Source organism: Pseudomonas sp. DWRC2-2, assembly GCF_049897885.1.
Taxonomy (GTDB): Bacteria; Pseudomonadota; Gammaproteobacteria; order Pseudomonadales; family Pseudomonadaceae; genus Aquipseudomonas; species Aquipseudomonas azotoformans_A.
On sequence record NZ_JAFCXD010000003.1, the window covers coordinates 282,075 to 735,280 of the forward strand.

422 protein-coding genes, 1 other RNA gene and 5 pseudogenes (2 of these 428 cut by a window edge) are annotated in these 453,206 nt (G+C 60.8%); 200 read left to right on the forward strand and 228 right to left on the reverse strand.

Translation table 11 applies throughout. The features are described 5' to 3' along the window. Nucleotides 1-2,031, reverse strand: partial view of a heavy metal translocating P-type ATPase gene (locus ACP7EW_RS16590; protein ID WP_426218406.1) — the 5' portion only. The gene continues 228 nt to the left of window position 1, outside the view; the window shows 2,031 of its 2,259 coding nt (coding positions 1-2,031); the start codon lies at nt 2,029-2,031; its stop codon lies off the left edge, out of view. Nucleotides 2,032-2,116: 85 nt separating this feature from the next. Here ACP7EW_RS16590 and cadR point away from each other — a divergent pair, with 85 nt between their 5' ends. Next, nucleotides 2,117-2,557 (forward strand): Cd(II)/Pb(II)-responsive transcriptional regulator, encoded by a 441-nt coding sequence (cadR, locus tag ACP7EW_RS16595; RefSeq protein ID WP_016979028.1) that lies wholly within the window; start codon nt 2,117-2,119, stop codon nt 2,555-2,557. On the opposite strand, the gene ACP7EW_RS16600 is transcribed toward cadR, so the two are convergent. The 3 genes from ACP7EW_RS16600 to ACP7EW_RS16610 form a co-directional block, all read right to left on the reverse strand. Then, on the reverse strand, nt 2,558-3,391 hold the full coding sequence (locus tag ACP7EW_RS16600) for a thymidylate synthase (protein ID WP_426218408.1): 834 nt from the start codon (nt 3,389-3,391) through the stop codon (nt 2,558-2,560). Nucleotides 3,392-3,445: 54 nt separating this feature from the next. Beyond that, complete coding sequence (gene lgt / locus ACP7EW_RS16605) at nt 3,446-4,258, reverse strand: prolipoprotein diacylglyceryl transferase (protein ID WP_010207296.1); 813 nt, start codon at nt 4,256-4,258, stop codon at nt 3,446-3,448. Between the two features lie 77 nt (nt 4,259-4,335). After that, on the reverse strand, nt 4,336-5,118 hold the full coding sequence (locus ACP7EW_RS16610; protein ID WP_426218410.1) for a sulfite exporter TauE/SafE family protein: 783 nt from the start codon (nt 5,116-5,118) through the stop codon (nt 4,336-4,338). A gap of 120 nt (nt 5,119-5,238) precedes the next feature. On the opposite strand from ACP7EW_RS16610, the gene ACP7EW_RS16615 reads away from it, so the two are divergent. Then, nucleotides 5,239-5,985, forward strand: coding sequence for an NRDE family protein (locus ACP7EW_RS16615; protein ID WP_426218412.1), 747 nt, complete (start codon nt 5,239-5,241; stop codon nt 5,983-5,985). A gap of 121 nt (nt 5,986-6,106) precedes the next feature. On the opposite strand, the gene ptsP is transcribed toward ACP7EW_RS16615, so the two are convergent. Then, complete coding sequence (gene ptsP / locus ACP7EW_RS16620; protein WP_426218414.1) at nt 6,107-8,386, reverse strand: phosphoenolpyruvate--protein phosphotransferase; 2,280 nt, start codon at nt 8,384-8,386, stop codon at nt 6,107-6,109. Nucleotides 8,387-8,408: 22 nt separating this feature from the next. Further along, nucleotides 8,409-8,888 (reverse strand): RNA pyrophosphohydrolase, encoded by a 480-nt coding sequence (locus ACP7EW_RS16625; RefSeq protein WP_003176750.1) that lies wholly within the window; start codon nt 8,886-8,888, stop codon nt 8,409-8,411. Nucleotides 8,889-9,031: 143 nt separating this feature from the next. Here ACP7EW_RS16625 and ACP7EW_RS16630 point away from each other — a divergent pair, with 143 nt between their 5' ends. After that, on the forward strand, nt 9,032-9,688 hold the full coding sequence (locus ACP7EW_RS16630; RefSeq protein WP_426218416.1) for an HAD family hydrolase: 657 nt from the start codon (nt 9,032-9,034) through the stop codon (nt 9,686-9,688). Between the two features lie 20 nt (nt 9,689-9,708). Here the strand turns inward: ACP7EW_RS16630 and ACP7EW_RS16635 are convergent, their stop codons facing one another. From ACP7EW_RS16635 to ilvA, 3 genes are read right to left on the reverse strand one after another with little or no spacing between them, the layout of a single operon-like run. Next, the gene (locus ACP7EW_RS16635) at nt 9,709-10,176 is read right to left on the reverse strand and encodes a DUF2269 family protein (RefSeq protein WP_426218418.1); all 468 of its coding nucleotides are present in this window, start codon (nt 10,174-10,176) and stop codon (nt 9,709-9,711) included. Further along, nucleotides 10,177-10,590, reverse strand: coding sequence for a DUF2269 family protein (locus tag ACP7EW_RS16640; protein ID WP_016979021.1), 414 nt, complete (start codon nt 10,588-10,590; stop codon nt 10,177-10,179). A 41-nt stretch (nt 10,591-10,631) separates the two neighbouring features. Then, on the reverse strand, nt 10,632-12,146 hold the full coding sequence (gene ilvA, locus ACP7EW_RS16645; protein WP_038850677.1) for a threonine ammonia-lyase, biosynthetic: 1,515 nt from the start codon (nt 12,144-12,146) through the stop codon (nt 10,632-10,634). 138 nt (nt 12,147-12,284) lie between these two features. Here ilvA and rpiA point away from each other — a divergent pair, with 138 nt between their 5' ends. Then, nucleotides 12,285-12,959 (forward strand): ribose-5-phosphate isomerase RpiA, encoded by a 675-nt coding sequence (gene rpiA / locus ACP7EW_RS16650; RefSeq protein WP_033897580.1) that lies wholly within the window; start codon nt 12,285-12,287, stop codon nt 12,957-12,959. On the opposite strand, the gene ACP7EW_RS16655 is transcribed toward rpiA, so the two are convergent. The 4 genes from ACP7EW_RS16655 to ACP7EW_RS16670 form a co-directional block, all read right to left on the reverse strand. Then, the gene (locus ACP7EW_RS16655) at nt 12,946-13,854 is read right to left on the reverse strand and encodes an SdiA-regulated domain-containing protein (RefSeq protein WP_426218421.1); all 909 of its coding nucleotides are present in this window, start codon (nt 13,852-13,854) and stop codon (nt 12,946-12,948) included. The two genes, rpiA and ACP7EW_RS16655, sit on opposite strands and share 14 nt — an antisense overlap. A gap of 120 nt (nt 13,855-13,974) precedes the next feature. Then, nucleotides 13,975-14,901, reverse strand: coding sequence for an SdiA-regulated domain-containing protein (locus tag ACP7EW_RS16660; RefSeq protein ID WP_426218423.1), 927 nt, complete (start codon nt 14,899-14,901; stop codon nt 13,975-13,977). A 138-nt stretch (nt 14,902-15,039) separates the two neighbouring features. Continuing rightward, on the reverse strand, nt 15,040-15,705 hold the full coding sequence (locus ACP7EW_RS16665) for a fumarylacetoacetate hydrolase family protein (protein ID WP_426218425.1): 666 nt from the start codon (nt 15,703-15,705) through the stop codon (nt 15,040-15,042). Between the two features lie 21 nt (nt 15,706-15,726). Further along, nucleotides 15,727-17,121, reverse strand: coding sequence for an FAD-binding oxidoreductase (locus ACP7EW_RS16670; RefSeq protein ID WP_016979015.1), 1,395 nt, complete (start codon nt 17,119-17,121; stop codon nt 15,727-15,729). A gap of 204 nt (nt 17,122-17,325) precedes the next feature. Between ACP7EW_RS16670 and serA the strand changes: the two genes are divergently transcribed. Further along, nucleotides 17,326-18,555, forward strand: coding sequence for a phosphoglycerate dehydrogenase (serA, locus tag ACP7EW_RS16675; protein ID WP_003195214.1), 1,230 nt, complete (start codon nt 17,326-17,328; stop codon nt 18,553-18,555). A 63-nt stretch (nt 18,556-18,618) separates the two neighbouring features. On the opposite strand, the gene ACP7EW_RS16680 is transcribed toward serA, so the two are convergent. Then, nucleotides 18,619-19,059, reverse strand: a complete 441-nt coding sequence (locus ACP7EW_RS16680; RefSeq protein WP_033897576.1) for a DUF4399 domain-containing protein — start codon at nt 19,057-19,059, stop codon at nt 18,619-18,621. A gap of 134 nt (nt 19,060-19,193) precedes the next feature. Here ACP7EW_RS16680 and ACP7EW_RS16685 point away from each other — a divergent pair, with 134 nt between their 5' ends. Continuing rightward, complete coding sequence (locus ACP7EW_RS16685) at nt 19,194-19,685, forward strand: transporter substrate-binding domain-containing protein (RefSeq protein ID WP_426218428.1); 492 nt, start codon at nt 19,194-19,196, stop codon at nt 19,683-19,685. Here ACP7EW_RS16685 and ACP7EW_RS16690 read toward each other — a convergent pair whose 3' ends face one another. After that, complete coding sequence (locus ACP7EW_RS16690) at nt 19,686-20,168, reverse strand: DUF523 domain-containing protein (protein WP_426218430.1); 483 nt, start codon at nt 20,166-20,168, stop codon at nt 19,686-19,688. 2 nt (nt 20,169-20,170) lie between these two features. Further along, on the reverse strand, nt 20,171-20,803 hold the full coding sequence (locus ACP7EW_RS16695; RefSeq protein WP_426218852.1) for a 2OG-Fe(II) oxygenase: 633 nt from the start codon (nt 20,801-20,803) through the stop codon (nt 20,171-20,173). A 131-nt stretch (nt 20,804-20,934) separates the two neighbouring features. Here ACP7EW_RS16695 and ACP7EW_RS16700 point away from each other — a divergent pair, with 131 nt between their 5' ends. Further along, a complete protein-coding gene (locus ACP7EW_RS16700) occupies nt 20,935-21,687 on the forward strand; it encodes a DUF2059 domain-containing protein (RefSeq protein ID WP_177002581.1) in 753 nt (250 codons plus the stop codon). Between the two features lie 6 nt (nt 21,688-21,693). Here ACP7EW_RS16700 and ACP7EW_RS16705 read toward each other — a convergent pair whose 3' ends face one another. Then, a complete protein-coding gene (locus tag ACP7EW_RS16705; RefSeq protein WP_177110208.1) occupies nt 21,694-22,614 on the reverse strand; it encodes an alpha/beta hydrolase in 921 nt (306 codons plus the stop codon). 99 nt (nt 22,615-22,713) lie between these two features. Here ACP7EW_RS16705 and ACP7EW_RS16710 point away from each other — a divergent pair, with 99 nt between their 5' ends. Together ACP7EW_RS16710 and ACP7EW_RS16715 are read left to right on the forward strand one after the other, a co-directional pair. After that, nucleotides 22,714-23,289 carry a DUF6436 domain-containing protein gene (locus ACP7EW_RS16710; RefSeq protein WP_426127216.1) on the forward strand — a complete coding sequence of 192 codons (576 nt, stop codon included), beginning with the start codon at nt 22,714-22,716 and terminating at the stop codon, nt 23,287-23,289. A 31-nt stretch (nt 23,290-23,320) separates the two neighbouring features. Next, on the forward strand, nt 23,321-25,675 hold the full coding sequence (locus tag ACP7EW_RS16715; RefSeq protein ID WP_426218433.1) for a penicillin acylase family protein: 2,355 nt from the start codon (nt 23,321-23,323) through the stop codon (nt 25,673-25,675). Here ACP7EW_RS16715 and ACP7EW_RS16720 read toward each other — a convergent pair. Further along, the gene (locus ACP7EW_RS16720; RefSeq protein ID WP_426218436.1) at nt 25,661-26,569 is read right to left on the reverse strand and encodes an AraC family transcriptional regulator; all 909 of its coding nucleotides are present in this window, start codon (nt 26,567-26,569) and stop codon (nt 25,661-25,663) included. The two genes, ACP7EW_RS16715 and ACP7EW_RS16720, sit on opposite strands and share 15 nt — an antisense overlap. Before the next feature lie 103 nt (nt 26,570-26,672). On the opposite strand from ACP7EW_RS16720, the gene ACP7EW_RS16725 reads away from it, so the two are divergent. Continuing rightward, complete coding sequence (locus ACP7EW_RS16725) at nt 26,673-27,026, forward strand: carboxymuconolactone decarboxylase family protein (protein WP_016973032.1); 354 nt, start codon at nt 26,673-26,675, stop codon at nt 27,024-27,026. On the opposite strand, the gene ACP7EW_RS16730 is transcribed toward ACP7EW_RS16725, so the two are convergent. After that, a complete protein-coding gene (locus ACP7EW_RS16730) occupies nt 27,004-27,969 on the reverse strand; it encodes a GlxA family transcriptional regulator (RefSeq protein ID WP_033897567.1) in 966 nt (321 codons plus the stop codon). The two genes, ACP7EW_RS16725 and ACP7EW_RS16730, sit on opposite strands and share 23 nt — an antisense overlap. Before the next feature lie 197 nt (nt 27,970-28,166). On the opposite strand from ACP7EW_RS16730, the gene ACP7EW_RS16735 reads away from it, so the two are divergent. Then, nucleotides 28,167-28,808: an HD domain-containing protein gene (locus ACP7EW_RS16735; RefSeq protein ID WP_426218438.1), complete on the forward strand. Its 642-nt coding sequence runs from the start codon at nt 28,167-28,169 to the stop codon at nt 28,806-28,808. 141 nt (nt 28,809-28,949) lie between these two features. On the opposite strand, the gene ACP7EW_RS16740 is transcribed toward ACP7EW_RS16735, so the two are convergent. From ACP7EW_RS16740 to ACP7EW_RS16775, 8 genes are all read right to left on the reverse strand, one after another. Next, nucleotides 28,950-29,834: an ABC transporter permease subunit gene (locus tag ACP7EW_RS16740; protein ID WP_033897565.1), complete on the reverse strand. Its 885-nt coding sequence runs from the start codon at nt 29,832-29,834 to the stop codon at nt 28,950-28,952. Further along, nucleotides 29,831-30,751 carry an ABC transporter permease subunit gene (locus ACP7EW_RS16745; RefSeq protein ID WP_016979002.1) on the reverse strand — a complete coding sequence of 307 codons (921 nt, stop codon included), beginning with the start codon at nt 30,749-30,751 and terminating at the stop codon, nt 29,831-29,833. Before ACP7EW_RS16745 ends, ACP7EW_RS16740 begins: the two co-directional genes overlap by 4 nt. Next, nucleotides 30,748-31,890 (reverse strand): ABC transporter ATP-binding protein, encoded by a 1,143-nt coding sequence (locus ACP7EW_RS16750; RefSeq protein ID WP_033897564.1) that lies wholly within the window; start codon nt 31,888-31,890, stop codon nt 30,748-30,750. The genes ACP7EW_RS16745 and ACP7EW_RS16750 overlap by 4 nt, the downstream gene beginning before the upstream one ends. A gap of 71 nt (nt 31,891-31,961) precedes the next feature. After that, nucleotides 31,962-33,056: a polyamine ABC transporter substrate-binding protein gene (locus ACP7EW_RS16755; protein ID WP_010207338.1), complete on the reverse strand. Its 1,095-nt coding sequence runs from the start codon at nt 33,054-33,056 to the stop codon at nt 31,962-31,964. Between the two features lie 153 nt (nt 33,057-33,209). Beyond that, nucleotides 33,210-34,304, reverse strand: a complete 1,095-nt coding sequence (locus ACP7EW_RS16760) for a polyamine ABC transporter substrate-binding protein (RefSeq protein WP_028618369.1) — start codon at nt 34,302-34,304, stop codon at nt 33,210-33,212. Nucleotides 34,305-34,501: 197 nt separating this feature from the next. Beyond that, nucleotides 34,502-35,866 carry an aspartate aminotransferase family protein gene (locus tag ACP7EW_RS16765; RefSeq protein WP_177074324.1) on the reverse strand — a complete coding sequence of 455 codons (1,365 nt, stop codon included), beginning with the start codon at nt 35,864-35,866 and terminating at the stop codon, nt 34,502-34,504. 58 nt (nt 35,867-35,924) lie between these two features. Continuing rightward, on the reverse strand, nt 35,925-37,283 hold the full coding sequence (locus ACP7EW_RS16770) for a glutamine synthetase family protein (protein ID WP_028618371.1): 1,359 nt from the start codon (nt 37,281-37,283) through the stop codon (nt 35,925-35,927). Nucleotides 37,284-37,363: 80 nt separating this feature from the next. Then, entirely contained in the window at nt 37,364-37,603 is a 240-nt protein-coding gene (locus ACP7EW_RS16775) for a hypothetical protein (RefSeq protein WP_426218441.1), read from the reverse strand. A 278-nt stretch (nt 37,604-37,881) separates the two neighbouring features. Between ACP7EW_RS16775 and ACP7EW_RS16780 the strand changes: the two genes are divergently transcribed. After that, nucleotides 37,882-39,258, forward strand: coding sequence for a glutamine synthetase family protein (locus ACP7EW_RS16780; RefSeq protein WP_003213894.1), 1,377 nt, complete (start codon nt 37,882-37,884; stop codon nt 39,256-39,258). A gap of 98 nt (nt 39,259-39,356) precedes the next feature. Continuing rightward, nucleotides 39,357-39,986, forward strand: coding sequence for a TetR/AcrR family transcriptional regulator (locus ACP7EW_RS16785; RefSeq protein ID WP_426218443.1), 630 nt, complete (start codon nt 39,357-39,359; stop codon nt 39,984-39,986). A gap of 145 nt (nt 39,987-40,131) precedes the next feature. Here ACP7EW_RS16785 and ACP7EW_RS16790 read toward each other — a convergent pair whose 3' ends face one another. The 8 genes from ACP7EW_RS16790 to ACP7EW_RS16825 form a co-directional block, all read right to left on the reverse strand. Continuing rightward, nucleotides 40,132-40,347 (reverse strand): TOBE domain-containing protein, encoded by a 216-nt coding sequence (locus ACP7EW_RS16790; RefSeq protein WP_003213899.1) that lies wholly within the window; start codon nt 40,345-40,347, stop codon nt 40,132-40,134. Nucleotides 40,348-40,375: 28 nt separating this feature from the next. Beyond that, a complete protein-coding gene (gene ssuB, locus ACP7EW_RS16795; RefSeq protein ID WP_016978995.1) occupies nt 40,376-41,182 on the reverse strand; it encodes an aliphatic sulfonates ABC transporter ATP-binding protein in 807 nt (268 codons plus the stop codon). After that, nucleotides 41,179-41,967 (reverse strand): aliphatic sulfonate ABC transporter permease SsuC, encoded by a 789-nt coding sequence (ssuC, locus tag ACP7EW_RS16800; protein ID WP_016978992.1) that lies wholly within the window; start codon nt 41,965-41,967, stop codon nt 41,179-41,181. The genes ssuB and ssuC overlap by 4 nt, the downstream gene beginning before the upstream one ends. A gap of 8 nt (nt 41,968-41,975) precedes the next feature. Further along, complete coding sequence (ssuD, locus tag ACP7EW_RS16805; protein WP_033897561.1) at nt 41,976-43,124, reverse strand: FMNH2-dependent alkanesulfonate monooxygenase; 1,149 nt, start codon at nt 43,122-43,124, stop codon at nt 41,976-41,978. A gap of 25 nt (nt 43,125-43,149) precedes the next feature. After that, nucleotides 43,150-44,118, reverse strand: a complete 969-nt coding sequence (locus ACP7EW_RS16810) for a sulfonate ABC transporter substrate-binding protein (RefSeq protein ID WP_016978990.1) — start codon at nt 44,116-44,118, stop codon at nt 43,150-43,152. 94 nt (nt 44,119-44,212) lie between these two features. After that, nucleotides 44,213-44,806: an NADPH-dependent FMN reductase gene (gene ssuE, locus ACP7EW_RS16815; protein WP_015886424.1), complete on the reverse strand. Its 594-nt coding sequence runs from the start codon at nt 44,804-44,806 to the stop codon at nt 44,213-44,215. Between the two features lie 196 nt (nt 44,807-45,002). Beyond that, nucleotides 45,003-45,641 (reverse strand): peroxiredoxin, encoded by a 639-nt coding sequence (locus ACP7EW_RS16820; protein WP_033897560.1) that lies wholly within the window; start codon nt 45,639-45,641, stop codon nt 45,003-45,005. Between the two features lie 289 nt (nt 45,642-45,930). Continuing rightward, nucleotides 45,931-47,298, reverse strand: coding sequence for an OprD family porin (locus ACP7EW_RS16825; RefSeq protein WP_426218447.1), 1,368 nt, complete (start codon nt 47,296-47,298; stop codon nt 45,931-45,933). A 370-nt stretch (nt 47,299-47,668) separates the two neighbouring features. Between ACP7EW_RS16825 and tauA the strand changes: the two genes are divergently transcribed. After that, nucleotides 47,669-48,655, forward strand: a complete 987-nt coding sequence (gene tauA, locus ACP7EW_RS16830; RefSeq protein ID WP_426218449.1) for a taurine ABC transporter substrate-binding protein — start codon at nt 47,669-47,671, stop codon at nt 48,653-48,655. A 39-nt stretch (nt 48,656-48,694) separates the two neighbouring features. On the opposite strand, the gene argA is transcribed toward tauA, so the two are convergent. After that, a complete protein-coding gene (gene argA / locus ACP7EW_RS16835; protein WP_016978985.1) occupies nt 48,695-49,996 on the reverse strand; it encodes an amino-acid N-acetyltransferase in 1,302 nt (433 codons plus the stop codon). A gap of 136 nt (nt 49,997-50,132) precedes the next feature. After that, nucleotides 50,133-51,281: an acetylornithine deacetylase gene (gene argE, locus ACP7EW_RS16840; RefSeq protein ID WP_426218451.1), complete on the reverse strand. Its 1,149-nt coding sequence runs from the start codon at nt 51,279-51,281 to the stop codon at nt 50,133-50,135. Nucleotides 51,282-51,439: 158 nt separating this feature from the next. Here argE and ACP7EW_RS16845 point away from each other — a divergent pair, with 158 nt between their 5' ends. Beyond that, nucleotides 51,440-52,807: an inorganic triphosphatase gene (locus ACP7EW_RS16845; protein WP_426218453.1), complete on the forward strand. Its 1,368-nt coding sequence runs from the start codon at nt 51,440-51,442 to the stop codon at nt 52,805-52,807. Nucleotides 52,808-52,826: 19 nt separating this feature from the next. Here the strand turns inward: ACP7EW_RS16845 and ACP7EW_RS16850 are convergent, their stop codons facing one another. Further along, nucleotides 52,827-53,297: an Lrp/AsnC family transcriptional regulator gene (locus ACP7EW_RS16850; protein ID WP_033897555.1), complete on the reverse strand. Its 471-nt coding sequence runs from the start codon at nt 53,295-53,297 to the stop codon at nt 52,827-52,829. Between the two features lie 127 nt (nt 53,298-53,424). Here ACP7EW_RS16850 and ACP7EW_RS16855 point away from each other — a divergent pair, with 127 nt between their 5' ends. From ACP7EW_RS16855 to ACP7EW_RS16885, 7 genes are all read left to right on the forward strand, one after another. Beyond that, nucleotides 53,425-53,763: a hypothetical protein gene (locus tag ACP7EW_RS16855; protein WP_426218455.1), complete on the forward strand. Its 339-nt coding sequence runs from the start codon at nt 53,425-53,427 to the stop codon at nt 53,761-53,763. Between the two features lie 84 nt (nt 53,764-53,847). Continuing rightward, the gene (locus ACP7EW_RS16860) at nt 53,848-55,527 is read left to right on the forward strand and encodes a GspE/PulE family protein (RefSeq protein WP_426218457.1); all 1,680 of its coding nucleotides are present in this window, start codon (nt 53,848-53,850) and stop codon (nt 55,525-55,527) included. Between the two features lie 77 nt (nt 55,528-55,604). Continuing rightward, nucleotides 55,605-56,525: an SPFH domain-containing protein gene (locus ACP7EW_RS16865; RefSeq protein ID WP_010207363.1), complete on the forward strand. Its 921-nt coding sequence runs from the start codon at nt 55,605-55,607 to the stop codon at nt 56,523-56,525. Nucleotides 56,526-56,535: 10 nt separating this feature from the next. Continuing rightward, complete coding sequence (locus ACP7EW_RS16870) at nt 56,536-56,982, forward strand: NfeD family protein (protein ID WP_426218459.1); 447 nt, start codon at nt 56,536-56,538, stop codon at nt 56,980-56,982. Nucleotides 56,983-57,051: 69 nt separating this feature from the next. Then, nucleotides 57,052-57,366, forward strand: coding sequence for a DUF2388 domain-containing protein (locus tag ACP7EW_RS16875; RefSeq protein ID WP_003176799.1), 315 nt, complete (start codon nt 57,052-57,054; stop codon nt 57,364-57,366). A gap of 188 nt (nt 57,367-57,554) precedes the next feature. Further along, entirely contained in the window at nt 57,555-58,220 is a 666-nt protein-coding gene (locus tag ACP7EW_RS16880) for an outer membrane protein (protein ID WP_426218461.1), read from the forward strand. Nucleotides 58,221-58,373: 153 nt separating this feature from the next. Then, nucleotides 58,374-59,513, forward strand: coding sequence for a DegT/DnrJ/EryC1/StrS family aminotransferase (locus ACP7EW_RS16885; RefSeq protein WP_426218463.1), 1,140 nt, complete (start codon nt 58,374-58,376; stop codon nt 59,511-59,513). A 42-nt stretch (nt 59,514-59,555) separates the two neighbouring features. Here the strand turns inward: ACP7EW_RS16885 and gcvH are convergent, their stop codons facing one another. The 9 genes from gcvH to ACP7EW_RS16930 all read right to left on the reverse strand — a co-directional run bounded on the left by gcvH (nt 59,556) and on the right by ACP7EW_RS16930 (nt 68,899). After that, entirely contained in the window at nt 59,556-59,939 is a 384-nt protein-coding gene (gene gcvH, locus ACP7EW_RS16890; protein WP_033897550.1) for a glycine cleavage system protein GcvH, read from the reverse strand. 53 nt (nt 59,940-59,992) lie between these two features. Further along, nucleotides 59,993-61,075 carry a glycine cleavage system aminomethyltransferase GcvT gene (gene gcvT, locus ACP7EW_RS16895; RefSeq protein WP_426218465.1) on the reverse strand — a complete coding sequence of 361 codons (1,083 nt, stop codon included), beginning with the start codon at nt 61,073-61,075 and terminating at the stop codon, nt 59,993-59,995. A 156-nt stretch (nt 61,076-61,231) separates the two neighbouring features. Then, nucleotides 61,232-62,848 carry an ABC transporter permease gene (locus ACP7EW_RS16900; RefSeq protein ID WP_426218467.1) on the reverse strand — a complete coding sequence of 539 codons (1,617 nt, stop codon included), beginning with the start codon at nt 62,846-62,848 and terminating at the stop codon, nt 61,232-61,234. A gap of 161 nt (nt 62,849-63,009) precedes the next feature. Continuing rightward, complete coding sequence (locus ACP7EW_RS16905; RefSeq protein ID WP_426218469.1) at nt 63,010-64,014, reverse strand: extracellular solute-binding protein; 1,005 nt, start codon at nt 64,012-64,014, stop codon at nt 63,010-63,012. A gap of 95 nt (nt 64,015-64,109) precedes the next feature. Then, complete coding sequence (locus ACP7EW_RS16910) at nt 64,110-65,327, reverse strand: 2-octaprenyl-3-methyl-6-methoxy-1,4-benzoquinol hydroxylase (RefSeq protein WP_426218854.1); 1,218 nt, start codon at nt 65,325-65,327, stop codon at nt 64,110-64,112. A 9-nt stretch (nt 65,328-65,336) separates the two neighbouring features. Next, nucleotides 65,337-65,822: a DUF4442 domain-containing protein gene (locus ACP7EW_RS16915; protein WP_426218471.1), complete on the reverse strand. Its 486-nt coding sequence runs from the start codon at nt 65,820-65,822 to the stop codon at nt 65,337-65,339. Beyond that, nucleotides 65,815-67,002, reverse strand: a complete 1,188-nt coding sequence (ubiH, locus tag ACP7EW_RS16920) for a 2-octaprenyl-6-methoxyphenyl hydroxylase (protein WP_033897545.1) — start codon at nt 67,000-67,002, stop codon at nt 65,815-65,817. The genes ACP7EW_RS16915 and ubiH overlap by 8 nt, the downstream gene beginning before the upstream one ends. Next, nucleotides 66,999-68,321, reverse strand: coding sequence for a Xaa-Pro aminopeptidase (gene pepP / locus ACP7EW_RS16925; RefSeq protein ID WP_426218473.1), 1,323 nt, complete (start codon nt 68,319-68,321; stop codon nt 66,999-67,001). The genes ubiH and pepP overlap by 4 nt, the downstream gene beginning before the upstream one ends. Before the next feature lie 20 nt (nt 68,322-68,341). Then, the gene (locus tag ACP7EW_RS16930; RefSeq protein WP_021492630.1) at nt 68,342-68,899 is read right to left on the reverse strand and encodes a YecA family protein; all 558 of its coding nucleotides are present in this window, start codon (nt 68,897-68,899) and stop codon (nt 68,342-68,344) included. A 138-nt stretch (nt 68,900-69,037) separates the two neighbouring features. On the opposite strand from ACP7EW_RS16930, the gene ACP7EW_RS16935 reads away from it, so the two are divergent. The 4 genes from ACP7EW_RS16935 (at nt 69,038) to ACP7EW_RS16950 (ending at nt 70,457) form a co-directional block, all read left to right on the forward strand. After that, a complete protein-coding gene (locus ACP7EW_RS16935; protein ID WP_007982902.1) occupies nt 69,038-69,247 on the forward strand; it encodes a TIGR02449 family protein in 210 nt (69 codons plus the stop codon). Then, the gene (locus ACP7EW_RS16940) at nt 69,244-69,561 is read left to right on the forward strand and encodes a cell division protein ZapA (RefSeq protein WP_003176812.1); all 318 of its coding nucleotides are present in this window, start codon (nt 69,244-69,246) and stop codon (nt 69,559-69,561) included. Before ACP7EW_RS16935 ends, ACP7EW_RS16940 begins: the two co-directional genes overlap by 4 nt. Before the next feature lie 30 nt (nt 69,562-69,591). After that, a non-coding RNA gene (gene ssrS / locus ACP7EW_RS16945) (6S RNA) lies at nt 69,592-69,770 on the forward strand. A 57-nt stretch (nt 69,771-69,827) separates the two neighbouring features. Then, complete coding sequence (locus tag ACP7EW_RS16950) at nt 69,828-70,457, forward strand: 5-formyltetrahydrofolate cyclo-ligase (RefSeq protein ID WP_033897543.1); 630 nt, start codon at nt 69,828-69,830, stop codon at nt 70,455-70,457. Between the two features lie 7 nt (nt 70,458-70,464). Here the strand turns inward: ACP7EW_RS16950 and ACP7EW_RS16955 are convergent, their stop codons facing one another. Then, entirely contained in the window at nt 70,465-70,614 is a 150-nt protein-coding gene (locus ACP7EW_RS16955; RefSeq protein ID WP_010207387.1) for a hypothetical protein, read from the reverse strand. 195 nt (nt 70,615-70,809) lie between these two features. Here ACP7EW_RS16955 and ACP7EW_RS16960 point away from each other — a divergent pair, with 195 nt between their 5' ends. From ACP7EW_RS16960 to ACP7EW_RS16975, 4 genes are all read left to right on the forward strand, one after another. Further along, nucleotides 70,810-71,259, forward strand: a complete 450-nt coding sequence (locus ACP7EW_RS16960) for an EVE domain-containing protein (protein ID WP_426127180.1) — start codon at nt 70,810-70,812, stop codon at nt 71,257-71,259. A gap of 69 nt (nt 71,260-71,328) precedes the next feature. Continuing rightward, nucleotides 71,329-72,294, forward strand: a complete 966-nt coding sequence (locus tag ACP7EW_RS16965) for an HlyD family secretion protein (RefSeq protein WP_426218476.1) — start codon at nt 71,329-71,331, stop codon at nt 72,292-72,294. Next, nucleotides 72,291-75,008: a ribosome-associated ATPase/putative transporter RbbA gene (gene rbbA / locus ACP7EW_RS16970; protein ID WP_426218478.1), complete on the forward strand. Its 2,718-nt coding sequence runs from the start codon at nt 72,291-72,293 to the stop codon at nt 75,006-75,008. The genes ACP7EW_RS16965 and rbbA overlap by 4 nt, the downstream gene beginning before the upstream one ends. Further along, on the forward strand, nt 75,008-76,123 hold the full coding sequence (locus tag ACP7EW_RS16975) for an ABC transporter permease (RefSeq protein WP_426218480.1): 1,116 nt from the start codon (nt 75,008-75,010) through the stop codon (nt 76,121-76,123). Before rbbA ends, ACP7EW_RS16975 begins: the two co-directional genes overlap by 1 nt. A 17-nt stretch (nt 76,124-76,140) precedes the next feature. Here ACP7EW_RS16975 and ACP7EW_RS16980 read toward each other — a convergent pair whose 3' ends face one another. Further along, nucleotides 76,141-76,548, reverse strand: coding sequence for a flagellar basal body-associated protein FliL (locus tag ACP7EW_RS16980; RefSeq protein ID WP_016978962.1), 408 nt, complete (start codon nt 76,546-76,548; stop codon nt 76,141-76,143). Between the two features lie 150 nt (nt 76,549-76,698). On the opposite strand from ACP7EW_RS16980, the gene ACP7EW_RS16985 reads away from it, so the two are divergent. Both ACP7EW_RS16985 and glpT read left to right on the forward strand, forming a co-directional pair. Further along, a complete protein-coding gene (locus ACP7EW_RS16985) occupies nt 76,699-77,676 on the forward strand; it encodes an NADPH:quinone oxidoreductase family protein (protein ID WP_068935477.1) in 978 nt (325 codons plus the stop codon). A gap of 191 nt (nt 77,677-77,867) precedes the next feature. Then, nucleotides 77,868-79,205 (forward strand): glycerol-3-phosphate transporter, encoded by a 1,338-nt coding sequence (gene glpT, locus ACP7EW_RS16990; RefSeq protein ID WP_033897536.1) that lies wholly within the window; start codon nt 77,868-77,870, stop codon nt 79,203-79,205. Here the strand turns inward: glpT and ACP7EW_RS16995 are convergent. Continuing rightward, entirely contained in the window at nt 79,202-79,855 is a 654-nt protein-coding gene (locus ACP7EW_RS16995; RefSeq protein WP_426218483.1) for a gamma-glutamylcyclotransferase, read from the reverse strand. The genes glpT and ACP7EW_RS16995 overlap by 4 nt on opposite strands. A gap of 27 nt (nt 79,856-79,882) precedes the next feature. After that, entirely contained in the window at nt 79,883-82,270 is a 2,388-nt protein-coding gene (locus ACP7EW_RS17000; RefSeq protein WP_426218486.1) for a TonB-dependent receptor plug domain-containing protein, read from the reverse strand. 327 nt (nt 82,271-82,597) lie between these two features. On the opposite strand from ACP7EW_RS17000, the gene ACP7EW_RS17005 reads away from it, so the two are divergent. Continuing rightward, nucleotides 82,598-83,080, forward strand: a complete 483-nt coding sequence (locus tag ACP7EW_RS17005; protein ID WP_426218488.1) for a sn-glycerol-3-phosphate transporter — start codon at nt 82,598-82,600, stop codon at nt 83,078-83,080. Here ACP7EW_RS17005 and ACP7EW_RS17010 read toward each other — a convergent pair. The 5 genes from ACP7EW_RS17010 to ACP7EW_RS17030 all read right to left on the reverse strand — a co-directional run bounded on the left by ACP7EW_RS17010 (nt 83,077) and on the right by ACP7EW_RS17030 (nt 88,310). Continuing rightward, entirely contained in the window at nt 83,077-84,045 is a 969-nt protein-coding gene (locus ACP7EW_RS17010; protein ID WP_033897532.1) for a CDP-6-deoxy-delta-3,4-glucoseen reductase, read from the reverse strand. The genes ACP7EW_RS17005 and ACP7EW_RS17010 overlap by 4 nt on opposite strands. Next, nucleotides 84,045-85,511, reverse strand: coding sequence for a 4-hydroxy-3-polyprenylbenzoate decarboxylase (gene ubiD / locus ACP7EW_RS17015; protein WP_003176824.1), 1,467 nt, complete (start codon nt 85,509-85,511; stop codon nt 84,045-84,047). The genes ACP7EW_RS17010 and ubiD overlap by 1 nt, the downstream gene beginning before the upstream one ends. Before the next feature lie 157 nt (nt 85,512-85,668). Further along, complete coding sequence (rho, locus tag ACP7EW_RS17020) at nt 85,669-86,928, reverse strand: transcription termination factor Rho (protein WP_016973082.1); 1,260 nt, start codon at nt 86,926-86,928, stop codon at nt 85,669-85,671. A 235-nt stretch (nt 86,929-87,163) separates the two neighbouring features. Beyond that, nucleotides 87,164-87,493 carry a thioredoxin TrxA gene (gene trxA / locus ACP7EW_RS17025; protein ID WP_015886460.1) on the reverse strand — a complete coding sequence of 110 codons (330 nt, stop codon included), beginning with the start codon at nt 87,491-87,493 and terminating at the stop codon, nt 87,164-87,166. 121 nt (nt 87,494-87,614) lie between these two features. Further along, complete coding sequence (locus ACP7EW_RS17030; protein WP_426127165.1) at nt 87,615-88,310, reverse strand: FadR/GntR family transcriptional regulator; 696 nt, start codon at nt 88,308-88,310, stop codon at nt 87,615-87,617. Between the two features lie 255 nt (nt 88,311-88,565). On the opposite strand from ACP7EW_RS17030, the gene ACP7EW_RS17035 reads away from it, so the two are divergent. The 4 genes from ACP7EW_RS17035 to ACP7EW_RS17050 are packed head-to-tail and all read left to right on the forward strand — an operon-like array spanning nt 88,566 to nt 91,408. Next, the gene (locus ACP7EW_RS17035; RefSeq protein ID WP_038843210.1) at nt 88,566-89,351 is read left to right on the forward strand and encodes a transporter substrate-binding domain-containing protein; all 786 of its coding nucleotides are present in this window, start codon (nt 88,566-88,568) and stop codon (nt 89,349-89,351) included. Nucleotides 89,352-89,368: 17 nt separating this feature from the next. Beyond that, the gene (locus ACP7EW_RS17040; RefSeq protein ID WP_005792409.1) at nt 89,369-90,037 is read left to right on the forward strand and encodes an amino acid ABC transporter permease; all 669 of its coding nucleotides are present in this window, start codon (nt 89,369-89,371) and stop codon (nt 90,035-90,037) included. Next, nucleotides 90,034-90,684: an amino acid ABC transporter permease gene (locus ACP7EW_RS17045; RefSeq protein WP_033897527.1), complete on the forward strand. Its 651-nt coding sequence runs from the start codon at nt 90,034-90,036 to the stop codon at nt 90,682-90,684. The genes ACP7EW_RS17040 and ACP7EW_RS17045 overlap by 4 nt, the downstream gene beginning before the upstream one ends. Next, the gene (locus tag ACP7EW_RS17050) at nt 90,671-91,408 is read left to right on the forward strand and encodes an amino acid ABC transporter ATP-binding protein (RefSeq protein ID WP_033897526.1); all 738 of its coding nucleotides are present in this window, start codon (nt 90,671-90,673) and stop codon (nt 91,406-91,408) included. The genes ACP7EW_RS17045 and ACP7EW_RS17050 overlap by 14 nt, the downstream gene beginning before the upstream one ends. Here ACP7EW_RS17050 and ACP7EW_RS17055 read toward each other — a convergent pair. From ACP7EW_RS17055 to ACP7EW_RS17070, 4 genes are all read right to left on the reverse strand, one after another. Beyond that, complete coding sequence (locus tag ACP7EW_RS17055) at nt 91,389-91,937, reverse strand: hypothetical protein (RefSeq protein WP_426218492.1); 549 nt, start codon at nt 91,935-91,937, stop codon at nt 91,389-91,391. The two genes, ACP7EW_RS17050 and ACP7EW_RS17055, sit on opposite strands and share 20 nt — an antisense overlap. Next, nucleotides 91,927-94,443, reverse strand: coding sequence for a fimbria/pilus outer membrane usher protein (locus ACP7EW_RS17060; RefSeq protein WP_426218494.1), 2,517 nt, complete (start codon nt 94,441-94,443; stop codon nt 91,927-91,929). The genes ACP7EW_RS17055 and ACP7EW_RS17060 overlap by 11 nt, the downstream gene beginning before the upstream one ends. A 7-nt stretch (nt 94,444-94,450) precedes the next feature. Then, the gene (locus ACP7EW_RS17065) at nt 94,451-95,143 is read right to left on the reverse strand and encodes a fimbria/pilus chaperone family protein (RefSeq protein ID WP_426218856.1); all 693 of its coding nucleotides are present in this window, start codon (nt 95,141-95,143) and stop codon (nt 94,451-94,453) included. Between the two features lie 138 nt (nt 95,144-95,281). Further along, nucleotides 95,282-95,932, reverse strand: coding sequence for a DUF1120 domain-containing protein (locus tag ACP7EW_RS17070; protein ID WP_177074883.1), 651 nt, complete (start codon nt 95,930-95,932; stop codon nt 95,282-95,284). Nucleotides 95,933-96,376: 444 nt separating this feature from the next. Here ACP7EW_RS17070 and ppx point away from each other — a divergent pair, with 444 nt between their 5' ends. Next, nucleotides 96,377-97,879 carry an exopolyphosphatase gene (ppx, locus tag ACP7EW_RS17075; protein ID WP_033897523.1) on the forward strand — a complete coding sequence of 501 codons (1,503 nt, stop codon included), beginning with the start codon at nt 96,377-96,379 and terminating at the stop codon, nt 97,877-97,879. Nucleotides 97,880-98,088: 209 nt separating this feature from the next. On the opposite strand, the gene ppk1 is transcribed toward ppx, so the two are convergent. Both ppk1 and hemB read right to left on the reverse strand, forming a co-directional pair. Beyond that, nucleotides 98,089-100,311, reverse strand: coding sequence for a polyphosphate kinase 1 (gene ppk1, locus ACP7EW_RS17080; protein ID WP_028618415.1), 2,223 nt, complete (start codon nt 100,309-100,311; stop codon nt 98,089-98,091). An 18-nt stretch (nt 100,312-100,329) separates the two neighbouring features. Continuing rightward, nucleotides 100,330-101,343 (reverse strand): porphobilinogen synthase, encoded by a 1,014-nt coding sequence (hemB, locus tag ACP7EW_RS17085; RefSeq protein WP_061434559.1) that lies wholly within the window; start codon nt 101,341-101,343, stop codon nt 100,330-100,332. Nucleotides 101,344-101,551: 208 nt separating this feature from the next. Here hemB and ACP7EW_RS17090 point away from each other — a divergent pair, with 208 nt between their 5' ends. Beyond that, on the forward strand, nt 101,552-102,187 hold the full coding sequence (locus ACP7EW_RS17090; RefSeq protein WP_033897595.1) for a DedA family protein: 636 nt from the start codon (nt 101,552-101,554) through the stop codon (nt 102,185-102,187). Here ACP7EW_RS17090 and ACP7EW_RS17095 read toward each other — a convergent pair. After that, nucleotides 102,168-103,403 carry a sterol desaturase family protein gene (locus tag ACP7EW_RS17095; protein ID WP_426218497.1) on the reverse strand — a complete coding sequence of 412 codons (1,236 nt, stop codon included), beginning with the start codon at nt 103,401-103,403 and terminating at the stop codon, nt 102,168-102,170. The genes ACP7EW_RS17090 and ACP7EW_RS17095 overlap by 20 nt on opposite strands. A 116-nt stretch (nt 103,404-103,519) precedes the next feature. Here ACP7EW_RS17095 and elbB point away from each other — a divergent pair, with 116 nt between their 5' ends. Beyond that, entirely contained in the window at nt 103,520-104,185 is a 666-nt protein-coding gene (elbB, locus tag ACP7EW_RS17100) for an isoprenoid biosynthesis glyoxalase ElbB (protein ID WP_426218499.1), read from the forward strand. A gap of 87 nt (nt 104,186-104,272) precedes the next feature. Here elbB and ACP7EW_RS17105 read toward each other — a convergent pair whose 3' ends face one another. Together ACP7EW_RS17105 and ACP7EW_RS17110 are read right to left on the reverse strand one after the other, a co-directional pair. Continuing rightward, nucleotides 104,273-104,728, reverse strand: coding sequence for a YaiI/YqxD family protein (locus ACP7EW_RS17105; RefSeq protein ID WP_426218501.1), 456 nt, complete (start codon nt 104,726-104,728; stop codon nt 104,273-104,275). 1 nt (nt 104,729) lies between these two features. Next, a complete protein-coding gene (locus tag ACP7EW_RS17110; RefSeq protein WP_426218503.1) occupies nt 104,730-106,625 on the reverse strand; it encodes an FTR1 family protein in 1,896 nt (631 codons plus the stop codon). Nucleotides 106,626-106,892: 267 nt separating this feature from the next. On the opposite strand from ACP7EW_RS17110, the gene ACP7EW_RS17115 reads away from it, so the two are divergent. The 4 genes from ACP7EW_RS17115 to ACP7EW_RS17130 are packed head-to-tail and all read left to right on the forward strand — an operon-like array spanning nt 106,893 to nt 110,036. Further along, complete coding sequence (locus tag ACP7EW_RS17115) at nt 106,893-108,287, forward strand: COG3014 family protein (RefSeq protein ID WP_426218505.1); 1,395 nt, start codon at nt 106,893-106,895, stop codon at nt 108,285-108,287. 10 nt (nt 108,288-108,297) lie between these two features. After that, nucleotides 108,298-108,669: a YcfL family protein gene (locus ACP7EW_RS17120; RefSeq protein ID WP_038844227.1), complete on the forward strand. Its 372-nt coding sequence runs from the start codon at nt 108,298-108,300 to the stop codon at nt 108,667-108,669. A 35-nt stretch (nt 108,670-108,704) separates the two neighbouring features. Continuing rightward, nucleotides 108,705-109,292, forward strand: coding sequence for a penicillin-binding protein activator LpoB (lpoB, locus tag ACP7EW_RS17125; RefSeq protein WP_033897516.1), 588 nt, complete (start codon nt 108,705-108,707; stop codon nt 109,290-109,292). A 3-nt stretch (nt 109,293-109,295) separates the two neighbouring features. Continuing rightward, nucleotides 109,296-110,036: a penicillin-binding protein activator LpoB gene (locus tag ACP7EW_RS17130; RefSeq protein WP_426218509.1), complete on the forward strand. Its 741-nt coding sequence runs from the start codon at nt 109,296-109,298 to the stop codon at nt 110,034-110,036. A 139-nt stretch (nt 110,037-110,175) separates the two neighbouring features. Here ACP7EW_RS17130 and ACP7EW_RS17135 read toward each other — a convergent pair whose 3' ends face one another. The 3 genes from ACP7EW_RS17135 to ACP7EW_RS17145 all read right to left on the reverse strand — a co-directional run bounded on the left by ACP7EW_RS17135 (nt 110,176) and on the right by ACP7EW_RS17145 (nt 113,379). Next, nucleotides 110,176-110,808, reverse strand: coding sequence for a LysE family transporter (locus tag ACP7EW_RS17135; protein ID WP_028618426.1), 633 nt, complete (start codon nt 110,806-110,808; stop codon nt 110,176-110,178). 88 nt (nt 110,809-110,896) lie between these two features. Then, nucleotides 110,897-111,469: a mechanosensitive ion channel family protein gene (locus ACP7EW_RS17140; RefSeq protein ID WP_010207425.1), complete on the reverse strand. Its 573-nt coding sequence runs from the start codon at nt 111,467-111,469 to the stop codon at nt 110,897-110,899. Beyond that, entirely contained in the window at nt 111,469-113,379 is a 1,911-nt protein-coding gene (locus ACP7EW_RS17145) for an ATP-binding cassette domain-containing protein (RefSeq protein WP_426218512.1), read from the reverse strand. The genes ACP7EW_RS17140 and ACP7EW_RS17145 overlap by 1 nt, the downstream gene beginning before the upstream one ends. Nucleotides 113,380-113,429: 50 nt before the next feature. On the opposite strand from ACP7EW_RS17145, the gene ACP7EW_RS17150 reads away from it, so the two are divergent. After that, the gene (locus ACP7EW_RS17150) at nt 113,430-113,897 is read left to right on the forward strand and encodes a TIGR02444 family protein (RefSeq protein WP_133075536.1); all 468 of its coding nucleotides are present in this window, start codon (nt 113,430-113,432) and stop codon (nt 113,895-113,897) included. On the opposite strand, the gene ACP7EW_RS17155 is transcribed toward ACP7EW_RS17150, so the two are convergent. Continuing rightward, a complete protein-coding gene (locus ACP7EW_RS17155) occupies nt 113,894-115,132 on the reverse strand; it encodes an AlgP family protein (protein WP_426218514.1) in 1,239 nt (412 codons plus the stop codon). The two genes, ACP7EW_RS17150 and ACP7EW_RS17155, sit on opposite strands and share 4 nt — an antisense overlap. A 192-nt stretch (nt 115,133-115,324) precedes the next feature. Here ACP7EW_RS17155 and ACP7EW_RS17160 point away from each other — a divergent pair, with 192 nt between their 5' ends. After that, nucleotides 115,325-116,002 (forward strand): FKBP-type peptidyl-prolyl cis-trans isomerase, encoded by a 678-nt coding sequence (locus tag ACP7EW_RS17160; RefSeq protein ID WP_426218516.1) that lies wholly within the window; start codon nt 115,325-115,327, stop codon nt 116,000-116,002. 55 nt (nt 116,003-116,057) lie between these two features. Here the strand turns inward: ACP7EW_RS17160 and ACP7EW_RS17165 are convergent, their stop codons facing one another. The 7 genes from ACP7EW_RS17165 to ACP7EW_RS17195 all read right to left on the reverse strand — a co-directional run bounded on the left by ACP7EW_RS17165 (nt 116,058) and on the right by ACP7EW_RS17195 (nt 122,443). Further along, nucleotides 116,058-116,516 carry an Rsd/AlgQ family anti-sigma factor gene (locus tag ACP7EW_RS17165; RefSeq protein WP_016975860.1) on the reverse strand — a complete coding sequence of 153 codons (459 nt, stop codon included), beginning with the start codon at nt 116,514-116,516 and terminating at the stop codon, nt 116,058-116,060. 209 nt (nt 116,517-116,725) lie between these two features. After that, the gene (locus ACP7EW_RS17170; protein ID WP_061434569.1) at nt 116,726-117,247 is read right to left on the reverse strand and encodes a disulfide bond formation protein B; all 522 of its coding nucleotides are present in this window, start codon (nt 117,245-117,247) and stop codon (nt 116,726-116,728) included. A 236-nt stretch (nt 117,248-117,483) separates the two neighbouring features. Beyond that, complete coding sequence (locus ACP7EW_RS17175) at nt 117,484-118,725, reverse strand: heme biosynthesis protein HemY (protein ID WP_426218518.1); 1,242 nt, start codon at nt 118,723-118,725, stop codon at nt 117,484-117,486. Between the two features lie 5 nt (nt 118,726-118,730). Further along, nucleotides 118,731-119,843 (reverse strand): uroporphyrinogen-III C-methyltransferase, encoded by a 1,113-nt coding sequence (locus ACP7EW_RS17180; RefSeq protein ID WP_426218520.1) that lies wholly within the window; start codon nt 119,841-119,843, stop codon nt 118,731-118,733. An 18-nt stretch (nt 119,844-119,861) separates the two neighbouring features. Beyond that, nucleotides 119,862-120,620: a uroporphyrinogen-III synthase gene (locus ACP7EW_RS17185; protein WP_426218522.1), complete on the reverse strand. Its 759-nt coding sequence runs from the start codon at nt 120,618-120,620 to the stop codon at nt 119,862-119,864. Further along, on the reverse strand, nt 120,617-121,558 hold the full coding sequence (gene hemC, locus ACP7EW_RS17190; protein WP_033897507.1) for a hydroxymethylbilane synthase: 942 nt from the start codon (nt 121,556-121,558) through the stop codon (nt 120,617-120,619). Before hemC ends, ACP7EW_RS17185 begins: the two co-directional genes overlap by 4 nt. A gap of 138 nt (nt 121,559-121,696) precedes the next feature. Then, nucleotides 121,697-122,443: a LytR/AlgR family response regulator transcription factor gene (locus tag ACP7EW_RS17195; protein WP_426218524.1), complete on the reverse strand. Its 747-nt coding sequence runs from the start codon at nt 122,441-122,443 to the stop codon at nt 121,697-121,699. Between the two features lie 505 nt (nt 122,444-122,948). On the opposite strand from ACP7EW_RS17195, the gene argH reads away from it, so the two are divergent. Beyond that, entirely contained in the window at nt 122,949-124,343 is a 1,395-nt protein-coding gene (gene argH / locus ACP7EW_RS17200; protein ID WP_071488042.1) for an argininosuccinate lyase, read from the forward strand. A gap of 143 nt (nt 124,344-124,486) precedes the next feature. Here argH and ACP7EW_RS17205 read toward each other — a convergent pair whose 3' ends face one another. Further along, nucleotides 124,487-125,146, reverse strand: a complete 660-nt coding sequence (locus ACP7EW_RS17205; RefSeq protein ID WP_426218527.1) for a glutathione S-transferase family protein — start codon at nt 125,144-125,146, stop codon at nt 124,487-124,489. Between the two features lie 124 nt (nt 125,147-125,270). Here ACP7EW_RS17205 and ACP7EW_RS17210 point away from each other — a divergent pair, with 124 nt between their 5' ends. The 3 genes from ACP7EW_RS17210 (at nt 125,271) to ACP7EW_RS17220 (ending at nt 128,915) form a co-directional block, all read left to right on the forward strand. Next, nucleotides 125,271-125,555 carry a hypothetical protein gene (locus tag ACP7EW_RS17210; protein ID WP_010207441.1) on the forward strand — a complete coding sequence of 95 codons (285 nt, stop codon included), beginning with the start codon at nt 125,271-125,273 and terminating at the stop codon, nt 125,553-125,555. Nucleotides 125,556-125,651: 96 nt separating this feature from the next. Continuing rightward, a complete protein-coding gene (locus ACP7EW_RS17215) occupies nt 125,652-125,906 on the forward strand; it encodes a TIGR02647 family protein (protein ID WP_426218529.1) in 255 nt (84 codons plus the stop codon). 168 nt (nt 125,907-126,074) lie between these two features. Next, on the forward strand, nt 126,075-128,915 hold the full coding sequence (locus tag ACP7EW_RS17220; protein WP_426218531.1) for a class I adenylate cyclase: 2,841 nt from the start codon (nt 126,075-126,077) through the stop codon (nt 128,913-128,915). On the opposite strand, the gene rnk is transcribed toward ACP7EW_RS17220, so the two are convergent. From rnk to cyaY, 3 genes are all read right to left on the reverse strand, one after another. Next, nucleotides 128,912-129,325: a nucleoside diphosphate kinase regulator gene (gene rnk / locus ACP7EW_RS17225; RefSeq protein WP_033897502.1), complete on the reverse strand. Its 414-nt coding sequence runs from the start codon at nt 129,323-129,325 to the stop codon at nt 128,912-128,914. The two genes, ACP7EW_RS17220 and rnk, sit on opposite strands and share 4 nt — an antisense overlap. 131 nt (nt 129,326-129,456) lie before the next feature. Continuing rightward, complete coding sequence (locus tag ACP7EW_RS17230) at nt 129,457-129,675, reverse strand: DUF1289 domain-containing protein (RefSeq protein WP_016975872.1); 219 nt, start codon at nt 129,673-129,675, stop codon at nt 129,457-129,459. A gap of 2 nt (nt 129,676-129,677) precedes the next feature. Then, nucleotides 129,678-130,010, reverse strand: a complete 333-nt coding sequence (gene cyaY / locus ACP7EW_RS17235; RefSeq protein ID WP_033897501.1) for an iron donor protein CyaY — start codon at nt 130,008-130,010, stop codon at nt 129,678-129,680. Nucleotides 130,011-130,248: 238 nt separating this feature from the next. On the opposite strand from cyaY, the gene lptM reads away from it, so the two are divergent. Genes lptM through ACP7EW_RS17265 form a run of 6 tightly spaced genes read left to right on the forward strand, consistent with a single transcriptional unit; the run spans nt 130,249 to nt 134,834 of the window. Next, a complete protein-coding gene (gene lptM / locus ACP7EW_RS17240) occupies nt 130,249-130,419 on the forward strand; it encodes an LPS translocon maturation chaperone LptM (protein ID WP_010207449.1) in 171 nt (56 codons plus the stop codon). A 9-nt stretch (nt 130,420-130,428) separates the two neighbouring features. Next, complete coding sequence (gene lysA, locus ACP7EW_RS17245; protein WP_038843552.1) at nt 130,429-131,676, forward strand: diaminopimelate decarboxylase; 1,248 nt, start codon at nt 130,429-130,431, stop codon at nt 131,674-131,676. A 3-nt stretch (nt 131,677-131,679) separates the two neighbouring features. Then, nucleotides 131,680-132,510 carry a diaminopimelate epimerase gene (dapF, locus tag ACP7EW_RS17250; RefSeq protein ID WP_033897499.1) on the forward strand — a complete coding sequence of 277 codons (831 nt, stop codon included), beginning with the start codon at nt 131,680-131,682 and terminating at the stop codon, nt 132,508-132,510. 13 nt (nt 132,511-132,523) lie between these two features. Next, complete coding sequence (locus tag ACP7EW_RS17255; protein ID WP_033897498.1) at nt 132,524-133,240, forward strand: DUF484 family protein; 717 nt, start codon at nt 132,524-132,526, stop codon at nt 133,238-133,240. A gap of 2 nt (nt 133,241-133,242) precedes the next feature. Beyond that, a complete protein-coding gene (xerC, locus tag ACP7EW_RS17260; protein WP_426218537.1) occupies nt 133,243-134,142 on the forward strand; it encodes a tyrosine recombinase XerC in 900 nt (299 codons plus the stop codon). Continuing rightward, nucleotides 134,139-134,834 (forward strand): HAD family hydrolase, encoded by a 696-nt coding sequence (locus ACP7EW_RS17265; protein ID WP_426218539.1) that lies wholly within the window; start codon nt 134,139-134,141, stop codon nt 134,832-134,834. The genes xerC and ACP7EW_RS17265 overlap by 4 nt, the downstream gene beginning before the upstream one ends. Before the next feature lie 57 nt (nt 134,835-134,891). On the opposite strand, the gene sutA is transcribed toward ACP7EW_RS17265, so the two are convergent. The 4 genes and pseudogenes from sutA to glnK form a co-directional block, all read right to left on the reverse strand. After that, nucleotides 134,892-135,218: a transcriptional regulator SutA gene (gene sutA / locus ACP7EW_RS17270; RefSeq protein WP_016975879.1), complete on the reverse strand. Its 327-nt coding sequence runs from the start codon at nt 135,216-135,218 to the stop codon at nt 134,892-134,894. Between the two features lie 103 nt (nt 135,219-135,321). Then, nucleotides 135,322-135,396: pseudogene (locus ACP7EW_RS17275) on the reverse strand (secondary thiamine-phosphate synthase enzyme YjbQ); the annotation flags it as partial. Nucleotides 135,397-135,607: 211 nt separating this feature from the next. Beyond that, entirely contained in the window at nt 135,608-136,945 is a 1,338-nt protein-coding gene (locus tag ACP7EW_RS17280; RefSeq protein WP_016975881.1) for an ammonium transporter, read from the reverse strand. Between the two features lie 34 nt (nt 136,946-136,979). Continuing rightward, entirely contained in the window at nt 136,980-137,318 is a 339-nt protein-coding gene (glnK, locus tag ACP7EW_RS17285) for a P-II family nitrogen regulator (protein WP_002555808.1), read from the reverse strand. A gap of 421 nt (nt 137,319-137,739) precedes the next feature. Between glnK and ACP7EW_RS17290 the strand changes: the two genes are divergently transcribed. Further along, nucleotides 137,740-138,000, forward strand: a complete 261-nt coding sequence (locus ACP7EW_RS17290) for an accessory factor UbiK family protein (RefSeq protein WP_038843546.1) — start codon at nt 137,740-137,742, stop codon at nt 137,998-138,000. A 116-nt stretch (nt 138,001-138,116) separates the two neighbouring features. Next, nucleotides 138,117-139,613, forward strand: a complete 1,497-nt coding sequence (locus ACP7EW_RS17295) for a YifB family Mg chelatase-like AAA ATPase (protein WP_426218541.1) — start codon at nt 138,117-138,119, stop codon at nt 139,611-139,613. A 3-nt stretch (nt 139,614-139,616) separates the two neighbouring features. Here the strand turns inward: ACP7EW_RS17295 and ACP7EW_RS17300 are convergent, their stop codons facing one another. From ACP7EW_RS17300 to ACP7EW_RS17310, 3 genes and pseudogenes are all read right to left on the reverse strand, one after another. Next, a complete protein-coding gene (locus tag ACP7EW_RS17300) occupies nt 139,617-140,477 on the reverse strand; it encodes a methyl-accepting chemotaxis protein (protein WP_426218859.1) in 861 nt (286 codons plus the stop codon). Between the two features lie 42 nt (nt 140,478-140,519). Then, nucleotides 140,520-141,593, reverse strand: a pseudogene (locus tag ACP7EW_RS17305) (Cache 3/Cache 2 fusion domain-containing protein); the annotation flags it as partial. A 177-nt stretch (nt 141,594-141,770) separates the two neighbouring features. Beyond that, a complete protein-coding gene (locus tag ACP7EW_RS17310) occupies nt 141,771-142,691 on the reverse strand; it encodes a LysR substrate-binding domain-containing protein (RefSeq protein WP_033901962.1) in 921 nt (306 codons plus the stop codon). 148 nt (nt 142,692-142,839) lie between these two features. Between ACP7EW_RS17310 and ACP7EW_RS17315 the strand changes: the two genes are divergently transcribed. Then, nucleotides 142,840-144,252: a NorM family multidrug efflux MATE transporter gene (locus ACP7EW_RS17315; protein ID WP_133075550.1), complete on the forward strand. Its 1,413-nt coding sequence runs from the start codon at nt 142,840-142,842 to the stop codon at nt 144,250-144,252. Here ACP7EW_RS17315 and ACP7EW_RS17320 read toward each other — a convergent pair. Next, a complete protein-coding gene (locus ACP7EW_RS17320; protein ID WP_033901960.1) occupies nt 144,249-145,922 on the reverse strand; it encodes a putative bifunctional diguanylate cyclase/phosphodiesterase in 1,674 nt (557 codons plus the stop codon). The genes ACP7EW_RS17315 and ACP7EW_RS17320 overlap by 4 nt on opposite strands. A gap of 255 nt (nt 145,923-146,177) precedes the next feature. Here ACP7EW_RS17320 and rep point away from each other — a divergent pair, with 255 nt between their 5' ends. After that, a complete protein-coding gene (gene rep, locus ACP7EW_RS17325) occupies nt 146,178-148,187 on the forward strand; it encodes a DNA helicase Rep (protein WP_016975907.1) in 2,010 nt (669 codons plus the stop codon). A gap of 58 nt (nt 148,188-148,245) precedes the next feature. Next, entirely contained in the window at nt 148,246-148,818 is a 573-nt protein-coding gene (locus ACP7EW_RS17330) for a xanthine phosphoribosyltransferase (protein WP_025856334.1), read from the forward strand. 83 nt (nt 148,819-148,901) lie between these two features. Here ACP7EW_RS17330 and ACP7EW_RS17335 read toward each other — a convergent pair whose 3' ends face one another. From ACP7EW_RS17335 to dadA, 6 genes are all read right to left on the reverse strand, one after another. After that, nucleotides 148,902-150,824, reverse strand: coding sequence for an acetyl-CoA hydrolase/transferase C-terminal domain-containing protein (locus ACP7EW_RS17335; RefSeq protein WP_426218545.1), 1,923 nt, complete (start codon nt 150,822-150,824; stop codon nt 148,902-148,904). 133 nt (nt 150,825-150,957) lie between these two features. Further along, on the reverse strand, nt 150,958-151,371 hold the full coding sequence (locus tag ACP7EW_RS17340; RefSeq protein WP_016975909.1) for a c-type cytochrome: 414 nt from the start codon (nt 151,369-151,371) through the stop codon (nt 150,958-150,960). A 181-nt stretch (nt 151,372-151,552) separates the two neighbouring features. Further along, nucleotides 151,553-152,101, reverse strand: coding sequence for a cupin domain-containing protein (locus tag ACP7EW_RS17345; protein WP_003176893.1), 549 nt, complete (start codon nt 152,099-152,101; stop codon nt 151,553-151,555). A 116-nt stretch (nt 152,102-152,217) separates the two neighbouring features. Then, a complete protein-coding gene (gene alr / locus ACP7EW_RS17350) occupies nt 152,218-153,291 on the reverse strand; it encodes an alanine racemase (RefSeq protein WP_426218547.1) in 1,074 nt (357 codons plus the stop codon). Nucleotides 153,292-153,369: 78 nt separating this feature from the next. Next, complete coding sequence (locus ACP7EW_RS17355) at nt 153,370-153,723, reverse strand: RidA family protein (protein WP_426218548.1); 354 nt, start codon at nt 153,721-153,723, stop codon at nt 153,370-153,372. After that, on the reverse strand, nt 153,695-154,996 hold the full coding sequence (gene dadA / locus ACP7EW_RS17360) for a D-amino acid dehydrogenase (protein ID WP_016975912.1): 1,302 nt from the start codon (nt 154,994-154,996) through the stop codon (nt 153,695-153,697). Before dadA ends, ACP7EW_RS17355 begins: the two co-directional genes overlap by 29 nt. A gap of 156 nt (nt 154,997-155,152) precedes the next feature. Here dadA and ACP7EW_RS17365 point away from each other — a divergent pair, with 156 nt between their 5' ends. Continuing rightward, a complete protein-coding gene (locus tag ACP7EW_RS17365; RefSeq protein ID WP_003176896.1) occupies nt 155,153-155,641 on the forward strand; it encodes an Lrp/AsnC ligand binding domain-containing protein in 489 nt (162 codons plus the stop codon). A gap of 8 nt (nt 155,642-155,649) precedes the next feature. Here the strand turns inward: ACP7EW_RS17365 and ACP7EW_RS17370 are convergent, their stop codons facing one another. Then, nucleotides 155,650-156,003, reverse strand: coding sequence for a YkgJ family cysteine cluster protein (locus ACP7EW_RS17370; protein WP_016975913.1), 354 nt, complete (start codon nt 156,001-156,003; stop codon nt 155,650-155,652). Nucleotides 156,004-156,118: 115 nt separating this feature from the next. On the opposite strand from ACP7EW_RS17370, the gene ACP7EW_RS17375 reads away from it, so the two are divergent. Further along, nucleotides 156,119-157,411 carry an NAD(P)/FAD-dependent oxidoreductase gene (locus tag ACP7EW_RS17375; RefSeq protein ID WP_426218552.1) on the forward strand — a complete coding sequence of 431 codons (1,293 nt, stop codon included), beginning with the start codon at nt 156,119-156,121 and terminating at the stop codon, nt 157,409-157,411. Nucleotide 157,412: 1 nt separating this feature from the next. Here ACP7EW_RS17375 and ACP7EW_RS17380 read toward each other — a convergent pair whose 3' ends face one another. Then, nucleotides 157,413-157,637 (reverse strand): DUF1127 domain-containing protein, encoded by a 225-nt coding sequence (locus ACP7EW_RS17380; protein WP_426218861.1) that lies wholly within the window; start codon nt 157,635-157,637, stop codon nt 157,413-157,415. A 167-nt stretch (nt 157,638-157,804) separates the two neighbouring features. Here ACP7EW_RS17380 and ACP7EW_RS17385 point away from each other — a divergent pair, with 167 nt between their 5' ends. Further along, nucleotides 157,805-159,229: a PLP-dependent aminotransferase family protein gene (locus tag ACP7EW_RS17385; protein WP_426218554.1), complete on the forward strand. Its 1,425-nt coding sequence runs from the start codon at nt 157,805-157,807 to the stop codon at nt 159,227-159,229. Nucleotides 159,230-159,291: 62 nt separating this feature from the next. After that, a complete protein-coding gene (locus ACP7EW_RS17390) occupies nt 159,292-160,860 on the forward strand; it encodes a phospholipase D family protein (protein ID WP_426218556.1) in 1,569 nt (522 codons plus the stop codon). Here the strand turns inward: ACP7EW_RS17390 and ACP7EW_RS17395 are convergent. Next, a complete protein-coding gene (locus tag ACP7EW_RS17395; RefSeq protein WP_426218558.1) occupies nt 160,857-161,999 on the reverse strand; it encodes an MFS transporter in 1,143 nt (380 codons plus the stop codon). The genes ACP7EW_RS17390 and ACP7EW_RS17395 overlap by 4 nt on opposite strands. Nucleotides 162,000-162,148: 149 nt before the next feature. Beyond that, nucleotides 162,149-163,642, reverse strand: coding sequence for an aldehyde dehydrogenase (locus ACP7EW_RS17400; protein ID WP_010207491.1), 1,494 nt, complete (start codon nt 163,640-163,642; stop codon nt 162,149-162,151). A 229-nt stretch (nt 163,643-163,871) separates the two neighbouring features. Between ACP7EW_RS17400 and ACP7EW_RS17405 the strand changes: the two genes are divergently transcribed. After that, complete coding sequence (locus ACP7EW_RS17405; RefSeq protein WP_016975921.1) at nt 163,872-164,234, forward strand: cupin domain-containing protein; 363 nt, start codon at nt 163,872-163,874, stop codon at nt 164,232-164,234. A 71-nt stretch (nt 164,235-164,305) separates the two neighbouring features. Here the strand turns inward: ACP7EW_RS17405 and rpmG are convergent, their stop codons facing one another. Beyond that, nucleotides 164,306-164,461 (reverse strand): 50S ribosomal protein L33, encoded by a 156-nt coding sequence (gene rpmG, locus ACP7EW_RS17410; RefSeq protein ID WP_003176906.1) that lies wholly within the window; start codon nt 164,459-164,461, stop codon nt 164,306-164,308. Between the two features lie 11 nt (nt 164,462-164,472). Next, nucleotides 164,473-164,706 carry a 50S ribosomal protein L28 gene (gene rpmB / locus ACP7EW_RS17415; RefSeq protein ID WP_010207494.1) on the reverse strand — a complete coding sequence of 78 codons (234 nt, stop codon included), beginning with the start codon at nt 164,704-164,706 and terminating at the stop codon, nt 164,473-164,475. A gap of 458 nt (nt 164,707-165,164) precedes the next feature. Here rpmB and ACP7EW_RS17420 point away from each other — a divergent pair, with 458 nt between their 5' ends. Beyond that, nucleotides 165,165-166,757 carry an ABC transporter substrate-binding protein gene (locus ACP7EW_RS17420; protein ID WP_269132313.1) on the forward strand — a complete coding sequence of 531 codons (1,593 nt, stop codon included), beginning with the start codon at nt 165,165-165,167 and terminating at the stop codon, nt 166,755-166,757. Between the two features lie 28 nt (nt 166,758-166,785). On the opposite strand, the gene radC is transcribed toward ACP7EW_RS17420, so the two are convergent. Further along, nucleotides 166,786-167,460: a RadC family protein gene (gene radC, locus ACP7EW_RS17425; protein ID WP_033901951.1), complete on the reverse strand. Its 675-nt coding sequence runs from the start codon at nt 167,458-167,460 to the stop codon at nt 166,786-166,788. Nucleotides 167,461-167,617: 157 nt separating this feature from the next. On the opposite strand from radC, the gene coaBC reads away from it, so the two are divergent. The 4 genes and pseudogenes from coaBC (at nt 167,618) to argB (ending at nt 171,874) form a co-directional block, all read left to right on the forward strand. Next, nucleotides 167,618-168,826 carry a bifunctional phosphopantothenoylcysteine decarboxylase/phosphopantothenate--cysteine ligase CoaBC gene (gene coaBC / locus ACP7EW_RS17430; RefSeq protein ID WP_061434599.1) on the forward strand — a complete coding sequence of 403 codons (1,209 nt, stop codon included), beginning with the start codon at nt 167,618-167,620 and terminating at the stop codon, nt 168,824-168,826. Nucleotides 168,827-168,831: 5 nt separating this feature from the next. Beyond that, complete coding sequence (gene dut, locus ACP7EW_RS17435; protein ID WP_010207501.1) at nt 168,832-169,287, forward strand: dUTP diphosphatase; 456 nt, start codon at nt 168,832-168,834, stop codon at nt 169,285-169,287. Nucleotides 169,288-169,533: 246 nt separating this feature from the next. Next, a pseudogene (locus ACP7EW_RS17440) lies at nt 169,534-170,949 on the forward strand (phosphomannomutase/phosphoglucomutase); the annotation flags it as partial. A gap of 19 nt (nt 170,950-170,968) precedes the next feature. Next, nucleotides 170,969-171,874 (forward strand): acetylglutamate kinase, encoded by a 906-nt coding sequence (gene argB, locus ACP7EW_RS17445; RefSeq protein WP_016975925.1) that lies wholly within the window; start codon nt 170,969-170,971, stop codon nt 171,872-171,874. 100 nt (nt 171,875-171,974) lie between these two features. Here the strand turns inward: argB and pyrE are convergent, their stop codons facing one another. Next, nucleotides 171,975-172,619 (reverse strand): orotate phosphoribosyltransferase, encoded by a 645-nt coding sequence (pyrE, locus tag ACP7EW_RS17450; RefSeq protein WP_010168197.1) that lies wholly within the window; start codon nt 172,617-172,619, stop codon nt 171,975-171,977. Nucleotides 172,620-172,701: 82 nt separating this feature from the next. On the opposite strand from pyrE, the gene ACP7EW_RS17455 reads away from it, so the two are divergent. Then, nucleotides 172,702-173,481, forward strand: coding sequence for an exodeoxyribonuclease III (locus ACP7EW_RS17455; protein ID WP_003195493.1), 780 nt, complete (start codon nt 172,702-172,704; stop codon nt 173,479-173,481). A gap of 58 nt (nt 173,482-173,539) precedes the next feature. On the opposite strand, the gene ACP7EW_RS17460 is transcribed toward ACP7EW_RS17455, so the two are convergent. Together ACP7EW_RS17460 and rph are read right to left on the reverse strand one after the other, a co-directional pair. Further along, complete coding sequence (locus ACP7EW_RS17460) at nt 173,540-173,908, reverse strand: DUF4870 domain-containing protein (protein ID WP_033901131.1); 369 nt, start codon at nt 173,906-173,908, stop codon at nt 173,540-173,542. 22 nt (nt 173,909-173,930) lie between these two features. Beyond that, nucleotides 173,931-174,653, reverse strand: a complete 723-nt coding sequence (gene rph / locus ACP7EW_RS17465; protein ID WP_003213280.1) for a ribonuclease PH — start codon at nt 174,651-174,653, stop codon at nt 173,931-173,933. 185 nt (nt 174,654-174,838) lie between these two features. Here rph and ACP7EW_RS17470 point away from each other — a divergent pair, with 185 nt between their 5' ends. The 6 genes from ACP7EW_RS17470 to ACP7EW_RS17495 all read left to right on the forward strand — a co-directional run bounded on the left by ACP7EW_RS17470 (nt 174,839) and on the right by ACP7EW_RS17495 (nt 180,133). Then, nucleotides 174,839-175,702, forward strand: coding sequence for a YicC/YloC family endoribonuclease (locus ACP7EW_RS17470; RefSeq protein WP_426218564.1), 864 nt, complete (start codon nt 174,839-174,841; stop codon nt 175,700-175,702). Between the two features lie 10 nt (nt 175,703-175,712). After that, complete coding sequence (gene gmk / locus ACP7EW_RS17475) at nt 175,713-176,333, forward strand: guanylate kinase (protein ID WP_033901130.1); 621 nt, start codon at nt 175,713-175,715, stop codon at nt 176,331-176,333. A 167-nt stretch (nt 176,334-176,500) separates the two neighbouring features. After that, nucleotides 176,501-176,764 (forward strand): DNA-directed RNA polymerase subunit omega, encoded by a 264-nt coding sequence (rpoZ, locus tag ACP7EW_RS17480; RefSeq protein ID WP_003176920.1) that lies wholly within the window; start codon nt 176,501-176,503, stop codon nt 176,762-176,764. 60 nt (nt 176,765-176,824) lie between these two features. Further along, entirely contained in the window at nt 176,825-178,930 is a 2,106-nt protein-coding gene (spoT, locus tag ACP7EW_RS17485; protein ID WP_016975931.1) for a bifunctional GTP diphosphokinase/guanosine-3',5'-bis pyrophosphate 3'-pyrophosphohydrolase, read from the forward strand. 22 nt (nt 178,931-178,952) lie between these two features. Further along, entirely contained in the window at nt 178,953-179,333 is a 381-nt protein-coding gene (locus ACP7EW_RS17490) for a RidA family protein (RefSeq protein ID WP_003176922.1), read from the forward strand. Between the two features lie 56 nt (nt 179,334-179,389). After that, nucleotides 179,390-180,133, forward strand: a complete 744-nt coding sequence (locus tag ACP7EW_RS17495) for a hypothetical protein (protein ID WP_016975932.1) — start codon at nt 179,390-179,392, stop codon at nt 180,131-180,133. A gap of 31 nt (nt 180,134-180,164) precedes the next feature. Here ACP7EW_RS17495 and ACP7EW_RS17500 read toward each other — a convergent pair whose 3' ends face one another. Continuing rightward, complete coding sequence (locus ACP7EW_RS17500) at nt 180,165-181,022, reverse strand: SDR family oxidoreductase (RefSeq protein WP_426218566.1); 858 nt, start codon at nt 181,020-181,022, stop codon at nt 180,165-180,167. 188 nt (nt 181,023-181,210) lie between these two features. Here ACP7EW_RS17500 and exbB point away from each other — a divergent pair, with 188 nt between their 5' ends. The 6 genes from exbB (at nt 181,211) to ACP7EW_RS17530 (ending at nt 187,982) form a co-directional block, all read left to right on the forward strand. Further along, complete coding sequence (gene exbB / locus ACP7EW_RS17505; RefSeq protein WP_033901123.1) at nt 181,211-182,179, forward strand: tonB-system energizer ExbB; 969 nt, start codon at nt 181,211-181,213, stop codon at nt 182,177-182,179. A 6-nt stretch (nt 182,180-182,185) separates the two neighbouring features. Then, the gene (gene exbD / locus ACP7EW_RS17510) at nt 182,186-182,611 is read left to right on the forward strand and encodes a TonB system transport protein ExbD (protein ID WP_003195519.1); all 426 of its coding nucleotides are present in this window, start codon (nt 182,186-182,188) and stop codon (nt 182,609-182,611) included. Continuing rightward, entirely contained in the window at nt 182,608-183,357 is a 750-nt protein-coding gene (locus ACP7EW_RS17515; RefSeq protein WP_016975935.1) for a TonB family protein, read from the forward strand. The genes exbD and ACP7EW_RS17515 overlap by 4 nt, the downstream gene beginning before the upstream one ends. 142 nt (nt 183,358-183,499) lie before the next feature. Next, nucleotides 183,500-184,420: a hydrogen peroxide-inducible genes activator gene (locus ACP7EW_RS17520; RefSeq protein ID WP_016975936.1), complete on the forward strand. Its 921-nt coding sequence runs from the start codon at nt 183,500-183,502 to the stop codon at nt 184,418-184,420. 8 nt (nt 184,421-184,428) lie between these two features. Next, on the forward strand, nt 184,429-186,504 hold the full coding sequence (gene recG, locus ACP7EW_RS17525; RefSeq protein ID WP_426218569.1) for an ATP-dependent DNA helicase RecG: 2,076 nt from the start codon (nt 184,429-184,431) through the stop codon (nt 186,502-186,504). A gap of 77 nt (nt 186,505-186,581) precedes the next feature. Next, the gene (locus ACP7EW_RS17530; RefSeq protein ID WP_426127086.1) at nt 186,582-187,982 is read left to right on the forward strand and encodes an aminoacyl-tRNA deacylase and HDOD domain-containing protein; all 1,401 of its coding nucleotides are present in this window, start codon (nt 186,582-186,584) and stop codon (nt 187,980-187,982) included. A 49-nt stretch (nt 187,983-188,031) separates the two neighbouring features. Here ACP7EW_RS17530 and ACP7EW_RS17535 read toward each other — a convergent pair whose 3' ends face one another. The 13 genes from ACP7EW_RS17535 to tagH all read right to left on the reverse strand — a co-directional run bounded on the left by ACP7EW_RS17535 (nt 188,032) and on the right by tagH (nt 205,470). Continuing rightward, on the reverse strand, nt 188,032-188,412 hold the full coding sequence (locus ACP7EW_RS17535) for a helicase (RefSeq protein ID WP_426218571.1): 381 nt from the start codon (nt 188,410-188,412) through the stop codon (nt 188,032-188,034). 124 nt (nt 188,413-188,536) lie between these two features. Next, complete coding sequence (gene tagQ / locus ACP7EW_RS17540) at nt 188,537-189,460, reverse strand: type VI secretion system-associated lipoprotein TagQ (RefSeq protein ID WP_038843504.1); 924 nt, start codon at nt 189,458-189,460, stop codon at nt 188,537-188,539. 84 nt (nt 189,461-189,544) lie between these two features. After that, nucleotides 189,545-191,254, reverse strand: coding sequence for a formylglycine-generating enzyme family protein (locus ACP7EW_RS17545; RefSeq protein WP_426218573.1), 1,710 nt, complete (start codon nt 191,252-191,254; stop codon nt 189,545-189,547). Continuing rightward, on the reverse strand, nt 191,247-192,431 hold the full coding sequence (locus tag ACP7EW_RS17550) for an ABC transporter permease (protein WP_426218575.1): 1,185 nt from the start codon (nt 192,429-192,431) through the stop codon (nt 191,247-191,249). Before ACP7EW_RS17550 ends, ACP7EW_RS17545 begins: the two co-directional genes overlap by 8 nt. Further along, nucleotides 192,431-193,135 (reverse strand): ABC transporter ATP-binding protein, encoded by a 705-nt coding sequence (locus ACP7EW_RS17555; protein WP_426218577.1) that lies wholly within the window; start codon nt 193,133-193,135, stop codon nt 192,431-192,433. The genes ACP7EW_RS17550 and ACP7EW_RS17555 overlap by 1 nt, the downstream gene beginning before the upstream one ends. Further along, the gene (locus tag ACP7EW_RS17560) at nt 193,135-196,095 is read right to left on the reverse strand and encodes a serine/threonine-protein kinase (RefSeq protein WP_426218579.1); all 2,961 of its coding nucleotides are present in this window, start codon (nt 196,093-196,095) and stop codon (nt 193,135-193,137) included. Before ACP7EW_RS17560 ends, ACP7EW_RS17555 begins: the two co-directional genes overlap by 1 nt. Continuing rightward, nucleotides 196,092-196,811: a PP2C family protein-serine/threonine phosphatase gene (locus tag ACP7EW_RS17565; RefSeq protein ID WP_028618488.1), complete on the reverse strand. Its 720-nt coding sequence runs from the start codon at nt 196,809-196,811 to the stop codon at nt 196,092-196,094. Before ACP7EW_RS17565 ends, ACP7EW_RS17560 begins: the two co-directional genes overlap by 4 nt. Beyond that, nucleotides 196,812-197,465 carry a type VI secretion system-associated protein TagF gene (gene tagF, locus ACP7EW_RS17570; protein ID WP_133075575.1) on the reverse strand — a complete coding sequence of 218 codons (654 nt, stop codon included), beginning with the start codon at nt 197,463-197,465 and terminating at the stop codon, nt 196,812-196,814. Continuing rightward, the gene (tssM, locus tag ACP7EW_RS17575) at nt 197,462-200,962 is read right to left on the reverse strand and encodes a type VI secretion system membrane subunit TssM (protein WP_426218581.1); all 3,501 of its coding nucleotides are present in this window, start codon (nt 200,960-200,962) and stop codon (nt 197,462-197,464) included. Before tssM ends, tagF begins: the two co-directional genes overlap by 4 nt. Further along, nucleotides 200,959-202,248, reverse strand: a complete 1,290-nt coding sequence (locus ACP7EW_RS17580) for a DotU family type VI secretion system protein (RefSeq protein WP_426218583.1) — start codon at nt 202,246-202,248, stop codon at nt 200,959-200,961. Before ACP7EW_RS17580 ends, tssM begins: the two co-directional genes overlap by 4 nt. Nucleotides 202,249-202,254: 6 nt before the next feature. Beyond that, the gene (gene tssK / locus ACP7EW_RS17585) at nt 202,255-203,589 is read right to left on the reverse strand and encodes a type VI secretion system baseplate subunit TssK (RefSeq protein ID WP_426218586.1); all 1,335 of its coding nucleotides are present in this window, start codon (nt 203,587-203,589) and stop codon (nt 202,255-202,257) included. 18 nt (nt 203,590-203,607) lie between these two features. After that, nucleotides 203,608-204,117: a type VI secretion system lipoprotein TssJ gene (gene tssJ / locus ACP7EW_RS17590; RefSeq protein WP_426218588.1), complete on the reverse strand. Its 510-nt coding sequence runs from the start codon at nt 204,115-204,117 to the stop codon at nt 203,608-203,610. 57 nt (nt 204,118-204,174) lie between these two features. Next, nucleotides 204,175-205,470, reverse strand: a complete 1,296-nt coding sequence (gene tagH / locus ACP7EW_RS17595; RefSeq protein WP_426218590.1) for a type VI secretion system-associated FHA domain protein TagH — start codon at nt 205,468-205,470, stop codon at nt 204,175-204,177. A gap of 394 nt (nt 205,471-205,864) precedes the next feature. Between tagH and tssA the strand changes: the two genes are divergently transcribed. From tssA to ACP7EW_RS17665, 14 genes and pseudogenes are all read left to right on the forward strand, one after another. Continuing rightward, entirely contained in the window at nt 205,865-206,884 is a 1,020-nt protein-coding gene (gene tssA / locus ACP7EW_RS17600; protein ID WP_178951073.1) for a type VI secretion system protein TssA, read from the forward strand. A 54-nt stretch (nt 206,885-206,938) separates the two neighbouring features. Next, complete coding sequence (gene tssB, locus ACP7EW_RS17605; protein ID WP_010207547.1) at nt 206,939-207,445, forward strand: type VI secretion system contractile sheath small subunit; 507 nt, start codon at nt 206,939-206,941, stop codon at nt 207,443-207,445. A gap of 2 nt (nt 207,446-207,447) precedes the next feature. Beyond that, complete coding sequence (gene tssC, locus ACP7EW_RS17610; protein ID WP_010207548.1) at nt 207,448-208,944, forward strand: type VI secretion system contractile sheath large subunit; 1,497 nt, start codon at nt 207,448-207,450, stop codon at nt 208,942-208,944. Between the two features lie 77 nt (nt 208,945-209,021). Continuing rightward, complete coding sequence (locus ACP7EW_RS17615) at nt 209,022-209,510, forward strand: Hcp family type VI secretion system effector (RefSeq protein WP_005792512.1); 489 nt, start codon at nt 209,022-209,024, stop codon at nt 209,508-209,510. A 78-nt stretch (nt 209,511-209,588) separates the two neighbouring features. Beyond that, entirely contained in the window at nt 209,589-210,104 is a 516-nt protein-coding gene (gene tssE, locus ACP7EW_RS17620; protein ID WP_005792513.1) for a type VI secretion system baseplate subunit TssE, read from the forward strand. Further along, nucleotides 210,101-211,960, forward strand: a complete 1,860-nt coding sequence (gene tssF / locus ACP7EW_RS17625; protein WP_177005025.1) for a type VI secretion system baseplate subunit TssF — start codon at nt 210,101-210,103, stop codon at nt 211,958-211,960. Before tssE ends, tssF begins: the two co-directional genes overlap by 4 nt. Continuing rightward, the gene (gene tssG, locus ACP7EW_RS17630; RefSeq protein ID WP_426218593.1) at nt 211,924-212,967 is read left to right on the forward strand and encodes a type VI secretion system baseplate subunit TssG; all 1,044 of its coding nucleotides are present in this window, start codon (nt 211,924-211,926) and stop codon (nt 212,965-212,967) included. The genes tssF and tssG overlap by 37 nt, the downstream gene beginning before the upstream one ends. Further along, nucleotides 212,960-215,623 carry a type VI secretion system ATPase TssH gene (gene tssH / locus ACP7EW_RS17635; RefSeq protein WP_426218596.1) on the forward strand — a complete coding sequence of 888 codons (2,664 nt, stop codon included), beginning with the start codon at nt 212,960-212,962 and terminating at the stop codon, nt 215,621-215,623. Before tssG ends, tssH begins: the two co-directional genes overlap by 8 nt. A 3-nt stretch (nt 215,624-215,626) precedes the next feature. Continuing rightward, nucleotides 215,627-217,567: a type VI secretion system Vgr family protein gene (locus ACP7EW_RS17640; RefSeq protein ID WP_133075585.1), complete on the forward strand. Its 1,941-nt coding sequence runs from the start codon at nt 215,627-215,629 to the stop codon at nt 217,565-217,567. A 15-nt stretch (nt 217,568-217,582) separates the two neighbouring features. Next, nucleotides 217,583-218,017, forward strand: a complete 435-nt coding sequence (locus ACP7EW_RS17645; protein WP_010207557.1) for a DcrB-related protein — start codon at nt 217,583-217,585, stop codon at nt 218,015-218,017. Between the two features lie 12 nt (nt 218,018-218,029). Then, on the forward strand, nt 218,030-222,397 hold the full coding sequence (locus tag ACP7EW_RS17650) for an RHS repeat-associated core domain-containing protein (protein ID WP_426218599.1): 4,368 nt from the start codon (nt 218,030-218,032) through the stop codon (nt 222,395-222,397). 8 nt (nt 222,398-222,405) lie between these two features. After that, the gene (locus ACP7EW_RS17655; protein ID WP_426218601.1) at nt 222,406-223,275 is read left to right on the forward strand and encodes a tetratricopeptide repeat protein; all 870 of its coding nucleotides are present in this window, start codon (nt 222,406-222,408) and stop codon (nt 223,273-223,275) included. A gap of 98 nt (nt 223,276-223,373) precedes the next feature. Further along, a pseudogene (locus tag ACP7EW_RS17660) lies at nt 223,374-224,934 on the forward strand (RHS repeat domain-containing protein); the annotation flags it as partial. 13 nt (nt 224,935-224,947) lie between these two features. Continuing rightward, nucleotides 224,948-225,517: a hypothetical protein gene (locus tag ACP7EW_RS17665; protein ID WP_426218603.1), complete on the forward strand. Its 570-nt coding sequence runs from the start codon at nt 224,948-224,950 to the stop codon at nt 225,515-225,517. Nucleotides 225,518-225,686: 169 nt separating this feature from the next. Here the strand turns inward: ACP7EW_RS17665 and ACP7EW_RS17670 are convergent, their stop codons facing one another. From ACP7EW_RS17670 to ACP7EW_RS17680, 3 genes are all read right to left on the reverse strand, one after another. Next, a complete protein-coding gene (locus ACP7EW_RS17670; RefSeq protein ID WP_003176958.1) occupies nt 225,687-225,962 on the reverse strand; it encodes an HU family DNA-binding protein in 276 nt (91 codons plus the stop codon). 191 nt (nt 225,963-226,153) lie between these two features. Beyond that, a complete protein-coding gene (locus ACP7EW_RS17675; RefSeq protein WP_426218605.1) occupies nt 226,154-227,302 on the reverse strand; it encodes an NAD(P)/FAD-dependent oxidoreductase in 1,149 nt (382 codons plus the stop codon). 37 nt (nt 227,303-227,339) lie between these two features. Beyond that, a complete protein-coding gene (locus ACP7EW_RS17680; RefSeq protein ID WP_015886569.1) occupies nt 227,340-227,507 on the reverse strand; it encodes a rubredoxin in 168 nt (55 codons plus the stop codon). 194 nt (nt 227,508-227,701) lie between these two features. Here ACP7EW_RS17680 and ACP7EW_RS17685 point away from each other — a divergent pair, with 194 nt between their 5' ends. Beyond that, entirely contained in the window at nt 227,702-228,265 is a 564-nt protein-coding gene (locus ACP7EW_RS17685) for a chorismate--pyruvate lyase family protein (protein ID WP_426218607.1), read from the forward strand. After that, nucleotides 228,265-229,155 (forward strand): 4-hydroxybenzoate octaprenyltransferase, encoded by an 891-nt coding sequence (ubiA, locus tag ACP7EW_RS17690; protein WP_016978626.1) that lies wholly within the window; start codon nt 228,265-228,267, stop codon nt 229,153-229,155. The genes ACP7EW_RS17685 and ubiA overlap by 1 nt, the downstream gene beginning before the upstream one ends. A gap of 32 nt (nt 229,156-229,187) precedes the next feature. On the opposite strand, the gene ACP7EW_RS17695 is transcribed toward ubiA, so the two are convergent. Continuing rightward, the gene (locus ACP7EW_RS17695) at nt 229,188-229,568 is read right to left on the reverse strand and encodes a COG4315 family predicted lipoprotein (RefSeq protein WP_038845531.1); all 381 of its coding nucleotides are present in this window, start codon (nt 229,566-229,568) and stop codon (nt 229,188-229,190) included. Between the two features lie 155 nt (nt 229,569-229,723). Here ACP7EW_RS17695 and phoB point away from each other — a divergent pair, with 155 nt between their 5' ends. The 3 genes from phoB to ACP7EW_RS17710 all read left to right on the forward strand — a co-directional run bounded on the left by phoB (nt 229,724) and on the right by ACP7EW_RS17710 (nt 233,236). Continuing rightward, nucleotides 229,724-230,413 (forward strand): phosphate regulon transcriptional regulator PhoB, encoded by a 690-nt coding sequence (gene phoB / locus ACP7EW_RS17700; RefSeq protein WP_003176964.1) that lies wholly within the window; start codon nt 229,724-229,726, stop codon nt 230,411-230,413. Nucleotides 230,414-230,448: 35 nt separating this feature from the next. Continuing rightward, nucleotides 230,449-231,771 carry a phosphate regulon sensor histidine kinase PhoR gene (gene phoR / locus ACP7EW_RS17705; RefSeq protein ID WP_028618507.1) on the forward strand — a complete coding sequence of 441 codons (1,323 nt, stop codon included), beginning with the start codon at nt 230,449-230,451 and terminating at the stop codon, nt 231,769-231,771. 124 nt (nt 231,772-231,895) lie between these two features. Continuing rightward, the gene (locus ACP7EW_RS17710; RefSeq protein WP_010207573.1) at nt 231,896-233,236 is read left to right on the forward strand and encodes a hemolysin family protein; all 1,341 of its coding nucleotides are present in this window, start codon (nt 231,896-231,898) and stop codon (nt 233,234-233,236) included. 3 nt (nt 233,237-233,239) lie between these two features. Here the strand turns inward: ACP7EW_RS17710 and ACP7EW_RS17715 are convergent, their stop codons facing one another. From ACP7EW_RS17715 to ACP7EW_RS17760, 10 genes are all read right to left on the reverse strand, one after another. After that, nucleotides 233,240-233,911 (reverse strand): peptidoglycan DD-metalloendopeptidase family protein, encoded by a 672-nt coding sequence (locus tag ACP7EW_RS17715; protein WP_133075591.1) that lies wholly within the window; start codon nt 233,909-233,911, stop codon nt 233,240-233,242. A 55-nt stretch (nt 233,912-233,966) separates the two neighbouring features. Further along, nucleotides 233,967-234,266 carry a helix-turn-helix domain-containing protein gene (locus ACP7EW_RS17720; protein WP_426218611.1) on the reverse strand — a complete coding sequence of 100 codons (300 nt, stop codon included), beginning with the start codon at nt 234,264-234,266 and terminating at the stop codon, nt 233,967-233,969. A gap of 3 nt (nt 234,267-234,269) precedes the next feature. After that, nucleotides 234,270-234,593 carry a type II toxin-antitoxin system RelE/ParE family toxin gene (locus tag ACP7EW_RS17725; protein ID WP_426218613.1) on the reverse strand — a complete coding sequence of 108 codons (324 nt, stop codon included), beginning with the start codon at nt 234,591-234,593 and terminating at the stop codon, nt 234,270-234,272. A gap of 187 nt (nt 234,594-234,780) precedes the next feature. Further along, complete coding sequence (locus ACP7EW_RS17730) at nt 234,781-235,689, reverse strand: response regulator (protein ID WP_426218615.1); 909 nt, start codon at nt 235,687-235,689, stop codon at nt 234,781-234,783. Nucleotides 235,690-235,858: 169 nt separating this feature from the next. Continuing rightward, nucleotides 235,859-236,620, reverse strand: coding sequence for a phosphate signaling complex protein PhoU (phoU, locus tag ACP7EW_RS17735; RefSeq protein WP_016978634.1), 762 nt, complete (start codon nt 236,618-236,620; stop codon nt 235,859-235,861). A 70-nt stretch (nt 236,621-236,690) separates the two neighbouring features. Then, nucleotides 236,691-237,524: a phosphate ABC transporter ATP-binding protein PstB gene (pstB, locus tag ACP7EW_RS17740; protein ID WP_025856391.1), complete on the reverse strand. Its 834-nt coding sequence runs from the start codon at nt 237,522-237,524 to the stop codon at nt 236,691-236,693. A gap of 72 nt (nt 237,525-237,596) precedes the next feature. Next, nucleotides 237,597-239,267, reverse strand: coding sequence for a phosphate ABC transporter permease PstA (pstA, locus tag ACP7EW_RS17745; RefSeq protein ID WP_033897271.1), 1,671 nt, complete (start codon nt 239,265-239,267; stop codon nt 237,597-237,599). 15 nt (nt 239,268-239,282) lie between these two features. After that, the gene (locus ACP7EW_RS17750) at nt 239,283-241,316 is read right to left on the reverse strand and encodes an ABC transporter permease subunit (protein ID WP_426218863.1); all 2,034 of its coding nucleotides are present in this window, start codon (nt 241,314-241,316) and stop codon (nt 239,283-239,285) included. Nucleotides 241,317-241,700: 384 nt separating this feature from the next. Further along, a complete protein-coding gene (locus tag ACP7EW_RS17755; protein ID WP_016978637.1) occupies nt 241,701-242,687 on the reverse strand; it encodes a phosphate ABC transporter substrate-binding protein PstS in 987 nt (328 codons plus the stop codon). A 178-nt stretch (nt 242,688-242,865) separates the two neighbouring features. Next, the gene (locus ACP7EW_RS17760) at nt 242,866-244,155 is read right to left on the reverse strand and encodes an MFS transporter (protein WP_133075594.1); all 1,290 of its coding nucleotides are present in this window, start codon (nt 244,153-244,155) and stop codon (nt 242,866-242,868) included. A 433-nt stretch (nt 244,156-244,588) separates the two neighbouring features. On the opposite strand from ACP7EW_RS17760, the gene ACP7EW_RS17765 reads away from it, so the two are divergent. From ACP7EW_RS17765 to ACP7EW_RS17775, 3 genes are all read left to right on the forward strand, one after another. Continuing rightward, nucleotides 244,589-244,993 (forward strand): acyl-CoA thioesterase, encoded by a 405-nt coding sequence (locus tag ACP7EW_RS17765; RefSeq protein WP_003176975.1) that lies wholly within the window; start codon nt 244,589-244,591, stop codon nt 244,991-244,993. 58 nt (nt 244,994-245,051) lie between these two features. Beyond that, nucleotides 245,052-245,951 carry a D-hexose-6-phosphate mutarotase gene (locus ACP7EW_RS17770; RefSeq protein WP_426218618.1) on the forward strand — a complete coding sequence of 300 codons (900 nt, stop codon included), beginning with the start codon at nt 245,052-245,054 and terminating at the stop codon, nt 245,949-245,951. Nucleotides 245,952-246,152: 201 nt separating this feature from the next. After that, the gene (locus ACP7EW_RS17775) at nt 246,153-251,696 is read left to right on the forward strand and encodes a hypothetical protein (protein WP_426218620.1); all 5,544 of its coding nucleotides are present in this window, start codon (nt 246,153-246,155) and stop codon (nt 251,694-251,696) included. On the opposite strand, the gene ACP7EW_RS17780 is transcribed toward ACP7EW_RS17775, so the two are convergent. From ACP7EW_RS17780 to ACP7EW_RS17800, 5 genes are all read right to left on the reverse strand, one after another. After that, entirely contained in the window at nt 251,693-252,229 is a 537-nt protein-coding gene (locus tag ACP7EW_RS17780) for a DUF3299 domain-containing protein (protein ID WP_269132336.1), read from the reverse strand. The genes ACP7EW_RS17775 and ACP7EW_RS17780 overlap by 4 nt on opposite strands. Before the next feature lie 77 nt (nt 252,230-252,306). Then, the gene (locus ACP7EW_RS17785; protein ID WP_016978642.1) at nt 252,307-252,552 is read right to left on the reverse strand and encodes a GlsB/YeaQ/YmgE family stress response membrane protein; all 246 of its coding nucleotides are present in this window, start codon (nt 252,550-252,552) and stop codon (nt 252,307-252,309) included. Nucleotides 252,553-252,657: 105 nt separating this feature from the next. Next, nucleotides 252,658-253,743 (reverse strand): 5-(carboxyamino)imidazole ribonucleotide synthase, encoded by a 1,086-nt coding sequence (locus ACP7EW_RS17790; RefSeq protein WP_028618517.1) that lies wholly within the window; start codon nt 253,741-253,743, stop codon nt 252,658-252,660. An 11-nt stretch (nt 253,744-253,754) separates the two neighbouring features. Further along, nucleotides 253,755-254,246 (reverse strand): 5-(carboxyamino)imidazole ribonucleotide mutase, encoded by a 492-nt coding sequence (gene purE, locus ACP7EW_RS17795; protein ID WP_003176980.1) that lies wholly within the window; start codon nt 254,244-254,246, stop codon nt 253,755-253,757. Between the two features lie 203 nt (nt 254,247-254,449). Then, entirely contained in the window at nt 254,450-255,370 is a 921-nt protein-coding gene (locus tag ACP7EW_RS17800) for a LysR substrate-binding domain-containing protein (RefSeq protein WP_038845510.1), read from the reverse strand. Between the two features lie 182 nt (nt 255,371-255,552). Here ACP7EW_RS17800 and aspA point away from each other — a divergent pair, with 182 nt between their 5' ends. The 7 genes from aspA (at nt 255,553) to ACP7EW_RS17835 (ending at nt 267,890) form a co-directional block, all read left to right on the forward strand. Next, on the forward strand, nt 255,553-256,977 hold the full coding sequence (gene aspA, locus ACP7EW_RS17805; RefSeq protein ID WP_028618519.1) for an aspartate ammonia-lyase: 1,425 nt from the start codon (nt 255,553-255,555) through the stop codon (nt 256,975-256,977). A 379-nt stretch (nt 256,978-257,356) separates the two neighbouring features. After that, nucleotides 257,357-258,802: an alanine/glycine:cation symporter family protein gene (locus tag ACP7EW_RS17810; protein ID WP_426218624.1), complete on the forward strand. Its 1,446-nt coding sequence runs from the start codon at nt 257,357-257,359 to the stop codon at nt 258,800-258,802. Nucleotides 258,803-258,877: 75 nt separating this feature from the next. Further along, nucleotides 258,878-259,855, forward strand: a complete 978-nt coding sequence (locus ACP7EW_RS17815) for an asparaginase (RefSeq protein WP_426218626.1) — start codon at nt 258,878-258,880, stop codon at nt 259,853-259,855. A 110-nt stretch (nt 259,856-259,965) separates the two neighbouring features. Continuing rightward, nucleotides 259,966-264,585: a hypothetical protein gene (locus ACP7EW_RS17820; RefSeq protein WP_426218628.1), complete on the forward strand. Its 4,620-nt coding sequence runs from the start codon at nt 259,966-259,968 to the stop codon at nt 264,583-264,585. Nucleotides 264,586-264,647: 62 nt separating this feature from the next. Next, complete coding sequence (locus ACP7EW_RS17825; RefSeq protein ID WP_426218630.1) at nt 264,648-265,640, forward strand: AraC family transcriptional regulator; 993 nt, start codon at nt 264,648-264,650, stop codon at nt 265,638-265,640. A 121-nt stretch (nt 265,641-265,761) separates the two neighbouring features. Then, entirely contained in the window at nt 265,762-266,802 is a 1,041-nt protein-coding gene (locus ACP7EW_RS17830; protein ID WP_426218632.1) for a histone deacetylase family protein, read from the forward strand. Further along, a complete protein-coding gene (locus ACP7EW_RS17835; protein WP_426218634.1) occupies nt 266,799-267,890 on the forward strand; it encodes a polyamine ABC transporter substrate-binding protein in 1,092 nt (363 codons plus the stop codon). The genes ACP7EW_RS17830 and ACP7EW_RS17835 overlap by 4 nt, the downstream gene beginning before the upstream one ends. Here ACP7EW_RS17835 and ACP7EW_RS17840 read toward each other — a convergent pair whose 3' ends face one another. Further along, nucleotides 267,891-269,429: a PLP-dependent aminotransferase family protein gene (locus ACP7EW_RS17840; RefSeq protein WP_426218636.1), complete on the reverse strand. Its 1,539-nt coding sequence runs from the start codon at nt 269,427-269,429 to the stop codon at nt 267,891-267,893. 87 nt (nt 269,430-269,516) lie between these two features. Here ACP7EW_RS17840 and ACP7EW_RS17845 point away from each other — a divergent pair, with 87 nt between their 5' ends. From ACP7EW_RS17845 to ACP7EW_RS17855, 3 genes are read left to right on the forward strand one after another with little or no spacing between them, the layout of a single operon-like run. Continuing rightward, the gene (locus tag ACP7EW_RS17845; RefSeq protein WP_426218638.1) at nt 269,517-270,155 is read left to right on the forward strand and encodes an FMN-binding negative transcriptional regulator; all 639 of its coding nucleotides are present in this window, start codon (nt 269,517-269,519) and stop codon (nt 270,153-270,155) included. Next, the gene (locus tag ACP7EW_RS17850; protein WP_426218640.1) at nt 270,152-270,598 is read left to right on the forward strand and encodes a GNAT family N-acetyltransferase; all 447 of its coding nucleotides are present in this window, start codon (nt 270,152-270,154) and stop codon (nt 270,596-270,598) included. Before ACP7EW_RS17845 ends, ACP7EW_RS17850 begins: the two co-directional genes overlap by 4 nt. Before the next feature lie 10 nt (nt 270,599-270,608). Further along, nucleotides 270,609-271,280 carry a GNAT family N-acetyltransferase gene (locus ACP7EW_RS17855; RefSeq protein ID WP_426218642.1) on the forward strand — a complete coding sequence of 224 codons (672 nt, stop codon included), beginning with the start codon at nt 270,609-270,611 and terminating at the stop codon, nt 271,278-271,280. Nucleotides 271,281-271,319: 39 nt separating this feature from the next. On the opposite strand, the gene ACP7EW_RS17860 is transcribed toward ACP7EW_RS17855, so the two are convergent. Together ACP7EW_RS17860 and ACP7EW_RS17865 are read right to left on the reverse strand one after the other, a co-directional pair. After that, entirely contained in the window at nt 271,320-271,595 is a 276-nt protein-coding gene (locus ACP7EW_RS17860; protein WP_177110939.1) for a helix-turn-helix domain-containing protein, read from the reverse strand. Continuing rightward, the gene (locus ACP7EW_RS17865; protein WP_426218645.1) at nt 271,592-272,926 is read right to left on the reverse strand and encodes a type II toxin-antitoxin system HipA family toxin; all 1,335 of its coding nucleotides are present in this window, start codon (nt 272,924-272,926) and stop codon (nt 271,592-271,594) included. The genes ACP7EW_RS17860 and ACP7EW_RS17865 overlap by 4 nt, the downstream gene beginning before the upstream one ends. A gap of 234 nt (nt 272,927-273,160) precedes the next feature. Between ACP7EW_RS17865 and ACP7EW_RS17870 the strand changes: the two genes are divergently transcribed. Further along, complete coding sequence (locus ACP7EW_RS17870) at nt 273,161-274,444, forward strand: autotransporter outer membrane beta-barrel domain-containing protein (protein WP_426218647.1); 1,284 nt, start codon at nt 273,161-273,163, stop codon at nt 274,442-274,444. Between the two features lie 72 nt (nt 274,445-274,516). Here ACP7EW_RS17870 and oadA read toward each other — a convergent pair whose 3' ends face one another. After that, a complete protein-coding gene (gene oadA / locus ACP7EW_RS17875; RefSeq protein ID WP_269132345.1) occupies nt 274,517-276,325 on the reverse strand; it encodes a sodium-extruding oxaloacetate decarboxylase subunit alpha in 1,809 nt (602 codons plus the stop codon). A gap of 11 nt (nt 276,326-276,336) precedes the next feature. After that, the gene (locus tag ACP7EW_RS17880; RefSeq protein ID WP_016978663.1) at nt 276,337-277,752 is read right to left on the reverse strand and encodes an acetyl-CoA carboxylase biotin carboxylase subunit; all 1,416 of its coding nucleotides are present in this window, start codon (nt 277,750-277,752) and stop codon (nt 276,337-276,339) included. 196 nt (nt 277,753-277,948) lie between these two features. Here ACP7EW_RS17880 and ACP7EW_RS17885 point away from each other — a divergent pair, with 196 nt between their 5' ends. Beyond that, a complete protein-coding gene (locus ACP7EW_RS17885) occupies nt 277,949-278,923 on the forward strand; it encodes a LysR family transcriptional regulator (RefSeq protein ID WP_033897252.1) in 975 nt (324 codons plus the stop codon). Here the strand turns inward: ACP7EW_RS17885 and ACP7EW_RS17890 are convergent. The 3 genes from ACP7EW_RS17890 to ACP7EW_RS17900 form a co-directional block, all read right to left on the reverse strand. Further along, nucleotides 278,853-279,050, reverse strand: coding sequence for a PA3496 family putative envelope integrity protein (locus ACP7EW_RS17890; RefSeq protein WP_073860054.1), 198 nt, complete (start codon nt 279,048-279,050; stop codon nt 278,853-278,855). The two genes, ACP7EW_RS17885 and ACP7EW_RS17890, sit on opposite strands and share 71 nt — an antisense overlap. Before the next feature lie 93 nt (nt 279,051-279,143). Then, complete coding sequence (hexR, locus tag ACP7EW_RS17895) at nt 279,144-280,010, reverse strand: transcriptional regulator HexR (protein WP_003177007.1); 867 nt, start codon at nt 280,008-280,010, stop codon at nt 279,144-279,146. Between the two features lie 161 nt (nt 280,011-280,171). Beyond that, a complete protein-coding gene (locus ACP7EW_RS17900) occupies nt 280,172-283,045 on the reverse strand; it encodes an EAL domain-containing protein (RefSeq protein ID WP_061434670.1) in 2,874 nt (957 codons plus the stop codon). Nucleotides 283,046-283,292: 247 nt separating this feature from the next. Here ACP7EW_RS17900 and uvrD point away from each other — a divergent pair, with 247 nt between their 5' ends. From uvrD to ACP7EW_RS17915, 3 genes are all read left to right on the forward strand, one after another. Beyond that, on the forward strand, nt 283,293-285,476 hold the full coding sequence (uvrD, locus tag ACP7EW_RS17905; RefSeq protein ID WP_426218650.1) for a DNA helicase II: 2,184 nt from the start codon (nt 283,293-283,295) through the stop codon (nt 285,474-285,476). 189 nt (nt 285,477-285,665) lie between these two features. Further along, nucleotides 285,666-286,535 (forward strand): Tim44 domain-containing protein, encoded by an 870-nt coding sequence (locus tag ACP7EW_RS17910; protein WP_426218652.1) that lies wholly within the window; start codon nt 285,666-285,668, stop codon nt 286,533-286,535. A 135-nt stretch (nt 286,536-286,670) separates the two neighbouring features. Beyond that, nucleotides 286,671-287,078 (forward strand): SMI1/KNR4 family protein, encoded by a 408-nt coding sequence (locus ACP7EW_RS17915; protein WP_017739032.1) that lies wholly within the window; start codon nt 286,671-286,673, stop codon nt 287,076-287,078. A 16-nt stretch (nt 287,079-287,094) separates the two neighbouring features. On the opposite strand, the gene ACP7EW_RS17920 is transcribed toward ACP7EW_RS17915, so the two are convergent. Then, nucleotides 287,095-288,858 (reverse strand): cation:proton antiporter, encoded by a 1,764-nt coding sequence (locus ACP7EW_RS17920; RefSeq protein ID WP_033897248.1) that lies wholly within the window; start codon nt 288,856-288,858, stop codon nt 287,095-287,097. 291 nt (nt 288,859-289,149) lie between these two features. Between ACP7EW_RS17920 and ACP7EW_RS17925 the strand changes: the two genes are divergently transcribed. Beyond that, nucleotides 289,150-289,635 carry an acyl-CoA thioesterase gene (locus ACP7EW_RS17925; RefSeq protein WP_003177014.1) on the forward strand — a complete coding sequence of 162 codons (486 nt, stop codon included), beginning with the start codon at nt 289,150-289,152 and terminating at the stop codon, nt 289,633-289,635. Between the two features lie 3 nt (nt 289,636-289,638). On the opposite strand, the gene ACP7EW_RS17930 is transcribed toward ACP7EW_RS17925, so the two are convergent. Continuing rightward, the gene (locus ACP7EW_RS17930; RefSeq protein WP_426218655.1) at nt 289,639-290,670 is read right to left on the reverse strand and encodes a hypothetical protein; all 1,032 of its coding nucleotides are present in this window, start codon (nt 290,668-290,670) and stop codon (nt 289,639-289,641) included. A gap of 81 nt (nt 290,671-290,751) precedes the next feature. After that, nucleotides 290,752-291,624 carry a pyridoxal kinase PdxY gene (pdxY, locus tag ACP7EW_RS17935; protein ID WP_033897245.1) on the reverse strand — a complete coding sequence of 291 codons (873 nt, stop codon included), beginning with the start codon at nt 291,622-291,624 and terminating at the stop codon, nt 290,752-290,754. Between the two features lie 117 nt (nt 291,625-291,741). Here pdxY and ACP7EW_RS17940 point away from each other — a divergent pair, with 117 nt between their 5' ends. After that, a complete protein-coding gene (locus tag ACP7EW_RS17940) occupies nt 291,742-292,134 on the forward strand; it encodes a DUF3301 domain-containing protein (RefSeq protein ID WP_016978674.1) in 393 nt (130 codons plus the stop codon). Here ACP7EW_RS17940 and ACP7EW_RS17945 read toward each other — a convergent pair. From ACP7EW_RS17945 to dksA, 4 genes are read right to left on the reverse strand one after another with little or no spacing between them, the layout of a single operon-like run. Next, nucleotides 292,128-293,090, reverse strand: a complete 963-nt coding sequence (locus ACP7EW_RS17945; RefSeq protein ID WP_426218657.1) for a CobW family GTP-binding protein — start codon at nt 293,088-293,090, stop codon at nt 292,128-292,130. The genes ACP7EW_RS17940 and ACP7EW_RS17945 overlap by 7 nt on opposite strands. Before the next feature lie 44 nt (nt 293,091-293,134). Next, nucleotides 293,135-293,779 carry a DUF1826 domain-containing protein gene (locus tag ACP7EW_RS17950; RefSeq protein ID WP_426218659.1) on the reverse strand — a complete coding sequence of 215 codons (645 nt, stop codon included), beginning with the start codon at nt 293,777-293,779 and terminating at the stop codon, nt 293,135-293,137. Further along, the gene (zigA, locus tag ACP7EW_RS17955; RefSeq protein WP_426218661.1) at nt 293,779-294,987 is read right to left on the reverse strand and encodes a zinc metallochaperone GTPase ZigA; all 1,209 of its coding nucleotides are present in this window, start codon (nt 294,985-294,987) and stop codon (nt 293,779-293,781) included. The genes ACP7EW_RS17950 and zigA overlap by 1 nt, the downstream gene beginning before the upstream one ends. 27 nt (nt 294,988-295,014) lie before the next feature. Continuing rightward, a complete protein-coding gene (gene dksA, locus ACP7EW_RS17960; RefSeq protein ID WP_426218663.1) occupies nt 295,015-295,419 on the reverse strand; it encodes an RNA polymerase-binding protein DksA in 405 nt (134 codons plus the stop codon). Nucleotides 295,420-295,546: 127 nt separating this feature from the next. Here dksA and ACP7EW_RS17965 point away from each other — a divergent pair, with 127 nt between their 5' ends. After that, the gene (locus ACP7EW_RS17965) at nt 295,547-295,915 is read left to right on the forward strand and encodes a glutamine synthetase (RefSeq protein WP_426218665.1); all 369 of its coding nucleotides are present in this window, start codon (nt 295,547-295,549) and stop codon (nt 295,913-295,915) included. Here the strand turns inward: ACP7EW_RS17965 and ACP7EW_RS17970 are convergent. Beyond that, nucleotides 295,912-297,114, reverse strand: coding sequence for an N-acetylmuramoyl-L-alanine amidase (locus ACP7EW_RS17970; RefSeq protein ID WP_426218667.1), 1,203 nt, complete (start codon nt 297,112-297,114; stop codon nt 295,912-295,914). The genes ACP7EW_RS17965 and ACP7EW_RS17970 overlap by 4 nt on opposite strands. Before the next feature lie 128 nt (nt 297,115-297,242). Here ACP7EW_RS17970 and folE2 point away from each other — a divergent pair, with 128 nt between their 5' ends. From folE2 to ACP7EW_RS18005, 7 genes are read left to right on the forward strand one after another with little or no spacing between them, the layout of a single operon-like run. Continuing rightward, nucleotides 297,243-298,133, forward strand: a complete 891-nt coding sequence (folE2, locus tag ACP7EW_RS17975) for a GTP cyclohydrolase FolE2 (protein ID WP_426218669.1) — start codon at nt 297,243-297,245, stop codon at nt 298,131-298,133. Next, the gene (locus ACP7EW_RS17980) at nt 298,130-298,798 is read left to right on the forward strand and encodes a metal ABC transporter ATP-binding protein (RefSeq protein ID WP_426218671.1); all 669 of its coding nucleotides are present in this window, start codon (nt 298,130-298,132) and stop codon (nt 298,796-298,798) included. The genes folE2 and ACP7EW_RS17980 overlap by 4 nt, the downstream gene beginning before the upstream one ends. Beyond that, complete coding sequence (locus ACP7EW_RS17985; RefSeq protein WP_016978683.1) at nt 298,798-299,664, forward strand: metal ABC transporter permease; 867 nt, start codon at nt 298,798-298,800, stop codon at nt 299,662-299,664. Before ACP7EW_RS17980 ends, ACP7EW_RS17985 begins: the two co-directional genes overlap by 1 nt. An 11-nt stretch (nt 299,665-299,675) precedes the next feature. Then, nucleotides 299,676-300,554 carry a metal ABC transporter substrate-binding protein gene (locus tag ACP7EW_RS17990; RefSeq protein ID WP_426218673.1) on the forward strand — a complete coding sequence of 293 codons (879 nt, stop codon included), beginning with the start codon at nt 299,676-299,678 and terminating at the stop codon, nt 300,552-300,554. Further along, nucleotides 300,551-300,964, forward strand: coding sequence for a phosphoribosyl-AMP cyclohydrolase (gene hisI, locus ACP7EW_RS17995; RefSeq protein ID WP_314527082.1), 414 nt, complete (start codon nt 300,551-300,553; stop codon nt 300,962-300,964). The genes ACP7EW_RS17990 and hisI overlap by 4 nt, the downstream gene beginning before the upstream one ends. Then, entirely contained in the window at nt 300,961-301,521 is a 561-nt protein-coding gene (locus ACP7EW_RS18000) for a DapH/DapD/GlmU-related protein (protein WP_028618554.1), read from the forward strand. Before hisI ends, ACP7EW_RS18000 begins: the two co-directional genes overlap by 4 nt. A 3-nt stretch (nt 301,522-301,524) precedes the next feature. Further along, nucleotides 301,525-302,862 (forward strand): dihydroorotase, encoded by a 1,338-nt coding sequence (locus tag ACP7EW_RS18005; protein WP_426218676.1) that lies wholly within the window; start codon nt 301,525-301,527, stop codon nt 302,860-302,862. Here ACP7EW_RS18005 and ACP7EW_RS18010 read toward each other — a convergent pair. Further along, complete coding sequence (locus tag ACP7EW_RS18010) at nt 302,859-303,380, reverse strand: DUF3617 domain-containing protein (RefSeq protein ID WP_016978689.1); 522 nt, start codon at nt 303,378-303,380, stop codon at nt 302,859-302,861. The two genes, ACP7EW_RS18005 and ACP7EW_RS18010, sit on opposite strands and share 4 nt — an antisense overlap. Nucleotides 303,381-303,511: 131 nt before the next feature. On the opposite strand from ACP7EW_RS18010, the gene cls reads away from it, so the two are divergent. Then, nucleotides 303,512-304,951 carry a cardiolipin synthase gene (gene cls / locus ACP7EW_RS18015; protein ID WP_426218678.1) on the forward strand — a complete coding sequence of 480 codons (1,440 nt, stop codon included), beginning with the start codon at nt 303,512-303,514 and terminating at the stop codon, nt 304,949-304,951. 5 nt (nt 304,952-304,956) lie between these two features. On the opposite strand, the gene cfaB is transcribed toward cls, so the two are convergent. The 8 genes from cfaB to hflK (ACP7EW_RS18055) form a co-directional block, all read right to left on the reverse strand. Beyond that, nucleotides 304,957-306,141 (reverse strand): C17 cyclopropane fatty acid synthase CfaB, encoded by a 1,185-nt coding sequence (cfaB, locus tag ACP7EW_RS18020; protein WP_033897232.1) that lies wholly within the window; start codon nt 306,139-306,141, stop codon nt 304,957-304,959. Nucleotides 306,142-306,228: 87 nt separating this feature from the next. Next, a complete protein-coding gene (locus tag ACP7EW_RS18025) occupies nt 306,229-307,017 on the reverse strand; it encodes a DNA-binding domain-containing protein (protein ID WP_269132355.1) in 789 nt (262 codons plus the stop codon). After that, the gene (locus tag ACP7EW_RS18030) at nt 307,008-307,853 is read right to left on the reverse strand and encodes a DUF692 domain-containing protein (protein WP_426218681.1); all 846 of its coding nucleotides are present in this window, start codon (nt 307,851-307,853) and stop codon (nt 307,008-307,010) included. The genes ACP7EW_RS18025 and ACP7EW_RS18030 overlap by 10 nt, the downstream gene beginning before the upstream one ends. A 65-nt stretch (nt 307,854-307,918) precedes the next feature. Continuing rightward, nucleotides 307,919-308,173: a hypothetical protein gene (locus tag ACP7EW_RS18035; protein WP_426218683.1), complete on the reverse strand. Its 255-nt coding sequence runs from the start codon at nt 308,171-308,173 to the stop codon at nt 307,919-307,921. Nucleotides 308,174-308,289: 116 nt separating this feature from the next. Beyond that, the gene (locus ACP7EW_RS18040) at nt 308,290-310,176 is read right to left on the reverse strand and encodes a cation-translocating P-type ATPase (RefSeq protein WP_426218685.1); all 1,887 of its coding nucleotides are present in this window, start codon (nt 310,174-310,176) and stop codon (nt 308,290-308,292) included. Beyond that, a complete protein-coding gene (gene hflK, locus ACP7EW_RS18045) occupies nt 310,173-311,207 on the reverse strand; it encodes a protease modulator HflK (RefSeq protein WP_426218687.1) in 1,035 nt (344 codons plus the stop codon). Before hflK (ACP7EW_RS18045) ends, ACP7EW_RS18040 begins: the two co-directional genes overlap by 4 nt. Continuing rightward, entirely contained in the window at nt 311,204-312,193 is a 990-nt protein-coding gene (gene hflC / locus ACP7EW_RS18050) for a protease modulator HflC (RefSeq protein ID WP_426218865.1), read from the reverse strand. Before hflC ends, hflK (ACP7EW_RS18045) begins: the two co-directional genes overlap by 4 nt. A 9-nt stretch (nt 312,194-312,202) precedes the next feature. Then, nucleotides 312,203-314,107 (reverse strand): protease modulator HflK, encoded by a 1,905-nt coding sequence (hflK, locus tag ACP7EW_RS18055; protein WP_426218690.1) that lies wholly within the window; start codon nt 314,105-314,107, stop codon nt 312,203-312,205. Nucleotides 314,108-314,293: 186 nt separating this feature from the next. Between hflK (ACP7EW_RS18055) and ACP7EW_RS18060 the strand changes: the two genes are divergently transcribed. The 8 genes from ACP7EW_RS18060 to ACP7EW_RS18095 all read left to right on the forward strand — a co-directional run bounded on the left by ACP7EW_RS18060 (nt 314,294) and on the right by ACP7EW_RS18095 (nt 321,181). Further along, nucleotides 314,294-314,896: a CDP-alcohol phosphatidyltransferase family protein gene (locus ACP7EW_RS18060; protein ID WP_095014071.1), complete on the forward strand. Its 603-nt coding sequence runs from the start codon at nt 314,294-314,296 to the stop codon at nt 314,894-314,896. Nucleotides 314,897-314,928: 32 nt separating this feature from the next. Then, nucleotides 314,929-316,677: a bifunctional alpha/beta hydrolase/class I SAM-dependent methyltransferase gene (locus ACP7EW_RS18065; protein WP_426218693.1), complete on the forward strand. Its 1,749-nt coding sequence runs from the start codon at nt 314,929-314,931 to the stop codon at nt 316,675-316,677. A gap of 2 nt (nt 316,678-316,679) precedes the next feature. Further along, the gene (locus ACP7EW_RS18070; protein ID WP_426218695.1) at nt 316,680-317,978 is read left to right on the forward strand and encodes a phosphatase PAP2/dual specificity phosphatase family protein; all 1,299 of its coding nucleotides are present in this window, start codon (nt 316,680-316,682) and stop codon (nt 317,976-317,978) included. After that, nucleotides 317,968-318,411: a hypothetical protein gene (locus ACP7EW_RS18075; RefSeq protein WP_033897222.1), complete on the forward strand. Its 444-nt coding sequence runs from the start codon at nt 317,968-317,970 to the stop codon at nt 318,409-318,411. Before ACP7EW_RS18070 ends, ACP7EW_RS18075 begins: the two co-directional genes overlap by 11 nt. A gap of 9 nt (nt 318,412-318,420) precedes the next feature. Next, entirely contained in the window at nt 318,421-319,041 is a 621-nt protein-coding gene (locus ACP7EW_RS18080; RefSeq protein ID WP_426218698.1) for a lysophospholipid acyltransferase family protein, read from the forward strand. A gap of 1 nt (nt 319,042) precedes the next feature. After that, nucleotides 319,043-319,975 (forward strand): phosphatidate cytidylyltransferase, encoded by a 933-nt coding sequence (locus ACP7EW_RS18085; RefSeq protein WP_010207670.1) that lies wholly within the window; start codon nt 319,043-319,045, stop codon nt 319,973-319,975. A 163-nt stretch (nt 319,976-320,138) separates the two neighbouring features. Next, complete coding sequence (locus tag ACP7EW_RS18090) at nt 320,139-320,603, forward strand: helix-turn-helix domain-containing protein (protein WP_033897219.1); 465 nt, start codon at nt 320,139-320,141, stop codon at nt 320,601-320,603. Next, complete coding sequence (locus ACP7EW_RS18095; RefSeq protein WP_426218700.1) at nt 320,594-321,181, forward strand: mobile mystery protein B; 588 nt, start codon at nt 320,594-320,596, stop codon at nt 321,179-321,181. The genes ACP7EW_RS18090 and ACP7EW_RS18095 overlap by 10 nt, the downstream gene beginning before the upstream one ends. 84 nt (nt 321,182-321,265) lie before the next feature. Here ACP7EW_RS18095 and ACP7EW_RS18100 read toward each other — a convergent pair whose 3' ends face one another. After that, entirely contained in the window at nt 321,266-321,739 is a 474-nt protein-coding gene (locus ACP7EW_RS18100; protein WP_025854407.1) for an Lrp/AsnC family transcriptional regulator, read from the reverse strand. Between the two features lie 135 nt (nt 321,740-321,874). Here ACP7EW_RS18100 and ACP7EW_RS18105 point away from each other — a divergent pair, with 135 nt between their 5' ends. The 3 genes from ACP7EW_RS18105 (at nt 321,875) to pbpC (ending at nt 330,661) form a co-directional block, all read left to right on the forward strand. Continuing rightward, nucleotides 321,875-322,504 (forward strand): LysE family translocator, encoded by a 630-nt coding sequence (locus ACP7EW_RS18105; RefSeq protein WP_426218702.1) that lies wholly within the window; start codon nt 321,875-321,877, stop codon nt 322,502-322,504. A gap of 77 nt (nt 322,505-322,581) precedes the next feature. Continuing rightward, the gene (locus ACP7EW_RS18110; RefSeq protein WP_426218705.1) at nt 322,582-328,380 is read left to right on the forward strand and encodes an alpha-2-macroglobulin family protein; all 5,799 of its coding nucleotides are present in this window, start codon (nt 322,582-322,584) and stop codon (nt 328,378-328,380) included. Next, nucleotides 328,361-330,661, forward strand: a complete 2,301-nt coding sequence (gene pbpC / locus ACP7EW_RS18115) for a penicillin-binding protein 1C (RefSeq protein WP_426218707.1) — start codon at nt 328,361-328,363, stop codon at nt 330,659-330,661. The genes ACP7EW_RS18110 and pbpC overlap by 20 nt, the downstream gene beginning before the upstream one ends. Here pbpC and ACP7EW_RS18120 read toward each other — a convergent pair whose 3' ends face one another. From ACP7EW_RS18120 to rpmH, 25 genes are all read right to left on the reverse strand, one after another. Further along, nucleotides 330,662-331,828: a hypothetical protein gene (locus tag ACP7EW_RS18120; protein WP_426218709.1), complete on the reverse strand. Its 1,167-nt coding sequence runs from the start codon at nt 331,826-331,828 to the stop codon at nt 330,662-330,664. Then, a complete protein-coding gene (locus ACP7EW_RS18125; RefSeq protein ID WP_426218711.1) occupies nt 331,825-332,406 on the reverse strand; it encodes a LemA family protein in 582 nt (193 codons plus the stop codon). The genes ACP7EW_RS18120 and ACP7EW_RS18125 overlap by 4 nt, the downstream gene beginning before the upstream one ends. A 117-nt stretch (nt 332,407-332,523) precedes the next feature. Next, nucleotides 332,524-333,726 carry a Fic family protein gene (locus ACP7EW_RS18130; RefSeq protein ID WP_426218713.1) on the reverse strand — a complete coding sequence of 401 codons (1,203 nt, stop codon included), beginning with the start codon at nt 333,724-333,726 and terminating at the stop codon, nt 332,524-332,526. A gap of 77 nt (nt 333,727-333,803) precedes the next feature. After that, nucleotides 333,804-334,217 (reverse strand): hypothetical protein, encoded by a 414-nt coding sequence (locus ACP7EW_RS18135; protein ID WP_426218715.1) that lies wholly within the window; start codon nt 334,215-334,217, stop codon nt 333,804-333,806. A 60-nt stretch (nt 334,218-334,277) separates the two neighbouring features. Next, nucleotides 334,278-336,110 (reverse strand): glutamine--fructose-6-phosphate transaminase (isomerizing), encoded by a 1,833-nt coding sequence (gene glmS, locus ACP7EW_RS18140; protein ID WP_426218717.1) that lies wholly within the window; start codon nt 336,108-336,110, stop codon nt 334,278-334,280. Nucleotides 336,111-336,120: 10 nt separating this feature from the next. Further along, nucleotides 336,121-336,888 carry a DeoR/GlpR family DNA-binding transcription regulator gene (locus ACP7EW_RS18145; RefSeq protein ID WP_061434700.1) on the reverse strand — a complete coding sequence of 256 codons (768 nt, stop codon included), beginning with the start codon at nt 336,886-336,888 and terminating at the stop codon, nt 336,121-336,123. A gap of 128 nt (nt 336,889-337,016) precedes the next feature. Further along, nucleotides 337,017-338,384, reverse strand: coding sequence for a bifunctional UDP-N-acetylglucosamine diphosphorylase/glucosamine-1-phosphate N-acetyltransferase GlmU (glmU, locus tag ACP7EW_RS18150; RefSeq protein WP_426218719.1), 1,368 nt, complete (start codon nt 338,382-338,384; stop codon nt 337,017-337,019). A 123-nt stretch (nt 338,385-338,507) separates the two neighbouring features. Beyond that, complete coding sequence (locus ACP7EW_RS18155; RefSeq protein ID WP_003177061.1) at nt 338,508-338,924, reverse strand: F0F1 ATP synthase subunit epsilon; 417 nt, start codon at nt 338,922-338,924, stop codon at nt 338,508-338,510. 44 nt (nt 338,925-338,968) lie between these two features. Then, entirely contained in the window at nt 338,969-340,345 is a 1,377-nt protein-coding gene (gene atpD / locus ACP7EW_RS18160; RefSeq protein ID WP_010207684.1) for a F0F1 ATP synthase subunit beta, read from the reverse strand. A 27-nt stretch (nt 340,346-340,372) separates the two neighbouring features. After that, nucleotides 340,373-341,233 carry a F0F1 ATP synthase subunit gamma gene (atpG, locus tag ACP7EW_RS18165; protein ID WP_010207685.1) on the reverse strand — a complete coding sequence of 287 codons (861 nt, stop codon included), beginning with the start codon at nt 341,231-341,233 and terminating at the stop codon, nt 340,373-340,375. 50 nt (nt 341,234-341,283) lie between these two features. Beyond that, nucleotides 341,284-342,828: a F0F1 ATP synthase subunit alpha gene (gene atpA / locus ACP7EW_RS18170; protein ID WP_010207686.1), complete on the reverse strand. Its 1,545-nt coding sequence runs from the start codon at nt 342,826-342,828 to the stop codon at nt 341,284-341,286. Nucleotides 342,829-342,849: 21 nt separating this feature from the next. Next, the gene (locus tag ACP7EW_RS18175; protein WP_010207689.1) at nt 342,850-343,386 is read right to left on the reverse strand and encodes a F0F1 ATP synthase subunit delta; all 537 of its coding nucleotides are present in this window, start codon (nt 343,384-343,386) and stop codon (nt 342,850-342,852) included. 12 nt (nt 343,387-343,398) lie between these two features. Beyond that, nucleotides 343,399-343,869: a F0F1 ATP synthase subunit B gene (locus tag ACP7EW_RS18180; RefSeq protein WP_008439543.1), complete on the reverse strand. Its 471-nt coding sequence runs from the start codon at nt 343,867-343,869 to the stop codon at nt 343,399-343,401. A gap of 56 nt (nt 343,870-343,925) precedes the next feature. Beyond that, nucleotides 343,926-344,183, reverse strand: coding sequence for a F0F1 ATP synthase subunit C (atpE, locus tag ACP7EW_RS18185; protein ID WP_002555987.1), 258 nt, complete (start codon nt 344,181-344,183; stop codon nt 343,926-343,928). A 134-nt stretch (nt 344,184-344,317) separates the two neighbouring features. Beyond that, nucleotides 344,318-345,187: a F0F1 ATP synthase subunit A gene (gene atpB / locus ACP7EW_RS18190; protein WP_016978714.1), complete on the reverse strand. Its 870-nt coding sequence runs from the start codon at nt 345,185-345,187 to the stop codon at nt 344,318-344,320. A 16-nt stretch (nt 345,188-345,203) separates the two neighbouring features. Next, nucleotides 345,204-345,611: a F0F1 ATP synthase subunit I gene (locus ACP7EW_RS18195; RefSeq protein WP_010565865.1), complete on the reverse strand. Its 408-nt coding sequence runs from the start codon at nt 345,609-345,611 to the stop codon at nt 345,204-345,206. A 148-nt stretch (nt 345,612-345,759) separates the two neighbouring features. Further along, nucleotides 345,760-346,632, reverse strand: coding sequence for a ParB/RepB/Spo0J family partition protein (locus ACP7EW_RS18200; RefSeq protein WP_426218721.1), 873 nt, complete (start codon nt 346,630-346,632; stop codon nt 345,760-345,762). A gap of 9 nt (nt 346,633-346,641) precedes the next feature. Then, nucleotides 346,642-347,439 carry a ParA family protein gene (locus ACP7EW_RS18205; RefSeq protein ID WP_016978715.1) on the reverse strand — a complete coding sequence of 266 codons (798 nt, stop codon included), beginning with the start codon at nt 347,437-347,439 and terminating at the stop codon, nt 346,642-346,644. 18 nt (nt 347,440-347,457) lie between these two features. Beyond that, the gene (gene rsmG, locus ACP7EW_RS18210; protein WP_033900490.1) at nt 347,458-348,102 is read right to left on the reverse strand and encodes a 16S rRNA (guanine(527)-N(7))-methyltransferase RsmG; all 645 of its coding nucleotides are present in this window, start codon (nt 348,100-348,102) and stop codon (nt 347,458-347,460) included. After that, the gene (gene mnmG, locus ACP7EW_RS18215) at nt 348,099-349,991 is read right to left on the reverse strand and encodes a tRNA uridine-5-carboxymethylaminomethyl(34) synthesis enzyme MnmG (protein WP_426218724.1); all 1,893 of its coding nucleotides are present in this window, start codon (nt 349,989-349,991) and stop codon (nt 348,099-348,101) included. The genes rsmG and mnmG overlap by 4 nt, the downstream gene beginning before the upstream one ends. Nucleotides 349,992-350,542: 551 nt before the next feature. Then, entirely contained in the window at nt 350,543-351,913 is a 1,371-nt protein-coding gene (gene mnmE, locus ACP7EW_RS18220) for a tRNA uridine-5-carboxymethylaminomethyl(34) synthesis GTPase MnmE (protein ID WP_426218726.1), read from the reverse strand. Nucleotides 351,914-351,992: 79 nt separating this feature from the next. After that, complete coding sequence (gene yidC / locus ACP7EW_RS18225) at nt 351,993-353,675, reverse strand: membrane protein insertase YidC (protein WP_426218728.1); 1,683 nt, start codon at nt 353,673-353,675, stop codon at nt 351,993-351,995. 2 nt (nt 353,676-353,677) lie between these two features. Then, nucleotides 353,678-353,923, reverse strand: a complete 246-nt coding sequence (yidD, locus tag ACP7EW_RS18230) for a membrane protein insertion efficiency factor YidD (RefSeq protein WP_010207715.1) — start codon at nt 353,921-353,923, stop codon at nt 353,678-353,680. Then, nucleotides 353,916-354,320, reverse strand: coding sequence for a ribonuclease P protein component (rnpA, locus tag ACP7EW_RS18235; RefSeq protein ID WP_016978720.1), 405 nt, complete (start codon nt 354,318-354,320; stop codon nt 353,916-353,918). The genes yidD and rnpA overlap by 8 nt, the downstream gene beginning before the upstream one ends. Before the next feature lie 16 nt (nt 354,321-354,336). Beyond that, nucleotides 354,337-354,471 (reverse strand): 50S ribosomal protein L34, encoded by a 135-nt coding sequence (gene rpmH, locus ACP7EW_RS18240; protein WP_003213577.1) that lies wholly within the window; start codon nt 354,469-354,471, stop codon nt 354,337-354,339. A 585-nt stretch (nt 354,472-355,056) separates the two neighbouring features. Between rpmH and dnaA the strand changes: the two genes are divergently transcribed. Genes dnaA through gyrB form a run of 4 tightly spaced genes read left to right on the forward strand, consistent with a single transcriptional unit; the run spans nt 355,057 to nt 361,262 of the window. Continuing rightward, nucleotides 355,057-356,574 (forward strand): chromosomal replication initiator protein DnaA, encoded by a 1,518-nt coding sequence (gene dnaA, locus ACP7EW_RS18245; protein WP_061434704.1) that lies wholly within the window; start codon nt 355,057-355,059, stop codon nt 356,572-356,574. Between the two features lie 38 nt (nt 356,575-356,612). Then, nucleotides 356,613-357,716: a DNA polymerase III subunit beta gene (gene dnaN, locus ACP7EW_RS18250; RefSeq protein ID WP_016970682.1), complete on the forward strand. Its 1,104-nt coding sequence runs from the start codon at nt 356,613-356,615 to the stop codon at nt 357,714-357,716. A 20-nt stretch (nt 357,717-357,736) separates the two neighbouring features. Next, the gene (gene recF / locus ACP7EW_RS18255; RefSeq protein WP_012721452.1) at nt 357,737-358,840 is read left to right on the forward strand and encodes a DNA replication/repair protein RecF; all 1,104 of its coding nucleotides are present in this window, start codon (nt 357,737-357,739) and stop codon (nt 358,838-358,840) included. A 4-nt stretch (nt 358,841-358,844) separates the two neighbouring features. Further along, the gene (gene gyrB, locus ACP7EW_RS18260; RefSeq protein ID WP_016978723.1) at nt 358,845-361,262 is read left to right on the forward strand and encodes a DNA topoisomerase (ATP-hydrolyzing) subunit B; all 2,418 of its coding nucleotides are present in this window, start codon (nt 358,845-358,847) and stop codon (nt 361,260-361,262) included. A gap of 106 nt (nt 361,263-361,368) precedes the next feature. Here gyrB and ACP7EW_RS18265 read toward each other — a convergent pair whose 3' ends face one another. Beyond that, entirely contained in the window at nt 361,369-362,091 is a 723-nt protein-coding gene (locus tag ACP7EW_RS18265; RefSeq protein WP_038847382.1) for a response regulator transcription factor, read from the reverse strand. Nucleotides 362,092-362,345: 254 nt separating this feature from the next. Between ACP7EW_RS18265 and ACP7EW_RS18270 the strand changes: the two genes are divergently transcribed. Then, nucleotides 362,346-363,263 carry a FecR family protein gene (locus ACP7EW_RS18270; RefSeq protein WP_426218732.1) on the forward strand — a complete coding sequence of 306 codons (918 nt, stop codon included), beginning with the start codon at nt 362,346-362,348 and terminating at the stop codon, nt 363,261-363,263. 3 nt (nt 363,264-363,266) lie between these two features. Beyond that, nucleotides 363,267-365,244 (forward strand): annotated as a pseudogene (locus ACP7EW_RS18275) (CHASE2 domain-containing protein). 181 nt (nt 365,245-365,425) lie between these two features. Here the strand turns inward: ACP7EW_RS18275 and ACP7EW_RS18280 are convergent. The 4 genes from ACP7EW_RS18280 to glyQ all read right to left on the reverse strand — a co-directional run bounded on the left by ACP7EW_RS18280 (nt 365,426) and on the right by glyQ (nt 369,822). Beyond that, a complete protein-coding gene (locus ACP7EW_RS18280) occupies nt 365,426-366,196 on the reverse strand; it encodes a lysophospholipid acyltransferase family protein (RefSeq protein ID WP_426218734.1) in 771 nt (256 codons plus the stop codon). An 82-nt stretch (nt 366,197-366,278) separates the two neighbouring features. Continuing rightward, entirely contained in the window at nt 366,279-366,815 is a 537-nt protein-coding gene (gmhB, locus tag ACP7EW_RS18285; RefSeq protein ID WP_161630242.1) for a D-glycero-beta-D-manno-heptose 1,7-bisphosphate 7-phosphatase, read from the reverse strand. 2 nt (nt 366,816-366,817) lie between these two features. Next, nucleotides 366,818-368,872: a glycine--tRNA ligase subunit beta gene (gene glyS / locus ACP7EW_RS18290; RefSeq protein WP_038847378.1), complete on the reverse strand. Its 2,055-nt coding sequence runs from the start codon at nt 368,870-368,872 to the stop codon at nt 366,818-366,820. Beyond that, nucleotides 368,869-369,822, reverse strand: coding sequence for a glycine--tRNA ligase subunit alpha (glyQ, locus tag ACP7EW_RS18295; RefSeq protein WP_003187265.1), 954 nt, complete (start codon nt 369,820-369,822; stop codon nt 368,869-368,871). Before glyQ ends, glyS begins: the two co-directional genes overlap by 4 nt. Before the next feature lie 81 nt (nt 369,823-369,903). On the opposite strand from glyQ, the gene ACP7EW_RS18300 reads away from it, so the two are divergent. Both ACP7EW_RS18300 and ACP7EW_RS18305 read left to right on the forward strand, forming a co-directional pair. Next, nucleotides 369,904-370,461, forward strand: a complete 558-nt coding sequence (locus ACP7EW_RS18300) for a DNA-3-methyladenine glycosylase I (protein WP_426218737.1) — start codon at nt 369,904-369,906, stop codon at nt 370,459-370,461. Between the two features lie 40 nt (nt 370,462-370,501). After that, nucleotides 370,502-371,389 carry a lysophospholipid acyltransferase gene (locus ACP7EW_RS18305; protein WP_033900470.1) on the forward strand — a complete coding sequence of 296 codons (888 nt, stop codon included), beginning with the start codon at nt 370,502-370,504 and terminating at the stop codon, nt 371,387-371,389. 72 nt (nt 371,390-371,461) lie between these two features. Here the strand turns inward: ACP7EW_RS18305 and ACP7EW_RS18310 are convergent, their stop codons facing one another. The 5 genes from ACP7EW_RS18310 to def all read right to left on the reverse strand — a co-directional run bounded on the left by ACP7EW_RS18310 (nt 371,462) and on the right by def (nt 376,018). After that, complete coding sequence (locus tag ACP7EW_RS18310; protein ID WP_426218739.1) at nt 371,462-371,770, reverse strand: tetratricopeptide repeat protein; 309 nt, start codon at nt 371,768-371,770, stop codon at nt 371,462-371,464. 19 nt (nt 371,771-371,789) lie between these two features. Further along, nucleotides 371,790-373,163, reverse strand: a complete 1,374-nt coding sequence (gene trkA, locus ACP7EW_RS18315; RefSeq protein WP_010207735.1) for a Trk system potassium transporter TrkA — start codon at nt 373,161-373,163, stop codon at nt 371,790-371,792. A 22-nt stretch (nt 373,164-373,185) separates the two neighbouring features. After that, complete coding sequence (gene rsmB, locus ACP7EW_RS18320; protein ID WP_426218741.1) at nt 373,186-374,496, reverse strand: 16S rRNA (cytosine(967)-C(5))-methyltransferase RsmB; 1,311 nt, start codon at nt 374,494-374,496, stop codon at nt 373,186-373,188. Continuing rightward, nucleotides 374,493-375,443 (reverse strand): methionyl-tRNA formyltransferase, encoded by a 951-nt coding sequence (fmt, locus tag ACP7EW_RS18325; RefSeq protein ID WP_426218743.1) that lies wholly within the window; start codon nt 375,441-375,443, stop codon nt 374,493-374,495. Before fmt ends, rsmB begins: the two co-directional genes overlap by 4 nt. Before the next feature lie 68 nt (nt 375,444-375,511). Beyond that, nucleotides 375,512-376,018 (reverse strand): peptide deformylase, encoded by a 507-nt coding sequence (def, locus tag ACP7EW_RS18330; protein WP_016978734.1) that lies wholly within the window; start codon nt 376,016-376,018, stop codon nt 375,512-375,514. A 135-nt stretch (nt 376,019-376,153) separates the two neighbouring features. Here def and ACP7EW_RS18335 point away from each other — a divergent pair, with 135 nt between their 5' ends. The 3 genes from ACP7EW_RS18335 (at nt 376,154) to ACP7EW_RS18345 (ending at nt 378,700) form a co-directional block, all read left to right on the forward strand. After that, entirely contained in the window at nt 376,154-376,930 is a 777-nt protein-coding gene (locus ACP7EW_RS18335; protein WP_426218745.1) for a peptidoglycan-binding protein, read from the forward strand. 63 nt (nt 376,931-376,993) lie between these two features. Next, nucleotides 376,994-378,088, forward strand: a complete 1,095-nt coding sequence (dprA, locus tag ACP7EW_RS18340; RefSeq protein ID WP_426218747.1) for a DNA-processing protein DprA — start codon at nt 376,994-376,996, stop codon at nt 378,086-378,088. A 54-nt stretch (nt 378,089-378,142) separates the two neighbouring features. Beyond that, on the forward strand, nt 378,143-378,700 hold the full coding sequence (locus ACP7EW_RS18345) for an L-threonylcarbamoyladenylate synthase (RefSeq protein ID WP_003170728.1): 558 nt from the start codon (nt 378,143-378,145) through the stop codon (nt 378,698-378,700). A 132-nt stretch (nt 378,701-378,832) separates the two neighbouring features. On the opposite strand, the gene ACP7EW_RS18350 is transcribed toward ACP7EW_RS18345, so the two are convergent. Next, entirely contained in the window at nt 378,833-379,810 is a 978-nt protein-coding gene (locus ACP7EW_RS18350; RefSeq protein ID WP_426218749.1) for a quinone oxidoreductase family protein, read from the reverse strand. Between the two features lie 159 nt (nt 379,811-379,969). On the opposite strand from ACP7EW_RS18350, the gene hemF reads away from it, so the two are divergent. Then, nucleotides 379,970-380,902, forward strand: a complete 933-nt coding sequence (gene hemF, locus ACP7EW_RS18355; protein WP_426218751.1) for an oxygen-dependent coproporphyrinogen oxidase — start codon at nt 379,970-379,972, stop codon at nt 380,900-380,902. Beyond that, a complete protein-coding gene (gene aroE / locus ACP7EW_RS18360; RefSeq protein ID WP_038847809.1) occupies nt 380,902-381,723 on the forward strand; it encodes a shikimate dehydrogenase in 822 nt (273 codons plus the stop codon). Before hemF ends, aroE begins: the two co-directional genes overlap by 1 nt. Here the strand turns inward: aroE and ACP7EW_RS18365 are convergent, their stop codons facing one another. From ACP7EW_RS18365 to betC, 3 genes are all read right to left on the reverse strand, one after another. Further along, nucleotides 381,724-383,292 carry a SulP family inorganic anion transporter gene (locus ACP7EW_RS18365; protein WP_426218754.1) on the reverse strand — a complete coding sequence of 523 codons (1,569 nt, stop codon included), beginning with the start codon at nt 383,290-383,292 and terminating at the stop codon, nt 381,724-381,726. A 160-nt stretch (nt 383,293-383,452) separates the two neighbouring features. Further along, entirely contained in the window at nt 383,453-384,367 is a 915-nt protein-coding gene (gene choX / locus ACP7EW_RS18370) for a choline ABC transporter substrate-binding protein (protein ID WP_038851068.1), read from the reverse strand. 15 nt (nt 384,368-384,382) lie between these two features. After that, nucleotides 384,383-385,897, reverse strand: coding sequence for a choline-sulfatase (gene betC, locus ACP7EW_RS18375; protein ID WP_033900445.1), 1,515 nt, complete (start codon nt 385,895-385,897; stop codon nt 384,383-384,385). A 103-nt stretch (nt 385,898-386,000) separates the two neighbouring features. On the opposite strand from betC, the gene ACP7EW_RS18380 reads away from it, so the two are divergent. From ACP7EW_RS18380 to ACP7EW_RS18405, 6 genes are all read left to right on the forward strand, one after another. Continuing rightward, entirely contained in the window at nt 386,001-386,951 is a 951-nt protein-coding gene (locus ACP7EW_RS18380) for a choline sulfate utilization transcriptional regulator (protein ID WP_038851072.1), read from the forward strand. 31 nt (nt 386,952-386,982) lie between these two features. Beyond that, nucleotides 386,983-387,312: a DOPA 4,5-dioxygenase family protein gene (locus ACP7EW_RS18385; RefSeq protein WP_426218757.1), complete on the forward strand. Its 330-nt coding sequence runs from the start codon at nt 386,983-386,985 to the stop codon at nt 387,310-387,312. Between the two features lie 96 nt (nt 387,313-387,408). After that, nucleotides 387,409-388,368 carry a 2-dehydro-3-deoxygalactonokinase gene (locus ACP7EW_RS18390; RefSeq protein WP_426218759.1) on the forward strand — a complete coding sequence of 320 codons (960 nt, stop codon included), beginning with the start codon at nt 387,409-387,411 and terminating at the stop codon, nt 388,366-388,368. Nucleotide 388,369: 1 nt separating this feature from the next. Then, nucleotides 388,370-388,990: a 2-dehydro-3-deoxy-6-phosphogalactonate aldolase gene (locus ACP7EW_RS18395; RefSeq protein WP_061434730.1), complete on the forward strand. Its 621-nt coding sequence runs from the start codon at nt 388,370-388,372 to the stop codon at nt 388,988-388,990. A gap of 47 nt (nt 388,991-389,037) precedes the next feature. Next, on the forward strand, nt 389,038-390,186 hold the full coding sequence (dgoD, locus tag ACP7EW_RS18400) for a galactonate dehydratase (protein WP_003170741.1): 1,149 nt from the start codon (nt 389,038-389,040) through the stop codon (nt 390,184-390,186). Between the two features lie 68 nt (nt 390,187-390,254). Further along, the gene (locus tag ACP7EW_RS18405; RefSeq protein ID WP_426218761.1) at nt 390,255-391,574 is read left to right on the forward strand and encodes an MFS transporter; all 1,320 of its coding nucleotides are present in this window, start codon (nt 390,255-390,257) and stop codon (nt 391,572-391,574) included. On the opposite strand, the gene ACP7EW_RS18410 is transcribed toward ACP7EW_RS18405, so the two are convergent. From ACP7EW_RS18410 to trpB, 3 genes are all read right to left on the reverse strand, one after another. Then, complete coding sequence (locus tag ACP7EW_RS18410) at nt 391,567-392,007, reverse strand: anti-virulence regulator CigR family protein (protein ID WP_426218764.1); 441 nt, start codon at nt 392,005-392,007, stop codon at nt 391,567-391,569. The genes ACP7EW_RS18405 and ACP7EW_RS18410 overlap by 8 nt on opposite strands. A gap of 136 nt (nt 392,008-392,143) precedes the next feature. After that, nucleotides 392,144-392,953 carry a tryptophan synthase subunit alpha gene (gene trpA, locus ACP7EW_RS18415; RefSeq protein WP_016978750.1) on the reverse strand — a complete coding sequence of 270 codons (810 nt, stop codon included), beginning with the start codon at nt 392,951-392,953 and terminating at the stop codon, nt 392,144-392,146. After that, on the reverse strand, nt 392,953-394,179 hold the full coding sequence (gene trpB, locus ACP7EW_RS18420) for a tryptophan synthase subunit beta (protein WP_016978751.1): 1,227 nt from the start codon (nt 394,177-394,179) through the stop codon (nt 392,953-392,955). Before trpB ends, trpA begins: the two co-directional genes overlap by 1 nt. 109 nt (nt 394,180-394,288) lie before the next feature. On the opposite strand from trpB, the gene ACP7EW_RS18425 reads away from it, so the two are divergent. Further along, entirely contained in the window at nt 394,289-395,185 is an 897-nt protein-coding gene (locus ACP7EW_RS18425; RefSeq protein ID WP_033900427.1) for a LysR family transcriptional regulator, read from the forward strand. On the opposite strand, the gene ACP7EW_RS18430 is transcribed toward ACP7EW_RS18425, so the two are convergent. Then, entirely contained in the window at nt 395,182-395,508 is a 327-nt protein-coding gene (locus ACP7EW_RS18430) for a DUF883 family protein (RefSeq protein ID WP_003170746.1), read from the reverse strand. The genes ACP7EW_RS18425 and ACP7EW_RS18430 overlap by 4 nt on opposite strands. A 156-nt stretch (nt 395,509-395,664) precedes the next feature. Here ACP7EW_RS18430 and ACP7EW_RS18435 point away from each other — a divergent pair, with 156 nt between their 5' ends. Beyond that, nucleotides 395,665-395,880 carry a dodecin gene (locus ACP7EW_RS18435; RefSeq protein WP_007953919.1) on the forward strand — a complete coding sequence of 72 codons (216 nt, stop codon included), beginning with the start codon at nt 395,665-395,667 and terminating at the stop codon, nt 395,878-395,880. A 115-nt stretch (nt 395,881-395,995) separates the two neighbouring features. Next, nucleotides 395,996-396,223 carry a DUF1161 domain-containing protein gene (locus ACP7EW_RS18440; RefSeq protein WP_028618619.1) on the forward strand — a complete coding sequence of 76 codons (228 nt, stop codon included), beginning with the start codon at nt 395,996-395,998 and terminating at the stop codon, nt 396,221-396,223. A gap of 59 nt (nt 396,224-396,282) precedes the next feature. Here the strand turns inward: ACP7EW_RS18440 and ACP7EW_RS18445 are convergent, their stop codons facing one another. Continuing rightward, a complete protein-coding gene (locus ACP7EW_RS18445; RefSeq protein ID WP_033900424.1) occupies nt 396,283-397,284 on the reverse strand; it encodes an LLM class flavin-dependent oxidoreductase in 1,002 nt (333 codons plus the stop codon). A 217-nt stretch (nt 397,285-397,501) separates the two neighbouring features. On the opposite strand from ACP7EW_RS18445, the gene ACP7EW_RS18450 reads away from it, so the two are divergent. Both ACP7EW_RS18450 and ACP7EW_RS18455 read left to right on the forward strand, forming a co-directional pair. Next, a complete protein-coding gene (locus ACP7EW_RS18450; protein WP_038851085.1) occupies nt 397,502-397,933 on the forward strand; it encodes an OsmC family protein in 432 nt (143 codons plus the stop codon). A 109-nt stretch (nt 397,934-398,042) separates the two neighbouring features. Then, a complete protein-coding gene (locus tag ACP7EW_RS18455; protein ID WP_016969660.1) occupies nt 398,043-398,282 on the forward strand; it encodes a DUF1161 domain-containing protein in 240 nt (79 codons plus the stop codon). Here the strand turns inward: ACP7EW_RS18455 and ACP7EW_RS18460 are convergent, their stop codons facing one another. Beyond that, a complete protein-coding gene (locus ACP7EW_RS18460) occupies nt 398,283-398,705 on the reverse strand; it encodes a hypothetical protein (protein WP_038851088.1) in 423 nt (140 codons plus the stop codon). A gap of 142 nt (nt 398,706-398,847) precedes the next feature. Here ACP7EW_RS18460 and ACP7EW_RS18465 point away from each other — a divergent pair, with 142 nt between their 5' ends. Next, a complete protein-coding gene (locus ACP7EW_RS18465) occupies nt 398,848-399,891 on the forward strand; it encodes an aminopeptidase (protein WP_426218767.1) in 1,044 nt (347 codons plus the stop codon). A 74-nt stretch (nt 399,892-399,965) separates the two neighbouring features. Here ACP7EW_RS18465 and ACP7EW_RS18470 read toward each other — a convergent pair whose 3' ends face one another. Then, on the reverse strand, nt 399,966-400,625 hold the full coding sequence (locus tag ACP7EW_RS18470; protein ID WP_426218769.1) for an HAD family hydrolase: 660 nt from the start codon (nt 400,623-400,625) through the stop codon (nt 399,966-399,968). Further along, on the reverse strand, nt 400,622-401,164 hold the full coding sequence (locus ACP7EW_RS18475) for a gamma carbonic anhydrase family protein (protein ID WP_033900414.1): 543 nt from the start codon (nt 401,162-401,164) through the stop codon (nt 400,622-400,624). Before ACP7EW_RS18475 ends, ACP7EW_RS18470 begins: the two co-directional genes overlap by 4 nt. Nucleotides 401,165-401,218: 54 nt before the next feature. Between ACP7EW_RS18475 and prlC the strand changes: the two genes are divergently transcribed. The 3 genes from prlC to ACP7EW_RS18490 all read left to right on the forward strand — a co-directional run bounded on the left by prlC (nt 401,219) and on the right by ACP7EW_RS18490 (nt 405,718). Further along, nucleotides 401,219-403,318 (forward strand): oligopeptidase A, encoded by a 2,100-nt coding sequence (gene prlC, locus ACP7EW_RS18480; RefSeq protein ID WP_426218772.1) that lies wholly within the window; start codon nt 401,219-401,221, stop codon nt 403,316-403,318. Then, nucleotides 403,315-403,590: a YheV family putative zinc ribbon protein gene (locus ACP7EW_RS18485; protein WP_010207776.1), complete on the forward strand. Its 276-nt coding sequence runs from the start codon at nt 403,315-403,317 to the stop codon at nt 403,588-403,590. The genes prlC and ACP7EW_RS18485 overlap by 4 nt, the downstream gene beginning before the upstream one ends. A gap of 124 nt (nt 403,591-403,714) precedes the next feature. Continuing rightward, nucleotides 403,715-405,718, forward strand: coding sequence for a M3 family metallopeptidase (locus ACP7EW_RS18490; protein ID WP_426218774.1), 2,004 nt, complete (start codon nt 403,715-403,717; stop codon nt 405,716-405,718). Nucleotides 405,719-405,720: 2 nt separating this feature from the next. On the opposite strand, the gene ACP7EW_RS18495 is transcribed toward ACP7EW_RS18490, so the two are convergent. Beyond that, on the reverse strand, nt 405,721-406,368 hold the full coding sequence (locus ACP7EW_RS18495; RefSeq protein ID WP_426218776.1) for a tyrosine-protein phosphatase: 648 nt from the start codon (nt 406,366-406,368) through the stop codon (nt 405,721-405,723). A gap of 231 nt (nt 406,369-406,599) precedes the next feature. Here ACP7EW_RS18495 and ACP7EW_RS18500 point away from each other — a divergent pair, with 231 nt between their 5' ends. The 6 genes from ACP7EW_RS18500 (at nt 406,600) to ACP7EW_RS18525 (ending at nt 414,176) form a co-directional block, all read left to right on the forward strand. Beyond that, nucleotides 406,600-407,352, forward strand: coding sequence for a gluconate 2-dehydrogenase subunit 3 family protein (locus tag ACP7EW_RS18500; protein ID WP_033900409.1), 753 nt, complete (start codon nt 406,600-406,602; stop codon nt 407,350-407,352). Between the two features lie 2 nt (nt 407,353-407,354). Next, nucleotides 407,355-409,139, forward strand: coding sequence for a GMC family oxidoreductase (locus tag ACP7EW_RS18505; protein WP_028618627.1), 1,785 nt, complete (start codon nt 407,355-407,357; stop codon nt 409,137-409,139). Between the two features lie 12 nt (nt 409,140-409,151). Further along, a complete protein-coding gene (locus ACP7EW_RS18510; protein ID WP_426218778.1) occupies nt 409,152-410,450 on the forward strand; it encodes a c-type cytochrome in 1,299 nt (432 codons plus the stop codon). A gap of 81 nt (nt 410,451-410,531) precedes the next feature. Beyond that, nucleotides 410,532-411,590 carry a PA0069 family radical SAM protein gene (locus tag ACP7EW_RS18515; protein WP_426218780.1) on the forward strand — a complete coding sequence of 353 codons (1,059 nt, stop codon included), beginning with the start codon at nt 410,532-410,534 and terminating at the stop codon, nt 411,588-411,590. Between the two features lie 227 nt (nt 411,591-411,817). Then, on the forward strand, nt 411,818-412,549 hold the full coding sequence (locus ACP7EW_RS18520) for a carbonic anhydrase (RefSeq protein ID WP_033899200.1): 732 nt from the start codon (nt 411,818-411,820) through the stop codon (nt 412,547-412,549). A gap of 85 nt (nt 412,550-412,634) precedes the next feature. Beyond that, the gene (locus tag ACP7EW_RS18525; protein ID WP_426218782.1) at nt 412,635-414,176 is read left to right on the forward strand and encodes a SulP family inorganic anion transporter; all 1,542 of its coding nucleotides are present in this window, start codon (nt 412,635-412,637) and stop codon (nt 414,174-414,176) included. 127 nt (nt 414,177-414,303) lie between these two features. Here ACP7EW_RS18525 and ACP7EW_RS18530 read toward each other — a convergent pair whose 3' ends face one another. Continuing rightward, nucleotides 414,304-414,951, reverse strand: a complete 648-nt coding sequence (locus tag ACP7EW_RS18530) for a hypothetical protein (RefSeq protein WP_269132404.1) — start codon at nt 414,949-414,951, stop codon at nt 414,304-414,306. 367 nt (nt 414,952-415,318) lie between these two features. Here ACP7EW_RS18530 and coxB point away from each other — a divergent pair, with 367 nt between their 5' ends. From coxB to ACP7EW_RS18550, 4 genes are read left to right on the forward strand one after another with little or no spacing between them, the layout of a single operon-like run. Further along, nucleotides 415,319-416,446 carry a cytochrome c oxidase subunit II gene (gene coxB, locus ACP7EW_RS18535; RefSeq protein WP_033899206.1) on the forward strand — a complete coding sequence of 376 codons (1,128 nt, stop codon included), beginning with the start codon at nt 415,319-415,321 and terminating at the stop codon, nt 416,444-416,446. A gap of 58 nt (nt 416,447-416,504) precedes the next feature. Then, the gene (gene ctaD / locus ACP7EW_RS18540; RefSeq protein ID WP_426218784.1) at nt 416,505-418,091 is read left to right on the forward strand and encodes a cytochrome c oxidase subunit I; all 1,587 of its coding nucleotides are present in this window, start codon (nt 416,505-416,507) and stop codon (nt 418,089-418,091) included. 21 nt (nt 418,092-418,112) lie between these two features. Further along, a complete protein-coding gene (locus ACP7EW_RS18545; protein ID WP_038851106.1) occupies nt 418,113-418,664 on the forward strand; it encodes a cytochrome c oxidase assembly protein in 552 nt (183 codons plus the stop codon). A 35-nt stretch (nt 418,665-418,699) separates the two neighbouring features. Continuing rightward, complete coding sequence (locus tag ACP7EW_RS18550; protein ID WP_426218786.1) at nt 418,700-419,587, forward strand: cytochrome c oxidase subunit 3; 888 nt, start codon at nt 418,700-418,702, stop codon at nt 419,585-419,587. A gap of 6 nt (nt 419,588-419,593) precedes the next feature. On the opposite strand, the gene ACP7EW_RS18555 is transcribed toward ACP7EW_RS18550, so the two are convergent. Further along, entirely contained in the window at nt 419,594-419,797 is a 204-nt protein-coding gene (locus ACP7EW_RS18555) for a twin transmembrane helix small protein (RefSeq protein WP_016978774.1), read from the reverse strand. A gap of 28 nt (nt 419,798-419,825) precedes the next feature. Here ACP7EW_RS18555 and ACP7EW_RS18560 point away from each other — a divergent pair, with 28 nt between their 5' ends. From ACP7EW_RS18560 to ACP7EW_RS18580, 5 genes are read left to right on the forward strand one after another with little or no spacing between them, the layout of a single operon-like run. Then, entirely contained in the window at nt 419,826-420,590 is a 765-nt protein-coding gene (locus ACP7EW_RS18560) for an SURF1 family protein (RefSeq protein ID WP_426218788.1), read from the forward strand. Beyond that, nucleotides 420,556-421,140, forward strand: coding sequence for a hypothetical protein (locus tag ACP7EW_RS18565; RefSeq protein WP_426218790.1), 585 nt, complete (start codon nt 420,556-420,558; stop codon nt 421,138-421,140). The genes ACP7EW_RS18560 and ACP7EW_RS18565 overlap by 35 nt, the downstream gene beginning before the upstream one ends. Nucleotides 421,141-421,150: 10 nt before the next feature. Further along, a complete protein-coding gene (locus ACP7EW_RS18570) occupies nt 421,151-422,230 on the forward strand; it encodes a COX15/CtaA family protein (RefSeq protein ID WP_426218792.1) in 1,080 nt (359 codons plus the stop codon). Then, entirely contained in the window at nt 422,218-423,117 is a 900-nt protein-coding gene (gene cyoE, locus ACP7EW_RS18575; protein WP_426218794.1) for a heme o synthase, read from the forward strand. The genes ACP7EW_RS18570 and cyoE overlap by 13 nt, the downstream gene beginning before the upstream one ends. Further along, nucleotides 423,114-423,749 (forward strand): SCO family protein, encoded by a 636-nt coding sequence (locus tag ACP7EW_RS18580; RefSeq protein ID WP_033899222.1) that lies wholly within the window; start codon nt 423,114-423,116, stop codon nt 423,747-423,749. Before cyoE ends, ACP7EW_RS18580 begins: the two co-directional genes overlap by 4 nt. A gap of 54 nt (nt 423,750-423,803) precedes the next feature. On the opposite strand, the gene ACP7EW_RS18585 is transcribed toward ACP7EW_RS18580, so the two are convergent. Genes ACP7EW_RS18585 through ACP7EW_RS18595 form a run of 3 tightly spaced genes read right to left on the reverse strand, consistent with a single transcriptional unit; the run spans nt 423,804 to nt 426,307 of the window. Next, nucleotides 423,804-424,574 (reverse strand): MetQ/NlpA family ABC transporter substrate-binding protein, encoded by a 771-nt coding sequence (locus tag ACP7EW_RS18585; RefSeq protein ID WP_269132412.1) that lies wholly within the window; start codon nt 424,572-424,574, stop codon nt 423,804-423,806. A gap of 51 nt (nt 424,575-424,625) precedes the next feature. Next, nucleotides 424,626-425,300, reverse strand: coding sequence for a methionine ABC transporter permease (locus ACP7EW_RS18590; protein WP_010207814.1), 675 nt, complete (start codon nt 425,298-425,300; stop codon nt 424,626-424,628). Next, the gene (locus ACP7EW_RS18595) at nt 425,300-426,307 is read right to left on the reverse strand and encodes a methionine ABC transporter ATP-binding protein (RefSeq protein WP_016978781.1); all 1,008 of its coding nucleotides are present in this window, start codon (nt 426,305-426,307) and stop codon (nt 425,300-425,302) included. The genes ACP7EW_RS18590 and ACP7EW_RS18595 overlap by 1 nt, the downstream gene beginning before the upstream one ends. A 265-nt stretch (nt 426,308-426,572) precedes the next feature. On the opposite strand from ACP7EW_RS18595, the gene katE reads away from it, so the two are divergent. After that, complete coding sequence (gene katE, locus ACP7EW_RS18600) at nt 426,573-428,714, forward strand: catalase HPII (RefSeq protein ID WP_426218797.1); 2,142 nt, start codon at nt 426,573-426,575, stop codon at nt 428,712-428,714. 126 nt (nt 428,715-428,840) lie between these two features. On the opposite strand, the gene ACP7EW_RS18605 is transcribed toward katE, so the two are convergent. From ACP7EW_RS18605 to ACP7EW_RS18620, 4 genes are read right to left on the reverse strand one after another with little or no spacing between them, the layout of a single operon-like run. Next, on the reverse strand, nt 428,841-429,560 hold the full coding sequence (locus ACP7EW_RS18605; protein ID WP_016978783.1) for a PA5502 family lipoprotein: 720 nt from the start codon (nt 429,558-429,560) through the stop codon (nt 428,841-428,843). 37 nt (nt 429,561-429,597) lie between these two features. Continuing rightward, entirely contained in the window at nt 429,598-430,386 is a 789-nt protein-coding gene (gene znuB, locus ACP7EW_RS18610) for a zinc ABC transporter permease subunit ZnuB (protein WP_010207821.1), read from the reverse strand. Continuing rightward, the gene (gene znuC / locus ACP7EW_RS18615) at nt 430,379-431,164 is read right to left on the reverse strand and encodes a zinc ABC transporter ATP-binding protein ZnuC (protein WP_028618647.1); all 786 of its coding nucleotides are present in this window, start codon (nt 431,162-431,164) and stop codon (nt 430,379-430,381) included. Before znuC ends, znuB begins: the two co-directional genes overlap by 8 nt. Next, nucleotides 431,164-431,646 (reverse strand): Fur family transcriptional regulator, encoded by a 483-nt coding sequence (locus ACP7EW_RS18620; protein ID WP_028618648.1) that lies wholly within the window; start codon nt 431,644-431,646, stop codon nt 431,164-431,166. Before ACP7EW_RS18620 ends, znuC begins: the two co-directional genes overlap by 1 nt. A 58-nt stretch (nt 431,647-431,704) precedes the next feature. Between ACP7EW_RS18620 and znuA the strand changes: the two genes are divergently transcribed. Next, nucleotides 431,705-432,634 (forward strand): zinc ABC transporter substrate-binding protein ZnuA, encoded by a 930-nt coding sequence (znuA, locus tag ACP7EW_RS18625; RefSeq protein WP_177112238.1) that lies wholly within the window; start codon nt 431,705-431,707, stop codon nt 432,632-432,634. A 27-nt stretch (nt 432,635-432,661) separates the two neighbouring features. Here znuA and ACP7EW_RS18630 read toward each other — a convergent pair whose 3' ends face one another. Together ACP7EW_RS18630 and ACP7EW_RS18635 are read right to left on the reverse strand one after the other, a co-directional pair. Beyond that, nucleotides 432,662-433,615 carry a homoserine kinase gene (locus ACP7EW_RS18630; RefSeq protein ID WP_426218802.1) on the reverse strand — a complete coding sequence of 318 codons (954 nt, stop codon included), beginning with the start codon at nt 433,613-433,615 and terminating at the stop codon, nt 432,662-432,664. Nucleotides 433,616-433,671: 56 nt separating this feature from the next. Further along, nucleotides 433,672-433,962 (reverse strand): DUF2782 domain-containing protein, encoded by a 291-nt coding sequence (locus ACP7EW_RS18635; protein WP_038851128.1) that lies wholly within the window; start codon nt 433,960-433,962, stop codon nt 433,672-433,674. Between the two features lie 74 nt (nt 433,963-434,036). On the opposite strand from ACP7EW_RS18635, the gene polA reads away from it, so the two are divergent. Continuing rightward, nucleotides 434,037-436,814: a DNA polymerase I gene (gene polA, locus ACP7EW_RS18640; RefSeq protein ID WP_426218804.1), complete on the forward strand. Its 2,778-nt coding sequence runs from the start codon at nt 434,037-434,039 to the stop codon at nt 436,812-436,814. A 269-nt stretch (nt 436,815-437,083) separates the two neighbouring features. Here polA and yihA read toward each other — a convergent pair whose 3' ends face one another. After that, complete coding sequence (gene yihA / locus ACP7EW_RS18645) at nt 437,084-437,725, reverse strand: ribosome biogenesis GTP-binding protein YihA/YsxC (RefSeq protein WP_010207832.1); 642 nt, start codon at nt 437,723-437,725, stop codon at nt 437,084-437,086. A 192-nt stretch (nt 437,726-437,917) separates the two neighbouring features. Between yihA and ACP7EW_RS18650 the strand changes: the two genes are divergently transcribed. The 6 genes from ACP7EW_RS18650 (at nt 437,918) to ACP7EW_RS18675 (ending at nt 443,469) form a co-directional block, all read left to right on the forward strand. Then, nucleotides 437,918-438,220: a c-type cytochrome gene (locus ACP7EW_RS18650; protein ID WP_033899251.1), complete on the forward strand. Its 303-nt coding sequence runs from the start codon at nt 437,918-437,920 to the stop codon at nt 438,218-438,220. A 34-nt stretch (nt 438,221-438,254) separates the two neighbouring features. Beyond that, entirely contained in the window at nt 438,255-438,866 is a 612-nt protein-coding gene (locus ACP7EW_RS18655) for a c-type cytochrome (protein ID WP_016978792.1), read from the forward strand. Between the two features lie 168 nt (nt 438,867-439,034). Further along, nucleotides 439,035-439,670 (forward strand): thiol:disulfide interchange protein DsbA, encoded by a 636-nt coding sequence (gene dsbA / locus ACP7EW_RS18660; RefSeq protein WP_269132422.1) that lies wholly within the window; start codon nt 439,035-439,037, stop codon nt 439,668-439,670. A 10-nt stretch (nt 439,671-439,680) separates the two neighbouring features. Then, nucleotides 439,681-440,559, forward strand: coding sequence for an endonuclease/exonuclease/phosphatase family protein (locus tag ACP7EW_RS18665; RefSeq protein ID WP_033899255.1), 879 nt, complete (start codon nt 439,681-439,683; stop codon nt 440,557-440,559). Then, nucleotides 440,556-442,604, forward strand: a complete 2,049-nt coding sequence (locus ACP7EW_RS18670) for a diguanylate cyclase (RefSeq protein ID WP_426218808.1) — start codon at nt 440,556-440,558, stop codon at nt 442,602-442,604. Before ACP7EW_RS18665 ends, ACP7EW_RS18670 begins: the two co-directional genes overlap by 4 nt. A gap of 88 nt (nt 442,605-442,692) precedes the next feature. Continuing rightward, complete coding sequence (locus tag ACP7EW_RS18675) at nt 442,693-443,469, forward strand: N-acetylmuramoyl-L-alanine amidase (RefSeq protein ID WP_426218810.1); 777 nt, start codon at nt 442,693-442,695, stop codon at nt 443,467-443,469. On the opposite strand, the gene ACP7EW_RS18680 is transcribed toward ACP7EW_RS18675, so the two are convergent. Then, nucleotides 443,466-445,253 (reverse strand): ATP-binding protein, encoded by a 1,788-nt coding sequence (locus ACP7EW_RS18680; protein WP_426218812.1) that lies wholly within the window; start codon nt 445,251-445,253, stop codon nt 443,466-443,468. The two genes, ACP7EW_RS18675 and ACP7EW_RS18680, sit on opposite strands and share 4 nt — an antisense overlap. A gap of 10 nt (nt 445,254-445,263) precedes the next feature. Further along, the gene (gene algB, locus ACP7EW_RS18685; protein WP_426218814.1) at nt 445,264-446,610 is read right to left on the reverse strand and encodes a sigma-54-dependent response regulator transcription factor AlgB; all 1,347 of its coding nucleotides are present in this window, start codon (nt 446,608-446,610) and stop codon (nt 445,264-445,266) included. A gap of 379 nt (nt 446,611-446,989) precedes the next feature. Between algB and ACP7EW_RS18690 the strand changes: the two genes are divergently transcribed. The 5 genes from ACP7EW_RS18690 to ACP7EW_RS18710 all read left to right on the forward strand — a co-directional run bounded on the left by ACP7EW_RS18690 (nt 446,990) and on the right by ACP7EW_RS18710 (nt 451,366). Beyond that, nucleotides 446,990-447,274 carry a hypothetical protein gene (locus ACP7EW_RS18690; RefSeq protein WP_426218816.1) on the forward strand — a complete coding sequence of 95 codons (285 nt, stop codon included), beginning with the start codon at nt 446,990-446,992 and terminating at the stop codon, nt 447,272-447,274. Nucleotides 447,275-447,350: 76 nt separating this feature from the next. After that, nucleotides 447,351-447,515 (forward strand): DUF1328 domain-containing protein, encoded by a 165-nt coding sequence (locus ACP7EW_RS18695; protein ID WP_003170804.1) that lies wholly within the window; start codon nt 447,351-447,353, stop codon nt 447,513-447,515. A gap of 2 nt (nt 447,516-447,517) precedes the next feature. After that, nucleotides 447,518-447,985 (forward strand): inhibitor of vertebrate lysozyme family protein, encoded by a 468-nt coding sequence (locus tag ACP7EW_RS18700; RefSeq protein WP_016978799.1) that lies wholly within the window; start codon nt 447,518-447,520, stop codon nt 447,983-447,985. 721 nt (nt 447,986-448,706) lie between these two features. Further along, nucleotides 448,707-450,038: a glutamate/aspartate:proton symporter GltP gene (gene gltP, locus ACP7EW_RS18705; RefSeq protein WP_177112229.1), complete on the forward strand. Its 1,332-nt coding sequence runs from the start codon at nt 448,707-448,709 to the stop codon at nt 450,036-450,038. A 98-nt stretch (nt 450,039-450,136) separates the two neighbouring features. Then, nucleotides 450,137-451,366: a nucleoside recognition domain-containing protein gene (locus ACP7EW_RS18710; protein ID WP_426218819.1), complete on the forward strand. Its 1,230-nt coding sequence runs from the start codon at nt 450,137-450,139 to the stop codon at nt 451,364-451,366. Nucleotides 451,367-451,459: 93 nt separating this feature from the next. Here the strand turns inward: ACP7EW_RS18710 and ACP7EW_RS18715 are convergent, their stop codons facing one another. The 3 genes in view from ACP7EW_RS18715 to ACP7EW_RS18725 are tightly spaced (at most 1 nt apart) and all read right to left on the reverse strand, a layout consistent with a single transcriptional unit that may run on beyond the window. Beyond that, on the reverse strand, nt 451,460-452,071 hold the full coding sequence (locus ACP7EW_RS18715; protein ID WP_426218821.1) for an ABC-type transport auxiliary lipoprotein family protein: 612 nt from the start codon (nt 452,069-452,071) through the stop codon (nt 451,460-451,462). Beyond that, the gene (locus ACP7EW_RS18720; RefSeq protein WP_426218823.1) at nt 452,068-453,006 is read right to left on the reverse strand and encodes an MlaD family protein; all 939 of its coding nucleotides are present in this window, start codon (nt 453,004-453,006) and stop codon (nt 452,068-452,070) included. Before ACP7EW_RS18720 ends, ACP7EW_RS18715 begins: the two co-directional genes overlap by 4 nt. Before the next feature lies 1 nt (nt 453,007). Beyond that, nucleotides 453,008-453,206: the 3' portion of an ABC transporter ATP-binding protein gene (locus ACP7EW_RS18725; RefSeq protein ID WP_426218825.1), read on the reverse strand. 605 nt of this gene lie beyond the right edge of the window; the window shows 199 of its 804 coding nt (coding positions 606-804); the start codon falls outside the window, past its right edge — the gene reads right to left on this strand; it ends in the stop codon at nt 453,008-453,010.

A 453,206-nucleotide genomic window follows, 5' to 3' on the forward strand; every position in this document is an offset into this window, starting at 1 on the left:
GGCGGTCTCGATGGCAGTGTCGGTGCCCGCTGCGGCCATGGCAAAACCGATCTCGGCACGAGCCAACGCCGGGGCGTCATTGATGCCGTCACCGACCATACCCACGCGGTGGCCTTGGCCATAGAGGGTTTCGATGGCTTGCAGTTTGTCGGTCGGCAACAGGTCACCCTGAGCCTGGTCGATACCCACCTGGGCGGCAATCGCCTGGGCGGTGTGGGTGTTGTCGCCGGTGAGCATCAGGGTCTTGATGCCCAACGCGTGCAGTTGTTGGATGGCTTCGCGGCTGCTGTCCTTGACCGTGTCGGCCACGGCGAACAGCGCCAGCGGGCCGGACTTGTCGAGCAGCAGCACCACGGACTTGCCCTGCTTTTCCAGGGCGAAGAGTTTTTCTTCAAGCTCCGGCGAGCACAGGCCCAGGTCTTCCACCAGGCGGTGATTGCCCAGGTGGTAGGTTTCGCCGTTGATGTCGCCACGCACGCCCCGACCGGCCAGGGCCTCGAAGTTATCCACAACATGGGTGGGCAGGTTTTTATCCACAGCCGCGTTGGCAATCGCCAGCGACACCGGGTGATCGGAACGCCCAGCCAGACTGGCGGCCAAGGCTGGCGCGCTGTCTGCAACATTGGGGAACAGCGCCAGGTAATCAGTTTGCACCGGCTTGCCGTGAGTGATCGTGCCGGTCTTGTCGAGGGCCAAATAGTCGAGCTTGTAACCACCCTCCAGGTACACGCCGCCCTTGATCAGGATGCCTTTGCGCGCCGCCGCCGCGAGGCCGCTGACGATGGTCACCGGGGTGGAAATCACCAGCGCACACGGGCACGCCACTACCAGCAACACCAGGGCGCGGTAGATCCAGTCAAACCAGGCGCCGGCCATGAACAGCGGCGGAATCAGCGCCACGCCGAGGGCGAACAGGAACACCGCCGGGGTATAGATCTTCGAGAAGTTGTCGACAAAACGCTGGGTCGGCGCGCGGGCGCCTTGGGCCTGTTCCACCGCGTGAATGATGCGCGCCAGGGTGGAGTTGTTGGCCGCGGCGGTGACTTTGTATTCCAGGGAGCCGGCCTGGTTGATGGTGCCGGCGAAGACTTTATCGCCCACAGTCTTTTCAATCGGCAGGCTTTCACCGGTGATCGGCGCCTGGTCAATGGTGGATTGGCCGGCGGTGACTTCACCGTCCAGGCCGATGCGCTCGCCGGGTTTTACCCGCACGATTGCACCCAACTCAATGCTTTTGACTTCCTGTTCAGCCCACGAACCATCGGCCTGCTGTACCGTGGCCTGCTCCGGCGTCATCTGCATCAAGCCGCTGATGGCATTGCGCGCACGGTCCAGGGACTTGGCTTCGATCAACTCGGCCACGGTGAACAGGAACATCACCATGGCGGCTTCCGGCCATTGCCCGATCAGGATCGCCCCGGTGACGGCGATGCTCATCAGGGCATTGATGTTCAGGTTGACGTTTTTCAGGGCTATCCAGCCCTTTTTGTACGTGGTGAGGCCGCCGCTGAGGATTGACACCAGCGCCACCAATGCGATCAACCAGGTGGGCGCGACGCCGCTGAAGTGCAGCACTTCGGCCCCCAACGCGCCCACGCCGGACAACGCCAGCGGCCACCAGTGTTTCTTGGCCGGCGGCTCAGCGGCTGGGGTGCCTTCTTCGATGGGATCCGCCTGCATCCCCAGGGATTTGATGGCGTCGATGATCGGCGCAGTGCTTGGCAAGTCATGGGTGACGCCGAGGATGCGGTTGATCAGGTTGAACTCAAGTTGCTGCACGCCGGCCAGCTTGCCCAGTTTGTTCTGGATCAGCGTCTGCTCGGTGGGGCAGTCCATGGCTTCGATGCGAAAGGTGCTCAACCGCGAACCGGCGGTCGGCGCCTCGCTCAATTGCACCAACGCCGGGGCCGGAGTGCCGGAACAGCAGGAACCGCCGTGGCCGTGGTCATGTACAGGCGTGAGTTTTTTCGGGCCATGATCGTGGTCGTGATCATGCTCGTGTTTATGCGGGGTGTGGATGGAATCGCTCATTCTGTCGCGTCCGTAAAGGTGCCTGTTGCCAAGTAAAGACCCTGTAGCCACTATAGGGTCAAGCACCCATTTGGAGATTGCTGCGATGAAGATCGGCGAACTGGCCAAACTGACCGACTGCCCGGTGGAAACCATCCGTTACTACGAGAAGGAAGGCCTGCTGCCGCCCCCGGCGCGCACCGACGCCAACTACCGCGTGTACACCCAGGCGCACACCGAGCGACTGGTGTTTATCCGTAACTGCCGCAGCCTGGACATGACCCTGGAAGAAATCCGCAGCCTGCTGGGCTTGCGCGACAGCCCCCAGGACCAGTGCGAAAACGTGAATGCGTTGATTGATGAGCATATCCACCATGTGAAAGCGCGGATCGACGGGCTGTTGGCGTTGCAGGAGCAATTGCTGGACCTGCGCCAACGCTGTGGTGGCGGACCGGAGTGTGGGATTTTGCAGCGGCTGGAAGTCAGCGGAAGTGTGGCAGCCAGCGAGGCTGAGCCCTCACATGTAGGGCGCAGCCATGGGCATTGATCAGATCGCCACGTCGGCCTTGATGCTTGGATCGGCGTCGTAACCGACGATTTCGAAGTCTTCAAACTTGTAGTCGTAGATCGATGCCGGTTTGCGCTTGATCACCAGCTCCGGCAGCTTCTTCGGCGTGCGCGCCAGCTGGGTGCGGATCTGTTCCATATGGTTGCTGTAAGCGTGTGTGTCGCCGGTGGTGACGATGATCTCGTGAGGGATCAGGTCGCACTGCTGGGCCAGCATATGGGTGAGCAAAGCCAGCGCGGCGGTGTTGTACGGCAGGCCGAGGAACACGTCGGAGCTGCGGATGTACAACTGCATCGACAGGTGACCGTCGTGCACAAACGCCTGGTACAGCAGGTGGCACGGCGGCAGGGCTTGATTGCCGTTGCGTGCGTTTTCCTGCGGGCTCCGGGTCTCGTCGGGCAGGTACTCGACGTTCCAGCCGTGGAACAGGATGCGCCGGCTGTTGGGGTTGGTCTTCAGCGTGTGGACCATGTAGTCGATCTGGTTGATCGTGCCGCCGTCCTTGGTCGGCCAGGCGGTCCACTGTTCGCCGTACACTGGGCCCAGGTCACCGTCTTCCGTGGCCCATTCGTCCCAGATTTTTACGCCGTTTTCATTCAGCCACTTGATGTTGGTGTTGCCACTCAACATCCAGATCAGCTCGTTGGCGATGCTTTTGAAGTGAAGCTTCTTGGTGGTCAGCAGCGGGAAGCCGTCGGCCAAGTTATGCCGATACTGACGGGCAAACACGGCCTTGGTGCCGGTGCCGGTGCGATCGCCCTTGGTCAATCCATTGGTCACGACGTCGTTCAGTAGCTCGAGATATTGCTTCATTTTTTTACCCGTATCGTTGAAGCCGAGGCTGCGCAACCGCCTCGGCATTCGAATTTAAAGCGCGGTGTTCTTCAAAGGTTGCGGGCGATTGTACGCCCACCACAGCAAGCCCAGGCCACCGAGGATCATCGGCAGGCTGAGGATCTGGCCCATGGTCACCCAACCGAACGCCAGGTAGCCCAGCTGTGCATCCGGCACGCGCACGAACTCGACGATGAAGCGGAAGATCCCGTAGAACAGCGCGAACATGCCGGAAACCGCCATGGTCGGGCGCGGTTTGCGCGAGAAGATGTACAGGATAAGGAACAGCGCCACGCCTTCCAACGCGAACTGATAAAGCTGCGACGGGTGGCGCGGCAGTTGCGCCGGGTCGCTGAACGGCGGGAACACCATGGCCCACGGCACGTCGGTCGGTTTGCCCCACAGCTCGGCGTTGATAAAGTTGCCGATGCGCCCGGCGCCCAGGCCAATGGGCACCATTGGCGCAACGAAGTCCATCAACTGGAAGAACGATTTGCCGTTGCGACGGCCGAACCACCACGCGGCAATCATCACGCCGATAAAGCCGCCGTGAAACGCCATGCCGCCCTTCCACACCTCGAAGATCAGCGTCGGGTTGGCGATGTACGCGGAGAGGTCATAGAACAGCACATACCCCAGGCGTCCGCCGACAATCACCCCCATCGACAGCCAGAAAATCAGGTCGGAGAGCTTCTCCTTGGTCCAGGTCGGGTCGAACCGGTTCAGGCGGCGCGAAGCCAGGAACCAGGCACCGCCGATGCCGATCAGGTACATCAACCCGTACCAGTGGATTTTCAGCGGACCGATGGCCAGGGCCACCGGGTCGATCTGCGGGTAAGGCAGCATTGCGACTCCTCGTTAATCATTCGTTATAGCGCCCGGACCATGCCGGGCCGCGATTAAGCCTGCATTATTCAAATTCTTTAAAGCAAAAAGTTTATGCCGACACAGAACAGCAGTCCGGCGAATAGCCGTTTCAGCAAACGCGGCGACAGCTTGTGCGCCAAGCGTGCGCCGAAGCGGGCAAACACCATGCTGGTCAGGGCAATGCCCAGCAGCGCCGGCAAATACACGAACCCTAGACTATGAGCGGGCAACAGCGGGTCATGCCAGCCCAGAATCATGAAACTTAATGCACTGGCCAGCGCAATCGGCAGGCCGCAGGCCGATGAAGTGGCCACTGCCTGTTGCATCGGCACGCTGCGCCAGGTCAAAAACGGCACGGTCAGCGAGCCGCCGCCAATCCCGAATATCGCCGAGGCCCAGCCGATAAACGTACCGGCGACGGTCAGGCCAACCTTGCCCGGCACCGTTCGGCTGGCCTTGGGCTTGACGTCCAGTGCCAGTTGCACGGCCACCAGCAAGGCGAATACGCCGATGATCTTTTGCAGGTGCGGGCCGGAAATCGCCTCGGCGGTCAGTGCGCCAAAGCCTGCGCCGATCAGGATGCCCACGGTCATCCACACAAAGATCGTCCAACGCACCGCGCCCCGTCGGTGATGCTCACGCACGGCATTCACCGAGGTAAAGATGATGGTCGCAAGCGAAGTGCCCACAGCCAGGTGGGTCAGCACCTGCGGGTCGAAGCCCTGCAAGGTGAAGCTGAACACCAGCACCGGCACGATGATGATCCCGCCGCCCACGCCAAACAGCCCGGCGAGTACACCCGCACAGGCGCCGAGCAGCAAATACAGCAGAAATTCCATGGGAGCCCCCGAACCAAGTCCGGCATGTTAACGGATGGAAGGCATGCGACCCAACTGGATACGATGGAACGCCTCGGCTTGAGTGGGTAGAGTGGCTAAAAACACAAAAGGGATCGCCTGATGTGCCTGATTGTTTTCGCCTGGCGGCCGGGCCACGCCCAGCCGCTGATCGTCGCGGCCAACCGCGATGAGTTCTACGCCCGCCCCAGCCTGCCGCTGGCCCAGTGGCTGGATGCGCCCGAGGTCTACGCCGGCCGCGATCAGGAGGCAGGCGGCACCTGGTTGGGAGTGAATGCCGATGGCCGCTTTGCCGCCCTGACCAATATCCGTGACCCGCATCAACCACCGGCCCGCAAGTCCCGGGGCGAGTTGGTGGCGCGATTTCTCAACGGTTCCCTGCCGATTGACGAGTATTTGGCCGACGTTAACGGCCGTTCGATTGAATATGCCGGGTTTAACCTGCTGGTAGGCACGCGCGATGAGCTGTGGCATTACAACGCCAACCACACTGAGCCGAAGCGATTGGAGGCTGGGGTGTATGGGTTGTCCAACGCCGGGCTGGATACGCCGTGGCCCAAGCTGCTCAAGGCCAAGGCAGCGTTGAGTGCGGTGCTGGATGATCCGCAGCCGGAGGCGTTGCTGGAGATATTGAGCGACCCGCAGACGGCGCCGTTTGCAGACCTACCGGATACCGGCGTGGGGTTGGCGACGGAGAGTTTGTTATCGAGCGTGTTTATTGCCAGTCCAAGTTATGGGACGAGGGCGAGTACCGCATTGATTGTGAATGCCGACGGGACACGGCGAATGGTGGAGCGCAGTTTTGGGCCGCATGGTGGGCGCTTGGGTGAGGTCGAGCTCAATATCTAGTACGCCACAAAACCAATGTGGGAGCGGGCTTGCTCGCGAATGCGGTGTGTCAGGCGCCGGATGTGTGACTGATACATCGCATTCGCGAGCAAGCCCGCTCCCACATTTTGATCTTTGTCGGCTACAAGGTTTTCGCCGACGCCGGGTTGATCATCCGCGTCAGCCCCAGATTCTTCAGCGCCAACTGCAACGAGCTGTGGATAACTTGCGGGTTGTCGATGGTCATCAACTCCGCCAGCAGGTCCTTGGCCATGCTCAACTCAACCTGGCGCAACATCCACTTCACTTTCGGCAAGTTGGTGGCGTTCATCGACAGGCTGTCAAAACCCATCGCCATCAACAGCACTGCCGCCGCCGGGTCGCCGGCCATTTCGCCGCAGATGCTCACCGGCTTGCCTTCGGCATGGGCGTCGCGCACCACGTGTTGCAGGGCTTGCAGCACCGCCGGGTGCAGGTAGTCGTAGAGGTCGGCGACCCGTGGGTTGTTACGGTCCACGGCCAGCAGGTATTGGGTCAGGTCGTTGGAACCCACCGAGAGGAAGTCCACCTGCCGCGCCAGTTCCTTGGCTTGGTACACCGCTGCAGGGATTTCGATCATCACGCCAATCGGCGGCATCGGCACGTCGGCACCTTCGTCGCGCACTTCGCCCCAGGCGCGGTGGATCAAGTGCAGCGCCTCTTCCAGCTCATGGGTGCCGGAAATCATCGGCAGCAGGATGCGCAGGTTGTTCAGGCCTTCGCTGGCCTTGAGCATGGCGCGGGTCTGTACGAGGAAAATTTCAGGGTGGTCGAGGGTGACACGGATACCGCGCCAGCCGAGGAACGGGTTGTCCTCTTTGATCGGGAAATACGACAGTGACTTGTCGCCGCCGATGTCCAGGCTGCGCATGGTCACCGGCAACGGGTGGAAGGCCTGCAGTTGCTCGCGATAAATCGCCAGCTGCTCCTTCTCGCTCGGGAAACGCTGGTTGATCATGAACGGCACTTCGGTGCGGTACAGCCCCACCCCTTCGGCGCCGCGCTGTTGCGCCCGGGCCACGTCGGCCAGCAGGCCGGTATTGACCAGCAACGGCACGCGGTGACCATCGGTGGTCACGCATGGCAACTCACGCAAGGAATCGAGGCCCAGCGCCAGTTGTTTCTCTTCCTCAACCACCTCGGCGTATTGCTTGCGCAGTACTTCGCTGGGGTGGGTGAACACTTCACCGCGATGACCATCGACGATCATGCCGATGCCGTCGACCTTGGCATACGGCAGGTCGACCAGGCCCATCACCGTCGGGATGCCCATGGCACGCGCCAGAATCGCGACGTGGGAGTTACCCGAACCCAGCACCGAGACCAGGCCCACCAACTTGCCCTCTGGCACTTCGCCGAGCATGGTGGCGGTCAGCTCTTCACTGACCAGGATGGTGTTGTCGGGGTAGACCAGGTTGGTGGTGCGGTCTTCCTGCAGCTTGGCCAGCAGGCGGCGACCGAGGTCGCGCACATCCGAGGCCCGCTCACGCAGGTAGTCGTCGTCCATCATTTCAAAACGATTGACGTGATCGGTGACCACCTGGCGCAGCGCACCCTGGGCCCACTGGCCGGTCTTGATCACGGTCTTGACTTCGTTACCCAGGGACGCGTCATCGAGCATCATCTGGTACACGTCGAACAGTGCGCGCTCTTCGGGGCGCAACTGAGTGGCCAGCTTGTTCGACAGGTTGCGCATGTCGGCGCGCACGCCTTCCAGGGCGGTCTTGAACAGTTTGATTTCAGCGTCGATGTCGCTGACGGTCTTGTCCGGCACCACATCCAGGTCTGCCGGCGGCAACATGACCACCGCCGTACCGACAGCCGCGCCCGGCGAACCTGGCACGCCGACGAACTTGGCTTCCTGGATGCCCTTGCCTTCACGCCCCAGGCCGCGAATCGAGCCGGTGGCTTCGGCGTGGGCGATTACGCCTGCGAGTTGCGCGCTCATGGTCACGAGGAAGGCTTCTTCACCTTCGTCGAACTGGCGGCGTTCTTTTTGCTGAATGACCAACACGCCGACGACACGGCGGTGGTGAATGATCGGTGCACCGAGGAACGAGGCGTAACGCTCTTCGCCGGTTTCGGCAAAGTAGCGATAACGCGGGTGATCGGCCGCGTTTTCAAGGTTCAGGGGTTCTTCACGCGTCCCCACCAGGCCCACCAGACCTTCATTGGGCGCCATGCTGACCTTGCCGATCGAGCGCTTGTTCAAGCCCTCGGTGGCCATCAGCACAAAACGGTTGGTCTCGGGGTCCAGCAGGTAAACCGAGCAGACCTGGCTGCCCATGGCTTCCTTGACGCGCAACACAATAATCCCCAACGCCGCCTTGAGATCCTTGGCGGAGTTAACTTCCTGGACGATCTTGCGCAGCGTATTGAGCATGGCTCGGGGTCGAACTCCGTCGTCAGTCGCGCGCTAAAAGGCGCGGGGCAAGCTCTTTGAGAGCGCGACGATAAACCTCGCGCTTGAATGTCACCACCTGGCCCAACGGATACCAATAGCTGACCCAGCGCCAACCATCGAACTCCGGTTTACCGGTCAAATCCATCCGCACCCGCTGCTCGTTGGAGATCAGGCGCAGGAGAAACCATTTCTGCTTCTGGCCGATGCACAGCGGTTGGCTGTGGGTACGCACCAGGCGTTGCGGCAAACGATAGCGCAACCAGCCACGGGTACAGGCCAGAATCTGTACATCTTCGCGCTCAAGGCCGACTTCTTCATTCAACTCACGGTACAAGGCGTCTTCAGGGGTTTCGTCGGGGTTGATTCCGCCTTGAGGAAACTGCCAGGCATCTTGGTTGATTCGGCGAGCCCATAGCACCTGTCCGGCATCATTCGTAAGAATAATCCCGACATTAGGACGGAAACCATCGGGGTCGATCACGGCAACAACCTCGCAAACGCATGTCGCCGCATTGTTCCACAAAGGTTGATGAAGCGGCAACGAGGCTTCTTACCTTATGTGCACTCTTGTGAAAAGACCGTATTCTGGACGCCTTTTTACAGACATTTCAGCGAGTAACTGCAATGCGCCTGGCTTTATTCGACTTGGACAACACCCTCCTCGGCGGTGACAGCGATCACGCCTGGGGCGATTACCTCTGTGAACGTGGGATTCTCGACCCGATCGCCTACAAGGCCCGCAACGACGGGTTCTACCAGGATTACCTGGCCGGCAAGCTCGACAACGCCGCCTACCTGAACTTCAGCCTGGAAATCCTCGGCCGTACCGAGATGGCTCAGTTAGACGAGTGGCACAACGACTTCATGCGCGACTGCATCGAACCGCTGATGCTGCCCCTGGCCGCCGAACTGCTGGCCAAGCACCGTGCCGCCGGTGACAAGCTGGTGATCATCACCGCCACCAACCGTTTCGTCACCGCGCCAATTGCCGCACGCCTGGGCGTGGAAACCTTGATCGCCACCGAGTGCGAGATGGAAAACGGCCGCTACACTGGGCGCAGCACCGATATTCCGTGCTTTCGCGAGGGCAAGGTGACGCGCTTGAGCCGTTGGCTGGAAGAGACCGGGTATAGCCTGGAAGACAGCTACTTCTACAGTGACTCGATGAATGACCTGCCGCTGCTGGAGCAGGTGACTCATCCGGTGGCGGTGGATCCGGATCCGAATCTACGGGCTGAAGCCGAGAAGCGTGGCTGGCCGGTGATCACATTGCGAAGCTGATGATCAGTGGTGGTCAAGCCCTACATCGGCTTGGCCACCATCAGATAAAAAATCACCACAAACACCAAAAACGCCGGCCACCCCAGGCCAAACCACCAGCGCATATAGGTCGCGGCCTTGATCGGCATCGCCGTGCCGTCCCGCAGCGCCTGCTCTGCCATCCTGTGCACACGAATCTGCAGCCATACCACCGGCAACCAGCAGATCCCCGCCAACACATACAAGCCGAACGTCCACTGCAACCAACTCTGCTGCAACGACCACCCTGCCAGGTGCATCAAGCCGATCCCGCTCAACGGCTGGAACACCGCCGTGGTCGCGGTAAACGCCCAGTCGGCGAACACCAGGTGCTTAAAGGTCGCGGCGATCACTTCCACATTGCCCGTGCGCCAGGCGCGCAGCGCATAGTAAGCCGAGCCCGCGCCCAGCCCGAACAAGACGGTCGACGACAGGATATGCAGGGTTTTCAGCAGCAGATAAGCGCTCATCTAGACGGGCTTGGCACCCATCAACCCGGCAATTGCGACGAACCCCACCAGGCTGACCACCGCCAGCACCAGCGTGAAGTTCAGGCTACCGCCCTCGCCCTTGCGCAGCCGATTGAGGCGCGCCACCAGCCAGAACCAGGCCAGCGCCGCCACGGTGTAGAGGAGGCTGGAGCCCAGGATCCAGGTCTGCCCCAGCGGCCAGCCGATCAGGTGCACCAGCCACCAGCCGGTAAACGGCATGCTCACCACACACACGCCCATCAACAACCAGACGAACGCCCAGGGGCGCTGCACGGTCACCGCGGGGCCCGCGCTGCGTTTGCGCCAGGCCAGTATCGCCAGACCCAGGCCGCTAAGCAGCAGCAATACCGTGGCCGCGATGTGGATAACTTTCAGGGTGATCAGGGTTTCCATGTCTCGTCTTCCTTAAAGGCCGCCCCCATCAGCGTAGTCGCTCAACCGAGGAACAGTTTGTAGGCCGGGTTATCGCTTTCATCCCAGTACGGGTAGCCGATGGCTTCCAGGGCTGCCGGTACCAGGTGACGCTCGTCCGCCGGTACTTGCAGGCCAGCGACTACACGGCCATCGGCTGCGCCGTGGTTGCGATAGTGGAACATCGAGATGTTCCAGCGCCCGCCCAATTTGTTAAGAAAGTTGAACAAGGCCCCCGGACGCTCCGGGAATTCGAAGCGAAACACCACTTCATTGCTGACGTGGGCCGCATGGCCACCGACCATATGGCGGATGTGCAGCTTGGCCAGTTCGTTCTCGGTCAGGTCCAGCACCGGGAAACCCTGGCCTGTCAGGCTGGCGATCAGCGCGCTGCGCGGGTCGTTTTCCGGGTGGGTCTGCACGCCGACAAAGATGTGCGCCTCGCTGCCGGAGTGGAAGCGGTAGTTGAATTCGGTGATCTGGCGCTTGCCCACGGCCTCGCAGAACGCCTTGAAGCTGCCAGGTTTCTCGGGGATGGTCACGGCGATGATCGCTTCGCGGCCCTCACCCAACTCGGCGCGCTCGGCCACATGGCGCAGGCGGTCGAAGTTGACGTTGGCGCCAGAGTCGATCGCCACCAGGGTCTGCCCGGTGACGCCACGGGTCTCGACGTACTTCTTGATACCCGCCACACCCAATGCCCCTGCCGGCTCGGTGATGGAACGGGTGTCGTCGTAGATGTCCTTGATCGCCGCACAGATTTCATCGGTGCTCACAGTGATCACTTCGTCGACATAGTCTTTGCAGATATCAAACGTGTGCTGGCCGATCTGCGCCACCGCCACGCCATCGGCAAAGATACCCACAGTCGGCAGCACCACGCGCTCGCCCGCCGCCAGGGCGGCTTGCAGGCAATTGGAGTCGTCCGGCTCGACGCCGATGATCTTGATGTCCGGACGCAGGTACTTCACGTACGCCGCAATCCCGGCAATCAGCCCGCCGCCGCCCACCGGAACGAAAATCGCGTCCAGCGGCCCCGGGTGCTGGCGCAGGATTTCCATCGCCACAGTGCCCTGCCCGGCAATGGTGTGCGGATCATCGTAGGGGTGAATGTAGACGTAGCCTTTTTCGTCGACCAGTTTCAGCGAGTAGGCCAGGGCTTCCGGGAAGGAATCACCATGCAGCACCACTTTGCCGCCACGCGAGCGCACACCTTCGACCTTGATCTCCGGGGTGGTCTTGGGCATCACGATGGTGGCCTTGACCCCCAGCACCTTGGCCGCCAGGGCCAGGCCCTGGGCATGGTTACCCGCCGACGCCGTGACCACGCCGCGTGCGCGCTCCTCAGCCGTCAGTTGGGTCAGCTTGTTGTACGCGCCGCGAATCTTGAACGAGAACACCGGCTGCAAGTCTTCACGCTTGAGCCAGACCTGGTTGCCCAGCCGCTCGGAGAGCTGGCGGGCGGTCTGCAACGGGGTTTCTACGGCAACGTCGTAAACGCGCGAGGTGAGGATCTTTTTGACGTACTGTTCAAGCATCGGCGGGCATCTACTTTCACGGTTTGGCAGGGCCAAGGAGTCTAACCCGGCTTTTGGCCGGGCGACCACACGAATCCAGAGGTTTTGTTGGGTTATACTCGCGCCCCTCGTTAACTCCCCGCCCGTTCCGGAGCCCGCATGACCCAGGATCAGCTCAAACAGGCAGTGGCCCAGGCCGCTGTCGATTTAATCCTTCCTAAACTCGACGACAAGAGCATCGTCGGTGTCGGCACCGGCTCCACTGCCAACTGCTTCATCGACGCACTGGCCCAGCACAAAGGCGCGTTCGACGGCGCCGTGGCCAGCTCCGAAGCCACCGCCGCGCGCCTGAAAGGCCATGGCATCCCGGTGTACGAGCTCAACACCGTGAGCGACCTGGAGTTCTACGTCGACGGCGCCGATGAAAGCGACGAGCACCTGAACCTGATCAAAGGCGGCGGCGCAGCCCTGACCCGCGAGAAGATCGTCGCGGCCGTGGCCAAGACCTTTATCTGCATCGCCGACGCCAGCAAGCTGGTGCCGGTACTCGGCGCGTTCCCGCTGCCGGTGGAAGTGATCCCCATGGCCCGCAGCCACGTGGCCCGCGAGCTGGTGAAACTGGGCGGCGACCCGGTGTACCGCGAAGGTGTGTTGACCGACAACGGCAACATCATCCTCGACGTGTTCAACATGCAGATCACCAACCCGGTGGAGCTGGAAACTCAGATCAACGCGATCGTCGGCGTGGTCACCAACGGCCTGTTCGCCGCGCGCCCAGCGGATGTGCTGCTGCTGGGCACCGCCGAAGGCGTGAAAACCCTCAAGGCTTCTTGAACACGTAAAACAGGTTCGGCTCGCTGGTGAGGTAGAGGTTACCGTCATCGTCCATCGCGATCCCTTCCGCCTGAGGCACCCGCTTTTTCAGGCCATGGCGCCCGTTCAGCAGTGACAGACTGCTCAACGGGCGACCGTCGATATCCAGTTCCAGCACCAGGAATGACTCATCCGACAGCGCCAGCAGATGGCCGCTGCGCTCGTCGTATTGCAGGCTCGACAGGTCACGCACAAACAACCCGGCATCACGCTTGGGGTTGTTGACCACGTGTACCGAGTAGGTTTTTTCCGGTTTGAAGTGGGGAAAGCCATGGATCTCGTAGATCAGCATCGGGTCGCGCTCCTTGGCCACAAACAGGCGCTTGCCCACCGAGTCATAGGCCAGGCCCTCAAAGCCCTTGTTGCCGCCGACATGCAGGCCCAAGGTCATCTGCTCCGCATCGGCGGCGTCGAGGAATTGGGTGTCGTCGTCCACATGCACCTTGATCAAGCGCTGCTGACGCTCATCGCTGATGACGTAGATGTTCTCGCTGATGTACTCCACGGCCTCGGCGTCGCCAAACCCGACCAAAGGAATGCGCCGCAGGATCTTGCCCTCCAGGGACAGCTCGATCAGTTCGGCGTTTTGATTGGTGACGGTAAACAGGCTTTTACGGATGGGGTCGTAGGTGAGGGCCGACACATCGTCATTGAGACCGTCGATCACCCAGGCTTCCACGGCGACCTGATAATCCGCCAGGCCGATGGAGCGTTCGTCCGCCGGCTGGCGCCACACTTGCCAGTTGAACCAGGCGCGCTCGAACAGCCGAAAGTGCTGCGCAACGACCCCGGCGCCGATCAGGACGATCAGCGCAAGCATAAAGAGCATAGGTTTGGGGCGGGCTAGTCGTCGCATCAGGGGGACTCAAATTCAAAAGTGGCGAATGAATATCACGCCTGTCTGAATTTAAACTTAAACGCGCCCCGGTGTCTGGCGAATGCCGCTGATAGAGAAATATCCGACGTAAATTGTCCGCTATTTCTGTTTTTCGAAACGATAGAACAGGTTGGGTTCACTGACGATGTACAGCGTGCCGTTCTCGTCCATGGTCACGCCTTCCGCCCGAGGAATGGTGTGCTTGAGGCCATTGAAACCGCCGAGCAGGGTCATGAAGCTGACTTGCTCGCCCTTCTCGTCCAGCTCTAGCAGCAGGTGGGAGTCGGCCGACAGCACCAGCAAATGCCCGGTACGCGGGTCGACGGCCAGGGCCGAGAGGTTACGCATGTCCAATTCCTTGCTGGCCAGCTTCTGCTTATCACCAGACAGGGTCGGACCGCCGTCGCTTTTCCAGGTGAACAGCGCCGGCGGGCGCTCCTCGCCCAGCACCAGTTGCTGGTTGCGCTTGTCCCAGGTGATGGCTTCAAAGGCTTTGTTCTGGTCCTTGGACGGGCCCAGGTCATAACTCGGGAAATCGGCCTTGTTCAACGCCACGGTGGTGGCATCGACCTTGACGATGGTCAGTGTGTGCTGGCGCTCATCGACCACGGCGATCAGGCCGTTTTCCATCACCGTCACGCCTTCCGGGTTATCCCAACCGTTGAGCGGCATCTTGCGCAGCACGTCGCCTTGCAGGCTCAACTCAGCGAGGAAGGCGTTCTTGCCCATCACGGAAAACAGGGTTTTAGTCTGAGGGTTGTAGGAGACGTCGGACGCTTCGTCCTTCTCCATACCCGGTAAAGGCTTACCGTCGATCACAGCCTGGTAGTCCGGCAGCCAGACGCTTTCCTGGCGTTCGGCCGGTGTTTCAAAGCGCTCCAGCACCCACAGCACACCGCGATCATCCCAGTGCATGGCCCAGGCAACGCCATAGGAGATCACCCCCACCAGCAACAGCCAGGAATACCAGCGTAAGGCAAAGCGAGAACGCGGCTTGGGTGTAGCGGAGGGCAAGGACACGGCCATTGGGCGCTTTTTCCGGAAAGTCAGCGTTAGGTGATAGCACAGGAATGACAGGCCCGCGCGCAAGAGGCTGGGGATTATCCGGATGGCGTGTGAAAAAAATGCAAAAGCCGGGTCACCGGCCTTTGCAGGGGCAGGGCTTTAGCGAACGGTGCTTTCGAAGCGGTTCACACCCGACAGCTCCAACACCAGCTCATCGCCCACATTCAGCGGGCCCACGCCAGCCGGGGTGCCGGTGAGGATCACATCGCCCGCTTGCAGCGAGAAGCAGCCGGCCATGTGCTGGATCATCGGGATGATCGGGTTGAGCATCTGCGCGCTGTTGCCATCCTGGCGCACTTCACCATTAATGCTCAGGCGGATGCCGATGTCGGTCACGTCCGGGAAGGTGCTGCCCACCACGAACGGCGCGATCACCGCCGCACCGTCGAAAGACTTGGCGATTTCCCACGGCAGGCCCTTGGCTTTCAGCTCGGCCTGTTTGTCACGCAGGGTCAGGTCCAGGGCCGGGGCGAAGCCGGAAATGGCGTCGAGCACTTCTTCACGGCTGGGCTTGGTCGACAAGGGTTTGCCGATCAATACCGCGATTTCCGCCTCGTAGTGCACCGAACCGCGCTCCGTCGGGATGCTGAAACCGCCTTCCAGCGGCACTACGCAACTGCCTGGCTTGATGAACAGCAGCGGCTCGGTCGGCACCGGATTGTCCAGTTCCTTGGCGTGTTCGGCGTAGTTACGCCCGATACACACCACTTTACCGACCGGAAAGTGGATGTTGGTGCCGTCGACATACTTGTGCTGGTAGCTCATGGAACGACTCCTTCAGGGCGATTAAACAGCGAAGATCTTGCCAGGGTTCATGATCCCGTTCGGGTCGAACACGGCTTTGACGGCTTTCATGTACTCGATTTCAACCGGCGAACGGCTGTAGGTCAGGTAATCGCGCTTGGTCATGCCCACGCCATGTTCGGCGGAGATCGAACCGTTGTACTTCTCGACGGTTTCAAACACCCACTTGTTCACGGTGGCGCACTTGGCGAAGAACTCGTCCTTGCTCAGGTTTTCCGGCTTGAGGATGTTCAGGTGCAGGTTGCCGTCGCCGATGTGACCGAACCAGACGATTTCGAAGTCGGGGTAGTGTTCGCCGACGATCGCGTCGATTTCCTTCAAGAACGCCGGCACTTTGGAGACAGTCACCGAGATATCGTTTTTGTACGGGGTCCAGTGAGAAATGGTCTCGGAGATGTACTCGCGCAGTTTCCACAGGTTGTGCAGTTGGGTTTCGCTCTGGCTCATCACGCCGTCCAGCACCCAGCCCTGCTCCACGCAATGCTCGAAGGTTTCCAGGGCGTGGTTGGCGACTTCTTCGGTGGTGGCTTCGAATTCCAGCAGCGCGTAGAACGGGCACTCGGTTTCGAACGGCGCCGGCACGTCGCCACGGCCCATGACCTTGGCCAGGGCCTTGTCGGAGAAGAATTCGAAGGCAGTCAGGTCCAGCTTGCTCTGGAACGCGTGCAAGACCGGCATGATCGAATCGAAGTCGGTCGTACCGAGCACCATGGCGGTGAGGTTTTTCGGCGCACGGTCCAGACGCATGGTGGCTTCGACCACAAAGCCGAGGGTGCCTTCAGCGCCGATGAACAGCTGGCGCATGTCGTAGCCGGTGGCGTTCTTGATCAGGTCGCGGTTCAGTTCCAGTACGTCACCCTTGCCGGTGACGACCTTCATGCCCGCCACCCAGTTACGGGTCATGCCGTAGCGAATCACCTTGATCCCGCCGGCATTGGTGCCGATATTGCCGCCAATCTGGCTGGAACCGGACGATGCGAAGTCCACCGGGTAGTACAGGCCTTTTTCTTCAGCGACGTTCTGCAATTGCTTGGTGACCACGCCCGGCTGGCACACGGCGGTGCGGTCGGTGAGGTTCACGTCGAGGATCTGGTTCATATAGTCGAACGACACGACCACTTCGCCATTTGCCGCCACGGCAGCGGCGGACAAGCCGGTACGCCCGCCCGATGGCACCAGCGCCACCTTGTGGGTATTGGCCCAACGCACAATGGCCTGGACCTGCTCAGTGGTCTTGGGGAAGACAATGGCGGTCGGCGCGGGTGCGAAGTGCTTGGTCCAATCCTTGCCGTAAGCCTCCAGGGAGTCTGCATCGGTCAGCACTTTGCCGGGCTCAACCAGGGTCTTTAGCTCATCAATCAGGGCAGGATGGGTCATCGACAGAACTCTCGAACAATTCATGGTCATCCTGAGAACGCTTCACGTCGCAGGAATGAGTGTTTGCGGGGCGCGTATGCTAGCATACCGCCCCCGCAGGACAGAGCCCAAGGGCGTTTCTGCGGTGACGGCTTTCCTGCCGTCCGGGTCAGCTTACGCGATCCGATTCCCTGCCATTTTTCTCCGGGATACAGGTTTACGCAGATGAGCAAGACTTCTCTCGATAAGAGCAAGATCAAGTTCCTTCTTCTGGAAGGCGTCCACCCATCGGCTGTCGACGTTCTGAAAGCCGCCGGGTACACCAGCATTGAGTACATCACCAGTTCTCTGCCGGAAGCCCAACTCAAGGAAAAGATCGCCGACGCGCACTTCATCGGCATTCGCTCCCGCACTCAGCTGACCGAAGAGATCTTCGATCACGCCAAGAAACTCGTGGCGGTCGGCTGTTTCTGCATCGGCACCAACCAGGTCGACCTCAACGCAGCGCGCGAGCGCGGCATCGCGGTGTTCAACGCACCGTACTCCAACACCCGTTCCGTTGCGGAGCTGGTGCTGGCCGAGGCGATCCTGTTGTTGCGCGGCATTCCTGAGAAGAACGCGTCCTGCCACCGTGGCGGCTGGATCAAGAGCGCAGCCAACTCCTTCGAAATCCGCGGCAAGAAGCTGGGTATCGTCGGTTACGGCTCGATCGGTACTCAGTTGTCGGTCCTGGCCGAAGGCCTCGGCATGCAGGTGTTCTTCTACGACACCCTGACCAAGCTGCCATTGGGCAACGCCACGCAAGTGGCCAGCCTGACCGAGCTGTTGGGCATGTCCGACATCGTGACCCTGCACGTCCCGGAAACCGCTGAGACCCAGTGGATGATCGGCGAGAAGGAAATCCGCGCCATCAAGAAAGGCGGCATCCTGATCAACGCTGCCCGCGGCACCGTGGTCGAGCTGGATGCCCTGGCCGACGCGATCAAGGACAAGCACCTGATCGGCGCCGCCATCGACGTGTTCCCGGTGGAGCCGCGCTCCAACGACGACATCTTCGAAAGCCCGCTGCGTGGCCTGGACAACGTGATCCTGACACCGCACATCGGCGGTTCCACCGCTGAAGCCCAAGCCAACATCGGCCTGGAAGTGTCGGAGAAGCTGGTCAAGTACAGCGACAACGGTACGTCGGTGTCGTCGGTGAACTTCCCGGAAGTGGCCCTACCGGCTCACCCTGGCAAGCACCGTCTGCTGCACATCCACCAGAACATCCCTGGCGTGATGATGGAGATCAACAAGGTCTTCGCGGAAAACGGCATCAACATCTCCGGTCAGTTCCTGCAAACCAACGAGAAGGTTGGCTACGTGGTGATCGACGTCGACGCCGAGTACTCGGACCTGGCGCAAGAGAAACTGCAGCACATCAACGGCACGATTCGTAGCCGCGTGTTGTTCTAAGGTTTCGCCGCAGCACGAAAAAGGGAGCCCCTCGGGGCTCCCTTTTTTGCATCTGAACAAATCTTACTTAACGTTAACCGTGATCACTTTCGAGGCTACAGTGGGCTCGAACTGGCGGTGCACATTATCGCCAGCTACCAGCTGCAAGGTGTGCTTGCCAGGTGCGAGGGTCAGCTCGGTCTCGGTTTGCGCCTTGCCGAAGTGAATCGACGTGGCCGTGGCTGGAATGGCTTCGTCGGCCTTGAGCGACGTCACGTCCTGGTCGACCAGCAGGTGATGATGACCGGCGCCCGGTACTTGCTTGTCGATCGGTTCCAGGTCCAGGCCCTTGACGCCGAATTTGACGGTGAAGGTTTTGTCGACGGTTGCGCCGTCTTTGGGCGAGACGATAAACACCTCGGCGCCTTTGGGAGCAGGCGTACGAGGGACATCAGCAGCATTCGCCAACATCGAGGCACCCAGCAACAGGCTGGCAAGGGTTGCACGGGACAAAAGGGCTTTCATTCGCTTCTCCAGTTTTTCTGTGAAATCTGTAGGGTTATGACAACTTCGCGACAAATTGCTGTCCAAGGCACTCAACACCATAGCAAAGCGATGCTGAACGGCGCCTCGCACATTAAAAATCTCTAGGAGTGACCATGCGCTTTTCGCCTGGCCTGTTACTTTTACTGTCCCTTCTGAGCCCTTTGGCTCATGCCGAACTGGTCGATGATGTGTTCGACCGTGGCGAACTGCGCATCGCCCTTGAAGCCAACACCCCACCGTACAACTTCAAGGAAGGCGAAAAACTCACCGGCTTCGAAGTGGAACTGGGCGAGCAACTGGCCAAGGAAATGGACGTGCGCCCCTCGTTCATCACCACCGATGACGCCGACCTGCTCCCGGGCGTGGAAACCGGCAAATACGACGTGGCCATCAACCATATCGCTATGACTGCCGCGCTGCAGGATCGGTTCGATTTCAGTGAGCTTTACAACGAGAAGCCAGCGCTGGCGATTCCCTTTCAGAAGGGCAATCCAGCGTTCAAGGCGAGCCTGGACAAGGCCTTGCAGCGCGTGAAGGCGGATGGCCGGTTGAAGGCGTTGGCGCAGAAATGGTTGGAAACCGAGCCGGTGGCCAAAGCCCAATAATCAGCGGTGCGCCAGGGCGGCGGCGGCTTCGGGCAATTGCAATTCACTGAATACCTGAACGCCATGCTGCCTCAGCAGCGCCGCCGTCACACCTTCGCCACTCACTTTCACACCCGAAAACGTGCCGTCATAGGTGAGCAGGTTGCCGCACGACGGGCTATTGGCCTTGAGCACGGCGATGCGGATGTTGTGGCGCTGCACCAGCGCCAAGGCCTGGCGCGCCCCCTCAAGGAACGCCGCGCTGAAATCTTCGCCCTCGGCGGTAAGTACCTGGGCGCGGCCCTCCCAGACATCCACGCCTTGCCCACCTGGAATTTCGGCAGCGGGTCGTGGCGTCGGCAAACCACCCGACACCTCCGGGCAGATGGCAACCACTCGCCCCTCGGCCAGCCACACCGCCAGTTGGTCAAACGGCCCGCTGGCGCCACCGTCATAGCGCATCTTGTGCCCCAGCAGGCAGCGGCTGATCAGTATTTTTTCCATGCTCAGAACGGCTCGTTGCCCCGCCGACGAAACCAGCCGGTAAGGGACAGGCGTTCGCGCGTGGCGGGCATGACTTCGTGGGGCACTTCGCCCGACAGGAACACCACCAGGCAACCGCCGGTGGGCACCAGATCGTATTCGACGCCGTCCTTGAGGTACATGCGCAATTGGCCGCCATGCTCGGGCAGCCAGGCGTCGTTCAAGTAGATCACCGCCGAGACCATGCGCCGGTCATCGTCGCGAAAACGGTCCAGGTGCTTGAGGTAGAACGCCCCCGGTGGGTACATCGCGAAATGGCTTTCGAAATCTTCCAGGCCGAGGAACAGGCCACGGTTCATCGCCAAACGCAGGCTGTCCATCAGCGCCATGTAGGTGTCGCAGACCGCCGCGTCACCGTCCTCCAGCCACTGGATATGGTCACCGCGAATGCCTTCGCGAATTTCCTGGGCCGGGCCGCGCCCCACCGCCGCCGGGGCCAGTTCACCCTCGGCCGCACGTTTACGGCACTCAGCCGCCAGTTCCAGGGTCAGAGCCTGGGGCAGGAAGCCGTCCTGCCGGGACCAGCCCTTTTCGGCCAGGTCGTCGACAATACGTTGCAGCAAGGGGTGATCGAGGGGTATTTGCATGGCGCGCATAGTATCCATACGCCTGTGAATCCGACAGAGCCGCCGAGCGTCTGACTGCACTTTAGTCAGGTGACTGATAGGACTTCTCGACAAATCCTACGCCCGACACGGACAATAGTGGCCGACTGACAGGAGTCCATATGCGTCGTTTGTTTTTTTCCTTGCTGATGTTCTGCGTTTTGCCCGCCTGGGCAGACGGCCATGACCAGTTGTACAAGGTCGCCGGCTGGGCCGAACAACGTGCGCATTTCAATGATGCCCTCAGTGCCGCCCAGCAGCGTTACCGCAACAGCTTGCCACCGGCGGTGTACCAGGCGCTGGTGGACAACAGCAATAAACGCTTCGCCGCCCAGGCCGTGGACCAGCGTGCCGAAGCGCAATTGCGCAAGAACCTGGCGGATCCCAAACCTGCCCTGGCGTTTTTCCAATCGCCCCTGGGCCGCAAGATTGTCGCCGCCGAGTTGCTCGCCACGCGCCGTGATCAACTGGCGAAAAACGCCCAGGGCCTGCCGAAAATCGAAGCCGACGCGACTCGCAGCCTGATCATCGGCCACCTGGCCCAGGCCCTGCCCGCCCGAGAAGCCGGCGCGGAAGTCAGCCTGGCGATTGCCGGAGTCGCAGCCGATAGCCTGAGCCAGATGATTCCCGGCCTGCTGGGTGGTGGGCAGGCCCAAGGCATGTTGAACGGCCAGCGTGAGCGGTTGATGCAGCAGATCGACAAGGATCTGAACAACACGCTGCTGTACGTCTATCGGGATTTGTCCGACCCGGAGCTGGAAGAATTCGCGACGTTTGCCGAGTCGCCGGAGGGTAAGGCGTATTACCAGGCGGCTCTCGCTGCCATTCGTGCCGGACTGGCAGTCGGCCAGAGCACCTCAAGCCTGACGCCCTGATTGCCATCACACACGGTCGGTGAGGTACTTGAAATACACCTCGCGAATCTCCGGAATCTCATTGGCCAGGTGATGCCTGCCACGCGGCAGCATCAACACCTCGGGCTGGTCGAACTTGCCGCGCAACACCTGCAGGTTGTGCTGCCAGTCGACCGTCATGTCTTCCTCGCCTTGAACGATCACCGGCCGCCGGGTGCTGCGCGGTGCAGCTTCGATGCGTTTGATCCAGCGCGCCAAAGCGCCGACCCAGGCGGTGGGCAGTTGGCGGGGCTGCAGCGGGTCGGCTTCCAGGAACGGCTTGAATGCCGGGTCGTGGGTGTTCTCGCTGAATCGCCGCGCAATGCCTTTGACGAACGGACGCAGCAGGTAATAGCTGACCTGCGACCACCCCCAGGCACGTGGCCGCACCAGCGGTGACAGCAGAAAAGTCTTGCCCTGGGCCGGGCTGTCGGCGCCATGGTTGAGTAGGTGATCCACCACCACCGCGCCGCCGGTGCTTTGCCCGAACAGGTGCCAGGGTTGCGGCAGTTGCAGTGCTTGCGCCTGGGCAAACAGCGCCTTAACCACCTGTTGATACACCGCAAAATCATCGATGCTGGCACGCGCGCCGCTGGACAGGCCATGCCCCGGCAGATCGCAGGCGATCACCACGAAACCCTGCTCCAGCGCCCACTTCACCACATGACGGTACAGCCCCATGTGGTCGTAGAAGCCGTGGAACATGAACATCGTCGCCACCGGCGATTGCGGCCACCACACCTGGGCCACCACCTCAAACCCCTCCACCTCGAAACGCCCCAGGCGACTCGCGGCCTGATCCAGCCCGTAGAAACGCTGGTAGACCCGCGCCTCGGCTGAAAGCGGCTGCGCGTCCACCAGGGGCCGCAAGCTTTCGCGCAGATGATCAGGGTCAAAGGTAACGGGCATAAAGGCTTCCAGACTTGCGGCAAAGATGAATATCGAGCTGCGATATTCATCTGTCAGGACAAGCATGGCAAGCTACGCGACCTTCGAGGATACATCTGAATGCGACAGCCCTACCGCACCGCCTTGTTCGCGAGCCTGATCCTGGTGATCTGCGCTGGCGTGCTGTGGGCGGCGTATGACTGGTTCCAGGGCCGCTACCTGCGCGCCTTCAGCGAGCACACGGCGGTGTTTTCCGGCGACCCGTTGAAGCTGCCTGCCGACCTCGCCGGGCCCGGCCCGATCCGCCTGGTGCATTTCTGGGACCCGGCCTGCCCGTGCAACGTCGGCAACCAGCAGCACCTGGGCGAGCTGATCGAGCAGTACGCGCCCCAAGGCGTCGAGTTCTACGCCCTGCAAAAAACCGGCAGCCACGGCCAACTGCCCGACAACCTGCGCAGCATGAAAACCCTCACCGCCCTGCCCGGCGCCGAGCAGGTGCCGGCCAGCCCGGCCGTGGGTATCTGGGATCGCAGCGGCAAGCTCGCGTACTTCGGACCCTACAGCGAAGGCCTCACGTGCAATTCCAGCAACAGTTTTATTGAGCCGATCTTGAAGGCCCTTGAAACAGGACGCGAGGTAAATGCCACGCACACCCTGGCGGTGGGCTGCTATTGTTCGTGGCCAAAAGGCTCGTAACTCGCCACCCCACTCTTGGTAAGGAATGTTCATGAAGCGCGTCTTGCGGGTTCTCGCGGTTCTTGTCGTACTGGTCGCCCTCGGCGCCGGTTGGTACGTTTACAGCAAGCAGCCCACCCGCCAGGGCACGGTCACACTGGCCAACCTGCAAGGCTCGGTCACCGTGCGTTACGACGATCGTGGCGTGCCACACATCCAAGCCGAGAACGAAACCGACCTGTATCGCGCCCTGGGCTACGTGCACGCCCAGGACCGTCTGTTCCAGATGGAGATCATGCGGCGCCTGGCCCGAGGCGAACTGGCCGAGGTGCTGGGGCCGAAGGTGCTGGAGACCGACAAGCTGTTCCGCAGCCTGCGCATTCGCGACCGTGCGGCCACCTATGTGGCGCAACTCGACCACGAGTCGGCGCACTGGAAGGCGCTGCAAGCCTACCTGGACGGAATCAACCAGTACCAGGACAGCCACGCCAGCCCGATGGAGTTCGACGTGCTGGGCATCCCCAAGCGGCCGTTTACCGCCGAGGACACCATCAGCGTCGCCGGGTACATGGCCTACAGCTTTGCCGCCGCGTTTCGTACCGAGCCTGTGCTGACGTACATCCGCGACCAACTGGGCAGCGACTACCTGAAAGTCTTTGACCTGGACTGGCAACCCAAAGGCGCCCTCAACCTCGCCGCCAGCGATTGGCAGACCCTCGGCGCCCTCGCCTCCCTGAGCGAACAGGCCCTGGCCGACAACGGCCTGCCGCAGTTCGAAGGCAGCAACGCCTGGGCCATCAGCGGCAACCGCACCAAAAGCGGCAAACCGTTACTGGCCGGCGACCCGCACATCCGTTTCTCGGTGCCGTCGGTGTGGTACGAGGCGCAGCTGTCGGCGCCGGGTTTCGAGCTGTATGGCTATCACAATGCACTAGTGCCGGTGGCGTTCCTGGGGCACAACCTGGATTTCGGCTGGAGCCTGACCATGTTCCAGAACGATGACCTCGACCTCATCGCCGAGAAGGTCAACCCGGACAACCCCAACCAGGTCTGGTACCACGACCATTGGGTCGACATGAGCAGCACCGAGCAACAGATCGCAGTGAAGGGCCAGGCGCCGGTGACGGTGAACCTGCGCCAATCGCCCCACGGCCCGATCATCAATGACGTGCTGGGCGAAAACGCCGGCAAGACGCCGATTGCCATGTGGTGGGCCTTCCTCGATACCCAGAACCCGATCCTTGAGGGCTTCTACCAGCTAAACCGCGCCGACACACTGGTGAAGGCCCGTGCGGCGGCGGCCAAGGTGTCGGCGCCGGGGCTGAACATTGTATGGGCGAATGCCAAGGGCGATATCGGCTGGTGGGCGGCAGCGCAGTTGCCGATCCGGCCGGCCGGGGTCAACGCCGGGTTTATCCTTGACGGCAGCACCGCCCAGGCCGACAAGCTGGGCTTTTATCCCTTCAGCGCCAACCCCCAGGAAGAAAACCCGGCGCGCGGCTACGTGGTGTCAGCCAATGCCCAGCCGGTCTCGCCGACCGGCATGGAGATTCCCGGTTACTACAACCTGGCCGATCGCGGCCAACAGTTGAACGCGCAGTTGAGCGACAAAAGCGTGAAGTGGGATGTGAACAACAGCCAGGCCTTGCAGCTCGGCACCAGCACCGCCTTTGGCCCGCGCCTGCTGGCGCCGCTGTTGCCGGTGCTGCGTGAGGTGGTCAAGGACCCGGCGCAGTTGAAACTGGTGGAGCAGCTTGCAAGCTGGAAGGGTGACTATCCGCTGGACTCCACCAGCGCCACGCTGTTCAACCAGTTCCTGTTCAACCTGGCCGACGCCGCCTTCCACCCGAAACTCGGCGACGGCATGTTCAAGACCCTGCTCGGCACCCGCGTGATCGACGCCGCCCTGCCACGCCTGGCCGCCGCGCCGGATTCGCCGTGGTGGGACGGCAAGCGCGCCGACACCGTCAAGCTCGCCTGGGACAACAGCCTCGCGCACCTCAAGGCCACCTTCGGCGATGACCCAAGCCAATGGCAATGGGGCAAGGCCCATACCCTGACCCACGGCCACCCGCTGGGCTCGCAGAAACCCTTGGACCTGATCGTCAATGTCGGCCCGTTCCCGGCGCCGGGTACCCACGAAGTGCCGAACAACCAGTCAGCCAACATCGGCCCGGCACCGTGGCCCGTCACCTATGGGCCTTCGACCCGCCGTCTGATCGATTTCGCCGACGCGGCCCACGCGTTGACCATCAACCCGGTCGGCCAAAGCGGGGTGCCGTTTGACCGGCACTACGGCGACCAGGCGGAAACCTACATCGAAGGCGGCTACGAACAGGCGCACTTCACCGACGAGGAAGTCACCGCCAACACCCGTGGCACCCTCAAGCTGCTACCCGCCCGATGAACGCAGGCGCCCCGGCGCCTCGCCATAGGTTTCCTTGAATTTCTTGCTGAATGCCGCCTGGGACTGGTAACCCACCTGGGCGGCGATATCCAGCAGGCTCAGGTGCGACTGGCGCAACAGGTTGAAGGCCAGCTCCATGCGCAACTGGGTCAGCAGCACCCACGGCGATACGCCCGCAACTTTCACGAACGCACGCATGAAGGTGGCGCGTGACATCGTCGCAGCCGCCGCCAGGCTGTCGATGGTCCACTCATGCCCAGGATCGGCCAGCATCGCCTGCCAGGCCTTGCTCAGGCGCTTATCGGCAAGCAGCGCGAAAGTACCGGCCACGGGCGCCTGGCGCGCCAGCCAGGTGCGCAGGATCAGGGTGAACAGCGCCGACGACAACGCATCGATGAAGGAACGCGCGCCCAGTTGCTGGCTGTCCGCTTCACTGCGCAGCAGAGCAATCAACGCCGCCAGTTGGCCGTCGCCCTGCCACTCGCGGCTGGACACCACCAGGTACTCCGGCAACGCGCCGAGCAGCAACGACTGGCGGTTGTAGTGGAAGCTGCCGCAAAGCATGTCGAGCTCCGGCCGGTCGCCGCCCAGGCGATGCACCGGGAGCAGGCCACCCTCGATCACCGTGGGCTGCATCGGCCGGATGCGCGCGCCCTGGCTGCGTAATAAATGGGTAGCGCCGCCGGGCATCAGCAGAATATCGCCCTCCTCCAGCGTCACTTGCTGCCCGCCTGACAACTCGGCGCGGCAGTTGCCGCTGAGCACAATGTGGTAAGGCGCCACGCCCAGGCTCTCCGGCGCGTGGTCCAGGGCCCAGTCCCCCTGGAATTGACAGCGTAGATCCAGACTGCCGCGCAGGTTGGCCAGCGCGATGAGTGTGTCGATCGAATTCATTTGCGAGCATCGGTCAAAAAGATGAGCGGATTGAACAATAACGCCACCCCCGAACGGAAGAAACTGGCTTCACACCCACCACACCTGTTCAGGAGTTACCGCAATGTTCAATAACTGGTCCGACTTGCTGCCTACCGTGAAGAAAGCCTTTGGCGCGCTGGGCAAGAGCAACCCGAAGATGGTCAAAGCCTACATGGCGCTGGGCGAAGCCGCCGAAGAAAACAACGTGCTCGACGCCAAGACCCGTGAACTGATCTCCATCGCCGTGGCCATCACCACCCGCTGCGATGGCTGCATCGGCGTGCATGCCGACGCGGCGATCAAGGCTGGCGCCACCCGTGAAGAAGTCGCGGCAACCCTGGCCACCGCCATTTCGCTGAATGCGGGCGCGGCGTACATCTACTCGCTGCGCGCCCTGGAAGCCTACGACACCCTCAAACCGGCGCCGCAAAGTTAAGCCGGAACTGTTGTGGCGTCACGCCCAGCCGGCGGTTGAACACACTGCGCATGTGCTGGGCGTCGCGAAAGCCGCATTGATAGGCGACGGTCTTGAGCGGTGCGGGGCTGCTTTCAAGCATGACCCGCGCCGCGTCGACCCGCGCCCGTTCGACAAACTCCGCTGGCGTGATCCGCGCCTCTCGGGCAAACACCCGAGAGAAATTACGCGCGCTCATATTGGCCGCCTTGGCCAGGTCAGCAATGGTCAAATCCCCCGTCAGGTTCGCCAACACGTACAACTGCACCAGCGCCACCGCCGAAGTGGTTTCGGCATGGGGTGTAAGGAACGGGCTGAACTGCGACTGCCCGCCCGAGCGCTGGGTAAACACCACCAGGCGCTTGGCCACACTCAACGCGACTTCCGGGCCGTGATCCTGGGCCAGCAAATACAGCGACAGATCGATGCCTGCCGTGACCCCGGCCGAGGTGTAGAGATTGCCGTCCTGCACATAGAGGCGGTCGGCGTCGACCTGGGCCGTGGGGCACAGGCGCGCCAGGTCCGCTGCGTCATTCCAGTGAGTGGTCACGGTTTTGCCGTCCAACAGCCCCGCGCGCGCCAGCATGAAGGCGCCATTACAGATCGAGCCGAAACGTTGCGCACGGTCAGTGGCGCCGCGCAGCCAGTCGTCGAACTCGACGCCGAAGTCTTCGAAGGGCAACTGCGGGCCGCCGGCGACCAGCAGCAGGTCGTAGGGCTCAAGCGCTTCGCTGTAATGCCGGTGGGCCTGCAACGCGAGGCCGTTGGAGGCGGCCATGCTGCCGTGGCCGAAGCCGATTACTTCCAGCTGGTAATGGTCTTGCGACGGTAGAAAGCGGTTGGCTTCGCAGAACACGTCCATGGGGCCGGTCACGTCCAGTGATTGGACGCCGGGGAAGATCAGGATGGCGACGGTTTTGCCCATGGTCGGAAATAACCTTGTGATGAATCGACGGTAGACGACCGCCTCACCCTAGCGAATCACCCATCAACATGCCACTTGGCACGATGTAGCGGCACATTGGCCGGGATCGCATCCTTGCCGCCATAGCCCCTTCGCGGGCACGCGACCAGACTGGTCTCATCGGCGCCACCCCCGGCGCTTTGTTGAGGAGAACGACCATGAGCACCACCATCGCCGGCATTCAGATCCCGGACAGCGCCCTGGCCAAGGCCACCACCGAATACATCCGCGACGTCGAATCCGACCTGCTCTACCACCACTCCCGCCGGGTCTTCCTGTTCGGCGCCTTGAGCGGCGAACGCAAGCAACTCGCCTACAACCCGGAGCTGCTCTACGTCGGCGCGATGTTCCATGACCTGGGCCTGGTCGACGGCCACCGCAGTGACAACGAGCGCTTCGAAGTCGACGGCGCCAACGCGGCGGCGGCCTTTCTCAAGCCTTACGGGCTGAGCGATGACGATATTGAACAGGTGTGGCTATCCATCGCCCTGCACACCACACCGGGCGTGCCGCAGCATCTGCGTCCGACCGTGGCGCTGGTGACGGCCGGTGTGGAAATGGACGTGCTGGGCATGGACTACGCCGCGTTTTCTACCGTGCAGCGCGAAGCTGTGGTGCATGCGCATCCACGTGGCGAAGGGTTCAAGGAGTGCATCATCTGCGCGTTTGCCGACGGCTTGCGCCATCGTCCGCAGACCACGTTTGGTAACGTGAAGACGGATGTGCTGGTGGATCAGGAGCCGGGGTTCAAGCCGATGAATTTTGTCGAGGTGATTCGCAAGTCGCCTTGGACTGCTTAATCGACCTGAAATGTAATCCAATGTGGGAGCGGGCTTGCTCACGAATGCGGTGGACCAGTCGAGACATCTGGTGACTGACACTCAGCATTCGCGAGCAAGCCCGCTCCCACATTTTGATCCGGTTTGTTCAGATAAACCCAATCAGACCGGTGCAGCCGCCCGGCGCTTGTCCGGCTGTTGCCAGCCATCCGCCGCCGCTTCTTCGATGGCTTGCTGGATTGCCTTCTTGCGCATCTCTTCGGCACGACGGCTGAAGAACCACACCAGGAAGGTCACCAGCGACACAGCCAACAGGATCAGGCTGGCCACGGCGTTGATCTCGGGTTTAACCCCAAGGCGCACTGCCGAGAACACTTCCATCGGCAAGGTGGTGGAACCCGGCCCCGACACGAAGCTGGCCAATACCAGGTCATCCAGCGACAGCGCGAACGACATCATGCCGCCCGCCGCCAACGACGGCGCGATCATCGGGATGGTGATCAGGAAGAACACCTTCCACGGCCGCGCGCCCAAATCCATTGCCGCTTCTTCGATCGACAGGTCCAGCTCACGCAAGCGCGCCGACACCACCACCGCCACATACGCCGCACAGAACGTGGTGTGGGCGATCCAGATGGTGACGATGCCACGCTCCTGGGGCCAGCCGATCATCTGCGCCATGGCCACAAACAGCAGCAAAAGCGACAGACCGGTGATCACTTCCGGCATCACCAACGGCGCAGTCACCAGGCCGCCGAACAGCGTGCGACCCTTGAACTGGCTGATGCGCGTCAGCACGAAGGCCGCGAGCGTACCCAGCGCCACCGCGGCCACCGCCGTGTAGCAGGCGATTTCCAGGGAGCGTGCCACCGAGCCCATCAACTGGGTGTTGTCCAGCAGGCCCACGTACCACTTGATCGACCAACCGCCCCATACCGTCACCAGTTTGGATTCGTTGAACGAGTAGATCACCAGGATCAGCATCGGCAGGTAGATGAACAACAACCCCGCCACCAGCATAAAGCTGGAGAATCTGAAGCGCTTCATATCTTGCCCTCCATCTCTTTGGCTTGGCTGCGGTTGAACAGGATGATCGGCACGATCAGGATCGCCAGCATCACCACCGCCAGGGCAGACGCCACCGGCCAGTCACGGTTGTTGAAGAATTCTTGCCACAATACTTTACCGATCATCAGGGTTTCCGGGCCGCCCAGCAGTTCCGGGATCACGAACTCACCCACCACGGGGATGAACACCAGCATGCAGCCGGCGATGATGCCGTTCTTGGACAGCGGCACGGTGATCTTCCAGAAGCTGTTGAAGGTGCTCGAACCCAGGTCGGAGGCGGCTTCCAGCAGGCTCTGGTCGTGCTTCACCAGGTTGGCGTACAGCGGCAGGATCATGAACGGCAGGTACGAATAGACCACGCCGATATACACCGCAATATTGGTGTTGAGGATCTGCAGCGGTTCGTTGATCAACCCGATGGACATCAGGAAGCCATTGAGCAAACCGTTGTTGCTGAGAATGCCCATCCACGCATACACGCGGATCAGGATCGCGGTCCAGGTCGGCATCATGATCAGCAGCACCAGCACGGTCTGCATCTCTTTGCGCGCACTGGCAATGGCGTAGGCCATCGGATAGCCGATCAGCAGGCACAGCAGCGTGCTGAAGAACGCCATTTTCAGCGAGCCCAGGTACGCGGCGATGTACAACTCGTCGTCGCCGAGCATCGCGTAGTTGCCCAGGTTGAGCACTAACTGCAGTTTCTGCTCAACGAAGGTGTAGATCTCGGTGTACGGCGGGATCGCGACGTCGGCTTCGGCAAAACTGATCTTCAGGACGATGAAGAACGGCAGCATGAAGAACAGGAACAGCCACAGGAAGGGAATGCCAATGACCGCATGACGGCCACTGGGCGTTATTCGTTGCAGGCGGCGCTTGAGCTTCTTCATGTTCATGAGCGAAGTACCACGCCGCTGTCGTCTTCCCACCACACGTAGACCTGGTCACCCCAGGTTGGCCGCTGGCCACGGCGCTCGGCGTTGGCGACGAAGGACTGCACCAGCTTGCCGCTCGGCAGCTCCACGTAGAACACCGAGTGGCCGCCCAGGTAGGCGATGTCGTGCACCTTGCCGCTGGACCAGTTGTGTTCGCAGGTCGGCATTTCGGTGGTGACCAGCAGTTTTTCCGGGCGAATCGCGTAGGTCACCGACTTGTCTTCCACCGACGTGGCGATGCCGTAGCCCACGTAGATGTCGCGGTCGAGGTCAGCGCACTTGAGCACCGCGTGGCCTTCGGCGTCGTCCACCACTTGGGTGTCAAAGATGTTGACGTTGCCGATGAACTCGCACACCAGGCGGCTGGTAGGCGTTTCGTAGATGTCGATAGGGCTGCCGATCTGGGCGATCCAGCCCAGGTGCATGATCGCGATGCGCTCGGCCATGGTCATGGCCTCTTCCTGGTCGTGGGTCACCATCACGCAGGTCACGCCGACGCGCTCGATGATTTCCACCAGTTCCAGCTGCATCTGCGAACGCAGTTTCTTGTCGAGGGCGCCCATGGGCTCATCGAGCAGCAACAGTTTCGGACGCTTGGCCAGGGAACGGGCCAGGGCCACACGCTGACGCTGGCCACCGGACAACTGGTGCGGTTTGCGTTTGGCGTACTGGCTCATCTGCACCAGCTTGAGCATCTCGGCCACGCGGGCGTCGACCTCAGCCTTGGGGATCTTGTCCTGTTGCAGGCCAAAGGCGATGTTCTGCGCCACGGTCATGTGCGGGAACAAGGCGTAGGACTGGAACATCATGTTGATCGGCCGCTCGTAGGGCGGCATGTCGGTGATGTCTTCGCCGTCGAGGTAGATGCGGCCCTCGGTCGGACGCTCGAAACCTGCGAGCATGCGCAGCAAGGTGGACTTGCCCGAACCCGAACCGCCGAGCAGGGCGAAGATCTCGCCTTTCTTGATTTCCAGGGACACATCGTCCACGGCAATCGTCTCGTCGAACTTCTTCGTGACCCGGTCGATTTTGACCAGCACCTTCTTCGGTGTCTGGTCCCCTTCGAGGGCTTTCTTATAGGCGCCGGAGGCAACTGCCATTTACGAAACTCCCAACAAAATTGCTGTTCGCCCGATGCAGGCGAACCCAGGATAGTTTGAGCGTTAAAGCTTTATTTGCCCGTCTTGACCTTGGTCCAGCTACGGGTCATCAAACGTTGCACTTTCGGGGGTAGCTCGAAGTTGACAAAGGTCCTGTCGAGTACCGCCTGCGGTGGGTAAACCGCTTCGTCCGTGCGTATCGATTGCTCCATCAGTTTGTCCGCCCCTGGGTTAGGGTTGGCATAACCGACGTAATCACTGACCTGGGCGATCACCTCAGGTTGCAGCAAATAGTTGATGAAGGCATGGGCCTCTTTGACGTTGGTGGCATCCTTGGGGATGGCCAGCACGTCGAACCACAGGTTGCCGCCTTCTTTGGGGATCGTGTAGGCGATGTTCACGCCTTTACCAGCCTCGGCCGCACGGGCCTTGGCCTGGAACACATCGCCGGAGAAACCCGCCGCCACACAGATGTTGCCGTTGGCCAGGTCCGAGATGTATTTGGAAGAATGGAAGTAGGTCACGTACGGCCGCACTTTCAGCAGCTTCTCTTCGGCCTTCTTGTAGTCATCCGGGTTCGTGCTGTTGGGGTTCAGGCCCATGTAGTTGAGCACCGCCGGCAGCATTTCATCCGCCGAGTCCATGAACGACACGCCGCAGGTCGCCAGCTTCTTCATGTTCTCCGGCTCGAACAGCACCGCCCAGGAATCGATATGGTCGACGCCCAGCACTTCCTTCACCTTATCGACGTTGTAGCCGATGCCATTGGTGCCCCACAGGTACGGCACGGCGTACTGGTTGCCGGGGTCATTCTTTTCCAGGCGCTTGAGCAGCGCCGGGTCGAGGTTGGCGTAATTCGTCAGCAATGACTTGTCGAGCTTCTGGAACGCCCCGGCCTTGATCTGCTTGCCCAGGAAGTGGTTGGACGGCACCACCACATCATAGCCGGTGCGCCCGGCCAGCAGCTTGCCTTCCAGGGTTTCGTTGGAGTCAAACACGTCATACACCGGCTTGATGCCGCTGGCCTTTTCAAAGTTGGCCAGGGTGTCGGTGCCGATGTAATCCGACCAGTTATAAATATGCACCGTCGGTGCGGCCTGCACGCTCAACGTCAGCGTGATACCTGCACCCACCAGCATGGCTTTGCGAAATAAAGAAATTGGCAAGTGGAGGTCCTCTTAAATAGTTGGGCCCAAAGTTGTTGCCCGGCAACAAAACCGGCGCGCAACTTACCCTCGATAAACCGATCCGGCAAAACTTTCTGTCATTTAATTGTTTCGATAACCACCGCGCCAGGCGCGGTGGTTAACAAAGACCGGTTATTTCCCGGACTTGATCTTGGTCCAGCTGCGTGTCATTTCACGCTGGGTGGCAGCCGGCAGGTCAGCAATGGCATAGAGCTTGGCCTGTACGTCCGCTGGCGGGTAGATGCCCGGGTCGCTGGTGATTTCTTTGTCGACCAGTGCGGTGGCCTTCTCGTTACCGTTCGGGAAGTGCACGCTGTTGGTGATTTCAGCCATGACTTCCGGCTTGAGCAGGTAGTTCATGAACTTGTAGGCGGCGTCGACGTTCTCGGCATCTTTAGGGATGGCGACCATGTCGAAGAAGCTGCCAGCGCCTTCTTTCGGAATGTCGTAGGCCACCTTGACCTTGCCACCGGCTTCAGCCGCGCGGGACTTGGCCTGTTCGATGTCACCCGAGTAACCCACGGCCACGCAGATGTTGCCGTTGGCCAGGTCGGAGATGTACTTGGACGAGTGGAAGTAGCCGATCGAAGGACGGATTTTCAGGAACAGGTCTTCAGCCTGCTTCAGGTCGGCCTTCTTCTGGGTGTCGGTCGGCAGGCCCAGGTAATGCAGCGCTACCGGCAGCATTTCGGTTGGCGAATCGAGGAAGCTCACGCCGCAGCTTTTCAGCTTGGCGATGTTCTCTGGCTTGAGCAGCACGTCCCACGAATCGATCTTGTCCACGCCCAGCGCGGCCTTGACCTTCTCCGGGTTGTAACCGATACCGATCGAACCCCACATGTACGGGAAAGCGTGCTTGTTGTCCGGGTCGCTGACCGACACGGCTTTGAGCAGGGATTTGTTCAGGTTGTCGTAGTTGGACAGCTTGGACTTGTCCAGCTCCTGGTAGACACCGGCCTTGATCTGCTTGGCGAGGAAGTTGTTCGACGGTACGACGATGTCGTAACCGGACTTGCCTGCCAGCAACTTGGCTTCCAGGGTTTCGTTGCTGTCAAAAACGTCGTACACCACTTTGATGCCGGACTCTTTTTCAAAGTTGGCGATGGTGTCCGGTGCAATGTAGTCGGACCAGTTGTAGACGTGCAGCACTTTATCGTCAGCCTGGGCCGCGCCCGCCATTGCGCCCATCAGGGACAAGGCGAGGAGGGTCTTGCCAGCGTTCTTCAAACCTAATGCCTTCATTTGGTGATGCTCCAATTTTTTCTTTTTTGGGCCACAAGCTTCATATGTTTCGAGGCCCAGCCAAAGGGCAACAAAACAGGGCGACAGTCTGGCAAGTTCGAGGGCCGGCTTTCAACCAATGCCCCCATTTTTATAACCACTCAGACGCAGCGCCCGAAGCCGCTGCGTTCTGAGCCTAGCACTTAGCCCTGCAATGCCGCCAAAGTCAGGTCCAGGCACTGGCGAGCCTTGGTCACCAGCTCGTCGATTTCTGCCTTGCTGATCACCAGCGGTGGCGAAATGATCATGGTGTCGCCCACGGCGCGCATGATCAGGCCATTTTCGAAGCAGAACGTACGGCAGATCATGCCGACGCCCTTGCCTTCGTAACGCTTGCGGGTGGCTTTGTCCTGCACCAGTTCAATGGCACCGAGCATACCCACGCCACGCACTTCGCCCACCAGCGGATGATCCGCCAATTCCCTCAGACGTTTCTGCAAATACGGTGCCGTTTCGTCGTGGACACGGTTAACGATTTTTTCATCGCGCATGATGCGGATGTTTTCCAGCGCCACTGCCGCCGCCACCGGGTGACCGGAATAGGTGAAACCGTGGTTGAAATCACCGCCTTCATTAAGCACGTCCACCACTTCATCGCGCACGATCAGGCCGCCCATGGGGATGTAGCCCGAGGTCAGGCCCTTGGCGATGGTCATCATGTGTGGCTTGAGGTCGTAGAAGTCGCTACCGAACCACTCACCGGTACGGCCGAAACCGCAGATCACTTCGTCGGCAATGAACAGGATGTCGTACTTGGCGAGGATTTCCTTGATGCGCGGCCAGTAGGTGGCCGGCGGTACGATCACGCCACCGGCGCCCTGGATGGGTTCGGCAATAAAGGCACCGACGTTGTCCACGCCCAGTTCCAGGATCTTTTCTTCCAGCTGGTTGGCGGCCCACACGCCGAATTCTTCGGGGCTCATGTCGCCGCCTTCGCCAAACCAGTAAGGCTGGGCGATGTGGGTGATCCCAGGGATCGGCAAGTCGCCCTGCTCATGCATATAGGTCATGCCGCCCAGGCTGGCGCCGGCCACGGTGGAGCCGTGGTAGCCGTTCTTGCGGCTGATGATGGTTTTCTTGTTCGGCTGGCCCTTGATCGCCCAGTAGTGGCGGACCATGCGCAACATGGTGTCGTTGCCTTCGGAGCCTGAACCGGTGAAGAACACGTGGTTCATGCCGGCGGGTGCGATGTCGGAAATGGCCTTGGCCAATTCCAGCACCGGCGGGTGAGCGGTCTGGAAGAACAGGTTGTAGTACGGCAGTTCTTTCATCTGCTTGGCGGCGGCGTCAGCCAGTTCATCGCGACCGTAACCGATCGCCACGCACCACAGGCCGGCCATGCCGTCGAGGATCTTGTTGCCTTCGCTGTCCCACAGGTAAACGCCGTGGGCTTTGGTGATGATCCGTGGGCCTTTCTCTTTCAATTGCTTGAAATCGCTGAACGGCGCCAGGTGGTGCTCACTGCTCAAGGCTTGCCATTCACGGGTTTGCGGGTTGTTGCTGGACATACCAATCTCCTAGACTTTTCAGTGAAGGGCGCGCCGTTTAAAGGGCGCGCCCGGCGCATCAGACGGCGAAGAGCAGGAATTCCCGCTCCCACGAACTGATCACGCGCTTGAAGTTTTCATGCTCGGCCCGCTTGACCGCGACGTAGCCTGTGATGAATTTTTGACCCAGGTATTTCTCGATGGTCTTGCTGTTTTCCATGCGTTCCAGGGCGTCTTCGATGGTCAACGGCAGGCGCAGGTTGCGTCGCTCGTAACCACGACCCACCACTGGCGCGCTCGGGTTATGGCCTTCGACCATGCCGATGTAGCCGCACAACAAGCTGGCGGCAATCGCCAGGTATGGGTTGGCGTCGGCGCCCGGCAGGCGGTTTTCCACACGGCGGTTCTGCGGGCCGGCATCCGGTACACGCAGGCCCACGGTGCGGTTTTCTTCGCCCCATTCCACGTTCACCGGCGCCGAGGTGTCGGGCAGGAAGCGGCGGAACGAGTTCACGTTGGGGGCAAACAGCGGCAGCAATTCAGGGATGAATTTCTGCAGGCCGCCAATGTGGTTGAGGAACAGCTGGCTCATGGTCCCGTCTTCATTGGAAAAGACGTTCTTGCCGGTGGCGATGTCGATGATGCTCTGGTGCAGGTGCATCGCGCTGCCAGGCTCGCCGGTCATGGGCTTGGCCATGAAGGTGGCGGCCACGTTGTGCTTGAGCGCGGCTTCACGCATGGTGCGCTTGAACACCAGGATCTGGTCGGCCAGGGACAGCGCATCGCCGTGACGGAAGTTGATCTCCATCTGCGCGGTGCCGTCTTCGTGGATCAGGGTGTCGAGGTCCAGCTCCTGCAGTTCGCACCAGTCGTAGACGTCTTCGAACAACGGGTCGAATTCGTTGGCGGCTTCTATAGAGAAGGACTGGCGACCAGTCTCCGGGCGACCGGAACGGCCAATCGGCGGTTGCAGCGGGAAGTCCGGGTCTTCGCAGCGTTTGGTCAGGTAGAACTCCATCTCCGGCGCCACGATGGGCTGCCAGCCGCGGTCGGCATAGAGCTTGAGGACTTTCTTGAGCACGTTGCGCGGCGACAGCTCGATCGGGTTGCCTTGCTTGTCGTAGGTGTCGTGGATCACCTGGGCGGTAGGCTCGATGGCCCAGGGCACCAGGTACACCGCGTTCTGGTCGGGGCGGCAGATCATGTCGATGTCGGCCGGGTCGAGCAATTCGTAGTAGATGTCGTCTTCGACATAGTCGCCGGTCACGGTCTGCAACAGAACGCTCTCGGGCAGGCGCATGCCTTTTTCGGCGATGAACTTGTTGGTCGGCGAGATCTTGCCCCGGGTGATGCCGGTGAGGTCGCCAATCATGCATTCGACTTCTGTGATCTTGTGGTCTTTCAACCAATCGGTGAGCTGGTCGAGGTTGTTACTCATAAATGCCTCTGGGCTGGGTTTCCTGGCGTCCATTAAAGGCCAGGCGTTGGTTGACGCAGCATCCGCGTCGTTTTTTTCATTCAGGGTAGGAGCTTACCTGCCATTTGCTGCAGCGTTGCATTCCTCACGCCAAAGTTGTGCGCAATCTTGAGCAGCATGCGAGGCGCAGGCTGTTCGGTGACAAATGAGGAGGCAAAAAAGAGGTCGGCCCGGGCGTCAAGAATATTGGCCGGTGCGCGGGCATTCACGCGGGAGGAATGGACGGATGACACAGCCTGACTGAAGCAGGCCAAGACGCCGTAGGGCGGCAGGTGAAACATGAAGCACCCCGGTATTATTGCTGTTATGGGTTTGAATCGAGCTTAGCCTTGTTCATTTTTTTACACAACACCCCCGTAAAAAATACAACACGGGCCGCTCAAGCCTGCTAGTCCCAAGTCCCTCAAACCCGAAAAACCGCCCCAAAAAGCCCCAAAAAAGCCATCGCAGCGCTTTTTTAGGGCAAAAAAGGCCTCGCTTGACTTCGGCATGCCGTTCGGGTTGACTGAAACCAGAAAAGATCAATGATTGATATTTTTAACAACAAAGGTGTTGCATCATGTCGGTACCCCCGCGTGCCGTTCAGCTTAACGAAGCGAACGCGTTCCTTAAGGATCATCCTGAGGTTCTGTACGTAGACCTTCTAATTGCGGATATGAATGGTGTGGTGCGCGGCAAGCGCATCGAACGCACCAGCCTCCACAAGGTTTACGAGAAGGGCATTAACCTGCCTGCCTCTTTATTTGCCCTGGATATCAACGGCTCTACGGTGGAAAGCACCGGTCTGGGCCTGGACATCGGTGATGCTGACCGAATCTGTTATCCGATCCCCGACACCCTGTGCAATGAGCCGTGGCAAAAGCGCCCTACCGCGCAACTGCTGATGACCATGCACGAACTTGAAGGTGAACCTTTCTTCGCCGATCCGCGCGAGGTGCTCCGCCAAGTTGTCAGCAAATTTGACGACCTCGGCCTGACCATCTGCGCCGCCTTCGAGCTTGAGTTCTACCTGATCGACCAGGAGAACGTGAACGGCCGCCCACAACCGCCCCGCTCGCCGATCTCCGGCAAACGCCCGCACTCGACACAGGTCTACCTGATCGACGACCTCGACGAATATGTCGACTGCCTCCAGGACATCCTGGAAGGTGCCAAAGAGCAAGGCATCCCGGCCGACGCCATCGTCAAGGAAAGTGCCCCGGCGCAGTTCGAAGTGAACCTGCACCACGTCGCCGACCCGATCAAGGCTTGCGACTACGCGGTACTGCTCAAGCGCCTGATCAAGAACATCGCCTACGACCATGAGATGGACACCACCTTCATGGCCAAGCCTTACCCAGGCCAGGCAGGCAACGGTTTACACGTACACATCTCCATTCTGGACAAGGACGGCAAAAACATCTTTGCCAGCGAGGATCCCGAGCAGAACGCCGCATTGCGTCACGCGATCGGCGGTGTGCTCGAGACCCTGCCCGCCCAAATGGCGTTCCTGTGCCCCAACGTCAACTCCTACCGTCGTTTCGGCGCACAGTTCTACGTGCCGAACTCGCCGTGCTGGGGCCTGGATAACCGCACCGTGGCGATCCGCGTACCGACCGGCTCGTCCGATGCCGTACGTATCGAACACCGCGTGGCCGGCGCCGACGCCAACCCTTACCTGCTGATGGCTTCGGTCCTGGCAGGCGTGCACCACGGCCTGACCAACAAGATCGAGCCTGGCGCACCCGTGGAAGGCAACAGCTACGAGCAGAACGAACAGAGCCTGCCGAACAACCTGCGCGATGCCCTGCGTGAGTTGGATGACAGCGAGGTGATGGCCAAGTACATCGATCCTAAATACATCGATATCTTCGTCGCCTGTAAGGAAAGTGAGCTGGAGGAGTTCGAACACTCCATCTCCGACCTTGAGTACAACTGGTACCTGCATACCGTCTAAACGGCGGCTGCAATAAAAGAATGCCGCAGGCTGAATGGCCTGCGGCATTTTTTATGGTGTTCTCTAATACAATGCCCGCTGCCTTGTAGGAGACTTCCATGACCACCCGCCCCGCCGCCCCTCGCAAACCCCGCGCCCGCAGCCAGGCCCGGATCGACGCGATCCTCGACGCCGCCCGCGCTTTGCTGGCCGCCGAAGGCGTGGCGAGTTTATCGATCTATAGCGTGGCCGAGCGGGCGCAGATCCCGCCGTCGTCGGTGTATCACTTTTTCGCCAGTGTGCCGGCGTTGTTGGAAGCCTTGACCGCTGACGTTCACGGCGCATTTCGGGCCGCTATCCAGGCGCCCATCGACCATGACTCACTCAAGCATTGGCGCGACCTGTCCTGCATCGTCGAGCAGCGCATGCTCACGGTCTACGATCAAGACGCCGCTGCTCGCCAGTTGATCCTGGCCCAGCATGGGCTGACGGAAGTGACCCAGGCGGATCGTCAGCACGATCTGGAATTGGGCGATTTGATGCTCACGGTGTTCAACCGTCACTTTGAAGTGCCGACGCTACCGAATGATGTGGACGTGTTTGCGTTGGCCCTGGAGTTGAGCGACCGCGTGTATGCACGCTCGGTGCATCAGCATGGGTTGATCACGCCGCGTATGGCGGAGGAAGGGATGCGGGTGTTTGATGCGTATGTGGGGCTGTATTTGCCGCCGTACCTGCCCAAACGCTAAGTCTTGTAGTGACTGGGCCGGCCTTTTCGCGAGCAAGCCCGCTCCCACATTCGACCGAGTTCCAACTTTGGAATGCAGGCAAATGTGGGAGCGGCGGTGCGACGATTCGACTTGCTCGCGAAAGCAATCTCAAGAACGCCGCCAATCACAACTTGGCAATCGACACCTCAGTCGATTTCACAAACGCAATCACTTCACTGCCAATCACCAGTTCCAGCTCTTTGACCGAGCGGGTGGTGATCACGGATGTCACGATACCGGACGCAGTCTGCACGTCGATTTCCGACAGCACGTCGCCTTCGACGATTTCCTTGATGGTGCCTTTGAACTGGTTACGCACGTTGATCGCTTTAATAGTCATGTCGTTCTCTCTTCGTAGGACAAGTGAGTTATTGAGCCCAGCGCAATTGCGTAGGCAGCGGTGAAACAGGTTCAGGTTCCGGCGGTGAGCCCGGCAGGGACAACACACGGTTGAGCACTTCAGCTTCCAGTGCGGCCAGGCGATGTGAGCCGCGGGCGCGTGGGCGTGGCAGGTCGACGATCAGGTCCAAACCGATTTCGCCGTCTTCGATCAGGATCACCCGGTCGGCAATCGCCACGGCTTCGCTGACGTCGTGGGTCACCAGCAACACGGTGAAGCCGTGCTTCTGCCAGAGGTTTTCGATCAGTTGCTGCATCTCGATACGGGTCAAGGCATCCAGCGCACCCAACGGCTCATCCAGCAGCAGCAAGCGCGGCTGGTGGATCAGCGCACGGGCCAAGGCCACGCGTTGCTTCTGCCCGCCGGACAGCGCCGCTGGCCATTCATTGGCGCGCTCGGCCAGGCCGACCGCTTCCAGGGCTTCCAACGCTTTGGGGCGCCAGTTGCCTTTAAGGCCCAGGCCGACGTTGTCGATGATCTTTTTCCAGGGCAGCAGGCGCGCCTCCTGGAACATCAACCGCGTGTCTTCAATCGCTTCGCTCAAGGGCGCGGAACCGGCCAGCAGTTCGCCGCCGCTGGCCTTATCCAGGCCGGCCAGCAGGCGCAGCAAAGTACTTTTGCCGCAACCGCTGCGCCCGACCACAGCCACGAACTGACCGGCCGGAATATGCAGGTCGATGTCCTTGAGCACTTCGCGCGCACCAAAGGCCTTGCGCAGCTTGCGTACCGCCAGGGGAATGCCCTTGAGCAGGCGCGGGGGTTGTTGAGCTGTCATGCCGCACCTCCTTTATTTACTTGATACGCCGGATGCCAGCGCAGCCACACACGCTCCAGACCGCGCGCCGCCAGATCGGCCAGCTTGCCGAGGATCGCGTACATGACAATGGCCAGTACCACCACGTCGGTTTGCAGGAATTCGCGGGCGTTCATCGCCAGGTAACCGATACCGGAACTGGCGGAGATGGTTTCCGCCACGATCAGCGTCAGCCACATGAAACCCAGGGCAAAGCGCACGCCCACCAAAATCGATGGCAGCGCGCCCGGCAGGATCACCTGCCGGAACAGGCTGAACCCGGACAAGCCGTAGCTGCGCGACATTTCCACCAGCGCCGGGTCGACGTTGCGGATGCCGTGGTAGGTGTTGAGGTAAATCGGGAACAGCGTGCCGAGGGCGACCAGGAAAATCTTCGCCGTCTCATCAATGCCAAACCACAGGATCACCAGCGGAATCAGCGCCAAATGCGGCACGTTGCGGATCATCTGCACCGAACTGTCCAGCAGGCGTTCGCCCCACTTCGACAGGCCAGTGATAAAGCCCAGGGCCAGGCCGATGCTGCCGCCGATCACGAAACCCAGGCCCGCACGCCAGCCACTGATGGCCAGGTGAGTCCAGATTTCGCCGCTGGCAACCAAGTGGACACCGGCGGCGATCACGGCACTGGGTGCCGGCAGAATGCGGGTCGACAACCAACCCGCCGACACCGACAGCTGCCACACCGCGAGTAACAAAATCGGCAGCACCCAAGGCGCCACGCGATGACTCAATTTTTCATAGTTCATGGGCTGCCTCAGCTCGCCGACGCAGCTTTGGGAAGGATGTCGTTGGCGACCATTTCGCCGAACGGGCTGACGTAACCGGCGCTTTTCGGCAGCTCGGGACGTTCGATATCCAGGTGCGGAAACAGCAGCTCCGCGACGCGATACGACTCTTCCAGGTGTGGATAGCCGGAGAAGATAAACGTGTCGATGCCCAGGGCGGCGTATTCCTTCACGCGTGCCGCCACGGTTGGGCCATCACCCACCAGCGCGGTGCCTGCACCGCCACGCACCAGGCCGACGCCGGCCCACAGGTTGGGGCTGACTTCCAGGTTGTCGCGGCTGCCGCCGTGCAACGCGGCCATGCGTTGCTGGCCTACCGAGTCAAAGCGCGACAACGAGGCCTGGGCGCGGGCGATGGTGTCGTCGTCCACATGGGAGATCAATTTGTCAGCGGCTTTCCACGCCTCTTCGTTGGTTTCACGGACGATCACATGCAAGCGAATGCCGAAGCGCAGGGTACGGCCGAGGTTCTCGGCCTTGGCCCGCACCTGTGCGATCTTTTCCGCAACGGCGGCAGGCGGCTCACCCCAGGTCAGCACCATTTCCACTTGCTCGGCCGCCAGGTCCTGGGCCGCCTCGGAAGAACCACCGAAGTACAGCGGCGGACGCGGTTGCTGGATCGGTGGGTAGAGCAGCTTGGCGCCTTTGACGCTGATGTGTTCGCCGTCGTAATCCACGGTTTCGCCTTCCAGCACACGGCGCCAGATGCGCGTGAATTCCACCGAGGCCTGATAGCGCTCTTCGTGGCTGAGGAACAAGCCGTCGCCGGCCAATTCTTCCGGGTCACCCCCAGTGACCAGATTGAACAGGGCACGCCCGCCGGACAGTCGGTCCAGAGTCGCGGCCTGACGCGCGGCCACCGTCGGGGAAATGATTCCGGGGCGCAGGGCAACCAGGAATTTCAGACGCTGGGTCACCGGGATCAGCGAGGCCGCCACCAACCACGAGTCTTCGCAGGAGCGGCCGGTAGGGATCAGCACCCCGCCGAAACCCAGACGGTCAGCGGCCTGGGCCACTTGCTGCAGGTAACCGTGGTCGACGGCGCGAGCGCCTTCGGCGGTGCCAAGGTAATGGCCGTCGCCGTGGGTAGGCAGGAACCAGAAAATATTGAGGCTCATGGAGTTGTCTCCTGAAGAAGTCGGATTACGGCGCTTTGGCCACGGCGGCGGGTGGTGTCCAGATCACGTCCTTGATGTTCAAGGGCTTGGGGATCAATTTGAGCTGGTAGAAGCTGTCGGCGATTTTCTGCTGGGCGGCCACCACTTCCGGCGTCAGGAACAGCGCGCCGTAGCCTTGGCGTTTCACCGAGGTCAGGGTGATGTCGGCCGGCAGGCCGAGCAGAGGTGCGACTTGTTCAGTCACTTCCTGCGGGTTGGCCTTGGACCATTCGCCCACGGCGCGCACTTCTTCGATCAGCGCCTTGACCACTTCAGGGTGTTTTTCAGCGTAAGGCTTGGTCGCGAGATAAAACTGGTGGTTGTCGGCAATGCCAGTACCGTCACGCAGGGTGCGCGCTTGCAGTTGTTTCTCGGCGGCGGCCTGGTAAGGGTCCCAGATCACCCAGGCGTCCACGCTGCCACGCTCGAAGGCCGCACGCGCATCGGCGGGCGGCAGGAACACGGTCTGCACATCGGTGTATTTCAGGCCGGCGTCTTCCAGGGCACGTACCAGTAGGTAATGCACGTTGGAGCCTTTGTTCAGGACGATTTTCTTGCCCTTGAGTTCGGCCACGGATTTGATCGGCGAGTCTTTCGGCACCAGGATCGCTTCGCTGGTCGGTGCGGGCGGCTCGTAGGCGACGTAGAGCAAGTCGGCACCAGCGGCCTGGGCGAAGACAGGTGGAGTTTCGCCGGTCACGCCAAAGTCGATGGAGCCGACGTTCAGGCCTTCGAGCAATTGCGGGCCGCCAGGGAACTCGGTCCACTGCACGTTCACGCCTTGGGCAGCCAGGCGTTTTTCCAAGGTGCCCTTGGCCTTGAGCAGCACCAGCGTGCCGTACTTCTGATAACCGATCCGCAGGGTCTCGGCGGCTTGAGCTTGAACAATGGCGCCGAAGGACACAGCCGCAGCAAACAGTGCGACCAGACCACGACGCAAGATGACAGTGCGCATGGCGCTCTCTCCAAATAATGCGTTTAGGGGGTTGGCTGCACCTGCTTGGCCGTTGGCGGCTGAGTAAGGTGAGTTTTTTACGTTTCGGTGTGGCTTAAATGCTCCAGCGAGCACTCAACAAACGTTCATTCAACACATGGGGGTCCAGCGGTTTCGGGCGACGGGCCATGGCGCCGTAGAGCGTTTCCAGGGCTTCGTGCAAACGGTGTTCAAGTACCGGCACCAGTTGCGCCTGGGCGCTGCCTTCACCGTAGGCGATCTGGCTGTCTTCGGCAAAGATGCCGTGGAGCAATTCCTGGGCCTTCAGCGCCGACAGCACCGGCTTCAGGGCGTAGTCCACCGCCAGCATGTGGGCGATGCTGCCGCCGGTGGCCATCGGCAACACGATCTTGTGGGCCAGGGCGCGTTCGGGCAGCAGGTCCAGCACGGTTTTCAACGCGCCGGAAAACGAGGCCTTGTACACCGGCGTGGCGATTACCAAGCCATCTGCGTTAGCCACTTGTTGCAACAGATCGATGACCTTGGGGCTGTCGAAGCGCGCATGCAGCAGGTCTTCAGCCGGGAAGTCCCGTATCTGGTAACTCACCACTTCTACGCCTTTGTCTTGCAACCACTGACGGGTTTTATCCAGCAACACCCCGGAGCGGGAACGCTGGCTGGGACTGCCTCCAAGTGTTACGACCAACATGCAGGAATTCCTTGAGCAGGTGTCGGCGGTTCGCTGTGTGGCGATAGCGCCAAGATGGAACAGACCTTATCAGCAGATTCATATATCTTTAAATCTTATTTTTTCATGTGTTTATTCTTTAATTGCATATACGAGATATGAAATCGCAGGCGAAAAAAAAGGCCGTCGAAACGGCCTCAAAACCCCTGCTATGTGATCAGCGATTCGGTTGTGGCGTGAGGCGCAGGTAAGGCTTCACCGCGCGATACCCCTTCGGAAAGCGTTTCTTGATCTCTTCCTCATCCTTGAGCGACGGCACGATCACCACTTCATCACCGTCCTGCCAGTTGGCGGGCGTGGCGACCTTGTGGTTGTCGGTAAGCTGCAACGAGTCGATGACCCGCAGGATTTCGTGGAAGTTGCGCCCGGTGCTGGCCGGGTAGGTGATGGTCAGGCGGATCTTCTTGTTCGGGTCGATCACGAACAAGGAACGCACCGTGAGGGTGTCACTGGCGTTGGGGTGGATCAGGTCGTACAGGTCGGACACTTTACGGTCGGCGTCGGCCAGGATCGGGAAGTTGACGAGGGTGTTCTGGGTTTCGTTGATGTCTTCGATCCACTTGTGGTGCGAATCCACCGGGTCGACCGACAGGGCGATGGCCTTGACGCCGCGTTTGGCGAATTCGTCCTTGAGCTTGGCGGTGAAGCCCAGCTCGGTGGTGCACACCGGGGTGAAATCCGCCGGGTGGGAAAACAGCACACCCCAGCTATCGCCCAGCCATTCGTGGAAACGAATCTTGCCGGCGCTGGAATCCTGTTCGAAGTCGGGGGCGATATCGCCCAGTCTTAGGCTCATGGTGTGGCTCCTGGTGAGTGCTTATGGAGCCCACTGTGCATGGATTGTGAATTATTTAAAAAGAATAAATATCGATTTATCTAGACGATAAAGGAATATTAAAAATCTGTTCATTGGACGTATTCGAAGGCGAGGAGCACCATCGTTTCCAAGGTTCGAGAAGGCCTTGAGACGCTGTACAAAGAGGGGTTCAGGAAGGGCTTGCGGGGGTTTAGCCCGACTTGAAAGTAAAGCACCTTGCCCGGTGTTGCACCGGGCAAGGCATTACACTTACAACAGCTTCACGCTACTAGAACAGTGGCAGCGAGTAGCTGACGATCAGACGGTTTTCGTCCTGGGAACGGGTGTTCGCCAGGTCGGTACGCCACATAGCGTTTTTCCAGGCGAAGCCGAGGTTTTTCAGCGGGCCTTCTGGAATCACGTAGGCAACGGTGATGTCGCGTTCCCACTCGGATTGACCGGTGGTTTCGGCGCGACCAGCGTTGTTGGCGATAGTGTCGATGTCGCTACCTTTGAGGTAAACAACGCCAGCGGTCAGGCCAGGTACACCGACTTTTGCGAAGTCATAGGCGTAGCGAGCTTGCCAGGTACGCTCGCCAGCACGGGCGAACTTCTGGATCTGCATGTCGGTAGTGATGTAAGCCGACGAGCCGTCACCCTGGTTTAACCAAGGGAAGTCGCTGCTGCCATTGCTGACCTGGTAACCACCACCGAAGGTGTGACCGGCAACGGTGTACAGGAACAGGCCGCTGTACAGGTTGTTGTCGACCTTGCCTTTACCGGCGTTGAAGTTGTTGTAGTTACCGCTGGAGTAGTAAGCGGCGGTGTCGCCGTTCTTACCATCGTCCGAGCTGTTGAAATAACGCAGGTCAGACTTCAAAACGCCCGGGCCGATTGCCCAGTTGTGGGTCAGACCCAGGAAGTGCTGCTTGTAGAAGTCTTCCAGGTTGCCGTAGTAGTACTGGGCAGTCAGGTCTTTGGTCAGCTTGTAGTCACCACCGGCGTAGTAGAACTTGTTGCTGAAAGTACCGGTTCTGTAGTTGGAGCTACCGTTTGCACCACCGATCGACAGGTTTTCGTTGTTGCTGGAGTTACGGCCCTTGGCCTTCTCCACCTGACCGGCCACCAAGGTCAAATCCTTGATGTCGTTAGTGGTGATTTGGCCACCTTGGAAGGTTTGCGGCAGCAAACGACCATCGTTGGTCACGATAACTGGCAGCTTAGGCTGCAGGGTGCCCAGCTTCAGTTCGGTTTGGGAGATCTTCACCTTACCGGTCACGCCCAGGCTGGCGTAATCGTTGACGGCTTTGTTGCCATCGCTTGGGAACACGGTACCGCCGGAAGCGGTGCCGGTGTAGTTACCATGTTCTGCATGGCTGGAATCGAGGCGCACGCCGTACAGGCCGATTGCGTCAACACCAAATTGGACGGTGCCTTGGGTGTAACCCGAGATGAAACGCAGGTCGAAGCCCTGGCCCCATTCAGCGTTTTTGCTCGCCGAGTTGGAAGTGCCACGGTGACCGTCACGGTTATCTGTGTTGATGTAGAAGTTACGCAGCCCCAGTGTTGCCTTACTGTCTTCGATGAAACCGGCGGAGTTTGCCTGCTGGGCAACCGCAGCCAAAGCTACGGCCAACGCCAATGTTGACTTCTTCATGTACCGCTCCTCTCATTTCTAATTTTTGTATTTCTTTGGTCTCGGGTCTGACGCCCTCGATCCACAGATGCGCGATTAGCGCCAGATAGTGACTACCAAGTCAATCGTAACCTTGTGTGTCTACTACCTTCGTCTAATCGCAGTTGATTTGGTCCCTGCAGGGTAATGAGTTTTTCATACACCCAAAAAGAATTGTTTCATTCTTTTTCATACGATTTGGGAATAAGTCTTTTGATGATGCGGACCCATCAGGGTAGACGAACCGCTCCATAAGCTAATTCCTAAAGGGTATTTGTTAGCGCTTTTTTAGATCGATTAGTGTGGCCGTACTGTTGCATACGTCACCCACGATCAAAAAGGCGACGCCATCATGGCCAAACGCACATCCTCCCGTCAATTTGTTACAGTTTTTGTGTCACTAATACTTTCTTTTGGTGTCAAAGCCGCCGATTTAACCGTCGGCTATCAAACCGGCATTGACCCCAGCAAAGTCCCACAGGCCGACGGCCTCTATGAGAAGGCCATCGGGGGAAAAATCGCCTGGCGCCGGTTCAACAGTGGGCCGGAGGTCGTCACCGCCATTGCCTCCGGCGATGTACAGATCGGCAACCTCGGTTCCAGCCCCCTTGCGGCGGCGGCTTCACGGAATCTACCCATCGTCGCGTTCATCGTATCGGCCCAGATCAATACTTCTGAAGCTCTGGTGGTGCGTAACGGCAGCCACATTGACGCACCCAAGGATCTGATCGGCAAAACCATCGCCACGCCATTCGTCTCAACCTCTCATTACAGCCTGCTCGGCGCGCTGAAGCACTGGGGACTGGACACCAAGCAGGTCAAGGTGGTGAACCTGCAGCCAGCCGAAATTGCCGCCGCGTGGAAACGCGGCGATATCGACGGTGCCTTCGTGTGGTCGCCGGCTTTGGGCGAAATCCGCAAGACCGGCAAGACGCTGACAGATGCGGCCCAGGTGGGTCAGTGGGGCGCACCAACGTTTGAGGTGTGGGTGGCGCGTAAGGATTTCGCGGAAAAACATCCTGACGTAGTGGCCAAGTTTGCCAAGGTCACCCTGGATTCGTTTGCCGAGTATGCGGCCCATAAAGACGGTTGGACGGTGGATTCCGAGCCGGTGCAGAAAATCGCGAAACTGACAGGCTCGAATGCTGCCGACATTCCGGAGCTGTTGGCCGGCACCACCTTCCCCGATGCCCAGGCACAGCAAACTGATGCGCTGCTCAAAGGCGGTACGGCAAAGGCGATTGGGGAGACGGCGAAGTTCTTGAAGGAACAGGGAAAGGTTGAAGCGGTGTTGCCGGACTATTCGGCCTTTGTGACTGAAAAATTCATCAAGCCCTGACATCTGTAGGCGCCAGGATGGCGCCTACAGAATGGAGTGTTACAGGGCCTTCTCGAAAATCTTCGAATTACGCTGATAGTTATACAGCGAGGCCCGGGCCGACGGCAGGCGATCCACGCTGCTCGGCACAAACCCCCGCTCACGGAACCAGTGGGCGGTACGGGTGGTGAGGACAAACAAGGTCTTCAACCCCTGCGCACGGGCACGGGCCTGGATACGCTCCAGCAACACATCGCCACGCGCGCCATGACGGTATTCCGGGTTCACCGCCAGGCACGCCAGCTCACCGGCGTCCGAATCCGCGATCTGGTACAGCGCCGCACAGGCGATGATCATGCCTTCGCGCTCCACCACGCTGAACTGCTCGATCTCACGCTCGAGCACTTCCCGCGAACGGCGCACCAGGATGCCCTGCTCTTCCAACGGGCTGATCAGGTCGAGCAACCCACCCACGTCTTCAATCGCGGCTTCGCGCACCTGCTCGAATTGTTCCTGGGCTACCAGCGTACCGCCGCCGTCGCGAGTGAACAGTTCGGTGAGCAGGGCACCATCTTCGGCGTAGCTGACAATATGACTGCGCCCTACCCCACCCCGGCACGCTTCGGCGGCCGCATCGAGCAGTTCAGCCTGATAGTTGCTGCTGCCCAGGCGTTGCAAGTGAGCCGGCACTTGTTGTGGGCGCAGCTCACGGACCAAGCGACCGTTTTCATCGATCAGGCCCATGTCTGCGCCAAACAGCAGCAGCTTGTCGGCGCCCAGGTCGATAGCCGCGCGGGTGGCAACGTCTTCGCAGGCCAGGTTGAAGATCTCACCGGTCGGCGAGTAGCCCAACGGCGACAGCAATACGATGGAGCGTTCGTCCAACAGGCGGTTAATGCCCTTGCGATCGACACGGCGCACTTCGCCGGTGTGGTGGTAGTCCACACCGTCCAATACACCAATGGGGCGTGCGGTCACGAAATTACCGCTGGTTACCCGCAGGCGCGAGCCCTGCATCGGCGACGAGGCCATGTCCATCGACAGGCGCGCTTCAATGGCGATGCGCAGGTGGCCGACCGCGTCGATCACACACTCCAGCGTCGCCGCATCGGTGATGCGCATGCCTTCGTGATAAGTCGGGATCAGGCCACGTGCTTCAAGGCGCACTTCGATCTGTGGGCGCGAACCGTGGACCAGCACCAAGCGCACGCCCAGGCTGTGCAGCAGCACCAGGTCGTGGACGATATTGCCGAAGTTGGGATGCTCTACACCGTCGCCAGGCAGCATGACCACAAAGGTGCAGTCGCGATGGGCGTTGATGTAAGGGGACGCGTGACGAAGCCAATTAACGTAGTCGGGCATAAAACCTGGGCCTGTAATAAAAAGCAGCCGAAAAAGGATGAATCGTGAAAGCGCACAGCGGGCTGATGGTTATCGTCGGAACAGGCTTGGCGACACGCTCACTCTCCTTTCTATGTACGAACAGGTTGGGGTTAATTTATGCAGGTTTCAGGCAGTAATGTTCGATCAGTTCCCGCAATAGACGCACTGTAGGCGTCAAGCGTGACATTTCGAGGTACTCGCCCGGTTGGTGGGCGCAGGCGATATCGCCAGGGCCGAGCACCAGGGTTTCACACCCAAGGCGCTGAAGATAAGGCGCTTCGGTGCCGAACGCTACTGCTTCGGCACGATGGCCGGTCAATCGTTCCGCCACCCGCACCAGTTCGGCATCTTCGGGCTGCTCGAAAGGTGGTACCTCGGGGAATAGCGGCGCGTAATCAATCTTGACCTGATGGCGCTCGGCCAAGGGCACGAGCTTCTGCCGGATAGCGTCGCGCAGTACTTGCGGGTCCATGCCCGGCAGCGGCCGCAGGTCGAACTCCAGGGAACACTGGCCGCAGATGCGGTTGGGGTTGTCGCCACCGTGGATGCAGCCAAAATTCAGGGTCGGCTGCGGCACGCTGAACTGCGGGTTGCGGTATTCGCGCTGCCAGGCCAGGCGCAAGCCACGCAGTTCGCCAATGGCGTCGTGCATGGCTTCAAGAGCGCTGTGGCCCAGGCTGGGATCCGACGAATGGCCGCTTTGGCCGAGGATGTCGATGCGCTCCATCATTACGCCTTTGTGCAAGCGGATCGGCTTGAGCCCGGTCGGCTCGCCAATCACCGCTGCGCGGCCCAGCGGGCGCCCTGCTTCGGCCAATGCGCGGGCGCCGGACATGGAGCTTTCTTCATCGCAGGTGGCGAGGATCAACAGCGGCTGCTTGAACGGCTGGTCCAGCAACGGCAGTACAGCTTCGATGGCCAGGGCGAAAAAGCCCTTCATGTCACAGCTGCCCAATCCTACCCAACGACCGTCGACTTCCGTCAGCTTGAGCGGATCGGTCTTCCACAACGCGGCGTCATAGGGAACGGTATCACTATGCCCTGCCAGCACCAGCCCGCCGGGGCCGCTGCCGTAACTGGCCAGAAGGTTGAACTTGCCGGGACTGACGTGTTGGATGTCGATAGCAAAACCCAGGTCGCCCAGCCAACCGGCGAGCAAGTCGATCACCGGGCGGTTGGTCTGGTCGAGAGAGGCCTGGGTGCAACTGACCGACGGCGCGGCAATCAGCGCGGCGAACTGCTCTTTCATGGACGGTAATGGCATGCGCGGCCTCTCGACTTCCCGGATGAGCCCCACTATAGAGCCATCTGCACGACACAATAAACCGTTGCGGCACGTTGCCGGGCTCAGTCCTGTACACTGCACGACCTTGGCAGCCACTCTTTTCCCCGGCTGCGCTCCCGATCCTGGATGTACCGGCCATGCAAAAAGAAACTGAAATCAAGCTTCGCGTCAGCCGCGAGACCCTCGCCGCGCTGCGTGAGCACCCGCTGCTGAAAAAACGCAACAAAAGTGGCTGGGAACGCCGTGAGTTGATGAACCAGTATTTCGACACCCCCGAGCGCGACCTGGCCCAGGCCAAAGTCGCCCTGCGCCTGCGCAAGGACGGTGACGACGTCATCCAGACCCTCAAGACCCGTGGCCAAAGCGTCGCCGGCTTGTCGGAACGCAACGAGTACAATTGGGAATTGCCCAAAGCCAAGCTCGACGTGAAGAAACTCGACGGCGAATGCTGGCCCGAGCAACTGGCCGAGCTGGACAAAAAGACCCTCAAGCCGATCTTCACCACCGACTTCGTGCGTGAACGCGCCGAAATCGCCTGGGGCCGTGGCAAGGCCAAGGTGGTCATCGAGGCCGCCCTGGACCTGGGCCACGTGGTGGTCGGCAAGCAAAAAGAAGAAATCTGCGAGCTGGAACTGGAACTGCGCGAAGGCGAACCAGCTGCACTGCTGGAGTTGGCCGCCGAACTGGCCGCCACCCTGGCCCTGATGCCGTGCGATATCAGCAAGGCCGAGCGCGGCTACCGCCTGTACGACGCCAGCAGCTATTCCCTGAGCCTGCCGGCGCCGCAGATCCACGCTGAAATGCCGCTGGACGACGCCTTCGCCGCCATCATGTGGCACCTGCTGGGCAGCAGCCAGCGCCTGGCTGAGCAATACCGTTTTAATGGCCATTGGCGCCTGCTGCAAGACTGGGTCGACAACCTTGGCGAACTGCGCGCCCTGATCGGCAGCCTCGGCCAAGCCGCGCCACGCCAATCCACCAGCGAACTGCGCAGCGCACTGGATGCCCTGTTGGAAGACTGGCGCCCACTGGTGCAAGCCGGTGACGACGACGAAGACATTCGCAAAGCCGCACCGGAACAATTCGCCGAAGAACTGGAAGACGTGCGCTGGGGCCTGTTCTCACTGAACGCTTCGCGCTGGCTGATGGCCCGTACCTGGACCGCCGACCGCAACGTGCGTGGCAACCGCCAAGGCGCTGCGCAAATCACCAACTGGCTGCCACGCCTGCTGGCCGACGATGCCGTCGCCCTGCAACTGCCGCGTTACCAGCAACAGCCGGAAGACCTGGCCGAGCAGTTGCCGCGCATCGAACGCATCCAAGCCTGGTTGCACCATGCACGTCAGGTGGTCGACATCCCGGAGCTGGACCGTTTGTACGGCGAGCTGAACAAGTTGGCGCAACTGGCCAACCAGCCGATCACCGATGAGTCGCTGGATGCGCGGATGCATCAAGCGATTGCGGTGTATCAGAATCGGGCGTGGAAGACGCTGCTGCGTCTGTAAAACCGCTGTCTCCAGCCTGTCAGCGCAATACTGGCAGGCTGGTGGTGGACTTGATCTCCGACAACGCCACAATCGAATTGACCTCCTGAATCCCCGGCACCATCGACAACTTCTCGAAGAAAAACCGCTCATACGCCTCGATGTCCGAGGTGACGATGCGCAGCAGAAAATCCACCGCCCCCATCAACACATAACACTCCAGCACTTCCGGAAACCCGCGAATCGCGTCGGTGAACTCGGTGAAGTTGGAGCGGCCGTGGGCGTTGAGTTTGACCTCGGCGAAAATCTGCGTGTTGAGGCCGATCTTCTTGCGGTCCAGCAACGTCACCTGACCGCGAATCACCCCCTCCTCCTTGAGACGTTGAATACGCCGCCAGCACGGTGACTGGGATAAACCGACCTGCTCGGCGATCTGCGCACTCGACAGCGAGGCGTCCTCTTGCAGCAGGGCCAGGATACGGCGGTCGTAGACGTCCAACTCGCTGTGCATACAAATTCCTTTAATAACGCTTATTTTGAATTGATCAATTCGATTAAATCCGAAACAGGCTCATTTTAGATAAGAAATCTCTGTTGGCGAATGTAAAAATTCCTTCAGTCGAATCTGGAGCTTTCCCATGCACGCCGTCGAAACCACTCACACTGTTACCCGCGTCGATGCGTGGGCCGTCACCAGCGTTCACTGCCAGGCGCACTACCGGATCGTCGCCGAGGCGGAGCCTGATCTGTTATGCCGGGTCCTCAACTATTTCGCGCTGCAATTCCTCACGCCGCGACAGGTCACGGTGAATCGGGAAGATGACGTGCTGAACATCGACATCGTGATGGATGGTCTGAGCTGGCACCGCGCCCAAGTGATCGGTGAAAAGATTCGAAACCTGATCAGCGTGTGCACGCTGGATATGTGGTCGGCTGACTCCATGGGGCCTCAAGCCGTGGTGGCGGTCGCCCAGTAAAAGCCTGCAATACACGCTGGGAGGCAGATATTCATCGGCTGGCTAGCCTGGGATTTACACCCACTGCCCCCCAGGAAAACCTTCATGCCGGTTGATCAACGATTGGAACTGAATCAGCTGTTGCCGGCTTTGGTCGAAGGGCGGCTGATCACGCCTGAACTCGCCCAACGCTTGTCGGCACTGCCGGCCAGCAACACCCAGCACCCACTGGAGAGCATCGCAGCCCAAGGCCCGTGCCTGGAAACCCTGACCGAATGGCTCGCCCAACAGGCCGGGCAACCTTATCTGCGCATCGATCCGTTGAAGATCGACGTGGCAACGGTGGTGCCGTTGATGTCCCACGCATTCGCCCAGCGTCACGCCATCCTCGCGGTGGCGGTGGATGCGCAAACCGTCACGGTCGCCAGCGCCCAGCCCCATGTCACCAGTTGGGAAGCCGGGCTCTCGCAGGTGCTCAAGCGTTCGATCACGCGCGTGGTCGCCAATCCCCAGGACATTACGCGCTGCATCGGTGAGTTCTACCGGCTGGCGAAGTCCGTCAGCGGCGCCGATCAAAAGGTCGCGGCACCTGGCAATGTCGACCTGCTCAACCTGGGCGCCAGCGACCAGGAGCCGGATGCCAACGACGCGCACATCGTCAATATCGTCGATTGGCTACTGCAATACGCGTTCGCCCAGCGCGCCAGCGATATCCATATCGAGCCCTGCCGTGAGCAGGGGCGTGTGCGGTTTCGCATCGACGGGCTGCTGCACGACGTCTATCAATTTCCACCCCAGGTGACGATGGCGGTGGTCAGCCGCCTGAAAAGCCTGGGTCGCATGAACGTGGCAGAAAAACGCCGGCCCCAGGACGGCCGGGTCAAGACCAAAAGCCCGACGGGCGCGGAAGTTGAACTGCGCCTTTCCACCTTGCCCACGGCGTTTGGCGAGAAGCTGGTGATGCGGATTTTCGACCCGCAGGTGCTGCTCAAGGGCTTTGACCAGTTGGGTTTGTCGGCTGATGACCAGCAACGCTGGCAATCCATGACGCGCCAGACCCACGGCATCATTCTGGTGACCGGCCCGACCGGGTCAGGCAAGACCAGCACGCTCTACACCACGCTTAGGCAACTGGCGACCCGGGAGGTCAACCTGTGCACCGTGGAGGATCCGGTCGAGATGGTCGAACCGGCGTTCAACCAGATGCAGGTGCAGCACAACATCGACCTGACCTTCGCCAGCGGCATCCGCGCCCTGCTGCGCCAGGATCCGGACATCATCATGATTGGCGAGATCCGCGACCAGGAGACCGCCGAGATGGCGATCCAGGCCGCACTGACCGGGCATCTGGTGCTGTCGACCTTACATACCAACGACGCGCCCAGCGCCATCAGCCGCTTGCAGGAACTGGGCATTGCTCACTATTTGATCAAGGCCACATTATTGGGGGTGATGGCACAGCGGTTGGTACGGGTTTTATGTCCTCACTGCAAGCGGACGCTAGCTGGGGTCCACGAGGCGGTCGGATGCGTGGAATGTCGACACAGCGGTTATCGGGGCCGAGCCGGTGTGTACGAAGTCATGGTGCTCAACGAAGCGCTCAAGACGCTGATCACGCCCGGCGCCGATGTACAGGCCTTGCGCCAGGCGGCGATTGCCCAAGGCATGTGCAGCCTGCGCATGGCCGGCCTGCAAAAGGTCGAGGCGGGGCAGACCACGATGGCGGAAGTATTACGAGTAACGCCTGGGGATTCCGTAACAAATCCTTTGTTTGATCAGCAGTGAAACCGTTCTTATCGGTGACAACACCGTTACAATCGGACCAACGTCGTTTCACTGACACATTCAGATAGGGAATCGCTATGCAGATCGGAACCGTACTGCTTCTTTTCGTGGGCTTGGCCATCGCCATCCTGTTCATGGGCTTCAAGGTCGTCCCCCAGGGTTACCAGTGGACAGTCGAGCGTTTCGGCCGCTACACCAACACCCTCAAGCCTGGCCTGAACATCATCATCCCGGTCATGGACCGCATCGGTCGCAAGATCAACGTGATGGAAAGCGTGCTGGATATCCCGCCCCAGGAAGTCATCACCGCCGACAACGCCACCGTGCAGATCGACGCCGTGTGCTTCTTCCAGGTGGTCAATACCGCCCAGGCCGCGTACGAGGTCAACAACCTCGAACACGCCATCCGCAACCTGCTGCAAACCAACATCCGTACCGTGCTCGGTTCCATGGAGCTGGATGCCATGCTCAGCCAGCGTGACGGCATCAACGAGAAACTGCTGAAAACCGTGGACGAAGCCACCGCGCCATGGGGCATCAAGATCACCCGTATCGAGATCAAGGACATCAGCCCACCTGCCGACCTGATGGCCGCTATGTCGGGCCAGATGAAAGCCGAACGGATCAAGCGTGCGCAAATCCTAGAGGCTGAAGGCTTGCGCGCCTCCGCGATCCTGACCGCCGAAGGCAAGAAGCAGGCGCAGATTCTTGAGGCAGAAGGTAGCCGACAGGCTGCATTCCTTGAGTCCGAAGCCCGTGAGCGTCAGGCCGAAGCAGAAGCCCGCGCGACCCAGGTGGTGTCGGAAGCGATTGCGTCGGGCAACGTGCAGGCGGTCAATTACTTCGTCGCGCAGAAATACATCGATGCGCTGGGCAAGCTGGCATCGGCCAACAACAGCAAGGTCATCCTGATGCCGCTGGAAGCCAGCCAGGTGATCGGTGCCGTCGGCGGTATCGGCGAAATCGTCAAGGCAACGTTCGACAACAAGAAAGGCTGAGGCCAGCACCATGTGGGATTTCCTGCAGCATCTGTCGTTTTGGGATTGGCTGGCGCTGGGTACGGTGTTGTTGATCCTTGAGGTATTCGGCGCCGGCGGTTACCTGTTGTGGATGGGCATCGCGGCGGCGGCCGTAGGGGTGATCAAGTTTTTGGTGCCACCCTTGGGGCTCGAGTGGCAACTGCTACTGTTTGCTGTGCTGTCGATCGTCACAGCCGTCTATTGGTGGAAGCGCCAGCGCAGCAGTGCCAAGGTCAGCGACCAGCCGGGGCTGAACGAGCGCGGCTCGGAACTGATCGGCCGCACCTTCATGGTGCATCAAGCGATTGTAGATGGCCGGGGCAAGGTAAAAGTCGGTGACGGCGTGTGGATGGTCACTGGCCCGGACAGCCCCGTAGGCGCTCAAGTCCGGGTAGTTGGCCAGGAAGGTGTGGTGTTAAGGGTTGAAACTGTTTAGTCAGTGATGGAACTCGGTTGGACTAACTACAATCATAAAGTACAGATAACCCACCCGGAGTCACCCATCATGCGTCTTAAATATGCTGTCGCAACCCTTGCTGTGCTTTCTCTCCCTGTCGGTTCAGCCATGGCCGACAGTTTCTGGCGCAACGTCATCTCGTCCGGCGCCACTACCGGCTCGACGTACCTGACGTTCAAGGACCATAAGCTGGTGGTCGCCGCGCAAGACGACGCAGGCAGCTTTGTTGCCAGCGATGGCGGCATCCGTGGCCCGTACCTGGAAGCCGCAATGCAGAAAGTCCGCGCCGATAACCCTGGCCTGCAAGCCACGGATATGGAGCTGGCCAACGCCATCCTCGCGAAAAACGCCGTTACCGAATAACTCGGGCTCGATAAAAAATGCCGCTTTGAACAGCGGCATTTTTTTGTCTTGAGTTCCTACAGCTATCGCCGTTGAGTACTACGCATAGGTTCCTGCTTTCAATGTTGAGTACAGAGAAGTCCTGTCGAGCCTCATCCTGCTGGGCAACAAGCTAAGGGTTCCTTTTTAAATAAAGCGGAGCACTGCCCATGCACAAGATTGCCTACGTACTGTTGCTCTCTGCATTTTCGACCTCCTACTCCCATGCAGAAAGCTGGTACGGATCAGCAAAATTCAACAACGCCCGCCAGAACCTTTCCAGCTCGCTGCTCACCAGCCCTCGTGTGACTGAACGAGTGGACGCCCCAGATAGCACCAAGTCATTCGTAGCCTCTTTCGCCGCAGGTTACGCCTTTGAGAATGGCTGGCGCCTGGAAGGGGAATACACAATGCCGAACAACTCGACATTCAAATCCTACTGGGCCCCCTTCAATGCCAACGTCAACAACATGCAGGTCCAGAGCCAACGCTTGATGCTCAATGGCTATAAAGACATCCCGATCACCCCATGGTTATCGTTCTACGGCATGGCCGGTGTGGGTGTCGCTCGCATTGAAGCCGAAGGCTATCAAACCAACGAGACCCGCCGCTTTGCCAATAATCGCCAACACAACTTTGCCTACAGCGTAGGCATGGGGCTGGAAGCCAAGGTCAGTGAGCAAATCACACTGGGGGCTGGTTATCGATATATCGCCATGGGCGATGTTGAAACCGGCTACAACACCTTCGCAAACCGTGTGAACGCCAGGGATGAACAACTCAAAGGCAAGTTCAAGGAACAAAATGTGTTCTTGGAAGCGCGCTACGCCTTCTAAAGCCCGTAGAGAATGTCGCTGTTGAAGCGGCATTTCTTACTTAAACACTGACGATTCATTCACAGGCGACAGGCTATATTCAGTCACACCGTGCAACCATACCGGTACTGATCGCTTACTCATCGCCAATCTGAAACGGATGCCTTCGTCGTCATGAGCCAACAGCCCTTCCTGCCGTTCTCCAAACCCACCATCGATGAAGCCACCATCTCGGCGGTCGGCGATGTACTGCGCTCGGGCTGGATCACCAGCGGGCCGAAAGTGCAGGCATTCGAGGCTCAGCTGTCGGAATACTTTGGCGGCAGGCCGGTGCGCACCTTCAACTCGGGCACCTGCACCATGGAGATTGCCTTGCGCATTGCCGGCATCGGGCCGGGTGATGAAGTCATCACCACACCGATCTCCTGGGTGGCCACGGCCAACGTGATCCTGGAAGTCGGCGCCACGCCGGTGTTTGCCGATATCGACCCGGTCACCCGCAACATCGACCTGGCTCAGGTGGAAGCCGCGATTACCCCGCGCACCAAGGCGATCATCCCGGTTTACCTGGCCGGTCTGCCCCTGGACATGCCGATGCTGTACGCACTGGCAAACAAGTACAACCTGCGTATCGTCGAGGACGCGGCCCAGGCATTGGGTTCGAGCTGGGATGGCGAGCGCATCGGCGCCACCGGTGATTTCGTGTCGTTCAGTCTCCAGGCCAACAAGAACATCACCTCCTCAGAGGGCGGTTGCCTGGTGTTGAACAATGCCGAAGAAGCGCGTCTGGCCGAGAAGTATCGCCTGCAAGGCGTCACCCGCACCGGCTTCGATGGCTTGGATGTAGATGTGCTGGGCGGCAAGTTCAATATGACCGACATCGCCGCCGCCATTGGCCTGGGGCAGTTTGCCCATATCGAGAAGATCACCGCGCATCGCCAGAACCTGGCGCGGCACTACTTCAAGTGCTTTGGCAGTGATTTTGAAGCGTTGTACGGCGCACAACTGCCACCGGCCGACTTCGAAAACAGCAACTGGCACCTGTTCCAACTGGTGCTACCAGAGCGCCAGGACGGCCTGCCGGCCCGCGCCACCTTCATGGAGCAGATGCAGGCCCACGGCGTCGGCATTGGCTATCACTACCCGCCGATCCACCTGCTGAGTCTTTATCGGGCACAGGGCTTCAAGGAAGGCATGTTCCCGGTGGCAGAAAAGGTCGGTCGTTTGATCGTGTCGTTGCCGATGTTCACGGCGATGACGGAGGCGGATGTGGAGCGGTCGGTAGCGGCAGTGAAGGCGGTTCTACAGCGCTGAAAACACATTGCGGGAGCCGGATAACCGGCTCCCGCAACAGGATCACTCGCCGATGGCGGCTTTGTAGCCAGCAGCATCCAGCAGTTTTTCCAGATCAGCCGGGTTGCTCGGCTTGAGCTTGAAGATCCACGCGCCGTACGGATCGGAGTTCAGCAGCTCAGGGCTACCGCTCAGCTCTTCATTGACGGCAATCACTTCGCCTGCAACCGGAGCGTAGATGTCCGAGGCGGCCTTGACCGACTCAACCACACCCGCTTGGCCGGCAGCGTCAAACTGCGCGCCCACTTCGGCCAGCTCGACAAACACCACATCACCCAACGCTTCCTGAGCATGGTCGGAAATACCGACGGTCACGGTGCCGTCAGCTTCCAGGCGTGCCCATTCGTGGCTTTCGGCAAAACGCAGGTCGGCAGGGATATCGCTCATAATCTGTGTCCTCAAGAAGTAATGTCAGCGGCCATTGGCCCGCCGGAAATAGGTTAGATCAAGGTTTTGCCATGGCGCACGAAGGTCGGTTTGACCACTCGAACCGGGTACCACTTGCCGCGGATTTCCACTTCGGCCCGATCAGCCGTTGCCGTCGGTACGCGCGCCAGGGCAATGGATTTGCTCAGCGTAGGAGAGAAACTACCACTGGTGATCTCCCCTTCGCCAATATTGGCGATACGAACCACCTGGTGAGCACGTAAAACCCCACGTTCTTCCAGTACCAGCCCGACCAGTTTGAACTGCACACCCGTCGCTTTTTCTGCTTCCAGCGCGGCGCGGCCGATGAAATTGCGTTCGGCCGGCTCCCAGGCAATGCTCCAGGCCATGTTCGACGCCAACGGCGAAACGTCCTGATGGATGTCCTGACCGTAGAGGTTCATGCCCGCCTCCAGGCGCAGGGTATCGCGGGCGCCAAGGCCGATGGGGGAAATACCGGCACCTACCAGGTCGTTGAAAAAGCCCGGCGCCTGATCGGCCGGCAGGACAATCTCCAGGCCATCTTCGCCGGTATAACCCGTGCGGGCGATAAACCAATCGCCATCGGCCTGGCCTTCGAAGGGTTTGAGCTGGTGAATCAGCGTGCTGCGCGACTGGGTCACCAGCTCGGCAATCTTCTGCCGGGCGTGGGGGCCTTGGATGGCGAGCATGGCCAGCTCAGGGCGTTCATGCAGCTGCACCTGGTAATTGCCCAGTTGTGCATGCATCCAGGCCATGTCCTGGTCACGGGTGGCGGCATTCACCACCAGCCGATAAGCGGACTCGGTGCGGTAGACGATCATGTCGTCCACCACGCCGCCCTTTTCGTTGAGCATGGCGCTGTACAACGCACGGCCGCAGCCATGCAGGCGTTCGACATCATTGGCCAGCAGGTACTGGAGCCATTCCTTGGCCTGGGGGCCGGTGACATCGATCACGGTCATATGAGATACATCGAACACCCCGCAGTCGCGTCGCACCTGATGGTGTTCTTCAACTTGCGAGCCGTAGTGCAGAGGCATATCCCAACCGCCAAAATCGACCATTTTCGCGCCGAGGGCGAGATGCAGGTCATACAGAGGCGTACGCTGTCCCATGGGTTTCTCCTTCCGGGCGTGGCGAAGGTGCGCGGAGCTACTGTTCGTGCTGAACACCTTGAATTACAAGGCCTGCAGCCACGCCCAGCGACCCGCTCCGAAAGACGAAGCGCACCGAATGCCGCGCATTGTAGCCGCAAGCTGTAGGACTGGCACCTAACCGATTTGTCGGGCGGAGCGTCGAATCAGCCCGATCACCGGTAACAGGCCGACCAGCACCAGTGTCAACGCGGGCAAAGACGCGCGTGCCCATTCGCCCTCACTGGTCATCTCAAAGATCCGCACCGCCAGCGTGTCCCAGCCGAACGGGCGCATCAGCAGGGTCGCGGGCATTTCCTTGAGCATATCGACGAACACCAACAGCGCTGCGCTCAAGGTCCCCGGCAGCAGCAACGGCAGATACACTTTGCAAAACAGTCGTGGGCCGCTGACGCCAAGGCTGCGCGCTGCCTCTGGCAACGAGGGCCGGATGCGCGCCAGGCTGTTTTCCAGCGGCCCGTAGGCCACCGCCAGGAATCGCACCAGATACGCCAGCACCAGCGCCGACAGGCTGCCCAACAGCAATGGCTTGCCCGCGCCGCCGAGCCAGCCGGACAACGGCACCACCAGTTCACGGTCCAGATAGCTGAACGCCAACATGATCGACACCGCCAGCACCGAACCCGGCAAGGCATAACCGACATTGGCCAGGCTGATGCCGGAGCGGATCGCCCGCGTCGGTGCCAGCCGGTTGGCGAAGGCAAGCACCAGCGCCACGCTGACCGTGATCAAGGCGGCAATCCCGCCCAGATAAAGCGTGTGAACTATCAAGCCGGAGTAGCGCTCATCCAGATCGAAGCGACCGCGCTGCCAGAACCAGGCAACCAGTTGCAGCATCGGAATCACAAAGGCACAGGCGAACACCAGCCCACACCAACTACTCGCCGCTGCCGCTTTGAACCCGCGCAGGTGATACAGCGCCTTGCCCCGTGGCCGCTCGTTGCTCGGTCGGCTGGCGCCCCGTGCGCGCCGCTCGCCATACAGCACCAACATCACCACCAACAGCAACAGGCTGGCCAACTGGGCGGCGCTGGACAAGCTGAAAAAGCCGTACCAGGTCTTGTAGATGGCGGTGGTGAAGGTATCGAAGTTGAACACCGAGACCGCACCAAAATCCGCCAGGGTCTCCATCAATGCCAACGCCACCCCGGCCCCAATCGCCGGCCGCGCCATGGGCAGGGCCACATGCCAGAACGCGCGCCACGGCGATTGCCCCAACACCCGCGCCGCTTCCATCAGGCCTTTGCCCTGGGCCAGGAATGCGCTGCGCGCCAGCAGATAAACGTAGGGATAGAACACCAGCACCAGCACGATAATCACACCGCTGGTGGAACGCACCCGAGGCAGCCTCAAGCCACTGCCAAACCATTCGCGCAGCAGGGTTTGCACCGGGCCGGAGAAATCCAGCAAGCCGACAAACACAAAAGCCAGAACGTACGCGGGAATGGCAAACGGCAGCATCAACGCCCAATCGAGCCAGCGCCGGCCGGGGAACTCGCAGAGGCTGGTCAGCCAGGCCAGGCTCACGCCCAGCAGGGTCACGCCGACGCCGACACCCAACACCAGGGTCAGGGTGTTGCCGAGCAGGCGCGGCATCTGGGTTTCCCAGAGGTGGGACCAGATTTGTGCATCGATGCTTTGCCAGGACAGCAACAGCACGCTCAGCGGCAGCAGCACCAGGGCAGCGACGGTGAAGACCGGCAGGTACCAGCGGCGTTGGGCGGGGTGGGCCAATGAGAAACTCTCAGAATAATAAAGATTTTCAAGGCGCCGCTAACCAATGTGGGAGCGGGCTTGCTTGCGAATGCAGTGTATCAGCCACACATGTATCGACTGACACGACGCTTTCGCGAGCAAGCCCGCTCCCACATTTCGATCTGCGGCGTTTTAAAAATTTAGTTCCAGCCAGCGCGATCCATCAACCGGATCGCCTCGGCCTGGCGCTTGCCCGCCACTTCCACCGGCAAGGTGTCCGCCACGAACTTGCCCCAGGTCGCCACTTCTGCCGACGGCGGTACGGTCGGGTTGGCCGGGAATTCCTGGTTCACGTCGGCAAAGATCTTCTGCGCCTCAGGCGTGGTCATCCACTCCACCAGTGCCTTGGCGGCTTCCGGGTGCGGTGCGTGTTGGGTCAGGCCGATGCCCGACAGGTTCACGTGCACGCCACGGTCGCCCTGGTTCGGCCAGAACAGTTTTACCGCCAGGTCCGGCTTCTGTTTGTGCAGGCGGCCATAGTAGTAGGTGTTGACGATGCCCACGTCGCACTGCCCGGCATTGATGGCCTCCAGCACAGCGATGTCATCGGAGAACACGTCGGTGGACAGGTTGTTGACCCAGCCCTTGACGATTTCTTCGGTCTTGGCCGCACCGTGGGTTTCGATCAGGGTGGCGGTCAGCGACTGGTTGTAGACCTTTTTCGCCGTGCGCAGGCACAGGCGGCCTTCCCACTGCTTGTCGGCCAAGGCTTCGTAGGTGGTGAGGTCACCCGGTTTTACCCGGTCAGTGGAATAGGCGATGGTCCGCGCGCGCAGGCTCAGGCCGGTCCAGGTGTGTTTGGACGAGCGGTATTGCAGGGGAATGTTCTTGTCGATCACCTCAGAGGTGAACGGTTGCAGGATGCCCATTTGCTCAGCCTGCCAGAGGTTGCCGGCATCGACGGTGAGCAGCAGGTCGGCGGTGGCGTTTTCGCCCTCGGCCTTGATGCGCTGCATCAGCGGGGCTTCCTTGTCGGTGATGAACTTCACCTGCACGCCGGTTTTCTTGGTGTAGGCGTCGAACACCGGTTTGATCAGTTCGTCGATGCGCGAGGAGTAGACCACCACTTCGTCGGCGGCCTGCACGGTGGTGCTGCCGATCAGGGTGAGTGCCAGGGCAGTCAGGAGGCGCTTGGGTGCCAACATGGGTGCGGTCTCTCATTTGCAAAAAGTGGGCAAATGATAAGGACTCACATTTGGTAGCGCTCGGTGGAGGCGTTACCAGATGTTGCACGACTGTTTCAGGGCTGGGCCAGCTCCGGCAGATCCCCGCTCAGACCCAGCGCCTGGCGCACAAAGACGGCCTTGGCCTCGGGCATCTGGTCGACCATTTTCAAACCGGCGTTGCGCAACCAGCGCAGCGGCAGTTGATCGGCCTGGAACAATCGCTCAAACCCTTCCATTGCCGCCATCAATGCCAGGTTGTGCGGCATGCGTCGACGCTCGTAGCGGCTCAGCACTTTCACATCGGCCAGGCGCTCGCCGCGCTCGGTCGCAGACAACAAGACTTCAGCCAGTGTCGCCGCATCCAGGAAACCCAGGTTCACACCCTGCCCCGCCAAGGGATGGATGACGTGCGCCGCGTCGCCAATCAACGCCAGGCCTTCGGCCACATAGCGCTTGGCGTGACGCTGGCGCAGTGGCACGCAGACGCGCGGGTCGGCGCTCAGCACGGTGCCGAGCCGCCCTTCAAAGGCGCGCTCCAGCTCACGGCAGAAGCTTTCATCATCCAGCGCCATCAAGCGTTCGGACTCAGCCGGCGTGGTCGACCAGACGATCGAACACCAATCTTCCTGCCCGTCCCGTATCAGCGGCAAGAATGCCAGCGGGCCGGTGTCGGTAAAGCGTTGCCACGCCGTACGTTGGTGCGGCTGGCTGCTGCGTACGCTGGTGACGATGGCGTTATGCAGGTAATCCCATTCGCGGGTGGCGGTGCCGGTCAGGCGGCGCACAGCGGAGTTGGCGCCATCGGCAGCCACCACCAGCGGCGCGCGCAGCGTGCGGCCGTCGGCCAGGGTCAGCAGCCAGTCATCGCCGGAACGGCGCATCTGTTCCAGGCGTGCGTTGGCCAGCAAGCCCAGGTCGCAATCGTGCAGACGGTCGAGCAGCGCATCCTGAACCACGCGGTTCTCGACGATATGCCCCAGCACCTCGGCATGCACGCTGGCCGCCGAAAAGTGGATCTGCCCGGTGCCGCTGCCATCCCACACCTGCATATCGCCGTAAGGACTGGCGCGGCGCGAGACGATGCCGTCCCACACGCCCAGGCGCTCGAGGATGCGCTGGCTGGCGGCCGACAAGGCGCTCACGCGAGGTTCGAATGCGGCCTCGCGGTCGAACGGCTTGACGCTCAGCGGGCTGCCGTCGAGCAGCAGCACCTGCAGGCCACTGCCCTGCAACGCCAGCGCCAGGGCGCTTCCGACCATTCCGGCCCCGACAATCAGCACATCTGCGCGCATGTCCATGCTTTAAGCCTGTCTCGCTGGCGGCTTGCGCCGCACGTAAAGGGTTTTGTCGACCCGCGCCACCAGGGTGCCGGAGCCGTCATGAATCTCAACCTTGAGGTGGGGCAGGTACTTCTCGCCCCCGTCGGTCTGCCGGCGGACTTCATCGAGCAAAGCCTCGTCGATGGAAAACTCGGCATACACCGGGCCTTTGCCGGGCGAGATGAAATCGATGCTCGCCGCTTTGTCCCACACGATGTAATCGCGGCCCAGGTTCTCCATCAACAGCAGCATGTAGAACGGGTCGACCATCGAATACAGGCTGCCGCCAAACTGCGTGCCGACGTAATTGCGGTTGTACCAGCCCAGGCCCATGCGCACTTTGACATGCCGGAAGTCCGCGCTCAGTTCTTGCACCCGTACACCCGCGCCGAGGTACGGCGGGTACAGGCTCAGGAACCAGCGCAATAACCGCGCCTTGCCCAGGCGCTCAATCAACCAGTTACGCATCGGGACGGGTACCCAGGCCCATGGCCTGACGGGCGAACCAGCGTTTGGCGGGCGGCAGCAGGTCCAGGCCCAGCAGGCCCATGTTGCGGCCCAGGGCGACCAACGGTTGAGCGCTGCCAAACAGGCGCGTGACCTGGTCGGAGAAGCCCACGGTAAGTTTCTGGTCCAGGCGCTGACGCTCGCGATAACCCTGCAAGGTGGCCAGGTCACCCGGCACTTGCGGTCCCGCCAACAAGGCTTCAGCCAATGCATTTGCATCACGCAGGGACAGGTTGAAGCCCTGCCCCGCAATCGGGTGCAGGCTGTGGGCCGCGTTGCCGAGGATCGCCAGGTGGGAGCGCACTTGCTCCTCGGCTTCAACCAGTGTCAGCGGGTACAGATGACGGGCGCCGACTTGCTTCAGCGTGCCCAGGCGGTAGCCGAACACGCCCTGCAACTCGCTCAAAAAGCTGCGCTCGTCGAGATTGGCCAGGCGTTGCGCGTCCATGCCGATGCGCGTCCACACCAGTGCGCAGCGGTTGTCCGGCAGCGGCAGCAAGGCCATCGGGCCCTCGTCGGTGAAACGCTCGAAGGCTTCACCGTTATGGGATTCGCTGGGGGTGATGTTGGCGATCAGCGCGCTCTGGTTGTACGGGCGGGTTTTCACGCCGATGCCCAATTGCTCGCGCAAACCGGAACGGCCACCGTCAGCCAGCACGGCGAGGTCGCATTCCAGCACGGTTTCATCATTGAGGGTCAGGCGGTAGCCATCGGGCAGCGGTTCCATGCGTGTGACTTCGGCCGGGCAACGCCAGCTGACCACCTCTTTGTCCAGGCCTTGCCACAGGCATTGGCCCAGCCAGGCGTTTTCCACCACATAGCCGAGGGCCGGCACGCCCTCTTCCATGGCGGACAGGCGCGCGGTGGAGAAACGCCCACGGTCAGACACATGAATCTGCTTGATCGGCTCGGCGCGGCGCGAAATCTCTTGCCACAAGCCCAGGCGCTGATAGATCTGCCGCGCACCAAAGGACAACGCAGAAGAGCGAGCATCGTAGCTCGGCTGGTAGCTGTCGCCCGGCGCAAAGGGCTCGATCAGCACGATCTTCCAGCCGCGCGCCTTGGCCCCAGCCTGCAACGCCAGCGCCAGGCTGGCACCGACCAGGCCGCCGCCAATGATTGCCAGGTTGACCCGGCTCATCGGGCAGCCGCCATCAGCGCTTCAATTTCAGCGACGGTCTTGGGCACGCCACCGGTCAGGATTTCACAGCCTTGCTTGGTCACTACCACGTCGTCCTCGATGCGTACGCCAATGCCACGCCATTTCTTTGCCACATTCGGATTGTCCGGCGAAATATAAATGCCCGGCTCTACGGTCAGCGCCATGCCGACTTCCAGCACCCGCCATTCACCGCCCACTTTGTACTCGCCCACATCATGCACATCCATGCCCAACCAGTGGCCAGCGCGGTGCATGTAGAAGGCTTTATAGGCTTCGCTGGCGATCAACTCGTCGACGTCACCCTGCAGCAACCCCAGCTTCACCAAACCGGCAGTAATCACCTTCACGGTGGCCTCATGCGCCTGGTTCCAATGCTTATCCGGGGCGATTTCGGCAAAGGCGGCTTCCTGGGAAGCCAGCACAATTTCGTAGATCGCCTTCTGTTCCGGCGAAAATTTGCCATTGACCGGCCAGGTGCGGGTGATGTCGCTGGCATAGCAGTCGATCTCACAACCGGCGTCGATCAGCACCAGGTCGCCGTCCTTGAGCACCGCGTCATTCTGCTGGTAATGCAGGATGCAGCTGTTGCGCCCGGCGGCGACGATGGAGCCGTAGGCCGGCATTTTCGCGCCGCCTTTGCGGAATTCATAATCCAGCTCGGCTTCCAGGCTGAACTCATGGAGACCGGCACGGCTGGCCTGCATCGCCTTCACGTGGGCGGCGCAGGAGATTCGCGCGGCCTCGCGCATCACCTTCACTTCCGCAGCCGATTTATACAGGCGCATGTCGTGGAGCAGATGATCCAGCGCAACGAATTCGTTCGGTGGCTGGGCGCCCAGGTGGGCCTTGGAGCGGATCACGTTGATCCATTCCATCAGGTGCCGGTCGAACTCGGCATTGCTGCCCATGGCCGAGTACACCCGGTCGCGACCTTCGATGAGGCCGGGCAGGATGTCGTCGATATCGGTGATGGGGAACGCGTCGTCGGCGCCAAAGTCACGGATCGCACCTTCGGTGCCGGCGCGCAGGCCGTCCCACAGTTCGCGTTCGGCGTTGCGCTCGCGACAGAACAGCACGTACTCGCCGTGTTGGCGGCCGGGCATCAGCACGATCACCGCTTCCGGCTCGGGGAAACCGCTCAGGTACTGGAAGTCACTGTCCTGGCGGTACACGTGTTCGACATCGCGATTGCGGATCGCCACGGCGGCAGCCGGCAGGATCGCGATGCTGTTGGGTTCCATCTGCGCCATGAGCGCCTTGCGGCGTCGGGTGTATTCCGCTCGGGGGATATGGATCATGGGCAGATGGGCTTCCTTTCTTAGTGCAGCGACGGCTTGGGTGCAGCGGGTTCAGCGGACTTCTTGGTCTCGGTGAACAGCAGCAGCGGCGCGACGCGCAGGTATTCCATGACTTCCATGTAGTCGCCTTCGCCGTCTTCGGACTCTTCCAGGGCGTCTTGCACCTGGGAGATCGCGGCCAGATCCTGCAACACTTCCTTGGCGTCGGTGCTCAGTTCCAGGCCGCCGGCGTTGACGCCGAAACCGTGGAGGAAGCCTTGGCACCATTGGCCCAGGGCAGCGGCGCGTTCGGCAAGCGGTGCGTCGTCGGTCGGCAGCAGCAGGACCACGGTGACGTCATCACCGGTCAGCTCGCCCTTGACCATCTCTTGCAGGCCGATCAGCGCGTTACGCACGTTGTCGGTCGGCTCGGTCTCAAGCAGCTCGGCCACGTCAGCCAGCCAGTTGTCGGCATCAAAGCCAACGCCGGTGCAGCTACGGCCCAGCAATACGCCGTGCAGTTCAGCAGGCGAGCAAGGGTGGCCGCTGGTGCTCAGCAGTTTGGAAAAAGCGTCGTACGGGGAGTTCTGAATAGGCATGGTGAGCTAGGCGCCAGACGGCGCAATGTCTAGAATGGAGCGCTGTATCCTAGCACCGGCAGACGTACCAAGACTATCAAGGGCGTCAGATCGTTTATCCTGCAGTTGCCATTCATCAGACAAATCCAGTGGAACCCAATGGAAGACACCGACCTGCAAGCGCTGATGGCCAGACTCGAATTGCTAATTACCCGGGTCGAGCAACTAAAGAGCCAAAACGGACTCCTATTAGCTCAGGAAAAGACCTGGCGCGAGGAACGCGCTCACCTCATTGAAAAAAACGAAATCGCCCGGCGTAAGGTCGAATCGATGATTTCGCGCCTGAAGGCCCTGGAGCAAGACTCATGAGTTCAAGCAATAGCGTCACCGTGCAGATCCTGGATAAAGAATATTCGATCATCTGCCCCCAGGAAGAGCGCAACAACCTGGTGAGCGCCGCCCGCTACCTGGATGGCAAGATGCGTGAAATCCGCAGCAGCGGCAAAGTGATTGGCGCCGACCGTATCGCCGTGATGGCCGCGCTGAACATTACCCACGATCTGCTGCATAAGCAGGAACGCCCTGACGTGCAGGCCAGCGGCTCGACACGTGAGCAGGTGCGTGACCTGCTGGAGCGTGTCGATCTGGTGCTTTCCAGCGATTCAGACGCACCCAAGGGCTGATTGCCGCGACGGTTTAAGGTATACTCGCCCCACTCCCTGGCGTGTTTGCCAGTCGGCGATGTCCCTGAGCCGATTCGCACTACCCTGGAAGTTGCACGTTGGGCTGGTGTGCATGTCCGCTAGACGGAAAGCCTTAAAGCCTACTGCATCTTCCACCTTGAACTTTCGGGTTCAAGGGCTAAGTCGACAGCGGCTCTGTCGGGGAGCCTGAATTCCCAAACTCAATGCCAGTCCTCGGACTGGCATTGTTTTATGAGCCGGAAACCATGACCGAACCTGCGCCGCTTTCCCGTCCGCAACTTCGACGCATGTTGCGCAAAGCCCGCCGCGCCCTCACGCCGAGCGAGCAACGCAAGGCCGCCCAGGGCCTGTATCGGCAACTGGCACAGCACCCGCTGTTTCGCCGGGCCAAACATATCTCTTTGTATCTACCGACGGACGGTGAAATCGATCCGCGCCTGCTGCTGCGCGCCGCCCAGCGCCGGGGCAAGGCCACTTACCTGCCGGTGCTCAGCGCCTGGCCACGGACCAAGATGGTGTTCCAGCGCGTCAGGCCCGGGGAAAAGCTGTTGCCCAATCGCTTTCGCATCCTGGAACCCAGGGTGAACATCAGCCGCCAACGCAAAGTCTGGGCACTGGACCTGGTGCTGCTGCCGTTGGTGGGGTTCGATGATGCCGGTGGACGCCTGGGCATGGGCGGCGGGTTCTACGATCGCAGCCTGGCTTACCTGGCGCGCCGCCAAAGCTGGCGCAAGCCGACGCTGTTGGGCCTGGCCCATGAATGTCAAAAGGTCGATCGATTGATACAGGCAAGCTGGGATGTGCCGTTGGCGGGCACCGTCACCGATAAGCATTGGTATAGTGCGAAGACGCCACTGGAATCAGCGGCGCCTTGAAGAAGAGTCAGCGTTTGAACGGTTGCGGCTGCTGCTGAGCCAGTTCAACGGGCGCATCGGTCTTGTTCGACCATAAGCTTTGGGCATACCCGGTGGTCACGACGCCCAGACCAAACAAAATCACCAAAATCCATAGTAAATCCGGTTTACGTTGCATCGATTGCCCCCCTGCAGGCACCTCGTACACGATGACAACAACGTTCCAAAGTAGTCCGTTGCAGCTGCGTCAAGCTTTAAAAGCCGGCATTCTGCGGTAACGTGAACCAACACGCAAACCTTGGCGCCAACCGACTGTCGGTTTGTCATCAAATTGCCTGACAACTTGCCCACTGCTTTTTTCAGGAGCCCAAAAATGGCCTATTGGCTGATGAAATCCGAGCCCGACGAACTCTCTATCAAAGGCCTTGAAAAGCTCGGCGAAGCGCGCTGGGACGGGGTGCGTAACTACCAGGCGCGCAACTTCCTGCGTGCCATGGCAGTGGGTGACCAATTTTTCTTCTACCACTCCAGTTGCCCGGAGCCGGGCATTGCCGGCATCGGCAAAATCGTCGAGGCGGCCTACCCGGACCCCACCGCGCTGGAGCCCGAAAGCCACTACTTCGACGCCAAGGCCACCCCGGAAAAAAATCCGTGGAGCGCGATCAACGTCGCCCACGTCCAGACCTTCCCCAACGTGCTTGGCCTGGGCTACCTCAAACAACAAACCGCCCTTGCCGAACTGCCCCTGGTGCAAAAAGGCAGCCGCCTTTCAGTGATGGCCGTCACGCCCGAGCAATGGGCCGCCGTGATCAATTTGCTTTAACTGACCGGCATCAAAGCCCCACCGGGGCAAACCGATCAAACTAGGACGCTAATGCCGCAGGAAGCAGCCATGTCGACGAACCACCACGCCTCACGCCTTTTCGCCATCGCCCTCATCGCCCTGTTGCTGGGTGCCGGCGGCTTCGGTTACTGGCGCTCCACCCAGGACCGCCTGCCCGAAGGCCTGAGCATGGGCAATGGCCGCCTGGAATCCACCGAAATGCAGATCGCCGCCAAGATCCCCGGCCGCCTGGCCGAAGTACGCGTGGACGAAGGCGACAAGGTCCTCAAAGGCCAACTGCTCGCACGCATGGACACCCGCACGCTGGAAGCCCAGCGCGCCCAGGCCGAAGCCGAAGTGCTGCGCGCCAAGGAAAACTTCGCGGCCGCCGAGGCCAACGTGCAATTGCGCCAGAGCGAGCAACTGCTGGCCAACCAGGAACTCAAGCGCACCCAGGAGCTGTACAAACGCGGCTTCGCCAGCAGCCAGTTGATTGACCAACAACAGGCACGGCAGAACACCGGCAACGCCGCCGTGATTGCCGCGCAAGCCCAAGTCAATTCGGTGAAGGCGGCGATTGGCGCCGCCGAAGCCCAGGTCGCCCAGCTCACCAGTGAGATCGATGACAGCAGCCTGCGCGCGCCCATCGACGGGATTATCCAACTGCGCCTGGCCGAGCCGGGCGAAGTGCTCGGCGCGGGCGGGCGCGTCCTGTTGCTGATCGACCCCAACGATCAATACATGAACCTCTACCTGCCGGCCTCCGTCACCGGCCGCCTGACCGTCGGCAGCGACGCGCGCATTCTGCTCGACGCCCTGCCCGACCAACCGCTGCCGGCGAAGATCAGCTTTGTCGCCGCCAAATCCCAGTTCACCCCCAAGGAAGTGGAAACCCGCGACGAACGCCAGAAACTGGTGTTCCGCGTCAAACTGCGCCTGACTCAACCCAGCGCCGTGCCCCAGGCCAAACCCGGCATGCCCGGCGCCGGCTACGTGCGCACGGCTGATATCGACTGGCCGGCCAACCTGCAATGACCGCCCTGGCGCTGCAAGCCACGGCGATCAACCATCGCTATGGCAAGCAACAGGCCCTGGTCGACATCACGTTCAGCCTGCCAGCCGGTACGCGTTGCGGGTTGATCGGGCCGGATGGTGCGGGCAAGTCGAGCCTGCTGGGCTTGATCGCCGGGGTCAAAAAGCTCCAGGACGGTCAACTGCAAGTGCTGGGCGGTGCGATTGAAGACCGCCGCCACCGCAACAGCCTGTACCCGCGCATCGCCTTTATGCCTCAAGGGCTGGGCGGCAACTTGTATCCTGAGTTGTCCATCAGCGAGAACATCCGTTTCTTTGCCACGTTGTTTGGCCTGTCGAAAGCCGACTGCGACCAGCGCATGCACAACCTGCTGCTGGCCACCGACCTTGCGCGCTTTGCAGAACGCCCGGCCGGCAAGCTCTCCGGCGGGATGAAGCAGAAACTCGGCCTGTGTTGCGCGCTGATCCACGACCCGGACCTGTTGATCCTCGACGAGCCCACCACCGGCGTCGACCCACTGTCACGTCGGCGCTTCTGGGAGCTGGTCGAAAGCGTCCGCCAAGAACGCCCGCAACTGACGCTGCTGGTGGCCACGGCCTACATGGAAGAAGCCGAGCAATTCGAACATTGCCTGATGCTCGATCGCGGCAAGCTGATTGCAGACGGACTAAGCCGTGAATTGGCGGGCGCAACCGCCAGCGGCAAACTGGACGACGCCTTCACCCACTTCCAAGGCGACAGCGCCCACAACAACCAGCCGCTGGTGATTCCGCCCAGGGAAAGCGACAACGCCGATATCGCCATCGAAGCTCACGACCTGACCCTGCGTTTCGGTGATTTCACCGCCGTGAACAAGGTCAGCTTCGCCATTGGCCGCGGCGAGATCTTCGGCTTCCTCGGCTCCAACGGCTGCGGCAAGACCACCACCATGAAGGTGCTCACCGGGCTGATGCCCGCTACCGAAGGCAGCGCGACGCTGCTGGGTAACCCGGTGAACGCCAAGGACCTGGCGACCCGCAAGCGCGTGGGTTTCATGTCACAAAGCTTCTCGCTGTATGGCGAACTCAGCGTGCGCCAGAACCTGGTGCTACATGCACAATTGTTCGACTTGCCCAAGGCCGACAGCGGCCCGCGCATCGATGAGCTGATCCAGCGTTTCGACCTCGGCGACGTGGCCGAACAGCCCTCCGGCGAACTGCCCCTCGGCCTGCGCCAACGTTTGTCATTGGCCGTGGCAGTGCTGCATCGCCCGGAAGTGCTGATCCTCGATGAACCCACGTCGGGCGTCGACCCGGCGGCGCGAGATGATTTCTGGCGATTGCTGATCGAGCTGTCCCGCGAACAAGGTGTGACGATTTTCCTGTCCACGCACTTTATGAACGAGGCCCAGCGCTGCGACCGCATTTCGCTGATGCACGCGGGCAAGGTGCTCGCCTGCGATACGCCGGATGCGTTGCAACGGCAGTTCCAGGGCGACACCTTGGAAGCCGCGTTCGTCACCTGCCTGGAGCAAGCCCAGGGTGAACCGGAGCCCACTGCGCCCGCCGCAACCGTCAGCGAAACCAGCGCGCCGCCGGTGAGCAAACGCGGCTTCAGCCTGGCCCGCCTATTGGCCGTGGCCAGCCGCGAAGGCAAAGAGCTGCTGCGCGACAAGGTGCGCATGGCCTTCGCGTTGCTGGGCGCGATGTTCATGATGGTGATCTTCGGCTACGGCATTTCCCTGGATGTGGAAAAGCTCGCCTTCGCCGTCTACGACCAGGACCAGACACCGCAAAGCCGCGCCTACCTGGAGGCATTTCGCAGTTCACGCTATTTCGCCGAGCAGCCGCCGATTCAGGACTCAACTGAATTGCACCGGCGCCTGCAACGTTCGGAAATCAAACTGGCCCTGGAGATCCCACCCGGCTTTGGCCGCGATCTCTACGCTGGCCGCCAGCCCAGCGTGGCCGCCTGGCTCGATGGCGGCATGCCGTTTCGCGCGGAAACCAGCCGCAACTATGTCGAGGCCGTGCACCAGGAAAACCTGCAGCAACTGGCCGAACTGAGCAGCCTGCCGCGCAACAATCCAGCAGCCGCCAAGCTGGAAACGCGCTTTCGCTATAACCAGGACGTGGTCAGCGTCAACGCCATCGGCCCCGGTGTGATGGCGCTGATCCTGGCGTTTATCCCAGCGATGCTCACCGCCCTCGGCATCGTGCGCGAGAAGGAACTGGGCTCGATCACCAACTTCTACGCCACGCCCCTGACCCGCCTGGAATTCCTGCTCGGCAAACAGGCGCCGTACCTGGCCGTGAGCCTGGTCAACCTGGCGGTATTGGTGGCGATGAACCGCTGGCTGTTCGGCGTGCCGTTCAAGGGCAGCGGCCTGACGCTGGCGTTCGGCGGCCTGCTCTATGTGCTGGCGACCACCAGCATGGGCCTGCTGATTTCGGCGTTCACTCGCACCCAGATCGCGGCGATCCTCGGCACCATGATCATCACCAGCCTGCCGACCATTCAATTCTCCGGACTGATCGTGCCGCGCTCGTCCCTTGAAGGCGCAGCGGCGTTGATGGGCATGCTGTTTCCGGCGGGGCACTTCCTGGATGTCGCCGTGGGCACCTTCACCAAGGCCTTGGGCCTGCGCCAGTTGTGGCCGCAATGCCTGGCGCTGTTCGGGTTCTTTGTCGGGTTTACCGGGCTGAGCCTGGTCATGCTCAAGAAGCAGGAGGCCTGATGCATAAGTTCGCGCATATTCTGCGCCTGGGCATTAAGGAACTGACCAGCCTGCGCCATGACAGCGTGTTGCTGCTGTTTCTGTTCTACGCCTTCACCGTCGCCATCTATATGCCCGCCGCCGGCTCGGTGATTGGCGTGCACAACGCCAGCGTGGCGTTTGTCGATGAAGACCACAGTTCGCTGTCGCGGCAACTGGCCGAAGTGCTGCAGCCGCCCGAGTTTCAAGCGCCTACCCCTCTGGCCTACGACCAGTTGGACAAGGTCATGGACAGCGGCGAATACACCTTCGTGATCAATGTGCCGGCGAACTTCCAGGCTGACCTGCTGGCCGGTCGCCAACCCGGCGTGCAGGTGAACGTGGACGCCACGGCCATGAGCCAGGCGTTCATGGGAGCCGGCTACATTGGGCGGATTTTCCAGCGCGAATTGCTGGCCTACAGCGGGCAAGCCGCCGCCAGCCAGGCGCCCGCCCTGCTCACGACGCGCGCGCTGTTCAACACCAACCTGGAGGGTGGATGGTTTTTGGCGGTGATTCAGATCGTCAACAACATCACCATCCTCGCCATTATCCTGACCGGCACCGCCCTGCTGCGCGAACGCGAACACGGCACCCTCGACCATCTGCTGGTGCTGCCGCTGACGGCGCTGGAGATCATGTTGGCGAAAATCTGGAGCAACATGCTGGTGGTGGTGCTCTGTACCTGGCTGTCGTTGGAAGTAGTGGTCAAAGGGCTCCTCGGCGTGCCGCTGGCCGGGTCATTGAGCTTGTTTCTGTTCGTGACTGCGTTGTACTTGTTTGCCAGTACGGCCTTGGGGATTTTCCTGGCGACGCTCGCGCGATCGACGCCGCAGTTCGGCCTGCTGGCGATTCCGGTGATCATCCCGATGCTGCTGCTCTCCGGCGGCAGTACGCCGTTGGACAGCATGCCCGAGTGGTTGCAGTGGGTGATGCAAGGGTCGCCGTCGACGCATTTTGTGAGTTTGAGTGCGGCGATTCTGTTTCGGGATGCGGGGGTGAGCGTGGTGTGGCCGGATTTGCTGGCGCTGGCGGGGATTGGGTTGGTGTTTTTTGCGGTGGCACTGGCGCGGTTCAGGAAGAGCCTGGCTTCCTGAACCGTACCCTAAAGCGACTACTGGATGATCAGGTTGTTGAACAACAGGTCCTCCACCACCGGCTTGCCGGTCTCGTCATTCATCACTTGCTGGGTTTGCTTCAGGGCCTCCTGACGCAGTTTTTCCTTGCCTTCAACGGTACTCATGGCCTCGTTGGTCTGCTGGGTGAACAACGCCACCAGTTGGTTGCGGATCAGCGCGTCGTTGGCTTTGACGGCAGCAGCCGCTTCGGGGCCGGTCACGCGCAGGGCGATGTCGGCCTTGAACACCTTGAGTTTCGCAGTGCCATCCAGGCCGTAGTTGCCCACGAACGGCGGGCTCAGACTGATATAGCTGACCTTCGGCGCCTCGCCTTCTTTGGCTTCTTCGGCCTGGGCTGCCATGGGCAACGTCAGGGCCAGCATCAACAGGATCCACGCTTTCACAGTTCATTCCTCACATTCGGTTGCCGGGTAGCATAACGCTAGCAAGGCAGAGCACAAGCTTATGGCGGCTTATCAGGCCGGGGCATGCTCGTTGACCCACGGGCGTACCCTCCTACACTTATCGGCCACGACGCCAAAAGGAATAGTCCGATGAAAGCTGTGCTGTGCAAAGCCTTCGGCCCTGCCGAAACCCTGGTGCTGGAAGAGATCGCCAGCCCGGCGATCAAGAAGAACGAAATCCTGCTGGACGTGCATGCCGCCGGGGTCAACTTCCCGGACACGCTGATCATCGAGGGCAAGTACCAGTTCAAGCCACCTTTCCCGTTTTCGCCGGGTGGCGAGGCAGCGGGCGTGGTCAGTGAAGTCGGGGAAAAGGTCAGCCACCTCAAAGTCGGTGACCGGGTGATGGCGCTGACCGGCTGGGGCAGCTTTGCCGAGCAGGTCGCGGTGCCCGGCTACAACGTGCTGCCGATTCCGCCGAGCATGGACTTCAATACCGCCGCCGCCTTCAGCATGACCTACGGCACGTCCATGCACGCGCTGAAACAACGCGCCAACCTGCAACCCGGCGAAACCCTGCTGGTGCTCGGCGCCTCCGGTGGCGTGGGCCTGGCCGCCGTTGAAATCGGCAAGGCCATGGGCGCGCGGGTAATCGCCGCCGCCAGCAGTGCCGACAAACTCGCAGTGGCCAAGGCCGCCGGCGCCGATGAGCTGATCAACTACAGCGAAGCCAGCCTGAAAGACGAGATCAAGCGCCTCACCGACGGCAACGGCGCCGACGTGATCTACGACCCGGTGGGTGGCGACCTGTTTGACCAGGCCATCCGTGCCATTGCCTGGAACGGCCGCCTGCTGGTGGTGGGTTTTGCCAGCGGGCGCATACCGGAGCTGCCGGTGAACCTGGCGTTGCTCAAGGGTGCGGCGGTGGTCGGAGTGTTCTGGGGTTCGTTTGCCCAGCGCCAACCGCAGGACAATGCGGCGAACTTCCAGCAGTTGTTCAGTTGGTATGGTGAAGGCAAGCTCAAGCCGCTGGTGTCGCAGGTGTACCCGCTGGAGCAGGCCGCCCAGGCGATCAATGACCTGGGGCAGCGCCGGGCTGTTGGTAAAGTGGTCGTACAAACCCGCTGAGCCGTCGTTGGGGCTGCTCGCCAGCCCCATACTGATAAAACGACCACCACTTATCTATTCGCGACATGTTCGTAAGAGAACATGCAATTGCTCTCATTTCCTGTGTTTGCAGATAAGAGGCGATGCTATTTTCGGTAACGAAACTGTAACATTCGCATCCGCAGTCAAAACAAGAAATTTGGAGCTCTTGAATGTTTGCTTTCTTTCGTCCTGCCGCCCACCAGGCGCCCCTGCCTGAAGAAAAAATAGACAGTACCTACCGACGCCTGCGCTGGCAGATCTTCGCCGGTATTTTCTTCGGTTACGCCGGTTACTACCTGCTGCGCAAAAACTTCTCCCTGGCCATGCCCTACTTGATCGACGAGGGTTACACCCGTGGCGAACTGGGCCTGGCGATGTCGGCCATCGCGATTGCCTACGGCCTGTCCAAGTTCCTTATGGGCCTGGTGTCCGACCGCTCCAACCCGCGCTACTTCCTGCCCTTCGGCCTGCTGGTTTCGGCCGGGGTGATGTTCATTTTCGGTTTCGCACCTTGGGCGACGTCCAGCGTGACCATGATGTTCATTTTGCTGTTCATCAACGGCTGGGCCCAAGGCATGGGCTGGCCGCCGAGTGGACGCACCATGGTGCACTGGTGGTCGCAGAAAGAACGCGGCGGCGTGGTGTCCGTGTGGAACGTGGCGCATAACGTCGGCGGCGGCCTGATCGGCCCGCTGTTCCTGCTGGGTATGGCCTGGTTCAACGACTGGCACGCGGCGTTCTACGTGCCGGCCACCGTGGCCCTGGCCGTAGCGGCATTTGCCTTCATCACCATGCGCGACACCCCGCAATCGGTCGGCCTGCCGCCAATCGAGAAGTACAAGAACGACTACCCGGAAGGCTACGACGCCAGCCACGAAGACGAATTCAGCGCCAAGGAAATCTTCGTCAAGTACGTGCTGCGCAACAAAATGCTGTGGTACATCGCCTTCGCCAACGTGTTCGTCTACCTGCTGCGCTACGGCGTGCTGGACTGGGCGCCGACCTACTTGAAAGAAGCCAAGCACTTCACCGTGGATAAATCCTCGTGGGCGTACTTCTTCTATGAGTGGGCCGGTATTCCGGGCACGCTGCTGTGCGGCTGGATGTCGGACAAGATCTTCCGTGGCAACCGTGGCCTGACCGGCATCGTGTTCATGGCACTGGTGACCGTGGCGACCCTGGTGTACTGGCTCAACCCGCCGGGCAACCCGATGATCGACATGATCGCGCTGTTCTCCATCGGCTTCCTGATCTACGGCCCGGTGATGCTGATCGGCCTGCAGGCGCTGGAACTGGCACCGAAGAAAGCCGCCGGCACCGCTGCGGGTTTCACCGGTCTGTTCGGTTACCTGGGGGGTTCGGTGGCGGCGAGTGCGGCCATGGGCTACACCGTGGACCATTTCGGTTGGGACGGTGGTTTCGTGCTGCTGATCGGCGCGTGCATTTTGGCCATCGCCTTCCTGATCCCGACGCTGTGGCACACCAACAGCGTGAGTTCGGCGCGTTAACCGCCTGAACAGTCCTTCGCACAACGCTTGAGCCGCGCCTCCAGGTTCTTATCTGGCATGGCGTGGCTACGCAGGGCGTTGACGGTCTGCTCGACATAATCGCGAGTGGTGCCGTAACGCCCGCAAGCGCTCTGCAACACATGGTTCAGCACGATGTCGGGCAAGTTGCCGGCGTAGCTGGGCAAGTGCCGCTCCAAGACAAATCCCAACGCCTGCACCGTGCTGCCATCTTCGAGACGGCAACTGAGCCAATGCGGCCGGTAGGAGGGATAAGGCATTTCGCGCTGCCACAAGGCGTAGAGCGAGGCCTCCAGCTGATCCTCCGGCAAGCGGTAGGCAAACCCGCTGCAGGAACCGCCGCGATCCAGCCCAAAGACCAACCCTGGAATTTCCGGTGTGCCCCGGTGCTCGTGGGACCACAGGTACAGGCCCCGGTGATAACCGTGGACCCGTGCCCGCATGCGCTCGGTGGACGAACACTCAGGGCGCCAGATCAGCGAACCGTACGCAAACAGCCAGACCGGCCCACCCTTATGCCGGGCCATGGTGGCCTGCATCGAGCTCATCAATTGTTCGTGAGTGAGTTGCGGCCCAAGATCGAGCCGCGGAGGGTAAGCCAATTGCAGAAGATCGGTTTCAATGGCGGTCATGGCGAATAGCGGGACGCCTCCTGTGTGTTACCAGTTGTAAGCAACTTTACCGTAATAAAACGCGCCGCTGTAACCGTACGGCGAAAAAGTGCTGTAGGCGAGGTTGCCGCCGCTGCTGGCGAAGGCATTGACTTTTTCCGGGTATTTATCGGTGACGTTGTCGCCGCCGAGGGTGAAGGTCCAGTTCTTCAGCTTGTAGTCCGCCGACAAATCCAGCACCCAAGCCGCCTTGAAGGTCTGGTCGTTGACCTTGTCGGCCTGGTAGCTGGTGAATTCACCATAGCGGACCAGGTTGCTGTGCAGCGCCCAATTGCCGAAGGTGAAGTCGTTACCCAAGCTCAACTTGTGTTCAGGCGTGGTATCGCCCAGCAAACCGCTTTTCTCGCGACGATCCACCCGCACCAGATTGGCACCCAGGCTGTCGAGGATGGCCGGGTTGGGCTTCACATCCGTGACCTTGGTGTGGTTGTAGTTGTAGCCGACGGTGCTGTTCCAGCGGATGCCGTTATCGAACTGGTAGCGGTAGTTGGCAACCAGATCGACGCCGTCGGTGCTGGTGTCGGTGGCATTGGTGAAGTAGCGGGCGGTTGTGTAGTTGATGTTGCCCACGCCATTGGCGCGCAGATAAGCCTGGGTGGCCGGGTCCAGGTTGAGGTTCGACGACAGGCTGATACGGTCACGAATATCGATGCGGTATACGTCCACCGTCACGGTCAGGTCATCGGCGGGCTCCAGTACCAGGCCAAGGCTGTAGTTACGTGACTTCTCGGCCTTCAGGTCCTCCGCGCCCAGCAGGCGTGCGACCTGGCTGGAGGCCGGGAAAGTACCGGCCTCGCGGATGTCGCTGCCGATCAACTGCGATGAGGTGAACGCAAAGTTCTGCTGAGCCAGGGACGGCGCGCGGAAACCGTTGGAAATGCTGCCGCGCAGAGCCACCTGCGGGGTGAAGTCGTAGCGGGCCGACAGCGAGCCGCTGACGTTGGAACCGAAGTCACTGTAATCCTCATGCCGTACGGCCGCCGAGGCGCTGAGTTTTTCGGTGAAGTTGGTTTCCAGGTCCAGGTACTGCGCCCAGTTGTGGCGCGAACTGCTGCCGGCGTCGGCATCACGGAAACCGCCGAGGCCCGAACTGCCGGTCTGGTAGTAGGACGCTGGCTCACCTGCTTCAATCTCATAACCCTGGCGCAGGTATTCGCCACCAAAGGCCACGGAGACCGGATACGGCAGGAAGCCCAGGTCAAATTCACGGGACAGGTCCAGGCTGACTTGCTTCTGGTCGTTGCTCAGGGTGCCGTTGTCGAACTTGCGCGGTGTGGCCAGGCCCAGTGACGTGTTGATGGTTTCGGTGCTCAGTTCGTACTGGTTCTTGCCGTAGTTGGCCGACAGGTCGTAATGCCAGTCATAGGCCAACAGCCCGCGCAGGCCCACCACCAACGACGTGTCTTCCAGGTTGCCCTTGATCAACGGCAGGTAGCCATTGGGATTGAGCGCCGGAATATTGTTGGACGCATTGCTCGCCCGGTAGAACGCCGCCGTCTCGCCGCGCCGCTTGCTGTAGCCGCCGAAGGTGTAGAACTCGGCCGCATCATTGAAGGAATATTCCGAGTTGAACTGGAATTTGCCTTCATTGGTGGCCGGCTCGCCCTGGCGAAACACCTGCTGGCCGTAGGTCGTGGAGCCTACGCTGGCTGAGCGGAAATCCTTGCCGGCGCGGTTGGTGTAATCGTTGTCGGCGCCTTCGGCCGAGAGGTTGATAAAGCCGTTATCACCCAATGCCACGCCGGTGTTGCCACTCAGATTGCGCTGGATGCCGTCGCCCTTCTTGTACTCGCCGAACTTGGAGGAGATCGAGCCGCCATGGTCGGCGTGCTTGAGGATCACGTTGATCACCCCGGCAATCGCGTCCGAGCCGTAGCGCGCGGAGGCGCCGTCGCGCAGCACTTCGATATGGTCGACCGCCGACAGCGGAATCGCATTCAAATCCGCCGGCGCCGAGCCGCGGCCCACCGCCCCACCCAAGTTGACGAAAGCACTGGTGTGGCGGCGCTTGCCATTGACCAGCACCAGCACCTGATCCGGCGACAGCCCGCGCAACTGCGCAGGGCGCACCAGTTCGGCGCCGTCCACCAGGCTTGGGCGCGGGAAGTTGATTGATGGAATCAGCCGCGCCAACACCGCCCCCAGCTCATCGGAACCGGTGCTGCGCAGGGTGTCGCCGGAAATCACATCGATCGGCGACAGCGACGCACTGGCCGTGCGCTCTTGGGCGCGGGTGCCGGTGACGATCACGGTGTCGAGCTTGGGCACATCGGTGGCGGACGTTTCGGCCGCGAAGACTGGATTGAAACCCACGGCGGTCAGCAAATTGGCCGACAAAATCGCCGAGTACAGCGCGTGTTGCTTGTAGCTCCCCATACCGCTCCCCTTGAATCAAAAACCAGAACGTCGTGCTCTGAGTTCATACGATCGATCCGGCTGGCGGGCGGTGGCGGTCAGTTGTTGGTGGTTGTGATTGAGTCGGTAGTCCGTTGCGATATAGCTTAAGGATATTTATGTAACAAATTAAATACCTTTAAAGCATAAGCGAATGCATAAGCAAAATGGCCCACTCGTCAGGATTGCAGGGGCCAATCCCGCTACTTTCAGCCCCGGTTCAGCCTGGAAACGTGGCAAGCCGTCAAAATAGGACACAGATCACGACCCACCTAGCCGCCCATCAAACCGACTACCGAGGTCGCCCCCATGAAAAAATTCCGACTGCCTGGCCTGCTGTTCCTGGCCCAGGCCACCACCGCGTTGGCGGGCGAAGCGCCGGCCATTGAAGACGACAAGGGCTTCTGGTACGCGCAGACCAGCGTCTACACCCGGCACTTCGCGCCCGACCCCGAGCACAATAACAACCAGGACCTGATCGGCCTGGAGCGCAATGAAGCCTCAGGTTTTGTGTATGGCGGGGCGACGTTTCGCAACTCGTTTCGGCAGCGTTCGTACTACGCGTATGCGGGCAAGCGCTACGACATGGCCGACTATCCGGTGTATTTGAAGCTGACAGGCGGGGCGATCCAGGGTTATCGCGGCAAGTACCGCGACAAGATCCCGTTGAACCGTTTCGGCGTGGCGCCGGTGATCATTCCGTCGGTGGGCGCGCATTACGGGCCGGTGGCGGCGGAGGTGGTGTTGCTGGGGTTCAATGCGGCGATGGTCACCACTGGCGTACGCTTTTAGGGGCGTGGCGCGTAGGCAAACACATCGGCACGCATCTGGTGCGCATCCATGCCAGCCTCGACCAGCGCATCCAGCGTGCCGTAGATCATGGCCGGTGAACCGCTGGCGTAGACGTGCACAGCCTTGAGGTCGGTGATGTCTTCGCACACCGCTTCATGCAACAGCCCGCAGCGCCCTTCCCAGCCGCACAGGTCGCTGACGACTTTGTGCAGGAACAGGTTGGGCAGTTGCAGCCACTGGTCCCAATGCTCAATCTCGTAGAAATCTTCCGGACGGCGCACGCCCCAGTACAGGTGCACCGGGTGTTTGAAGCCGGAAGCGCGGCAGTGTTCGATCAGGCTGTGCATCTGCGCCATGCCGGTGCCGGCGGCGATCAGCACCAGCGGCCCATCCGGCAGCTCGGCCAGGTGGGTATCACCAAAAGGCAGCTCGACGCGCGCCATCTGGTTGCGTTGCAGCTGCTCAAGCAAGGTGCGCGCGCTGTCCTCGCGGGCCAGTACATGCAGCTCCAGTTCGCGCCCGGCGTGGGGCGCGGAGGCCAGGGAAAACGCTGACTTCTCGCCGTTCTCACGCTCGATCATCAGGTATTGCCCGGCGTGGTAACGCACCGCCTTGCCGGCCGGCGCACGCAGGCGCACGCGCCACACATCGCCACCCACCTCGACGCATTCACTCAATTGGCACGACAACTTGCGCAACGGCAACTCTCCCGGCGCCAGCACGCCATCCCACAACACAATGCAATCTTCCAGCGGCTCGGCGATACAGGTGTAGAACTCGCCGTGATCACGCACTTCACCGGCCTGCTGAACCCGGCCTTCCACCAACAGCGCGGCGCACACGTGGCACACGCCGTTGCGGCAAGCCTGGGGGCATTCGTAGCCCAGGCGGCGCGCGCCTTCGAGGATTCGCTCGCCGGGGACCAGCTCCAGCACGGCGCCGGAAGGTTGCAGGGTTACACGCATCAATCTATTCCCAATTCTTTCCAGATCGCATCGACACGGGCGGTGACGGCTTCATCCTTGACGATCACCCGGCCCCACTCGCGGGTGGTTTCACCCGGCCACTTGTGAGTGGCGTCCAGGCCCATCTTTGAACCCAGGCCTGAAACCGGCGAGGCGAAGTCGAGGTAGTCGATCGGTGTGTTGTCGATCATCACCGTGTCGCGCTTGGGGTCCATGCGCGTGGTGATGGCCCAGATCACGTCGTTCCAGTCGCGGGCATTGATGTCGTCGTCGGTGACAATAACGAACTTGGTGTACATGAACTGTCGCAAAAACGACCACACACCGAGCATTACCCGCTTGGCATGGCCTGGGTACGACTTCTTCATGGTCACGATGGCCATGCGGTACGAGCAGCCTTCAGGCGGCAGGTAGAAGTCGGTGATCTCCGGGAATTGCTTCTGCAGGATCGGCACAAACACTTCGTTGAGCGCCACGCCAAGAATCGCCGGCTCATCCGGCGGACGGCCGGTGTAGGTACTGTGATAAATCGGCTTGATGCGATGGGTGATGCGCTCGACGGTGAACACCGGGAAGCTATCGACTTCGTTGTAGTAGCCGGTGTGGTCGCCGTACGGGCCTTCATCGGCCATTTCACCCGGATGAATCACGCCTTCGAGGATGATTTCAGCCGTGGCCGGCACTTGCAGGTCGTTGCCACGGCACTTCACCAGTTCGGTGCGATTACCGCGCAACAGGCCGGCGAAGGCGTATTCGGACAGGCTGTCGGGCACCGGGGTCACGGCGCCGAGTATGGTGGCCGGGTCGGCACCCAGGGCCACGGAAACCGGGAACGGCTTGCCGGGGTGTTTTTCGCACCACTCGCGGAAGTCCAACGCGCCGCCACGGTGGCTCAGCCAACGCATGATCACCTTGTTACGGCCGATCACTTGCTGGCGGTAGATACCGAGGTTCTGGCGGTCTTTGTTCGGGCCCTTGGTGACGGTCAGGCCCCAGGTGATCAGCGGACCGACGTCGCCTGGCCAGCAGGTTTGCACCGGCAGCATGGCCAGGTCGACATCGTCGCCTTCGATGACCACTTCCTGGCACACCGCGTCCTTGACCACTTTGGGGGCCATGGCAATGATCTTGCGGAAGATCGGCAGCTTCGACCAGGCATCCTTCAGCCCCTTGGGCGGCTCGGGTTCCTTGAGGAAGGCCAGCAACTTGCCGATCTCGCGCAATTCGCTGACCGACTCGGCGCCCATGCCAAAGGCCACGCGCTCGGGCGTACCGAACAGGTTGCCGAGCACCGGGATATCAAAGCCGGTCGGGTTTTCGAACAGCAGCGCCGGGCCCTTGTTGCGCAGGGTACGGTCGCAAATCTCAGTCATTTCCAGCACCGGGGAAATCGGCATCTGGATACGTTTCAACTCTCCGCGCTGCTCAAGTTGCTGCACGAAATCCCGAAGATCCTTGAATTTCATTAACCATGCCACCCGTAAAATAGGCGTACATCCTACCTGCTATGGCGGCCGCTGGCAGCTTATCGCGGTGCATTTGGGTACAGAGAATGCTTAAAAAACCGGCACAAAAAAAATGGCGCCCCTGAGGGCGCCATTCTTTCGGACCTGAAGCGTCGTATTACTTACGTTTCATCGACAAGAAGAACTCGTCGTTGGTCTTGGTGGTTTTCAGCTTGTCGACCAGGAACTCGATGGCAGCGACTTCGTCCATCGGGTGCAGCAGCTTGCGCAGGATCCACATGCGCTGCAGTTCGTCGTCGGCGGTCAGCAACTCTTCACGGCGGGTGCCGGAACGGTTGATGTTGATCGCCGGGAACACGCGTTTTTCCGCGATGCGACGGTCCAGGGGCAGTTCCATGTTGCCAGTACCCTTGAACTCTTCGTAGATCACTTCGTCCATCTTCGAACCGGTTTCAACCAGTGCGGTGGCGATAATGGTCAGCGAGCCGCCTTCTTCGATGTTCCGCGCAGCACCGAAGAAACGCTTCGGTTTCTCCAGGGCGTGGGCATCGACACCACCGGTCAATACCTTGCCGGAGCTCGGGATCACGGTGTTGTAGGCACGGGCCAGACGGGTGATGGAGTCGAGCAGGATCACCACGTCCTTTTTGTGTTCGACCAGGCGCTTGGCCTTCTCGATCACCATTTCGGCAACCTGCACGTGGCGGGTTGGCGGCTCATCGAACGTGGAGGCAACCACTTCGCCGCGCACGGTGCGCTGCATTTCGGTCACTTCTTCCGGACGCTCATCGATCAACAGCACGATCAGGTGAACTTCAGGATTGTTACGTGCGATGTTCGCTGCAATGTTCTGCAGCATGATGGTCTTACCGGCTTTCGGCGGTGCGACGATCAGGCCACGCTGGCCTTTGCCGATCGGGGCGCACAGGTCGATCACACGACCGGTCAAGTCTTCGGTGGAACCGTTACCGGCTTCCATCTTCATGCGCACGGTCGGGAACAGCGGCGTCAGGTTCTCGAAGAGAATCTTGTTTTTCGCATTCTCGGGACGATCGAAGTTGATCGTGTCGACCTTGAGCAGGGCGAAATAACGCTCGCCTTCCTTCGGAGGACGGATCTTGCCAACGATGGTGTCACCGGTGCGCAAGTTGAAGCGACGGATCTGGCTCGGCGAGACGTAGATATCGTCTGGGCCGGCAAGATAGGAGGCGTCAGCAGAGCGGAGGAAGCCGAAGCCGTCCTGGAGAATCTCCAGCACGCCATCACCGGAGATTTCCTCGCCGCTTTTCGCGTGCTTTTTCAGCAGGGAGAAAATCACGTCCTGCTTGCGCGAACGGGCCATATTTTCTATGCCCATTTCTTCGGCCAGCTGGAGCAGGTCGGTAATCGGCTTTTGCTTGAGTTCAGTCAGATTCATATAGGAATGACGTAATCATTTATGGAGGGGGGAAATTAAGCTTTTGGCTTAATGAGGCCGCGCCGCGGAGAAGGCGACAGGATCGCGTACTAATCGAAAAGGAGTGCGTCGGCGACGGCATGCAGGGGGCAGTGGAGAAACCAGTGCGGGGCCGAATGTACCACCTGAGTTTCGGAGCGTCTAGCCCTGTTTCACGAAAAAGCCCCGCTAATTTGCGGGGCTTTTTTGACGACGCTTAGATGTTCGCGTCGAGGAAAGCTTGCAGCTGAGACTTCGACAGCGCGCCTACTTTGGTCGCTTCGACGTTGCCGTTCTTGAACAGCATCAGGGTCGGGATACCACGCACGCCGTGCTTGGCCGGGGTTTCCTGGTTGTCGTCGATGTTCAGCTTGGCAATGGTCAGCTTGCCTTCGTAGGTGGTCGCAATGTCGTCCAGGACTGGAGCGATCATTTTGCAAGGGCCACACCATTCAGCCCAGTAGTCAACCAGCACCGGGCCAGCAGCCTTGAGTACTTCGGCCTCAAAGGTCGCGTCGGTGACGTGCTTGATAAGATCGTTGCTCATGGATGTCTCCGGATTGTAAGCAAAAAAAACGTGGCCCATCATAGCCGCCCTTCCCCCGTTCAGGAAGCCGCCTCTGATTGAGTCTTGCTATGGTGGTGCATGAGTTTGGGTATAGCCCAACTCACGGCGTGACGGGAGTCACGAAGGCAATGCCTGTGCGCAACGCCGCGTTGCGCACGTGCTCCTGCATGGTTTTCTGCGCCGCTGCACTGGCCCGCCGGGCCAGGGCGCGCAGGATCCGGCGGTGCTCCTGCCAGGTTTCCATCGCCCGCTCCGGCCGGATGAACGGTAGCTTCTGGCTCTCCAGAAACACTTCGGCACTGGCACTCAGGATGCTCACCATCGCCTGATTACCGCTGGCCAGCAGAATGCGCTGGTGGAATTCGAAGTCCAGCCGTGCGGCCGCCTCGAAGTCGCCGGCCTTGAGTACCTTGCGCATGGCCTCGACGTTATCTTCCAGGCTGTCCAGCTCATCGATGGTCAGCGTCACCGCCGCCAACCCCGCCGCAAACCCTTCCAGCGCATAGCGCAACTGGAAGATATCCAGTGGCGTGGCCTGGGCCGCGAAGGGCCAGGCAAACCCCGGCGACTCCTCGGTGGCCTGCACGAACACACCCTTTCCAGGCTGCACACTGACCACACCCAACGCGCTGAGGGACGACAACGCCTCGCGCAACGACGCCCGGCTGACCCCCAACTGCACCGCCAGATCCCGTTGCGACGGCAAGGCATCGCCTGGCCCGAAGCCTTGCTCCTTGATCAGTTTGCGGATGGCCTGCAGGGCCGCTTCCGGTACGGCTTGGGCGATGGAATTCATAGAAAACTCAAGGTTCCAGACAACTGAGCGGCTAGTTGTAAAGCTATTCGCGGCCGGCGGCAAGCCACGCCCCAAAGGGGCTCGCGAGGTTTTGCCGGCGCTCGAAAAGGGTGCGAAAACCGTTGCAACTGTTCAGACCAGTAAGACCACCGCAACTCAACAAATCCCTGGCTTGCAGGCGTTCTTCAGGGTGATGGCATGGGCTGTGCACTGAGCAAATCCAGAAAATTCCTTCGCCCTTCTCGGAGAGTTGCCATGACCAAGCGCTACAGCGCCCTGCTTACTGCCCTGTTTGCCAGCCTGATGCTGGGCCAGGCACCCGCCCAGGCCAACGGTCTGGACGACATCGTCGCCCGTGGCACCCTCAAGGTCGCCGTGCCCCAGGACTTTCCGCCGTTCGGTTCAGTCGGCCCCGACATGAAGCCTCGTGGCCTCGACATCGACACCGCCAAGCTGCTGGCCGACCAGCTCAAGGTCAAGCTGGAACTCACCCCGGTAAACAGCACCAACCGCATTCCCTTTCTTACCACCGGCAAGGTCGACCTGGTGATCTCCAGCCTGGGCAAGAACGCCGAGCGGGAAAAGGTCATCGACTTCTCCAAGGCCTATGCACCGTTCTACCTGGCCGTGTTCGGCCCGCCTGAAGCGGCCATCAGCAGCACCGACGACCTCAAGGGCAAGACCATCAGCGTGACCCGTGGCGCCATTGAAGACATCGAGCTGACCGCCGTGGCGCCCAAGGAAGCCACGATCAAGCGTTTCGAAGACAACAACTCGACCATCGCCGCCTACCTGGCGGGCCAGGTCGACCTGATCGCGAGCGGCAACGTGGTGATGGTGGCGATCAGCGAACGCAACCCCAAACGCGTGCCGGCGCTGAAAGTGAAGCTCAAGGACTCGCCGGTGTACGTGGGCGTGAACAAGAACGAGCCGGCGCTGCTGGAGAAGGTCAACCAGATCCTGGTCGCAGCCAAGGCCGATGGCAGCCTGGAAAAAAACGCACTGCAATGGCTGAAAGAGCCACTGCCCGCCGATCTCTGAAACGACGGAGCTGACTCATGGCGTATCAATTTGACTTCGTGCCGGTGCTGGCCAATACCGACCTGCTGTTGCGCGGCGCGCTGTTCACCCTTGAGCTGACGGCCATCGGCGCCCTCCTCGGCGTGGCCCTGGGCACCGTCGGCGCCGTGGTGCGGGCGTGGAAGATCCAGCCGTTTGCGTGGATCTTCGGTGTGTATGTCGAGTTGATCCGCAACACGCCGTTCCTGGTGCAGCTGTTCTTCATCTTCTTCGGCCTGCCGTCCCTGGGGCTGAAGATCACCGAATGGCAAGCCGCCGTGCTGGCGATGGTGATCAACCTGGGCGCCTACTCCACGGAAATCATCCGCGCCGGCATTCAAGCCATCCCGCGCGGGCAACTTGAAGCCGCCGCCGCGCTGGCGATGACACGCTTCGAAGCCTTCCGCCACGTGGTGCTGCTGCCGGCGCTGGGCAAGGTGTGGCCGGCATTGAGCAGCCAGATCATCATCGTGATGCTCGGTTCAGCGGTGTGTTCGCAGATCGCCACCGAAGAGCTGAGTTTTGCCGCCAACTTTATCCAGTCGCGCAACTTCCGTGCGTTCGAAACCTATGCCCTGACCACGTTGGTGTACTTGTGCATGGCGCTGATGATTCGCCAGTTGCTCAACTGGATCGGCCGCCGCTTCGTGATGAGGAACAGCCGATGAGTGATTTTTCATTCTGGGACATCGTGCGCAACCTGCTCACGGGTCTGCAATGGACGCTGTTGCTGTCGCTGGTGGCGTTCATCGGTGGAGGCGTGATCGGTTTGCTGGTGATGACGATGCGCATCAGCCGCAAGGCCTTCCCGCGCAACCTGGCGCGCACCTATATCGAACTGTTCCAGGGCACGCCGCTGTTAATGCAGCTGTTCCTGGTGTTTTTCGGCATTGCCCTGCTCGGTGTGGATATCTCGCCCTGGCTGGCGGCGGCGATTGCCCTGACCTTGTTCACCAGCGCCTACCTCGCCGAAATCTGGCGCGGCTGTGTCGATTCCATCGCCCACGGCCAATGGGAAGCTTCGGCCAGCCTTGCACTTAACCCGCTTGAGCAACTGCGCTACGTGATCCTACCCCAAGCGCTGCGGATTGCCGTCGCGCCCACCGTGGGGTTTTCGGTGCAGGTGGTCAAAGGCACCGCCGTGACCTCGATCATCGGCTTCACCGAACTGACCAAGACCGGCGGCATGCTCGCCAACGCCACCTTCGAGCCCTTCATGGTCTACGGCTTGGTGGCCCTTGGTTACTTTTTGCTCTGCTACCCCTTGTCCCTCAGTGCGCGCTACCTGGAAAGGAGACTGCATGCCTCTGCTTAGAATTTCCGCCCTGCATAAGTATTACGGCGATCACCATGTACTCAAGGGCATCGACCTGAGCGTTGAAGAAGGCCAGGTGGTGGCGATCATCGGCCGCAGCGGTTCGGGCAAATCCACCTTGCTGCGCACCCTCAATGGCCTGGAGTCGATCAACGACGGCGTGATCGAAGTCGATGGCGAATACCTTGATGCCGCCCGTGCCGACCTGCGCAGCCTGCGGCAGAAAGTCGGCATGGTGTTCCAGCAGTTCAACCTGTTCCCGCACCTGACGGTGGGCGAGAACGTCATGCTTGCGCCGCAGGTTGTGCAAAAAGTGCCGAAGGCCAAGGCGGCTCAATTGGCCAGGCAAATGCTGGAGCGCGTCGGGCTGGGTGAAAAGTTCGATGCCTTCCCCGATCGCCTGTCTGGCGGCCAGCAACAACGCGTGGCGATTGCACGCGCCTTGGCTATGTCGCCCAAGGTGCTGTTGTGCGATGAAATCACCTCGGCCCTCGACCCGGAACTGGTCAATGAAGTGCTCAGCGTGGTGCGCCAACTGGCCAAGGACGGCATGACCCTGATCATGGTGACCCACGAAATGCGCTTCGCCCGTGAAGTCGGCGACAAGCTGGTGTTCATGCACCAGGGCAAGGTGCACGAGGTGGGCGATCCCAAGGTGTTGTTTGCCAACCCGCAGACCGCCGAGCTGGCCAACTTTATCGGCTCTACGGAACAGCCGGGCTGACCAGTTCGAATTGGCCACGCCCCTCCAGCAGCACCTCCCGACGTACCGAGAGGGCATCGGCCGGCAATTGAACCGCTATTTCCACCTGGGCCGTCAGCCGACGGCCCATCACCGGCGCACCGCCTGCGCTCGTCGATAACACACGCCCCGGTAACAGCTGCCCACTGGAGGCTTCATCGGGCTGCCACGATACCGGCCTGCCGTCGACCTGGGCCTGCCTCAGGCTCAAGGTAAAACGCCCCTGCCGCCCGAACTGAAAGCCCTGCGCATCGGCGGCTGCACCGCTGAAGCGCAATGCCATCGCCGAGGGGTTCGTGCAGAGCACACTAAGATGCAGCGTACGTTGCGTATCCAGCGTCACTGTCGCCCTGCCAGAGGATCCTTGTGAAGGACGAATCACCCCGTAGTCAACGCGGGGCTCGCTCAAGCTCATCCGGCAGTTTTCAGCGTGCGCCTGGTTCACCAACAGGGCGAGCAACAACAGGCACAGGCTGCCGTTTCGCCAGCGGCTCATAGGCTTATTGTGCATGGCACACCACCGGTGCGCTGTCGTAGAGTTTGTCATCGTCAGACTCTTGCTCCGGGTTGACTTTCAGCAGGCAGGATTTGGAGTCCGGCAGTGAAACCTTCAGGGTTTGCGGCCCATCGATATTGCTCAGGAAAATCATGCCCTCACCCACTACGCTGGTTACAAAGCTGTTGCCTTCGCCGAACACCGCGGCACCTTGCGGCAGTGGTCGACCCTCTCCGTCCTGGGCTTCAAGCAACAGACGACGGACTTTCACCACATCAAAATTGAGAATATTGACCGACCCTCGACCGGCAGCGAGGACCTTGGTGCCGTTTTTCAAGTCGACGCGCTTGGGCAACGACTGGGTCTGCACCTGCAGATGATTGTTGCCGTAGGCCTGCAGCCCGGGGATCACCGCTTGGCCGCTGAAGTCGGTCCATACCGGCCCTTGGGGCGTCGAGACCTTGGCCGCGCCGATATCACCCACCGAGACGATGCCAAAAGTGTCCTGCACCGCATACGGCGAGAAGGTCACGCCGTGCTCATGGGCCACGATGCCACCTTGCAGTTGCCCGGAATAGTTGGTGTTCGACGGATCACGGTCTATGCCCAGGCTCACGCGGGTATACAGCGGCAAGACGTCCACACGACCGCGCACGCTTTGCTCTCGCTCTTTCACGTCCCGATCAACACCGACTTCGTAATTCACATAGTCGTTGACCCGCTCGCTGAGGGCGGTGCCGGCATCCAGCCGGTCACCCCGACGACTGACGTAAGAACTCACACTCCGATCAGCCCCCAAGGGCACCGTGACCTGCAGTCTGACAGACGTGCCTTCGTCCAGCCGCTCATCGCGGCGGCCGCCTCGAACCGGCTCCAAGCGCCGAGGCTCGGTCGCCCCTACCTGAGCGTCGGCGATCAGTGCGACACCCACGCCGTTGAACGTGTTGTTCCACGAGGCAAAAAGATGATCGCTGGATTGCCCGTCAAATTGCGAGCTACGGGTGAAACCGAGGGAGAAACCGCCCAGGGACGGGGCCGCCCAGTTCAAACCTGCCGTGTACTGGCGCTTGAAACGCGCATCGAGGTTGTACCCCCGCGACGCCTGGCCCGCATCCAGTACCTCCCGGTAGCCGCGGCTCTGTGCCGAGGCACTCAGGTTGATATCCAGGTTGGCAAATAACGGAGTCCCCAAGGACAGCGTGCTACGCGCGCCGGCCACCTCATCTTGAGCATCACGGGACAGGTTATGGCGCACGCCCACGTTCACCTGATGGAAAAACACACTGCTCAGGGAGCCGCCTGCCGACTGGTACTCGTCGGTACTCAGCAAACCGAAACCCAGCGACGAGCGCTGGCCCAGCCCCCACGTGCCGCTGCCCATGGCGACCACCGGGGAATCCTGGTTGTCGATGGCCGTTTCACGCACCTTGCCAAGGGAAAAATAGTACCCCGGCGCCACCGGAACCCCACCACGGAAGGACGCAGCGGGCACCACGAAACTGCGCTTTGCCCCACGCACGTCAATCACGCTCACGTCGAGGTCGCTGGTGCTGTTCAGCAAGGGCAAACCGGTCAATCTGAACGGGCCTTCCGGCACCAGCGTAGAGTGGATCAATGCACCCGACTGACGGACTTCGACGCGTGACTGGCTTTGAGCCAGTCCTTCAACCACGACATTGCTGTCGCCCCCACCGGTGCGCTGCTGGCCATCCGGGAAGAACTGCAAGCCCGTCAGTTGTACACCGCCAAAGATAGGGTTGTTGCTGGAAATCTGCCCCACCTGGAAGGTCGACTGCAACGCCGCGATATCACGCTGGGCATAGGCGTTCACCTGTTCGGTGCGCGACCTGCCATTGTCGGAAACATAAAACTGGCGGCTGCGTACAATCCAATTACCCAGGTTGAATCCTGCCTGGGTATAGGCCGATACGAAGCGACTTGATCCACTGCGCGACTGGGTATCGAAACCCAATATGTCGTAGTTGAAGATGGCCGCCGCGCCACCCTGGGAAAAGTCCCCGGCCTCCCACTCCGGCGCACGCAGAGACTGGGTCGGCACAACCAACGTGACCTCATCGCTGCTGGGGCGCAGCCGCACCATGGTCGCCGGATACTCCCCAACGAAATCATGGCAAGCCTGGTCAGGGGTGATGCCCTCGCGCAACACCCTGGACGGCGTGACCAGACCGGCCTTGTCCAGCAGCGCCGGAGTGAAGCACAACTGGCCCTGGTAATCGAAACGGGCGTCAACCAACCCCAGCGGCGTACCATTGACTCGCAGTCCGACCACATGGACACCTTCGCGAAAGCGCGCTGCGCTGCGAAAGTATTCAGACACCTGCGGATCAATCCCAAGGGAATTCAACGCGACCAGATCAAAACCTTGCCCCAGCCCAACCGCTGCGCTGGTGCCTGGCAGACTCCACAGCGTCGCAAGCCCCAATAGAACTCTGGAGCGAACCAGGGAAATAGTGCTCGGCACGCTATTGGCCGATCGACGGGTATGCCTGATCTTTTTCATAGGCCCGTCAATCCGCATCAACCGTAACGGGCGCGCGGTAACTGTCCACCGTAAACCCGTAGACCGTGGCCGGCTTGATCTCCACGGCCACCACTCCCGCCACCGGGCTTGCCGACGAGAGCGCCAGCACTTCACCCGGCAGGATGTAGGTTCGCGGCAACGTTGCCACGCTGGCCTGTGGGTGCAGCTGTACTTCCATCCCCATGCGCACGACGTAAGCGCTGTTGTTGTGGACCTTCAACTGATCCCCTTCACGCTTCCATGTCAGTAGCTGCCAGGGCGCATCATGTTTGGGCAAGCCTTTGGGGTGCAGGATCAATGGCAGGCTTTGGCGCAGAGTGATACCAATGGTCGCACCGCCGGGTGCACGTGCTTCGGGAATACCTTCAAAGGACACTCGTTTCAGACGCTGGGTCTTGAGCGGTTGCTTTGCGGTACTGATAAAGCGGACAAGTTGGGTGTCGCCCGCTTCGACCCGCGTAATCGGGGGCGTAACGATCAGCAAGGGTTCCGGATCTTCGGGTAGGTTTAATATGACCGAATGAAGCAACGCAGGACCAGGGTCCGTATTTTTGACGTTAAGCGTCGCCTCACCCTCTTCTTCATTCAAAATGACAACGGTTGTCTCGGGCTGCATTCCGTCCGCTACTGCCATACCGCACAAAAAAAGGCACAAGCTTATATAGCGCAGCAACGACATCATGATTATTGATAGAGCATTCACCGATTTTCCCCACAGCCATAAAGTCGAACACCAACAAACGCACACGTTAAAACAGCCGACACTTAACAAAGGCAGGCGAGCACCGTTGCCTCATGTCGGCTATTAATGACGTACTTAGATGTAATCCACTGACAGACTGGTGCGACCATCCAGCGTCACATCACGGGTCAGGTCCAAGTCCTGCGTGCGGTTGATAACGGCTTTTACTTCAAGCGTGCCTGTAAGACTGGTGATGGATGCAGGTACCGCAGTGGTACCGCTACGCCACGAATACTGGACAGGCGATTGGGCGACTACACCGTCACTGTTCTGCCAGGACGCCCCCTGGCTGCTGCGCATGATAGGGCTCAGGGCGCCGCTGGACGATTGCAGGTTTTTGAGGGTAACGGAGTACCCACCGGTACGCCGGCCATTGGCGAGGCCCAGGCCGTAGTTCTGCGCCTCGCTGAACCCGGCACCGAGGATGCCTGTCACCTTGCTGGCGGGTTGCAGGTCGGTCAGTGCCACTCGAAACTGCGCTGGCGCTTGGCCGCAATTGATGTTCAATCCCACCGTTTTCGCTGCAAGTGGAGTGAACTGCGTCGGCGACAAGCTTGCGGCGGGAATTGTCTGGTAATCGACGACGCCGCTGCCGGCGAGGCTGAGGTTGCAAGCCACCGGCTTAATAGTCCCTCGTACAACCAGTTCAGCAACATTCGTTGCATGAGCCCCAATACTTGCGGCCAAGCAAAGAGCACCCATGGTCACACCAAGCATTTTCTTCATATTCAACCTGTCATTTGTAATGAATCGGTGAATTTACGATGATCGAAAGTTTCGACCATAAATAAATAACACCACGGCGAAATTGCCGAATGACAGTCTGTGGCTTTGACACCTCATTAATGAATCAGAGAACACGCCAATAAATGTGGGAGGCGTAAAAATAAAAAGTGGGCCAAACCTAAGTACCGAGTAGGTTTAAACTAAAATCCGATAAGCCAATAACTTCCACCGCGTAGGCAAAGTCGTAAATACTACAACTACAATCAGTCGTTAATAACTCCTACAAAGATAATCTCAACTTCTCTTTAAACTTAGAAAACCGCCCTACAGTTCCCACAAGAATCCCTCACAGACACCCGCAGAAAAATTACCGAAGCCGTACGCGTTGGCACCAAAGGTCGATCGTGGCACGATGGCTGGGTTATCGACCGAGACCCCCTTACCATGCCGCAATCCCAAGCCAAGAATCTGTCCCTGATCGCCGCCATCGACCTGGGCTCCAACAGCTTTCACATGGTCGTGGCCAAGGCCCAGAACGGCGAAATCCGCATCCTTGAGCGGCTCGGCGAGAAAGTGCAACTGGCTGCCGGCATCGACGACGAGCGCCAGCTCAATGAAGAATCCATGCAGCGCGGGCTCGATTGCCTCAAGCGATTTGCCCAGTTGATCAACGGCATGCCCCTGGGCGCCGTGCGAATCGTCGGCACCAACGCGTTGCGCGAAGCGCGCAACCGTGGCGAATTCATCCGCCGCGCCGAGGAGATTCTTGGGCATCCCGTCGAAGTCATCTCCGGTCGTGAAGAGGCCCGTCTTATCTATCTAGGCGTGTCCCACACCCTGGCCGACACCCCCGGCAAACGCCTGGTCGCCGACATCGGCGGCGGCAGTACCGAATTCATCATTGGGCAAAGATTCGAGCCTTTGTTGCGCGAAAGCCTGCAGATGGGCTGCGTCAGCTACACCCAACGCTACTTCAAGGACGGCAAGATCACCCCGGCGCGCTACGCCCAGGCCTATACGGCGGCGCGGCTGGAGATCATGAGCATCGAGCACGCCCTGCACCGCCTGACGTGGGATGAAGCCATCGGCTCGTCCGGCACCATTCGCGCCATCGGTCTGGCCCTGAAAGCCGGCGGCCATGGCACCGGCGAAGTGAATGCCGAAGGCTTGGCGTGGCTCAAGCGCAAGCTGTTCAAGCTGGGGGACGCCGAGAAAATCGACTTCGATGGCATCAAGCCCGATCGTCGCACCATCTTCCCGGCCGGCCTGGCGATTCTCGAGGCGATCTTCGACGCCCTTGAGCTGCAACGCATGGACCACTGTGACGGCGCCCTGCGCGAAGGCGTGCTTTATGACCTGCTGGGTCGCCACCATCACGAAGACGTGCGTGAGCGCACGCTCACCTCGTTGATGGAGCGTTATCACGTCGACCTGGAACAAGCCGCCCGCGTTGAGCGCAAAGCCCTGCACGCCTTCGACCAAGTGGCCGAGGACTGGGACCTGGAAGACGGTGTATGGCGCGAGCTGCTGGGCTGGGCGGCCAAGGTGCATGAAGTGGGCCTGGATATAGCCCACTACCATTACCACAAACACGGCGCCTACCTGATCGAGCACTCGGACCTGGCCGGTTTCTCCCGCGAAGACCAGCAAATGCTCGCCCTGCTGGTGCGTGGCCATCGCCGTAACATCCCCAAGGACAAGTTCGCGGAGTTCGGTGACGAAGGCATCAAGCTGATCCGCCTGTGCGTGCTCCTGCGCTTTGCGATCCTGTTCCACCACATCCGTGGCACCCAGGAAATGCCCCAGGTGACCCTACGCGCCAATGGCGACAGCCTGGATGTGGTGTTCCCGAAGGGCTGGCTGGATGAAAACCAGCTGACTCAGGCGGACTTTGCCCAGGAAGCCGAGTGGTTGACGCGGGTGGGGTTCAGTCTGAACCTGCGCTAATCGCGCAGGCGGCCAGAGACGCTTGTTGTGGCGAGCGGGCTTGTTGTGGTGAGCGGGCTTGCCCCGCGCTGGGTGGCGAAGCCGCCCCAATAAAAACGCCGCATTCTGTCTGGCAGAACGCGGCGTTTGGCTTTAGGGCCGCTTCGCAGCCCAACGCGGGGCAAGCCCGCTCGCCACAAGAGCCCGCCCCCACATTGAGTGAGTGGCTACTAGTTCACCGTCAAAATCGGGCTACCCAGCTTCTCCAACAACGTCGCCTGCGCACTGCGCGGGTTCTGGTTGCCAGTCGGTGTGTTGCGCACGTAGCGGCCGTCCGACTGCAGGCTCCAGCTGTGGGTGTTGTCGGTGAGGTAGCTTTCCAGCTCCTTCTTGACCCGCATGATCAGCTTCTTGCCTTCCACCGGGAAGCACGTCTCGACACGCTTATCGAGGTTGCGCTCCATCCAGTCTGCACTGGAGAGGAACATCTGCTCTTCGCCGCCGTTGAGGAAGTAGAACACCCGCGTGTGTTCCAGGAAGCGACCGATGATCGAGCGCACATGGATATTGTGCGACACCCCAACAATGCCCGGACGCAGGCAGCACATGCCGCGCACCACCAGGTCGATGCGTACGCCTGACTGGCTGGCCTTGTACAGCGCGCGGATGATCTTCGGATCGGTCAGCGAGTTGAACTTGGCAATGATGTGCGCCGGCTTGCCGTCGAGGGCGAACTGGGTCTCGCGGGCAATCATGTCGAGCATGCCCTTCTTGAGGGTGAACGGCGCGTGCAGCAGCTTTTTCATGCGCAAGGTCTTGCCCATGCCGATCAGCTGGCTGAACAACTTGCCGACGTCTTCGCACAGGGCGTCGTCGGAGGTCAGCAGGCTGTAGTCGGTGTAGAGCTTGGCGTTGCCGGCGTGGTAGTTGCCGGTGCCCAAGTGGGCGTAACGCACGATTTCACCGGCTTCACGGCGCAGGATCAGCATCATCTTGGCGTGGGTCTTGAAGCCGACCACACCGTAGATCACCACCGCACCGGCCGCTTGCAGACGGCTGGCCAGTTGCAGGTTGGATTCTTCGTCGAACCGCGCACGCAGCTCGATCACCGCTGTGACTTCCTTGCCGTTACGCGCAGCGTCGACCAAGGCATCGACAATTTCCGAGTTGGCGCCGGAACGGTACAGGGTCTGGCGCACGGCCAGTACATGCGGGTCCTTGGCAGCCTGGCGCAGCAGGTCGACCACCGGGGTGAAGGACTCAAACGGGTGCAGCAGCAGGATGTCCTGCTTGCTCACCACGCTGAAGATGTTCTCGCTGTTTTGCAGCAGTTTAGGGATTTGCGGTGTGAACGGCGTGTATTGCAGCTCCGGATGGCTGTCCAGGCCGGTGATGCTGAACAAGCGCGTCAGGTTGACCGGGCCGTTGACCTGGTACAACTCGGATTCGGCCAGGTTGAACTGCTTGAGCAGGTAGTCCGACAGGTGTTTCGGGCAGGTATCGGCCACTTCCAGGCGCACCGCATCGCCGTAGCGCCGCGAGAACAACTCACCACGCAGGGCACGGGCCAAGTCTTCGACGTCTTCGGAGTCCAGCGCCAGGTCGGCGTTACGGGTCAGGCGGAACTGGTAGCAACCCTTTACCTTCATGCCCTGGAACAGGTCATCGGCGTGGGCGTGGATCATCGACGAAAGGAATACATAGTTATCGCCAGCGCCCCCCACCTCTTCCGGTACCTTGATGATGCGTGGCAACAGGCGCGGGGCCGGGATGATGGCAAGGCCGGAATCGCGACCGAAGGCGTCGATACCTTCCAGCTCGACGATGAAGTTGAGGCTCTTGTTCACCAGCAACGGGAACGGGTGCGTCGGGTCAAGGCCGATCGGGGTGATGATTGGCGAGATCTCGTCACGGAAGTAACGGCGCACCCAGGTCTTGATCTTGGTGGTCCAGTGACGGCGACGGATAAAGCGGACCTGGTGTTTCTCCAGTTCCGGCAACAGGATGTCGTTGAGGATCGCGTATTGGCGGTCTACATGGCCGTGCACCAGCTCGCTGATGCGGGCCAGGGCCTGGTGCGGCTGCAGGCCGTCGGCGCCGGCTTGTTCACGGGCGAAGGTGATTTGTTTCTTGAGGCCGGCGACGCGGATCTCGAAGAACTCGTCCAGGTTGCTGGAGAAGATCAGCAGGAACTTCAGCCGCTCCAGCAGCGGGTAGGACTCATCCAGCGCCTGTTCCAGCACGCGGATGTTGAATTGCAGTTGTGACAGCTCGCGGTGGATGTACAGGCTGCTGTCATCCAGGTTGGTCACCGCCGCCACCGGGGCCGGCACGGGCGGCTCGGCTACCACGGCAGGCGCGGCGGGCTCATGCTCCGGCGGGGTCTCGGTGACTTGTTCAACCACCGGGTGAGCGTCTTTTACGGCAACTTCTGAGAGTCCTTCGGTATTCATTGAACGTTCCTGTGAGGGCTATTGTTGCTCTCTAAGCAATTGGGCGGCGCGGGCGGCGAAGTAGGTCAGAATGCCATCAGCCCCGGCGCGTTTAAAGGCTGTCAGGGATTCTAGGATCACCCCTTCACTCAGCCATCCATTCTGTATTGCAGCCATGTGCATCGCGTACTCGCCGCTGACCTGATAGACAAACGTCGGCACTTTGAATTCTTCTTTGACCCGGTAAAGGATGTCCAGGTACGGCATCCCCGGCTTGACCATCACCATGTCAGCGCCTTCGGCCAGGTCGGCCGCCACTTCGTGCAGGGCTTCATGGCTGTTGGCCGGGTCCATCTGGTACGAAGCCTTGTTGGCCTTGCCCAGGTTCAACGCCGAGCCCACCGCATCGCGGAACGGGCCGTAGTAGGCGCTGGCGTACTTGGCCGAATAGGCCATGATCCGCACATTGACGTGACCGGCCAGCTCCAGGGCTTCGCGAATCGCCTGGATGCGCCCGTCCATCATGTCCGACGGTGCAACCACCTGGGCGCCAGCGGCGGCGTGGGACAAGGCTTGCTTGACCAGTGCATCGACGGTGATGTCGTTTTGAACATAGCCGTCTTCGTCCAGAATGCCATCCTGACCATGGGTGGTGAACGGGTCCAGCGCCACGTCGGTGATCACGCCAAGCTCCGGGAAGCGCTCGCGCAGGGCACGGGTGGCGCGCTGGGCGATCCCATCCGGGTTCCAGGCTTCGGCAGCATCCAGGGACTTGAGTTCAGACGGTGTGACCGGGAACAGTGCCAACGCTGGAATCCCCAGCTCAACCCAACCTGCAGCTTCTTCAAGCAGCAGATCAATGGTCAAACGCTCCACACCGGGCATCGAAGCCACCGCTTCCCGACGATTTTCCCCGTCCAGCACAAACACCGGCAGGATCAGATCGTTGGTCGTCAGTACGTTTTCACGCACCAGGCGGCGAGAAAAATCATCACGGCGATTGCGACGCAGACGGGTAGCAGGGAACAGACGATTGGCAGGGGTAAAGCTCACGACAGACTCCTGAGCCCGGGTTCACGGGCGAGCGTTGCAGTTATAAGCGGCCATTATGACGAAGGTATGACAGTTGTGCTTAAGCATGCGACCTGTAGTCGCATTCGTCATCCACGTAGGAATTGTTCACTTCGTGACACATCTCGATACTTTCATGAATCTTCGTGAAGGCGTAGGCTGCGCGTTCATTTCGCCAGCACCCCAGACCATGCTTCAACAATTTCTGCATGACTTCGGCTACTTTGCGCTCTTCCTGGGCACCTTCTTTGAAGGCGAGACCATCCTGGTCCTCGCAGGCTTCCTGGCGTTCCGTGGCTACATGGATATCAACCTGGTGGTGGTCGTTGCCTTTTTCGGCAGCTACGCCGGCGACCAGCTTTGGTATTACATGGGCCGCAAGCACGGCCGCAAGCTGTTGGCACGCAAGCCGCGTTGGCAATTGATGGGCGACAAGGCCCTGGAGCATATCCGCAAGCACCCGGATATCTGGGTGTTGAGCTTCCGCTTCGTCTACGGCTTGCGCACGGTCATGCCGGTGGCGATCGGCCTGTCCGGCTACCCACCTCTGCGCTACCTGATCCTCAACGGCATTGGTGCGGCGATCTGGGCGTTGGCCCTGGGCGCGGCGGCCTATCACTTCGGCGCGGTGCTGGAAGGTATGCTGGGCAGCATCAAGAAATACGAGCTGTGGGTGTTGGGCGCGTTGCTGCTACTGGGCTTCGGCCTGTGGCTGCGCCGCCGCATCAAGAATGCACGCATCGCCCGCGAGGCCTGCGCCGAGGCCAAGGCCCGGCTCGCCGCCGAGCCGGTCCCGGTCGAAACGCCTAAGACACCAGTCGAGTAAACCGGCTTCTGCAGCAGTAGAGGCCGATCACGCTGAGCAGGCTGTAGCTCAGCAGGCCCAGCCAGCCCAGGTTGCTGGCGGGCCAAAGTCCCACTAACGGCGCCAGCCAAACCAGCGGCACATTCAGCACCAGCCGCGAAAGCTCGGCCTTCAACGCCCACGGGCGATTCTCCAGGGCCACCCCCAAGGTAAACAACCCCAGCGCCATGGCACTCCACCCCAGGATCAGCGCCGCCGTGGGCAAGCCTTCGCCGAAATTCATCAAATAGCTGCCAAAACCCACATACGCCGCAAATTGCAGGGCGATGTAGACCTGCTGGCGAACATCCAGCGGCACTTCAAATTTACGGAAGTGGGTCAGGTCATGCTTGGCCAACGGGTACTTGGCCTTCACGTCCGCCGGGCGCCAGCCAGTGCGCATGAACCAGATGCGCAGCTTGTCCCACCAGCGCTCGGTACGCCGCGCATCACTCCACAACTGCGCATAAAACTGCAGGTTGGCCCACAGCGGATTCCAACTGGCTAAGGGCGTGGTCACGCCGAAAATCACTGGTTCATTGTCATCTTCCTCTTGGAAGGTGCCGAACAGCCGGTCCCAAATAATGAACACCCCGCCGTAGTTGCGATCCATGTAGAGAGCGTTCTGCGCATGGTGAGCCCGATGATTGGACGGCGTGACGAAAAACCATTCATACCAGCCAAGCTTCGGCACATGCCGGGTATGCACCCAGAATTGATAAAGCAGGTTGAGCGACGCCACGCTGATAAACACCACCAATGGCACGCCAAGGACCGCCAGGGGCAGGTAGAAGATCCAGCTCAGCAGGAAGCCGGTGCTGGTCTGGCGCAGGGCGGTGCTGAGGTTGTAGTCCTCGCTCTGGTGATGCACCGAGTGCGCGGCCCACAGGATATTGCGTTCATGGCCCATACGGTGCAGCCAGTAGTAGCAGAAGTCGTAGAACACAAAGGCGAACACCCAGGTCCAGACGCTTTGGGCCGGCAGATCAATCAATGCAAGATGTTTAAGAGCAAAGGCGTAGGTCAACAGCCCAACGCCCTTGGTCAAAAGCCCCGTGGTGGTGGACAACACACCGGTACTGAGGCTGTTGATGGCATCCGCCACCCGATAGTTGCGCTCGCCGCGCCAGCGGTCGGCGAGCAGCTCCACCACGATCAAGGCAATGAAAAACGGTACCGCGTAAGGCACGAAGTCCATGGTCTGGTCCGGTCTATTTTTGTTACATCAAGATTAGGTGCAGCGACGCGAGATCCCATTGGCAACAGATGACAAATTAGTAGACATTTAACGCCAAGACCCCAGGAGAAATGCCCATGAGCAAAAAGATTGCAGTGATCCTTTCCGGCTGCGGCGTGTACGACGGTGCAGAGATCCACGAAAGCGTGATCACCTTGCTGCGCCTGGACCAGCGCGGCGCTCAGGTCCAATGTTTTGCCCCCAACATCGCGCAGTTGCATGTCATCAACCACCTCACCGGCGAAGAAATGCCCGAGTCGCGCAATGTGCTGGTGGAGTCGGCCCGAATTGCCCGCGGTGAGGTCAAAGACATCCGCGAAGCCAATGCCGAAGACTTCGATGCGCTGATCGTGCCCGGCGGGTTTGGCGCGGCGAAGAACCTGTCGAACTTTGCCGTGGAAGGCGCCGGCTGCAGCGTCAACCCACAGGTGCTGGAACTGGCCGAGGCCTTTGCCGAAGCGGGCAAGCCGGTGGGGCTGATCTGCATTTCACCGGCCCTGGCGGCGAAGATCTATGGCCCGGGCGTGACCTGTACCATCGGCAACTGTGCCGACACGGCGGCCGCGCTGGATAAGATGGACGCGACTCACCAGGAATGCGCGGTGGAAGATATCGTCGAGGACAAGGCGCGCAAGTTGGTGAGCACGCCGGCCTATATGCTCGGCAAGAACATCAGCGAGGTCGCGTCAGGGATCAACAAGCTGGTGGACCGGGTGTTGGAACTCACCCACGAAAACGACTGATTTCCCCCAACTGTGGTGAGCGGGCTTGTGTGGGGAGTGGGCTCACCACAACAAGCCCGCCCGCCACAAAAACTCTTCGCCGCAGGGTCAGGGTTGGCGCATCAAGCGAGTGAGAATGCGATCCAGGGCATTCGCAAACGCCTGTTTGTCCTTCTCGCCATGGGGCGGTGGACCACCGCCCATCTGGCCTTGCTCCCGCAGATCCGTGAACAGGTTACGCACCGCCAGGCGTTCGCTCATGTTTGCCGGGCTGAACTCTTTGCCCCGTGGATCGAGGGCGGTGACGCCGTTTTTCACCAGACGATCGGCCAACGGCACATCGCTGCAGATCACCAACTCGCCCGGCACCGCGTGCTCCACCAGGTAGTCATCCGCCGCATCCGGGCCGCTGGGCACCACGATCAGCTTCACACACGCGAAGCTCGGCTTGATCTGGCTCTGCCCGGCCACCAGCACCACCTCGAACTGACGCTTGAGGGCGAATTTCACCACCTGGTCCTTGGCTGCCCGAGGGCAGGCGTCGGCATCGATCCACACGCGCATGTCAGGCCGCCACTCGGCGCTTCTCGGCCAGGCGGCTGCGGCCATACAGCACCACAATCGCCAGAATCGCCACGGCCTGTGCACTCAGTGAGTACGCATCGGCGTGGATGCCCAACCAATCGAAGTCAAAGAACGCCACCGGCCGCGTGCCGAAGATGCCGGCTTCCTGCAACGCCTTCACGCCATGCCCGGCGAACACCACCGACAACGCACACAGCAACGCCGCGTTGATCCCGAAGAACAACGCCAGCGGCAACTTCGCCGAACCGCGCAGGATCACCCACGCCAGGCCCGCCAACAGCACCAGCGCCGTGGCGCCACCCGCCAGCACCGCGTTGTGCCCGGCCGGGCCGGCTTGCAGCCACAGGGTTTCGTAGAACAGGATCACTTCGAACAGCTCGCGGTACACCGAGAAGAAGGCCAGCATCGCAAAGCCGAACCGACCGCCGCCGCCCACCAGGCTGCTCTTGATGTAGTCCTGCCAAGCGGCGGCGTGGCGCCGGTCGTGCATCCACACGCCGAGCCACAGCACCATCACACTGGCGAACAGCGCCGTGCAGCCTTCCAGCAGTTCGCGCTGCGCACCACTTACGTCAATCACATACGCGGCCAACGCCCAGGTCGCCAGACCCGCCAGCAACGCCAGGCCCCAACCCACGTTGACGCTGCGCACTGCCGACTGCTGGCCTGTGTTACGCAGGAACGCGAGGATCGCAGCAAGCACCAAGATGGCTTCCAGGCCTTCACGCAGCAGGATCAGCAAGCCGGAGATGTAACTCAGCGACCAGCTCAGGCCATCACTGCCCAGCAAGCCAGCGGATTCGGTGAGCTTGCCTTTGGCCAGATCCAGGCGTTGCTGCACTTGCTCGACCGGCAAACCGTCCTGCAACGACTGCCGATAGGCCATCAGCGCCTTCTCGGTGTCTTTGCGCACGTTGGCGTCGACGTTATCCAGCGAGCTTTCCACCAGCTCAAAGCCTTCCAGGTACGCGGCTACCGACAGGTCGTAGGCCTGTTCGTGGTCGCCGTTGCGGAACGCGGCCAGGCTCTTGTCCAGGGTGGTGGCGGTGTAGTCGAGCAGCTGCGCCGGGCCACGCTTGACCTGCGGCGGTTGCGCACGCTGGGCGCGGAACGTCGCAGCAGCAGCTTCACCGTTGGCGGCCAGGACTTCGTTCGGCGTTTGGCGTGCCAGGTCGGCGAGGTTGAACGGTTGCTCGCTTTTCGCGGCGGCCGGGTCTGCGGTGAAACCGGCGATATAGGTGGCCAGGTCCCAGCGCTGACGGTCGTCGAGTTGGTCGGCGAAGGACGGCATGTCGGTGCCTTCGACGCCCAGGCCGAGGGTGTTGTAGATCGCATAGAGGCTCAAGCGGTCCAGGCGCACAGGGTCGCGCAGATTGGCCGGTGGCGGCGTCATGCCGACGCTGGCCGGGCCATCACCGGCGCCCGCGGTGCCGTGACACACCGAGCAATGCTGGGCGTAGAGCGGTGCGCCGCGGGTTGGATCAGGGGTGATTGCTGGAGCCTGGCTGACTTCATAGGCCACGGCCAGTTGGGCACCCAATTGCCGGGCTTGCCGAGCAACCGTTGCGCCGTCTTGGTGGGCAGTTACAGCCGCTAACAGTTCATCGACGCCTTTGACCAACGCCGCGCGTTCCGGGCGTTGCGGCAGTTCTGCCACCAGTCCCTGCAACACGCCGAGAAACTCCACCTGTTCGCGGTATTCGGATTCATCGATAACCTTGCCCGCCTCCACCGTCGGTGGGTAGTCAGCGCCAATGTAGTCGAGCAAATGCAGGGCTTGCGGGGCGCCCTCCGCAGTTGCGGCCAACAGGTTGACGCTGCACGACATCAACGCCGGCAACAGTAGCCAGGCGAGAAAACGGAAGGGGGCAGTCATGAACGAATCTCAAATGGAAATACGAAGTAACACATTGTTAAGGCTTAAAGGGTTTGACTCAAGGCGAAAGTGATTTGGTGTTGATGACGGCGAGGCATTTTTAGAAACGGGCTAGTGGCGCTTTGGCCTTTCTGGAGGGCAAATAGCCATTGTTTTGCCAGTAATGGTGCTTATAATGCCGCGCCCTGTTAGTGCGAAAGGGAATTTCTTTCCTTGTTTTTATGAGGAATTACCACAGTGGTTACTACTTTCAGGGAAGAAGGCTGCATGGCATTTCGCGCTTTACCTTTGCTTGCGCTCTCGGCGGTGACGTTGTTGTCGGGCTGTTCGATGTTTCGCAGCTATGACACCGAGTTGCAGGCGACCAATCAGCAGTTGGTCACCGGGAATGTCGACGCGGCGTTGACGCTGCTGGAGAAGAACAACACGGGTGAAGACAAGGACTTGCTCTATTTCTTCGAGAAGGGTGAGTTGCTGCGGGCCAAGGGTGATTTGACGGGGAGCCAGACCGCCTGGCGCAGTGCTGATCTGCAAGTCTACAAGTGGGAAGAGGCGGTCAAGTTCGACAGCGCCAAGTACCTGGCCCAGTTCGGCAGTTTCCTTGCCAACGACAAGGTGCGGCGCTACGAAGGCTATGACTACGAAAAAGTCATGCTGACAACGCAGATGGCGCTGAACCTGCTGGCCTTGAACGACTTCGATGGCGCACGCACCGAGATCAAGAAGACCCACGAACGCGAAGCGGTGATCGCGGACCTGCGGGATAAGGAATACCTCAAGCGCGAGGACGAAGCCGAGCGTGAAGGCGTGACCACCCAGATGAAAGACCTGCGCGGCTACCCGGTGGCAGCCCTCGACGCGCCGGAAGTGGTCGGTCTGAAGAACAGTTACCAGAGTGCGTTCAGCCATTACCTGGCCGGTTTCGTCTACGAAGCCCTGGGCGAGAAGGACCTGGCCGCGCCTGGCTATCGCAAGGCGGCCGAGTTGCGCCCCAATACCCCCTTGCTGGAACAGGCCCTGCTGGATCTGGACAAATCCAAGGTCGGCGTCGATGAAACCGACGTGCTGATCGTGGTGCAAAGCGGTCTGGCGCCGGCCCGCGACTCGATTCGCCTGCCGATTCCGATCCCGATCAACGGTAACCTGGTGATCACCCCGCTGTCGTTCCCGGTGATCAAGGCCGATACGTCCACCGCGACTTTCGCCCAGATCGGCGTCGACGGCCGGCAACAGAACCTCACCGCACTCAACAGCACCACGGCCATGTCCCGCCGCGCCCTGCGCGATGACATGCCAGGGATCATCCTGCGCACCACGGTGCGTGCGGTCACCCGTGGTGTGGCGCAAAACAACCTGAACAAGACCAACCCTATGGCGGGCCTGGTGCTGGGTATCGCCTCGGCAGTCACTGAAGGTGCAGACACCCGCACCTGGCGCACCCTGCCGGACATGACCCAGGTGACGCGCCTGCGCCTCAAGCACGGCGAGCACCAGGTCAGCCTGCCCAACGCTCTGGGCGGCACGCTGGTGACGGTCAAGGCTGACCAGCGTTATCAGGTGATCACCCTGCGCGTGGTGGGCAACCAGGTATTCGCCGGTGGCCTGGCCGCCCATGTGGTGCCGAGCACCGCCACCCAGGCCATCGCCCTCAAACAACCTTAAGGAGCACGCTATGCGTCATTTCATACTCGGCGCCCTGGCGCTGGTCCTGCTGGCCGGCTGCGCCACCCCGCCACCACCGGAGCCTGGCAGCGCCGCCAGCAAAATCGTGGTGATGGGCAAGTTCAAGGGCATCGCCGTCGGTGCCATCCGCGTTGCACGCGAGAACGGCTTCCTGACTGCCAAGGTGCAGTTGAGCAACATCACCAGCAGTAACCAGACGATGTATTACCGCTTCGCCTGGCTGGGAGCCGACGGCTTCCCGGTAGGCGACGAAGAAACCTGGAAAGTGCTGAACCTGTACGCCAACCAGGCGACCTTCCTGCCGGCCATTGCCAACCTGCCCCAGGCGGCGGACTTCCGCCTTGAAGTGAAGACGCCTTGAGCCGTTCCCCTTTTACGTTTCAGAGAGAACTCCCCATGTTTGCACGCTTCTCGATCCTCGCCGTGGTTGCCCTGCTGGCCAGCGGTTGCTCCAACACCTCGCCTGTACTGGGCAGCAAGAACATCAACTACGGCGACACCAAGGCCGTGGAAACGATCACCAACGAGTTCGGCTCCACCGACCTGCAGATGATCGCCGAAAGCATGACCCGCTCCCTCGCCCAGTCCGGCATCCTGCAGGGCCGCCCGGTGGTGCAGGTGTATGACGTGAAGAACAAAACCAGCGAGTACATCGATACCCGCGAGATCACCACGTCGATCAAGACCCAGCTGATGAAGACCGGCACCGCCCGCTTCGCCAGCGACAACACCGACATGCAAAGCCAGGTCGACCAGCTCAAGCTGCAGAATCAGAGCGGCCTGTACAAGAAGTCCACCGTCAGCAAGACCGGCAACATGGTCGCCGCCAAGTACCGCCTGGAAGGCTCCATCAGTTCCATCGTCAAGCGCAGCTCGGACTACAAGGACGTGTTCTACAAATTCAGCCTGCAACTGGTCGACGTCGAGAGCGGCCTGGCCGAATGGATGGACGAAAAAGAAATCCGCAAGACCACGGAGCGCTAAGCAATGCGTGCATGGATCGGCATGATCGGCCTGCTGTGCGCCTTTGGCGCCTCGGCCGCCCCGAAGATCGCAGTGACCGACCTGGCCTACGAGGCGCGGGTCGAGGAATATATCCACCAGGTGTCGGCCAGCAACAACTTCCAGGCAGGCGCCTACCACGCCAGCGGTGCGTCGAACTACAGCGAGTACGAAAGCCGTACCAGCTACATCGAACAGACCGAGCTGCGTAAATTCAGCGGCGACATCAAGGGCGAGATTCTCAAGTCACATCAGTTCCAGCTGGTACAGGGCACGCCCTACACCGCAGATGCCAAGGGTGACGTCTACGACGTGATCAAGCGCATCAAGGCCGGTCACTTCAAGGGCGCCGACTACGTGTTGTTCGGCACCCTGTCGGACATCGACTTCACCCAGGACATCAACGCCCTGGACCACACCAACAGCTACTCGGCTGTGCTGGGCCTGACGTTGGTGGCGGATTTCAGCCTGATCAACACGCGCACCTACGAGATCACCTCGGCGTTCACCGCCATGGGCGAAGGCCAGGACACCAAGCTGGTGAACAGCCGCGATGTACGCGTGAGCCTGAACCGGCCGCGTGTGGTGAAAGACGTGTCGAAAGCACTGGGTGAGGATGTGGCGCGGCAGTTGGCGGAGCAGCTAGGTGGCGGGTATCAAGACCCAGGCCAACCGCCGCTGCGCAACAACCTGCCAAGGGATGAAGCGCCGAAGATTCTGCGCTGAAATTCGGCGGTTCGACTTACACAAATCAAAGTGGGAGCGGGCTTGCTCGCGAATGCGAAGTGTCAGTCAACAGATTCATCGACTGGTCCACCGCATTCGCGAGCAAGCCCGCTCCCACATTTTGATCCGATTGCGTCAGTTACGCTGTCGCACGGTGCAGGCTGGCAAGGAAGCCAGCCGCCCCAACAAACAACCCGGCAAACGTACGGTTCATACGCTTCTGTTGTTTAGGCGTACGCAACAGGCGCAACACCTTCGACGCCAGCCCCGTATACCCCGCCATCACCACCATATCGACGCAGATCATCGTCGCACCCAGGATCAGGTACTGGATCAGCAGCGGCGCCTGCGGGTTCACGAACTGCGGTAGCACCGCCAGCATGAACACCAAGGCCTTGGGGTTGCTGGCATTCACCAGGAAACCACGGAACATCATCGCCATCGGCTTGCCGATCGGGCGCACGGCCGCGTCATCGGTCATGTCCATGGGCAACGCGCGCCATTGCTTGATGGCCAGGTACACCAGGTACGCCACGCCAAACCATTTGATTGCATAGAACGCGGTGGAGGATGTCGCCAGGATGGCACCCAGGCCGCATGCCACGACGGCAATCTGCATCGCCAGGCCCAGTTGCAGGCCAATCGCGTTCCAGTAACCGCGCAGGAAACCATATTGCAGGCCACTGGACATCGAGGCGATGGCGCCAGCGCCAGGGGAAAGGGAGATGATCCAACTGGCCAGGAAAAAGGCCAGCCACGTATCGAGTGCCATTACACACCTCAGGAGGGAGTTTGCTGTTGTGCCTTAAGCTAACTCCGCCGACCAAAGGCTGGCTATAGATTTTTACAAGATGTGAATACTAGCGGTCGCCCGGAAACACATGGGTACCTGGCCAACGCCGCACCGAACGCTGGAAAAACAGGCTGTTGGGCACTTGCACCATCGCGCTGTCAGTCCCCGCCTCTGCCACTTCGATCAACGTGGTGTAGAGCAGATTGATCGCCACGACCCGGCCCTTCACCCCCGGTTTGTCGACGGTATCCACCAGCTCGACGATATCGCCCAGGCGAAACGGCCCGACGGTGAAGATCAGGATGGCGCACAGCAGGTTGGACAACACCGACCACATGGCGAAGAACGCCACGGCTGCGACCGCGACAAACCCGGACAACGCCGTCCACAGCACTGTGGCGGACACACCCAGGCGGCCCAGCACGAAGATCAGCGCACTGCCCATGATCAGCCAGCGCAAGCCACCGCGCAGCGGCATCAGCAGCTGCGGCGGGAATGGGTAGCGCTCACCCAGGCGGGTCAGGCCTTTGGCGACGAAGCGCTGGGCAAGGTAACCCGCCAGCAGGATCAGCAGGATTTGCACGCCAACCCAGACAGGCTCGACCCATTGCGTCGGTATCGGCAGCTGCAACGCTTCCATCAGGACAGCGCCTCCAGCTCCGCTTGCAGGGTTTCGAGCAATTCGAGGGCTTCCATCCAGGTCTCCTCCAATTGCCCTTCACGCACCTTGAGCTTGGCCTGTTCGGCCAGCAGGTCGCGCAACTCATCCTTGCGGGCGGCCTCGTAGACGGCGCTGTCGCCCAGGCTGGCTTCGATCTTGGCCAGGCGCTCATGCACCTTGCCCAACTCGGCTTCCAGCTTATCAGCCTCACGTTTGTGCGGCGCCAGTTGCTGACGCAACGCGGCGGCGGCTTGGCGCTGGGCCTTTTTGTCGGTCTTGTCCGGGTTGACCGGGGTGTTGCTGACCGGCGCGTTGCGCAGGCGGTAGTCCGTCAGCCAGCGCGCGTAGTCGTCCAGGTCGCCGTCGAATTCCTCGACTTTGCCGTCCGCCACCAGCAGGAAGTTATCCGTGGTGCTCTTGAGCAAATGGCGATCGTGAGACACCACCAGTACCGCGCCGCTGAACTCCTGCAGGGCCATGGTCAGCGCCAGGCGCATTTCCAGGTCCAGGTGGTTGGTCGGTTCGTCGAGCAGCAGCAGGTTCGGACGGTCCCAGGCGATCAATGCCAGGGCCAGGCGGGCTTTTTCGCCGCCGGAGAAGTTCAGCACCGGCTCGTCGATGCGCGCACCACGGAAGTCGAAACCACCGAGGAAATCGCGCAGGGTTTGTTCGCGCTCGGTCGGCGCCAGGCGCTGCAGGTGCAGCAACGGGCTGGCCTTGGAATCGAGAGAGTCCAGCTGATGCTGGGCGAAGTAGCCCACCACCGTGTTCTCGCCACGGGTCAGGCGGCCGGCCAATGGCGACAGCTCACCCGACAGGTTCTTGATCAGCGTCGACTTGCCCGCACCGTTAGGGCCGAGTAAACCAATGCGCGCACCCGGCGTGAGTTGCAGCTTCACTTTTTCCAGGATGGTTTTGTCGCTATAACCCAGGCGTGCATCGGAGAGATCCAGCAACGGGCTGGAGATCTTCACCGACTCGCGAAACACGAAGTCGAACGGCGAATCGACGTGGGCCGCCGACAGCTCCTCCATGCGCTCCAGTGCCTTGATCCGGCTTTGGGCCTGGCGGGCCTTGGTGGCCTGGGCCTTGAAGCGGGCAATGTAGCTTTCCATGTGCGCACGTTGCGCCTGTTGCTTCTCGAACGCCTGTTGCTGCTGGGCCAGGCGTTCGGCACGAGCACGTTCGAACGCGGTGTAGCCGCCACGGTACAGCGTGATTTTCTTCTGTTCGACGTGGGCGATGTTGTCGACCACGGCGTCGAGGAAATCCCGGTCGTGGGAAATCAGCAGCAAGGTGCCCTGGTAACTCTTGAGGAAGTCTTCCAGCCACAGGATCGCATCGAGGTCCAAGTGGTTGGTCGGTTCGTCGAGCAGCAACAGGTCCGACGGGCACATCAGGGCCTGGGCCAGGTTCAGGCGCATGCGCCAGCCACCGGAGAAGTCCGCGACCGGACGGTCCATCTGCTCGTTGGTAAAGCCAAGGCCGGCGAGCATCTTGCGGGCGCGGGCATCGGCGGTGTAGCCGTCGGCGCTGTCGAGCTCCGAGTGCAGGCGGGCCTGGGCGGCGCCGTCCTGGGCTTTCTCGGCCTCGGCCAGGTCGTGTTGCACCTGGCGCAGGCGCAGGTCGCCATCGAGCACGTAGTCGATCGCGATGCGGTCCAGGGTGTCGATCTCCTGGCGCATATGGGCGATGCGCCAGTCGGCCGGCAGCAAGCAGTCCCCGGAATCCGGGGTCAGCTCACCCAGCAACAGGGCGAACAACGTGGATTTGCCGGCGCCGTTGGCACCGATCAGGCCGGCTTTGTGACCGGCGTGCAGGGTCAGCTCGGCGTCTTCGAGAAGACGTTGCGGGCCACGCTGTAATGTTAGGCTTTGAAGTCGGATCATAATGGCGGCGGAGTCTACCAGCTTCGTTCGCCGCTGGCTTGGGTGTGAATATGTGCGCTGACCTGTGGAGCTTTGCCCTCTCGACTTACGCCCGCCCGGGCGTGGAGGCCGCTTGCCTGCGTTTGCAGGCACAAGGGGCAGACGTGTGCCTGTTGTTGTGTGGCGCGTGGTTGGAGCAGCGTGCGGTGACAGTGACCGCCGAGCGTATACAGGCGCTGAGACAGGTCGCCAGGCCTTGGCAGACAGGCGTGATCGAACCGTTAAGACACCTACGCACTCAATGGCGCGCCATGGCACAGCAAGATAAGGATTTGGCGGGATTACGCGAACGGGTCAAGGCCCTGGAGCTGGACGCCGAACAGCAGTTGCTGGCACGTCTGGAAGCGTTGGCGCAACTGTGGCAGATGGGTGATGCGATGGGTCAGCAACGATGGCTGGAAGGACTGGCGGCTGAGGATGCCGCCAACCTTGACCACGACGCGCTGCAACAGCTGCGCGTCGTGGCCACCAACACTTAGGAAGCGCTGGTTGGGGTGGTGCTTGGCGCTACCGGGGCAGTCGTGCTGCTGGCCGGTGCAGTTGGAGCGGTGGACGCTACCGGGGCAGCCGGTGTTGCTGGCTTGGCCGGTGCTGGTTTTGCGGCAGCTGGCTTGGCAACGGCGGGCTTCGCTGCGGCTGGTTTGGCAGCTGGTTTTGCAGCAGCAGGTTTTGCAGCTGGTTTGGCAGCTGGTTTTGCAGCAGCAGGTTTTGCAGCTGGCTTGGCAGCTGGTTTTGCAGCAGCAGGTTTTGCAGCTGGCTTGGCGGCCGGTTTCGCAGCAGCAGGTTTTGCAGCTGGCTTGGCGGCCGGTTTCGCAGCAGCAGGTTTAGCAGCTGGCTTGGCGGCTGGTTTTGCAGCAGCGGTTTTAGCAACTGGCTTGGCGGCTGGTTTTGCAGCAGCGGTTTTAGCCGCTGGCTTGGCGGCTGGTTTTGCAGCAGCGGTTTTAGCCACTGGCTTGGCGGCTGGTTTTGCAGCAGCGGTTTTAGCGGCTGGCTTGGCGGCTGGTTTCGCAGCAGCGGTTTTAGCAGCTGGCTTGGCGGCTGGTTTTGCAGCAGCGGTTTTAGCAGCTGGCTTGGCGGCTGGTTTTGCAGCAGCGGTTTTAGCAGCTGGCTTGGCGGCTGGTTTTGCAGCAGCGGTTTTAGCAGCTGGCTTGGCGGCTGGTTTCGCAGCAGCGGTTTTAGCGGCTGGCTTGGCGGCTGGTTTCACAGCAGCAGTTTTGGCAGCAGGTTTTGCCGCAGCTTTAGCAGGTGCCTTTGCAGCAACAGCTTTGCTCGCTGGCTTTTTCGCCGCGCTCGCTGCAACCGCTTTTGCAGGGGTACGAGCACCCAGCACTTTAGCCACAGCTTCTTTCACACGACCAACGCCCTGGGCCAGCTTCAGGCTTTCCTGGGCATCTTTTTTCAGTTGGGAAATATAGGCGCGGGTTTCAGCTTGGCGATCCTTGAGGGCGTCCAGCAGGTCCTCAAGTTCTTTGACAGCGTCTTTGGCTTTGGCTTGTGCCTTGGCCTTGCCGGCAGTGGCGGCATCTTGCAGTTTGGTGCGGGATTTGTGCAGCTTCTCTTGCGCTTTACCGCGTTGTTTTTCCAGCTTGGCGAGCAGTTTTTCTGCATCGGCCAGAGCTTGGGAACAAGCGCTTTCCAGATGTTCGAGCAAGCTGCCCGAAAGTTGTTGGAGTAAATGCAACGGGGTATTAACAGGCTTCTGTTTGGCCGACATGGTTTACCTCCTGGCTGACGTGGGTGCGGCTCATACTAGCCCTCTGCTCTTACCGCCGCTAGGGCATGTTGACAGTATCGTTTGCCTTGCGTTGCACCGTGTGAAAATTCTTATCGATATAACGAAAATACGCGGCACTTTTTACCCTTTCACACTGGCATAATCCGTCGCACTTTCGGCGGGAGAATGCCCATGTCGCGTTACCTTTTTCTTGTGCTGGGCTTGGCAATTTCGGTGGCCAATGCGAGCGATCAATCGTCGGCGAAAACCGTTGACCAGAATCAGCATGACCTCGCCTACAGCCTGGGCGCCAGCCTCGGCGAACGCCTGCGCCAGGAGGTTCCCGACCTGCAAATCCAGGCGCTGATCGATGGTCTCAAGCAGGCCTACCAAGGCAAACCCCTGGCGCTGGATAATGCCCGCATCGAAGCGATCCTTGCCCAACACGAAGCGCAAAACGACGCCGACGCGCAGGCGCCTCAAAGCGAAAAAGCACTCGCGGCCGAACAACAATTCCTGAGCAAAGAAAAAGCAGCAAAAGGCGTACGCGAATTGGCGGATGGGATCCTGCTGACTGAACTCACTCCCGGCACCGGTGAAAAACCCAAAGCCAGCGACCAGGTCCAAGTGAAATACGTGGGGCGGTTACCCGATGGGACGGTGTTCGACCAGAGCACACAAGCACAATGGTTTCGTCTGAACAGTGTGATCAGCGGCTGGAGCAGCGCCTTGCAACAGATGCCGGTGGGAGCAAAATGGCGCCTGGTGATTCCATCGGCCCAAGCCTATGGCGCCGATGGCGCCGGCGAATTGATTGCGCCTTACACGCCACTGGTGTTCGAGATCGAATTGCTCGGCACGCGCCCTTGAGACAATAAAAAACGGTGCGTCATGCGCACCGTTTTTTGTATATCGCTATCTAGGGTCAAGCCTGGGTAGCAGACTCTTCCTTGTGAGCGTTGTGCAGCACTTCGATCAAGCAGTCTTCCAGCTCGAATCGTTCGTGCAGCAACGCGCCCAATTCTTTGAATTTATCTGCCACGCAGTTACCGGCATCACACAGGTCGGTGAACTCAAGCAGCTTTTCGGTAATGACATCGATGCGCGGGTAAAGGGTCTCAGCCAAATCCAGGCCACGCTGATCGTCGAAGGCTTCCGCCTCCTTGGTCAGTTGTTCGTAGACGCCGAAATGACCGGCTGACACGTAGTCCACCAACACACCGCAGAAATCCTGCAACGGTTCGCGGTTCTGCGCCAGCGCCTCGGGCTTGGCGCCGAGCGCATCAAAGGCCCGAACCAGTTCGTGACGTGCCTTCAGCCAGCTGTCGATCAGCTTGTGCACCCCACCCCAGCGTTCCTGAGCATTCTGACAACTTTCCAGCATGATGATCTCTCTTCCCTATAGGGGCGCTGCCGCCTGGTGCCCGCGCAACACTTCAAGGATAAAGCAGCAACCGGACAAGGCCGCATCTGACAAACGGTTTCAATAACACGTGCGGGCCAGATTATGCCCGCATGACTATGGCTTCAAGGTACGCAGGAGAGAAAGTTCATACAAGTGTTTAATCCCGTCCTACAAACTGCGACCGGCATTCAGCGCCTCGCCGGACGCAAACGCTGGCTCAACAACAGCCGTGAAAACTGCATGGCGCCGAGGATCAACATCCCGACGAAGAACAGCAGGCTCCACTCCGGCAGACTCAAGTCGAACAGTGTCCAGTTGATCTCCACACAATCGACAGTGCCTTTGACAGTCAATTGCAGGGCCTGCCAAAACGACAGGTTTTCGATCATGTAGTGCAGGCTTGGCCAGCAGTCAGCCACCTGCTCCGGTGCGGCATTTTGTAGCAATACCTGGCGCGCGGCGGTCATGGCGCCAAGCAACGCGAAGCCCATGCTTGCCAGCCCATACAGACAGCTCACGGAGCGCTTGGGGTTATGGATCGCGGCGACCAGATTGATCAATGTGAATGCAGCCAGGAACCCCCTTTGCACCTGACACAGGAAGCAAGGGCGCAAGGAGACACCGAACTCAAGGTAAAAGGACGCGCCCAATGTCAGCGCACCGGCCAGGAACGCAAGGAAAAACAAGGAGCGTGAAGGGGCCAAAGGCATGCTTTATCCGCATCGCGAAAGATAGGTCGCTACGGTAGAGGAAAGGCCTGACCCCTTTCAATACATGCCAGAGCAGACGATTCCGCGAGAGGGTAAGGACTTCCCGCCAGAAGATGGAAGACGTTGGGCTGTTGAGCGTCAGACATTGCCCACAAACGCTCCACAGCCAGTTTTTCCCATGGAATGAGGGGTTGGCGGCCAGTTATCTCCGGGCCGATCCTCACCCATTTCCTACGTCAAACTCGGACCGGAACAGGCAGCGGTGACGCCAGCAAACGGTTGTCCAGCAACCCAAGGCCCTCTTGGAACAGCTGGTTGCTGCGTTCAGTGTCACCCAGTTGCGCCAACAAACGCGCCAACTCGGCACAGGCCTCGGGATTACGCTGCACCTGCAGGCTGCTTTCCAGATAATCCCGCGCCTTGCCCCACAAGCTGTTCTGCAGGCACAAACGACCCAGCGTCAGCAGAAGGCTGGCATCACCTGGATGATCCTTGAGCCAACCTTCGGCAAACTTCAACTGCTTGGCTGGATCGCTGCCACGCAACAAGCCGTAGAGTCGAATCAGATGGCTGTCGTAACCGCGTTTGATCGCGCCACGCAGCGCTTCCTCGGCCTTGGCATCGGCACCCAACTGGCGCAGTTGCTCGGCATAAGCCAGGACCAGTTGCGGCTCCTGGCGCTGGGCGGAAGTGAGTTGCTGCCAGGCTCGCTCAAGGGACTGCAAGCCGGCCTCGCCCTGCTCTTCACGCTGGGCCGCGAGACTCAGGTTCTCGCCCCAGGCGCGACGCTCAAGCTCGGCCAGTTCACTGGCGGGCAGCACTTTATCCTTGCGCAGTTCCGGCAGCAGGCGGATCACCGACGACCAGTCGCCCCGCTGCTGATGCAGGCGCTGCAATTGACGCAAGACCTGGGCGTTGTGGGGGTGACGTTCGTGCATGGCCTGCAAGGTGGTCAGTGCACCGTCGGTATCGCCACGGTCCAGTTGCAGTTGCGCATGACTCAGGGCGACCGCCAGCTCGGCCTGGGGCTGACGCTCCAGGGCACGCTCCAGCAAACCATCGGACTCTTCGTAACGCCCCTGCTCATTCGCCGCACGGGCTGCGCCGAGGTAATACAGCAGTGGCTGACGCTCGGCTTCGGCGGCACGATGCAGGTGGCGCTCGGCACTGGCCCAGCGGCCCTCGGCGAGGTCCATCTGGCCCTGCTCGATGGCAACCTGCACACGCCGGCTGCGGTTACGCCGCGACCACGGATTGACCACGCCACCAGAGGTGGTGACCAGGCTCAGCAGCACACGGACCAGGTAGATCGCCAGGCCGATGGCAAACACCGCCACCAGAGTCGCCCACAGGCTCGATTCGTAATTCAGTACATGAGGGTAGGTGATCAGCACGTAGCCGGTGTGCTCCGAAATGCCAACACCTACGGCCAGCGCGATCGCAATTGCCAGCATCAGGATTACATAGAATCGCTTCATCGGTTCTACTCCTGCTTCGCCGGCGTCGCAGCCGCCTTGGCTTCGTCAGCAGACAGATGACGGCGCTCAAGATAAGCCTGCACGGCGGCCAGGCTCGCGGCCAGGTCCGGCGTCACCACTGATACCGCTTGGGGTTCAAGCTCAGTGATACGTGCCAGCATCGCCTTGCTCTGCGGGTTGTCCTGGTTGAAATTATCCTGCAGCACACCGCGGGCCTCGCCCAACGAGCGGCTGTAGACTGCCGATTCACCGTTGAGCGCTGCCCATTGCGCCTGCTCCAGCGCCAGGCTCAGGGCCAGGCGCACTTGGTTCAAACCTTGGCCAGCCAGTAACGGACGGATGTTGTCATCCGGGTTAAAGTCGATGCGGAAGTAGCGGGAAATCTGCTCCCACCATTGGCTCCAGCGGCTTTCCGTATCAGTGGTAGGGCGTGACTCGGGAGCAGGTTCGGCCAGTTGATATTCAGGAGCGATCGCTGCCAGTTGCACGACCTGATCACGCAAGGCCGCCAATTGAAGGTACAGCCCGGTGCGGTCCGGTTGCTCGGTACTGCGCAGCGAAACAAGGCTCTTGGCCAATTGCTCGCGGGCAGCATAGGCGCCCGGATCGCTCTGCTCACGAAGAATCTCGTCGGCACCCTGGACCAAAGCCTGGGCACTGTTGATATCTTGCAGGGCAGAAAGGCGCAGGCTTGCCAGGCGAATCAAGTGCTCGGCCTCGGCCAAACGCCAGTCTTGGCGGCTGGCTCCTAGCACGGTTTCCAGGCGCTGGCTCAGGCGCTGCTGATCACCCTGGAGCTGGGCCACCAGACGACGACGCTCCTCCAACTCATCCGCACCCGGCAACTGCGCCAGCCGCGCCGCCAGTTGTTGCTGGCTTTGCTTGAGGGACTGGGATTGATCATCGAGGGTCTGCACCTGGCCCAACTGCTGCTGGCTGCTGGCTTGCAACGCGCGGACCTGCCAGATCCCCCAACCGCCGGCGGCAACACCCGCAGCGCCGAGCAGCAGGGCGACAATTGCCAGGCCATTGCCACGGCGCGGCGCGGTGACCGGTGACTCAACCGGCGCATCAAGTGCGGGTTGGGTTTCATCTTTAGGCAAGGCTGTTTCGCTCACGTATCCGTCCTTTGCGTTTCAGAGAGTGGGAACGGGATAGCTCCGTATCGCCACTAACAAAGCCGCGGCACTCGCACCGCGACAATCCACAACTTTTTCTGCGCCAGCGGCCCGCGCCATCTCCAGGACTCGCGGGCTTGGCACGAACAACGGCAGCTGTGCCACCTGGGGCCAATCGGCTCCGGCGAGGGCTTGCAGGTGTAAAAAACCCTGCCCACTGCTGACCACCAGGCCGTTCAAGCGTTCCAACTGGATGCGTTGCATCAGTGCACCGGCCTCATAGGCCGGCAAGAAACGGCGATACAACTCCAGATAGTCGACACTAGCACCTTGTTCACGCAAACGCTCCGCCAGCAGCTCGCGACCGCCCTCACCGCGCAGGATCAACACCTGTGCATCCGGGCGGGCGATAGCCTCGCGCAACGCGGGCAATTGAAGCAAAGCCTCGCTGTCGTCGCCAGTAGGCGGATACTTAACATTCAGGCCATGTTCGGCCAGTACCTGCGCCGTGGCAGCGCCGACACTGAACCACGTCAGCTGCGGCCATGCGCGACCCAGCTGCGCCACGGCAACGCGTGCCGCAGGCTTGCTGACGACGATCACTGCACAGTAACGCCCCAGGTCATGGAAGACAGCTTGCTGTTCAGGTGTTACCGGGAGCGGCTCAATGTCCAGCAAAGGCAGGCTGCTGCTGAAAATGCCCGCGCCGGACAACGCGGCCGCCAGGGCCATCGACTCCTCGGCAGGCCGCGTCAGCAGCACGCGCCATTCGGTCACTGCGGGCCGGCCTCGCCGTAGACTTTTTGCAGGATGGCACCAGCGCCTTTGTCCAACAGCTCTTCGGCTACCTGGATACCCAGGGCTGTGGCGTCACGCTGCGGGCCACGCACCTCGGCGGTCAGCAGCGTGCCGCCGTCCGGATCACCCACCAGGCCACGCAGCCACAGGTTTTCGCCTTCAAGCACGGCGTAGCAGGCGATCGGCACCTGGCAGCCACCGTTGAGGTGTTTGTTCAGGGCTCGTTCGGCCGTGACACGGACTTCAGTGTCGTGGTGATCAAGAGGCTTGAGCAGGGCGTGGATTTCACTGTCGGCGGTGCGGCACTCAATGCCAACCGCGCCCTGCCCACCGGCTGGCAAGCTGTCCTCGACGCTGATGGCCGAGGTGATGCGGTCTTCGAAGCCCAGGCGAATCAGGCCGGCCGCCGCGAGGATGATCGCGTCATATTCACCGGCATCCAGCTTGGCCAGTCGGGTGTTGACGTTGCCGCGCAGGAAGCGGATCTGCAAGTCCGGGCGACGGGTCAGCAGTTGCGCCTGGCGACGCAGGCTGGACGTGCCGACAATGCTGCCCAAAGGCAATTCGTCCAGGGACGCGTAGGTGTTGGAAACAAAGGCATCACGCGGGTCTTCGCGCTCGCAGATGCAAAACAGGCCCAGGCCTTCGGGGAAGTCCATGGGCACGTCTTTCATCGAATGCACGGCGATGTCGGCTTCGTTTTCCAGCAACGCGGTTTCCAGTTCCTTGACGAACAGTCCCTTGCCGCCGATCTTCGACAGTGGCGAGTCGAGCAGCTTGTCGCCGCGACTGACCATGGGCACCAGGGACACGGTCAGGCCAGGATGGGCCTGTTCCAGGCGTGATTTGACGTATTCGGCCTGCCACAAGGCCAGGGCGCTTTTACGGGTGGCGATGCGGATTTCGCGAGAGGACATGGATCAATCCGTACTGAATAGATACGGCAGATAATAACAGCTCAGGCAAATACGCTTTGATTTGAATCAGCAAGTGCGGGGCCTCCCTGGCCGCGTCGCACCGGGATATGAGTTGCAGGCCTCGCCACAGCCCTCGGGCTAAAGCTGCTGCATCATCTTGCGCACGCCGGCTACATGCCGTCGGCTGACGATCAGTGCGTCGCCATTCAGGCCTTTCAGGAACAGCTGAAAGTGCCCCAGCGGCGTGCGTTGCAGGCGTTCGATGCGCTCGCGGGCCACCAGCGCATTGCGGTGGATACGCACGAAGCGGTCGCCGAACTCATCCTCAAGCGCCTTGAGTGGCTCATCGAGCAACACTTCGCCGCCCTGATGGCGCAGGGTCACGTACTTGTGATCGGCGATAAAATAGACCACCTCGCCCAAGGGGATCAGCTCGATACCTTTGCGGGTGCGGGCGCTGATATGGCTGCGCGGCCCATTACCACTCTGGGCTGCTGGCTGGGTCAAGGCGGCGAGTTGGACGCGGGTTGGGCGCTCGGCCTTTTTCAGGGCCTTGAGCAATGCTTCGCCAGCCACCGGTTTGGTGAGGAAGCTGACTCCACTGGCTTCCAGCGTCTCCGCGGAAAACTCATCGCCTGTTGCGCAAAACACTACGGCAGGTGGCGACTCTCGCTCGCTCAGTCGGGCAGCAACTTGCAGGCCATCAAGGCCCGGCATACGGATATCGAGCAACACCACATCCGGCTTGAGACTGTCGATCAGCGTCAACGCCTCTTCGCCCGTGGTGGCGCTCGGTTCGAGTACTGCGTAACCCTCGAGATCACTGACCAAACGGTTCAGTCGCTCGCGGGCTTGGGGTTCGTCATCAACGATCAGGACATTCATATTGCGCTGGATTCCTGCGTGAGTCTCGCACAAGGATAGCGTAGACAGGTGCGGTGACTTGCGTCACAGCGATCCACGCTAAGACTAGCGCGAGCGGCAAAAAGTGCCCTGAGAGTGGCACCCATATTTACCCGGACCTGTTCAATAGCGCCCAAAACCTGCTGCCTTCGGGCATCGTCGTAGGTTTTGCTGATACACAATCCGAATACCCCCCTTTTTAAATGGATAGTCTGGGCTCTGACCGCATCACCCGACTTTGGTGCATTCACACACTATCAGTCCAACTGTAGACGCTCACTGAGACGACATTGCTCAATCGTCAAATATCGTTTCAATAAACCCCTGTACCCAGTCTCGTCCTGGACGCGTTCGACGGCAAGGCACTTAGCCATCCTTTGCACAAATAAAAATGCCGACGACCCGCAGCACCGCGTCCACGGGCAACCCTGTTATTATCGCCGGCACACTTCCATGCCTCTTTATTAAGCAGATCACGAGCGAATCCATGAGCACCGACAAGACCAACCAGTCCTGGGGCGGCCGCTTCAGTGAACCCGTCGACGCCTTCGTCGCCCGCTTCACCGCCTCCGTCACCTTCGACCAGCGCCTGTACCGCCACGACATCATGGGCTCCATCGCCCACGCGACGATGCTGGCCAAGGTCGGCGTGCTGACCGACGCCGAGCGCGACAGCATCATCGACGGCCTGACCACCATCCGTGGCGAGATCGAAGCCGGCACCTTCGACTGGCGCGTCGATCTGGAAGACGTGCACATGAACATCGAGGCCCGCCTCACCGACCGCATCGGTGTGACCGGCAAGAAGCTGCACACCGGCCGTAGCCGTAACGACCAGGTGGCCACTGATATCCGCCTGTGGCTGCGTGACGAAATCGACCTCATCCTGTCCGAGATCACCCGCCTGCAAAAAGGCCTGCTTGAGCAAGCCGAACGCGAGTCGGACACCATCATGCCGGGCTTCACTCACCTGCAGACCGCACAGCCTGTGACCTTCGGCCACCACCTGCTGGCCTGGTTCGAAATGCTCAGCCGCGACTACGAGCGTCTGGTGGACTGCCGCAAGCGCGCCAACCGCATGCCTCTGGGCAGCGCTGCGCTGGCCGGCACCACCTACCCGATCGATCGCGAATACACCGCGCAATTGCTGGGCTTCGACGCCGTGGGCGGCAACTCCCTGGATGGCGTGTCGGACCGTGACTTCGCCATCGAATTCTGCGCCGCCGCGAGCATCGCGATGATGCACCTGTCGCGCTTCTCCGAGGAGCTGGTGCTGTGGACCAGCGCGCAATTCCAGTTCATCGACCTGCCGGACCGTTTCTGCACCGGCAGCTCGATCATGCCGCAAAAGAAAAACCCCGACGTGCCCGAGTTGGTGCGTGGCAAGAGCGGCCGCGTGTTCGGCGCCTTGATGGGCCTGCTGACCCTGATGAAAGGCCAGCCTCTGGCCTACAACAAGGACAACCAGGAAGACAAAGAGCCGTTGTTCGACGCCGCCGACACCCTGCGCGACTCCTTGCGCGCGTTTGCCGACATGATCCCGGCGATCAAACCCAAGCACGCAATCATGCGTGAAGCGGCGCTGCGTGGGTTCTCTACCGCAACCGACCTGGCGGACTATCTGGTGCGCCGTGGCCTGCCGTTCCGTGACTGCCACGAAATCGTCGGTCACGCGGTTAAGTACGGCGTGGACACCGGCAAGGACCTGGCGGAAATGAGCCTGGAAGAACTGCGTCAGTTCAGCGACCAGATCGAGCAGGACGTGTTTGCCGTGCTGACCCTGGAAGGCTCGGTGAATGCCCGTAACCACGTGGGCGGGACTGCGCCGGCGCAGGTGAAGGCAGCCGTGGTGCGCGGCCAGGCCCTGCTCGCCAGCCGCTAGATCGCGTTTTCTGCTGCAACGCGGTCAACCCTGTGGGAGCGGGCTTGCTCGCGAAAGCGGAGTGTCAGTCACCTAATGTACTGACTGATCCACCGCTTTCGCGAGCAAGCCCGCTCCCACATTTTGAGCTGCGCTCGTCGTGATTATTTTTTTGCTGCAATCATCGCCATAAACGCCGGCATCGCCGCTTCCCTATCCGCTGCCACCTTCTGGGCATTGGGCATGGCATGCAACCTGTCCAGCAACGCCTTGGCCGCCGGCATTTCAGCCAGCATATCCAGCCCAAACAGCTTCTCGCCCACCGCGCAGGCGAGGTTCACGCTGTACATGAAATACAAATCGGCAATCGTGAAGCTCTCCCCCGCCACATACGGCGCGAACTTGCCGTGCCTGCCCAACGAACCAAAACCCAACAGCAACTCGGCCTTGGACTTCTCCTTGATCGCCTCCGGCACCGGCATGCCAAAAAACGCTTCTGCAAAACACGCGCGAGCAGGTAACTCGATGTACAACTCGATTTCCCGGCACAGCGCCAGCACCTGAGCACGCTGGAACGGCTCGGCCGGGAGCAGCGCGGGCCCTTCCTGGGTATGCTCGATGTACTCAAGGATCACGCTGGTTTCGTTGATGAAACCCTGTTTCACGCCCAGCACCGGCACCTTGCCCCGCGGGCTCACGGCCAGGGCTTCAGGGGTTTGGCCGGCGTAAAAAGGCACCTCTTCGAAAGGCAGCCCTTTCTCCAGCAACGCCAGCTTGACCATGTTGTAGTAGTTGCTGACCGAAAATCCGTAAAGCTTGAGCATGTCTGTGCCTCCAGGCCGGGAATGGGGTTGGCTGCACTGTTATAGATCCCGGCGCCCGCCCTGACCAGCAGCATCACCCACCTGAATGGGGGTAGACTGGCGCCCTTTCCTTGAGGAGCCTGCCATGAGCGAGCCGACCGATATCGACAACGACGAAGAAGAATTCGCCGAAACCACGCTGATTGAAGCGATCGAGAACCAGATCGAGAGCGAAAACCCACCGGCCGCCAAGGCCACGTTCAACAAGCTGACCCTGGTGGGCTACGAGCGTGAAGAGATCCTGCAACTGATGGCCCACGTGCTCGCGGTCGAGATCGACGCGCTGCTGGAAGAGGACCGCGCTTTCAATACCGAATGGTATGAAACTGCACTGCGCGCCTTGCCGGAATTGCCGCCTGAAAAGCAATAAATCCAACACGCGGCAACACACTGGACAGTTCGGCAAAGTGCGTTCACCTTATGGCCTGCTAGCCTCTAATAAATTCTTAGAAAGTCTGGAGTCCTTATGTCGTATACCCCTGAGTTGGTTGCCGAACTGGAAATCCTTGTACTCTTCCCTTTGGACAGCACCAAAGAAGGTCTGAAAGTCCACCAGACCGCCGCACCTACTGCCATCGCCGCCGCCAAACGCCTCCACACGAAAGGGCTTATCGACCAGCCGGACGGGGGCTACCTGACCAGCCTTGGCCGGGACGCCGCAGAGCAGGCCCAGACCCTGCTGACTATCTTGACCACTGCCACCACCAAAGAAGCCGCCTGATACCGGATACCGCCCGTGGAGTCCGCCCTTTGCGGATTCCGAGGGCGTTGCTGTGCACGTGCAAAAATTCTGACGTCAAAAACCATTTCCCTCTAAACCTCCTACGCTACTGGCTGTAAACTCCTACACGGCCGCCCACGTCGGGCCCTGCGAGCCACCGAGTTCGACATGACCCGCACCCATGAAATCCGCCCCGACCTGGACGAAGGCATCGACCGCAAGGTGCTGGCCCAGTTGCGCGCGCGGTTCATGGCCCTCAATGAAGGCCGTATGGCCCGTGCCATCGAGGGGCTGACGCCGCGCCAGCAAAGCGTGCTGAACCTGTTGCCGCTGTTTTTTCACGTCAACCATCCGTTGCTGCCGGGCTATGTGTCGGGCAGTACGCCAGCAGGCCTGTCGAATTTCGAACCGGACGCCCAAGCCCTCACCGAAGCCCAGCGCCTGACGCGCTCGTTCTCCTACAAACCGCGTCACGGCAACCCGCCGCGACCAATCCACGGCCTGTTCCTGATGGGCAGCCTGGGCACCCTGGCCCAGGCCGACCAGAGCGATATGGATGTGTGGGTGTGTCACGCCGCCGACCTTAGCGAGACTGAGCTGGCCGAACTGCGCAAGAAATGCCAGTTGCTGGAAGCCTGGGCCCTGACCATGGGCGCCGAGGCGCACTTCTTCCTGATCGAGCCGACACGCTTTGTGCTCGGTGAACGCGACACGCAACTGAGCTCCGACGACTGCGGCACCACCCAGCATTACCTGTTGCTGGATGAGTTCTACCGCACCGCCATCTGGCTGGCCGGACGCACACCGATCTGGTGGCTGGTGCCGGTGTATGAAGAAACCCGTTATGCCGAGTTCACCCACACGCTGATTTCCAAGCGTTTTATCCGCGCCGACGAAACCCTCGACCTGGGTCACTTGGCGCGCATTCCCCCAGGCGAATTCATTGGCGCCGGGCTGTGGCAACTGTTCAAGGGCATCGAGTCGCCCTACAAATCCGTGCTCAAGCTGTTGCTGACCGAGGTCTACGCCAGCGAACACCCGAACGTGCACTGCCTGAGCCTGCGCTTCAAGCGAGCGGTGTTCGCCAACCAGATGAACCTGGATGAGCTGGACCCATACATCGTGGTGTACCGCCGCATCGAGGAATACCTCAAGGCCCGCAACGAGCCCGAGCGCTTGGAACTGGTACGGCGCGCGCTGTACCTGAAGGTCAACCGCAAGCTCAGCGCCGGCCAGCGTACCACCAGCTGGCAGCGCCTGCTGCTGGAGCGCCTGGCCCATGAATGGGGCTGGGACCAGCGCCAATTGGCGTTGCTCGACAGCCGCAGCCAGTGGAAAGTGCGTCAGGTCGCCTCCGAGCGCCGGGCCTTGGTGAGCGAGCTCAACTACAGTTACCGCTTCCTGACCCAATTCGCCCGCACCGAACAGACCGTCAGCCTGATCAACAAACGCGACCTCAATGTGCTGGGTCGGCGCCTATACGCCGCCTTTGAACGCAAGGCCGGCAAGGTCGAGTTCATCAACCCAGGCATTGCCCCGGACCTGGCTGAAGACACCCTGACCCTGGTGCAATCGCCCAACCGCAAGGAGCCGGGCCAGCACCACTGGGGCCTGTATAACGGCAACCTTACAGCGCTGGAATGGGAACACTTCGCGCCGATCAAACGCAGCCGCGACCTGCTGGAGATGCTGACCTGGTGCCATCGCAACGGCGTGATTGATAGCAGCACGCGCCTGGCGCTGCACCCCGGCACCAGCGACATGACCGAATTCGAGCTGTTCAACCTGCTAGGCAGCCTGCAACAAACCATCGCCCTGCCCCTGGCCAGCGTGGATGAAGAGCGCCTGCTGCGCTCGGCCGTGCCGGAAGAAGTGTTGTTGCTGATCAACGTCGGCGTCGACCCGCTCAAGCATCACCGCGACCTGAATATCCTGATGACCACCGAGCGCACCGACTCACTGAGCTATGCCGGTGTGCGCGACAACCTGGTGCTGACCCTGGACCAGGTCACGCTCAATAGCTGGAACGAGGTGATGGTCAGCCGCTACGACAGCCCCCATGCGCTGCTCGACTGCCTGCGCGACTACCTCAACCAGTTGCCGTCGGACCATCTGCCACGCCTGCGGGTGCGCTGTTTCTGTCACAACCGTGCGCAATTCATTGCCCAACGCGTGGAAGGAATCTTCGACACCGCGCAGAACCTGCTGCTCGGCCAGGGCAATCACCGCTATTTGCTCCAGGTGCAGCAGCACTATCACGTCATGGAGTTGATGCCGGGCCAGGCCAACCATGTATCGCTGGCGACCCAGGATGCGCTGATCGCCTACCTCAGCGAAGAATTGGCCAGCTACAGCCCGTTGCACCTGGATGCCATGGCCCTGGAAGACCACGACCTGGCGTTGCTGCTGCCGATGGGCATGGCCGATTGCGTGCAGGTGTTCTACCGGGTCAACGAAGGCTTCGCCGAGCTGTATGTATTGGATGAATTTAACGCGCTCTGGCAGCAGCGCCTGCCGTTTCACGATGAACAGAGTCTGTTGGCGCCGTTGCAGCGTTTCTTGCAGTCGATCATTTATCGCCGGGACGCGCTATCGCCGTTGGACCAACAGGAGCCGCTGGGCGCGGTGCAGGTCTTGTATTACCAGCTATTGCCGTCAGGCAGCGGTCGCGCGCGCGGCATCGAACCTCGACCCGCACCGCTGAACCCGGCGAACAAACCGTTTTACGACGTGCAGGCGATTATCGGCAAGGCCGCACCGGGCCAGGTGGGCATTACCTTGTACTGCAATCAGCGGGAGTTTTCCGAACTGGAGTTTGGCGACCAACTGTTTGCAGTGGTCGCCCAGGAAATCGTCGGGCAACGCCGGGAGACCGAGCGTTACCGCTGCTACATCACCGACCTGGATCTGTCCGGCCTGCTCGGCGATGTGCAAAGCCCGAGCAACCTGTACCTGCGCTACAAGGCCGAGCTGGAGCTGTCACTCAATGTGGCATTGAGCGAAATTTAAAGGGGGAAGGCGCCGCCATCTTTAGGCTGGCCTTCAACACTGAGCAGTTCCAGCTTGAGGGTCTTGCCGCCCGGTGCGGGCCAGTCAATGTGCTGACCAACCTGCAAACCGAGCAAGGCGCTGCCCACGGGCGCCAGGATCGAGATCTTGCCTTCGTCCGCATTGGCGTCTTTCGGGTAGACCAGCGTCAGGTGGTAGTCCTTGCCGCTGCTTTGCTCACGGCAATGCACGCTGGAGTTCATGGTCACGACACCCGCAGGCACTTCATCGTGGCCAACCACGTCTTCGGCGCGGTCGAGTTCGGCTTGCAACGCTTCGACGCCGGGAGATTCGTCGCCCAAGCGGTCGATCAGTTGCTCCAGACGCTGCACGTCAAGACGGGTGAGGATGATGGACGGTGCGGTGGTCATGATTCAGGCAGACTCCTTTTTTCTGCACAAAAAAGCAAAACCCCGCCAGGAAAAGGCGGGGTTCTCACGGGCCTCGATGAGTTGAGGCGTACCCGGACACTACCACAGCGTCACAAATAAACAAGACGACCTCAGGCGCGCGCCCTGCGCTGCTCGGCCTCGGCGCAGATCACGCGGCGCCGCGCATCGTCGGCAGAGCGCCATTCACGGATGTCTTCCACGTGGCGGAAGCAGCCGAGGCAGACTTTTTGCTCGTCCAGGCGACACAAACTGATACAAGGTGACGGCACCGCCGGGCTGACGTTACTGAACAGCGGCTTCGGCGGGCGGACAGGTGCAGGCTGGGTCACCATCAGATCTCGTCGAAATCCAGGTCGGCGCCGGTGTACTCGCTGACTAGGCGCGCGAGCATTTCACTCAGCAGCTCTTCACTCTTGTCGCACTGCCATTTGCCGCTTTCTTCGTCGTAGTCGAAGTGAACGCCGCCGGAACGCGCCGCCAGCCACAGCTGACGCAACGGCTCCTGGCGGCTGAAGATCAGTTGTTGGCCACTGTCGAACTTGACGGTCAGCACGCCGGCCGAGTTTTCCAGGTCCACGTCCAGGCCGCTGTCGTCGAAAATATCTTCCAGCGCCTGCTGGGTCGAATCCACCAGGTCGTGAAAACGGGCTTCGGTCAAACTCATTGTGGCAACCTCAAAAGTGTCTGGTTTTGCTCAAGCGCCGCACGATACGGGCGAGCCTCGCCGATTGCAAAGGATACCGATTTCAACACGATTGACGGTGTGAAAAATCTTCAAGCAGCGTAGTACGCTTCCCGGCTGTGTCGGCAAACCCCCGCCGGACGGGTATTCCAGCGCATAGGCAAGCTGGCGGGTGGTCGGTATACTCGGGCGCAATTAATGCATATTCAAGGATTTCGCCATGAAGCGCCTGATCTCTTCCCTTGCTGCGCTCGTCGCGGTCGCTTGCCTCGTTAGTGCCTGTGGTCAAAAAGGCCCGCTGTACCTGCCCGATGACAGCAAAGACCCGAATGAACAGGCGCAATCGTCGCAAAAGCCTTCCAAAGCGCATAAGCACGACACCTACGAATAAGGGAATCCCATGGACGCTTTTAACTACCGGGACGGCGAGCTGTTCGCGGAAGGCGTGGCGTTGTCCGCGATTGCCCAGCGCTTTGGCACCCCGACCTATGTATATTCCCGTGCGCATATCGAAGCCCAGTACCGCTCGTTCACCGACGCCCTCGAGGGCGTGCCGCACCTGGTGTGCTACGCGGTCAAGGCCAACTCCAACCTCGGCGTACTGAATGTCCTGGCGCGATTGGGCGCTGGTTTTGACATCGTCTCCCGTGGCGAGCTGGAACGTGTACTGGCCGCTGGCGGCAAGGCTGACAAGATCGTGTTCTCCGGCGTCGGCAAGACCCGCGAAGACATGCGTCGCGCCCTGGAAGTTGGCGTGCATTGCTTCAACATCGAATCTACCGACGAGCTGGAGCGCCTGCAGGTCGTGGCCGCCGAAATGGGCGTTCGCGCGCCGATCTCCCTGCGCGTCAACCCCGACGTCGATGCCGGCACCCACCCGTACATTTCCACCGGTCTCAAAGAGAACAAGTTCGGCATCGCCATTGCCGACGCCGAGGACGTGTACATCCGCGCCGCGCAACTGCCGAACCTGGAAGTGCTGGGTGTCGACTGCCATATCGGCTCGCAACTGACCACGCTGCCGCCGTTCCTGGATGCGCTCGACCGCCTGCTGGCGTTGATCGACCGCCTGGGTGAATGCGGCATCTACCTGCACCACATCGACCTCGGTGGTGGGGTGGGCGTGCGTTATCGCGACGAAGAGCCGCCGCTGATCGCCGATTACATCCAGGCGGTGCGCGAGCGCATCGAAGGCCGCGACCTGACGCTGATGTTCGAGCCTGGCCGCTATATCGTCGCCAATGCCGGCGTACTGCTGACCCAGGTCGAGTACCTCAAGCACACCGAGCACAAGGATTTCGCCATCGTCGATGCGGCGATGAACGACCTGATCCGTCCGGCGCTGTACCAGGCCTGGATGAATGTCACCGCCGTGACGCCTCGCGACAGCGAAGCGCGTGCCTATGACATCGTCGGCCCGATCTGCGAGACCGGCGACTTCCTGGCCAAGGATCGTCAGCTGGCCCTGGAAGAAGGCGATCTGCTGGCCGTGCATTCGGCCGGTGCCTACGGGTTTGTCATGAGTTCCAACTACAACACCCGCGGCCGTACCGCCGAGGTGCTGGTGGACGGTGATCAAGCGTTTGAAGTGCGTCGCCGCGAGACGGTAGCCGAGTTGTATGCTGGCGAAAGCCTGCTGCCGGAGTAAGCCATGCTGCTGCGTTTTACCAAGATGCACGGGCTGGGCAATGATTTCATGGTCCTCGACCTGGTCAGCCAGCACGCGCATATCCTGCCCAAGCACGCCAAACAGTGGGGCGACCGTCACACCGGCATTGGTTTCGACCAGTTGCTGATCGTCGAGGCGCCAAGCAACCCGGAGGTGGATTTCCGTTACCGGATCTTCAACTCCGACGGTTCCGAAGTGGAACAGTGCGGCAACGGTGCACGCTGCTTCGCCCGCTTTGTGCTGGACAAGCGCCTGACCGCCAAGCGCCAGATCCGCGTCGAGACCAAGAGCGGCGTGATCGAACTGGATATCCGCAGTGACGGCCAGATCAGCGTCAACATGGGCGCGCCACGCCTGGTGCCGGCGGACATTCCGTTCCAAGCCAGCGAACAGGCCACGAGCTATGCGGTTGACGTCGACGGTAAAGTTGTCGACCTGGCCGCCGTGTCCATGGGCAACCCCCACGCCGTGCTGCGGGTCAACGACATCAACAACGCCCCTGTACATGAACTGGGGCCGAAGATCGAACACCACCCGCGCTTTCCGGCACGGGTCAACGTGGGCTTCCTGCAGGTGATCGACCGTACCCGCGCGCAATTGCGCGTCTGGGAACGCGGCGCCGGCGAAACCCAGGCCTGCGGCACCGGCGCTTGCGCCGCTGCCGTGGCCGCGATCAGCCAGGGGTGGATGGATTCGCCGCTGCTGATCGACCTGCCCGGCGGACGCTTGTCCATCGAGTGGGCAGGCCCTGGCCACCCGGTGATGATGACCGGGCCGGCCTCGCGCGTATACGAAGGACAGGTCCGTCTATGAGTGAGCCAATCCAATGACCGATAAGCCCCAAGTACCCGCACAAGCATCCCCGAGCGAAAGTCTGGAGGCCGCCGCCGTCGCGGCGTACCTTGAGGCTAATCCGGATTTCTTCGTCGAGCACGAAGAACTGCTGCCGGCCCTGCGCATCCCCCATCAACGCGGCGATACCGTGTCGCTGGTGGAGCGGCAGATGAAGATCCTGCGCGAGCGCAATATCGAGATGCGCCATAAGCTCTCGCACCTGATGGACGTCGCCCGCGACAACGACCGCCTGTTCGAGAAGACCCGTCGCCTGATCCTGACCCTGATGGACGCCACCAGCCTGGAAGAAACGGTGATCGCCGTGGAGGACAGCCTGCGCCAGGACTTCCAGGTGCCGTTCGTGAGCCTGATCCTGTTCAGCGACAACCCGATGCCGGTGGGTCGCTGGGTCAGCGGCAGCGACGCACACACCGCCATCGGTGGCCTGTTGTCCGAAGGCAAGACCATCAGCGGCACCTTGCGTGAGCATGAGCTGGACTTCCTGTTTGGTGCCGAACAGCGCAAGCAGATCGGCTCCACGGCAGTGGTCGCGCTCAGCCATCAAGGCTTGCACGGTGTGCTGGCCATCGCCAGCCGCGATCCCCAGCACTACAAGAGTTCCGTGGGCACGCTGTTCCTGACCTACATCGCCGAAGTCCTGGGCCGCGTCCTGCCGCGCTTCACCACCGCCCTGCGCGCGGTGCGCTAGCCATGGAACGGCAACTGGACGCTTACTGCGCTCACCTGCGCAACGAGCGCCAGGTGTCGCCCCATACCCTGGAAGCCTACCGGCGGGACTTGAACAAGGTCCTGGTCTACTGCGAAAAACAACAGATCGGCAGCTGGAAGGCCCTGGATATCCAGAGCCTGCGCAGCCTGATCGCGCGCTTGCACCAGTCGGGCCAATCCTCGCGCAGCCTGTCGCGCCTGCTCTCGGCGGTGCGTGGGCTCTATCACTATTTGAACCGCGAAGGCCTGTGCGACCACGACCCGGCCAACGGCCTGTCGCCGCCCAAGGGCGAACGGCGCCTGCCCAAGACCCTGGACACCGACCGCGCCCTGCAATTGCTGGATGGCGCCGTCGAGGATGACTTCCTGGCCCATCGCGACCAGGCCATTCTTGAGCTGTTCTATTCATCGGGCCTGCGCCTGTCGGAGCTGACCGGCCTGAATCTCGACCAATTGGACCTGGCGGACGGCCTGGTTCAGGTACTCGGTAAAGGCAGTAAGACCCGCGTGTTACCAGTGGGCCGCAAAGCCCGCGAAGCCTTGCAACTGTGGCTACCGCTGCGCCTTTTGACCAACCCGGCGGACGATGCAGTGTTTGTCAGCCAGCAAGGCCGGCGCCTGGGGCCACGGGCGATTCAAGTGCGGGTCAAGGCCGCCGGAGAGCGCGAGCTGGGGCAGAACCTGCACCCACACATGCTGCGACACTCTTTTGCCAGCCACCTGCTGGAATCGTCCCAGGACCTGCGCGCGGTTCAAGAGCTGCTCGGCCACTCCGACATCAAGACCACGCAGATCTACACCCATCTGGATTTCCAACACCTGGCAACGGTGTACGACAGCGCCCATCCACGGGCCAAACGCATCAAGGGCGGCGACTCATGAGTATCAAGCTGATCACCTTCGACCTGGACGACACACTCTGGGACAACATACCCGTCATCATCAGCGCCGAAGCGTCGATGCGCGAATGGCTGGCACTTAACGCCGCCAAAGTCGGCGACTTGCCGCTGGAGCACTTCGCCAGTCTTCGCCAGCAGGTGCTGGAGCGCCATCCGGAGCTGAAACACCGGATCAGCATTTTGCGCCACCGGGTGTTGATGCATGCGTTTGAAGAGGCCGGTTATCCAAAGCCCGAGGCTACGGAAATGGCGGATGTATGCTTCGAAGCGTTCATTCACGCGCGGCACCAACTCACGCCCTTCCCTGAAGCGGAGCCCATGCTTCGGGCGCTGCGCCAGCACTTCCTGCTGGGGGTGATCACCAACGGTAACGCCGACGTGCAGCGCGTGGGCCTGGCGGACTACTTCCACTTTGCCTTGCGCGCAGAAGACATCGGCATCGCCAAGCCGGATGCGCGTTTGTTTCAAGAAGCGTTGCAGCGCGGTGGCGTGGACGCCAGTGCGGCGGTGCACATTGGCGATCATCCGGGGGATGACATTGCCGGAGCACAGCAGGCGGGGCTTCGGGCGGTGTGGTTCAACCCGACGGGTAAAGTGTGGGAGGCCGACAAGCGCCCGGATGCGGAGATTCGCAGCCTGGCCGAATTAGCGCCCTTGCTGGCTGGCTGGAAATAACACCCATGAAAAAGCCCGCAGCGACGGCGGGCTTTTTCTTACAAGCGGGTGCTGACCTCAGATAGGTCGGCTGCCGTACTTGTTATCCGGCTTCTTCGGTGGGTCTGCCACCACGTTGGCCTCGACTTCCTGCACTTTGCCGCCTTTAGCGAGGAACTCTTCCATCGCACGGGCCAGGGCATCGCGCTCTTTATTCTTGGCTTCAACGCTCGGCAATTCATCTACCGACACAGCAGCCTTGGCTTTGCCTTTGGCAGCCGGGGCAGGCGCATCATCGCCACCGTCGTCGTCAGCAACGTCTTCCGCCGCCGCTTCAAGACCTTCTTCGGTGTCGTCTTCGTCACCTACTTCGAGTTCGTCGTTTTCCAGATCATCGTCGCTCATGTTCTACCTCATGACTTGCGAAAAGCAGATTAGTTATAGCCCAGCTTCACCCTCTGTCGACGGCTGCCGGAAAAAAATCAACATCCACTGGATAACCAGTGGCTTATGCCCCATCACCGTGCAAGGTGGCGAGGACTTTACGAGCACCGCCATGATCACGGTGCTCGCCCAGATAAATACAGTTTTGCGCCCATCGGCGCGCATTCTAGCGCGCTCTGGGAAAAAACAAAGTGCCGAATACGCCTACATGCCTGTAAGACATTGGCACGCTGAAAAGTGCCGTGTGCATCCCATCACAAACAAGGCGTAAAAACCGCTACGGCGTATTACGACTGACAAACACCAGACAAAAAAATGCCCGGCAAGCCGGGCATCTTTTTTTCGCGTACTTACAAGTTGTAGCCGCGTTCGTTGTGTTGCGCCAGGTCGAGGCCGACAGCCTCTTCCTCTTCGGTCACCCGCAGGCCCATGACCATGTCCAACACCTTAAGGATGATGTAGGTCACGATCGCCGTGTAGATCACCGTGAAGCCAACGCCTTTGCACTGGATCCAGACTTGCGCAGCGATGTCAGTCACCGTACCGAAGCCACCCAGAGCAGGCGCTGCAAATACACCGGTGAGGATCGCCCCCACGATACCGCCGATACCGTGTACGCCGAAGGCGTCCAGGGAGTCGTCGTAGCCCAGTTTGCGTTTTAGGCTGGTGGCGCAGAAGAAGCAGATCACACCGGCAACCAGGCCGATCACCAGGGCGCCCATCGGGCCCACGGTGCCTGCGGCTGGGGTGATTGCAACCAGGCCGGCGACCACGCCGGAGGCAATGCCCAGTGCGCTTGGCTTACCGTGGGTGATCCACTCGGCGAACATCCAGCCCAGCGCCGCCGCAGCGGTAGCGATCTGTGTAACCAGCATCGCCATGCCGGCGGTGCCGTTGGCCGCAGCAGCGGAGCCGGCGTTGAAGCCGAACCAACCGATCCACAGCATCGCCGCGCCGATCAGGGTGTAACCCAGGTTGTGCGGGGCCATCGGGGTAGTCGGGAAGCCTTTACGCTTGCCGAGCACGATGCACGCCACCAGGCCAGCCACACCGGCGTTGATGTGCACCACGGTGCCGCCGGCGAAGTCCAGCACGCCCCAGTCCCACATCAGGCCACCGTTGCCGCTCCAGACCATGTGCGCGATCGGCGCGTAGACCAGGGTGAACCAGATCGCCATGAAGATCAGCATCGCAGAGAACTTCATACGCTCAGCGAAGGCACCGACGATCAGCGCCGGGGTGATGATGGCGAACGTCATCTGGAAGGTGATGAACACGGCTTCCGGGAACAATGCCGCAGGGCCGGTGATGCTGGCCGGGGTCACGCCCGCCAGGAACGCCTTGCCCATGCCGCCGAAGAAGGAGTTGAAGTTGACCACACCCTGTTCCATACCGGTGGTATCGAACGCGATGCTGTAGCCGTAGACGACCCAGAGGATGCTGATCAGGCCGGTGATCGCGAAGCACTGCATCATCACCGACAGAATATTCTTGGAGCGGACCATGCCGCCGTAGAACAGCGCCAGGCCAGGGATGGTCATGAACAGCACCAAAGCGGTGGCGGTCAGCATCCAGGCGGTGTCGCCGGAATTGAGGACTGGAGCAGCCACTTCGTCTGCCGCCATGGCCAGGCTTGGCATTACGATGGACAACAGGGCTCCGAGCCCTGCGAATTTACGCAGAGTCATATTGTTTTCTCCTGGGGCGTTGGGGTTTGGCGGCTTAGATTGCGTCGGTATCGGTTTCGCCGGTACGGATGCGAATAGCCTGTTCCAGATTGACCACGAAGATCTTGCCGTCACCGATCTTGCCGGTGTTGGCGGCCTTGGTTATCGCCTCGATAACCCGGTCAAGATCCTTGTCGTCAATGGCGACATCAATCTTCACCTTCGGCAGGAAATCGACCACGTATTCCGCGCCGCGATACAGCTCGGTGTGACCCTTCTGCCGACCGAAGCCTTTGACCTCAGTAACGGTAATGCCCTGCACGCCGATCTCGGACAACGACTCGCGTACATCGTCCAACTTGAACGGCTTGATGATGGCAGTGACTAGCTTCATGAAAACTCTCTCCCGAATTGGTGGACTTGCCCCAGGAAAACAAACCCGTCTCAAGTCTAAGCGCAGTGCCTGGCTTTGTAACGCGTCGTCGCCTCGGCATTTGCCTTTGCGACGCCAGCGAACCACTGGTGACGAAACCTGTACCCCTGATCCGTCGGCGCACTGCATTCGTCACAGCGACTGCATCAGTGCATGGGTCATGATCGTCTAAGCAGAAACCTTGCCAGCTCCGTAAAAATCACTGAAATCAGTCCTTTGCCCACTTATGCCCACCTACGGGGCTTTTTGATGGGGGCAATGCGCACAAAAACAGTGCGTCGCCGCCCGACCCTCTGCGCGAAAAGCGTGCGCTTGCCTCCGTGAAAAAGACTATAGACGCTGCGTGATACACTGCCGGCCAACAGTTTCCGGAATATTTCCCATGCTCGCGCCCAAAGACCTCCTCGACGCCCTGAGCGGCCACGCCTCTCGCCTGTTCAGCGGCGACACCCCATTGCCCCGCAATGAAATCGAAAGCCAATTCAAGGCATTGCTGCAAAGCGGTTTCAGCAAGCTCGACCTGGTGAGCCGGGAAGAGTTTGATAGCCAGATGGTGGTGCTGGCCCGCACGCGTGCTCGGCTTGAGAGCCTGGAAGCGAAAGTCGCCGAACTGGAAGCCAAGCTCACGCCGCCTGCTGAATAAACGCGGTCAATGTGGGAGCTGGATACGTTCTGTAAAACCTCCCACCTTCGATAGCGTCACCCCTCGTCTACCCTTGAGAAAACCGCAGGAAGCGGTCCCTTTTTCAAGGAACGAGCATGTCTCTCGCCATCGTCCACAGCCGCGCCCAAATTGGCGTCGAAGCCCCTGCCGTCACCGTCGAAGTGCATATGGCCAATGGTCTGCCGTCCCTGACGCTGGTGGGCTTGCCGGAAACGGCGGTCAAGGAAAGCAAGGACCGGGTGCGCAGCGCCATCCTCAATTCCGCCCTGCAATACCCTGCCCGCCGCATCACCCTGAACCTGGCGCCCGCCGACCTGCCCAAGGACGGCGGGCGTTTTGACCTGGCGATTGCCCTGGGAATCCTGGCGGCCAGCGTGCAGGTGCCGGCGTTGATGCTCGACGACGTGGAATGCCTGGGGGAACTGGCACTGTCCGGCGCAGTGCGCGCAGTGAAAGGCGTGTTGCCAGCAGCATTGGCGGCGCGCAAGGCCGGGCGCACTGTGATAGTGCCACGGGCGAATGCGGAAGAAGCCTGCCTGGCATCGGGATTGAAAGTGATCGCCGTGGACCACCTGCTTCAGGTGGTGGCGCACCTGAACGGGCATCAGCCAATCGAGCCCTACAAGTCCGACGGTTTGCTGTACCTGAACAAGCCTTACCCGGACTTGAGCGAGGTACAGGGCCAGCTCGCCGCCAAGCGCGCATTGCTGATCGCGGCGGCGGGGGCGCATAACCTGCTGTTCAGCGGCCCGCCCGGCACCGGCAAGACGTTGCTCGCCAGCCGCCTGCCGGGGTTGTTGCCACCGTTGAGTGAGCAGGAGGCCTTGGAGGTGGCGGCGATTCAGTCCGTGGTCAGCCTGGCGCCGCTGAGTCATTGGCCGCACCGGCCGTTTCGCCAGCCGCATCATTCGGCATCAGGTCCTGCATTGGTGGGCGGCGGCTCGAAACCACAGCCCGGCGAAATCACCCTCGCCCATCACGGCGTCTTGTTCCTGGATGAATTGCCGGAGTTCGACCGCAAGGTACTGGAGGTGCTGCGCGAACCACTGGAGTCAGGACACATCGTGATTTCCCGCGCCCGTGACCGGGTGAGTTTCCCTGCCCGCTTTCAACTGGTGGCCGCCATGAACCCCTGCCCGTGCGGCTATTTGGGCGAACCCAGCGGGCGCTGTCGCTGTACACCGGAGCAGATCCAGCGCTATCGCAACAAACTCTCCGGACCGTTGATGGACCGGATCGACCTGCACCTGACCGTCGCGCGGGAAACCACGGCATTGAACCCAGCCCAACAGGCTGGCGATAACACCGCGACGGCCTCGGCCGAGGTTGCCGAGGCCCGCGAGCGCCAGTTACGGCGTCAGGGTTGTGCGAATGCCTTTCTGGACCTGCCTGGGCTGCGCAAGCACTGCACGCTGGCGAAGGTCGATGAGGGCTGGCTGGAAACCGCTTGCGAGCGGCTGACCCTGTCCCTGCGCGCCGCCCATCGCCTGCTCAAGGTGGCGCGCACCTTGGCGGACCTGGAACAGGTAAATGACATCACCCGCGAGCATCTGAAGGAGGCCCTGCAATATCGCCCGGCCTCCATTACCTGAGCCTCAGCGGAAGCGATCCACCTCATGCCGCAAGCCCGCCGCCAGCGTCTCCAATTCCTTGGCGGTAATCGCCAGGTTCGACACTACTTCGCGCTGCTCGCTGTTGGCCAGCGCAATACTCTGCAGGTTGCTGCTGAGCAAGGTCGCGGTGCTGCTCTGCTCCTGGGTGGAAGTGGTAATCGCCGCGAACTGCTGGCCGGCAGAACGGCTTTGCTCGTCGATACGCGCCAGGGCCGACGCCACGTCGGCGTTGCGCGACAGGCCTTCCTGCATCAACACGTTGCCGCGCTCCATGGTGCTGATGGCGTTGCCGGTTTCCTGCTGGATGCTTTGGATCATCCCGGAGATTTCGTCAGTAGCCTCTCGGGTACGCGACGCCAGGTTGCGCACCTCATCGGCGACCACGGCAAAGCCACGGCCTTGCTCACCCGCACGCGCAGCTTCGATGGCAGCATTGAGCGCCAGCAGGTTGGTCTGTTCGGCAATCGAGGTGATCACGCCGACGATCCCGCCGATTTCCTGGGAGCGCTGGCCGAGGGTGTTGATCACCGTGGCCGTGCTGTTCAGGGCGGTGGCGATGTGTTCCAGGGACGACGACGCCTCTTGCATCGAGTTACGCCCGATACGGGTTTGCTGGGCGTTTTCCTGGGCCAGGCGTTCGGTGCTGCCCATGTTGTCGGCGATGTTCAGCGAGGTGGCGCTGAACTCTTCAACGGCGCCGGCCATGCTGGTGATCTCGCCGGACTGCTGCTCCATGCCTTCATACGCACCACCGGACAACCCGGACAACGCCTGGGCGCGGCTGTTGACCTCTTCGGCCGCCTTGCGGATATGCGAGACCATGGTCGACAGCGCTTCACCCATCTGGTTGAAGCTGCGCGCCAGTTGGCCGATTTCGTCATGACTGGACACATTCAAGCGTGCGCTCAAGTCCCCCGCGCCCAAGGCCTCGGCCTGGCGCACCAGGTCGCCCAACGGCGCTAATTTGCTACGCAGCAGCCAAACCGTTGCGCCGACCGCCAGCAGCATGGCCAAGACGCTGCCGATTACCAGGCGGATGCCGACGTCCCAGGTCACCGAGCGAATCTCGGCCTTGGGCATGCTCGCAACCACCGCCCACGGCCCGCCCTCGAAGGGCACCGAGACGCTGTAGAAATCTTCGTTCTTGTCCGCCCAGAAGCGGCCCGCACCTGGCGTCTTGGCCAGGTCCAGCATCACTGGGATCGCCTGGTCCAACGCCTGCACGCCAGCCGGCGGCACCAGCCAACGCTTCTGCTCATCGAGCAACGCCAAGGAGCCGGTCTGGCCGATGCGGAAGCGCTTGAGGTTTTCGAACTGGGCGTTCTGGGCGTCGGTGTAGTCGAAACCGATGAACAGCACCGCGATGACCTGGCCGCTGCTGTCACGCACCGGGCTGTACTGGGTCATGTAGGAGCGGTCGAACAACACTGCACGGCCAATGTAGGTCTGGCCGCTGAGCACGCGCTGATAGGCTGGGCCCTGGCGATCCAGCACCGTACCGATGGCACGGTTGCCATCCTGTTTGGTCAACGAGGTGCTGATGCGAATGAAGTCTTCGCCGCTGCGCACAAACACCGTGGCCACGCCGCCGGACATCTGCTTGAACTCATCCACTTCATCGAAGTTGTTGTTCAACAGGTCGCTGCCCAGGTACAGGCTCGGGGTCTGTACACCGGCGACGGCGACGGGCTGGTCGGCGCGCACGCTCAAGCCGGCACTGAAGCGTTTCTCGAACAGCCCCGTCAGGCGCTGGGTGCTTTCGCGCAAGGTGCTATGAAACGTGTTGAGTTGGTCGGCGAGCAGGCGCGCCTCGCTGGCCAAGTGCTCCTCACGGGTAGCGAGGTTGGCAGTATCAAGCGAACGCAAGGCAAAAACAGTGCTGCCGCCAATGGCGACAGCCAGGATCACGGCCAGCGCGATACCTAATTGGGAGGCAATCCGAGCACGAGGTTGAGACATGACAGCTCCTGGCCGAGGCCAGGATCATCCTGATCTCATAGCGCTGCTCGGCAAATTATCTAGTGGGAAGCGTTGGTGCACGATGGTTCCAACACACCTACTTCGGCGGGCCGAGGCAATACTTGAGCGAATCACAGGGGTATCACGCAAACGATTGCACGAACGGTCTGTCGCCGCTCAATCAAGGCGTTCGACCTGGGGCAATTCCATTGCCTTGACCTCTGCCTGCAGAAATTCCGCCAAACGCCGCAACCGTTCGCCACCGGGGCGGGTTTTCGGCCACACCAAATAGTAATTTTCACGACTGGCTACGGCCGTTGGCCAGGGTAGGCTGAGCCGCCCCTGGGCCACGTCTTCGGCCACCATCAGCAAGTCGCCCATGGATACGCCGTAACCTCGCGCGGCGGCGATCATGCCCAGTTCGAGTGTGTCGAACACCTGGCCGCCCTTGAGCGACACCTGGGATGACAAGCCCATGCGCTCCAGCCAATTGCGCCAATCACGACGGTCGGGCGTGGGGTGCAGCAATTCGGCGGTGGCCAGGCGTTCGGCATCCCAAGGTCCGTCCTCCAAAAGGTTCGGCGCGCCGACCGGGATCAACAATTCCGGAAACAGATAACTGGCCTCCCAATCCGCCGGAAAATGCCCGTAGCTCAGCAGCACCGCGCAATCGAACGGCTCCTGGTTGAAGTCCACCTCGTCCACGCTCATCCAGGCGCTGGTCAGTTGCACCTCATTGCCCGGCTGTAATGCGCGGAAGCGGCTGAGTCGCGCCAACAACCAACGCATAGTCAGGGTCGACGGCGCCTTCATGCGCAGGATGTCGTCCTCGGCATTCAAGGTATGGCAGGCCCGCTCCAGCGCGGCGAAACCTTCACGTACGCCGGGCAACAACAGGCGCGCCGCTTCGGTGAGCTGCAAGGTGCGGCCACTGCGCTGGAACAGCCGGCAGGCGAAGTGTTCTTCAAGCGTGCGGATATGTCGGCTCACCGCACTTTGCGTAATCGACAACTCCTCCGCCGCGCGGGTAAAGGAGTTGTGTCGAGAGGCGGCTTCAAATGCTCGCAAGGCATACAGCGGAGGAAGGCGACGAGTCATCAGGAAATTCCTACAGAGCAGTACCGCACCCTACCAGATCGTCTGGCATGAGTTTAAATCATGCACATCATCGCTTTAATCCTTTTGTGTAATGAATGGAGAGCGCCGAGAATCAACCCTTCCCCAACCCTCCGACTATTCGAGTGTGATGATCATGCAGCATCCGGCACGTACCGAACTCTGGGCCATTCTGCGGCTGTCAGGGCCGTTGATTGCCTCACAGTTGGCGCACATGCTGATGGTGCTGACCGACACCCTGATGATGGCGCGCCTGAGCCCTGAAGCCCTGGCTGGTGGCGGCCTGGGCGCGGCGAGCTATTCGTTCGTGTCGATCTTCTGCATCGGCGTGATTGCCGCCGTAGGCACGCTTGTCGCCATCCGTCACGGCGCCGGGGATATCGAAGGCGCCACCCGGTTGACCCAGGCCGGGCTGTGGCTGGCCTGGCTGATGGCCTTGGCGGCCGGCTTGCTGCTGTGGAACCTCAAGCCGCTGTTGCTGATGTTCGGCCAGACTGAAACCAACGTGCAGTCGGCCGGGCAATTCCTGACGATATTGCCGTTCGCCCTGCCCGGCTACTTGAGCTTCATGGCCTTGCGCGGCTTTACCAGCGCCATCGGCAAAGCCACTCCGGTGATGGTCATCAGCGTCGGCGGCACAGTACTGAATTACCTGCTCAACCACGCACTGATCGAAGGCATGTTCGGCCTGCCCAAGCTCGGCCTGATGGGCATCGGCCTGGTCACCGCCATCGTCGCCAACGGCATGGCGCTGACGCTGATGTGGTACATCCGCAGCAACCGCACCTATGCGGCCTACCCGCTGAGCGCCGGCCTGCTGCGCCTGAACACCCAGTACCTGCGCGAGTTGTGGCGCCTGGGCCTGCCGATTGGCGGCACCTACGCGGTGGAGGTCGGGTTGTTTGCCTTTGCCGCGCTGTGCATGGGCACCATGGGCAGCACGCAGTTAGCGGCGCACCAGATCGCGCTGCAGATTGTGTCGGTGGCGTTCATGGTTCCGGCGGGGATGTCCTACGCAGTGACCATGCGCATCGGCCAGCATTACGGCGCCGGGCAGTTGCTGCAGGCACGCCTGGCCGGACGTGTCGGCATAGGATTTGGCGCAGCGGTGATGTTGGGATTTGCCGCCATGCTGTGGCTTTACTCCGACCCATTGATCGGACTGCTCATCGACCACAACGACCCCGCGTTCCACGACGTGATCGTCCTGGCCGTCAGCCTGCTCGCTGTGGCCGCCTGGTTCGAGTTGTTCGACGGCGTGCAAACCATCGCCATGGGCTGCATTCGCGGGCTCAAGGACGCCAAGACCACCTTTCTGATCGGTGCGGGATGCTATTGGTTGATTGGCGCACCATCGGCCTGGCTGATGGCCTTCACCCTGGGCTGGGGACCGACCGGCGTTTGGTGGGGCTTGGCGCTGGGCCTGGCGTGCGCGGCAGTCAGCCTGACCTGGGCGTTTGAAGCGAAGATGAAGCGGATGATCCGTCAGGAGGGCGCCGAGCCCGAAACCCGTAGTGGGTTCCAGGCTGCTCAACCGGATTAAAGCCCTTCGCCCACGCGGGCCTGCTGGCCATTGCCGAAGGTCAGGTACTCCACCAACTCCGGCAACGGCAGCGGCTTGCTGATCAGGTATCCCTGGGCCTGGTCGCAGCCAAACAGCCTCAACAACGCAAGCTGCTCCGGCGTTTCCACGCCCTCAGCGACCACTTCCAGATTGAGGTTGTGCGCCAGGTTGATCATGGCGTGCACCAACTTGCGATTCTCTTCGCGCTCTTCCATGCCGCCGACAAAGCTCTTGTCGATCTTCAACAAGGCAATCGGCAAGCTGTTGAGGTGCACGAACGATGAGAAGCCAGTGCCAAAGTCATCCAGGGAAAACCGCACGCCCAGGCGGCCAAGGGCGTCCATGGTCTGCTTGACCAGGTCGCTGCGGCGCATCACGGCGGTTTCGGTGAGTTCGAACTCCAGCCACTGCGCCTCAACGCCCCGCTCGGCAATCAGCCGACTGAGCGTGGAGAGCAACTGGCTGTCCTGGAACTGACGGAACGACAGGTTGACCGCCATGTGCAGCGGCGGTAGGCCACGTTCGCGCAGGTCCTGCATGTCGCGCAGGGCACGGGAAATCACCCAGTAGCCCAGCGGCACGATCAGGCCGCTTTGCTCGGCCAGGGGCACGAACTCACTGGGCGGCAACAGGCCGCGCTCGCCATGCCGCCAGCGCACCAGGGCTTCAAGGCCGACGATGTGCCCGTCGTCCAGGTCCAGGCGCGGTTGGTAATGCAGCTCCAGTTCGTCACGCCGAAGGGCGCGGCGCAGCTCGCTTTCCAGGTCGGCCAGGCTGCGTGCGTTACGGTTGATGCGTTCGTTGAAAATATGAAAGGTGCAGCCTTGGGTGCTCTTTGCCTGTTGCATGGCGATATGCGCGTGCCACATCAGCGGGTCGGCGCCAGCACGGGCGCGGGCATGGGCCACGCCCAGGCTGCAGCCGATCAGCAGGCTCTCGCCATCCACCCAGTAGGGTTCGGCCATGACTTCGGTGATGCGCTCGGCCATCCACTCGGCACGCTGCGGCGCACGGCGGGTGTCGATCAACAAGGCGAATTCGTCACTGCCCAGGCGCGCCAACTGGTCCCCAACCTCAAGCTGGCTTTTGAGCCGCGAGACCACTTGCAGGATCAACCGGTCGCCGGCCTGGTGGCCGAGGGCGTCGTTGGCGTGGCGAAAATTGTCGAGGTCCAGATGACCGAGGGCCAGGCCACGGCCTTCGTTCTCGGCCAGTCGCGCGGCGAGCAAGGTCTGGAAGCCCTGGCGGTTGGCAATGCCCGTGAGCGGGTCCTGTTCGGCGAGGCGTTGCAGGGTGTTTTCCAGCACACCGCGCTCGCGGACATGGCGCAGGCAGCGGCGCACTGTATCGGCATCCAATACATCACGCACCAGCCAATCGCTGACGCCAAGTGGCGAAACCAGAGGTTCCTGCTCCAACAACAACACGCACGGCAGGCTGCAACGGCCAGGACCGGGTTGCAGGCTGGGCGTGGTCAACAGCACGGCGCTGTGGTCGTCATCGAACAGACGGCTCACGGACTCCCAATTTGGTGCGCTGATCAGCACAGCCCCATCGCCCATCGGCGCCAGGCACTCGCGCAACAACGCTGCCCACGCGGGCTCATCGGCCAGCAGCAGCAAACGCAAGGGTTCGACAGGCGTAGACAAGCTAGCTCCCTAGACTCTGCAAAATTTCGTGGCGGCGGGCATTATGACGTGCGGCCGGATAATCACCAATGATAGGGGTTATCAAACACGCGAACTGTAAACATTAGTCGCAAACAACCCCGACATCCTGCGGCAAAGTATCAAAACCGGCAAATTTAGATCGAGTGGTACGTCACACTGTCGTTCTGACAGAGCAGAATCCTGCGAGCCTGTTAAAATGCCCGCCCTTTTGAACAACGACTCCTGAAATTCCGTATGTCCCGACTCAATCCCCGGCAGCAAGAAGCCGTGAACTACGTCGGCGGCCCTCTATTGGTGCTCGCCGGTGCAGGCTCCGGCAAGACCAGCGTGATCACCCGCAAGATCGCGCACCTGATCCAACAGTGCGGCATCCGCGCCCAGTACATCGTCGCCATGACGTTTACCAACAAGGCGGCGCGGGAAATGAAAGAGCGCGTCGGCACCCTGCTCAAGGGTGGCGAAGGCCGTGGCCTCACCGTGTGTACCTTCCACAACCTGGGCCTGAACATCATCCGCAAGGAGCATGTACGCCTTGGCTATAAGCCCGGCTTCTCGATCTTTGACGAGACCGACGTGAAGTCGCTGATGACCGACATCATGCAAAAGGAATACGCAGGCGACGACGGCGTGGACGAGATCAAGAACATGATCGGCGCCTGGAAAAACGACCTGATCCTGCCCGCCCAGGCCTTGGAAAACGCACGCAACCCCAAGGAACAGACCGCCGCCATCGTCTACACCCACTACCAGCGCACGCTCAAGGCGTTCAACGCGGTGGACTTCGACGACTTGATTCTGCTGCCAGTGAAGCTGTTCGAGGAACACGCCGACATCCTCGAAAAATGGCAGAACAAGGTGCGCTACCTGTTGGTGGACGAATACCAGGACACCAACGCCAGCCAATACCTGCTGGTAAAAATGCTGATCGGCAAGCGCAATCAGTTCACCGTGGTAGGCGACGATGACCAGTCGATCTACGCCTGGCGCGGCGCCCGCCCGGAAAACCTGATGTTGCTCAAGGACGACTACCCGTCCCTGAAAGTGGTGATGCTGGAGCAGAACTACCGCTCCACCAGCCGCATCCTGCGCTGCGCCAACGTGTTGATCTCGAACAACCCCCACGAGTTTGAAAAACAGCTGTGGAGTGAAATGGGCCACGGCGACGAGATCCGCGTGATCCGCTGCCGCAACGAAGACGCCGAAGCCGAGCGCGTGGCGGTGGAAATCCTCAGCCTGCACTTGCGCACCGACCGGCCCTACAGCGATTTCGCGATCCTGTACCGCGGCAACTATCAGGCCAAGCTGATCGAGCTGAAATTGCAGCACCATCAGGTGCCGTATCGCCTGTCGGGTGGCAACAGCTTTTTCGGACGCCAGGAAGTGAAAGACCTGATGGCCTACTTCCGCCTGATCGTGAACCCGGACGACGACAACGCCTTCCTGCGCGTGATCAACGTGCCGCGCCGCGAGATCGGTTCCACCACCCTGGAAAAACTCGGCAACTACGCCACCGAACGCAAGATCTCGATGTATGCCGCCACCGATGAAATCGGCCTGGGCGAACACCTGGACTCGCGCTTCACCGATCGCCTGTCACGCTTCAAGCGTTTCATGGACAAGGTGCGCGAGCAGTGCGCCGGCGAAGACCCGATCAGCGCCCTGCGCAGCATGGTCATGGACATCGACTACGAAAACTGGCTGCGCACCAACAGTTCCAGCGACAAGGCGGCGGATTACCGCATGAGCAACGTCTGGTTCCTGATCGAAGCGCTGAAGAACACCCTGGAAAAAGACGAAGACGGCGAAATGACCGTCGAAGACGCCATCGGCAAGCTGGTACTGCGCGACATGCTCGAGCGCCAGCAGGAAGAGGAAGACGGCGCCGAAGGCGTGCAGATGATGACCTTGCATGCGTCCAAGGGCCTGGAATTCCCCTACGTGTTCATCATGGGCATGGAAGAGGAAATCCTCCCGCACCGCTCCAGCATCGAAGCCGACACCATCGAAGAAGAACGCCGCCTGGCCTACGTGGGCATTACCCGCGCGCGTCAGACACTGGCCTTCACCTTTGCCGCCAAGCGCAAGCAATACGGCGAAATCATCGATTGTGCCCCCAGCCGGTTCCTGGATGAACTGCCGCCGGACGACCTGGCCTGGGAAGGCAATGACGACACCCCGACCGAGGTGAAGGCCGTTCGCGGCAACACCGCCTTGGCGGATATACGCGCGATGTTAAAGCGCTAGAATCGACTACTTTTTAATCTACTTTCGGCGCACACCGCGCCATTAGAGGAAGCTTTCCGTGGAAGCACTGCACAAGAAAATTCGCGAAGAAGGCATCGTGCTTTCCGATCAGGTACTCAAGGTCGACGCCTTTCTGAACCACCAGATCGACCCGGCACTGATGAAACTGATCGGCGACGAATTCGCCGCACTGTTCAAGGATTCGGGCATCACCAAGATCGTCACCATCGAAGCCTCCGGCATCGCCCCGGCGATCATGACCGGCCTGAACCTGGGTGTACCGGTGATCTTCGCACGCAAGCAGCAATCCCTGACCCTCACGGAAAACCTGCTGTCGGCGACGGTGTACTCCTTCACCAAGAAGGTCGAAAGCACCGTGGCGATCTCCCCGCGTCACCTGACCAGCAGCGACCGCGTGCTGGTGATCGATGACTTCCTGGCCAACGGCAAGGCGTCCCAGGCGCTGATCTCGATTATCAAGCAGGCCGGCGCGACCGTTGCCGGTTTGGGGATCGTGATCGAGAAGTCGTTCCAGGGCGGCCGTGCGGAGCTGGATGCGCAGGGTTATCGGGTTGAGTCGCTGGCGCGGGTCAAGTCGTTGGAAGGCGGCGTCGTGACCTTCATCGAATAATCACGCCCGACAGGATTTTTGTAGTGAGCGAGCTTGCCTCGCGCGGGGCAAGCCCGCTCACCACAAAAAACCGGCGCTGCTGGCTAATGTGCAGTCGCCTGCAGGCCCGCCAGCAACAGCCGCTGATACAAATCTTCCTTTAGCCCTTCCGGCTTATCCAACCGCATCCGCTCCAGATGCTTGGGAAATGCCTCCGGCTCCGGCGCATCCAATGCCGCCTTGCCCAGCTCCAGAATTTCCGTCAGCTTGAATTTGCTCTTGAGCCAGTTCAATGCACGCAACAAATCCCGCTCTTCATCTGTAAAGTCGCTGCCCAGCGGGTACTCCGGGAACAGCCGATGATGACGTGCCTGAATACCTTTGAGCCGCTCCGGCGTGTTGTCGGCAAAACGCGGATCCAAGCGGAAATCCTTCGGCAACTTGCCGGCCTTCTGCGCCTGTTCAATCAAATCGTCCTGGAAGCGTGAGTCGGTAACGTTGAGCAACGCCTCGATCACCTTGGCATCCGTCTGACCGCGCAAATCGGCAATTCCATACTCAGTGATGACGATGTCCCGCAGGTGCCGGGGAATCGTGCAGTGGCCGTAATCCCAGACGATATTGGAACTGACCTCCCCTGCCGACTCACGCCAGCTGCGCAAAATCAGGATCGAACGCGCGCCTTCCAGCGCATGCCCTTGGGCAACGAAGTTGTACTGCCCGCCCACGCCGCTGAGCACGCGGCCATCCTCCAACTGATCGGCCACGCCCGCGCCGAGCAACGTCACCATGATCGCGCTATTGATAAACCGCGCATCCAGGCGTTGCAGGCGCTTGAGTTCTTCCTGGCCGTACAGCTCATTGATGTAGCTGATGCGGGTCATGTTGAATTCAAGCCGTTTGGCGTGGGTCATTTCCTGCAGGCGCTGGTAGAAGCTGCGCGGGCCGAGGAAAAAACCGCCGTGGATCGAGATGCCATCCGGCTGTGCGGCGTCATCCAGCAAACCGGCGTTGGCCTGCTCCTGCGTCGTCACGTCTGGGTAGACCTTGCGGCGGATAATCCCTGCGTCCGCCAGCACCAGCAGGCCGTTGACGAACATTTCGCTGCAACCGTAGAGGCCACGGGCGAACGGATCGACGCCGCCTTCATGGTTGATCAACGGCGCCCATTGGTAGACGTCCAGGTCCGTCAGCAACAGCCGGTAGGCCTCGTTATCCGCCTGGCGCGCCAACAACGCGGCGGTCAGCGCATCGCCCATGGAGCCGATGCCGATCTGCAAGGTGCCGCCGTCGCGCACCAAGGTACTGGCATGCAGGCCGATAAAATGATCCTGGAAACCCACCGGCATATTCGGCGTGGAGAACAGCGTGGTGCTGTCTTTTTCATCGATCAGGTAATCGAAGGCGTCCATGCCCAGCTCGGAATCCCCAGGCATATAGGGCAAATCGCTGTGAACCTGACCGACGATCAGCACGGTTTCACCAGCATCACGACGCTTGGCGATCATCGGCAACAGGTCGAGGGTGATATCCGGGTTGCAGCTCAGGCTCAGGCGATCAGGGTGTTCGCTGCTGCTGGCGACCAATTGCGCCACCAGATTCAACCCTGCGGCGTTGATGTCGCGGGCCGCGTGGCTGTAGTTGCTGCTCACGTAGTCCTGCTGCGCCGATTCGCTGTGCAGCAAGCTGCCGGGCTGCATGAAGAACTGCTGCACGTGGATATTTTTCGGAAGGCCGTCTTTGTGCAGGTCGGCCAGGAAATCCAGCTCGGGATAATCGCCAAACACCCGCTCGATAAAGGGTTCCAGAAAGCGCTTTTGCAACCCATCACCGAAGGGCGGTCGCCCCAGGGCCAGCGCGGTGTAGATCGTCAGTGAGCGCTCGGGCAATTTGGCGACACGCCGGTACAGCGCGTTGACGAACAGATTCGGCTTGCCCAGGCCAAGCGGCATGCCCATGTGGATATGCGCTGGCAAGCGCGCCAATACGTCGTCAACTGCTTGCTCGATTGAACACAACTGCACCATCCGACCCTCCTGAACATTCCATGATTAGGGGTTGGACCGAGCTTGCCGGGTCTTTGCTGCAAATAACAGGGCTGAAACACAAATCGCGGGTACAAAAAAGCCGCTCGTAAGCGGCTTTTTGGCGAAGATCGGTTTATTTCAAGCCGGACATCTTCTCGATCGCACCTTTGAGGTCATCATCCGAGCAATCGGAGCAGGTGCCTTTGGGTGGCATGGCATTGATGCCGGTGATCGCCTTGGCCAGGATGCCATCCAGGCCGCCTTGATGATCGGCGCGTTCTTTCCAGGCGGCGGTGTCGCCAATTTTCGGCGCGCCCAACAGGCCGGTGCCGTGGCAAGCGTTGCAGTGCTTGGCGATGATCTCATCCGGCGTCTTCGCAGCGCCGCCGCCTGCGGCCACCGCCACTTCCATCCCCTTGCATTCCTGGCCCTGGACGCACACCTGGCCGACCGGCTCCAGGCGTTTGGCAATGTCATCATTGGTCGCAGCTTGAGCGCTGACAGCCCATAGGGCCAGTACGGTTGCTGGTGCAGCCAGCATTTTCATAATTAGGTTCACGCGTTCACCCTCAATGGTGGCTATTCACGCCTGCGGCCACGGTTTCGCAGGCGGCGAAAGTATAACGGTTAGCCCGCCTGGCCGAAACAACCCTATTAAATAAAGGGAGATTCGGCTTCACGGATACAGCTACGGGAGTCTCTGCAACGCTGGCAGGACGCCTCTTTTCTTAAAAGTTCGCGGGTGTGGCTGCGCTGATTAGTCGCGCCGGCACGTCGAACGGGTTGCGAAAACGATGAGGCTTGGTGCTTTCAAAGTAGTAGCTATCGCCGGCTTCGAGCACAAAAGTTTCAAGACCGACCACCAACTCCAGACGACCTTCCACCAGAATCCCGGTTTCTTCGCCTTCGTGGGTGAGCATTTCTTCGCCCGTGTCGGCACCCGGTGGGTAGATTTCGTTGAGAAATGCAATCGCCCGGCTGGGGTGCGCCCGGCCTACCAGTTTCATGGTGACGGCGCCGTCAGAGATGTCGATCAGCTCATTGGCTTTATAGACGATCTGCGTCGGTATTTCCTGGAGGATCTCCTCGGAAAAGAACTCGACCATGGACATGGGGATGCCGCCCAGCACCTTGCGCAAGGAGCTGATCGAGGGGCTGACGCTGTTTTTTTCGATCATCGAAATGGTGCTGTTGGTGACACCCGCGCGCTTGGCGAGCTCGCGCTGGGAAAGACCCTTCAGTTTACGGATGGATTGCAGTCGTTCGCCGACGTCCAATGCAGGAGCCTCCTAGGATTCAGGCTTTGTTGTAATTGAGCGTTATCATGGCGACAGCGTTCAGTATTTACAACACTTGGGCCTAAATCCCGGGCGGTTGTGTTCGTACCGGGCGATCAAGCGCCGGAATAGAGCCTTGGCACGCGGCGCAGGTTGCAGAACAGTTGGTAGGGAATGGTCTCGGCGGCGACCGCGACATCGCTGGCAAGGATGTTTTTGCCCCACAGCTCCACGGTGGAACCGAGCCCGGCCTGCGGTACGTCCGTCAGGTCGATGCACAGCATGTCCATCGATACACGACCCAGCAATTGGCTGCGCTGCCCCGCCACCCATACCGGCGTACCGGTTGGCGCGTGACGCGGGTAGCCATCGGCATAACCCATGGCGACGACGCCGATGCGCATCGGCTTGGGCGTAATGAACTTGGCGCCGTAGCCCACCGGTTCACCGGCTGGCAGTTCCCTTACACAAATCACCTTGGATTCCAGGGTCATCACCGGTTGCAAACGCGATGCCACCGCCTGGTTTTCGCCAAACGGCGTGGCGCCGTAAAGCATGATGCCGGGGCGCACCCAGTCGCTGGACACATTCGGCCAGCCCATCACCGACGGCGAATTGCGCAGGCTGACTTCAGCCGACAAGCCCTGGCGGGCGGCTTCAAACACCGCCACCTGTTCATCGCTGCGCACACAGTCGAGTTCATCGGCGCGGGCGAAGTGGCTCATCAAAACGATCTTGGCGACTTTGCCACTGGCCAGCAGGCGTTGGTAAGCCTCGTGATAGTCCTTGGGATGCAGGCCAACGCGGTGCATGCCGGAATCCAGCTTGAGCCAGATGGTCAGAGGTTTGCTCAGCTTGGCCTGCTCAATCGCATCCAACTGCCACAGCGAATGCACCACGCACCAGAAGTCATGCTCGATGATCAGCCGCAGCTCGTCGGCCTCAAAAAAACCTTCCAGCAACAGCACCGGCGCACGAATCCCGGCGGCACGCAGCTCCAAGGCTTCCTCGATACACGCCACGGCAAACCCATCGGCGTCGGCTTCCAGCGCCTGGGCCACGCGCACGGCGCCATGCCCGTAGGCATCGGCCTTGATCACGGCAAGGGCCTTGGCCCCCGTGACTTCACGGGCCAATCGGTAGTTGTGGCGCAGGGCTTGGAGATCGATCAGGGCACGGGCAGGACGCATGGCGGCAGGCTTCTAGGCAGCTAAGTGAAGAAAAACCGGCACCGACCGACAACATCGGCACCGGGAGAGGGATCGTTGTTAAGGCAGCGCCGCCACGACGGACAGCTCTACCAGGATTTCCGGTTCGCACAGCTTGGCTTCCACCGTGGCACGGGCGGGCGCGACACCTTTGGGCAGCCACTTATCCCACACTGAATTCATGCTAGCGAAATCCGCGTCGATATCTTTCAGGTAGATCGTCACCGACAGCAGCTTGCTCTTGTCAGTGCCCGCCAGGTCGAGCAAACGCTCGATATTGGCCAGGGTTTCACGGGTCTGCTGTTCAATCCCGGCGTTCATGTCGTCGCCGACTTGCCCGGCCAGATACACGGTACCGCTGTGGACAACGATCTGGCTCATGCGCTCATTGGTGAGCTGGCGCTGGATTGACATGCTGTGCGGACTCCTGGTGGTTGCCATAACGGGAAATATCGAGGCCTTCGGCGCTGATCTGCGGGGTTTTCTTCGCCATCAGGTCGGCCAGCAAACGACCGGAGCCACAAGCCATGGTCCAACCGAGGGTGCCGTGGCCGGTATTCAGGAACAGGTTCTTGAACGGGGTGGCACCGACAATCGGCGTGCCGTCGGGGGTGGTCGGGCGCAGGCCGGTCCAGAAACTGGCTTCGGTCAAATCGCCGCCCTGAGGATAAAGGTCGTTGACGATCATCTCCAGGGTTTCGCGCCGACGCGGGTTAAGCGACAGGTCAAAACCGGCTATTTCAGCCATGCCACCGACGCGGATGCGGTTGTCGAAACGGGTGATCGCGACCTTGTAGGTCTCGTCGAGGATGGTCGAAGTCGGCGCCATCGCCGGGTTGGTGATCGGCACGGTCAGCGAGTAACCCTTGAGCGGGTACACCGGCGCCTTGATCCCCAGCGGCTTGAGCAATTTCGGCGAGTAACTGCCGAGCGCCAGTACGTAGCGGTCGGCGGTTTCCAGCTTGCCGTCGATCCACACGCCGTTGATGCGGTCACCGGCGTAGTCGAGGCGCTGGATGTCTTGTTCGAAGCGGAACTCCACACCGAGTTGCTTGCACATGTCGACCAGGCGGGTGGTGAACATCTGGCAGTCGCCGGTCTGGTCGTTCGGCAGCCGCAAGGCGCCCGCGAGGATATCGGTGACGCTGGCCAGGGCCGGCTCAACGCGGGCAATGCCGGCGCGGTCGAGCACTTCGAACGGCACGCCGGACTCTTTCAACACAGCGATGTCCTTGGCCGCGCCATCCAACTGCGCCTGGGTGCGGAACAGTTGGGTCGTCCCCAGGCTGCGGCCTTCGTAGGCAATGCCGGTTTCTGCGCGCAGTTCGTCGAGGCAGTCGCGGCTGTACTCGGACAGGCGCACCATACGCTCCTTGTTCACCGCATAACGGTTGGCGGTGCAGTTGCGCAGCATCTGCGCCATCCACAGGTATTGGTCGATATCGGCGGTGGCCTTGATGGCCAGTGGCGCGTGGCGTTGGAGCAGCCACTTGATGGCCTTGAGCGGCACGCCCGGCGCGGCCCATGGCGACGCATAACCTGGGGACACCTGGCCGGCGTTGGCGAAACTGGTTTCCATGGCAGCAGCGGGCTGACGGTCGACGACCACCACTTCAAAGCCGGCCCGCGCCAAATAGTAGGCACTGGTCACACCAATGACGCCGCTACCCAAGACCAGAACGCGCATTTTTATATCCTCATCGCGGGCATGGCCGCTGACGTGTGTTATTCGAGCAATGATGAGCGCAGTTTAAAAAACAATTGCCAGTGCATTTCACTATATAACTGCCTATATTTGGCGACAATTCTCGGCAAAAACCCTTTTCACAGAGGCGTATCCCCTATGCGTACCAACACCCAGACCAAGCGGGAGCTGGACAAGATCGACCGCAACATCCTGCGCATCCTGCAAACCGATGGGCGTATTTCGTTCACGGAGCTGGGGGAAAAAGTCGGGCTGTCGACCACGCCCTGTACCGAGCGTGTGCGTCGGCTGGAGCGCGAAGGGATCATCATGGGCTACAACGCGCGGCTCAACCCACAGCATTTGAAAGGCAGTTTGCTGGTATTTGTCGAGATCAGCCTCGATTACAAGTCCGGCGACACCTTTGAGGAGTTTCGCCGCGCCGTGCTGAAACTGCCCCATGTGCTGGAGTGTCATTTGGTCTCAGGCGACTTCGATTACCTGGTAAAGGCACGGATTTCCGAGATGGCGTCGTACCGCAAACTGCTGGGCGATATCCTGCTCAAGTTGCCCCATGTGCGGGAGTCCAAGAGCTATATCGTGATGGAAGAGGTGAAAGAGAGCCTGAACCTACCGATTCCAGACTGAACAGCGGGCTAAACCAAGACCTGCCGGGTGCTCGCCATATACTCATGGATCTGTTTCTCCACCCGCGGATGAATCAGCTCCACCGGGCGTCGCCCATTCGGGCACGGCAGGGTCTTGGTGGTGCCGAACAGCCGGCAGATCAACGGCCGCTCGTCGTACACCGTGCAACCGTTGGGGCCCAGGTGCACACAGTTCAGTTCATCCATGGCCGCATCCTGCTCGGCGGCGGTCTTGCGCGGCAGGCGCGACATTTCCTCGGGCGAGGTGGTCACCGGCCCACAGCAGTCGTGGCAACCGGGGACGCACTCGAACGAAGGAATCTGCCGACGCAGCGCGCTGATTTTCTGACTGTTGCAACTCATCGAAACACATACCGAACGGCGAATAGGCGTGGATTCTGCCGCAAAACGCCCTGCGCAGACAGCGTCATCCGACCGCTGTATCCTGCGTCAAATTTTCCAAACAGGGAGGCTACCCATGACTGCCAGCGCCCGGCACACCACTTCCTATTACGCCGCCAGCAGCGTGCCGCAACCTGATTACCCGGTGCTGACGGGCGAAGTGACGGCCGATGTCTGCGTGGTGGGCGGCGGTTTTTCCGGGCTGAACACGGCGTTGGAGCTGGCGGAACGGGGTTTGCGCGTGGTGTTGCTGGAGGCACGCAAGATCGCCTGGGGCGCCAGCGGACGCAACGGCGGCCAGCTGATCCGTGGCGTCGGCCATGGCCTGGACCAGTTCGCCAACGTGATCGGCACCGATGGCGTGCGCCAGATGAAGCTGATGGGCCTGGAAGCCGTGGAGATCGTGCGTGAGCGCGTCGAACGTTTCCAGATTCCCTGTGACCTGACCTGGGGTTACTGCGACCTCGCCAACAAGCCCCGCGACCTGCAAAGCCTGGCCGAAGACGCCGAAGAACTTCGCGGCCTGGGTTATCGCCACGAAGTGCGCTTGCTGCAGGCCAACGAGATGAGCAGCGTGATCGGTTCGGATCGCTACGTGGGCGGCATGATCGACATGGGCTCCGGCCACCTGCACCCGCTGAACCTGGCCCTCGGCGAAGCCGCCGCCGCGCAGCAGCTGGGCGTGAAGCTGTTCGAGCAGTCTGAAGTCACCCGCATCGACTACGGCCCCGAAGTCAACGTGCGCACCGCCCAGGGCAACGTGCGCGCAAAGACCTTGGTGTTGGCCTGCAATGCCTACCTCAATGGCCTCAATCCACACCTGAGCGGCAAAGTATTGCCCGCCGGCAGCTACATCATCGCCACCGAACCGTTGAGCGAAGCCCAGGCCACCCAACTGCTGCCGCAAAACATGGCGGTGTGCGACCAGCGTGTCACCGTGGATTACTTCCGACTGTCCGCCGACCGTCGCCTGCTGTTCGGCGGGGCCTGTCACTACTCCGGGCGCGATCCGAAGGACATCGGCGCCTACATGCGCCCGAAAATGCTCCAGGTATTCCCGCAATTGGCCGAGGTGAACATCGATTTTCAATGGGGCGGCATGATCGGCATCGGTGCCAATCGCTTGCCGCAGATTGGCCGCCTGGCCGATCAACCCAACGTGTATTACGCCCAGGCCTACGCCGGCCATGGCCTCAACGCCACCCATCTGGCGGGCAAGTTGCTGGCCGAGGCCATCAGTGGCCAGCAACAGGGGCGCTTCGACCTGTTCGCCCAGGTGCCACACATCACCTTCCCCGGCGGCAAGCACTTGCGCTCGCCGCTATTGGCCCTGGGGATGCTCTGGCACCGCCTCAAAGAGCTGGTGTGATTCAGTCGCGCCAGAAGGGTTTCAGACCTTCCTGGCGCGCCTGTTCGGCGGTCAACCCGACATCGCGCAGTTGTTCGCGGGTTAGATGCAGCAACGCCTTGCGCGTGTGACGACGGTGCCAGAACAGTCCCCAGCGGCTGATATCGCGCGGCGCCGTCGCCCGTTCTTGCCCTGCCTGCAGTTCCTGACCTTGTAGCGTCAGCCGCACATCGCTCATGCCGTTCATTTTGCCGCCCCTCATTTGCCTTGTTGCCTTGAGTGACAAGCATGGACGCCGGGCAAAAACCATTACAGATTCAACCTGTTTTTATTAAATCCATACAGATACTGCCTATGGGCGGCTGAATCCTGTATTTTCTGGCTATCTGTAATGGTTTCTCGGGAGCGAATGCCATGACCCTGTACATGAACCTCGCCGAATTACTGGGCACCCGCATCGAACAGGGCTTCTATCGCCCTGGAGACAGGCTGCCTTCTGTACGGGCTTTGAGCGTAGAACACGGGGTCAGCCTGAGCACCGTGCAGCAGGCCTATCGCTTGCTGGAAGACAACGGCCTGGCGACGCCCAAGCCAAAATCCGGCTACTTCGTACCCGTCGGCCGCGATTTGCCGGCCCTGCCCGAAGTCGGGCGTCCGGCGCAACGGCCCGTAGAGATATCCCAGTGGGACCAGGTACTGGAGTTGATTCGCGCAGTACCGCGCAAAGATGTCATACAGATGGGGCGTGGCATGCCGGATGTATTGTCGCCAACCATGAAGCCGCTGTTGCGCAGCCTGGCTCGCGTGAGCCGACGCCAGGATCTGCCGGGGCTGTATTACGACAATATTCTCGGCTGTATGGAATTGCGCGAACAGATCGCACGACTGTCACTGGATTCCGGCTGCCAACTGACGGCCGAGGACATCGTGATCACCACCGGTTGCCATGAGGCGCTGTCCGCGAGCATCCATGCGATCTGCGAGCCTGGCGACATCGTCGCGGTGGACTCGCCGAGCTTCCACGGCGCCATGCAGACCCTCAAGGGGCTGGGCATGAAGGCCCTGGAAATCCCCACCGACCCGATCACCGGCATCAGCCTGGAAGCTCTGGAACTGGCGCTGGAACAGTGGCCGATCAAGGTTATCCAACTGACCCCCAACTGCAACAATCCCCTGGGTTACATCATGCCCGAGGCGCGCAAAAAGGCGCTGCTGACCCTGGCCCAGCGTTTTGACGTGGCGATTATCGAGGACGATGTGTATGGCGAACTGGCTTACAGCTACCCACGCCCGCGCACCATCAAGTCCTTCGATGAGGACGGTCGTGTATTGCTGTGCAGCTCGTTTTCGAAAACCCTGGCGCCGGGTTTGCGCATCGGCTGGGTCGCGCCCGGTCGCTACCTGGAACGGGTGCTGCACATGAAGTACATCAGCACCGGCTGCACCGCGACACAACCACAGATCGCCATTGCCGAATTCCTCAAAGGTGGCCACTTCGAACCGCATTTGCGGCGGATGCGCACTCAATACCAGCGCAATCGCGACTTGATGATCGACTGGGTCAGCCGCTACTTCCCGGCAGGCACTCGCGCCAGCCGCCCTCAAGGCAGCTTCATGCTGTGGGTCGAACTGCCGGAGGGCTTCGATACGCTGAAACTCAACCGAATCCTGATTGAACAAGGCGTACAGGTGGCCGTCGGCAGCATCTTTTCGGCGTCGGGCAAGTATCGGAACTGCCTGCGCATGAACTACGGGGCCAAGCCCACGCCACAGATTGAAGAAGCCGTGCGCAAGGTGGGTGCTGCCGCCATCAAGCTGCTGACCGAGGCCGCCGACTGACCTTTCGCGGGAATTTGCCGTCACATGTCGACAACCGCCCTGATCTGGAAGCAACTCCCTTGATGATTCAACGGCTATTACCGTTTTTCCTGTTGGGAGCCCTGGCATTGGGCGGCTGCGCGACGGTGAGTGCACCGCGCATCCCCAGCGACGCCCTGCCCGCCGCGCAATCGTCGTTCGGCCGCTCGATCCAGGCCCAGGCCGCGCCGTATCAGGGCCGCTCCGGCTTTCGCCTGCTGCCCAACAGCAGCGAGGCGTTCATGGCCCGCGCCGAGCTGATCCGCAACGCCCAGACCAGCCTCGACCTGCAGTACTACATCGTGCACGACGGCATCAGCACGCGCATGCTGGTGGACGAACTGCTCAAGGCCGCCGACCGTGGCGTACGCGTGCGCATCCTGCTGGACGACACCACCAGCGACGGCCTCGACCAGATCATCGCCACCCTCGCCGCCCACCCCAAGATCGAGATCCGCCTGTTCAACCCCTTGCACCTGGGGCGCAGCACGGGGGTTACGCGGGCCATGGGCCGGCTGTTCAACCTGTCGCTGCAACATCGGCGCATGCACAACAAGCTGTGGCTGGCGGACAACAGCGTGGCCATCGTCGGCGGGCGCAACCTGGGGGATGAGTATTTCGACGCCGAGCCTAACCTGAACTTCACTGATATCGACATGCTCAGCGTGGGCCCGGTGGCCGAGCAGCTGGGCCACAGTTTCGACCAGTATTGGAACAGCGCCCTGAGCAAGCCAATTGATGACTTTGTCTCCAATACGCCCTCCAAAGGCGACCTGGCCGCCGCCCGCGTGCGCCTGGAAGCGTCCCTGGCCGAATCACGCCAGCAGAACCACGCGCTGTACAACCGCTTGCGCACCTATCAGACCCAACCGCGCATGGACACCTGGCGTCGCGAGCTGATCTGGGCCTGGAACCAGGCGCTGTGGGACGCGCCGAGCAAGGTGCTGGCCAAGGCCGACCCGGATCCTCGGCTGCTGCTCACCACCCAACTGGCGCCGGAGCTGGAGGGCGTCAATCACGAGTTGATGATGATTTCGGCGTACTTCGTGCCAGGGCAACCGGGGCTGGTGTACTTGACCGGGCGCGCCGATGCAGGTGTGTCGGTGAGCCTGCTGACCAATTCCCTGGAAGCCACCGACGTACCTGCCGTGCACGGCGGTTATGCACCGTATCGCAAGGCCCTGCTGGAGCACGGCGTGAAGCTGTATGAGCTACGCCGCCAACCGGGCGATCCCAGCGGCGGCAGCGGCCCACATTTGTTTCGTCGCGGCACCTTCCGCGGTTCGGATTCGAGCCTGCACAGCAAGGCGATGATCTTTGATCGGGAGAAGTCGTTTATCGGCTCATTCAACTTCGACCCACGCTCGGTGCTATGGAACACCGAAGTCGGGGTGCTGGTCGATAGCCCAGAGCTGGCCGAACATGTGCGCAACCTGGCACTGCAAGGCATGGCGCCGCCCTTGAGCTATGAGGCGAAACTGCAGGATGGCCAAGTGGTGTGGGTGACCGAAGATAACGGCCAACTGCACACCCTGACCCGCGAACCGGGCAGTTGGTGGCGACGCTTCAATGCCTGGTTTGCTACCAGTGTCGGCTTGGAGCGCATGCTCTAGGCCGGCTGCGCCGCTCCAAATGCACCTTGGCGCAGCAACAACACCACCAACCCCAACGCACCCGCCGCCATCAGCAACGGCAATGCATGCCCGCTGATCCACTGACTGCCGGCGCCGGCCACCAGCGGACCGATCAGGCAACCGATCCCCCACAACTGCGCCACGTGGGCATTGGCGCGCACCAGCGCATCATCGCGGTAACGCTCGCCGATCAGGATCAACGACAGGGTGAACAAGCCCCCGGCACTGGCGCCGAACAACACCCAGATCGGCCAGATCAACACCGTGTGCATCAGCGGTGGAATCGCCAGGCTCGACACCAGCAACAACACCGCACAGCTCAGGAACAGCGTGCGTCGCGGCAGGTAGTCGGCCAGCGCGCCGATGGGCAACTGCAGCAGCGCATCGCCGACCACCACCGTGCTGACCATGGCCAGGGCGATCTCGGCGGTAAAGCCTTGTTGCAGGCAATACACCGGCAACAACGTCAGAATCATCGCCTCGAAGGCGGCGAATAAAGCCACCGCCCAGGCAATCGCCGGCAGGCTCAGGCAGAAGCGCCACAGGTCGGCGAAGGTCACGCTGAAGGACTCGGCGGTCGGCGCGCCGGATCGCCCCAGCAACAGGAATGGCGCCACGACTAACAGGCCTACTCCGACCCAGAAACCGTAATCATGGTCGGTGCCGATCAAGCCCAGCAGCAACGGACCTGACAGTTGGCTCAAGGCATAACTGCAGCCATACAGCGCCACCAGCCGGCCGCGCCACTGCTCCACCACCAATTGGTTGATCCAGCTTTCGCCGAGGATAAACACGATGGTCAGGATCACCCCGATCATCAGGCGCAGCACCAGCCAAACCGGGTAACTGGGCAGGATCGCCAGCAAGCCGATGGACACCGCACCCGCCCACAGGCACAGGCGCATGAGGTTGGCGGTGCCTAGCCAAGAGGCCAAGCGGCTGGAGATTTTCGCGCCGAGCAGTACGCCAAAGGCCGGCATCGCCGCCATCACGCCGATGGCGAAACTGCCGTAACCCCAGCTTTCAAGGCGCAGGGACACCAGCGGCATGCTGACGCCCAGCGCCAAACCGACGCTGAGTACCGAGGCCAGGACGGCGAAATAAGTCGCCCAACGCATGTCCACGCTCCTGTGGATAATTTTTAAGATCACACAAAACAGTGTGGGAGCGGGCTTGCTCGCGAAAGCGGCGTATCAGTCAATACATGCGTGACTGTCATACCGCATTCGCGAGCAAGCCCGCTCCCACATTTGGCTTGCGGTGTGGCTTAGAGCTTGATCCAGGTCGCCTTCAGCTCGGTGTACTTGTCGAACGCGTGCAGCGATTTGTCGCGACCGTTGCCCGATTGCTTGAAGCCACCGAACGGCGCGGTCATGTCGCCGCCATCGTACTGGTTGACCCATACGCTACCGGCGCGCAGGGCTTTGGCGGTGAGGTGCGCCTTGGAAATATCGGCTGTCCACACCGCTGCGGCCAGGCCGTAGATGGTGTCATTGGCGATGGCAACCGCTTCTTCGGCGCTGTCGAAGGTGATCACCGACAGGACCGGGCCGAAGATCTCTTCCTTGGCGATCTTCATGGCGTTGGTCACGCCGTCGAAAATCGTCGGCTCCACATAAGTGCCGCCGGTTTCTTCCAGCGTGCGCTTGCCACCGGCGACCAACTTGGCGCCATCGGCATGGCCGGCTTCGATGTAGGACAGCACGGTGTTCATCTGCTGGGTGTCCACCAGTGCGCCAACGTTGGTAGCTGGATCCAGTGGGTTGCCAGGTTTCCAGCCCTTGAGGGCTTCGATCACCAGCGGCAGGAATTTGTCCTTGATGGAACGCTCTACCAGCAGGCGCGAACCGGCGGTGCAGACTTCGCCCTGGTTGAAGGCAATGGCGCCAGCGGCGGATTCGGCAGCAGCTTGCAGGTCGGGCGCATCGGCAAACACGATGTTCGGGCTCTTGCCGCCCGCTTCCAGCCAGACGCGCTTCATGTTCGATTCGCCGGAGCGGATCAACAGCTGCTTGGCGATTTTGGTCGAACCGGTGAACACCAGGGTGTCGACGTCCATATGCAGCGCCAGCGCGTTGCCGACGGTGTGACCGTAGCCGGGCAGCACGTTGAACACGCCTTTTGGAATACCGGCCTCAACGGCCAGGGCCGCGATGCGGATGGCGGTCAGCGGGGATTTTTCGGACGGCTTGAGGATCACCGAGTTACCGGTGGACAGCGCCGGGCCGAGCTTCCAGCAAGCCATCATCAGTGGGAAGTTCCACGGCACGATCGCGCCAACCACACCAACCGGCTCACGGGTCACCAGGCCCAACTGGTCGTGCGGAGTGGCGGCGACTTCGTCGTAGATCTTGTCGATGGCCTCGCCGCTCCAGCTCAGGGCATTGGCTGCGCCGGGTACGTCGATGTTCAGGGAGTCGCTGATCGGCTTGCCCATGTCCAGGGTTTCGAGCAGCGCCAGCTCTTCGGCATTGGCCTTGAGCAAGGCTGCGAAACGCAGCATGGCGGACTTACGCTTGGCGGGTGCCAGGCGCGACCACACACCGGAATTGAAGGTGGCGCGGGCGTTTTCGACGGCGCGCTGGGCGTCGGCGGCGTCACAGCTGGCAACGGTAGCCAGCAGACGGCCGTCGACCGGGCTGATGCATTCGAAGGTGTCACCGGAAACGGCGGCGGTGTATTCGCCATTGATGTAGGCGCGGCCTTCGATCTTCAGATCCTTGGCGCGTTGTTCCCAGTCGGCACGGGTCAGGGTGGTCATGCGAGTGTCCTCCTCTTATTGAATACAAGGGCCAGGGGATGTCCCTCGGCAGCCTTAAAGAATTCTTGCCCGCCAGCCAATGGTTCGGCGCAAGGCAGCTGCCACCCTAAACCAGCGGCCGGGGATGTTTCAATATATTTGACATAACGCCGGTAAACGCCCTTGCGATGTTCAATTTAATAAACATAGACTTTGGGCTCTCCAACCGCAGGCCAGACGGGACACGCACATGAGCATCCAGGACATCGTCGACTTCAGCCAAGCCAAGACCGCCGCCGAGCGCTACCGCCCCGCCGCCGAAAAAATCCTCAAGGGTGATCCCGAGCAGACGATCTACAACCACTACAACAGCCCCTGCGGCCAGATGAGCGCGGGCGTGTGGGAAGGTGAAGTCGGGCAGTGGAAGGTCAACTACACCGAACATGAGTACTGCGAAATTGTGCAGGGTGTTTCAGTACTGCGTGATGCCGATGGCAACGCCAAGACCTTGCGCGCCGGTGACCGTTTCGTGATCCCCGCCGGGTTCAGCGGCACCTGGGAAGTGCTGGAACCCTGCCGCAAGATCTACGTGGTGTTTGAACAGAAAGCCTGACCGGCAAATCGCAGGCAAAAAAAAGCCCGGATCGTGAGATACGGGCTTTTTTTCACAAGGAGGAAAATCAATTACTTGATTTTGCCTTCTTTGTAGATCACGTGCTTGCGAACGCGCGGGTCGAACATTTTCTTTTCGAGCTTGTCCGGGGTAGTACGCTTGTTCTTGTCGGTAGTGTAGAAGTGACCAGTACCGGCGCTAGAGATCATTCGAATCAATTCACGCATGATATAGCTCCTTAGATTGTGCCAGCGCGGCGCAATTCAGCCAGCACGACAGTGATGCCACGCTTGTCGATGATGCGCATGCCTTTAGCAGATACGCGCAGACGGACGAAACGTTTCTCTTCTTCAACCCAGAAGCGGTGATGCTGCAGGTTCGGCAGGAAACGACGACGGGTTTTGTTATTTGCGTGGGAAATGTTATTCCCAGTCACCGGACCCTTACCGGTAACTTGACAGACTCTCGACATGCCTCAGCCCTCTAAAACCACATGCCCAACCCGGCATGGGTTGGCCGCTTAATCTCTCAGTCATTTGGCGCCAGGCGCCGCGTTTCTTTAGGGTCTTACCGGCTACACCTACAAGCGAAGGAACCGGGCCCCTAGAAAAGAGCGCTGCTTTATACCAGAAAGACCCAGGTGCAACAACAGCCCGAGTGTTTTTACTGGCGTAAATCTCGGCGACAGACGCCTGAACCGTTGCCAGGAGGGGCCGCTGTCACAGCCGACCGCTCGTCGCACAGAATGATTTACAGCGCTCGCGCGCAGGATGAAGTGCTCGGCAAAACGCGCTGAGGTGCCATCAAAACAGCATTTGGCGCAAAAGCACAGGCAAAAATGGGCTAGTCATTTATCAATCAGACCACTACGGTAGGACTTTTCCAGACTGCACTCGCAGATGGGCCTTCGATCTGCAAAGGAAACCGAACATGCGTCTCGCTGCCCTACCGCTATTGCTCGCCCCTCTTTTTATCGCGCCGCTGGCCTCTGCCGCCAGCAACCTGAGCGTCTGCACCGAGGCCAGCCCCGAAGGTTTCGATGTGGTGCAATACAACTCGCTGACCACCACCAACGCCTCGGCCGATGTGCTGATGAACCGCCTGGTGGACTACGACGCGGCCAGCGGCAAACTGGTGCCCAGCCTGGCGGACAGCTGGGAAGTCTCGCCGGATGGCCTGACCTATACCTTCAAGCTGCACCCGGACGTGAAATTCCATCGCACCGAATACTTCACCCCCAGCCGTACCCTGACCGCCGAAGACGTGCGCTTCAGCTTCGAGCGCATGCTCGACCCGGCCAACCCCTGGCACAAGATCGCCCAGAGTGGCTTCCCCCACGCGCAATCGCTGCAACTGCCAACGCTGGTCAAGAAAATCGACGCCCTCGACCCGCTGACCGTGCGCTTCACCCTGGACCACGCCGACTCCACCTTCCTCGCGGCCCTGAGCATGGGTTTTGCCTCGATTTACCCGGCGGAATACGCCGACAAACTGCTCAAGGCCGGCACGCCGGAGAAGCTCAACAGCCAGCCGATCGGTACCGGGCCGTTCATCTTCAGTCGTTTCCAGAAAGATGCCGTGGTGCGCTACAAGGCCAACCCGGACTACTTCGCCGGCAAACCGGCTGTGGATAACTTGATCTTCGCCATCACCCCGGACGCCAACGTGCGCCTGCAAAAACTGCATCGCGACGAATGCCAGATCGCCCTATCTCCCAAGCCGCTGGATGTGGGTGAAGCCGAAAAAGACCCAGCTCTCAAGGTGGAGAAAACCGCCGCCTTCATGACCGCCTTCGTGGCCATCAACAGCCAGCACCCGCCTCTGGACAAGCCCGAAGTGCGCCAGGCAATCAACCTGGCGTTCGACAAAGGCAGCTACCTCAAGGCCGTATTTGAAGGCACCGCCGAAGCCGCCAACGGCCCCTACCCGCCTAACACCTGGAGCTACGCCAAGGACCTGCCGGGTTATCCACAGGACCTCGCCAAGGCCAAGGCACTGCTGGACCGCGCCGGGCTCAAGGACGGTTTCAAGACCACTATCTGGACCCGTCCCACCGGCAGCCTGCTGAACCCTAACCCGAACCTTGGCGCACAGCTGTTGCAGGCTGACCTGGCCAAGGTCGGCATCCAGGCCGAGATCCGCGTGATCGAATGGGGCGAGCTGATCCGCCGCGCCAAGGCCGGCGAGCACGACCTGCTGTTCATGGGCTGGGCCGGCGACAACGGCGACCCGGATAACTTCCTGACCCCGCAGTTCTCTTGCGCAGCGGTGAAATCCGGCACCAACTTCGCCCGCTATTGCGACCCGGCGCTGGACAAGCTGATCAGCGCCGGCAAGACCACCAGCGAGCAAGGCGTACGCAGCAAGCTCTACCAGCAGGCCCAGGCGCAGATCCAGCAACAGGCACTGTGGTTGCCGCTCGCGCACCCGACCGCGTTTGCCCTGGCGCGCAAGAATGTCGAGGGCTACCAGGTGAGCCCATTCGGGCGCCAGGATTTCTCAAAGGTCAGCGTCAAGCCCTGACAACCAGGCCCGCTCCCATGGGGCGGGCTTACATCCACCCATACTCCGCCATCGACAGTGGATCGCCATCCCCCACGATGATGTGATCCAACACCCGCACATCCACCACCTCCAAGGCTTTTTGCAGCAGCTTGGTCAATTTTCGATCAGCCGCACTCGGCTCAAGGCTGCCGGAAGGATGGTTGTGACACAGGATCAAAGCCGCTGCGTTGTACGCCAGGGCACGCTTGACCACTTGCCGGGGATAGACCATCGCCGTATCGATGGTGCCCTGGGACAGCGCCTCGAAACCCAGCACCCGGTGTTTTGAATCGAGAAACAGGCAGCCGAAGGTCTCATGCGGCTCATGGCGCAACAGTGCCTTGAGGTAATCCCGCACGGCCACCGGGCTTTCCAGCACCGAATCCTGGCGCAGGCGCTCGGCCATGTGGCGCCGGGCCATTTCCAGCACCGCCTGCAACTGGGCGAACTTTGCCGGCCCCAGCCCCAATTGCTGGCTGAACAGCGCCTGACTGGCCTCCAGCAACGGGCGCAAACCGCCAAATTGCGCCAATAGGTGGCGTGCCAGGTCCACCGCGCTGCGACCGGAAACCCCGGTACGCAGGAAGATCGCCAGCAACTCGGCATCCGACAGACTCGCTGCGCCCCATTCCAAAAGCTTTTCCCGGGGCCGCTCTGCCACCGGCCAATCGCGAATACTCATCCCACCTCCCTCTCCATATGCACCATGGCATGTGCGTCGCTGTTGCCTGACGGACGCTGTGTTATCGTAGGCCCTCTTTTTTGCGTGTGATTTCCCCTGGGGAGGGGGCATCGCAGGCGTCACTGAACTGGCATCACTGAACTGGAAAGGCAAACCAATGCAGCGTCTGTATCGGAAACGCATCGTTCTCGGCGTTGGCGGCGGCATTGCCGCCTACAAGAGCGCAGAACTGGTTCGCAGGCTCCTGGACCAAGGCGCCGAAGTGCGCGTGGTCATGACCCGCGGTGGCAGTGAGTTCATCACCCCGCTGACCATGCAAGCGCTGTCCGGCCACCCGGTTCACCTGGACCTGCTGGACCCGGCAGCCGAAGCCGCCATGGGCCATATCGAGCTGGCCAAATGGGCCGACCTGGTACTGATCGCCCCGGCCACCGCCGACCTGATCGCCCGCCTGGCCCAAGGCATCGCCGATGACCTGCTGACCACCCTGGTACTGGCCACCGACGCCACCGTCGCCATCGCCCCGGCCATGAACCAGGCCATGTGGCGCGACCCGGCCACCCAGGCCAACACCCAGCTCCTGCAAAGCCGTGGCCTCAAGGTGTTCGGCCCGGCGTCCGGCAGCCAAGCCTGCGGTGACGTCGGCATGGGCCGCATGCTTGAAGCCACCGACCTCGCACTCTGTGCGGCGGACTGCTTCCAACACCTGGCCCTGACCGGCAAGCACGTGCTGATCACCGCCGGCCCGACCCAGGAAAATATCGACCCGGTGCGCTACATCACCAACCATAGCTCAGGAAAAATGGGCTTTGCTTTGGCTGAAGCGGCGGTCGAGGCAGGCGCGCGCGTTACCCTGATCACCGGCCCGGTGCATTTGCCGACCCCGGATCGGGTCACGCGAATCGACGTAGTCAGCGCCCGCGACATGCTGGCGGCCTGTGAGGCGGCCATTCCGTGCGACCTGTTCATCGCCTCGGCAGCGGTTGCGGACTACCGCCCGGAAGTGGTCGCCCCGCAAAAGCTTAAGAAGGACCCTACAAGCGGCGACGGCCTGCTCCTGCAAATGGTGCGCAATCCAGACATCCTGGCCACCATTGCCACCCGTGCGGACCGTCCGTTCAGCGTCGGCTTCGCCGCCGAGACCGAGCATTTGCTGGACTACGCCGCACGCAAATTGAAAGACAAAAACCTCGACCTGATCGTTGCCAACGATGTCGCCAACCCGAGCATCGGCTTCAACAGCGAGGAAAACGCCTGCAGCGTGATCGACCGCGACCTGCACGCCACCCTTTTCGCCCAGACCAGCAAGGGCAAGATTGCCCGCCAACTGATCTCTTTTATCGCCCAACGGCTGAACCAGGTTTAATTTCCATGCACGCTTTGCAAGCCAAGATCCTCGACCCACGCATCGGCAACGAATTCCCACTGCCGGCCTACGCCACGCCAGGCTCCGCCGGCCTGGACCTGCGCGCCATGCTCAAGGAAGACACCGTCCTTGAGCCGGGCCAGACCCTCCTGATTCCGACCGGCCTGTCGATCTACGTGGGCGACCCTGGCCTGGCGGCGCTGATCCTGCCGCGCTCCGGGCTGGGCCACAAACACGGCATCGTGCTGGGCAACCTGGTCGGCCTGATCGACTCGGACTATCAGGGCGAACTGATGGTGTCGTGCTGGAACCGTGGCCAGACCGCCTTCAACATCGCCGTCGGCGAGCGTATTGCCCAACTGGTACTGGTGCCAGTGGTGCAGGCGCACTTCGAACTGGTAGAAGAATTCGATGAAACCCAACGCGGCGCAGGCGGTTTTGGGCATTCCGGCAGTCACTGACTAAGCTGAACCTGGCCGGGCGCCGTTGCCCGGCCAGACGCCACCGCTGGGCTTTTCAGGACGAAGAATGCGCGGATTTTATCAGCGAGATTTCTCCATAGAAATCAAGGCATTACGCAGACATCAAGACGGAGCCAGCGCTCCGATGGCATTTTTGCACCACGAACTCTCTGCCGAAAACACCGTCATACCCTTCAGTTTGAGCCTGCCGGTCAGCCACATTAAGGCCAGCCTTGCCCCTTTCAGATGGAGTTTCCCCCCGCGATGAGTACCGCAGCCCGCGTAGCCCCGACATTCCCCGACAGCATCTTTCGCGCCTATGACATCCGTGGCGTGGTGCCCAAGACCCTGACTGCCGAAACTGCCTATTGGATCGGCCGTGCCATCGGCTCACAGAGCCTGGCCCAGGACGAGCCGAACGTTTCGGTCGGCCGTGACGGTCGCCTGTCCGGCCCGGAGTTGGTGGAGCAACTGATCCAGGGCCTGGCCGACAGCGGTTGCCATGTCAGCGATGTGGGCCTGGTGCCGACGCCGGCGCTGTACTACGCCGCCAACGTCCTGGCCGGCAAGTCCGGGGTGATGCTGACCGGCAGCCATAACCCGTCGGACTACAACGGCTTCAAGATCGTCATCGCTGGCGACACCCTGGCCAATGAACAGATCCAGGCCTTGCACGACCGCCTGAAAAACAACGATCTGACCAGCGGCAAGGGCACCATCACCCAAGTCGACATCCTGCAACGCTACTCTGATGAAATCACCCGTGACGTCAAGCTCGCGCGGCGCCTCAAAGTGGTGGTGGATTGCGGCAACGGCGCGGCTGGCGTGATCGCCCCGCAGCTGCTCGAAGCCCTGAACTGTGAAGTGATCCCGTTGTTCTGTGAGGTGGACGGCAACTTCCCCAACCACCACCCAGACCCAGGCAAGCCGGAAAACCTGGTGGACCTGATCGCCAAGGTCAAGGAAACCGGGGCTGACGTCGGCTTGGCCTTTGACGGTGACGGCGACCGCGTCGGCGTGGTGACTGAGACCGGCGAGATCGTGTTCCCTGATCGCCTGCTGATGCTGTTTGCCCGCGATGTGGTGGCGCGCAACGCCAACGCCGAGATCATCTTCGACGTGAAGTGCACCCGCCGCCTCACGCCACTGATCAAGGAATATGGCGGTCGCCCGCTAATGTGGAAGACCGGTCACTCGTTGATCAAAAAGAAAATGAAGGAAACCGGCGCGCTGTTGGCCGGCGAAATGAGCGGCCACGTGTTCTTCAAGGAGCGCTGGTTCGGCTTTGACGACGGTATTTACAGCGCCGCGCGGTTGCTGGAGATCCTCAGCAAGGAAAAATCCACGGCTGAAGAGCTGTTCCAGACCTTCCCGAACGATATTTCTACGCCAGAGATCAATATCCATGTGACCGAGGAGAGCAAATTCAGCATCATTGACGCACTGCACGATGCGCAATGGGGCGAAGGCGCCAACCTGACCACCATTGATGGTGTGCGAGTCGATTACGCCAAAGGCTGGGGCCTGGTTCGCGCGTCCAACACCACACCGGTGCTGGTCCTGCGTTTCGAGGCGGATACCGAGGCTGAGTTGCAGCGCATCAAGGACGTGTTCCACGCCCAGTTGAAACGTGTTGCCCCTGATCTCCAATTACCGTTCTGATTTTTTACCGGAGCCCTGAATGACCCTCGAACGCGAAGCCGCTGCCAACACTGCCAAGGTCCTGTCCGAAGCGTTGCCTTACATCCGACGCTATGTCGGCAAGACGCTGGTGATCAAGTACGGCGGCAATGCCATGGAAAGCGACGAGCTGAAAACCGGCTTTGCCCGCGACATCGTGTTGATGAAAGCCGTGGGGATCAACCCGGTGGTGGTGCACGGCGGCGGCCCGCAAATCGGCGACCTGCTCAAGCGCTTGTCGATCGAGAGTCACTTCATCGATGGGATGCGCGTTACTGACGCGCAGACCATGGACGTGGTGGAGATGGTCCTTGGCGGCCAGGTCAACAAGGACATCGTCAACCTGATCAACCGCCACGGCGGCAGCGCCATCGGCCTGACCGGCAAGGACGCGGAGCTGATCCGCGCGAAAAAACTGACGGTGACCCGTCAGACGCCGGAAATGACCCAACCGGAAATCATCGATATCGGGCAAGTGGGCGAAGTGGTTGGCGTGAACACCGACCTGCTGAACCTGCTGGTCAAAGGCGACTTCATTCCGGTGATCGCGCCGATCGGCGTGGGCGCCAATGGCGAGTCCTACAACATCAACGCCGACCTGGTGGCCGGCAAGGTGGCCGAAGCGCTGAAAGCTGAAAAGCTGATGCTGCTGACCAACATCGCCGGCCTGATGGACAAGGAAGGCAAGGTATTGACCGGCTTGACCACGCAACAAGTGGACGAGTTGATCGCCGACGGCACCATCTACGGCGGCATGTTGCCGAAGATCCGTTGCGCGCTGGAAGCGGTGCAAGGCGGCGTGGGCAGCTCGTTGATCATTGATGGCAGGGTACCGAATGCGGTATTGCTGGAGATCTTCACGGATACCGGCATGGGCACGCTGATCAGTAACCGCAAGCGTCCTTAAGCGTCAAAACACAAAAGGCCCCGCTCAATCTGATTGAGCGGGGCCTTTTTATTTGTGGCGAGGGAGCTTGCTCCCGCTGGGCTGCGCAGCAGCCCTGAAATCAGACGCCGAACTGCTCGCGATACGCCTTCACCGCCGGCAGGTGTTGCTTGAGCTGCGGATCATCTTCCAGGAACTGCAGCACCTGGTTCAGCGACACGATGCTCACCACGGGAATGCCGAAATCGCGCTCCACTTCCTGGATGGCCGACAATTCACCGTTGCCACGTTCCTGGCGGTTCAGCGCAATCAGCACGCCGGCAGCCTTGGCACCGTCCTGGGAGGCGATGATCTGCATCACTTCGCGAATCGCGGTACCAGCGGTGATCACGTCGTCGATGATCAGCACGTCGCCCTTGAGCGGAGCTCCGACCAGGCTGCCGCCTTCGCCGTGGGCCTTGGCTTCTTTGCGGTTGAAGCACCATGGCAGGTCCTGGCCATGATGTTCAGCCAGAGCCACGGCCGTCGCGGCCGCCAGGGGGATACCCTTGTAGGCTGGGCCGAACAGCACGTCGAAGGAAATACCGCTTTCAACGATGGCTGCCGCGTAAAAACGACCCAGTTGGGCCAGGGCCGAACCCGAGTTGAACAAGCCTGCATTGAAGAAGTACGGGCTGGTGCGCCCGGACTTCAAAGTGAACTCACCGAAGCGCAAAACGCCGCGATCGATGGCAAAACGAATGAAATCGCGTTGATACGCCTGCATGAAAAAAGCCTCAGATACCACGGATTTAGCTAATTAGGTAGACGGCGTGTATCATACACGCACGCGATTTTTGGGGCCATTTATGCGGATCATCAGTGTGAACGTTAATGGTATTCAGGCTGCAGTCGAGCGTGGTTTGCTCAGTTGGCTGCAAGCCCAGAATGCCGACGTCATCTGCCTGCAGGATACCCGCGCCTCCGCCTTTGAACTGGACGACCCAGCCTTCCAACTGGATGGCTACTTCCTTTATGCCTGCGATGCCGAAGTGCCCACCCAAGGTGGCGTGGCTTTGTATTCGCGGTTGCAACCCAAGGCGGTCATCAGCGGCCTCGGCTTCGAGACAGCCGACCGCTACGGGCGCTACCTGCAAGCCGATTTCGATAAGGTCAGCATCGCGACCTTGCTGCTTCCTTCGGGGCAGAACGGCGATGAAGACTTGAACCAGAAGTTCAAGCTAATGGACGATTTCGCCCGTTACCTGGATAAACAGCGACGCAAACGTCGCGAGTACATTTATTGTGGCTCGCTGTACGTGGCGCAACAGAAGCTGGATATCAAGAACTGGCGCGACAGCCAGCAATCCCCGGGTTTCCTGGCGCCGGAACGCGCCTGGATGGACGAGATTGTCGGCAATATGGGCTATGTGGATGCCCTGCGCGAAGTCAGCCGCGAAGGCGACCAGTACAGCTGGTGGCCGGACAACGAACAGGCTGAGATGCTCAACCTGGGCTGGCGTTTCGACTACCAGTTGCTGACTCCAGGTCTGCGCCGGTTCGTGCGCAGTGCACGCCTGCCGCGCCAGCCACGCTTCTCGCAGCACGCGCCGCTGATCGTGGACTACGACTGGACACTGACCATCTGAGGTCTTTTTCCAGGCACAAAAAAACCGACATCGCTGTCGGTTTTTTTGTGGGCGCTCATTATTTGATCACACGCCAGGTCAACGGGTAGCGATAGGCGATCCCTTTGTTGGCCTTGATGCTGCCGATGATGGTCAGCACGATCGTGGCGATCGCCAGGGCAAACATCAGGAAAAACCCAACTATCGTGAACGCCAGTACGATGCAGGCTATCCAGGCGATGGCCACGGTGATCTGGAAATTCAAGGCTTCCTTGCCCTGATCATCAATGAACGCGTCCTTTTCTTTCTTCATCTGCCACAGGATCAGCGGCCCCACGACACTGCCGAAAGGGAACACAAACCCGAGAAACGCCGCGAGATGGCACAACATCGCCCCCTGCCGCACTTCATAGGAAGGCATCGGCACAAGTTCTTGGTTGTCATTCATGGCGCTTCTCCTTGAGGCGGGCTCAGTCAGCCAAGGCGGCGTTCTGCAGCTCGAAGATTTCAGTCATGCCTTTCTGGGCCAGGGCCAACATGGCGTTCAGGTCTGCCGGCTGGAATGGCGCGCCTTCGGCGGTGCCCTGTACTTCGATGAAACCACCGGTGCTGGTCATGACCACGTTCAGGTCGGTCTCGGCAGCCGAGTCTTCCAGGTAGTCCAGGTCCAGCACAGGTTCGCCCTGGTACATGCCTACCGATACGGCAGCGATCATTTGCTTGAGCGGGTCACCGCCTTTCAGGCCGCCACGCTTCTTGATCACTTTGAGTGCATCAACCAGGGCCACCATGGCGCCGGTGATGGACGCGGTGCGGGTACCGCCGTCGGCCTGGATCACGTCGCAGTCGACGTACAGGGTCACGTCGCCCAGCTTGGACATGTCCAGTGCTGCACGCAGGGAGCGACCGATCAGGCGCTGGATTTCCAGGGTACGGCCGCCCTGCTTGCCACGGCTGGCTTCACGCTGGTTACGCTCGCCGGTGGCGCGCGGCAGCATGCCGTACTCGGCGGTCAACCAACCCTGGCCCTGGCCTTTGAGGAAACGCGGCACGCCGTTTTCGACGCTGACGGTGCAGATGACCTTGGTATCGCCAAACTCGACCAGTACAGAACCCTCGGCGTGTTTGGTGTAGTTGCGGGTGATGCGGATCGAGCGGAGCTGATCGGCAGCGCGACCACTTGGACGTTTCATAGGGAGACACCTGTACTGAGGACGAAAAACTGCCGAACATTATAGAGCCGCGAGCCGATTCGGGGCACTGCTAAAAAATCCGGTTACGAATGCTCGGGTTTGGGCGTGCCCGCCCCACTGCGCTACAATCCTGCGCCTTCTTAATCATCAGCCCGTGTTTGCGGGCTGCAACGCGAGGTACCTCCATGGTGCACAGCATGACCGCCTTCGCCCGCGTCGAAAAAGCCGGCGCACAAGGCACCCTGAGCTGGGAATTGCGCTCGGTCAACAGCCGCTACCTGGAGCCGCACCTGCGCCTGCCGGAATCGTTTCGCGACCTCGAAGGCGCCGTGCGTGAAGCGCTGCGCCAGGGCATTTCCCGCGGCAAGCTGGAATGCACCCTGCGGTTTACCGAAGAAACCACCGGCGAAGCCTTGCAGATTGACCGCGACCGCGCCGCGCAACTGGTCGCCGCCGCCGAAACCATCGCCGGCCTGATCAAGCAGCCGGCCGCGCTCAACCCGCTGGAAGTGCTGGCCTGGCCCGGCGTGCTGGTGGCCGATGCTACCGACCCGCAAGCCCTCAACACCGAAGCCCTCGCCCTGTTCAACCAGGGCTTGAAGGAGCTTAAAGCCGGCCGTGAGCGCGAGGGCGCCGAGCTGGCGCGCTTGATCAGCGAGCGCCTGACCGCCATCGAAGAAGACGTGGTCACCCTGCGTGAACTGGTGCCGCAGATGCTCGCCACCCAGCGCCAGAAGGTGCTCGACCGTTTCGCCGACATGAAGGCCGACCTCGACCCGACTCGCCTGGAACAGGAAATGGTCCTGCTCGCGCAGAAGAGCGACGTTGCCGAAGAACTCGATCGCCTGAGCACCCACATCCTCGAAGTACGCCGCGTGCTCAAGTCCGGCGGTGCCGCCGGTCGGCGTTTGGACTTCCTGATGCAGGAACTCAACCGCGAAGCCAATACACTCGGCTCCAAGGCGTTCGACCCGCGCAGCACCACGGCTGCGGTCAACCTCAAAGTGTTGATCGAGCAGATGCGCGAACAAGTACAGAATATTGAGTAAGGCAACCTCCATGACCCACAGCACCGGCACCCTGTACATCATTTCCGCCCCTTCGGGCGCGGGCAAAAGCAGCCTGGTCAAGGCCCTGACCGACGCTGACGAGCAGATCCGCATCTCGGTCTCCCACACCACCCGCGCCATGCGTCCGGGTGAGGTGAACGGCGAGCACTATCACTTCGTCGAGCGCACCGAGTTCGTCAAGATGATCGAACACGGCGACTTCCTGGAGCGTGCCGAAGTGTTCGGCAACCTCTACGGCACCTCGCAAAGCCACTTGCAGCAGACCCTGGATGAAGGCCACGACCTGATCCTGGAAATCGACTGGCAGGGCGCCGAGCAAGTCCGCAAGCTGATGCCGCAGGCGCGCTCGATCTTCATCCTGCCGCCTTCGCTGGAAGCTTTGCACCAGCGCCTGACCAACCGTGGCCAGGACAGTGACGAGATCATCGAAGGCCGCATGCGTGAAGCCGTCAGCGAAATGAGCCACTACGTCGACTACGACTACCTGATCATCAACGACGATTTTGCCCACGCACTGGACGATTTGAAGGCGATTTTCCGCACCAATCAGCTCCAGCAAAAGCGCCAGCAACAGCGTTTCGGTAAATTACTGGCCGAACTGCTCGGTTGATTGGCTCTTCCCAAAACCGCTGCAAGGGCTTTACATTGGCACTTGTAGCGGTTTTGCGAGGGCCTGCGAAAAATCAGCGCTTCCCTAAACGCTGGTGATTTTTTAAACTGTTTAGTCCGCTCGCCCAACCGGGCAGCGCGCATCTTGCATTCGCTCCGAGGAATACCATGGCCCGCGTAACCGTTGAAGACTGCCTAGAACACGTGGATAACCGCTTTGAGCTGGTCATGCTCTCTACCAAGCGTGCCCGTCAATTGGCCACTGGCGGCAAAGAGCCCCTGGTCCAGTGGGAAAACGACAAGCCTACCGTTGTAGCCCTGCGTGAAATCGCTGAAGGCCTGATGAGCTACGAGTTCATCGCCAACGCCGAAATCGTTGAAGACGAACCGCTGTTTGCAGCGTTCGAGGACGAGTCCAACGAGGCCGTCTAAGCCTATGCCTGGTCGACGTAGCACGGCGCGGGGTCACAGCCAACGGCAGGAGTTCACACTTTGCCGAGCATAGACGCCCTCGCCGATCGCTTATCGGCCTACCTCGGCCCCGACCAGGTCAACCTGGTCCGCCGAGCGTATTTCTACGCCGAACAAGCCCACGACGGCCAGCGCCGCCGCAGTGGCGAGGCGTATGTCACCCATCCTCTTGCGGTGGCTAATATTCTGGCCGACATGCACATGGACCATCAGAGCCTGATGGCCGCGATGCTGCATGACGTGATCGAAGACACCGGCATCGCCAAGGAAGCGCTCAGCGCGCAATTTGGCGAAACCGTAGCCGAACTGGTCGACGGGGTCAGCAAACTGACCCAGATGAACTTCGAGACCAAGGCCGAAGCCCAGGCGGAAAACTTCCAGAAGATGGCCATGGCCATGGCCCGCGATATCCGCGTGATCCTGGTCAAGCTGGCCGACCGGTTGCACAACATGCGCACGCTGGAAGTGCTGTCCGGTGAAAAGCGCCGGCGCATCGCCAAGGAAACCCTGGAAATCTACGCGCCCATCGCCAACCGGTTGGGCATGCACGCCATTCGTATCGAATTCGAAGACCTCGGCTTCAAGGCCATGCACCCGATGCGTTCGGCGCGCATCTACCAGGCGGTCAAGCGCGCCCGGGGCAACCGCAAGGAAATCGTCAACAAGATCGAAGAGTCGCTGAGTCATTGCCTGGCGATCGACGAGATCGAAGGCGAGGTCAGCGGCCGGCAGAAGCACATCTACGGCATCTATAAAAAGATGCGTGGCAAGCGCCGGGCCTTCAACGAGATCATGGACGTGTATGCGTTCCGGATCATCGTCGACAAGGTGGACACCTGCTACCGCGTGCTGGGCGCTGTACATAATTTGTACAAACCACTACCGGGGCGCTTCAAGGATTACATCGCGATTCCCAAGGCCAACGGCTATCAGTCGTTGCATACCACATTGTTTGGTATGCACGGGGTGCCGATCGAGATCCAGATCCGCACCCGCGAAATGGAAGAGATGGCCAACAACGGCATCGCCGCCCATTGGCTGTACAAATCCAGTGGCGACGAACAGCCAAAAGGCACCCATGCCCGCGCCCGCCAGTGGGTCAAGGGCGTGCTGGAAATGCAGCAACGTGCCGGCAACTCCCTCGAATTCATCGAAAGCGTGAAGATCGACCTGTTCCCGGACGAGGTCTACGTGTTCACGCCCAAAGGCCGAATCATGGAGCTGCCCAAAGGCTCCACGGCGGTCGATTTTGCCTACGCCGTGCACACCGACGTGGGTAACAGCTGCATCGCCTGTCGGATCAATCGCCGTCTCGCACCGCTGTCCGAACCGCTGCAAAGTGGCTCCACGGTCGAGATCGTCAGCGCACCGGGCGCACGCCCGAATCCGGCATGGCTCAACTTTGTGGTCACCGGCAAGGCGCGCACGCACATCCGCCACGCGCTGAAACTGCAACGCCGCTCCGAGTCCATCAGCCTGGGCGAACGCCTGCTGAACAAGGTGCTCAACGGTTTCGACAGCGCCCTGGACAAGATTCCTACAGAGCGCGTGCAAGCGATGCTCCACGAATATCGCCAGGAAACCATCGAAGACCTGCTGGAAGACATCGGCCTGGGCAACCGCATGGCCTACGTGGTCGCCCGCCGCCTGCTCGGCGAAGGCGAACAGCTGCCAAGCCCGGAAGGTCCGCTGGCGATTCGTGGCACCGAGGGCCTGGTGCTCAGCTACGCCAAGTGCTGCACGCCGATCCCGGGCGACCCGATTGTCGGCCACTTGTCGGCAGGCAAAGGCATGGTGGTGCACCTGGACAACTGCCGCAACATCACCGAAATCCGCCACAACCCGGAAAAATGCATCCAGCTCTCGTGGGCCAAGGATGTCACCGGCGAATTCAACGTCGAGCTGCGCGTCGAGCTGGAACACCAGCGCGGCCTGATCGCCCTGCTCGCCAGCAGCGTCAACGCGGCCGACGGCAATATCGAGAAGATCAGCATGGACGAGCGCGATGGTCGCATCAGCGTGGTCCAGCTGGTGGTCAGCGTTCACGACCGCGTGCACCTGGCCCGCGTGATCAAGAAACTGCGTGCCTTGACGGGTGTGATCCGCATCACTCGCATGCGCGCCTAAGCCACATTACAAGGAGTCATTCATGACCAAGACTGTTATCACCAGCGATAAAGCCCCGGCCGCCATCGGCACCTACTCCCAGGCGATCAAGGCAGGCAACACCGTCTACATGTCCGGCCAGATTCCACTGGACCCAAAGACCATGGAACTGGTTGAAGGCTTCGAAGCACAGACCGTGCAGGTCTTCGAAAACCTCAAGTCGGTGGCCGAGGCTGCCGGCGGCTCGTTCAAAGACATCGTCAAGCTGAACATCTTCCTCACCGACCTGAGCCACTTCGCCAAGGTCAACGAGATCATGGGCAAGTACTTCGAACAGCCGTACCCAGCCCGCGCCGCCATCGGCGTTGCGGCCCTGCCAAAGGGTGCGCAGGTTGAGATGGACGCGATTCTGGTCATCGAGTAAAACACCCGGCGCAGCCCCCATAGGCTGCGCCGACTTCGTTTTAAAAGGATTTCATGATGCGCAAAGCGCTTGTAGCCTCATCACTGCTCGCCCTGTTGCTTGGCGGCTGCGCCAGCAACCCTGCCGACCGGGATGTGAGCGGCACCTGGATCAACCAGGTCGCCATCGATGCGGCGGCCAAGGGCGGCCCTTTGCGTGAAGCCTTGCAGAGCTTTGGCCCGAACCTCGAATGGGAGGTCAATACCAAGGCCTCACAGGCACGCTACTACAACGGTTTTGAAGTAGCGGAAGGCAAGTTGCTGGGTGAAAAGTCCGGCGCCTGGAGCGTGGATTTCTACGGCAGCTCCGCCACCGAACTCAAGCGCAAAGGCAAACAACTGCTGCAAGTGGCCAACGACAACGAGCCTGAGCAGCTGTTCGCCCGCCCCAAAGAGCCCGCACCGGAAGGCGCGCCACTGGGCGCAAACTTCGAGCGCGCACTGTACGCCGCTTATATGGGGGGCGACTGGAAGATCCTCGACGGCTTCGGCAGCGGCGCCATCGTGCAATTCCAGGCCAACGGCAAGGTCGCCGGCCTGCCGAATGTCGATCAGTACTCGCTGTGCCTGGCGGGCGATTGCGCGTCCATGAGCGGAGGCTACGACAGCATCTGGCTGCAACTGAACGGCCAAGGCAACCCGTGGATTTTTGTGCGCAAGGGTAAGCAACTGGAGATCTTCCAGGCGATCAATACCGCGCAGGCGGATGAGGTGCCTTCGTTTACGCCAGGGCCTCGCCAGTGGCTGCTGGAAAAACAGTGATAAAAAAGGAGCCCTTGGGCTCCTTTTTCATTTAACGCTGGCCTTCGAGGATCGCCGCATAACCTTCGCGGTAAGTCGGGTATGTCGGCACCCAACCCAACGCTTTGATACGGGCATTGCTGCATTGCTTGCTGCCAGCACGCCGCACACTCGCGTCATCAGCCCACTCAGTCACACCCAGGTACTCACGCAACCAATCCACCACTTCAGCCAGCGGCGCAGGCGCATCGTCGACGCCGATGTAGACCTTGTCCAGCGAACCGCCCTTTTCCACATGCCGCAACAAAAACGCCAGCAAACCCGCTGCGTCTTCCGCGTGAATGCGGTTGCCGTATAAAGGCGGGTCGATTGCCACGCGGTAACCTTGGCGAACCTGGGTCAACAGCCATTCGCGGCCCGGCCCATAGATACCCGTCAGACGCACGATGCTCGCCGGAATACCGCTGTTGAGCGCAACTTGCTCAGCCTCGAGCATGACTTGCCCGGAATATCCCTTCGCCTGCGTCTCCGACGTTTCGTCGACCCACTCGCCATTCTGCTGCCCGTAAACGCTGCTGCTGGACACAAACAGCAGGTGCTTCGGCTCTTGGCCGTAGTCGCCCAGCCACTCCAGCACATGTTTCAGCCCGTCTACATAAGCAGCGCGATAGCCGGCTTCGTCGTGGTCTGTCGCTGCGGCGCAGTACACCAGGTAATCCACCCCGCCGATCGGCCAGGTGTCGGGGCAGTCCTTGTTGAACAGGTCGCCGGCGATGCCGATCACCCCGTCGGGCAGCCGCGAAATATCGCGGCGCAGGCCATGGACCTCCCATTCCGAGGCGAGCAACTGTCTGGCAAGCCGGCTCCCCACATCGCCACATCCGGCAATCACAACAGAAGGCGCAGACATCACAAAACTCCGTACTGAAAGGTCTAGGTTAGCCTTCGCAGATGACAGACGGCCAGAAAAAGCACAAATAAAGTTACTGTATTACTTCTGTTAACAAGAATTACTTGCAATAATAACCGCCCATTTGTCCTCGACCCTCTGGGTCTGGAAGGACGATCACTCATTTTTTTCTCTCAGGTCCGGCCAGCATGACACGTAATACAACCCCCGCTTCGCCAACCAAGCTTCACAGCCCGTCCCGCGCCTGGCGCGCGATTGCTGCGCTGCTGTTCAGCGTACTGCTGGCACCGACCGCCGCATTCGCTGATGCCACCGCACCCGCTACCCCGGCTGCCGCCGAGCAAAACGCCGCGGCACCGGCCGCAGCGCCCGCCGCCGCCGACCCGGCACTGGCAGCTGACCCAGCCGCCGACGACACCGGTGTGGTGCTGGAAGAAGACAACACCCTGGGCATGGCCCATGACCTGTCGCCGTGGGGCATGTACCAGAATGCTGACGTGGTGGTGAAAGCCGTGATGATCGGCCTGGCCATCGCCTCGATCATCACCTGGACCATCTGGATCGCCAAGGGCTTCGAGCTGCTGGGTGCCAAACGTCGTCTGCGCACTGAAATCGTCCACCTGAAAAAGGCCACCACCCTCAAGGAAGCCAGCGAAAGCGCGACCAAGAAGGGCACCCTGGCCAATACCCTGGTGCACGACGCGCTGGAAGAAATGCGCCTGTCCGCCAACACCCGCGAAAAAGAAGGCATCAAGGAACGTGTTGCCTTCCGCCTGGAGCGCCTGGTGGCGGCCTGCGGTCGTAACATGAGCAGCGGCACCGGCGTGCTGGCAACCATCGGTTCCACCGCGCCGTTCGTCGGCCTGTTCGGTACCGTGTGGGGCATCATGAACAGCTTCATCGGCATCGCCAAAACCCAGACCACCAACCTTGCCGTCGTTGCCCCTGGCATCGCCGAAGCCCTGCTGGCGACCGCCCTGGGCCTGGTTGCCGCGATTCCTGCGGTGGTGATCTACAACGTCTTCGCCCGTTCGATTGCCGGCTACAAGGCCCAGGTTTCGGACGCGTCGGCAGAAGTCCTGCTGCTGGTCAGTCGCGACCTCGATCACCTGCCTACCGAGCGCAGCTCGCAACCGCACATGGTGAAAGTGGGGTAATCGGCCATGGGCCTGCATTTGAATCAAGGCGACGACGAACTCGTCGAGAACCACGAAATCAACGTCACGCCGTTTATCGACGTGATGCTGGTGCTGCTGATCATCTTCATGGTGGCGGCACCGTTGGCGACCGTGGACATCAAGGTTGACCTGCCCGCGTCCAGCGCAAAACCTGCGCCACGGCCAGAGAAACCGATCTTCCTCAGCGTCAAGGCGGACCAACGCCTGTTCCTGGGCGAAGAAGAAGTCAAAGCTGAAACCCTGGGGCCGGTGCTCGACGCCAAGACCCAAGGCAAGAAAGACACGACGATCTTCTTCCAGGCTGACAAGGGCGTGGACTACGGCGACCTGATGAGCGTGATGGATGCCCTGCGGGCAGCCGGCTACCTCAAGGTCGGCCTGGTCGGACTTGAGACGGCAGCCAAGAAATGATCACGACGCGCCACAAACTGACGCGTTATGGCACCAGCCTCGCCGTCGTACTGGGCGTGCATGCCGTCGCGATCGCTATCGCGCTACATTGGTCCGCGCCGCGCACGGTGCAGCTGCCACCGGCTGCCATGGTCATCGACCTGGCACCGATGCCAGCCCCGCCGCCGCCAGCGCCGCCCAAGGTGGTAACGCCGCCGCAACCGCCTGCACCGGTGGAAGAGCTGCCCCTGCCGAAACTGGCCGAGGCGCCCAAGCCAACGATCCAGGTGCCCAAGCCGGTCAAGCCCAAGCCTAAACCGCAGCCGCCAAAACCGGTGGAGAAGAAGATCGAGCCGCCCAAGGAGAAACCCTCCGAGGATCCGCCGAGCGACGCTCCGCCGACCCAGGCACCGGCTGAAAAATCGGCCCAGCCTGTTCCAGGCCCGTCTCCGCAGCAGATCGCAGCGAAGGCTTCCTGGGAAGGCACCCTGCTGGCGCACCTGCAGAAGTACAAGAAATACCCGCCAGGCGCCCAGGCCCGTGGCAAGGAAGGTTTGAACCGCCTGAAGTTCGTGGTGGATGCCGAAGGCAACGTGCTGTCCTACGAGTTGGTGGGCCGCTCCGGCAACGCCGACCTGGACCGCGCCACCCTGGACATGATCCGTCGTGCCCAGCCGCTGCCCAAGCCGCCGGCGGACATGCTCAAAGGCGGCAGCATCGAGATCGTTGCACCGTTCGTGTACAACATCGAGAAGCGTCGTCGCTGAAAATGATGGTGGTGAGGGGCAACCCTCACCACCTTCAGCAAAATCTGCAGAACTCCCCGCTCAATCCCCAGCAAAGTTCTGATAACGTGCGTCTATCGATTGCAGCCGGTATGCTTGGCCCGCAACCTCATGGACGCCCGCTATGACTCTTACAGAATTACGCTACATCGTTACCCTCGCCCAAGAGCAGCACTTCGGCCACGCGGCCGAGCGTTGCCATGTCAGCCAGCCGACGCTGTCGGTGGGCGTGAAAAAGCTTGAAGACGAACTCGGTGTGCTGATTTTCGAGCGCAGCAAGAGCGCCGTGCGCCTGACGCCTGTGGGCGAAGGCATTGTGGCCCAGGCCCAGAAGGTGCTGGAGCAAGCGCAGAGCATTCGCGAACTGGCCCAGGCCGGCAAGAACCAGCTGACTGCACCGCTGAAAGTGGGCGCCATCTACACCGTCGGCCCTTACCTGTTCCCGCATCTGATCCCGCAACTGCACCGCGTCGCGCCGCAGATGCCGCTGTATATCGAAGAAAACTTCACCCACGTGCTGCGCGACAAACTGCGCAACGGTGAGCTGGACGCGATCATCATCGCCCTGCCGTTCAACGAGGCGGACGTGCTGACACTGCCGCTGTACGACGAGCCGTTCTACGTGCTGATGCCCGCTTCCCACCCGTGGACGCAAAAAGACACCATCGACGCCGGCCTGCTCAACGACAAGAGCCTGTTGCTGCTCGGCGAAGGCCACTGCTTCCGCGACCAGGTTCTGGAAGCCTGCCCGACCCTGACCAAGGGCAACGACGGCGCCAAGCACACCACCGTGGAATCCAGTTCCTTGGAAACCATTCGCCACATGGTCGCGTCCGGCCTGGGTATTTCGATCCTGCCGCTGTCGGCAGTGGACAGCCATCACTACGCCCCTGGCGTGATCGAAGTGCGCCCACTGACACCGCCAGTACCATTCCGCACCGTGGCGATCGCCTGGCGCGCCAGCTTCCCACGGCCCAAAGCCATTGAGATTCTGGCCGATTCGATCCGCCTGTGCTCGGTGGCCAAGCCGACGGCTGCGAGCTAAGCAACGGTATGACTGAGCTGTCGCAGGTGTCGGTGACGGCACTCAAGGGTGTCGGTGAAGCCATGGCCGAGAAGTTGGCCAAGGTCGGCCTGGAAAACCTCCAGGATGTGTTGTTCCACCTGCCCCTGCGCTATCAGGACCGCACCCGCGTGGTGCCCATCGGCCAGTTGCGCCCTGGGCAAGATGCGGTGGTCGAAGGCACCGTCAGCGGCGCTGATGTGGTGATGGGCAAGCGTCGCAGCCTGGTGGTGCGTCTGCAGGACGGCACCGGTGGCCTGAGCCTGCGCTTCTACCATTTCAGCAACGCGCAGAAAGAAGGGCTCAAGCGCGGCACTCGCGTGCGCTGCTACGGCGAAGCGCGGCCCGGCGCGTCGGGTCTTGAGATTTATCACCCGGAATACCGCGCAATCACCGGCGATGAACCGCCGCCAGTCGACACCACGCTCACACCGATCTACCCGCTCACCGAAGGCCTGACCCAGCAACGCCTGCGCCAGCTGTGCATGCAGACGCTGACGATGCTCGGCCCGAAAAGCCTGCCCGACTGGCTGCCGCTGGAGCTGGCCCGCGACTATCAGCTGGCGTCGCTGGACGACGCGATTCGCTACTTGCATCACCCGCCCGCAGATGCCGATGTCGACGAGCTGGCACTGGGTCATCACTGGGCCCAGCATCGCCTGGCGTTTGAAGAACTGCTGACCCACCAACTGTCCCAGCAACGCCTGCGCGAGAGCATGCGCTCCCTGCGCGCACCGGCCATGCCCAAGGCCACGCGTTTGCCTGCGCAGTACCTGGCCAACCTGGGCTTTACGCCGACCGGTGCCCAGCAACGCGTCGGCAACGAAATCGCCTACGACTTAAGCCAACAGGAACCCATGCTGCGCCTGATCCAAGGCGATGTGGGCGCGGGCAAGACCGTGGTCGCCGCCCTCGCCGCCCTGCAAGCATTGGAAGCCGGTTACCAGGTGGCGTTGATGGCGCCCACCGAGATTCTTGCCGAGCAGCACTTCATCACCTTCAAGCGCTGGCTCGAACCGCTGGGCCTGGAAGTGGCGTGGCTGGCCGGTAAGCTCAAGGGCAAGGTGCGCGCAGCGGCACTCGAACAGATTGCCGGCGGCGCTCCCATGGTAGTGGGCACCCACGCGCTGTTTCAGGATGAAGTGCAATTCAAGAATTTGGCCCTGGTGATCATCGACGAACAGCACCGCTTCGGCGTGCAACAGCGCCTGGCCCTGCGCCAGAAAGGCGTGGGTGGACGCATGAACCCGCACCAGTTGATCATGACCGCCACGCCGATCCCGCGCACCCTGGCGATGAGCGCCTACGCCGACCTCGACACCTCGATCCTCGACGAACTGCCACCCGGCCGGACACCGGTCAACACCGTGCTGGTCACCGACACCCGACGTGTCGAAGTGATCGAGCGCGTACGCGGCGCCTGCGCCGAAGGGCGCCAGGCGTACTGGGTGTGCACGCTGATTGAAGAGTCCGAAGAGCTGACGTGCCAGGCCGCCGAGACTACTTTTGAAGACCTCACCAGTGCTCTGGGCGAGCTTAAGGTCGGACTGATCCATGGCCGCATGAAGCCCGCAGAAAAAGCCGCCGTGATGGCCGAATTCAAAGCCGGCAACCTGCAACTGTTGGTGGCAACCACGGTGATCGAGGTCGGTGTGGACGTACCCAACGCCAGCTTGATGATTATCGAGAACCCCGAGCGCCTGGGCCTGGCGCAACTGCACCAGTTGCGCGGCCGGGTCGGCCGGGGCAGCGCCGCCAGCCATTGTGTGCTGCTCTACCACCCGCCGCTGTCGCAGATCGGCCGCCAACGCCTGGGCATCATGCGCGAAACCAACGACGGGTTTGTCATCGCCGAAAAAGACCTGGAGCTGCGTGGCCCCGGCGAAATGCTCGGTACGCGCCAGACCGGCCTGCTGCAATTCAAGGTCGCCGACCTGATGCGCGACGCTGACCTGCTGCCGGCCGTGCGCGATGCGGCGCAAGCGTTGCTCGAACGTTGGCCGGATCATGTCAGCCCGTTGCTGGATCGCTGGCTACGCCATGGGCAGCAATACGGCCAAGTGTGACGCCTGACTCACTTAGTCGACCAACAGTTGTATCAAGCTGGTTATACTTCGTGGACTGTAAGAAATTGGATCAGGCCATGTCAGAAGTTGCCCTCGCCACAGCCCCACTGACCGCCCCGCCGGTCATTCGGGCTCTGCTCGCAAAACTCGCCATCCCCTACACGGAAGTCACCGACCTACCGGGCCTGAATCCTGCGCGAAAGGTCCAGGCCGTGCTGTTGGAAGACGCGGTGGGCGCACTGATGGTGCTGTTCCCGCAGAACCAGTTGCTCGACCTCAACCGCCTCGCCGAACTTACCGGTCGCCGCCTCACGGCGGTGTCACCGGACCGCGTCGAACGCATGCTGGGCAAGCACGAACTCAGCCTGCTGCCGGGCCTGCCGCCGCTCACCAGTTCCCCATGCCTGTATGAAGGCAGCCTGCTCAACGAGCCGAGCCTGCTGGTGCATTCGGGTGAAGCAGGTCTGTTGCTGGAGATCTCCAGCGACGCCTTCAAGACGATGCTCACCAAGGCCAGCGCCGGCCACTTCGGCGAGCCGTTGAGCAACATCCGCCCCAACCTCGACCGCCCCAATGATGACCGCGAGGAAATCACCCAGGCGATGCAGGCATTCACCGCCCGCCGTATCCAGCAACGCCTGGAAGCGACCATCGAGATTCCTCCGCTGGCCGACACGGCGCAGAAGATCATCAAGCTGCGCGTCGACCCCAACGCCACCATCGATGACATCACCGGCGTCGTCGAAACCGATCCCGCCCTGGCTGCGCAAGTCGTGAGCTGGGCCGCGTCGCCCTACTACGCATCGCCGGGCAAGATCCGCTCCGTGGAAGACGCCATCGTGCGCGTGCTGGGCTTCGACCTGGTGATCAACCTGGCGCTGGGCCTGGCCCTGGGCAAGACCTTGAGCCTGCCCAAGGACCACCCGCACCAGTCCACGCCGTACTGGCACCAGTCGATCTACACCGCCGCCGTGATCGAAGGCCTGACCCGCGCCATGCCGCGCGCCCAGCGCCCGGAAGCCGGCCTGACCTACCTCGCCGGTCTGCTGCACAACTTCGGTTACCTGCTGCTGGCTCACGTGTTCCCGCCGCACTTTTCGCTGATCTGCCGTCACCTGGAGGTCAACCCGCACCTGTGCCACAGCTATGTCGAGCAACACTTGCTGGGTATCAGCCGCGAGCAGATCGGTGCTTGGCTGATGCGCTACTGGGACATGCCGGATGAGTTATCCACCGCGCTGCGCTTCCAGCATGATCCGACCTACGATGGTCAGTACGCGGAGTATCCAAACCTGGTGTGCCTGGCGGTGCGCTTGTTGCGCAGCCGTGGGATTGGCTCCGGGCCGGATGAAGCAATTCCGGATGCGCTGCTTGAGCGTCTGGGGCTGACGCGGGACAAGGCTGAGGAAGTGGTGGGCAAAGTGCTGGATGCCGAGGTGTTGTTGCGCGAATTGGCTTCGCAGTTCAGTCAGGCTTAACGGCAGCTGCAAGCTTCAAGCTGTGAGCTTCAAGCTTGCAGCTTGGGGCTCATCGCTTGGCGCGGCGCTTGCGCCCCAAATACTTGGTCAACCCCTGGAACCAGATCACCAGCGCCGGGTTGCCCTTGATCTGGATCGACTTGTCCTGAATCCCCGTCATGAACGCCAATTGCTTGTTCTTCGCCTGCATCGTGGCGAAGCCGTAGGCGGCATCTTTGAAGGCGATGGCGAACGCCGGCGACGGGTGAACACCCGAGCGGCTGGTGATGCGCTGGTCTTTGACGATGAAGTGACGGGCAACCTTGCCGTCGAGGGTCTGCAACTGGAACGCCAGGTCTTTATCGCCCAACTGTTGCTGGAAGGCAGGATTGGTGCGGCTGGCTTTGCCCATCATCAGGCCCAGCACCCACAGGAGAAGACGAAATTTCATGCACACGGCCTCGGTGTAATTATTGAGTGGCCGCAGCAGTTTAACGATTTGCAAAAAGAACGCCACCGATCTTGCGCATTAGCGGAAGATCGGCTGGCGTTTGACGCTTATAGCAGCATATTGCTTAAACGTTCGGGCAAGGCACTGGTGCCCAGTCGGCCAGGTTAGGATCGCGGCAGGTGCCTTCGATCTGCGCCTTACCGGCGCTGGCAACCTGCTTGCTTTCAGCTTGCTTGGCCTGCACGGTCTGGATGCTCTTCTCGGTGGTCACCGCTTCTTTCGGCACAACCGGCAGGTCCTTCTTCTTCGCGACTTTCACCGGTTTCTTACCTTTGGCCGGCGCAACAACTGGTGCGGTGTCCGCTTGGGCCACGGTCACCACGTCATTACGCTGCACACCCACTTGTTGCAGATCTTTTTCGTAGGCCTGGGTGTAGTTGTTCAGGTCTTCGCTGGCTTTGCCGTTGACCGCGACGATCAGGTCATTGGATTCCTTCAGTCCGGACACGATTTCCGCCAGGCGCTTGCGGCCTTCGGTGTCGTTGACGGTCTTGGCCTTGCGGTCAGCCACCAGCTTGGTGAATGCGCTCTGGTAGCACTGCTGCGACGCTTTGGCGTAGGCGGTGCTGCGGTCGATGTCGGAGGCGCTTTTGTTGAAATCGGTGGAGTAGGAGGCAATGCGCTGGTTGTCATCGCTGATTTGCTTCTGACGCTCGGTGTAGTAACCCGCCGCGCCGCCGGCCAATGCGCCACCCGCAGCACCGATGGCGGCGTTACGGCCACGCTTGTCGGAGTCGCCGGTCAGGGCGCCCAGCAGGGCACCGCCAGCGGCGCCAATGGCTGCGCCGGTCACGACCGACTTGGTCATGTCCGAATCGGTCGCGCGCAGGTGCTGCACCGGCTCGTAGCAGTTCGGGTAGTACTCGACCTTGGTGCTTGACGCGACCTTGGAGGCCGGCGACGTGGCGCAACCAGTCAACACAGTGCTGAAACCGGCCGCGATCAGCAGCAAGTGACGCTTGGAAACCGCCTTACGGGAAAAAAGCATAGGTGTGTTCTCGTTTAAGTTTGACTTGCCCAGCACGGCCCACCGCCGCCTGAGTCCCTTCCAAGCTCGCCATACAGCCAGCGCTCATCGCTGACCGCTCGCTGCGAGCAATTCCTTCAAGATCGTTGCCGGATCGGCCCGCTGTTGCTTGCGGTAGTTGCCGACATGGCGAACGAACAGTGTTGCGCGCGTCACCAGGCTCTTGCCGAGCACCGGCTTGCGATCCAACTCTTCCTTGATCCGTTGAAACTGCGCCTGGATCACCGCATCGGTGTAACGCGTGCCAGTGGCCAGGTTGTCGATATAGATCGCCACGGCGCCATCGAGGGCGCTGCGACCATTGGCAATCGCCATGTCGAACAGCTGCGCGCTGGCCTCGTCCTTGTTGTCCAGGGACTGTTGGCGGCTCTTCTGCAGGTTGGCCAGGCGGATGTTGTAGTTGGCGATGGTTTCGGCCACCAACGCGGCCGACTGGATCAGGTTACCCGCCGCCTCTTCGCGTTGCTGGGCGATCAGCGAGACGTTGCGCTTGAGCTCTTCGTTGACCAGCCCCAGCTCGGCTTGCAGCTTGGGGTCGGCGCTGGCGGCGATGATGCTGTCCAGGCGTTTGGTCGGGTCCTGGGCGTCGTCAATGGCATCGGTGAGCGCGGCCAGACGGCCTTCTTTCTGCCACTGGGCGAACAGCTCCTTGTAGCGCGAGCGCGGCGCCGACAATGCGCCAATCGCCACGCGGAATCCGGTGGTCTCGTTGCTTTGCTCGGTGCCATCGGCGGCGAACAGCGGGTACTCGCGGCGCATGCCGGTGAATAGCGTGCCCTCGCCTTCCAGGTAGTTGCCACCCTTGACCACAAAGCCGCCGTAGGTGCCCTGGCGACGCCCGGCGTGCACCAGTTGGAAGGATTCCTGGACCATCTCTGCGGCGTTGCCGATCACGTCGAACAGACCAATCGGGTTGGGCAATTTGGTGCCGATAGGCATCAGGCGCGCGGCCTGGCCGGTACCGCCGGCGACCTGGTTGAACACGGCGTAATCGCCGAGCGGGCCGTCGCTGTCGCTGCCTTCAGTGCGGCGCGGGAACAGGCGCCCTTCCAGGTCCTGGCGGCTGACGGCATGACCGCCGCGCGCAGCGAACTCCCACTCCACTTCGGTGGGCAGGCGCACAAAACCGAGGCCACCGTCATCCGCCGAAGAACCGCGTCCGCTGACCGGCAGCAACTCACGGTGGTATTTCATCAACCAGGCGCTGTACACCGCCGAGAAACGCTCGGCCTCAAAGCGCGACAGCTTTACCTTGGGCAAACGCCCGGCCATGCCGGTGGGCGCGTCGCACGCCGGCGCCGGCTCACCGCTGGCCAGGGACTGCGCCTGGGACATTACCTGGGCGTACTGGCGGGCAGTCACTTCGTACTTGCCGATGAAGTAGAGCATGGGCTTGAGCGGGGTCTTGGCGTCGGTCTTCGGCATCAACGGCGCGATGACTTTGTTCCAGTCTTTGGGCAGGTCCTTGAGGGTGAACTGGCCATTGATGAAGTCGCGGCGGTAACCGGAAATGAATGACTGCTGATAGCCCGCCTCGCCTTCGGCAAAGGGGTAGCCGAGGCTGATCTCGCGGTCATCCAGGGTGCCCTGGGCCAGCACGTAGGCGTAGCGGAACACCATGTTGCCTTCGCACGGCAGCGGCAGGCTGACGTCGCCTTCCAGTGGCTTGGGGTTATCGAGTTTGTCACTCGCCTCATCGGCCCAGGCCAGCGAGGCCAGGCTCAGCGCCACACAGGCGCCCAGTAACTTATACATCTCTGATTCCTTCAGAAGCCTGGATCCGCGCCACTCGCCAACCACCACAGGCCGCCGCCATGGCACTGACGCCCATGATTGCAACCAGGGCCAGGCCATAATGACGCGCCAACAGGTGACTGGCGTGTTCACCCGGCACCTGCACAAATAACCTGTTCAACGCCGCCTCGGCCACGCCATACAGAGCGCCACTGAGCACGGCGGCGAAGCCAGCGCTGTACAGCGCCTGCACCACCACAAACAGCAACAGCCCACCGGTGGAAAACCCCAACAAGCGCAACACCGACAATTCCCGACGCTTGCGCGCCACCGCGGCCAACGCCCCAGCGAAGATCGCTGCAAACCCTCCCGCCAATGCCAACCCGCAGATCACCCAGAACACGATCGACAGGTTGCGGCTCAACGACTGCACCTGCGCGATGGTCTGCGCCTGGGTCGACACCAGCAGGTTCTGCCCGGCGAAAAACACCCGCAGCGGTTCCACATCAGCGAGGCTGCGCGCATACAGGCGAAATGCCGGGTACACGCGTTGTTCACTCACACCGACCGCTTCACCTTCCCAGCCCAAGGCCGGTACTGCGCGGCCATCACGGTAATCTTCTGCGGCTTCCAGCAATTTCAAATCGGCCAACAATCCGTCACGGGCAAAAGCTTCCAGCGGCAATACCGCCAGCACCTGCAAGCGCGTGCGCTGGGCCTCGAAGCGCCCTGCTACTTGCCGCGCAAAACTGGCTTCCAGCCAATCCCCCGGCCGCGCCGCCAGCTTCTCGGCGGCGGTGTGGCTCAGCACGATCTGGTCCAGGCCCTTGGGCACCGGCAGACCCGCCAGCAAGGGATCACCCGAAGCGGTCGGCAGCATTTCCAGGGCCAAGGCGCCCACCTGCGCGGTCGCCGCAATTTGTCGCGTGCGCGGCAGTGCAAACGCCACATCGCTGCGCTGGCCGAGTTGCTCGATAAAGGCGCTGCTGAATCGACCACCGCCCAACGGAATAATTTCACGGGTGGCGGGGTCGGTCTGTAAACGTTCGGTCAAACTGCTAACCAGTCCAAATTTCAGGCCGAATAACACCAGCAACGGTGCAATGACCGAGACCAGCGCAAGCACCGAACAGGCCGACAGCCAGGCATCGTTGCGATAGTCCTGCCAGGCCAGCGACGCCACCAGACCAAGGCGCATCAGCACACCTCCCCGAGGGTCGCGGTGACGCCGCCGTCGGTGTCGCGACGGCAACTGATGCGCCGCACCTGTAAGCCGCTGGCGCGGGCCAGGGGTTCGTCATGGGTGGCGATCACACAGGCGGCACGATGTTCGCGCGCCTGGGCCAGCAGCGCCTGCATCACGCGCTCGGCGTTCAAGGGGTCGAGGGAAGCCGTCGGCTCGTCCGCCAGCACCAGTTGCGGCGCATGGGCCAAGGCGCGGGCACAGCTGACGCGCTGGCGTTGACCCACCGAGAGCGCCGCCGGTTTCTTGGCCAACTGGTCGCTGATCTCCAATTGCTCGGCCAGACGCGCCACGCTGCCGTCGTCCTTCAAGCCCAGTAACTGCCGGGATAAGGCGATATTGCCGCGCACATCGAGAAACCCCAGCAAGCCGCCGGTTTGCAGCACATAGCCCAGATGCTGGCTACGCAGCGCGGCCAGCGTGGATTGCTGATCACCGCGCCACAATCCGGCAATGTCCTGCTGATGAAATTCAAACCGCCCGACCTGATCCGGCGCCAATACCAGCGCCAGCAAATCCAGCAAGGTGCTTTTGCCACAACCACTGGGCCCGACAATCGCCAGTTGCTCACCCGCACGCAGCGCCAGCGCCGGAATCACCAGGCTGTAGCGCTGGCTACCGACGCCCCGACTCTTGTGCACCGCGTTCAAATTCAGCATTACGGCAAGGTCGACAACGGCACGCGGTACAACGCATCGCCCGGCTCGGCATCGCCGAAACGGACCCAGTTGGCCAGGTCATTGTGGAAGGTTTCGTAGAGGCGGATCTTCGAGTCCAGCTCGTCGATGAAGTCTTCCTGCTCGGCCACGCTCAACGACAACCATAGGTCCTGGGTCATGTTCAACGACTTGCTGCGGTACGGCAGGCCTTCCAGGTATTCACCGAGGATGCCGCCGTCGGCCAGGTTGCCGCCCTTGCGCAGGGCTTGCGGGTCACGGCTCATGTAGGCCGAGGCGCTGGCGATTTCCTGGAAGAAATCCTTGGGTGAAGTCTGGGTCTTGCGCGCTGCATCAACGATCAGTTTCAGCGACTGCTGCAGGTCATTGAGCTGCAACTTGGTCAGCATCACACACACCTGGAACGCCGGCAGTGCCGGGTTGGTCAGGTCACGGTCGGCGGTCCAGGCGCTGACCAGTTGTGGCGCCTGGCTCGCGGTTTTACGCCCGAGGAAATCCATGTGCATGGCATAACCGACGGCAGCGGACTTATCCGCCAGGCTCGGCGCGCTGTTCAGCAACGGCACCGGCTGCGGCGTGTTGCTGCGCACCTGATGCACGAGGTTGGCGAACACCGTACCGATCTCATCCACACGCTCTCCGAGTTTGCGCACATCGCCACCGGGCACCGCCGTGTAGAGGTCACCGATCTGGGGGTTGGCGTCGGCGGTGAGGATGCGGTACTGGCTCTCGGCGCCGGCATGGGTTTTCTTGCCGGCGTCGGTGCGCAGGTGCAGGGCGTAGATCTTGATCTGCTTGCCCAGCGCAGCCTGGCGCACCTCGGCTTCGTTCATCTGGGTGGCGGCGAACGGATCGCTCTTGCGCAGCGCGCCGGCATCGGTGACCAGCAGGATGATGCGCCCGCCATAGCCCGACCAATCCATGCCGTCCACCGCCTGCATCACCCCGGCGAACGCGTCTTCGTTGAACGAATGGCTGGACACGGTGGACGCCTTGACCTGCCGCGCCATGTCGAGGAAACGTTGCGGGTCGCGGCCTTGGTCGAGGGTGATCAGGGTCTTGGCGACGTATTCCAGGCCAGGGGTTTTCTTGATGCTGCTGCGAAAGCCCACCATGCCGAAGCTCACGCTGTCCAACTCGCCACGCTCGCCGATGCGGGTTTGCAGTTCGTGCACCACGTCGCGGATCTGGTCGATATAGGGCTGCATGGAAACGGTGGTATCGACCACCAGCACAACCGCCGTGCGGAAGGCGTCGGCATTGGCCTTGATCACCGGCGTCGAGGGCTTGGCGGCCGCGCTGCTGCCGGGGTCGATGGAGGCCACATTGAGCAACTGCACCGGCTGGCCGTTTTCGTCGAAGGTCTCTTTGGAATCGAAGATCGGCAGCAGGTAGAACTGATTCTGCGGCACCGCACTGGCGGTTGGTTCCAGGGCCAGGATCTGGCTGTTGTCTTCACTGTTTTTCTGCGCCTTGGCCAGTACGCCTTTGGCGGCGGTCGGGTCAGCCAGCAGTTTTTCCACTTCAGCGGATTGGCGCAGGAACATCACCGGCGCCCGACCCGAACGCTCGGTGAACTTCAAGACCAGGCTCTGCTTCCAGTCGCTGACCTGGGACGCAGGCAACCAACCATCACTGCGGCCATCGGTGGCGGCGCCGACGCGCACCCAGGGGCTGCCGTCAACGTCTTTGCGCTGGTAGACGTAGAGCACGGAAAACGCCGGCAAGGCCTTGCCCGGCGCATTGCCGGCGTCGGTTGAAAGCTTGGCGCCGGGTTTGCTGAGGACGCGCTGGAACAGGGTTTTCTTGCCTGCCATCAGCAACGGACGCTGGCCGCCATCCACTTCTGCCACAGGCGGCGCCACTGGCGGCACAACCACCGCAGCCGGGGGTTTGACCACAGGTTCATCGCTGCCGCTCAACCACCAATAACTGGCACCACCAATCGCCAACGCAACCGCCACCGCAACCGCGGCGAGTGCCAACACCGGCCCACGGCGCTGCTCGCTGTGCTGGGTCGGCGGCACCACCGGTTGGCGCACCGGCTGGGGTTTCTCGGTGGGGATCTCGATGGATTCCGGAGTGATACCCGCCAGATCAAAATTCATCGGGATCGGCAACGGCCGCACCAACGTAGCCTCTGGCGATTCCGACGGCAGGTTATCCAACGCCCGCAACAACGCCGCCGCATCCGCGAAACGCTCCGCCGGATCCTTGGCCAACAGCTTGCGCAGCACCTCCTGATAACGACCGTGGTGCACCGGCAATTCGGGCAGCGGTTCAGTCAGGTGTGCGAGCGCCGTGGAGAGCGCATCGGTGCCGGTATAAGGCAGCTTGCCAACGAGAATCTCGTACAGCACCACGCCCAGCGCATACAGGTCGGCGCGACCATCAATCTCCTGACCCCGCGCCTGCTCCGGGCTCATGTAGCTCGGTGTGCCTACGGCAAACCCGGCCTGGGTGAACTGGGTGCGGTCATCCAGGGACTTGGCGATACCGAAGTCCGACAGCACCGCCGTGCCGTCGGCGCGGAACAGAATGTTCGCCGGTTTCACATCGCGGTGCACCAGGCCCTGGGCATGGGCATAGCCCAGCGCAGAGGCGATCTGGCGGATCAGCGTCACGCCCTGCTCAGGCGTCATGCCGGCGGCGATGCGCTCCTTGAGCGTGCCGTTGGGCAGGTATTCCATGGCCATGTAATACAGCTCACCGACATTGCCGATGTCATGGATGGTCACCGTGTGCGGGTGCGACAAGCGCGCCAGGGTCTTGCCCTCGCGCAGGAAGCGTTCGCAGAAGCTCGGGTCAGCCGCCAATGCCGCCGCCATCACCTTCAACGCCACCTTGCGCTCCAGGGAGCGCTGGGTCGCCAGGTACACGCTGGCCATGGCGCCTTCGCCGATCTCGCCTTCGATGTCATAACCGGGAATGACGATGTTCATGCCGATACCTTCACGACGATGGCGGTGATGTTGTCCGGCGCACCCCGGTTGAGCCCCAGGTGCACCAGGCTGCGCACGATTTCATCCGGCGTGTCGTGGCCGAGGACTTCGCGGATCTCATGGTCTTCGACGGTCTTGTTCAGGCCATCGCTGCACAGCAGATAGCTGTCACCGGGGGCGATCAGCAGATCGACCACCGCCAGTTCCAGGTGCGCTTCCACGCCAATCGCACGGGTGACGATATTGGCGCGTGGATGGGTGCGGGCGTCGGCTTCGCTGAGCAGACCGCTGTCTTGCAGGTCTTGCACGTAGCTGTGGTCGCGGGAGATGCCTTCAAGCACGCCGTCGCGCAGGCGGTACAAGCGGCTGTCGCCAGCCCACAGGCAAACGCCGCGCAGGCCACGGGCGGCCAACAGCACCACGGTACTGCCCATCATGGTCACGCCACGGTGGGCGGTTTCTTCGCGCACGGCGGCGTTGATGCGCAGCAGGTCGTTGCGCAGCGCCGCCGTGTACTCATCCAGCGAGCGCCCCACTGGCACGCTGCGCAGGCTGTCGACGATCAGGCTGCTCACATAGTCCCCCGCCGCATGCCCGCCCATGCCGTCGGCCACCACCCACAGGCGGTTTTCCGGCAGGTCAAGGCAGGCGTCTTCGTTGACCTGGCGAACCATGCCCACGTGGCTTTTGCTCGCGGATTTGTACGTCGACCCCATCTACACCACACCTTCTTGTCCGAGCAAAAACTGCGCAAAATCGCCGGCGGCAGGTAGGCCCTGACACCGCAACAAACCAGGGGAAATCGTCTGCGAGCCACGGCCCCACCATAGGCTCGCGCCTTCGCAGGCCTGTTCGGCCAGTGCGTTGATGCGCCCGTGAGGCACGGTGGCGGCCACCCGTTGCAGGCCGGCGAAACGGCCACCCACCGCGCGCGGCTCGCCCGCCGGAAAGCCCAGGCTGTCGAGGCCGTCATTGAAATTTTCGAAGGTGGCACCGGCATCCAGGGTGCTGAGCAGCAACGCTTCGGCCTGCTCGAACCAGGTGTCCGGCCCGCCCACCAGGGACGCAGGATTGGTGTCGTGATCGAGCAAGGTCACCACCGCCAGCGGGAAGTAACGCCCGACCCGGTCGATGCTCGGCATCACCACTCCCGCCGCCGCGTCCGGCCCGCACACGCCCGGCGCCAGCACAAAGCGCCACAACGGGCTGACCAGGTAGGTGTTGAGCCAATCGCCGCCGAGGCTGTTCTGACTGGCAAGCAGACCCGCCGCCAACCAGCTGTCCCACGGACCGATGAAACTCTGGGGCAACGCGCGGCTGACGAAGTCGCCACGGCTGGCCAACTTGCCGTAGAAACCCAAGGTCGTCATAGCCGCTCCGGCAGGCTGAAGCCACTGAGCACGCGGCTCTTGAACGGGTTGAAGGCGCTGTTGGCGCGCAGTTCGTAGGCAATGCTCGCACCGTCGACACGCAGGCGCAGGTTGAAGCGGTCCGGGGAATTACCAGCCGTAAGGTCCGATTGCTCCAGCAGGCGGAACCAGGCCCACGGCCCGTCCAAAGTCACGCCGGAACGGCCACTGGCCGAGGGCGGCATGATGGAGATACGCACCACGCCAATGCTGCCGGGGTTTGGCCATTGCATCGCCACTGGGCGGCTGGGGCCGTGGTCGTAGCTCAATTGCTGGCCGTCCAGGTCAAGCAGAAACTGAGTGATGGTCGGGTCCATCGACACCGGTTTGAGTTCGAAACGCACGATGGGCTGGGTGCCACCCGAGCGGAAGAACGCATCGCGGATCGTCGCTGCGCGCTGGAAGGTTTGCAGCACGCCCGGAGCAATGCCGAGCTTCTGCGCCGCGCCCGGCTGCCAACGCCAGGTCTGCGCGGAGGTGTCTACGTAAGGCTGCAGGTATTTGCGGAAGTAGTTGTCCATCACTCCGCCGACGCCGAAGAACATGCCGAAATCATCCAGCGTCGCGTCTCGCGCACTGCCCGGCGACATCGGGTAGCGACCGGCCAGGGACTGGCGATACACGTTGACCACTTCGCTGACCCAGGCCGCGTTCAGTTGATTGCGTACCCCGCCCATCATGCTGTTGGTAGTGGAGTTGACCACCGACTTGACCATGCCCTGCACCAACGGCGGCTGGCGCTCGGCATTCAGGCTGACACGCGTGGCCGCGGCCGCCGCCTGGTTCTTCGCCTCGCCGAGCAAGGCATCACCGCTGGCGCCGACCATGGCGCTGACCTGCACATACAGCGCGTTCATGTCGGTGAGCAGGCCGTCGATGGCCGCTGGCTCGCCTTCATGCTTGCTGACGATGCTGTTGAGTTCGGCAAAGTGCGCGGTCACCGGATCATCCGCCGCCGCCGGTGCATTGGCGCTCGGTTGCTCCTGGCCAAGCAGGCTGCCCAGGCGCTCCTTGAGCTTGTCGACGCCGCCTTCCACCGGCACGCCTTTGGCGGCCAATTGGCGCTCTTCGGCTTGCAGATCGGTTTCCTTGGCGACCGCCACCAGCAGTTTTTTCAGCGGAGAAGTCGGGCCGGATATCACCCGCAACACGTCGGCCGCCTGGGCCACGCTGGTGATCGGCACAAAGTCGATGTCCGCCAGCAAGGCGTCCCACTGACGCTGGTAATCCTGGAAATACAGGCGGCGTACGTCGGCGGCCAGGCTCACCACATTCTGCTGGTCGGCCTGTTCATGGCCCAGCACCCATTGCTCTTCGGCCAGGGTGCCGGTCTGGTTCAGGCTGCTCAGCAAAAACGCTTGGCGATAACCCTTGGCGGTGAAGAACCCACTCAACGGCTCGCCCAGCGGCTTGCCACTTTTGCGGCTGAACACCAGCGCCGCATCACGGCCGGCGGCTTCGTTGAGGCGGAAGTCCGGGATGCCTTCAGGCAGTTTCTGGCGCTTGACCCGGTCATACACGCGCTGGGCCACCGGCAGCTGTTGCAGCTGACGACGCAGGTCATCGATCAGTCGCGGATCCAGGCGCGCATTGGGCGGATGACGTTCGAACAACGACTGCAAGTGCCCGGCCAATGCCTGGCGCTGATCGGCCGGCAGGTCGCGGGGCAGGTTGCGGTCCCAGTCGAGAGCGATCCAGGCCTTGATGAAGTCCGGGTCGTAATGCTCGGCATCGGCGAGCATCAGGTAGGCTTTTAGGCCTTCGTAGAGGAAGTCGGAATTGCCGCCGCCGTGCAGTTGCTCTTCGATGCGCGTCACCAGGCGTGGCGCGAACACGGCGATCAACAGCTTGCGGTAGACGCTGGCGGACTCGGCTTCAAGCATGTCGCCCTGGTACAACCCCAGGCCTTCGGACCAGCTCGGCGAGTCGCCGGCCAGGTTCTTCACCGCGTTGAGCAATGGCAATACCGCGAGGATGTCACGCTGCGCCGGGCTCAGGTTCTGCACGGTCTGGCCCAGCGGCGCGACCTTCTGATCGACCTGGGCGATATACGCCTGGTTGGCGCGGTAACTCACCCACCACAAACCGCTGACCACCACGACAGTCGCCACGGTGGCGGCCAGCACGCCGCGTGCAATCCACTTGCGTCGGCGCTCGACCTTGGGGTTCACCCCGACCAGTCCACGCTCGGCAAACGCCACGGCGGTGAAGAGTTTTTCGATGAAGTAACTGCGCCCTGTGCCGCTCTGGCGCGCCAGGTGCTGGCGGTCCAGGTTCATGCTCTGGGCCATTGCGCCGATCAGGCGGTCGATCGGGCTGCCTTCCTGGGTGCCGCTGGTGAAATACACACCGCGCAGCAGCACGCGTTCTTCAAAGGCATTGGGCTTGAACACACCTTCGAGGAAGCTTTGCAGGCAATCCTTCAATGCGCCGAACTGCTGCGGGAAGCCGTAGATCAGGTCGCGCCGCGCCGGGTCGCGCTCCTGTTGCAGGCGTTCGACCAGACGTTCGTTGAGGCGCTGTTCCAGCCCGGCGAATTCGCTTTGCAGGTGCGCCAACGGGCTGTCACTGTTTTTGCCGTCGTCCAAGGCAAAGGTCATGCCCCACACCTGGGCGCGTTCTTCCTTGCTCAGGTTGTCGAAGAACTCCATGAAGCCCGGCACCAAATCGAGCTTGGTCAGCATCAGGTAGATGGGAAAACGCACGCCCAGTTGGGTGTACAGCTCCTGGATACGCAAGCGGATGGCGGCGGCGTGGGCGGCGCGCTCGGCGTCGCTGCCGAGCAACAGGTCCGACAGGCTGATGGCGATGAAGGCACCGTCGATAGGGCGGCGCGAGCGCTGCTTTTTCAGCAGGTCGAGGAAGCCCAGCCAGGCGGCTTTATCCACCGTGGAGTTGCTGTCCTGGGTGGTGTAGCGGCCGGCGGTGTCGAGCAACACGGCTTGATCGGTAAACCACCAATCGCAGTTGCGCGTACCGCCAACACCCCGCACGGCACCGGCGCCCAACTGCGCGGCCAGCGGGAAATGCAGGCCGGAGTTGACCAGTGCCGTGGTCTTGCCCGAGCCCGGCGGGCCGATGATCACGTACCACGGCAGCTCGTAGAGGTTGCGGCGTTCATCGCCACCCAGCTTGGCTTTTTTCAACAGCGCCAGGGCCTCGTCCATGCGCTGGCGCAGGGTGGTGAGTTCTTCGGCGGTGGCGACGCTGTTCGGGTCTGCCGGGGTTTCGGCGGCCAGGCTGCGCATCACCTCGGCGGCCTGACGCCGCGCCTGGATGATGCGGAACACGCGGTAGGCGATCCACACCGCGAACACCAGGATAATCAGCGCCCAGCGGCGACCTTCCGGCACCAGCACGTCGAGCAACGGCCCGACAAACCAGATGATCAGGCTCAGGGCGATCAGGCCTAGCACGGGGATCACCCAGCGAATCATGAAACTGAAAAACGCCTTCACTCGACGCCCTCCGCCAATACGGTGATTTCAACCCGACGATTGCGGGCGCGGCCTTCTGCGGTGGCGTTGGTCGCCACCGGCTCGGTGTCGCTGCGCCCTTCTGCGCCGAAGCGCTCCGCCTGGCCGGTCTTGGCCGCGAGGATGTCCAGCACCGACTTGGCCCGCGCCTCGGACAGCGCCCAGTTGGACGGGAAACGCAACGTGGCAATCGGGCGGTTGTCACTGTGCCCGGTCACGCGAACCTGGCCTTTGACTTTGCGGATGGCGTCGGCGATGCGCAGCATCAGCGGTTGGTAGTCATCGACGATGCTGGAGCTGGCGGACGCAAACAGCTCGTCGCCACGGATGGTCACCACCGAACGGTCGACCGCATCTTCCACGGCAACGCGCCCGGCCTTGATGTCTTCCACCAGGAAACCGGCCAGGCGTGGACGCTCGATGACTTTGGGTTGTGCCACCGGGCGGTCGATGGCCTGCACCGGAATTTCGCCCAACGCGTGAATGTTCTTGAACACCGGCTCGGCATCCGACGCCAGCTTCATGCGCAAACCAAACAGCAGCGCCAGCAGCAACGCCAGGCCGATGGCCACGGCGATCCACGGCGGCATGAATTGCGCGAGGCGATCCCGCGCCACGGTCACGCCGCGCCAGTGTGGCGACAGTTCACGTTCGTGTTCGCCACGGGCGCTGCGAATGGCGGCGGCCGTGCGCTCGCGCAGGGTTTCCAACTGGCTGCGACCGTCATTCATCACGCGATAGCGGCCTTCGAAACCCAGGCACATGCACAGGTACAACAGTTCCAGCAGGTACAAGCGTTCCCGTGGGCTCTGCAGGCAATGATCGAGTAACTGAAAGACTTTTTCGCCGCCCCAGGCTTCGTTGTGCACGGTGATCAACAGGCTCTGTTTGCCCCAGTCACTGGTGCTGCCCCAAGGCGTGCTCAACACCGCTTCATCCAGCGCAGTGCACAGCGCGTAACGGGCCAGCAGCACTTCGTTGCGTGCAATGCCGGCCGCTTCGGCGCGCTCTTCGAACTGACGCAGGTAGGCCAGCAATTGCGCACGCAGGCTGGCCGGCGCCGGGTGGGCGATGGTATTGCGCAGGCGCGTCAGCAGGGCCAACAACGGGCCAGCGGCGCTTTCCAGCGGGTTGAGGCCCTGGCTCTTGCCGGTGAGCATCGGCGCGGCTGGCATGGCCAGCGGCGAAGGTTCGGCACGCGCAGGTTCCGGCGCCCGGCCCCCCGGACGCGGCATGAACTGGGTGCGGTCATCATCATTGGGATGCATCGCGGATTATCCTCGGATCGCCCAGAAGGCCAGGTTCAAACCCGGGAACTGCCCGGCGATGTGGAAGGCAAAACCACCGGAGTTGCCCAGCTGTTGCCAGGCCTCGCTGCCGCGATCCAGCTCGTAGTAGGTGGAACCTGCGTGGTACGGCAATTGGCGCGGCGCCACGGGCAGAGGCAACAGGGTGATGCCCGGCAGTTGCAGGTTGACCAGGTCGCGGATGTGTTCCACCGAACCGACTTTGCTCTGCTGGCCGAAGCGCGCGCGCAGGGTTTCGCCGGGAACATCGGCACGCACCACCAGGATGAAGCTGGCGTTGTCGAGCAGGGTCTTGTCGGCCAGCATCGCCACGTGGACGCCGTAGGCTTTCTCGACAATCGGGATTGGCGTGGCCTTGCTGTCGATCAGCATCGACAGCGCTTCACGCAGGGCGGCCATCACCGGGGCAAAGCTCAGCGCCAGGTCGTCGTGCTGGTACTGCGGGTATTCCTGGGGACGGCGGCCTGAGGTCGAGAAGGTGGAGAACTCGCCGGCCAGGCTGACCAATTCACTGAAGAAGCGCTCCGGGTGCAGTGGACTCAACTGGCTCAAATGCTGGATCAGCGGTTGGGCGCGGTTGACCAGTTGCAGCAGCATGAAATCGGCAATCTCCGACGCGCCACCGGCGCCCGAAGCGACCACGCGCCCCGCCAGGGCTTCTCCGCGCTGATGCAGCAGGCCGAGCAGTTCGCTGCGGAATGCGGTCAGCGGCTTGCTCGCAGCGACGTCCAGGACCGGCGGGATGTAAGTGTCGTCGAGTACCAGCGCGCGGTCGGCGCGTTTTTCCTTGATGCGCACCAGGCCAATAGCGGCGTAATCGCTGATGCCATCCTGGGCGGTGAGCAGGCGCAGGGCGCGGGCGCCCAGGGCCACCGGGGCGCGGTTTTCAAAGGGTGCGTTGTCGTCACGCACCTCGCGAACCTGGCTCACATAACGCGCCGCTTCCAGGGCCTCGCCCTCCTCCACGGTATCGCGGGCGCCGGCACGCTTGAGCGGCAGCGCCAAGTACACCAGGCCGTCGCGCAGGTTGTCATCGATGTTCAGCGGGCTCGGCGCCAGGTCGTCCTGGGGAATGTTGAACGGTGTGCCGTCGGGCAACAGGCCACGCGCCGAGACAATCGCCAGCTTGCCCTGGGCCAACAGGCCCTGGTCGATCAGCAGCTCGGAAAAGCCCCAGGCCCCGGCAGACAACGGGCGGCTGCGGGCGTCGATCAGGTTTTCCAGGTAACGGTCATGCTGCTGGAAGTGCTGCGTTCCGATGAACATGCCTTCCGACCAGACCACGCGATTGTTCCAGGACATGGGGGCTCCGATTGCTTCTTATTGGGCAGGGCTGGATGGGGTGACCACGACGTCGGCGCGCACGGCACGCACATCGAGGCTGATCTGGTATTCGGTGTATTGGCGCGCGGACACGTTGATCACCGTGCGCCATTGCGCGCGGTCCAGCTCGCGATAGCCCACCAGCAAGCCGATCTGGCGTGTGGACGGGTCGAGGTCGCGCTGGAGGCTCAGTTGCTCGCCGGGCTGCACCATCACTTCGTCCTGGTCCAGCAGGTCCAGACCAAGGGTCGATTGGGCACGGTCGGCCAGGGCGAAGTAATCGGACCGGGCAAAGGTGGCGGCGTTTTTCAGCTCGAAGATGCGCACCCGCACCGGCGCGGCCTGGCCGTTGGCGCCGGGGTTGAGCCCGCTGATCGCATGAAAGTGCAGCTCGACGGCGGCCGTCTCTGCTTCGGCCTCAGCGGCTGTTTCGGGTTTGGCGGCGTCTTTGGCACACGCCGTCAGCAGCAGCAAGGTGGCGGCTACGAGTAAAAACCTGGGAATCATCCTGCGTCCTCAATGACGTACTTAGCTATCCGTTAATCCATGTGTTGCGGCGCGGGTTTACCGACGCTGTCGTGCGCTGTGCTCTTCGTAGGCCCGGCTGAATTCACGGCCGAACAGGTCCTGGAAATCTTCCTGGGCCTCGCGGGAAATATTGCTGTAGAGCTCGGTGAACTGCTGCCAGTACTGGGCCTGGCGTGAGCCGTTGAAAATACTCGAGAGCCCGCCGGGCTTGCCCATGCGCTCTTCCAGTTGCGCCGGTTCAAAGCGCGTGAGCAGGTGTTTGATCGCCGCTTCCACGCCGGCCATCACCGCCAGTTGGTGGGCGCGTAGATCGTTGAAACTGTCACGCACGGCGGCATCCGGCGCCATAAACGCCTGGTTGCCGTGGCGAAGCAAAAGCAGTAACGCTTCGTCAGCATTCGGGGCGAATTTCAACGGATTGTTTTCAGCGGGCTGGATCATGGTCTGCTGCATGCGGAACTCGCCCTTGAGGCTGGCGCGGGCACGCAACACGTCGATCAGGCCTTCGACCATCAGGCGATAACTGCGGCCGATGTTTTCCATCTGGGCCTCGGCCTGGGCTTTGTCCAGACGCAGTTGATCGAGGCCGGCGCCGCGCAGGAAGGCTTGCAGCAGGTCGGGTTGCTGAGTGTCTGTCACAGGCTCGACCGCAGGTGGCGGCGCAATGACCGGTGCGGGCTGTGGCGCGATGGGCGCGGGCGTGTCGCCAAACAGGTCCCAATCTTCGGGAATCACCGAGCCTGAATCCACGGGTTTCTCGACCGCAACCGGCGTCGGTGGCCGGAAGTCATGCTGCTCGGACGGCACGTGGTCCGGCACAGTCGGCGGCGGCACGGCGGTGGGGCTGAGGAAGTCGAACAGGTCCGGCAACGTGTCCATCGACGAAGCGCCCTGGAACTGCGGGGCGATCACCGGCACCGGCGCAGGCTTGCTCGCCACGGCGCCCATCAGCGCTTCAAAGCTGTTCGGTGAGTCGCCGGCAAACGGCTGGCTGTCGACGGCCTGCACGTTGAAGTCGATACGCGCCTGGATCTCGTAATCGCCGATGCGGATCAACTCGCCATCTTGCAACAGCTCGCTATTACCTCTACGCAAACGAATACCGGCGTTAACCAACTCCACTCCGTTTGTACTGTTATCCGTTAGATAATAACGGCCATCTTTGTATTGAATAACGCAATGTTGCGAGGAGACCAGGCGCTCTGGGTCAGGTAATACCCAGTCATTATCGGAACTGCGGCCAATAGCCATCGAGCCCTGATTGATGGACTTTTCGGAGCACTGCCCAGGGGTAATCTTGTGATAACTAGTGATAGTCAAACACAGCGACATCTTGCCTCCTTGCTGATACTTCGCGCGCGGTCGATTCCCAGGACAGCGCCTCCCGGGATATCGCCATCAGGTCGAGCAATCGACCGTTTAAAACCTGCCAATGCCAGCATGATCGCTGATCTTAACTGGGCTCTATGACAAAAATCCTGTCCCGGTGCGTCGTTCGACCCACCAGTCGCGCAGGTTGTTAAGCACCGCACATCTGTCACAGAGGGCGAATAGCTTACCTTGACAAGGCGTAAGTACTACACCAAAAATGCACAACTTCTTGAATACCAGTGATGGCACATTAGTGGCATCTCGCTTATATGACCAAGAAAACATGCAAAGTTCCTCGCGTAACTAATGCATGAATTGCCCGCCATCTAACGGGCTGATAGGGAGATCAAATTCAGTGGATGTGCCGTTGCTGCTCACCGCCGTTTCCGCGACTTCGCCGTGTGGCGAAGACATGGAATATGACGCGCAATTTCTGCAATTGGAGCGTGATGCCAAGGGCCAACCCGAGCGCAGCATGGGCGACTCCATCCTGCCCGCTGAACCGCCGGAATGGCGCAGCATCCAGCAGCAAAGCCTCGACTTGCTCGCGCGCAGCAAAGACCTGCGCATCACCCATTTCCTGCTGCAAAGCGCCCTCGCGCTCCAGGGTGTAGCGGGCCTGGCCGAAGCGCTGACGCTGATCGACGCGTTGCTGCGCGATTACTGGGCCGACCTGCACCCGCGCCTGGATGCCGACGACGACAACGACCCCACCGTGCGCATCAACGCCCTCACCGGCCTGACCTGTGACACCAACATTCGCTTACTGCGCGAAAGCATCCTCACGCGTTCGCGCACCTTCGGCCCCGTGAGCCTGCGCGCGGCGCTCAACGCCAGTGGCCTGTTGAGCTTCCCCGACGAGCAACTCGGCGCCCAGCAGCTCAACGCCGCGTTCCTCGACAGCGACCCCGAGCACCTGCAAGCCACCCGCGACGCGCTGATTGCTGCGCGTGCGGCGTGTGAAGCCATCGAACGGCAGGTCAACGATCAGGTCGGTTCCGCCCAGGGCGTGGACCTCAGTGCCTTGAAGCAACCGCTCAAACAAGCGTTGCAGATCCTCAATCAAGCGGTGCCCGGCACCGACAGCAGCAGCGAACCTGAGGCCGTCAGTGACGACAATGCCCCCTCGGCCGACTTCGCCGCCGCCCCCGCAGCACCGCGCCCGGTGGGCGATATCGCCAGCCGCGACGACGTGCTGCGCAGCCTCGACAAGATCCTTGCGTACTACACCCGGTACGAGCCTTCGAGCCCGCTGCCGGTGCTGTTGAACCGGGCCAAGCATCTGGTGCACGCCGACTTCGCGGCCATCGTGCGCAATCTGATTCCCGACGGCATGTCCCAATTTGAAAACCTGCGCGGCCCGGACGGCGAGTAAGCCGCCCGACAGTGCAGTAACAACACCGTCGCTCAAGCGACCAGGAGCAGCAACGTGGCGAAGCAAAGTTCTCAGAAATTCATCGCGCGCAACCGCGCGCCTCGAGTGCAGATCGAGTACGACGTCGAGCTTTACGGCGCCGAGAAAAAGGTCCAGCTGCCCTTCGTGATGGGCGTGATGGCCGACCTCGCCGGCAAGCCCGCCGAGCCTCTGGCGCCGGTGGCCGACCGCAAGTTCCTTGAAGTGGACGTCGACAATTTCGACTCGCGCCTCAAGGCCATGCAGCCGCGCGTGGCGTTCCACGTACCGAACGAACTGACCGGCGAAGGCAACCTGAGCCTGGACATCACCTTCGAAAGCATGGACGACTTCAGCCCGGCCGCCGTGGCCCGCAAGGTCGATTCGCTGAACCAACTGCTCGAAGCCCGCACCCAGCTGGCCAACCTGCTGACCTACATGGACGGCAAGACCGGCGCTGAAGAAATCATCATGAAGGCGATCAAGGACCCGGCACTGCTCCAGGCACTTGCCAGCGCGCCGAAGCCTGCAGGGGATCAGTAATCATGACCGACAATACCGCCCGCGAAGGCAGCCAGATCCTGGGTGCCACCGAAGAAGCCAGCGAGTTCGCCAACCTGCTGCTGCAAGAGTTCAAACCCAAGACCGAGCGTGCCCGCGAAGCCGTGGAAACCGCCGTGCGCACCCTGGCCGAACAGGCTCTGGCGCAGACCGACCTGGTGTCCAATGACGCGATCAAGTCGATCGAATCGATCATCGCCGCCATCGACGCCAAGCTGACCGCCCAGGTCAACCAGATCATCCATCACCAGGATTTCCAGCAGCTGGAAAGCGCCTGGCGTGGCCTGCACTACCTGGTCAACAACACCGAGAGCGATGAGCAGCTCAAGATCCGCGTGCTCAACATCTCCAAGCCGGACTTGCACAAGACCTTGAAGAAATTCAAGGGCACCGCGTGGGACCAGAGCCCGATCTTCAAGAAGATGTACGAAGAAGAATACGGCCAGTTCGGCGGCGAACCTTACGGCTGCCTGGTGGGCGACTACTACTTCGACCAGTCGCCACCGGACGTGGAACTGCTGGGCGAGCTGTCGAAAGTCTGCGCCGCCATGCACTCTCCGTTCATCGCTGCGGCCTCGCCGACCGTGATGGGCATGGGCTCGTGGCAAGAACTGTCGAACCCGCGCGACCTGACCAAGATCTTCACCACCCCGGAATACGCCGGCTGGCGTTCCCTGCGTGAATCGGAAGACTCGCGCTACATCGGCCTGACCATGCCGCGTTTCCTGGCACGCCTGCCGTACGGTGCCAAGACCGACCCGGTGGAAGCGTTCGCCTTCGAAGAAAACACCGACGGTGCCGATAGCTCCAAGTACACCTGGGCCAACGCCGCGTACGCGATGGCGGTGAACATCAACCGTTCGTTCAAGCACTACGGCTGGTGCTCGCGCATCCGTGGCATCGAGTCTGGCGGTGAAGTGGAAAACCTGCCGGCGCACACCTTCCCTACCGATGACGGTGGCGTGGACATGAAGTGCCCGACCGAAATCGCCATCAGCGACCGCCGTGAAGCGGAGCTGGCGAAGAACGGTTTCATGCCGCTGTTGCACAAGAAAAACACTGACTTCGCTGCGTTCATTGGCGCCCAGTCGCTGCAGAAACCGGCCGAATACGATGACCCGGACGCCACCGCCAACGCCAACCTGGCCGCACGCCTGCCGTACCTGTTTGCCACCTGCCGTTTCGCCCATTACTTGAAATGCATCGTGCGCGACAAGATCGGTTCCTTCAAAGAGAAGGACGAGATGCAGCGCTGGTTGCAGGACTGGATCCTCAACTACGTGGACGGTGACCCTGCGCACTCCACTGAAACCACCAAAGCCCAGCACCCATTGGCGGCTGCCGAAGTGATCGTGGAAGAAGTCGAAGGCAACCCGGGTTACTACAACTCCAAGTTCTACCTGCGCCCGCACTACCAGCTTGAAGGGCTGACCGTGTCGCTGCGCCTGGTATCGAAGCTGCCTTCGGCGAAAAGCGCGTAAGCATCCTGATCTGAGTGCGCCCGGACAGGGAGCACTCAACACCAAATATCGTGGCTGAGACCACACAGGGAGAAAACATGGCTGTTGATATTTTCATCAAGATCGGCGACATCAAGGGCGAGTCCATGGACAAGGCCCACAAGGACGAAATCGACGTGCTGAACTGGAGCTGGGGCATGGCCCAGTCCGGCAACATGCACGTGGGCGGTGGCGGCGGCGCGGGCAAGGTGAATATCCAGGACCTGTCGCTGACCAAATACGTCGACAAAGCGTCGCCGAACCTGATGATGCACTGCGCCAGCGGCAAGCACATCGACAAGGTCAAGCTGACCGTGCGCAAGGCCGGCGGCGAAAGCCAGGTCGAGTACATGGTGATCAACCTGGAAGAAGTGCTGGTGACTTCCCTGAGCACCGGCGGTTCGGGCACCGATGACCGCCTGACCGAGAACGTCACCCTGAACTTCGCCCAAGTGATGGTCGACTACCAGCCGCAAAAAGCCGACGGCACCAAAGACGGCGGCGCGATCAAGTTTGGCTGGAACATCCGTTCCAACACCAAGCGCTGATAGCCCTTGAGGCCGTGGCTTCGCGCCACGGCCACAGCCCACTTGTCCCTCTCACACCCCGTCCGTGGAGCCGCTTTGGTGGTCACTGAAATCGCTTCCCGCGACCGTCTGCAACCGTCCCTGCTGGACCGGCTGACTGACGACGATCCAACCAATCCCAAGGAAAGCGCCGACAAACGCGTGCTGTCCCTGACCCAATTGAAAGCCTCGGTGCTGCGTGACTTGGCGTGGCTGCTCAACACCACGTCGTTGCTCGATGCCGATGCCACGTTGCACACCCCGGCCGGTACTTCGGTGGTCAACTACGGCCTGCCGGCGCTGGCGGGCAACAGTGTTTCCAGTGTGGATATCAAAGCCCTGGAGGCCTTGATCTACCAGGCTATCGCCACCTTTGAACCGCGCATTCTGCGCCACACCCTGCGCGTCAAAGCCCGCGTCGGCCACGGCGAGATGAACCATAACGCGCTGAGTTTCGAGATCGAAGGCGACCTGTGGGCACAGCCCGTGCCGTTGCGCCTGCTGCTACAAACCGACCTCGACCTGGAATCCGGCCACGTGCGTGTAGTGAATGCAGACCAGCGGAGACGCCCATGAACCCGCGCCTGCTAGAGCTGTACAACCAGGAACTGCACCACGTGCGCGAAAGCGCCGCCGAGTTCGCCAAGGAATACCCGAAGATCGCCAGTCGGCTGACCCTGTCCGGTATGGACTGCGCCGACCCGTACGTCGAACGTTTGCTCGAAGGCTTTGCCTACCTCACGGCCCGCGTGCAGCTCAAGCTCGACGCCGAGTACCCGACCTTCACCCACAACCTGCTGGAAATCGCCTACCCGCATTACCTGGCACCCACGCCGTCGATGACCGTGGTGCAATTGCAGACCGACCCGGATGAAGGTTCGCTGGCCAGTGGTTTCCCCCTGCCCCGCGACACCGTATTGCGCGCTGCGCTGGGCCGCGAAACCCAGACCTGCTGCGAGTACCGCACCGCGCACCCGGTGACGCTGTGGCCGTTGCAGGTGAGCAATGCCGAATACTTCGGCAACCCTGCCGCCGTGTTGGGGCGCCTGGCCGCCAGTGAGCCGAAAGCCAAGGCCGGCCTGCGCCTGACCCTGCGCACCGGCGCCGAATTACCGTTCAACAGCCTCGACCTGGATAACCTGCCGCTCTATCTCAGCGGTGCCGACGAGCAACCGTTCCGCCTCTACGAGCAACTGCTGGGCAACGCCTGCGCGGTGTTTGCACGCAAGCCGGGTGGCGATTGGGTCGAGCGCCTGCCGCAGGATGCACTGCGCTCCCGTGGTTTTGACGATGCCGACGCCGCCATGCCGGTGGTCGCACGCGCATTCCAGGGCTATCGCCTGTTGCAGGAATACTTCGCCCTGCCCCACCGTTACCTGTTCGTCGAGTTCGCTGAGCTGAGCCGTGCGGTCAAGCGTTGCGACGGCCAGGAGCTGGAGCTGATCGTGTTGTTCGACCGTCATGAGCCCAGCCTGGAAGGCAGCGTCGGCGCGGCGCAGTTCCTGCCGTTCTGCACGCCGGCAATCAACCTGTTCCCCAAGCGCGTCGACCGTATCCACTTGTCCGACCGGGTCAACGAACACCATGTGATCGCCGACCGCACACGGCCGATGGATTTCGAGATTCACTCGTTGAGCGGCATCACCGGCCACGGTACCGGGCCGGAGCAACCGTTTTTGCCGTTCTATGCGGTGCGTGATCCGTCGCGCTACGGCCGCGACCAGGCGTATTACACGGTGCGCCGCGAGCCCCGCGTGCTGTCCAGCGACCAGCGCCGCAACGGCCCACGCTCCACCTATGTGGGCAGCGAGACCTTTGTCAGCCTGGTGGACAGCCGCCAAGCGCCCTACGGCCATGACCTGCGCCAACTCGGCGTGACGGCGCTGTGCACCAACCGCGACTTGCCCCTGTTCATGAGCATCGGCAACGGCAAGACCGACTTCACCCTGGCCGACAGCGCCCCGGTGCTGTCCGTGCGTTGCGTGGCCGGCCCGAGCCGTCCGCGCGCCAGCCATGCCCATGACGCCAAGGCCTGGCGTTTGATCAGCCAGCTCTCGCTGAACTACCTGTCCCTGAGCGAACAGGGCCAGGGCGCGGCAGCTTTGCGCGAACTGCTGCGCCTGTACGGCGACAGCAACGACGCCGCCCTGCAATTGCAGATCGAAGGCCTGCGCGAGGTCAGCAGCAAAGCGGTAACCCGACGCTTGCCGATGCCCGGCCCGATCGTGTTTGGCCGTGGCCTGGAAATCACCTTGGAATTCGATGAAAACGCGTTTCGCGGCACCGGCGTGTTCCTGCTCGGTGCGGTGCTGGAGCGCTTCCTGGCACGCTACGTGTCGATCAACAGTTTTACCGAGACGGTGATCCGTACCACCGAACGCGGCGAGATCATGCGATGGAAAGCCAAGCCCGGACGGCGTCCGACCCTGTGAACACACTGGATGCGATGCATCAGGAGCCCTGGGAATATGATTTCTTCCAGGCGCTGCGGCGTATCGAGTGCGAATCGCCGGAGCTACCGCGCCTGGGCCATTCCCTGCGCCTGGCGGATGACCCGCTGCGCCTGGGGCAACAGGCTGATTGCACCTTTGCGCCGGCCACCCTGGCCTCGGTCGATCCCGGTGGCGAGGGCAAGCCGGCGCGGCTAGAGCAATTCTTCTTCGGCCTCGGTGGCCCCAACGGCCCGCTGCCGCTGCACATCACCGAATACGTGCGCGAGCGTCAGCGCAACAATGCCGACAGCACCAGCAAACAGTTCCTGGATGTGTTCCACCATCGCCTGCTCAGCCTGTTTTACCGGGCCTGGGCCGAGGCGCGGCCGACGGTCAGCCACGACCGCCCGGACGATGATTACTGGTCCGCGCGCCTCGCTGCGTTGAGTGGACGGGGCATGCCGAGCCTGCTGAATCAGGGGCTCATCCCGGACACCGCGAAGCTGCATTACAGCGGCCATCTGTCGGCGCAAACCCGCTATCCAGATGGTTTGAAAGCCATTCTCGGCGAGTACTTCGGCCTGCCGGTGGAGATTGAAGAATACGTCGGCCAATGGCTGGAGTTGCCCGAGCGCAGCCGCGTCAGCGTGAGCGCCAACCGCCTGGGCGTGGACTTTTGCCTGGGCAGTTTCGTGTGGGACCGCCAGCACAAATTCCGCATCCGCCTGGGCCCGCTCACGCTGGATGACTACATGGGCATGCTGCCTGGCCACCCGCCGTTCAACGAGTTGGTGGCGTGGGTGGCCGAGTACCTGGGCCATGAACTGGACTGGGACCTCAACCTGGTTTTGCAACAACCCGAAGTGCCGGCGCTGCAACTCAATGGCCAGTTCCGCCTGGGCTTCAACACCTGGCTCGGCAAGCCCGAGCATGACGCCAACGACCTAATCCTGGCCCGGCATTACGCCGATCACGCCACCACCTCAAGGAATCCAGAGCATGGGTGAAATCAGTCGCGCCGCACTGTTCGGCAAACTCAACAGCGTGGCCTACAAGGCCATCGAAGCCGCCACCGTGTTCTGCAAACTGCGGGGCAACCCGTATGTGGAACTGGCCCACTGGTTTCATCAGTTGCTGCAACTGCAGGACTCGGACCTGCACCGCATCATCCGCCAGTTCAACCTGGAACCGGCACGCGTGGCCCGTGACCTCACCGAGGCCCTGGACCGCCTGCCGCGCGGCTCGACCTCGATCACCGACCTGTCGTCCCATGTGGAGGAAGCGGTGGAGCGCGGCTGGGTGTATGGCAGCCTGATGTTCGGCGAAAGCCAGGTGCGCACCGGTTACCTGGTGCTGGGCATTCTGAAAACGCCGAGCCTGCGCCATGCGCTGCTGGGCTTGTCTGCCGAGTTCGACAAGATCAAGCCCGAAGCCTTGAGCGAGCGCTTTGACGAGTACGTCGGCGATTCGCCGGAAAACGCCTTGAGCGCCAGCGATGGTTTCAATGCCGGTGCCGTGCCCGGTGAAGCCAGCGGTGCCATGGCGCCGAGCGCGATGGGCAAGCAGGAAGCCCTCAAGCGCTTCACGGTCGACCTGACCGAACAGGCCCGCAGCGGCAAGCTCGACCCGATTGTTGGCCGTGACGAAGAGATCCGCCAACTGGTCGACATCCTTATGCGTCGTCGCCAGAACAACCCGATCCTCACCGGTGAAGCCGGGGTGGGCAAGACCGCCGTGGTCGAAGGTTTCGCCCTGCGCATCGTCGCCGGTGACGTGCCGCCAGCCCTGAAAGACGTGGAACTGCGCAGCCTCGACGTGGGCCTGCTGCAAGCCGGCGCGAGCATGAAAGGCGAGTTCGAACAGCGCCTGCGCCAGGTCATCGAAGACGTGCAGGCCTCGCCCAAGCCGATCATCCTGTTTATCGACGAAGCGCATACGCTGGTAGGTGCCGGTGGCGCCGCCGGGACTGGCGACGCCGCTAACTTGCTCAAACCTGCATTGGCCCGTGGCACTTTGCGTACCGTGGCCGCGACCACCTGGGCCGAGTACAAAAAGCACATTGAGAAAGACCCGGCCCTGACCCGCCGTTTCCAGGTGGTGCAGGTGGCCGAGCCGTCGGAAGACAAAGCGTTGCTGATGATGCGTGGCGTGGCGTCGACCATGGAGAAACACCACCAGGTGCAGATCCTCGACGAAGCGCTGGAAGCCTCGGTGAAGCTGTCCCACCGCTACATCCCGGCGCGCCAACTGCCGGACAAATCCGTGAGCCTGTTGGACACAGCCTGCGCCCGCGTCGCCATCAGCCTGCACGCAGTGCCGGCCGAAGTGGACGACAGCCGTCGTCGCATCGAGGCGCTGGAAACCGAGCTGCAAATCATCGCCCGCGAGCATGCCATCGGCATTGCGATTGGTGCGCGCCAAACCAACACCGAGGCGCTATTGAGCGCTGAGCGTGAGCGTCTGGCGACTTTGGAAAGCCGATGGGCCGAAGAGAAAGCCCTGGTGGATGAACTGCTCGCCACCCGTGCAACCTTGCGCGAAAAAGCCGGTATGGTGGACAGTGGCAACGATGAGTTGCGCGCTCAACTGGTCGACCTGCAACAACGCCTGAGCGCCCTGCAAGGCGAAACGCCGCTGATCCTGCCGACCGTGGATTACCAGGCCGTGGCCTCGGTAGTCGCTGACTGGACCGGCATTCCGGTCGGTCGTATGGCGCGCAATGAATTGGAAACGGTACTCAACCTCGACCAGCACCTGAAAAAACGCATCATCGGCCAGGACCACGCCTTGCAGATGATCGCCAAGCGCATTCAGACCTCCCGCGCCGGCCTCGACAACCCGAGCAAGCCGATTGGCGTGTTCATGCTGGCCGGCACTTCCGGCGTGGGCAAGACCGAAACCGCCCTGGCCCTGGCCGAAGCCATGTACGGCGGTGAGCAGAACGTCATCACCATCAACATGAGCGAGTTCCAGGAAGCCCACACGGTGTCGACCCTCAAAGGCGCGCCACCCGGCTATATCGGCTATGGCGAAGGCGGCGTGCTGACCGAAGCGGTGCGGCGCAAACCCTACAGCGTGGTGCTGCTGGACGAGGTGGAAAAAGCCCACCCGGACGTGCATGAGATCTTCTTCCAGGTGTTCGACAAGGGGGTGATGGAAGATGGCGAAGGCCGGGTGATCGACTTCAAGAACACCCTGATCCTGCTGACCACCAACGCCGGCACCGAGCTGATTTCCCACCTCTGCAAAGACCAGGCGAATGTGCCGGAGCCGGAAGAAATCGCCAAGGCCCTGCGCCAGCCGCTGCTGGAAATCTTCCCGCCCGCGTTGCTGGGCCGTCTGGTGACCATTCCGTACTACCCGCTGAGCGACGAGATGCTCAAGGCGATCACCCGCCTGCAACTGGGCCGCATCAAGAAGCGCGTAGAGACCACCCACAAGGTGGCGTTCGATTACGACGACGCGGTGGTCGACCTGATCGTATCGCGCTGCACCGAGACCGAAAGCGGCGGACGCATGATCGATACCATTCTGACCAACAGCCTACTGCCGGACATGAGCCGTGAGTTCCTCACGCGCATGCTCGAAGGCAAGGCGCTGGCGGGTGTGCGGATCAGCAGCCGGGATAATGAATTGCACTACGACTTCAGCGACGCGGCCTAAACGATGCTATTCAACCAAGCCTCACGCCTGGCCAAAATCACCAGCCCCCTCGGGCCGGATGTGCTGCTGCTCAATGAAATGGGCGGCGGCGAGGAGCTGGGCAGGCTGTTCAATTACGAGCTGCAACTGACGTCGCTGGACGCCAACATCGATCTCAACCAGTTACTCGGCAAACCCATGAGCGTGGGCCTGCAACTGGCGGACGGTGGCGAGCGGCACTTCCACGGTATCGTCGCGCGGTGCAGCCAGAATATCGACCAGGGCCAGTTCGCCAGTTACCAGGTGACGCTGCGCCCGTGGTTTTGGTTGCTCAGCCGCACGTCGGACTGCCGGATTTTCCAGAACCTGAGCATCCCGCAGATCATCAAGCAGGTGTTCCGCGACCTGGGTTTTTCCGACTTCGAAGACGCCCTTAGCCGGCCCTACCGCGAGTGGGAATACTGCGTGCAGTACCGCGAGACCAGCTTTGATTTCGTCAGCCGCTTGATGGAGCAGGAAGGCATCTACTACTTCTTCCGCCATGAGCAAGACCGCCATGTGCTGGTGTTAGCCGACGCCTACGGCGCCCACACCACGGTGCCGGGCTATGCGTCGATCCCGTACTACCCCAAGGACGAGCAGCAGCGCGAACGCGATCATATGCACAACTGGCACCTGGCGCATGAAGTGCAGCCGGGTTCGCTGGAGCTCAACGACTACGATTTCCAGCGCCCCAGCGCCAGCATCGACGTGCGCTCGGCCATGCCGCGCCCGCACACCGCCGGCGACTATCCGCTGTACGACTACCCCGGCACCTACGTGCAAAGCGAAGACGGCGAGCACTACGCGCGCACTCGCATCGAAGCGCTGCAAACCCTGCATGAACAGATCGAGTTCAGCGGCAATGCTCGCGGCCTGGGCTCGGGGCATTTATTCAGCCTGACCGGCTTCAGTCGCCAGGACCAGAACCGTGAATACCTGATCGTCGGCTGTCGCTACTACATCGTCCAGGAAAGTCTGGAAAGCGGCGGTGGGTCGGGTTCGGCACAGTTCGAAAGCAGCCTCACCTGCATCGACGCCCAGCAGAGCTTCCGCCCATTGGCCAACACCCACCGCCCCATTGTCAAAGGCCCGCAGACCGCGCTGGTGGTCGGCCCCAAAGGCGAGGAAATCTGGACCGACCAGTACGGCCGCGTGAAGGTGCACTTCTACTGGGACCGTCACGACCAATCCAACGAGAACAGCTCATGCTGGATTCGCGTGTCGCAATCCTGGGCCGGCAAGAACTGGGGCTCGATGCAGATCCCACGGATCGGCCAGGAAGTGATCGTGAGCTTTTTGGAAGGTGACCCGGACCGGCCGATCATCACCGGGCGAGTCTACAACGCCGAACAGACGGTGCCTTACGACCTGCCGGAAAACGCGACCCAGAGCGGCATGAAAAGCCGTTCGAGCAAGGGCGGCACACCGGCCAACTTCAATGAAATCCGCATGGAGGACAAGAAGGGATTGGAGCAGTTGTACATCCATGCCGAGCGCAATCAGGACATCGTGGTCGAGGTGGATGAGAGCCATTCGGTGGGGCATGACCGCAACAAGAGCATTGGCCATAACGAGACGGTGACCATCGGCAACAACCGCCTGCGCATCGTCAAGCAGGAAGACATCCTCTCGGTGGGCCAGAGGAAGACCGACAGCATCAGCCAGAGCTATGTCATCGAAGTCGGTGAAAACCTGCGCCTGGTCTGCGGCGAAAGCATCCTGGAGTTGAACGCCAGCGGGCAGATCAACCTCACGGGCGTGCAAATCAGCTTCTATGCCAGCGGCGATGCCGAGTTCAACACCGGCGGCGTGCTGCACCTGAACAACGGCGGCGGCCCCGGCGCGACACCGGACGGCCAGGGCCAGAAAGCCGCCATCGACGCCAATATCAAAGCCGCGTTCCCCGCGCCTAAAAGCTCCTGACGAGACCTGTTTGCCATGACGTACCGGATCAACGAATTCCAGTTTCAACTGCCGGCCAGCGAGCTGCAGGACGCAACGATCAATATCCTCAAGTTTCCTGAATTGGGCACCTCCCTGATCGTCAGCCGCAGCCTGCTCGCCGAGGGTGAAACCCTGCACAGCAACTTCAATGACCAACTCCAGCGCCTGGAAAAACAGGTGCAGGACCTGCGTTATCAGCCGGGAGTGGACGTGCGCCTGGGCGCGGCTCAAGAAGTGGAAGGCATCGAGCTGCGCAGCCAGTTCAACAAGGGCAATGACAAGGTGTTCCAGTACCAGCTGGCGCTGGTGCTGCCGGGTACGCGCAAGATGCTCGCGTTGAGTTATGTGAAGGCAGACAAGCTCGGGGACGCCGAGGCGGCGCACTGGGCGTTGATCAAAAACTCGCTGTCGTTCGACGCTATTTCTTGATGAGCGGCCTGCATGTCTGACGCGTTATGGGCCGCCCGGATGGGCGATGCGCTCTCGCACACTTCGATGATGGCGGACATCCTTGGCGGCGTGCTGGAGGTAGCGGCCAATATCGCGATCACCGCCGTGGCGACCGCTGCCGTGGTTGCCGCCACCGGGATAACCGTCGCGACTGGCGGGCTTGGCTGCTTCCTGCTGGGTGCCGTGGTGGGCACGATTGTCGGCCTGGCCATGAGCAAGACCGGGGCGGACAAGGGCCTGACGAATTTATGCGATACCTTCGCCAACGCACTGTTCCCGCCCACGGTACAGGCCAATATTCTCACAGGCTCTACAGACACTCTGACCAATTCCATCCCGGCTGCCCGCGCCGCTGGGGCGATCAGCTCCCATGTCGCGCCAGCCGGCACCGAGCTGGAAGAACCCACGCCTGAAGCAGAACCCAGCTACCTGGACATGGCCGAGAGTTTCTTCTCGCAGATGTGGCGTCCCACGGTCGCGACGCCCGCGCCTGGCGCCGTACCCAAGCCGCTGGACTTGGTGGTGTGCATGAAGCACCCGCCTATGCCGCCGCAGTTCCTGGCCGAGGGCTCGGATAAGGTCACGATCAACGGCCAGCCGGCCGTGCGCAGCGGTGATCGCAGCACCTGCGACGCAACAGTGGTGTCGTCCGGCCTGATTTCCTCCAACGTGACCATTGGCGGCGGCTCGGTGGTCGTGCGTGAGATCCGCAGTGGCAAGACGCCGGGCGTGGGGCTGGCGGTCACGGCGCTGTTGATGCTCAAGGGTGGCAAGGGCAAGTTCTTCAGCAAGTTGCCGTGCATGCTGATCGGCGGGGCTACGTCGATGGCCGTCAGCAGCGCGATGGGGGCCGTGGCGAACGCAGCGATGGGCTCGTCGAACCCGGTGCATGCGGCCACAGGCGCGAAGGTGCTGGGCGATGCCGAGGAGCTGGATTTCGTACTGCCCGGCATCTTGACGATCGACTGGCAGCGCTTCTACAACAGCCGCGATGAGCGCTCGGGCGCAATGTTCGGCGCAGGCTGGAGCGTGCCCTATGAAGTGTGCGTCGAGATCCTGCCCCATCCAGAAGGCGGTGAAACGCTGATTTATACCGACGAGCAAGGTCGGCGTATCGACATGGGCTCGATTCCCTTGGGCGGCGCGGTGTTCAGCGCCGGTGAAGGGCTTGCGGTGCGGCGTCACCTCAATGGGCAGTTGCTGATCGAGAGCGATGACGGCCTGTATCGCTTGCTTGAACCCTCCGCCAACCCGTCGCTGCTGCGCCTGACTCAATTGGGCAACCGAAACGACAACCGCATCTATATCGATTATGACGAAGTCGGGCACATGGTGCGGCTACGGGACACATTCGATCTGGTGCAGGTTGAGTTGATCCGTGATCAGGGCCAGTTAGCGCGCATCGAACGTCTATACCCCGACCAGCGCCGAGAAGTGCTCGTCAGCTACGGCTTCGACACAGCGGGGAACCTGGCCGAAGTACGTGATGCAACGGGCCAGGTTCAGCGTCGTTTTGCCTACGACAGTGGTCGCAGGATGGTGGAGCACCAACTGCCCACCGGGCTTCGTTGCTTCTACGAATGGTCTTTGGTTGAAGGTTTGGAATGGCGCGTGGTCCGGCACTGGACCGATGAGGGCGACGCTTACCAGTTCGACTATGACCTACAAGCCGGTATCACGCGGATTACCGACGGCTTGCAGCGTGTCAGCACCCGTCACTGGAACACCCAGCACCAGATCATTCGGTACAGCGACAACCTCGACCACACCTGGCTGTTCGACTGGAACGACGAGCGCCAGTTGCTCAGCGCCACCGACCCTCAGGGCGGGCGCTTTGAGTACAGCTACGATGAGGCCGGCAACCTGATCGGCGAAACCGACCCGCTGGGTCGCAGCGATTCGACTTTATGGCTGGAGCATTGGGCGCTGCCACTGGTGGAGACCGATGCCGCCGACAACAGCTGGCACTATCGCTATGACTCACGCGGCAACTGCATCGCCGAAACCGATCCGCTGGGCTATATCACCCGTTACCGCTACGACGACCACGGCCAGGTCGTGGAAATCATCGACGCCACCGGCAAAAGCAAAAAACTGCGCTGGAACCCTTTCGGGAAATTGGCCGAGCACATCGACTGCTCGGGTTACCCCACCCGGTTCAGCTACGACGAGCGCGGCTATCTGCAGGTCATCACCGATGCCCTGGGTGAGCGTACCCAATTCAGCTATGACGCCCAGGGGCGTTTGCTCACCACCCAATTGCCAGACGGCCGTACCGAGCACTATCAGCGTGATGTCAGCGGTCAGCTGGTGGGTTACACCGACCCAGCCGGACACACCACGCTCTATCAACACAACCGCCGTGGCCAAGTCCGCCAACGCACCGACGCCCATGGGCGGCAGGTGCAGTTCGGCTATGACAGTTATGGACGGCTGCAAGCGCTGATCAACGAGAACGGCGAGCGTTATCGTTTTGCGTGGGATGCCGGCGACCGTCTGGTTGAACAGCAAGACCTTGACGGCAGCGCCAAGCACTACCGCTATGACCCGCTGGACAACATCGCGGCGGTGACTGCCGTGCCGGCGCCTTACGGAAATGGCCTGGCCCTGGTGCCCGAAACGCCGCCCGCGCCTATCGTCCATCGATTGGAACGCGATGCGGTGGGCCGGCTGATTGCCAAGACCACCGACGATGGCCGCACCGACTTCAGCTACGACGCAGTGGACCAGCTCACGGCGGTTACCTTCACCGATTCGCAGGGCAACGCCCAAGCCCTGGGTTTTGCCTACGACGCCCTCGGCCAACTGCTTTGCGAGCAGAGTTCGGCGGGTAACCTGCAACACCACTACGACGAACTCGGCAACCTGATCCAGACCCAACTGCCGGACGGCCGCTGGCTCAACCGCCTGTATTACGGCAGCGGCCACCTGCACCAGATCAACCTCGACGGCCAGGTCATCAGCGACTTCGAACGCGACCGCCTGCACCGCGAAGTACTGCGTACCCAGGGTCAGCTCAGCACCCGCAGCGAATACGATCGCAGTGGCCGCCTACGTTCGCGCCAACGCCGCTTGGCAAGTCAGCCATCGTTGATGCCGGCGACCGCGCAAAAGCAGTTCGAATACGATCCCGCCGACAACCTGATCGGCAAACTCGACCAACAACCCGCCGCGCAACACCGCCAACTGCTGCACTACGACGCCACCGGCCGCATCATCGCCAGCCAGGACAGCCTGCACGGCCAGCGCGAAACCTTCGCCTACGACGCCGCCGCCAACCTGCTCGACGGCCCGCAGGCGGGTGCCGGGCTGGTGGTGCATAACAAGCTGCTGACCTATCAGGACAAGCGTTATCGCTACGATGCGTTTGGGCGGATGATCGAAAAACGCAGCGCGAAACGGGGTGTGCAGCGGTTTGCCTACGATGCTGAAAGTCGATTGGTTGAAGTGCGTAACGATGACGGCAGCGTCGTGCGAATGACCTACGACCCGCTGGGCCGACGCATCGAAAAAACCGAGCATGGCAGTGACGGGTATCCGCTGGGAGAAACGCAGTTTGTGTGGGATGGACTGCGGTTGTTGCAGGAGCATAAACACAGCCAGACCAGCCTCTATGTTTACGACGATGACGGCTACGAACCGCTGGCCCGCGTCGACGGCTTTGGCCCGTTGCAGAGGATTCGCTACTACCACAACGATCTAAATGGGTTGCCGGAACAACTGACCGAGGCCGATGGGCACAGCGTCTGGCAGGCAACGTATCGGGTGTGGGGCAATACGCTGGAGGAAGTGCGCGAGCCTTATTACATTGAAGAGCAGAACCTGCGGTTCCAGGGGCAGTATCTGGATCGGGAGACGGGGCTGCATTTCAATACGTTCAGGTTTTATGATCCGGATATCGGACGCTTCACGACTCCCGATCCGATTGGGTTGGATGGAGAGCTCAACCTCTACCAATACGCACCAAATCCGATTGCATGGATAGACCCATGGGGGTGGAAAACCTGCGGCGCTGCAAACGGAAACTCCAAACAAAATAACAAGATGAACCACGTCTACGTTATTCGTAATAAAACGACTGGCCAAGTATATAAGTACGGTATCAGCGGTGGGAAAATTTCAAAAGCCGGAAAGTCTTATCGAGCCCAGTCTCAAGTACGCTGGCTCAACAGGAAAGGCTCTGATAAGTACGAGTCCGCCATAATCAGAAAAAATGTCACAAGGTCTAAGGCTCTCAAAGTAGAACAGGGTAGAGTCAATGGCTATTCAGTGGCCGCTCAGAGAGCCGGTCAAACTCCTTCGTTTCCAAAAGTCGGGATTAACCCAGTGGGCAATTCACTGCCAAACGCGACGAGATAGAGATTCTAATGAGCAAATATCTAACAACACTGGAAATCGTGCCCTCCACGGAAAGCCTACAGGCTCACCGCGTTCGAGAGGCCGCGGTACTTTACATTTATCTGCTTACCACCAAGTGCAAGCTGCTTACCGGTGGAATTGCCAAAGTGATTCTCCAGCAAGCGCCCGTGGAAGCAGAGCAAACACACACAAATGTTTGCTCCTACGCTCATCCGTTCAAGCGCTTGCAGAGCCTTCCAGCGGGGGCCACAGACGCCACTATCCGCGAGTGCTTAATCGACGACATCAATGAATCGCTCATATCACTGGCGACGCTCAAGGGTTGGGATACCGATCCAATACATAAGCTTCACGCAGAAATCGTCAAACGTGAGTATCAGTTTTCAGGTACGTCAGGACGCCCACTGAAAAACCCGTCTAACACGCTCACCGCGTCGGCAGCCTGGAACACGGACCAGTACATCAATATAGGCGTGCTGGTCCAACGCTCCAAAGACACCCCTCACGAGTTTTTCACTGCTACACGCATCGGCATCTCCCTCGGACTTTTCGAGTCCCTGTTAGGCCCAGTTGAATGGGTCAACGAAAAAACTGTCCGTCTCTATCAGACAAACAAACGTGACTACTGGGAAATTGATACAAGCTCTCGAGAAGTGATATTCCACTATCCTAGAGCCGAGTCCAATGACGCTCATGGTCAGTTTGATTTGGCAAAAATGTACATTGATGGATGGATAGTCGAACAAGACTTTGAACAAGCCCGACTGTGGCTGGAGCGTGCTGCCGCTCAAGGCTTCTCGCGGGCGGTCAAGCTTTTGCAACGTATGCTTAACGGTGATGAAAACCTGGCTGATCCTGTTATGAATAGCAAGAAATAGCAAAAAGATGAGCGTTCCAGCAAGTTTGTGAAGCTACTCAACAAGGAAGTCAGCCCGTTGTTGGGCGCGGGAAATTACGAGCGCTTTTTTGACTATTTTACGGCAATGGCCTGGCGCTGGTGCCCGAAATGCCACCCGCGCCTATCGTGCATCGACTCGAACGTGATGCGGTTGGCCGGCTGGTAGCCAAAACCACGGACGATGGCCACACCGAGTACCGCTACGACGAACTCGCCAACCTGATCCAAACCCAACTGCCGGACGGCCGCTGGCTCAACCGCCTGTATTACGGCAGCGGCCATCTGCACCAGATCAACCTCGATGGTCAGGTCATCAGCGATTTCGAACGCGACCGCCTGCACCGCGAAGTACTACGTACCCAGGGTCAGCTCAGCACCCGCAGCGAATACGACCGCAGTGGCCGCCTGCGTTCGCGCCAACGCCGCTTGGCAAGTCAGCCATCGTTGATGCCGGCGGCCGCGCAAAAACAGTTCGAATACGACCCCGCCGACAACCTGATCGGCAAACTCGACCAACAACCCGCCGCGCAGCACCGCCAACCTGCTGGACGGCCCGCAGGCGGGTGCCGGGTTGGTGGTGCATAACAAGTTGCTGACCTATCAGGACAAGCGTTATCGCTACGATGCGTTTGGGCGGATGATCGAAAAACGCAGCGCCAAACGGGGCGTGCAGCGGTTTGCCTACGATGCTGAAAGCCGCTTGATTGAAGTGCGTAACGATGACGGCAGCGTCGTGCGAATGACCTACGACCCGCTGGGCCGACGCATCGAAAAAACCGAGCATGGCAGTGACGGGTATCCGCTGGGAGAAACGCAGTTTGTGTGGGATGGACTGCGGTTGTTGCAGGAGCATAAACACAGCCAGACCAGCCTCTATGTTTACGACGATGACGGCTACGAACCGCTGGCCCGCGTCGACGGCTTTGGCCCGTTGCAGAGGATTCGCTACTACCACAACGATCTAAATGGGTTGCCGGAACAACTGACCGAGGCCGATGGGCACAGCGTCTGGCAGGCAACGTATCGGGTGTGGGGCAATACGCTGGAGGAAGTGCGCGAGCCTTATTACATTGAAGAGCAGAACCTGCGGTTCCAGGGGCAGTACCTGGATCGGGAGACGGGGCTGCATTTCAATACGTTCAGGTTTTATGATCCGGATGTGGGGCGGTTTACTACGCCGGATCCGATTGGGTTGCTGGGTGGCCTGAACCTCTACTCGTACGGTGCAAACCCTATTACCTGGCTGGATCCACTAGGCTGGACCCCAACGCCCCTAAACAAACCTGGTTTCTATGTTTACGGGCTCTACGCCCCCGGTGCTAAAACGCCTTACTACATCGGTCACACCGAGCAGGATCCTGCGGCGCGTGAAAGTCAGCACGACAGGTCCACGCGGCTTGGAAAAGGAGAGCTGCGTGTGTTGAAAGGTCAGGACGGCAAGATGACTTACTCTCAAGCCAAAGGTTACGAACAGGCCTACCGAGAGAAATACAAAACAAAAGGCAAATTCCCCGGCAACGTCATCGAACCCATCAATAAAAGCCGCACTGATGCACGGGGCAAAAGTCACTATAAAAACTACAGGGCTGCGGCCAAAGCGCTGGGCATCAAGCCGAGCAAAATCAAATCTTGTACCTAAAAGAGGCTGCTGTATGAAAACCCTCAAGGCACCCAAGCCGGGTGATCTTTTCTACATCCCAGCCCTCAACGCTTCAGATGAGCCTGGCTTTGTGATTGCACGCTATATCGAGATGACTCCTCCTGCGTTGGGACATCTGATTGAGGTTTTTGAGAAATTCTATACACAAATCCCAACCTCGATCAGCGAGGTGGACACCTCAAAACGTTTGTTTCGACCGATTTTCTGCAGCATGCGTTTTTCAGATCTCCCTCGCTGGAAGATTCTTTTCAGTGACTCGAACTACATAAAATCGACCTCTGGTTACGACAGAATTCAATTCGCGTTTGAGTCAGAAATCTGGACCGGCGGCGTAAGCAAGCCCGCATCTGAGGAACAGTTGGTAAATATTGAACCCTCAATTTGCTGGCGTATGCATCACATAATTTTCAGAGTAATTGCCCATCTGCGTGGAGCGCTAACAGAGGACGAGGTCATGGACTATGAGCACACACCCGACGACTTACGCATTGATAGCGTTACCGCTTCAGAGCGAGTAAACAAGGCAGTTCTGCATACGCAAGAACTGTTTGACTCCAAATAAGAAATAGACCGCTTACTCAACGATAAAAGCGATGGCGATAAAGGGGGCGGATCTATTTAATCGTTTTGGAACTCAACGTTTTCCCACACCCAACAAAAAATGGGCACCCGACCCCGTCGGCGTGCCCATTTTTCCCTACCACCCCGCCCCCTTCGAGACGGTAACGCTCTTACGCGTTGACAGTGTCTTTCAGCGATTTTCCTGGCTTGAACGCAACAGTATTGCTGGCCTTGATTTTCACCGGCTCACCGGTCTGTGGGTTTTTGCCGGTGCGGGCGCCGCGATGGCGTTGCAGGAAGGTGCCGAAGCCAACCAGGGTGACGCTGTCCTTGCGGTGCAGGGCGCCGGTGATTTCTTCGAGAACGGCGTTGAGGACGCGGTTGGCCTGTTCTTTGGTGAGATCCGCTTTTTCAGCGATGGCGGCTGCGAGTTCTGGTTTACGCATAAGTGAAGCCTCTTTGACGGTTTTTTGTTGTTATGTCCATGCTGCTCTCTTCTGGAGCAGCGCCCAAAGCGCCGCAGGCTCTACTCTGCGGCAGACGGGAGTGAGGATGGCATGCCCTCGCACGCTCCGCCAGTCTTGCGGCGACCTTTCTAGGGTGAAAAACGCGGTTATTCCGACAGAACGACCGGTATTTACGCCAGTAACGGCGGAAGTTCTTTATTGAGGGCGAGTTTTTCCATCACGGCGCTGCCGGTCAGGGCGTAGCCCAGCAGGCGGCCGCTGGCGTCGCGGCACAAGGCCTTGATGTCGGCACCCTCGCCCTCAACGCTCCACACGCCTTCGGTGCCCCGTGGCGGTGGCGAGACCACCAGCGGGCAGACCGGCGTCTTGACGGTCACCGGCATCGGGCCGTAGCTGACCGCCGTGGCGTTGCCGGCCAGGGTCTGGGCCAGCGCGCGGGCGCAGTTCATCAGCGGCATCACGTACAGCAGGTTCAGGCCGTCGACCTCGGCGCAATCGCCCAGGGCATAGATGTTGGCGTGGGAGGTCTTGAGGTGACGGTCCACCATGATCCCGCGATTGGTCTGCAGGCCGGCGGCGGCGGCCAGGTCCACACGCGGGCGCAGGCCGATGGCCGAGACCACCAGGTCGCAGGCGATGACTTCACCGTCCGACAGGTGGGCTTCCAGGCCGTCAGCGGTGCGCTGCAGGCGATTGAGTACTGGGCCAAGATGGAAGCGCGCGCCGAGGCTTTGCAGTCCGGCCTGTACCGCTGCGGCCGCGGCCGGGTGCAGCAGGGTCGGCATGACTTGCTCGCACGGTGCCACCAGGTCGATTTCATAACCGCCCAGGATCAGGTCGTTGGCGAATTCGCAGCCGATCAAGCCCGCGCCAAGCAGCAATACGCGGCGCTTGCCGGCAGCGGCGGCACGGAAGCGAGCGTAATCTTCGAGGTCATTGATGGGGAAAATCAGCTCAGCCGCATCACCTTCCACCGGTACACGCACGGTTTCGGCGCCCCAGGCCAGGATCAGGTCGCGGTAAGCCACCGCTTCCTCACCGATCCACAAGCGCTTGTGGCCAGGGTCGATGCCGCTGACACGGGTATGGGTGCGCACTTCGGCCTTGAGTTGCTCGGCCATGGCGCCAGGTTCAGCCATGCTCAGGCCATCGGCTTCCTTGTTCTTGCCAAAACCGGTGGAGAGCATGGGCTTGGAGTAGGAACGCCCGTCATCGGCGGTGATCAGCAACAACGGGGTCTCGCTGTCGAGCTTGCGAAACTCTCGGGCCACGTTGTAACCGGCCAATCCTGTGCCGATGATCACGACAGGTGCGTTCATTCCTTTCTCCTTGTAGTACTTATCTGAAAACCAAAAATCAGCCGATTTCGATCATTTCGAAATCCATTTTGCCCACGCCGCAGTCCGGGCACAGCCAGTCTTCCGGGACGTCTTCCCAACGGGTGCCAGGCAGAATTCCGTCATCCGGCCAGCCGTCTTTCTCGTCATAGATCAGGCCACAGACTACACATTGCCACTTCTTCATCACTTGCTTCCTCAGGGTCAGGCATCTTGGCCGACGGTCGATAGACCCGCGTTGCCGTGCGGCTCAGGGCGTTTTGTACTGATCGGGGCCGGCAGATGCAAGCACGATCGACGCAAACAGCCGGTTCGGTCCGGCAAAAACCAGAGGCGTCATGGTAAGCTCGCCGCCTCTTTTGCTGCCAATACTGACTCACCGTGCCGCACTCAATCGACCCTCCCGATGCTTGCCAATGGCTGATCCAGAGCCTTCTGCACCCTGCGCCCGCGCCCTTGACGCTCAATTGGCTGTTCAACGAAGACTCGCTGACACGGCGGCTGACGTGGCTGTCCAACGACGGGTTCAGCGTGACGCCGCTGTTCGAGGGCTGGCAGCCGTTGCGAGACGATGAATGCGTCGCCCTGGCATTGCCACCGGCCAGTATCGGCTGGGTGCGCGAGGTGTATTTGCGCGGGCATGGCCAGCCTTGGGTGTTCGCGCGCAGTGTGGCGGCACGCAGCGCCTTGCAGGGCGACGGCTTGCATATGGATGAGTTGGGCAGCCGCTCACTGGGCGAATTGCTGTTCTGCGACCAGGCATTCACGCGCCAGGCCATCGAAGTGTGCCATTACCCACAACACTGGCTGCCTGCGGCGGATCAGGCCGACGGCCTATGGGCGCGCCGTTCACGATTTGATCGCGGACCGCTGAGCGTGTTGGTCGCGGAGGTCTTTCTGCCCAGCTTCTGGCACGCGCTGCACGCCCATCCGGAGAACTGCTGATGTATCAACGTCTGCTCAAATCCCTGAACCACTTGAACCCGAGAGCCTGGGATTTCATCCAACTGACCCGCATGGACAAGCCCATCGGCATCTACCTGCTGCTGTGGCCAACGCTGTGGGCGCTGTGGATCGCCGGCAAGGGCTCGCCGTCCCTGCTCAATATCGTGATTTTTGTACTGGGTGTGGTGCTGACCCGCGCCGGTGGCTGCGTGATCAATGACTGGGCCGACCGCAAGGTCGATGGCCATGTGAAGCGCACCGAGCAGCGCCCGCTGGTGAGCGGCAAGATCAGTTCGAAAGAGGCGCTGGTGTTTTTTGCGGTGCTGATGGGCATCAGTTTCCTGCTGGTGCTGCTGACCAACGCCACCACCATCCTGCTGTCCCTCGGCGGCCTGGCCCTGGCGGCGAGCTACCCGTTCATGAAGCGCTACACCTACTACCCGCAGGTGGTGCTGGGGGCGGCGTTTTCCTGGGGCATGCCGATGGCGTTCACCGCCGAGACCGGCAGCCTGCCCGCCACCGCGTGGCTGCTGTATATCGCCAACCTGTTGTGGACGGTGGGCTACGACACCTATTACGCGATGACCGACCGCGATGACGACTTGAAGATCGGCGTTAAATCCACGGCCATCCTGTTCGGTGAAGCTGATCGCGTGATCATTCTGACCTTGCAGGGGCTGTCGCTGGCGTGCCTGTTGCTGGCCGGAGCCCGATTTGAGCTGGGTGGATGGTTCCACCTGGGGTTGCTGGCGGCGGCAGGCTGTTTTGCCTGGGAGTTCTGGTACACGCGGGACAAGGATCGGATGAAGTGCTTCAAGGCGTTCTTGCACAACCACTGGGCGGGGTTGGCGATATTTGTCGGGATTGTGGCGGATTACGCATTTCGATGAGGGGCCAGGCCCCTCACCGTTAGGGGTATGCATCAAGGTTTGGCGACTTTCCAGGCCCCGTCCATTTTGCCCTCACCGGTCATGTCGCCCGCCTTCTTGTCCATGATGAAGGTATAGAGCGGCTTCCCGCTGTAAGCCCATTGGCTTTTCTGATCGTCACGGGTGATGACGGTCCATTTCCCCATGGGCTTATCGGTGGATTCGGCCATCAATGGGGGCCAATTGGTAGCACACTTGTCGTTGCACATGGACTTGCCATCGGCGTCCTTGGCAAAGGTGTATAGCGTCATGCCCTTGTGATCGACCAACATCCCGTCTTTCGTCATCGCGGGTTCCGCCGCGAATGCCAGGGTCGGCAGCGTCAACGCCGCCGTTACCAGCAGGGCTTTCCAGGAAATCGTGCTGTAAGTCATCGGAACCTTCCTTTTGTGGTTGTCAGGATTCGGACCCAAAGCGTAGTCCAGAGAGGCGGGAATTGCCTGAGCGACTAAATTACTGTCACACGACTGCAATAATTCCGTTATCTAATGCGGCGCAAGACAGTTAAATGACAAGAGGATTTTTGAGCATGGTTGGCAGGAGCATTCTGATTGTTGACGACGAAGCGCCCATCCGCGAGATGATCGCCGTTGCGTTGGAAATGGCCGGCTACGACTGCCTGGAGGCCGAGAACTCCCAGCAGGCCCATGCCATTATCGTCGACCGCAAGCCGGACCTGATCCTGCTGGACTGGATGCTGCCCGGCACCTCCGGCATCGAACTGGCCCGCCGTCTCAAGCGTGACGAGCTGACCGGGGACATCCCGATCATCATGCTCACCGCCAAGGGCGAAGAGGACAACAAGATCCAGGGCCTGGAAGTCGGCGCCGATGACTACATCACCAAGCCGTTTTCCCCACGCGAGTTGGTAGCGCGTCTGAAAGCCGTGCTGCGCCGTGCCGGCCCGACCGATGGTGAAGCGCCCATCGAAGTCGGCGGCCTGCTGCTGGACCCGATCAGCCACCGCGTGACCATCGACGGCAAGCCAGCCGAGATGGGCCCGACCGAATATCGCCTGCTGCAATTCTTCATGACCCATCAGGAGCGCGCCTACACCCGCGGCCAACTGCTGGACCAGGTGTGGGGCGGCAACGTGTATGTGGAAGAGCGCACCGTGGACGTGCATATCCGCCGCCTGCGCAAAGCCTTGGGCGATGCCTACGAGAATCTGGTACAAACCGTGCGCGGCACCGGTTATCGATTTTCCACCAAGGGCTGAGCCTGACTTAACAGCTGACAAGGACGCATGTTCAAGTGAACCAAAACTGGCATGGCACCCTGATCCGCCACATGCTTTTGCTGATCACCGGCTGCCTGTTGGTGGGTTTGGTCAGCGGTTACTACGGCTGGAGCCTGGCAGCCGGCATTGCCTTGTACCTGGGTTGGACCCTCAAGCAACTGCTGCGCCTGCACGAATGGCTGCGCCAGCACAAACCCGACGAAGCACCGCCCGATGGCTATGGCCTGTGGGGCGAAGTATTCGACAGCATCTACCACTTGCAACGCCGCGACCAACGGGTGCGAGGGCGCCTGCAAGCCGTGATCGACCGAGTGCAGGAGTCCACGGCCGCGTTGAAAGATGCGGTGATCATGCTCGACAGCGACGGCAACCTGGAGTGGTGGAACCGCGCCGCCGAGACCCTGCTGGGCCTCAAGACGCCCCAGGACAGTGGCCAGCCGGTGACCAACCTGGTGCGCCATCCGCGCTTCAAGGAGTACTTCGAACAGGAGAACTACGAAGAAGCCCTGGAAATCCCCTCGCCCACCAATGACCGCGTGCGTATCCAGCTGTACCTGACGCGCTACGGCAACAATGAACACCTGATGCTGGTGCGCGACGTCACCCGCATCCACCAGCTGGAACAGATGCGCAAAGACTTCGTCGCCAACGTCTCACACGAGTTGCGCACACCGCTGACGGTAATCTGCGGCTATCTGGAGACGCTGCTGGACAACGTCGACGAGATCAATCCGCGCTGGAGCCGTGCCCTGCAGCAGATGCAGCAGCAAGGCTCACGTATGCAGACACTGCTCAACGACTTGCTGTTGCTGGCCAAGCTGGAGGCGACCGATTACCCCTCGGACAACCATCCCGTCGCCGTGCAAAGCCTGCTGCAGACCATCAAGAACGACGCCCAGGCCCTGTCCGGCCAACGCGGGCAACAGATCACCCTGGAAGCCGACCCGGCCGTGCTGCTCAAAGGCAGCGAAGGCGAATTGCGCAGCGCGTTTTCCAACCTGGTGTTCAACGCCGTGAAGTACACCCAGGACAAAGGCAATATCCGCATCCGCTGGTGGGCCGACGAACAGGGCGCGCACCTGAGCGTGCAGGACTCCGGCATCGGCATCGACGCCAAGCACCTGCCGCGCCTGACCGAGCGTTTCTACCGTGTCGACTCCAGCCGCAACTCCAACACCGGCGGCACCGGGCTTGGTCTGGCGATCGTCAAGCACGTGTTGCTGCGCCATCGCGCGCGCCTGGAGATCAGTAGCGTATTGGGCCATGGCAGTACGTTTACCTGCCATTTCCCGCCAGCACAGATGACCCGATCGAAGGCAATTGATCAGGACACCTGACGGCCCGCCCGGCAGTGGGCACTAGGCAAGCGCCCCGTCAGCCGCTACATTGGCCGACTTGCGCCTGCCTTTCAGGCCCACCTGCCACCCCTTATTGAACACACGGAACCTGCAAAACCCCATCATGGACCCTTCCCCTGGTATCACCCTCGCTACACTCTTCGCCGACTTCGGCATGATTCTTTTTGCACTGATCCTGGTATTGCTCAACGGTTTCTTCGTTGCGGCGGAATTTGCCATGGTCAAATTGCGCGCCACTCGGGTCGAGGCCATCGCCCACAAGAACGGCTGGCGCGGGCAGATCCTGCGCACCGTGCACAGCCAGCTCGACGCCTACCTGTCGGCCTGCCAGCTGGGTATCACCCTCGCCTCGCTGGGTCTGGGTTGGGTCGGTGAGCCGGCCTTCGCGCACATCCTCGAACCGTTGCTGGGCGCCGTGGGCGTCGAGTCGCCGGAAGTGATCAAGGGCGTGTCGTTCTTTGCCGCCTTCTTCGTGATTTCCTACCTGCACATTGTGGTCGGTGAGCTGGCGCCCAAGTCCTGGGCGATTCGCAAACCCGAGTTGCTGTCGCTCTGGACGGCGGTGCCGCTGTACCTGTTCTACTGGGCCATGTACCCGGCGATCTACCTGCTCAACGCCAGCGCCAACGCCATCCTGCGTATCGCCGGCCAAGGCGAGCCTGGCCCGCACCACGAACACCATTACAGCCGTGAAGAACTCAAGCTGATCCTGCACTCCAGCCGTGGCCAGGACCCGAGCGACCAAGGCATGCGCGTGCTGGCCTCCGCCGTGGAAATGGGCGAACTGGAAGTGGTGGACTGGGCCAACTCCCGAGAAGACCTGGTGACCCTGGACTTCAACGCCCCGCTCAAGGAAATCCTTGCGCTGTTCCGCCGCCACAAATTCAGCCGCTACCCGGTGTATGACGCGGTGCGCAACGAATTCGTGGGCCTGCTGCACATCAAGGACCTGCTGCTGGAACTGGCGGCCCTGGATCACATCCCTGAGTCGTTCAACCTGGCCGAGCTGACCCGCCCGCTGGAGCGTGTGTCGCGGCACATGCCGCTGTCGCAACTGCTGGAGCAGTTCCGCAAGGGCGGCGCGCACTTCGCCCTGGTGGAAGAAGCCGACGGCAAGATCATCGGCTACCTGACCATGGAAGACGTGCTGGAAGTGCTGGTGGGCGATATCCAGGACGAACACCGCAAGGCCGAACGCGGCATCCTGGCCTATCAGCCGGGCAAGCTGCTGGTGCGTGGCGACACGCCGCTGTTCAAGGTCGAGCGCCTGCTGGGCGTGGACCTGGATCACATCGAAGCCGAAACCCTGGCCGGTCTGATCTACGACACCCTCAAGCGCGTGCCGGAAGAGGAAGAAGTGCTGGAGGTGGAAGGCTTGCGCATCATCATCAAGAAGATGAAAGGGCCGAAAATCGTGTTGGCCAAGGTGCTGCTGCTGGACTGACCCTCAATTGCCCAACGCAAAATTGGGCAATGCACCCACAGGCTGGTTGAACTCATACGGGATCGACACCAACCCCGCCTCAGTGGCGCGCTGCACCACGAAATGCAAGTGCGGCCCGCTGCTGTTGCCGGTATTGCCCGACAGGGCCAGCGGGCTTCCCACCGCCACACGTTGACCTGCCCGAACGCTGACCGAACCTTGCTTGAGGTGCAGGTACACCGCCTCACTGCCGTCGTCATGACGCACTCGCACAAAATTCCCCGACGCATCATTGCCACGCCCGACCTGCTCATTCTCGGTCTTCACCACCATTCCGCTGCGTGCCGCAATAATCGGCGTGCCCTCGGGCATGGCGATGTCCATGGCGTAGCGGCTCTTGGCGTCGGTATGGCTGAAGCTGCCGTTGGGGCCTTGGCTCAGGCGGAACGGGCCGCCACGCCAGGGCAAAGGGTAGCGGTAGGCCTGCTGTTGATCACTCGGTTTGGGCACGACCAGCATCGGCGGCTTCACGCGTTCAACCCTGCGCTCCTGGATCACAAACGCCTGGGCGCCCGGGGTATGCCGGTCACTGAAAAACACCACGCCGTTGGCATCGGTGGATTTGTAGAGGGTCATGGCCTGGGTCGACAAAGCGACCGTTGCCAGCCCACCGCACAGCAATAAGCGCATGAGCATGGCGTGAACCTGCCGGGATGACTGAGCGGCAGGTTAGCGGGGTTTGATGACAACTTCAGGCTGGCAGCCCGTTGAAACAAATATCCACGTTCATTTGGGCACCCGCTGACAGATTGACCAACGCATCCAGAGAGAGCTTGTCGATCTTGCCGGTAAGGACGTCGTTAAGTCGGGGCTGACTGATGCCCAACCTATGTGCCGCCTCTTTTTGAGAAAGCTCCCAGCTGCGAATGGTCTGGCACAGCTCCAAGAGCAATTTTGACCGCAGCCGCATATTGGCGGCTTGCTGGGGCGTATCTTCCAGAGCGTCCCAAACACAGCTGAAACGTTCGCCGTAAACTTTTTGATTAGTCATGGGTCACCCTAACTCCTGCAATCTGGCGCGCGCCAGCTCGATATCACGCCCTTCGGTTTTGTGTGTGGTCTTGCGCAGCGCGTGCAGCACATAGATGGCCTCTGGCCGGTTGACCACATAAAACACTCGAAAAGCTCCTGACTCCTCAGCAATCCGAATCTCACTGACGCCTCTCCCGATGGTTTTCATCGGCTTGCAATCAAACGGCTGCTCACCCTGTTGCAAGAGATCCAACTGAAAGCCTGCCGCCCTACGGGCGTCGAGAGGAAACGTTTTGAGGTCCTTGAGCGAACTTCCTAGAAACACCACATCCTTGTGCCTTGGCATTGGCTTCTCCTTTTCTGGAAAGGAAAAGCGTAATCGACGATTCGGCCAAGGGGCTTAGAGGTTTGTTTCAAGGCATAGCGAAGACTCGATAACACTGAGACGTTACCGAGAGACTATATCGAAACAGATATAAATCAAGACAGGGACCGGGAATCAGACAGTCGGTCGATTCCCAGTATTCAGAGGATTACGCACCCGGCACAAAGTGCTTCTGCGCCGTACCGCGTGCGATCAGGCGGGAGATGTAGTCGAGCTTCTGCGCGTCCTGGTCGATAAACCGGAAGGTCAGCTGCAGCCAATCGCTGTCGGGCTTGGGCTCAAAGGCAACGATGGCGTGCAGGTAGCCGTTGAGACGGGCCACTTCGGCGTTGTCGCCCTGCTCCAGGTCGAGCACGGCGCTTTCCAGTACCTGAGGCAGGACTTCGCCACGACGTACCACCAGCAGCGCTTCCTTAATGCTCAGCGCCTTGATCACGCATTGCTGGTTGCCGCTGGACAGGCGCAGCTGGCCCTGGCCACGACCGCCGGCCGGCGCCGCTGAAGGTGCCTGTACCGGCGGGCTGTTGAGCAAGCCTTTGCTCGGCGCTGGGGAGGCTGCAACCACTGGTGCTGCACGCGCCGCTTCGGGCTTGCCGCCGGTCAATGCGCTGAGGGAATCGTTGCCGAACGCCGAGTTCATCTTGGTGGGTGCACTGGCGACCAGCGCGTCGAGACGACCGATTTTGTGCAGGGCCTGCTTGACCTTGTTCAACAACTGCTCGTTGGTGAAGGGCTTGCTGACATAACCGGAAACTCCGGCCTGGATGGCCTGGACCACGTTTTCCTTGTCGCCACGGCTGGTCACCATCACGAACGGCATTGCCTTGAGGTGAGGCTGCTCACGGCACCAGGTCAACAATTCAAGGCCGGACATCTCCGGCATTTCCCAGTCGCACAGCACCAGGTCGAAGCTCTCGCGCATCAGGATGGCCTGGGCCTTTTTGCCGTTCACCGCGTCTTCAAGCTTGATCCCGGGGAAGTAGTTGCGCAGGCACTTCTTCACCAGGTCGCGGATAAACGAGGCGTCATCCACCACCAATACACTGACTTTACTCATCGACCCTTCATCCTAATTAAAACTTCGGCACGCAAGACGCCTGACTGATGGCATTTTGCCAAAACTCGGTAGTCACGTTGGGAATTTATCTCGCTCAACGTGTAAAAAATTCAGTGGCCACAAACAAAAACGCCCGACCAAAGGCCGGGCGTTAATTTCTCGGGCAACCTTACTTATCGTCAGTTTGGCCCGGAACATTAGGGATAAGATCAGCCGAACCTTCAACTTCGGCCTTCATGCGCTTGAGGCCCATGTGCCGTACGTCGGTGCCGCGCACCAGGTAAATCACCAATTCCGAGATATTGCGCGCGTGGTCGCCGATACGCTCCAGGGAACGCAGCACCCAGATAATGCTCAAGACCCGCGAGATAGAGCGGGGATCTTCCATCATGTAGGTCGCAAGTTCACGCAGCGCGGTCTTGTATTCGCGGTCGATGATCTTGTCGTACTGGGCCACCGACAGTGCCAGCTCAGCATCGAAGCGAGCAAAGGCGTCGAGGGCGTCGCGCACCATGTTGCGCACCTGGTCGCCGATGTGGCGCACTTCCACGTAACCGCGCGGCGCTTCGCCTTCTTCGCACAGTTGGATGGCGCGGCGGGCGATCTTGGTGGCTTCGTCGCCGATGCGCTCCAGGTCGATCACCGACTTGGAGATGCTGATGATCAAACGCAGGTCGGACGCCGCCGGCTGGCGACGGGCCAGAATGCGCAGGCATTCTTCGTCGATGTTGCGTTCCATCTGGTTGATCTGGTCGTCGATCTCACGCACTTGCTGGGCCAGGCCCGAGTCGGCCTCGATCAGCGCGGTGACGGCGTCGTTGACTTGCTTCTCCACCAGCCCGCCCATCGCCAGGAGGTGGCTGCGCACTTCCTCAAGCTCGGCGTTGAACTGCGCGGAGATGTGATGGGTAAGGCCTTCTTTGCTAATCATGTTGGCGTCCTTGGAGCGTCCGGTAAGGTGCGGAGAACCGCAGCGTCAGTGCGAGGAAAATCCCGGCATCCTAGCCGTAGCGACCGGTGATGTAGTCTTCGGTCTGCTTCTTCGCCGGATTGGTGAACAGGGTATCGGTATCGCCGAACTCCACCAGTTTGCCCATGTACATGAACGCGGTGTAGTCGGAAACCCGCGCCGCCTGTTGCATGTTGTGGGTCACGATGACGATGGTGAACTTGGATTTCAGCTCGTAGATCAGCTCTTCGACTTTCAGCGTGGAGATCGGGTCGAGTGCCGAGCAGGGTTCGTCGAGCAGCAGCACTTCCGGCTCAACCGCAATGGTGCGGGCAATGACCAGACGCTGTTGCTGACCGCCGGACAGGCCGAGGGCCGAATCGTGCAGACGATCTTTGACTTCGTCCCACAGCGCCGCGCCTTTCAAGGCCCACTCGACGGCTTCGTCGAGGATGCGCTTCTTGTTGATGCCCTGGATGCGCAGGCCGTAGACCACGTTTTCGTAGATGGTCTTGGGGAACGGGTTGGGCTTCTGGAACACCATGCCCACGCGGCGACGCAGCTCGGCCACGTCTTCGCCCTTGCGGTAGATGTTGGTGCCGTAGAGGTTGATGGCACCGTCTACGCGGCAGCCGTCCACCAGGTCGTTCATGCGGTTGAACGTGCGCAGCAGCGTGGACTTGCCGCAGCCCGACGGGCCGATGAAGGCGGTCACGCGCTGCTTGGGGATGTTCATGCTGACGTCGAACAGCGCCTGCTTTTCACCGTAGTACAGGCTCAGGCCCGGCACTTCGATGGCCACGGTTTCCTGGGCCAGGCTCAGGCTCTGCTTGTCGCGACCCAGGGCAGACATGTTGATGCCGTGGGTGTGGGTGTCTTGTTGCATGGGATGCTCCCTGTGCTACCAATTCGTTGTGTTGAACCGCAGGCATCGGGCCTGCGGCAAGCAATATTCAGATCAGCTATCCAACGCTTTGTATTTTTCGCGCAGGTGGTTACGGATCCACACCGCCGACAAGTTGAGCGTGGCGATCACCAGCACCAACAGCAATGCGGTGGCGTACACCAGCGGCCGTGCGGCTTCGACGTTGGGGCTCTGGAAGCCGACGTCATAGATATGGAAGCCCAGGTGCATGATCTTCTGGTCCAGGTGCAGATACGGGTAGTTGCCATCCAGCGGCAGCGACGGCGCCAGTTTCACCACGCCCACCAACATCAGCGGCGCCACTTCGCCCGCGGCGCGGGCCACGGCGAGGATCATGCCGGTCATCATCGCCGGGCTGGCCATCGGCAGCACGATCTTCCACAGCGTTTCCGCCTTGGTCGCGCCCAGTGCCAGGGAGCCTTCGCGTACGGTGCGAGGAATCCGCGCCAGGCCCTCTTCGGTGGCCACGATCACCACCGGCACCGCGAGCAGCGCCAGGGTCAGCGAGGCCCACAACAGGCCCGGCGTGCCGAAGGTCGGCGCCGGCAGGGCTTCGGCGAAGAACAGGCGGTCAACCGAACCACCCAATACATACACGAAGAAGCCCAGGCCGAACACGCCGTAGACGATGGCCGGTACACCGGCCAGGTTGTTCACAGCGATACGGATGACGCGGGTCAGGGTGTTCTGCTTGGCGTATTCACGCAGGTACACCGCCGCCAGCACGCCGAACGGGGTCACGATCATCGCCATGATCAGGGTCATCATCACGGTGCCGAAGATGGCCGGGAAAATCCCGCCTTCGGTGTTGGCTTCCCGTGGGTCATCGCTGAGGAATTCCCAGACCTTGCTGAAGTAGAAGCCGATCTTGGTGATCGTGCCCATGGCATTCGGCTGATAGGCGTGCACCACTTTGCCGATGCCGATTTCCACTTCCTTGCCGTTGCCGTCGCGGGCGGTCAGCGCGTCGCGGTTGAACTGGGCATGCAGGTCAGCCAGGCGGGCTTCGATGTCCTGGTAGCGGGCATTCAACTCGGCGCGGTCGGCATCCATGTCGGCCTGGGCGGCGGCGTCGAGCTTGCCTTCCAGTTCCAGTTTGCGGCCGTGCAGGCGAATGCGTTCGAGCCCGGCGTTGATAGCGCCGATATCGGATTTCTCCAGGGTCTTGAGTTGAGCGGCCAGCTTGTTGACGCGATCCACACGGGCCTGCAGCTCCGGCCATGCGGCCTCGCCTTCGGCGATGACCTTGCCGTCTTGCTTGACGTTGACCAGGGTGCCGTAGAAGTTGCCCCACTCACGGCGCTCGATGGTCATCAGGTTCGCCGGCGTGGTCTGGTCCTTGAGCCACTCGCCGACGATCCAGGTGAAGTCGTTGCCGTTCAGGTCACGGTTGCCCACCTTGATCAGCTCGCGGGTCATGAACTCCGGGCCTTGGTCCGGCACCGGCAGGCCAGCGCTTTTCAGGCGCTCGCGAGGCACTTCTTCTTTCTGCACCACTTCGCCGATGACGATATGGTTGGCCTGGCCCGGCACGTTGTAGTTGGCCTGGATCAGGTCGGCCGGCCAGAAGTGGCCGAGGCCACGCACGGCAATCACCGCCAGCAAACCAATGGTCATGATGACCGCGATGGACACCGCGCCACCGCTGATCCAGACGCCGGGGGCGCCGCTCTTGAACCATCCATTCAGGGAGTTCTGTTTCACAGACTTCTACCTTTCTTAAAGCGACGAGTATTTCTTGCGCAGACGCTGACGGATCAGCTCCGCGAGGGTGTTCATGATGAAGGTGAACAGCAGCAGTACCAGTGCCGAGAGGAACAGCACGCGGTAGTGACTGCCGCCCACTTCCGACTCGGGCATTTCCACCGCCACGTTGGCCGCCAAGGTGCGCAAGCCCTCGAACAGGTTCATCTCCATCACCGGGGTGTTACCGGTGGCCATCAACACGATCATGGTCTCGCCGACAGCACGGCCCATGCCGATCATCAGCGCCGAGAAGATACCCGGGCTGGCGGTCAGGATGACCACGCGTGTCATGGTCTGCCACGGTGTGGCGCCCAAGGCCAGCGAGCCCAGGGTCAGGCCGCGCGGCACGCTGAACACGGCGTCTTCGGCGATGGAATAGATGTTCGGGATCACTGCGAAGCCCATGGCCAAACCCACTACCAGAGCGTTGCGCTGGTCGTAGGTGATGCCCAGGTCGTGGGAGATCCACATGCGCATGTCGCCGCCGAAGAACCAGGTTTCCAGGTACGGGCTCATGTACAGCGAGAGCCAGCCCACGAACAGGATCACCGGGATCAGGATCGCGCTTTCCCAGCCATCGGGAACGCGCAGACGGATGGATTCAGGCAAGCGGCTGAAGATGAAACCAGCGACCAGGATGCCAATCGGCAACAGCATTAACAGACTGAAAATGCCCGGTAGATGCCCTTCCACATACGGCGCCAGGAACAGGCCGGCGAAGAAGCCGAGGATCACCGTCGGCATGGCTTCCATCAGTTCGATCACCGGCTTGACCTTGCGACGCAGGCTCGGGGCCATGAAGTACGCGGTGTAGATCGCGGCGGCAACGGCCAGAGGTGCAGCCAGCAGCATGGCGTAGAACGCAGCCTTCAGGGTGCCGAAGGTCAGCGGGGCCAGGCTCATCTTGGGTTCGAAATCGGTGTTGGCGGCGGTCGATTGCCAGACGTATTTAGGCTCGTCGTAGTTCTCGTACCAAACCTTGCTCCACAGTGCGCTCCAGGACACTTCCGGGTGCGGGTTGTCGAGCATCAGCGGTTGCAGCTTGCCGCCGGCTTCCACGATCACGCGGTTGGCCCGTGGCGACATGCCGTACACGCCTTGGCCATCGACTACAGGGTCGACCAACAGGGTGCGGTGCGCCGTGCTGTGGAACACACCGAATTTGCCGGAAGCATCGAGGGCGGTGAAGCCTTTGCGACGTTCTTCGGCAGAAATTTCTACGATAGGCGTAGTACCCATCTGGAAGGTGCGGATCTGCTTGAAGCGCTGCTCGCCATCCGGGTCGCGGGCCATGAACCACTGGGCCAGGCCGCCCTTGGAGTTACCGACGATCAGCGAAATACCGCCCACCAGCTGCGTGCTGGCAGTGACCTCGGCTGTACCGTCTTCGAGCAATTTGTAGCGCCCGTTGAGGCTCTTGTCGCGCAGGCTGAACACATCGGCCAGGGCGCGGCCGTTGATCACGTACAACCATTGCTGGCGTGGGTCGATGAAGATCGCCTTCACCGGCTCGGTCATCTGCGGCAGTTCGATGCGCTTCTGCTCGCTGGTGACTTCGCCAGTCATCATGTTTTCTTCGCGACTCAGGGACAGCACGTTCAAGTGCGAACCGGCGGAACCTGCAACCACCAAGGTGGAATCGGTGGCGTTAAGGGCGACATGCTCCAGCGGGCGACCGGCGTCATCCAGCACGATCGGCTTTTCACCGTACGGGTATTCGATCGCAGGCGTAATGGTTTTCTTGCCGTCCGGGTAGGACACCTTATAGGTGTGGCGGAACACCATGGACTGGCCATTGGACAGACCGAGGATCACCAGCGGGCTACCGGGCTGGTCTTCACCGATAGAAGCAACGCTGGTGCCGGCAGGCAGTTGCAGGTCGACACGCTTGAGTTCGGCGCCGGTTTCCACATTAAAGAACAGTGCCTGGCCCTTGTCGGAAACCCGCATGGCGACTTGGTTCTGTTCTTCGAGGGAGATCATCAGCGGCTTGCCCGCGTCCTGGATCCAGGCCGGGGTCAGGGCGTCTTCCTTGGTCAATGAGGCACCTTGGAACAGCGGCGCGACGACATAGGCAAGAAAGAAGAAAATCAGGGTGATGGCGCCGAGGACGGCGAGGCCGCCGACCAGCACATACCAACGGGTCAGGCGATCCTTGAGCGCGCGAATGCGGCGCTTGCGTTGCAGCTCAGGCGTATTGAAGTCAATGCGCTTGGGGGGAGAAGTCGTCGTCATGGTGGAATTGGCCAGATCATTCATGCGCACACCCTAGCGATCCTGTATGACAGAAAGATGACAGTGCAGTGACGCAACAAATCCGCCGCGAAGCAAGGCTGGCAGCGGACTAGAAAATTCGGATGCGGGGCCGGTACTCCGGCCCCGCAGAGGCAATCAGTTGCCTTCTTTCAGACCCAGGTCAGCCAGGGCCTTGGCGGCGACTTTGGCTGGCAGTGGGATGTAGCCGTCTTTCACCACAACTTCCTGGCCCTGTTTGGACAGAACCAGCTTCACGAACTCAGCTTCCAGCGGGGCCAGAGGCTTGTTCGGGGCTTTGTTGACGTAAACGTAGAGGAAGCGCGACAGCGGGTATTTGCCGTTCAGGGCGTTTTCTTCACTGTCTTCGATGAAGTCAGTGCTGCCTTTCTTAGCCAGGGCCACAGTCTTCACGCTAGCGGTCTTGTAGCCGATGCCCGAGTAACCGATGCCGTTCAGCGAGGAGCTGATCGACTGCACGACCGAAGCCGAGCCCGGTTGTTCGTTCACGTTTGGCTTGTAGTCGCCTTTGCACAGGGCTTCTTCTTTGAAGTAGCCGTAGGTGCCGGATACCGAGTTACGACCGAACAGTTGAACCGGCTTGTTGGCCAGGTCGCCGGTCACACCCAGGTCACCCCAGGTTTTCACGTCGGCTTTGCCACCGCACAGGCGAGTCGAGGAGAAGATCGCGTCGACTTGTTCCATGGTCAGGTGCTGGATCGGGTTGTCCTTGTGCACGAACACGGCCAGGGCATCCACGGCAACCGGGATAGCGGTTGGCTTGTAGCCGTACTTCTGCTCGAAGGCCGCCAGTTCGGTGTCCTTCATCTTGCGGCTCATCGGGCCCAGGTTGGAGGTGCCTTCAGTCAGCGCAGGTGGCGCAGTAGCAGAACCGGCAGCTTGAATCTGGATGTTGACGTTCGGGTATTCCTTTTTGTAACCCTCGGCCCACAGGGTCATCAGGTTAGCCAGGGTATCGGAACCGACGCTGGACAAGTTGCCCGACACACCAGTGGTCTTCACGTACGCCGGGATTGCCGGATCAACACCAGCGGCCACCGCGTTGGCGGTCGCAACGCCAGCAGCGACAAAAGTCATTGCCGCCATCAAACGTTTCAGTTTCATGCCTTGCTCCTAGCAGATAGGGATAGTTGGATCGGGGCCAAGTATCGGGAGGCCGTGTGAACACTCTATGTCTGGAATGTGACAGTTAGATGAAAGGCCACTATTGGCAAGGAGAAGGGGCGCAGCGAGGAGTTGCCATCGCTCCCACGCAGGGCGCGGGAGCGATCATGTCAAGGAATCAGCGCGAACGCTTCCACAGATACCCACCCACCACCATCCCCATCACACACAGGGCGGCAACGTAGTAGGCCGGGCCCATCGGGCTTTCCTTCATCAGCAGCGACACCGCCAGCGGCGTCAGCCCGCCGAATACGGCGTAGGCCACGTTGTAGGAGAACGACAGGCCACTGAAGCGCACCACAGGCGGAAAAGCCTTGACCATCACGTAGGGAACGACGCCGATGGTGCCCACGAACAGGCCGGTCAGTGCGTACAGCGGGAACAACCAATCCGGGTGGGCCATAAGGCTGTGATACAGCGTCCAGGACGTCGCCAGCAGCAGCGCGCAACCGGTGACCAGCACGCGGCCGGCGCCGAAGCGGTCGGCTAATGCACCGGAGGCGATGCAACCCAGGCTCAGGGTAACAATGGCCAGGCTGTTGGCCTGCAGCGCAACGGTCGGGCTGAAGTGGTAGACGGTTTGCAGCACGGTCGGGGTCATCAGGATGACCACCACGACGCCAGCCGACAGCAGCCAGGTCAGCAGCATCGACAACACGATGGCGCCACGGTGATCACGCAGGACCGCGCGCAATGGCAGTTCGGCGGCCAGGGTCTTGCGCTGCTGCATTTCGGCAAAGATCGGTGTTTCATGCAGCCAGCGGCGCAGGTACACCGACAGCAGGCCGAACACGCCGCCAAGCAGGAACGGAATGCGCCAGGCGAAATCCGAGACCTGTTCCGGGCTATAAAGGGTGTTGATCGCGGTGGCCACCAGCGAACCCAGCAGAATGCCGGCAGTCAGGCCGCTGGTCAGGGTGCCGCAGGCGTAGCCGATATGGCGCGGCGGTACGTGTTCGGAGACGAACACCCAGGCGCCTGGCACTTCACCACCAATCGCAGCGCCCTGGATGATGCGCATCAGCAGCAACAGCACCGGTGCCCACAGACCGATCTGCGCGTAGGTTGGCAGCAGGCCCATGATCAGCGTTGGCACGGCCATCATGAAGATGCTCAGGGTGAACATTTTCTTGCGGCCCAGCAGGTCGCCGAAGTGCGCCATGATAATGCCGCCCAGGGGGCGCGCCAGGTAGCCGGCGGCGAAGATGCCGAAGGTCTGCATCATGCGCAGCCATTCGGGCATGTCCACGGGGAAGAAGAGTTTTCCGACCACGGTGGCGAAAAACACGAAAATGATGAAATCATAAAACTCCAGCGCCCCGCCCAAGGCAGACAGCGACAGGGTTTTATAGTCGTTGCGGGTCAGCGGGCGCGAAGGTTGCGCACTGCTTGCGGGCACGGAGGACATGGCAAGGCTTCTCTTATAGTAGTCGGGACGGCAAGCCCGGGACTTGCGGCAGGCTTGGCAAGATAGCAAATCGCTAGAAAAAGCACAGCGTTGAGCGAATAACAGTTCAAAGACGCTAAATATTCCCCTTTAACTGCGCACAGAAGCACAGTTGCCGGAAAAAGCCGCGATACAGCCGCTAAATGCCGACCAAATGAACGCCCAGAGGTCGTCGTGGCGCCAGGGTCTCGATATACTCGGCCCCTGCAAGCGCCAGAACCGCAGTCTTGAGGGGCTGCTGTGCCAAAACGCCGTTGGGTGCCATCCAGCCGATTTGGCAGAGTTTCCCTTTAGTACGCCTTACGAGAAACGCATCACGCGGTGTATGTTGGTGCTGAAACGTTTTTTTCGAAGACGGCTATCCACTAAGCGTTACGGGTCAGAGGCCCTCGGCATGATCGAACTCGAACAAGAAGATCCTATCCCGCAAGGCGATCTCGCCCTGCAAATCACCGCGCTCCCGCGTGAAACCAACGGTTTTGGTGACATCTTCGGCGGCTGGCTGGTCGCACAGATGGACCTGGCCGGCACCGCCATGGCCAGCAAGGTTGCAGGCGGGCGTGTGGCAACCGTGGCCATTGATCGCATGGCGTTCCTGGTGCCGGTCGCGGTGGGCGCGCAGCTCTCCTTTTATACCCAGGCCCTGGAGATCGGCCGCAGCTCGATCCAGATGATGGTCGAAGTGTGGAGCGACGACCCGCTGTCCAGCGAATGGCGCAAGGTGACCGAGGCGGTATTTGTATTCGTCGCCATCGACGGCAGCGGTCGCACGCGCTCGGTTCCTTCGCGCGCACGTTAAACCTCGCCGGGATTTGACGGTCAATTGCCCCATTGCCTGCCACCAAGAGTGTTTTGTTATGCCAACGCCCCACGTTGAAACCGTGAAAATCGACGAGCTGGACTGCTGGCGCATCCGCCACAACGGTGCCGAACTGATGGTGGCGCAGCAGGGCGCGCATATCTTCAGTTACGGACGCGATGGCGAACAGCCGCTGATCTGGCCGAATCCTGAAGCGGTGTTCAAGAAGGGCAAGGGCATTCGTACCGGCGTGCCGGTGTGCTGGCCGTGGTTTGGTGTATTCGACCGCAACCCTCAGAGCGTCAAGGCGATGCGCCAGAGCGAGCAGCCCGCCGGCGCCCACGGTTTCGTGCGTACCGCGTTGTGGGAATTGGCCGCGACCGGGCTTGAAGGTGACGCGCTGCGCGTGGATCTGGCTCTGCCGGTCCCTGCAGGCGGCTTTCCTGGCTGGCCCCATCCGGTTGACCTGACACTGAGCCTGCTGCTGGATGAGCAACTGCATATCCGCCTGACCAGCCACAACCGTGGCACCGGTACCGTGACCCTCAGCCAGGCGCTGCACACCTACTTCGCCGTCAGCGATGTTCGCAACGTGCAGGTCGAAGGGCTGGACGGGCATGCCTATATCGATACCGCAGACAATTGGGCCGAGAAGACACAATCCGGCCTGCTGCACTTCACGGCCGAGACCGATCGAATTTACCTCGACACGCCGTCACAGTTGAACATCGTCGACAAAGACTGGCAGCGCCGCATTCAGCTCACGGCCGAGGGCTCGAAGTCGACGGTGATCTGGAACCCCTGGACCGAGCGCGCCAAGGCGTTCGACGACATGGCCGACGATGGCTGGCCAGGCATGCTGTGCATCGAGACGGCGAATGTGCTGGATGATGTGGTGGTGTTGGCCCCGGGGCAAAGCCACACGCTGGCGGTCAGTATCACTGCAGCCCCGTTGTAATCTTCCTCGCGGGCACCCCGTTGATGGATGCAGGTCCGGCGCACTGCCCTTTGGTGCGGCGGATCGCTGCATCATTTATGTAGAGCCTCAAGTCTAAGCAGCCTCGTTATGGTGCAAAAAACGCATCTGACAAAGGCCCCTTCGATGACTCCTTCTCTCCTGGAAGTAACACAACAGCCTCCCGCCCACGTGGCCCAACTCATGGTCAAGTGGAACGACGCAGTCACAGAGATCCTCCGCGCCCAACCTTCACTGACCTTTTGCGCCAATCAGCTCGTCCTGGAGGCGCTCGCCAAATCCCTTGATAAGCACCCCACCGAACACCTCTACCTGAAAAATCCTGAGGACTCCCTGATTGATTCGCCCAGCGCGAACGACAGGACGCTGAAAACTCTGGCGCAGGACGCGCTCCATCAATGTCGGATTCCGGCGTATTACCACCAGCGCAGTGACTTCTATCTCTATAAAAACGGCGCATTTCTGCGACTGGGTGACGCGGGCCATATAGCAATCAGAACCCTGATGAATCAGTTGCTGGGGGTTGAGTACTACCTCAATGACCTCAATCAGTTCTGGAGTGCCAATCATAGCGCAACCCAACAATCTCGTAGTACCTATATCGCTCAAGCCCTCGCGCTTCTGATCCAGTGCGAGGCGTCATTGAGATTCGAAACGGCGTCCCTTGACCCAGCCAGTGTCGCGTTGGTCCGGCAACTGGGCACAGCCGTCCTGCCCGGCACCCTGAACCTCTTTCACCTCAACCTGCAAGACACCACAGGACCCGACGAACTGGCGCTGGTCGGTGCGTTCGCCCTGTGCACCTGGCCACTGGATGAACACCGAACCTCCAACCCCACGGTGCTCTACCTGCCGAGGCAAGGCCTGATCGGGTTCACCAGTCCCACGGCGCTGAAGACACATATCACCCGGCTGTTTAAAACAGAGCCTGGGCGTGAACAGCTGCTGGTCAGCCTTGCTCATCGCCACCACCCGGGGTTTACAAGCCTGGCGCCACGGGCCAACAAAGATGCGCGGGTCAATCTGGTGCCGGTCACCGGCGTTGAGCATTTTTTCCACCATCAAGTTGGCCTGTTGCTCAGCAAGCAACGTCAGGATATCGAGTACCACTGGGCCGTTCATCGCGACGCCACGGAGGGCGTGGTGAAAAAAATCGACCAGGCGGCCAGCCTGTTTGCACTGCTGGATTTCAGCCGGCCCATCACGCAGCATGCCCGGCCGCTCTTGATCACCCGCGCCCAACAAAGGGGAGCTGCGGTTGCGGCCCAGCAGCAGTTGATGCAAACACAGGCCGACCGACTGATTGATTTCCCTGGCCTGCTGACCCAGTTGAACAGCCTCCAGGCGGGGGCTACGCAGCAACCACTGGCAGATGCGTTCTTTACGCCTCATCGCCAATCACCGCTGTTCAAGGCATGCGCGCGGGCTGTAGAGGTGTTGAATAAACTCGAGGAAGACAGCGACTTTGCAGACTGGATGCGCCAACGATCCAGCCCGGCCGAGATCGACTGGTCGCCCTTGCGGGTGTTGGAAAAGCTCGTCAATAACCAGCCAGCGTTGGCGGACTCGCCGCTGACCCGCTTTACCGTTCAGGGCGTGCTGCTGCCCCTGAGCACGGTGCCGATCTATTGGCGCAACGATGTCAACGTCTTGATAGCGGCGCGACGGGACGTCGGTGACGGCATTCGCGCAGACGGCACAGTTCGGCTGGAGCTTGCGCTCAAGTTCTATGGCGTTCCCATCGACGCAGACAGCCCGCTGCAACACGTGGTCGAGCGACTTCAGGAGCATGCTGCCTCGCTGTCGCTGGGCCTGGATGCAGGCGAACTGCCTTTTGATCAGCTTGTGGACGAGCACGATGATGCCAGCCTGCAACAGCGGCTATACCAGCAACTACTCGCCGGTAGCGGTTCCATATTCAGGCAACTGACCCTGCACTTTCTGACACCCCAACGCGAAGCCCAGGCGCTGAAGACTCCCACAGTCGTGCTCGAACAGTGGTTCAAGACGCGCCAATGCCTTGAGTTCGCCAACCAATTGGTCAAAGCATTGGACTGGTACACCGCCGAGGGTGAAAACCCACCGGAGAAAGTGCTGCGCAACCTGGTCTGGCGCACGCTTTGGTTGAATTTTGAACGCCCAAGCGGCAAAGTCCGGCTGACTGTCGCAGGAGTGGAAATAGCCACGCCTCTGCACTGGGGCTATAGCTACCGCTACATTCATCAACAACTTGAGCAGTCCCTGCGCCACAACTGCCAGCTCACGCCCGGCGGCGTGCAACTGGCCAAGCGCCTGCTGCAACAGGCTTCCGCTTCGGAGGTTTGGGTAAGGGATATTCCCGACGACCTGTATTACGCCAGTTCCATCGCCTGGGTGAATTTCAAGGCAGCCGTAGCGCTTGCACACGCCATTACACCCGGCTCGGCTCAACACATGACCTTCCCACAACTGCTCGGCTTACTGGCCACAACAAGCGAGCGCGCCACGCCCGAGCAAACACTGGTGATCGCGCTGGCCCGGCTGGAGCCCACGCTGGAGTGGGCCAAAGCCAACGGCGTACTGCCTAGCGCAAGCAATGAATACACACCTGAACAAGCCCAATTGGCCGTAGAAGCGTTGGAGCAGCACGAGCAGGAGATAACCCAGGCCACAGCAACCATTTCCCAAGCCCCCCCTGGCCGCTGGCGTTTCACCACGGACGCAGCGTTCGAACAAGGGTTCAATGATTACCTGAGCGGCGCCAAATCAGCCTACCAAACCTTTATCCGAGCGTTGCTGCCCAACCTGCCACTGCCTGACCGCAGCGCGATCGAAAACGGCGAGGTCACGCTGTACGCCCTGCGCCAGGAACTGCAACACGTGACGGTTGAGCGCGAAACCCCACAGAACATCGCGGCCGCACGGGGACGTCACGGCTTTATCATCCAGGCCCGGGATAAGCACCGCACCACTTACTATGAGGTGTTCCCTCGCGCGGCAGTGATACGTGCGCGTCCAGACATTCAAACACTGACGGTCAATGGCAAGGTTGTCGTGGAATCCACCGGCGGCTCAAGCCGCTCGGGTAAGGCAGCCTTTCGCCGCGCAACGCCCATGCCGTTCGACTGGGCCGCGTATCAACAGGGCCAGCGCCCCCGTGAAGCGGTGTCCAGCCTGCTGATTGCCGAGCCCATCGGTCAAGTGTTGCCAGCCACTGCGCCAGCCCCTTCGGAGTACATGCGGGCAGCACAAACATTGACCTCGGCGCGCAGTCGACAACTGGCCGCCATCGTTGCCGATGCGCTGTTTCACACGGACGAATCCCAGCTCAAATTATCCGCCAAACGCAACACCTCACTGGTTGAGGCGGCACAAGAAACCATTGACGACTTTATCTTCTACGCCAAGATGCTGGTGCCTTTCTGGGGCGGGATAGAGGACATCGCCTCGGGCGATCCACAACGCGTGGAGAGCGGCGCGTTGTCGCTCTTCACCGACGCACTCTCCTTCGCCGCCCCCGTCGGCAAATACGTTGGCGGTTCGGCGCGCCTGGTTGCACACGCCGGGAGGATCAGTTTTCAGGCGGCGCTGCCGAAGTTCGCGGCACTCACCAAAACGTTTTTGCTCGCCTCCCTCAAAGAACTCAACCCGCTGGAAGCCGTACCGTCCCTGCTCAAGATCGGCGGCTTGAGTGCGCTGCGGCTCAGCGTTGCGGCCGCACGCCAGGTGGACGCGGGCCTGGCGTTGCTAAGGAAGACCCTCGTCAAACCATCGTTCACGCCCTCTGGCCGAACGCTACAGTCGGTCGACCCACAAGCCTGGAAACCCCTTGAGACGCAGGACAGTCTGTTTACCGTAGAAGGCATCGACCATGTGCCCATGCGCAGCGTCGGCACCGATCTGCTGCCGGAGTACCGCCTGATCGACCCGCTGACCAACCAAGCGTTCGGCCCCCGCTACATCCCGTTTGGCGAAGAGGGACTGCAACGTATCCCGGATCTCGATGACTACATCGCGCCCGTCGCCTATGAGCAAACCGTGGAGTTCAGCCGTCGGGCCAACGGTATCTACGATGGCAAGAATCAGCAGAGCTATGTACGTGCCCGCGGCCAGTGGTACGCCGTCGAAACCCGCCACAGCCTCGCGGGCGACACAGAGTTCTGTATCGTTCACCCACACAACAAGACACGTCCCGTGCACCGCATCGTCAATAAGGACGGCGCGTGGGTACCGGTCAGTGAAAGTGGGCATGGCGGGGGCAAGAAGCTGAAGAAGATCCGAGCGGCAAACGCTGAACGGGATACCTACTACCAGACCGCGCACGCGAAGATGGAGAGAGCGACAGCCGCACTGGATCAGGCGACCCAATCGCAAGCGTTCAATATGAGACACCCGGTCTATGACAAATCGCTGCTGCACTTCGAAGCTGCCCAGCAACTGGGCCTGGTACACAAGAAAAACAACGAGCTGCCCGTGTTCAAACCCCAGGCCTACATCGCAGTGCCTGACTTCGGCAGGTCGCAGCTAATCAACAGCATTGAAGTGGCCAACAGCCTCAGCCCGCGCTACGCAGCAATCATTGATGACTTGGAAGGGTATTTGGCGGTTCAACAAAAGAACCTTCAGCCGGTGAAGGATGCTGTCGAACAAGAGGGGCCCTTGAAAACGTTAATCGACGCTAAACAGCGGGCGGTTAACACCGTCACAGCACAATCCACTGTCTTCAAGTCGCTACTGGACGAAGACTTGGAACAGATGCTCGCCACTCTGGAAACACTCCCGACGGATAAGGCCGGACCGTCACGCGCCTTCCCCTCTAGCCCCTTGCCGGCAGCCCCTCCAAATCCTGACCCGCAGAATCGCGTGCGCATCCTGGCGGCAGGCGACCAACCCCGCACCCACATAGAATTACTCGCCAAGCCCAGAGCCGATAATGGCAATGTCGCAGACATCCTCGACAGCAACGGTCAACGTGTCGCTGCCTATATCAAATCCGGCGAGGACAAACTCTGGATCAGGTCTCCCATCCAAATCAAACAGCCCAGCGCAATGGGATCGGCCAGCCAAGTGGATATCGCACAGGAGCTGAATGAGGCCATCAAGCAAATGAAGGACGTGATTGAGGAGCATGATGCGCTCATCGTGTTTTACCGGGGCAAGGTGTCGGCCGAACCGACGGGGGTCGAAGACCGTATCCAATCAGGGGCGACCAAGCTCCGTCAGGGCGCCGATGATCTTGAGGCAGCATGCGCCGCCCTCACCGATGAAGCAGCCCGAAAAGGGCTACTGGATGAAGCACGCGACATCAGGGAGCACGCCGTGCGTTTTAACGTAATGGCGCAACTGCTGCGCGTGGACCTGAGTCTCAAGCAAGCCCCCAGTGTCAAAGCCCTGGAGTTCTTGCGCAGCCAGCCAGAGGTGGTGACCATCCACAAAACCCTGACCCGGGTACCCATCACCCGACATATACCAAGGCCTGGCGCTGAAGGCTGGATGAAGGTCCCAAGCTTCGTGGACGAGTTCAGGATTCAAGTCAAAGGCGAACTGTGGGCTTACGCGCACATGCACTTTGGACAGATGACCGACACCGTCCCTGCCAGAGTCCATCTTGAAACACCGGCGCAGCGTGCATGGGGCCCAACGGCTCAAGTGGATGCCGCTCGCCAAGGCACCCGGATAGAGACGTACCGTGCCGAGATGGATTGGCCATTGGCCAAGCAGGTGTTCTATCCCGACACCCCGGATTAAAGATCCGACTCCTTGACCACCCGTACCTTGCCGGCATCCAACGCGTAGGCGGCGTCCGCCAGGTCGTTGTTGACCTTTTCGACCTTGAGGGTGCCGGTCACCCACAACGGCGTGTAGATATCATCCAGCTTCAAGCCCTTGGGGTAGCGCACCAGCACCAGCTGATTGGGCGGTGGCGGCGGCACGTGGATGCACGCGCCTGGGTACGGCACGAGGAAGAACAAGGTGCTGCGACCCTTGGCGTCGGTTTCCAACGGCACCGGGTAACCGCCGATACGGATGTTCTTGCCATTCATGGCTGCGACGGTCTTGGTCGAATACATTACCGCCGGCAACCCCTTGCTCTGCTTCAAGCCACCTTTATCGGTAAAGGTGCCCTGGGCTTCGGGGGAGTTGTGGTCGATCTCGGGCATGGCTTCGAGGGCTTTCTGGTCGGAAAGCGGCATCAGGTCGAGCCAGTCGGTTTCCGGCAGTTCACCGGCGTGCGCCAGGCCAGGGCCCAGCAAAAGGAACATCAACAAAAGACGGCGCATGGAGAAGCTCGGCAAGTACAGGTGCCGAGCATTCTAGCCCCCTGCGCCTGCGCAGCGCAGAGGACTTTGTCGGCAGATTACTTCTTTTTGATCAGGCCGTAGATCACCAGCAGGATGATCGCACCAACCAGGGCACCGATGAAGCCTGCACCTTGGCCTGCCTGGTAGATACCCAGCGCCTGACCACCGTAGGTCGCGGCCAGGGAGCCGGCGATACCCAGCAGGATGGTCATGATCCAACCCATGCTGTCGTCGCCTGGTTTCAGGAAACGCGCCAGCAGGCCGACGATCAAGCCGATAAAGATGGTTCCGATGATACCCATGGCATTTCCCTCTGATTGAATGTGAGTCATGGCAAAGCCTAGTCAGGCTTTGCCATCCTGCAATCAGAGAGACGGCAACAACCAATGGTTCCCGTCGGACTTGCCTTATTGCTCGGCGATCAGCGCTTCAACCTTGAGGATCTGCGCTTCCAATGTCGCGCGGTCCTTGCAGCGCAGGTTGGCGTGGCCTACCTTGCGCCCAGCCTTGAAGGCCTTGCCATAGTGATGCAGGTGGCAGTCATCGATGGCGATGACTTTTTCCACCGCCGGCACCGTGCCGATGAAGTTGAGCATCGCGCTCTCGCCAACCTTGGCCGTGGAGCCCAGCGGCAAGCCCGCGACCGCCCGCAGGTGGTTTTCGAACTGGCTGCACTCGGCGCCTTCGGTGGTCCAGTGCCCGGAGTTGTGCACGCGCGGAGCAATTTCGTTGGCCTTGAGGCCACCGTCGACTTCAAAGAACTCGAATGCCATCACGCCGACATAATCCAGCTGCTTGAGCACACGGCTGGAATAATCTTCCGCCAGGGCCTGCAACGGGTGGTCGGTGCTGGCCACGGACAGCTTGAGGATGCCGCTGTCATGGGTGTTGTGCACCAACGGGTAGAAGCGGGTTTCGCCATCACGGGCACGCACGGCGATCAGCGAGACTTCGCCGGTGAACGGCACAAAGCCTTCCAGCAGGCAGGCGACGCTGCCCAGTTCGGCAAAGGTGCCGACCACGTCAGCGGCGGTGCGCAGGACTTTCTGGCCCTTGCCGTCATAACCCAAGGTGCGGGTTTTCAGCACGGCCGGCAAGCCGATGCTGGCGACGGCGGCATCCAGGTCCGCTTGGGACTGGATGTCGGCGAAGGCCGGGGTGGGAATGCCCAGGTCCTTGAACATGCTTTTCTCGAACCAGCGGTCACGGGCGATGCGCAAGGCTTCGGCGCTCGGGTACACCGGCACGAATTGCGACAGGAAGGCCACGGTTTCGGCCGGGACGCTTTCGAATTCGAAGGTCACCAGGTCGACTTCGTCGGCCAGTTGGCGCAGGTGGTCCGGGTCGCTGTAGTCAGCCCGCAGGTGTTCACCCAACGCGGCCGCGCAGGCGTCTGGCGCAGGGTCCAGGAAAGCGAAGTTCATCCCCAGCGGGGTTCCCGCCAAGGCCAGCATGCGACCCAGTTGGCCGCCACCGATTACACCGATTTTCATCGTCAACAACCTCAGGCGATGCGTGGGTCTGGATTGTCCAGCACGCTGTCTGTCTGCTCAGCACGGAATTTTTTCAGCACCGCGTGGAACTGCGGGTGCTTGGCGCCCAGGATACTGGCGGACAGCAGGGCGGCGTTGATTGCGCCAGCCTTGCCGATCGCCAGGGTCGCCACCGGAATGCCGGCCGGCATCTGCACGATGGACAACAGCGAATCCACGCCCGAGAGCATCGCCGATTGCACCGGCACGCCGAGAACCGGCAGGTGGGTCTTGGCCGCACACATGCCAGGCAAATGCGCTGCACCGCCGGCACCGGCGATGATCACCTCGATGCCACGGGATTCTGCTTCATCGGCATACTGGAACAGCAAATCCGGGGTGCGGTGGGCAGAGACCACTTTCACTTCATACGGAATGCCGAGTTTTTCCAGCATATCGGCGGTGTGGCTAAGGGTGGACCAATCGGACTTGGAGCCCATGATCACGCCAACCAATGCACTCATCGTCGTGCCTCTTCTCTCTGGGCGCCCGCAGGCGCGTCAAAAAACAACAAGCCACGCGGGAAATCCGGCGTGGCTTGTTGTACGAATTAAGGCCGGTTGGACCGGCCGAAGGCCGCGCAGTATACCGTAATAATCGAGATAAACAGCCCCTTGGATGACCATCTGTCTAGCGGGGCAAACCGGCGGTTTTATTGACTCTGAGGTCAGCGATCCCCCGCCGGATTCTGCGCTGCTCCACCTTCCAGTTTTCGCCACAGCAACCGCACATTCGCCTTACGGACCAAGGCACAGCGATACAGGCGGATTTCCAGCGGCACATGCCATTGCGGCCCGCCGCACACCACCAACTCACCTCGGGCCAACTCCGCCCGCACGCTCAGTTGCGGCACCCAGGCGATACCCAAGCCTTCCAGAGCCATGCTCTTGAGGCTGTCAGCCATAGCGGTTTCATACACGGTGGTAAAGCGCAGTGCACGTTGACGCAACAGCAAGTGCACGGAGCGGCCGAGAAAAGCACCGGCGCTATAGGCCAGCAACGGCACACTGCCCTCGCCTTCCAGGTCGAACAGCGGCTTGCCATCGGCATCGGCGGCGCACACCGGGAGCATTTCGGTGTTGCCCAAGTGCAGGGAGGGGAAGATTTCCGCGTCCATCTGCATCGCCGCGTCCGGGTCGTAGAATGCCAGCATCAAGTCGCAACCGCCCTCGCGCAGGGCATGCACCGCGTCGCCGACGTTGGTGGCGACCAGCCGCGTGGCGATGTTCAGGCCTTCGTTGCGCAACTGTGCGATCCAGCGCGGGAAGAAGCCCAGCGCCAGGGAGTGCGCCGCCGCGACTTGCATGACTTCGCCCTGCCCGCCTTCCAGGTGATGCAAATGGCGCAGCACTTCACCGAGCTGTTCGACCACCGTGCGTGCGGTGACCAGGAACAACTGCCCCGCCGCCGTCAATTCCACCGGCGTGCGCGAGCGGTTGACCAGGGTCAGGCCCAACGCAGCTTCAAGGCTGCGGATCCGTCGGCTGAACGCCGGCTGGGTCACAAAGCGTCGTTCCGCCGCCTGGGAAAAGCTGCGGGTGGCCGCCAAGGCGCTGAAGTCTTCCAGCCATTTGCTCTCAAGGTTCATCACTTCCTCCCACGGGTACGCACCATTTTGGCACACACGCCCGTCATCATAGCTGGGTCACACCCACATTATGCCGTTTGTGCATAGGCCAGTGTTTAACAGCATTGGCCCAAAAACTTCCACAAGCCTAGCATTCGCAGCGTTCCGGCCAGTTCCGGGTCCCTATCGAGATGATTTCCGTCATGTCCTCTGCTGCATCATTCCGTACCGAAAAAGACCTGCTTGGCGTACTCGAAGTACCGGCTCAAGCGTATTACGGCATCCAGACCCTGCGAGCGGTGAACAACTTCCGCCTCTCGGGCGTTCCGATTTCGCATTACCCGAAATTGGTGGTCGGTCTGGCAATGGTCAAGCAAGCGGCGGCTGACGCCAACCGCGAGCTGGGTCAGCTCAGCGAAGCCAAGCACGCTGCCATCAGCGAAGCTTGTGCCCGTCTGATCCGCGGCGATTTCCACGAAGAGTTCGTGGTGGACATGATTCAAGGCGGCGCCGGCACTTCAACCAACATGAATGCCAACGAAGTCATCGCCAACATCGCGTTGGAGGCCATGGGCCACAACAAGGGCGAGTACCAGTACCTGCACCCGAACAACGACGTGAACATGGCGCAGTCGACCAACGACGCCTACCCGACCGCGATCCGCCTGGGTCTGCTGCTGGGCCATGACGCGCTGCTGGCCAGCCTCGACAGCCTGATCCAGGCCTTCGCCGCCAAAGGCGTCGAGTTCGGCCATGTGCTGAAAATGGGCCGCACCCAACTGCAAGACGCCGTGCCGATGACCCTCGGCCAGGAATTCCGCGCCTTCGCCACCACCCTGAGCGAAGACCTGGCCCGCCTGAAAACCCTGGCGCCAGAGCTGTTGACCGAAGTGAACCTGGGCGGCACCGCCATCGGTACCGGCATCAACGCCGACCCACGCTACCAGGCCCTGGCCGTACAACGCCTGGCCACCATCAGCGGCCAGCCGCTGGTGCCGGCAGCCGACCTGATCGAAGCTACCTCCGACATGGGCGCCTTCGTGCTGTTCTCCGGCATGCTCAAGCGTACCGCCGTAAAGCTGTCGAAGATCTGCAACGACCTGCGCCTGCTGTCCAGCGGCCCACGTACCGGGATCAACGAGATCAACCTGCCGGCCCGTCAGCCAGGCAGCTCGATCATGCCCGGCAAGGTCAACCCGGTAATCCCGGAAGCCGTGAACCAGGTGGCATTCCAAGTGATCGGCAACGACCTGGCCCTGACCATGGCAGCCGAAGGCGGCCAACTGCAACTGAACGTGATGGAGCCGCTGATCGCCTTCAAGATCTTCGACTCGATCCGCCTGCTGCAACGCGCCATGGACATGCTGCGCGAGCACTGCATCGTCGGCATCACCGCCAACGAAGCGCGCTGCCGCGAACTGGTCGAGCACTCCATCGGCCTGGTCACTGCACTGAACCCGTACATCGGCTATGAAAACGCCACCCGCATCGCCCGTATCGCTCTTGAAAGCGGCCGTGGCGTGCTGGAACTGGTGCGTGAAGAAGGCTTGCTCGACGATGCCATGCTCGACGACATCCTGCGCCCCGAAAACATGATTGCCCCACGCTTGGTCCCGCTGAAGGCCTAAGCGTTTGTTGCACCGCTCACCAGGTTGAGGGACTAGACACCTCTCACCTTTTGAGGGCCTGAAGGCTCGTTCTTCAGGCCCTTTTTTTTGCCTCAAGGTTGTGAAATGACGCTCATAAAAAATCCAATATCGCCCTGCATGCCCACCTCCCAGCTGAAACCTTTAATCGCCTCGGGCAGACGGATCATGTTCGCCTAGGTATAGTGCCGCCCCTCTTCGCGTCAGAGATCGTCGGTCACGAGGTCCTGGACAGCGCGAAACCGCATGAATAACAACCCGCAAAAGGATTGGGGTCGAACTGCCGCGCACTGCCTGGTGCCATGCGGCGTGGTCGGACCGTCCTGCGTTTGCCATTAGAAAAATCAGCGAGGAACACTCCATGCTCGAAGTCATCAACGACTTCCTCTCAGGGAAAGTACTGATCGTGCTCATTGTCGGGCTCGGCGGTTATTTCACGATTCGCTCGCGTTTCGTTCAATTGCGTCACTTCTTCCACATGTTCTCGGTGTTCAAAGACAGCCTGAAAAGCAGCTCCGACCAACTCAGTTCGTTCCAGGCGCTGATGCTCAGCCTGGCCGGCCGCGTGGGTGCCGGCAACATCGCCGGTGTCGGCATCGCCGTGACCCTGGGTGGCCCCGGTGCCGTGTTCTGGATGTGGGTCACCGCATTGGTGGGCATGTCGTCGAGCTTCATCGAGTGCTCCCTCGGCCAGTTGTACAAGCGCACTGACGCAGAAGGCACCTACCGTGGTGGTCCGGCGTATTACATTCAGCACGGCTTGCAGAAGCGCTGGCTGGGCATGGTCATGGCCTTCCTGCTGCTGGTGACCTTCGGTTTTGCGTTCAACGGCCTGCAAGCCCACGCCGTGACCCACTCGCTGAACAACGCCTTTGGCCTGGACACCACCTACACCGGCCTCGCGCTGGCTGTGCTGCTGGGCCTGGTGTTCATCGGCGGGATCAAGCGTATCGCCTCGATTGCCGACCTGCTGGTGCCGGTCAAGACTCTGGTTTATATCGCCGTGACCCTGTACGTGATCGTGCTGCAATTCGACCACGTGCCGGCCATGCTCGCGACCATCGTCAAGAGCGCCTTCGGCCTCGACCAAGCCTTCGGTGGCCTGGTGGGCAGTGCGATCATCATGGGCGTGAAGCGCGGCGTGTTCGCCAACGAAGCAGGTTTGGGCAGTGCGCCTAACGTGGCGGCGGTGGCTTCCGTTGAACATCCGATCGCCCAGGGCGTGGTCCAGGCGTTCAGCGTGTTCCTCGACACCTTCGTGATCTGCACCTGCACCGCACTGCTGATCCTGCTCTCCGGTTTCTACACCCCAGGCTTCGAAGGCGACGGCATTGCCCTGACCCAGAACTCCCTGGCCGCCGTGGTCGGTGACTGGGGCCGCATGTTCATCTCCGTGGCCCTGGCGTTGTTCGTGTTCACCTCGATCATGTACAACTACTACCTGGGCGAGAGCAACCTGCGCTTCCTGGTCGGCAACAACCGCAAGGTGCTGATGGGCTACCGCGCGCTGGTGCTGGTGCTGATTTTCTGGGGTTCCATCGAGAACCTGAGCACCGTGTTCGCCTTCGCCGACATCACCATGACCCTGCTCGCGTTCGTCAACCTGTTCGCCCTGGCGTTCCTGTTCAAGATCGCCATGCGCATCCTGAACGACTACGACAACCAGCGCGCGGCAGGCATCAAGACGCCGGTGTTCGATTCCAGCCAGTTCCCTGACCTGGACCTGGATCGCAAAGCCTGGCCGGCCAATCCGGTCAAACCGGAAGCGGCGCCATCGGCAGAGCTGAACGCTCAAACGCAGCGCTAAGCGTAGATAGATGACACGCCGCCTCGCCTTGGGCATGCTCTGGGCCGGCGGCGTTTTTCGTTCAGGAGAATCTCAATGTCAGCATCCAACAACGTCATGGTGCTCTACACCGGCGGCACCATCGGCATGCAGGCCAGCGCCAGTGGCCTGGCCCCGGCATCCGGTTTCGAAGCACGCATGCGCGAGCAGCTTGACGGTCAAGCGCTGCCTGCCTGGCGCTTCCAGGAGATGGCCCCGCTGATCGACAGCGCCAACATGACTCCCGCCTACTGGCAGCGCCTGCGCACCGCCGTGGTCGAGGCCGTTGATGAGGGCTGCGATGGCGTACTGATCCTGCACGGCACCGACACCCTGGCCTACAGCGCGGCGGCCATGAGCTTCCAACTGCTGGGCCTGCCGGCGCCGGTGGTGTTCACCGGCTCCATGCTGCCAGCCGGCGTGCCCGACAGCGATGCCTGGGAAAACGTCAGTGGCGCGTTGCAGGCGTTGGGCGCAGGCCTGACGCCGGGTGTGCACCTGTACTTCCACGGCGCAATGATGGCGCCCACCCGCTGCGCGAAAATCCGCAGCTTCGGCCGCAACCCGTTCGCGGCGTTGAACCGCCAGGGCGGCGCTGACCCTGTCGATGCCATTCCACACGCCCTGAATTACCGCCAGCCCAAAGCTCTGGCCAACGTCGGCGTACTGCCCTTGGTGCCGGGTATCGGCGCGGCGCAGTTGGACGCGTTGATCGGCAGCGGCATCCAGGCGCTGATTCTCGAATGCTTCGGCAGCGGCACCGGGCCGAGCGACAACCCGCAATTCCTCGCCAGCCTGCAACACGCGCAGGACAACGGGATCGTGGTGGTGGCCATCACCCAATGCCATGAAGGCGGCGTTGAGTTGGATGTCTACGAGGCCGGTAGCCGCCTGCGTGGCGTCGGTGTGTTGTCCGGTGGCGGCATGACCCGTGAAGCGGCATTCGGCAAGCTCAACGCACTGCTCGGCGCCGGGCTCGACAGCCAGGAAGTGCGCCGCCTGGTGGAACTGGACCTGTGCGGCGAACTGCGCTGAATAGCCGGCCTACATAAGCACCACCGCGCCTGGCATAGGGCTTTCTAGCATGGCAACACCCCAGACCTCTCCTGGGGCTGTTGCCATTCTTTCGCCTGTCAGGACGCGCCATGACCACACCCTCGTCAACCTATTCCCACCAAACCCTCACCGATACGCTCGTCACGCAAATGTCCACCGGACCGGCGTTTCGCGAAGTGGCCGCCACGCTGCTGCGCGAGCAATTGAAGGACTTGTACCCCACCCTCGACATCGACCCGAACGTGACCATGGTGGGCGCCCCGCTCTGGGGCATTGACGATGGCCACGTCGTACCCGTCGACCGCCACTACCAGGCGCTTACCGATATCCTCGCGGCCCAGGCGGTGCTGGCAGTGCCCGCGCTGTATATCGAAGGTGAACACTTCCTGACCCAACTGCCGATCATTGAGCCGGCGGTGCACTTACCAGTGCGCATCCTCGACATCGCTGGCCTCATCAACATGCTGGCACCGGTGATGTTGCGCGCTTATCAACAGGCGCAGATGGAGTACTGGAACGCTTCGGAGGCCGATAGCGGGCCGCGCTGGCACGCGTTGTCCACAACGCTGCGTGATTTCTGGAATGTACAGCAGGCCGGCGGTTTGAGTGACGACGAATGCGAAATGGCACGCCAGTTATACCGCACGCCGGACTACGCACAACGCAGCCTCAACGACCCACAGGCCGTGAAGGCCTACGTGATTGATATCGACCGGATCGACGACGACGGCAAGGTCACTCACCTGGATGAGCATCTGATCAGCGTCTTGATCAGCAAGCGAAACGGCCATGAGGTGATCCTCACCCATTCACTGCTCGGGAGTTTCAAGAAATACACCAACCTTGAGCAACTGGGCCAGGACCTGCCACAACTATTGAGCAGCGCATTGGGGGGGATGAAAGTGCAGTGGCGCCTGGTGGAACCCGGCGGCGATTTTTTCGACTACCTGGCCTGTGCCTTCATCAGCCTTCAGATCATGGCCATTGGCAGTATCAGCTTTTCTGACCTGCGTGAGCCGGGCGCTTCCCAGCAAAGCCTGACACAAGCGCCAACGCCTCAAGCCACGCTCAGTGAGTCCGACTTGCAGCAGTATGTGGATGCCCTGCCCGACTGGCTGACCGAGGCCTCCGCCTCGGACCAGGACGCCTTCTCACGCCATCTCAAGGACCTCGCAACCCTACACAGCTTGAATCGGGGAAAGCGCTATCAAGACGACCTGAGCCCGATCCGGCAATACACCCTGGACCAACTCAACGCCGAGATGCTCAAGGACCACCCCGAAGCCTCGACGCAGTGGCTGGATAACCTTGATATCGTGGTGCGCAGCCCCGTGATCTGGGGCTTGTTCCCGGTGCCCGGACAGTTCGACACCACCCAATTCAGCCTGACCGAGCTGGCCTTGCAGAACCTGATCGCATTGCCCCAGGGCGTCAAAACCCTGCGCCAGCGTAACCCGCAGACACTGCCTGACTGGCTGACCCTCGATTACCTGGAAAGCCTGATCAGCCGTGTCGACATCGGCAACACCTACCCGGCCCTGGTCAAGACAGTACTGTTAGACGATCCCCTGGAATCTGCGCGCCGGCAGTTGCTCTACACCCAGCATTTGCGCATTCAACTGCCGCTGCTGGCCCTGCAATGCAAGATCCGCGACGAAGGTGGGATCAATGAGCAGGGCTATCGCTACATCTGCGCCCTGATGCAGGCCGCCCCCGCCGATCGCGAGGTGGATGGCCAGACTATTGTCATCCGCCCGCTGGGCTTTGTACCGACCCGACGGCTAGACACCACCCCGGACGTGGTCGCCAACATGTTCGTGATCGGCCCCCAGGACATGAGCGCAGGTCCTTGCTTGCTCTATCGGCCGCTGCTCGACAAACCGCTGTCGCAATTTCCGTCACCGGACAATCTGCTCTACGCCCTGCAGCAATCGATAAGCCTGCGCGAATCGGTACTGGCCTGGCTGCCCGACCGCACCCGCGATGACTACGCCCAATTCGTGTTCCCCAACGACCTGCCCTCGCCTTGGGCGGTCGCCACGTTCGTGCTGGACCCGCTCAAGGCCTTGGCGATGAGTGGGCCGGTAAAACTGAGTCAGAACGTCGTGATCGGCGATCTATTTGCCACCCTATACAACGCCAATGCCAACGCCCTGGTAACCCTGGCTGACCGGCAATCGGTGTCCAATACCGAGGCACGCTGGGCCACGTTCAAGCGCATAGGCTGGGCAATCTTCAACGCCGCCCTGCCGTTTCTCGGGCGCATCACGGGCACGGCGGCCTGGATCTGGCAGATCATGGAGCAACTGCAAGACGTGGTCGACGCCGAGGCACACCCCGAGCAGGCGTCGCCCTGGGCCGCCCTCGCCGACCTGCTGCTGAACATCGGCATGGCCATCACCCTGCACTGCGTTACCCATCGCTCACCGGGCCTGGCAAACAAAGAAAAACCCTTACCGATAGCACGTCCTCAACCGCCAACCCGGCTAAAACCGGAAATTGTCCGCAAACTCGCGACGATCAGTTCCGACACCCTGGGGCCACACGACCGTCCCCTGTATATCAGTGGCGCGGTCAACCGCACACCGACGCGACTGGCCACCGTGCTGGACAGTTTCAAAGTGACCAAACCCGACACGCTCGGCGCCGTCAACGACAAGGCAGGGGCCCATCAACATCTGTATCGCGGCGGCCAACACTGGTATGCCCCCGTGGGTACACGCTGGTTCCAGGTGCTGGTGGATGAGAACGACACCGTCTTGATTGCCGACCCCGCCCGCCCCGAACGCACCGGCCCGCCCTTGATCCACAACAGCCAGGGCCAATGGTTTGTCGATACGCGCCTGCGCCTGCGCGGCGGCGGCCCCAAGCTCATGACCCAGAAGGCCCGGGACCTGGCCAAGAAAAAGGCCGATGAACTGCGCGAGAAACTCAAGGCCTTCGAAAACCGCAAGAAAACCGCACAAGGCGAGTTGCAACACGCTCGCCGTGAATTGGACGAAGGCTCCTCCGCGTCGGCCGATACCCTTCGAAGAACCTACATCCGGACCCTCGAGACCCAGCGCACGGATTACGAGTCTGCACTGCAAATGCTCAAGGAGATGAACATTTATGAGCCCAGCGCCGCTTACGCGCCCAAGGCCCTTAGCTACATCAAGGCGCAGACCAAAATGACCCAGGCGGCAATAGCCGAAATCCTCGCCCTGTTCACTCCCAAATGGCGCACTGTGTACGAGCAGCTGCAACACCAGGCCGAAACCGCCCAACAGCGCCCGGTGGAGGACTTCCGCGAAATGCGCGACCTGACCGGCAGGCTGCTTATTCAACTGGAGTACATGCGCGGCCGCTTCACTGAGCTCAAAAGCCTGGGCAAAGACGGCGCGCTGCTCTTGAGCACCCTGAAAAGCACTATGCCGGTGTATACACCTGATGACCTCAGGGCAATCCGCGTGACGCTCAACCGCAACCTGTGTCTACCCCGGTACACGTTTACCACCGAGCCCGCCGCCTGGGTGGAAATCGATCGGATCATCGACACCGCAGACATCGCCGTTCAATGCTTGCATGACACACTGAAGGAGAGCAGTGACCGCCGGCTGGATGAGCGCATTGACACCTTGAGCAACCTGATCGAGCAATTCCAGTTGATTGACGAGCGCTTGCAAGACTTTCCCGTGGAGTTCTCCGAGAACGCCATCACCGATCAGTTGCTCGAATTGCGTGGCGAATTGACTGAGTTCCAGCGGCGCGCCGTCAAAAACCTGGCCGTACTGAGTGCGCGAAGAAGCTTGTTCAGAAGCAGTCCCACCCCACCGTCGACCCCGCCGCGCCCGGCGAAACAGTTTATCCATACGCGTTACCACGGCCTGCTGATCGGCGAGCCGCGCTTGAGCAGTACCGGCCTGGAAACCGGCCTGGTGGATATTCGCTCGCCGCTGACCCATCAAATCCTGTCCACTTACCATGAGAAAAGCAAAGGGGTCTGGGTGGTGCGCGAGCGAACCCCTCCGCCATCCAGAGAGCCGGTGGTATTGGACGTACAACTCAGTATCAGCCAGGGCCAGGCGTTGCTGGACGGGTTACCGGCGTTTCTGGCGCGAGCCAAAACCCACGCCAATCAAGCCGACCGCGCCCCTTTTGGCATCGAATACCTGTATCACCAGCACGCTCGGCAACTGGAGCAGGCCATCAGCACCATCGAACAAGCCCTGACAAAGCGCAACACCACCGAAAGCGACGTCCTGTCGACTTCTGCCAGCGGCGTGACCAAAGCCCTCGATGCAGCCCTGGTCGACCTCAACCAACAGAGCAATCAGCTGGTGCAGAGAACGCTCAAGGCCCACCCGCCCACCGTGTCAGGTCTTGAATGGCTCAAACATCACAACGTGATCACGATCAAAAAGACCCAGGCTCGCCGCCGAATCAAAGGCGCCAAGCCGGATTATCTGGATGAGTACACCATCATCGACCGCGGCAATGACAAGGTGCTTTGGTACGCGCATTTTCACTACAGCACCGGTTGGACGCCGGACAAAGCCTACCTGTCTGCCCGGCTGAAAACCCCGGCGGAGCACGCTCTCGGCGCTGCCGCCGATTCGACGAAAGGCCTGGACCGCAAGCAAACCATCGCGTTCTACCGCAGCGAAATCAGCCTGGAAAAAGCCCGTGAGTTGTTTTTCGATCGGCCAAAATCCACGTCAAGTACCTGATCGCAGCATGGGACGGCATGTAACTTGCTGCCCAACCGGTATCTCTTGGCGCCGGTCTCTCTATGCTGCATTCACACCTGACCACCCTCAACGCCGTGTCCCTGGTCCTGACCACCTTCCAGGACCAGGGCCTGGCGAGCAATGTGTTGCTGGCCGGCAGCGGCATTAGCCTGGCCGACCTGCGCCATGCCGATACACGTATCACCACCTGCCAGGAGATGCGTGTGTGCGCCAATGCCGTAGCCTTGCGCCAGGACATTGGCCTGGATCTGGGCCAGCGCATGCATGTGTCGAGCTACGGTCTGCTCGGCTACGCGCTGCTCACCAGTGCCACCTTAGGTGACGCTTTGCGCCTGGCGTTGCGCTACCCGGCGCTGTTGGGAACACTTTTCGCACTGAGCCTGGTGGAAGATGGCCAGCAGGTCTGGCTGACCGCTGGTGACTATCGGGAAGACCCGGCGCTGGCGGCGTTCAATGTGGAGTTTTGCCTGGTGTCGCTGAAGGTGATCTGCGATGACTTGCTCGGCTGCGCGTTACCCCTGCATGAGGCACGCTTCGACTACCGGGCACCGGTTTACCAAGCCCGTTACGCCGAGCGCTTCGACTGTCCGTTGCGTTTCGACGCCCCGGCCAATGGCTTTGCCTTCGATCAGGAGTGGCTTGCACGCCCCCTGCCCCTGGCCGACGCCATCACCCATCGGGCCATGGCCGAACGCTGCCGCAAGCAAAACTCCGAGTTCACCGGACGTCAGGCCTGGCTCAACCGCGTGCGCCAATTGCTGGCTGACCAATTGCACGCCGCACCGGGCCTGGATGGCCTGGCGGCGCAGATGAACTGTTCGGCGCGTACATTGCGTCGACACTTACAGGCCTTGGGTTGCAGCTATCAGCAATTACTCGACGAGTTGCGCTTTGAGCAAGCCAAGCAATGGCTGGCGCAAGACCAGATGCCGATTCACAAGATCGCCGAGCAGTTGGGCTTCAGCGAAACCGCCAGCTTTCGCCATGCGTTTGTGCGCTGGTGCGGGGTGGCGCCCAGCCTGATGCGCCACTAACGGGCGATTTCCGGTCAAAGCCATTGGCCACATTTATCCCCTTCTGGCCGCTCCTGCCGTTTTCATAATTTCGGTGTGCCGCAACACTGCAAGCACAACAACGAGCCTGCGGGGAGCACCCATGCTGACGATCTACTCCGACGATCACCACCTGCACCACGGACGCTGTGAACTGATGGACGGGCAACTGATGCCCTGCTTCGAAATGCCGTCCCGCGCCGACCATGTGCTGCAACGGGTCAAGGACCGCGACCTCGGCCCGGTGCAGGCGCCGCAGGACTTCGGCCTGGCGCCGCTGCAACGCATCCACAGTCGCGACTATCTGGACTTCTTCAAAGGTGCCTGGGACCGTTGGATCGAGTTCGGCCAGGACGGCGACCTGTTGCCCTACACCTGGCCCGCCCGCACGCTGCGCAGAGTGTTGCCCACCAGCTTGCATGGCCAACTGGGCTATTACAGCTTCGACGGCGGCGCACCGATTACCGCCGGCACCTGGCAAGCGGCCTATAGCGCGGCGCAAGTGGCGCTGACTGCGCAAGAGGCCATCCAGCAAGGCGCTCACAGTGCCTTCGCACTGTGCCGCCCGCCGGGTCATCACGCCGCTGGAGACTTAATGGGCGGTTATTGCTACCTCAACAACGCGGCGATCGCGGCCCAGGCGTTTCTCGACCAAGGCCACAAAAAAGTCGCGATCATCGACGTGGACTATCATCACGGCAACGGCACCCAATCGATTTTCTACGAGCGCAGTGACGTGTTGTTCACCTCGATCCACGGCCATCCGGAAGCGGAGTTTCCGTTCTTCCTCGGCTATGCCGATGAACGAGGCGAAGGTGTGGGCGAAGGCTTCAACTTCAATTACCCGCTGCCGGCCGGTTCCGGCTGGGAGCAGTGGAGCGCAGCCCTTGAAGAAGCCTGCGAGGAGACCGAACGCTATGGCGCCGACATCATCGTGGTGTCGCTGGGTGTGGACACCTTCAAAGACGACCCGATCTCGCAGTTCAAGCTGGACAGCCCGGACTACCTGGCCATGGGCCGGCGGCTCGCTCGCCTCGGCAAGCCTACGCTGTTCGTGATGGAAGGCGGTTACGCCGTCGAAGAAATTGGCATCAACGCCGTCAATGTGCTCGAAGGTTTCGAACAAGAAGGAGCGACCCGATGAAGCTGCTCACCACTCTCGCCCTCTGCGCCACCGTCTTGAGCGGCGCCGTCCAGGCCGAAGAAAAAACCCTCAAGGTCTACAACTGGTTCGACTACATCACCCCCAAGGCGCTGGAAGATTTCAAGGCACAGAACCCCAAGATCAAGCTGGTCTACGACATCTTTGACACCAACGAAGCCCTTGAAGCCAAGCTGCTCACCGGCAACTCCGGCTATGACGTGGTAGTACCGTCCAACGTGTTCCTCGCCAAGCAGATCGAAGCCGGTGTGTTCCAGCCCCTGGACCGCAGCCAGTTGCCCAGCTGGAACCACCTCGACCCCAAGCTGATGAAGCTGATTGAAGCGAACGATCCCGGCAATAAGTTCGCCGTGCCTTACATGTACGGCACCATCCTGATCGGTTTCAACCCGGACAAGGTCAAGGCGTTACTCGGGCCCGACGCCCCCGTCGACAGCTGGGACCTGATCTTCAAGGAAGAGAACATCAGCAAACTCAAGCAGTGCGGCGTGGCCCTGCTCGATTCGCCGTCGGAGATCCTGCCACTCGCCTTGCAACACCTGGGCCTGGATCCCAACAGCAGCAACCCCAAGGACTACGTCAAGGCTGAAGCGCTGTTGATGAAGATCCGGCCCTATATCACCTACTTCCATTCATCCAAATACATGGCCGATATCGCCAACGGCGACATCTGCGTGGCGGTAGGTTATTCGGGCAGCTTTTCCCAAGCCGCCAACCGCGCCAAGGAAGCCAAGAACGGCGTGACGGTGGACATGCGTTTGCCCAAGGAAGGTGCGCCGATCTGGTTCGACATGCTCGCCATTCCCAAGGGGGCGCAAAATCCGCAGGACGCCTACACCTTTATCAACTACCTGCTGCAACCTCAGGTCATCGCGCCGATCAGCGATTTTGTCGGTTATCCAAATCCAAACAAGGATGCGACGGAACAGGTCGACCCGTCGATTCGCAATAACCCCAACCTTTACCCGACCGAGGCAGCGATGGCCACGCTGTATACGTTGAAGCCGTTGGGACGGGATGCCGAGCGCGCCAGGACGCGCGCCTGGACCAAGATCAAATCGGGCACCTGATCAGCCTTGCCAGGCCTGGCGCAACCGCGCCAGCGCCGCGGCAATATCGGTTTCGGGCACTGCCGCAAAGCCCAGTACCAGGCCGGCACGCTGATCCATCGGTGGGGTGGATTGCGACAGCCAGTAGCTGCTCAAACCGTTGACTTCGACGTCGGCTGCGTGGGCCTGGGCGAGCAGTTGCTGCTCGCGGGCCAGGCTGTCCACGCGGACGGTCATATGCAACCCGGCCGCGACATTGGGTAGTTCGCCAACCCCTTCCAGCCCGCTTGGCCAACCGGCCAACAACGTATTACGTCGGCTCAAGGCAGCCCGACGCATGCGCCGGATGTGGCGTTGGAAGTGCCCGGCAGCCATGAACTCAGCCATCACCGCCTGGGTGCTGACCTCAGAGTGGCGCATGTCCACCGCGCGGCGCCGGGCGAAGGCATCTACCAGGCCCAGTGGCAATACCAGGTAGCCCAGGCGCAACGCCGGAAAAGCCACCTTGCCGAAGGTGCCGACATACAGCACCCGCCCGCTGCGATCCAGGGACGCCAGTGGCGACAGCGGTGCACCGGTGTAGCGGTACTCGCCGTCGTAATCATCTTCGATGATCCAGCCTTCCGTGCGTTCGGCCCAGGCCAGCAGTTCCAGGCGCCGCGCCAGGCTCATCACCACACCCATCGGGTATTGATGCGAAGGCGTGACGTACGCCACGCGACAATCTTGCAAGCGGTTGAGCACCTGGCAATCAATGCCTTCGCCGTCCACCGGCACACCGTGCAATTGCCCGCCAGCCAAAGCAAAAGCATGCCCTGCGGCGCGATAGCCGGGGTTTTCCACCGCCACGCCGTCGCCGGCCTCCACCAGCAACTGTGCACAAAGGCTGATTGCCTGCTGCGCGCCACTGGTGATCACTATTTGTTCAGCGGTGCACTGCATACCCCGCGAGCTGCGCAGGTAAGCGGCGATTAATCCGCGTAGGCGGCTGTCACCCGCCGGGTCGCCGTAGCACAGTTGCTCCAGGTCCGGCTTACGCCAGAAAGCCCCGTTCAGCTTGGCCCAGACTTCAAAGGGAAACAGATCGAACGCGGGTACGCCCACCCGGAAGGCCCTTGGAGGCCCCGAGGGAGGCAGCGACAGGTGGTTGGTTTTTATCCGCGCCAAACCGGCCCTGTGGATAACTTCTTCGTCCAAATCTTCAGGCAAATTTGCCAGTTTTGTGGATAAGGCTGGGGATAACCCTGTTGAAAACCCTGTGGATACTTTTGTGGATAGTTTTTTGGCGGTGGGTAGCTGAGCGACATAAGTACCGTCCCCTACCCGGCTCTCGATAAACCCTTCCGCGTACAACTGATCATAGGCACGCACCACACTGTTACGCGAGATCGACAGGGCCGCCGCCAAGTCGCGGCTGGCGGGCAAACGCGTCCCACTGACCAATCGCCCATCCAGTACACGCTGGCGCAATGCTTCATACAGCTGACGCGTCAGCCCCTGACGACGATCCAGCTCGATACCGGCGGGGTTGAACGACAACGGCGGCGTGATGGGCGACATATTGGACCTATGAAATTGGCATTAGATGGCTCTTACAACAGACCATTAGCCTGCCTAGGATGCAGGCATTCGCCAAGGAATATTTCCATGTACACACCCCGCGCCTTTGCCCTTGAAGACTTGCCCGAATTACAGCAACTGATCCAGCACACCCGCCTGGCGCAGCTGGTGACGGTGGGTGAGCAAGGCCTGCTGGCCAGCCACTTGCCGCTGCTGCTCAATCCCGATGAAGGCGCCCACGGCACGCTCTACGGGCACCTGGCCAAGGCCAATCCGCAGTGGAAGGACCTGCAAAACGGCGGCGAAGCCCTGGTGATCTTTGCCGGTGCCGAGGCTTACATCAGCCCGGCGTTTTACCCGGCCAAGGCCGAACACGGCAAAGTCGTGCCCACCTGGAACTACATCGCCGTGCATGCCTACGGCAAGGCAGAGGTGTTCAGCGATGCCGAGCGCCTGCTGGGCGTGGTCACCGCACTGACCGACCGCCATGAAGGCGGGCGTGACCAGCCTTGGAAAGTCAGCGACGCGCCGGCCGACTACATTGACAGCATGCTCAAGGCCATTGTCGGCTTTGCCCTGCCGATCGAGCGCCTGATCGGCAAACGCAAACTCAGCCAGAACCGCAGCCCGGCCGACATCGCCGGTGTACGCGAAGGCCTCGCCGCCAGCCAGGATGTCCGCGACCAGACCCTCGCCCGCTTTATTCCCCAAGGAGTTGCAGAATGAGCCCGATCGATATCCGCCAGGTCACCGCCGACGACCACGCCGCGTGGTTGCCGCTGTGGCAGGCGTACCTTAAGTTCTACAACACCGAGCTGCCGGACGCGGTCAGCCAAAGCACCTGGCAGCGCCTGATCGACGCCCATGAGCCGACCCACTCGGCGCTGGCCTGGCAGGACGGCAAGGCAGTGGGCATGGTCAACTTCATCTATCACCGCTCCAACTGGAGCATCGAGAACTCCTGCTACCTGCAAGACCTGCTGGTTGACCCGGCACAACGCGGCACCGGCGTGGGCCGCAAGCTGATCGAATTCGTCTACGTCACCGCCAAGGCCGACGGTTGCTGCAAGGTCCACTGGCTGACCCACGAGACCAACGCCACCGCGATCCAGCTGTACGAACGCATCGCCGAACGCCCGGGTTTCATCCAATTTCGCAAAGGTCTTTAAGGAGCGCAGCATGTCCACTTCCCTCGCCGACTGGAAAGGCGTCCCGGCGCCCACCGTGCAACTGCTTGAAGGGCGCTTTATCCGCCTGGAAAAACTCGACCCGGCGCGCCATGGTGATGATCTGTTCCAGGCCCTCCAGGGCCCCGGCGCCGACCCCAAGCTGTGGGACTATTTGCCTTACGGCCCCTTCCCCGAGCGCAGCGCGTTCAATGACTGGCTGAACAACCACGCAGCCCACAGTGACCCGTACTTTTTCAGCGTGATCGACCGCGCGACCGGCCAGGCCCAAGGCATCCTCAGCCTGATGTCTATCGTTCCCGCCCAGGGCCGTATCGAAATCGGCCACGTCACCTTCGGCGCACCGATGCAACGCTCACCGAAAAGCACCGAGGCGGTGCACTTGCTGGCCAAGCATGCGTTCGAGCAGGGTTATCGTCGGCTGGAGTGGAAGTGCAACAACGGCAACGCTCGCTCCAAGTACGCGGCCGAACGCCTGGGGTTCAGTTTCGAGGGTGTGTTCCGCCAGCACATGGTGGTGAAGGGGCAGAACCGCGATACGGCGTGGTACTCGATCATCGACTCCGAATGGCCGACGGTTGGGGCGGGGTTTGAGCAATGGTTGTCAGAGGCCAATCAGAAGAAAGATGGGCAGGTGAAAACACTGACAGAGTGCCGGGCCTGATGTGGCTGAACGTTCCCACCCTAGGTGGGAACGGTTCTTTCACACGTCTCGGCGAATCTTTACAACCCCCATCCTCAATCCGAATGGGCGGAACACCGCGTTCAGCGATTTCAGCGTCTGATTCCCCTCGCCATGCTCGATATGCACCAAGGTGCGTACGGAAATCCGGCACATCTTGGCGAACTGACTTTGATGCAGGCCGGTGACTTCGGTGCGCAGTCGACGCACGGCCTCGCCCAGTTCGAGCGTGCCATCGGCCAAGCCTCGCTCCACCTGCTCGATGACCTCTGCGCGCTGGTCGATGGAAAGACTCATCTTAGCCCCCATTCAGCCAATCGCCGGTCCAGGTCACGCAATGCAATTCGGGGATGATTCATGGTGACCTCTGGCAGGCCACTGGCGACGAGGATATCCGGCAAGGCTCGCAGGTGTTGCGCCTCCTGGCGCAGGCGTTCGAAAGCCAGGTCAGGCTCGACTACATGGGAAAGCGCGTCGCATACCCCTCGCCAATGGATGTCTCCTGCGACCTCCAAGGCGCCCGGCCATTTCGTCGTGCGCGTGACGCCCTCGTCGTCCATGACCATTGGCGCCAGGTCATAGATCGGCGCGAGCTGCAAACCGTCGCGGGCCCGAATAATCGATGTGTTACGCCCGTGGTTATCCGAGTTGCCCAGGATCTTGTTCAGCAGATCACGGCGCAGGTAATCGACAACCAGCTCGATGAGCTGCCCGCCTTGACCGACGGCCCTCCATAAATCAGCCAGCAGTTGCACGACGTTCAAATGATCCATGGCACTTCCCGGTGCGGTGACACCGGCAGCCGAGTAAATTGACTCCACTGCAAAACGCTGCACGCCCTGGGCACTGACCGCACGATCAAAGCGATGCATCCATAGGCTCGGCTTGGAAGCCTCCTCCAATGCCAGACCTTCGACGGCAACGGTTTCGATCCCCAGCACTTGCAGGGCCTTGTAATAGTGGTACTCGCTTCTGAGTATGTCCTGGTCCCGTTGCAGGCCCTGATTACGGGCAAACTTGATAAACCAGTGCTGGGTGACTTGGTCGTCCTCCAGCACCGCGTCCGGGTACAACAACCCATCGCGACCTTGAGCCAACAGCAATTTGGGAGCTTCCCCTCCCGCCCCGGTGGCGCCGCCAATGGCAGCACCTTGCTCGTAGGCGTATTCGAGGAAGCGATTATCGCGCTCAACCACGTCTTGGCGTGCAAAGCCTACGACGGGACGGCCCTGTTCTGTCAGGACGGACTCTTTGATACGCATATGCCCGATGGGCGCGGGCGTACTGCGTGCCAGCAAGAATAAATCTGTGCCGATGTTGTCCGGTTTCTGCGCACCCACGCGGCTCAGCAAAAAACGCTTGGCGGCACCCGCCGGAGCAATGTCATACAGGAACGCCGGGACGTGCTTAAGAGACTCGCGCCCCCAGGTAAGCGGCACCCGAACGCTGACCGCTGCGGCAAACAGGGTTTCAATACGCTCCAAGTGATTGCCCAAATAGGAGGATTCGTAACCGTATCGGCATGGGCTGGCAAAGCCGTTTTGCGGCTCAAGGAATTCCAGAATCATCGCGTCCTGCCAGGTATTGGCCTCGAATACCTGCACAGTCAGTTTGAATGAGGTTTCCATCTGCAACTTAATGCACCTCTAGAGCGCTATCGGATGACGAATTTGCAATATAGTGCATAAACTCGAAAAATTCAGACGCATAACCGCAATAAAATGCATACCGGTATTTAAAGCCGAGCTTTATTTCTTCCTCCAACAAGGACCACTCCCGCAAATCACGGGCCAATGACCTGACAGTTATCCCCCCGCCAGCTCGATAAATTCCCGGCCTCATCCATAAGAGGTCGGGAAGTCATGCCCATAGCACCCCGCAGAATCGCGCTCTACATCAGCCTTGCCGTTGCCACCAGCCTCCCATTAGCCCAAGCCAGAGGCGACATCGAGTACATGCCGTATTGGTATCAACCCTACGACGCGTTCGATGATGAATGGTCCTATTCACCCGAAACTGAAGGCGTGCCCATCGATGGCCATTTCACTCGGCAAGCCACCTCCTACAACGGCTTGCAGGTGGCAAAGGTGCTGGAGCCCGCGCTGACTCGCCTGCTGGAGTCAGGGAAGCTGAGTTCCGAGCAAATCAAAGCCCTGGAAAAACTTAACGCCGAACTCGCGCAGAAACCCGGCGCATTTGGCGCGGCGCTTGAGCAACTGGCCGGCAGCCAGAACGCCAACCTGGCGGCGGCCACCCAAAGCACCACCCAGCAATTGAGCAACCGAGTGCTTTCGACCCTGCGTGAATTGCCCACCAACACTGACAGCCACTTCTGGGTGAAAAACCTCGGCAGCGAAGGTGGCCTCAATAACCAACGCGGCACTGCCGGCCTGAATACCGCCAACCAGGGCGTATTGATGGGTGCAGATTGGTCGGTCGACCACGCCTGGCGCGTCGGCGTGCTGGGGGCAAAATCCACTAGCCGTTTCGACACGCGGCGCTTCAGCGCAGACTTGGACAGCTGGCATTTGGGCGCTTACGCGGTGCGCCAGGACGGCCCAGTGGCACTGCGCCTAGGGGCGATCTACAGCAGCCATGCCGGGAAGAACCTGCGCGGTATCGAGATCCTGGATTACAAAGACACGCTCAAGGGCCGCTACAACGCCAACAGTCAGAATGTCTTCGGCGAAGCGGGCTATCAACTGGGCAATGACGGCTTCAGTGTCGAACCGTTTGCCGGCCTCGGCTACCAGCGCTACAGCCGTGACAGCTTCAAGGAACAAGGCGGCCCCGCCGCGCTGAACGTCGACGCGCAAACCCAACAGAACCTGAGCAGCACCTTTGGCCTGCGCCTGGCTACGGTGTACCGCTTCGATAACCAGATGAGCCTGACGCCCCACTTGAGCACGAGCTGGAAACACCTTTATGGCGACGTCGACAGCCAAGTGCGCCAGTCCTTTCGCCAGCGTGGCGTTGACGGCTTCACTATTCAGGGCGCATCCCTCGACCGCAATAGCCTGGGCCTGCAGGCCGGACTCGATCTGGCATTGTCGACAAACCACACCGTTGGCTTGGCCTACAGCGCAGAAAACGGCTCCAACAGCAGCAACCAGGGCTTGATAGGCCAGTGGCGGATGCAGTTCTGACCTAATTGCAGGCGAAAAAAAAGGGGAGCACCTGCCCCCCCCGAGGATTAAACGGTAGTGTCGAAGGCTGGATCAGCCTTCGATTTCAATCAGGATTTCGCCAGGGTTGACCCGGTCGCCCTTGGCCACATGAACGGCGGTCACCTTGCCGGCAATGGCTGCCTGCACTTCGGTTTCCATCTTCATGGCTTCGGTGATCAGCACGGCCTGGCCGGCCTTGACCACATCGCCTTCCTTGACCAGCACGTCGACGATGTTGCCCGGCATTGCAGTGCTGACATGACCCGGCGCGGTGGCGTGCTTGCGGTTGCTGCTGCCGCCGCTGACAAACTCGTTGAGCGGTTCGAACACCACTTCTTCCGGCATGCCGTCGATGGACAGGTAGAAGTGACGCTTGCCTTCAGCCTTCACGCCGACACCGGTGATGTCCACGCGGTAGCTTTCGCCGTGCACGTCGATGACGAACTCGGTCGGCACGCCTTCGCCACCGGCACGGGCCACGCCGCCAGCTTCTGGGATGGGCAGCAGCACTTCCGGCGCCAGGGTGCCGGCATCGCGCTCTTCGAGGAACTTGCGCCCGATGTCCGGGAACATGGCGTAGGTCAGCACGTCTTCTTCGGACTTGGCCAATGCGCCGATTTCGCCGCGCAGCTTGGTCATTTCCGGCTTGAGCAAATCAGCCGGGCGTACGTCGATCACTTCTTCGCTGCCGATGGCCTGGCGACGCAGTTTCTCGTTAACGGTGCCCGGCGCCTTGCCGTAGCCGCCTTGCAGGTAGAGCTTCACTTCGTTGGTGATGGTCTTGTAGCGCTCGCCGGCCAGCACGTTGAAGAACGCCTGGGTGCCGACGATCTGCGAGGTCGGGGTGACCAGCGGCGGGAAGCCGAGGTCTTCACGCACGCGCGGGATTTCGGCCAGCACTTCGCTCATGCGGTTGAGGGCGCCCTGCTCTTTCAACTGGTTGGCCAGGTTGGAAATCATCCCGCCCGGCACCTGGTTGACTTGCACACGGGTGTCGACAGCGGTGAATTCGCTCTCGAACTGGTGGTATTTCTTACGCACAGCGTAGAAGTACAGGCCGATTTCCTGCAGCAGTTCCAGGCTCAGGCCGGTGTCGAACTCGCTGCCTTTAAGAGCGGCGACCATCGACTCGGTCCCTGGGTGGCTGGTGCCCCAGGCGAAGCTGGATATGGCGGTGTCGATGTGGTCGGCACCGTTTTCAATGGCTTTCAGTTGGCACATCGCGGCCAAACCGGCGGTGTCGTGGGAGTGGATAAAGATCGGCAGTGTCTGCTCGGCCTTCAACGCCTTGACCAGTTCGCCAGTGGCGTACGGCGTCAGCAGGCCGGCCATATCCTTGATCGCGATCGAGTCGCAACCCATGGCTTCCAGTTGCTTGGCCTGGGCCACGAACGCCTCGACGGTATGCACCGGGCTGGTGGTGTAAGCGATGGTGCCTTGGGCATGTTTGCCGGCGGCTTTCACTGCTTCGATAGCCACGCGCAGGTTACGCACGTCGTTCATCGCGTCGAAAATGCGGAATACGTCGATACCGTTGACGGCAGCCTTGGCCACGAACGCCTTGACCACGTCGTCGCTGTAGTGGCGGTAGCCAAGCAGGTTCTGGCCGCGCAAGAGCATTTGCAGGCGGGTGTTAGGCAACGCGGCGCGCAGTTTGCGCAGGCGCTCCCACGGGTCTTCTTTCAGGAAGCGCACGCAGGCGTCGAAGGTCGCGCCGCCCCAGACTTCCAGGGACCAGTAGCCGACTTTGTCGAGCTTGTCGCAGATCGGCAGCATGTCGTCGGTGCGCATGCGGGTCGCGAGCAACGATTGGTGGGCGTCGCGCAGGATGGTGTCGGTTACGAAGATTTTTTTAGTCATTGGAATATTCCTCACAGGCCTGCGTGGGCGGCGATGGCGGCGGCGATGGCCAGGGCCAGCTCTTCGGGTTTGCGCTTGATCGAGTAGTTGGTCAGTTCAGGGTGGGCTTCAACGAAGCTGGTGTTGAACTGGCCGCTGCGGAATTCCGGGTTGCGCAGGATTTCCTGGTAATAGGCGGCGGTAGTCTTCACGCCTTGCAGGCGCATGTCGTCCAGGGCACGCAGGCCGCGGTCCATGGCTTCTTCCCAGGTCAACGCCCACACCACCAGTTTCAGGCACATGGAGTCGTAGAACGGCGGGATGGTGTAGCCGGTGTAGATCGCCGTGTCGGTACGCACGCCGGGGCCGCCGGGTGCGTAGTAACGGGTGATCTTGCCGAAGCTCGGGAGGAAGTTGTTTTTCGGGTCTTCGGCGTTGATGCGGAACTGCAACGCGAAACCACGGTGCTGGATATCTTCCTGTTTCACCGACAGCGGCAACCCGGAGGCGATGCGGATTTGCTCGCGGACGATGTCGATCCCGGTGATTTCTTCGGTGATGGTGTGTTCCACCTGCACGCGGGTGTTCATCTCCATGAAGTACACCTCGCCCTCGGCGAGCAGGAACTCCACGGTGCCGGCGTTCTCGTAGCCCACCGCCTTGGCGGCGCGCACCGACAGGTCGCCGATGTAGGCGCGCTGTTCCGGTGTCAGTTGCGGGCTGGGAGCGATTTCGATGAGCTTCTGGTTACGACGCTGGATCGAGCAGTCGCGCTCGAACAAGTGCACCACGTTGCCGAAGCTGTCACCGAGGATCTGCGCCTCGATGTGCTTGGGATTGACGATGCATTTTTCCAGGAACACTTCCGCCGATCCGAAGGCCTTGGTGGCTTCGGAGATAACGCGGGGGAAGGCTTGTTCAAGTTCTTCGCGGCTGTTGCAACGACGGATACCACGGCCGCCGCCACCCGAAGTGGCCTTGAGCATCACCGGATAACCGATGCGGTCGCCTTCGGTGAGCGCTTCGTGGATGTCCGCGACGTTGCCTTCGGTGCCCGGCGTGACCGGCACACCGGCCTTGATCATGCTGCGGCGCGCTTCGGTCTTGTCGCCCATGCGGCGAATCACTTCCGCCGACGGACCGATGAATTTGATACCACGTTCGGCGCAGATATCCGCCAGCTCGGCGTTCTCCGACAGGAAGCCGTAGCCGGGGTGCAGCGCATCACAGCCGGTTTCCACCGCCAGGTTCACCAGCTTGCGCGGGTTCAGGTAACCGGCCAGTGGCTCGGCACCAATGCTGTGGGCTTCGTCGGCACGTTTGACGTGCAACGCGTGGCGGTCGGCATCGGAGTAGACCGCGACCGAGCGAATGCCCATCTCGGCGCAGGCACGCACGATGCGTACGGCAATTTCACCACGGTTGGCGATCAGGATCTTTTTTATCACTTGGAAATTCCCTTGAGCCGATTGCTGCGTTCTTCGACCCACTGGAGCTGGGTCGGCGCGTGACCAAATGTTTCATGACAGTCGCGAGACACACACTAAGCCCGTGGAGGGATTAACAAAAATCAATAATTATTGGGTCGTGCATAAGTAAAGACTTATAGTTGAGGTCATTAGGTTTCGCGGGAGCGTGCTAAAAATGCGTAAGTCATTGATGCGTATGACATTGCGTCAATTGCAGATCTTCAATGAAGTGTGCGATTTGCGCTCCTACAGCCGTGCTGCCGAGGAAATGTCCCTCACACAACCGGCCGTTAGCCTACAAATTCGCCAGCTGGAAGAGCTGATCGGGCAGCCGCTGTTCGATTATGTCGGCAAAAAGCTCTACATGACCGAAGCCGCCGAAGCCTTGCAGCGAGCCAGCCGGGATATTTTCGGGCGCCTGGAAAACCTCGATATGCAGCTGTCGGACATGCAGGGTTCGCTGCAAGGCCAGTTGAAGCTGGCGATTGAATCCAGCGCTAAATACTTCGTGCCACACCTGTTTGCCGCCTTCAAGCGCCAACATCCCGAGGTGCAGTTACATCTCACGGTGGTGAACCGCGCCCAGGTGATTCGCCGGCTTTCGGACAATCGCGATGACCTGGTGATCATGTCCATGGTGCCTCAGGACATGGGCCTGGAATTCCTGCCATTCCTCAACAATCCGATCGTCGCGGTGGCGCCACCCGACCATCCGTTGAGCCTGCAAGGGCCGCTGCGCCTGCAGGACCTGGAACCCTACACGCTGCTGCTGCGCGAACCGGGTTCCGGTACGCGACTGGCGTGCGAGGAGTATTTCAAGGAGAAACGCGTGCACTTCACCCAGACGGTGGAAGTGGCCTCGGCCGAGGCGCAGCGCGAGTGTGTTTGCGCGGGGTTGGGCGTGGCGCTGCTGACGCGTCACGCGGTCAACATGGAGCTGGCCACCGGCGGGCTCAAGGAGCTGCCGGTGGAAGAGCTGCCGCTGTACCGCAGTTGGTGCCTGGTGCAAGCCAAGGCCAAGCGCCTGTCACCGGTGGCCCACGCGTTCCTGGGCTTTATCCGCAGCGAGCGGGTGCAGATCAGCGCGCTGGCTGAGCGTTTCGCTGGGCAGCCGCGGGTGCCTGCCAGTGGAGTTCCGGGTAGTCACTGATGCTCTGGAGCAGCTGGCGCTCCTCGCAACGGTCTTCGATTGCGCGACGGAACGCCATGCGGCGCTGGTCTTCCTGCTGACGACGGGTTTTGACGGAGCTGTTGCTGTCTTCGTAGGGCCGGGCCATTTGGAGTCTCCCAATGCGAGTACGGGGAGTTCAGGATGGCCCTGGGCGATGACGGTTTGGCGGCGCGGGGGTTACAAACTGATGAAACTTTGATCAATCATCCAATGCTTTGACGGACTTGGGCGACAACCGCAGGCTGCGCAAGCTGCGCTTCACGCTCTTGAGGTGGTTGACCAGGCTCGGCCCGCGCGCCATGGCGACGCCCATCGCCAGCACGTCGATCACCACCAGGTGGGCGATGCGCGAAGTCAGCGGCGTGTAGATCTCGGTGTCCTCGTGCACATCGATTGCCAGGTTGACCGTGGACAGTTCCGCCAACGGCGTTTGGCTCGGGCACAGGGTAATCAGCGAAGCGCCGCTTTCACGCACCAGGTTGGCGGTAATCAGCAAGTCTTTGGAGCGGCCCGACTGGGAAATGCAGATCGCCACATCCGTAGGCTTCAAGGTCACCGCCGACATGGCTTGCATGTGCGGGTCGCTGTAGGCCGCGGCAGTGAGCAGCAAACGGAAGAATTTGTGCTGGGCATCGGCCGCCACCGCGCCCGAAGCACCAAAGCCATAGAACTCGACACGCTGGGCCTGGGACATGGCGGTCACGGCCTTTTGCAACTCCACCGGGTCGAGCTTCTCGCGCACTTCCATCAGGGTGTGCAAGGTGGTGTCGAAAATTTTCAGGCTGTAGTCGGCGACGGAGTCGTCTTCATGGATCGCAAATTGGCCGAAACTGGCGCCAGCGGCCAGGCTTTGCGCCAACTTGAGTTTCAAGTCCTGGAACCCGGAACAACCGATGGCGCGGCAGAAGCGCACGATGGTCGGCTCGCTGATGCCCACGCTGTGCGCCAGGTCGGCCATGGAACTGTGCATCACAGCCGCAGGGTCAAGCAGCACGTGATCGGCAACCTTGAGTTCCGATTTGCGTAACAGGTGGCGCGACTGGGCGATATGTTGCAACAGGTTCAAAGGGCAGGACTCTTGTTATGGGCAGGGCCAGGGATGTAGCAAGCTTGTAGTTATACTACAAGAATTGTCGTTTTGCCCGTCCGACGCATCACTAAATCGCCCTGCTCCCCTTTGAATCTAAGGGCGGCCAAGTTGTAGCCACAGGGGCGCCCCAGGCATCACTAGGGAAAATCTGCATTTTTCCGTAACAAATCTGCCAGCCCTTCGGCCTGCATCGGCCGACTGATCAAGTAGCCCTGTACCTCATCACAACGCTCACCGCGCAGGAAATCCAGCTGCTGCTGATCTTCCACGCCTTCGGCCACTACCTTGAGCGCCAGCCCATGGGCCATAGCGATAATGGCGCGGGTGATAGCGGCGTCTTCACGCCCCTGGCCCAGCCCACGGATGAAAGTCTGGTCGATCTTCACGTAGTCCACGGGAATGCGCTTGAGGTAGCTCAGGGACGAATAACCCGTGCCGAAATCGTCGATCGCCAGCTTCACACCCAGGTCCCGTAATTGCTGGAACGTGGCGATGATGTGTTCGACGCTGTCGAGCAATTGGCTTTCGGTCAGCTCCAGCTCCAGGTATTGCGGGTCCAGGCCAGTTTCTTCGAGCACCTGGCGCACCAGGCTGACCAGCTTGCCCTGGCGCAGTTGATGCACCGAAAGGTTCACCGATACGCGGATCGGCGCCAGTCCCTGGCGCTGCCATTCACATGCCTGCCAGCAGGCCTCGCGCAGCACGAATTCGCCCAATGGCACGATCAGGCCGGTCTCTTCGGCCAGGCCGATAAAGTCCCCCGGCGGCACCATGCCCCACTGCGGATGGTCCCAGCGGATCAACGCTTCGGCGGCATTCAGCTTGCCGGTGGCCAGGCACAGCTTGGGTTGGTAGAACACCGTGAGCTGGCGCTCTTCGATGGCCTTGCGCAGATGGTTTTCCAGCTGCAAACGCTCCAGGGTGCTGGCTTGCAGGCTGTCGGTGTAGAACTGGAAATTGTTGCCGCCCAGGTGCTTGGCATGTTGCATGGCCATGTTGGATTGGCTGACCAATGCAGAAATTTCCCGCGCATTGTCCGGCAACAGGCTGACGCCCATCGAGGCACTCACCACCAGCTCATGCCCGTCCACCGTCACCGGCACCCGCAGTTTGGCCAGCAACCGCGTGGCGACCCGCGCCAGGCTCGACAGGTTGCCGTAGGCGTCAAACAGCACGGCGAATTCGTCGCCGGACAGACGCGCGATGGTGTCCGCCTCAGGTAACGCGTTGATCAGGCGGCGCGCCATTTTTTGCAGCAACTGGTCGGCGACTTCATGGCCAAGGCTGTCATTGAGCAATTTGAAACGGTCGAGGTTGATGTGCAGCAACGCCAGGCTGCGACCGCCCTGGCGTACCCGCTGATGGGCCTCGCGCAGCCTTTCGCGGAACAGCGAGCGGTTGGCCAGGCCGGTCAGCTCGTCGTAATGGGTGAGGTAGCGCATGCGCTCTTCCGACTCACGTCGCGCCGAGAGATCGGCGAAGAAGCCCACGATATGGCTGACTTTCCCCCGGATATCGCGCACGACATTCAATTGCAGCCACTGCGGGTACAGCTCGCCGTTCTTGCGCGTTTCCACCAGCTCACCCTGCCAGGTGCCATGGCTGAGCAACGCCTGGCGGATCACCGGGAAGTGCCGGCGAGCATCACGACTGCTGGGCAGTTCGACCACATTGCGGCCAATCATGTCGTCGGTTTCAAAGCCGGTGACACGGCTGAACGCCTGATTGACGGCAATCAGCTTGTAGTCTGGATCGAGGATCACGATGCCTTCGCTGGCGGCCTCGAATACGGTCGAGGCCAAGCGCTGCTGTTCTTCCAGGGCCTTGCCGGCGCTGATATCACGCCGCGTGCCGAGCATGCGCGTGACCCGTCCACTGGGCGCGCGCTCCACGGCGCGGCCACGGTCTTCGATCCACACCCAGTGCCCATCGCCATGACGCACGCGGTATTCCACCAGGTAGTCCTCGCTGCGGCCCTTGAGGTGTTCCACCAAGGCACGCTTGAGCAGCGGCAGGTCTTCGGGATGCAGGCGTGGCTTGAGGTGGCTGAGCATCGCCGTGACGTATTCCGGCTCCAGGCCGAACAACTCCTTGAGCTGGGTGTGATGGACTTCGTCGGTTTGCAGGTTCCAGTCCCACAGGCCCAACTCACTGGCTTGCAGCGCCATGGCCAGACGCGCTTCGCTTTTATTCAGGGCCAGGCTGGCGGCGTCCAGTTCCTGGCTGCGTTGGGCCACGCGGTCTTGCAGGCCAATCTGGGCTTCGCGCAGTTCTTGCTCGACCTGACGACGTTGTTCCACTTCGCGCACCAGCTCCTGATTGAGTTGCTCGCTGCGCTGTTGCGCCTGCTGCAGATGCTCGATCAACGCCTGGTTCTGAAAACGGCGCAGCAGCCCGCGCTGGATCAGGCGATTGACCTGCCACGCCACCAGGCTCAAGGACGCCAGCAGGATCAGGCCAAGCACCCCCCAACCGCGCTGCTGCGGGTCGCCGGTCCAGAACAGGTAGAGGATGGCCGGCACCAGGCACGGCAAGGCAAACGACAAAAACGCTGGCAGGCTCACGGCATAGGCCACGCTGGCCGAGAGCGTCGCTGCGCCGATCAGGCCGAACACCCAGGCTTGTTGCATGAAGCTGTCGACCGGCACCAGCGCGATGGCGGCCGTGGCCAGCGTCAGGCCGCTGACGGCCGAGCCGAGCATGAACATGCGCCGCCACACCGGCTGGGCCTGGCGACTGGGCATGGCCGAGTCGAACGCCGCCACCTGGATCACGCGCATCGCCACCAGGGCCAGCAGCCAGACCAGCCAGATGCTGTCCAGCAGGTATTGCTGGGGGTTCCACAACAGCCAGGCGCAGACCAGGCCATTGACGAGCATCAACAGGGTCGGCAGCAGCGAGCCCTGATACAGCAGACGTGTGCGCTCGACCGCCATCTCCGTGGCGTAGTGTTTGCGAAGAACCTGCGCGGGTGCCGTCGAGGGGCCGAGCAGGTCGGTGCTGAGGGTCATAGGCAGTGTTCTTATAATGGTGAGCCCGAAACGTCGACGGAGCATACACAAGCAAGCGCCTGGGCCAAACTGCTCTGCGTCATAAAAACTGCACGGTCGTACAGCGCAAACTTCCGGGCCAGACGGCTTAAGCGAGACGCGGCGCGGGCTGTGGCCATTGACCGACCGGTCATCACCCTGGCGGTTTTCCGTCGACCACCCGGCATTGGTATTTGCCCCACTCCCTCGGGCACCCTAGAATGCGCCGATGCGCGATGATCTCTCCCTTTTGCTGAACTCCCTCAACGATGCCCAACGCCAGGCCGTAGCAGCCCCCGTTGGCCGTCAGTTGGTCCTGGCCGGTGCTGGCTCCGGTAAAACCCGAGTGCTGGTGCACCGTATCGCCTGGTTGATCCAGGTCGAAAACGCGTCCCCGCATTCCATCCTGTCGGTGACCTTCACCAACAAGGCCGCTGCCGAGATGCGCCACCGCATCGAGCAGTTGATGGGCATCAGCCCGGCCGGCATGTGGGTCGGCACCTTCCACGGCCTGGCGCACCGCCTGCTGCGGGCGCACTGGCAGGAGGCGGGCCTGGCCCAGACCTTCCAGATCCTCGACAGCGATGACCAGCAACGCCTGGTCAAGCGCGTGATCCGCGAGTTGGGCCTGGACGAACAGCGTTGGCCGGCGCGCCAGGCGCAATGGTTCATCAACGGCCAGAAAGACGAAGGCCTGCGCCCGCAACATATCCAGGCCAGCGGCGATTTGTTCCTGGCGACCATGCGCAGCATCTATGAAGCCTACGAGGCCGCCTGTGCACGCGCCGGGGTCATCGACTTCTCCGAGCTGCTGCTGCGCGCCCTCGACCTGTGGCGCGACAACCCAGGCCTGTTGGCCCATTACCAGAAACGCTTCCGCCACATCCTGGTGGACGAGTTCCAGGACACCAACGCCGTGCAGTACGCCTGGTTGCGCCTGCTGGCCAAGGGCGGCGACAGCCTGATGGTAGTGGGCGACGACGACCAGTCGATCTACGGCTGGCGTGGCGCGAAAATCGAGAACATCTACCAGTACTCCGAAGACTTCCCGGACGCGGTGACCATCCGTCTGGAACAGAACTACCGCTCCACCGCCGGGATCCTCAAGGCCGCCAACGCCTTGATCGCCAACAACACCGGGCGCCTGGGCAAAGAGCTGTGGACCGACGGCGGCGAAGGCGAGGCGATCAACCTGTACGCCGCCTTCAATGAGCACGATGAAGCACGCTACGTGGTGGAAACCATCGAAAGCGCGCTGAAAACCGGCCTGGCGCGCAGTGACATCGCGATCCTGTACCGTTCCAACGCCCAATCGCGCGTCCTGGAAGAAGCCTTGTTGCGCGAACGCATCCCGTACCGCATCTATGGTGGCCAGCGCTTCTTCGAGCGCGCCGAAATCAAGAACGCCATGGCCTACCTGCGTTTGCTGGAAGGTCGCGGCAACGATGCGGCACTGGAACGGGTGATCAACATCCCGGCCCGTGGCATCGGCGAGAAAACCGTCGAGGCGATTCGCGACCACGCGCGCCATGCCGATGTGTCGATGTGGGAAGCCATGCGCTTGCTCATCGTCAATAAAGGCCTGACCGGCCGCGCAGCCAGCGCTTTGGGTGTGTTTGTCGAGCTGATCGAGAACCTGGCGGCCAAGTGCGCGGAAATGCCATTGCACCTGATGACCCAGACGGTGATCGAACAGTCCGGGCTGATCGCCTACCATGAGGCGGAAAAAGGTGAGAAAGGCCAGGCCCGGGTAGAAAACCTTGAGGAACTGGTAAGCGCTGCCCGTGCCTTCGAAAACACCGAGGAAGATGAAGAGCTGACGCCGCTGGCTGCTTTCCTCGGCCATGCGTCGCTGGAAGCCGGCGATACCCAGGCGGATGAGCATGAAGACAGCATCCAGCTGATGACCTTGCACAGCGCCAAGGGCCTGGAATTCCCGTACGTGTTCCTGGTGGGCATGGAAGAAGGCCTGTTCCCGCACAAGATGAGCCTGGAAGAACCCGGCCGTCTTGAGGAAGAACGCCGTCTGGCCTACGTGGGCATCACGCGCGCCATGCAGAACCTGGTGATGACCTACGCCGAGACCCGACGCCTGTACGGCAGCGAGACCTACAACAAGGTGTCGCGCTTCGTACGTGAAGTACCGAAGGGCCTGATCCAGGAAGTGCGCTTGTCCAACAGCGTCAGTCGCCCGTTCGGCGGCGGGCAGCAGCAGAACTCCAGCAGTATGTTTGCGGGTTCCGAGATTCCGGAAACCCAGTTCAGCCTTGGCCAGCAGGTCAGGCATTCGGTGTTCGGCGAAGGCGTGATCCTCAACTTCGAAGGCGCTGGTGCACAGGCCCGGGTGCAGGTGAACTTCGCCGAAGGCAGCAAGTGGCTGATGATGGGCTACGCGAAGCTCGAAGCCGTCTGAAACATTTGCCTACATGAAGGTGACTGGCCCGCCCTTGTTTTTAACAGGCGCGGGCCAATATCAGTAATAAGTCCTACAGACCATTCTGAATCGGTCCTACGCAAAAGCCCGAAACATTATGTCGCTAGCCACTGCCTCTACACCTGTGCAACATGGCGCGCGTGCAATCCACAAATGGGAATTCCCTTTATGAAACGTTTTCTTAGCATCGCCATGGCGTTGTGCATCGGCCTGACGATGAGCATCGACGCCAACGCCAAACGCTTCGGTGGCGGCAAAAGTTCCGGTGCAGCACCGACTCACCAGACCAGCCAAATGGCTCCATCCGCCGGTGCCGGCGGTGCAGCCGCGACCGCAGGCGCAGCCGGTGCTGCGGGCGCCGCTGCCAAGGCCGGCGGTGCTTCGCGCTGGTTGGGCCCTCTGGCCGGTATCGCTGCCGGTGGCCTGCTCGCTTCCATGTTCATGGGTGGCGGCTTCCAGGGCATGCAGATCTTCGACATGCTGATCCTGGCGGTCATCGCCTTTGTGATCTTCCGCTTTATCGCCGCCCGTCGCCGCAAGCAGCAGGAGCACCTGGCTCCAGCCGGCGCGCCGATGCAGCGTGAAGTGTTCGAGCAAAAACCAGCCATGGGCTCGATCTTCGGTGGTTCAGCAGCCCCTGCTGCGGCCCGTCCGGTGATCAACGCGCCGGCCTGGTTCAACGAAGAGCGTTTCGTCGAAGCGGCCCGCAGCCACTTCCAGTCCCTGCAGCAGCACTGGGACGCCAACGAAATGGACAAAATTGCCGAGTTCGTGACCCCGCAACTGCTGGAGTTCCTCAAGCGCGAACGCGCTGAGATTGGCGATGCATTCCAGTCGACTTACATCGACGACCTGCGCGTGCAGTTGGACGGTGTGGATGATCGCGCCGACAAGACCATCGCCACCCTGACCTTCAGCGGTGTGTCGAAGACCTCGCGTTTCGACCAGGGCGAAGTGTTCAGCGAAAGCTGGAACATGGAACGCCCACAAGGCGACAACCAGCCTTGGCTGGTCGCCGGTATCCGCCAGAACGGCTGATCCCTTCACGCTTAGCACGCAGATACAAAAAACCCCGGACCTGTCCGGGGTTTTCTATTTCACGGTTGCACTTATAGCGAGCTACTGTATAAAACGCCCCTATAAACCGCGCCATCTAGCAAGAGGATCCCGGCCGTGGAAGAAATCATCGAACAATTGCGTGAAGCCAACGAACCGGTCCCGGTTCCGCTGGAGCTGCCTGACGAAGACCAACTGGTGGAAATCGAGGAACAACTGTTCATCGATATCCCGTTTGTCTTCCGTGAATTTCTGCTGACCGTCAGCGATGTGGTGTACGGCAGCCTGGAACCGGTGACCGTTACCGACCCGCAATCCCATACCTACTTGCCCGACGTGGCTGCCAATGCCTGGGATGCGGGTGTTGATCGCAGCATGATCCCGATCTGCCAGGACGGTGACGACTACTACTGCGTTGAAGAAGACGGCACCGTGGTGCTGTGGTCCGGCGAAGAAGAACTCGTGACCGAAGAAACCTGGGAATCGGTGTGGCACTGGGCGCGGGACGTCTGGCTGGAAAGCTGAGCCCACACCCAGGCGCTTAGTGCTCGGGCGTATCCTTGTGGTTATCCAGCGTCTCCAGCAAGGCGACCTGCATCCGCGTATGCACGCGGATGAACCACCGCCAGAGCACGGCCGCCACCGCCGCCGTGACCACGGCAATGAGCACCAGCAACTTGTTGGTCGGCAGAATACTGGCCGACAAGGCTGCCAATAGCAGGAAGATCACCAGCAGCGACAGGATCGGGATCAGCTCTGCAATCACCCGCCGTACGCGCTGGGTATGCCGTCCGGCCATTTCGGGCTTCACGCTCATCTCCGCCAACAGCATCGACAGCGCCTTGAGCTTGCGATACGCCGCAATCAGGAAGGGCAGCGACAGCAACAACGCCCCGCCCCAGATCAATGCCTTCTGCCAGCTCGGATCGCTGATCCAGCCTTCCAGATACCCACCGATACGCGCCGCGAAAAAGCTGCCGGCGAAGAAGATCGCCACCACCAGCGCCAGGTTCACCCCGACTTGCAGGATGATCTTGCGGATCATCGACGCCAGCATTGCGCCTTCACCTTGAGGCTGGATACTGCGCAGCCATTCGCCGTACATGCCGAACACCCGGCTCATTCGCTGCGGCATGATCGCCGCGATCTTCAAGGACAATGGGTCGGCACCGCGAATCAGGTACGGCGTGAGCAGTGTGGTAATGGCTGAAACCGCCACGGCGACGGGGTAAAGGAAGTCACTGGTCACCTGCAACGTCATCCCCAACGCCGCGATGATGAAGGAAAACTCGCCAATCTGTGACAGCCCCATGCCCACGCGCAGTGAGGTACGGCCGTCATTGCCGGCGATAAACGCCCCCAGGCCACAGGACAACATCTTGCCCAGCACCACCGCCACGGTGATCACCGCAATCGGCCAGGCGTATTGCAGCAGGATCTGCGGGTCGATCATCAAGCCGATGGCCACGAAGAAGATGGCGCTGAACATGTCGCGAACCGGCTCGATCAGGCGCTCGATCTTAATCAACTGACGGGATTCGGCCATGATCGCGCCGATCAGGAACGCGCCCAGCACCATGCTGTACTCCAGCTTGACCACCAGCAGGCAGAAACCGAAACACAGGCCCAGTACGGTGATCAGCAGCATCTCGTTGCTTTCGAACTTGGCCACGTAGGCCAGCAAACGTGGCACCAGCAAAATGCCGATGACCAGCGCGACGATCATGAACAGCGACAGCTTGCCGACCGTGGAAAACACTTCGCCGGAGCTGACCGTGCCGCTGACGGCAATGCTCGACAGCAAGGCGATGATGCCGATGCCGAGGATGTCCTCGACGATCAGCACGCCGAAAATCAGCTGGGCGAAGCGCTGGTTTTTCATCTTCAGGTCATTGAGCGCCTTGACGATGATGGTGGTGGAGGAAATCGCCAGGATCGCGCCGAGGAACAGCGAGTCCATGGTGTTCCAGTCGAACCAGCGGCCGATTTCGTAGCCAATCCAGATCATCAGGATGATTTCCAGGAAAGCCGCGATGAAGGCTGTGGCGCCGACCTTGAACAGCTTGCGCAGGCTGAACTCCAGGCCCAGGCAGAACATCAGGAAGATCACCCCCAGCTCGGCGAGGGTCTTGATGGTGTCTTCGTCGTGGATCAGGCCGAACGGCGGGGTGTGCGGGCCGATGATGAACCCGGCGACGATGTAGCCCAGCACCACCGGTTGCTTGAGGCGGTGAAACAGGATGGTGACAACCCCTGCCACCAGCATGATCACGGCCAGGTCCTGGATAAAGCTGATGGCGTGCATGGCGAGGGGCTCCTTGAGGGTACTGGCGCTTTTCCCACTTCCGCCCGCGCCTTTGAAATGTCGCAAAGGGCGAAAGGAAAAGTCTGCCTGGATCGTAAGAAATGCCCTGAGATGGGCTTTTGAAGGTTAACACCGCGACTTCCGGCAGAAAGCCGGTGCAATATATGGAAACAGATCGGTACACGCGTGACGGCAAGCCGACCACCGGCGTCCCGTTAAGGAAGGCACAGCAAAGATTCCAGCACCCGCAGAGGTGCCCCCCAACCAATGCCTACAACCCGTGAGTGTGCTATGGAACCCGGAAACGCCCAGCTGTCGATGACGGTATTGATGACCCCTGATATGGCCAACTTCTCAGGCAATGTCCACGGCGGCACCCTGCTCAAGTACCTCGACGAAGTGGCCTACGCCTGCGCGAGCCGTTATGCCGGCCGTTATGTCGTGACGTTGTCGGTGGACCAGGTGATTTTCCGCGAGCCGATTCATGTCGGCGAGCTGGTGACCTTCCTCGCGTCGGTCAACTACACCGGCAATACCTCGATGGAGGTAGGTATCAAGGTGGTGACCGAGAACATCCGCGAACGCTCGGTGCGCCACACCAACAGCTGTTTCTTCACCATGGTGGCCGTGGACGACCAGCGCAAACCGGCCGCCGTGCCGCCTTTGCAGCCGCACAACAGCGAAGACAAGCGCCGGTTCGTGCAGGCCCAACAGCGCCGGCAGATCCGCCAGGAGCTGGAAAAGCGCTACCAGGAAATCAAGGCCGACGCGCTGTAGGCGTCAGTAGTGCCAGCACTTGTCGAAGTGCGCGCACACATCAAAGCGCTGATCCAGCTGGCCCATGCGCGCCAAGTGATGGTTGAGCACTTCAACCATCACTGACTTGCGAGTGTTGGTGTAATAGGCGGTCATCACCTTGTCATTCGCTGCCACGAGATCACGCGTGGTTTTGTCCGTCGGGTTCAGCCATTGTTCCAATACGGCGTCCTCGGTGACGCTCAGTCGATAGCGGAAAACCTCTATGTAGAGGCCCATCGTGCGCGCTTGTTGCGCCGCTGCGTCTTCATTCAATAGTGCGAAATTCTGCCGATATTGAGTCCAGTAGGCTTCCGGCAACGTGAACGAGCCCATTGCCGCCTTACGCTTGGCAATCTGCGCTTCAAGCGTCGCGGTTGTCGACGGTGGTTCGACGGGTGTGTCCGGATTCATCATCTTGAACAACTGCACGTTGGTATCGACGATGGTGTTGATCTGCGCAGCGCGCTTGGGCGTTTGCGGAATCTGCTTGGGGAACATCGGCGTGCTACCGGCGCATGCTTGCAGCGGGGTTTCAATCATCGGCTGCGGAATGCGCTCGTCTTTACCGTTGAAGCGTTGCAGACGTTGGAAGGTCGTAATGCAACTGCCCCCAGCTACGTCGAATGTCACTTCATATTCCTTGCTTGCTTCTGGCGTGAAACTGATCGCCTTGGCACACAAGTAGCTGCCGCCATTCGTGTTGATGCGCATGAAAACCGGTTTGCCAGGCGCCAGCTTGACTTCCAGTAGGCCACGGGCTTTCTCCGGCGGCGGCACGATCATTCCCGCCCGGCGCGTGGTATCGGCCATCAGGAAATTGTTGAGAATGCCCGTCGTGCGACCTTCGCAGTGCTGCGCGTCGAAAAAGTCGAGGGTGGAGTTCTGGGTGTTGGAGATAAACCGCAGCTTGGCGGCATCCGGCTCGGTGGCGTCCGGGTAAGTGCCGTTGACGCTGCAAGCGCTGAGCAGCGAAACCAGGCTTAGCGTGGAAAAAGCCCGTAGGAAATATGACATGGTTCTTCCTTGAAAAGCACAGGGGACAAAGAGGCGCCGATAGTACCGGACGCCCTTTGCCTGGCTCAATCAGGAATGTTCCTACAGCTCGATCGGCGTCGCTTCGAACCGCACGCGAGGATGGGCGATACGGTCCTGGGCGCGCACCAGTTCCAGTTCATAACTGGCACAGGCCTGGGTTTCCAGCAGCACTTCATGCACGGCTGCGGCGGTGAACTCGAACGCCGCCAACAGGCTGTCGCCCAATAGTACCCGCGCCAGGAACAGCCCCGAGGTCAGGTCGCCCACGCCCACAGGCTGGCGTGGAAACGCCAGCAATGGCCGGCGCAGGTGCCAGCTGCCCTCGGCGGTCACCAGCAGCATCTCGAAACCGTCCGGCAGCTTGCCGGGGTAGTCCAAGTGCTTAACCAATACCGCCTTCGGCCCGCGTGCCAGCAGCGCCTTGGCCATGGCCAGGCAATCGAACAGCGATTGCGGCTTACGCCCGGCAAAACTGTCCAGTTCCAGCTGGTTGGGGCACAGGAAGTCAGCCATGGCCGCGGCTTCGTCCAGCAGGAAATCGCTGACTTCCTGGGGCACGATGCAGCCCTTCTCCGGATGGCCCATCACCGGGTCGCACAAATACAAAGCCTTGGGGTTGATGGCCTTGATGCGCGCCACGCCGCTGAGAATCGCACGCCCCTGGTCCGCACTGCCCAGGTAGCCGGACAGCACGGCGTCGCAGTTGCCCAGCTCGCCGATCGCGGCGATGCCTTCCACCAGCGCCGGAATTTGCTGCGGCGCCAACACTTCGCCCGCCCATTGGCCATACTGGGTGTGGTTGGAGAACTGCACCGTGTTCAACGGCCAGACGTTCACCCCGACGCGCTGCATGGGGAATACGGCGGCGCTGTTTCCGGCGTGGCCAAAGACCACATGAGACTGGATCGCAAGCAGATGAGGTGTGCGTTTCATGCGCGGGATTTCCGTAAAGCCATTGAAATTCTGGCCGCGCAGTATGCGACTAAACGCAGCCTGTACGACAGACCGGCGACACAGTTAAGCTGCTCTCACTTTGTTGGAGTCTTTCGCATGCTGACCCTGGGAAACATCTTCGTGTTGATGCTGCTGGCGACCGGTGCCGCCTGGGTGTGGCACAACCACGGCCTGCGTGAGCGGGCGCTGGAGCGGGTCAAGCAGCATTGTGCCAAGCTCGACATCGAACTGCTGGACGGCGCGGTGGCGCTCAAGCGTATCGGGTTTGTGAAGGATGCCAATGGGCGGCGGCGCCTCGCGCGTATCTACAACTTTGAATTCACCGTGACCGGCGAAACCCGCCATCCGGGGACCATCACTCAATTCGGCGCCCACAGCGCGCAGATCGAACTGGCGCCCTACCCGTTCGAGATCAAGACGCCGCTGCCCAGCGCCGAAGTGATCGAGCTGAGCCAGTGGCGCCAGGACCACGCCAAGAACCGTCAGTAACGGCAGGCCTTTAGTGCGGCCTGCAAGGCGGCCAGGTCCTGTGGCTCGCTGAAAATCAACTCAATACGTGAATCACGGCGCCATTCGCTGGCCTGCCAAGTCAACTCGCTGTTATCCACCGCGTTGGTCGAAACCCACCCGTCGGCGCTGTGGATAACCAGTTTGGCGCGCCGCCATTCAAGGCTTGTCAGCCACTGGTCGAGGCGGCGGGTATCGAACTGCTGGCTAGGATGCCAGCGCCAGCCGACACTCCAGCCGCCCTCTTGGGCCTGACTCAGGCAGATCGGTTGAGTGGGATCGCTCCACACCGCCGGCATTTGCGCGAGGCCTTCGGGCAGTTCGACGTTATCCACAGCGGCTGAAGCCTGCGCGTTCAGGCCGGGTAATTGTTGCAGGGGCAATTGCGCCTGGCGGGTCCAGTAGAGCGGGCATTCGGGCAACTGCCGTTCGATCGCTCGACGCTGCCCGGCGTCCAACCCTTCATCCTTGTTCAACACCAGCAACCCGGCACTCGTCAGAGCCTCTTGCTGCGCTGGCGGTAATGGTTTCCCTGCGGCCAGCGCCTGGGCATCCAATACCAGCACGCAAGGCTGGACGGACAGCACGCCCTGCCATGGCGACTGTCGCAACTGCTTGAGCAACTGCGCCGGATGGCCCAGGCCCGACGGTTCGATAAACAGCCGGTCGGGCTTGGCCTTGCGCAACAGACGACCCAGTCCTACCTGGAACGGTGCACCATTCACGCAGCACAGGCAGCCTCCGGCGACTTCGCCCAGGGCAATGCCGTCGTCATCCTGGGTGAGCAAGGCGGCGTCCAGGCCGATCTGCCCGAACTCGTTGATCAGCACCGCCCAGCGCTCGTTGGCCGGGCGCTGGGCGAGCAGGTGCTTGATAAGGCTGGTCTTGCCGGCGCCCAAGGGCCCGGCAATCACGTGGGTGGGAATGTTCTGCAGCATGAGGGGCATCGTTCGGACCGTGTAGAGCGTTTGATCCTACGCGGTTATGCGAGCCAATCCAGTGTCAGGATCAATCGACGCTCATCGGCCTTGAGCGCCGGTGACCGGTGGATCAAACCGTGATTCTCATTACCGTGCCATTTGGTGCCCTTGAGCAGGGCGACTTCGCCGCAGCGAATCTGTTCGACACGCTCGGTGGGCTCGGCCTCCGGCTGGCTCAGCCTGCGCCGGTCCATCACGCCTTCGCGCAACCACTGGCTGCCGACCCCCGCATAGGTGGTGATCAGCCTCACCGGCACATGGTCGACGTGAAAACGTGGGCACATCGCCTTATCCAGCAACCGCAAACGCACGCCAATACGCTTGGCGCCCAGCAGGCAGGAAAACGCGCTGACCAGCCACGACACATCCGCGATAAAGCCTTCGTAGCCTTCCAGATCACGGCAGCTGGACGCCAATCCCTGCAAGTTCGGCACCGCGTCTTCGTTGTTGAGCTCGATCACCATGGAATCGGCCAACGGCTCGTTGAGCGCCACCAGCAAGGCGCCGAACTCGGCGATGTGCAACGGCAACTGCCGCTCCCACACGGCCAGGTTGACGCCATCTTCCAGGATGTCGGACAGCGCCAGCGGGGTTTCGCCACGGGTCTGGCGAATCACAGGACGCAGGGGAATCACCGGGGCCAGCATCAGGCGGCTGCCTCCTCATACCAAGGGCCAAAGGGATCGGCCAGCAGGCGCCAACCGTCGACGCCCTGGGCCATTTCTTCATCGTTGAGCAGGCACGCGTCCAACTCGGCACGCAGTAGAGTGAAGTCGATGTTCTGCCCGATAAACACCAGTTCCTGGCGGCAATCACCGGTGCTCAGTTGCCAGTTGCCCATGATTGCCGCGATGCTTTCTTCGTCCTGAGGCCACTGGCTTTTTGGCACAAAGCGCCACCAGCGTCCGGCAAAACCGTGGCGCATCAAACCGCCGGCCTGGGACCAGCTGCCCGCATCCTGGTGCTTGCTGGCCAGCCAGAAAAAACCTTTGGAGCGCAGCAGTTTGCCGTTGACCCACGGGCGGTCGATGAAGTCGAAGAAACGCTGTGGATGGAAGGGACGGCGCGCACGGTAAGCGGTGGAAGCAATACCGTATTCCTCGGTTTCCGGCACATGTTCACCGCGCAGTTCCTGCAGCCAGCCTGGGGCTTGGGCGGCGCGTTCAAAGTCGAAACGGCCGGTGTTGAGGATCTTGTTCAGCGGCACTTCGCCCATGACCATCGGGATGATTTCCGCCTGGGCATTCAGGCGCTCAAGGATCGCTATCAACTCTTCGCGTTCGCGGCTGCTGATCAGGTCGATCTTGCTGATGAGGATCACGTCGGCGAATTCGATCTGCTCGATCAGCAGGTCGGTGATGGAACGCTCGTCTTCTTCACCGAGGGTTTCACCCCGCGACGCCAGGCTTTCGGCGGCCTGGTAGTCGAGCAGGAAGTTCATGCCGTCGACCACGGTGACCATGGTGTCCAGGCGCGCTATGTCGGCCAGGCTTTGCTCGTTTTCGTCGCGGAAGGTGAAGGTTTCGGCTACGGGCAAGGGTTCGGAGATGCCGGTGGACTCGATCAGCAGGTAATCGAAGCGACCTTCCTTGGCGAGTTTTCCCACTTCCAGCAGCAGGTCTTCCCGCAAGGTGCAGCAGATGCAGCCGTTACTCATCTCCACCAGTTTTTCTTCGGCGCGGTTGAGCGTGACGTCGCGCTGGACCTCACTGCCGTCGATATTGATTTCGCTCATGTCGTTGACGATCACCGCCACCCGCAGGTTTTCGCGGTTGCGCAGCACATAGTTGAGCAGCGTGCTTTTACCGGCGCCGAGAAAGCCGGACAACACAGTAACGGGGAGACGATTGGGCATCAGGTATTCCTCATCAGGGTTGGCCGGTCAAATCGCCCGTTTATGGCGTTCGCGCAGCTCTTCACGTTCTTTGGCTTCGATACACAGGGTGGCGGTAGGACGCAGCAACAAGCGCTGTAGGCCGATGGGCTCGCCGGTTTCGCGGCACCAGCCGTATTCGCCGCGCGCCAGTGAGTCGAGGGCGTCGTCGATCTTGTCCAACAGCTTCTTTTCCCGCTCCAGCAGGCGCAGTTGCCATTGGCGCTGTTCTTCGGCGCTGCCGACATCGGCGGGGTCGCTGTTGGTTTCCTGCTCGCGCAGCACCAGGAACTCGGCGTCGATGCGGGCTTGCAGCTCATTGCGCTGGGCCAGCAGCAACTCACGGAAGAACCCTTGCTGGGCTTCATTCATGTAGTCGGCGCAAGGCTGGGCCAGGAGGTCTTGTTCGGTCATGGGGAGCGGTTCACGGGTCAGGCTGTTTTTTAATGTTATAGTATAACAAAACAAATAAGCCAATCCCCTCTTGCTCGCCACGACGAAGGGCGCAATGCTTGAACACTCCCCAGCCTTGAGAAACCCGATGAGATACCTGGTGTGCGCCCTGTTATTGGTTGCCGTGGGACCTGCGTGCGCCCAGGCGCTAAGCCTGCTGGCCAACTGCACGCGCAGCGCCAATCTGCTCGCTTGCGTTGACCCTTTAGGCAACGCCTACAGCGTGGCGACGGTCGGCAGCACCACGTATTTGCGCGGGTACGAGGTGATCGGCAAACGCTATTGGGCACAGACCAACAGCCGCTACGGGCAACTGACGTTCTTTACCGGGTTGGCGTCGGACGGTGAGGCGTGGGTCGGCTACACGCGGCGCGTGGGCTGGACCACCCTCAACCGGTTTTCCAGTTCGGGCGGCGCCAGCGCCAAATTCACCTGTAGCCGTATAACCGGCTGTTAGACCTGACCGTTCTTCTGTTCCTGCACCCACGCCATGTAACTATTCATCGGTGGATTCTTCTGGAAGTATTTTTTCAGGCCTTCGAACAGGCCGTCGGCAACCGCCTGTTGATGACGCGCGGTGACCAGCCGCGCACTGTCCCGTGCGTTGGAAATAAACCCGGTCTCCACCAGGATCGACGGCACGTCCGGTGACTTGAGCACCGCAAATCCGGCTTGTTCCACGCGCTTCTGATGCAGGCTGGTGATGCCTTCCAGGCTGCCCAGGATCGAGCTGCCCAGTTGCAGGCTGGACGCGATAGTAGCGTTCATCGACATATCCAGGATCACCCCGGCGAGCATCGGGTCCTTGTCTTTCAGATTGAGCAGGCTGGTGGCACCGAGCAGATCGGCGCCGTTTTCCCGTTGCGCCATGAACCGCGCCGTGGCTGAAGTGGCGCCGCCTTCGGACAGGGCATACACCGACGCGCCCGAAGCGGTGATGCGTGGCGCCGCGTCCGCATGCACCGAGATAAACATGTCGGCATTGTGCTTGTGGGCGATTTCCACGCGCTTGCGCAGCGGCACGAAGAAGTCGTCGTTACGCACCAACTTCACGTCGAAGCCTTTCTCGCGCTTCAAGCGTTTAGCCAGCAGTTGGGCGATGGACAGCACCACGTCTTTTTCGCGCTGGCCTTTGGAACCGACGGCGCCTGGGTCCTTGCCGCCGTGGCCGGGGTCGACCACCACAATGATGTCGCGTTTGGGATGCGCTTTATCCACCAAAGGCTTGGGCTCGGCCGCAATCTGGCGAGGCGCCTGGGTGGCGCTGGTCAGGTCCAGGACCAGTCGATGGCCTTGGCCATCCTGAGGCGGCAATAGAAAGCTGTTGAGCTGCATCGGTGCGGCCAGGTCCAGCACGATGCGCGTGTCGCCTTTGCCGAAATGCCCGGAACGAATCGAGGTGATCCCGCTGTTCTTCAGCGCCAACTGAGAAAAATCACCACTGAGCCCGGCGCCGCTCAAGTCGATGATCAAGCGTTCCGGCGCGCTCAGGGTGAAGGTCTTGTATTGCACCGGACCGCTGAGGTCGAACACCAGGCGCAGCTTGTCGTCCGAGCGCCACAGGCGGGCGTTGCTGATCTGCGTGGCGTGGGCGGCAAACGGCAAGGTGAACAGCGAGCTGGCCAGAAGCAGGTTTAGGAGCTGACGTCTGTGCATGAAAAATACCGCAAATAAAGGAGCGTCCCTACTCGACATGACTGAAAAAAGACTGGAGCAGAAAAATCATCGTCGACTCAATAGTTATAATATAACATGTCTTTTTATTTCCAACGATGGACCTGCTCATGAATGCGCTGACTCTGCCGGATATCGCCGCGCAGGCTTCCCGCCAAGCCTTGCCACTCGACTGGGTGGGCATGTGCGGCATCGCCCTGCCGATTCTCATCGACGGCCAGCGCCTGACCGCCACCGCCGATGCCGGCGTGAGCCTGGACGATGGCGCCGCCCGTGGCATTCATATGTCACGCCTGTACCTGGCCTTGGAGATGCTCGACCAGCAGCCCCTTACGCCTGCACTTCTGCGTAATGTACTGCAGCGTTTTCTCGACAGTCATGAAGGTTTATCTAATAACGCCTACCTGCGCATCCACACCGTTTTGCTGCTCAAACGCCCGGCGCTGGTCAGCCCGCTGGCCGGTTGGAAAGGCTACCCGGTGAGTATCGACGCCCGTCTGGAAAACCAGATGTTCCACGTGGAACTAAAAATTGACGTTACTTACTCCTCGACCTGTCCATGCTCCGCTGCCCTCGCCAGGCAGTTGATTCAGCAACAATTTCTCGACGACTTCGCCAACACCCCGTTGCAGCATGAAGACGTATTGACCTGGCTCGGCAGCGCGAACGGCATCGTCGCCACGCCTCACAGCCAGCGCAGCAGTGCGCAATTGCATGTCGAGCTGCAAGGCGAGCAACTGCCACTGACAGGCTTAATCGACACCGTCGAAGCCGCCCTCGGCACCGCCGTACAAACCGCCGTAAAACGGGCGGACGAACAAGCCTTCGCCCTGGCCAACGGGCAGAACCTGATGTTCTGCGAAGACGCCGCCCGCCGCCTTAACCTCGCCTTGAAACGCTCGGATGCCGTCAAAGCCTTCCACCTGAAAGTGGTCCATGCCGAAAGCCTGCACGCGCACGATGCCGTGGCTGAAAGCCGCTGGACGAGACACCCTGCATGATCACCTGCACCGCTTTACGCTGGGGCGCACCCGGCCAGCCGCTGACGCCCGCCATCGACCTTACCCTGGAAAAAGGCAGCCTCACTGGCATCATTGGCGCCAACGGCACCGGTAAAAGCAGCCTGCTTAAAGTCATCGCCGGCCTGCAGAAACCCCTGGCGGGCAAGGTCACAGTGGATGTTCCACGCCGTGGCGGCCTATCGTTCCTGCCCCAGCAGCAACACCTGGACCGTCAGTTTCCCATCAGCCTGCAAGAGCTGGTCGCCGCCGGTTTCTGGGGCACGCAACTGTCCCCGCAACAGCGCAGCCAACGTCTTGAGGCAGTACTGGAAGACTGGTGCCTCAGCGGCCTTGAGCACCGCCCGTTGATGGCACTGTCCGGTGGCGAGCTGCAACGCGCCCTCCTTGCTCGCATGAGCCTGGCCGAAGCGCCCGTTCTGCTGCTCGACGAGCCTCACGCCGCCCTTGATGAAGAGGGCCAGGCGCTGTGCTGGAAACACATCCACGCCTGGCATGAGCAAGGCCGCACGCTGATCGTGGTCTGCCATGACCTCGCCTCCGTGCGCCACCACACCCAGCAAGTGGTGCAGATCAAAAGCACCGGCTGCGTGTTCGGCCCGAGCAAAGAGCTGATCCGCCCGCAGCCACAGATGCAGGTGGCCTGATGCATTTCGCCGCCCACCTGTGGATGCCCTTCGTCGACTTCGTCTTTATGCGCCGTGCTCTCATCGGCGGGTTGGTACTCGCCTGCAGTACCGCGCCGCTGGGCGTGTTCCTGATCCTGCGGCGCATGAGCCTGATCGGTGACGCTGTCGCCCACGGCATCCTGCCCGGCGCAGCCCTTGGCTTCTGGTTCGCCGGCCTCAGCCTGCCCGCCCTGACCATCGGCGGCCTCGGCGCGGGCCTGAGCATGGCTGGCCTTTCCGCCTGGATCACCCGCCGCACCGGCCTGCGCGAAGACGCCAGCCTCGCCGCTATCTACCCCATCTCCCTGGCCGCGGGCGTGCTGATCCTCGGCATCGCCGGCAAACGCCTCGATCTGCTGCACCTGCTGTTTGGCTCCGCCCTGGCGGTGGATGAAACCACCCTCACCGGCATGCTGTGGGTTTCCAGCTTCAGCCTGATCGCCATGGCCGCGATCTACAAACCGCTGTTGCTGGACACCCTCGACCCGTTGTTCCTGCAGACCGTCAGCCGCCTCGGTCCGCTGGCCCATGGTTTGTTCCTGACCTTGGTGGTGCTGAACCTGGTCATCGGCTTCCAGGCCATCGGCGCCCTGATGGTGGTGGGCCTGATGATGTTGCCGGCCATCGCTTCACGTTTCTGGAGCCGGCGCCTGCCGGTGTTGATCGCGGTATCGGCAGTGCTGGGATGCCTGTCGGTGTGGCTGGGTTTGTTGCTGTCGTTCTACTACTCGTTGCCCAGCGGCCCGGCCATCGTGCTGGTAGCGGGCGCCGGGTATCTGCTGTCCGTGGTCTTCGGTCCGGTGCACGGCTTGCTGCGCCGCCCGCCTTTGCTGTCATCCCAATGAGGTGTTTCCCGATGCGCGCTCTACTCGTGCTGTTCAGTCTCGTCCTGTCGTTGTCGACGGCCCAGGCCGCCGACAAGCTTCAGGTGGTTACCAGCTTCAGCATCCTCGATGACATCACTCACCAGATTGGTGGCGATCACATCCAGATCAGCAACATGGTCGGCCCCGACGCCGACGCCCACACCTACGAGCCTACCCCGGACGATGCCAAGGCACTGCTCAAGGCCAAGGTGATCATCAAGAACGGCCTGGGCTTCGAACCCTGGCTGGACCGCCTGGTGACCAGCACCGAAACCAAAGCCACGGTCGTGACCGCCAGCAAAGGCGTGATCTCCCACACCATGGAAGAGGACGGCGAAACCATCCCCGACCCGCATGCCTGGCACAACTTGGCCAACGCCGAAATCTATGTGAACAACATCACCAAGGCGCTGATCGCTGCCGACCCGGCCAACAAGGCCGACTACCAGCACAACAGCCAAACCTACCTGAAAGAAATCTATCGCCTGCTGGCCGACGCCAAGTCCAAGTTCGGCGCACTGCCCGCCGGTAACCGCCGCATCGTTACCTCTCACGACGCCTTCGGCTACCTGGGCCAGGCTTATGGCATCGAGTTCCTCGCGCCACAGGGCTTGTCTACCGAACGCGAGCCGTCCGCCGCCGAAGTGGCTGCGCTGATCACTCAGATCCGCAAAGACAAAGTCAAAGCCGTGTTCATGGAAAACATCAAGGACTCGCGCCTGCTCAAACAGATCGCTGACGAAAGCGGTGCGCAGATCGGCGGCACGCTGTACTCCGACGCCCTCGCCGCTGAAGGCCCGGCCAGCACCTTCACCGGGCTGTTCGAATACAACCTCAACACGCTGTGCGCGGCTCTGAGCAAGCCATGACCTTGAGCATGCTCGACCTGGAAGGGGCTGCCGTCGGCAGCCGCTTTCCGCTCGAACCCGTGCTCGATGCCCTGCCGTGGAACAGCGATGGCCTGATCGCCGCCATCGCCCAGCAACACGGCAGCGGCGAGGTGTTGATGCTGGCCTGGATGAACCGCCAGGCCCTCAAGGAAACACTGGGCACCGGGCAGGTCTGCTACTGGTCGCGCTCACGCCAGCAGTTGTGGCGCAAAGGCGAAAGCTCCGGTCACTGGCAACAGCTGGTGGAAGCACGCCTGGATTGCGACGGCGACGCGGTCCTGCTGATCGTCGACCAGCAAGGCCCGGCCTGCCACACCGGACGGCCGACCTGTTTCTACAACGCCATCGACGGCGACTACGTCCACATCATTACGGAGCCCTTAGCATGATCCGCAAAAACCCGTCCGGCGATCTGCCTGTGATTGCCGAATCGGCCTACGTCGACAAGACCGCCATCATCTGCGGCAAAGTCATCATTGGCGAAAACGTGTTCGTCGGCCCCTACGCCGTCATCCGCGCTGACGAAGTCGACGCCAGCGGCGGCATGGACCCGATCATCATCGGCGCTAATTCCAATATCCAGGACGGCGTGGTCATCCACTCCAAGTCCGGCGCGGCGGTGACCATCGGAGAATTCACCTCGATTGCACACCGATCCATCGTCCATGGCCCCTGCACCGTCGGTGACCGCGTGTTCATCGGTTTCAACAGCGTGCTGTTCAACTGCGCCGTGGGCGATGGCTGCGTGGTGCGCCACAACTCGGTGGTCGACGGCCGCGATTTGCCCGCCGCGTTCTACGTGCCCTCCACCACCCGCATCGGACCGAACACTGACCTTTCGCAATTCCCGCCGGTGAGCGTGAGCGCCTCGGAGTTTTCCGAAGACGTGGCCCGCACCAACGTTGACCTGGTGCGCGGCTACAAAGCCCTGCAAAACGAGTTCTGAACCATGAGCCGCCTGCTGATCCGCAACGCCCGCCTGGTGAACGAAGGCCAGGAATTCGACGCTGATGTGTTGGTCGCCAATGGTCGTATCGAAAAGATCGCCAGCAGCATCCAGGACTGCAACACGCCAGTCGCCATCGACGCCCAAGGCCACTGGCTGCTGCCCGGCATGATCGATGACCAAGTGCACTTTCGCGAACCTGGCGCGCCGGACAAAGGCAGCTTCTACAGCGAATCCCGCGCGGCGGTCGCCGGTGGTATCACCAGTTTCATGGACATGCCCAACACGCACCCGGCCACCCTCGACCTGGACGCCCTGGCCGACAAGAAACGCCGCGCCGCCCTGCACTCGGTCGCCAACTATGGCTTTCACTTCGGCGTGAGCAACGACAACCTCGACACCGTCGCCGCCCTCGACCCACGTGAGGTGGCCGGGGTCAAAGTGTTCATGGGCGCTTCGACCGGCAATATGCTGGTGGACGATCCTCGGATCCTGGAGCGCCTGTTCGCCGAAGTGCCCACGATTTTGCTGGCCCACTGTGAACACACGCCAAGCATCCAGGCCAACGAACAACGCCTGCGCGAGCGTTTCGGCGAGCACATCCCTGCGGTTGCGCACCCGCTGATCCGCGATGCCGAGGCGTGCTATCGCTCGTCATCCTTCGCGGTGGAATTGGCCAAGCGTCACGGTACCCGATTGCATGTGCTGCACCTGACCAGCGGCCGCGAACTGGCGCTGTTCGAAGACAAACCCTTGGGCGAAAAACGCATCACCGCCGAGGTCTGCCTGCACCACTTGTTGTTCGATGACCGCGACTATCACCGCCTCGGCCACCAAATCAAATGCAACCCGGCCATCAAGACCCGCGCCGACCGCGACGCCTTGCGCCAAGCCTTGCTGAGTGATCGTCTGGACGTGATTGGCAGTGACCATGCGCCGCATACCTGGGCGCAAAAACAGTTGGGTTATCGCGAGGCGCCGTCGGGATTGCCCCTGGTGCAGCACGCGCTGCCGGCGTTGTTGGAGTTGGTGGCCGATGGGCTGCTGCCGCTGACCACGCTGGTCGCAAAAACCAGTCACCGCGTGGCCGACCTGTTCGCCATCCCGGATCGAGGTTATCTACGTGAGGGTTATTGGGCCGACCTGGTGCTGATCAAACCGGAGCCCGAAGGCAAGCCCGTCAGCAGCCAGCCGATCCTGGCCCGCTGCGGCTGGACGCCCTTCGCCGAGCGCAGCTTTCGTCACAGCGTCAGCACCACCCTGGTGTCCGGCCACTTGGCCTGGCACAACGGCCAAGTGGTGGACAGCTGCCAGGGTTTGCCCCTGCATTTTTTGCGTTAAGCGCGAGGTTTGACCGTACCGCAATCGTTGCCCAGCCACTGGGCATGGCTGTCCAGGCTGCCCTTCTGCTGAATGCCGGTGGCATTGAAGGTACCGTTGACGGTGGTGGTGAATTCTTTTTGGCTCTGGAAAGTGGCTACACCCGTGCCTTGGGCTTTCGGGCAACTGAAACGGAATTTCCACTGGTTGCCGGTCTTGTCGGTCACTTCCTGCTTGCAGCCCGATTGCGGGTCGGTCAGCGGGATCGAATCGGAGGCAACCTGCGCCGGGGTGAGGCACACCTGCACGCCTTTACCGGCCATGGTGATGCCCTGTTTTTCGAGCATGGCGCGTTGTTCCGGGGTCATTTGTTGCTTGAGCTGACCGAGGATCAGCGACAGGTCCGGCAAGTCCTGGTTATCGACTTTCATATTGCTGGTGGTCAATTCCCACAAGCCCGGCGCCAGCATCTGCGCCTGCGCCGCCACCGGCAGCGACACACCAATCATCATGGCCAAAGACAGCAGACGAGCATTCATCGGGTAACTCCTGGGTAATGTTGGGCGTTAGACGCCGCAAAGGTGCCAGGGTTGCACGGCAAATAAAATAGCGACATTCCTGACCAGACATGGTCTGTTAGGCACTTGGATTGCCTGGAGTAACGTCGTCCATGGATTTCTTTGGCCCGCACCTGCTCGCCTACTTCATCGCCACGCTGCATTTTCTCGGGACCCTCGCCGCGATCCACGCGGTGCTGACCGTCAGGACCGCCCAAGGCTCGATCGCCTGGGCCTTGTCGCTGATGTTCATGCCCTACCTCACGCTGATCCCCTACCTGATCTTCGGCCGCAGCACGTTCGACGCGTACATCCAGGCCCGTCGCCAGGCCAACCAGGAAATGCATACCGCGATCACCGAGCTGAACTGGCGCCCGTGGGTCGAAGAGGCCCTGGCGGCACGCAACTCCAGCGCCTACGCCTCGCTGCGCGCCATGCCCAAGCTGGGCCGCATGCCGTGCCTGGCCAACAATGAAGTGCGTTTGCTGATCAATGGCGACGCCACCTTCAGCGCAATCTTCGCCGCGATCCGCAACGCCAGGACGGCGGTGCTGTTCCAGTTCTTCATCATTCATGACGACGAACTCGGCCGCCAACTGCACGTGCTGTTGAAGGAAAAGGCTGCAGAAGGCGTCGCCATCTACGTGTTGTATGACCGCATCGGCAGCCACGCCCTGCCCCATCGCTATGTGCAATCGCTGCGCGACGCCGGGGTGAACGTCAAAGCCTTCGCCACCCGCAGCGGCTGGCTCAATCGCTTTCAGGTCAACTTCCGCAACCATCGCAAGATCGTGGTGGTGGACGGCATCACCGGGTTTGTCGGCGGGCATAACGTCGGCGATGAATACCTGGGCAAGAAACCGCCGCTGGCGCCGTGGCGCGATACCCATGTGCAGGTGACCGGCCCGGTGGTGGCATGCTTGCAAGAGTCGTTTGCCGAAGACTGGTTCTGGGCCGCGCGCGAACTGCCGCCACTGATCTTGCCGGACGCCTACCCCGAAGACGGCGTGCTCTGCCAGTTGCTCGCCAGCGGTCCGGCCGATCCCTATGAGACTTGCTCGCTGTTCTTTGTCGAGGCAATCCATGCAGCCACCGAGCGCGTGTGGATCACCAGCCCCTACTTCGTCCCCGACGAAGCGGTGTTCTCTGCCCTGCGCCTGGCCGTGCTGCGCGGTGTCGACGTGCGGCTGCTGCTGCCTTCACGGCCCGATCACCGCATCGTCTACGCCGCGTCCAGCCTGTACGCGATCGAGGCCGTGCGCGCCGGCGTGCGCGTGTTCCGCTACACGCCGGGCTTCCTGCATCAGAAGGTGGTGTTGGTGGACAACGAAATCAGCGCCATCGGCAGTGCGAACATGGACAACCGTTCGTTCCGGCTGAATTTCGAAGTGATGTTGCTGACGGTCGACGAGGCCTTCGCCAAGGAAGTCGAGCACATGCTGCTGGACGACTTCGCCCTGGCCCATGAAGTCAGCCAGGAAGAAAGCCGCGAAACCCGCCGCCTTCAGCAACTGGGCATGCGGGTTGCGCGGCTTATTTCACCGATCTTGTAACGGGCTCAGCGGTAGATATCTTCCCGTGTCCACGGCAAGTCATGGCTGCCATCGGCATGGGGTTTCACCGCCAGAATCTGGTGCAGGTTGATCCAGCCCCGCGCAAACGCATAGGCACAACCGGCCAGGTACAGCCGCCAGATGCGCAACGCCTGCTCCGGCACCATCTTCGCCGCTGCTTCCAGGTTGTCTTCCAGGCGCTCGCTCCAATGGTCCAGGGTGCGCGCGTAGTGCAGACGCAGGCTTTCGACGTCGACCACCTCCAGCCCGACTTCGCTGATCTCGGCCGTCATCATCGCCAAATGCGGCAGTTCGCCGTTGGGGAACACGTAACGCTCGATGAACTCACCCGCGCCGCGCCCCACAGGGCGACCATCGGTGTGCTTGGCGGTAATACCGTGGTTCATCACCAGGCCACCTTCGCGCACCGCGCCGAACAGGGTCTTACAGTATTCCGCCAGGTTGGCGTGGCCGACGTGCTCGAACATGCCCACGCTGACCACTTTGTCGAAACGGCCGTCTTGCGGCAGGTCACGGTAGTCGAGCAGTTGCAGGTCCACCTGGTCTTCCAGGCCTTCGGCTTTCACCCGTTCCCGGGCCAGCGCCAACTGCTCCTTGCTCAAGGTGATGCCAAACACCTTGACCCCGAACTCCCGTGCGGCAAACCGCGCCAGCCCACCCCAACCACAGCCGACATCCAGCAAATACTCGCCCGGCTGCAGCCGCAACTTGCGGCACAGGTGGCGAAATTTGTCTTGTTGGGCCTGGTCGATGGATTCGCTGCCGGTTTCGAAATACCCGCAGGAGTACGCCATGTCCTGGTCCAGCCACAGCTGGTAGAACTCGTTGGACAGGTCGTAATGGTAGGAAATGGCCGCTGCGTCAGTGGCCTTGTCGTGAATCGAGCGCACCGGACGACTCCCCTCGTCGTCTTCGATCAGGGCGTGACTCAATTCGTCACACACCCGGATGACCTCGGAAATGGAGCCTTCCAGCTCCAATTTGCCCTCGACAAAGGCTTCGCCCAGTGAATCGAGCGTTGGATGGGTCAGCTTGGTCACGACCGTGGGGTCCTTCACCACGATGGTCACACTGGGCTCGGGGCCCAAGTTGAATTCATGGCCGTCCCAGAGTCGAAGACGCAGCGGTAGCTGAAGATTCTGTAAGGCCGGTGGAAGTTGCGCGAGCATGAGTAGTCCCCCCTTGTTTCAGACGTCTGCTGAGAGGTTAGACCATCCGAAGACAAAGTAGGAGGCTATCGATTTGATAGCGCTCTTCTATGGGGCCCGGCGCTCGAGCAACCCGTCCTGGACCCACTGCTTCAGCCAAGTAACGGCCTGCAGTGGCGCACCCTCTGCATGAGTGACTGCCAACTCGGCGCACAGTTCGGCAAAGCTCCAACCGGTGGTCGCCATTCCCGTCAGGGCAGAGGCCTCGGCGGGTTCCAGGCTGCGGTAATGGCAAACATTCTGATGGCGCCACACCAGGCACGTCTGCGCCGGGTCCAGCGTGTGGCTGTCGGGGAAGTCGGATTCGTCCTTGCTGGCACGCCAGATCGCGACACTGTTGAAGTGGCACAGCAGCGGTTGCACCGTCGGCGCCAGGGAAACCTGCAACACCGGCCACGCCTCTGGCGGCAACGACGCCATGTCGCTCAGCGTCAGTGGTTCGCCCTGCGGCGCATCAAATGCCAGGGTGAATGCCCACTCCAACCGCGCCAACTCCGCCAATGGCGCACTCTGCTCCGCCACCAGATGCTCAAGGATAAACACCGGGAAACGCTCGCCCAGCCAGCGCAGGCTGTAATGGGCCGAGGGGTAGCGCCGCAGGTAGGCTTCGGTCAGCGCGGCAAACTCGTCATCGCCCAGCCAATATAGGAGGGCGCTGAAGTCATGCCGCAAGACTTCCTGCAACCGTGAGAGGTAGGCGTTGTGGTAAATCGCCAGGCCCGTGTCCACATCCAGCGTCGGCCCGCCCAGCAACGTGGCGGCGAAACCACTGTTCGCCACTGGCGTTTCGGATAACAGGTGCTGCTCGAAGGCCAGTTGCCAATCTGTCAGGCGCATAGCTGTCTCCTGGCCAGGGCGGTCGCGCCCAGTTCACGGGCCTTGCTCAGTTCGGTGAGCAGTTCTTCAAAGGGTGGGAAATGGTCATCCCGTTCCAGTAGCGTCGACACGGGCCCCAGATGCTCTAGCGTCTGTTGATAAAGCGCCCACACCGGATCACACACCGGATGGTCATGGGTGTCGACCACGTAATCGCCATAGTCCATATGCCCCGCCAGATGCAGCTGGCGGATGCTCTCCGGCGGCAAGTTACGAATAAACGTCCAGGCGTCAAAGCCATGATTGCGCGAGCTGACGTACACGTTGTTAACGTCCAGCAACAGCTGGCAGCCCGACAGGTGGGCCAGGGCATTGAGAAATTCCCACTCGGTGAATTCATCCGCCTTCGAGCGCACATAACTGGAGACGTTTTCCAGCACCAACGGGCGTTGCAGCACGTCCTGCACTTGGCGCACACGGGCGGCCACGTGGTAGAGGCTTTCTTCGGTGTAAGGCAGCGGCAGCAAGTCATGCAACTGGTGGGCGCTGCCACGGCTCCAGCACAGATGATCGGAAACCCATGCCGGCTGGATGCGCTCGGCGAGTTGTTGGATCTGTTTCAGGTAATCGGTATCAAGGGCATGGGGCCCGCCGATGGACAGGGACACGCCGTGCATCACCAGGGGATAACGCTCGGCTATCGCATCCAGGTAATACAAGGCTTTACCGCCCTGGACCAGGTAATTCTCGGAGATCACTTCGAACCAATCCACCGCCGGCGATTGTTCAAGGATCTGTTGGTAGTACTCACTGCGTAAACCCAGGCCGTAACCGAGGCTCGGAAGAGAGGTAGGCATAAGACACTCCTGGGAAAGTGTCCGCAGCGGTGGGGGCGACCGCTGCGGGTGCACTTGGCGGTCGGTTATTCGCCGACTGTGCCGCCAGCCTTGGTGCAGGCATCGGCACTGGCCATTGCCTTGAAACCCTGACCTTTGCAAGAACCCTGGCCTTTGCACGCGTGGTCCTTGGTTTTGCAGTCGTTCTGGCCTTTGCACGCGTTGATGCCGTAGCAGTGAACAGCGGTGTCAGCGGCTTGAGCTTGAGTGACAACACCGGCAAACATAGTGGCAGCGGCCATTGCGAGAGCGGCGCCAGCAGCAGCGGATTTGATGTTCATTGTTGTATTCCTCATGATCGTAGGGGTGTCGGTCTGAACGGATTGTTCAGTCTCGACACCCCACTAGAGTGAGGCCCCTCAGCCGCGTTACAGCGCTGTGCAAATATTTCTGAAAATTATTCTTCGAGCTTCAAAAGGGGCTCCTGGAAGCGCAATAACCGTCCGGCGTTCCCCAGTACCAACAAGGTACTGAGGTTATGCAGCACCGCGGCAATCATGGCGCCCGCCGCCCCCAACCAGCCAAACGCGGCAAACACGACAATGGCCAGGGTCCACCCAAGGCCGATGATCACGTTGACCTGCAAGGTCTGCCGGCACTGGCGACTCAAGCGCACGCAGGTGCCCAGGCGCCGCAGGTCGCTGCCGATCAACACCACATCAGCCGACGCCAAGGCGATGTCCGCCCCACCCGCGCCCATGGCCACGCCGACCACACCGGCCTTGAGCGCGAGGGAATCGTTGATGCCATCCCCCACCACCATCGGGCGAAAGCCGCTGCCGATTTCACCCAACACGCGGTTGAGCTTGTCTTCCGGCAAGGCCTGGGCTTCGACATCGCTGATGCCGACCTCCAGCGCCAGGCTGTTGGCCACGCTTTGGCGATCGCCGGTAAGCAGCAGTTGGCGACCCAGGCCCAGATCACGCAGTTCTTGCAGCGCCTGGCGAGCCTCCGGCTTGACGCTGTCGGCCAGCAGCAACCAGGCGAGGAACTGCCCATTCAGCGCCAGCCCGGCGATGGGGCCATCGTGGTTCGGCACGGCGGTGGTGACGATGCCCAGTTGCTCGAACAATTCCGGCCGACCCAAGGCCGCTTCGCCCTGCGCGGTCTGCGCCACGACACCAAGCCCCTGACGCTCACGAATATCCGTCAACGCCAGCAGTTGTTCCTGCGTTGCCAACCCCGCCAACGCCCGGCTGACCGGATGGCTGCTCGCGGAGCCCAGGCTGGCCGCGAGATTGAGCAACACCTGCCGATCTGGCGCGGTGGTTTCGATGGATTGCAGGCGCAGGGTGCCGAAGGTCAGCGTGCCGGTCTTGTCGACCACCAATGAGGTCAGGTCTGCCAGCTCTTCCAGAAACGCCGAGCTGCGAATCAGAATCCCATGCCGCGCCGCGACTGCGATGCCCGCAATCGCCGTGGCCGGTGCCGACAACACCAACGCGCAAGGACACGCCGCCACCAGCACAGCGAGCATCGCCTGGGCGTCGTTGGTCACAAACCAGGTCACCGCAGCCAGCAACAACACCAGCACCATATAGCTGCCGGCATAGCGCTCCAGCAGCCGCGTGATCGGCGGCTTGGCGCGCTCGGCGTTCTGCATCAGCGCGATGACTTTGCCCAAGGTGGATTCATTGCCCGTGCGCGTCACTTGCAGGCGCAGCAAGCCATCCAGGTTGATCGCCCCGCCAAACACCTGCACGCCCACACTGGCTTCCAACGGCACCGACTCACCGGTAATCGGCGCGGTGTCCAGGCTCGCCTGGCCCGACAGCACCACGCCATCGGCGGGCACCCGGTCACCGGCCCGCACCTCGACCACATCGCCGGTGTTCAGCGTGCCGTTATCCACTTCGACAATGCTGCCATCGGCCTGCACCAAGCGCGCGTGGCTGCGCGTCAGCTTGCCCAACGCGTGGATCGCTTCCTGGGAACCGATCACGCTGCGCTCTTCCAACACATGGCCGAAGATCATGATGATCGGCAGCAACGCCGCCGTCAGCAGATCCCCTGTGGCCCAGGCACCGAGCATGGCCAGGGCGATCAACTGATCGGTGATGCCATGCAAACTCGGAAACCGCAGGCTGTACCAGGCCGAACGCATCACCGGCACGGCCACCAGCAAGGACGCGACGCCCAGCAGCAATTGGCTTACGCCGGTCTGGTCGGGCGCGAGCCAGCGCCATACCAGGCCCAGCACCAGCAACCCCAAGGCCAGCATGGCCAGGGTCAATTGCCGGGCAGCGCTGCGCTGTTCGGCGGAGGTCAGCATGGGTGCGCTCATTGTTCGGCTCCCTGGATGATCAAGCGGGAGTCGTCTTTCGGATCGACCGTGGTCACAGAACCGGCCTGGCCGAGAATTTTCGGCAGGCGCTCGCGGTACAGGCGCAGCAGCAAGCCCGGGTCTTTCACCTGGGCCAGGCTGGCCACCGTCGCGGTTTGCGCCTGGGCATTGGCCAGGCGTTCGCTGGCCTGGGCGTGGGCGACTTGCACCAGGCGGTCGGCCTGCTGGGTGGCGGCCTGGGTGAGTTTTTCCGCGTCGGTGCGGGCGTTGGCCACGGCCTTGTCGGCTTGCTGGCTAGCGGTCAGCACGGCGTTGAACGCATTGACTGCTGGGCCCGGCAGGCTCGATTGCACATCGACACGGGTGACTTCGATGCCCAATCCCAACCCCGTAGAAGCCAATTGCGTGAGGCGTTTATTGATGCCTTGCACCAAGTCGCCACGCAACCGCTCACGGCGCTCGGCGGCGCCGTTGTCGGTGCCGATCAGTTCAGGTCGCGCCACCAGAATCGTGTCCAAGTCCCGCGCCGCGGTGAGGGCCACGGCGCTGCGCGTCACCAGTCGATCCAGGGCCGGCAGCACATGATCGCCCTGCAACACAAAGGCATAGGGTTCGGTGACTTTGTAGAACACCCGCACATCCAGTTGCACCACGCCGGCATCGCCAGTCAGCAGGTAACCGGAACCCGCCAGCGCATCACTCAAGGGCGTGGCGAAACTGGCCACACGGTCGGCCTGAACCGCCGCGTCGGAGCGCAGCAGGTTCTCCACCCGGCGTTCGATCACCCGATCAGCTGCCGGTAGCAACACCACCTGCTCGAACGGCTGCGGCCACGCCAGCAACAGCCCGGCATTCTGAATACGGTCGAGGGCGCCAAAATGCAGGACCACCGCGCGGTTCTGCGGGTCGATCTGGCGCACATTGGAAAACGCCCAGGCCAACGCCGCCAATACCGTCACCGCGTACAACGCCAGGAAGGTCAGGCGCCCGGCCTGGATCCAGGGGCTGTCCGGGCTGTCACGCATCGTCATGGCTGGACGTCCTTCGGCCCATCCACCAAGGCGCGGAACGGCGCCGCGTCGGTGCGCAGGACGATCTTGGTGCCTGGTGTAACAACGGTGCCCAAGGTGTCGAGGGAGCGCAGCAGGTTGTACAGCTGTGGATTACCCGCATAGGCACGACCATAAATCTGCGCCGCTTCGACCCGCGACTGGGCCTCGATATCGGCAGCCTTCACCGTGGCATCGGCCTGCACGATGCGCGCATCACGCTCGGCGGCTGAACGGATCTGCGCGGCTTCGCGCTTGCCCACGGCGGTGCGTTCGGTGGCGATGGTTTCACGCTCGGCGCGCATGCGGTCGACGGTGGCGGTGAGGGTGACCGACGGCAAGGTCAGCCGTTCGATGCCGACCTGGGCCACACGCACGCCGTAGGTGGTGAGCAATTGTTGATCAATCTGCTGGCGCAACTGCGCCTCGAAATCAGCGATGCGCACTTGGCTGGCGTCGGTGTTGATCAGGCTGGACAGGTCGAAGCTCGCCGCCGTGGTTTCCAACGCCGAGCCCACGAAGGTACGAATCTGCCGCGCCGCTTCATCCGGTTGGTTCTGCACCGCGCGCATGAAGCGCTGCACGTTGTCTGCGTCGCCCTGCACCTGCCACGCCACGTACGCCTGCACGATGATGCGCAGGCCGTCGCGGGTACCCACATCCTGCAACCCGCTGGAGGTGGTGCGCAGGCGCAAATCCACCGGGATCGCCGCTTCGAACGGCGCCGGCCAACGCCAGCCCAGGCCCGGCTCCAACAGCACCCGCGACGGGTTACCGAAACGGGTAATCACCGTGGCCTCGCCGGAACGCACCTGCACCAGGCTGGCGGCGGCAACCGCAAACAGCACCAGCAACAGCGCCCAGGCCATACGCCGCCAGGGGAACGGGCCGGCCGCTTGTTCGTCACCGTGATGATGGTGGTGGTGATGGCCGTGATGACCGTGATCGTGAGAATGAGCGCTCAACAGACAGACTCCTTATTGAACGGCTTTACGCGGCACCGAAGGATCGGCCGGCAAGGTAAAAGAACGCAGATCAATCGTCGGCGCGCCGTCGGCACCCAGGCGATGATCCAGAATCAGCAGCTTGGCGTGGGCCAGGCCCTGGCTGAGTTGGCCGAGGTACTGTTCCAAAACGAACGCCTGCCCGGCAGTGGCGTAGGCCTTTTGTTCGGCGGTGAAGCGCAGGTTGGCCGCTTGCGCGCCCGCGTTCACTTCACGGGCCGTGGCCGTGGCCTGGTCGCGGGCGGTGCTGGCTTGCAGCAACGCCTGGTTGGTTTGCTCACTGGCCGCGCCACGCTCGCGGGAGATCAGGGCCTGGGCGCCGATCTGTGCAGCCTGCACACCGTGATAAGCGTTGGCGGCGCCGGCAGGTGGATGAATCGCCTCCACCACCGTGGCGAGAATTTCCACGCCGCTGTCGAGTGTTTGCAGGTCGGCCTGCACGGCGCGGCCGATTTCGTCAGCAAGGCGGGTGCGCTGTTCGCCGAGCAATTCGTCGAGGGTGCGCGAGGCGAAGTCATGCACGAGGATGCGGCTGGCGGTGCTGCGGATCAGGGTCGGCACGTCCGCGCTGTTATAGGTGGCGGCGAGCGCGGCCTGGTCGGTGAGGCCGATGCGGTAGACGAACCGCACATCCATATTGACGATCTGGAAGCTCTGTTTGTCGCCGCTGCTGCTGGCGATCACCTGGGACTTGTCATTCACGTGACTGGCGTCCCACAAGCGGTTGGCGATCAGCGGCGCCGGGCCTTCGGCAGGCGCCAGTTCTGGGGTGGCGGCTTCGCTGACGCTGGTGGCCAGTTCATGCACCACGCCGTTTTCCACACTGATCACGCGGCCCAGTGGCCACGGCAATCCGGCATGCAAGCCAGGGCCGAACACCTGCACCGGCTTGCCGAAACGTTCATAGATCCCACGGCCCTGCAGGGGCACTTCGTGCACGCCAGTGAGCGCCCAGCCTACCGCCAGCACCACCAGCAACACCGGCAGGAACGCCCGGCGCATGTAGGTAAACGCCCAGATCTGGCGCAGGTCGATGCCAAAGCGGTTGTGCAATTCATGTTGCAGCGCGAGCAAGGGCTGCGGCGGCCAGCGTAACAATCCGGCGATAAAGCTTTGCGCCATCAAGCGCGGCTCGACGCGGGGCTGACGTGGGCTGAACAGGGACAACACAGCTCTTAATAGAAACTCCAGCGAGACGAGCGCCGGCAGCACGCCGATCAATACGGCCAACCTCAGGGGCCAAACGGCGTTGGCCCCGGCAAACAGCAGACACACCGCACTGACCACCAGGCAAATAATCGCGACCCGGCTCAACTGCGCCAGTTGCGAGGCTTCCGGCCATTGCGCGGTGGTCTCCTGGGCCAGACGGCGTTCAAACACCAGCACACCAAACGCCAACCCCAATGCCAGCGCGGCGCCGATGCTTGCCGATTGACCGACTGCGGCGGCGGGCAGCGCCAGGTTCCAGAACTCGACAATGCTGACCAACGCCAGCAACGACCAGCCGCCGAGCCACAACACTGGCGTACCGATCTGTTTGCCAAAGCGCTCCAGGAGGCGCGAGTAGCGGCTTGCGTCTTCAACCGGCACATCAACCGACGGTTCTTCCAACGCCTGCGCACGCCAATCCGCCACCCACCACGCCGATTGCAAGCCGGCCACCAACAATAACAACGCCGACGCACAGTTGATCAACACCACCGGCCAGATCGACAGCGGCGCAAACAACGCGACAAACAGCGCCAGCACCCAGCCGGCCACGGCCAACACCGTCAGGCTGATACCGGCCTGGCGCAATCGGCGGGCATGGAACAACCCCTGTTGAAAACGCGGAAGGCCTTCCACCGAAGCGCCGTCAGCTTCCAGATCCACTTGCATCCACTTATGTCCACTCGCACACAATTAGTTACGATATAACACAAGGCGTGAAATTTTTGTTTGCTTAGAAGCAGACCGTGACTAAACCCCCAGAAACACGCGCCATCACTGGTGCAGGCCACGATGAATCGGGCACACTCCAGAACAGTTTTTCGCGGGTCCACGGACAAGGAAGCGTCACTCCCCATGATTTCGATCTATCAGCTCAAGCCGCGTTTTCAAAACTTGCTGCGCCCTCTTGTGCAGCGCCTCTATGACAATGGCACCACCGCCAACCAGATCACCGTGCTGGCCGGTGTGATTTCCTTGCTGGTCGGTCTGTTGATCGCCAGCTTCGCCCAACACCTGTGGCTGTTTGCGCTGATCCCGCTGTGGATGATCCTGCGCATGGCGCTCAACGCTATCGACGGCATGCTTGCCCGTGAATTCGGCCAACAGTCGCGCCTGGGCGCCTACCTGAATGAACTGTGCGATGTGATCGCCGACAGTGCGCTGATCCTGCCGTTTGCGCTGATCCCCGGCGTGAGCCTGGCGCCGGTGCTGCTGGTGGCGTTGCTGGCGGTGTTCAGCGAATACGCCGGCGTACTGGGGCCGATGGTGGGCGCATCGCGGCGCTATGACGGGCCGATGGGCAAAAGCGATCGCGCGTTCGTATTGGGCGTATTGGCCACCGGCGTGGCGCTGGGCTGGCTGGGCGCGGGTTGGGTCGACACGGTGATGTGGCTTGTGGCCGCCCTGCTCGCCTACACCTTGGTCAACCGAGTGCGTCAGGGCCTCAAAGAACAATAAGAAACTTCACCGATTGCATAAGGATTTTTGCGATGCGCGAACAGCAACAGCACACCTTCACTACCCACGACGGCGTCGAGCTTTTCTACCGGCACTGGCCAGCCACGCAGACTTCCGGGCCGCGCAAGGCAATCGTGTTGTTCCATCGCGGCCATGAGCATTCGGGGCGTATCGCCCACCTGGTGGATGAGCTGAACCTGCCGCAATTCGATTTCTTCGCCTGGGACGCCCGTGGCCATGGCCAGTCTCCCGGCGAGCGCGGTGACAGCCCCAGCTTCGCCACCAGCGCCCGTGATGTGCAGACCTTCTGCGACCACATCGGCGCCACCTATGGCATCGAGGAAGACAACTTCGCCGTCATTGCGCAAAGCGTCGGCGCGGTGATTGCCGCGACGTGGGTGCATGACTACGCTCCGAAAATCCGCGCGCTGGTGCTCGCCTCCCCGGCCTTCAAGGTCAAGCTCTACGTGCCATTCGCCCGGCCGGGCCTGGCACTGATGCGCAAATTCCGTGGCAATTTTTTCGTCAACAGTTACGTCAAGGCCAAGTTCCTCAGCCATGACCCGGAGCGCGTCGCGTCCTACGACAGCGATCCGCTGATCACCAAGGCAATCTCGGTGAATGTGCTGCTCGGCCTGTACGAAGCGGCCGACCGGGTTGTCGCCGATGCCCAGGCGATCCAGGTGCCGACGCAGATGCTGATCTCGGGTTCGGACTTTGTGGTGCACCGCAAACCCCAGCAGCAATTTTTCGACCGCCTCGGCAGCCTGAAAAAAGAGCTGCACATTCTCCCCGGTTTCTTCCACGACACCCTGGGCGAACGCGACCGCGCCTCCGCCGTGAGCAGCTCCCGGCGTTTCATCCTGCAGAACTTCGAACACCCGCTGGACCGCGCGTCATTGCTGGACGCCGACAAGCTGGGCGATACTTGCGCCGAGTCCGAAGCCCTCGCTGCGCCACTACCGCGCAACTCCTTGCGCGACCTGTACTGGCGCATGACCCGCGCCAGCATGGGCCTGGGCAAGAACCTCTCGGACGGTGTGAAGCTGGGCTTCGACACCGGTTTCGACTCCGGTAGCACCCTCGATTACGTGTACCGCAACACCCCCACCGGCAAGGGCAGGCTGGGGCGGATGATCGACACCAACTACCTCAACTCCATCGGCTGGCGCGGTATTCGCCAGCGCAAGTTGAATGTAGAAGAACTGTTGCGCTTGGCGATGGCCAAGTTGCGCGGGGAAGATCGCGAAGTGCGTATCGTGGATATCGCCGCCGGTCATGGCCGCTACATCCTCGAAGCCTTGCAGGGCGTGTCGCCGCTGCCGGAATCGATCCTGCTGCGCGACTACAGCGATATCAATGTGCGTGACGGTGGCGCGCTGATTCGCGAGAAAGGCCTGGGGGACATTGCGCAGTTCGTCAAAGGTGATGCATTCGACCGCCTGGATCTCGCCGCGCTGGAACCCAAGCCAACGCTGGCGGTGGTGTCCGGGCTGTATGAGCTGTTTGCCGATAACGGCATGGTCGGCGGTTCGCTGGCGGGCCTCGCTGAAGCGGTGGAACCCGGCGGCTATCTGGTCTACACCGGCCAACCGTGGCACCCGCAGCTGGAGCTGATCGCCCGCGCGCTGACCAGTCACCGCCAGGGCCAGGCCTGGGTGATGCGCCGCCGCAGCCAGGCGGAAATGGACCAACTGGTGGAAGCCGCCGGTTTCCGCAAGATCACCCAGCGTGTGGATGAGTGGGGCATTTTCACCGTGTCCCTGGCACAGAAGATCTGAGCATGCGCGAACCCGGCTTATTGAAACCCGCGTTCCTGTGGCTGCTGCTGTTGGCGCCGCTGTTTTTCAGCACCTACGGCTTTGCCACCTGGGTCACCAGCCAGCGCAGCGACGTCGGCACGCTGGTGTTCGATTGGGAAACCCATATGCCGTTCTGGGCCTGGACCATCGTGCCCTACTGGTCCATCGACCTGCTCTACGGGTTTTCCCTGCTGCTGCCCAACACCCGGCATGAACTGAAGCAACATGCGCTGCGTTTGCTGAGTGCCCAGGTGATCGCCGTGAGCTGCTTCCTGATCTGGCCGCTGCGCTTCACCTTCGAGCGGCCGGAGCTGGACGGCGTGTTCGGCTGGCTGTTTGCGGTGCTGGCGGGGTTCGACAAACCGTTCAACCAGGCGCCGTCCCTGCATATCGCGTTGCTGGTGATCCTGTGGGTCATGTACCAACGCCATACTCAGGGATTCTGGCGTTGGCTGGTGCATGGCTGGTTCGCGTTGATCGGTATTTCAGTGCTGACCACTTATCAACATCACTTTATCGACTTACCCACAGGCGCCCTCGCCGGGTGGCTGTGTGTGTGGTTGTGGCCGGTGGAACACCCTAGCCCGTTGTTGAATGCACGGCTGACGCGGGATCCCAAGCGCTGGCGGTTGGGTGTGCGCTATGGCGTAGGCGCCTTGGCTCTGGCGATCCTTGCGCTTGTGATGGGTGGCGCATGGTTGTGGATACTTTGGCCTGCGGTTTCCCTCGCCTTGATCAAGGCCAATTACTTCGTGCTCAGCGCTGCGGGCTTCCAGAAACGCGCCGACGGCCAACTGACGCCTGCCGCGCGTTGGCTGTATGCGCCCTATCTGGCCGCGGCCTGGATCAACTCGCGCCTGTGGACACGCCAGCATCCACAACCGGACCTGATTGTGGATAACGTCTGGCTGGGGCGCATTCCTACAACGAGCGAGCAAGAACCCTTCAAGGCCATCGTCGATCTCTGTGCCGAATTGCCGATTAATCCACAGGGCCGCGCTTACCATTCCATTCCCGTACTGGACCTGATAGCCCCGAGTCCCGCCGAATGCCTGCAAGCCGCGCAATCCATCGAACGCTTGCGCACTAGCGGTCCCTTGCTGGTCTGCTGCGCCCTTGGCTATTCGCGCAGCGCCACCGCCGTCGCGGCCTGGCTACTGCACACCGGGCGCGCCGCGACGATAGAGGATGCGCTGACTATCATTCGTACAGCGCGGGCCGATGTGGTCCTGCACCCCGCACACCGTGAAGCTTTGGAGGGTTTACCCCATGCCCGCTGATATGGAACTGCAGGTTGTCGCCAGCTTGTTGCGTCGAGGTCGCTCGCTGGATCAGTTATCCACAGGCCTGACCCTGGTCGGCGTACTGTTCGGCCTGGCCCAACTGCTGATGGCCAGTATTGCGCCGATCTGCCTGCTGCTGAGCCTGTGGATGATTATCCTCGGGCTGCTGCAAAAGTACTGGGCGCTGCGCGTGGCCTTCGACGCCGACCTGTTCGCGCTGCTGGCCCGCGACATCGACCGCACCCCGGACCTCGACCAGGCCTTGCAAACCCTTGGCCTGCAATCGGCCAAGCGCATTGGCCGGCCCTGGACCGAGCGCCGTCGAGGCGCGCTCAAACTGTTGCGCAAACAAGCCTGGCTGCTGGGCGCGCAAGCGCTGCTGACCCTGGGCGTGATCCTCGCCAGCCCTTGGCTGCCTTTCGCCGGATAAGGAATCCCCATGTTCGAACCCGTGGTCGCCACGCTGATTACCTCCATGGCCCGCACCGTCACCGGCGCCCGCAGCCTGTGGCTCGGTTGCGCGCCGGTGCCGGTGCAACGCATCTACTTCGCCAACCACAGCAGCCACGGAGACTTCGTGTTGCTGTGGGCCTCGCTGCCGCAGAACCTGCGCAAATTCACGCGCCCGGTGGCCGGCAGCGATTACTGGAATAGAAGTGCCCTGCGTCGCTACATCATCAACCGAGTGTTCAACGGCGTGCTGATCGACCGCGAACGCAAGGACCCTGTGGATAACCCTTTGCAACCCATGCTCAACGCCCTGGAAGGCGGCGATTCGCTGATCATCTTCCCCGAAGGCACACGCAACCTTGAAGACGGCTTGCTGCCGTTCAAAAGTGGCTTGTATCACCTGGCGAAAAGTTACCCACAGGCCGAATTGGTGCCAGTGTGGATCGCCAATCTCAACCGGGTCATGCCCAAGGGCCGCGTGCTGCCGCTGCCCCTGCTGTGCACCACCAGCTTCGGCGCGCCGCTGCAACTGGAAGACGGCGAAGACAAAACCGCCTTCCTCGCCCGCACCCGCGACGCCCTGCTCGCCCTTGCCCCGGAGCCTGTCTGACATGGATAGCCAAACCCTGATGTTGTTCGGCGGCATCGGCGCCATCCTGGTGCTCGCTTCGCTGATCGGCCTGATCCTCAAGCTGCGCACCCGTGGCAGCCCCAATGCCGTCATCGACAACCTCAATGCGCGCATCAACGCCTGGTGGGTGATGGTGGTGGTCATCGGCATCGCCTTCTGGCTCGGCACCGGCGCGGTGATCCTGCTGTTCTACGCAGTGTCGTTCTACGCCCTGCGCGAATTCCTCACCCTCACCCCCACCCGCCGCAGCGACTACCCGGCGCTGGTGGCCGCGTTCTACCTGGCGCTGCCGCTGCAATACCTGCTGATCTACTCGGACTGGTACGGGCTGTTCTCGATCTTCATCCCGGTGTACGTGTTCCTGCTGCTGCCGATCCTCGCCTCCCTGGGTGGCGACAGCACGCACTTCCTGGAACGCGCGTCGAAAGTACAGTGGGGCCTGATGATCGCAGTGTTCTGTGTGTCTTTCGTGCCCGCCCTGCTCACCCTCGACATCCCCGGCTACGAAGGCCGCAACCTGCTGCTGATTGCCTACCTGGTGATCGTGGTGCAACTGTCGGACGTCTTGCAGTACGTGTGTGGGAAATTGTTCGGCAAGCACAAGATCGCGCCGAACCTGTCACCGTCGAAAACCGTGGAAGGCTTTGTCGGCGGCATCCTGCTCTCGTCGCTGATCGGCGCGGCGTTGTGGTGGACCACGCCGTTCAACCCGTGGCAGTCGTTCTTGATTGCGCTGCTGATCAACCTGCTCGGGTTTGCCGGCGGCATCGTGATGTCGGCGATCAAACGCGATCGCGGCGTGAAGGATTGGGGCCATATGATCGAAGGGCACGGCGGGATGCTGGATCGGTTGGATTCGGTGTGCTTTGCGGCGCCGATCTTCTTTCATCTTGTGCGGTATTGGTGGACGTAAATTTCGTTGCCATTAACAACTTGAACGAATTTGTAAGCCTATAGGCAAACAAAATTATGTATTTTGTTAGCCTATAGGCTTATTTTTTGATTTATTTGTATGCCTATAGGCTAATATTAATCAAGAAATTGATAGCCTATAGGCTTACAAGGGGTCATTTACCATGAGTGCTTCCAAGCTCTACAAACTGCGCCTTTCTCAAGTAGAACGTGCCATTGAGCCGTTTAATACCATTAAAAATGCGGCTGTTCCGCCAGGCGGTTGGCTGCGGGCTATCCGAGAATCATTAGGCCGCTCATTAAAAACGCAGGCCGAAATTGCCGGCGTATCCTCAGGGACGTTGACCAAGTCCGAGCGCTCCGAGGCTGAAGATCGGATATCACTCGCACAGCTAAGAAAGCTAGCAGCAGCACTGGACTGTGAACTCGTCTACGGCCTGGTCCCCAAGAAGCCCCTGCACGAAGTCATCCAAGACCGCGCCGAATTCATGGCGAAGCAAGAAATCCTAGGCGTTGCACACTCCATGAGCCTCGAAGACCAACGCCCCTCTGATGCGTTCATCGAACGTCAGATTGATGAACGCCGCAGAGAACTACTCGACGGTTCGTGGGCCCGCCTATGGCAATAGAACTGGAACTGAAACCAGGCCAAACGCCTCTCGATCCCGACGAAGTCGCTGGCCTGAAACCGAGGCATATCGCCAACCAGGGCGAATTGGATGAATGGGAAGCGCAGAACATCCTCAAAGCCTCACGTTGGATAGCGCGGCAAAAAAAGCTGGATGTACTGAACGACCATTTCTGCCGTGAGCTTCACGTGAAAATGTTCGACGACACTTGGAAATGGGCCGGCACCTTCCGCAAATCCGATAAGAATATCGGCTGTGATTGGACGCAGATCGCGGTCAACTTACGACAGTTGCTCGACAACATGACTTACTGGCTGGAACACAATGTCTTCCCGTCAGAAGAGGTTGCCGTGCGCTTTCACCACCGACTTGTTTGGCTACACGCCTTTCCGAATGGCAACGGTAGACATGCTCGCCTCATGACAGACTGCCTACTGAGGCAATGTGGTCTTGCTCCCTTCACCTGGGGTCGCGGTAACTTGGTGACCGCTAATGAAGTGCGCCAACGCTACATCCAAGCGCTTCGCGCTGCCGACAACAATGATTACACGCTACTGTCGGCATTCGTGCGCAGTTGACGCGCCGCTTGAGGATAACGGGCAACGTTAGGGTGAATCGTGAATCCGCTGTGCCCCTGTGGCGAGGGAGCTTGTCACAAGCGCTTAACCCGGCAAATGCCCCAGTGGCAATGCCCCTGGGGTTTTCACGGTCTGGATCGCGAAGTTGCTGCGGATATCCCTCACCCCCGGCAGCTTCAGCAAACTACCCGTGACGAACCGCTCATAGCCGCGCAAATCCGGAACCACCACCTGCAACAGAAAGTCCGACTCCCCCGACACCAGGAACGCCGAGATCACCTCTGGCAACGCCGTGACCGCCTCGCGGAAGGCGTTGGCTTCGGTGTCGTTATGCCGCTCCACCTTCACGCCCACGAATACCATCATCCCCAGGCCCACTTCATCGCGATCCAGCGTGGCCTGGTAGCCGCGAATCACGCCGGCTTCTTCCAGCAGGCGCACGCGCCGCAGGCAGGGCGAGGCAGACAACCCGATCTCGTCGGCCAACTGCACATTGCTCAGGCGGCCGTCGCGCTGCAGGGCTTCGAGAATCTTTCGGTCAAAAGCATCGAGTTTCAGATTTGGCATAAGTGGATGGCTTAGAGAGTAATAAGTGGCAGATAGTGCCAAGACTAGACGCTTTTCTGGCTGACTAAGCAAGCACCTGCCCCGCCCTTCGGCCCTAAAATTGGCCGACACACAAGGGGGTGGAAAATGGCGGAACTCTGGTTATTTCTGGTGGCTCTTTCGGTGGCGTACCTGCTGCCGGGGCCGGACATGATCCTGCTGCTGCAGACCGGCGCGCGCCAGGGCAAGGCCTTGGCGCTGACCACAGCGATTGGCCTGGGACTGGCCCGCGCCTGCCATGTAGCGCTGGCGGGCATGGGTTTGGCGACCTTGTTCAAGGTGGCGCCCTGGACCTTTGATGTAGTGCGCCTGGGCGGCGCGGCCTATCTGTTGTGGCTGGGGGTGCAGTGCCTGCGGGCAAATATGCTGCCGACGCTCGATACGGCCAACGCCACCCTTACAACGCGTGCCTGGCGTGCCGCGCTGCAACGTGGCTTGCTGACCAACCTGCTCAATCCCAAGGCACTGCTGTTCTGTTCGGTACTGCTGCCGCAATTCATCAACCCGCAAGCCGGACCGGTGGCGTCGCAATTCGCCTTGCTGGGGGTGATTCTGGTCGCAGTCGGTTTCGTCTTCGACTGTTGTTATGCCCTGGCCGGCGTGCGCATTGGCCAGTGGCTGGCACGCAATCGCTCGGCGCAGCGTGTGCAGCAATGGCTATTCGGCAGTCTTTTGATCGGTTTTGCGGTGCGTCTCACTTTTGTGCAACACGACTAGCGGTGCAGCGTATCGGCGTCATCTTTTGTATCAAAGACGCGTGTAAGATACGCCGCACTTAGCCAGGGATGCTCACCATGTTCGATTCGTTCAAAGCGATCAGCCGCCGTATTGTCGGTGCGTTATTGACTGTGGTGGGGGCCGTCTTTGGTCAATGGCATCCGCCGCTCTGGCTGCGTGCAGTCGGGCGTGGGCTGGCGAACCTGGGCAGCAAGGCGCGCGCTTATCCGCGTCAAACCGGTGCTGGCTTAGTGGGCCTGGTATTGCTGGCCGCCGCCGGTTTCTACGGCTGGCATTGGTACTCCAACCTGCCACAGCCGCATACCGCGAGCTACTCGCTGCACAAACCCAACCTTACCGACTACACCCAGCAAACGCCGGTTGTGGATAACTTGCAGGTGCGCTTTGGCGAATCCGTGGCTCCGTTGTCGGCCATCGGCAAACCGGTCACCGAGGGTATTACCCTTAAACCTACGGTGGCGGGCACCTGGCGCTGGGCGGATGACCGCAGCCTGTTGTTCGTGCCGGAAAAAGACTGGCCCATCGACGCCCATTACACCCTGGACATGGCGAAGAAAAACCTGCTCGCCGACGGCGTGTTGCTCGACCAGTACAGCACGCAGTTTTCCACCCAACCGTTCCGCGCCACCCTGGCGCAAAACGAGCTGTACCAGGACCCGTCCAACCCGACGCTGAAACAGCTGGTGGCGACCTTCCATTTTTCCCACCCGGTGGATGAAGACAACCTACGCAAGCGCGTCACGGTAACCCTAGGTAAAGGCCTGGCCTACCGCGACGCCCAGTTGCCCAACCGCCCGGAAATCGCCTTCGACGAGAAAAAACTCAACGCGTACGTGCGCTCCGCCGCCCTGGCCACGCCACTGGAAAGCACGCCCGTCAGCGCCAAGCTCGACGAAGGCATCAAGGCCCGCGACGGCGGCAACGCCAGCACCGCGCCGCTGGTGTCGGAAGTCACCGTGCCCGGCCGCTATCGCCTGACCTTCACCGGCGCCGAAGTGAGTTTTGTCGACAACGCACGGGGTGAGCCAGAGCCGGTGTTAATGTTCAGCAGTTCCAGCGCCGTCGCCGACGAGACCATCGCCGGTAAGGTCCAGGCCTGGTTGTTGCCGGAAAAAGCCCAGGACGACACGCGCCCCTACAGCAGCAACGACATCGACGACGCCCTGCTCGCCCGCAGCACTAAGCTCAACCTGACCCATGTGCCCAGCGTCGAACCGCTGAATACCCTGCACGCCTTCAAATTCAAGGCCCCGGCCGGGCGCGCGGTGTATGTGCGAGTCCCCGCCAACCTGGAAGCCATCGGCGGCTACCTGGCGAAGAATCCTACGGCGTCGCTGATCAGCATGCCGGCTTACCCACGCACCTTGCAGTTCCTGTCTGACGGCGCCTTGCTCAGCCTTAATGGCGAAAAACGCCTGGGCTTCATGGCTCGCGGTGTACCTGGCGCCCATGTGGAAATCGCCCGCCTGCTGCCCAACCAGTTGCAACACCTGGTGGACCAAAGCAGCGGCAGCTTTGCCCGGCCGAACTTCGGCAACGAATATTTCGATCGCATGGTCGAGCGTCAGTCTCTGGATATCCCGCTGTCATCCAATGACCCGGCGAAAACCGTCTACGACAACGTGGACCTCAGCCACTACCTCACCGCAAATGGCGGCCGTCGCGGGATTTTCGTACTCAAGTTGAGCCCGCAGGATGACCCGGCCCAACGCACTTTCGAGTACGACCGCAGCAGCACCAGCGACCTGCGTTTTATCGTGGTGACAGACCTGGGCATCATCGCCAAGCGCTCCAGCGATGGCAGCCATGACGTGTATGTGCAGTCCATCGGCAACGGTTCGCCGGTGTCCGACGCGCAAGTCGACATTATTGGGCGTAACGGTCTGCCGGTGAGCAGTGGCCGCACCGACGCCGAAGGCCACGCACACTTCGCCAAGCTGGATGAACTGCGCCGTGAGAAAACGCCGCTGATGTATGTGGTCACTCGCGGCAATGACCAGTCGTTTTTGCCGATCGCCCGTCAGTCCCAGCAACTGGATCTGTCGCGCTTCGATGTAGGCGGTTTGGAAGAAGACGGTGCGATTGATCGCCTCAGCGCCTACCTGTTTACCGACCGCGGCCTGTACCGTCCGGGCGAAACCGCGCACCTGGGCATGATCGTGCGCAGCGGCAACTGGAAAGGCGCCTTGCTGGGCCTGCCGGTTGAGCTGCAAATCACCGACCCCCGTGGCCTGGAAGTGATTCGCCAGCCGTTGAAGCTGTCCGCCAGCGGTTTTGAAACCTTTGATTTCCCCAGCAGTGAAGTCGCCCCCGCCGGGGAATACACCGCGACCTTGCAGTTGATCGGCCAGAAGCAGACCCGCACCGACCTGGGCAGCGTGAGCTTCAAGGTCCGTGACTTCGAACCGGACCGCATGAAGGTCAGCCTGAGTTTGCACGACACGCCTGTGCCAGGCTGGATTCCACCGGACCAAGTGGTGGCCAAGATCACCGCGATGCATCTGTTTGGCGCCCCGGCGTCCGGCCGTCGTGTGACAGCCAAAATGTCCCTGAGCCCGACGCTCGCGGCGTTTGATCGTTACCCGGATTACCGTTTCCGTCTCAACGACTCCCTGGAAGACGCCACCACGGAAGACCTGGCCGAAACCACCGTCGACGATAACGGCCAGGCCGTGCTCGACCTCAACCTGCAACGCTTCGCCAATAGCACCTATCGCCTGCAGGTGATGAGCCAGGTGTTCGAAGCCGAAGGCGGTCGCAATGTAGCGGCGCAAAGCGCCTTGCTGGTGTCGTCCGCGCCCTACCTTGTGGGTGTGAAAAGTCAGGATTCGCTGTCGTACGTCGCCAAGGATGCGCCTCGCCAGGTGCAATGGCTGGCCGTCGCGCCGGACCTTTCGCCCCTGGCGGTGGACGGCCTGACCACTGAAGTGGTCGAGCATCGGTATGTGTCGGTGCTGGTGAAACAATCCAACGGCACCTACAAGTACGAGTCGCGCATCAAGAACATCAGCCAGCCGGCCTCACCGCTCGTGATGACCCAGGAAGGCGCCAAGCAGGCCTTGAACACCGGCACACCGGGTGACTTCACCCTGCAATTGAAAGACGCCAACGGCAACCTGCTCAACCAGATCGACTACAGCGTGGCCGGACGAGGCAACACCTCGCGCTCGCTGGAACGCAATGCCGAGCTGCAACTGCGACTGGATAAACGCAGCTACGCCACCGGTGATGAAATTGCGATCAGCATTCGCGCGCCGTATACCGGTGCCGGCTTGATCACCATCGAGCGGGACAAGGTCTACACCCAGCAATGGTTCAAGGCCGACAGCACCAACAGCGTGCAACATATCCGCGTGCCTGCAGGGCTTGAAGGCAATGCCTACGTCAACGTGCAGTTTGTGCGCGACATGGGCTCGGCCGAGGTGTACATGAGCCCGCTGTCCTATGGCGTGGTGCCCTTTAGCATCAACCTGGATGCGCGGCGCATGGCGCTGAAGGTTGAAGGCCCGGCGAAAATCGAGCCGGGGCAGATGCTCGACATCAAGGTCAACGCCGACCGCCCAGGCCGTGCGGTGGTGTACGCGGTGGACGAAGGCATCCTGCAAGTGGCGCGCTACCAGACGCCGGATCCGCTGGGCTTCTTCTTCCAGAAGCGAGCGCTGGAGGTCCGCACCAGTCAGATCCTTGACCTGATCCTGCCGGAATTCAGCCGTCTGCTCAGTGGGGCAGCGCCCGGTGGCGATACGGAAGGCGCCCTGGCCAATCACCTCAACCCGTTCAAGCGTAAACACCAGCCGCCTGTGGCTTGGTGGTCTGGACTGGTCGACCTGCCCGCTGGCGAAACCGTACTGCATTACCAGGTGCCGGACAGCTTCAACGGCAAGCTGCACCTGTTTGCGGTGGCTGTGGATAACGACAGTGTCGGCGTCAGCGAAACCAATACCGACGTGCGCGGCCCGATCGTGATCACGCCCAACGTGCCGGCCTTTGTGGCGCCGGGGGATGTGTTCAACGTCAGCGCCGGGGTGTTCAGCAACCTCGACGCGGCGGCAGAGGTGAAGTTTGAACTGCAGACCAGCGATGGCCTGAAGGTACAGGGCGATAAGGGCAGCACCTTGTCCCTGCAACCGCGCAAGGAAGGCACCGCCGAGTTCAAGATCAAGGTTGGCGAGACCCTGGGTTCGGCGGACCTGCGATTTGTCGCAGTGCTGCCGGATGGCAAACACATCCAGGTGGCCGAAACCACTTCGATCCGCCCACTGAGCGAACATCGCGTCGCCCTGAGCCTGGGTCGCTTTGAGAGCGCCAGCAAAGAGCTCAAACCTACCCGCGAATTGTTCAGCCAACTGCGCGACGTACAGTTGGGCGTGGCGGCCTCGCCACTGGTGTGGGCCAACGGCCTCAAGCATTACCTGGACGATTACGGCTACGCCTGCACCGAGCAACTGGTGTCCAAGGCCATGCCGGCGTTGATCTGGGGCGGCAACGCACCTGAGGCCGATCAAGCCTTCGGCAGTGCGGTGCGCATGCTGCGCCAGCGCCAGAACCAGGCCGGCGGCTTTGGTTTGTGGGCGGCCAACCCGGACGTGGCGCCGTACGCCAGCCTGTACGCCACCGACTTCCTGATCGAAGCCAAGGAGCGTGGCCTACCGGTGCCGGAAGACCTGTTGGTGCGTTCGAATGCGTATCTGACAGACCTGGCCAATGGCCCTAGCGAAGGCCTGTCGGAATTGCGCAATCGCGCCTACGCCAGTTACCTGCTAAGCCGTCAGGGGATTCTGGTAAGCGGCGCCTTGAGCGATATCCGCGAGCGCTACGAGGGCTACTTCAAGGACAGCTGGCAGAACGACCTGGGCGCCGCTTACCTGGCGGCCAGCTACAAGCTGCTCAAGCAGGATCGCCAGGCTGACAGGCTGTTCCGCAAAATCCCCTGGCGCTCGCTTGTGGATAAGTGGGACAGCGACGGTTTGTACTACGACCCGCTGGTGCACGACGCCGAACACCTGCACCTGTTGGCGCGACATTTCCCAGAGCTGATGGACGATGTGCCTACAGCGCTGCTGGATAAACTCGGTAATCGCCTCAACGAGCAGCGTTACAACTCGCTGTCGGCGGCCCTGCTGCTGCGCGCCCTGGATAACTACGGCCAGCGTGCGCAAAGCGACATGACCCTCAAGGCCACGGCCTGGCTGGGGGACAAGCAGCAGCAATTGCTGGAGATGGCCGGTCAGCCACCCCGCGCCGCCGTGCCGGGTGCGACGCAGAAGCTGGTGATGGAAAAATCCGACGGCCCGGCGGCGTTCTTCATGCTCAGCGAAGCCGGTTTCGACAAGGGCACCAAGCTCAAGCCGATCACCAATGGCCTGGAGATCATCCACGAATACCTCGACCTCAAGGGCGAGCCGGTGAGCAAGGTCGCGGTAGGTGATGAGTTCCTGGTGCGCCTGCGTCTGCGCGCGACCGACCGTGACCAGGTGCAACAAGTGGCCGTGGTCGACCTGCTGCCGGGTGGCGTCGAGCCTGTGTATAACTTGCAGCCGGAGCCGGAAGCCGCCAGCAGCGAGGAAGGCGAAGAGTCCGAGTACGTGGAAGAGGACAGCCAGGAAGAAGAAAGCTGGCAAGCCCCCATCGGCGAAACCGAGCTGAGCAACTGGCAGCCGGAGTACGTGGACGTACGTGATGATCGAGTGGTGTTGTACGGCACCGCGCTGCGCGATGTAGGCACTTTCGTGTACCGCGTTCGCGCTACCAACGCGGGCACTTTCAATACGCCCCCGGCCTACGCCGAAGGCATGTACGAAACCACCCTGCAAGGGCGCGGCAAAGTAGGCCAGCTTGAAATTACCAAGCCTTAAGCGCCTGACACTGCCGCTGTTCGCAGCGGCGGTGATCCTGGTGGGGCTGCGAGTGTGGCCCCATGCGCCGCTGGAGCAGACCGTCACGTCATCACGTGTGGTGTTGGCCGATGACGGCTCGCTGCTGCGCATGACCTTGGCGGATGACGGGCAATACCGTCTTTGGCTACCGTTGGAGCGGATTTCTCCTTCATTGGTCGAAGCCTTGCTGCTCAAGGAAGACCGCAATTTCTACTGGCACCCGGGGATCAATCCCCCGGCGTTACTGCGCGCGGCCATGGCAACCTACAGCGGTGGCCAGCGCCAGGGCGGCTCGACCTTGAGCATGCAATTGGCACGGCGCCTGTGGAATTTGAACACCCGCCAGGTGCCGGGCAAGTTGCAGCAGATGGCCTTGGCGCTGTGGCTGGAGGCGCGCTACAGCAAGCACGACATCCTTGAGGCCTATCTGAACCTGGCGCCCATGGGCGGCAATATCGAAGGTGCCGAGGCGGCCAGCCGTATTTACTTCGGCAAGTCGGCGACGCAGTTGTCGCTTTCCGAGGCGCTGGCGCTGGCGGTGATTCCGCAGCAACCGGGGCGACGCGCACGCTTCGGCCCGTCGCTGCAACAGGCGCGGCAGCGTTTGATGGCTGACTGGCGCGAGACTTATCCACAAGACACACGCAATGACAGCTTGTTGGACTTGCCCCTGGAAGCACGCAACCGCCAGCAGATTCCGTTCCTGGCGCCGCATTTGAGTGAACAACTGCTGGCGTCCCAGCCCGGCAATGAGCTGAACAGCACCCTCAACCTGCCGCTGCAACAATTGCTCGAACGCCTGATCACCGGCTTCATCGCCGAACGGCGCAGCACCGGTGTGGAAAACGCTACGGCGATCCTGATCGACAGCCGCGACCAGAGCGTCAAGGCCTTGGTCGGGTCGGCGGACTACTTATCCACAAGCCTTCACGGCCAGGTCAATGGCGTGCTCTCGCGGCGCTCGCCAGGGTCGACGCTCAAGCCGTTCCTGTACGGGCTGGCGCTGGACCAAGGGGTGATTCACCCCATGAGCATCCTGAAGGACCTGCCGAGTAACTTCGGCTACTTCCAGCCGGAAAATTTCGACGGTAGTTTTGTCGGCCCACTGACCGCGCGAGACGCACTGATCCGTAGTCGCAACATCCCGGCGGTGTGGCTCGCCAGCCAGGTCAAGTCGCCCTCTTTGTATGGGCTGTTGCAACGCGCCGGGATCAAAGGCCTGCGTGACGAAAGCCATTACGGCCTGGCCCTGGCCCTCGGTGGCGGTGAAATGACCCCGGAAGAATTGGCGCGTCTGTACGTGATGTTGGCCGGGGACGGGCATCTGCGGCCATTGCGCTACTTGCAGGAACAGCCCCAGACCACCGGCGCCCCACTGCTGACGCCCCAGGCAGCGTTCATGGTGCGCGATATGCTGCGCCGAAACCCTCGCCCGGATGGCCTGCCCGGACGCCACTGGCGCACCGCCTGGAAAACCGGCACTTCCTGGGGTTTTCATGATGCGTGGAGTGCAGGACTGGTGGGCCCCTACGTGCTGGTGGTGTGGGTGGGTAATTTCGATGGCCGGCCGAACCCAGCATTTATCGGTGCCAAGACTGCCGCGCCCTTATTCTTTCGCATCGCAGACGCCCTGCCCCTGGCGTTGCCCAATGTGGTCATCAAGGCCGACAAACCGCCCGCCGGGCTGGTGCGCATCGATGTCTGCGCCGCGTCCGGCGAGTTACCCAACCGCTGGTGCCCGCAAACTCGCAAGACCTGGTACATCCCCGGCGTGTCGCCGATTCGCGTGTCCAACCTGCACCGCCCGGTGCTGATCGACACCCGCACCGGCAAGGCCGCCTGCCCGCCGTTCGACGCGCAATACACCCGTGAAGAGGTCTTCGAATTCTGGCCCAGCGACGTGCAACGCCTGTACCGCGCCGCCGGCCTGCCGCGCCGTACGCCGCCCAACGTGATGAAAAACTGCCAGCCCAACCGCCTCAGTGACCAGAGCGAAGCCCCGCAGATCCGCTCGCCGCTGACCCAGGTGAGCTATCAATTGCGCCTGTCCCAGCCCCAGGAAAGCATCCCGCTGAATGCCAACGCCGCCAGCGACGCAGCGACGCTGTACTGGTTTGCCGATCAAACCTTGATCGGCCAGGGCCCGCCGCAAAGCACGCTGAACTGGCGACCGGACAAGTCGGGGGAGTATCGGTTGCGGGTCAGTGATGATCAGGGGCGCAGTACGAGTCGAGGGTTGAAGGTGGAGTTTGTGCCCTGATCAGGCATCTTCATCGCTGAAACTACCCTTGCTCACCCGTTTGGCAAAATGCCTGTACGCAGCCCCCATTTTGCGCTGCTCAAACAGCGAGAACACCAGGGTGCCCAGCAGGATCAGCATCCACACCAGAAACTGTTTCAACGCATCCACATGGGCGACGAACAGCAGCAGGGTGACCACGCCACCAATCACCATGCCCAACGCCATCCAAGCGCCGAGCACACGGCCTACCGCCAGGCGCATGCCTTTGGGCAGCAACAGCCGGGTCCATATCAACACCACGAAAATCGTCAGCATGAAGCCGAACGCGGCCATGAAGGGGATCGGAAAACCGCCCTCGCGGTACAGCCAGGCCAGCAGCTTATACACAGGCCCAAGTGATTCCATCTGTTGATAAGTGTCCGGGCCCGGCAACTGCAATTGGGCAAAATGCGCGGGGGTCATGGCCATCACGCCAACCCCGAGCATCGCCACCACCGCGCCGTAGAAGCTACCGACACGCCACAACGGTGCCAGTACCCGGCGGTTTTCCACATCCTCGGTCAGTGCCACGCCGAATACAGCCTTGGACTGTTTGCCCTGGGCGATCACGGTCTGGCCATCGCGCTCGCAGGCGTCGCCAATCAGCATCACGTCCAAGTCCTGGACCAGCAGGATTTCGCCTTGGCGGCGTGAGCTGCCGATCGATTCATAGTCGTCCGGTGATTTGTTGCCGAACAGGTCGATGCCTTCGGCGATGACGCGGATTTCTCCCGTGGCGTCCTGTACACGGAAGTCGTTGCAGCGCGCCTCGCTCTTGGCCCGGCTCCAACTCCAGCGCCCGTCGTCGTCCTTTTCGCCGTCTTCGATGATCCACACGTAGCCCGCGCAGGGCTTGCCGTGCACCGGGGACACCAGCGGTTTATCCACAATCACCTTGCCACGGATTTCTACCAGGCCCATGGCCAGCGACCGTATCTGGCTGGTGGCCAGTCGTTGTTCGGTCTTGTAGAAGTTGGGGCCGAAGCTGGCCAGCAGGCACACCAGGGCGAATACCGGGAAAAACATCGCCACCACGGTCATCGGCGCGTAGACCAACAAGCAGGCCAACCCTGCCAGACACAACAGCGCCAACAGGGTTTTCCAACGCGACTTCTTTTTATCTTCGCCCGCCTGCGTGGTTTTCATGCCCCCGGCACCTCAAGCTTTACGCCTTCGTAACGGGTTTCTTCGGCACTGATGGCCAGCAGCGGAATGCGTTGATAGCTGAGCATCCGCGCGAAAAAAAGGTCGGGGAACACCGCGATAGCGATGTTGTAGAGATTGACCGACTCATTGAAGAATTCACGACGGTCAGCGATGCGCTCTTCGACAGCCGAGATCGCCTGCTGAAGCTCGACCATGTTGGGACCGGAAATCAGCGTCGGGTAACCCTCCGCCATCGCAATCACCGACTTGAGCGCCGCATTCAACTGGTTGGACGCCTCGACCTTGTCATTCAGGCTGCTGGCGTTGAGGTATTGCTGGCGCGCATCACTGAGGCGGGTAAACAGCGCGTGCTCATGGTTCATCGCGGTCTGCACCACACGCATCAGATCCGGGATCTGATCCGCCCGTTGCTTGAGCAGCACATCGATATTGGCGAAAGCCTTGTCCACATCGTTACGCCGCATCACCAGGCCGTTGTAGACGCCCACCATCCAGCCGACGAGGCCGACAACAATGATCAGCACGACGATGCCGGCGATTAGGAGTTCGATGTTCATGGTGAAGGCATTCCCTGGCTGAGTTATCCACAGGGTCGCATTTTAGGGGTAAAGCGCGGCGCCCTATGCGGAATTAGTCCACAAAAGGGACAGAACGCCCACACCTACTTTTGCCGTTTAATAAAAGCGCCGATGGAGATCAGGAAAGATCATCTGCGCAAACCACACGGGAAGCCCAGGAAAGATCGAACGTGACTTGGCCGAAGGTGCCTCGACCACGCCCATATCGATCAATTTTTTTAGCTGATCACTCGCCACCCGATCATGAAGCCCAGAGAAGGTCTTGAAATCTGCTCGGGCAACCTCGCCCTGGGTAAGCAGGATATGAATAGCCTTGGCCATATCCTGCTTTACCCCGGACTCGATGAAGCGACTCTCGAGTCCAATCACCCTTTCAAGTCGCTGGCGCAAGCTGACAAGCCCCATGGATTGCTCTACGTAATCCATCTGGTCGATACACACTTGCAGCATGAACTCTACAAACTCGAACAACCCGCGTTGGGTCAACTGACCTCGACCATCGAGATCGCCTCGACAAGGCTGATCGGCAGCGCGTAAGCGTCCATAGTATTCATCTTGTTTTCGTGCCAGCCCTCGAGAAAGCGACCAAAGGGGCGACGCAAGCCCAAGTCGCTTCAACTGCAAATGCGTGGCCATACGGACCACCCGGCCATTGCCATCCTCAAATGGATGAACAAATGCGAGACGATGGTGATAAGCCAGTGCGCTGAGAACTCGGGAGGTCTGGTCGGGTTGTCCGCCGTATACCTGCTGCAGGCGTTTGAGCATTGGCGTGACGGACTCCCAAGCAGGCGCAGCATGGTCACCTACCAGCACGTTGCGTTGTGCTACATCCCGCAACTGACCGGGTACAAGTAGCCGGCCATCACTGAGCCGCAAATCCTCATCACTGGCACTGGCAAAAAGGCGGCGATGGATGACAGAAATGAGCTCAGGGGCAAAGAAAACACCCCAAGAGGCTTCGATTGATTTTGGCCGACGTACCGCTCGTTCCAACAACTCCTGAACACCGATATGACTTTCGGCCAGCTCACGCAGGTGTTTGGAGTCACGCCGGGGGACTCGCGCAGACAACGTTGCGGGCTCAGTGAATTGGCCTTCAATGAGATTGCTGTAATAGCTGTTGGTGATTCGCATCAGGCCGCCGATCCGGATGGCGGTATTTTCGGGAAGTAGACCCGTGAGTTTCCCTGCACGAAACGAAAGCGTTTCAGCCGTCCGTAAAATTGACGCAGGGAAACCAGGCGATGGCCAGACAGGTTCCAACCAGTGGTTTCCGGAGATGAATTGCTGCGTCATTTTCCTCACCTTTTTCCGATTTATTTTCGAATCCGTTTTTCCTTAAAGCTCAATATTAACGGGACATAAATACAGTTTTATACAGCTATTCCAGAAAATTTTTCCGATTTATTTTCTGATCTCTCAACTGACTCAATGAGCTCCACATAGCTGGACTCCCCTCCACCCGTCGCCCCCGACAACCAACCCCATACAAAGCTCAGTGTGGTAACCCCGACAGCATCCAAACCGACCGTGCCACGCGACCAACCGGACAGCAGCTCACCGTCCAATGTCAGGCACTGAAACAGCAATTCGATAGTGTCCGGGCCTGTCACTCGGCCCACTTGCGTGCCCAGGCGAATGCGTCCGCCCTGGTACGTGCCGGAGATGGCATCACCCTCGACAAGGTAATGAAACACCGTGCCCGAGCCAGAAAGTCCCTGGGCGTTGTTGGCGACGGTGAAGCGGCGGTCGTTCAAGCGTTGGTGGAGCTGGGAGGGGGTTTGCATCGAGGGCGCGTCCGTTCGCGGGAGCCTGGAGGCCCGGGCGGGTCTCCAGGATGTGGCGGATTACTCCACGGTTACTGACTTCGCCAGGTTGCGCGGCTGGTCGACGTCGGTGCCTTTCAACACAGCGACGTAGTACGACAGCAGCTGCAGCGGGATGGTGTAGAGGATCGGCGACAGGGTGTCGTTGATGTGCGGCATGTTGATGACGTGGGTGCCTTCACCGTTAGCCATGCCGGCCTTTTCGTCAGCAAACACCACCAGCTGGCCGCCACGGGCGCGGACTTCCTGCAGGTTGGACTTGAGCTTCTCCAGCAGCTCGTTGTTCGGCGCCACGGTGACCACCGGCATGTCGTCATCCACCAGGGCCAATGGGCCGTGCTTGAGCTCGCCGGCCGGGTAGGCTTCGGCGTGGATGTAGGAGATTTCCTTGAGCTTGAGCGAACCTTCCATCGCCACCGGGTATTGCGCGCCACGGCCGAGGAACAGGGTGTGGTTCTTGTCGGCGAACAGTTCGGCGACTTTTTCCACGGTGCTGTCCATGGCCAGGGCTTCGCCGAGGCGGGTTGGCAGGCGGCGCAGTTCTTCAACCAGCGTGGCCTCGATGCCTTCGGCCAGGGTGCCGCGCACTTGACCCAGGGACAGGGTCAGCAGCAGCAGGCCCACCAACTGGGTGGTGAAGGCTTTGGTGGATGCCACGCCGATTTCGCGACCGGCCTGGGTCAACAGGGTCAGGTCGGACTCACGCACCAGGGAGCTGATGCTGACGTTGCAGATCGCCAGGCTGGCCAGGAAGCCCAGCTCCTTGGCATTACGCAGGGCGGCCAGGGTGTCGGCGGTTTCGCCGGACTGGGAGATGGTCACGAACAGGGTATCGGGCTGCACCACCACCTTGCGGTAGCGGAATTCGCTGGCGACTTCGACCTGGCACGGGATGCCGGCCAGTTCTTCCAGCCAGTAACGCGCAACCATGCCGGCGTGGTAGCTGGTGCCGCAGGCGACAATCTGCACGTTGCGCACTTTGGCGAACAGCTCGGCGGCCTGTGGGCCGAAGGCGTTGACCAGCACTTGGTTCTGGCTCAGGCGACCTTCCAGGGTGCGTTGCACCACAGCCGGTTGCTCGTGGATTTCCTTGAGCATGAAGTGGCGGTATTCGCCTTTGTCAGCAGCTTCGGCGCCGTCGCGGTATTGCACGGCTTCGCGCTCGACGGACTGACCGTTAACGTCCCAGATCGCCACGCTTTCACGACGGATGTCAGCAATATCGCCTTCTTCCAGGTACATGAAGCGGTCAGTGACCTGGCGCAGGGCCAGTTGGTCGGAGGCGAGGAAGTTTTCTCCCAGGCCCAGGCCGATCACCAGCGGGCTGCCACTGCGAGCCGCGACGACGCGGTCCGGTTGGCTGGCACTGACCACGGCTAAGCCGTAGGCGCCGTGCAGTTCCTTGACCGTGGCCTTGAGCGCGACGGTCAGGTCGCCCAGGTCCTTGAGCTTGTGATTGAGCAGGTGGGCGATGACTTCGGTGTCGGTGTCCGAAGTGAACACGTAGCCCAGGCCCTTGAGCTGCTCGCGTAGCACTTCGTGGTTTTCGATGATGCCGTTGTGCACCACGGCCAGGTCGCCGGAAAAGTGCGGGTGAGCGTTGCGTTCGCATGGCGCACCGTGAGTCGCCCAACGGGTGTGGGCGATACCCAGACGGCCAACCAGCGGATCGCCGGCCAGGGCCTGCTCCAACTCGCTGACCTTGCCCGGACGGCGCATGCGCTCCAGCTTGCCGGCGTTGGTGAAGACCGCCACACCGGCGCTGTCGTAGCCGCGGTATTCCAGGCGCTTGAGGCCTTCGAGCAGGATCGGGGTGATGTTGCGTTCAGCGACTGCGCCTACGATGCCACACATGGTGTTTCTCCTAGATGATTGCCGCGCATATCAGCGTAATGCCGCGGGCTTGGATCTGGTCGCGGGCCTCAAGCGGCAGGCGATCATCGGTGATAAGGGTATGGACGCTGCTCCAGGGCAGTTCCAGGTTGGGAATCTTGCGGCCGATCTTGTCGGATTCGACCATGACCACCACTTCACGGGCGACCTCGGCCATGACGCGGCTCAGGCCCAGCAATTCGTTGAAGGTGGTGGTGCCGCGCTCCAAGTCGATGCCGTCGGCACCGATGAACAGTTGATCGAAGTCATAAGAACGCAGCACCTGCTCGGCGACCTGCCCCTGGAATGAGTCCGAATGCGGGTCCCAGGTGCCACCGGTCATCAACAGCACCGGCTCATGTTCCAGTTCGCTCAAGGCGCTGGCCACGTGCAGGGAGTTGGTCATCACCACCAGGCCTGGCTGGTGGCCCAGTTCGGGGATCATGGCGGCGGTGGTGCTGCCGCTGTCGATGATGATGCGGGCGTGTTCACGCAGGCGCATCACGGCGGCACGGGCGATGGCGCGCTTGTACACCGAGATGGGCTGGGCAGCGTCGCCCACCAACTCCTGGGGCATGGTGATGGCGCCCCCGTAGCGACGCAGCAGCAAACCATTGCTTTCGAGAGCGGCCAGGTCCTTGCGGATCGTAACTTCCGAGGTTTCGAAACGCTTGGCCAATTCATCCACGCTGACTTCGCCCTGTTCATTGAGCAAGGTCAGGATGTTGTGGCGTCGTTGGGGCGTATTTCGTTTCGACATTTTGGCTTTAAGTTTCGTTTCGAAAGATAACGAAGGCAATCAAAACCTATTCCGAGAAAATCGTCAACATGCAGGTATAAAAAAACCTGTGGGTGATTAGCCAACAGGTTTCAGTGAATGTGGATAACTCAGCTCTTTTTGATTTTGACCGGGCGCTTCCAGCCGTCGATGTTGCGTTGGCGGGCGCGGGCTACCGCCAGTTGAGACTTATCCACATCCTGGTTGATGGTCGAGCCCGCCGCCGTGTTCGAGCCATCTCCGATGGTAACGGGGGCGATCAGCGAGTTGTTGGAGCCGATAAATACGTCTTCACCAATGGTGGTCTGGTATTTGTTCGCGCCGTCGTAGTTACAAGTAATGGCACCCGCGCCAATATTGCTGCGAGCCCCAATCACCGCATCACCGAGATAGGCCAAGTGGCCAGCCTTCGCATCGTCACCCATTTTGGCGTTTTTCAGCTCGACGAAATTGCCCACGTGCGCCCTGGCGCCCATCACGGTTCCGGGGCGCAAACGCGCAAATGGACCCGCATCGCTGCCCTCACCCATCACCGCGCCGTCCAGATGACTGTTAGCCTTGACCACCACGCCTTTGCGCAGGGTGCTGTCCTTGATCACACAGTTCGGGCCAATCACCACGTCGTCTTCGATGATCACGCGACCTTCGAGGATCACGTTGATGTCGATCAGCACATCGCGGCCGACAGTCACTTCACCCCGTACATCGAAGCGTGCCGGGTCACGCAAGGTCACGCCTTGGGCCATCAGCCGACGGCCTTCGCGCAATTGGTAGTGACGTTCCAGTTCGGCGAGTTGCTTGCGGTCGTTGGCGCCCTGCACTTCCATCGGATCGTGGGGCTGCTCGGTGGCAACCAACAGGCCATCGCTTACCGCCATCTCGATGACGTCGGTGAGGTAGTACTCGCCCTGGGCGTTGTTGTTGGACAGACGGCTCATCCAATCGCCGAGCTTATCGGCGGGGACCGCCAGGATCCCGGTGTTGCCCTCGGTAATGGCGCGCTGGGCTTCGCTGGCATCTTTGTGCTCAACAATAGCGGCAACCTTGCCATCGGCGTTACGCACGATGCGCCCGTAACCGGTGGGATCTTCCAGTTCAACCGTCAGCAGGCCCATCTGGCCAGGCACGACGTGCTTGAGCAGGCGTTGCAGGGTTTCGACTTCGATCAGCGGTACGTCGCCGTAGAGGATCAGCACAGTGTCGGCGGTGATGAACGGCACGGCTTGGGCGGTGGCGTGGCCGGTGCCCAGTTGTTTGTCTTGCAATACGAAATTCAGATCGTCCGCGGCGAGGCGCTCACGTACCACATCGGCACCATGGCCGATCACCACGTGAATGCGCTGTGGATCGAGTTGCCGGGCGCTGTGGATAACATGGCCCAGCATGGAGTTACCGGCAACCGGGTGCAGCACCTTGGGCAGGGCCGAGCGCATGCGGGTGCCCTGGCCTGCGGCGAGAATGACGATTTCAAGAGACATGAGTGGCTACCAATCCTGGGCGGTCCGGCTTCAGACCAGAGAAGTGTTTTGCTGAAAAAGAAAAAGGGTAGCCGAGGCTACCCTTTTTAATCAATCGCGCATGAAGCATGACGGCGTGGCCGATTACTTCTTGCGGATCTGCTGGAGCGTGCGCAGCTGAGCTGCAGCCTCGGCCAGACGTACAGCAGCAGCGCTGTAGTCGAAGTCCGCACCCTTTTCGTTCAGGGCCTTCTCAGCAGCCTTGACGGCTTCCTGAGCGGAGGCTTCATCCAGGTCGCCAGCACGTTGCACGGTGTCGGCAAGTACCTTGACCATGTTCGGCTGAACCTCGAGGAAACCACCCGAGATGTAAAACACCTCTTTTTCCCCGCCTTGCTTGGTCAGAGTGATCGGACCTGGCTTCAAGCTGGTGATCAATGGCGCGTGACCCATGGCAATACCAAGGTCACCGAGTTCGCCGTGTGCAATCACCATCTCTACCAGACCGGAGAAGATTTCCCCTTCCGCGCTGACGATATCGCAATGGACTGTCATAGCCATCTGATTGCCTCAACCTGATGAGCGCCCATTTCCGGGCGCCTGGATTACAGTTTCTTGGCTTTCTCGATCGCTTCTTCGATGCCGCCGACCATGTAGAACGCTTGTTCTGGCAGGTGGTCGTAGTCACCGTTGAGGATGCCTTTGAAGCCAGCAATGGTGTCTTTCAGGGAAACGTATTTACCCGATGCACCGGTGAAGACTTCAGCCACGAAGAACGGCTGCGACAAGAAACGCTGGATCTTACGAGCACGGTTTACCAACTGCTTGTCGGCTTCCGACAGCTCGTCCATACCCAGGATCGCAATGATGTCCTTCAGTTCTTTGTAACGCTGCAGCACGTACTGAACGCCGCGAGCGGTGTCGTAGTGTTCCTGGCCGATCACGTTCGGATCCAGCTGGCGCGAAGTCGAGTCGAGTGGATCGACCGCTGGGTAGATACCCAGGGAAGCGATGTCACGGGACAGAACGACGGTGGCGTCCAAGTGGGCGAAGGTGGTCGCTGGCGACGGGTCGGTCAAGTCATCCGCAGGTACGTATACCGCTTGGATCGAAGTGATCGAACCTTCCTTGGTCGAAGTGATACGTTCTTGCAGAACGCCCATCTCTTCAGCCAGGGTCGGCTGGTAACCTACTGCCGAAGGCATACGGCCCAGCAGTGCGGATACTTCAGTACCGGCCAGGGTGTAACGGTAGATGTTGTCGACGAACAGCAGAACGTCGTTACCTTCGTCACGGAACTTCTCGGCCATGGTCAGGCCGGTCAGTGCTACGCGCAGACGGTTACCCGGCGGCTCGTTCATCTGACCGTAAACCAGTGCCACTTTGTCCAGAACGTTGGAGTCCTTCATCTCGTGGTAGAAGTCGTTACCCTCACGGGTACGCTCGCCCACACCGGCGAACACGGAATAACCGCTGTGCTCGATGGCGATGTTACGGATCAGTTCCATCATGTTTACGGTCTTGCCTACACCGGCACCACCGAACAGACCGACTTTACCGCCTTTGGCGAACGGGCAGACCAGGTCGATAACCTTGATGCCGGTTTCCAGCAGGTCGTTGCCGCCAGCTTGTTCCGCGAACGAAGGTGCTGGACGGTGAATGCCCCAGCGCTCTTCGGTGTCGATCGGGCCAGCTTCGTCAATCGGGTTGCCCAGTACGTCCATGATCCGGCCCAGGGTCGCTTTACCGACCGGTACGGAGATGGCTGCGCCAGAGTCGACAACGTCCAGACCGCGCTTCAAGCCTTCGGTGGAACCCATCGCAATGGTACGAACTACGCCGTCGCCCAGCTGTTGCTGAACTTCCAGAGTAGTGTCCGCGCCTTGTACTTTCAGCGCGTTGTAGATGCTCGGTACGCTGTCGCGTGGAAATTCCACGTCGATAACGGCGCCGATGATTTGAACGATACGTCCGCTACTCATAGCTGGATCCTCTGAATATTTGAACCGTTAAACCGCGGCAGCGCCGCCGACGATTTCCGAGATCTCTTGGGTGATCGCAGCCTGACGCGCCTTGTTGTAGATCAGCTGCAAATCGCTGATCAGATCACCGGCGTTATCGGTAGCGTTTTTCATCGCGATCATCCGCGCCGCTTGTTCAGCTGCGTTGTTCTCGACCACCGCCTGGTACACCTGCGACTCCACGTAGCGCACCATCAAGCCGTCAAGCAGCTCTTTGGCGTCTGGTTCGTAGAGGTAGTCCCAGTGGTGCTTGAGTTCCTGATCCGGAGTCGCCACCAGTGGAATCAATTGCTCCACGGTTGGCTGCTGGGTCATGGTGTTGATGAACTTGTTGGATACCACGGAGAGGCGGTCAATCCGGCCTTCCAGGTACGCATCCAGCATCACCTTCACACTGCCGATCAAATCATTGATCGACGGCTCTTCACCCAGGTGGCTGATAGCTGCTACGACGTTGCCGCCGAAGTTGCGGAAAAAGGCCGCACCCTTGCTACCAACAACACACAGATCGATCTCGACGCCCTTTTCGCGGTTTACCGCCATGTCCTTGACCAGGGCCTTGAACAGGTTGGTATTCAAACCACCGCACAAACCACGGTCACTGCTCACAACCACATAACCCACACGCTTAACTTCGCGGTCGATCATGAAGGGGTGGCGGTATTCCGGGTTGGCGTTGGCCAGATGCCCAATTACCTGGCGGATACGCTCCGCATAAGGACGGCTAGCAGCCATGCGCATTTGTGCCTTGCGCATTTTGCTGACCGCCACTTTTTCCATGGCGCTGGTAATTTTTTGCGTGCTTTTGATGCTCGCAATCTTACTGCGAATCTCTTTTGCGCCTGCCATGTAACACCTATCAGGTTAGCAAGCGGGAGCCTTGCGGCTCCCGCTGCGGCTTACCAGGTTTGGGTGGCCTTGAACTTCTCGATACCGGCTTTGAGGCCAGCGTCGATTTCGTCATTGAAGTCACCCTTCACGTTGATCTTGGCCAACAAGTCGGCGTGATCGCGGTTGAAGTAAGCAATCAGCGCTTGTTCAAAGCTGCCGACCTTGGCGATTTCGACGTCAGTCAGGAACCCACGCTCAGCGGCATACAGCGACAACGCCATGTCAGCGATCGACATTGGGGCGTATTGCTTCTGCTTCATCAGCTCGGTAACGCGCTGACCATGCTCAAGTTGCTTACGGGTCGCTTCGTCCAGGTCAGAAGCGAACTGGGCGAATGCCGCCAGTTCACGGTACTGAGCCAGAGCGGTACGGATACCACCGGAGAGCTTCTTGATGATCTTGGTCTGAGCGGCACCACCCACACGGGATACCGAAACACCGGCGTTCACTGCAGGGCGGATGCCTGAGTTGAACATGGCCGATTCCAGGAAGATCTGACCGTCGGTGATGGAAATCACGTTGGTCGGAACGAACGCGGAAACGTCGCCAGCCTGGGTTTCGATGATCGGCAGTGCGGTCAGGGAACCGGTTTTGCCGGTCACTGCGCCGTTGGTGAACTTCTCTACGTACTCTTCCGAAACGCGGGATGCGCGCTCCAGCAGACGGGAGTGGAGATAGAACACGTCGCCTGGGTAAGCTTCACGGCCTGGTGGACGGCGCAGCAGCAGGGAAATCTGGCGGTAAGCCACTGCTTGCTTGGACAGATCGTCATAAACGATCAGCGCGTCTTCACCGCGGTCGCGGAAGAATTCACCCATGGTGCAACCGGCATACGGTGCCAGGTATTGCAGTGCAGGCGATTCCGAAGCACTGGCAGCCACGATGATCGTGTTTTTCAGTGCGCCGTTCTCTTCCAGCTTGCGAACCACGTTGGCGATGGTCGATTGCTTCTGACCAATGGCTACGTAGACGCAGAAAATGCCGCTGTCTTTCTGGTTGATGATCGCGTCGATCGCCAGAGCGGTTTTACCGATCTGACGGTCACCGATGATCAGCTCACGCTGGCCACGGCCGACAGGGATCATGGCATCGACAGCCTTGTAGCCAGTCTGTACAGGCTGGTCTACCGACTTACGCCAGATCACGCCTGGAGCAACTTTCTCGACCGCGTCGGTCTCGGTGTTGCCCAGTGGACCTTTGCCGTCAACAGGGTTACCCAGTGCGTCGACTACGCGACCCAGCAGTTCCTTACCAACCGGAACCTCCAGGATGCGGCCGGTGCACTTGGCGCTCATGCCTTCAGCCAGAGACTGGTAAGCGCCCAGGATTACGGCACCTACGGAGTCCTGCTCCAGGTTGAGGGCCATACCGAAGACGCCGCCCGGAAACTCGATCATCTCGCCGGACATTACGTCGGCCAGACCGTGAATCCGCACGATACCGTCAGATACGCTGACGACAGTGCCTTCGTTACGGGCTTGGGAGGTCACATCGAGCTTGTCGATGCGGCCCTTGATAATTTCACTTATTTCGGAAGGATTGAGTTGCTGCATTGCTCTGCTGCCCCTTCAAACTCAAGATTTCAATGCTTCGGCAAGATTCGCGAGTTTGCCGCGAATCGAGCCATCGATAACCAGGTCGCCGGCGCGAATGACAATGCCCCCAATGAGGGACTTGTCTTCCGCAACTTGCAGGCGCACTTCCCGGTCGAGTCGTGCACTGAGAACCTTGGCGAGTTTGTCTTGCTGTTCTTGGTTCAATGCAAAAGCACTGGTCACTTCAACGTCTACCGACTTCTCTTGCTCGGCCTTGTACAGGTCGAACAGAGCGGCAATCTCCGGCAGAAGCAGGAGACGGTCGTTTTCGGCAACGACGTGGATGAAGTTCTGTACCTTCACATCGAACTTGTCGCCGCACACTTCAATAAAAGTGGCGGCCTTGTCTGCGCTCGTCAGTCGCGGGGCCTTGAGCACGCGCTGCATGGTGTCGTCTTGCGACACTGCTGCAGCCAGGCCGAGCATGGCTGACCAAGAGGCCAGCTGCTGGTGGGCCTGGGCGTGCTCGAAGGCTGCCTTAGCGTAAGGTCGGGCCAACGTGGTCAATTCTGCCATGATCGCCCTCGCTTAAATTTCAGCAGCCAGTTTGTTTACCAGCTCCGCGTGCGCGTTTTGATCGATTGTGGCACCCAGGATCTTCTCAGCACCGCCGACGGCCAGAGCACCCAGTTGGGCACGCAGCGCATCTTTGACACCGTTCAGTTCCTGCTCGATCTCGGCCTGAGCCTGAACCTTCACACGGTCAGCGTCGATACGGGCTTTTTCAACAGCCTCTTCAACGATCTGGTTACCGCGTTTCTTGGCTTGCTCAATGATTTCGGCTGCTTGAGCTTTCGCTTCGCGCAGTTGTTGACCCGCTTTATCTTGGGCCAACTCCAGGTCGCGAGCTGCTCGTGCTGCAGCGTCCAGCCCATCCGCGATCTTCTTCTGACGTTCGTGCAGAGCTGCGATGACCGGAGGCCATACGAACTTCATGCAGAAAACGACAAAAATCAAGAACGCTAAGGACTGACCAATAATGGTTGCATTAATGTTCACGCCAATACCTCGCTCATTCGTTGCACAACACACCAATCACTCGAAAAGACGAGTGATTAACCGGCGAGTTGACCAACGAAAGGGTTCGCGAAGGTGAAGAACAGAGCGATACCAACACCGATCATGGTCACGGCGTCGAGCAGGCCGGCGACGATGAACATTTTAACTTGCAGCATTGGAACCATTTCTGGCTGACGCGCTGCGCCTTCCAGGAACTTGCCGCCCAGCAGGCCGAAACCAATGGCAGTACCCAGGGCGCCCAGGCCGATCAACAGTGCAACAGCGATAGCGGTTAGACCAACTACAGTTTCCATCTTTCCTCCCGACTTTTACGTCGTATGGTTTAGGTTTTTTAGATTTTAAAGCGGTAAAACAAATCGTTTCATAGCCCGGTAGGGCCTACCTTCCCGTTTGACCGGGAAGGACATCAGACTAGTCGAGACTGGTCTTAATGGTTCTCTTCGTGCGCCATCGACAGGTAGACGATGGTCAGCATCATGAAGATGAAGGCCTGCAGGGTGATGATCAGGATGTGGAACACAGCCCACGCCCACTGCAGAACAATGCCCAGGCCGCTAAGCCAGAGCAGGCCGCTGCCGAACATCACAGCGATCAGAATGAACACCAGCTCGCCGGCATACATGTTGCCGAACAGTCGCAGAGCCAGGGAAATCGGCTTGGCGATCAGGGTCACGAATTCCAGCAGGAAGTTCACCGGGATCAGCAGGGCTTGAACGAAGATGTTCTTGCTGCCGAACGGGTGCAGGGTCAGTTCGCCGATAAAGCCGCCGATGCCCTTGATCTTGATGCTGTAGAAAATGATCAACGCGAAGACCGACAGGGCCATGCCCAGGGTAGCGTTCGGGTCAGTGGTCGATACGGCACGGAATGGAATGTGCGGGTCGCCGCTGATCGCCATGGCCAGCTGAGGAATCCAGTCAACCGGGATCAGGTCGACGGCGTTCATCAGGAACACCCAGACGAAGATGGTCAGTGCCAGCGGTGCGATCACCGGGCTACGGCCATGGAAGCTGTCTTTCACGCTGCCATCGACGAATTCGACCAGTACTTCAACGAAGTTCTGCAAAGCACCTGGTTGACCGGAAGTCGCCTTCTTTGCCGCCATGCGGAAAATGAAGACGAAGATCAGACCCAATGCGACCGACCAGCCCAGAGTATCCAGGTGGAAAGCCCAGAAGCCCATTTCTTTGGCCTCTGCTGCGGAGTGGGCAAAGCCCCAGCCGCCATTAGGAAGCTGACCGAAGGTCAGGTTCTGCAAGTGGTGCTGGATATAGCCCGAAGCGGTTGTTTCTGCCATGGTTGCCTCAAACGCCCTAAGGTTTCGAAAGTCTTGTTTTCATTAGCAGGGGAGCGAACCAGCTGACCAGTTGGGTCAACACGAAGACGCCGAATACAGCCAGCGGCGCCAATGGCTTCACACCTGCAAAGGTCAGTGCAAACAGCACTGCCGTCAAAATCAGTTTCCCTGCCTCGCCGGCATAAAATGACCGGACGATAGCCTGGGCTGCTCGGGCGCCGGAAAACCGAAAGGCCCTGTGAGCAAAATACATATTGGGCAGCAAGGCTATCAGGCCTCCGCAAAGTCCTGAATATCCGGCAACGACTCCATGCCAATACCAAAGCGCCAACGCGGCGATCAGCAAAATGACAAATTGAGCCAATAAAACCGGAAAAACGGCCAAGCGATGGAACGGCAACGTGTTTGGCGTGCGGGTTTCCATCACTCTTGCTCCTCAATGGTCGGCTGCCGGAAATCAATAACTTGGCATAATTTGTGCCGACAAAATGCGCGCAGAGTATAGGGGCGGTTCTGCCCCTATTCAACTGTCGGGTAGTGATTTCCGATCACACGCTACATAAGCAAATGTTTCAGCGGATGTGGGCAAGGACGCCCTGGAGCTCATCGAGCGAGTTATAACCGATGACCAATTGCCCTTTGCCTTTCTTGCCGTGGCGAATTTGCACCGCAGAGCCCAGGCGCTCGGCCAGGCGCTGCTCGAGACGGGCGATATCCGGATCAGGTTTGGCCGTTTCGACCGGTGCAGGTTTGCCGCTGAGCCACTGGCGAACCAGCGCCTCGGTCTGGCGAACGGTGAGCCCCCGTGCGACAACGTGTCGCGCCCCTTCAACCTGTTGATTTTCCGGCAAACCGAGCAAAGCACGGGCGTGCCCCATCTCCAGGTCGCCATGGGACAACATGGTCTTGATGACTTCCGGCAGCGCAATCAAACGCAGCAAGTTGGACACGGTCACGCGGGATTTACCCACCGCCTCGGCCACTTGTTGCTGGGTCAGCTGGAACTCCTGCTGCAAACGCTGCAGGGCGATCGCTTCCTCGATCGGGTTGAGGTCTTCGCGCTGGATGTTTTCGATCAACGCCATGGCGATGGCGGTTTCATCCGGTACGTCGCGCACCATCGCTGGGATGGTTTCCTTGCCGGCCTGCTGGCTGGCGCGCCAGCGCCGCTCACCGGCGATGATTTCATAGCGGCCGCCGCCAATCGGGCGCACCACGATCGGCTGCATCACGCCCTGGGCTTTGATCGAATTGGCCAGTTCTTCCAGCGCCTGGGGGTCCATGTCCCGGCGTGGCTGGTATTTGCCGCGCTGGATCAGGTCCAGCGGCAGGTGTTGCAGCTCGCGCTCGTCGGCCTGCACCGCTTGTTCTTCAAGCGATGTGACGGTCGGACCACTCAACAGTGCATCCAGTCCACGTCCGAGACCTCGTTTCTTGACGGCCATGGGGATTCCTTAAGTTGGCTGGGCTGCAGCGGTGCGTGAGTTGCGGCGTTGGCGGCGAACCATCTCGCCGGCCAGGGCCAGGTAGGCAATGGCGCCACGCGAGGACTTGTCGTACGCCAGCGCAGGCATGCCGTAGCTTGGCGCTTCGGCCAGACGGATGTTGCGCGGGATCACGGTGTCGTAAAGCTGATCACCAAAGTGTTCCTTGAGCTGCGCCGACACATCGTTCATCAGGCTCAGGCGCGGATCGAACATGGTCCGCAGCAGGCCTTCGATCTGCAGGTTCGGGTTGAGCAACTCGGCGATGCGCTTGATGTTATCCACAAGGTCGCTCAACCCTTCCAGTGCGTAGTACTCGCACTGCATGGGGATAATCACCCCATCGGCGGCCACCAATGCGTTCAACGTCAGCATCGACAGCGACGGTGGGCAGTCGATCAAAATGTAATCGTAATTCTCGCGGATCGGCGCCAAGGCGCTGCGCAGACGGCTTTCCTTCATCTGCATTTCCAGCAGCACCACTTCCGCCGCGGTCAAATCGCGGTTGGCCGGCAGCAGTTGATAACCACCGTGTTCGGAGTAGTGCATGGCCTGGGCCAGGTCACACTCGCCAATCAGCAAGTCGTAGACCGAGTTTTCCAGGCCGTGTTTATCCACACCGCTACCCATGGTGGCGTTGCCCTGTGGATCGAGATCGATCAACAGCACCCGGCGCTTGGTGGCGACCAGGGATGCTGCGAGGTTGATGCAGGTGGTGGTTTTGCCCACGCCACCTTTCTGGTTCGCTATCGCGAATACCTTAGCCATTCTTGCTTGTGTTCCCAATCATGCCGTGCGGCGCAGTATCAGCAGATGGCGTTGGCCTTGGCAACCGGGTACGGCCAAGGCGTGTTCGCTATCGAGGTGGAAGTCTGCCGGCAATGCTAACAGCTCATCGCTTGGATGGACGCCCTTCATTGCCAGCCAGCGCGTATCGCGGTCGCCGAGGTGGCGGGTCCAGTTGCTGAAGTTCTCCATGCTGCTGAAGGCCCTGGAAACAATTCCGTTGAAAGGCTGTTCAGGCGTGAAGGCTTCGACGCGACTGTGGATAACGTGCAGGTTATCCAGCTTGAGTTCGAGTTTGACCTGGGTCAGGAAGCGGGTTTTCTTGCCGTTGCTGTCCAGGCAGGTCACTTGGGACTCGGGAAACAGGATGGCCAACGGAATGCCAGGCATACCGCCGCCACTGCCCACGTCCAACCAGCGACCGTTTTCGATGAAGGGCATCACGCTCAAGCTGTCGAGCAAGTGACGGGACACCATTTCGTCGGGATCACGCACCGCGGTCAGGTTGTAAGCCTTGTTCCATTTGATCAACAACGCCAAATACCCCAACAGCAACTCATGCTGGGTTTCGGTCAGGTCGACGCCCAACTGGCGTGCACCTGTGGATAACTCTTCTGCGTGTTGCGAGGTGACCAACGAACTCAAGCGCTTTGCTCCAACTGACGGCCCGCGCCGCTTTTTTTCAAATGAATCATCAACAGCGAAATGGCTGCCGGAGTGACGCCGGGGATACGTGAAGCCTGGCCCAATGTCTCGGGACGAGTTATCCCCAGCTTGCTTTGGATTTCTTTCGACAGCCCGGAAATCCCGGTGTAATCGATATCCGCAGGCAGCTTGGTGTCTTCACTGGCGCGCAGGCGAGCGATCTCGTCCTGTTGGCGGTCAATGTATCCGGCGTATTTGGTCTTGATTTCAACCTGCTCGGCGACCTGTGGATCTTCTGCGCCCTGGCCGGTCACTTCGACCAGACCAGCGTAGTCGATTTCCGGACGCGACAGCAGGTTGAGCAAGTTGTATTCGTGGGTCAGCGGCGTGCCGAATTTTTCAGCGATCGCGTCGCCTTGTTCGGTGCCAGGGCGAACCCAGGTGCTTTTCAGACGCTGTTCTTCCAACGCAATGCTTTCGCGTTTTTTGCAGAAGGCTTCCCAACGCACATCATCGACCAGGCCGAGTTCGCGACCTTTTTCGGTCAAGCGCAGGTCGGCGTTGTCTTCACGCAGGATCAAGCGGTATTCCGCCCGCGAAGTGAACATCCGGTACGGTTCCTGGGTGCCCAGGGTGATCAGGTCATCGACCAGTACGCCGATATACGCTTCGTCGCGACGCGGGCACCAGCTGTCTTTGCCTTGCGCACGCAATGCTGCGTTGGTCCCGGCCAGCAAACCTTGGGCGCCGGCCTCTTCGTAACCGGTGGTGCCGTTGATTTGGCCGGCGAAGAACAGACCGCCAATCACTTTGGTTTCCAGGTTGTACTTCAAGTCGCGCGGGTCGAAGTAGTCGTATTCGATGGCGTAGCCCGGACGCACGATGTGTGCGTTTTCCATGCCACGGATCGATTGCACGATCTGGATTTGCACGTCGAACGGCAGGGAAGTGGAAATCCCGTTCGGGTACAGCTCATGGGTGGTCAAGCCTTCGGGCTCGATGAACACCTGGTGGCTTTCCTTATCGGCAAAGCGGTGGATCTTGTCTTCGATCGATGGGCAATAACGCGGGCCGATCCCTTCGATTACCCCGGAGTACATCGGCGAACGGTCAAGGTTCGCGGCAATGATTTCGTGGGTGCGGGCATTGGTGTGGGTGATCCAGCAGCTCACCTGTTTCGGGTGCTGCTCTTTGGAGCCCATGAACGACATGACCGGAATCGGCGTGTCGCCGGCCTGTTCGGTCATCACCGAGAAATCCACAGAACGCCCGTCGATACGCGGCGGGGTCCCGGTTTTCAGGCGCCCGACACGCAGCGGCAATTCACGCAGGCGTTTTGCCAGGGCAATCGACGGCGGATCGCCGGCGCGACCACCGGAATAGTTCTGCATACCGATGTGGATAAGTCCGCCCAGGAACGTGCCGGTGGTCAACACCACGGATTCTGCGAAGAAACGCAGGCCCATTTGCGTGACAACACCGCGTACCTGGTCTTGTTCGACGATCAGGTCATCTGCGGCTTGTTGAAATATCCACAGGTTCGGCTGGTTTTCCAGGGTTTCGCGCACGGCCGCCTTGTACAGGATACGGTCGGCTTGAGCCCGGGTAGCCCGTACGGCTGGGCCTTTGCGGCTGTTGAGCACGCGAAATTGAATACCACCCTTATCGGTAGCCATGGCCATCACGCCGCCAAGGGCATCGATTTCCTTGACCAGATGGCTTTTGCCGATCCCACCAATGGCGGGGTTGCAACTCATTGCACCGAGGGTCTCCACGTTGTGCGTGAGCAACAGGGTTTTTACGCCCATGCGTGCTGACGCCAGTGCTGCCTCGGTACCGGCATGACCGCCGCCGATGACGATCACTTCAAAACGGGAAGGGAAATCCACCACGCACCTCGTGCCTGCTTATGTAGGTAATCAGGAATTGTCTGTTGAAAGGGTTTTGGAGCAATGGCTGCAAGTATAGGGACTTAGCCCTTCCTAAAGAACCCTTTGCACAAAATTTAACCAGCTGTGGATGACTCACAGACAATAGAAGTTAAAAGAGAGAAATTTATTAAATCTTTGTTTTTATGTTTATTTCTATGCAGCTACCTTTCTGTGGATAGATCTCTACAGGCCTTTAATTACGTTGTGTACAGCGATTCAAAAGTCTGTGGTCATGTGCCAATGAGGGGCTTGGATAAGTGCTTTAAGCCTGTGGATTAAACAGGTGCTTATCCACAGGCGGGTTTTTACTCAGGTTTCAGGCCCTGTTATCAACTGGGCACAGAGGCGGTTATTCACAGGGCTTAATCCACAGAAAAGTGCCTGCGCGACCAAATGACGCCCACGCAAAAGCCGCCACAACCAGTGGAGTAGTTCAAAAAATGGATTGAAATGCCCTGAAGTGGGCGAAATAGACAGGCGCGAATGGCCTGTCTATGGGCAACGAGGGGTTATTTACCGATACAGAAGCTGGAAAAAATCCGCCCCAGTAGATCGTCGGAGCTAAATGCGCCGGTGATTTCGCCCAACAGTTGCTGTGCCTGACGTAAATCCTCAGCCAGCAGCTCCCCTGCGCCCGCCAAGGTCAGCTGTGCCCGGCCGTGCTCCAACGCTGCGCTCGCATGGCGCAACGCCTCCAGATGCCTGCGGCGTGCACTGAAGCTGCTTTCCGAGGTCTGCTCGTAGCCCATGCAGGCCTTGAGGTGCTCGCGTAGCAGCTCCAGGCCATCCCCTGCCGCTTTCGCGCTCAGGCTAATGGTGACATGGCCATCGGTGCTGGTTTCCATGGCAATGGCCTCACCGGTCAGGTCGGCCTTGTTACGGATCAAGGTGACTTTGGCCGGGTCCGGCCGTTGCTCAAGGAATTCCGGCCAGAGTGCAAAAGGGTTCACGGCCTCAGGCGCGGTGGCATCGACCACCAACAGCACCCGATCCGCTTCACTGATGGCTTTGAGCGCTCGCTCTACGCCAATCTTTTCCACCTGGTCATCGGTATCGCGCAAGCCAGCGGTGTCGACCACGTGCAGGGGCATACCGTCGATGTGGATATGTTCACGCAAGATATCCCGCGTCGTGCCAGCAATCTCGGTGACGATCGCCGCTTCACGCCCAGCGAGCGCGTTGAGCAGGCTGGATTTGCCGGCATTGGGCCGACCGGCAATCACCACGGTCATGCCATCGCGCAACAAAGCGCCCTGCCCGGCTTCACGCAGTACTGTGGATAACTCACCGCGGACTTTATCCAGCATCGCCAAGACATGGCCATCGGCGAGAAAGTCGATTTCTTCCTCCGGGAAATCAATTGCCGCCTCGACGTAGATACGCAGGCTGATCAACTGCTCGGTCAGGTTATGCACACGCAGGGAAAACGCGCCCTGCAGCGAACGCAGTGCATTGCGTGCCGCCTGTGCAGAACTGGCTTCGATCAAGTCAGCGATGGCTTCGGCCTGGGCCAGGTCGAGTTTGTCGTTCAGGAAGGCGCGTTCACTGAACTCTCCTGGGCGAGCCAAACGGCAGCCCAATTGCAGGCAACGCTGCAACAACATATCCAGCACAACCGGGCCGCCGTGACCCTGCAATTCCAGGACATCTTCGCCGGTGAATGAGTTTGGTCCAGGGAAGTAAATCGCCAGCCCCTCATCCAACACACTTTTGTCGGCATCGAGGAACGGCCCGTAATGGGCATATCGCGGCTTCAATTCGCGGCCGCTGATAGCCTCGGCCGCCTTACCGGCGAGCGGTCCGGAGATACGAACGATACCGACACCGCCGCGACCTTGAGCGGTAGCGACAGCAGCGATGGTTTCACGAGGAGCGCTCATCAGCAGGTTCCAGAACTAAAGTGACAGAAAGCAAAACGCCCCACTAGGGGGCGTCTTGAGTGGTTATCCACAGAGTAAATTACGCAGAGGCTTTTGCGGTAGCCGCTTCGATTTTACGTGTGATGTACCACTGTTGAGAGATCGACAACACGTTGTTGACCACCCAGTACAGCACCAGACCAGCAGGGAACCACAGGAAGAAGAAGGTGAAGATGATTGGCATCATTTTCATTACCTTGGCCTGCATCGGATCCGGCGGAGTCGGGTTCAGACGCTGCTGGATGAACATGGTCGCGCCCATGATGATCGGCAGGATAAAGAACGGGTCTTTGATCGACAGGTCAGTTATCCACAGCATGAACGGTGCCTGGCGCATTTCCACGCTTTCCAGGAGTACCCAGTACAGCGACAGGAATACCGGCATCTGTACCAGAATCGGCAAGCATCCACCCAGCGGGTTGATCTTCTCTTTCTTGTACAGCTCCATCATGGCCTGCGACATTTTCTGCCGGTCATCGCCATGTTGTTCTTTCAGCGCCGCCAGTTTCGGTGCCACGGCGCGCATGCGTGCCATCGACTTGTAGCTGGCTGCCGACAGTGGGAAGAAGATCCCCTTGATCAGCATGGTCAGGAAGATGATCGAGAAGCCCCAGTTACCCACAATGCTGTGGATATGTTGCAGCAACCAGAAAATCGGCTGGGCGATGAACCACAGGAAGCCGTAATCCACAGTCAGTTCCAGACCTGGGGACAACTCTTTCAGCACAGCCTGGCTTTTTGGGCCGGCATACAGGGTAGCGCTGGTTTCAGCCTTGGCACCTGGTGCGACGGTCAACGCCGGGCCAGTGAAGCCAATGATGTAGTTGCCTTGGCTGTCCTTGCGGGTTTGAACCAGGTTCGCGTCACCTTTGCTCGGGATCCAGGCGGTCACAAAGTAGTGTTGCAGCCAAGCTACCCAGCCACCTTGGACGGTTTCTTTCAGCGAGCCCTTGTCGATATCTTTCATCGACACTTTTTTGTACGGCTCGCTACTTGTCCACAGGGCGGCGCCCAGATAAGTCGCGGTGCCGGTGGCGGTGCTGGAAGAAGGGTCGGAACTGGCGTCACGCTTGAGCTGGGCAAACAGGTTGCCGCTCCATGGTTTGTCGCTTTCGTTGTCGATCAGGTAAGTGACCTTCAAGTCGTACAGACCACGGGTAAAGCTGAAACGCTTGATGTAGTTGACGCCGTCGAGGCTGAATTTCAGGTCAACGTTCAACTGGTTCTGGCCATCAGCCAGTTGATAAGTCTTCTGGTCGGTCGAATAAACCGGACGACCGGTAGCACGTGCATCCGGACCGTTGGTGCCGGTCAGGCCACTTTGCGCCAGATAAGTACGTTCACCACCGTTATCGAACAGTTGGAACGGAACATCCGGATGGTCTTGGCGACGTGGATACAGCGGCAGTTTCAACTGCGCGATATCACCACCTTGTGGGTCGATAGCCAGGTCGAGCACATCCGTTTTGACGTGGATGAGATCTTTATTGGTGACCACTGGCGTTTCTAAAGGGGCGCTTGTCTCGCCATTCGCGCTGGGAACATCGGCACTCGCGGACGCATTGTTACCCAGCGGGGTGTCCGGAATAGCCGGCGCAGCCTGATTGGTAGCAACATTCTGAGTCGGCAGGGCAGCTTGGCCGTAGTCCTGGTTCCACTGAAGAACCATGACGTAGGACACGATTGCCAGGGCGACGATCAGGATCGTGCGTTTAATATCCATGATTACTCGGCCATCGAAGAAGAACGGGAGGTAGGGATAGGTGGAACCGGGTCATAACCACCGGGATTCCACGGATGACAGCGACCTAAACGACGAAAGGTCAGCCAGCCACCGCGCAGAAGACCATGATTTTCTATGGCCTCTAACGCGTAGCAGGAACAACTGGGGTAGAAACGACAGTGGCTGGCCATCAGAGGACTAATGGCATAGCGATAAAACTGGATCGGAACGAGGGCCAGTTTACGCATCGGTGCTGTCTACCCCTACAGTTTCGGTGTTGGCAACTGGGGCTGGCTTGTTGGTACGCGCCAGACGTTTCCAGAGCTTGCCGAAATGCTGAATCAATTCGGGGTTTTCTACATCACCCAAGCCTTTGCGCGCGACGATAACAATATCCCAACCAACCAGAGTGTCCTGGTGGAGGCGAAACGATTCGCGCATCAGACGCTTGAGGCGATTGCGCTCAACGGAGAGCTTTACGCTCTTCTTGCCGATCACCAACCCGAGACGGGGGTGATCAAGATCGTTGTTACGCGCAAGGAGCAGGAGATTTTTCCCCGGAACCTTGCCGGTGGGGGAGTCAAAGACTGCCTTGAAATGCCGGGGGGTTAGCAGACGCTTTTCCCGACTGAAGTCCTGACTCACCACCAGTACCGGATTATCAAACTGCCAGACGCGCACGACCTTTGGCGCGGCGACGCGACAGGACAGCACGGCCGTTCTTGGTGGCCATGCGAGCACGGAAGCCGTGAGTACGGGCGCGTTTGATGGTGCTTGGTTGGAAAGTACGTTTCATGGCGTTGTTACCTGGTTCGTCCACAACGGGCCGGAATGGCCCCCGTTTTAAGAGACCGGCGATTCTAGAGAAAGCAAGCCTCTAGGTCAATTTCCAACCAGCTTTTCCTTTAATTAGATATCTGCCGCTCATTTCCCGTTTTCTGTCCGCTCGGCTTTCTCAGGTCAGGGCATAGATATAAAAATAAAGAAGGAAGTTATTTAAAGCTTTTCTGTAAAGCTTATAAAAGCTAGGCAGCCAATCATCTGTGGATAACTGCCTTTAGGCCATATTCCACGTGATGTACAGAGAATGACAACACGGGGGAGAAACGGTGCTCTGCCTGTGCTGCGCTGTCGGATAAGCTGTGCGTGGAATGGGTTGTTATCCACAGGCCAGTTACCCACAGACTTTCGCCCCCACTTGTACAACGACCTCAAGGGCGCTTATCCACAGAGCTTATGCACAGACCATTGGTCGCATTTATCACCGTTAACACGTTGATTTTGGCTGGCCTCTGATCAACCTACATGTGGATAAGTGGGCGGCTCGCCGCTACAATGGCGGCTGTTTTTGCCTCACCGGCTTTCAACTTAGGGGATATCCGTGTCAGTGGAACTTTGGCAGCAGTGCGTGGAGCTTTTGCGCGAAGAGCTGCCTGCCCAGCAATTCAACACCTGGATCCGTCCGCTACAGGTCGAAGCCGAAGGCGACGAGTTGCGTGTCTACGCGCCCAATCGTTTTGTTCTCGACTGGGTCAACGAGAAGTACCTGAGCCGCGTTCTCGAATTGCTCGATGAACATGGCAACGGCCTCGCGCCTGTTCTCTCCTTATTAATAGGCAGCAAACGTAGCTCGGCGCCTCGCGCTGCGCCGAATGCGCCATTGGCCGCGGCTGCGTCGCAAGCCCAGGCGGCAGCAGCACCTGCTGTCAGCGCGCCGACGCCTGCACCAGCGCCCTCCAAATCCTCTGCGCAGAAAAATGCAGCAGAGAATGAAGAGCCGTCCCGCGACAGCTTTGACCCGATGGCAGGTGCTGCCTCCCAACAGGCCCCGGTCCGCGCCGAACAGCGCACCGTGCAGGTCGAAGGCGCGCTCAAGCACACCAGCTACCTGAACCGCACCTTTACCTTCGAGAACTTCGTCGAAGGTAAATCCAACCAACTGGCTCGCGCAGCCGCCTGGCAGGTTGCTGACAACCCCAAGCACGGTTACAACCCGCTCTTCCTTTATGGCGGTGTTGGCTTGGGTAAGACCCACTTGATGCACGCTGTGGGTAACCACCTATTAAAGAAGAACCCGAATGCCAAGGTCGTGTACCTGCACTCGGAGCGCTTCGTGGCCGACATGGTCAAGGCCTTGCAGCTCAATGCTATCAACGAGTTCAAGCGGTTCTACCGCTCGGTTGATGCGTTGCTGATCGATGACATTCAATTCTTTGCCCGCAAAGAACGCTCCCAGGAAGAGTTCTTCCACACCTTCAACGCCCTGCTCGAAGGTGGCCAACAGGTCATCTTGACCAGTGACCGTTATCCGAAAGAAATCGAAGGCCTGGAAGAACGTCTGAAATCTCGCTTCGGTTGGGGTCTGACCGTTGCGGTAGAGCCGCCGGAGCTGGAAACCCGCGTCGCGATCCTGATGAAAAAGGCCGACCAGGCCAAAGTCGACCTGCCCCATGATGCGGCGTTCTTCATCGCTCAACGCATCCGCTCCAACGTGCGAGAGTTGGAAGGCGCGCTCAAGCGGGTCATCGCGCACTCTCACTTTATGGGCCGCGACATCACCATCGAGCTGATTCGTGAATCCCTGAAGGACTTGTTGGCACTGCAGGACAAATTGGTGAGTGTGGATAACATCCAGCGCACCGTGGCCGAGTACTACAAGATCAAGATTTCCGACCTGCTGTCCAAGCGCCGCTCGCGCTCGGTGGCACGCCCCCGTCAGGTGGCCATGGCGCTCTCCAAGGAGCTGACCAACCACAGCCTGCCGGAAATCGGTGATGTGTTTGGCGGACGCGACCACACCACGGTCTTGCATGCGTGCCGCAAGATCAATGAACTTAAGGAATCCGACGCGGATATTCGCGAGGACTACAAGAACCTGCTGCGTACACTGACCACTTGATGACACCAGCGCAGCTTATTAAGGCAAGGGACTAGACCATGCATTTCACCATTCAACGCGAAGCCCTGTTGAAACCCCTGCAACTGGTCGCAGGCGTCGTCGAGCGCCGACAGACCTTGCCGGTGCTTTCCAACGTATTGCTGGTAGTCGAAGGCCAGCAATTGTCCTTGACCGGTACTGACCTGGAAGTCGAGCTGGTCGGTCGTGTGCAGCTGGAAGAGCCCGCTGAACCCGGCGAGATCACCGTCCCGGCGCGCAAGCTGATGGACATCTGCAAGAGCCTGCCGAACGACGCGCTGATCGACATCAAGGTTGATGACGCGAAGTTGGTGGTCAAGGCTGGTCGCAGCCGCTTTACCTTGTCCACGTTGCCGGCGAATGATTTCCCGACCGTTGAAGAAGGCCCTGGCTCGCTGACCTGCAGCCTGGAGCAGAGCAAACTGCGTCGTTTGATTGAGCGCACCAGCTTCGCCATGGCTCAGCAGGACGTGCGTTACTACCTCAACGGCATGCTGTTGGAAGTGTCGGAAGGCATCATCCGCGCTGTGGCCACCGACGGTCACCGTCTGGCCATGTGCTCGATGCGCGCCGATATCGGTCAACCAGACCGTCACCAGGTCATTGTGCCGCGCAAAGGTATCCTTGAATTGGCGCGTCTGCTCACCGAGCCGGAAGGCAACGTCAGCATCGTGTTGGGTCAACACCATATTCGTGCGACCACCGGTGAGTTCACCTTCACCTCCAAGCTGGTTGACGGTAAGTTCCCGGATTACGAGCGCGTGCTGCCTAAAGGTGGCGACAAGCTGGTACTGGGTGATCGTCAGGCCCTGCGTGAGGCGTTCAGCCGTACCGCGATTCTGTCCAACGAGAAGTACCGTGGCATCCGTCTGCAACTGGCCAATGGTCAGTTGAAAATCCAGGCGAACAACCCGGAGCAGGAAGAGGCGGAAGAAGAAGTGGGCGTCGACTACAACGGCGGCTCCCTGGAAATCGGCTTCAACGTGAGCTACCTGTTGGATGTACTGGGTGTGATGACTACCGAGCAGGTTCGCCTGATTCTGTCGGACTCCAACAGCAGCGCCCTGGTGCAGGAATCCGACAACGACGACTCGGCGTATGTTGTCATGCCGATGCGTCTGTAATCATGCTCAGCAGAAGCTAGATGTCCCTCAGTCGCGTCTCGGTCACCGCGGTGCGCAATCTGCACCCGGTGACCTTCTCCCCCTCCCCCCGCATTAATATCCTCCACGGCGCCAACGGCAGTGGCAAAACCAGCGTGCTGGAAGCCATTCATCTGCTGGGGCTCGCCCGATCCTTTCGCAGCGCTCGCTTGTTACCGGTGATTCAGTACGAGCAATTGGCGTGCACCGTGTTTGGTCAAGTCGAACTCGCTGAAGGTGGGCACAGCAGCCTGGGGATATCCCGTGATCGCGGCGGAGAGTTCCAGATTCGCATTGACGGGCAAAACGCGCGCAGTGCCGCGCAGTTGGCAGAGATTCTGCCGCTGCAATTGATCAACCCCGACAGTTTCCGTTTGCTGGAAGGTGCGCCAAAAATCCGCAGGCAGTTCCTCGATTGGGGAGTGTTCCACGTGGAACCGCGTTTCATGGCCACATGGCAGCGCCTGCAGAAGGCCCTGCGGCAGCGGAACTCATGGCTGCGGCATGGTACACTTGACGCCGCTTCGCAAGCGGCCTGGGACCGGGAACTGTGCCTGGCCAGCGACGAAATTGATGAATACCGCCGTGCCTATATCAAAGCCTTGAAACCAGTCTTTGAGCAGACCTTGAGTGAGTTGTTGGATCTCGAGGGGCTGACGCTGAGTTACTACCGTGGTTGGGATAAAGAACGTGAGCTGAGTGCAGTGCTCGCGACATCCTTGCAGCGGGATCAGCAAATTGGCCATACCCAGGCCGGACCCCAACGGGCTGATTTGCGTCTTAGATTAGGCGCTCACAATGCCGCGGACATCTTGTCCCGTGGCCAGCAGAAGTTGGTGGTGTGCGCGCTGCGTATCGCCCAGGGGCATCTGGTTAGCCAGGCCCGACGCGGACAGTGTATTTATCTGGTGGATGACTTGCCGTCGGAACTCGACGAGCAACACCGCCGCGCGCTATGCCGCTTGTTGGAAGAATTACGCTGCCAGGTGTTTATCACCTGTGTAGACCACGAATTATTGAGGGAAGGCTGGCAGACGGAAACGCCAGTCGCTTTGTTCCACGTGGAACAAGGCCGTATCACCCAGACCCACGACCATCGGGAGTGAAGGCATGAGCGAAGAAAACACGTACGACTCGACCAGCATTAAAGTGCTGAAAGGTTTGGATGCCGTACGCAAACGTCCCGGTATGTACATTGGCGACACTGATGACGGTAGCGGTCTGCACCACATGGTGTTCGAGGTGGTCGACAACTCCATCGACGAAGCTCTGGCCGGTCACTGCGACGACATCAGCATCATCATCCACCCGGATGAGTCCATCACCGTGCGCGACAACGGTCGCGGCATCCCGGTAGACGTGCATAAAGAAGAAGGCGTTTCGGCGGCAGAGGTCATCATGACCGTGCTCCACGCCGGCGGTAAGTTCGATGACAACTCCTATAAAGTTTCCGGCGGTTTGCACGGTGTAGGTGTGTCGGTAGTAAACGCCCTTTCCGAAGAGCTGATCCTGACCGTGCGCCGCAGCGGCAAGATCTGGGAACAGACCTACATCCACGGTGTTCCAAAAGAGCCGATGAAAATCGTCGGTGACAGCGAAACCACCGGTACGCAGATCCACTTCAAGCCATCGGCTGAAACCTTCAAGAATATCCACTTCAGCTGGGACATCCTGGCCAAGCGGATTCGTGAACTGTCCTTCCTCAACTCCGGTGTCGGTATCGTCCTCAAGGACGAGCGCAGCGGCAAGGAAGAGCTGTTCAAGTACGAAGGCGGCCTGCGTGCGTTCGTTGAATACCTGAACACCAACAAGACTGCGGTCAACCAGGTGTTCCACTTCAACATCCAGCGTGAAGACGGCATCGGCGTGGAAATCGCCCTGCAGTGGAACGACAGCTTCAACGAGAACCTGTTGTGCTTCACCAACAACATTCCTCAGCGCGACGGTGGTACTCACTTGGTGGGTTTCCGTTCCGCACTGACGCGTAACTTGAACACCTACATCGAAGCCGAAGGCTTGGCCAAGAAGCACAAAGTTGCCACCACCGGTGACGATGCGCGTGAAGGCCTGACCGCGATTATTTCGGTGAAAGTGCCGGATCCTAAGTTCAGCTCCCAAACCAAAGACAAGCTGGTCTCTTCCGAAGTGAAGACCGCAGTGGAACAGGAGATGGGCAAGTACTTCTCCGACTTCCTGCTGGAGAACCCGAACGAAGCCAAGCTGGTCGTCGGCAAGATGATCGACGCTGCCCGTGCCCGTGAAGCCGCGCGTAAAGCACGTGAGATGACTCGCCGTAAAGGCGCGCTGGATATCGCCGGCTTGCCAGGCAAACTGGCTGACTGCCAGGAGAAGGACCCTGCCCTCTCCGAACTGTACCTGGTGGAAGGTGACTCTGCTGGCGGTTCCGCCAAGCAGGGTCGTAACCGTCGCACCCAGGCCATCCTGCCGTTGAAGGGTAAGATCCTCAACGTCGAGAAGGCCCGCTTCGACAAGATGATTTCCTCCCAGGAAGTCGGCACCTTGATCACGGCGTTGGGCTGCGGTATCGGCCGCGACGAATACAACATCGACAAGCTGCGCTACCACAACATCATCATCATGACCGATGCTGACGTCGACGGTTCGCACATCCGTACCCTGCTGCTGACCTTCTTCTTCCGTCAGTTGCCCGAGCTGATCGAGCGTGGCTACATCTACATCGCTCAGCCGCCGTTGTACAAAGTGAAAAAGGGCAAGCAAGAGCAATACATCAAAGACGACGACGCCATGGAAGAGTACATGACGCAGTCGGCCCTTGAAGATGCCAGCTTGCACTTGAACGACGAAGCACCGGGCATTTCCGGTGAGTCGCTGGAACGTCTGGTCAACGACTTCCGCATGGTGATGAAGACCCTCAAGCGTCTGTCGCGCCTGTACCCTCAGGAACTGACCGAGCACTTCATCTACCTGCCCGCCGTCAGCCTGGAACAGTTGGGTGATCATGCAGCGATGCAGGATTGGCTGGCTCAGTACGAAGTGCGCCTGCGTACTGTCGAGAAGTCTGGCCTGGTGTACAAAGCCAGCCTGCGTGAAGACCGTGAACGTAACGTGTGGCTGCCAGAGGTCGAACTGATCTCCCACGGCCTGTCGAACTACGTCACCTTCAACCGCGATTTCTTCGGCAGCAATGACTACAAGACCGTGGTCACCTTGGGCGCTCAATTGAGCACTCTGTTGGACGACGGCGCTTATATTCAGCGTGGCGAACGCAAAAAGCAGGTCAAGGAATTCAAGGAAGCCCTCGACTGGCTGATGGCGGAAAGCACCAAGCGCCATACCATTCAGCGATACAAAGGTCTGGGTGAAATGAACCCGGATCAACTGTGGGAAACCACCATGGACCCAGCCCAGCGTCGTATGCTGCGCGTGACCATCGAAGACGCCATTGGCGCGGACCAGATCTTCAACACCCTGATGGGTGATGCGGTTGAACCTCGTCGTGACTTCATCGAAAGCAATGCCCTGGCGGTTTCCAACTTGGACTTCTGATCCCGGTAAGCCTGCCAAACTAAAAAGGCCAACGCTTAGCGTTGGCCTTTTTTATTGGGTAATAATCAGCGAATTTGAAAATGCTCCACGTGGAACATCAGCGTAATCAGCCTTGAGAAGCTGCCGCCACACTCTCCAATCGATACCCATACCCATAGATCGTCAGCAACTGCCAACCCCGATCCGCCGTCAGCCCCAGCTTGTTTCGTAGACGGTAGATATGCGTATCCAGCGGCCGTGACGACACCATTTCTTCATGGGTCCAGAACCGCTCGTAGAGGTACTCGCGAGACAGTGGTCGGGCCAAGTTAGCGAACAGACAGCTGGCCAGACGGTACTCACGTTCCGTGAGGTTGATCGGTTTGCCTGCGCGGGTCACGGTCAATTCAGCGTCATCAAAGGTCAGGTCATTGAAGCTCTGCACTTCATGGGTGGCAGACTTCTGCAGGCCATGTCGACGCAGAACGGCAGTGACCCGTGCTTTCAACTCGTTAGGGCGGAAAGGTTTGCTGACGTAATCGTCCGCGCCGCTGTTGAGTGCGGTGACGATGTCGCTCTCGGCATCACGGCTGGTGAGCATGATGACGGCAGGTGGCGACTCCATGTGTTCGCGGGTCCAGCGCAGCAAAGCGATACCGGTGATGTCCGGCAATTGCCAGTCGAGTATCAGCAGGTCGAAGGTTTCCCGGCGCAGTTGGCGTAACAGGTCTTCACCGCGTTCGAAGCAATGCAGGGACCAAGGCTGTTCGGCGGTGCTGGGGATTTGTCGCAGTGTCTGTTCCACCCGGCGCAGTTCAGCGGGCTCGTCATCCAGTATTGCGACACGCATGGGTGGGTCCTTTCATTTGAAGAGTGCGACAGCCGTCGGCCGGTTTTTGAATCTGAAGAATTGTGCGCAGATTCATCGACCCCTCGGATCTCTCTATACGCTGGGATCAATGAGCGGTTAACCCATTGAAAGTCCTCGATACCAATGTGGGAAAGATACCGGCTCCTGACCGTAAGGAAAAGGATCAGCCGACGCATGCGCTGCCGTAAACTCCTGTGCGCTGATGTCTGTTGCCCTCTGGAACCCTGACTTGTATGAGCGCCATGTTTCTTTCTCCTAATTGCCTGCGCTGCGCCCTTCCCTCTTTGTTGATCATGATGGTGGGCTCGGCGGGCGCTGCTACAAAGGTTCGTGCGCCATACATCGACGATGACTTCCTGTGCCGGGTCCAGCCTCTGCCTGCCGTAGTCCAGCATCTCACCGGCGAAGCCTGGAAGCTCGATACCCGGGGCAAGATGATTCCCCTGCTCGAAGGCATGTCTATTGATGAACAGGAAGGTGTGAAGACCTCGGCGTCGGCGTTCGTCAGCCTGTTGCTGGGTGATGGATCCCGCGTGGTGTTGCCCTCTGATTCCCAGGTGCGGCTCCACTTGGAGAAGAAGCTGTCTATTCCCCAGGTGGTACTCGAACAAGGCCAGGCCGAGGCGTATGTGATCAAGCGTGCCAGCGATCATGATCGCTTCCAGATCGTGACGCCGGTAGGGGTGCTGGGGGTGCGAGGTACGCACTTTCGGGTGCGCAATGACGCTGAGCGATCGCTGTTGGAGGTGTTGGACGGCCAAGTCGCCGCCAACCGGGATCGGACAGGCGAGATCAAAGTGGCTGCACGCCAAGGCCTGCTCTTCAAGAAACAGGGCGACCTCAATCCTGTAGAACTGCTGGCCGCACCGAAGCTGATCGGCCAAGACGGCCAGAAAGGCGACGCGCCGATCTGGAGCTTATACCTTCGGCCATTGCCCGGCGCCCAGCGCTACCGTGCGCAGGTCGCCACTGACAAAGCCTTTATGAACATCAAGCAGGAAAACTTTTCCAGCATGCCGAAAATGAGCTTCACTGGGCTCAAAGCTTCGTTCTATCACGTGCGCTTGTCGGCTTATGACGAAAACGGCCTGGAGGGAGAAACCGGGGTCTATGACATTTTCTACTACCCGCCCACTGCTCAGGTACATTGACCAATGATGCTCTGGGGCAAGGCCGAAAAACGTCAACCCACCCATGCCCAGCGCCTGTTCCACGGCCTGGTGCGCGAGTGGTTGTGGATAGGTTTACTGTTGTTGCCCATCACCGCCTACCTGTCGCTGAGCCCGGGCCTGGCCTTGAACAATCCGTTATACGACAGCCTGCGTCGCCTCACACCCCTACCCGTCGATCCACGGATCCTGCTGGTGACGATCGATGATTCCAGCCTTAAGAAGCTCGGACGATGGCCTTGGCCACGCAGCCTGCACGCCGACCTGATCGACCGCCTGAGTGCCGTGCAACCGGCGGGCATTCTGTTCGATGTGATCTTCAGTGAGCGCGGCGACCCCGCCAATGACAAACGCCTGGCCGAGTCGGTCTGCAACGCCGGCAATGTCTTGCTACCCCTGCTCCGTGAAGGTGCTGCGAGCTACAGCCAACCGGACACGCAGATGATGCCCTTGCTCAAATGCGCCAAAGGTCTGGGCCACATCAATGTTCGATCGTTTCGTCACACCTCTGTCTTCGACGGTGGGCACCACGGCAGGCGTGGAGATCCAGGCCAACGTGCTCAATGGCTTGCTTCAAGGCCGCAGCATCGTTGATCTGCCAGGCTGGCTTGCAGCCTTGATGGCGACCTCATTGGTGGCATTGTTATTGGGCCTGCTGCTCTATCGCCCGCGCTACGCACTGTGGATGACCCTGGGCTGCATGGCTGTCGCGGTACTCGGTTCCCTGGCCCTGTTGCGCCTGGGCCACTGGTGGTCGCCTGCGGCCTGTCTGATCGGCTTGCTGCTCAGCTACCTGATTTGGAACTGGCGCCGCCTCAGTGTGATCCTCGCCTATTTCGGCTGGGAACTGGCACGCCTGGACAACGAACCCAAAGTCCTGCCTGAACGCCGCCGTGCACCTGCCAGCAAAGGTGATGTGTTGCAGGCACGTATCTTTGCCCTGGAACAGGCCGTAAGCCGCACACGCGACACACGGCGCTTTATGGCCGATGGCCTGGAGTGCCTGCCGGTGGCAACCCTGATTACCGATCCCAAGGGCAATATCCTGCTGGCCAACCGCATTTCCCGGCAAGTGTTCGGCAATGATCTGGTCAACGAAAACCTGTTGGAGCAACTGGCGGATTTGGGCTACCCGCCGCTGCACAATGGCGTGCGCCCTGCCCTGTCGGCGCTGGAGCTTGTGGAGTTCCGGGACATCCACCAACGCAGCCTGCGCATGGAGCTTGCGCCCTTGCTGCCGGCTGAAGGCGATGTCGCCCTTGGTTGGCTGCTGAGCCTGACGGATCTGAGCAAGGAGCGCGAAGCCCAGCAACACCGCGAGACCATGTTGCGGTTCCTCTCTCACGACCTGCGCGCACCCCATTCAGCGATCCTTGCACTGCTGGATGTGCATAGCGGCGAGTCTCCGGTGTTTGCCCAGATCGAACAGCAAGTTCGCCGTGCCTTGGGTCTCACCGAATCCTTCGTGCAACTGGCGAAAGCCGAAGCTGATGGTTACCAGTTCCAGCCGACGCTGTTCGCCATGTTGGTCATGGATGCCTTTGACCAAGTGACGCTGATTGCCCAGCTCAAGGGGATTCATCTGGTTCACGACTTGGACGAGGCCGATGAAGGCATGGTGTCGGCTGATCAGTCACTGCTCACACGGGCGTTGTTCAACGTGCTGGAGAACGCCATCAAGTATTCGCCTTCCGGAACCACCGTGAGGTTGAGGCACAGCAGCGCCGAAGGCTGGTTGGAATGCCGTATCAGTGACCAGGGCCCGGGGATTGCTGCAGAGGACCTGCCGGAGCTGTTCAGCCAATACCGCCGCTTCGATTCGGCCCAGGGCAGCGAAGGCCTGGGGTTGGGGTTGACGATGGTCAAGGCTGTGGTAGAGCGTCACGGGGGGCGTATCAGTTGCGAAAGCGTGGTGGGCAAAGGCACCACATTCAGCCTTAAACTGCCGTTGCTGGAAGACTGAAAAACGTACTTTTCTGCTGTGCATAAAAAACCGGTCACAAGGACCGGTTTTTTTATTCGGAAAAAACTTATGCACCTTTTCCGTGATTTTATGAGCTTGAGAAATATGTAAGTAAATCAGCCTCTTAAAAGACAAAAAAGGTGATTCGCCAACAAACCGTACACAGGTTATCCACAGATGCTCAGATCACCGGCGTGTCGACTACAACCGGCTCCGGCGGCAACGACCCCATGGCCCGTTGCTGGGCTTCGTTCCACGCCTGGGCGCGGTCATTCAGCGCGGCGATGGCACGGGGTCCTTCACCTTCGGCGTACATTGGTTCACCGATCACCACGGTGATGGTGCCTGGGCGTTTCGCCCAGCCGGTCTTTGGCCAGAACTTGCCGGCGTCATGCGCAATCGGCAGCACCGGCAGATGCGCATTCACCGCTAAAGCCGTGCCGCCGCGTGAGAACTTGCCTACCGTGCCGTAGGGCACACGTGTGCCTTCGGGGAAGATCAGCACCCAAACACCGTCCTTGAGCAGCTCATCGCCTTTCTTGGCCACGTGCTTGAGTGCGGCCTTGGGGTTGTCACGGTCGATGGCGATCGGGCGCAGCATCGCCATGGCCCAGCCAAAGAACGGTACGTACAACAGCTCGCGCTTGAGTACCTGGCTCAGCGGCGAGAAGTACGCCGACAGGAAGAACGTCTCCCAGGTGCTCTGGTGGTTCGACAGAATCACGCAGGGCTGGTCCGGGACGTTTTCCGCGCCCTTGACCTCGAATCGGATGTTCAGGAACACCTTGGACAGCCACAACGCGCAGCGGCACCAATAGACGTTGATAAAGCGATAGCGCGCCTTGAATGGCAAAAAGGGCGCAATAAAAAAGCTCAGGGTGCACCAGAGGAACGAACTGGTGCCCAGCAGCAGGTAAAAGAAAAAGGTTCTGATGGCCTGCAAAATCGACATGGCGGCATTTACCGTTGCGGGACGCGGCCCGCCTGCTAAAAGCGCACTCCCGAGCAATCCTTGTTCAGGAAGTCGAGGGTGGCTAGTTGTTGATAAGTTCTGCGGCAACGGCCGCCAGATCGTCAAAAATCAAGGTGCCTACCGGCAGGTTTTTCGCCTGGGTCTTTTCGCCTTTCCCGGTCTTAACCAAAACTGGCTGAGAGTCGACGGCTTTGGCCGCCTCCAGGTCACCGAGGCTGTCCCCGACGAACCATATCCCAGCTAACGGCACCTTGTAATGTTCTGCAATGGTTTTCAACATGCCAGGCTTGGGTTTGCGGCAATCGCAGCCCTCATCCGGCCCGTGGGGGCAGTACACCACCAACCCCACCTCACCGCCCTGCTCGGCCACCAACGTGCGCAAGCGCGCGTGCATGGCGTCCAGGGTCGCGATGTCGTAGTAACCACGGGCGATGCCGGACTGGTTGGTGGCGATGGCCACCGTCCAGCCGGCTTTGCTCAACTGCGCGATGGCCTCGATCGAGCCGGGCAGTGGAATCCATTCCGCCACCGACTTGATGTAAGCGTCGGAGTCGACATTGATCACCCCGTCCCGATCGAGAATCAGCAGTTTCAACATGGTCAGCTCAGCGTCGAAATGTCAGCAATGTTGACGAACAGACCGCGCAGGCGCGCCAGCATGGCGTAGCGGTTTTTGCGTACGCCGGCATCGTCGGCATTGATCATCACGGCTTCGAAGAACGCATCCACCGGGTCACGCAAGGTGGCCAGGCGCGCGAGCGCTTCGGCGTAGTTACGCTCGGCGATCAGCGGTTTCACTGCAGTCTCCGCTTTGGCGATGGCCGAGTTCAGCGAGAACTCCTTGGCGTCGGCAAACAGGCCTGGGTCGACGTCAGCATTGCCCAGGCCTTCGGCCTTGCTCAGCAGGTTCGACACACGTTTGTTCACAGCGGCCAGGGCGTCGGCTTCCGGCAGTTTGCGGAAGGCCTGCACGGCTTGTACGCGCTGGTCGAAGTCCAGCGCCGAACCCGGTTGCAGGGCACGTACCGCCAGGTACACCGACACGTCCACGCCTTCGTCTTCGTAACGCGCACGCAGGCGGTCGAACACGAACTCCAGCACTTGCTCGGCCAGGCCGGCTTGCTTGACCTTGGCACCGAACTGGCCGACGGCAAACACCACGGCCTGGGTCAGGTCGAGGTCGAGCTTCTTGTCGATCAGGATACGCAGCACGCCCAGGGCCGCACGGCGCAGGGCATACGGGTCTTTGCTGCCGGTTGGCAGCATGCCGATACCGAAGATACCCACAAGGGTATCCAGCTTGTCGGCGATGGCCACCGCAGCGCCGGTCAAGGTGCTTGGCAGTTCAGCACCGGCACCGCGCGGCATGTACTGCTCGTTCAGGGCCAGGGCCACATCGTCCGGCTCGCCGTCGTTGAGGGCGTAGTAGTAGCCAGCAACGCCTTGCATCTCCGGGAACTCGCCGACCATCTCGGTGGCCAGGTCGCACTTGGACAGCAGGCCTGCACGCGCAGCCCAGGCGGAATCGCCACCAATGCGTGGCGCAATGTAGGCGGCCAGCTTGGAAACGCGTACGGCCTTGTCGTAGACGCTGCCGAGTTTTTCCTGGAACACCACGTTCTGCAGGCGCAGGTTGAAGTCTTCCAGCTTCTGCTTCTTGTCTTGCTTGAAGAAGAACTCGGCGTCAGTCAGGCGCGGGCGAACGACTTTTTCGTTACCGGCGATGATCTGCTGCGGGTCCTTGCTTTCGATATTGGCCACGGTGATGAAGCGCGGCAACAACTTGCCGTCCACGTCCAGCAGGCAGAAATACTTCTGGTTGTCCTGCATGGTGGTGATCAGTGCTTCTTGCGGCACGTCGAGGAAACGCTCTTCGAACGAACACACCAGCGGCACCGGCCATTCAACCAGCGCGGTCACTTCGTCGAGCAGGCTTGGCGGCACGATGGCGGTGCCTTCCTGCAGGCGAGCCAGCTCTTCGGTACGCTTGCTGATCAGCTCGCGACGCTCGTTGGCGTCGGCCAGCACGTAGGCGGCACGCAGGTCGGCGGCGTAGTTGGCCGGCGAGGTGATGCGTACAGCTTCAGGGTGATGGAAGCGGTGACCACGGGAATCACGACCGGCTTTCTGGGCAAGGAGGGTGCAATCGATGACTTGGTCACCGAGCAGCATCACCAGCCACTGGGTCGGACGTACGAACTCTTCCTTGCGAGCGCCCCAGCGCATGCGCTTCGGGATCGGCAGGTCGTTCAACGAGTCTTCAACAATGGTCGGCAACAGGCTGGCGGTCGGCTTGCCGGTGATGACCTGGCTGAAGCGCAGTTTCGGGCCACTCTGGTCGATCTCGCTCAGCTCCACGCCGCACTTCTTGGCAAAACCAAGGGCGGCTTGAGTCGGGTTGCCTTCGGCATCGAAAGCGGCCTGGCGCGGTGGGCCGTCGAGGTTGATGTTGCGGTCCGGCTGCTGGGTTTCCAGCGCGGTCAGCAACACGGCCAGGCGACGTGGCGCGGCGTAGACTTTCTTCGCGGCGAATTTAAGACCCGCGGTCTGCAGGCCTTTTTCGATACCGGCCAGGAACGCATCGGCCAGGGTGTTCAGTGCCTTGGGTGGCAGCTCTTCGGTGCCCAGTTCAACCAGGAAATCTTGAGCACTCATTGTGCAGCCTCCAGCTTAGCCAACACTTCATCACGCAGGTCCGGGGTTGCCATCGGGAAGCCCAGCTTGGCGCGAGCCAGCAGGTAGGCTTGGGCGACGGAACGCGCCAGGGTGCGTACACGCAGGATGTATTGCTGGCGCGCGGTGACCGAGATGGCACGGCGGGCATCCAGCAGATTGAAGGTATGGGAGGCCTTCAACACCATTTCATAGCTTGGCAACGGCAGCGGCTGGTCGAGCTCGATCAGGCGCTTGGCTTCGCTTTCATAGAAGTCGAACAGTTCGAACAGTTTGTCGACGTTGGCGTGTTCGAAGTTGTAAGTGGATTGCTCCACCTCGTTCTGGTGGAACACGTCGCCGTAGGTCACTTTGCCGAACGGGCCGTCAGCCCACACCAGGTCGTAGACCGAGTCCACGCCTTGCAGATACATGGCCAGGCGCTCGAGGCCGTAGGTGATTTCGCCGGTCACCGGGTAGCACTCGATGCCACCGGCTTGCTGGAAGTAAGTGAACTGCGTCACTTCCATGCCGTTGAGCCAGACTTCCCAGCCCAGGCCCCAGGCGCCCAGGGTCGGCGATTCCCAGTTGTCTTCGACAAAACGGATATCGTGAACCAGTGGGTCCAGGCCCACGTGCTTGAGCGAGCCCAGGTACAGTTCCTGGAAGTTGTCCGGGTTCGGCTTCAGTACCACCTGGAACTGGTAGTAGTGCTGCAGACGGTTCGGGTTTTCGCCGTAGCGGCCGTCAGTCGGGCGACGACTGGGCTGCACATAAGCGGCGTTCCAGGTTTCCGGGCCGATGGCCCGCAGGAATGTAGCGGTGTGGAAAGTGCCGGCGCCTACTTCCATATCGTAGGGCTGAAGTACCACACAACCTTGCTCGGCCCAGTATTGCTGGAGGGCGAGGATCAAGTCTTGGAAGGTACGCACGGCTGGCGTAGGCTGGCTCACGAAATTCACCTGTTACTTGGGCTGCGATTTAAAGAGCGGGAGTATACCCGATTCGGCCGCGCCACCATCCCCTGGAGCCTTATGCCACGCTGCTTTTGGTGTTCTGAAGATCCGCTGTACATGGCTTATCACGATCAGGAGTGGGGAACGCCGCTGCGCGATGCGCAGGGTTTGTTCGAGTTGCTTTTACTCGAAGGGTTCCAGGCGGGCCTTTCCTGGATCACCGTTTTACGCAAACGCGAGCATTATCGAAAGGTCTTGTTTGGTTTTGATGCGCAGCGGTTGGCGCGTTTGTCCGATGACGAGATCGAAGCACTGATGCAGGATCCGGGCATCGTGCGCAATCGCCTGAAACTCAACGCCACCCGCCGCAATGCCGCTGCCTGGCTGGCGCTGGGGGACCCGGTGGGGCTGCTCTGGTCCTTTGTTGGTGGCCATCCCAAGGTCAATCACTTCAAGGACCGCAGCGAAGTGCCAGCGATTACACCCGAGGCTGAAGCCATGAGCAAAGCCTTGAAAAAAGCCGGTTTCACCTTCGTCGGGCCGACCATTTGCTACGCGTTCATGCAGGCCTCGGGCATGGTCATGGACCACACTCAGGACTGCGACCGTTACGCGGACCTGGCCAACGCCGGTTAGAATGCCGGCTTTGCGCACCACACACGATCAGGAGTGACCTGTGGAAAAGTTGAAAGGCGCCTTGCTGGTAGGCGCTCTCCGGTTGTTTGCCCTGCTGCCCTGGCGCGCTGTCCAGGCCGTCGGCACGGCGATTGGCTGGATCATGTGGAAAACCCCCAACCGCTCCCGCGACACGGTGCGGATCAACCTGTCCAAATGCTTTCCGGACATGGACCCCGTCGAGCGCGAAGCGCTGGTCGGCCGCAGCCTGATGGACATCGGCAAGTCCCTGACCGAAAGCGCCTGCGCCTGGATCTGGCCGGCCCAGCGTTCCATCGACCTGGTGCGTGAAGTCGAAGGCCTGGAGGTGCTGCACGAAGCCCTGGCTTCGGGCAAAGGCGTGGTCGGCATCACCAGCCACTTGGGCAATTGGGAAGTGCTGAACCATTTCTATTGCAGCCAGTGCAAACCGATCATTTTCTACCGCCCGCCCAAGCTCAAGGCGGTGGATGAATTGCTGCGCAAGCAGCGCGTGCAACTGGGCAACCGCGTGGCGGCGTCGACCAAGGAAGGCATCCTCAGCGTGATCAAGGAAGTGCGCAAGGGCGGCCAGGTGGGAATCCCGGCTGATCCTGAGCCGGCTGAATCGGCCGGCATCTTCGTGCCATTCTTCGCCACCCAGGCGCTGACCAGCAAATTCGTACCGAACATGCTCGCGGGCCATAAGGCCGTGGGTGTGTTCCTGCATGCACTGCGGCTGCCGGATGGTTCAGGTTACAAAGTGATTCTGGAAGCGGCACCGGAAGACATGTACAGCACCGACACCGCCACCTCCTGCGCGGCGATGAGCAAGGTGGTGGAGCGTTATGTCGGCGCTTATCCGAGCCAGTACATGTGGAGCATGAAGCGCTTCAAGAAGCGCCCTCCGGGCGAAGAGCGGTGGTATTGATGCCGGCTTGACACTTGTAGTGAGCGAGCTTGCCTCGCGCGGGGCAAGCCCGCTCACTACAAAAGCACGCGTTTACACGCGGTCGACTTTCTTCAGGAACACCGCCATCTCTTTTTCGGCCTGTTTGTCGCCATGGGCCTGGGCCGCTTCGATGCCCTTCTCCCACGCCAGCCGCGCCGCTGCACGATCTTCCAGCCCCAACTGCGCCTTACCCAACAACTTCCACGCCGCCGAATACTTGGGGTCGAACTCCACGCATTTCTGCAGATGCTCGGCCGCCTTGGCGTTGTCCTTCAGGTCCAGATAACCCTTGCCCAAACCAAAACGCAGCAGGGAATTATCCACACCCTTGGCGAGCATTTTTTCCAGGGATTCGAGCATGCAGGCGTACTCCGTTGTGTCAGAAAAAGCTCAGGCCCACGTGGAACAGTTTCTCCACATCGCGGATATGTTTCTTGTCCACCAGGAACAGAATCACATGGTCCCCGGTTTCGATCACCGTATCGTCGTGGGCAATGATCACCTCTTCATCACGGATGATCGCGCCAATGGTGGTGCCCGGTGGCAAGCCGATATCGCGGATGGCCTTGCCGATCACCTTGCTCGACTTGGAATCACCGTGGGCAATCGCCTCGATGGCCTCCGCCGCGCCACGGCGCAGGGAGTGCACGCTGACGATATCGCCACGACGCACGTGGGCCAGCAAGGTGCCGATGGTCGCCAACTGCGGGCTGATGGCGATGTCGATATCGCCGCCCTGAATCAGGTCCACATAAGCCGGGTTGTTGATGATGGTCATCACCTTCTTCGCGCCCAGCCGCTTGGCGAGCAGCGATGACATGATGTTGGCTTCGTCATCGTTGGTCAGGGCCAGGAAGATATCCGCGTCGGCGATGTTCTCTTCCATCAGCAGGTCGCGGTCAGAAGCACTGCCTTGCAGTACGACGGTGCTGTCGAGGGTGTCGGATAAATGCCGGCAACGTGCCGGACTCATCTCGATGATCTTCACCTGGTAGCGGCTTTCGATGGCTTCGGCCAAACGCTCGCCGATCTGCCCGCCGCCGGCGATGACGATGCGTTTATAGGTCTCGTCGAGGCGGCGCATTTCGCTCATGACGGCACGAATGTTCGCCTTGGCGGCGATGAAAAACACTTCGTCGTCGGCCTCGATCACCGTGTCGCCCTGGGGCAGGATCGGGCGGTCGCGTCGGAAAATCGCCGCGACGCGGGTTTCCACATTCGGCATGTGCTCGCGCAACTGGCGCAGTTGCTGGCCCACCAACGGGCCGCCGTAGTAGGCCTTTACGGCGACCAGTTGCGCCTTGCCGCCGGCGAAGTCGATCACCTGCAAGGCGCCCGGAATCTCGATCAGGCGCTTGATGTAGTGGGTCACCACCTGTTCAGGGCTGATCAGCACGTCGACCGGAATCGCATCGTTGTCGAACAGCCCGGCGCGGGTCAGGTAGGCCGCCTCGCGTACACGGGCGATTTTGGTCGGGGTGTGGAACAGGGTATGGGCGACCTGGCAGGCGACCATGTTGGTTTCGTCGCTGTTGGTCACGGCCACCAGCATGTCGGCATCGTCGGCTCCGGCCTGGCGCAGCACCGTCGGGAACGATGCGCGGCCCTGCACGGTACGGATGTCGAGGCGGTCGCCCAGGTTGCGCAGACGCTCGCTGTCGGTGTCGACCACCGTGATGTCGTTGGCTTCGCTGGCCAAATGTTCGGCCAGCGTGCCGCCGACCTGCCCTGCCCCAAGGATGATGATTTTCATCCAGTCACTCCCTTAAAACCATTCAGCCGCGCGCGGCGGCGATCTTGATCAGTTTGGCGTAGTAGAAGCCATCGTGTCCGCCTTCTTGCGCGAGCAACTGGCGGCCGTGGGGCTGCTTGATACCGGCCGTGGTGGCGAGGTCCAGCTCCCGGGCGCCGCTGGTGCGGGCGAGGAAGGCTTCGATCACCTCGGTGTTTTCCGTCGGCAAGGTGGAACAGGTGGCGTAGAGCAGGATGCCGCCGACTTCAAGGGTCGGCCACATTGCGTCGAGCAGTTCGCCTTGCAGCAAGGCCAGGGCGGCGATGTCGTCGGGTTGGCGGGTGAGCTTGATGTCCGGGTGGCGGCGGATCACGCCGGTGGCCGAACACGGCGCATCGAGCAGGATGCGCTGGAAGGGTTTGCCGTCCCACCAGGTGGCGGTGTCACGGCCGTCGGCGGCGATCAGTTCGGCGCTGAGGCCCAGGCGCGCGAGGTTTTCGCGTACGCGCACCAGACGCTTGACTTCCAGGTCGACAGCGACCACACCGGCCAGGTCCTTTTCGACCTCCAGAATGTGACAGGTCTTACCGCCTGGCGCGCAACACGCGTCCAGCACGCGTTGACCGGGTGCCAGGTCGAGCAGGTCGGCAGCCAGTTGCGCGGCTTCATCCTGCACGCTGATCCAGCCTTCGGCAAAGCCCGGCAGGCTGCGCACGTCAGTGGCGGCTTCGAGCACGATGCCGTCGACGCTGTACACGCACGGCGTGGCGTTGATGCCAGCCTCGGTGAGCAATTGCAGGTAGGCGTCACGGCTGTGATGGCGACGATTGACCCGCAGGATCATCGGCGGGTGCGCATTGTTCGCTGCGCAAATAGCTTCCCATTGCTCAGGCCAGAAGGCTTTCAGGGACTTTTGCAGCCAGCGCGGGTGTGCGGTGCGCACCACCGGGTCATGTTCCAGCTCGGCCAGCAGCGCTTCGCTTTCGCGCTGGGCGCGGCGCAGCACGGCGTTGAGCAGGGCCTTGGCCCAAGGTTTTTTTAGCTTGTCGGCGCAACCGACGGTTTCGCCAATAGCGGCGTGGGCGGGCACGCGGGTGTAGAGCAGTTGATAGAGGCCCACCAGCAACAGCGCTTCCACATCCGCATCGGCCGCCTTGAACGGCTTTTGCAGCAACTTGGTTGCCAACGCCGACAAGCGTGGCTGCCAGCGGGCCGTGCCAAAGGCCAGGTCCTGGGTGAAACCGCGATCGCGATCTTCGACCTTGTCCAGTTGGGTCGGCAACGAACTGTTCAGCGAAGCCTTGCCTTGGAGGACGGCAGCGAGAGCCTTGGCGGCGGCCAGACGTGGGTTCATTGCGCTGCCCCGAGGAGAGTACCCACGGCAAATTTCTCACGACGGCTGTTGAACAAATCGCTGAAATTAAGCGCCTTGCCACCGGGCAATTGCAGACGAGTCAGGCACAACGCCTGTTCACCGCAGGCGACCAGCAGGCCGTCCTTGCTGGCGCCGATGATCTCACCGGGAGCGCCTTTACCGTCGGCCAGGGTGGCGGCCAGCACTTTCAAGGCTTCGCCGTTGAGGGTGCTGTGGCAGATCGGCCATGGGTTGAAGGCGCGCACCAGGCGTTCCAGCTCCACGGCCGGGCGGCTCCAGTCGATGCGCGCTTCGTCTTTGTTCAGCTTGTGGGCGTAAGTGGCCAAGCTGTCATCCTGCACTTCACCTTCCAGGGTGCCGGCGGCCAGGCCGGCGATGGCCTGGATTACTGCGGGCGGGCCCAACTCGGCAAGGCGGTCGTGCAGGCTGCCACCGGTGTCTTCGCCAATGATCGGCGTAGTGACCTTGAGCAGCATCGGGCCGGTGTCCAGGCCGGCTTCCATGCGCATCACGGTCACGCCGCTTTCGCTGTCACCGGCTTCCACGGCGCGCTGGATCGGCGCCGCACCGCGCCAGCGAGGCAGCAGCGAGGCATGGCTGTTGATGCAGCCCAGGCGTGGGATATCCAGCACCACCTGCGGCAGGATCAAGCCGTAGGCCACTACCACCAACAGGTCCGGCTTCAGCGCCGCCAGTTCGGCCTGGGCCTCGGCGTTGCGCAGGGTCGGCGGTTGCAGCACGGGGATGTTGTGCTCCAGCGCCAGCTGCTTGACCGGGCTCGGCATCAGTTTTTGCCCACGACCGGCCGGGCGATCCGGCTGGGTGTACACCGCGACGATGTCATAAGGGCTGGCAAGCAGGGCCTTGAGGTGTTCGGCGGCAAATTCAGGCGTGCCGGCAAAAACAATGCGCAGTGGCTCGGTCATGGGAGGTCTCGGTTAAAAGCAGTCACAAAAGAAAAAGGCTTGCCGCAGCAAGCCTTTGGAAGGGGGCATCAAGCTTGCTGGCGATGCTTTTTTTCCAGCTTCTTCTTGATCCGATCGCGCTTGAGCGTGGACAGGTAATCGACAAACAGCTTGCCGTTGAGGTGGTCGCATTCGTGCTGGATGCACACTGCCAGCAGGCCTTCGGCAATCAGCTCGAATGGCTTGCCGTCGCGGTCCAGGGCCTTGATCTTCACGCGCAGCGGGCGCTCGACGTTCTCGTAGAACTCCGGCACGGAGAGGCAGCCTTCCTGGTATTCGCCCATCTCGTCGGTCAGCGGTTCGAACTCCGGGTTGATGTACACCATCGGTTCGCTGCGATCTTCCGACAGGTCCATGACCACGACGCGCTGATGCACGTTGACCTGGGTCGCGGCGAGGCCGATACCCGGGGCTTCATACATTGTTTCAAACATGTCATCGACCAACTGACGAACCTTGTCGTCCACTACGGCCACCGGTTTGGCGATCGTGCGCAGGCGCGAGTCGGGGAATTCGAGGATGTTCAAAATAGCCATAAGCGTAATTGCTGCACATGTGAGGTAGAGGCAAATCGGCGTTGGGATGGACCCACACGGCCGGTGTGAAACCCTTAAAAGCCGCGAAGGCCAAGGCATTTCACGCGAACGCACATAATAAAGGAGATTCACCCCATGAGGAAATCGCTACTCGTCTTGCTGCTGTGGGCCCCGTTTTCCATGGCCCTGCTGCCCCCGCCCGTCCAGCGCCTGGAACAACCGACGCAACAGGCTATCCAGCGCTTCCTGCTGCATAACCGCATCCTTGATACACCCCAGGACCTGGACAATGCGCCGTACATCGTTGCTGCCGAGGCTGGTCGCGTGCTCGGCGCCAATGGCGAGCGGGTGTATGCCAGGGGCAACCTGGACCCTTCCCAACCCAATTACGGCATATTCCGACGCGGCAAGGCCTACACCGACTCGCAGACCCTAGAGCTGTTGGGGATCAACGCCGACGATATCGGCACTGCCCGTTTTATCACCGCGGGCGACCTCACCACCCTGGCTGTGCAGCGTGTCACCCAGGAGGTACGCCCCGGTGACCGCCTGCTGCGTGCGCAAACACCCGTCGACCCGGCCGCTCTTGCTGTCACGCCAACGGCTGCCTTTATCGAAGGGCAGATCATCGATATTCCCAAGGGCGTGACCCAGATCGGCGTGCTGGATGCCGTAACCCTGAACAAAGGCCGTCGTGACGGCCTGGTCGAAGGCCAACTCCTCAGCGTGATCAAGACCGGCGCCACGGTGCGCGACCGCCTGACCGGCGCGCCGACGAAACTGCCCGACGAGCGCGCCGGCACCCTGCTGGTGTTTCGTACCTACGAAAAGCTCAGTTACGGCCTGGTGCTCAATGCCTCACGACCGCTGGCGGTGATGGACCGTTTCGAGACTGCTCATCAAACACAATGAATAGCCTGCTAAATAAGTTACCAACAGAGTTATCCACAGCTTGTTACGGTCAAGGATGATCAGATGTTTCCGACAAATAGCCATCAAATTTCCCCATCAGAACTGGAAGCCCGACTACGCTTGCACAGGCTGCCGGAGCTGGGTCCGAAGCGTTTTCGCTTGTTGATCGAAGCGTTCGGCTCTGCCTCAAAAGCCATCAGTGCGCCTGCCAGCGCCTGGCGTTCACTCGGGCTGCCGGCCATCAGCGCCGATGCCCGGCGCAGTCATGAAATTCGCGATGCTGCCAGCGAGGCTTTGGCCTGGCTGGCCTGCCCGGCCCAGCATTTGCTGATGTGGGACCAGCCGGACTACCCCGCACTGCTTGCCCAGATTGATGATGCGCCGCCGCTGTTATTCGTCGCCGGTGACCCTGCAATCCTGGAAAAACCGCAACTGGCGATAGTCGGCAGCCGCCGTGCATCGCGTCCCGGCATGGACACGGCGGCGGCGTTTGCGCGCAGCTTGGCGAGCGCCGGTTTTGTCATCACCAGTGGCCTTGCGTTAGGCATTGACGGTGCAGCGCATCAGGCGGCATTGGATGTGGGCGGCCAGACAATCGGCGTGCTCGGCACCGGGCTGGAAAATTTTTATCCACAGCGCCACCGACGGCTGGCAGCGGCGATGATTGACCAAGGCAGCGCGGTGGTTTCCGAGTTCCCCCTGGATGCGCCGCCCCAGGCGGGTAACTTTCCCCGACGCAATCGGATCATCAGTGGCTTGTCCCTGGGCGTGCTGGTGGTGGAAGCCAGCATGGCCAGCGGTTCGCTGATCACGGCGAAACTGGCGGCCGAGCAAGGGCGCGAGGTGTATGCGATTCCGGGCTCCATCCATCATCCCGGCGCCAAGGGCTGTCATCAGTTGATCCGCGAGGGCGCGGTGCTGGTGGAGACCATCGAACACATCCTGGAAGGTTTGCGTGGTTGGCAGGCGTTGTCACGCCCTACCCCGATGCCGGTTGTCCATCCGTTGGTGGCACTGCTGCACGCGGCACCCCACACCAGTGAAGCCCTGGCGGTTGCCAGTGGGCGGTCGTTGTCCCAGGTGCTGGCGACCCTTACGGAGCTTGAGCTCGAAGGCCAGGTCATCTGCGAAAGCGGGCGCTGGCTTGCACGCTGCTAGGTTTTGTAAAGAAGATCGGTAAACTGCGCAGAGCTTTAGTCTGGAGAGTGAACAATGGTCAACCGGTGGCGTGTGCTGGAAACCGCACGAGAAATTCGCGCAGGCGCGGTGATTGCCTATCCAACCGAAGCGGTTTGGGGCCTGGGCTGCGATCCGTGGAACGAAGAAGCAGTAGACCGTTTGCTCGCCATCAAGAACCGTTCGGTGGACAAGGGCCTGATCCTGGTGGCGGACAATATCCGTCAGTTCGATTTTCTGTTCGAAGACTTCCCGCAGGACTGGATCGACCGCATGGCCAGCACTTGGCCAGGGCCGAACACCTGGCTGGTGCCCCATCAGGACTTGTTGCCGGAGTGGGTGACGGGTGTGCACGACACCGTTGCCCTGCGGGTGACTGACCATCCGCTGGTACGGGATTTGTGCTCGCTGGTGGGGCCGTTGATTTCTACTTCGGCCAACCCGCAGGGTCGCCCGGCGGCGCGCACGCGGATTCGCGTGGAGCAATACTTCCGTGGCCAAGTGGATCTGGTGCTGGGTGGCGCCTTGGGTGGGCGCAAGAACCCGAGCTTGATTCGTGATTTGGTGACTGGCGAGGTTGTGCGGCCTTCCTGAGACCGAGGTGCGGCCTTCGCGAGCAAGCCCGCTCCCACATTTTGATCGAGTTCCAACTGAAGGAATGCGGTCAAAATGTGGGAGCGGACTTGCTCGCGAAGAGGTCCTTAAAGTCGCCGAAAATCTATAGCCTTACGGCAACAAAATAGTCGACCCAGTCGTCCTGCGCCCCGACAACTCCGTCTGCGCCTTCGCCGCCTCCGCCAGCGCATACCGCTGGTTGATATCAATGCGCACCTTGCCGCTCTGGATCATCGAGAACAGGTCATCCGCCATCGCCTGCAGGTTTTGCGGGTTGTTGGCATAGGTCGCCAGGGTCGGCCGGGTGACGTACAGCGAGCCCTTGGCCGACAGGACCCCCAAGTTCACCCCATCCACCGCGCCGGACGCATTGCCGAAACTCACCACCAGCCCCCGTGGCGCGACGCTGTCCAGCGAGGTCAGCCAGGTGTCCTTGCCGACGCCGTCGTACACCACCGGCACTTTTTTGCCGTCGGTCAATTCCAACACGCGCTGTGCGACGTCTTCCTTGCTGTAGTCGATGGTTTCCCAGGCACCGAGGGATTTGGCCAGGGCGGCTTTTTCCGGTGAACTCACAGTACCGATCAGCTTTACACCCAGGGCCTTGGCCCATTGGCAGGCCAGGGAGCCGACGCCACCGGCAGCGGCGTGGAACAGGATGGTTTCGCCGCCCTTCAGTTCATAGGTCTGGCGCAGCAGGTACTGCACGGTCAGGCCTTTGAGCATGGCGCCGGCGGCTTGTTCGAAGCTGATGTCGTCCGGCAGGTGCACCAGGTTGGCGGCGGGCAGCACATGCAGTTGGCTATAGGCGCCCAGCGGGCCGCTGCCGTAGGCCACGCGGTCACCGACCTTGAACTGGGTGACTTCGCTGCCGACCGCGTCGACCATACCGGCACCCTCTGCGCCCAACCCCGATGGCAATGCGGGTGGTGCGTAAAGGCCACTGCGGAAATAGGTGTCGATGAAGTTCAGGCCAATCGCCTCGTTACGCACGCGAACCTGCTGCGGGCCGGGCTCTGCCGGCGTGTAGTCCACATACTCAAGCACTTCGGGGCCGCCATGGGCGCTGAACTGGATACGTTTGGCCATCTGCACTTCTCCTGGGTTCGAATCGCGTAGCCCCCTATCGGACTCCTAAGCTTGATCTTCGTCAACTGCGGCGCAACCGGGTGCAGTGGTATCCTGTGCGCCCATTTGCCGCCGACGCCCGATGGCCTCGCGTAGCTTTGCCCGATTCAAGGTGATGCCATGACTACCCGCACCGAGGCTGTAAAGGCCTACCTGCTTGACCTGCAAGACCGCATTTGCAGCGCCCTGGAAACCTTCGAGACGGACACTCGCTTTATCGAAGACGCCTGGACCCGGCCTGCCGGCGGCGGCGGTCGCACCCGTGTGATCGCAAACGGTTCGGTGATCGAAAAAGGCGGCGTTAACTTTTCCCACGTATTTGGCAGTGGTCTCCCGCCGTCCGCCAGTGCGCACCGTCCGGAACTGGCGGGTCGCGGCTTTGAGGCCTTGGGTGTGTCGTTGGTGATTCATCCGCACAACCCACACGTACCGACTTCCCACGCCAATGTGCGCTTTTTCATCGCTGAAAAAGAAGGCGAAGAGCCGGTGTGGTGGTTCGGCGGCGGTTTCGACCTCACGCCTTACTACGGCAATGAAGAAGACTGCATCCACTGGCACCGCGTGGCCGAGCAGGCCTGTGCGCCGTTCGGCCCGGACGTGTACTCGCGCTACAAAGCCTGGTGCGACACCTACTTTCACATCAAGCACCGCAACGAACCGCGCGGCATCGGCGGCCTGTTCTTCGATGACCTGAACGAGTGGGACTTCGACACCTGCTTCGCCTTCATCCGCGCCATCGGCGATGCCTACATCGACGCCTACCTGCCGATCGTGCAGCGCCGCAAGGCCACCGCCTACACCGAGCAGCAGCGCGAATTCCAGGAGTTCCGTCGTGGTCGCTACGTTGAATTCAACCTGGTCTACGACCGTGGCACCCTGTTTGGCCTGCAATCGGGCGGACGCACCGAGTCGATCCTGATGTCGCTGCCGCCGCAAGTGCGCTGGAGCTACGACTGGAAGGCCGAGGCCGGCAGCGAAGAAGCGCGCCTCACCGACTACTTCCTGCAAGACCGTGATTGGCTGGGCCTGACCGCGCCCAAGGCGGCTCTCTGATGGACCGCTATGTCGTGTTCGGCAACCCCATCGGCCACAGCAAATCGCCGCTGATCCATCGCATGTTCGCCGAGCAGACCGGCGAGCAACTGGACTACAGCACCTTGCTGGCGCCGCTGGAGGATTTCACCGGATGTGCCCGTGAGTTTTTTCAACAAGGTCGTGGCGCCAACGTCACCGTACCGTTCAAGGAAGACGCCTACCGCTTGGCCAACACCTTGACCGACCGCGCCCAACGCGCGGGCGCGGTGAACACCCTGAGCAAACTGGCCGACGGCAGCCTGTTGGGCGACAACACCGACGGTGCCGGCCTGGTGCGTGACCTCACGGTTAACGCCGGGTTGAGCCTGCAAGGCAAACGCATCTTGTTGCTGGGCGCTGGTGGTGCGGTACGTGGGGCGTTGGAACCGTTGCTGGCCGAACAGCCTGCTTCGCTGATCATCGCCAACCGCACCGTGGAAAAGGCCGAAATGCTCGCTGAGTTGTTCGACGACCTGGGCCCGGTGTCCGCCAGTGGTTTCGATTGGTTGCGTGAGCCGGTGGACGTGATCATCAACGCCACCTCCGCCAGCCTGTCAGGCGATGTACCGCCGATTGCGGGCAGCCTGATCGAACCGGGCAAGACGTTTTGCTACGACATGATGTACGCCAAGGAACCGACCGCGTTTTGCCGCTGGGCCACCGAACAAGGCGCAGCCGTTGCGATGGATGGCCTGGGCATGCTGGTGGAACAGGCGGCGGAAGCCTTCTTCCTGTGGCGCGGCGTGCGCCCGGACTCGGCGCCCGTACTGGCTGAACTACGCCGCCAGTTGGCGCTGTAATCACTCCTGGAACTGGATGGGGCAGCTGTCGGCCCCTTCCAGCTTTTTCAACTCTTCTACTACCTGCGGCCTGGCCCGGCGCAATGTCAGGCTGCGCCCCAACCCGCGCAAGCGCCGCGCTTCCTGGTGCAGCATCTCCACCCCGGAATAGTCGATAAAGTTGATCTGCTGCGCCTCGATCACCACCCGTTCGCCCTGCAGGCTTTGCAGGCGCACTTGCAGGTAGTGGCTGGCGCCGAAAAAGATCGAACCGCCCACCCGCAGCACATCTTCATCGCCGTCGCGCCATTGCTGTACCCGCGGCTGCGAAGTGCGCTTGAGGTAGAAAAACAGCGACGCCAGCACCCCGGCGTAAATCGCTGTTTGCAACTCCAACAGCAAGGTGGCGACGCAGGTCAGGCTCATCACCACGAACTCGGCGCGACTGACGCGGAATAACGCGCGAATGCCGCGACGGTCCACCAAACCCCAACTGATCAGCAAAATGCTCGCGGCCATGCTCGGGATCGGAATATGGGCGATCAATGCCGCGCCAAACAGCGCAAACAGTGCCACCCACAACGCGGAAAACACGCCTGCCAACGGCGAACAGGCGCCCGCCTCGTAGCTGAGGCCGGAGCGTGTGAACGAACCGGCTGACAAATACCCGGAGAAAAATCCGCCAACGATGTTGGATAAACCCTGCGCTCGCACTTCCTGGTTGGCATCGAGCAATTGCTGCGAACGCGCCGACAGCGAGCGGGCAATCGACAAGCTGGTCACCAGCCCCAGCATGCCCACCGCCACGGCGCTCGGCAGCAGGCGCAGGATCACGTCCAGGTCCATGGGCAACGGGCTGAACGGCGGCAGTTTGCCGATAAACGAACTGACCAGCGCCACATGCCCGAACATCGCCGGCCACAGCCACGCCACCAGGCTGCCCAGCGCCAAGGCGATCAACAGGGTCGGCCAGCGCGGTACGAGGTATTTGAGCAATGCTCCCACCAGCAAGGTACCGAGCCCGAGTATGAGTGAAGCGTGATCCCATTCGCCGCTATGGTGGATCAGTGCCAGCAGGCTATTGATCGCCGTGGCCTGGCTCGGTAAATCCAGCCCCAGCAGATTGGGCAGCTGCCCGAGCGCAATCACCACGGCGGCACCCAGGGTGAAACCGAGCACCACTGAATGAGAGACAAAATTCACCAGCGCGCCAAAGCGCAGCATGCCCAGCAGCCACTGGAAAACCCCGGCGAGGAAGGTGAGCAACAGGATCAGGGTGATGTAGTCCTGCGAGCCCGGCACGGCCAGCGGGCTGACGCTGGCGTAGAGCACAATGGAAATCGCCGCCGTGGGGCCGCAGATCAGATGCCAGGAGGAACCCCAGAGGCAGGCGATCAGCACCGGGATGATTGCGGCGTACAAGCCGTATTCGGGTGGGAGACCGGCGATCAGCGCGTAGGCAATTGACTGTGGCAAGGCGAGAACCGCGCCACTGAGGCCCACCATCGCATCCCGGCCGACGCTGGCGCGGGTCTGACGCGGGAGCCAGGCGAGGAAGGGGAAGAGTGTGTGGCGGTTGGGCCGGGGCATCGCGGACTCGGGTAGAAAGGTTTAGCGCAGAGTATCAGCACATATTGGTCCCTGTGGGAGCGGGCTTGCTCGCGAAAGCGGAGTGTCAGTTAACATTTACTCAACTGATCCGACGCCTTCGCGAGCAAGCCCGCTCCCACATTTGGATTGCATCAGGCCTTTAGAGCTTGGCTTTTACAGCGCCCAGCGCATCCTTGCCATCCACGGTCTTCACGCCCTCCAGCCATTTATCCAATACCGCCGGGTTGGCCTTGATCCACGCCTTCGCCGCATCGGCATTGCTGACCTTGTTGTTGGCCACCTCGGCCATGATGCTGTTTTCCATGTCCTGGGTAAAACTCAGGTTGGTCAGCAGTTTTCCTACGTTCGGGCAGGCCTGCGCATACCCTTTGCGGGTCAAGGTATACACGCTGCCGGTGTCACCAAAATATTTCTCGCCGCCCTTGAGGTAGTGCATTTTCAACTGCACGTTCATCGGGTGCGGGGTCCAGCCGAGGAAGGTCACGAATTTCTGCTTCTTAACCGCCCGCGACACTTCGGCGAGCATCGCCTGTTCGCTGGACTCCACCAGCTTCCACTGGCCGAGCGCAAAGTCGTTCTTCTTGATGATTTCCTGCAACGAAATATTCGCCGGTGCGCCGGAGCCGATGCCGTAGATCTTTTTGTCGAACTTGTCGGCAAATTTGTTCAGGTCGGCAAAGTCATGCACCCCGGCGTCCCACACATAATCGGGCACGGCGAGGGTGAACTCGGTGCCGTCGAGGTTCTTCGCCAGTTGCACCACGTCGCCATTGGCCACGAACTTGTCATAGAAGCCCTGCTGTGCCGGCATCCAGTTGCCCAGGAACACATCCACCTGGCCGTCCTTGAGCCCGCCAAAGGTGATCGGCACCGCCAGGGTGTCGACCTTGGGTTTGTAGCCCATGCCCGTCAGCAGAAAACCGGTGATGGCATTGGTGGCCGCAATATCGCTCCAGCCCGGATCGGCCATCTTTACCGTTTCACAACTGGCGTCTGCGTAAACATTGGCGCTTCCCAGCGCCAGGAGCCCCAGCATCACAGTTAACTTTTGCATGGCCTTCCCTCAGTGTTATTGGTTTTGGCAGGGTTGTGGATAACGTGCCTTGCGCTCCAGGTCGTCGAGGTCGATATGGTTGCGCATGTATTGCTGACTGGCGTCCACCAGTGGCTGGTGATCCCAGCTCTTCAGCTTGCCCTGGGTCAGTGCTTCAAACACCAGACGGCGGCGGCGTTGGCTGGCGAGCACCTGTTGGTGGATCGCCGGGATGTCCCATTTGGCCCGCGCCTCGTCCAGGAAGGCTGCAAACAGTGCCCGGTGTTGCGGCGACTGGCTGAGGTCTTCCTGCTCCCGTGGGTCGTTGTGTACATCGAACAGTAGACAAGGGTCGTCTTCGCTGTAGATGAATTTGTAGGCGCCCCGGCGAATCATCATCAGCGGGCTGATGGTGCCTTCGGCCATGTACTCGCCAAACACTTCGTCATGCCCGCCCTGCCCTTGCAAGTGCGGGACCAGCGAGCGGCCGTCCAGCGGCAGGCGCGGGTCCAGCTCGCCGCCGGCCAGTTCCACCAGAGTCGGCAGCAGGTCGGCGGTGGACACGGCTTTGCTCACGCGGCCTGCCGCGAACTGTCCCGGCGCACTGACCAGCAGCGGCACGCGGGCGGCCATTTCAAACCAGTGCATTTTGTACCAAAGGCCGCGTTCGCCGAGCATGTCGCCGTGGTCGCCGGAGAAGATGATGATGGTGTCGTCGGCCAGGCCGGTGTCTTCCAGGGTTTGCAGCAGCTTGCCGACGTTGCTGTCGATGTAGCTGCACGCGCCGAAGTAGGCACGCCGTGCATCGCGGATCTTATCCACAGGCAGCGGCTTGTCCCACAGGTCGTAGACCTTGAGCAAGCGCTGGGAATGCGGGTCGAGATCGCTTTGCGCGGGTGTTGTAGGCAACGGGATGTCGGCATCGTCGTAAAGGTCCCAGAACGGTTTGGGAATGGTGTACGGGTCGTGAGGGTGAGTCATCGATACCGTCAGGCAGAACGGCTGGTCGCCGTCTTCGCGGATATGGTCGAACAGGTATTGCTGCGCCTTGAACACCACCTCTTCGTCGAAATCCAGCTGGTTGGTGCGCACGCACGGCCCGGCTTGCAGCACCGACGACATGTTGTGATACCAGGTGGGGCGCACGTCCGGCTCGTCCCAGTTCACCGCCCAGCCATAATCGGCGGGGTAGATGTCGCTGGTCAGGCGTTCTTCGTAGCCATGCAACTGGTCCGGACCGCAGAAGTGCATCTTGCCCGACAAAGCGGTGCGATAGCCGAGGCGACGCAGGTAGTGGGCGTAGGTCGGCACATCGGCGGGGAAGTCGGCGGCGTTGTCGTAGGCGCCAATCTTGCTCGGCAACTGGCCACTCACCAGTGTGAAACGCGACGGCGCACACAACGGGCTGTTGCAATAGGCGGCATCGAACACCACACCCTGCTCGGCGAGGCGACTCAGGTTGGGCAACTTGATGGGCGAAGAACCGTAGAACGGAAGCAACGGGGCGGCCATTTGATCGGCCATGATGAAAAGAATGTTCTTGCGCTTCATGATCTATCGGCATTCCATAGGCGGTGTTTATGCCAATGAGCATGCAACCCACGGAAAGTGGGGTAAAGCCCATGAAAAGCAATGTCTAGGATAAGCACAGCTTATGTATGAGGCCCTCGGTGACCTGTCCCTCGATCTGCTGCGCGCCTTCGAAGCAGCCGCACGCCATCGCAGCTTTACCGCCGCGGCGATGGAACTGGGCACCACCCAACCGGCCATCAGCCAGCAGATCAAGCGCCTGGAAGAGCAGTTGGCGATTCGCCTGTTTGATCGCATCTACCGGGGCATCGAACTGACTGACGCTGGCGCCCTGCTGTTCGAGCATGTGCAAGGTGGGTTGCAGGGCATCAACCAGGGCTTGAGCCTGATCACCCAACAGGACCAGCATGAAGTGCTGCAAGTCGCCACCGACTTCGCCTTCGCCGCCTATTGGTTGATGCCGCGCCTGCATCGCTTTCACCAGGCCAACCCTCAGGTCGATGTGAGCCTGGTGACCAGCGAGCGCAATCACGCCACTTTGCGCAGCGATATCGACGTGGCGGTGTTGTTTGGCGACGGCCGTTTCAAGCAGGGCGACAGCCTGTGGCTGTTCAACGAGGAAGTGTTCCCGGTGTGCAGCCCGCAGTGGCTCAAGGAACAGGCGACGCCGCTGACTGTGCAAAATTTGCACGATGTCCCCTTGCTGCACCTGCGCCAGGAAAACAACAGCCAGTGGTTCGACTGGAGCGGTGTGTTTCGCGAACTGGGCATCGCCAGCGCACCGACGCCCGGCCAACTGCGCTTCGACAACTACACCCTTTTGATCCAGGCGGCCATTGCCGGCCAGGGCGTCGCCATCGGCTGGCGGCACCTTGTGGATAACCTGCTGGAGCAGGGCTGGTTGTGCCGACCGGTGAGCGACACCGTCATCTCGCGCTTTGGCTATTACGTGGTGCAGCCCCAGCGCAAACGCCGAGGGCAGTTGGTCGAGCGCTTCGTCGACTGGCTGGTGGCAGAACAAGCCAGCAGCGCGCAGTCGCTGACCGGGCTGGCCCTGCCGTCCATTGCGGTCTAGCATCTGGCGCCTATTGGATCCGGAGTCCGCCATGCAACGTATCAAGGGCTACCACGCCCATATCTACTTCGACGCCAGCACCATCGAACAGGCGCGCACCCTGTGTGAAGACGCCGCCAAACTCTTCCCGCTGCGCATGGGGCGTGTGCACGAACGACCGGTGGGCCCGCATCCGGATTGGAGCTGCCAACTGGCGTTCGATTCGGAATACATCGGCGTGGTCCTGCCGTGGTTGGTGATCCATCGCAACGGGCTGGTGGTGTTCCTGCACCCCGAGACCGGCGATGACTTGAAGGACCACACCGACTATGCGGTGTGGATGGGGGCGATGCGGGAACTGAACTTGTCAGCCTTTTCCTGAATAAAATCCCTAAATATGGGATTGATATTTATATATTGAGACTTGCGCCCGCGTAGGTTTATATTCGCTGCATCCGCTCAGAACTCAGGTGAAGCGATGCAGGCGCAATTGATCGCGCTCGATTGGGGGACCAGCTCCCTTCGTGCTTACAAACTCGGCCCCGCAGGCACCGTGCTGGAACAGCGCTCGCTGGCGTGGGGCATCATGCATTTGCCCGCCGAACCCCGGGACATTGCCGGTGTGCGTTGCAGCAACGGCTTCGAGTTGGCGTTTGATGCGGCCTGCGGGGATTGGCTCGACGCCGAACCGGGTTTGCCGGTGATTGCCTGTGGCATGGTCGGCAGCGCCCAAGGCTGGAGCGAAGCGGCCTATCGCAATACCCCGGTCGACGTCGCCAGCCTTGGCCAGGCGCTGCATCAGGTGCACAGCCTGCGCGGCGTGGCCGTGCACATCGTGCCGGGCGTGATCGAGCAGGTCGGCTTGCCCAACGTAATGCGTGGCGAAGAAACCCAGGTGCTGGGCGTACTGCAAGGGCTGGGCGCCGATGTGTTGATTGGCCTGCCGGGCAGCCATTCCAAGTGGGTCGAGGTGGTCGACGGCTGCATCACGCACTTCGATACCTTCATGACCGGCGAGCTGTTTGCAGTGTTGAGCAAACACAGCATCCTCGGGCGTACCCAGCAACCCAGCGAACGATTCCAGGCCGAAGCCTTCGACCGAGGCGTGCACGTGGCGCTTTCCGAAGACGGCCAGCGCGGCGTGCTGTCCACCTTGTTCAGTGCCCGCACCCTCGGGCTCACCGGCGAACTCGCGCCTGACCAACAGCCCGATTACCTGTCCGGCTTGCTTATCGGCCATGAACTCGCCGGTCTGCCCGACAGCGCCAAACACAAGCCGATCATCTTGGTCGGCGCCGCGCCACTTTGCACCCGTTATCAACGCGCCCTCGCCCTTTGCGGCTTTGCCCACGTCAGCCTGGCGCAGGAAGCCACCGAGCGCGGCCTGTGGCAATTGGCCGTAGCGGCCGGGCTCACTCAACCTGTATTGGAGGCCTGACATGCTCAAGCAAGCACTCGCGCAAAACGGTTTGATCGCCATCCTGCGCGGCATTCGCCCGGACGAAGCCCAGGCTGTCGGCCAGGTGCTGTACCAGGCGGGGTTTCGGGTGATCGAAGTCCCGCTGAATTCGCCCGACCCTTACACCAGCATCCGCACCCTGCGCGACAGCTTGCCCGCCGATTGCCTGATCGGTGCCGGCACGGTGTTGACGCCGGAGCAGGTCGAGCAGGTAAAGGCGGCCGGCGGCCAGGTGATCGTCATGCCCCACAGCGATGCCAAGGTGTTGCGTGCTGCGAAAGCCGCAGGCCTGTTTCTGTCGCCGGGCGTGGCCACGCCGACCGAAGCCTTCGCCGCACTGGCCGAAGGCGCCGACGTGTTGAAGCTGTTCCCCGCCGAGCAAATGGGCCCTTCGGTGATCAAGGCGTGGCTGGCGGTATTGCCGGCCGGCACCTTGCTGCTGCCGGTGGGCGGCATCACCCCGGACAACATGCAGGTATTTGTCGATGCCGGCGCCAAAGGCTTCGGGTTGGGTTCCGGGCTGTTCAAACCGGGTATGACTGTGGATCAGGTAGCGAGCCGCGCCCAGGCTTATGTCGCCGCCTGGAAAGCCCTCAGCTGAATCAAGTTTCGCGCCTACCGGCGCCGCATCTATAAGAGAGATAACAGATGAAAATCACGAAATTGACGACCTTTATCGTCCCGCCGCGCTGGTGCTTCCTCAAGGTCGAGACCGACCAGGGTGTGACCGGCTGGGGTGAGCCCGTGGTCGAGGGCCGCGCCCACACCGTGGCAGCGGCTGTCGAAGAACTGTCCGACTACCTGATCGGCAAAGACCCCCGCAATATCGAAGACATCTGGACCGTGCTCTATCGCGGCGGCTTCTACCGCGGCGGCGCGGTGCACATGAGCGCCCTCGCCGGCATCGACCAGGCGCTGTGGGACATCAAGGGCAAGGCCCTCGGTGTGTCGGTCAGCGATCTGCTCGGCGGCCAGGTGCGTGACAAGATCCGCGTGTATTCCTGGATCGGCGGCGATCGCCCGGCCGACACCGCCCGCGCTGCCAAAGAGGCGGTGGCCCGTGGTTTCACGGCGGTGAAGATGAACGGCACCGAAGAACTGCAGTTCGTCGACAGCTTCGAAAAAGTCGACCTGGCCCTGGCCAACGTCGCCGCCGTGCGTGACGCGGTGGGCCCCAACGTCGGCATCGGCGTCGACTTCCATGGCCGGGTGCACAAGCCCATGGCCAAGGTGCTGATGAAGGAACTCGACCCGTACAAGCTGATGTTCATCGAAGAACCGGTGCTCAGCGAAAACTACGAAGCACTGAAAGAGCTGGCGCCGCTGACCAGCACGCCGATTGCCCTGGGCGAGCGCTTGTTCTCGCGTTGGGATTTCAAGCGTGTGCTCAGCGAAGGCTACGTCGACATCATCCAGCCGGATGCGTCCCATGCCGGTGGCATCACCGAAACCCGCAAGATCGCCAACATGGCCGAAGCCTACGACGTGGCCCTGGCCCTGCACTGCCCGCTGGGCCCGATTGCCCTGGCGGCGTGCCTGCAATTGGACGCGGTTTGCTACAACGCGTTTATCCAGGAGCAAAGCCTGGGCATTCACTACAACGAGAGCAACGACCTGCTCGACTACGTGCGCGATCCAGGGGTGTTCGACTATGACCAGGGCTTTGTGAAGATCCCCAACGGGCCGGGCCTGGGCATCGAGATCAACGAAGAATACGTAATCGAACGCGCGGCCATCGGCCACCGCTGGCGCAACCCGATCTGGCGCCACGCCGACGGCAGCTTCGCCGAGTGGTAAGCACCCTGTAGGAGCCGGGCTGCCGGCTCCTGCAAGCCCTCAATAAACATAAGAAGAGGCAACCCCCCATGCACCCTGAATCCTTCACAGGGCAGGCTTCTTTAGTCACGCCTACCCGAAAGCGCTTCTTCATCATGGTGTTGCTGTTTATCACCGTGGTCATCAACTACCTCGACCGCAGTAACCTGTCCATCGCCGCTCCGGCCCTGACCAGCGAACTTGGGATCGACCCGGTGCACGTCGGGCTGATTTTCTCCGCGTTCGGCTGGACCTACGCCGCCATGCAGATCCCCGGTGGCTGGCTGGTAGACCGCGTGCCGCCGCGCATCCTCTACACGGCGGCCCTGCTGTTGTGGTCCATCGCCACGGTCATGCTCGGCTTCGCCGCCAGCTTTATCGCGCTGTTCGTGTTGCGCATGGCGGTGGGCGCGTTGGAAGCGCCGGCCTATCCGATCAACAGCCGCGTGGTCACCACCTGGTTCCCCGAGCGTGAGCGCGCCACGGCAATTGGCGTCTATACCTCCGGGCAGTTTGTCGGGCTGGCATTCCTCACGCCGGTATTGGCCTGGCTGCAGCATGCCTTCGGCTGGCACATGGTGTTTGTCGCGACCGGTGGCGTGGGCATTGTATGGGCGGTGATCTGGTACGCGGTGTACCGCGAGCCGAAGGATTTCAAAAGCGCGAATGCCGCAGAAATCGACCTGATCCGTGAAGGCGGCGGCTTGGTGGATATGCAGGAAAAAGCCGCCAAGGCGCCGTTCAGTTGGGTCGACCTGGGCATTGTGTTGAGCAAGCGCAAGCTGTGGGGCATCTACCTGGGACAGTTCTGCCTCAACTCCACGCTGTGGTTCTTCCTGACGTGGTTCCCGACCTACCTGGTGAAATATCGCGGTATGGACTTCATCAAGTCCGGCCTGCTGGCGTCATTGCCATTCCTGGCGGCGTTTGTCGGCGTGCTGTGTTCGGGGATCTTTTCCGACTGGCTGATTCGTCGCGGCGCGTCGGTTGGGTTCGCGCGCAAGTTGCCGATCATCGGCGGGCTGCTGATCTCCACGGCGATCATCGGTGCCAACTATGTGGACTCGACGGCTTGGGTGATTGCGTTCCTGGCGGTGGCGTTCTTTGGTAATGGGTTGGCGTCGATTACCTGGTCGCTGGTCTCGACCCTGGCACCGGCCCGCCTGTTGGGGCTGACCGGTGGGGTGTTCAACTTCATCGGCAACCTGTCGGCGATTGCCACGCCGATCGTGATTGGCTTTCTGGCCAGTGGCGATTCGTTTGCGCCAGCGATTACCTATATCGCGGTGCTGGCGTTGCTTGGGGCGCTCTCCTACATATTGTTGGTGGGCAAGGTCGAGCGCATCGAGTTGGATGAAAGCCTTAGTTGAGCACACCGTCCAGAATCTCATAGACGATGCCCGTACCCACGGCGATCAACACCACATCCGGCCCCGAACGGCGCCATTCATAGCCGGGATACACTGGCAGGCGCGCCAGCGCCCGGTTATCGAGACGTTCGCCGTAATAGCCCCGCGGCAGCGGCTGGCCCCGCACCAGGCGTACATTCGGCGGTGGCGGTGCGCCACGCGCGAACTGGCCGTGGTTGTCGTGGATGATCTGGCGGACCGGGCCGAAGTCCTGGGGCGGGCCGCCGCGACGGTTGTCCTGCGGGCCGCGATGGTCGTCGCCGCGTTGTTCGTGCTGGCCTTGTGGGCCGCCACGGTCAGAGCCGCCCTGGTCATAAGGCGCAGCCTGCACCAGGGCGCTGGCGCCAAGCACCAGCACGGCAAGGCCGGCAATCACGGTTTTGGGCATTTTCATCGGGTATTCCTCAGGGCACGCAAACAAAAAAGGGATTTCGAACGAGGTTCGAAATCCCTTGGTCTTGCTGTTTAGGCCATGCCCGGGCGGGTTGATTCCTCTGTATCAGGAACTTTACCTACTGCTTACGGGGCCCTTACTTACGAGCGTTACGCACGCCTTCCGACAATGCCGCACACAGGCTCAGCACACCGTCGATGGCTTGCTGGTCATTCTTGGCGTTGGCGATGTGGTCGATCAGCGCCGAACCTACGACCACACCATCAGCCAAGCGGGCGATGGCCGCCGCTTGTTCCGGCGTGCGGATACCAAAACCGATGCTGATCGGCAGGTCGGTATGGCGACGCAGGCGGGTCACGGCTTCTTCGACGTGCTCCAGGGTCGCGGCGCCAGCACCGGTCACACCGGCCACCGACACGTAGTACACAAAGCCGGAGCTGCCATTCAGAACCGTCGGCAGGCGCACATCATCGGTGGTTGGCGTGGTCAGGCGGATAAAGTCGATGCCTGCGGCCTGGGCCGGGTCGCACAGTTCGCCGTTATGTTCAGGTGGCATGTCGACCACGATCAAGCCGTCCACGCCGGCTTCCTTGGCGTCGGCGATGAACTGCGGCACGCCGTATTTGTGGATCGGGTTGAAGTAGCCCATCAACACCAGCGGCGTGTCGTTGTTGTCCTGGCGGAACTCGCGGACCATCTGTAGGGTTTTCACCAGGTTTTGCTTGGCGTTCAACGCACGGATGTTGGCCAGTTGAATGGCCGGGCCGTCGGCCATCGGGTCGGTGAAGGGCATGCCCAACTCGATCACGTCGGCGCCGGCGGCTGGCAAGCCTTTGAGGATCGCCAGCGAGGTGTCGTAGCCAGGGTCGCCAGCGGTAACGAAGGTCACCAGGGCGGCGCGATTCTGTTCTTTAAGCTGGGCGAAGCGGGTTTGCAGGCGGCTCATCAGTGTTTCTCCTGCTGAGAAGTTTCCATGTGGTGCATCACGGTCTGCATGTCTTTGTCGCCACGGCCGGACAGATTGACCACCATCAGGTGATCCTTCGGCAGGGTCGGCGCGCGTTTGAACACTTCGGCCAGGGCGTGGGCGCTTTCCAGGGCAGGAATGATCCCTTCCAGGCGGCAGCATTTGTGGAAGGCGTCGAGGGCTTCATCGTCGGTCACCGAGGTGTACTGGACGCGACCGATGTCGTGCAACCACGCGTGTTCCGGGCCGATGCCGGGGTAATCCAGCCCTGCGGAGATCGAGTGGGCGTCGATGATCTGGCCGTCGTCGTCCTGCAACAGGAAGGTGCGGTTGCCGTGCAGCACGCCCGGTACGCCACCGTTGAGGCTGGCGGCGTGTTTGCCGGTTTCGATGCCGTGGCCGGCCGCTTCAACGCCGATGATCTCGACGCTGGTGTCGTCCAGGAACGGGTGGAACAGGCCCATGGCATTGGAACCGCCGCCGATGCACGCCACCAGGCTGTCCGGCAGGCGGCCTTCCTGGGCTTGCAACTGGTCGCGGGTTTCCTTGCCGATCACGGCCTGGAAGTCGCGCACCATTGCAGGGTAAGGGTGCGGGCCGGCCACGGTGCCGATCAGGTAGAAGGTGCTGTCGACGTTGGTCACCCAGTCACGCAGGGCTTCGTTCATCGCGTCTTTCAGGGTGCCGGTGCCGGCCACCACTGGGATCACTTCGGCGCCCAGCAGCTTCATGCGGAACACGTTGGCTTGCTGGCGCTCGATGTCAGTGGTGCCCATGTAGATCACGCATTGCAGGCCGAAGCGTGCGGCCACGGTGGCAGTGGCCACGCCGTGCATGCCGGCGCCGGTCTCGGCGATGATGCGTTTTTTACCCATGCGCCGTGCCAGCAGGATCTGGCCGATGCAGTTGTTGATCTTGTGCGCGCCGGTGTGGTTCAGCTCTTCGCGCTTGAGGTAGATCTTGGCGCCGCCGCAGAATTCGGTCAGGCGTTCGGCGAAGTACAGCGGGCTTGGACGACCGACGTAGTCACGCTGGAAGTAGGCCAATTCCTCTTTGAATGCCGGATCTTCCTTGGCCGCTTCGTATTCGCGGGCCAGGTCGAGGATCAACGGCATCAGGGTTTCAGCGACGTAGCGGCCGCCGAACGCGCCGAACAGGCCGTTGGCGTCTGGGCCGTTGCGTAGATCGGTCTGGGACTGAGTCATGGGACGCTCCAGGAAAAAGGGGGGTGGGAAGCAATGAGGGCCACTCTACCCCTGACGTTCTACGCTGAAAACCGATAAGATCGCCGCAACCTATCAGGAAAACTCACAGATGAGCCGAGACCTTCCGCCCCTCAACGCCTTGCGTGCCTTTGAAGCGACTGCGCGCTTGAACAGCGTCAGTCAGGCCGCCGAGCAATTGCATGTGACCCACGGTGCTGTCAGCCGCCAGTTGAAGGTGCTGGAGGAGCATTTGGGGATCAGCCTGTTCGTCAAGGAAGGTCGCGGCCTTAAACTCACAGATGCGGGCGTTCGGCTGCGGGATGCCAGCGCCGAGGCCTTCGAGCGATTGAGGGATGTGTGTGCCGAGCTGACCCAGGCCAGTGCCGACGCGCCTTTCGTGCTCGGCTGTTCGGGCAGCCTGCTGGCGCGCTGGTTGATCCCGCGCCTGGGCCGCTTGAACGCCGACTTGCCGGACCTGCGCCTGCACCTGTCGGCGGGTGATGGGGATCTGGACCCGCGCCGCCCAGGCTTGGACGCACTGTTGGTGTTCGCTGAGCCGCCATGGCCGGCGGATATGCAGGTGTATGAGCTGGCCAGTGAACGCATCGGCCCGGTGATGAGCCCGCGCTTTGCCGGCTATGAACGTTTGCGCGAGGCACCCGCCGAGGCCTTATGTGGTGAAAAGCTGTTGCACACCACGTCACGCCCGCAAGCCTGGCCCAGTTGGGCTGCGCAGCACGGCATTGAGCCCGGCGCGTTGAAACACGGCCAGGGGTTTGAGCATTTGTATTATTTACTGGAGGCGGCAGTGGCAGGATTGGGTGTAGCCATCGCCCCGCAGCCGCTGGTGGCCGAGGACTTGCGTGCGGGTCGCCTGGTGGCGCCGTGGGGTTTCAGTGAAACCCCGGCGCACCTGGCGCTGTGGCTGCCCAAGCGCGCCGCCGATGGGCGCGCCGGGCAACTGGCGCAGTGGCTCAAGGCTGAGCTACGGCGCGAACCGGTTTAGTCGCCGCGTTTGCACAGCAGATAAGCAGCGAGCAGGCCCAGTGCACCGACGGCGACGCCGGCTGTGGTCCATGGGTGCTCTTGTGCGTAGTCCCGGGTCGCAACACCGGTTTCGCGGATTTTGACTTTGCTTTCTTCGTAGGCATCGCTGATCAGGTGGCGGGAGTGCTTGAGGGCATTCTCGGCATTGCTTTTCAGGGCCTTCAAGGTTTTGCGCGACTCGTCGGATGCATCGTCCTTGAGGCTTTCCAAAGACTTGAGCAGGCTCGAAATCTCGGCTTCCATGCTTTCCAGCGACGCTTTGCGTAAAGAAGTGTTGGCCATGTGGACTCTCCTGAAGTGATTGAGTGGCGTGTGTAGATACCGACTGCGGCCGTTTCAGAAAGTGCAGTAAATCTGAACTTTCGGGTACGAACAGTCGCCAGAAGCAGTACGAACATTGACTGCTACGCTTGCTTAACGACCCTTAGGAGAACTGCCATGAGTGATCATCACACTTACAAGAAAGTCGAACTGGTGGGCTCGTCCACCTCCAGCATCGAAGACGCCATCAACAATGCGCTGGCCGAGGCCAACAAGAGCATCAAGCATCTGGAATGGTTCGAGGTGACTGAAACCCGTGGTCACATCAAGGACGGCAAGGCCGCGCACTTCCAGGTCACCCTCAAGGTGGGGTTCCGAATTGCCAGTAGTTGATCGCGTCGGTTGAACTTGCTGACTGGCCGATTGCCATAACCTGCGCTACAACCAATGGGTGCCGATGCCACAAGCGTCGGCACGCTCTTTTCGATCAGCGCAAGGAAAGTAACGGATGAAGAAGTTCCTGTTAGCGGTAGGTTTGTTGAGCATTGCAGGCACGGCCCTGGCGGCGGGCAAGCCTTGTGAAGAGCTCAAAAGCGAAATTGCAGCGAAAATCGACGCCAAGGGCGCTTCGGGTTATTCGCTGGAAGTGGTGGATAAAGGCGCTGCGCCGAGCGATCACACAGTGGTCGGCACCTGCGAGGGTGGCACCAAGGAAATTGCCTACAAGCGCGGTTAATCCCGTGTTGCAGACATAAAAAACCGACGCGCTGCGTCGGTTTTTTTCGTCTGAAGGTTTTAGCCCTTCATCACCTGCGCCAGCAGTTCGTAGGAATGAATCCGGTCGGCATGTTCGTACAGGTCGCTGGTGAAAATCAGCTCATCGGCACCGGTCTGCTCGATCAATACCTCCAGCTTGGCGCGGATCTTCGCCGGGCCGCCGACCATTGCCAGGCCCAGGAAGCTGCCGACCGCGTCTTTTTCATGGGGCAACCACAGGCCGTCCATGGTTTTTACGGGTGGGCGCTGCACCAGGCTTTGCCCCCGCATCAGCGCAAGGATGCGTTGGTAGACGGAGGTAGCCAGGTAGTCCGCTTGCTCGTCGGTATCTGCCGCGACCAGGGGAATGCCGAGCATCACGTAGGGTTTATCCAGCACGGCTGACGGTTTGAAGTGATTGCGGTACACGCGAATCGCCTCATGCATCAGGCGGGGTGCGAAATGCGAGGCGAAGGCGTAGGGCAAACCGCGTTCGCCTGCCAGCTGTGCACTGAACAAGCTGGAGCCGAGCAGCCACACCGGTACGTTGGTACCAGTACCCGGCACGGCGATGATTCGTTGGTCGGGAGTGCGTGGGCCCAGGTAGGCCATCAGCTCAGCCACGTCTTCCGGGAACTCATCCGCGCTGCCGGAGCGTTCACGGCGCAGGGCGCGGGCGGTCATCTGGTCGGAGCCGGGTGCGCGGCCCAGGCCCAGGTCGATACGGCCGGGGTAGAGGCTTTCCAGGGTGCCGAACTGTTCGGCGATCACCAGCGGCGCGTGGTTGGGCAGCATTACACCGCCGGAACCGACGCGAATGGTCGAGGTACCACCGGCCAGGTAGCCCAGCAGCACCGAAGTGGCCGAACTGGCGATACCGTCCATATTGTGGTGCTCGGCCACCCAGAAACGGTTGTAGCCAAACTTTTCCACGTGCTGGGCCAGGTCCAGCGAATTGCGCAGCGACTGCGCGATGCTGCCATTGGCGCGAACGGGCACCAAGTCGAGGGTCGAGAACTTTACGTCGGACAGCGATTTCATAAGCCTGCTTCTCCAAGGGGGCCGCAGGCTTTTTAGGCGAACTAAAACCTGCCGCTTCATGTGCATGTCTATGCAATGAGGGCATATACCCGAGATTCAATAGCGACTCAGGAAATTTCCTACTTGATTGCTAGGTTTCTCTCACAAGATGAACTTTGCCAGTCCGACTATCCTCAGAACCCTTACTGACGCAAAACCACCGTTCGAGGAGACCGCTATGAGTATCGTGAAAAAAGCATCCGCGCATTGGGAAGGTGACCTGAAGACAGGCCTGGGGTCCATTTCCACGGAAACCGGCGTGCTACGTGAAGCGCCCTACGGCTTCAAGGCGCGTTTCGAGGGTGGCAAGGGCACCAACCCCGAAGAACTGATCGGAGCGGCCCACGCCGGCTGTTTCTCCATGGCCTTTTCCATGATTCTCGGCGATGCCGGGCTCAAGGCCGACAGCATCGACACCCAGGCCGAAGTGACCCTGGACCAGGTCGACGGTGGTTTTGCGATCACCGCCGTGCACTTGATCCTCAAGGCCAAGATTCCCGGCGCAAGCCAGGCGCAGTTCGATGAATTGAGCAAAAAAGCCAAGGAAGGGTGCCCGGTGTCCAAGGTGCTGAATGCGAAAATCAGCCTGGATGCCACGCTGGTCGGCTAAGCCTTCTACTTCAGGAGCGAGCAGGCTCGCTCCTGAAGCCTCAAATATGATCGAATAGCCTGCAGCCTAAGCGCACATCCGTGCGCAGTGCATTCAGGGAGCTTCACACATGAAACGTTTTGCCTTGGCAATCATCTGCGGTGTATTGGCCACTTCGGCCGTGGCCGCGCCAAAAGATTGTGAAGAGCTCAGGAAAGAGATTGAAGTGAAGATCCAGGCCAAGGCGATTCCTTCGTACACCCTGGAAATTATCACCGCCGAAGAAGCCAAGAATCACGACAGTGCGATGATTGTCGGTTCGTGCGAAAACGGCACCAAGCGCATCATCTACCAGAAAAACAACGACTGATCAGATGCAGTTGACGCTGCGTTCCTCCGCGAGCAACTGACGCGCCGAGTCATACAGCCGGATATTCGGCGTGAAGGCCAACGAGCGCCCTTCCAGCACATAACGCTGGCCGGCCTGGAAGTGGTCATATTCCAGGGTCATGAAGCAGGTGCGATACATCATCTGGCTGAGCCCACCCAAACCGCCGCCGGCCGGGACTTCAAAGTCGAAGCGCACCATCAGTTCGTGATGGCCGGGCGGGAATTGGAAGTAACGCCCATCCTCCAGGTTCTTGCCATCCAGGCGCTGCGCCATCACCAGCTTGGAACCCGGTGTCGGCGTGGTGAAGTCGACCCAGGCTTGTTGCGGATCCGCCGGTGGCACGGGCGTGGTGGTGCAGGCACCGAGGAACAGGGCGGCAACGGGAAGCAAGAGCTGGCGCATGGCAGGCACTCAATGGGAAGGAAGTGGTGAGCCTGGCGCCGATGGCAGCAGACTCCCTGTGAGTATAAACACGTCATGCCATGGAAAAATTCCGCACAGGCACGATAGTCTGGCGAGCAAATTACCCAGGAGCGGTCGGGGCATGGTCAGGCGTTTTCTTCCAGGGGTGATGGTCTTGCTGCTCAGCGGCTGCTCCAGCGTGAGTTATTACAGCCAGTTGGCCAGCGGCCAATGGCAATTGCTGCGGGCCCGAGAGTCGGTGGAGCAGGTCTTGGCCGACCCGTCCCGCCCACCGCTGTTGCGCGAACACCTGGCGCAATCACAAAAAGCACGCACGTTCGCCAGTGAGCGTTTGCACCTGCCAGACAACCAGAGCTACAGGTTGTATGCCGATATCGGTCGGCCCTATGTGGTCTGGAATGTCTTTGCCACGCAGGAATTTTCCCTGTCCCCCGAAACCCATTGCTTCCCCATTGCCGGTTGTGTGGCCTATCGCGGCTACTACAACCAAGGCGCGGCGCGCGGTGAGGCGGCGTTGTTGAAGCAGCGCGGCATGGATGTGACGATCGGTGGCGTCGAGGCCTATTCCACCTTGGGTTGGTTCAATGACCCGATCATGAATTCGATGATGAACTGGGGCGATGAGCGTCTGGCCACGTTGATTTTCCATGAGCTGGCGCACCAACGTTTCTATGTGAAGGACGACACTGAGTTCAACGAGTCGTTTGCCAATTTCGTCGAGCAAGAAGGCACGCGGCAATGGCGTGCTGCGCGGGGGTTGCCGCCGCAGAACCTGTCGACGTCGAAGCAGCGTGACCAGTTTATCCAACTGGTCCTCGACACCCGGCAACGCTTGGAAAAACTCTATGCCCAACCGTTGGCGGCTGATGCGATGCGCCAGGCCAAGGCGGCTGAGTTCGAGCGTTTGCGCAGCGAGTACCGGCAACTGCGCGACAGCCAATGGGGCGGGGATAAACGTTATGACGCGTGGATCAACCAGCCGATGAACAACGCGCGGTTGTTGCCGTTCGGGCTGTATGACCAGTGGGTGCCGGCGTTTGCGGCGTTGTTTGCGCGGGAAGGTGGGGATTGGGTGAGGTTTTATAAGGCGGTGGAGAAGATTGGTGGGATGCCGATTGACCAGCGCAAAGCAGCGTTGAGGCAGTTGCAAGATGATGGCCTTTAGGGCCTCTTCGCGAGCAAGCCCGCTACCGAATAAATGCGGTCGATGTGGGAGCGGGCTTGCTCGCGAAGGCGGTCTCAAGGCCGCTGTAGGAACGCCTGATGCATCTCACCCAATGTTTCAAAATGCCAAGTCGGCGCCTCGGCATGCAGCTCTTCGAAACTGCCAAACCCATACCCCACCGCTGCCGAATCCAACCCGTTGCTGCGCGCGCCGATCAGGTCATGCTTGCGGTCACCAATCATCAGGGTGGTGGCCGGGTCCAGGCCTTCCTCGCTCATCAAGTGGGCGATCAGTTCGACCTTGTTGGTGCGCGTACCGTCCAGTTCGCTGCCGTAGATCACCTTGAAGTGCTTGGCGAAATCGAAGTGCCGCGCGATCTCGCGGGCGAATACCCAAGGCTTGGAGGTGGCGACGTAGAGCTGACGCCCCTGGCCGCTCAAGTCCTCCAGCAACGGCATCACGCCGTCGAACACGCGGTTCTCATACAAGCCGGTCACCTTGAAGCGCTCGCGGTAGAAATTCACCGCCTCCCAGGCCTTGGCTTCGTCAAAACCGTAGAACTGCATGAACGCTTGCAGCAACGGCGGGCCGATGAAGTGCTCCAGCTTGGTCAGGTCCGGCTCGTCGATGCCCAGTTTGCCGAGGGCATACTGGATCGAGCGGGTAATGCCTTCGCGCGGGTCAGTGAGGGTGCCGTCCAGGTCGAACAGCACGGTTTGATAATGCAGGGTCATCGGTCGAATCCTTCAGCCAGGTGCAGGTCTTTGAGCTTCACGTAGTTCGCGGCGCTGTAGGTGAAAAAGGCGCGCTCCTTGTCAGTCAGCGGGCGGACTTGTTTAACCGGGCTGCCCACGTACAGGAACCCGCTTTCGAGTTTCTTGCCGGGCGGCACCAGGCTGCCGGCGCCGATGATCACGTCGTCTTCCACCACCGCGCCGTCCATGACGATGCTGCCCATGCCGATCAGGATGCGGCTGCCCACGGTGCAGCCATGCAGCATGACTTTGTGGGCGATGGTCACGTCGTCGCCGATCAGCAACGGGAAGCCCTCCGGATTGAAGGGCCCTGCGTGGGTGATGTGCAGCACGCAGCCATCCTGCACGCTGGTGCGCGCACCGATGCGGATGCGGTGCATGTCGCCGCGGATCACGGTCAGCGGCCAGACCGAGCTGTCGGCGCCGATTTCGACATCGCCGATCACCACCGCCGAAATATCGACAAAAGCCCCGGCGCCCAGGGCCGGCGTGTGGTTCTGATAGGTGCGAAGGGTCACGATAGCCTCTCTCTCTTCTGCTGATAGCTGCGGTGGGCGTTGATTGTAATTAAGATGGCCCCATCTTTGTTCTTACATGTTTCTTCAGCCAAGGTGCCAACCGTGAGCGCGAACAACCCGCTTCTGCAGTCCTACGACCTGCCGCCGTTCTGGGCGATCCGTGCCGAGCACGTCCAGCCGGCCATCGAACAGATCCTCGCCGACAACCGTGTCGCCATCGAAGGCATCCTGCAAAGTCAGGGGGAAAATCCGACGTGGGCCGGTCTGGTCCTGGCCATGGACGAACTGAATGACCGCCTGGGCGCCGCCTGGAGCCCGGTCAGCCACCTCAACGCCGTGTGCAACAGCGCCGAACTGCGCGAAGCCTACGAAGGCTGCCTGCCGGCGTTGAGCGCCTACTCCACCGAGATGGGCCAGAACCGTGCACTGTTCCAGGCCTTCGAAGCCCTGGCCAACAGCCCGGAAGCCGCCGGTTTCGACGTGGCGCAAAAAACCATCCTGGAACACTCCCTGCGTGACTTCCGTCTGTCGGGTATCGATCTGCCGCCGGAGCAGCAAAAACGCTACGCCGAAGTGCAGAGCAAGCTATCCGAGCTGGGCAGCAAATTTTCCAACCAATTGCTGGATGCCACCCAGGCCTGGACCAAACACGTCACCGACGAAGCCACCCTCGCCGGCCTGACCGATTCGGCCAAGGCGCAAATGGCCGCCGCCGCCCAGGCCAAAAGCCTCGACGGCTGGTTGATCACCCTGGAATTCCCAAGCTACTACGCGGTGATGACCTACGCTCAGGACCGCGCCCTGCGTGAAGAAGTCTACGCGGCCTACTGCACCCGTGCGTCGGACCAAGGCCCGAATGCCGGTCAGAACGATAACGGCCCGGTGATGGAACAGATCCTCGACCTGCGTCAGGAGCTGGCCAAGCTGTTGGGCTACGCCTCCTTCTCCGAACTGAGCCTGGCCACCAAAATGGCCGAGTCCAGCGACCAGGTGTTAAGCTTCCTGCGCGACCTGGCCAAGCGCAGCAAACCGTTTGCCGCCCAGGACCTGCAACAGCTCAAGGCCTACGCCGCCGAACAAGGCTGCGCCGATCTGCAAAGCTGGGACAGCGGTTTCTACGGCGAAAAACTTCGCGAGCAGCGCTACAGCGTGTCCCAGGAGGCCCTGCGCGCCTACTTCCCGATCGACAAAGTGTTGAGCGGCCTGTTTGCCATCGTGCAACGCCTGTATGGCATCGAGATCGCCGAGCAAAAAGGCTTCGACACCTGGCACCCGGATGTCCGCCTGTTTGAAATCAAGGAAAACGGCCAGCACGTCGGCCGCTTCTTCTTCGACTTGTACGCCCGCGCCAACAAGCGTGGCGGCGCCTGGATGGACGGCGCGCGCGACCGTCGCCGCAAAATCGACGGCGTACTGCAAAGCCCGGTGGCCAACCTGGTGTGCAACTTCACCCCTGCCGACAGCGGCAAGCCTGCCCTGCTGACTCACGATGAAGTCACCACGCTGTTCCACGAATTTGGCCACGGCCTGCATCACCTGCTGACCCGCGTTGAACATGCAGGCGTGTCCGGCATCAATGGCGTGGCCTGGGATGCGGTGGAGTTGCCGAGCCAGTTCATGGAGAACTGGTGCTGGGAGCCGGAAGGCCTGGCGTTGATTTCTGGTCACTACGAGAGCGGCGAACCACTGCCACAGGACCTGCTGGAAAAAATGCTCGCGGCCAAGAACTTCCAATCCGGCTTGATGATGGTGCGTCAGCTGGAGTTCTCGCTGTTCGACTTCGAACTGCATGCCACCCACGGTGATGGCCGCAGCGTGGCCCAGGTGCTCGAAGGCGTACGCGATGAGGTGTCGGTGATGCGTCCGCCGGCCTACAACCGCTTCCCCAACAGTTTTGCGCACATCTTCGCAGGCGGTTACGCGGCGGGTTACTACAGCTACAAGTGGGCTGAAGTGTTGTCGGCGGATGCCTTCTCCAAGTTTGAAGAAGAGGGCGTGCTCAATGCCGAAACCGGCCGCGCCTTCCGCGAAGCGATCCTGGCGCGTGGCGGTTCTCAGGAACCGATGGTGCTGTTCGTCGACTTCCGCGGACGTGCGCCGTCGATTGACGCACTCTTGCGCCACAGCGGCCTGAGTGAGGACGCGGCAGCATGAGTGAAGGGCCTGTGATTACCAAAAAGCAATTTATCGCCGGGGCGGTCTGCCCAGCGTGCAGCGAGCCGGACAAGTTGAAGATGTGGACCGAAGACAACGTGCCCCATCGCGAGTGCGTGGCTTGCGGCTATACCGACACGCTGAACGACCAGGGGCTGTCGGTGCCCAAGGAATTGGGCACGCGGGTGAATACGTCTGCGTTGAAAGCCCCAGCGGACCCCAAGGTGCAGGCGGTGCAGTTCTTTCCTAATCCGAAGCTGAAAAAAGACTGACAATGTTGATGTCTTCGCCCTGAAACAAAAATTTCAGGGCGAAGAGCGTTAAGCATTTACACCCTTCTCTGCTGTGGCGTGTTCCAGGATGACAACTCCCTGTTGTTGTCTTCAAGGAAGCACCATGCCCGACCCCAATCCCTTGTTGCAGGATTATCACCTGCCGCCTTTCTCGGCTATTCGTGCCGAACACCTTGTGCCTGCCATTGACGCGATCGTGCTGCACAGTCGCGACGAGGTAGCCCGCATCATTGCCAGCCAGCGACACCACCCAAACTGGGATGATTTGATGTTGGCGATGGAAGCCGTTACCTCCCGCATTGACGAGGTGCTAACGGTGATTTACATCCTCGACATTGCCAATACCGACCCAAAGTGGTTGGAGGCCAGTGCGCAGGCCACGTTTCGCGCCTCAGCGTTCACTCAAGAGCTGACGAGTAATCAAAGGCTGTACGACTGCTACAAAGCATTGGCCGCGAGTTCACCTGCGGCGCTGTTTGACGCGTCCCGCCAGAGCTTGCTGAAGCGCACGCTGCAAAAATTTCGGCTGGCCGGAATCGAGCTGGAACCGGCTGTGCAGAAAACACTGGTGACGCTCGACCATAAAATTGCCGGTCTCCAACAATTGTTCCTGGCCCGACTGGAACAGGCTAACAATGCGTGGCGCAAACACGTCACCGATGAATCGCGATTGCAGGGACTCACCCCGACCCTCAAAGCACGGATGGCGCAGAAGGCGAGAGCGGCTAACTTGCAGGGTTGGCTGATTACCCTGAATGAAGAGATTTACCGGGAATGCATGGCTTACGCACAGGATCGAGCATTGCGAGAGGAGATTTTCGTCGCCTACAACACGCGTGCTTCTGATCTGGGCCCGCACGCTGGGCAGTTCGACAATGGGCCCTTTTTGCAAATGCTGAGGGTCAGCCGTCATCAGAAAGCCACGCTATTGGGTTACGCCAATTTTGTTCAATTGGCGCTTGAACTCCAAATGTTGGAGACTGCTGATCAAGTCCTGGATTTTATTCGTGACCAAGTTTCGGCATCACGCACAGACTTTGCAAATGACAAACAAGTGCTTGAGGCGTTGGGGCATGAGCTTGGATTAGCAAGCTTGCAGCCCTGGGATTTCGCTTTCCTGGCGCAAATCATCCGGCAAAGAACCAGCGGGGTTTGCGAAGATGATCTGCGCGTATATTTTCCTCTTGAGAACACCTTGTCTCAGCTATTTGCGCTTGTGAAGCAACTGTTTGGTATCGAAATCAGCGAGCTTTATGGCTTCGACGCTTGGGCTTCCGGGGTCCGGCTCTTTCAGGTTTCAGAGCATGGTGAAGTGCTGGGGCAGATCTTTTTTGTGCCGTTCAGGCAAAAAGACGGGGATTATCCCTACGCAATATCGTTAAAAAACCGCTGGACAACGGCTGAGAGTCGCAGGGTGCAAACGATGGCGGTGCTGTTCACTCAGTTTGAAGGTACCCCCGATGAACCGTGTTTGCTCGGACATCGGCAACTCAAGATCCTTTTTCATGAGTTCGGTCACTGCTTCCAGCACATGATGATGGGCTTAGGCTATCGCACCAAAATGGGCGTCGATGATGTGGGCATGGACAGTGCGGAATTTTGCGGTCAATTCTTTGAACGCTGGTGTGATTCACCCGAATGCCTAGTCTGGCTTTCCAGTCATCACGAAACGAGCGGGAATTTGCCTGAGACGTCAGCCCGGCAGCAAGTGGCGTATGCCAACACCCAGACCTCTTGGGAGCGTGCAGAGTCATTGACCATGGCGTTGTTTGATATCGAAGTGCACCGCACCCAAGGCGATGGCCGTAGTATTGAGCAGGTATTCGCGAGTGCCAACCGTGAAGTCGGGCACCTTCCGGCGCTGGACGCTGTGCGTTACGCCAATGGCTTCAGCCACATCGTGTCGGGATATGAAAGCGGATTTTATGCCTACCAATGGTCTGAAGTGCTGGCACGTGCAGCCTTCAAAAGGTTTGAGCAAGAGGGTGTGTTCAACCCGCAGACGGGTCGTGCGTTTCGCGAGCTCGTGCTTGCTCCCGGTCACTCTCGATCGTTGGTTGAATCGGTTCGGTTATTTTTAGACGTAACACCCGGCAACGCAGTTTGAATTCAGGAGCCAGTGTTGGCAGTGTTCATCCAACTCTTCATCGAACACAGGGCGAAGGCACTGGTGCTGCATTCTCCATTGAGTAACGCATGGCGTAACTTGGCGACATCGGCCCTCATCATGTAGCGAACACCGTCTTTGAAGCCATTGCTGGTGCCGAAGCCGCCCAAGGTCATCTCGTTCAACGCTTCCTCCTTGCTCCACCCCTGAATCACCACCCGATACATTGCCGCCATCAGGCCGGTACGGTCAGAGCCGTGCTTGCAATGCATCAGCACCGGGCCGTTGGTTTCGGCTTCCTGGATGGCTCTCAGCGCCGCCAGCACGTCGGAATCATCCACATGGTTGGTGCGATAAGTCAGCTGTACCTGGCGGATATCGGGGGATTTGAGCCAGTCGGCATCGGATTCCGGCAGGAAATTGATCACGGTGCCGATCTTGAGCTTTTCCAGCAGGGGCGCTGCGTTACTGTCCGGTAGCGCGCTGCGATAAAGCATGGGTGTCATCTGGTGAAGGTTGTATTGATTACCCACCGGTTGTGCCCACTCGGGGGAACGGATGGAAATCGGCTCGTCGGCTTGAGCGAAGGCACTGGAAAACAGCGCGATGAACACGAGGCCGAAGGCCGGCAGCCATTGATTCTTGAGCATGGGTGACATGACCGAGCAGGAGATAGCTGAATGCCACTCAGGTTGGTCCAAGGGGGGTCAACGATGTGTGAGGACGCCGTCAAAGAACCGTGAATCCTCAGTCTTTAGTCGCTGAAGCGCTTCTCTCGATGCATAGCCTGCTATCATTTGTAACCATTGATTGCCGAAAAAAGCCAAGCCGCTCACCAGAAGCCGGCTGATAAACCCGTGACCACATGATGAGGTGCCACCATGTCTGATCAAGATCAAGACAACCCCCGGCGTGACTTTCTGCGCAAATCCTTGACCTTGATCCCGGTGGTCACGGTTGCCAGCACCGGCCTTGGCGGCTCGATGCTGATGGCCACGCCTGAGCCGGCCCAGGCCGCGCCGGCCAAGCCTAAAGCCAGCGAAAAGGCCTACGAGCCCACGTATTTCACCGCCGAGGAATGGGCGTTTATCAACGCCGCTGTCGCGCAGCTGATTCCCGCCGATGCCCAAGGCCCAGGTGCCCTGGAAGCGGGTGCGCCGGAATACATTGACCGCCAGATGAACACGCCATACGCCAGCGGTGCCCTGTGGTTCATGCAAGGTCCGTTCAACGCGGATGCGCCGCCGGAGATGGGCTGGCAGAGCAAATTGGTGCCCAAGGAGATCTATCGTTTGGGCATTGCCGCGACGGATGCTTGGTCGAAAGCCTTCAACGGCAAAGTTTTTGCTGCGCAAGACAGCGCTACCCGAGACGATATGTTGCGCCGTCTGGAGGCTGGCGGCGGTGAGGTAACAGCGCATTTCGAGGCGGTGCCGCCCAAGATGTTCTTCAACTTGTTGTTGCAAAACACCAAGGAAGGCTTCTTCTGCGACCCGATCCACGGTGGCAACAAAGGCATGGTCGGCTGGACCATGATCGGCTTCCCCGGCGCTCGCGCCGACTTCATGGACTGGGTTGAACGCAACGAGCAATACCCCTTCCCGGCAGTTTCCATCCGCGGCGAGAGGGCTTAAACGTGGCGACCATCATGAAGAAAGTCGATGCAGTGATCGTAGGTTTTGGTTGGACCGGCGCGATAATGGCCAAGGAGCTGACGGAAGCCGGCCTGAACGTGGTAGCGCTGGAGCGCGGCCCGATGCAGGACACTTACCCGGACGGCAACTATCCCCAGGTCATCGACGAATTGACCTACAGCGTGCGTAAAAAACTCTTCCAGGACATTTCTAAAGAGACGGTGACCATTCGCCATAGCGTGAATGACGTCGCCCTGCCCAACCGTCAGTTGGGTGCGTTCCTGCCGGGCAATGGTGTAGGCGGCGCGGGTCTGCATTGGTCGGGCGTGCATTTTCGTGTCGACCCGATCGAGTTGCGCATGCGCAGCCACTACGAGGAACGCTACGGCAAGCACTTCATTCCCAAGGACATGACCATCCAGGACTTTGGCGTGAGCTACGAAGAGCTGGAGCCGTTCTTCGACTACGCAGAAAAAGTCTTCGGCACCTCCGGCCAAGCCTGGACCGTGAAAGGCCAATTGGTTGGCGAAGGCCGAGGCGGTAACCCCTATGCGCCGGACCGCTCCAACCCATTCCCATTGGAGTCGCAAAAAAACACCGTCTCCGCGCAACTGTTTCAGAAAGCGGCTAGCGAAGTGGGTTACAAACCCTACAACCTGCCATCAGCCAATACCTCGGGGCCTTACACCAACCCCTATGGCGCCCAGATGGGCCCGTGCAACTTCTGCGGTTTTTGCAGCGGCTACGTCTGCTACATGTATTCCAAAGCCTCGCCGAACGTGAACATCCTGCCAGCGCTGCGCCAGGTGCCGAACTTTGAACTGCGGCCCAATTCCCACGTGCTCAAGGTCAATCTCGACAGCACCAAGAGCAAGGCCACGGGTGTGACGTACATCGACGCCCAGGGCCGGGAGTGCGAGCAACCGGCGGATCTGGTGATCCTCGGCGCGTTCCAATTCCATAACGTGCGCTTGATGCTGCTCTCCGGTATCGGCAAGCCCTACGACCCGATCACCAACGAGGGCGTGGTGGGCAGGAACTTCGCCTACCAGAACATGGCGACCATCAAGGCGTTCTTTGACAAGGACACCCACACCAACAACTTCATCGGCGCGGGCGGCAATGGCGTGGCCATCGATGACTTCAACGCCGACAACTTTGACCACGGGCCCCATGGCTTTGTGGGCGGTTCGCCGATGTGGGTCAACCAGGCCGGTAGCCGGCCGATTGCCGGTACGTCCAACCCGCCGGGCACCCCAGCCTGGGGCAGTGCCTGGAAGCGTGCCACCGCCGATTACTACACCCACCAAGTGTCGATGGATGCTCACGGTGCCCATCAATCCTACCGGGGTAACTACCTGGATCTGGACCCGGTGTACCGTGATGCCTACGGCCAGCCGTTGCTGCGGATGACATTCGACTGGCAGGAAAACGACATCAAGATGAACCGTTTCATGGTCGAGAAAATGGGCAAGGTCGCTGAGGCGATGAACCCCAAGGCCATTGCCGTGCTCGGCAAAAAAGTCGGCGAGCACTTCAACACGGCGTCGTACCAGACCACCCATTTGAACGGTGGCGCGATTATGGGCACCGATCCTAAAACCAGTGCGTTGAACCGCTACCTGCAATGCTGGGATGTGCACAACGTGTTTGTCCCAGGCGCATCCGCTTTCCCACAAGGCTTGGGCTACAACCCTACAGGGCTGGTGGCGGCGTTGACCTATTGGTCGGCGCGGGCCATCCGCGAGCAGTACCTGAAAAACCCCGGCCCGCTGGTTCAGGCATAAGGAGCGATGACCATGAAAGCACTTGTTATCGCGACCTTCGCGCTTTTCAGCAGCTGCTCTGTCAGCGCCGCTGAAACGGACTTGATCAAGCAAGGTGAATACCTGGCCCGCGCGGGTGACTGCGTGGCTTGCCACACTGCCAAAGGTGGTAAACCCTTTGCTGGCGGCCTGCCAATGGAAACCCCGATTGGCGTAATCTATTCCACCAACATCACCCCGGACAAGACCGGCCTGGGCGACTACAGCTTCGAGGACTTCGACAAGGCTGTGCGCCATGGCATCGCCAAGAGCGGTAGTACGCTTTACCCGGCGATGCCCTACCCGTCTTACGCACGCGTCAGCGACAGCGACATGCAGGCGTTGTATGCGTACTTCATGAAAGGTGTCGAGCCCGTCGCCCAGGAGAACAAGGCCAGCGACATTCCGTGGCCCCTGAGCATGCGCTGGCCGTTGGCGGCATGGCGCTGGATGTTTGCGCCTTCAGTCGAGGAGCATCAGGCCCAAGCCGCGGCCGACCCGGTGATCAGCCGGGGCGCCTACCTGGTGGAAGGCCTTGGCCATTGCGGTGCGTGCCACACGCCACGGGCGTTGACCATGCAGGAAAAAGCCCTGAGTGCCACTGACGGCAACGCCTTCCTGTCCGGCAGCGCGCCGCTGGAAGGTTGGATCGCCAAGAGCCTGCGCGGTGACCACAAGGATGGCCTCGGCAGCTGGAGCGAGGAGCAACTGGTGCAGTTCCTCAAGACCGGCCGCAGTGACCGCAGCGCGGTATTTGGTGGCATGAGCGACGTTGTCGTCCACAGCATGCAGTACATGTCGGAAAATGACCTGACCGCTATCGCCCGTTACCTCAAGAGCCTGCCGGCGGTGGATCCCAAGGATCAGCCGCACCAGTACGACAAGCAAGTGGCCGAGGCATTGTGGAAAGGCGATGACAGCCAGCGCGGCGCCTCGGTGTATATCGACAACTGCGCGGCCTGCCACCGTACCGATGGCCATGGATACACGCGGGTGTTCCCGGCGCTGGCGGGCAACCCGGTGTTGCAGACGGCGGATGCCACGTCGTTGATCAACATCGTGTTGAACGGCGGCACCTTGCCGGCGACCCACACGGCACCGTCGACCTTCACCATGCCGGCGTTCGCCTGGCGGTTGTCGGACCAGGAAGTGGCGGATGTGGTCAGTTTCATCCGTGGCAGCTGGGGCAATCAGGGCGCGCCGGTGAAGGCCAGCGATGTGAAGGACCTGCGCCACAACGACATGCGCACTACCTCCGGTGATGACCTGGGGCAAGTGACGCAGAAGCACTGAGGCTTGCCTGACCGCCAAACGGCACTGGTCAGAACCCTCGCGCCTCGATACTGTATATAAAAACAGTATCGAGGCGCTTTCATGTCTACTCCGCTGCCGCCCCGTGGTAGGGGCACTGCCACCAACCTGCATAACCGCTTTGCGCCTACGGTGAGCGTGGCCGAGGACGATGGCTGGTTTCAGGAAGTGCCACCGACCCAGGGCACCGAAGTGCGTATCGAGACGGCCAAGAGCATCATCACCCGCAATAACTCGCCGGACTTGCCGTTCGATCGTTCCATCAACCCCTATCGTGGCTGCGAGCACGGCTGCATCTACTGCTATGCGCGGCCCAGTCATGCCTATTGGGACATGTCGCCGGGGTTGGATTTCGAAACCAAACTGATCGCCAAGACCAATGCCGCGGACGTGCTGGAGCAGCAGCTTTCGAAGCCGGGTTATGTGTGTGCGCCGATCAACCTGGGTTCCAATACCGACCCGTACCAGCCGATCGAGCGTGAGTACAGGATTACCCGGCAAACCCTCGAAGTGCTGCTGCGTTATCGGCATCCGGTGACCATCATCACCAAGGGCTCGCTGATTTTGCGCGACCTGGACCTGCTCACCGAGTTGGCGCGCCAGCGATTGGTGGCGGTAATGATCAGCCTCACCAGCCTGGACGAGGAACTCAAGCGCATCCTGGAGCCGCGCACGGCGGCGCCCAAGGCGCGGTTACGGGCGATTCGGGTGATGCGTGAGGCGGGGATTCCGGTGGGTGTGCTGTGTTCGCCGATGATCCCGATGATCAACGACAGCGAATTGGAGAGCCTGCTGACCGAGGCCCATGCCGCTGGCGCGCAAAGCGCGGCGTACATGATGTTGCGCCTGCCGCTGGAGGTGGCGCCGCTGTTCGAGGAGTGGCTGGCGGCGCATTACCCGCAACGGGCGGCCCATGTGATGAGTCTGGTGCGCCAGGTGCGTGGCGGTGAGGTGTATGACAGCCGTTTTGGCGTACGCATGCGCGGTGAAGGGCCGTTTGCCGATTTGCTGGCCCAGCGCTTCAGCAAGGCGATCAAGCGCCTGGGGCTCGATCGACGGGAAGGTTTTAATCTGGACTGCACGGCCTTTTGCCCACCGGGCAGGCAGATGGCTTTGTTGTAGACTGAAGAGGAAAGGTTTGCCTTTCTTGTAGGAATGGTCTCACTTTGACATCACTGAAACCCGCGATCTAGAGCGGTTCATTCAGTTTGAGTTAAGTTTCGACGGTTACCTTGTTCAGCGAGTGACTGATGAGTCGGCGGCCCGGTTTTGAGGCGTTTGCAACTGTTCTCCTGACCCGGCGTCGAACTGACCTGAAAGCTCCCCTGCATTAATCAAGAGGATGAATCATGAGTGACCAGGATAAACAGCCGTTGGCTGCGTCGGCTTCAGCCCCTCAGGTGGCGGAAACCGCCGATGCAGCGCTTAAGCATATCGTTGACGGCTTTTTGCATTTCCATCACGACGTCTTCCCCCAGCAGGAAGAACTGTTCAAGAAACTCGCCACGGCCCAGAGCCCACGGGCGATGTTCATCACGTGCGCCGACTCGCGCATCGTGCCCGAGCTGATCACCCAGAGTTCGCCTGGCGACCTGTTTGTGACACGTAACGTCGGTAACGTGGTGCCGCCTTACGGCCAGATGAACGGCGGTGTGTCCACGGCCATCGAGTACGCGGTGCTGGCCCTGGGCGTGCAGCACATCATCGTCTGCGGGCACTCCGATTGCGGCGCCATGCGTGCGGTACTCAACCCCGCCAGCCTGGAGAAGATGCCAACAGTCAGGGCCTGGTTGCGGCATGCCGAAGTTGCCAAGTCCATGGTTGAAGACAACTGTGACTGCGCCAACGAAGGCGAGAGCATGAAGGTGCTGACCGAAGAAAACGTCATCGCCCAACTGCAACATTTGCGCACCCACCCTTCCGTGGCTTCGCGGATGGCCAATGGTCATTTGTTTATCCATGGTTGGATCTACAACATCGAGACCAGTGAAATCCGGGCCTACGATGCGGACCAGTCAGCGTTCCGCTCGTTGAGCGGCGACGGGCCGATTCCTTCCGCGACGCCTAAAGCGCGCTTCTAAAACACTTCCCTGCCGGGTAAAGCGGTGGCTGCCATGGACGCAGCCAGGCTTTGCCGCGCCCGGCGAATGCCTCGGGAGAGTCATCATGCGTGCTGCTCAATTGAAAGCTGTATTGCCACGGGAGCTGCTCGCCTCGGTGGTTGTGTTTCTGGTCGCCCTGCCCCTGTGCATGGGGATCGCGATTGCCTCTGGCATGCCGCCGGCAAAAGGTCTGATCACCGGGATCATCGGTGGCCTGGTGGTGGGTTGGCTGGCAGGCTCGCCGCTGCAGGTCAGTGGCCCTGCGGCTGGCCTGGCGGTGTTGGTGTTCGAGCTGGTGCGTCAGCACGGCATGCTGATGCTGGGGCCGATCCTGTTGTTGGCGGGCTTCCTGCAATTGGTGGCCGGGCGTTTGCGCCTGGGCTGCTGGTTCCGCGTCACGGCACCGGCGGTGGTGTACGGCATGCTGGCGGGGATTGGCGTGCTGATTGTGCTGTCCCAGATTCACGTGATGCTCGACGGCGCGCCCAAGCCTTCCGGGCTGGATAACCTGGCGGGGTTCCCGGCGGCGTTGGCCGAGGCGATCCCAACCCTGGGCGGCGGCCTGGGGTGGCAGGCGGGATTGCTAGGGTTGTCGACCATGCTGGTGATGTACGCCTGGGACAAATTGCGCCCGCAGCGCCTGCGCTTTGTGCCGGGCGCCTTGTTGGGTGTGGGCCTGACCACTGTGGTCAGCCTGGTACTGGCGCTGCAGGTCAAGCGCGTGGAAGTCCCGGAAAACCTCGCCGACGCTATCGACTGGCTGCGCCCCAGTGACTTGCTGAACCTGGCCGATCCGCAACTGCTGATCGCCGCTTTTGCCGTAGCGTTTATCGCGAGTGCTGAAACCCTGCTTTCCGCTGCGGCGGTGGACCGCATGCACAGTGGTCAGCGCTCTGATTTCGATAAGGAATTGTCCGCCCAAGGCGTAGGCAACATGCTCTGTGGTCTGGTCGGTGCCTTGCCGATGACCGGTGTAATCGTGCGCAGCTCGGCCAACGTGCAGGCCGGTGCGACCACCCGTCTGTCGGCTATGTTCCACGGCCTGTGGCTGCTGGCGTTCGTGCTGTTGCTGTCGAGTGTGCTGCAAAGCATTCCGGTGGCGAGCCTGGCGGGTGTGTTGGTGTACACCGGGATCAAGCTGGTGGACATCAAGGCGTTCAAGGCGCTGGGGCGCTATGGACGGATGCCGATGTTTACCTATGCGGCCACGGCGTTGGCGATCATCTTTACCGACCTGCTGACCGGCGTGCTGGTGGGCTTCGGGTTGACGTTGGTCAAGTTGGCGTTCAAGGCGTCACGCCTGAAAGTGAGCCTGATCGATTTGCCCCAGGAAGGCGAAATGGAGTTGCGTCTGACGGGCGCGGCGACCTTCTTGAAAGTGCCGGCGCTGACCCAGGTGCTGTCCACCGTGCCTGCGGGGACTACCCTGCATGTGCCATTGAGCAACCTGAGTTACATCGACCATTCCTGCTTGGAGCTGCTGGAGGAATGGGGTCGGGCCAATGCGGCCAAGGGCTCGACGCTGGTGATCGAGGCGCGTGGGTTGAAGCGAAGGCTGGAAGGTCGGGTCAGGATGACGACGGGGATAGGTTCCGCAGCCGTCTGACCACCCAATAACAATGTGGGAGCGGGCTTGCTCGCGAATGCGGAGTGCCAGTCACTGAAAAATTGACTGATCCACCGCTTTCGCGAGCAAGCCCGCTCCCACATTTGTTCTTCACCCGCCTCGAGATTTAGGCCGGCTGATCCAACGCCAACTCAACCCCCAACTGCCGCGACAGGCACGGCCAGCGCTTCCACGCCGCTTCCGTGTCCGGGCTTTTGAGCGTCTCGCGGTAAGCCTCCACCGACTCCAGCGCAAAGCTGTCTTCGTTGAGCATTTCATCCACCGCGTGGTGCACCGCTTCATCCAACTGATTGGCGAAGGTTTCGCCAATCAGTTGGTGGGCGATGACATTGGCCACCGTGGTATCTGCCGGAATCAACGGCTGGCCAAAGTGCTTGATATACAGATCATTTACCTCTTCAACCAATCGATGCGCCAGGTAGGCCTCGTCCAGCAGGCCGTCGAGCCCTTCGTGGCCGGCCAGGATCGCGGGCGGTTGCAGGAAGAAATGCTCGGCAATCTTTAGCACCGGCTTGATCTGGCTTTCGATTCCGGCTTCGCGGGCCACGTCGTTGGCGGCGTCCAGCAAATCCGGGACGAGGTCGATGTAGGCGCTGACAAAGCGGGTCATGACGATGTTGCGATCACCGTCTGCCAGGGAAATGGCCGAATGCAGGTGCGGCAATTGTTTTTCCAGTTGCTGGGCAAGCTGGCCCGTGCTGGCTTCGTGTTGATGGGCACGGGAAATCTGCTCGCGCAATGCGGCGGTGTTCATGAAAGCTCCAGTGATGCAGGCGTAGGAAAAGGGAGAGGATAAGGTAGCTCGTTTATACGAGCGCCTAAGACGCATTTGTCATAATTATTTCATGGTTATGCGCCCGCGTTATATCGAATTGCCATCGTTCGTCGGATAAACGATTCCGCCCCCGGTTTTATTAGCCCTGACCACCCATTTCTACTCATTTGCCCCTACACATTGCGGGGTTGCAGAGCCTGTCTATACTCGGATTTGTACGCGATTAGCTGATGACGCCAGACTGCATAAGCAGGCAAGGCAAGGCGGTTGTAAGCAGTATGGAAGCCGCTCCCTTCGACGCAGGTGCAAACCGGCGGGATAACAAGAACGATAAGGGGAACCCGCAATGATGCGACATCCACACGTTTGGATGGGCCTCCTGTTGTGGTCAGTATTCGGCCAGGCACATGCCGCCTGGACAACGAATATGGCGCCAGGGGCGACAGAAGTCAGTCACGCTGTGTTCGACCTGCACATGACCATTTTCTGGATCTGTGTGGTGATCGGCATCATCGTGTTTGGCGCGATGTTCTGGTCGATGATCGTTCATCGCCGGTCCACGGGCCAGGTCGCGGCCAAGTTCCACGAGAGCACCACCGTGGAAATCCTCTGGACCGTCGTGCCCTTGCTGATCCTGATCGCGATGGCCATTCCGGCCACCAAGACCCTGATCAATATCTACGACAGCAGTGAGTCGGATATCGATATCCAGGTCACTGGCTACCAGTGGAAGTGGCATTACAAATACCTGGGCCAGGACGTGGAGTTCTTCAGCAACCTGGCTACGCCCGCCGAACAGATCCATAACCAGGCCACCAAGGGCGAGCACTACCTATTGGAAGTCGACCAGCCGCTGGTGCTGCCGGTGGGTGCCAAGGTGCGCTTTCTGGTGACGGCCGCCGACGTGATCCACTCCTGGTGGGTGCCGGCCTTTGCGGTCAAGCGCGACGCCATTCCCGGGTTCGTCAACGAGGCCTGGACCCGCGTCGAGAAACCCGGCATCTACCGTGGCCAGTGCGCCGAACTGTGCGGCAAGGACCACGGCTTCATGCCCATCGTGGTCGAGGTCAAGTCCAAGGCCGACTACGAGACCTGGCTCGGCGAGCGCAAGGAAGAGGCGGCCAAGCTCAAGGAGCTGACCTCCAAAGAGTGGACGCTGGAAGAGCTGGTGGCTCGTGGCGACAAGGTCTACCACACCACCTGCGTGGCCTGTCACCAGGCCGAAGGCCAGGGCCTGCCGCCGATGTTCCCGGCGCTCAAGGGCTCCAAGATTGCGACCGGCCCGGCGGCTGACCACCTGAGCATTGTCTACCACGGCAAGCCTGGCACCGCGATGGCGGCCTTCGGTAAGCAACTCTCGGAAGTGGACATCGCCGCCGTAGTGACCTACGAGCGCAATGCCTGGGGCAACAACAAAGGCGACATGGTCACGCCTAAAGACGTGCTGGCCATCAAGCAGGCGGAAAGCAAATGACCTCTCTCAAGGCGTTTACCCCGACCCGCCCCGCCCACCCGCTTGCAGGAGAACGGCCATGAGCGCTGTGATCGATGACCATGGTCACGCCGGCCATGCCCACGGCCCCGCCAAGGGGTTGATGCGCTGGGTGCTGACCACCAACCACAAAGACATCGGCACCATGTACCTATGGTTCGCCTTTGCCATGTTCCTGCTTGGCGGCTCGTTCGCCATGGTGATCCGCGCCGAGCTGTTCCAGCCCGGCCTGCAGATCGTGCAGCCGGCGTTCTTCAACCAGATGACCACTATGCACGGGCTGATCATGGTGTTCGGCGCGGTGATGCCGGCATTCGTCGGCCTGGCCAACTGGATGATCCCGTTGATGATTGGCGCGCCCGACATGGCCCTGCCGCGCATGAACAACTTCAGTTTCTGGTTGTTGCCGGCGGCGTTCCTGCTGCTGGTTTCAACGCTGTTTACGCCCGGCGGAGGGCCGAACTTCGGCTGGACCTTCTACGCGCCGCTCTCCACTACCTACGCGCCGGAAAGCGTGACGTTCTTTATCTTCGCGATCCACCTGATGGGCATCAGTTCGATCATGGGCGCGATCAACGTGGTCGCCACCATCCTCAACCTGCGTGCGCCGGGCATGACCTTGATGAAAATGCCGCTGTTCGTCTGGACCTGGCTGATCACCGCGTTCCTGCTGATCGCGGTGATGCCGGTGCTGGCGGGCTGCGTGACCATGATGCTGATGGATATCCACTTCGGCACCAGCTTCTTCAGTGCGGCCGGCGGCGGTGACCCGGTATTGTTCCAGCACGTGTTCTGGTTCTTCGGCCACCCTGAGGTGTACATCATGATCCTGCCGGCCTTCGGCGCCGTCAGCTCGATCATTCCGACCTTCTCGCGCAAGCCGCTGTTCGGCTACACCTCGATGGTCTACGCCACGGCGAGCATCGCCTTCCTGTCGTTTATCGTGTGGGCGCACCACATGTTCGTGGTGGGCATCCCGCTGGTGGGCGAGTTGTTCTTCATGTACGCGACGCTGCTGATCGCCGTGCCCACGGGGGTGAAGGTGTTCAACTGGGTCAGCACCATGTGGCAAGGCTCGCTGACGTTCGAGACGCCGATGCTGTTTGCGGTGGCCTTTGTGATCCTGTTCACCATCGGCGGGTTCTCCGGGCTGATGCTGGCGATTGCCCCGGCGGACTTCCAGTACCACGACACCTATTTCGTGGTGGCGCATTTCCATTACGTACTGGTGCCAGGCGCGATCTTCGGCATCTTCGCCTCAGCCTACTACTGGTTGCCGAAATGGACCGGCCACATGTACGACGAAACCCTGGGCAAGCTGCACTTCTGGCTGTCTTTCGTGGGCATGAACATGGCGTTTTTCCCGATGCACTTCGTTGGGCTGGCGGGCATGCCGCGCCGGGTGCCGGACTACAACCTGCAGTTCGCCGACTTCAATATGGTCTCGTCGATTGGCGCGTTCATGTTCGGCGCCACGCAGATCTTCTTCCTGTTCATTGTGATCAAGTGCATCCGTGGCGGTACACCCGCACCGGCCAAGCCTTGGGACGGCGCCGAAGGCCTGGAGTGGAGCGTCCCCTCGCCTGCGCCGTACCACACCTTCACCACCCCGCCGGAGGTCAAATGAACAGGATGACGGGAGGCTGCCATGGCTGAGTCCGTGCCCACCAAGCGCCTGGTCACCCGCCTGCTGATCCTGGTGGTGGCGATGTTCGCCTTCGGCTTTGCACTGGTGCCGATCTACGACGTGATGTGCAAGGCGTTCGGCATCAACGGCAAGACGGCCGGGCAGTACGAGGGCTCGCAGGTGGTGGACCCAACGCGTCAGGTGCGTGTGCAGTTTTTGTCCACCAACGCCATCGACATGGTCTGGGATTTTTACGCCAAGGCTGACGAAGTGGTGGTCAATCCGGGGGCGGTGACCGAGATGCTATTTGTGGCCCACAACCCCACCGACAAGCCGATGACGGCCCAGGCCGTGCCCAGTATTTCCCCGGCCGAAGCGGCGATGTACTTCCACAAGACCGAGTGCTTTTGCTTCACCCAGCAAGTGTTGCAACCGGGCCAGCGCATCGAGATGCCGGTGCGTTTCATTGTCGACCGCGACATGCCCAAGGATGTGAAGCATCTGACCCTGGCGTACACGCTGTTTGATATCACTGCGCGCCAACCGCCGGTGGCTGCCCACAGCGGCGGCTAGCTACTGTTTGCCCCCTCAATCAGGAGAGCGAATACATGTCGTCTCATGATACGTACTACGTACCAGCGCAAAGCAAATGGCCAATAATTGCCACGTTTGGCCTGTTGATCACGGTGTACGGGCTGGGTCTGTGGTTCAACGACCTCAAGGCCGCGCGGGCGGAATCCAACGGCCCGTGGATCTTTTTCGTCGGTGGGCTGTTACTGGCCTACATGCTGTTCGGCTGGTTCGGCGCGGTGATCAAGGAAAGCCGCGCCGGTTTGTACAGTTCGCAGATGGACCGCTCGTTCCGCTGGGGCATGACCTGGTTCATCTTTTCCGAGGTGATGTTCTTTATCGCCTTCTTCGGTGCGCTGTTTTACGTGCGCCACATGTCGGCGCCCTGGCTGGCGGGTGAAGGTTCAAAGGGCGTAGCGCACATGTTATGGCCGAACTTCGAGTTTGCCTGGCCGTTGCTGAATAACCCCGACCCGAAAATGTACCCGGCACCGGAAGGCACTATCAGCCCGTGGGGCCTGCCGCTGGTGAACACCATTCTGCTGGTGAGTTCCAGCGTGACCATCACCATCGCCCACCACGCGCTGCGTAAAGGCCATCGTGGTGCGCTGAAACTCTGGCTGGCGATTACCGTGCTGCTGGGTCTGGCGTTCCTGGGATTTCAGGCCGAGGAATACATCCACGCCTATAAAGAACTGGGCCTGACTTTGGGCTCAGGGGTGTATGGCGCGACGTTCTTCATGCTCACTGGGTTCCATGGTGCCCACGTCACCATCGGCACGATCATTCTGTTCGTGATGCTGATGCGCATCCTCAAGGGGCATTTCAACGCCGAGCACCAGTTCGGTTTCGAAGCGGCCAGTTGGTATTGGCACTTTGTGGATGTGGTGTGGATCGGCCTGTTTTTCTTCGTCTATGTGCTGTGACGCTCCCTACCACGGTGCATGAGACACCAGTTGGCCGCTGAAAAAGCCCCAGGCGATCAGTGCCACGGTGATCACGGCCAGTACGACACGCACGGTCAAGGCAGTGACGAGGCGATTGGAGTTGCCCTCGTCCTTGACCAGGAAGAACAAGCCACTGAACAGGCTCACGACGGTCGCGATCAGCATCAGGGCAATAGCGGCTTTGAGCATGGTCGGGCTCCAACGGGATGGGCGGGCAATGAAAACAAGTATAGCCAGCGCCATAAAATGCTTTCGGCCGGGAATCGCACCGACATTGGTAGTGTTGGTGCTGCTGCCGTTGATGGTGGGCCTGGGGTTCTGGCAGTTGTCTCGCGGCCATGAAAAACAGCTGCTCGTGGACAGCTACGCCGAGCGGCGCACGGCTGACCCGATCAGCAGTATGCAACTCAACGACACGGCGGACCCAGCCTTCCGCCGCGTTCGTTTGCGCGGCCAATTTGACGCCGAACACAGCGTATTCCTCGATAACCGCATGCGCGACGGCAAGGCCGGCGTAGAGCTGCTGCAACCCTTTCACGACCAGGCCAGTGGCCTGTGGCTGTTGCTCAATCGCGGTTGGCTGCCCTGGCCGGATCGGCGCACGCCGCCTGTGTTCACTACGCCCGATCAGCCGGTGAACCTTGATGCCTGGGTGTACATCGCCCCCGGCGAAACCTTCCAGTTGCACCCGGACCCCGCGACCGCGCAATGGCCGCGCCTGCTGACGGCCTTGCACCCTGCCGCGCTCTGGGCCGAGTTGGGTCGCAACGGTTTCGCCTATGAGTTGCGGGCCGAAGCCGGCCCCGGCACCTACGAAACCACCTGGCCGATCGTTGCCATGGGCCCGGAAAAACATTTGGCGTATGCCGTGCAGTGGTTCGCCATGTCGCTGGCGTTGCTGGCGCTTTATCTCTACCTCGGATGGCATAACAAAAAGGAGAAGCCCCATGGGAGCGGCCACGAATCCACTCAACATGTCTGAAGCACCGGACCGGCGCAAAGGCCGTTGGCAGTTGATCCTCATCCTGATGATGGTGATCGGCCCGATGGCGCTGGCCACCTTTATGTACAAGCTGCAGTTTTGGGTGCCGGAAAGCCGCAGCTACCACGGCGAGATGATCGGCAATGGCCAGACCCGCGCCGATATTGGCGTACAGGCCGACGAGCAGCGCTGGCAGCTGCTGGTGACCGCGCCCAGCGCCTGTGCAGCGGATTGCCAACAGCTGGTGTACCTCGCACGCCAACTGCAAATCAGCCTGGGTCGTGATGCCTCCCGCGCCAGCCATGCCTTGGCCAGCGCGCAGCCGGTGAGCGCGGAGTACGAGGCCAAGCTGAAAATTGAATACCCGCAGCTGCAACGCTACCCGCTGGACCTGCCGACCTTCAGCAAAGACGCCGCCGCGCCGGGTGATGCGCAACTGTGGATCGTCGATCCCCACGGCAACCTGGTGTTGCGCTACGACGCCAAGGTCAAGGGCAAGGATTTGCTCAACGACCTGCGCCACCTGCTGAAACTGTCGAACATCGGATAAGGGCATCGTCATGGCCAAACCTGGATTTCGCCTCGCGTTGTTTGCCACCTTGCTGGCGCTGATCGTCGTGCTGCTCGGCGCCTATACGCGCCTGACCCACGCCGGCCTGGGTTGCCCGGATTGGCCGGGCTGCTACGGCTTCATCAGCGTGCCCAAGACCGAAGCCCAGTTGGCTCATGCCGAGCTGCATTTCCCCGATACGCCGGTGGAGGCCGACAAGGGCTGGGCCGAGATGACCCATCGCTATTTCGCCGGCACCCTGGGCTTGCTGATCGTGTTGCTGGCTGCGCGTTCGTGGAGCCATCGGCGCGATCCAGGCCAGCCGGTCAAGCTGCCGCTGTTCCTGCTGGCGGTGGTCTTCGCCCAGGCGGCGTTTGGCATGTGGACGGTGACATTGAAGTTATGGCCGCAGGTGGTGACGGGCCATTTATTGGGCGGCTTTGCGACCTTGAGCCTGCTGTTTCTGCTGACCTTGCGCTTGTCCGGCGTGTTGCCCGCGCTGATCGTGCCCAAGCGCCTGCAATATTGGGCGACGGCGGGCGTGGTGCTGGTGATCGGCCAGATCGCGCTGGGGGGCTGGGTCAGTTCCAACTACGCGGCGGTGGCCTGTATCGATCTGCCGACGTGCCACGGCGAATGGTGGCCGGCGGCAGATTTCGCCAATGGCTTTCATCTGACCCAGCACATCGGGCCCAATTACTTGGGTGGACAACTGGACAGCGAGGCGCGCACTGCCATCCACCTGACCCACCGCATTGGCGCCGTCATCGTCAGCCTGGTGCTGCTGGGCCTGGCCTGGCAACTGCGTGCAGTGGGCATGACGCGCTTGGCCGGCTTGCTGCTGATCGCCCTAGCGGCGCAAATCTGTCTGGGCCTGAGCAATGTGTATTTCCACTTGCCGCTGCCGGTGGCGGTCGGGCACAACGCTGGCGGCGCGGCCTTGTTGCTGACGCTGGTGCTCGTCAATTATCACGCCCGAACCAGTCTGGTCCGGGTGCGCAACCAGCTGCCGTTCGGCTGGCGCTTTATCCCACGCAAACACGTATCGGGCCTCATCACCCTTAAAGGAGAGATGCCATGGCGACCTTGATCGGCACGCGTCACAGCCAAGCCATCTGGCGTGACTACCTGGAGCTGACCAAGCCGAAAGTGGTGGTGTTGATGCTTATCACCTCATTGGTGGGGATGTTCCTGGCGACCCGCGCGGGCGTGCCATGGACGGTGCTGGTGTTCGGCAACCTGGGGATTGCCCTGTGTGCGGGCGGCGCGGCGGCGGTGAACCATGTGGTGGACCGGCGGATCGACGCCGTAATGGCTCGCACCCACAAGCGGCCGCTGGCGGAGGGGCGTGTGTCGCCGCTGGCGGCGTTGGCCTTCGCATTGTTTCTGGCTGTTGCGGGATTGGCGCTGCTGCTGGCGTTCACCAACCCGCTGGCGGCCTGGCTGACCTTGGCTTCGCTGCTCGGCTACGCCGTGATCTATACCGGTTTTCTCAAGCGAGCGACGCCGCAGAATATCGTCATCGGCGGCCTGGCTGGCGCGGCGCCGCCGCTGTTGGGGTGGGTGGCCGTCACCGGGCATGTCAGCGCTGAACCCCTGTTGCTGGTGCTGATCATCTTCGCCTGGACCCCGCCGCACTTCTGGGCCCTGGCCATTCACCGCAAGGAGGAATACGCCAAGGCCGATATCCCGATGTTGCCGGTGACCCACGGCGAGCATTACACCAAGGTGCATATCCTGCTCTACACCTTCGCCCTGCTGGCGGTGAGCCTGATGCCCTATGTGATCCACATGAGCGGCCTGCTGTACCTGGCGTGTGCACTGGTATTGGGCGGGCGCTTTCTGCAATGGGCCTGGGTGTTGTACCGTGGCGGTCGGCCGCACGCGGCGATCAACACCTTCAAGTACTCTATCTGGTACTTGCTGCTGCTGTTTATCGCGCTGCTCCTCGACCACTACCTACTGTTGAACCTATGACTCGAACTCAAAAAACTGTCTTCATCCTGGTGGCCCTGGTGGCATTGATCATGGGCCTGACCGTCAACAAAGTGCTCTCGGGCAAAGGCCAGGGCGATCCCACCGCCTTGATCGACGCCGGTATCATCCTGTTGCCGCAAAGCCGTCAGTTGCCGCCGGTGACCATGACCAATCAGGAAGGCCAGCCGGTGGTGGTCAACGAATTGAAAGGCAAGTGGAGCCTGTTGTTCTTCGGCTACACCTTCTGCCCGGACATCTGCCCGACCACCCTCGCCCAGCTGCGCCAGATCAAGAGCGAATTGCCCAAGGAGGTTGTGGACAAGTTGCAGGTGATCCTGGTCAGCGTCGATCCGCATCGCGACACGCCGACTCAGCTCAAGCAGTACCTGGGTTACTTCGATCCGCAGTTTGTCGGGTTGACCGGAGCGAATGTCGAGGAGGTGCAGAAGGTGTCGAATGCGGTGAGCATTCCGTTCATTCCGGCCGATACCAGCAAACCCAACTACACCGTCGACCACAGTGGCAACCTGGCGCTGATCGGGCCGGATGGGACTCAGAGAGGGTTCATCCGTGCGCCGTTGAACAACCAGAAGCTGGTGGCGCAGTTGCCTGCATTGTTACAGCGCCCATAAACAAAACCCCCATTCGACCGGGTCGGATGGGGGTTTTGTTGTTTCAGCGGTGGATCAGAACGCCGGCTTGATCGCGCCTTTGTACTTCTCTTCGATGAACTTCTTCACTTCAGGCGTGTGCAGGGCTGCAACCAGCTTCTTCACGGCGTCCGAGTCTTTGTTGTCTTCGCGGGTCACCAGGATGTTCACGTAAGGCGAGTCGCTGCCTTCGATGACCAGCGCATCCTTGGACGGGTCCAGCTTGGCTTCCAGCGCGTAGTTGGTGTTGATCAGCGCCAGGTCGACCTGGGTCAGCACGCGCGGCAGGGTCGCGGCTTCCAGTTCGCGGAATTTCAGGCCTTTAGGGTTGGCGGTGATGTCCTTGATGGTCGACAGGATGTTGGTCGGGTCCTTCAGGGTGATCAAGCCGTTCTTGGCCAGCAGCAACAGGGCGCGGCCGCCGTTGGTGGCATCGTTCGGGATGACCACGTTGGCGCCGCTTGGCAGCTCGTCCAGCTTCTTGTACTTGCTGGAGTAGGCGCCCAGAGGTTCCAGGTGCACAGCGCCAACGCTCACCAGGTGAGTGCCCTTGGCCTTGTTGAACTCATCCAGGTACGGCTGGTGCTGGAAGAAGTTGGCGTCCAAGCGCTTTTCAGCGACTTGTACGTTCGGCTGCACGTAGTCGGTGAAGACTTTGACCTGCAGGTCTACGCCTTCTTTGGCGAGGGCAGGTTTCACGAATTCCAGGATTTCCGCATGAGGCACCGGCGAAGCAGCGACCGTGATGGTCTCGGCGTGGGCGGAAAACGCCGCAACGGCGGCGAAAGCAACCAGTAGTTTTTTCATCCAACAAGCTCCTTGTTCGGGCATGTACCGGCGTACGGCCGGCAATGGCCGTTATTTTCGAGAAAAGTGCACCACCAGCTTGTCGCCGACGGTTTGCAGAATTTGTACCAGGATCAACAGCATCACCACGGTGACCACCATCACATCGGTCTGGAAACGCTGGTAACCGAAACGGATCGCCAGGTCACCCAAGCCACCGGCACCGACCACACCGGCCATCGCCGTGTAGGACACCAGTGTAATCGCCGTCACCGTAATCGCCGCGAAAATGCCAGGACGGGCTTCGGGCAGCAAGGCGTTGGTAATGATCTGGCGCGTGCTGGCGCCCATGGACTGGGTGGCCTCGATGATGCCGCGGTCCACTTCACGCAGGGCGGTTTCCACCAGTCGCGCGAAGAACGGCGTTGCCCCCACGACCAGCGGCGGAATCGCACCCGCCACGCCCAGCGAAGTGCCGGTGATCAGGACGGTGAACGGGATCATCACGATCAACAGAATAATGAATGGTAGCGAGCGCAGGATGTTCACGATCAGCGACAGCAGCGCGTACAGGCCTTTCTGTTCGAACAGTTGGCGCGGGCTGGTCAGGAACAACAGCACGCCCAGCGGCAGGCCGAGCACCACGGTGAAGAACAGCGAGCCGAACAACATGGTCATGGTGTCGCCGGTGGCGAGCCAGATTTCCGACCAGTCGATATTGGCGAAGAAACTCAACAGGACGTCCATTAGCGCAGGATCTCCATGTGGACGTCAGCGGCGGTGAAGCGCGCAAACGCGGCTTCCATGTCGCCACCGGTGACGGCGAGGGTCAATTGCCCGTAAGGGATGTCTTTGATGCGGTCGATACGACCGGCGAGGATGCTGTAGTCCACACCCGTTTCGCGGGCGACGGTGCCCAGCAATGGCGCGTAGGTCGCTTCGCCCTGGAATGTCAGGCGCACGATGCGGCCTGGGACATGGGCGAAGTCGTCGCGTTGCTCGTTTTCGTCGACCTGCTCGGACTCTTGCACGAAGCGCTTGGTGGTCGGGTGCTTGGGATGCAGGAACACATCGGCCACCGAGCCTTGCTCGACAATCACGCCCGCGTCCATTACGGCCACCTGGTCGCAGACGCGGCGGATCACGTCCATTTCATGGGTGATCAACACGATGGTCAGCTTCAACTCGCGGTTGATCTCGGCCAGCAGTTGCAGCACCGAGGCAGTGGTCTGCGGGTCGAGGGCGCTTGTGGCTTCGTCGCACAGCAGGATCTTCGGCTTGGTCGCCAGGGCGCGGGCGATGCCGACGCGTTGTTTCTGGCCACCGGACAATTGCGCCGGGTATTTCTTGGCGTGGTCCGACAGGCCCACGCGCGCCAGCAACTCCGCGACGCGCAGGTCGATGTCCTTGCGCGACAATTCGCCGGCCAGGGTCAGTGGCAGTGCCACGTTGTCGGCGACGGTCTTGGACGCCAGCAGGTTGAAGTGCTGAAAGATCATCCCGACCTGCTGGCGGAAACGGCGCAGGCCGTTGGCGTCCAGGGCGGTGACTTCTTCGCCGTCCACCGTGATCTGGCCGCCACTCGGTTCTTCGAGGCGGTTGATCAGGCGCAGCAGTGTACTTTTGCCCGCGCCGGAATGACCGATCAGACCAAACACCTGGCCGTTCTCGACGGTCAGGCTGGTGGGGTGCAGCGCGGGAATATCCCTACCGGCGACGCGGTAGGTTTTATGGACATTTTGAAACTCGATCACGTAGCGAACCTTGTGGGGCGCATGGAAAAGGGATCAGCGGTTAGCCGGGCGCGCATTTTAGCCTGTCCGTATAGCGTTTCTTAGCATTTATTTCGCATTCATCCAGCGATTTGGCAATAACGAGACCAAAGGTCATAAAAAAGGAACGGCCCAAAACCTCGTCAGTCACTACTTAAGCAACTCGATTTCTCAGGTGCCGTGCCTGGGGTTTTGCTCAAGCTAGCCGGGGATCGCTCTGGCCACTTTGAATAAGGAGTTTTGTCTGATGAGTACCAAGAAGCCAGCCACCCCGCCGAAGAGTGAACTCGCGGGCACCGATACCTTGGACCGTGGCAACACCAACGCCAAGCTGCAGGCCCTGGAGACATTCCGTTCCGATGCGACCGGCCAGGCCCTGCGTACCAACCAAGGCGTGAAGATTTCCGACAACCAGAACACATTGAAAGTCGGTTCCCGTGGCCCATCGCTGCTGGAAGACTTCATCATGCGTGAAAAAATCACGCACTTTGACCATGAACGCATCCCGGAGCGCATCGTGCATGCTCGAGGCACGGGTGCTCATGGCTTTTTTGAAACCTATGCAGACCACTCCGCGCTCACCAAAGCCGGTTTTCTGCGCAATCCCGGGCAGAAAACCCCGGTATTCACGCGCTTATCTACCGTGCAGGGCCCTCGCGGTTCAGGCGATACGGTGCGCGATGTACGCGGTTTCGCAGTGAAATTCTTCACCGACGAAGGCAACTTCGACCTGGTTGGCAACAACATGCCAGTGTTCTTCATTCAGGATGCGATCAAGTTTCCCGACTTTGTTCACGCCGTGAAACCTGAGCCCCACAACGAGATTCCTACTGGCGGTTCGGCCCACGATACGTTCTGGGATTTTGTTTCGCTGGTGCCGGAGTCGGCGCACATGGTGGTGTGGGCAATGTCCGACCGCGCCATTCCCAAAAGCCTGCGTGCCATGCAGGGCTTTGGCGTGCATACGTTTCGCCTGATCAATACCGAGGACAAGTCCAGCTTCGTGAAATTCCACTGGCGTCCAAAAGTGGGCACCTGCTCGCTGGTGTGGGACGAAGCGCAGAAGCTGGCCGGTAAAGACACCGACTACCACCGCCGCGACCTATGGGAGTCGATTGAGACGGGCGATTACCCTGAGTGGGAACTGGGTGTGCAGATCGTTGCAGAAGAAGACGAGCATAAGTTCGACTTCGACTTGCTCGACCCGACCAAGATCATTCCCGAAGAACTGGTGCCGATCACGCCGCTGGGCCGGATGGTGCTGAATCGCAACCCGGATAACTTCTTCGCTGAAGTCGAGCAGGTCGCCTTCTGCCCTGGCCATATCGTGCCGGGTATCGACTTTACCAACGACCCGTTGTTGCAAGGCCGTCTGTTTTCCTACACGGACACCCAGATCAGCCGCCTCGGTGGTCCGAACTTCCATGAGATCCCGATCAACCGTCCGGTTGCGCCAAACCATAACGGTCAGCGCGATGCCCTGCATCGCACGGTGATTGATAAAGGCCGCGCTGCTTACGAGCCTAACTCCATCGACGGCGGTTGGCCGAAAGAAACGCCTGCCGGCCCGACCGACGGCGGTTTCGAGACCTACTACGAGCGTGTCGATGCGAACAAGGTGCGTGAGCGCAGTGAATCGTTCGGCGACCATTTCTCTCAGGCCACGCTGTTTTTCAACAGCATGAGCCACCATGAGAAAGAGCACATCATCGCCGCCTACAGCTTTGAATTGGGCAAGGTCGAGCGCGAGCATATTCGTGCGCGTCAGGTGAATGAAATCCTCGCCAATATCGACCTGGAGCTGGCCAAGCGCGTTGCGCAGAACCTGGGTCTGCCGGCGCCGACCAAAGGCACGGTAGCGGCACGTGAGACATCGGTTAAAGAGTCCCCGGCGTTGAGCCAGGTGAACCTGCTGTCGGGTGATATCAAGACCCGCAAGGTGGCGATCCTGGCAGCTAATGGAGTTGACGGGGCTGCCATCGACGCGATGAAAAAAGCGCTCGCAGCAGAAGGCGCGCATGCCAAGTTGCTGGGGCCAACCTCGGCACCGGTCACCACGGCGGATGGCAAATCTCTGCCTGTGGATGCGTCCATGGAAGGCATGCCGTCGATTGCGTTTGATGCGGTATTCGTACCGGGCGGCGCGGAATCTGTGAAAGCGCTGAGTGGTGACGGTGTTGCACTGCATTACCTGTTGGAAGCCTACAAACACCTGAAGGCAATTACGTTGGCCGGTGAGGCCAAGCAATTGCTGGACGTGCTCAAGCTGGAGGCGGATGCAGGTTTGATTGTGGGTGGGGATGCCAAGGCATTTAAGGCGTTCTTCGCGGCGATCGCGCAGCATCGGGTATGGGATCGGGAGCCGAAGGCCAAGGCGATTCCGGCTTAAGTCGTAGGTTGTTTTTTAAATCGCCTTCGCGAGCAAGTCGAATCGTCGCACCGCCGCTCCCACATTTGGAATGCGTTCCAAATGTGGGAGCGGCGGTGCGACGATTCGACTTGCTCGCGAACGGCTTTATTCCGCCTTGCGCGGAATCAGCACAACCTGCGCCGGAATGTGTTTCAAGATCTGCCGGTGAATCTTCAGGTCATACCCCGAATCAATTCGCTTCACCCGTTTGGTCAGCAACGTGGCCAGCCACGGGTAATCCTGGGTGCGCGGCGCCTGGATGGTCACATCGCACTGGTAATTCACCACGTCGGTGGCGATCGCATCCAGCTGATGGCGCAGTTCTTCAATATCAGTGAGGTTCAGCGCCACCGTGGTACTGGGCGCCGCCGGGTCGATGACCTTGGCGGCGGGCTTGGCTTCGGCGGCTTTCAGGGCGGCTTCGGCTTTATCCAGCTCGGCCTTGCGGGCGTGGGTAATGGCGCTGTTGACGCCGCCGGTCAGTGCGGGCGCCTTGGGCATCAGGGCGCGGGCGCGGCTCAGGGCGGTGGCAGCGGCGTTGACGTCACCCTTTTGCAACACGATCTGGCTGCGCTGCAGGTAGGCTTCTGCCAATTGGCGCTGATAGTTTTCCAGCGCCGGATCGTTGGGCGACTGGGCTTGCAGTGCCGCCAACTGGTCTTCGGCGGTGGCCAACTCGCTGCTGGCCAGGTTTTGTTCCAGCTGCGCGATGGCCGCAGCGCGTGCGTCCGGGGCCTCGGGGGCGGCGGGCGGTGTGCTTTGACAGGCGCCCAGCAGCAAGGAAAATGCGGCAAGGAGCAGATAACGGGAGGTGAACGGCTTCATTCCTGCGACTCTCTATTTGCGCAAAAAGCGAGCAAGTCTACACCCCTCGACGGGGCAGGACAAAACTCAGCAGAAACAGGGCGGCGGCCGTGACCACAATCGATGGCCCGGCCGGCGTGTCCTTGAACCAGGACAGCGCCAGGCCCCCGCACACCGCAAGCATCCCCAGCAAACTTGCGCCGATGGCCATCTGCTCCGGCGAACGGGCATGGCGCTGGGCGGCGGCTGCGGGAATGATCAGCAGCGACGTGATCAACAATACGCCGACAATCTTCATCGCGACAGCAATCACCACGGCGATCAACAACATCAGGGCCATGCGCAGGCTTGGTACAGGCAAACCTTCTACCGTTGCCAGTTCTTCATGCACGGTGATTGCCAGCAACGGGCGCCATAGAGCCACCAGCAAGACCAGCACGGCTGCGCTGCCGCCGAGAATCCAGGCCAGGTCGGTGGTGCTGATTGCCAGCAGGTCGCCAAAGAGGTAGGCCATCAGGTCGATGCGCACTTCGTGCATGAAGCTCAGCACCACCAGGCCCAGGGACAGCGTGCTGGGCGCCAGGATGCCCAGCAAGGTGTCGGAGGCCAGCGGCTGGCGCTGTTGCAGGGTCACCAGCAGCACCGCCAGTAACAGACAGCCGACGGTGACAGCGATGGTCGGGCTGACATCCAGCAAGAAACCCATGGCCACGCCCAAGAGCGCGGCATGCGACAACGTGTCGCCAAAATAGGCCATGCGCCGCCAGACCACGAACGAACCCAGTGGGCCCGCCACCAACGCCAAAGCCAAGCCTGCCAGCAGGGCGTAGAGCAGAAAATCAGCCATGCTTGCAGCTATCTCCATGAACGTGGGTATGAGGTGTGGCGGGATCGTCGACCACGGCGCCATGCAGGTCATGGGCGTGGTCGTGATGGTGGTGGTAGATCGCCAGGCTTTGGGCGTTCTTGCCGAACAGCTCGACGAAGGCCGGGTCGCCGCTGACTTGTTCCGGGTGGCCGGAGCAGCACACGTGACGGTTGAGGCACACCACCTGGTCGGTGGTGCTCATCACCAGGTGCAAATCGTGGGACACCATCAGCACGCCGCAGCCATGGCGGTCGCGCAGGCGGGTGATCAGGCTGTACAGCTCGGCCTGACCGGCGACGTCGACGCCTTGCACGGGCTCATCCAGCACCAACAGTTCCGGCTCGCGCAACAAGGCACGGGCCAGCAGCACGCGCTGCATTTCGCCGCCGGAGATGCTTTGTACCGGGCTGTCGATCACCTGCTCGGCGCCGACTTCCTTGAGCGCCGCTTGCGCACGGGCACGGTCCACGCCCGGCACCAGGCGCAGGAAGCGCAACACGGACAGTGGCAGGGTCGGATCCACGTGCAGCTTCTGCGGCATGTAGCCGACACGCAGCTTGGGCTTGCGCCACACACTGCCGGTGTCGGGCTTGAGCAGGCCGAGTACGGCGCGCACCAGGGTGGTCTTGCCGGCGCCGTTGGGGCCGATCAAGGTGACAATTTGCCCAGGCTCCACGCTTAGAGCGATGTTATCCAGCACGGCTTGCCCGGCGAACGTGACCCCGACCTGTTCCAGGCGGATTAACGCGTTGCTCATCAAGCCCCCTGGCAGCCCGCGCACAGGCCGACCACTTCGACCGTTTGCCCTTCGACCCGGAAACCGACGTCGGCAGAGCTTTTGATGATCGCGTCACTGATGCTTTTTTGTTCAAGCTCGATGGCGGCGTGGCATTCGCGGCAGATCAGGAACTGGCCCTGGTGTGCATGTTCCGGGTGGCTGCAGCCGACAAAGGCGTTCAGCGAGGCGATGCGGTGCACCAGGCCGTTTTCCAGAAGGAAATCCAGCGCGCGATACACGGTCGGCGGCGCGGCGCGGCGGCCATCCTGCTCACTGAGTACGCCGAGGATGTCGTAGGCGCCCAGCGGCTTATGGCTCTGCCACACCAACTCCAGTACGCGACGACGCAGGGCGGTCAGGCGCAGACCCTTCTGTGTGCACAGGGTATCGGCCTCCGACAGCGCGGTATGCACGCAGTGAGAGTGGTCGTGGGGACGGCTGGCAAGCGGTGTTTTAGGCATGAGCGGCGACAGACATTTGATAGAGACGTTATTATGTTACCCGTTCCTACGCCATTGAGTGGTCATCGTGTCCCGACTTTTTCCCGTTTTTGTCGTATTTGTCACCAGTTTGTTCGTCGCGAGCGCCGCTCAGGCCGAGGTCAAGGTGCTGACCAGCATCAAACCGCTGCAGTTGATCGCCGCGGCCGTGCAGGACGGTGTGGCGGTTCCCGAGGTGTTATTGCCGCCGGGTGCGTCGCCGCATAACTATGCGCTGCGTCCATCCGACGTACGGCGCGTGCAGTCGGTGGACCTGCTGTACTGGATCGGCCCGGATATGGAGAGTTTCCTGCCGCGCGTGCTGAAAGGTCGTACGGCTGCGACAGTGGCCGTGCAGGACCTGCCAGGCATGAAGTTGCGTCGTTTTGCCGAAGATAGCCACTCACACGCCGATGAAGCCGACGAACACGACCACGATCACCGCCCAGGCAGCCTGGATGCGCATCTGTGGCTGTCGACGGTGAACGCTCGGGTGATTGCGGCGCGCATGGCGGCTGACCTGGCTGCCGCCGACCCGGCCAATGCTGCGCGTTACCAGAGCAACGTGAAGGCCTTCAATGAGCGCCTGGATGCCCTGGATGCTCGCCTGAAAGCCCGCCTGGCGCCGATTGATGGCAAACCTTACTTCGTCTTCCACGAAGCCTTCGATTACTTCGAAGACGCCTACGGCCTCAAGCACACCGGCGTGTTCAGCGTGGCTGCTGAGGTACAACCCGGCGCCCAGCATGTGGCGGCGATGCGTACGCGTTTGCAGGAAGTGGGCAAGACCTGCGTGTTCAGCGAGCCGCCGTTGCGTCCGCGCCTGGCTGAAACGCTGGTCTCCGGTTTGCCGGTGAAGCTGGCGGAGTTGGATGCGCTGGGTGGTTACACCCCGGCTACGGCACAGGGTTATGAGCAGGTGTTGGAGAAGTTGGGCAATGACTTGGCGGGTTGCCTGGAGTCCTTGTAGAAGCCGGCAAGCCGGCTCCTGCAAAGGTTAGAGTGCAAAGGGCAGGTGCACGGTAACCTGCTGACGCTGCACCAACCGATGCTCGAACTCCGCCGGGTCATGGATCAACACGTCCTGCCCGGCGAACGATTCAGCCGCGATCAGGCGTGACAACCAGAACCGCACACAGGCCACGCGCAGCATCGTTGGCCACAACTCGGCTTCCTTGGCGGTAAACGGCCGCAGGCTCGCATAAGCCCCCAGCAATGCCCGTGCGCGTTGCCCATCGATCACGCCATCCGCGTCCGAACACCAGTCATTCAGGGCGATTGCCACGTCGTACAGCATCGGACCGGAGCAGGCGTTGTAGAAGTCGATCAGCCCTGTAAGGTGCGTCCCTTCGAACATCGCGTTGTCGCGGAACAGGTCGGCGTGCACGTTGGCGCGTGGCAGCGCTAGGATCTCAGCCTTGTGGGCTGCGATCTCGGTCAGTGCATTCTGCAGCAGGCGTTGTTGTGCGTCGTTCAAGTGCGAAATCAACTGCCCGCCTTCGCTGAGCATCCAGTCCAGGCCGCGATCGGTCTTGCGCTCCAACACCTTTTCACCTTGGGTTGCCAGGTGCAGATGGCCCAGCAGATCACCGACCTGCGCGCAGTGCTGCGCGTTGGCATCCTTGATGTGCTTGCCGGCCAGGCGCGGTTGCAGCAGTGCGGGTTTGCCTTTCAGCTCGCGCAGAGCCACGCCGTCGGTGGTGCGCAGGGCGTAGGGCACGGGCAGGTCGGCGTCGTGGAGCACGTCGAGCAGTTCGATGAAGAACGGCATTTCCGCGACCGGGCCACGTTCGACCAGGGTCAGGACGAACTCGCCCTGCTCCAGGCTGATAAAGAAATTGGTGTTTTCACTACCGGCGGCAATCCCCTGGAAGTCGATCAGGCGGCCGAGGCCGTAAGGGGCGAGAAAGGTTTCCAGCTCGGGCCGAGCCAGGGGGGTGAACACAGACATGGTTAAAACTGCCAGTACGGGCGCCGCAATGCGCGGCGCCAATTTAAGTTAAGAAATCATTTCCATTCGAAAATCTTCCATGACGGGATCAGCATATCCGGCTGGTCAGAGCGGATGAAGTTCGCATCGGTTCCGTCGGCGCGCACCAGGAAGTACGGAGGCGCGCCCTTTGGCGTTACCTTGATCGCATACAGGAAGCCGTTTTGGCGGTACTCCTGGATGGTCTTGTCGCCTTCCGTGCGAATGGTTACTTCCGGATCGCCCCCAGGGGCGCTGTCTGCCGCCATGGCAGCCATCGGAGCGAGTGCAATCAAGCCGGTGAACAGCAGGCGATTGAATGTACGCATGATAACCTTGTCCCTTTGTCGTCATTGGTCCGGCTATTCTAGCGCCTGACCCGCCGAAAAGGTTGATTCTGCTCATGAGCCAAGCACCCCTCGTCCTGGTGGACGGTTCTTCTTATCTGTACCGCGCCTTCCACGCGCTGCCACCGCTGACCACCTCCAAAGGCCTGCCCACCGGTGCGGTCAAGGGCGTGTTGAACATGCTCAAAAGCCTGCGCAAGCAGTACCCGAACAGCCCGTTCGCGGTGGTGTTCGACGCCAAGGGTGGGACCTTTCGCGATGACATGTACGCCGAATACAAAGCCAACCGCCCGAGCATGCCCGATGACATGCGCCTGCAGATCGAGCCCCTGCACCAGAGCGTGATCGCCCTGGGTTTCCCGCTGCTATGCGTTGAAGGCGTCGAGGCCGATGACGTGATTGGCACCCTGGCCCGCAGCAGTGCGGCTGCCAACCGCCCGGTGGTGATCTCGACCGGTGACAAGGACATGGCGCAACTGGTCGACGGGCACATTACCTTGGTCAACACCATGACCGGTAGCGCGATGGATATCGACGGCGTAAAGGAGAAATTCGGCGTCGCACCGGAGCAGATCATCGACTACCTGGCGCTGATGGGCGATTCGTCCGACAACATTCCAGGCGTTCCAGGCATTGGTCCCAAGACTGCTTCCGGCTTGCTCGTCGGCGTGAACGGCGGCATCAAAGAACTCTATGAGCAGCTGGATATCGTGCCGACCCTGCCTATCCGTGGCGCCAAAACCCTGCCGGCCAAGTTGGAAGAGCATCGTGAGAGTGCATTTCTTTCCTACCAGTTGGCGACGATCAAGTGCGATGTGCCATTGGATGTCGGCCTGGATGACCTGCACCTGATCGAGCCGGATCGCGAGAAGCTGCTGGAGTTGTACACCCTGCTGGAGTTCAAGAGCTGGTTTGATGAAATACAGCGTGACGCCAAGCGTGTGGAGCTCAAGGCGGCGCCTGCTGTTGAGGAAGTCGCTGAGGCAGTGGCGCCAGCAGAGGCGAGCTACACCACGATTCTCGACCCCGCGACCTTCGACATCTGGTTGAAGAAGCTCAATGACGCGAAGTTGATCGCCTTCGACACCGAAACCACCGGTATTGACGCCCAACAGGCGCAGTTGGTCGGCGTTTCCTTCGCCGTCCAGCCCCATGAAGCGGCCTACATCCCGCTGACCCACTCCTACATCGGCGCGCCGGAGCAGTTGGATCGCGACACCGTGCTGCTGGCCCTCAAGCCGCTGCTGGAAGACCCGAGCAAGCTCAAGGTCGGCCAGCATGCCAAGTTCGACATGAACATCCTGGCCAACTGTGCCATTGGTGGCGATCCGGCGAATGGCATTACCGTGCGCGGCATCGCCTTCGACACCATGCTTGAATCCTATGTGCTCAATTCCACGGCCACCCGCCACGACATGGACAGCCTGGCCAAGAAGTACCTGGACTACGACACCGTCGCCTTCCAGGACATCGCCGGCAAAGGCGCCAAGCAGCTGACATTCGACCAGATCGCGCTGGAGCAGGCTGGCCCATATGCGGCGGAAGACGCCGATATCACCTTGCGCCTGCACCAGGCGCTGTTTGCACAACTGTCCGCCGTCCCGAGCCTGGCGAGTGTGCTCACGGAGATTGAAATCCCGTTGGTGCCGGTGTTGGCGCGTATCGAGCGCCAGGGCGCGCTGGTCGACAAGGATTTGCTGGGCATCCAGAGCATCGAGCTGGGCAACAAGATGGTCGAGCTGGAACGCCAGGCGTTCGAGATCGCCGGTGAGGAGTTCAACCTCGGCTCGCCCAAGCAGCTCGGCGCGATCCTTTACGAGAAACTCGGCCTGCCGGTACTGAAAAAAACCGGCAAGGGCCAGGCCTCCACAGCCGAAGAAGTGCTGGCCAAGCTGGCTGAAGATGACTACCCACTGCCCAAGGTGCTGATGCAGTACCGCAGCATGAGCAAGTTGAAAAGCACCTACACCGATCGCCTGCCGGAGCAGATCAACCCCCGCACCGGGCGCATCCACACCTCCTATCACCAGGCGGTGGCGGCTACCGGGCGCTTGTCGTCCAGTGATCCGAACCTGCAGAACATCCCGGTGCGTACCGCCGAAGGGCGGCGCATTCGCCAGGCGTTCGTCGCGCCCAAGGGCTACAAAATGTTGGCGGCGGACTACTCGCAGATCGAGCTGCGGATCATGGCGCACCTGTCCAAGGACGAAGGCCTGATGAACGCCTTCCGCGACAACCTGGACGTGCATACCGCCACGGCGGCAGAAGTGTTCAAGGTTGAACTGGGCGAGGTCACTTCGGATCAGCGTCGCAGCGCCAAGGCGATCAACTTCGGCCTGATCTATGGCATGGGCGCGCAGAAGCTCGGTAAGGACATTGGCGTCGATACCAAGACGGCCAAGGCGTATATCGATGTGTATTTCGCCCGTTATCCCGGCGTGCGCGAATACATGGAGCGCACCCGTGCCCAGGCGGCTGATCAAGGTTATGTCGAGACGTTCTTCGGTCGTCGCCTGTACTTGCCGGACATCAACTCCAACAAGCCCCAGGAGCGCGCAGCGGCAGAACGTACCGCGATCAACGCGCCGATGCAGGGTACGGCGGCGGATATTATCAAGAAGGCCATGGTGCGGGTGGACAACTGGCTGACTGAGTCAGGCCTGGATGCCAAGGTGATCCTGCAGGTGCACGATGAACTGGTGCTGGAGGTGCGTGAAGACCTGGTGGCGCAAGTCAGCGAGAAGATTCGCGAACACATGAGCGCTGCCGCACAGCTGGATGTACCGTTGCTGGTGGAAGTGGGCGTGGGCAACAACTGGGACGAAGCGCACTGAGTCCGGGACTCTGCCATCACCTTGTGTGGTGGCAGAGTGCTTTAGTACGGAAATCGCCGTCGGTTATTTCAAATAGTTTTTCGAACCTGCCGGAACTTAACCCGTGAACTGCTACTCAGAGTTACTGAATGGGTGGTGAAGCCCTTCAATGCTCCTATGTTGTGTTAAGTGTTGGCAGATATCTGGACCCCGCCCTAGCGGTCCGGAACTTGAACCCCGAACTTCCCCTCCCCATACGAAGTCCGGGGTTTTTTTTGCTTGTAGAAAAGTTACTCGGCCAGTTCCGCGCCCTTGTCGGCCAATTCCATCCAGCCTGCCAGCACGGTGTAGGCCTCTTCCAGGCCCATGCGTTTTGGTGCCGAGAACAGCTGGATGGTGATCGCGTCACCCCAACCTTTACGGATTTCGGACTGCACTTTGAGCAGGGTGTTTTTGGCCGCGCCGTAGGTCAGCTTGTCGGCCTTGGTCAGCAGGATGTGCATCGGCATGCCGCTGGCGACGGCCCAGTCGAGCATCAACAGGTCGAAGTCAGTCATCGGATGGCGGATGTCCATCATCAGAATCAAACCCTTCAAACTCTCGCGGCCACCCAGGTAAGCCTCCAGGTGACGCTGCCAGTGCAGCTTCAACGGGATAGGGACTTTTGCGTATCCGTAGCCCGGCAGGTCGACCAGACGCCGATCATCGTCTAGCTTGAAGAAATTGAGGAGTTGCGTGCGGCCCGGGGTTTTCGAGGTGCGTGCCAGGCTGGCGTGGGTCAGGGTGTTCAGCGCGCTGGACTTGCCAGCGTTGGAGCGACCGGCAAAGGCGACTTCAAAGCCCTCGTCATCGGGGCATTGGTCAACTTTGGCGGCGCTGAGCATGAACGTGGACTGTTGGCACAGACCGAGGATGGGATTCTTGAGTTGCATGAGATTTCCGATGTGGGCGGTGCCGAAAAAGGGTGCGGCAAGCGGTGTCGTTTCCGTTTCAGTAGCGCCAGTATATAATGCCGCAGATTTTGTGTGTGCTTTGTCCCAGCGAAGGATGAGGTTCACGGGAGCGATAGACCTTTATTGCGCATTAGAACGCAAAGCGCTCTCAAACCCTGAAATGGTCGACGTATGACCAAGTGGTTGCTCGCTATCGGTGTCCTGGTCCCGCTTTACGGCGCTCAGGCTACACAGGATCCGGAAGCGGTGTACAACCGAGTTTGCGTGGCTTGCCATGCCGGCCAGTTGCCCAACGCCCCCAGACGGGGTGACCAGGCAGCCTGGGCGCCAAGACTGGCGCAGGGCATGGACACGCTGGTGCAACACGTGACCCAGGGTTTCAAGGCAATGCCGCCGCGTGGTTTGTGCATGGACTGCAGTACTGAGGATTACCAGGCCGTCATTCAGTTGATGGTGAGTAAACCCGGTAGATAACTCTTAAACCCCTTAGCCGTAGTTGGATTAGCTGATGAACAAACTGATCGTGAGTCTGCTGTTGACCTTGGGCATCACCGGTGTTGCCCATGCTGCAGGCGACGCTACAGCGGGCCAGGCGAAAGCCGCCGTATGTGGTGCTTGCCATGGACCGGATGGTAACAGCCCGGCGCCGAACTTCCCCAAACTGGCCGGCCAGGGCGAGCGTTACCTGACCAAGCAGATGCAGGATATCAAGTCCGGCAAGCGCACGGTCCTGGAAATGACCGGCTTGTTGACCAACCTCAGCGATCAGGACCTGGCAGACATCGCGGCGTATTTTGCCAGCCAGAAGGGCAGTGTGGGAGCTGCCGATCCGAAACTGGTGGCCCGTGGCGAGAAACTGTTCCGCGGCGGCGACCTGGAAAAAGGCCTGCCTGCCTGCACCGGTTGCCACTCGCCCAATGGCGCGGGCATCGCCGCCGCCGGCTTCCCGCACCTGAGCGGCCAGCACGCGACCTATATCGCCAAGCAGTTGACCGATTTCCGCAAGGAAGAGGCCGGGCGAGCCAACGATGGCGACGCGGCAATCATGCGCACCATCGCCCGCAAGCTGAGTGATGAAGACATTGCGGCGGTGTCCAGCTACATCCAGGGCCTGCACTGAGGTGCACGCAACGTTAACACTCGATTAATCCCGCGATGCAAGCATAAAAAGGGTGGCCCAGGCCGCCCTTTTTTGTGGCCGGTGCCGTTACACTAACGAACTCATGCCCGCGTAGACCTGTCACAGCAAAGGTCGCGTGAGGCGACTTTATTTGTCCAGGAGTAAAGCATGCGTAATCTGATCCTCAGCGCCGCTCTCGTCACTGCCAGCCTCTTCGGCATGACCGCACAAGCTGCCGACGTGCCGCTTGAAGCCGGTAAAACCTACGTTGAATTGGCCAACCCGGTTCCGGTTTCGGAGCCAGGCAAGATCGAAGTGGTAGAGCTGTTCTGGTACGGCTGCCCGCATTGCTACGCCTTTGAGCCGACCATCAACCCATGGGTTGAGAAACTGCCCAAGGACGTCAACTTCAAACGCATCCCAGCCATGTTCGGCGGCCCATGGGATGCCCACGGCCAGCTGTTCCTGACCCTGGAAGCCATGGGTGTGGAGCACAAGGTCCACAACGCGGTATTCGACGCGATCCAGAAGCAAGGCAAGCGCCTGACCAAGCCAGACGAAATGGCTGACTTCGTGGCCACCCAAGGTGTCGACAAGGAAAAGTTCCTGGCCACCTTCAACTCCTTCGCCATCCAGGGCCAGATCAAACAGGCCAAAGAACTGGCGCAGAAGTACGGCGTGCAAGGCGTCCCGACCATGATCGTCAACGGCAAATACCGTTTCGACCTGGGCACCTCCGGTGGTCCTGAGCAGACCCTCAATGTTGCCGACCAGCTGATCGCCAAAGAGCGCGCAGCCAAGTAAGGGGCCCGTCATGCGCCGCTGGGGTACCGAACGTGGGGTTGGCCTGCATGACCCGCAGGTCAACGAACATCACCTGGAATCCACGGGCCTGCCGGCAGACAGCCGCCTGCGCCTGCTGAGCTTCAATATCCAGGTGGGTATCAGTACCGAGAAGTACCGGCATTACCTCACCCGTGGCTGGCAGCACCTGCTGCCCCACAACGGGCGTGCCGGCAACCTGCAGAAGATCGGCAACCTGTTGAACGACTTCGACCTGGTTGCCCTGCAGGAAGCTGACGGCGGCAGCATGCGCTCCGGTTACATCAACCAGGTGGAACACCTGGCCCAGCTCGGTGCCTTCCCTTACTGGTACCAGCAACTCAATCGCAACCTCGGGCGCCTGGCGCAGCACAGCAATGGCGTGCTCAGCCGCTTGAAGCCCTCCGCCATCGAAGACCACCCGCTGCCAGGCCCCAAGGGCCGGGGCGCGATCCTTGTGCGGTTTGGCGAAGGCCCGGAAGCCTTGGTGGTGGTGATGATGCACCTGGCGCTGGGTGCCCGCACCCGCACGATGCAGTTGGCCTACATCCGAGAGCTGATTGGCAATTACAAACATCAGGTGCTGATGGGGGACATGAACACCCATGCCAGCGACCTGCTGCAAAATTCTCCGTTGCGCGACCTCGGGCTACTGGCGCCGCAAGCCGAAGCCACGTTCCCCAGCTGGCGTCCGCAACGCTGTCTTGACCATATCCTGCTCAGTCCGACCCTCACACTCGAAAGTGTGCAGGTGCTGGCGCAGCCCATCTCCGATCACCTGCCGGTCGCGGTAGAGATTCGTCTGCCGGGTTCGCTCACGGCTGATGCATTGCCCGCGTTGAGTTCCGGCCCTCGCGGACCCCTTGCATGAGCGACGACGCCCAGCGCTGGAAAGAAAAATACCTTAAAAGCATCGAGCAACAAGAAAAGCTCGAACGCCGTTGGGCCGCCCGTCTCGACCTGCTGCGCCGTGGGTTGGTGCGCAGCACCCTGGCCGCTGAAGGCACTGACCGCGCCGTCGACCAATGCATGAAGGAAATGCGTGACGTTGTCCGCACCGACGATATGGACGCCGCCCTCGCCGCCTTGCTGCCGCGTCTGGAAAAGGCGGTGCTGGATTCGGAGCAGCGCCGTGAAACCCGAGTCGATCAGATCAGCACCGCGCTGACGTCCCTGGTCACGCAACTGCAAAAGCTGCCGCTACCGCGTGAGGTGGCCCGCCCGCTGAAGACGTTCGCCAAGCAGTTGGACGGCCGAGTCAGCCAGGCGCGCGAGATTCCCTTGCTGCTCAGCGAATTGAGTGGCCTGCAAGGCCAGGCGCTGAACAACCTGGAGCCGGACGGCGAAACCCCGCGTCCGGGGCCAGGGCTTTTGCAGCGCTTGTTTGGCTCCAAAGAAGTCGTGAACGAGGCGGTGGAAAATGAACCGACGCCCCGCCCGGCCCCGCAGCCTGCGGTAGCCAAGCCTTCGGATGCCGAGCCACAGCCGCCCGAGCAATCCGAGGAGCTGACGCAAGCATTGCGCGCCTTTGCGCCGCAGCCTCAAGAAACGCTTGCCCCTGTCAGTGAGCTCGTAGCGCCCGCCAAGGTGGCCGAGCCCTCCAGCGAAACCTTCGTCTACGAAGCCCCGCCTCAAGCCGCACTCCTTGAAACGCCCGTAGCGCGGGTCGAGCCCGAGCCTCAGGTTGAAGAGCCTGCGCCGGAAAGCGCGCTCGCCGCCTTCATCGAAATGCCTGAGGTTCTGGTCGAAACGCCGGATGAGACCATCATCGGCAGTCTGTCGCTCCCTCCGGTGCTGGAAGTTGAAGAGCCAGATCCCGACGAGCTGCAAGCAGATGGCACCTATGCCTTGCCCGACTCCCCGGAGCCGTCCTACAGTTCTGTGGCCAAGCACATCGAGGACACCCTGCTCGGCCTGCTGGAAGAACTCTCGCTGCCCGAGCGCCACCGGCCCCAGGCCGAAGCCATGCGCGAGCGCTTGGCCCATGGCCTGAATTGGTACGAACTGCTGCCGATCCTGGATGACCTGGCGGTGTTGATGCTGGCTATCACCGACAGCGGCCAGCATGAGTTCGAGGCTTATCTCAAGCAGCTCAACGAGCGGCTTGAAGCCTTCCAGGGGCACTTGCAGGTCGCCAGCGACGGCCATGCCGATAGCCGTTCCGCCGCCCGCGAGCTGGACACGCAGATCCGCGAACAGGTCGATGGCCTGCAAAGCAGCGTGCAGGAAGCTGCCGACCTGGACAGTCTCAAGCACGTGCTGGAAAGCCACCTTGAAGGCCTGCTTGGCACCATGGACGAGCACCAGCAGCAGCGTGATCTGCGCGAGCAGGAAACGGCAGCGCGTCTGAAAGGCTTGGCCGAGCGTGTCGCCAATATGGAACAGGAAGCCCAGGGCTACCGGGAGCACCTGGAGGTGCAGCGCCAGAAAGCCTTGATCGATCCGCTCACCGGGCTGCCCAACCGCGCAGCCTGGAGTGAACGCCTGGATCAGGAGGTCAACACCTGGCACCAGCGTGGCAACAACTTGTCGCTGGCGATGTTGGACCTGGATCATTTCAAACGTATCAACGATGGCTACGGCCACCTGGCGGGCGACAAGGTACTGAAGATCATCGCCAACGTGCTGCGCAAGCGTCTGCGCTCGACCGACTTTATCGCGCGCTTTGGTGGCGAAGAGTTTGTGTTGTTGATGCCGAACTCATCCCTGACGGATGCGCTGGCGGCTGGAGAAGTGTTGCGCGCCGCGATTGAAGCGTGTCCGTTTCACTTCAAGGGCGAGCCGGTGACCATCACCGTTTCAATGGGTGTGGCGCAGTTCCAGCCGGGGGAGCGCAGTGACCTGGCGCTCAAACGTGCCGATGAGGCGCTGTACCGGGCTAAGGCAGCGGGACGCAACCAGGTGCAGGCCGCCTAAAAGATGTTCCATTTTGTAATTTGACGGTTGGGTCACAAAGGGTACGTTACACTGTTGCATTATCGTCTTCAGTGTAATGTCTTCCGCCATGAAATCCTTGTACTTCGCCTTTGTGTTTCTTCTGCTCGCAGGTTGCGCCAGCGGCCCGCGCCTGGACACCAGCCATCCTTCGGTGAACCACGACAACCGCGTGCAGTTCGTGATTGTCCACTACACCTCCACCAACCTTGAACGCTCCCTGGCTTTGCTTACCCACGGCCAGGTCAGCAGCCACTACCTGATCGGCGACGACGCCTCCGGCACCATCTACAAGCTGGTGGATGAAAGCCAGCGCGCCTGGCATGCCGGCGAAAGCGAGTGGATGGGTCGTACCTGGCTCAACTCCAGCTCCATCGGCATCGAGATTGTGAATCCCGGCTACAAGGACACGCCGACCGGTCGCTTGTGGTATCCGTACTCTGAAGCGCAGGTTAAATCCCTGGTGGTGTTGCTCAAGGACATCAGCAAGCGCAATGGCATCGATCCCAAGAACATCATTGGCCACAGTGACATCGCACCGCTTCGCAAGCTGGACCCGGGCCCACTGTTCCCTTGGAAGCGTCTGGCCGATGAAGGGTTGGGCGTATGGCCGGACGCCCAGGCTGTTGCGCGATTCCAAATGCAATATGCCGCGGAGCTGCCGAGCATTACCTGGTTCCAGGAAGAATTGGCTCGCCTGGGCTATCAGACGCCCCAGACCGGTGAGCTGGATGTCGCCACGCGCCATGTAATCGCGGCGTTCCAAATGCATTTCCGGCCGTCGCTGTTTGACGGCACACCGGATGCGGAAAGTGCCGCAATCCTGCGCGCGCTGAACCGAACTTAAAGCGGCAACGCCATGTAGAACTGAGTGCCCTGCCCCGGCCGCGAATACACGCCCATGCGGCCGCCGTGCAGTTGCACGATCTCCTTGCACAGCGCCAGGCCCAGGCCAGCGCCGCCTTTCTTGCGACCCACTTGCACGAATGGCTCGAAGATCCGCCCCTGCTGGCCATAGGCGATACCTTCGCCGTTGTCCTCGACGCTGACAATCACTCGCTCACCATGGCGTCGTGCCTGCAGGCGAATCTGCCCGCCAGTCGCCGTGTGGCGCAGGGCGTTGCCCAGCAGGTTGTCCAGAACCCGCTCAAGCTGTGCCTGGTCCGCATACAACCGAGGCAGGTCGGATTGCGTTTCTACCAGCAGTTCGATGTTCTGCGCTTTGGCCGGCTCGACGAAACGCGAACGGGCATGTTCCAGCAGGTCAGTCACATCGCACGGGCCCAAGGTGAGTTTCTGCAGGCCGTTCTGGTAGCGAGAGAAGTTGAGCAGGTCATTGATCAACTGCATCAAGCGCTGCATTTCTTCATTGACTGTATCCAGCAGGTCCGCTTCACGGGACTCTGCCGGGAACTTCGCACGCTCGCGAAACAGCCCGAAGGCCATGTGCATGCCGGTCACCGGTGTACGCAGCTCATGGGAGGCGCGTAACACGAATTCGCTGCGCACCCGCTCAAAGGCGCGTTGCTCGGTGACGTCGTGCAGCACCATCACTGCGCCGAGGATATGCCCCTGGGTATGGCTGACCGGGGTCAGGCTGTAGGTCAGCAGGCGCAATTCACCCTCGACCTCCACTTCCAGATCGTCCGGCGCCCGCTCCAGATTGCCGCCGCGCAGGACCAGTTGCAGTTGCTCATCCAGCTCGGGGCGTGCCAATGCTTCGCCAAGACCTTGACCGAGGCGTTCCTCGTCCCAGCCCAATTGACGTTGGGCCACAGGGTTGAGGTGTTCCAGCTGGCCTTGGCGGTCAATCATCAGCAGGCCATCGTCGATGCTGTCGAGTACGGCTTGCAGGCGCTGTTGACCGGCCAGCAGTTCATCGACATTGGTTGCCTGATGCTGGCGTAACGCCTCGGCCATGATGCCGAAGCGGCGGGTCAGCTGGTTCATTTCCGCTGCGGACGAGATCGGCAGTGTCACTTCGAAGTCGCCCTGGCCGATTTTGTCGGCGGCTTTGGCCAGCGCTTCGATGGGGCCACCAAAACGCCGGGCGATGCCATGCGCCGTGACGAACCCGATGATCAGCACCGCGAGCCCCACCAACCCCAGCAATCCGGCGATCAATAGTGCACGTTCGCGGGATTTGTGTTCGCTGTTGCTGATGTTTTGCAGTGCCTGCTTGTGCTCGTTGATTAGGCCGTTACGCAGTGTATTGAAGGTGTCTGTGAGCTTTTCCTTGGATCCTGGGGGGGGCGTCGGTTGCTGGGATTCGTCAAACGCATCCAACAGATCCTGATACTGACCTCTGGCCTCGCTGAACCCGCTCCCGCGATCGTCACGCTGTTCATGGGCAATGCCCTGGTCAAGCAGGTCGAAGTAGCGTTGCTTGGAGGCTTGCAGTGCTCCGGGGTCGGGGCGCTCCTCCAGCATCATGATCAATTGATCGCCCAGGCTCTGGCGCAGCTTCAGCCCAAGATCCAGCGTAATGAAGTTGCTGCGAATCAGCGATTCCTGGGTCTTGGCCATTTGCATGACGCTGACCAGGCCCAGGATCAACCCCAGCAGGGCGACGGTGATCAACGCTGAGATACTCAGGAACAAACGAGTGCGCAGCTTCATCGCTAACTTCATAAGGTACAGCTCATAAGTTGTACTGTTTACGTTTGCGATACAGGGTCGACGCATCAATGCCCAGGGTGCGAGCAGCCTGGTCAAGGGTGTCGCTGGTAGCGAGCACTGCGCCGATATGGGCTTTCTCTAACTGGTCCAGGCTGAGTGCCGCGCCAATGCGTGGGGCATTGTTGCTAGGTTGTTCAGCCATTCCCAGGTGGCTGATTTCCACCTTCTCTTGTGGGCAAATGATGCTGGCGCGCTCCACCACGTTGCGCAGCTCGCGGATATTGCCCGGCCAGCGGTAGTTGGCCAGTGCCTCGCGTGCTTCATCACTGAAACCGCGCGCCGGTCGGGCGTATTCCTTCACGAAACGCGCCAAGAAACGGTCGGCCAGGGTCAGGATGTCCTCGCTACGCTCGCGCAGCGGCGGCAAGTGCAAGGTGATGACATTGAGGCGGTACAGCAAATCTTCGCGGAAGCGCCCATCACGGACCATATCTTCCAGATTCAGGTTAGTGGCTGCCAGGATGCGCACGTCGGCACGGCGGGTGACCGGATCGCCGACGCGCTCGTATTCTTTGTCCTGAATGAAGCGCAGCAACTTGGGTTGCAACGTGAGGGGAAAATCGCCAATTTCGTCGAGAAACAGCGTTCCGCCGTCCGCTTGGTTAACGCGGCCCAAGGTACTTTCGCTGGCGCCGGTAAATGCACCGCGGCTATGACCAAACAACTCGCTTTCCATCAGTTCTGCCGTCAGCGATGGGCAGTTGATGGTGACGCAGGACTTTTTCGAACGCTTGCTCCAGCCGTGAATAGCGCGGGCGAGTTCGCCTTTACCGGTGCCGGATTCACCCAGGATGAGAATGTTGGCGTCTGTGCCGGCGACCTGGCGCGCGGTTTCCAGCACCACCATCATTGCCGGGCTGTGGGAATCGAGGCCATCTTTGGGCTGGCGCACTTCGCCTTCAAGGGCTTCGAGGCGCGCGGAGAGTTGGCGCACTTCCAACTGCTTGGCGGTGGCGAGGCGCAGTTGATCAGGGCTGCAAGGCTTGACCAGGTAATCGGCAGCGCCGGCCTGGATCGCATCAACAGCGGTATCCACTGCCGAATGAGCAGTGACGATCACTACACGCATCCAAGGCGCTTGGATGCGCATCTGGGCCAGCACATCCAGGCCGTTGTCCTCGCCCAGGCGCAGGTCGAGGAAGCACAGGTCGAACACCTGGCGCTGCATCAAGGCATCGGCCTGGGCGGCACTGTTTGCGGTGGCTACGGTGTAGCCCTCATCTTCCAGGCAATAACGGAAGGTGCGGAGGATCGCGGATTCGTCATCCACTAAAAGAATGCGGCCTTGAAGTTCCTTGGCTGATTCCATCTGTCCCGCGCTCCTTAAACTATGAATGATGGTGTTTAGTCCCGGAATAATCGGGCAAGTTGCATGGTTTATTCTGATCGATAAAAGGCAGCGTCGTGCAGCTATCTGCATTGTTTCCTACAAAGCCCCCGGCTGATGGCGTTTTCATGCCGTCTTGCCACTTCGGCAACACTCATTCCGCTTTCTATCCCTTGATCCGACCGCTGGCCATCGTGCAATTCGCACGGCGCGCAGGGGTGCATCGTGCAGGATGCTGGGGGGAAACCCAATCGACATTATTTAACTCATTGATTTAATTGAGTTTTATTTTGCAAAAAAGCTGGCATGCACTCTGCAATATCTCTCCCAACGAATAATCAAAATGCGGGAGAACAGCAGCATGACTCGCCAAAGCCTCAGCCAATTGCGTGTATCGCCACTGCGCTTGCAACAAGGCCTGTTTGCCAGCCTGGCCCTGATGGTCACGCTGATTGGCGGACAGCAGCTGCAGCATTGGCAGCAGAGTCAGCAGCAGATCCCCCAGTTTGAACGTCCGGCCATGACCCAAACCCATTTCCGTTCCGTTGGCAGTGTTGCTGCCAATGTAACTGCCCCGCAATTGCGGATGGTTGACCAGGAATCTGCCCTGAGTGAACTGCCATCCCAGGAGCGTTGGGTGTTCTAGGCACCAAAGGCCGCTTGTATGAGCGGCTGCACGGCACTACCGCTGTTACCCCTATAGAAGAGAAAGGAGAATCACCATGTTGAGTTGGGCAATCACATTTCTGATCATCGCCATTGTGGCTGCAGTCCTGGGCTTCGGTGGTATCGCGGGCACCGCCACGGGTATCGCAAAAATTCTGTTTGTGGTCTTCCTGGTGATGTTCATCGCTTCCTTCTTCTTTGGTCGTCGCGGCCGAGGCTGAACATGACCACTTTGTCCCTCAAAGCTATTGCTGCCGCCCTGCTCCTGGGCGGCAGCGGCTTGGCGATGGCCGCCAACGACGGCCAATCCCGGGCCAACGAATTGCTCAGTGCGGACCCGCAATACCGCGAAACCTGGCAAGGCGTGGTGAAGAAAGAAGAACGCTTGCCGGAATGGGTGATGAACCTGTCGGGTACAGCTGAACAGATGAACGCCGTGGAAGAAGATGGCGACAAGTATTTGGTCGGGCCCCTCTGCGAAACCGCTGATACGTGCCTGAACAAACGCCTGATCGTTGCCTTCAGCCTCGACAAGGAAGATGCCTACGCCATGTTGGTGGAAGTCCCGGCCGGTCTGCCGGCGGATAAGTCACCGACGCGCCATGCGGACTACCGCTTCATTGGTAAACCGGATGAAGGCATGCAGAAGTTGCTGATGGAGCAACTGAAGAAAGATCCGAATTGGTATTAGGTTCCGTCCGACGCTTCTGTCGTCTGCGGAGACTGCGTCCATAGAAAGAAGCCCCCCTCGCTTCTTTCTGTTTGCATCGCTCGCCAAGGGCGGTGCATGACCAAGGGGCCGGGTTGCTCTGATCAATCGGGATCGGCGTGACCTACGGGTACAGGGAGTGCCTGCGCAAGGGCCGGGTCAGGCGAAAAGCTGCGACGCAGGTTCACAAGCTCATGGCTTGCTGAACTTGCGGCGGGCTTATTGCTCTTTTGTTATGCCTTCCTTAGTCGAATATTTCCCTTCTGCTTGTTCAGAACCATTTCTTGGTATGTCCGGTCGACCATCTATCGATAAATTTTGGTGGGGGCCATAGGACATTTCTGACACTAAACAACGGAATTCCCAGGCATTTCTGCCAGCTCACCACAGACGTCCTGATTCTCTGAGCGAGCCGGGTTTGGCCGGTTCACGGCATATTTGTCGGACAAAATGTCACATTTGAACTGACCGTTCGGACAGTTATTATAGAAAAAGGCCATGCCGATTCGGCATAGGGTAGGCGTTTACGGCATTAGACGTCGCTCCCTTGCATGGGAATAGTTGCGCCTTTTTTCGCCTGCCAGTAAGCCATTTCGGCCACGCTGCGGTGACCTTCCATGGAGGCAGATGCACACACTTTTTCGCTCTCGAGCGTTGCAGCTGGCGCATTTGCCTTAAGTTCACTTGAAGTAAGGGTAATGACATGAAGAAGGCAAAGCTAAGCCTCGCCTGGCAGATCCTCATCGGTTTGGTGCTGGGGATCGCAATCGGTGCAGTGCTCAACCATTTCAGTGCTGAAAAGGCCTGGTGGATCAGCAATGTGTTGCAGCCAGCGGGCGATATCTTTATCCGCCTGATCAAGATGATCGTGATCCCGATTGTGATCTCCTCGCTGATCGTCGGCATTGCCGGGGTCGGTGACGCGAAGAAACTCGGGCGTATCGGCGTCAAAACCATCCTTTACTTCGAAATCGTCACCACCATCGCCATCGTGGTCGGCCTGTTGCTGGCCAACCTGTTCCACCCAGGCGCTGGCATCGACATGAGTACCCTGGGTACCGTCGACATCTCCAAGTACACCGCCACCGCCGCCGAAGTGCAGCATGAGCATGCGTTCATCGAAACCATCCTCAACCTGATCCCGTCGAACATCTTCGCCGCCGTCGCCCGTGGCGAAATGCTGCCGATCATCTTCTTCTCGGTGCTGTTCGGCCTGGGCTTGTCGAGCCTCAAGCCTGAGCTGCGCGAGCCGCTGGTGACCATGTTCCAGGGCGTGTCCGAGAGCATGTTCAAAGTCACCCACATGATCATGAAGTACGCCCCGATCGGCGTATTCGCACTGATCGCCGTGACCGTCGCCAACTTTGGCTTCGCCTCCTTGCTGCCGCTGGCCAAGCTGGTGATCCTGGTTTACGTCGCCATCCTGTTCTTCGCCTTTGTGATCCTCGGCCTGATCGCCCGCCTGTTTGGCTTCTCGGTGATCAAGCTGATGCGTATCTTCAAGGATGAGCTGGTACTGGCCTACTCCACCGCCAGCTCCGAAACCGTGCTGCCGCGCGTGATCGAGAAGATGGAAGCCTACGGCGCGCCGAAAGCCATCTGCAGCTTCGTGGTGCCGACCGGTTACTCGTTCAACCTCGACGGTTCGACCCTGTACCAGAGCATCGCGGCCATCTTTATTGCCCAGCTGTATGGCATCGACCTGTCGGTTGGCCAGCAACTGATGCTGGTCCTGACCCTGATGGTCACCTCCAAAGGCATCGCCGGTGTACCGGGCGTGTCCTTTGTGGTGTTGCTGGCTACCCTGGGCAGCGTGGGCATTCCGCTGGAAGGCCTGGCGTTCATCGCCGGTGTCGACCGCATCATGGACATGGCGCGTACTGCCCTGAACGTGATCGGCAACGCTCTGGCCGTGCTGGTCATCTCCCGTTGGGAAGGCATGTACGACGACGCCAAGGGCGAGCGCTACTGGAACTCGCTGCCGCACTGGCGCAGCAAGGAAGCCGCGCCGGCCGCCCAAGCGACCCGCAGCTGATAGCACAACAGCTCTAAGACAAACCCCGGATCATTCCGGGGTTTGTCGTTTCTGCCAGCCCCGCTATCATTCGCTCCATTCTTCGAGGGGTTCAACTGATGCTCAATGGCCTGTGGCTTGGCTTCTTTGTCGTGGCAATGGTGTCGGCACTGGCGCAATGGCTGGTCGGCGGTAACGCCGGGATTTTCGCGGCGATGGTCGAAAGCATTTTCGCCATGGCCAAGCTGTCCGTGGAAGTGATGGTGTTGCTGTTCGGCACCCTTACCTTGTGGCTGGGTTTCTTGCGCATCGCCGAGAAGGCCGGAATCGTCGATTGGCTGGCCAAGGCCCTCGGCCCGCTGTTTCGTCGCCTGATGCCGGAAGTGCCCGCCGGGCACCCTGCCATTGGCTTGATCACCCTCAACTTCGCGGCCAACGGCCTGGGCCTGGATAACGCGGCGACCCCCATCGGGTTGAAAGCGATGAAGGCGCTGCAGGAACTCAACCCGATTCCCAACACCGCGAGTAACGCGCAGATCCTGTTCCTGGTGCTTAACGCGTCCTCGCTGACGCTATTGCCCGTGACCATCTTCATGTATCGCGCCCAGCAAGGCGCCGCGGACCCGACGCTGGTGTTCCTGCCGATCCTGCTGGCGACCAGCGTCTCTACCCTGGTCGGCCTGCTCTCGGTGGCGATCATGCAGCGCCTGCGGCTGTGGGACCCGGTGGTGCTGGCCTATCTGGTTCCAGGCGCACTGGTGCTGGGCGGTTTCATGGCATTGCTGGCGACCTTGTCCGCCACTGCGCTGGCTGGCCTGTCGTCGATCCTCGGCAACCTCACGCTGTTCGGCTTGATCATGCTGTTCCTGGTGATCGGCGCGTTGCGCAAGGTCAAGGTGTACGAGGCATTTGTCGAAGGTGCCAAGGAAGGCTTCGACGTGGCGAAGAACCTGCTGCCGTATCTGGTGGCGATGCTGTGTGCCGTGGGTGTGTTGCGCGCGTCTGGCGCCCTGGATTTCGGCCTGGAAGGCATTCGCCATGTGGTCGCCTGGACGGGCATGGACACACGCTTTGTCGATGCCTTGCCGACCGCGATGGTCAAGCCGTTCTCCGGCAGCGCCGCACGGGCGATGCTGATCGAGACCATGCAGACCCAGGGGGTGGACAGCTTCCCGGCGCTGGTGGCGGCGACGATCCAGGGCAGTACCGAGACGACCTTCTATGTGTTGGCGGTGTACTTTGGCTCGGTGGGGATTCAGCGCGCCAGGCATGCCGTGGGGTGTGCGTTGCTGGCGGAGTTGGCCGGTGTCGTGGCGGCGATTGCGGTGTGCTACTGGTTCTTTGGCTGAGGCTTAAATTGCTATCGCAGGCAAGCCAGCTCCCACATTTGACTGTGTTTACAAATCAAAAATGTGGGAGCGGGCTTGCCCGCGAAGAGGCCCTCAGCGTTTCGGCGCTGTATTGCCCTGCTGCACCACCCAATCCACCACCTGTTTATTCAACTGATCCCCCGCCTGCCCAAACCCGGCCACCACCGCCGGCACTTTGGTATCTGCCACCGGCTGCCTCACCTCAAACCGCCGGCTGGCAACGATCCGCTGATCACGCCCCCGCACCAACCGCGCATCCAGGCGAATCACTACCTCCACCGCACTGCCGTGGTATTCACTCTGGAATGCCTGCAGTTGACCGCCCAGCTCATAGTCGGACTGCAGATTGGTATCGTCGGTGCTCAGCAGCGTCACCCGGCCATCGCGCTGGAAGCCATCCATGAAGCGGTTGCGCAGCAGCACCGGCGACGGGTCGCTCCAACGCGAATTGGCATAACTGCTGATCAGGTCGCCATTGGGCACCACGGCAATGCGCGGGCTGTCGAGAAATTCGCTGGTCTGTGGCTTGTTCACGCGCAGTGACCAACTGACCGGCGCGGCCTGGTGGGTGCTCTGCGCTGCGGCCAGGCGATACACGTCCGACGGGTCGGCCTTGGGCAGGATCGAGCACGCGCTCACCAGTGCCAGGGCTACCGGGGCGATCATTTGGTAAGCACGCTTCATGGCGTGAACTCCTTGTTCTTGTCGCTGCCCAGCAGGTAACCGCTGGGGTTGGCTTCCAGGCGGCGGGAGATGGCGCGTAGCGAACCGAGGGTTTCGCGCAGTTCGCGCACGGCCGGCGCCAGTTCGTTGAGGCCTTGCATGCCGCTGTTCACCGAGTCCTTGTTGTTTGTCAGCAAGGTGTTGATGGTCGCGGTGCTTTGTTCAAGGGATTTCATGGCCTGCTCGGCACTGCCGAAGGCCTGCTTGCCTTGCTCGTTGAGCAAGCCGTTGGCGTTGCGCATCAGTACAGTGGTCTGCTCCAGGGCAGCGCTCGCCTGTTTGCTCACCTGCATCAGTTGCTGCATCACCACCTTGATATCGCCGCGCTGGTCGGCGATGGCGCCGGTGGTTTGTTGCAGGTTGTCCAGGGTGTTGCTCAGGCGCTCAACGTTCTCGCGGGAGAACATGTGGTTGGCGTTGTGCAGCAGCAGGTTGATGCTGGTCATCAGGTCGTTGCTATTATTCAGCAGGCGCGCGATGGGTGATGGCGAGGCGATGATCTGTGGCAGGTTACCGTCCTTGCCTTTGAGTTCGGGACTCTGCGGGGTGCCGCCACTGAGCTGGATGATCGAGGTACCGGTAATGCCGGTCAGGGCCAGCTTGGCCTGGGTGTCTTCCTTGATCGGCGTCTGCCCGGCCAGGCGGATACGTGCCAGCACGCGGCGCGGATCCTTGGGGTCCAGGCTCAGGCTGATGACATCGCCCACCTTGATCCCGCTGTACTGCACCGAGCTGCCCTGGGACAGGCCGCTGACCGCCTCGTTGAAGATCACTTCGTAGTCCTGGAAGGCGCTGTCGATGCTGGACTTGGCCAGCCACAGGCCGAACAGCATCGCGCCGACCACCACGATCACGCTGAACAGGCCGATCATCACATGATGGGCTCGGGTTTCCATGTCATACCTCGTCTAGCGATTGAGCGGCATCCAATGCCGCGCGGCCACGGGGGCCGTGGAAATATTCGTGGATCCATGCGTCGTTCGTTTCCGAGACGACATCGATGGCATCGGCCACCAGCACTTTTTTCTGCGCCAGCACCGCCACGCGGTCGGTGATGGTGTACAGCGTGTCCAGGTCGTGGGTGACCAAAAACACA

Excerpts from the sequence above, each read along its gene's own strand:
- cadR (WP_016979028.1), top strand. The coding sequence starts at position 2,117 with ATGAAGATCGGCGAACTGGCCAAACTGACCGACTGCCCGGTGGAAACC.
- ACP7EW_RS16600 (WP_426218408.1), bottom strand. The coding sequence starts at position 3,391 with ATGAAGCAATATCTCGAGCTACTGAACGACGTCGTGACCAATGGATTG.
- lgt (WP_010207296.1), bottom strand. The coding sequence starts at position 4,258 with ATGCTGCCTTACCCGCAGATCGACCCGGTGGCCCTGGCCATCGGTCCG.
- ACP7EW_RS16610 (WP_426218410.1), bottom strand. The coding sequence starts at position 5,118 with ATGGAATTTCTGCTGTATTTGCTGCTCGGCGCCTGTGCGGGTGTACTC.
- ACP7EW_RS16615 (WP_426218412.1), top strand. The coding sequence starts at position 5,239 with ATGTGCCTGATTGTTTTCGCCTGGCGGCCGGGCCACGCCCAGCCGCTG.
- ptsP (WP_426218414.1), bottom strand. The coding sequence starts at position 8,386 with ATGCTCAATACGCTGCGCAAGATCGTCCAGGAAGTTAACTCCGCCAAG.
- ACP7EW_RS16630 (WP_426218416.1), top strand. The coding sequence starts at position 9,032 with ATGCGCCTGGCTTTATTCGACTTGGACAACACCCTCCTCGGCGGTGAC.
- ACP7EW_RS16635 (WP_426218418.1), bottom strand. The coding sequence starts at position 10,176 with ATGAGCGCTTATCTGCTGCTGAAAACCCTGCATATCCTGTCGTCGACC.
- ACP7EW_RS16640 (WP_016979021.1), bottom strand. The coding sequence starts at position 10,590 with ATGGAAACCCTGATCACCCTGAAAGTTATCCACATCGCGGCCACGGTA.
- ilvA (WP_038850677.1), bottom strand. The coding sequence starts at position 12,146 with ATGCTTGAACAGTACGTCAAAAAGATCCTCACCTCGCGCGTTTACGAC.
- rpiA (WP_033897580.1), top strand. The coding sequence starts at position 12,285 with ATGACCCAGGATCAGCTCAAACAGGCAGTGGCCCAGGCCGCTGTCGAT.
- ACP7EW_RS16655 (WP_426218421.1), bottom strand. The coding sequence starts at position 13,854 with ATGCGACGACTAGCCCGCCCCAAACCTATGCTCTTTATGCTTGCGCTG.
- ACP7EW_RS16660 (WP_426218423.1), bottom strand. The coding sequence starts at position 14,901 with ATGGCCGTGTCCTTGCCCTCCGCTACACCCAAGCCGCGTTCTCGCTTT.
- ACP7EW_RS16665 (WP_426218425.1), bottom strand. The coding sequence starts at position 15,705 with ATGAGCTACCAGCACAAGTATGTCGACGGCACCAACATCCACTTTCCG.
- ACP7EW_RS16670 (WP_016979015.1), bottom strand. The coding sequence starts at position 17,121 with ATGACCCATCCTGCCCTGATTGATGAGCTAAAGACCCTGGTTGAGCCC.
- serA (WP_003195214.1), top strand. The coding sequence starts at position 17,326 with ATGAGCAAGACTTCTCTCGATAAGAGCAAGATCAAGTTCCTTCTTCTG.
- ACP7EW_RS16680 (WP_033897576.1), bottom strand. The coding sequence starts at position 19,059 with ATGAAAGCCCTTTTGTCCCGTGCAACCCTTGCCAGCCTGTTGCTGGGT.
- ACP7EW_RS16685 (WP_426218428.1), top strand. The coding sequence starts at position 19,194 with ATGCGCTTTTCGCCTGGCCTGTTACTTTTACTGTCCCTTCTGAGCCCT.
- ACP7EW_RS16690 (WP_426218430.1), bottom strand. The coding sequence starts at position 20,168 with ATGGAAAAAATACTGATCAGCCGCTGCCTGCTGGGGCACAAGATGCGC.
- ACP7EW_RS16695 (WP_426218852.1), bottom strand. The coding sequence starts at position 20,803 with ATGCGCGCCATGCAAATACCCCTCGATCACCCCTTGCTGCAACGTATT.
- ACP7EW_RS16700 (WP_177002581.1), top strand. The coding sequence starts at position 20,935 with ATGCGTCGTTTGTTTTTTTCCTTGCTGATGTTCTGCGTTTTGCCCGCC.
- ACP7EW_RS16705 (WP_177110208.1), bottom strand. The coding sequence starts at position 22,614 with ATGCCCGTTACCTTTGACCCTGATCATCTGCGCGAAAGCTTGCGGCCC.
- ACP7EW_RS16710 (WP_426127216.1), top strand. The coding sequence starts at position 22,714 with ATGCGACAGCCCTACCGCACCGCCTTGTTCGCGAGCCTGATCCTGGTG.
- ACP7EW_RS16715 (WP_426218433.1), top strand. The coding sequence starts at position 23,321 with ATGAAGCGCGTCTTGCGGGTTCTCGCGGTTCTTGTCGTACTGGTCGCC.
- ACP7EW_RS16720 (WP_426218436.1), bottom strand. The coding sequence starts at position 26,569 with ATGAATTCGATCGACACACTCATCGCGCTGGCCAACCTGCGCGGCAGT.
- ACP7EW_RS16725 (WP_016973032.1), top strand. The coding sequence starts at position 26,673 with ATGTTCAATAACTGGTCCGACTTGCTGCCTACCGTGAAGAAAGCCTTT.
- ACP7EW_RS16730 (WP_033897567.1), bottom strand. The coding sequence starts at position 27,969 with ATGGGCAAAACCGTCGCCATCCTGATCTTCCCCGGCGTCCAATCACTG.
- ACP7EW_RS16735 (WP_426218438.1), top strand. The coding sequence starts at position 28,167 with ATGAGCACCACCATCGCCGGCATTCAGATCCCGGACAGCGCCCTGGCC.
- ACP7EW_RS16740 (WP_033897565.1), bottom strand. The coding sequence starts at position 29,834 with ATGAAGCGCTTCAGATTCTCCAGCTTTATGCTGGTGGCGGGGTTGTTG.
- ACP7EW_RS16745 (WP_016979002.1), bottom strand. The coding sequence starts at position 30,751 with ATGAACATGAAGAAGCTCAAGCGCCGCCTGCAACGAATAACGCCCAGT.
- ACP7EW_RS16750 (WP_033897564.1), bottom strand. The coding sequence starts at position 31,890 with ATGGCAGTTGCCTCCGGCGCCTATAAGAAAGCCCTCGAAGGGGACCAG.
- ACP7EW_RS16765 (WP_177074324.1), bottom strand. The coding sequence starts at position 35,866 with ATGTCCAGCAACAACCCGCAAACCCGTGAATGGCAAGCCTTGAGCAGT.
- ACP7EW_RS16770 (WP_028618371.1), bottom strand. The coding sequence starts at position 37,283 with ATGAGTAACAACCTCGACCAGCTCACCGATTGGTTGAAAGACCACAAG.
- ACP7EW_RS16775 (WP_426218441.1), bottom strand. The coding sequence starts at position 37,603 with ATGTTTCACCTGCCGCCCTACGGCGTCTTGGCCTGCTTCAGTCAGGCT.
- ACP7EW_RS16780 (WP_003213894.1), top strand. The coding sequence starts at position 37,882 with ATGTCGGTACCCCCGCGTGCCGTTCAGCTTAACGAAGCGAACGCGTTC.
- ACP7EW_RS16785 (WP_426218443.1), top strand. The coding sequence starts at position 39,357 with ATGACCACCCGCCCCGCCGCCCCTCGCAAACCCCGCGCCCGCAGCCAG.
- ACP7EW_RS16790 (WP_003213899.1), bottom strand. The coding sequence starts at position 40,347 with ATGACTATTAAAGCGATCAACGTGCGTAACCAGTTCAAAGGCACCATC.
- ssuB (WP_016978995.1), bottom strand. The coding sequence starts at position 41,182 with ATGACAGCTCAACAACCCCCGCGCCTGCTCAAGGGCATTCCCCTGGCG.
- ssuC (WP_016978992.1), bottom strand. The coding sequence starts at position 41,967 with ATGAACTATGAAAAATTGAGTCATCGCGTGGCGCCTTGGGTGCTGCCG.
- ssuD (WP_033897561.1), bottom strand. The coding sequence starts at position 43,124 with ATGAGCCTCAATATTTTCTGGTTCCTGCCTACCCACGGCGACGGCCAT.
- ACP7EW_RS16810 (WP_016978990.1), bottom strand. The coding sequence starts at position 44,118 with ATGCGCACTGTCATCTTGCGTCGTGGTCTGGTCGCACTGTTTGCTGCG.
- ssuE (WP_015886424.1), bottom strand. The coding sequence starts at position 44,806 with ATGTTGGTCGTAACACTTGGAGGCAGTCCCAGCCAGCGTTCCCGCTCC.
- ACP7EW_RS16820 (WP_033897560.1), bottom strand. The coding sequence starts at position 45,641 with ATGAGCCTAAGACTGGGCGATATCGCCCCCGACTTCGAACAGGATTCC.
- ACP7EW_RS16825 (WP_426218447.1), bottom strand. The coding sequence starts at position 47,298 with ATGAAGAAGTCAACATTGGCGTTGGCCGTAGCTTTGGCTGCGGTTGCC.
- tauA (WP_426218449.1), top strand. The coding sequence starts at position 47,669 with ATGGCCAAACGCACATCCTCCCGTCAATTTGTTACAGTTTTTGTGTCA.
- argA (WP_016978985.1), bottom strand. The coding sequence starts at position 49,996 with ATGCCCGACTACGTTAATTGGCTTCGTCACGCGTCCCCTTACATCAAC.
- argE (WP_426218451.1), bottom strand. The coding sequence starts at position 51,281 with ATGCCATTACCGTCCATGAAAGAGCAGTTCGCCGCGCTGATTGCCGCG.
- ACP7EW_RS16845 (WP_426218453.1), top strand. The coding sequence starts at position 51,440 with ATGCAAAAAGAAACTGAAATCAAGCTTCGCGTCAGCCGCGAGACCCTC.
- ACP7EW_RS16850 (WP_033897555.1), bottom strand. The coding sequence starts at position 53,297 with ATGCACAGCGAGTTGGACGTCTACGACCGCCGTATCCTGGCCCTGCTG.
- ACP7EW_RS16855 (WP_426218455.1), top strand. The coding sequence starts at position 53,425 with ATGCACGCCGTCGAAACCACTCACACTGTTACCCGCGTCGATGCGTGG.
- ACP7EW_RS16860 (WP_426218457.1), top strand. The coding sequence starts at position 53,848 with ATGCCGGTTGATCAACGATTGGAACTGAATCAGCTGTTGCCGGCTTTG.
- ACP7EW_RS16865 (WP_010207363.1), top strand. The coding sequence starts at position 55,605 with ATGCAGATCGGAACCGTACTGCTTCTTTTCGTGGGCTTGGCCATCGCC.
- ACP7EW_RS16870 (WP_426218459.1), top strand. The coding sequence starts at position 56,536 with ATGTGGGATTTCCTGCAGCATCTGTCGTTTTGGGATTGGCTGGCGCTG.
- ACP7EW_RS16875 (WP_003176799.1), top strand. The coding sequence starts at position 57,052 with ATGCGTCTTAAATATGCTGTCGCAACCCTTGCTGTGCTTTCTCTCCCT.
- ACP7EW_RS16880 (WP_426218461.1), top strand. The coding sequence starts at position 57,555 with ATGCACAAGATTGCCTACGTACTGTTGCTCTCTGCATTTTCGACCTCC.
- ACP7EW_RS16885 (WP_426218463.1), top strand. The coding sequence starts at position 58,374 with ATGAGCCAACAGCCCTTCCTGCCGTTCTCCAAACCCACCATCGATGAA.
- gcvH (WP_033897550.1), bottom strand. The coding sequence starts at position 59,939 with ATGAGCGATATCCCTGCCGACCTGCGTTTTGCCGAAAGCCACGAATGG.
- gcvT (WP_426218465.1), bottom strand. The coding sequence starts at position 61,075 with ATGGGACAGCGTACGCCTCTGTATGACCTGCATCTCGCCCTCGGCGCG.
- ACP7EW_RS16905 (WP_426218469.1), bottom strand. The coding sequence starts at position 64,014 with ATGTTGGCACCCAAGCGCCTCCTGACTGCCCTGGCACTCACCCTGATC.
- ACP7EW_RS16910 (WP_426218854.1), bottom strand. The coding sequence starts at position 65,327 with ATGCGCGCAGATGTGCTGATTGTCGGGGCCGGAATGGTCGGAAGCGCC.
- ACP7EW_RS16915 (WP_426218471.1), bottom strand. The coding sequence starts at position 65,822 with ATGCGTAACTGGTTGATTGAGCGCCTGGGCAAGGCGCGGTTATTGCGC.
- ubiH (WP_033897545.1), bottom strand. The coding sequence starts at position 67,002 with ATGAGCCGGGTCAACCTGGCAATCATTGGCGGCGGCCTGGTCGGTGCC.
- pepP (WP_426218473.1), bottom strand. The coding sequence starts at position 68,321 with ATGATCCATATCCCCCGAGCGGAATACACCCGACGCCGCAAGGCGCTC.
- ACP7EW_RS16930 (WP_021492630.1), bottom strand. The coding sequence starts at position 68,899 with ATGCCTATTCAGAACTCCCCGTACGACGCTTTTTCCAAACTGCTGAGC.
- ACP7EW_RS16935 (WP_007982902.1), top strand. The coding sequence starts at position 69,038 with ATGGAAGACACCGACCTGCAAGCGCTGATGGCCAGACTCGAATTGCTA.
- ACP7EW_RS16940 (WP_003176812.1), top strand. The coding sequence starts at position 69,244 with ATGAGTTCAAGCAATAGCGTCACCGTGCAGATCCTGGATAAAGAATAT.
- ACP7EW_RS16950 (WP_033897543.1), top strand. The coding sequence starts at position 69,828 with ATGACCGAACCTGCGCCGCTTTCCCGTCCGCAACTTCGACGCATGTTG.
- ACP7EW_RS16955 (WP_010207387.1), bottom strand. The coding sequence starts at position 70,614 with ATGCAACGTAAACCGGATTTACTATGGATTTTGGTGATTTTGTTTGGT.
- ACP7EW_RS16960 (WP_426127180.1), top strand. The coding sequence starts at position 70,810 with ATGGCCTATTGGCTGATGAAATCCGAGCCCGACGAACTCTCTATCAAA.
- ACP7EW_RS16965 (WP_426218476.1), top strand. The coding sequence starts at position 71,329 with ATGTCGACGAACCACCACGCCTCACGCCTTTTCGCCATCGCCCTCATC.
- rbbA (WP_426218478.1), top strand. The coding sequence starts at position 72,291 with ATGACCGCCCTGGCGCTGCAAGCCACGGCGATCAACCATCGCTATGGC.
- ACP7EW_RS16975 (WP_426218480.1), top strand. The coding sequence starts at position 75,008 with ATGCATAAGTTCGCGCATATTCTGCGCCTGGGCATTAAGGAACTGACC.
- ACP7EW_RS16985 (WP_068935477.1), top strand. The coding sequence starts at position 76,699 with ATGAAAGCTGTGCTGTGCAAAGCCTTCGGCCCTGCCGAAACCCTGGTG.
- glpT (WP_033897536.1), top strand. The coding sequence starts at position 77,868 with ATGTTTGCTTTCTTTCGTCCTGCCGCCCACCAGGCGCCCCTGCCTGAA.
- ACP7EW_RS16995 (WP_426218483.1), bottom strand. The coding sequence starts at position 79,855 with ATGACCGCCATTGAAACCGATCTTCTGCAATTGGCTTACCCTCCGCGG.
- ACP7EW_RS17000 (WP_426218486.1), bottom strand. The coding sequence starts at position 82,270 with ATGGGGAGCTACAAGCAACACGCGCTGTACTCGGCGATTTTGTCGGCC.
- ACP7EW_RS17005 (WP_426218488.1), top strand. The coding sequence starts at position 82,598 with ATGAAAAAATTCCGACTGCCTGGCCTGCTGTTCCTGGCCCAGGCCACC.
- ACP7EW_RS17010 (WP_033897532.1), bottom strand. The coding sequence starts at position 84,045 with ATGCGTGTAACCCTGCAACCTTCCGGCGCCGTGCTGGAGCTGGTCCCC.
- ubiD (WP_003176824.1), bottom strand. The coding sequence starts at position 85,511 with ATGAAATTCAAGGATCTTCGGGATTTCGTGCAGCAACTTGAGCAGCGC.
- rho (WP_016973082.1), bottom strand. The coding sequence starts at position 86,928 with ATGAATCTGACTGAACTCAAGCAAAAGCCGATTACCGACCTGCTCCAG.
- trxA (WP_015886460.1), bottom strand. The coding sequence starts at position 87,493 with ATGAGCAACGATCTTATCAAGCACGTCACCGACGCGACCTTTGAGGCC.
- ACP7EW_RS17030 (WP_426127165.1), bottom strand. The coding sequence starts at position 88,310 with ATGAATTCCATCGCCCAAGCCGTACCGGAAGCGGCCCTGCAGGCCATC.
- ACP7EW_RS17035 (WP_038843210.1), top strand. The coding sequence starts at position 88,566 with ATGACCAAGCGCTACAGCGCCCTGCTTACTGCCCTGTTTGCCAGCCTG.
- ACP7EW_RS17040 (WP_005792409.1), top strand. The coding sequence starts at position 89,369 with ATGGCGTATCAATTTGACTTCGTGCCGGTGCTGGCCAATACCGACCTG.
- ACP7EW_RS17045 (WP_033897527.1), top strand. The coding sequence starts at position 90,034 with ATGAGTGATTTTTCATTCTGGGACATCGTGCGCAACCTGCTCACGGGT.
- ACP7EW_RS17050 (WP_033897526.1), top strand. The coding sequence starts at position 90,671 with ATGCCTCTGCTTAGAATTTCCGCCCTGCATAAGTATTACGGCGATCAC.
- ACP7EW_RS17055 (WP_426218492.1), bottom strand. The coding sequence starts at position 91,937 with ATGCACAATAAGCCTATGAGCCGCTGGCGAAACGGCAGCCTGTGCCTG.
- ACP7EW_RS17060 (WP_426218494.1), bottom strand. The coding sequence starts at position 94,443 with ATGAAAAAGATCAGGCATACCCGTCGATCGGCCAATAGCGTGCCGAGC.
- ACP7EW_RS17065 (WP_426218856.1), bottom strand. The coding sequence starts at position 95,143 with ATGTCGTTGCTGCGCTATATAAGCTTGTGCCTTTTTTTGTGCGGTATG.
- ACP7EW_RS17070 (WP_177074883.1), bottom strand. The coding sequence starts at position 95,932 with ATGAAGAAAATGCTTGGTGTGACCATGGGTGCTCTTTGCTTGGCCGCA.
- ppx (WP_033897523.1), top strand. The coding sequence starts at position 96,377 with ATGCCGCAATCCCAAGCCAAGAATCTGTCCCTGATCGCCGCCATCGAC.
- ppk1 (WP_028618415.1), bottom strand. The coding sequence starts at position 100,311 with ATGAATACCGAAGGACTCTCAGAAGTTGCCGTAAAAGACGCTCACCCG.
- ACP7EW_RS17090 (WP_033897595.1), top strand. The coding sequence starts at position 101,552 with ATGCTTCAACAATTTCTGCATGACTTCGGCTACTTTGCGCTCTTCCTG.
- ACP7EW_RS17095 (WP_426218497.1), bottom strand. The coding sequence starts at position 103,403 with ATGGACTTCGTGCCTTACGCGGTACCGTTTTTCATTGCCTTGATCGTG.
- elbB (WP_426218499.1), top strand. The coding sequence starts at position 103,520 with ATGAGCAAAAAGATTGCAGTGATCCTTTCCGGCTGCGGCGTGTACGAC.
- ACP7EW_RS17105 (WP_426218501.1), bottom strand. The coding sequence starts at position 104,728 with ATGCGCGTGTGGATCGATGCCGACGCCTGCCCTCGGGCAGCCAAGGAC.
- ACP7EW_RS17110 (WP_426218503.1), bottom strand. The coding sequence starts at position 106,625 with ATGACTGCCCCCTTCCGTTTTCTCGCCTGGCTACTGTTGCCGGCGTTG.
- ACP7EW_RS17115 (WP_426218505.1), top strand. The coding sequence starts at position 106,893 with ATGGCATTTCGCGCTTTACCTTTGCTTGCGCTCTCGGCGGTGACGTTG.
- ACP7EW_RS17120 (WP_038844227.1), top strand. The coding sequence starts at position 108,298 with ATGCGTCATTTCATACTCGGCGCCCTGGCGCTGGTCCTGCTGGCCGGC.
- lpoB (WP_033897516.1), top strand. The coding sequence starts at position 108,705 with ATGTTTGCACGCTTCTCGATCCTCGCCGTGGTTGCCCTGCTGGCCAGC.
- ACP7EW_RS17130 (WP_426218509.1), top strand. The coding sequence starts at position 109,296 with ATGCGTGCATGGATCGGCATGATCGGCCTGCTGTGCGCCTTTGGCGCC.
- ACP7EW_RS17135 (WP_028618426.1), bottom strand. The coding sequence starts at position 110,808 with ATGGCACTCGATACGTGGCTGGCCTTTTTCCTGGCCAGTTGGATCATC.
- ACP7EW_RS17140 (WP_010207425.1), bottom strand. The coding sequence starts at position 111,469 with ATGGAAGCGTTGCAGCTGCCGATACCGACGCAATGGGTCGAGCCTGTC.
- ACP7EW_RS17145 (WP_426218512.1), bottom strand. The coding sequence starts at position 113,379 with ATGATCCGACTTCAAAGCCTAACATTACAGCGTGGCCCGCAACGTCTT.
- ACP7EW_RS17150 (WP_133075536.1), top strand. The coding sequence starts at position 113,430 with ATGTGCGCTGACCTGTGGAGCTTTGCCCTCTCGACTTACGCCCGCCCG.
- ACP7EW_RS17155 (WP_426218514.1), bottom strand. The coding sequence starts at position 115,132 with ATGTCGGCCAAACAGAAGCCTGTTAATACCCCGTTGCATTTACTCCAA.
- ACP7EW_RS17160 (WP_426218516.1), top strand. The coding sequence starts at position 115,325 with ATGTCGCGTTACCTTTTTCTTGTGCTGGGCTTGGCAATTTCGGTGGCC.
- ACP7EW_RS17165 (WP_016975860.1), bottom strand. The coding sequence starts at position 116,516 with ATGCTGGAAAGTTGTCAGAATGCTCAGGAACGCTGGGGTGGGGTGCAC.
- ACP7EW_RS17170 (WP_061434569.1), bottom strand. The coding sequence starts at position 117,247 with ATGCCTTTGGCCCCTTCACGCTCCTTGTTTTTCCTTGCGTTCCTGGCC.
- ACP7EW_RS17175 (WP_426218518.1), bottom strand. The coding sequence starts at position 118,725 with ATGAAGCGATTCTATGTAATCCTGATGCTGGCAATTGCGATCGCGCTG.
- hemC (WP_033897507.1), bottom strand. The coding sequence starts at position 121,558 with ATGTCCTCTCGCGAAATCCGCATCGCCACCCGTAAAAGCGCCCTGGCC.
- ACP7EW_RS17195 (WP_426218524.1), bottom strand. The coding sequence starts at position 122,443 with ATGAATGTCCTGATCGTTGATGACGAACCCCAAGCCCGCGAGCGACTG.
- argH (WP_071488042.1), top strand. The coding sequence starts at position 122,949 with ATGAGCACCGACAAGACCAACCAGTCCTGGGGCGGCCGCTTCAGTGAA.
- ACP7EW_RS17205 (WP_426218527.1), bottom strand. The coding sequence starts at position 125,146 with ATGCTCAAGCTTTACGGATTTTCGGTCAGCAACTACTACAACATGGTC.
- ACP7EW_RS17210 (WP_010207441.1), top strand. The coding sequence starts at position 125,271 with ATGAGCGAGCCGACCGATATCGACAACGACGAAGAAGAATTCGCCGAA.
- ACP7EW_RS17215 (WP_426218529.1), top strand. The coding sequence starts at position 125,652 with ATGTCGTATACCCCTGAGTTGGTTGCCGAACTGGAAATCCTTGTACTC.
- ACP7EW_RS17220 (WP_426218531.1), top strand. The coding sequence starts at position 126,075 with ATGACCCGCACCCATGAAATCCGCCCCGACCTGGACGAAGGCATCGAC.
- rnk (WP_033897502.1), bottom strand. The coding sequence starts at position 129,325 with ATGACCACCGCACCGTCCATCATCCTCACCCGTCTTGACGTGCAGCGT.
- cyaY (WP_033897501.1), bottom strand. The coding sequence starts at position 130,010 with ATGAGTTTGACCGAAGCCCGTTTTCACGACCTGGTGGATTCGACCCAG.
- lptM (WP_010207449.1), top strand. The coding sequence starts at position 130,249 with ATGAAGCGCCTGATCTCTTCCCTTGCTGCGCTCGTCGCGGTCGCTTGC.
- lysA (WP_038843552.1), top strand. The coding sequence starts at position 130,429 with ATGGACGCTTTTAACTACCGGGACGGCGAGCTGTTCGCGGAAGGCGTG.
- dapF (WP_033897499.1), top strand. The coding sequence starts at position 131,680 with ATGCTGCTGCGTTTTACCAAGATGCACGGGCTGGGCAATGATTTCATG.
- ACP7EW_RS17255 (WP_033897498.1), top strand. The coding sequence starts at position 132,524 with ATGACCGATAAGCCCCAAGTACCCGCACAAGCATCCCCGAGCGAAAGT.
- xerC (WP_426218537.1), top strand. The coding sequence starts at position 133,243 with ATGGAACGGCAACTGGACGCTTACTGCGCTCACCTGCGCAACGAGCGC.
- ACP7EW_RS17265 (WP_426218539.1), top strand. The coding sequence starts at position 134,139 with ATGAGTATCAAGCTGATCACCTTCGACCTGGACGACACACTCTGGGAC.
- sutA (WP_016975879.1), bottom strand. The coding sequence starts at position 135,218 with ATGAGCGACGATGATCTGGAAAACGACGAACTCGAAGTAGGTGACGAA.
- ACP7EW_RS17280 (WP_016975881.1), bottom strand. The coding sequence starts at position 136,945 with ATGACTCTGCGTAAATTCGCAGGGCTCGGAGCCCTGTTGTCCATCGTA.
- glnK (WP_002555808.1), bottom strand. The coding sequence starts at position 137,318 with ATGAAGCTAGTCACTGCCATCATCAAGCCGTTCAAGTTGGACGATGTA.
- ACP7EW_RS17290 (WP_038843546.1), top strand. The coding sequence starts at position 137,740 with ATGCTCGCGCCCAAAGACCTCCTCGACGCCCTGAGCGGCCACGCCTCT.
- ACP7EW_RS17295 (WP_426218541.1), top strand. The coding sequence starts at position 138,117 with ATGTCTCTCGCCATCGTCCACAGCCGCGCCCAAATTGGCGTCGAAGCC.
- ACP7EW_RS17300 (WP_426218859.1), bottom strand. The coding sequence starts at position 140,477 with ATGGGTGAAGCGCTGTCGACCATGGTCTCGCATATCCGCAAGGCGGCC.
- ACP7EW_RS17310 (WP_033901962.1), bottom strand. The coding sequence starts at position 142,691 with ATGACTCGTCGCCTTCCTCCGCTGTATGCCTTGCGAGCATTTGAAGCC.
- ACP7EW_RS17315 (WP_133075550.1), top strand. The coding sequence starts at position 142,840 with ATGATCATGCAGCATCCGGCACGTACCGAACTCTGGGCCATTCTGCGG.
- rep (WP_016975907.1), top strand. The coding sequence starts at position 146,178 with ATGTCCCGACTCAATCCCCGGCAGCAAGAAGCCGTGAACTACGTCGGC.
- ACP7EW_RS17335 (WP_426218545.1), bottom strand. The coding sequence starts at position 150,824 with ATGGTGCAGTTGTGTTCAATCGAGCAAGCAGTTGACGACGTATTGGCG.
- ACP7EW_RS17340 (WP_016975909.1), bottom strand. The coding sequence starts at position 151,371 with ATGAAAATGCTGGCTGCACCAGCAACCGTACTGGCCCTATGGGCTGTC.
- alr (WP_426218547.1), bottom strand. The coding sequence starts at position 153,291 with ATGCGTCCTGCCCGTGCCCTGATCGATCTCCAAGCCCTGCGCCACAAC.
- ACP7EW_RS17355 (WP_426218548.1), bottom strand. The coding sequence starts at position 153,723 with ATGTCAATCCAGCGCCAGCTCACCAATGAGCGCATGAGCCAGATCGTT.
- dadA (WP_016975912.1), bottom strand. The coding sequence starts at position 154,996 with ATGCGCGTTCTGGTCTTGGGTAGCGGCGTCATTGGTGTGACCAGTGCC.
- ACP7EW_RS17365 (WP_003176896.1), top strand. The coding sequence starts at position 155,153 with ATGCGTACCAACACCCAGACCAAGCGGGAGCTGGACAAGATCGACCGC.
- ACP7EW_RS17370 (WP_016975913.1), bottom strand. The coding sequence starts at position 156,003 with ATGAGTTGCAACAGTCAGAAAATCAGCGCGCTGCGTCGGCAGATTCCT.
- ACP7EW_RS17375 (WP_426218552.1), top strand. The coding sequence starts at position 156,119 with ATGACTGCCAGCGCCCGGCACACCACTTCCTATTACGCCGCCAGCAGC.
- ACP7EW_RS17380 (WP_426218861.1), bottom strand. The coding sequence starts at position 157,637 with ATGAACGGCATGAGCGATGTGCGGCTGACGCTACAAGGTCAGGAACTG.
- ACP7EW_RS17385 (WP_426218554.1), top strand. The coding sequence starts at position 157,805 with ATGACCCTGTACATGAACCTCGCCGAATTACTGGGCACCCGCATCGAA.
- ACP7EW_RS17390 (WP_426218556.1), top strand. The coding sequence starts at position 159,292 with ATGATTCAACGGCTATTACCGTTTTTCCTGTTGGGAGCCCTGGCATTG.
- ACP7EW_RS17395 (WP_426218558.1), bottom strand. The coding sequence starts at position 161,999 with ATGCGTTGGGCGACTTATTTCGCCGTCCTGGCCTCGGTACTCAGCGTC.
- ACP7EW_RS17400 (WP_010207491.1), bottom strand. The coding sequence starts at position 163,642 with ATGACCACCCTGACCCGTGCCGACTGGGAACAACGCGCCAAGGATCTG.
- ACP7EW_RS17405 (WP_016975921.1), top strand. The coding sequence starts at position 163,872 with ATGAGCATCCAGGACATCGTCGACTTCAGCCAAGCCAAGACCGCCGCC.
- rpmG (WP_003176906.1), bottom strand. The coding sequence starts at position 164,461 with ATGCGTGAATTGATTCGAATGATCTCTAGCGCCGGTACTGGTCACTTC.
- rpmB (WP_010207494.1), bottom strand. The coding sequence starts at position 164,706 with ATGTCGAGAGTCTGTCAAGTTACCGGTAAGGGTCCGGTGACTGGGAAT.
- ACP7EW_RS17420 (WP_269132313.1), top strand. The coding sequence starts at position 165,165 with ATGCGTCTCGCTGCCCTACCGCTATTGCTCGCCCCTCTTTTTATCGCG.
- radC (WP_033901951.1), bottom strand. The coding sequence starts at position 167,460 with ATGAGTATTCGCGATTGGCCGGTGGCAGAGCGGCCCCGGGAAAAGCTT.
- coaBC (WP_061434599.1), top strand. The coding sequence starts at position 167,618 with ATGCAGCGTCTGTATCGGAAACGCATCGTTCTCGGCGTTGGCGGCGGC.
- dut (WP_010207501.1), top strand. The coding sequence starts at position 168,832 with ATGCACGCTTTGCAAGCCAAGATCCTCGACCCACGCATCGGCAACGAA.
- argB (WP_016975925.1), top strand. The coding sequence starts at position 170,969 with ATGACCCTCGAACGCGAAGCCGCTGCCAACACTGCCAAGGTCCTGTCC.
- pyrE (WP_010168197.1), bottom strand. The coding sequence starts at position 172,619 with ATGCAGGCGTATCAACGCGATTTCATTCGTTTTGCCATCGATCGCGGC.
- ACP7EW_RS17455 (WP_003195493.1), top strand. The coding sequence starts at position 172,702 with ATGCGGATCATCAGTGTGAACGTTAATGGTATTCAGGCTGCAGTCGAG.
- ACP7EW_RS17460 (WP_033901131.1), bottom strand. The coding sequence starts at position 173,908 with ATGAATGACAACCAAGAACTTGTGCCGATGCCTTCCTATGAAGTGCGG.
- rph (WP_003213280.1), bottom strand. The coding sequence starts at position 174,653 with ATGAAACGTCCAAGTGGTCGCGCTGCCGATCAGCTCCGCTCGATCCGC.
- ACP7EW_RS17470 (WP_426218564.1), top strand. The coding sequence starts at position 174,839 with ATGGTGCACAGCATGACCGCCTTCGCCCGCGTCGAAAAAGCCGGCGCA.
- gmk (WP_033901130.1), top strand. The coding sequence starts at position 175,713 with ATGACCCACAGCACCGGCACCCTGTACATCATTTCCGCCCCTTCGGGC.
- rpoZ (WP_003176920.1), top strand. The coding sequence starts at position 176,501 with ATGGCCCGCGTAACCGTTGAAGACTGCCTAGAACACGTGGATAACCGC.
- ACP7EW_RS17490 (WP_003176922.1), top strand. The coding sequence starts at position 178,953 with ATGACCAAGACTGTTATCACCAGCGATAAAGCCCCGGCCGCCATCGGC.
- ACP7EW_RS17495 (WP_016975932.1), top strand. The coding sequence starts at position 179,390 with ATGCGCAAAGCGCTTGTAGCCTCATCACTGCTCGCCCTGTTGCTTGGC.
- ACP7EW_RS17500 (WP_426218566.1), bottom strand. The coding sequence starts at position 181,022 with ATGTCTGCGCCTTCTGTTGTGATTGCCGGATGTGGCGATGTGGGGAGC.
- exbB (WP_033901123.1), top strand. The coding sequence starts at position 181,211 with ATGACACGTAATACAACCCCCGCTTCGCCAACCAAGCTTCACAGCCCG.
- exbD (WP_003195519.1), top strand. The coding sequence starts at position 182,186 with ATGGGCCTGCATTTGAATCAAGGCGACGACGAACTCGTCGAGAACCAC.
- ACP7EW_RS17515 (WP_016975935.1), top strand. The coding sequence starts at position 182,608 with ATGATCACGACGCGCCACAAACTGACGCGTTATGGCACCAGCCTCGCC.
- ACP7EW_RS17520 (WP_016975936.1), top strand. The coding sequence starts at position 183,500 with ATGACTCTTACAGAATTACGCTACATCGTTACCCTCGCCCAAGAGCAG.
- recG (WP_426218569.1), top strand. The coding sequence starts at position 184,429 with ATGACTGAGCTGTCGCAGGTGTCGGTGACGGCACTCAAGGGTGTCGGT.
- ACP7EW_RS17530 (WP_426127086.1), top strand. The coding sequence starts at position 186,582 with ATGTCAGAAGTTGCCCTCGCCACAGCCCCACTGACCGCCCCGCCGGTC.
- ACP7EW_RS17535 (WP_426218571.1), bottom strand. The coding sequence starts at position 188,412 with ATGAAATTTCGTCTTCTCCTGTGGGTGCTGGGCCTGATGATGGGCAAA.
- tagQ (WP_038843504.1), bottom strand. The coding sequence starts at position 189,460 with ATGCTTTTTTCCCGTAAGGCGGTTTCCAAGCGTCACTTGCTGCTGATC.
- ACP7EW_RS17545 (WP_426218573.1), bottom strand. The coding sequence starts at position 191,254 with ATGTATAAGTTACTGGGCGCCTGTGTGGCGCTGAGCCTGGCCTCGCTG.
- ACP7EW_RS17550 (WP_426218575.1), bottom strand. The coding sequence starts at position 192,431 with ATGCGCCTTGGTCTGGTGGCGTCGCTGGCCTGGCAGGACTATCGCAAC.
- ACP7EW_RS17555 (WP_426218577.1), bottom strand. The coding sequence starts at position 193,135 with ATGCTGAATTTGAACGCGGTGCACAAGAGTCGGGGCGTCGGTAGCCAG.
- ACP7EW_RS17560 (WP_426218579.1), bottom strand. The coding sequence starts at position 196,095 with ATGAACATCGTCATTCCCGGTTATGACATCGAAGGCGAGATCGGCGAA.
- ACP7EW_RS17565 (WP_028618488.1), bottom strand. The coding sequence starts at position 196,811 with ATGGGGTCGACGTACAAATCCGCGAGCAAAAGCCACGTGGGCATGGTT.
- tagF (WP_133075575.1), bottom strand. The coding sequence starts at position 197,465 with ATGACGACCTTGGGTTTCTACGGCAAGTTGGCCAGCCGTGGCGACTTC.
- ACP7EW_RS17580 (WP_426218583.1), bottom strand. The coding sequence starts at position 202,248 with ATGCATCCCAATGATGATGACCGCACCCAGTTCATGCCGCGTCCGGGG.
- tssK (WP_426218586.1), bottom strand. The coding sequence starts at position 203,589 with ATGTCCTGGAACAATCGCGTGGTCTGGTCGGAAGGCATGTTCATCGGA.
- tssJ (WP_426218588.1), bottom strand. The coding sequence starts at position 204,117 with ATGATTCCCAGGTTTTTACTCGTAGCCGCCACCTTGCTGCTGCTGACG.
- tagH (WP_426218590.1), bottom strand. The coding sequence starts at position 205,470 with ATGTCGCTGTGTTTGACTATCACTAGTTATCACAAGATTACCCCTGGG.
- tssC (WP_010207548.1), top strand. The coding sequence starts at position 207,448 with ATGACCGACAATACCGCCCGCGAAGGCAGCCAGATCCTGGGTGCCACC.
- ACP7EW_RS17615 (WP_005792512.1), top strand. The coding sequence starts at position 209,022 with ATGGCTGTTGATATTTTCATCAAGATCGGCGACATCAAGGGCGAGTCC.
- tssF (WP_177005025.1), top strand. The coding sequence starts at position 210,101 with ATGAACCCGCGCCTGCTAGAGCTGTACAACCAGGAACTGCACCACGTG.
- tssG (WP_426218593.1), top strand. The coding sequence starts at position 211,924 with ATGGAAAGCCAAGCCCGGACGGCGTCCGACCCTGTGAACACACTGGAT.
- tssH (WP_426218596.1), top strand. The coding sequence starts at position 212,960 with ATGGGTGAAATCAGTCGCGCCGCACTGTTCGGCAAACTCAACAGCGTG.
- ACP7EW_RS17640 (WP_133075585.1), top strand. The coding sequence starts at position 215,627 with ATGCTATTCAACCAAGCCTCACGCCTGGCCAAAATCACCAGCCCCCTC.
- ACP7EW_RS17645 (WP_010207557.1), top strand. The coding sequence starts at position 217,583 with ATGACGTACCGGATCAACGAATTCCAGTTTCAACTGCCGGCCAGCGAG.
- ACP7EW_RS17650 (WP_426218599.1), top strand. The coding sequence starts at position 218,030 with ATGTCTGACGCGTTATGGGCCGCCCGGATGGGCGATGCGCTCTCGCAC.
- ACP7EW_RS17655 (WP_426218601.1), top strand. The coding sequence starts at position 222,406 with ATGAGCAAATATCTAACAACACTGGAAATCGTGCCCTCCACGGAAAGC.
- ACP7EW_RS17665 (WP_426218603.1), top strand. The coding sequence starts at position 224,948 with ATGAAAACCCTCAAGGCACCCAAGCCGGGTGATCTTTTCTACATCCCA.
- ACP7EW_RS17670 (WP_003176958.1), bottom strand. The coding sequence starts at position 225,962 with ATGCGTAAACCAGAACTCGCAGCCGCCATCGCTGAAAAAGCGGATCTC.
- ACP7EW_RS17675 (WP_426218605.1), bottom strand. The coding sequence starts at position 227,302 with ATGAACGCACCTGTCGTGATCATCGGCACAGGATTGGCCGGTTACAAC.
- ACP7EW_RS17680 (WP_015886569.1), bottom strand. The coding sequence starts at position 227,507 with ATGAAGAAGTGGCAATGTGTAGTCTGTGGCCTGATCTATGACGAGAAA.
- ubiA (WP_016978626.1), top strand. The coding sequence starts at position 228,265 with ATGTATCAACGTCTGCTCAAATCCCTGAACCACTTGAACCCGAGAGCC.
- ACP7EW_RS17695 (WP_038845531.1), bottom strand. The coding sequence starts at position 229,568 with ATGACTTACAGCACGATTTCCTGGAAAGCCCTGCTGGTAACGGCGGCG.
- phoB (WP_003176964.1), top strand. The coding sequence starts at position 229,724 with ATGGTTGGCAGGAGCATTCTGATTGTTGACGACGAAGCGCCCATCCGC.
- ACP7EW_RS17710 (WP_010207573.1), top strand. The coding sequence starts at position 231,896 with ATGGACCCTTCCCCTGGTATCACCCTCGCTACACTCTTCGCCGACTTC.
- ACP7EW_RS17715 (WP_133075591.1), bottom strand. The coding sequence starts at position 233,911 with ATGCTCATGCGCTTATTGCTGTGCGGTGGGCTGGCAACGGTCGCTTTG.
- ACP7EW_RS17720 (WP_426218611.1), bottom strand. The coding sequence starts at position 234,266 with ATGACTAATCAAAAAGTTTACGGCGAACGTTTCAGCTGTGTTTGGGAC.
- ACP7EW_RS17725 (WP_426218613.1), bottom strand. The coding sequence starts at position 234,593 with ATGCCAAGGCACAAGGATGTGGTGTTTCTAGGAAGTTCGCTCAAGGAC.
- ACP7EW_RS17730 (WP_426218615.1), bottom strand. The coding sequence starts at position 235,689 with ATGAGTAAAGTCAGTGTATTGGTGGTGGATGACGCCTCGTTTATCCGC.
- phoU (WP_016978634.1), bottom strand. The coding sequence starts at position 236,620 with ATGATTAGCAAAGAAGGCCTTACCCATCACATCTCCGCGCAGTTCAAC.
- pstB (WP_025856391.1), bottom strand. The coding sequence starts at position 237,524 with ATGCAACAAGACACCCACACCCACGGCATCAACATGTCTGCCCTGGGT.
- ACP7EW_RS17755 (WP_016978637.1), bottom strand. The coding sequence starts at position 242,687 with ATGAAACTGAAACGTTTGATGGCGGCAATGACTTTTGTCGCTGCTGGC.
- ACP7EW_RS17760 (WP_133075594.1), bottom strand. The coding sequence starts at position 244,155 with ATGTCCTCCGTGCCCGCAAGCAGTGCGCAACCTTCGCGCCCGCTGACC.
- ACP7EW_RS17765 (WP_003176975.1), top strand. The coding sequence starts at position 244,589 with ATGATCGAACTCGAACAAGAAGATCCTATCCCGCAAGGCGATCTCGCC.
- ACP7EW_RS17770 (WP_426218618.1), top strand. The coding sequence starts at position 245,052 with ATGCCAACGCCCCACGTTGAAACCGTGAAAATCGACGAGCTGGACTGC.
- ACP7EW_RS17775 (WP_426218620.1), top strand. The coding sequence starts at position 246,153 with ATGGTCAAGTGGAACGACGCAGTCACAGAGATCCTCCGCGCCCAACCT.
- ACP7EW_RS17780 (WP_269132336.1), bottom strand. The coding sequence starts at position 252,229 with ATGCGCCGTCTTTTGTTGATGTTCCTTTTGCTGGGCCCTGGCCTGGCG.
- ACP7EW_RS17785 (WP_016978642.1), bottom strand. The coding sequence starts at position 252,552 with ATGGGTATCATCGGAACCATCTTTATCGGCTTGATCGTCGGCCTGCTG.
- ACP7EW_RS17790 (WP_028618517.1), bottom strand. The coding sequence starts at position 253,743 with ATGAAAATCGGTGTAATCGGTGGCGGCCAACTGGGTCGCATGCTGGCC.
- purE (WP_003176980.1), bottom strand. The coding sequence starts at position 254,246 with ATGAGTGCATTGGTTGGCGTGATCATGGGCTCCAAGTCCGATTGGTCC.
- ACP7EW_RS17800 (WP_038845510.1), bottom strand. The coding sequence starts at position 255,370 with ATGAACCTTGAGAGCAAATGGCTGGAAGACTTCAGCGCCTTGGCGGCC.
- aspA (WP_028618519.1), top strand. The coding sequence starts at position 255,553 with ATGTCCTCTGCTGCATCATTCCGTACCGAAAAAGACCTGCTTGGCGTA.
- ACP7EW_RS17810 (WP_426218624.1), top strand. The coding sequence starts at position 257,357 with ATGCTCGAAGTCATCAACGACTTCCTCTCAGGGAAAGTACTGATCGTG.
- ACP7EW_RS17815 (WP_426218626.1), top strand. The coding sequence starts at position 258,878 with ATGTCAGCATCCAACAACGTCATGGTGCTCTACACCGGCGGCACCATC.
- ACP7EW_RS17820 (WP_426218628.1), top strand. The coding sequence starts at position 259,966 with ATGACCACACCCTCGTCAACCTATTCCCACCAAACCCTCACCGATACG.
- ACP7EW_RS17825 (WP_426218630.1), top strand. The coding sequence starts at position 264,648 with ATGCTGCATTCACACCTGACCACCCTCAACGCCGTGTCCCTGGTCCTG.
- ACP7EW_RS17830 (WP_426218632.1), top strand. The coding sequence starts at position 265,762 with ATGCTGACGATCTACTCCGACGATCACCACCTGCACCACGGACGCTGT.
- ACP7EW_RS17835 (WP_426218634.1), top strand. The coding sequence starts at position 266,799 with ATGAAGCTGCTCACCACTCTCGCCCTCTGCGCCACCGTCTTGAGCGGC.
- ACP7EW_RS17840 (WP_426218636.1), bottom strand. The coding sequence starts at position 269,429 with ATGTCGCCCATCACGCCGCCGTTGTCGTTCAACCCCGCCGGTATCGAG.
- ACP7EW_RS17845 (WP_426218638.1), top strand. The coding sequence starts at position 269,517 with ATGTACACACCCCGCGCCTTTGCCCTTGAAGACTTGCCCGAATTACAG.
- ACP7EW_RS17850 (WP_426218640.1), top strand. The coding sequence starts at position 270,152 with ATGAGCCCGATCGATATCCGCCAGGTCACCGCCGACGACCACGCCGCG.
- ACP7EW_RS17855 (WP_426218642.1), top strand. The coding sequence starts at position 270,609 with ATGTCCACTTCCCTCGCCGACTGGAAAGGCGTCCCGGCGCCCACCGTG.
- ACP7EW_RS17860 (WP_177110939.1), bottom strand. The coding sequence starts at position 271,595 with ATGAGTCTTTCCATCGACCAGCGCGCAGAGGTCATCGAGCAGGTGGAG.
- ACP7EW_RS17865 (WP_426218645.1), bottom strand. The coding sequence starts at position 272,926 with ATGGAAACCTCATTCAAACTGACTGTGCAGGTATTCGAGGCCAATACC.
- ACP7EW_RS17870 (WP_426218647.1), top strand. The coding sequence starts at position 273,161 with ATGCCCATAGCACCCCGCAGAATCGCGCTCTACATCAGCCTTGCCGTT.
- oadA (WP_269132345.1), bottom strand. The coding sequence starts at position 276,325 with ATGACTAAAAAAATCTTCGTAACCGACACCATCCTGCGCGACGCCCAC.
- ACP7EW_RS17885 (WP_033897252.1), top strand. The coding sequence starts at position 277,949 with ATGCGTAAGTCATTGATGCGTATGACATTGCGTCAATTGCAGATCTTC.
- ACP7EW_RS17890 (WP_073860054.1), bottom strand. The coding sequence starts at position 279,050 with ATGGCCCGGCCCTACGAAGACAGCAACAGCTCCGTCAAAACCCGTCGT.
- ACP7EW_RS17900 (WP_061434670.1), bottom strand. The coding sequence starts at position 283,045 with ATGACCCTCAGCACCGACCTGCTCGGCCCCTCGACGGCACCCGCGCAG.
- uvrD (WP_426218650.1), top strand. The coding sequence starts at position 283,293 with ATGCGCGATGATCTCTCCCTTTTGCTGAACTCCCTCAACGATGCCCAA.
- ACP7EW_RS17910 (WP_426218652.1), top strand. The coding sequence starts at position 285,666 with ATGAAACGTTTTCTTAGCATCGCCATGGCGTTGTGCATCGGCCTGACG.
- ACP7EW_RS17920 (WP_033897248.1), bottom strand. The coding sequence starts at position 288,858 with ATGCACGCCATCAGCTTTATCCAGGACCTGGCCGTGATCATGCTGGTG.
- ACP7EW_RS17925 (WP_003177014.1), top strand. The coding sequence starts at position 289,150 with ATGGAACCCGGAAACGCCCAGCTGTCGATGACGGTATTGATGACCCCT.
- ACP7EW_RS17930 (WP_426218655.1), bottom strand. The coding sequence starts at position 290,670 with ATGTCATATTTCCTACGGGCTTTTTCCACGCTAAGCCTGGTTTCGCTG.
- pdxY (WP_033897245.1), bottom strand. The coding sequence starts at position 291,624 with ATGAAACGCACACCTCATCTGCTTGCGATCCAGTCTCATGTGGTCTTT.
- ACP7EW_RS17940 (WP_016978674.1), top strand. The coding sequence starts at position 291,742 with ATGCTGACCCTGGGAAACATCTTCGTGTTGATGCTGCTGGCGACCGGT.
- ACP7EW_RS17945 (WP_426218657.1), bottom strand. The coding sequence starts at position 293,090 with ATGCTGCAGAACATTCCCACCCACGTGATTGCCGGGCCCTTGGGCGCC.
- ACP7EW_RS17950 (WP_426218659.1), bottom strand. The coding sequence starts at position 293,779 with ATGCTGGCCCCGGTGATTCCCCTGCGTCCTGTGATTCGCCAGACCCGT.
- zigA (WP_426218661.1), bottom strand. The coding sequence starts at position 294,987 with ATGCCCAATCGTCTCCCCGTTACTGTGTTGTCCGGCTTTCTCGGCGCC.
- dksA (WP_426218663.1), bottom strand. The coding sequence starts at position 295,419 with ATGACCGAACAAGACCTCCTGGCCCAGCCTTGCGCCGACTACATGAAT.
- ACP7EW_RS17965 (WP_426218665.1), top strand. The coding sequence starts at position 295,547 with ATGAGATACCTGGTGTGCGCCCTGTTATTGGTTGCCGTGGGACCTGCG.
- ACP7EW_RS17970 (WP_426218667.1), bottom strand. The coding sequence starts at position 297,114 with ATGCACAGACGTCAGCTCCTAAACCTGCTTCTGGCCAGCTCGCTGTTC.
- folE2 (WP_426218669.1), top strand. The coding sequence starts at position 297,243 with ATGAATGCGCTGACTCTGCCGGATATCGCCGCGCAGGCTTCCCGCCAA.
- ACP7EW_RS17980 (WP_426218671.1), top strand. The coding sequence starts at position 298,130 with ATGATCACCTGCACCGCTTTACGCTGGGGCGCACCCGGCCAGCCGCTG.
- ACP7EW_RS17985 (WP_016978683.1), top strand. The coding sequence starts at position 298,798 with ATGCATTTCGCCGCCCACCTGTGGATGCCCTTCGTCGACTTCGTCTTT.
- ACP7EW_RS17990 (WP_426218673.1), top strand. The coding sequence starts at position 299,676 with ATGCGCGCTCTACTCGTGCTGTTCAGTCTCGTCCTGTCGTTGTCGACG.
- hisI (WP_314527082.1), top strand. The coding sequence starts at position 300,551 with ATGACCTTGAGCATGCTCGACCTGGAAGGGGCTGCCGTCGGCAGCCGC.
- ACP7EW_RS18000 (WP_028618554.1), top strand. The coding sequence starts at position 300,961 with ATGATCCGCAAAAACCCGTCCGGCGATCTGCCTGTGATTGCCGAATCG.
- ACP7EW_RS18005 (WP_426218676.1), top strand. The coding sequence starts at position 301,525 with ATGAGCCGCCTGCTGATCCGCAACGCCCGCCTGGTGAACGAAGGCCAG.
- ACP7EW_RS18010 (WP_016978689.1), bottom strand. The coding sequence starts at position 303,380 with ATGAATGCTCGTCTGCTGTCTTTGGCCATGATGATTGGTGTGTCGCTG.
- cls (WP_426218678.1), top strand. The coding sequence starts at position 303,512 with ATGGATTTCTTTGGCCCGCACCTGCTCGCCTACTTCATCGCCACGCTG.
- cfaB (WP_033897232.1), bottom strand. The coding sequence starts at position 306,141 with ATGCTCGCGCAACTTCCACCGGCCTTACAGAATCTTCAGCTACCGCTG.
- ACP7EW_RS18025 (WP_269132355.1), bottom strand. The coding sequence starts at position 307,017 with ATGCGCCTGACAGATTGGCAACTGGCCTTCGAGCAGCACCTGTTATCC.
- ACP7EW_RS18030 (WP_426218681.1), bottom strand. The coding sequence starts at position 307,853 with ATGCCTACCTCTCTTCCGAGCCTCGGTTACGGCCTGGGTTTACGCAGT.
- ACP7EW_RS18035 (WP_426218683.1), bottom strand. The coding sequence starts at position 308,173 with ATGAACATCAAATCCGCTGCTGCTGGCGCCGCTCTCGCAATGGCCGCT.
- ACP7EW_RS18040 (WP_426218685.1), bottom strand. The coding sequence starts at position 310,176 with ATGAGCGCACCCATGCTGACCTCCGCCGAACAGCGCAGCGCTGCCCGG.
- hflK (WP_426218687.1), bottom strand. The coding sequence starts at position 311,207 with ATGACGATGCGTGACAGCCCGGACAGCCCCTGGATCCAGGCCGGGCGC.
- hflK (WP_426218690.1), bottom strand. The coding sequence starts at position 314,107 with ATGCAAGTGGATCTGGAAGCTGACGGCGCTTCGGTGGAAGGCCTTCCG.
- ACP7EW_RS18060 (WP_095014071.1), top strand. The coding sequence starts at position 314,294 with ATGATTTCGATCTATCAGCTCAAGCCGCGTTTTCAAAACTTGCTGCGC.
- ACP7EW_RS18065 (WP_426218693.1), top strand. The coding sequence starts at position 314,929 with ATGCGCGAACAGCAACAGCACACCTTCACTACCCACGACGGCGTCGAG.
- ACP7EW_RS18070 (WP_426218695.1), top strand. The coding sequence starts at position 316,680 with ATGCGCGAACCCGGCTTATTGAAACCCGCGTTCCTGTGGCTGCTGCTG.
- ACP7EW_RS18075 (WP_033897222.1), top strand. The coding sequence starts at position 317,968 with ATGCCCGCTGATATGGAACTGCAGGTTGTCGCCAGCTTGTTGCGTCGA.
- ACP7EW_RS18080 (WP_426218698.1), top strand. The coding sequence starts at position 318,421 with ATGTTCGAACCCGTGGTCGCCACGCTGATTACCTCCATGGCCCGCACC.
- ACP7EW_RS18085 (WP_010207670.1), top strand. The coding sequence starts at position 319,043 with ATGGATAGCCAAACCCTGATGTTGTTCGGCGGCATCGGCGCCATCCTG.
- ACP7EW_RS18090 (WP_033897219.1), top strand. The coding sequence starts at position 320,139 with ATGAGTGCTTCCAAGCTCTACAAACTGCGCCTTTCTCAAGTAGAACGT.
- ACP7EW_RS18095 (WP_426218700.1), top strand. The coding sequence starts at position 320,594 with ATGGCAATAGAACTGGAACTGAAACCAGGCCAAACGCCTCTCGATCCC.
- ACP7EW_RS18105 (WP_426218702.1), top strand. The coding sequence starts at position 321,875 with ATGGCGGAACTCTGGTTATTTCTGGTGGCTCTTTCGGTGGCGTACCTG.
- ACP7EW_RS18110 (WP_426218705.1), top strand. The coding sequence starts at position 322,582 with ATGTTCGATTCGTTCAAAGCGATCAGCCGCCGTATTGTCGGTGCGTTA.
- ACP7EW_RS18120 (WP_426218709.1), bottom strand. The coding sequence starts at position 331,828 with ATGAAAACCACGCAGGCGGGCGAAGATAAAAAGAAGTCGCGTTGGAAA.
- ACP7EW_RS18125 (WP_426218711.1), bottom strand. The coding sequence starts at position 332,406 with ATGAACATCGAACTCCTAATCGCCGGCATCGTCGTGCTGATCATTGTT.
- ACP7EW_RS18130 (WP_426218713.1), bottom strand. The coding sequence starts at position 333,726 with ATGACGCAGCAATTCATCTCCGGAAACCACTGGTTGGAACCTGTCTGG.
- ACP7EW_RS18135 (WP_426218715.1), bottom strand. The coding sequence starts at position 334,217 with ATGCAAACCCCCTCCCAGCTCCACCAACGCTTGAACGACCGCCGCTTC.
- glmS (WP_426218717.1), bottom strand. The coding sequence starts at position 336,110 with ATGTGTGGCATCGTAGGCGCAGTCGCTGAACGCAACATCACCCCGATC.
- ACP7EW_RS18145 (WP_061434700.1), bottom strand. The coding sequence starts at position 336,888 with ATGTCGAAACGAAATACGCCCCAACGACGCCACAACATCCTGACCTTG.
- glmU (WP_426218719.1), bottom strand. The coding sequence starts at position 338,384 with ATGTCTCTTGAAATCGTCATTCTCGCCGCAGGCCAGGGCACCCGCATG.
- ACP7EW_RS18155 (WP_003177061.1), bottom strand. The coding sequence starts at position 338,924 with ATGGCTATGACAGTCCATTGCGATATCGTCAGCGCGGAAGGGGAAATC.
- atpD (WP_010207684.1), bottom strand. The coding sequence starts at position 340,345 with ATGAGTAGCGGACGTATCGTTCAAATCATCGGCGCCGTTATCGACGTG.
- atpG (WP_010207685.1), bottom strand. The coding sequence starts at position 341,233 with ATGGCAGGCGCAAAAGAGATTCGCAGTAAGATTGCGAGCATCAAAAGC.
- atpA (WP_010207686.1), bottom strand. The coding sequence starts at position 342,828 with ATGCAGCAACTCAATCCTTCCGAAATAAGTGAAATTATCAAGGGCCGC.
- ACP7EW_RS18175 (WP_010207689.1), bottom strand. The coding sequence starts at position 343,386 with ATGGCAGAATTGACCACGTTGGCCCGACCTTACGCTAAGGCAGCCTTC.
- atpE (WP_002555987.1), bottom strand. The coding sequence starts at position 344,183 with ATGGAAACTGTAGTTGGTCTAACCGCTATCGCTGTTGCACTGTTGATC.
- atpB (WP_016978714.1), bottom strand. The coding sequence starts at position 345,187 with ATGGCAGAAACAACCGCTTCGGGCTATATCCAGCACCACTTGCAGAAC.
- ACP7EW_RS18195 (WP_010565865.1), bottom strand. The coding sequence starts at position 345,611 with ATGGAAACCCGCACGCCAAACACGTTGCCGTTCCATCGCTTGGCCGTT.
- ACP7EW_RS18200 (WP_426218721.1), bottom strand. The coding sequence starts at position 346,632 with ATGGCCGTCAAGAAACGAGGTCTCGGACGTGGACTGGATGCACTGTTG.
- ACP7EW_RS18205 (WP_016978715.1), bottom strand. The coding sequence starts at position 347,439 with ATGGCTAAGGTATTCGCGATAGCGAACCAGAAAGGTGGCGTGGGCAAA.
- mnmE (WP_426218726.1), bottom strand. The coding sequence starts at position 351,913 with ATGAGCGCTCCTCGTGAAACCATCGCTGCTGTCGCTACCGCTCAAGGT.
- yidC (WP_426218728.1), bottom strand. The coding sequence starts at position 353,675 with ATGGATATTAAACGCACGATCCTGATCGTCGCCCTGGCAATCGTGTCC.
- yidD (WP_010207715.1), bottom strand. The coding sequence starts at position 353,923 with ATGCGTAAACTGGCCCTCGTTCCGATCCAGTTTTATCGCTATGCCATT.
- rpmH (WP_003213577.1), bottom strand. The coding sequence starts at position 354,471 with ATGAAACGTACTTTCCAACCAAGCACCATCAAACGCGCCCGTACTCAC.
- dnaN (WP_016970682.1), top strand. The coding sequence starts at position 356,613 with ATGCATTTCACCATTCAACGCGAAGCCCTGTTGAAACCCCTGCAACTG.
- recF (WP_012721452.1), top strand. The coding sequence starts at position 357,737 with ATGTCCCTCAGTCGCGTCTCGGTCACCGCGGTGCGCAATCTGCACCCG.
- gyrB (WP_016978723.1), top strand. The coding sequence starts at position 358,845 with ATGAGCGAAGAAAACACGTACGACTCGACCAGCATTAAAGTGCTGAAA.
- ACP7EW_RS18265 (WP_038847382.1), bottom strand. The coding sequence starts at position 362,091 with ATGCGTGTCGCAATACTGGATGACGAGCCCGCTGAACTGCGCCGGGTG.
- ACP7EW_RS18270 (WP_426218732.1), top strand. The coding sequence starts at position 362,346 with ATGAGCGCCATGTTTCTTTCTCCTAATTGCCTGCGCTGCGCCCTTCCC.
- ACP7EW_RS18280 (WP_426218734.1), bottom strand. The coding sequence starts at position 366,196 with ATGTCGATTTTGCAGGCCATCAGAACCTTTTTCTTTTACCTGCTGCTG.
- gmhB (WP_161630242.1), bottom strand. The coding sequence starts at position 366,815 with ATGTTGAAACTGCTGATTCTCGATCGGGACGGGGTGATCAATGTCGAC.
- glyS (WP_038847378.1), bottom strand. The coding sequence starts at position 368,872 with ATGAGTGCTCAAGATTTCCTGGTTGAACTGGGCACCGAAGAGCTGCCA.
- ACP7EW_RS18300 (WP_426218737.1), top strand. The coding sequence starts at position 369,904 with ATGCCACGCTGCTTTTGGTGTTCTGAAGATCCGCTGTACATGGCTTAT.
- ACP7EW_RS18310 (WP_426218739.1), bottom strand. The coding sequence starts at position 371,770 with ATGCTCGAATCCCTGGAAAAAATGCTCGCCAAGGGTGTGGATAATTCC.
- trkA (WP_010207735.1), bottom strand. The coding sequence starts at position 373,163 with ATGAAAATCATCATCCTTGGGGCAGGGCAGGTCGGCGGCACGCTGGCC.
- rsmB (WP_426218741.1), bottom strand. The coding sequence starts at position 374,496 with ATGAACCCACGTCTGGCCGCCGCCAAGGCTCTCGCTGCCGTCCTCCAA.
- fmt (WP_426218743.1), bottom strand. The coding sequence starts at position 375,443 with ATGACCGAGCCACTGCGCATTGTTTTTGCCGGCACGCCTGAATTTGCC.
- def (WP_016978734.1), bottom strand. The coding sequence starts at position 376,018 with ATGGCTATTTTGAACATCCTCGAATTCCCCGACTCGCGCCTGCGCACG.
- ACP7EW_RS18335 (WP_426218745.1), top strand. The coding sequence starts at position 376,154 with ATGAGGAAATCGCTACTCGTCTTGCTGCTGTGGGCCCCGTTTTCCATG.
- dprA (WP_426218747.1), top strand. The coding sequence starts at position 376,994 with ATGTTTCCGACAAATAGCCATCAAATTTCCCCATCAGAACTGGAAGCC.
- ACP7EW_RS18345 (WP_003170728.1), top strand. The coding sequence starts at position 378,143 with ATGGTCAACCGGTGGCGTGTGCTGGAAACCGCACGAGAAATTCGCGCA.
- ACP7EW_RS18350 (WP_426218749.1), bottom strand. The coding sequence starts at position 379,810 with ATGGCCAAACGTATCCAGTTCAGCGCCCATGGCGGCCCCGAAGTGCTT.
- hemF (WP_426218751.1), top strand. The coding sequence starts at position 379,970 with ATGACTACCCGCACCGAGGCTGTAAAGGCCTACCTGCTTGACCTGCAA.
- aroE (WP_038847809.1), top strand. The coding sequence starts at position 380,902 with ATGGACCGCTATGTCGTGTTCGGCAACCCCATCGGCCACAGCAAATCG.
- ACP7EW_RS18365 (WP_426218754.1), bottom strand. The coding sequence starts at position 383,292 with ATGCCCCGGCCCAACCGCCACACACTCTTCCCCTTCCTCGCCTGGCTC.
- choX (WP_038851068.1), bottom strand. The coding sequence starts at position 384,367 with ATGCAAAAGTTAACTGTGATGCTGGGGCTCCTGGCGCTGGGAAGCGCC.
- betC (WP_033900445.1), bottom strand. The coding sequence starts at position 385,897 with ATGAAGCGCAAGAACATTCTTTTCATCATGGCCGATCAAATGGCCGCC.
- ACP7EW_RS18380 (WP_038851072.1), top strand. The coding sequence starts at position 386,001 with ATGTATGAGGCCCTCGGTGACCTGTCCCTCGATCTGCTGCGCGCCTTC.
- ACP7EW_RS18385 (WP_426218757.1), top strand. The coding sequence starts at position 386,983 with ATGCAACGTATCAAGGGCTACCACGCCCATATCTACTTCGACGCCAGC.
- ACP7EW_RS18390 (WP_426218759.1), top strand. The coding sequence starts at position 387,409 with ATGCAGGCGCAATTGATCGCGCTCGATTGGGGGACCAGCTCCCTTCGT.
- ACP7EW_RS18395 (WP_061434730.1), top strand. The coding sequence starts at position 388,370 with ATGCTCAAGCAAGCACTCGCGCAAAACGGTTTGATCGCCATCCTGCGC.
- dgoD (WP_003170741.1), top strand. The coding sequence starts at position 389,038 with ATGAAAATCACGAAATTGACGACCTTTATCGTCCCGCCGCGCTGGTGC.
- ACP7EW_RS18405 (WP_426218761.1), top strand. The coding sequence starts at position 390,255 with ATGCACCCTGAATCCTTCACAGGGCAGGCTTCTTTAGTCACGCCTACC.
- ACP7EW_RS18410 (WP_426218764.1), bottom strand. The coding sequence starts at position 392,007 with ATGAAAATGCCCAAAACCGTGATTGCCGGCCTTGCCGTGCTGGTGCTT.
- trpA (WP_016978750.1), bottom strand. The coding sequence starts at position 392,953 with ATGAGCCGCCTGCAAACCCGCTTCGCCCAGCTTAAAGAACAGAATCGC.
- trpB (WP_016978751.1), bottom strand. The coding sequence starts at position 394,179 with ATGACTCAGTCCCAGACCGATCTACGCAACGGCCCAGACGCCAACGGC.
- ACP7EW_RS18425 (WP_033900427.1), top strand. The coding sequence starts at position 394,289 with ATGAGCCGAGACCTTCCGCCCCTCAACGCCTTGCGTGCCTTTGAAGCG.
- ACP7EW_RS18430 (WP_003170746.1), bottom strand. The coding sequence starts at position 395,508 with ATGGCCAACACTTCTTTACGCAAAGCGTCGCTGGAAAGCATGGAAGCC.
- ACP7EW_RS18435 (WP_007953919.1), top strand. The coding sequence starts at position 395,665 with ATGAGTGATCATCACACTTACAAGAAAGTCGAACTGGTGGGCTCGTCC.
- ACP7EW_RS18440 (WP_028618619.1), top strand. The coding sequence starts at position 395,996 with ATGAAGAAGTTCCTGTTAGCGGTAGGTTTGTTGAGCATTGCAGGCACG.
- ACP7EW_RS18445 (WP_033900424.1), bottom strand. The coding sequence starts at position 397,284 with ATGAAATCGCTGTCCGACGTAAAGTTCTCGACCCTCGACTTGGTGCCC.
- ACP7EW_RS18450 (WP_038851085.1), top strand. The coding sequence starts at position 397,502 with ATGAGTATCGTGAAAAAAGCATCCGCGCATTGGGAAGGTGACCTGAAG.
- ACP7EW_RS18455 (WP_016969660.1), top strand. The coding sequence starts at position 398,043 with ATGAAACGTTTTGCCTTGGCAATCATCTGCGGTGTATTGGCCACTTCG.
- ACP7EW_RS18460 (WP_038851088.1), bottom strand. The coding sequence starts at position 398,705 with ATGCGCCAGCTCTTGCTTCCCGTTGCCGCCCTGTTCCTCGGTGCCTGC.
- ACP7EW_RS18465 (WP_426218767.1), top strand. The coding sequence starts at position 398,848 with ATGGTCAGGCGTTTTCTTCCAGGGGTGATGGTCTTGCTGCTCAGCGGC.
- ACP7EW_RS18470 (WP_426218769.1), bottom strand. The coding sequence starts at position 400,625 with ATGACCCTGCATTATCAAACCGTGCTGTTCGACCTGGACGGCACCCTC.
- prlC (WP_426218772.1), top strand. The coding sequence starts at position 401,219 with ATGGCCCCATCTTTGTTCTTACATGTTTCTTCAGCCAAGGTGCCAACC.
- ACP7EW_RS18485 (WP_010207776.1), top strand. The coding sequence starts at position 403,315 with ATGAGTGAAGGGCCTGTGATTACCAAAAAGCAATTTATCGCCGGGGCG.
- ACP7EW_RS18490 (WP_426218774.1), top strand. The coding sequence starts at position 403,715 with ATGCCCGACCCCAATCCCTTGTTGCAGGATTATCACCTGCCGCCTTTC.
- ACP7EW_RS18495 (WP_426218776.1), bottom strand. The coding sequence starts at position 406,368 with ATGCTCAAGAATCAATGGCTGCCGGCCTTCGGCCTCGTGTTCATCGCG.
- ACP7EW_RS18500 (WP_033900409.1), top strand. The coding sequence starts at position 406,600 with ATGTCTGATCAAGATCAAGACAACCCCCGGCGTGACTTTCTGCGCAAA.
- ACP7EW_RS18510 (WP_426218778.1), top strand. The coding sequence starts at position 409,152 with ATGAAAGCACTTGTTATCGCGACCTTCGCGCTTTTCAGCAGCTGCTCT.
- ACP7EW_RS18515 (WP_426218780.1), top strand. The coding sequence starts at position 410,532 with ATGTCTACTCCGCTGCCGCCCCGTGGTAGGGGCACTGCCACCAACCTG.
- ACP7EW_RS18520 (WP_033899200.1), top strand. The coding sequence starts at position 411,818 with ATGAGTGACCAGGATAAACAGCCGTTGGCTGCGTCGGCTTCAGCCCCT.
- ACP7EW_RS18525 (WP_426218782.1), top strand. The coding sequence starts at position 412,635 with ATGCGTGCTGCTCAATTGAAAGCTGTATTGCCACGGGAGCTGCTCGCC.
- ACP7EW_RS18530 (WP_269132404.1), bottom strand. The coding sequence starts at position 414,951 with ATGAACACCGCCGCATTGCGCGAGCAGATTTCCCGTGCCCATCAACAC.
- coxB (WP_033899206.1), top strand. The coding sequence starts at position 415,319 with ATGATGCGACATCCACACGTTTGGATGGGCCTCCTGTTGTGGTCAGTA.
- ctaD (WP_426218784.1), top strand. The coding sequence starts at position 416,505 with ATGAGCGCTGTGATCGATGACCATGGTCACGCCGGCCATGCCCACGGC.
- ACP7EW_RS18545 (WP_038851106.1), top strand. The coding sequence starts at position 418,113 with ATGGCTGAGTCCGTGCCCACCAAGCGCCTGGTCACCCGCCTGCTGATC.
- ACP7EW_RS18550 (WP_426218786.1), top strand. The coding sequence starts at position 418,700 with ATGTCGTCTCATGATACGTACTACGTACCAGCGCAAAGCAAATGGCCA.
- ACP7EW_RS18555 (WP_016978774.1), bottom strand. The coding sequence starts at position 419,797 with ATGCTCAAAGCCGCTATTGCCCTGATGCTGATCGCGACCGTCGTGAGC.
- ACP7EW_RS18560 (WP_426218788.1), top strand. The coding sequence starts at position 419,826 with ATGAAAACAAGTATAGCCAGCGCCATAAAATGCTTTCGGCCGGGAATC.
- ACP7EW_RS18565 (WP_426218790.1), top strand. The coding sequence starts at position 420,556 with ATGGGAGCGGCCACGAATCCACTCAACATGTCTGAAGCACCGGACCGG.
- ACP7EW_RS18570 (WP_426218792.1), top strand. The coding sequence starts at position 421,151 with ATGGCCAAACCTGGATTTCGCCTCGCGTTGTTTGCCACCTTGCTGGCG.
- cyoE (WP_426218794.1), top strand. The coding sequence starts at position 422,218 with ATGGCGACCTTGATCGGCACGCGTCACAGCCAAGCCATCTGGCGTGAC.
- ACP7EW_RS18580 (WP_033899222.1), top strand. The coding sequence starts at position 423,114 with ATGACTCGAACTCAAAAAACTGTCTTCATCCTGGTGGCCCTGGTGGCA.
- ACP7EW_RS18585 (WP_269132412.1), bottom strand. The coding sequence starts at position 424,574 with ATGAAAAAACTACTGGTTGCTTTCGCCGCCGTTGCGGCGTTTTCCGCC.
- ACP7EW_RS18590 (WP_010207814.1), bottom strand. The coding sequence starts at position 425,300 with ATGGACGTCCTGTTGAGTTTCTTCGCCAATATCGACTGGTCGGAAATC.
- katE (WP_426218797.1), top strand. The coding sequence starts at position 426,573 with ATGAGTACCAAGAAGCCAGCCACCCCGCCGAAGAGTGAACTCGCGGGC.
- ACP7EW_RS18605 (WP_016978783.1), bottom strand. The coding sequence starts at position 429,560 with ATGAAGCCGTTCACCTCCCGTTATCTGCTCCTTGCCGCATTTTCCTTG.
- znuB (WP_010207821.1), bottom strand. The coding sequence starts at position 430,386 with ATGGCTGATTTTCTGCTCTACGCCCTGCTGGCAGGCTTGGCTTTGGCG.
- znuC (WP_028618647.1), bottom strand. The coding sequence starts at position 431,164 with ATGAGCAACGCGTTAATCCGCCTGGAACAGGTCGGGGTCACGTTCGCC.
- ACP7EW_RS18620 (WP_028618648.1), bottom strand. The coding sequence starts at position 431,646 with ATGCCTAAAACACCGCTTGCCAGCCGTCCCCACGACCACTCTCACTGC.
- ACP7EW_RS18630 (WP_426218802.1), bottom strand. The coding sequence starts at position 433,615 with ATGTCTGTGTTCACCCCCCTGGCTCGGCCCGAGCTGGAAACCTTTCTC.
- ACP7EW_RS18635 (WP_038851128.1), bottom strand. The coding sequence starts at position 433,962 with ATGCGTACATTCAATCGCCTGCTGTTCACCGGCTTGATTGCACTCGCT.
- polA (WP_426218804.1), top strand. The coding sequence starts at position 434,037 with ATGAGCCAAGCACCCCTCGTCCTGGTGGACGGTTCTTCTTATCTGTAC.
- yihA (WP_010207832.1), bottom strand. The coding sequence starts at position 437,725 with ATGCAACTCAAGAATCCCATCCTCGGTCTGTGCCAACAGTCCACGTTC.
- ACP7EW_RS18650 (WP_033899251.1), top strand. The coding sequence starts at position 437,918 with ATGACCAAGTGGTTGCTCGCTATCGGTGTCCTGGTCCCGCTTTACGGC.
- ACP7EW_RS18655 (WP_016978792.1), top strand. The coding sequence starts at position 438,255 with ATGAACAAACTGATCGTGAGTCTGCTGTTGACCTTGGGCATCACCGGT.
- dsbA (WP_269132422.1), top strand. The coding sequence starts at position 439,035 with ATGCGTAATCTGATCCTCAGCGCCGCTCTCGTCACTGCCAGCCTCTTC.
- ACP7EW_RS18665 (WP_033899255.1), top strand. The coding sequence starts at position 439,681 with ATGCGCCGCTGGGGTACCGAACGTGGGGTTGGCCTGCATGACCCGCAG.
- ACP7EW_RS18670 (WP_426218808.1), top strand. The coding sequence starts at position 440,556 with ATGAGCGACGACGCCCAGCGCTGGAAAGAAAAATACCTTAAAAGCATC.
- ACP7EW_RS18675 (WP_426218810.1), top strand. The coding sequence starts at position 442,693 with ATGAAATCCTTGTACTTCGCCTTTGTGTTTCTTCTGCTCGCAGGTTGC.
- ACP7EW_RS18680 (WP_426218812.1), bottom strand. The coding sequence starts at position 445,253 with ATGAAGTTAGCGATGAAGCTGCGCACTCGTTTGTTCCTGAGTATCTCA.
- algB (WP_426218814.1), bottom strand. The coding sequence starts at position 446,610 with ATGGAATCAGCCAAGGAACTTCAAGGCCGCATTCTTTTAGTGGATGAC.
- ACP7EW_RS18690 (WP_426218816.1), top strand. The coding sequence starts at position 446,990 with ATGACTCGCCAAAGCCTCAGCCAATTGCGTGTATCGCCACTGCGCTTG.
- ACP7EW_RS18695 (WP_003170804.1), top strand. The coding sequence starts at position 447,351 with ATGTTGAGTTGGGCAATCACATTTCTGATCATCGCCATTGTGGCTGCA.
- ACP7EW_RS18700 (WP_016978799.1), top strand. The coding sequence starts at position 447,518 with ATGACCACTTTGTCCCTCAAAGCTATTGCTGCCGCCCTGCTCCTGGGC.
- gltP (WP_177112229.1), top strand. The coding sequence starts at position 448,707 with ATGAAGAAGGCAAAGCTAAGCCTCGCCTGGCAGATCCTCATCGGTTTG.
- ACP7EW_RS18710 (WP_426218819.1), top strand. The coding sequence starts at position 450,137 with ATGCTCAATGGCCTGTGGCTTGGCTTCTTTGTCGTGGCAATGGTGTCG.
- ACP7EW_RS18715 (WP_426218821.1), bottom strand. The coding sequence starts at position 452,071 with ATGAAGCGTGCTTACCAAATGATCGCCCCGGTAGCCCTGGCACTGGTG.
- ACP7EW_RS18720 (WP_426218823.1), bottom strand. The coding sequence starts at position 453,006 with ATGGAAACCCGAGCCCATCATGTGATGATCGGCCTGTTCAGCGTGATC.